This is a genomic window from Acidovorax sp. JHL-3 (assembly GCF_000526295.1).
In the GTDB taxonomy this organism is placed as follows: domain Bacteria; phylum Pseudomonadota; class Gammaproteobacteria; order Burkholderiales; family Burkholderiaceae_C; genus Acidovorax; species Acidovorax defluvii.
Map to the genome: position 1 here is coordinate 230,687 of NZ_JAFU01000004.1, position 460,570 is coordinate 691,256.

397 protein-coding genes, 2 tRNA genes and 8 pseudogenes (1 of these 407 only partly in view) are annotated in these 460,570 nt (G+C 64.8%); 198 read left to right on the forward strand and 209 right to left on the reverse strand.

What is annotated here, in order from left to right:
• The 3 genes in view from mltB to K226_RS0116480 are tightly spaced (at most 30 nt apart) and all read left to right on the forward strand, a layout consistent with a single transcriptional unit that may run on beyond the window.
• A protein-coding gene (mltB, locus tag K226_RS0116470) for a lytic murein transglycosylase B (protein ID WP_024815828.1) crosses the window boundary here: on the forward strand, nt 1-81 show its 3' portion. Its footprint begins 1,020 nt before the window's first position; the window shows 81 of its 1,101 coding nt (coding positions 1,021-1,101); the start codon falls outside the window, past its left edge; its stop codon occupies nt 79-81.
• 30 nt (nt 82-111) lie between these two features.
• Nucleotides 112-1,077 (forward strand): ABC transporter ATP-binding protein, encoded by a 966-nt coding sequence (locus tag K226_RS0116475; RefSeq protein ID WP_024815829.1) that lies wholly within the window; start codon nt 112-114, stop codon nt 1,075-1,077.
• Entirely contained in the window at nt 1,077-1,844 is a 768-nt protein-coding gene (locus K226_RS0116480; protein WP_369795515.1) for an ABC transporter permease, read from the forward strand. The genes K226_RS0116475 and K226_RS0116480 overlap by 1 nt, the downstream gene beginning before the upstream one ends.
• 76 nt (nt 1,845-1,920) lie before the next feature.
• Here K226_RS0116480 and K226_RS0116485 read toward each other — a convergent pair whose 3' ends face one another.
• A complete protein-coding gene (locus tag K226_RS0116485; protein WP_024815831.1) occupies nt 1,921-3,270 on the reverse strand; it encodes a branched-chain amino acid ABC transporter substrate-binding protein in 1,350 nt (449 codons plus the stop codon).
• A gap of 92 nt (nt 3,271-3,362) precedes the next feature.
• Between K226_RS0116485 and K226_RS0116490 the strand changes: the two genes are divergently transcribed.
• Nucleotides 3,363-3,758: an Hsp20/alpha crystallin family protein gene (locus K226_RS0116490; protein ID WP_024815832.1), complete on the forward strand. Its 396-nt coding sequence runs from the start codon at nt 3,363-3,365 to the stop codon at nt 3,756-3,758.
• A 420-nt stretch (nt 3,759-4,178) separates the two neighbouring features.
• Here the strand turns inward: K226_RS0116490 and K226_RS0116500 are convergent, their stop codons facing one another.
• The 5 genes from K226_RS0116500 to tsaD all read right to left on the reverse strand — a co-directional run bounded on the left by K226_RS0116500 (nt 4,179) and on the right by tsaD (nt 10,233).
• The gene (locus tag K226_RS0116500) at nt 4,179-5,384 is read right to left on the reverse strand and encodes an ABC transporter permease (protein ID WP_024815833.1); all 1,206 of its coding nucleotides are present in this window, start codon (nt 5,382-5,384) and stop codon (nt 4,179-4,181) included.
• Nucleotides 5,384-6,187: an ABC transporter ATP-binding protein gene (locus K226_RS0116505; RefSeq protein WP_051463556.1), complete on the reverse strand. Its 804-nt coding sequence runs from the start codon at nt 6,185-6,187 to the stop codon at nt 5,384-5,386. Before K226_RS0116505 ends, K226_RS0116500 begins: the two co-directional genes overlap by 1 nt.
• Nucleotides 6,184-7,536, reverse strand: coding sequence for an efflux RND transporter periplasmic adaptor subunit (locus tag K226_RS0116510; protein WP_024815835.1), 1,353 nt, complete (start codon nt 7,534-7,536; stop codon nt 6,184-6,186). The genes K226_RS0116505 and K226_RS0116510 overlap by 4 nt, the downstream gene beginning before the upstream one ends.
• Nucleotides 7,537-7,586: 50 nt before the next feature.
• Nucleotides 7,587-9,038 (reverse strand): efflux transporter outer membrane subunit, encoded by a 1,452-nt coding sequence (locus K226_RS0116515; RefSeq protein WP_024815836.1) that lies wholly within the window; start codon nt 9,036-9,038, stop codon nt 7,587-7,589.
• 148 nt (nt 9,039-9,186) lie between these two features.
• Nucleotides 9,187-10,233: a tRNA (adenosine(37)-N6)-threonylcarbamoyltransferase complex transferase subunit TsaD gene (gene tsaD / locus K226_RS0116520; RefSeq protein WP_024815837.1), complete on the reverse strand. Its 1,047-nt coding sequence runs from the start codon at nt 10,231-10,233 to the stop codon at nt 9,187-9,189.
• A gap of 156 nt (nt 10,234-10,389) precedes the next feature.
• On the opposite strand from tsaD, the gene K226_RS0116525 reads away from it, so the two are divergent.
• From K226_RS0116525 to K226_RS0116540, 4 genes are all read left to right on the forward strand, one after another.
• Nucleotides 10,390-11,016, forward strand: coding sequence for an ANTAR domain-containing response regulator (locus K226_RS0116525; protein WP_024815838.1), 627 nt, complete (start codon nt 10,390-10,392; stop codon nt 11,014-11,016).
• 318 nt (nt 11,017-11,334) lie between these two features.
• Nucleotides 11,335-12,816, forward strand: coding sequence for a SulP family inorganic anion transporter (locus K226_RS0116530; protein ID WP_024815839.1), 1,482 nt, complete (start codon nt 11,335-11,337; stop codon nt 12,814-12,816).
• A 48-nt stretch (nt 12,817-12,864) separates the two neighbouring features.
• A complete protein-coding gene (locus tag K226_RS0116535; RefSeq protein WP_024815840.1) occupies nt 12,865-14,310 on the forward strand; it encodes a permease in 1,446 nt (481 codons plus the stop codon).
• Between the two features lie 31 nt (nt 14,311-14,341).
• Nucleotides 14,342-14,581 (forward strand): thioredoxin family protein, encoded by a 240-nt coding sequence (locus K226_RS0116540; protein WP_024815841.1) that lies wholly within the window; start codon nt 14,342-14,344, stop codon nt 14,579-14,581.
• 36 nt (nt 14,582-14,617) lie between these two features.
• Here the strand turns inward: K226_RS0116540 and K226_RS0116545 are convergent, their stop codons facing one another.
• The 11 genes from K226_RS0116545 to K226_RS0116595 all read right to left on the reverse strand — a co-directional run bounded on the left by K226_RS0116545 (nt 14,618) and on the right by K226_RS0116595 (nt 23,539).
• On the reverse strand, nt 14,618-16,099 hold the full coding sequence (locus K226_RS0116545; protein WP_024815842.1) for an efflux transporter outer membrane subunit: 1,482 nt from the start codon (nt 16,097-16,099) through the stop codon (nt 14,618-14,620).
• A gap of 29 nt (nt 16,100-16,128) precedes the next feature.
• Nucleotides 16,129-16,839: an ABC transporter ATP-binding protein gene (locus K226_RS0116550; protein WP_024815843.1), complete on the reverse strand. Its 711-nt coding sequence runs from the start codon at nt 16,837-16,839 to the stop codon at nt 16,129-16,131.
• Nucleotide 16,840: 1 nt separating this feature from the next.
• Nucleotides 16,841-18,046, reverse strand: a complete 1,206-nt coding sequence (locus tag K226_RS0116555) for an ABC transporter permease (protein WP_024815844.1) — start codon at nt 18,044-18,046, stop codon at nt 16,841-16,843.
• A complete protein-coding gene (locus K226_RS0116560; protein ID WP_024815845.1) occupies nt 18,043-19,194 on the reverse strand; it encodes an efflux RND transporter periplasmic adaptor subunit in 1,152 nt (383 codons plus the stop codon). Before K226_RS0116560 ends, K226_RS0116555 begins: the two co-directional genes overlap by 4 nt.
• On the reverse strand, nt 19,191-19,799 hold the full coding sequence (locus K226_RS0116565) for a TetR/AcrR family transcriptional regulator (protein ID WP_024815846.1): 609 nt from the start codon (nt 19,797-19,799) through the stop codon (nt 19,191-19,193). The genes K226_RS0116560 and K226_RS0116565 overlap by 4 nt, the downstream gene beginning before the upstream one ends.
• A 258-nt stretch (nt 19,800-20,057) precedes the next feature.
• On the reverse strand, nt 20,058-20,948 hold the full coding sequence (locus tag K226_RS0116570; RefSeq protein ID WP_024815847.1) for a cation diffusion facilitator family transporter: 891 nt from the start codon (nt 20,946-20,948) through the stop codon (nt 20,058-20,060).
• Nucleotides 20,945-21,382, reverse strand: coding sequence for an OsmC family protein (locus K226_RS0116575; RefSeq protein ID WP_024815848.1), 438 nt, complete (start codon nt 21,380-21,382; stop codon nt 20,945-20,947). The genes K226_RS0116570 and K226_RS0116575 overlap by 4 nt, the downstream gene beginning before the upstream one ends.
• Nucleotides 21,379-21,612, reverse strand: a complete 234-nt coding sequence (locus K226_RS0116580) for a thioredoxin family protein (protein ID WP_024815849.1) — start codon at nt 21,610-21,612, stop codon at nt 21,379-21,381. The genes K226_RS0116575 and K226_RS0116580 overlap by 4 nt, the downstream gene beginning before the upstream one ends.
• 29 nt (nt 21,613-21,641) lie before the next feature.
• Nucleotides 21,642-22,697, reverse strand: coding sequence for a permease (locus K226_RS0116585; protein WP_024815850.1), 1,056 nt, complete (start codon nt 22,695-22,697; stop codon nt 21,642-21,644).
• Nucleotides 22,698-22,728: 31 nt separating this feature from the next.
• Entirely contained in the window at nt 22,729-22,929 is a 201-nt protein-coding gene (locus tag K226_RS0116590) for a hypothetical protein (protein WP_155886575.1), read from the reverse strand.
• Nucleotides 22,930-22,990: 61 nt separating this feature from the next.
• Nucleotides 22,991-23,539, reverse strand: a complete 549-nt coding sequence (locus K226_RS0116595) for a sigma-70 family RNA polymerase sigma factor (RefSeq protein WP_035242126.1) — start codon at nt 23,537-23,539, stop codon at nt 22,991-22,993.
• Nucleotides 23,540-23,891: 352 nt separating this feature from the next.
• On the opposite strand from K226_RS0116595, the gene K226_RS0116600 reads away from it, so the two are divergent.
• From K226_RS0116600 to K226_RS0116610, 3 genes are all read left to right on the forward strand, one after another.
• Complete coding sequence (locus tag K226_RS0116600; RefSeq protein ID WP_024815853.1) at nt 23,892-25,136, forward strand: CmpA/NrtA family ABC transporter substrate-binding protein; 1,245 nt, start codon at nt 23,892-23,894, stop codon at nt 25,134-25,136.
• Between the two features lie 47 nt (nt 25,137-25,183).
• Nucleotides 25,184-26,128: a nitrate ABC transporter permease gene (gene ntrB / locus K226_RS0116605; protein ID WP_024815854.1), complete on the forward strand. Its 945-nt coding sequence runs from the start codon at nt 25,184-25,186 to the stop codon at nt 26,126-26,128.
• A gap of 107 nt (nt 26,129-26,235) precedes the next feature.
• A complete protein-coding gene (locus tag K226_RS0116610; protein ID WP_024815855.1) occupies nt 26,236-27,048 on the forward strand; it encodes an ABC transporter ATP-binding protein in 813 nt (270 codons plus the stop codon).
• Between the two features lie 230 nt (nt 27,049-27,278).
• On the opposite strand, the gene K226_RS0116615 is transcribed toward K226_RS0116610, so the two are convergent.
• Together K226_RS0116615 and K226_RS0116620 are read right to left on the reverse strand one after the other, a co-directional pair.
• Nucleotides 27,279-27,719 (reverse strand): CBS domain-containing protein, encoded by a 441-nt coding sequence (locus tag K226_RS0116615; RefSeq protein WP_024815856.1) that lies wholly within the window; start codon nt 27,717-27,719, stop codon nt 27,279-27,281.
• A 217-nt stretch (nt 27,720-27,936) separates the two neighbouring features.
• A complete protein-coding gene (locus tag K226_RS0116620) occupies nt 27,937-28,557 on the reverse strand; it encodes a DUF937 domain-containing protein (protein ID WP_024815857.1) in 621 nt (206 codons plus the stop codon).
• A 382-nt stretch (nt 28,558-28,939) separates the two neighbouring features.
• On the opposite strand from K226_RS0116620, the gene K226_RS0116625 reads away from it, so the two are divergent.
• Genes K226_RS0116625 through K226_RS19160 form a run of 4 tightly spaced genes read left to right on the forward strand, consistent with a single transcriptional unit; the run spans nt 28,940 to nt 35,546 of the window.
• Entirely contained in the window at nt 28,940-30,217 is a 1,278-nt protein-coding gene (locus K226_RS0116625; RefSeq protein WP_024815858.1) for an efflux RND transporter periplasmic adaptor subunit, read from the forward strand.
• A 13-nt stretch (nt 30,218-30,230) separates the two neighbouring features.
• Entirely contained in the window at nt 30,231-33,389 is a 3,159-nt protein-coding gene (locus K226_RS0116630; protein WP_024815859.1) for an efflux RND transporter permease subunit, read from the forward strand.
• Nucleotides 33,386-34,948 carry an efflux transporter outer membrane subunit gene (locus K226_RS0116635; RefSeq protein ID WP_024815860.1) on the forward strand — a complete coding sequence of 521 codons (1,563 nt, stop codon included), beginning with the start codon at nt 33,386-33,388 and terminating at the stop codon, nt 34,946-34,948. Before K226_RS0116630 ends, K226_RS0116635 begins: the two co-directional genes overlap by 4 nt.
• A gap of 4 nt (nt 34,949-34,952) precedes the next feature.
• Nucleotides 34,953-35,546, forward strand: a complete 594-nt coding sequence (locus tag K226_RS19160) for an acyloxyacyl hydrolase (RefSeq protein ID WP_162150988.1) — start codon at nt 34,953-34,955, stop codon at nt 35,544-35,546.
• A gap of 278 nt (nt 35,547-35,824) precedes the next feature.
• Here the strand turns inward: K226_RS19160 and K226_RS20015 are convergent, their stop codons facing one another.
• Nucleotides 35,825-36,061, reverse strand: a complete 237-nt coding sequence (locus tag K226_RS20015) for a hypothetical protein (RefSeq protein WP_162150986.1) — start codon at nt 36,059-36,061, stop codon at nt 35,825-35,827.
• Here K226_RS20015 and nirB point away from each other — a divergent pair.
• From nirB to cobA, 7 genes are all read left to right on the forward strand, one after another.
• Nucleotides 36,024-38,471 (forward strand): nitrite reductase large subunit NirB, encoded by a 2,448-nt coding sequence (gene nirB, locus K226_RS0116645; protein ID WP_024815862.1) that lies wholly within the window; start codon nt 36,024-36,026, stop codon nt 38,469-38,471. The genes K226_RS20015 and nirB overlap by 38 nt on opposite strands.
• 70 nt (nt 38,472-38,541) lie before the next feature.
• Nucleotides 38,542-38,934 (forward strand): nitrite reductase small subunit NirD, encoded by a 393-nt coding sequence (nirD, locus tag K226_RS0116650; protein WP_024815863.1) that lies wholly within the window; start codon nt 38,542-38,544, stop codon nt 38,932-38,934.
• Between the two features lie 114 nt (nt 38,935-39,048).
• Nucleotides 39,049-39,861: a formate/nitrite transporter family protein gene (locus K226_RS0116655; protein WP_024815864.1), complete on the forward strand. Its 813-nt coding sequence runs from the start codon at nt 39,049-39,051 to the stop codon at nt 39,859-39,861.
• A 94-nt stretch (nt 39,862-39,955) separates the two neighbouring features.
• Complete coding sequence (locus tag K226_RS0116660) at nt 39,956-41,707, forward strand: bifunctional protein-serine/threonine kinase/phosphatase (protein WP_238324284.1); 1,752 nt, start codon at nt 39,956-39,958, stop codon at nt 41,705-41,707.
• A 540-nt stretch (nt 41,708-42,247) separates the two neighbouring features.
• On the forward strand, nt 42,248-45,196 hold the full coding sequence (locus K226_RS0116665) for a nitrate reductase (protein WP_024815866.1): 2,949 nt from the start codon (nt 42,248-42,250) through the stop codon (nt 45,194-45,196).
• 181 nt (nt 45,197-45,377) lie between these two features.
• Complete coding sequence (gene ybiB, locus K226_RS0116670; RefSeq protein WP_024815867.1) at nt 45,378-46,298, forward strand: DNA-binding protein YbiB; 921 nt, start codon at nt 45,378-45,380, stop codon at nt 46,296-46,298.
• A complete protein-coding gene (gene cobA, locus K226_RS0116675) occupies nt 46,295-47,119 on the forward strand; it encodes a uroporphyrinogen-III C-methyltransferase (protein WP_024815868.1) in 825 nt (274 codons plus the stop codon). The genes ybiB and cobA overlap by 4 nt, the downstream gene beginning before the upstream one ends.
• A gap of 60 nt (nt 47,120-47,179) precedes the next feature.
• On the opposite strand, the gene K226_RS0116680 is transcribed toward cobA, so the two are convergent.
• Complete coding sequence (locus tag K226_RS0116680; RefSeq protein WP_024815869.1) at nt 47,180-47,680, reverse strand: acyl-CoA thioesterase; 501 nt, start codon at nt 47,678-47,680, stop codon at nt 47,180-47,182.
• 352 nt (nt 47,681-48,032) lie between these two features.
• Between K226_RS0116680 and K226_RS0116685 the strand changes: the two genes are divergently transcribed.
• The 5 genes from K226_RS0116685 to K226_RS0116705 all read left to right on the forward strand — a co-directional run bounded on the left by K226_RS0116685 (nt 48,033) and on the right by K226_RS0116705 (nt 52,653).
• Nucleotides 48,033-49,208: an ABC transporter substrate-binding protein gene (locus K226_RS0116685; protein ID WP_024815870.1), complete on the forward strand. Its 1,176-nt coding sequence runs from the start codon at nt 48,033-48,035 to the stop codon at nt 49,206-49,208.
• A 53-nt stretch (nt 49,209-49,261) separates the two neighbouring features.
• Nucleotides 49,262-50,506: an aminoacetone oxidase family FAD-binding enzyme gene (locus tag K226_RS0116690; RefSeq protein WP_035242261.1), complete on the forward strand. Its 1,245-nt coding sequence runs from the start codon at nt 49,262-49,264 to the stop codon at nt 50,504-50,506.
• A gap of 151 nt (nt 50,507-50,657) precedes the next feature.
• Nucleotides 50,658-50,870 (forward strand): 30S ribosomal protein S21, encoded by a 213-nt coding sequence (gene rpsU, locus K226_RS0116695; protein ID WP_005799779.1) that lies wholly within the window; start codon nt 50,658-50,660, stop codon nt 50,868-50,870.
• 205 nt (nt 50,871-51,075) lie between these two features.
• Nucleotides 51,076-51,522: a GatB/YqeY domain-containing protein gene (locus K226_RS0116700; RefSeq protein WP_024815872.1), complete on the forward strand. Its 447-nt coding sequence runs from the start codon at nt 51,076-51,078 to the stop codon at nt 51,520-51,522.
• Between the two features lie 372 nt (nt 51,523-51,894).
• Nucleotides 51,895-52,653: a response regulator gene (locus K226_RS0116705; protein WP_051463557.1), complete on the forward strand. Its 759-nt coding sequence runs from the start codon at nt 51,895-51,897 to the stop codon at nt 52,651-52,653.
• On the opposite strand, the gene K226_RS0116710 is transcribed toward K226_RS0116705, so the two are convergent.
• Entirely contained in the window at nt 52,623-55,616 is a 2,994-nt protein-coding gene (locus K226_RS0116710; protein WP_024815874.1) for an ATP-binding protein, read from the reverse strand. The genes K226_RS0116705 and K226_RS0116710 overlap by 31 nt on opposite strands.
• A gap of 80 nt (nt 55,617-55,696) precedes the next feature.
• Between K226_RS0116710 and torT the strand changes: the two genes are divergently transcribed.
• From torT to K226_RS0116730, 4 genes are all read left to right on the forward strand, one after another.
• On the forward strand, nt 55,697-56,791 hold the full coding sequence (torT, locus tag K226_RS0116715; protein WP_035242131.1) for a TMAO reductase system periplasmic protein TorT: 1,095 nt from the start codon (nt 55,697-55,699) through the stop codon (nt 56,789-56,791).
• Between the two features lie 128 nt (nt 56,792-56,919).
• A complete protein-coding gene (locus tag K226_RS0116720) occupies nt 56,920-59,580 on the forward strand; it encodes a molybdopterin-dependent oxidoreductase (RefSeq protein ID WP_024815876.1) in 2,661 nt (886 codons plus the stop codon).
• A 74-nt stretch (nt 59,581-59,654) separates the two neighbouring features.
• Nucleotides 59,655-60,233: a molybdopterin-guanine dinucleotide biosynthesis protein B gene (gene mobB, locus K226_RS0116725; protein WP_024815877.1), complete on the forward strand. Its 579-nt coding sequence runs from the start codon at nt 59,655-59,657 to the stop codon at nt 60,231-60,233.
• 133 nt (nt 60,234-60,366) lie between these two features.
• Entirely contained in the window at nt 60,367-61,224 is an 858-nt protein-coding gene (locus K226_RS0116730; protein ID WP_051463558.1) for an oxygenase MpaB family protein, read from the forward strand.
• A gap of 133 nt (nt 61,225-61,357) precedes the next feature.
• Here the strand turns inward: K226_RS0116730 and pmbA are convergent, their stop codons facing one another.
• Entirely contained in the window at nt 61,358-62,800 is a 1,443-nt protein-coding gene (gene pmbA / locus K226_RS0116735) for a metalloprotease PmbA (protein WP_024815879.1), read from the reverse strand.
• A gap of 64 nt (nt 62,801-62,864) precedes the next feature.
• Here pmbA and yjgA point away from each other — a divergent pair, with 64 nt between their 5' ends.
• From yjgA to K226_RS0116750, 3 genes are all read left to right on the forward strand, one after another.
• Entirely contained in the window at nt 62,865-63,533 is a 669-nt protein-coding gene (yjgA, locus tag K226_RS0116740) for a ribosome biogenesis factor YjgA (RefSeq protein ID WP_024815880.1), read from the forward strand.
• Complete coding sequence (mog, locus tag K226_RS0116745) at nt 63,526-64,119, forward strand: molybdopterin adenylyltransferase (protein ID WP_024815881.1); 594 nt, start codon at nt 63,526-63,528, stop codon at nt 64,117-64,119. The genes yjgA and mog overlap by 8 nt, the downstream gene beginning before the upstream one ends.
• A 105-nt stretch (nt 64,120-64,224) precedes the next feature.
• On the forward strand, nt 64,225-65,325 hold the full coding sequence (locus K226_RS0116750; RefSeq protein WP_024815882.1) for an NAD(P)-dependent alcohol dehydrogenase: 1,101 nt from the start codon (nt 64,225-64,227) through the stop codon (nt 65,323-65,325).
• A 123-nt stretch (nt 65,326-65,448) separates the two neighbouring features.
• Here K226_RS0116750 and cysE read toward each other — a convergent pair whose 3' ends face one another.
• Together cysE and K226_RS0116760 are read right to left on the reverse strand one after the other, a co-directional pair.
• Nucleotides 65,449-66,228, reverse strand: a complete 780-nt coding sequence (cysE, locus tag K226_RS0116755) for a serine O-acetyltransferase (RefSeq protein WP_024815883.1) — start codon at nt 66,226-66,228, stop codon at nt 65,449-65,451.
• A gap of 33 nt (nt 66,229-66,261) precedes the next feature.
• Nucleotides 66,262-67,053 carry an RNA methyltransferase gene (locus K226_RS0116760; protein ID WP_024815884.1) on the reverse strand — a complete coding sequence of 264 codons (792 nt, stop codon included), beginning with the start codon at nt 67,051-67,053 and terminating at the stop codon, nt 66,262-66,264.
• A 269-nt stretch (nt 67,054-67,322) separates the two neighbouring features.
• Here K226_RS0116760 and K226_RS0116765 point away from each other — a divergent pair, with 269 nt between their 5' ends.
• Together K226_RS0116765 and K226_RS0116770 are read left to right on the forward strand one after the other, a co-directional pair.
• A complete protein-coding gene (locus K226_RS0116765; protein WP_024815885.1) occupies nt 67,323-68,291 on the forward strand; it encodes a hypothetical protein in 969 nt (322 codons plus the stop codon).
• Between the two features lie 256 nt (nt 68,292-68,547).
• Complete coding sequence (locus tag K226_RS0116770; RefSeq protein ID WP_024815886.1) at nt 68,548-69,477, forward strand: inositol monophosphatase family protein; 930 nt, start codon at nt 68,548-68,550, stop codon at nt 69,475-69,477.
• A gap of 201 nt (nt 69,478-69,678) precedes the next feature.
• Here the strand turns inward: K226_RS0116770 and K226_RS0116775 are convergent, their stop codons facing one another.
• Genes K226_RS0116775 through K226_RS0116785 form a run of 3 tightly spaced genes read right to left on the reverse strand, consistent with a single transcriptional unit; the run spans nt 69,679 to nt 78,285 of the window.
• Entirely contained in the window at nt 69,679-70,809 is a 1,131-nt protein-coding gene (locus K226_RS0116775) for a two-component system response regulator (RefSeq protein WP_024815887.1), read from the reverse strand.
• A 24-nt stretch (nt 70,810-70,833) separates the two neighbouring features.
• On the reverse strand, nt 70,834-75,690 hold the full coding sequence (locus K226_RS0116780; RefSeq protein ID WP_024815888.1) for a PAS domain S-box protein: 4,857 nt from the start codon (nt 75,688-75,690) through the stop codon (nt 70,834-70,836).
• A 39-nt stretch (nt 75,691-75,729) separates the two neighbouring features.
• Entirely contained in the window at nt 75,730-78,285 is a 2,556-nt protein-coding gene (locus tag K226_RS0116785) for a bifunctional diguanylate cyclase/phosphodiesterase (RefSeq protein WP_024815889.1), read from the reverse strand.
• Between the two features lie 183 nt (nt 78,286-78,468).
• On the opposite strand from K226_RS0116785, the gene mutS reads away from it, so the two are divergent.
• From mutS to K226_RS20340, 4 genes are read left to right on the forward strand one after another with little or no spacing between them, the layout of a single operon-like run.
• On the forward strand, nt 78,469-81,102 hold the full coding sequence (mutS, locus tag K226_RS0116790; protein ID WP_024815890.1) for a DNA mismatch repair protein MutS: 2,634 nt from the start codon (nt 78,469-78,471) through the stop codon (nt 81,100-81,102).
• Between the two features lie 54 nt (nt 81,103-81,156).
• On the forward strand, nt 81,157-81,615 hold the full coding sequence (locus K226_RS0116795; RefSeq protein ID WP_024815891.1) for a hypothetical protein: 459 nt from the start codon (nt 81,157-81,159) through the stop codon (nt 81,613-81,615).
• 3 nt (nt 81,616-81,618) lie between these two features.
• Nucleotides 81,619-81,933 carry a CcdB family protein gene (locus K226_RS0116800; protein ID WP_024815892.1) on the forward strand — a complete coding sequence of 105 codons (315 nt, stop codon included), beginning with the start codon at nt 81,619-81,621 and terminating at the stop codon, nt 81,931-81,933.
• Nucleotides 81,934-81,984: 51 nt separating this feature from the next.
• A complete protein-coding gene (locus K226_RS20340) occupies nt 81,985-82,509 on the forward strand; it encodes a hypothetical protein (RefSeq protein ID WP_024815893.1) in 525 nt (174 codons plus the stop codon).
• Between the two features lie 13 nt (nt 82,510-82,522).
• Here the strand turns inward: K226_RS20340 and K226_RS20345 are convergent.
• Nucleotides 82,523-82,705: pseudogene (locus K226_RS20345) on the reverse strand (helix-turn-helix domain-containing protein); the annotation flags it as partial.
• On the opposite strand from K226_RS20345, the gene K226_RS20080 reads away from it, so the two are divergent.
• The 6 genes from K226_RS20080 to K226_RS0116835 all read left to right on the forward strand — a co-directional run bounded on the left by K226_RS20080 (nt 82,689) and on the right by K226_RS0116835 (nt 88,620).
• On the forward strand, nt 82,689-83,159 hold the full coding sequence (locus K226_RS20080; protein WP_024815894.1) for a hypothetical protein: 471 nt from the start codon (nt 82,689-82,691) through the stop codon (nt 83,157-83,159). The pseudogene K226_RS20345 and the gene K226_RS20080 overlap by 17 nt on opposite strands.
• 25 nt (nt 83,160-83,184) lie before the next feature.
• A complete protein-coding gene (locus K226_RS0116815; RefSeq protein ID WP_024815895.1) occupies nt 83,185-83,448 on the forward strand; it encodes a hypothetical protein in 264 nt (87 codons plus the stop codon).
• Nucleotides 83,449-83,588: 140 nt separating this feature from the next.
• Complete coding sequence (locus K226_RS0116820) at nt 83,589-84,416, forward strand: proteasome-type protease (RefSeq protein ID WP_024815896.1); 828 nt, start codon at nt 83,589-83,591, stop codon at nt 84,414-84,416.
• 24 nt (nt 84,417-84,440) lie between these two features.
• A complete protein-coding gene (locus K226_RS0116825; protein ID WP_024815897.1) occupies nt 84,441-85,253 on the forward strand; it encodes an alpha/beta fold hydrolase in 813 nt (270 codons plus the stop codon).
• Nucleotides 85,254-85,354: 101 nt separating this feature from the next.
• A complete protein-coding gene (locus K226_RS0116830; protein WP_024815898.1) occupies nt 85,355-86,776 on the forward strand; it encodes an oxygenase MpaB family protein in 1,422 nt (473 codons plus the stop codon).
• Complete coding sequence (locus K226_RS0116835; RefSeq protein ID WP_238324285.1) at nt 86,773-88,620, forward strand: diguanylate cyclase; 1,848 nt, start codon at nt 86,773-86,775, stop codon at nt 88,618-88,620. The genes K226_RS0116830 and K226_RS0116835 overlap by 4 nt, the downstream gene beginning before the upstream one ends.
• 35 nt (nt 88,621-88,655) lie before the next feature.
• Here the strand turns inward: K226_RS0116835 and K226_RS0116840 are convergent, their stop codons facing one another.
• Both K226_RS0116840 and K226_RS0116845 read right to left on the reverse strand, forming a co-directional pair.
• Nucleotides 88,656-89,516 carry a MipA/OmpV family protein gene (locus K226_RS0116840; RefSeq protein ID WP_238324286.1) on the reverse strand — a complete coding sequence of 287 codons (861 nt, stop codon included), beginning with the start codon at nt 89,514-89,516 and terminating at the stop codon, nt 88,656-88,658.
• A 10-nt stretch (nt 89,517-89,526) separates the two neighbouring features.
• Nucleotides 89,527-90,351: an undecaprenyl-diphosphate phosphatase gene (locus K226_RS0116845; RefSeq protein ID WP_024815901.1), complete on the reverse strand. Its 825-nt coding sequence runs from the start codon at nt 90,349-90,351 to the stop codon at nt 89,527-89,529.
• 227 nt (nt 90,352-90,578) lie between these two features.
• Between K226_RS0116845 and K226_RS0116850 the strand changes: the two genes are divergently transcribed.
• The 4 genes and pseudogenes from K226_RS0116850 (at nt 90,579) to K226_RS19165 (ending at nt 93,631) form a co-directional block, all read left to right on the forward strand.
• Nucleotides 90,579-90,788 carry a DUF6622 family protein gene (locus tag K226_RS0116850; protein WP_024815902.1) on the forward strand — a complete coding sequence of 70 codons (210 nt, stop codon included), beginning with the start codon at nt 90,579-90,581 and terminating at the stop codon, nt 90,786-90,788.
• Nucleotides 90,789-90,805: 17 nt separating this feature from the next.
• Nucleotides 90,806-91,003 (forward strand): annotated as a pseudogene (locus K226_RS19930) (IS3 family transposase); the annotation flags it as partial.
• Between the two features lie 424 nt (nt 91,004-91,427).
• Nucleotides 91,428-92,957, forward strand: a complete 1,530-nt coding sequence (locus tag K226_RS0116860; RefSeq protein WP_024815903.1) for a BCCT family transporter — start codon at nt 91,428-91,430, stop codon at nt 92,955-92,957.
• On the forward strand, nt 92,954-93,631 hold the full coding sequence (locus K226_RS19165) for a MarC family protein (protein WP_035242134.1): 678 nt from the start codon (nt 92,954-92,956) through the stop codon (nt 93,629-93,631). The genes K226_RS0116860 and K226_RS19165 overlap by 4 nt, the downstream gene beginning before the upstream one ends.
• A gap of 43 nt (nt 93,632-93,674) precedes the next feature.
• On the opposite strand, the gene K226_RS0116870 is transcribed toward K226_RS19165, so the two are convergent.
• The 11 genes and pseudogenes from K226_RS0116870 to K226_RS0116925 all read right to left on the reverse strand — a co-directional run bounded on the left by K226_RS0116870 (nt 93,675) and on the right by K226_RS0116925 (nt 110,136).
• On the reverse strand, nt 93,675-95,132 hold the full coding sequence (locus K226_RS0116870) for an efflux transporter outer membrane subunit (RefSeq protein WP_081739447.1): 1,458 nt from the start codon (nt 95,130-95,132) through the stop codon (nt 93,675-93,677).
• A gap of 56 nt (nt 95,133-95,188) precedes the next feature.
• On the reverse strand, nt 95,189-98,323 hold the full coding sequence (locus tag K226_RS0116875; RefSeq protein WP_024815905.1) for an efflux RND transporter permease subunit: 3,135 nt from the start codon (nt 98,321-98,323) through the stop codon (nt 95,189-95,191).
• 877 nt (nt 98,324-99,200) lie between these two features.
• The gene (locus K226_RS19170) at nt 99,201-102,308 is read right to left on the reverse strand and encodes an MdtB/MuxB family multidrug efflux RND transporter permease subunit (protein WP_035242139.1); all 3,108 of its coding nucleotides are present in this window, start codon (nt 102,306-102,308) and stop codon (nt 99,201-99,203) included.
• A gap of 36 nt (nt 102,309-102,344) precedes the next feature.
• Nucleotides 102,345-103,568: pseudogene (locus tag K226_RS19175) on the reverse strand (efflux RND transporter periplasmic adaptor subunit); the annotation flags it as partial.
• Nucleotides 103,569-103,680: 112 nt separating this feature from the next.
• Complete coding sequence (locus tag K226_RS0116895) at nt 103,681-104,313, reverse strand: LysE family translocator (protein WP_024815907.1); 633 nt, start codon at nt 104,311-104,313, stop codon at nt 103,681-103,683.
• A 108-nt stretch (nt 104,314-104,421) separates the two neighbouring features.
• Entirely contained in the window at nt 104,422-105,054 is a 633-nt protein-coding gene (locus K226_RS0116900; RefSeq protein ID WP_035242288.1) for an ATP-binding cassette domain-containing protein, read from the reverse strand.
• 26 nt (nt 105,055-105,080) lie between these two features.
• The gene (locus tag K226_RS0116905; protein WP_024815909.1) at nt 105,081-105,989 is read right to left on the reverse strand and encodes an EamA family transporter; all 909 of its coding nucleotides are present in this window, start codon (nt 105,987-105,989) and stop codon (nt 105,081-105,083) included.
• Nucleotides 105,986-107,002 carry an NAD-dependent epimerase/dehydratase family protein gene (locus K226_RS0116910; RefSeq protein WP_024815910.1) on the reverse strand — a complete coding sequence of 339 codons (1,017 nt, stop codon included), beginning with the start codon at nt 107,000-107,002 and terminating at the stop codon, nt 105,986-105,988. Before K226_RS0116910 ends, K226_RS0116905 begins: the two co-directional genes overlap by 4 nt.
• Nucleotides 106,999-107,934, reverse strand: a complete 936-nt coding sequence (locus tag K226_RS0116915; RefSeq protein ID WP_024815911.1) for a bile acid:sodium symporter family protein — start codon at nt 107,932-107,934, stop codon at nt 106,999-107,001. Before K226_RS0116915 ends, K226_RS0116910 begins: the two co-directional genes overlap by 4 nt.
• Nucleotides 107,935-107,944: 10 nt before the next feature.
• Nucleotides 107,945-109,279 (reverse strand): NAD(P)/FAD-dependent oxidoreductase, encoded by a 1,335-nt coding sequence (locus K226_RS0116920; protein WP_081739448.1) that lies wholly within the window; start codon nt 109,277-109,279, stop codon nt 107,945-107,947.
• Between the two features lie 32 nt (nt 109,280-109,311).
• Entirely contained in the window at nt 109,312-110,136 is an 825-nt protein-coding gene (locus K226_RS0116925; protein WP_024815913.1) for an SDR family oxidoreductase, read from the reverse strand.
• 90 nt (nt 110,137-110,226) lie between these two features.
• Here K226_RS0116925 and K226_RS0116930 point away from each other — a divergent pair, with 90 nt between their 5' ends.
• From K226_RS0116930 to K226_RS19180, 7 genes are all read left to right on the forward strand, one after another.
• On the forward strand, nt 110,227-110,985 hold the full coding sequence (locus tag K226_RS0116930) for an IclR family transcriptional regulator (RefSeq protein ID WP_024815914.1): 759 nt from the start codon (nt 110,227-110,229) through the stop codon (nt 110,983-110,985).
• A gap of 20 nt (nt 110,986-111,005) precedes the next feature.
• Entirely contained in the window at nt 111,006-111,374 is a 369-nt protein-coding gene (locus K226_RS0116935) for a hypothetical protein (protein WP_024815915.1), read from the forward strand.
• A 136-nt stretch (nt 111,375-111,510) separates the two neighbouring features.
• Nucleotides 111,511-112,479: an MBL fold metallo-hydrolase gene (locus tag K226_RS0116940; protein ID WP_024815916.1), complete on the forward strand. Its 969-nt coding sequence runs from the start codon at nt 111,511-111,513 to the stop codon at nt 112,477-112,479.
• A 52-nt stretch (nt 112,480-112,531) separates the two neighbouring features.
• Entirely contained in the window at nt 112,532-113,059 is a 528-nt protein-coding gene (locus K226_RS0116945) for a histidine phosphatase family protein (protein ID WP_369795491.1), read from the forward strand.
• A gap of 208 nt (nt 113,060-113,267) precedes the next feature.
• The gene (locus K226_RS20085) at nt 113,268-113,438 is read left to right on the forward strand and encodes a hypothetical protein (protein WP_198314713.1); all 171 of its coding nucleotides are present in this window, start codon (nt 113,268-113,270) and stop codon (nt 113,436-113,438) included.
• A gap of 126 nt (nt 113,439-113,564) precedes the next feature.
• Nucleotides 113,565-114,254, forward strand: a complete 690-nt coding sequence (locus K226_RS0116955) for a glutathione S-transferase family protein (protein ID WP_024815918.1) — start codon at nt 113,565-113,567, stop codon at nt 114,252-114,254.
• A 60-nt stretch (nt 114,255-114,314) separates the two neighbouring features.
• Complete coding sequence (locus K226_RS19180) at nt 114,315-114,506, forward strand: hypothetical protein (protein ID WP_024815919.1); 192 nt, start codon at nt 114,315-114,317, stop codon at nt 114,504-114,506.
• Here K226_RS19180 and K226_RS0116965 read toward each other — a convergent pair.
• The 7 genes from K226_RS0116965 to K226_RS0116995 all read right to left on the reverse strand — a co-directional run bounded on the left by K226_RS0116965 (nt 114,503) and on the right by K226_RS0116995 (nt 122,847).
• Complete coding sequence (locus tag K226_RS0116965; protein ID WP_024815920.1) at nt 114,503-115,591, reverse strand: XdhC family protein; 1,089 nt, start codon at nt 115,589-115,591, stop codon at nt 114,503-114,505. The two genes, K226_RS19180 and K226_RS0116965, sit on opposite strands and share 4 nt — an antisense overlap.
• Before the next feature lie 237 nt (nt 115,592-115,828).
• Nucleotides 115,829-116,455 (reverse strand): CoxG family protein, encoded by a 627-nt coding sequence (locus K226_RS0116970; protein WP_024815921.1) that lies wholly within the window; start codon nt 116,453-116,455, stop codon nt 115,829-115,831.
• A 56-nt stretch (nt 116,456-116,511) separates the two neighbouring features.
• The gene (locus K226_RS0116975) at nt 116,512-117,714 is read right to left on the reverse strand and encodes a VWA domain-containing protein (RefSeq protein WP_024815922.1); all 1,203 of its coding nucleotides are present in this window, start codon (nt 117,712-117,714) and stop codon (nt 116,512-116,514) included.
• A 152-nt stretch (nt 117,715-117,866) separates the two neighbouring features.
• On the reverse strand, nt 117,867-118,871 hold the full coding sequence (locus K226_RS0116980) for a MoxR family ATPase (RefSeq protein ID WP_024815923.1): 1,005 nt from the start codon (nt 118,869-118,871) through the stop codon (nt 117,867-117,869).
• A gap of 135 nt (nt 118,872-119,006) precedes the next feature.
• Complete coding sequence (locus K226_RS0116985) at nt 119,007-119,798, reverse strand: xanthine dehydrogenase family protein subunit M (protein WP_024815924.1); 792 nt, start codon at nt 119,796-119,798, stop codon at nt 119,007-119,009.
• Between the two features lie 150 nt (nt 119,799-119,948).
• Nucleotides 119,949-122,336 (reverse strand): xanthine dehydrogenase family protein molybdopterin-binding subunit, encoded by a 2,388-nt coding sequence (locus K226_RS0116990; RefSeq protein ID WP_024815925.1) that lies wholly within the window; start codon nt 122,334-122,336, stop codon nt 119,949-119,951.
• 40 nt (nt 122,337-122,376) lie between these two features.
• Nucleotides 122,377-122,847: a (2Fe-2S)-binding protein gene (locus tag K226_RS0116995; protein WP_024815926.1), complete on the reverse strand. Its 471-nt coding sequence runs from the start codon at nt 122,845-122,847 to the stop codon at nt 122,377-122,379.
• A gap of 260 nt (nt 122,848-123,107) precedes the next feature.
• Between K226_RS0116995 and K226_RS0117000 the strand changes: the two genes are divergently transcribed.
• The 3 genes from K226_RS0117000 to K226_RS0117010 all read left to right on the forward strand — a co-directional run bounded on the left by K226_RS0117000 (nt 123,108) and on the right by K226_RS0117010 (nt 128,212).
• Complete coding sequence (locus K226_RS0117000; RefSeq protein ID WP_024815927.1) at nt 123,108-124,454, forward strand: helix-turn-helix domain-containing protein; 1,347 nt, start codon at nt 123,108-123,110, stop codon at nt 124,452-124,454.
• A 232-nt stretch (nt 124,455-124,686) separates the two neighbouring features.
• Nucleotides 124,687-126,438, forward strand: a complete 1,752-nt coding sequence (locus tag K226_RS0117005; protein WP_024815928.1) for an ABC transporter ATP-binding protein/permease — start codon at nt 124,687-124,689, stop codon at nt 126,436-126,438.
• An 85-nt stretch (nt 126,439-126,523) separates the two neighbouring features.
• Nucleotides 126,524-128,212, forward strand: a complete 1,689-nt coding sequence (locus tag K226_RS0117010) for an AarF/ABC1/UbiB kinase family protein (RefSeq protein WP_024815929.1) — start codon at nt 126,524-126,526, stop codon at nt 128,210-128,212.
• A gap of 161 nt (nt 128,213-128,373) precedes the next feature.
• Here the strand turns inward: K226_RS0117010 and K226_RS0117015 are convergent, their stop codons facing one another.
• From K226_RS0117015 to K226_RS0117025, 3 genes are read right to left on the reverse strand one after another with little or no spacing between them, the layout of a single operon-like run.
• A complete protein-coding gene (locus tag K226_RS0117015; RefSeq protein WP_024815930.1) occupies nt 128,374-129,201 on the reverse strand; it encodes a substrate-binding domain-containing protein in 828 nt (275 codons plus the stop codon).
• Nucleotides 129,198-129,944, reverse strand: coding sequence for a phosphate ABC transporter ATP-binding protein (locus tag K226_RS0117020; protein ID WP_051463577.1), 747 nt, complete (start codon nt 129,942-129,944; stop codon nt 129,198-129,200). Before K226_RS0117020 ends, K226_RS0117015 begins: the two co-directional genes overlap by 4 nt.
• Before the next feature lie 47 nt (nt 129,945-129,991).
• Nucleotides 129,992-130,729, reverse strand: a complete 738-nt coding sequence (locus tag K226_RS0117025) for an ABC transporter permease (protein WP_024815932.1) — start codon at nt 130,727-130,729, stop codon at nt 129,992-129,994.
• A gap of 50 nt (nt 130,730-130,779) precedes the next feature.
• On the opposite strand from K226_RS0117025, the gene K226_RS0117030 reads away from it, so the two are divergent.
• From K226_RS0117030 to K226_RS0117040, 3 genes are all read left to right on the forward strand, one after another.
• Nucleotides 130,780-131,907 (forward strand): substrate-binding domain-containing protein, encoded by a 1,128-nt coding sequence (locus K226_RS0117030; RefSeq protein ID WP_024815933.1) that lies wholly within the window; start codon nt 130,780-130,782, stop codon nt 131,905-131,907.
• Nucleotides 131,908-132,088: 181 nt separating this feature from the next.
• Nucleotides 132,089-132,709, forward strand: coding sequence for a TRAP transporter small permease subunit (locus K226_RS0117035; RefSeq protein ID WP_024815934.1), 621 nt, complete (start codon nt 132,089-132,091; stop codon nt 132,707-132,709).
• 14 nt (nt 132,710-132,723) lie between these two features.
• Complete coding sequence (locus K226_RS0117040) at nt 132,724-134,496, forward strand: TRAP transporter large permease subunit (RefSeq protein ID WP_024815935.1); 1,773 nt, start codon at nt 132,724-132,726, stop codon at nt 134,494-134,496.
• A gap of 673 nt (nt 134,497-135,169) precedes the next feature.
• Here K226_RS0117040 and K226_RS0117045 read toward each other — a convergent pair.
• The 5 genes from K226_RS0117045 to xseB all read right to left on the reverse strand — a co-directional run bounded on the left by K226_RS0117045 (nt 135,170) and on the right by xseB (nt 140,924).
• Nucleotides 135,170-136,249, reverse strand: a complete 1,080-nt coding sequence (locus K226_RS0117045; RefSeq protein ID WP_024815936.1) for a TRAP transporter substrate-binding protein — start codon at nt 136,247-136,249, stop codon at nt 135,170-135,172.
• Nucleotides 136,250-136,400: 151 nt separating this feature from the next.
• Nucleotides 136,401-137,483: a TRAP transporter substrate-binding protein gene (locus K226_RS0117055; protein WP_024815937.1), complete on the reverse strand. Its 1,083-nt coding sequence runs from the start codon at nt 137,481-137,483 to the stop codon at nt 136,401-136,403.
• A gap of 230 nt (nt 137,484-137,713) precedes the next feature.
• The gene (gene dxs, locus K226_RS0117060; RefSeq protein ID WP_024815938.1) at nt 137,714-139,612 is read right to left on the reverse strand and encodes a 1-deoxy-D-xylulose-5-phosphate synthase; all 1,899 of its coding nucleotides are present in this window, start codon (nt 139,610-139,612) and stop codon (nt 137,714-137,716) included.
• 92 nt (nt 139,613-139,704) lie between these two features.
• Complete coding sequence (locus tag K226_RS0117065) at nt 139,705-140,697, reverse strand: polyprenyl synthetase family protein (RefSeq protein ID WP_051463560.1); 993 nt, start codon at nt 140,695-140,697, stop codon at nt 139,705-139,707.
• On the reverse strand, nt 140,682-140,924 hold the full coding sequence (gene xseB, locus K226_RS0117070) for an exodeoxyribonuclease VII small subunit (protein ID WP_024815940.1): 243 nt from the start codon (nt 140,922-140,924) through the stop codon (nt 140,682-140,684). Before xseB ends, K226_RS0117065 begins: the two co-directional genes overlap by 16 nt.
• A 313-nt stretch (nt 140,925-141,237) precedes the next feature.
• Between xseB and K226_RS0117075 the strand changes: the two genes are divergently transcribed.
• The 5 genes from K226_RS0117075 (at nt 141,238) to flhC (ending at nt 145,541) form a co-directional block, all read left to right on the forward strand.
• Nucleotides 141,238-142,377, forward strand: coding sequence for an aromatic ring-hydroxylating dioxygenase subunit alpha (locus K226_RS0117075; protein ID WP_024815941.1), 1,140 nt, complete (start codon nt 141,238-141,240; stop codon nt 142,375-142,377).
• Nucleotides 142,378-142,506: 129 nt separating this feature from the next.
• Entirely contained in the window at nt 142,507-143,418 is a 912-nt protein-coding gene (locus K226_RS0117080) for a DMT family transporter (protein WP_024815942.1), read from the forward strand.
• Nucleotides 143,419-143,475: 57 nt separating this feature from the next.
• Entirely contained in the window at nt 143,476-144,366 is an 891-nt protein-coding gene (locus tag K226_RS0117085; RefSeq protein WP_024815943.1) for a sulfurtransferase, read from the forward strand.
• 232 nt (nt 144,367-144,598) lie between these two features.
• Nucleotides 144,599-144,925 carry a flagellar transcriptional regulator FlhD gene (flhD, locus tag K226_RS0117090; protein WP_005800286.1) on the forward strand — a complete coding sequence of 109 codons (327 nt, stop codon included), beginning with the start codon at nt 144,599-144,601 and terminating at the stop codon, nt 144,923-144,925.
• Between the two features lie 55 nt (nt 144,926-144,980).
• Nucleotides 144,981-145,541 carry a flagellar transcriptional regulator FlhC gene (flhC, locus tag K226_RS0117095; protein WP_024815944.1) on the forward strand — a complete coding sequence of 187 codons (561 nt, stop codon included), beginning with the start codon at nt 144,981-144,983 and terminating at the stop codon, nt 145,539-145,541.
• A gap of 117 nt (nt 145,542-145,658) precedes the next feature.
• Here flhC and K226_RS19185 read toward each other — a convergent pair whose 3' ends face one another.
• On the reverse strand, nt 145,659-146,390 hold the full coding sequence (locus K226_RS19185) for a FlgO family outer membrane protein (protein ID WP_238324287.1): 732 nt from the start codon (nt 146,388-146,390) through the stop codon (nt 145,659-145,661).
• Nucleotides 146,391-146,523: 133 nt separating this feature from the next.
• On the opposite strand from K226_RS19185, the gene K226_RS0117105 reads away from it, so the two are divergent.
• Nucleotides 146,524-147,786 (forward strand): AI-2E family transporter, encoded by a 1,263-nt coding sequence (locus K226_RS0117105; RefSeq protein ID WP_024815946.1) that lies wholly within the window; start codon nt 146,524-146,526, stop codon nt 147,784-147,786.
• A 49-nt stretch (nt 147,787-147,835) separates the two neighbouring features.
• On the opposite strand, the gene K226_RS0117110 is transcribed toward K226_RS0117105, so the two are convergent.
• The gene (locus tag K226_RS0117110; RefSeq protein ID WP_024815947.1) at nt 147,836-150,742 is read right to left on the reverse strand and encodes a phosphoenolpyruvate carboxylase; all 2,907 of its coding nucleotides are present in this window, start codon (nt 150,740-150,742) and stop codon (nt 147,836-147,838) included.
• A gap of 132 nt (nt 150,743-150,874) precedes the next feature.
• On the opposite strand from K226_RS0117110, the gene hemC reads away from it, so the two are divergent.
• The 10 genes from hemC (at nt 150,875) to galU (ending at nt 162,123) form a co-directional block, all read left to right on the forward strand.
• Nucleotides 150,875-151,813 carry a hydroxymethylbilane synthase gene (gene hemC, locus K226_RS0117115; protein WP_024815948.1) on the forward strand — a complete coding sequence of 313 codons (939 nt, stop codon included), beginning with the start codon at nt 150,875-150,877 and terminating at the stop codon, nt 151,811-151,813.
• A 28-nt stretch (nt 151,814-151,841) separates the two neighbouring features.
• Nucleotides 151,842-152,630 (forward strand): uroporphyrinogen-III synthase, encoded by a 789-nt coding sequence (locus tag K226_RS0117120; RefSeq protein ID WP_238324288.1) that lies wholly within the window; start codon nt 151,842-151,844, stop codon nt 152,628-152,630.
• A complete protein-coding gene (locus K226_RS0117125; RefSeq protein ID WP_024815950.1) occupies nt 152,627-153,748 on the forward strand; it encodes a uroporphyrinogen-III C-methyltransferase in 1,122 nt (373 codons plus the stop codon). Before K226_RS0117120 ends, K226_RS0117125 begins: the two co-directional genes overlap by 4 nt.
• Before the next feature lie 143 nt (nt 153,749-153,891).
• Nucleotides 153,892-155,169 (forward strand): heme biosynthesis HemY N-terminal domain-containing protein, encoded by a 1,278-nt coding sequence (locus K226_RS0117130; protein WP_024815951.1) that lies wholly within the window; start codon nt 153,892-153,894, stop codon nt 155,167-155,169.
• Nucleotides 155,170-155,432: 263 nt separating this feature from the next.
• Nucleotides 155,433-156,008 (forward strand): cytochrome b, encoded by a 576-nt coding sequence (locus tag K226_RS0117135; RefSeq protein WP_024815952.1) that lies wholly within the window; start codon nt 155,433-155,435, stop codon nt 156,006-156,008.
• A 31-nt stretch (nt 156,009-156,039) separates the two neighbouring features.
• Entirely contained in the window at nt 156,040-156,615 is a 576-nt protein-coding gene (locus K226_RS0117140) for a YceI family protein (RefSeq protein ID WP_024815953.1), read from the forward strand.
• Between the two features lie 53 nt (nt 156,616-156,668).
• On the forward strand, nt 156,669-157,244 hold the full coding sequence (locus K226_RS0117145) for a YceI family protein (RefSeq protein WP_024815954.1): 576 nt from the start codon (nt 156,669-156,671) through the stop codon (nt 157,242-157,244).
• 197 nt (nt 157,245-157,441) lie between these two features.
• Nucleotides 157,442-158,068, forward strand: coding sequence for a VOC family protein (locus K226_RS0117150; RefSeq protein WP_024815955.1), 627 nt, complete (start codon nt 157,442-157,444; stop codon nt 158,066-158,068).
• A 225-nt stretch (nt 158,069-158,293) separates the two neighbouring features.
• Nucleotides 158,294-161,191: a valine--tRNA ligase gene (locus K226_RS0117155; protein ID WP_024815956.1), complete on the forward strand. Its 2,898-nt coding sequence runs from the start codon at nt 158,294-158,296 to the stop codon at nt 161,189-161,191.
• Nucleotides 161,192-161,229: 38 nt separating this feature from the next.
• Nucleotides 161,230-162,123 carry a UTP--glucose-1-phosphate uridylyltransferase GalU gene (galU, locus tag K226_RS0117160; RefSeq protein ID WP_024815957.1) on the forward strand — a complete coding sequence of 298 codons (894 nt, stop codon included), beginning with the start codon at nt 161,230-161,232 and terminating at the stop codon, nt 162,121-162,123.
• Nucleotides 162,124-162,187: 64 nt separating this feature from the next.
• Here galU and K226_RS0117165 read toward each other — a convergent pair whose 3' ends face one another.
• The 3 genes from K226_RS0117165 to cysM all read right to left on the reverse strand — a co-directional run bounded on the left by K226_RS0117165 (nt 162,188) and on the right by cysM (nt 163,982).
• The gene (locus K226_RS0117165; protein ID WP_024815958.1) at nt 162,188-162,415 is read right to left on the reverse strand and encodes a sulfurtransferase TusA family protein; all 228 of its coding nucleotides are present in this window, start codon (nt 162,413-162,415) and stop codon (nt 162,188-162,190) included.
• A 5-nt stretch (nt 162,416-162,420) separates the two neighbouring features.
• Entirely contained in the window at nt 162,421-162,987 is a 567-nt protein-coding gene (locus K226_RS0117170; RefSeq protein ID WP_024815959.1) for an NUDIX domain-containing protein, read from the reverse strand.
• Nucleotides 162,988-163,079: 92 nt separating this feature from the next.
• Nucleotides 163,080-163,982, reverse strand: coding sequence for a cysteine synthase CysM (cysM, locus tag K226_RS0117175; protein ID WP_024815960.1), 903 nt, complete (start codon nt 163,980-163,982; stop codon nt 163,080-163,082).
• 41 nt (nt 163,983-164,023) lie between these two features.
• Here cysM and K226_RS0117180 point away from each other — a divergent pair.
• From K226_RS0117180 to K226_RS19940, 9 genes are all read left to right on the forward strand, one after another.
• A tRNA-Leu gene (locus K226_RS0117180) sits at nt 164,024-164,108 on the forward strand.
• Nucleotides 164,109-164,283: 175 nt separating this feature from the next.
• On the forward strand, nt 164,284-165,501 hold the full coding sequence (locus tag K226_RS0117185) for an integrase arm-type DNA-binding domain-containing protein (protein WP_024815961.1): 1,218 nt from the start codon (nt 164,284-164,286) through the stop codon (nt 165,499-165,501).
• 456 nt (nt 165,502-165,957) lie between these two features.
• Nucleotides 165,958-166,275 (forward strand): AlpA family transcriptional regulator, encoded by a 318-nt coding sequence (locus K226_RS20350; protein WP_238324289.1) that lies wholly within the window; start codon nt 165,958-165,960, stop codon nt 166,273-166,275.
• 9 nt (nt 166,276-166,284) lie between these two features.
• Nucleotides 166,285-166,581 carry an AlpA family transcriptional regulator gene (locus K226_RS0117195; RefSeq protein ID WP_024815963.1) on the forward strand — a complete coding sequence of 99 codons (297 nt, stop codon included), beginning with the start codon at nt 166,285-166,287 and terminating at the stop codon, nt 166,579-166,581.
• Nucleotides 166,582-166,585: 4 nt separating this feature from the next.
• The gene (locus K226_RS0117200; RefSeq protein WP_024815964.1) at nt 166,586-167,152 is read left to right on the forward strand and encodes a hypothetical protein; all 567 of its coding nucleotides are present in this window, start codon (nt 166,586-166,588) and stop codon (nt 167,150-167,152) included.
• A gap of 44 nt (nt 167,153-167,196) precedes the next feature.
• A complete protein-coding gene (locus tag K226_RS19355; protein WP_162150990.1) occupies nt 167,197-169,731 on the forward strand; it encodes a YfjI family protein in 2,535 nt (844 codons plus the stop codon).
• Nucleotides 169,728-170,201: a hypothetical protein gene (locus K226_RS19935; RefSeq protein WP_155886577.1), complete on the forward strand. Its 474-nt coding sequence runs from the start codon at nt 169,728-169,730 to the stop codon at nt 170,199-170,201. The genes K226_RS19355 and K226_RS19935 overlap by 4 nt, the downstream gene beginning before the upstream one ends.
• A gap of 23 nt (nt 170,202-170,224) precedes the next feature.
• Nucleotides 170,225-170,485, forward strand: a complete 261-nt coding sequence (locus tag K226_RS0117215; RefSeq protein WP_024815967.1) for a hypothetical protein — start codon at nt 170,225-170,227, stop codon at nt 170,483-170,485.
• A 41-nt stretch (nt 170,486-170,526) separates the two neighbouring features.
• Complete coding sequence (locus K226_RS19940; protein ID WP_155886578.1) at nt 170,527-171,138, forward strand: hypothetical protein; 612 nt, start codon at nt 170,527-170,529, stop codon at nt 171,136-171,138.
• 314 nt (nt 171,139-171,452) lie between these two features.
• Here K226_RS19940 and K226_RS0117225 read toward each other — a convergent pair whose 3' ends face one another.
• Nucleotides 171,453-172,013: a hypothetical protein gene (locus tag K226_RS0117225; protein ID WP_162150991.1), complete on the reverse strand. Its 561-nt coding sequence runs from the start codon at nt 172,011-172,013 to the stop codon at nt 171,453-171,455.
• A gap of 205 nt (nt 172,014-172,218) precedes the next feature.
• Between K226_RS0117225 and K226_RS20020 the strand changes: the two genes are divergently transcribed.
• On the forward strand, nt 172,219-172,386 hold the full coding sequence (locus K226_RS20020; protein ID WP_162150992.1) for a hypothetical protein: 168 nt from the start codon (nt 172,219-172,221) through the stop codon (nt 172,384-172,386).
• A gap of 79 nt (nt 172,387-172,465) precedes the next feature.
• On the opposite strand, the gene K226_RS19195 is transcribed toward K226_RS20020, so the two are convergent.
• The 4 genes from K226_RS19195 to K226_RS0117250 all read right to left on the reverse strand — a co-directional run bounded on the left by K226_RS19195 (nt 172,466) and on the right by K226_RS0117250 (nt 174,613).
• Nucleotides 172,466-172,675: a hypothetical protein gene (locus K226_RS19195; RefSeq protein ID WP_035242155.1), complete on the reverse strand. Its 210-nt coding sequence runs from the start codon at nt 172,673-172,675 to the stop codon at nt 172,466-172,468.
• 133 nt (nt 172,676-172,808) lie between these two features.
• Entirely contained in the window at nt 172,809-173,114 is a 306-nt protein-coding gene (locus tag K226_RS20025) for a DUF1090 family protein (protein ID WP_162150993.1), read from the reverse strand.
• A gap of 205 nt (nt 173,115-173,319) precedes the next feature.
• Complete coding sequence (locus tag K226_RS0117245) at nt 173,320-174,198, reverse strand: DUF6279 family lipoprotein (protein WP_024815972.1); 879 nt, start codon at nt 174,196-174,198, stop codon at nt 173,320-173,322.
• 196 nt (nt 174,199-174,394) lie between these two features.
• A complete protein-coding gene (locus tag K226_RS0117250; RefSeq protein WP_024815973.1) occupies nt 174,395-174,613 on the reverse strand; it encodes a hypothetical protein in 219 nt (72 codons plus the stop codon).
• A 166-nt stretch (nt 174,614-174,779) separates the two neighbouring features.
• On the opposite strand from K226_RS0117250, the gene K226_RS0117255 reads away from it, so the two are divergent.
• Nucleotides 174,780-175,142, forward strand: coding sequence for a CidA/LrgA family protein (locus tag K226_RS0117255; protein ID WP_024815974.1), 363 nt, complete (start codon nt 174,780-174,782; stop codon nt 175,140-175,142).
• Nucleotides 175,139-175,873 carry an LrgB family protein gene (locus K226_RS0117260; protein WP_024815975.1) on the forward strand — a complete coding sequence of 245 codons (735 nt, stop codon included), beginning with the start codon at nt 175,139-175,141 and terminating at the stop codon, nt 175,871-175,873. The genes K226_RS0117255 and K226_RS0117260 overlap by 4 nt, the downstream gene beginning before the upstream one ends.
• Here K226_RS0117260 and K226_RS0117265 read toward each other — a convergent pair.
• On the reverse strand, nt 175,868-176,818 hold the full coding sequence (locus tag K226_RS0117265) for a LysR family transcriptional regulator (RefSeq protein WP_024815976.1): 951 nt from the start codon (nt 176,816-176,818) through the stop codon (nt 175,868-175,870). The two genes, K226_RS0117260 and K226_RS0117265, sit on opposite strands and share 6 nt — an antisense overlap.
• A gap of 211 nt (nt 176,819-177,029) precedes the next feature.
• Between K226_RS0117265 and K226_RS0117270 the strand changes: the two genes are divergently transcribed.
• From K226_RS0117270 to K226_RS0117285, 4 genes are all read left to right on the forward strand, one after another.
• On the forward strand, nt 177,030-178,226 hold the full coding sequence (locus tag K226_RS0117270) for an acyl-CoA dehydrogenase (protein ID WP_024815977.1): 1,197 nt from the start codon (nt 177,030-177,032) through the stop codon (nt 178,224-178,226).
• Nucleotides 178,227-178,340: 114 nt separating this feature from the next.
• Entirely contained in the window at nt 178,341-179,600 is a 1,260-nt protein-coding gene (locus K226_RS0117275) for a CaiB/BaiF CoA-transferase family protein (RefSeq protein ID WP_024815978.1), read from the forward strand.
• Between the two features lie 66 nt (nt 179,601-179,666).
• A complete protein-coding gene (locus tag K226_RS0117280; RefSeq protein ID WP_024815979.1) occupies nt 179,667-180,632 on the forward strand; it encodes a tripartite tricarboxylate transporter substrate binding protein BugE in 966 nt (321 codons plus the stop codon).
• A 481-nt stretch (nt 180,633-181,113) separates the two neighbouring features.
• Nucleotides 181,114-182,706: a methyl-accepting chemotaxis protein gene (locus tag K226_RS0117285; RefSeq protein ID WP_024815980.1), complete on the forward strand. Its 1,593-nt coding sequence runs from the start codon at nt 181,114-181,116 to the stop codon at nt 182,704-182,706.
• Between the two features lie 410 nt (nt 182,707-183,116).
• Here K226_RS0117285 and K226_RS0117290 read toward each other — a convergent pair whose 3' ends face one another.
• The gene (locus tag K226_RS0117290; protein WP_024815981.1) at nt 183,117-183,611 is read right to left on the reverse strand and encodes a hypothetical protein; all 495 of its coding nucleotides are present in this window, start codon (nt 183,609-183,611) and stop codon (nt 183,117-183,119) included.
• A gap of 241 nt (nt 183,612-183,852) precedes the next feature.
• Here K226_RS0117290 and K226_RS0117295 point away from each other — a divergent pair, with 241 nt between their 5' ends.
• The 3 genes from K226_RS0117295 to K226_RS0117305 all read left to right on the forward strand — a co-directional run bounded on the left by K226_RS0117295 (nt 183,853) and on the right by K226_RS0117305 (nt 186,363).
• Nucleotides 183,853-184,812, forward strand: a complete 960-nt coding sequence (locus K226_RS0117295) for a chemotaxis protein (RefSeq protein WP_024815982.1) — start codon at nt 183,853-183,855, stop codon at nt 184,810-184,812.
• A 321-nt stretch (nt 184,813-185,133) separates the two neighbouring features.
• The gene (locus tag K226_RS19945) at nt 185,134-185,670 is read left to right on the forward strand and encodes a hypothetical protein (protein WP_024815983.1); all 537 of its coding nucleotides are present in this window, start codon (nt 185,134-185,136) and stop codon (nt 185,668-185,670) included.
• Nucleotides 185,671-185,712: 42 nt separating this feature from the next.
• Complete coding sequence (locus tag K226_RS0117305) at nt 185,713-186,363, forward strand: DUF4124 domain-containing protein (RefSeq protein ID WP_024815984.1); 651 nt, start codon at nt 185,713-185,715, stop codon at nt 186,361-186,363.
• Between the two features lie 41 nt (nt 186,364-186,404).
• Here the strand turns inward: K226_RS0117305 and K226_RS19200 are convergent.
• Nucleotides 186,405-187,354, reverse strand: a pseudogene (locus tag K226_RS19200) (NAD-dependent epimerase/dehydratase family protein).
• 247 nt (nt 187,355-187,601) lie between these two features.
• On the opposite strand from K226_RS19200, the gene K226_RS0117320 reads away from it, so the two are divergent.
• Nucleotides 187,602-188,660, forward strand: coding sequence for a CDP-6-deoxy-delta-3,4-glucoseen reductase (locus tag K226_RS0117320; protein WP_024815986.1), 1,059 nt, complete (start codon nt 187,602-187,604; stop codon nt 188,658-188,660).
• Nucleotides 188,661-188,763: 103 nt separating this feature from the next.
• The gene (locus K226_RS0117325) at nt 188,764-189,741 is read left to right on the forward strand and encodes a tripartite tricarboxylate transporter substrate binding protein (RefSeq protein ID WP_024815987.1); all 978 of its coding nucleotides are present in this window, start codon (nt 188,764-188,766) and stop codon (nt 189,739-189,741) included.
• A gap of 124 nt (nt 189,742-189,865) precedes the next feature.
• Here K226_RS0117325 and folK read toward each other — a convergent pair whose 3' ends face one another.
• The 4 genes from folK to hda form a co-directional block, all read right to left on the reverse strand.
• Nucleotides 189,866-190,360: a 2-amino-4-hydroxy-6-hydroxymethyldihydropteridine diphosphokinase gene (folK, locus tag K226_RS0117330; protein ID WP_238324290.1), complete on the reverse strand. Its 495-nt coding sequence runs from the start codon at nt 190,358-190,360 to the stop codon at nt 189,866-189,868.
• Nucleotides 190,361-190,452: 92 nt separating this feature from the next.
• Nucleotides 190,453-192,042, reverse strand: coding sequence for a polynucleotide adenylyltransferase PcnB (pcnB, locus tag K226_RS0117335; RefSeq protein WP_024815989.1), 1,590 nt, complete (start codon nt 192,040-192,042; stop codon nt 190,453-190,455).
• A gap of 52 nt (nt 192,043-192,094) precedes the next feature.
• Entirely contained in the window at nt 192,095-192,835 is a 741-nt protein-coding gene (locus tag K226_RS0117340) for an HAD family phosphatase (protein WP_024815990.1), read from the reverse strand.
• Between the two features lie 171 nt (nt 192,836-193,006).
• The gene (hda, locus tag K226_RS0117345) at nt 193,007-193,705 is read right to left on the reverse strand and encodes a DnaA regulatory inactivator Hda (protein WP_024815991.1); all 699 of its coding nucleotides are present in this window, start codon (nt 193,703-193,705) and stop codon (nt 193,007-193,009) included.
• Nucleotides 193,706-193,880: 175 nt separating this feature from the next.
• On the opposite strand from hda, the gene purM reads away from it, so the two are divergent.
• The 3 genes from purM (at nt 193,881) to K226_RS0117360 (ending at nt 197,881) form a co-directional block, all read left to right on the forward strand.
• A complete protein-coding gene (gene purM / locus K226_RS0117350) occupies nt 193,881-194,933 on the forward strand; it encodes a phosphoribosylformylglycinamidine cyclo-ligase (protein WP_024815992.1) in 1,053 nt (350 codons plus the stop codon).
• 34 nt (nt 194,934-194,967) lie between these two features.
• The gene (locus K226_RS0117355) at nt 194,968-196,074 is read left to right on the forward strand and encodes an AI-2E family transporter (protein ID WP_024815993.1); all 1,107 of its coding nucleotides are present in this window, start codon (nt 194,968-194,970) and stop codon (nt 196,072-196,074) included.
• 211 nt (nt 196,075-196,285) lie between these two features.
• The gene (locus K226_RS0117360; protein ID WP_024815994.1) at nt 196,286-197,881 is read left to right on the forward strand and encodes a methyl-accepting chemotaxis protein; all 1,596 of its coding nucleotides are present in this window, start codon (nt 196,286-196,288) and stop codon (nt 197,879-197,881) included.
• Between the two features lie 128 nt (nt 197,882-198,009).
• On the opposite strand, the gene K226_RS0117365 is transcribed toward K226_RS0117360, so the two are convergent.
• Complete coding sequence (locus K226_RS0117365) at nt 198,010-199,095, reverse strand: PHB depolymerase family esterase (protein ID WP_024815995.1); 1,086 nt, start codon at nt 199,093-199,095, stop codon at nt 198,010-198,012.
• Between the two features lie 99 nt (nt 199,096-199,194).
• Between K226_RS0117365 and K226_RS20355 the strand changes: the two are divergent.
• A pseudogene (locus K226_RS20355) lies at nt 199,195-199,445 on the forward strand (helix-turn-helix domain-containing protein); the annotation flags it as partial.
• Nucleotides 199,446-199,469: 24 nt separating this feature from the next.
• On the opposite strand, the gene K226_RS0117370 reads toward K226_RS20355, so the two are convergent.
• Both K226_RS0117370 and murJ read right to left on the reverse strand, forming a co-directional pair.
• The gene (locus K226_RS0117370) at nt 199,470-200,321 is read right to left on the reverse strand and encodes a SirB1 family protein (RefSeq protein WP_024815996.1); all 852 of its coding nucleotides are present in this window, start codon (nt 200,319-200,321) and stop codon (nt 199,470-199,472) included.
• Nucleotides 200,322-200,411: 90 nt separating this feature from the next.
• Entirely contained in the window at nt 200,412-201,977 is a 1,566-nt protein-coding gene (gene murJ / locus K226_RS0117375) for a murein biosynthesis integral membrane protein MurJ (RefSeq protein ID WP_024815997.1), read from the reverse strand.
• 199 nt (nt 201,978-202,176) lie between these two features.
• Here murJ and rpsT point away from each other — a divergent pair, with 199 nt between their 5' ends.
• Nucleotides 202,177-202,479, forward strand: coding sequence for a 30S ribosomal protein S20 (rpsT, locus tag K226_RS0117385; RefSeq protein ID WP_024815998.1), 303 nt, complete (start codon nt 202,177-202,179; stop codon nt 202,477-202,479).
• Between the two features lie 264 nt (nt 202,480-202,743).
• On the opposite strand, the gene K226_RS0117390 is transcribed toward rpsT, so the two are convergent.
• On the reverse strand, nt 202,744-203,073 hold the full coding sequence (locus K226_RS0117390) for a DUF3579 domain-containing protein (RefSeq protein WP_024815999.1): 330 nt from the start codon (nt 203,071-203,073) through the stop codon (nt 202,744-202,746).
• Nucleotides 203,074-203,303: 230 nt separating this feature from the next.
• On the opposite strand from K226_RS0117390, the gene K226_RS0117395 reads away from it, so the two are divergent.
• From K226_RS0117395 to K226_RS0117410, 3 genes are all read left to right on the forward strand, one after another.
• Nucleotides 203,304-204,500, forward strand: coding sequence for an aspartate aminotransferase family protein (locus tag K226_RS0117395; RefSeq protein WP_024816000.1), 1,197 nt, complete (start codon nt 203,304-203,306; stop codon nt 204,498-204,500).
• A gap of 22 nt (nt 204,501-204,522) precedes the next feature.
• Complete coding sequence (argF, locus tag K226_RS0117400) at nt 204,523-205,443, forward strand: ornithine carbamoyltransferase (RefSeq protein WP_024816001.1); 921 nt, start codon at nt 204,523-204,525, stop codon at nt 205,441-205,443.
• 160 nt (nt 205,444-205,603) lie between these two features.
• Nucleotides 205,604-205,930 (forward strand): YkgJ family cysteine cluster protein, encoded by a 327-nt coding sequence (locus K226_RS0117410; protein WP_024816002.1) that lies wholly within the window; start codon nt 205,604-205,606, stop codon nt 205,928-205,930.
• 34 nt (nt 205,931-205,964) lie between these two features.
• On the opposite strand, the gene K226_RS0117415 is transcribed toward K226_RS0117410, so the two are convergent.
• From K226_RS0117415 to K226_RS19950, 5 genes are all read right to left on the reverse strand, one after another.
• Nucleotides 205,965-207,131: a sensor domain-containing diguanylate cyclase gene (locus tag K226_RS0117415; protein WP_024816003.1), complete on the reverse strand. Its 1,167-nt coding sequence runs from the start codon at nt 207,129-207,131 to the stop codon at nt 205,965-205,967.
• 175 nt (nt 207,132-207,306) lie between these two features.
• Entirely contained in the window at nt 207,307-207,537 is a 231-nt protein-coding gene (locus K226_RS0117420; RefSeq protein WP_024816004.1) for a hypothetical protein, read from the reverse strand.
• 2 nt (nt 207,538-207,539) lie between these two features.
• Nucleotides 207,540-209,411, reverse strand: a complete 1,872-nt coding sequence (gene feoB / locus K226_RS0117425; protein WP_024816005.1) for a ferrous iron transport protein B — start codon at nt 209,409-209,411, stop codon at nt 207,540-207,542.
• Nucleotides 209,408-209,725, reverse strand: a complete 318-nt coding sequence (locus K226_RS0117430) for a FeoA family protein (RefSeq protein ID WP_035242161.1) — start codon at nt 209,723-209,725, stop codon at nt 209,408-209,410. The genes feoB and K226_RS0117430 overlap by 4 nt, the downstream gene beginning before the upstream one ends.
• A gap of 32 nt (nt 209,726-209,757) precedes the next feature.
• Nucleotides 209,758-209,922, reverse strand: a complete 165-nt coding sequence (locus tag K226_RS19950) for a hypothetical protein (protein ID WP_155886580.1) — start codon at nt 209,920-209,922, stop codon at nt 209,758-209,760.
• Here K226_RS19950 and kynB point away from each other — a divergent pair.
• The 4 genes from kynB (at nt 209,921) to K226_RS0117450 (ending at nt 214,352) form a co-directional block, all read left to right on the forward strand.
• Nucleotides 209,921-210,547, forward strand: coding sequence for an arylformamidase (kynB, locus tag K226_RS0117435; RefSeq protein ID WP_035242163.1), 627 nt, complete (start codon nt 209,921-209,923; stop codon nt 210,545-210,547). The two genes, K226_RS19950 and kynB, sit on opposite strands and share 2 nt — an antisense overlap.
• Nucleotides 210,548-210,635: 88 nt before the next feature.
• Nucleotides 210,636-211,991, forward strand: coding sequence for a kynureninase (kynU, locus tag K226_RS0117440; RefSeq protein WP_024816008.1), 1,356 nt, complete (start codon nt 210,636-210,638; stop codon nt 211,989-211,991).
• 18 nt (nt 211,992-212,009) lie between these two features.
• Nucleotides 212,010-212,897, forward strand: coding sequence for a tryptophan 2,3-dioxygenase (gene kynA / locus K226_RS0117445; RefSeq protein WP_024816009.1), 888 nt, complete (start codon nt 212,010-212,012; stop codon nt 212,895-212,897).
• A gap of 243 nt (nt 212,898-213,140) precedes the next feature.
• Nucleotides 213,141-214,352 (forward strand): MFS transporter, encoded by a 1,212-nt coding sequence (locus tag K226_RS0117450; protein WP_201740986.1) that lies wholly within the window; start codon nt 213,141-213,143, stop codon nt 214,350-214,352.
• Between the two features lie 68 nt (nt 214,353-214,420).
• Here K226_RS0117450 and K226_RS0117455 read toward each other — a convergent pair whose 3' ends face one another.
• The 4 genes from K226_RS0117455 to K226_RS0117475 form a co-directional block, all read right to left on the reverse strand.
• Nucleotides 214,421-215,629, reverse strand: a complete 1,209-nt coding sequence (locus K226_RS0117455) for an FAD-dependent monooxygenase (protein WP_024816011.1) — start codon at nt 215,627-215,629, stop codon at nt 214,421-214,423.
• Nucleotides 215,630-215,726: 97 nt separating this feature from the next.
• On the reverse strand, nt 215,727-218,684 hold the full coding sequence (locus tag K226_RS0117460) for an aconitate hydratase (protein WP_024816012.1): 2,958 nt from the start codon (nt 218,682-218,684) through the stop codon (nt 215,727-215,729).
• A 459-nt stretch (nt 218,685-219,143) separates the two neighbouring features.
• Nucleotides 219,144-219,431, reverse strand: a complete 288-nt coding sequence (locus K226_RS0117470) for an H-NS family nucleoid-associated regulatory protein (RefSeq protein WP_024816013.1) — start codon at nt 219,429-219,431, stop codon at nt 219,144-219,146.
• Nucleotides 219,432-219,559: 128 nt separating this feature from the next.
• Nucleotides 219,560-220,864 (reverse strand): hemolysin family protein, encoded by a 1,305-nt coding sequence (locus K226_RS0117475; RefSeq protein WP_024816014.1) that lies wholly within the window; start codon nt 220,862-220,864, stop codon nt 219,560-219,562.
• A gap of 24 nt (nt 220,865-220,888) precedes the next feature.
• Between K226_RS0117475 and K226_RS0117480 the strand changes: the two genes are divergently transcribed.
• Complete coding sequence (locus K226_RS0117480) at nt 220,889-221,734, forward strand: symmetrical bis(5'-nucleosyl)-tetraphosphatase (protein ID WP_024816015.1); 846 nt, start codon at nt 220,889-220,891, stop codon at nt 221,732-221,734.
• Nucleotides 221,735-221,753: 19 nt separating this feature from the next.
• Here K226_RS0117480 and K226_RS0117485 read toward each other — a convergent pair whose 3' ends face one another.
• Nucleotides 221,754-222,794: an FAD:protein FMN transferase gene (locus tag K226_RS0117485; RefSeq protein WP_024816016.1), complete on the reverse strand. Its 1,041-nt coding sequence runs from the start codon at nt 222,792-222,794 to the stop codon at nt 221,754-221,756.
• A gap of 12 nt (nt 222,795-222,806) precedes the next feature.
• On the reverse strand, nt 222,807-223,241 hold the full coding sequence (locus tag K226_RS0117490) for a cytochrome c5 family protein (protein WP_024816017.1): 435 nt from the start codon (nt 223,239-223,241) through the stop codon (nt 222,807-222,809).
• A gap of 688 nt (nt 223,242-223,929) precedes the next feature.
• On the opposite strand from K226_RS0117490, the gene nosZ reads away from it, so the two are divergent.
• The 7 genes from nosZ to K226_RS0117525 all read left to right on the forward strand — a co-directional run bounded on the left by nosZ (nt 223,930) and on the right by K226_RS0117525 (nt 232,769).
• On the forward strand, nt 223,930-225,861 hold the full coding sequence (gene nosZ, locus K226_RS0117495; RefSeq protein WP_024816018.1) for a TAT-dependent nitrous-oxide reductase: 1,932 nt from the start codon (nt 223,930-223,932) through the stop codon (nt 225,859-225,861).
• A gap of 61 nt (nt 225,862-225,922) precedes the next feature.
• On the forward strand, nt 225,923-228,547 hold the full coding sequence (locus K226_RS0117500) for a NosR/NirI family protein (protein WP_024816019.1): 2,625 nt from the start codon (nt 225,923-225,925) through the stop codon (nt 228,545-228,547).
• Nucleotides 228,544-229,821 (forward strand): nitrous oxide reductase family maturation protein NosD, encoded by a 1,278-nt coding sequence (locus K226_RS0117505; RefSeq protein ID WP_024816020.1) that lies wholly within the window; start codon nt 228,544-228,546, stop codon nt 229,819-229,821. The genes K226_RS0117500 and K226_RS0117505 overlap by 4 nt, the downstream gene beginning before the upstream one ends.
• Before the next feature lie 4 nt (nt 229,822-229,825).
• Nucleotides 229,826-230,728: an ABC transporter ATP-binding protein gene (locus K226_RS0117510; RefSeq protein ID WP_202899919.1), complete on the forward strand. Its 903-nt coding sequence runs from the start codon at nt 229,826-229,828 to the stop codon at nt 230,726-230,728.
• 11 nt (nt 230,729-230,739) lie between these two features.
• Nucleotides 230,740-231,552, forward strand: coding sequence for an ABC transporter permease (locus K226_RS0117515; protein ID WP_024816022.1), 813 nt, complete (start codon nt 230,740-230,742; stop codon nt 231,550-231,552).
• Nucleotides 231,553-231,557: 5 nt separating this feature from the next.
• Nucleotides 231,558-232,106 carry a nitrous oxide reductase accessory protein NosL gene (locus tag K226_RS0117520; protein ID WP_024816023.1) on the forward strand — a complete coding sequence of 183 codons (549 nt, stop codon included), beginning with the start codon at nt 231,558-231,560 and terminating at the stop codon, nt 232,104-232,106.
• Nucleotides 232,107-232,109: 3 nt separating this feature from the next.
• A complete protein-coding gene (locus K226_RS0117525) occupies nt 232,110-232,769 on the forward strand; it encodes a nitrous oxide reductase accessory protein NosL (RefSeq protein WP_024816024.1) in 660 nt (219 codons plus the stop codon).
• A 221-nt stretch (nt 232,770-232,990) separates the two neighbouring features.
• On the opposite strand, the gene K226_RS0117530 is transcribed toward K226_RS0117525, so the two are convergent.
• The 5 genes from K226_RS0117530 to K226_RS0117550 form a co-directional block, all read right to left on the reverse strand.
• Nucleotides 232,991-234,517 carry a DEAD/DEAH box helicase gene (locus tag K226_RS0117530; protein WP_024816025.1) on the reverse strand — a complete coding sequence of 509 codons (1,527 nt, stop codon included), beginning with the start codon at nt 234,515-234,517 and terminating at the stop codon, nt 232,991-232,993.
• Between the two features lie 221 nt (nt 234,518-234,738).
• Complete coding sequence (locus K226_RS0117535; RefSeq protein ID WP_024816026.1) at nt 234,739-235,611, reverse strand: neutral zinc metallopeptidase; 873 nt, start codon at nt 235,609-235,611, stop codon at nt 234,739-234,741.
• A gap of 147 nt (nt 235,612-235,758) precedes the next feature.
• Nucleotides 235,759-236,331, reverse strand: a complete 573-nt coding sequence (dcd, locus tag K226_RS0117540) for a dCTP deaminase (protein WP_024816027.1) — start codon at nt 236,329-236,331, stop codon at nt 235,759-235,761.
• Between the two features lie 54 nt (nt 236,332-236,385).
• Nucleotides 236,386-237,684 (reverse strand): guanine deaminase, encoded by a 1,299-nt coding sequence (gene guaD / locus K226_RS0117545; protein ID WP_024816028.1) that lies wholly within the window; start codon nt 237,682-237,684, stop codon nt 236,386-236,388.
• Between the two features lie 54 nt (nt 237,685-237,738).
• Entirely contained in the window at nt 237,739-238,839 is a 1,101-nt protein-coding gene (locus K226_RS0117550) for a BMP family ABC transporter substrate-binding protein (RefSeq protein WP_024816029.1), read from the reverse strand.
• Nucleotides 238,840-239,403: 564 nt separating this feature from the next.
• Between K226_RS0117550 and K226_RS0117560 the strand changes: the two genes are divergently transcribed.
• A complete protein-coding gene (locus tag K226_RS0117560) occupies nt 239,404-239,850 on the forward strand; it encodes an HIT family protein (RefSeq protein WP_024816031.1) in 447 nt (148 codons plus the stop codon).
• A 68-nt stretch (nt 239,851-239,918) separates the two neighbouring features.
• Here the strand turns inward: K226_RS0117560 and K226_RS0117565 are convergent, their stop codons facing one another.
• The 5 genes from K226_RS0117565 to K226_RS0117585 all read right to left on the reverse strand — a co-directional run bounded on the left by K226_RS0117565 (nt 239,919) and on the right by K226_RS0117585 (nt 245,914).
• The gene (locus K226_RS0117565) at nt 239,919-240,968 is read right to left on the reverse strand and encodes an adenosine deaminase (protein WP_024816032.1); all 1,050 of its coding nucleotides are present in this window, start codon (nt 240,966-240,968) and stop codon (nt 239,919-239,921) included.
• A gap of 166 nt (nt 240,969-241,134) precedes the next feature.
• Complete coding sequence (locus K226_RS0117570) at nt 241,135-242,301, reverse strand: BMP family ABC transporter substrate-binding protein (protein ID WP_024816033.1); 1,167 nt, start codon at nt 242,299-242,301, stop codon at nt 241,135-241,137.
• Between the two features lie 49 nt (nt 242,302-242,350).
• The gene (locus K226_RS0117575) at nt 242,351-243,271 is read right to left on the reverse strand and encodes an ABC transporter permease (RefSeq protein ID WP_024816034.1); all 921 of its coding nucleotides are present in this window, start codon (nt 243,269-243,271) and stop codon (nt 242,351-242,353) included.
• A complete protein-coding gene (locus tag K226_RS0117580) occupies nt 243,271-244,344 on the reverse strand; it encodes an ABC transporter permease (RefSeq protein WP_024816035.1) in 1,074 nt (357 codons plus the stop codon). Before K226_RS0117580 ends, K226_RS0117575 begins: the two co-directional genes overlap by 1 nt.
• Nucleotides 244,331-245,914, reverse strand: coding sequence for an ABC transporter ATP-binding protein (locus tag K226_RS0117585; RefSeq protein ID WP_051463565.1), 1,584 nt, complete (start codon nt 245,912-245,914; stop codon nt 244,331-244,333). Before K226_RS0117585 ends, K226_RS0117580 begins: the two co-directional genes overlap by 14 nt.
• Before the next feature lie 313 nt (nt 245,915-246,227).
• On the opposite strand from K226_RS0117585, the gene K226_RS0117590 reads away from it, so the two are divergent.
• The 3 genes and pseudogenes from K226_RS0117590 to K226_RS19205 all read left to right on the forward strand — a co-directional run bounded on the left by K226_RS0117590 (nt 246,228) and on the right by K226_RS19205 (nt 252,166).
• Nucleotides 246,228-247,859, forward strand: a complete 1,632-nt coding sequence (locus K226_RS0117590; RefSeq protein ID WP_024816037.1) for a xanthine dehydrogenase small subunit — start codon at nt 246,228-246,230, stop codon at nt 247,857-247,859.
• Entirely contained in the window at nt 247,856-250,204 is a 2,349-nt protein-coding gene (gene xdhB / locus K226_RS0117595; protein WP_024816038.1) for a xanthine dehydrogenase molybdopterin binding subunit, read from the forward strand. Before K226_RS0117590 ends, xdhB begins: the two co-directional genes overlap by 4 nt.
• A gap of 822 nt (nt 250,205-251,026) precedes the next feature.
• Nucleotides 251,027-252,166: pseudogene (locus tag K226_RS19205) on the forward strand (IS481 family transposase).
• Nucleotides 252,167-252,393: 227 nt separating this feature from the next.
• On the opposite strand, the gene K226_RS0117605 reads toward K226_RS19205, so the two are convergent.
• Both K226_RS0117605 and K226_RS0117610 read right to left on the reverse strand, forming a co-directional pair.
• Nucleotides 252,394-254,496 (reverse strand): diguanylate cyclase, encoded by a 2,103-nt coding sequence (locus K226_RS0117605; RefSeq protein ID WP_024816039.1) that lies wholly within the window; start codon nt 254,494-254,496, stop codon nt 252,394-252,396.
• Nucleotides 254,497-254,671: 175 nt separating this feature from the next.
• Entirely contained in the window at nt 254,672-255,295 is a 624-nt protein-coding gene (locus tag K226_RS0117610; protein ID WP_024816040.1) for a Crp/Fnr family transcriptional regulator, read from the reverse strand.
• A gap of 265 nt (nt 255,296-255,560) precedes the next feature.
• On the opposite strand from K226_RS0117610, the gene K226_RS0117615 reads away from it, so the two are divergent.
• Nucleotides 255,561-256,583 carry a porin gene (locus K226_RS0117615; RefSeq protein ID WP_024816041.1) on the forward strand — a complete coding sequence of 341 codons (1,023 nt, stop codon included), beginning with the start codon at nt 255,561-255,563 and terminating at the stop codon, nt 256,581-256,583.
• A 138-nt stretch (nt 256,584-256,721) separates the two neighbouring features.
• On the opposite strand, the gene K226_RS0117620 is transcribed toward K226_RS0117615, so the two are convergent.
• From K226_RS0117620 to K226_RS0117635, 4 genes are all read right to left on the reverse strand, one after another.
• A complete protein-coding gene (locus K226_RS0117620; protein ID WP_202899912.1) occupies nt 256,722-258,074 on the reverse strand; it encodes a glycerate kinase in 1,353 nt (450 codons plus the stop codon).
• A gap of 136 nt (nt 258,075-258,210) precedes the next feature.
• Entirely contained in the window at nt 258,211-259,686 is a 1,476-nt protein-coding gene (locus K226_RS0117625; RefSeq protein WP_024816043.1) for an efflux transporter outer membrane subunit, read from the reverse strand.
• Nucleotides 259,679-262,837: an efflux RND transporter permease subunit gene (locus K226_RS0117630; RefSeq protein WP_024816044.1), complete on the reverse strand. Its 3,159-nt coding sequence runs from the start codon at nt 262,835-262,837 to the stop codon at nt 259,679-259,681. The genes K226_RS0117625 and K226_RS0117630 overlap by 8 nt, the downstream gene beginning before the upstream one ends.
• 12 nt (nt 262,838-262,849) lie before the next feature.
• Entirely contained in the window at nt 262,850-264,154 is a 1,305-nt protein-coding gene (locus K226_RS0117635) for an efflux RND transporter periplasmic adaptor subunit (protein ID WP_024816045.1), read from the reverse strand.
• 183 nt (nt 264,155-264,337) lie between these two features.
• Here K226_RS0117635 and K226_RS0117640 point away from each other — a divergent pair, with 183 nt between their 5' ends.
• Nucleotides 264,338-264,970 (forward strand): TetR family transcriptional regulator, encoded by a 633-nt coding sequence (locus K226_RS0117640; protein WP_024816046.1) that lies wholly within the window; start codon nt 264,338-264,340, stop codon nt 264,968-264,970.
• 48 nt (nt 264,971-265,018) lie between these two features.
• On the opposite strand, the gene K226_RS0117645 is transcribed toward K226_RS0117640, so the two are convergent.
• Together K226_RS0117645 and xdhC are read right to left on the reverse strand one after the other, a co-directional pair.
• Nucleotides 265,019-266,257, reverse strand: a complete 1,239-nt coding sequence (locus K226_RS0117645) for a urate hydroxylase PuuD (protein WP_024816047.1) — start codon at nt 266,255-266,257, stop codon at nt 265,019-265,021.
• A 227-nt stretch (nt 266,258-266,484) separates the two neighbouring features.
• Entirely contained in the window at nt 266,485-267,345 is an 861-nt protein-coding gene (gene xdhC, locus K226_RS0117650) for a xanthine dehydrogenase accessory protein XdhC (RefSeq protein WP_081739465.1), read from the reverse strand.
• 139 nt (nt 267,346-267,484) lie between these two features.
• On the opposite strand from xdhC, the gene K226_RS0117655 reads away from it, so the two are divergent.
• Nucleotides 267,485-267,952, forward strand: a complete 468-nt coding sequence (locus K226_RS0117655; RefSeq protein ID WP_024816049.1) for a hypothetical protein — start codon at nt 267,485-267,487, stop codon at nt 267,950-267,952.
• A 136-nt stretch (nt 267,953-268,088) separates the two neighbouring features.
• On the opposite strand, the gene uraH is transcribed toward K226_RS0117655, so the two are convergent.
• Complete coding sequence (gene uraH / locus K226_RS0117660) at nt 268,089-268,439, reverse strand: hydroxyisourate hydrolase (RefSeq protein ID WP_024816050.1); 351 nt, start codon at nt 268,437-268,439, stop codon at nt 268,089-268,091.
• Nucleotides 268,440-268,530: 91 nt separating this feature from the next.
• Here uraH and K226_RS19955 point away from each other — a divergent pair, with 91 nt between their 5' ends.
• The 10 genes from K226_RS19955 to K226_RS0117715 all read left to right on the forward strand — a co-directional run bounded on the left by K226_RS19955 (nt 268,531) and on the right by K226_RS0117715 (nt 280,530).
• A complete protein-coding gene (locus K226_RS19955) occupies nt 268,531-268,686 on the forward strand; it encodes a hypothetical protein (protein ID WP_155886581.1) in 156 nt (51 codons plus the stop codon).
• 33 nt (nt 268,687-268,719) lie between these two features.
• Nucleotides 268,720-269,670, forward strand: a complete 951-nt coding sequence (gene puuE / locus K226_RS0117670) for an allantoinase PuuE (RefSeq protein ID WP_024816052.1) — start codon at nt 268,720-268,722, stop codon at nt 269,668-269,670.
• Nucleotides 269,671-269,734: 64 nt separating this feature from the next.
• The gene (uraD, locus tag K226_RS0117675; RefSeq protein WP_024816053.1) at nt 269,735-271,513 is read left to right on the forward strand and encodes a 2-oxo-4-hydroxy-4-carboxy-5-ureidoimidazoline decarboxylase; all 1,779 of its coding nucleotides are present in this window, start codon (nt 269,735-269,737) and stop codon (nt 271,511-271,513) included.
• Nucleotides 271,510-272,754 carry an ArgE/DapE family deacylase gene (locus K226_RS0117680; RefSeq protein WP_024816054.1) on the forward strand — a complete coding sequence of 415 codons (1,245 nt, stop codon included), beginning with the start codon at nt 271,510-271,512 and terminating at the stop codon, nt 272,752-272,754. Before uraD ends, K226_RS0117680 begins: the two co-directional genes overlap by 4 nt.
• Nucleotides 272,755-273,201: 447 nt before the next feature.
• Nucleotides 273,202-275,508 carry an NADP-dependent malic enzyme gene (locus K226_RS0117690; protein WP_024816056.1) on the forward strand — a complete coding sequence of 769 codons (2,307 nt, stop codon included), beginning with the start codon at nt 273,202-273,204 and terminating at the stop codon, nt 275,506-275,508.
• A 265-nt stretch (nt 275,509-275,773) separates the two neighbouring features.
• Nucleotides 275,774-276,805, forward strand: coding sequence for an ABC transporter substrate-binding protein (locus K226_RS0117695; protein WP_024816057.1), 1,032 nt, complete (start codon nt 275,774-275,776; stop codon nt 276,803-276,805).
• Nucleotides 276,806-277,048: 243 nt separating this feature from the next.
• Nucleotides 277,049-277,885, forward strand: a complete 837-nt coding sequence (locus tag K226_RS0117700; protein ID WP_024816058.1) for an ABC transporter ATP-binding protein — start codon at nt 277,049-277,051, stop codon at nt 277,883-277,885.
• Between the two features lie 23 nt (nt 277,886-277,908).
• The gene (locus tag K226_RS0117705) at nt 277,909-278,676 is read left to right on the forward strand and encodes an ABC transporter permease (RefSeq protein ID WP_024816059.1); all 768 of its coding nucleotides are present in this window, start codon (nt 277,909-277,911) and stop codon (nt 278,674-278,676) included.
• A gap of 103 nt (nt 278,677-278,779) precedes the next feature.
• Entirely contained in the window at nt 278,780-279,577 is a 798-nt protein-coding gene (gene otnI, locus K226_RS0117710) for a 2-oxo-tetronate isomerase (RefSeq protein ID WP_024816060.1), read from the forward strand.
• A 122-nt stretch (nt 279,578-279,699) separates the two neighbouring features.
• Nucleotides 279,700-280,530, forward strand: a complete 831-nt coding sequence (locus K226_RS0117715; protein WP_024816061.1) for an urease accessory protein UreD — start codon at nt 279,700-279,702, stop codon at nt 280,528-280,530.
• A 30-nt stretch (nt 280,531-280,560) separates the two neighbouring features.
• Here K226_RS0117715 and urtE read toward each other — a convergent pair whose 3' ends face one another.
• From urtE to K226_RS0117750, 7 genes are all read right to left on the reverse strand, one after another.
• Nucleotides 280,561-281,253 (reverse strand): urea ABC transporter ATP-binding subunit UrtE, encoded by a 693-nt coding sequence (gene urtE, locus K226_RS0117720; protein WP_024816062.1) that lies wholly within the window; start codon nt 281,251-281,253, stop codon nt 280,561-280,563.
• 864 nt (nt 281,254-282,117) lie between these two features.
• Entirely contained in the window at nt 282,118-282,993 is an 876-nt protein-coding gene (gene urtD / locus K226_RS0117725; RefSeq protein ID WP_024816063.1) for an urea ABC transporter ATP-binding protein UrtD, read from the reverse strand.
• Complete coding sequence (gene urtC / locus K226_RS0117730) at nt 282,990-284,123, reverse strand: urea ABC transporter permease subunit UrtC (protein WP_024816064.1); 1,134 nt, start codon at nt 284,121-284,123, stop codon at nt 282,990-282,992. The genes urtD and urtC overlap by 4 nt, the downstream gene beginning before the upstream one ends.
• A 168-nt stretch (nt 284,124-284,291) precedes the next feature.
• The gene (gene urtB / locus K226_RS0117735) at nt 284,292-285,872 is read right to left on the reverse strand and encodes an urea ABC transporter permease subunit UrtB (RefSeq protein ID WP_024816065.1); all 1,581 of its coding nucleotides are present in this window, start codon (nt 285,870-285,872) and stop codon (nt 284,292-284,294) included.
• 158 nt (nt 285,873-286,030) lie between these two features.
• Entirely contained in the window at nt 286,031-287,293 is a 1,263-nt protein-coding gene (gene urtA, locus K226_RS0117740) for an urea ABC transporter substrate-binding protein (protein ID WP_024816066.1), read from the reverse strand.
• A 146-nt stretch (nt 287,294-287,439) separates the two neighbouring features.
• A complete protein-coding gene (locus K226_RS0117745; protein ID WP_024816067.1) occupies nt 287,440-288,510 on the reverse strand; it encodes a response regulator in 1,071 nt (356 codons plus the stop codon).
• A complete protein-coding gene (locus K226_RS0117750; protein WP_024816068.1) occupies nt 288,510-292,295 on the reverse strand; it encodes an ATP-binding protein in 3,786 nt (1,261 codons plus the stop codon). Before K226_RS0117750 ends, K226_RS0117745 begins: the two co-directional genes overlap by 1 nt.
• Before the next feature lie 219 nt (nt 292,296-292,514).
• Between K226_RS0117750 and K226_RS0117755 the strand changes: the two genes are divergently transcribed.
• The 7 genes from K226_RS0117755 to ureG all read left to right on the forward strand — a co-directional run bounded on the left by K226_RS0117755 (nt 292,515) and on the right by ureG (nt 297,297).
• Nucleotides 292,515-292,817 carry an urease subunit gamma gene (locus K226_RS0117755; RefSeq protein WP_008905050.1) on the forward strand — a complete coding sequence of 101 codons (303 nt, stop codon included), beginning with the start codon at nt 292,515-292,517 and terminating at the stop codon, nt 292,815-292,817.
• Nucleotides 292,818-292,841: 24 nt separating this feature from the next.
• The gene (locus tag K226_RS0117760; RefSeq protein ID WP_024816069.1) at nt 292,842-293,027 is read left to right on the forward strand and encodes a hypothetical protein; all 186 of its coding nucleotides are present in this window, start codon (nt 292,842-292,844) and stop codon (nt 293,025-293,027) included.
• Between the two features lie 20 nt (nt 293,028-293,047).
• Nucleotides 293,048-293,353, forward strand: a complete 306-nt coding sequence (locus tag K226_RS0117765) for an urease subunit beta (protein WP_024816070.1) — start codon at nt 293,048-293,050, stop codon at nt 293,351-293,353.
• Between the two features lie 91 nt (nt 293,354-293,444).
• Nucleotides 293,445-295,187: an urease subunit alpha gene (gene ureC, locus K226_RS0117770; protein ID WP_024816071.1), complete on the forward strand. Its 1,743-nt coding sequence runs from the start codon at nt 293,445-293,447 to the stop codon at nt 295,185-295,187.
• A gap of 10 nt (nt 295,188-295,197) precedes the next feature.
• Nucleotides 295,198-295,836 (forward strand): urease accessory protein UreE, encoded by a 639-nt coding sequence (ureE, locus tag K226_RS0117775; RefSeq protein WP_024816072.1) that lies wholly within the window; start codon nt 295,198-295,200, stop codon nt 295,834-295,836.
• A gap of 17 nt (nt 295,837-295,853) precedes the next feature.
• On the forward strand, nt 295,854-296,564 hold the full coding sequence (locus tag K226_RS0117780; RefSeq protein ID WP_024816073.1) for an urease accessory protein UreF: 711 nt from the start codon (nt 295,854-295,856) through the stop codon (nt 296,562-296,564).
• A gap of 46 nt (nt 296,565-296,610) precedes the next feature.
• On the forward strand, nt 296,611-297,297 hold the full coding sequence (ureG, locus tag K226_RS0117785; protein WP_024816074.1) for an urease accessory protein UreG: 687 nt from the start codon (nt 296,611-296,613) through the stop codon (nt 297,295-297,297).
• A 46-nt stretch (nt 297,298-297,343) separates the two neighbouring features.
• Here the strand turns inward: ureG and K226_RS0117790 are convergent, their stop codons facing one another.
• From K226_RS0117790 to apbC, 18 genes are all read right to left on the reverse strand, one after another.
• Nucleotides 297,344-298,429: a M48 family metalloprotease gene (locus K226_RS0117790; RefSeq protein ID WP_024816075.1), complete on the reverse strand. Its 1,086-nt coding sequence runs from the start codon at nt 298,427-298,429 to the stop codon at nt 297,344-297,346.
• A 25-nt stretch (nt 298,430-298,454) separates the two neighbouring features.
• Nucleotides 298,455-299,048: a LemA family protein gene (locus K226_RS0117795; RefSeq protein ID WP_024816076.1), complete on the reverse strand. Its 594-nt coding sequence runs from the start codon at nt 299,046-299,048 to the stop codon at nt 298,455-298,457.
• Nucleotides 299,049-299,243: 195 nt separating this feature from the next.
• Nucleotides 299,244-299,675, reverse strand: coding sequence for a group II truncated hemoglobin (locus tag K226_RS0117800; RefSeq protein ID WP_024816077.1), 432 nt, complete (start codon nt 299,673-299,675; stop codon nt 299,244-299,246).
• Nucleotides 299,676-299,766: 91 nt separating this feature from the next.
• Nucleotides 299,767-302,286, reverse strand: coding sequence for an ABC transporter permease (locus K226_RS0117805; protein ID WP_024816078.1), 2,520 nt, complete (start codon nt 302,284-302,286; stop codon nt 299,767-299,769).
• 116 nt (nt 302,287-302,402) lie between these two features.
• Nucleotides 302,403-303,290, reverse strand: a complete 888-nt coding sequence (locus K226_RS0117810) for a formate dehydrogenase accessory sulfurtransferase FdhD (protein WP_024816079.1) — start codon at nt 303,288-303,290, stop codon at nt 302,403-302,405.
• A 174-nt stretch (nt 303,291-303,464) separates the two neighbouring features.
• Complete coding sequence (locus K226_RS0117815; RefSeq protein WP_024816080.1) at nt 303,465-303,854, reverse strand: hypothetical protein; 390 nt, start codon at nt 303,852-303,854, stop codon at nt 303,465-303,467.
• 11 nt (nt 303,855-303,865) lie between these two features.
• Nucleotides 303,866-305,068, reverse strand: coding sequence for a formate dehydrogenase subunit gamma (locus K226_RS0117820; protein ID WP_024816081.1), 1,203 nt, complete (start codon nt 305,066-305,068; stop codon nt 303,866-303,868).
• Between the two features lie 13 nt (nt 305,069-305,081).
• The gene (locus K226_RS0117825; RefSeq protein WP_024816082.1) at nt 305,082-305,312 is read right to left on the reverse strand and encodes a hypothetical protein; all 231 of its coding nucleotides are present in this window, start codon (nt 305,310-305,312) and stop codon (nt 305,082-305,084) included.
• A complete protein-coding gene (gene fdh3B / locus K226_RS0117830; protein WP_024816083.1) occupies nt 305,309-305,929 on the reverse strand; it encodes a formate dehydrogenase FDH3 subunit beta in 621 nt (206 codons plus the stop codon). Before fdh3B ends, K226_RS0117825 begins: the two co-directional genes overlap by 4 nt.
• 29 nt (nt 305,930-305,958) lie before the next feature.
• The gene (locus tag K226_RS0117835; RefSeq protein WP_024816084.1) at nt 305,959-308,931 is read right to left on the reverse strand and encodes a formate dehydrogenase subunit alpha; all 2,973 of its coding nucleotides are present in this window, start codon (nt 308,929-308,931) and stop codon (nt 305,959-305,961) included.
• A gap of 14 nt (nt 308,932-308,945) precedes the next feature.
• Nucleotides 308,946-309,155: a hypothetical protein gene (locus K226_RS0117840; protein ID WP_024816085.1), complete on the reverse strand. Its 210-nt coding sequence runs from the start codon at nt 309,153-309,155 to the stop codon at nt 308,946-308,948.
• A 135-nt stretch (nt 309,156-309,290) separates the two neighbouring features.
• Nucleotides 309,291-309,920 (reverse strand): molecular chaperone, encoded by a 630-nt coding sequence (locus K226_RS0117845; protein WP_024816086.1) that lies wholly within the window; start codon nt 309,918-309,920, stop codon nt 309,291-309,293.
• The gene (locus tag K226_RS0117850; RefSeq protein ID WP_035242338.1) at nt 309,917-311,986 is read right to left on the reverse strand and encodes a 4Fe-4S binding protein; all 2,070 of its coding nucleotides are present in this window, start codon (nt 311,984-311,986) and stop codon (nt 309,917-309,919) included. The genes K226_RS0117845 and K226_RS0117850 overlap by 4 nt, the downstream gene beginning before the upstream one ends.
• On the reverse strand, nt 311,946-312,653 hold the full coding sequence (locus K226_RS0117855; RefSeq protein WP_035242341.1) for a DUF3306 domain-containing protein: 708 nt from the start codon (nt 312,651-312,653) through the stop codon (nt 311,946-311,948). The genes K226_RS0117850 and K226_RS0117855 overlap by 41 nt, the downstream gene beginning before the upstream one ends.
• Complete coding sequence (locus K226_RS0117860) at nt 312,646-313,215, reverse strand: DUF3305 domain-containing protein (RefSeq protein WP_024816089.1); 570 nt, start codon at nt 313,213-313,215, stop codon at nt 312,646-312,648. The genes K226_RS0117855 and K226_RS0117860 overlap by 8 nt, the downstream gene beginning before the upstream one ends.
• A 62-nt stretch (nt 313,216-313,277) precedes the next feature.
• On the reverse strand, nt 313,278-316,181 hold the full coding sequence (fdhF, locus tag K226_RS0117865) for a formate dehydrogenase subunit alpha (RefSeq protein ID WP_024816090.1): 2,904 nt from the start codon (nt 316,179-316,181) through the stop codon (nt 313,278-313,280).
• Entirely contained in the window at nt 316,178-318,136 is a 1,959-nt protein-coding gene (locus K226_RS0117870; RefSeq protein ID WP_024816091.1) for an NADH-ubiquinone oxidoreductase-F iron-sulfur binding region domain-containing protein, read from the reverse strand. Before K226_RS0117870 ends, fdhF begins: the two co-directional genes overlap by 4 nt.
• 117 nt (nt 318,137-318,253) lie before the next feature.
• Nucleotides 318,254-319,345: an iron-sulfur cluster carrier protein ApbC gene (gene apbC / locus K226_RS0117875; RefSeq protein WP_024816092.1), complete on the reverse strand. Its 1,092-nt coding sequence runs from the start codon at nt 319,343-319,345 to the stop codon at nt 318,254-318,256.
• 124 nt (nt 319,346-319,469) lie between these two features.
• Here apbC and K226_RS0117880 point away from each other — a divergent pair, with 124 nt between their 5' ends.
• The 4 genes from K226_RS0117880 to K226_RS19210 all read left to right on the forward strand — a co-directional run bounded on the left by K226_RS0117880 (nt 319,470) and on the right by K226_RS19210 (nt 323,859).
• A complete protein-coding gene (locus K226_RS0117880) occupies nt 319,470-320,033 on the forward strand; it encodes a restriction endonuclease (protein WP_024816093.1) in 564 nt (187 codons plus the stop codon).
• A gap of 39 nt (nt 320,034-320,072) precedes the next feature.
• Nucleotides 320,073-321,344, forward strand: a complete 1,272-nt coding sequence (locus tag K226_RS0117885) for a patatin-like phospholipase family protein (RefSeq protein WP_024816094.1) — start codon at nt 320,073-320,075, stop codon at nt 321,342-321,344.
• An 80-nt stretch (nt 321,345-321,424) separates the two neighbouring features.
• Nucleotides 321,425-323,512: a methionine--tRNA ligase gene (metG, locus tag K226_RS0117890; protein WP_024816095.1), complete on the forward strand. Its 2,088-nt coding sequence runs from the start codon at nt 321,425-321,427 to the stop codon at nt 323,510-323,512.
• A gap of 14 nt (nt 323,513-323,526) precedes the next feature.
• Complete coding sequence (locus tag K226_RS19210; protein WP_024816096.1) at nt 323,527-323,859, forward strand: hypothetical protein; 333 nt, start codon at nt 323,527-323,529, stop codon at nt 323,857-323,859.
• On the opposite strand, the gene K226_RS0117900 is transcribed toward K226_RS19210, so the two are convergent.
• Nucleotides 323,844-324,476, reverse strand: a complete 633-nt coding sequence (locus tag K226_RS0117900) for a YitT family protein (RefSeq protein WP_035242170.1) — start codon at nt 324,474-324,476, stop codon at nt 323,844-323,846. The two genes, K226_RS19210 and K226_RS0117900, sit on opposite strands and share 16 nt — an antisense overlap.
• A 253-nt stretch (nt 324,477-324,729) precedes the next feature.
• Here K226_RS0117900 and K226_RS0117905 point away from each other — a divergent pair, with 253 nt between their 5' ends.
• Entirely contained in the window at nt 324,730-326,607 is a 1,878-nt protein-coding gene (locus tag K226_RS0117905) for a SulP family inorganic anion transporter (protein WP_024816098.1), read from the forward strand.
• A 51-nt stretch (nt 326,608-326,658) separates the two neighbouring features.
• On the opposite strand, the gene K226_RS0117910 is transcribed toward K226_RS0117905, so the two are convergent.
• On the reverse strand, nt 326,659-327,705 hold the full coding sequence (locus tag K226_RS0117910; RefSeq protein ID WP_238324291.1) for an AraC family transcriptional regulator: 1,047 nt from the start codon (nt 327,703-327,705) through the stop codon (nt 326,659-326,661).
• A 194-nt stretch (nt 327,706-327,899) separates the two neighbouring features.
• On the opposite strand from K226_RS0117910, the gene K226_RS0117915 reads away from it, so the two are divergent.
• The 3 genes from K226_RS0117915 to K226_RS0117925 all read left to right on the forward strand — a co-directional run bounded on the left by K226_RS0117915 (nt 327,900) and on the right by K226_RS0117925 (nt 332,169).
• On the forward strand, nt 327,900-329,510 hold the full coding sequence (locus tag K226_RS0117915; protein ID WP_024816100.1) for an FAD-binding protein: 1,611 nt from the start codon (nt 327,900-327,902) through the stop codon (nt 329,508-329,510).
• Between the two features lie 66 nt (nt 329,511-329,576).
• Entirely contained in the window at nt 329,577-330,476 is a 900-nt protein-coding gene (locus K226_RS0117920; protein WP_024816101.1) for a bile acid:sodium symporter family protein, read from the forward strand.
• Between the two features lie 37 nt (nt 330,477-330,513).
• Nucleotides 330,514-332,169, forward strand: a complete 1,656-nt coding sequence (locus K226_RS0117925) for an acetolactate synthase large subunit (protein ID WP_024816102.1) — start codon at nt 330,514-330,516, stop codon at nt 332,167-332,169.
• A 33-nt stretch (nt 332,170-332,202) separates the two neighbouring features.
• Here the strand turns inward: K226_RS0117925 and K226_RS0117930 are convergent, their stop codons facing one another.
• The gene (locus K226_RS0117930; RefSeq protein ID WP_024816103.1) at nt 332,203-332,715 is read right to left on the reverse strand and encodes a hypothetical protein; all 513 of its coding nucleotides are present in this window, start codon (nt 332,713-332,715) and stop codon (nt 332,203-332,205) included.
• Between the two features lie 42 nt (nt 332,716-332,757).
• On the opposite strand from K226_RS0117930, the gene K226_RS0117935 reads away from it, so the two are divergent.
• The 6 genes from K226_RS0117935 (at nt 332,758) to K226_RS0117960 (ending at nt 337,124) form a co-directional block, all read left to right on the forward strand.
• Nucleotides 332,758-332,964: a DUF3460 family protein gene (locus K226_RS0117935; protein WP_024816104.1), complete on the forward strand. Its 207-nt coding sequence runs from the start codon at nt 332,758-332,760 to the stop codon at nt 332,962-332,964.
• A gap of 63 nt (nt 332,965-333,027) precedes the next feature.
• A complete protein-coding gene (locus tag K226_RS0117940) occupies nt 333,028-333,873 on the forward strand; it encodes a ScpA family protein (protein WP_081739453.1) in 846 nt (281 codons plus the stop codon).
• Nucleotides 333,874-333,993: 120 nt separating this feature from the next.
• On the forward strand, nt 333,994-335,580 hold the full coding sequence (gene nadB / locus K226_RS0117945) for an L-aspartate oxidase (protein ID WP_024816106.1): 1,587 nt from the start codon (nt 333,994-333,996) through the stop codon (nt 335,578-335,580).
• A 40-nt stretch (nt 335,581-335,620) separates the two neighbouring features.
• On the forward strand, nt 335,621-336,001 hold the full coding sequence (gene panD / locus K226_RS0117950; protein WP_024816107.1) for an aspartate 1-decarboxylase: 381 nt from the start codon (nt 335,621-335,623) through the stop codon (nt 335,999-336,001).
• Between the two features lie 34 nt (nt 336,002-336,035).
• A complete protein-coding gene (locus tag K226_RS0117955; protein WP_024816108.1) occupies nt 336,036-336,395 on the forward strand; it encodes a 5-carboxymethyl-2-hydroxymuconate Delta-isomerase in 360 nt (119 codons plus the stop codon).
• Nucleotides 336,396-336,473: 78 nt separating this feature from the next.
• Complete coding sequence (locus K226_RS0117960) at nt 336,474-337,124, forward strand: tRNA-uridine aminocarboxypropyltransferase (RefSeq protein WP_035242174.1); 651 nt, start codon at nt 336,474-336,476, stop codon at nt 337,122-337,124.
• Between the two features lie 66 nt (nt 337,125-337,190).
• Here K226_RS0117960 and K226_RS0117965 read toward each other — a convergent pair whose 3' ends face one another.
• The 8 genes from K226_RS0117965 to K226_RS0118000 form a co-directional block, all read right to left on the reverse strand.
• Nucleotides 337,191-338,666, reverse strand: a complete 1,476-nt coding sequence (locus K226_RS0117965; protein WP_024816110.1) for a class I SAM-dependent DNA methyltransferase — start codon at nt 338,664-338,666, stop codon at nt 337,191-337,193.
• Nucleotides 338,663-340,609 carry an RNA-binding domain-containing protein gene (locus K226_RS0117970; protein WP_024816111.1) on the reverse strand — a complete coding sequence of 649 codons (1,947 nt, stop codon included), beginning with the start codon at nt 340,607-340,609 and terminating at the stop codon, nt 338,663-338,665. Before K226_RS0117970 ends, K226_RS0117965 begins: the two co-directional genes overlap by 4 nt.
• Complete coding sequence (locus K226_RS20090; RefSeq protein ID WP_035242177.1) at nt 340,606-342,048, reverse strand: restriction endonuclease subunit S; 1,443 nt, start codon at nt 342,046-342,048, stop codon at nt 340,606-340,608. Before K226_RS20090 ends, K226_RS0117970 begins: the two co-directional genes overlap by 4 nt.
• Nucleotides 342,045-344,834: a type I restriction-modification enzyme R subunit C-terminal domain-containing protein gene (locus tag K226_RS0117980; protein WP_024816113.1), complete on the reverse strand. Its 2,790-nt coding sequence runs from the start codon at nt 344,832-344,834 to the stop codon at nt 342,045-342,047. Before K226_RS0117980 ends, K226_RS20090 begins: the two co-directional genes overlap by 4 nt.
• A gap of 138 nt (nt 344,835-344,972) precedes the next feature.
• Complete coding sequence (locus K226_RS0117985; RefSeq protein ID WP_024816114.1) at nt 344,973-346,781, reverse strand: chorismate-binding protein; 1,809 nt, start codon at nt 346,779-346,781, stop codon at nt 344,973-344,975.
• 121 nt (nt 346,782-346,902) lie between these two features.
• Nucleotides 346,903-348,021: a quinolinate synthase NadA gene (nadA, locus tag K226_RS0117990; protein ID WP_024816115.1), complete on the reverse strand. Its 1,119-nt coding sequence runs from the start codon at nt 348,019-348,021 to the stop codon at nt 346,903-346,905.
• Nucleotides 348,022-348,183: 162 nt separating this feature from the next.
• Nucleotides 348,184-349,050 carry a carboxylating nicotinate-nucleotide diphosphorylase gene (gene nadC / locus K226_RS0117995; protein ID WP_024816116.1) on the reverse strand — a complete coding sequence of 289 codons (867 nt, stop codon included), beginning with the start codon at nt 349,048-349,050 and terminating at the stop codon, nt 348,184-348,186.
• A gap of 74 nt (nt 349,051-349,124) precedes the next feature.
• Complete coding sequence (locus K226_RS0118000) at nt 349,125-350,003, reverse strand: hypothetical protein (protein WP_024816117.1); 879 nt, start codon at nt 350,001-350,003, stop codon at nt 349,125-349,127.
• 163 nt (nt 350,004-350,166) lie between these two features.
• Between K226_RS0118000 and panB the strand changes: the two genes are divergently transcribed.
• The 3 genes from panB to lysA all read left to right on the forward strand — a co-directional run bounded on the left by panB (nt 350,167) and on the right by lysA (nt 353,522).
• Nucleotides 350,167-351,084 carry a 3-methyl-2-oxobutanoate hydroxymethyltransferase gene (gene panB, locus K226_RS0118005; RefSeq protein ID WP_024816118.1) on the forward strand — a complete coding sequence of 306 codons (918 nt, stop codon included), beginning with the start codon at nt 350,167-350,169 and terminating at the stop codon, nt 351,082-351,084.
• A gap of 27 nt (nt 351,085-351,111) precedes the next feature.
• On the forward strand, nt 351,112-351,966 hold the full coding sequence (panC, locus tag K226_RS0118010) for a pantoate--beta-alanine ligase (protein ID WP_024816119.1): 855 nt from the start codon (nt 351,112-351,114) through the stop codon (nt 351,964-351,966).
• A 302-nt stretch (nt 351,967-352,268) separates the two neighbouring features.
• Complete coding sequence (gene lysA / locus K226_RS0118020; RefSeq protein ID WP_024816121.1) at nt 352,269-353,522, forward strand: diaminopimelate decarboxylase; 1,254 nt, start codon at nt 352,269-352,271, stop codon at nt 353,520-353,522.
• Nucleotides 353,523-353,778: 256 nt separating this feature from the next.
• On the opposite strand, the gene K226_RS0118025 is transcribed toward lysA, so the two are convergent.
• From K226_RS0118025 to K226_RS0118040, 4 genes are all read right to left on the reverse strand, one after another.
• Entirely contained in the window at nt 353,779-354,792 is a 1,014-nt protein-coding gene (locus tag K226_RS0118025) for an NAD(P)H-dependent glycerol-3-phosphate dehydrogenase (RefSeq protein WP_024816122.1), read from the reverse strand.
• A 55-nt stretch (nt 354,793-354,847) separates the two neighbouring features.
• Nucleotides 354,848-355,306, reverse strand: a complete 459-nt coding sequence (secB, locus tag K226_RS0118030; protein WP_024816123.1) for a protein-export chaperone SecB — start codon at nt 355,304-355,306, stop codon at nt 354,848-354,850.
• A 109-nt stretch (nt 355,307-355,415) separates the two neighbouring features.
• Nucleotides 355,416-355,676 (reverse strand): glutaredoxin 3, encoded by a 261-nt coding sequence (gene grxC, locus K226_RS0118035; RefSeq protein WP_024816124.1) that lies wholly within the window; start codon nt 355,674-355,676, stop codon nt 355,416-355,418.
• Between the two features lie 68 nt (nt 355,677-355,744).
• On the reverse strand, nt 355,745-356,152 hold the full coding sequence (locus tag K226_RS0118040) for a rhodanese-like domain-containing protein (RefSeq protein WP_024816125.1): 408 nt from the start codon (nt 356,150-356,152) through the stop codon (nt 355,745-355,747).
• A gap of 72 nt (nt 356,153-356,224) precedes the next feature.
• Here K226_RS0118040 and gpmA point away from each other — a divergent pair, with 72 nt between their 5' ends.
• The 4 genes from gpmA (at nt 356,225) to K226_RS0118060 (ending at nt 359,883) form a co-directional block, all read left to right on the forward strand.
• Nucleotides 356,225-356,968, forward strand: a complete 744-nt coding sequence (gene gpmA, locus K226_RS0118045) for a 2,3-diphosphoglycerate-dependent phosphoglycerate mutase (RefSeq protein ID WP_024816126.1) — start codon at nt 356,225-356,227, stop codon at nt 356,966-356,968.
• A 119-nt stretch (nt 356,969-357,087) separates the two neighbouring features.
• The gene (locus K226_RS0118050; protein ID WP_024816127.1) at nt 357,088-358,524 is read left to right on the forward strand and encodes a S41 family peptidase; all 1,437 of its coding nucleotides are present in this window, start codon (nt 357,088-357,090) and stop codon (nt 358,522-358,524) included.
• A gap of 78 nt (nt 358,525-358,602) precedes the next feature.
• Entirely contained in the window at nt 358,603-359,355 is a 753-nt protein-coding gene (locus K226_RS0118055) for a molybdopterin-synthase adenylyltransferase MoeB (protein ID WP_024816128.1), read from the forward strand.
• A gap of 114 nt (nt 359,356-359,469) precedes the next feature.
• Nucleotides 359,470-359,883 (forward strand): response regulator, encoded by a 414-nt coding sequence (locus K226_RS0118060; RefSeq protein WP_024816129.1) that lies wholly within the window; start codon nt 359,470-359,472, stop codon nt 359,881-359,883.
• Between the two features lie 83 nt (nt 359,884-359,966).
• Here the strand turns inward: K226_RS0118060 and K226_RS0118065 are convergent, their stop codons facing one another.
• Nucleotides 359,967-360,599 (reverse strand): response regulator transcription factor, encoded by a 633-nt coding sequence (locus K226_RS0118065; RefSeq protein ID WP_024816130.1) that lies wholly within the window; start codon nt 360,597-360,599, stop codon nt 359,967-359,969.
• A gap of 141 nt (nt 360,600-360,740) precedes the next feature.
• Between K226_RS0118065 and K226_RS0118070 the strand changes: the two genes are divergently transcribed.
• From K226_RS0118070 to K226_RS0118095, 6 genes are all read left to right on the forward strand, one after another.
• Nucleotides 360,741-362,105: a CHASE3 domain-containing protein gene (locus K226_RS0118070; protein ID WP_024816131.1), complete on the forward strand. Its 1,365-nt coding sequence runs from the start codon at nt 360,741-360,743 to the stop codon at nt 362,103-362,105.
• A 232-nt stretch (nt 362,106-362,337) separates the two neighbouring features.
• Nucleotides 362,338-362,502, forward strand: coding sequence for a DUF1328 domain-containing protein (locus tag K226_RS19720; protein ID WP_024816132.1), 165 nt, complete (start codon nt 362,338-362,340; stop codon nt 362,500-362,502).
• 71 nt (nt 362,503-362,573) lie between these two features.
• Nucleotides 362,574-362,963 (forward strand): hypothetical protein, encoded by a 390-nt coding sequence (locus tag K226_RS0118080; RefSeq protein WP_024816133.1) that lies wholly within the window; start codon nt 362,574-362,576, stop codon nt 362,961-362,963.
• Nucleotides 362,964-363,001: 38 nt separating this feature from the next.
• A complete protein-coding gene (locus tag K226_RS0118085) occupies nt 363,002-363,556 on the forward strand; it encodes a bacterioferritin (RefSeq protein ID WP_024816134.1) in 555 nt (184 codons plus the stop codon).
• Nucleotides 363,557-363,664: 108 nt separating this feature from the next.
• Nucleotides 363,665-363,982 (forward strand): BON domain-containing protein, encoded by a 318-nt coding sequence (locus tag K226_RS0118090; RefSeq protein ID WP_024816135.1) that lies wholly within the window; start codon nt 363,665-363,667, stop codon nt 363,980-363,982.
• Nucleotides 363,983-364,179: 197 nt separating this feature from the next.
• Nucleotides 364,180-365,259, forward strand: a complete 1,080-nt coding sequence (locus K226_RS0118095) for a putative zinc-binding metallopeptidase (protein ID WP_024816136.1) — start codon at nt 364,180-364,182, stop codon at nt 365,257-365,259.
• Nucleotides 365,260-365,262: 3 nt separating this feature from the next.
• Here K226_RS0118095 and coaD read toward each other — a convergent pair whose 3' ends face one another.
• The 4 genes from coaD to K226_RS0118115 all read right to left on the reverse strand — a co-directional run bounded on the left by coaD (nt 365,263) and on the right by K226_RS0118115 (nt 369,562).
• On the reverse strand, nt 365,263-365,763 hold the full coding sequence (coaD, locus tag K226_RS0118100) for a pantetheine-phosphate adenylyltransferase (protein WP_024816137.1): 501 nt from the start codon (nt 365,761-365,763) through the stop codon (nt 365,263-365,265).
• A 220-nt stretch (nt 365,764-365,983) separates the two neighbouring features.
• On the reverse strand, nt 365,984-366,673 hold the full coding sequence (rsmD, locus tag K226_RS0118105; protein WP_024816138.1) for a 16S rRNA (guanine(966)-N(2))-methyltransferase RsmD: 690 nt from the start codon (nt 366,671-366,673) through the stop codon (nt 365,984-365,986).
• 61 nt (nt 366,674-366,734) lie between these two features.
• Entirely contained in the window at nt 366,735-368,096 is a 1,362-nt protein-coding gene (locus K226_RS0118110; protein WP_024816139.1) for a pitrilysin family protein, read from the reverse strand.
• A 20-nt stretch (nt 368,097-368,116) separates the two neighbouring features.
• A complete protein-coding gene (locus K226_RS0118115; protein ID WP_024816140.1) occupies nt 368,117-369,562 on the reverse strand; it encodes a pitrilysin family protein in 1,446 nt (481 codons plus the stop codon).
• Between the two features lie 28 nt (nt 369,563-369,590).
• Between K226_RS0118115 and ftsY the strand changes: the two genes are divergently transcribed.
• Nucleotides 369,591-371,057 carry a signal recognition particle-docking protein FtsY gene (gene ftsY / locus K226_RS0118120; protein WP_024816141.1) on the forward strand — a complete coding sequence of 489 codons (1,467 nt, stop codon included), beginning with the start codon at nt 369,591-369,593 and terminating at the stop codon, nt 371,055-371,057.
• A 3-nt stretch (nt 371,058-371,060) separates the two neighbouring features.
• On the opposite strand, the gene cutA is transcribed toward ftsY, so the two are convergent.
• On the reverse strand, nt 371,061-371,411 hold the full coding sequence (gene cutA / locus K226_RS0118125) for a divalent-cation tolerance protein CutA (RefSeq protein WP_024816142.1): 351 nt from the start codon (nt 371,409-371,411) through the stop codon (nt 371,061-371,063).
• A gap of 271 nt (nt 371,412-371,682) precedes the next feature.
• On the opposite strand from cutA, the gene K226_RS0118130 reads away from it, so the two are divergent.
• Entirely contained in the window at nt 371,683-372,573 is an 891-nt protein-coding gene (locus K226_RS0118130; protein WP_155886582.1) for an alpha/beta hydrolase, read from the forward strand.
• 150 nt (nt 372,574-372,723) lie between these two features.
• Here K226_RS0118130 and K226_RS0118135 read toward each other — a convergent pair whose 3' ends face one another.
• Entirely contained in the window at nt 372,724-374,070 is a 1,347-nt protein-coding gene (locus K226_RS0118135) for a sigma-54-dependent Fis family transcriptional regulator (protein WP_035242181.1), read from the reverse strand.
• A gap of 219 nt (nt 374,071-374,289) precedes the next feature.
• On the opposite strand from K226_RS0118135, the gene petA reads away from it, so the two are divergent.
• The 6 genes from petA to K226_RS0118170 all read left to right on the forward strand — a co-directional run bounded on the left by petA (nt 374,290) and on the right by K226_RS0118170 (nt 379,670).
• A complete protein-coding gene (gene petA / locus K226_RS0118140; RefSeq protein WP_024816145.1) occupies nt 374,290-374,925 on the forward strand; it encodes a ubiquinol-cytochrome c reductase iron-sulfur subunit in 636 nt (211 codons plus the stop codon).
• A gap of 154 nt (nt 374,926-375,079) precedes the next feature.
• Nucleotides 375,080-376,216 carry an NAD(P)/FAD-dependent oxidoreductase gene (locus K226_RS0118150; protein ID WP_024816146.1) on the forward strand — a complete coding sequence of 379 codons (1,137 nt, stop codon included), beginning with the start codon at nt 375,080-375,082 and terminating at the stop codon, nt 376,214-376,216.
• Nucleotides 376,217-376,304: 88 nt separating this feature from the next.
• Complete coding sequence (locus K226_RS0118155) at nt 376,305-376,811, forward strand: hypothetical protein (RefSeq protein WP_024816147.1); 507 nt, start codon at nt 376,305-376,307, stop codon at nt 376,809-376,811.
• 60 nt (nt 376,812-376,871) lie between these two features.
• Nucleotides 376,872-377,336: a PaaI family thioesterase gene (locus K226_RS0118160; RefSeq protein ID WP_024816148.1), complete on the forward strand. Its 465-nt coding sequence runs from the start codon at nt 376,872-376,874 to the stop codon at nt 377,334-377,336.
• 257 nt (nt 377,337-377,593) lie between these two features.
• Complete coding sequence (gene rpoH, locus K226_RS0118165; RefSeq protein WP_024816149.1) at nt 377,594-378,535, forward strand: RNA polymerase sigma factor RpoH; 942 nt, start codon at nt 377,594-377,596, stop codon at nt 378,533-378,535.
• 139 nt (nt 378,536-378,674) lie between these two features.
• Nucleotides 378,675-379,670: a tripartite tricarboxylate transporter substrate binding protein gene (locus K226_RS0118170; protein WP_024816150.1), complete on the forward strand. Its 996-nt coding sequence runs from the start codon at nt 378,675-378,677 to the stop codon at nt 379,668-379,670.
• A gap of 139 nt (nt 379,671-379,809) precedes the next feature.
• On the opposite strand, the gene K226_RS0118175 is transcribed toward K226_RS0118170, so the two are convergent.
• Genes K226_RS0118175 through K226_RS0118195 form a run of 5 tightly spaced genes read right to left on the reverse strand, consistent with a single transcriptional unit; the run spans nt 379,810 to nt 383,959 of the window.
• Nucleotides 379,810-380,421, reverse strand: coding sequence for an SCO family protein (locus tag K226_RS0118175; protein WP_202899913.1), 612 nt, complete (start codon nt 380,419-380,421; stop codon nt 379,810-379,812).
• A gap of 5 nt (nt 380,422-380,426) precedes the next feature.
• The gene (gene cyoE / locus K226_RS0118180; RefSeq protein WP_024816152.1) at nt 380,427-381,323 is read right to left on the reverse strand and encodes a heme o synthase; all 897 of its coding nucleotides are present in this window, start codon (nt 381,321-381,323) and stop codon (nt 380,427-380,429) included.
• Nucleotides 381,320-382,501: a COX15/CtaA family protein gene (locus tag K226_RS0118185; protein WP_035242185.1), complete on the reverse strand. Its 1,182-nt coding sequence runs from the start codon at nt 382,499-382,501 to the stop codon at nt 381,320-381,322. The genes cyoE and K226_RS0118185 overlap by 4 nt, the downstream gene beginning before the upstream one ends.
• The gene (locus K226_RS0118190) at nt 382,501-383,244 is read right to left on the reverse strand and encodes a hypothetical protein (RefSeq protein ID WP_024816154.1); all 744 of its coding nucleotides are present in this window, start codon (nt 383,242-383,244) and stop codon (nt 382,501-382,503) included. The genes K226_RS0118185 and K226_RS0118190 overlap by 1 nt, the downstream gene beginning before the upstream one ends.
• The gene (locus K226_RS0118195; RefSeq protein WP_024816155.1) at nt 383,186-383,959 is read right to left on the reverse strand and encodes an SURF1 family protein; all 774 of its coding nucleotides are present in this window, start codon (nt 383,957-383,959) and stop codon (nt 383,186-383,188) included. Before K226_RS0118195 ends, K226_RS0118190 begins: the two co-directional genes overlap by 59 nt.
• Before the next feature lie 15 nt (nt 383,960-383,974).
• Here K226_RS0118195 and K226_RS0118200 point away from each other — a divergent pair, with 15 nt between their 5' ends.
• On the forward strand, nt 383,975-384,196 hold the full coding sequence (locus K226_RS0118200; protein WP_024816156.1) for a twin transmembrane helix small protein: 222 nt from the start codon (nt 383,975-383,977) through the stop codon (nt 384,194-384,196).
• 61 nt (nt 384,197-384,257) lie between these two features.
• Here the strand turns inward: K226_RS0118200 and K226_RS0118205 are convergent, their stop codons facing one another.
• The 8 genes from K226_RS0118205 to K226_RS0118240 all read right to left on the reverse strand — a co-directional run bounded on the left by K226_RS0118205 (nt 384,258) and on the right by K226_RS0118240 (nt 390,513).
• Nucleotides 384,258-385,139, reverse strand: coding sequence for a cytochrome c oxidase subunit 3 (locus K226_RS0118205; RefSeq protein WP_024816157.1), 882 nt, complete (start codon nt 385,137-385,139; stop codon nt 384,258-384,260).
• 53 nt (nt 385,140-385,192) lie between these two features.
• Entirely contained in the window at nt 385,193-385,411 is a 219-nt protein-coding gene (locus tag K226_RS0118210) for a DUF2970 domain-containing protein (protein WP_024816158.1), read from the reverse strand.
• Entirely contained in the window at nt 385,408-386,025 is a 618-nt protein-coding gene (locus K226_RS0118215) for a cytochrome c oxidase assembly protein (protein ID WP_024816159.1), read from the reverse strand. The genes K226_RS0118210 and K226_RS0118215 overlap by 4 nt, the downstream gene beginning before the upstream one ends.
• 10 nt (nt 386,026-386,035) lie before the next feature.
• A complete protein-coding gene (locus K226_RS20365) occupies nt 386,036-386,146 on the reverse strand; it encodes a cytochrome oxidase small assembly protein (RefSeq protein ID WP_208859679.1) in 111 nt (36 codons plus the stop codon).
• 11 nt (nt 386,147-386,157) lie between these two features.
• A complete protein-coding gene (ctaD, locus tag K226_RS0118225) occupies nt 386,158-387,777 on the reverse strand; it encodes a cytochrome c oxidase subunit I (RefSeq protein ID WP_024816160.1) in 1,620 nt (539 codons plus the stop codon).
• A gap of 30 nt (nt 387,778-387,807) precedes the next feature.
• Nucleotides 387,808-388,977, reverse strand: a complete 1,170-nt coding sequence (gene coxB, locus K226_RS0118230) for a cytochrome c oxidase subunit II (RefSeq protein ID WP_024816161.1) — start codon at nt 388,975-388,977, stop codon at nt 387,808-387,810.
• Nucleotides 388,978-389,034: 57 nt separating this feature from the next.
• Nucleotides 389,035-389,496, reverse strand: coding sequence for a DUF2244 domain-containing protein (locus K226_RS0118235; RefSeq protein ID WP_024816162.1), 462 nt, complete (start codon nt 389,494-389,496; stop codon nt 389,035-389,037).
• Nucleotides 389,497-389,610: 114 nt separating this feature from the next.
• Nucleotides 389,611-390,513, reverse strand: coding sequence for a hypothetical protein (locus K226_RS0118240; RefSeq protein WP_024816163.1), 903 nt, complete (start codon nt 390,511-390,513; stop codon nt 389,611-389,613).
• Between the two features lie 35 nt (nt 390,514-390,548).
• On the opposite strand from K226_RS0118240, the gene K226_RS0118245 reads away from it, so the two are divergent.
• Entirely contained in the window at nt 390,549-391,271 is a 723-nt protein-coding gene (locus K226_RS0118245) for a ComF family protein (RefSeq protein WP_024816164.1), read from the forward strand.
• Nucleotides 391,272-391,329: 58 nt separating this feature from the next.
• Complete coding sequence (locus K226_RS0118250; protein WP_024816165.1) at nt 391,330-391,833, forward strand: tRNA (cytidine(34)-2'-O)-methyltransferase; 504 nt, start codon at nt 391,330-391,332, stop codon at nt 391,831-391,833.
• A 130-nt stretch (nt 391,834-391,963) separates the two neighbouring features.
• Here K226_RS0118250 and K226_RS0118255 read toward each other — a convergent pair whose 3' ends face one another.
• The 3 genes from K226_RS0118255 to K226_RS0118265 form a co-directional block, all read right to left on the reverse strand.
• Complete coding sequence (locus K226_RS0118255; protein ID WP_024816166.1) at nt 391,964-392,428, reverse strand: MaoC family dehydratase; 465 nt, start codon at nt 392,426-392,428, stop codon at nt 391,964-391,966.
• A 76-nt stretch (nt 392,429-392,504) separates the two neighbouring features.
• Nucleotides 392,505-393,122, reverse strand: coding sequence for a ParA family protein (locus K226_RS0118260; protein ID WP_024816167.1), 618 nt, complete (start codon nt 393,120-393,122; stop codon nt 392,505-392,507).
• Between the two features lie 105 nt (nt 393,123-393,227).
• Nucleotides 393,228-393,866: a LysE family transporter gene (locus K226_RS0118265; protein WP_024816168.1), complete on the reverse strand. Its 639-nt coding sequence runs from the start codon at nt 393,864-393,866 to the stop codon at nt 393,228-393,230.
• Nucleotides 393,867-394,226: 360 nt separating this feature from the next.
• Here K226_RS0118265 and K226_RS0118270 point away from each other — a divergent pair, with 360 nt between their 5' ends.
• Nucleotides 394,227-394,868 (forward strand): trimeric intracellular cation channel family protein, encoded by a 642-nt coding sequence (locus tag K226_RS0118270; RefSeq protein ID WP_024816169.1) that lies wholly within the window; start codon nt 394,227-394,229, stop codon nt 394,866-394,868.
• Between the two features lie 121 nt (nt 394,869-394,989).
• Here K226_RS0118270 and K226_RS0118275 read toward each other — a convergent pair whose 3' ends face one another.
• The 6 genes from K226_RS0118275 to K226_RS0118300 all read right to left on the reverse strand — a co-directional run bounded on the left by K226_RS0118275 (nt 394,990) and on the right by K226_RS0118300 (nt 400,342).
• Nucleotides 394,990-396,003, reverse strand: coding sequence for a tripartite tricarboxylate transporter substrate binding protein (locus K226_RS0118275; protein WP_024816170.1), 1,014 nt, complete (start codon nt 396,001-396,003; stop codon nt 394,990-394,992).
• Nucleotides 396,004-396,128: 125 nt separating this feature from the next.
• Complete coding sequence (locus K226_RS0118280; RefSeq protein ID WP_024816171.1) at nt 396,129-396,857, reverse strand: SDR family oxidoreductase; 729 nt, start codon at nt 396,855-396,857, stop codon at nt 396,129-396,131.
• A 36-nt stretch (nt 396,858-396,893) separates the two neighbouring features.
• Entirely contained in the window at nt 396,894-397,694 is an 801-nt protein-coding gene (gene pcaD, locus K226_RS0118285; RefSeq protein ID WP_024816172.1) for a 3-oxoadipate enol-lactonase, read from the reverse strand.
• Between the two features lie 32 nt (nt 397,695-397,726).
• Nucleotides 397,727-398,929 (reverse strand): 3-oxoadipyl-CoA thiolase, encoded by a 1,203-nt coding sequence (gene pcaF / locus K226_RS0118290; protein ID WP_024816173.1) that lies wholly within the window; start codon nt 398,927-398,929, stop codon nt 397,727-397,729.
• 37 nt (nt 398,930-398,966) lie between these two features.
• The gene (locus K226_RS0118295; RefSeq protein ID WP_024816174.1) at nt 398,967-399,611 is read right to left on the reverse strand and encodes a 3-oxoacid CoA-transferase subunit B; all 645 of its coding nucleotides are present in this window, start codon (nt 399,609-399,611) and stop codon (nt 398,967-398,969) included.
• Between the two features lie 29 nt (nt 399,612-399,640).
• On the reverse strand, nt 399,641-400,342 hold the full coding sequence (locus tag K226_RS0118300; protein ID WP_024816175.1) for a 3-oxoacid CoA-transferase subunit A: 702 nt from the start codon (nt 400,340-400,342) through the stop codon (nt 399,641-399,643).
• 92 nt (nt 400,343-400,434) lie between these two features.
• Between K226_RS0118300 and K226_RS0118305 the strand changes: the two genes are divergently transcribed.
• Nucleotides 400,435-401,232, forward strand: a complete 798-nt coding sequence (locus K226_RS0118305; protein ID WP_024816176.1) for an IclR family transcriptional regulator — start codon at nt 400,435-400,437, stop codon at nt 401,230-401,232.
• An 81-nt stretch (nt 401,233-401,313) separates the two neighbouring features.
• On the opposite strand, the gene K226_RS0118310 is transcribed toward K226_RS0118305, so the two are convergent.
• The gene (locus K226_RS0118310; protein ID WP_024816177.1) at nt 401,314-401,535 is read right to left on the reverse strand and encodes a hypothetical protein; all 222 of its coding nucleotides are present in this window, start codon (nt 401,533-401,535) and stop codon (nt 401,314-401,316) included.
• Nucleotides 401,536-401,711: 176 nt separating this feature from the next.
• Here K226_RS0118310 and K226_RS19220 point away from each other — a divergent pair.
• Nucleotides 401,712-402,147, forward strand: a pseudogene (locus tag K226_RS19220) (DUF1841 family protein).
• Nucleotides 402,148-402,240: 93 nt separating this feature from the next.
• On the opposite strand, the gene K226_RS0118320 reads toward K226_RS19220, so the two are convergent.
• Together K226_RS0118320 and K226_RS0118325 are read right to left on the reverse strand one after the other, a co-directional pair.
• A complete protein-coding gene (locus K226_RS0118320) occupies nt 402,241-403,134 on the reverse strand; it encodes a universal stress protein (protein WP_024816178.1) in 894 nt (297 codons plus the stop codon).
• Nucleotides 403,135-403,654: 520 nt separating this feature from the next.
• Nucleotides 403,655-404,317: a cytochrome c gene (locus tag K226_RS0118325; RefSeq protein WP_024816179.1), complete on the reverse strand. Its 663-nt coding sequence runs from the start codon at nt 404,315-404,317 to the stop codon at nt 403,655-403,657.
• Between the two features lie 104 nt (nt 404,318-404,421).
• Between K226_RS0118325 and K226_RS0118330 the strand changes: the two genes are divergently transcribed.
• The 6 genes from K226_RS0118330 (at nt 404,422) to K226_RS0118355 (ending at nt 413,370) form a co-directional block, all read left to right on the forward strand.
• Nucleotides 404,422-405,276 carry a MoxR family ATPase gene (locus tag K226_RS0118330; RefSeq protein ID WP_024816180.1) on the forward strand — a complete coding sequence of 285 codons (855 nt, stop codon included), beginning with the start codon at nt 404,422-404,424 and terminating at the stop codon, nt 405,274-405,276.
• Nucleotides 405,277-405,292: 16 nt separating this feature from the next.
• A complete protein-coding gene (locus K226_RS0118335) occupies nt 405,293-405,895 on the forward strand; it encodes a GNAT family N-acetyltransferase (protein WP_024816181.1) in 603 nt (200 codons plus the stop codon).
• 18 nt (nt 405,896-405,913) lie between these two features.
• Nucleotides 405,914-407,101, forward strand: a complete 1,188-nt coding sequence (locus K226_RS0118340) for a VWA domain-containing protein (protein WP_024816182.1) — start codon at nt 405,914-405,916, stop codon at nt 407,099-407,101.
• Nucleotides 407,102-407,105: 4 nt separating this feature from the next.
• A complete protein-coding gene (locus K226_RS0118345) occupies nt 407,106-408,986 on the forward strand; it encodes an autotransporter assembly complex family protein (protein ID WP_024816183.1) in 1,881 nt (626 codons plus the stop codon).
• Nucleotides 408,986-413,245 carry a translocation/assembly module TamB domain-containing protein gene (locus K226_RS0118350; protein ID WP_024816184.1) on the forward strand — a complete coding sequence of 1,420 codons (4,260 nt, stop codon included), beginning with the start codon at nt 408,986-408,988 and terminating at the stop codon, nt 413,243-413,245. The genes K226_RS0118345 and K226_RS0118350 overlap by 1 nt, the downstream gene beginning before the upstream one ends.
• Before the next feature lie 50 nt (nt 413,246-413,295).
• A tRNA-Arg gene (locus K226_RS0118355) sits at nt 413,296-413,370 on the forward strand.
• Between the two features lie 404 nt (nt 413,371-413,774).
• Here K226_RS0118355 and K226_RS0118360 read toward each other — a convergent pair.
• A complete protein-coding gene (locus K226_RS0118360) occupies nt 413,775-415,187 on the reverse strand; it encodes a phosphatidylserine/phosphatidylglycerophosphate/cardiolipin synthase family protein (RefSeq protein ID WP_024816185.1) in 1,413 nt (470 codons plus the stop codon).
• Between the two features lie 343 nt (nt 415,188-415,530).
• Entirely contained in the window at nt 415,531-417,159 is a 1,629-nt protein-coding gene (locus tag K226_RS0118365) for an iron ABC transporter permease (RefSeq protein ID WP_024816186.1), read from the reverse strand.
• A gap of 119 nt (nt 417,160-417,278) precedes the next feature.
• On the opposite strand from K226_RS0118365, the gene K226_RS0118370 reads away from it, so the two are divergent.
• The gene (locus K226_RS0118370; protein ID WP_024816187.1) at nt 417,279-418,343 is read left to right on the forward strand and encodes an ABC transporter ATP-binding protein; all 1,065 of its coding nucleotides are present in this window, start codon (nt 417,279-417,281) and stop codon (nt 418,341-418,343) included.
• A gap of 158 nt (nt 418,344-418,501) precedes the next feature.
• Here the strand turns inward: K226_RS0118370 and K226_RS0118375 are convergent, their stop codons facing one another.
• From K226_RS0118375 to K226_RS0118400, 6 genes are all read right to left on the reverse strand, one after another.
• The gene (locus K226_RS0118375) at nt 418,502-419,239 is read right to left on the reverse strand and encodes a 1-acyl-sn-glycerol-3-phosphate acyltransferase (RefSeq protein ID WP_024816188.1); all 738 of its coding nucleotides are present in this window, start codon (nt 419,237-419,239) and stop codon (nt 418,502-418,504) included.
• Between the two features lie 59 nt (nt 419,240-419,298).
• The gene (locus tag K226_RS0118380; RefSeq protein ID WP_024816189.1) at nt 419,299-420,594 is read right to left on the reverse strand and encodes a dihydroorotase; all 1,296 of its coding nucleotides are present in this window, start codon (nt 420,592-420,594) and stop codon (nt 419,299-419,301) included.
• A 202-nt stretch (nt 420,595-420,796) separates the two neighbouring features.
• The gene (locus K226_RS0118385) at nt 420,797-421,759 is read right to left on the reverse strand and encodes an aspartate carbamoyltransferase catalytic subunit (protein ID WP_024816190.1); all 963 of its coding nucleotides are present in this window, start codon (nt 421,757-421,759) and stop codon (nt 420,797-420,799) included.
• A 2-nt stretch (nt 421,760-421,761) separates the two neighbouring features.
• The gene (gene pyrR, locus K226_RS0118390) at nt 421,762-422,364 is read right to left on the reverse strand and encodes a bifunctional pyr operon transcriptional regulator/uracil phosphoribosyltransferase PyrR (RefSeq protein WP_024816191.1); all 603 of its coding nucleotides are present in this window, start codon (nt 422,362-422,364) and stop codon (nt 421,762-421,764) included.
• A complete protein-coding gene (gene ruvX, locus K226_RS0118395; RefSeq protein WP_024816192.1) occupies nt 422,361-422,780 on the reverse strand; it encodes a Holliday junction resolvase RuvX in 420 nt (139 codons plus the stop codon). Before ruvX ends, pyrR begins: the two co-directional genes overlap by 4 nt.
• The gene (locus K226_RS0118400) at nt 422,777-423,376 is read right to left on the reverse strand and encodes a YqgE/AlgH family protein (protein ID WP_024816193.1); all 600 of its coding nucleotides are present in this window, start codon (nt 423,374-423,376) and stop codon (nt 422,777-422,779) included. Before K226_RS0118400 ends, ruvX begins: the two co-directional genes overlap by 4 nt.
• Nucleotides 423,377-423,397: 21 nt before the next feature.
• Between K226_RS0118400 and K226_RS0118405 the strand changes: the two genes are divergently transcribed.
• On the forward strand, nt 423,398-424,876 hold the full coding sequence (locus tag K226_RS0118405) for a deoxyribodipyrimidine photo-lyase (protein ID WP_035242188.1): 1,479 nt from the start codon (nt 423,398-423,400) through the stop codon (nt 424,874-424,876).
• A gap of 38 nt (nt 424,877-424,914) precedes the next feature.
• On the opposite strand, the gene K226_RS0118410 is transcribed toward K226_RS0118405, so the two are convergent.
• The 7 genes from K226_RS0118410 to K226_RS19725 all read right to left on the reverse strand — a co-directional run bounded on the left by K226_RS0118410 (nt 424,915) and on the right by K226_RS19725 (nt 436,132).
• A complete protein-coding gene (locus K226_RS0118410) occupies nt 424,915-426,069 on the reverse strand; it encodes a PilT/PilU family type 4a pilus ATPase (protein ID WP_024816195.1) in 1,155 nt (384 codons plus the stop codon).
• Between the two features lie 87 nt (nt 426,070-426,156).
• Entirely contained in the window at nt 426,157-432,228 is a 6,072-nt protein-coding gene (locus K226_RS0118415; RefSeq protein WP_024816196.1) for an Hpt domain-containing protein, read from the reverse strand.
• Between the two features lie 54 nt (nt 432,229-432,282).
• Nucleotides 432,283-434,571 (reverse strand): methyl-accepting chemotaxis protein, encoded by a 2,289-nt coding sequence (locus K226_RS0118420; RefSeq protein ID WP_024816197.1) that lies wholly within the window; start codon nt 434,569-434,571, stop codon nt 432,283-432,285.
• 21 nt (nt 434,572-434,592) lie between these two features.
• The gene (locus K226_RS0118425) at nt 434,593-435,120 is read right to left on the reverse strand and encodes a chemotaxis protein CheW (protein ID WP_024816198.1); all 528 of its coding nucleotides are present in this window, start codon (nt 435,118-435,120) and stop codon (nt 434,593-434,595) included.
• A 15-nt stretch (nt 435,121-435,135) separates the two neighbouring features.
• A complete protein-coding gene (locus K226_RS0118430) occupies nt 435,136-435,501 on the reverse strand; it encodes a PleD family two-component system response regulator (protein WP_005796104.1) in 366 nt (121 codons plus the stop codon).
• Nucleotides 435,501-435,899: a PleD family two-component system response regulator gene (locus tag K226_RS0118435; RefSeq protein ID WP_005796099.1), complete on the reverse strand. Its 399-nt coding sequence runs from the start codon at nt 435,897-435,899 to the stop codon at nt 435,501-435,503. Before K226_RS0118435 ends, K226_RS0118430 begins: the two co-directional genes overlap by 1 nt.
• A 59-nt stretch (nt 435,900-435,958) precedes the next feature.
• Nucleotides 435,959-436,132 carry a rubredoxin gene (locus K226_RS19725; RefSeq protein WP_081739454.1) on the reverse strand — a complete coding sequence of 58 codons (174 nt, stop codon included), beginning with the start codon at nt 436,130-436,132 and terminating at the stop codon, nt 435,959-435,961.
• A gap of 94 nt (nt 436,133-436,226) precedes the next feature.
• Here K226_RS19725 and K226_RS0118440 point away from each other — a divergent pair, with 94 nt between their 5' ends.
• The 3 genes from K226_RS0118440 (at nt 436,227) to K226_RS0118450 (ending at nt 440,387) form a co-directional block, all read left to right on the forward strand.
• Complete coding sequence (locus tag K226_RS0118440) at nt 436,227-437,174, forward strand: bifunctional hydroxymethylpyrimidine kinase/phosphomethylpyrimidine kinase (RefSeq protein WP_024816199.1); 948 nt, start codon at nt 436,227-436,229, stop codon at nt 437,172-437,174.
• A complete protein-coding gene (hemL, locus tag K226_RS0118445) occupies nt 437,158-438,468 on the forward strand; it encodes a glutamate-1-semialdehyde 2,1-aminomutase (RefSeq protein ID WP_024816200.1) in 1,311 nt (436 codons plus the stop codon). Before K226_RS0118440 ends, hemL begins: the two co-directional genes overlap by 17 nt.
• A gap of 173 nt (nt 438,469-438,641) precedes the next feature.
• Entirely contained in the window at nt 438,642-440,387 is a 1,746-nt protein-coding gene (locus K226_RS0118450; protein ID WP_024816201.1) for an alkaline phosphatase, read from the forward strand.
• Nucleotides 440,388-440,566: 179 nt separating this feature from the next.
• Here the strand turns inward: K226_RS0118450 and purH are convergent, their stop codons facing one another.
• From purH to K226_RS19225, 4 genes are all read right to left on the reverse strand, one after another.
• Nucleotides 440,567-442,168, reverse strand: coding sequence for a bifunctional phosphoribosylaminoimidazolecarboxamide formyltransferase/IMP cyclohydrolase (gene purH / locus K226_RS0118455; protein ID WP_024816202.1), 1,602 nt, complete (start codon nt 442,166-442,168; stop codon nt 440,567-440,569).
• An 83-nt stretch (nt 442,169-442,251) separates the two neighbouring features.
• Complete coding sequence (locus K226_RS0118460) at nt 442,252-442,485, reverse strand: Fis family transcriptional regulator (protein WP_024816203.1); 234 nt, start codon at nt 442,483-442,485, stop codon at nt 442,252-442,254.
• Nucleotides 442,482-443,528, reverse strand: coding sequence for a tRNA dihydrouridine synthase DusB (gene dusB / locus K226_RS0118465; protein WP_024816204.1), 1,047 nt, complete (start codon nt 443,526-443,528; stop codon nt 442,482-442,484). Before dusB ends, K226_RS0118460 begins: the two co-directional genes overlap by 4 nt.
• Before the next feature lie 168 nt (nt 443,529-443,696).
• On the reverse strand, nt 443,697-444,116 hold the full coding sequence (locus tag K226_RS19225) for a M15 family metallopeptidase (protein ID WP_238324297.1): 420 nt from the start codon (nt 444,114-444,116) through the stop codon (nt 443,697-443,699).
• Between the two features lie 296 nt (nt 444,117-444,412).
• Here K226_RS19225 and K226_RS0118475 point away from each other — a divergent pair, with 296 nt between their 5' ends.
• A complete protein-coding gene (locus K226_RS0118475; RefSeq protein ID WP_024816206.1) occupies nt 444,413-444,937 on the forward strand; it encodes a YqaA family protein in 525 nt (174 codons plus the stop codon).
• Here the strand turns inward: K226_RS0118475 and K226_RS0118480 are convergent.
• From K226_RS0118480 to rarD, 5 genes are all read right to left on the reverse strand, one after another.
• Nucleotides 444,912-446,552: a bifunctional aminoglycoside phosphotransferase/ATP-binding protein gene (locus K226_RS0118480; RefSeq protein WP_024816207.1), complete on the reverse strand. Its 1,641-nt coding sequence runs from the start codon at nt 446,550-446,552 to the stop codon at nt 444,912-444,914. The genes K226_RS0118475 and K226_RS0118480 overlap by 26 nt on opposite strands.
• Before the next feature lie 14 nt (nt 446,553-446,566).
• Nucleotides 446,567-447,817 (reverse strand): efflux RND transporter periplasmic adaptor subunit, encoded by a 1,251-nt coding sequence (locus K226_RS0118485; RefSeq protein WP_081739455.1) that lies wholly within the window; start codon nt 447,815-447,817, stop codon nt 446,567-446,569.
• Nucleotides 447,818-447,856: 39 nt separating this feature from the next.
• A complete protein-coding gene (locus K226_RS0118490) occupies nt 447,857-450,235 on the reverse strand; it encodes an FtsX-like permease family protein (protein WP_024816209.1) in 2,379 nt (792 codons plus the stop codon).
• A gap of 94 nt (nt 450,236-450,329) precedes the next feature.
• The gene (locus tag K226_RS0118495; RefSeq protein ID WP_024816210.1) at nt 450,330-451,103 is read right to left on the reverse strand and encodes an ABC transporter ATP-binding protein; all 774 of its coding nucleotides are present in this window, start codon (nt 451,101-451,103) and stop codon (nt 450,330-450,332) included.
• A 291-nt stretch (nt 451,104-451,394) separates the two neighbouring features.
• The gene (rarD, locus tag K226_RS0118500; RefSeq protein ID WP_024816211.1) at nt 451,395-452,273 is read right to left on the reverse strand and encodes an EamA family transporter RarD; all 879 of its coding nucleotides are present in this window, start codon (nt 452,271-452,273) and stop codon (nt 451,395-451,397) included.
• A gap of 332 nt (nt 452,274-452,605) precedes the next feature.
• On the opposite strand from rarD, the pseudogene K226_RS0118505 reads away from it, so the two are divergent.
• A pseudogene (locus K226_RS0118505) lies at nt 452,606-453,283 on the forward strand (DUF3387 domain-containing protein); the annotation flags it as partial.
• A gap of 46 nt (nt 453,284-453,329) precedes the next feature.
• Here the strand turns inward: K226_RS0118505 and K226_RS19730 are convergent.
• From K226_RS19730 to K226_RS19985, 5 genes are all read right to left on the reverse strand, one after another.
• A complete protein-coding gene (locus K226_RS19730; protein ID WP_238324292.1) occupies nt 453,330-453,860 on the reverse strand; it encodes a hypothetical protein in 531 nt (176 codons plus the stop codon).
• A gap of 131 nt (nt 453,861-453,991) precedes the next feature.
• Entirely contained in the window at nt 453,992-454,369 is a 378-nt protein-coding gene (locus tag K226_RS0118510) for a hypothetical protein (RefSeq protein WP_024816213.1), read from the reverse strand.
• Entirely contained in the window at nt 454,366-456,138 is a 1,773-nt protein-coding gene (locus K226_RS0118515) for a hypothetical protein (RefSeq protein ID WP_238324293.1), read from the reverse strand. Before K226_RS0118515 ends, K226_RS0118510 begins: the two co-directional genes overlap by 4 nt.
• Before the next feature lie 323 nt (nt 456,139-456,461).
• Nucleotides 456,462-458,090 (reverse strand): hypothetical protein, encoded by a 1,629-nt coding sequence (locus K226_RS19230; RefSeq protein ID WP_238324264.1) that lies wholly within the window; start codon nt 458,088-458,090, stop codon nt 456,462-456,464.
• Between the two features lie 1,671 nt (nt 458,091-459,761).
• The gene (locus K226_RS19985; protein WP_155886584.1) at nt 459,762-460,157 is read right to left on the reverse strand and encodes a hypothetical protein; all 396 of its coding nucleotides are present in this window, start codon (nt 460,155-460,157) and stop codon (nt 459,762-459,764) included.
• Nucleotides 460,158-460,570: the final 413 nt, after the last annotated feature.

The window sequence follows — 460,570 nt, forward strand, 5'->3', positions numbered from 1 at the left end:
ACGCGCTACAACTGGTCCAGCTACTACGCCATGGCGGTGATCGAGCTGGGGCGCGAGGTGGCCGCAGCGCGTGCACGCTAACCTTCCCGACCTCATTCAACACAACCATCCATGCCTGCCACCCTCCTTTCAACGCCCGCAGCAGACGCCATCGTGCGCGTGCGCGGCCTCGGCAAAACCTACGCGGGCGGATTCCAGGCGCTGAAAAACGTCAACCTGGACATCCACCGCGGCGAGATTTTTGCCCTGCTCGGCCCCAATGGCGCTGGCAAAACCACGCTGATCAGCGTCATCTGCGGCATGACCAATGCCACCGAAGGCAGCGTGACGGCCGACGGCCATGACACCGTGCGCGATTACCGCGCAGCCCGCGCCGCCATCGGCCTGGTGCCGCAAGAGCTGCACACCGACTCGTTCGAAACCGTGTGGGCCACCGTGAGCTTCAGCCGCGGGCTGTTTGGCAAGGCCCCCAATCCGGCGCTGATCGAAAAGATCCTGAAAGACCTCTCGCTCTGGGACAAGCGGGACACCAAAATACTGGCGCTTTCGGGCGGCATGAAGCGCCGCGTGCTGATCGCCAAGGCGCTTTCGCATGAGCCGAAAATTTTGTTCCTCGACGAACCCAGCGCCGGGGTGGACGTGGAGCTGCGCCACGACATGTGGCGCCTGGTGCGCGCGCTGCGCGATGCAGGCACCACCATCATCCTGACCACGCACTACATCGAGGAAGCCGAGGACATGGCCGACCGCATCGGCGTGATCCGCCAGGGCGAACTGATCGTGGTGGAAGACAAAAACGTGCTGATGCGCAAGCTCGGCAAAAAACAGCTGACCCTCACGCTGCAGCACCCCATGGAGCGCGTGCCCGAATCGCTTGCGCGCTGGCCACTGGCCCTGTCTGCCGACGGCCATGCGCTGACCTACAGCTTTGACACCCAGCAGGAAGACACCGGCATCGCTGCGCTGCTGCGCGCACTGGGCGAGCACGGCATCGACTTCAAGGATCTGCATTCATCGGAGAGCTCGCTCGAAGACATCTTCGTCAGCCTCGTTCACGAACAGAAAGCCGGCCAATGATGGGACTGAACCTGCATGGCGTGCGCGCCATTTACCGCTTCGAGATGAACCGCGCCTTTCGCACCTGGGCGCAAAGCCTGATTGCGCCCGTGCTCTCGACCTCGCTGTATTTCATCGTCTTCGGCTCGGCCATTGGCTCGCGCATGGGCGACATTGGGGGCGTGGACTATGGCGCCTACATCATCCCGGGCCTGTTGATGCTGTCGCTGCTCTCCGAGAGCATTTCCAACGCGTCCTTTGGCATCTACATGCCCAAATGGTCAGGCACCATTTACGAGCTGCTGAGCGCGCCGGTCAACTGGGTCGAGGTGCTGCTGGGCTATGTGGGCGCGGCGGCCACCAAATCGCTGATGGTGGGCGCGCTGATCCTGGCAACGGCGCGGGTCTTTGTGCCCTACGAGATCGCGCACCCGGTGTGGATGCTCGGCTTTCTGGTGCTCACGGCCATCACTTTCTGCCTGTTCGGTTTTCTCATCGGCCTGTGGGCCGACAGCTTTCAGAAGCTGCAGATCATTCCGCTGCTGGTGGTCACGCCGCTGACGTTTCTGGGCGGGGCCTTCTACAGCATCAACATGCTGCCGCCCTTTTGGCAGACGGTGTCGCTGTTCAACCCGGTGGTTTACCTCATCAGCGGCCTGCGCTGGGCCTTTTATGGTTCGGCCGACGTGCACATTGGCGTGAGCGTGGGCATGACGCTGATGTTTATGGCGGCGTGTCTCGCCGCAGTGTGGTGGGTGTTCAAGACGGGCTACCGGATTCGGCGCTGAGCGCCAAGGTCGGTGCCGCGCCAAGCGCAGCGGGGCGGTGGCTGCAGCACGCCACCCACCCGCCGCGCAAGCACGCTCAAAACCGCTGCATGGTGCAGCTGTGCGGCTGCTGCGCCTTGGCGGCGGCGATCTGCCGCACCACGCGAAAGCCATAGCCCGAGCCTTCCACGTCAAACTTCACGCCGGGCGTGCCCTTTTTGTCCATCACCCCCACGGCCAGGGCCTGCTGAAACTGGTGGTCGGCCGCGCGCATGGTGCCGCCCTGTCCGGCCAGCTGCACGCTGGCTTTTTCCATCTGCCGTGCCACAGCCACCACGTCGGTGCTGCCCGCGCGCTCGATGGACTGGGCCAGCGCCTCCACCATGAGCTGCATGCGCATGTGCACATAGTCGTCTTGCGGCTGCGGAAAACGCGCCCTGAACGAACGGTAGAACGCCTCGCTTTGCGCGCCCGGCACATTGGGCAGCCAGTCGGCCACGGCCACCACCTTGCCCACACCGGCATCGCCTATAGCAGCGGGGGCGCCCAGTGCGTTGCCATAAAAGGTGAAAAAGCTGCCATCAAACCCCACTTCCCGCGCGGCCTTCACGAGCAGCGTCAGGTCATTGCCCCAGTTGCCTGTGACCACCGCCTGCGCGCCGCTGGACTTGATCTTGACGGCATAGGGCGCAAAGTCTTTCACGCGGCCCAGGGGGTGCAGCTCGTCGCCCACCACGGCCACATCGGGGCGCTGCGCGGCCAGCTGCTTTTTGGCCTCGCGCAGCACGGCCTGGCCAAAGCTGTAGTCCTGACCGATGAGGTACACGCTTTTGAGCGTTTTGTCCTCACGCACCACTTCCATGAGCGCGGCCATGCGCATGTCGGCGTGGGCATCAAAGCGAAAATGCCAGAAGCTGCATTTCTCGTTGGTGAGGATGGGATCTACCGCCGAGTAGTTGAGGAACAGCACGCGCTTGCCCGGCTCGCGCTCATTGTGTTTGTTGATGGCCTCGATCAGCACCGCTGCGGTGGACGATGAATTGCCCTGCAGGACGACCTGCGCGCCGTCATCGATGGCCGCGCGCAGCGCTGACAGGGCCTCTTCGTTCTGGCCCTTGCTGTCGTAGCGCTCCAGCGCCAGCGGCCGCGCGCCGCCAGCGGCTGCGGGCAGTTGCACGCCGCCGCGCGCATTCACGCGCTCGATGGCCCAGAAGATGTTGCGAAAAATCGCTTCGCCCGTGTTGGCGAAAGGACCAGAGAGGCTTTCGATGAGGGCCAGCTTCACGGGCCGCGCCTGGGTGGCCGCAGCGGTAGCGCTGGTGGGCTGCTGTGCATGGGCAGCCGTCAGCGGCAACAGGCCAACGGTGGCAGCGCCCGCCAGCGCGCAAAGGCCGCGCCGTAAGGCCACAACGCCCGATTTCAAGCCTGCTGGGTTCAATTTATTCATGTGATTTTTCCCTTGAAAGAGCCGGGGATGCACACACCTTTTGACCATGCGGCGACCACACCGAGAGCCGCGCAGTGTATAGGAGCTACCCCATGATTTTCGCCCCCGTGATCCGCCGCGCCGCCTACGCCAACGCCCCCCGCTCTGCCGACCTGGCGCTGCAACGCTTCCTGATGGGCGCCCTTGAAACACCTGCCCGCGCCAGCACCAGCACCGCCGGCTGCACCGTGACCCAGGACGACAAGGCCACCACACTGCAACTCGATGTGCCCGGCCTGGCACGCGAGCAGCTGCAAATCAGCATCGAAGGCAATGTGGTCAAGCTGCAAAGCGTGGCCGGCGCACCCCGCCAGGTGCAGCGCGCCTGGGAGTTGGCCGATGAAATTGATGCCACCGCCAGCACGGCCAAGCTGGAAAACGGCGTGCTCACACTTACCTTGGCCCGCATGGTGCCGACCGACAAATCGGTGCAACTGGTCGTGCACTGAGAAGGTGTGAACGACCCCACCATGGCCGCTTAGTCCGCTGTAAAAACCGCCTGAAACGCGCATGTTTCAGGCGGTTTTTCTTGCACAACCCTATGCAGGGGCCAGCGCCGATGTGGCCCTGTACCAAGCCAAGAACACTGGCCGCAACCGCGTGTGCGTGGCGGGCGAAACGCCTTCAATGGCGGCACCACACAGGCTGACAGCGCCAGCCATACAGATTTGATGCCAAATATGGCCTTAGCCCTTACATAGCAAGCGCTTACAGCTATTATTACAATAGCAAAACAATCTGTAACCGCGCAAACGACCCTGCTTCTCCCAAACTTGCAATGCACCGGGCATCCGTGAAGCCGCGCAGTCGGTGCCCGTGCACTGGCACTGGCGCAGCAACGCAGTGGGCGCTTTGGTCGCCCATCCGCATCACTCATGCCGCAGCGCGTCGATCGGGTCCATGCGCGCCGCGCGGCGGGCCGGAAAATAGCCAAACAACACGCCGATCCCGGCCGAGAAAAAGAACGACAGCAGGTTGACGCCAGGGTTGAAGATGTAAGGCACTTTCATCAGGGCCGACAGGCCTATCGATGCCCCCGTGGCCAGCACAATGCCGATCAGCCCACCCAGGGCAGCCAGCACTACGGCCTCGATCAGAAACTGCAGAAGTACCTCGCGCTCCAGCGCCCCAATGGCCAGGCGCAGGCCGATTTCGCGGGTGCGTTCGGTCACGCTGACCAGCATGATGTTCATGATGCCGATGCCACCCACCAGCAGGCTCACCGCGGCCACCGCGCCCAGCAGCATGGTCAGCACCTTGGTGGTGCCCGACAGTGTGTCGGCCAGCTGCTTGGTGTCAAGCACATTGAAGTTGTCTTCATCGGTGTCGGACAGCTTGCGCAGCTCGCGCAGCAGCTGCGTCAGGCTGGCCTTCACGCGCTCGGGGTCGCTGCCGTCCTGCATGGACACCAGCAGGGTGTTGACGCGGGTGTTGCCGGTCACGCGGCGCTGCAGCGTGCGCAGGGGCACCACCACGGTGTCGTCCTGGTCGTTGCCAAAGGCACCCTGCCCCTTGGAAGCCAGCACGCCCACCACCTCGCACGAAAACGCCTTCACCCGCAACTGCTCGCCTACGGCGTCGCGCGTGCCATAGAGCTCACGGCGCACGGTTTCACCAATCAGGCACACGGCGGCGCCCGCGCGCAGCTCGGCATCCGAAAAAACCCGCCCGGTGCGCACGGCCCAGTTGCCCGTCTGCAGCCAGGCATTGGTGCTGCCGATGATGCTGGTGGTCCAGTTGCGCCCGCCGGCCACCACGGTGGCGCCGGCCCGCGCCTCGGGTGCCACGGCCAGAATGCCGCCAATCTGCTGGGCGATGGCGTCGGCATCGGTGTCCTTGAATGCGGGGGCGCCCGACCCGCCGCCAGGGCCCATGCGCTGGCCGGGGCGCACCTGCAGCAGGTTGGTGCCCAGGCCGGAGATCTGGTTTTGCACCGCCATGGTGGCGCCATTGCCCAGCGTGACCATGGTGATGACGGCGCTGACACCGATCACGATGCCCAGGATGGTGAGAAACGAGCGCATCAGGTTGCGCCGGATGGAGCGCAATGCGAGCAAAAGGGTGTTGAGCAGCATCAGGAGACCTCAGGCACTGGCGTGGCAGGCACGGCAACCACCGGGGTGCGCAGGCCCACGGGGTGCGGGTTGGGTGCATCGCTGTCTACCTTGCCATCGACAAAGCGCACGATGCGCCGCGCATAGGCGGCCATGTCGGGCTCGTGCGTGACCATCAGCACGGTAATGCCCTGGTCGGCATTGAGCCGCCACAAAAGCTCCATGATTTCCTGGCCCCGCTGGGTGTCGAGGTTGCCGGTGGGTTCGTCGGCCAGCAGCACGGCTGGCTGGGTGACGATGGCGCGCGCAATGGCCACGCGCTGTTGCTGGCCGCCCGACAGCTCGGACGGGGTGTGGTGCTCCCAGCCCTTGAGGCCCACGGCGTCCAGCGCGCGGGCCGCTGCGGCGTGGCGCGCGTTGGTCGATTCGCCCCGGTACAGCAGGGGCAGTTCGACGTTTTCTTGCGCCGAGGTGCGCGCCAGCAGGTTGAAACCCTGGAACACAAAGCCAAAAAACTGCCGGCGCAGGCGCGCGCGCTCGTCGCGCGAGAGCGACTCGACATGCACGCCCTTGAACAGGTACTCGCCCGCCGTAGGCCGGTCGAGGCATCCCAGGGTGTTCATGGCGGTCGATTTGCCAGAACCGCTGGGGCCCATGATGGCCACAAAATCGCCCTGGGCGATGTCCAGGTCCACGCCCTTGAGCGCCTGAAAGGCCAGCGCGCCCTCGCCATACACCTTGGTCACACCGCGCAGGCGGATGAGGGGCGGCGCATCGGCCGGCACCCGCGCGCGCTGCCCGGTGGCTGCTGCGGCCTCGCTCATGGCGCGGCCCCGGCAGAGCGCTGGTCGGTGATCACGGCCATGCCCTCGGCCAGGCCTTCGCCGCTGACCTCGGTCTTGCGGCCGTCGCTGATACCCACTTGCACATTCACGGCTTGCGCCACGCCGTCCTTGAGCACCCACACCTGGCGCACACGGCCCGCGCCGTCTGCCGCATCGCCGGTACCGCCCGCCCGGCGCGTGCCCGAGCGTGGCATGCGCGGCATGAGCTGCGAGATGATGCCGCCGCCCGACGACGACGACGCCGGCTGCGCCGCCGCCCCTGCGGCAACCGCCGGGGTAAACCGCAGCGCCGTGTTGGGCACCAGCAGCACATCGTTGCGCTCGGTCGAGGTGATGGTGGCCGCCGCCGTCATGCCGGGGCGCAGGCTCAGATCGGAGTTGTCCACCTCCAGCCAGGTGATGTAGGTGACCACGTTGTCGGTTTTGGTGGAGCCAAACGACACCCGCGTCACCTTGGCCGGATAACGGCGCGAGGGATAGGCGCTGACGGTGAAGCTGGCTTTCTGGTCGAGTTTTACCGAGCCCACATCGGCCTCGTCCACGCTCACATCCAGCCGCAGTCGCGTCAGGTCTTCGGCCAGCGTGAACAGCGTCACGGCCTGCAGCGAGGCGGCCACGGCGTTGCCGGGCTCGACGGTGCGGGTCAGCACCACGCCGTTGATGGGCGAGCGGATCGAAGCCTTGGACAAATTGGTGACATCGGTGGAGAGCGCCGCCCGGGCGTCGTCCACCGATGCGCGCGCACTGGCCTCGTCGGCATGGGCACGGTCGAGCGTGGCACGGCCGCTGTCAAGCTCGGCGGCCGACGGCACCTTGCCGCCCGACAGGCGTGCCACCTCTTGCAGCCGGCCAAAGCCAGCCTGTGCCTCTTTGGTGGTGGCCGCCGCCTGCGCCAGGCGCGCCTGCGCAGCCGCCAGCGAGGCGCGCGAGCGCAGCACCTGCGCATCGAGCTTGGCGGTGTCGAGCTCGACCAGCACCTGCCCCTTTTTGACCTTGTCGTTGACGTCCACCAGCACGTTTCTGACCGTACCCGACAGCTCGCTGCCGATGGTCACCGCCCGCGTGGGCTGCAGGGTGCCGTTGGCCGACACGTTGAGCGTGAGGTTGCCGCGGCGCACCTCTTCGGTCACATACACCGGTGCGGCTTTGGCGCGCTGCTGGCTTTGCCAGTAGTAGAGGCCGCCGCCCGCCGCCAGCAGCACCGCCACGCCCAGCCACAGGGTGGAGCGCTGCCACCAGCGGCGCGTTGGGCCGCCACCGATCAGCGTCTGCAGGTCGGCGGGGGTGGATGGGCTGGCGGGAGGTGTGATTTTTTCTGAAGAAGTCATGGCCATGGCATTCGGTAGGGGTTGGGTGCGCGTTCGGGGGCTGGCGCGGGCTATTGCCAGCCGCCGCCCAGCGCCTTGTACAGCCGCACATGGTCGGCAGAAATGCTGGCCACCGTGGCGGCCAAGCTGTCCTGGGTGGACAGCAGCGTGCGCTGGGTTTCCAGCACCGACTGGAAGTCGATCAGGCCGCTGCTGTAGCGCTGCTGGGCCAGCAAGGCTGCATTGCCTGCGGCATCGGCAGCAGCCTGCAGCCGCACCAGGCGCTCACGATCGCCGCGCAGTGCCACCAGGGCATCTTCCACATCCTTCAGCGCCGTGAGCACCGAAGCCTCATAGCCCACACGGGCCTGCTCCAAAGCTGCCTCCTGCACACGCACCTGGGCACGCGCCGCGCCACCATCCATCAGCGGCATCGACACACTGGCCAGCAAGGCGCTGGCGATGGAGCTGCCGTTGGTAAGGGCTCCCACCGTGAGGGCGCGCAGGCCCAGATTGCCCGAGATACGGAAGTCCGGGTAGCGCGCGGCATCGGCCTGCGACACCCGCGCCAGCGCAGCGGCAATGCGCTGTTCGGCAGCACGCACATCGGGCCGCTGGCGCAGCGTTTCGGCAGGAATGGCCAGCGCAAGGTCTTGCGCGGGCTGCGGCACGGCGACCGAGTCGGCCAACAACCCATCCAGCGCCAGCGGGGCCTGCCCGGTGAGCACGGCCAGGCTGTGGCGCGACTGGGCCAGGCTGGACTCGAGCACCGGAATCTGCGCGGCCGTCTGCTCGGCCGCCGCGCGGGCCTGCTCGGACACCAGCGAGGTGGTGAGCCCGGCCTGCAGGCGCCACTGGGTGATCTGCAGGGTTTCCTGCTGGCTGGCCAGGTTGCTGCGCGCAATGGCCAGCCGCTGCTGCAGGCCCCGCAACTCGATGTAGTTGACGGCCGTTTCGGCGGCCAGAGACACCTGCACGTCGGCCAGGCTGGCCTCGGCGGCCTGGGCGTCGGCTGCGCTGGCGCTCACGCCGCTGCGCAGGCGGCCAAACACATCGGGCTCCCAGCTGGCATCAAAACCCGCCTGAAAACTGCTGCCCGTGTTGTTCGATGCCCGGCTGCGCTGCGCCGAGGCTGAAGTCCCCACACTGGGCAGCAGGCCTGCAGACTGCACATCCACCTGGGCACGCGCCTGCTGCAAGGAGGCTTGCGCGCTGCGCAGGCTGGTGTTGGACTGAAGGGTCTGCGTGACCAGCTGCGTGAGCTGTGGGTCGTTGAACCGCTGCCACCACTGCGCCAGCGGTGTGACCGGCTGCGCCAGCCCCACGCTGCCAGACGGTGGCTGCACCGACCACGCCGACGGAACCGGGGTCTGTGGCAAGCGGCTGTCGGGCGACACCAGGCTGGCACAGCCGGCCAGCAGGGCCACCGCCGAGGTCACCCCCAAAAACCCGAAAGCAGCCCGAAAACGAAAGGGGCCGCGCAAAGGCGTGCGCCCGGCAGCGGCAAAAGATGGTTCATTCATGGGAAAGAAGCGGCAAGCGTTGCATGCCCCATTGTGCGGTGCGGGCATGTATTGCCCGATGCAGAAGAGTGAAGCCCGGGTAAAGCTGCTGCACATCGCCAACGCAGGCCCCACGGCGGCATGCCCGGTCTCGTTGTTCAACGCAATGTCAGGACGCGGCCAGGGCGTGCAGGGGCCAGCGGGGTTTGACGTCAAACGCATAGTCGCGGTTGGCCGTCTGCTGGCCCGCCTGCAGCCGCAGGGCAGCGGCCATGGCAATCATGGCGCCGTTGTCGGTGCACAGGTGCAGTTCGGGGTAGTGCACGCGCACCTTTTGCTGCGTGCAGGCCGCATTGAGCTGGCTGCGCAGGTGCCGGTTAGCCCCCACGCCGCCGGCCACCACCACCCGCTGCAGACCCGTCTGGCGCAGGGCGGTCAGCGTTTTTCTGACCAGCACATCCACAATGGCCGCCTCGGTGCTGGCGGCCAGATCGGCCTTGCGCGCTTGCAGCTCATCCCCGAGTTTTTTGGCTTGCGTGAGCACCGCTGTCTTGAGGCCGGCAAAAGAAAAATCGAGGTTGCCACTGTGCAGCAAGGGGCGGGGCAGCTTGAACGCCGTGGCGCTGCCCTGCTCGGCCAGGCGCGACAAGGCCGGCCCTCCGGGGTAGCCCAGGCCCATCAGCTTGGCCGACTTGTCAAACGCCTCTCCCGCCGCATCGTCAATGGTCTCGCCCAGCAATTCATAGCGCCCCACGCCATCCACGCGCATGAGCTGGGTGTGGCCACCCGATACCAGTAGCGCCACGAAAGGAAATTCAGGGGGGTCGGCACTTAAAAAGGGCGACAGCAAATGCCCTTCGAGGTGGTGCACGCCCAGCACGGGCTTGTCGAGCGCCGCACCCAGCGCGCAGGCCACGCCAGCCCCCACCAGCAGCGCCCCTGCCAGGCCCGGCCCGCGGGTGTAAGCCACCACGTCCACATCTGCCAGGCGCTGGCCTGCTTCGGCCATCACGGCCTCGGTGAGAGGGAGCACCCGGCGGATATGGTCGCGGCTGGCCAGCTCGGGCACCACGCCGCCATACGCCTGGTGCATCTCGATCTGGCTGTGCAACGCATGCGCCAGCAAGGTGGGCACAGCCACCCCACCAGTAGAGCGGACCAGCGCCACGCCGGTTTCATCGCACGAAGATTCAATACCCAGGATCAGCAAGCTCATGCCCCAAGTGTAAAACCCGGGGCCCGCACTGCCACGCCTGCGGGTTGAACCCGGTGCAACGCACTGCTGGGCGCAGCGGCAGGTGCACCCTTGCACCAGGGCTGTGCACCAAACCGGCGCACCAATATGTGGCGTAAATCTTGCATGCTGCATGGCATGACCGACGCACTGCGCATTGTGGTGGTGGCCCCCGACCTGGCCATTGCCGACCCCGACGACGAACACGCCGCCACACAGGCCGAACGCTCGCGCGCGCTGCGCATTGGCCTGCTGGAAAACAACTTCAATCTCATTGCCACATTGCCCGCCGATGTGTTTCTGAGCGAGCGGCTGGCCCAGTTGCAGCCCGACATGATCATCGTGGACGCCGAGAGCGAGGCCCGCGATGCGCTGGAGCATGTGGTGATGGCCACGCGCGCCGCACGCCGCCCCATCGTCATGTTCACCAACGATGAAGACACCACACATGTGAAAGACGCCGTGGCCGCTGGCGTGTCTGCCTATATCGTCGCAGGCCTGGCGCCGCAGCGCATTCGACCCATCCTCGATGTCGCCATGGCGCGCTTTCAGCACGAGCAGGCCCTGCGTGCCGAGCTGGCCGACGCCAAAACCGAGCTGCAGGACCGCAAGACCATTGACCGCGCCAAGGGCGTGCTGATGCAGCGCCAGGGCCTGTCCGAACAAGCCGCGTATGAAAAACTGCGCAAGACCGCCATGGACAAGGGCCTGAAGTTGGGCGAGGTGGCCAGGCGGATGCTGGAGATGGTGGATTTGCTGGGGTGAGATGGCGGCCCACGGCGGTGGGCTGCGCGGGCCCCGTTGGCACAGCCCCATGCAACCGCATGTTTGCCGGGCGATAGAATTTCCCCCATGGCGCGGCTTTTCGACTCTGACCCACCGGCCCCGGTGCATTTTCGGGGTTCGGCATTGCCGCGCGGCTACTTCTTTTCCGTCACACCCCCTTAGAACGCGCTTACGTTCTGAATGCACAACGGGCAGTTTGCCCGGCATTGCTTTTCCCATTTTTGTCGCGGGGCACGGCCCCTGGCGCACCTCACACCCTGTATTTGGACCACCCTGTTCGGGTGATCCGCGATCCCTATGTCACTACAAACCCTGAAGCTGGACTGGTTTTCCAATGTCCGCAACGATGTGCTCGCCGGTCTGGTGGTTGCATTGGCCCTGATCCCTGAGGCCATCGCGTTCTCCATCATTGCGGGCGTTGACCCGAAGGTTGGCCTCTACGCCTCGTTCTCCATTGCCACCATCATTGCCTTCGCCGGCGGTCGCCCCGGCATGATTTCCGCCGCCACGGGGGCCATGGCGCTGGTGATTGCCTCCCTGGTCAAGGACCACGGGCTGCAGTATCTGCTAGCCGCCACAGTGTTGACCGGTGTGCTGCAAATCATTGCTGGCTGGATCAAGCTCGGGGTTCTGATGCGTTTTGTTTCCCGCTCGGTGGTTACCGGCTTCGTCAACGCGCTGGCCATCCTGATTTTCATGGCCCAGTTGCCCGAGCTGACCAATGTGGGCTGGCAGGTGTATGCCATGACGGCGGCGGGTCTGGGCATCATCTACGGGCTGCCTTACATCACCAAGGTGGTGCCGTCTCCGCTGGTGACCATTGTTTTCCTGACCGGCGTTTCCATTTACCTGGGGCTGGACATCCGCACGGTGGGCGACATGGGCGAGCTGCCCGACAGCCTGCCGGTGTTCCTGCTGCCTGATGTGCCCCTTGCCTGGGAAACGCTGGGCATCATCCTTCCGTATTCCGTCACGCTGATGGTGGTGGGTTTGCTGGAGTCGCTGATGACGGCCACCATCGTGGACGACATGACCGACACCAAAAGCAACAAGAACCGCGAATGCGTGGGCCAGGGTGTGGCCAACATCGCCACGGGCTTCATAGGCGGGATGGCGGGCTGCGCCATGATCGGTCAGTCGGTCATCAACGTGAAATCCGGTGGGCGCGGGCGCTTGTCCACGCTGGTGGCGGGGGTGGTGCTGCTGATTCTGGTGGTGTTCCTGGGGGACTGGGTCAAGCAGATCCCCATGGCCGCCCTGGTCGCGGTGATGATCATGGTGTCCATCGGCACGTTCAACTGGGGTTCGTTCAAAAACCTGCGCGAGCACCCCAAAAGCTCCAGCGTGGTGATGCTGGCCACCGTGGCGGTGACCGTCTACACCCACGACCTGGCGCGCGGTGTGCTCACGGGTGTGCTGCTGTCGGGCTTCTTCTTTGCCCACAAGATTGCCCAGATTCTGCTGATCGAGGCGCAGACCGAAGACGATGGTGAAACGCGCAGCTATGCGATCTATGGCCAGGTGTTCTTTGCCTCTGCCGACCGGTTTGTCGATGCGTTTGATTTCGACGCCTCACCACGCCGCGTTCGCATCGACCTCACGCACGCCCACTTCTGGGACATCACTGCGGTCAATGCGCTGGACAAGGTGGTGCTGAAGTTCCGCCGCAAAGGGGCTGAGGTGGAGGTGCTGGGGCTCAACGAAGCCAGCGCCACCCTGGTCGACAGGTTCGGCGTGCACGACAAAGACATCGCTGACGGCATATTAATGGGGCACTGAGCCTGCCGCCACTAAAATGAAACGCAGCAACTGCTGAAGGCGTGAACCATGGATCTGATGCTCAAGCTGCTCAACGGCGGTGCCGGAAGTCTGGCTTCTTACCTTGCGGCGCATGTGTTGCTGTGTTTGCTGCCCGCGTTTTTCATTGCGGGCGCCATGGCGGCACTCATCCCCAAGGCCAGCATCACCCGGTGGCTCGGTCGCAGCACGCCGGCCTATGTTTCTTACCCGGCGGCGGCCCTGGCCGGGTCGCTGATTGCGGTGTGCTCGTGCACCATCGTGCCCTTGTTTGCCGGCATTTACCGCAAGGGTGCAGGCATTGGGCCTGCCATCACTTTTCTCTTTTTTGCGCCTGCGGGCAACATCATGGCGCTGGCCTACACCGGCAGCATCCTGGGGCCTGAGTTTGCGGTGGCACGGGTGGTCTTGTGTTTGTTGTTTGGTATCGGCATCGGTCTGCTGATGTCGCGCATCTTCTGGCGCGATGACGCCACGCACGATGCTGAAACCGATGACGCCTTTGCCGACAAAGCGCAGATAGCCCCCGCTGCGCTGGGCGTGCTGCTGTCGCTGGTGGCGCTGCTGATCGCAGGCACATTGAAACTCTGGCCCCTCACGGCCACCGTGGGCTCCGCCACGCTGCCTTTGGGCTGGGCACAGGCGTGGCAAGACACACTTTTTGCGTGGGTACCGTTTGATGCGGCCAGAGGCGAAGAAGGCGTGAGCTTTCAGGGCTCGGTCCTGATAGCCCTGCTGTTCATGATTGCGGCCACGGCCTGGAAAGGCATGGAAAACATCATGGATGGCGCCAACCGCTGGACCTGGGTGGCGCTGGGCCTGGCTGCAACCACCTTGCTGGTGGCTGCCGCGCGCCTGACACCTGTCGCCGACGGCCTGGAACTCGCACTGACCGGCCGTGTGCTGGGTGTGGGCCTTGCGCTGGGGGCGGTGTGGCACTTCGCCCGCCAACTGCCCGCCGATGAATGGCAAGCCTGGTTGTGGGAAGCCTGGCGCTTCGTCAAGCAGATTTTCGTGCTGCTGATCGTGGGTGTGTTCATCGTGGGCATGGTGCGGCAGGTCATCCGCCCCGAATGGATTGAGGCAGTGGCTGGTAGCAACACGGTGCTGGCCAACGCGGTGGCGGTGGGGTTTGGCGTGTTCATGTACTTCCCCACCCTGGTCGAGGTGCCGGTGGCGCGCATGTTCCTGGACCTGGGCATGCACCCCGGCCCACTGCTGGCCTACCTGATGGCCGACCCCGAACTCAGCCTGCAAAGCATGTTGATGGTTGCCGCCGTGATTGGCCGCACCAAAACCGCCGCTTACGTGGGCCTGGTGGCCTTGTTCAGCATCTGTGCAGGGTTCATTTATGGCACCTGGATTGATGGTGCGGCACTTCTATCCACCGCAATGGCCCTGGGGCTTTTTTCGCTGGTTGTGGTGACCACTTTCTTCTGGTCGCGCGCACGAGGCGCGGGTCAGCCCCAGGCCTGATGTCTTTCCCTCATTTTTCAGGAGATTTCACATGTTGACCATCAAGATCCTCGGCTCTGGCTGCGCCAATTGCAAGAAGCTCGAAGCCGTCGCCCGTGAAGCCGCCACCCAGGCCAATGTTGCGGCCGAGTTTGTCAAGGTCAGCGACATGAAAGAGATCATGGCCTATGACGTGATGTCCACCCCGGCGCTGGTGATCAATGACAAGGTCATGAGCAGTGGCCGCATTCCGGCCACTGCGGATGTGGCCAAGTGGCTGGCCACCGCCTGATCCCGCGGGCACCCGAGAGGCTGGCCACCTGGGCGATTAATCGCCCAGGCTGACGCCACCACCCAGCGCCTGATACAACGCCACACTGTCGACCAGGCGCTGCGCCTGGGCTGCCACCAGGCTGGTCCGCATGCGCTGTGCCTGTTGCTGCGCCACCAGCAACTGCAAGTAGCTGGCAGCACCCAGCAGGTATTGCCGCTCCACCGACCGCAAGGAAGACTGTGCTGCCGAATCAGCGCCCGCCAGGGCCGCCAAGGACTGCGCATCGCCTTCCAGCGCGCGCAGGGTGTCGGCCACGTTACGCAAAGACTGCAACACCACGCTCTGGTAGTTGGCGGCAGCAGCATCCAGAGCGGCAAGCGCTGCCCGTTTCTCGGCAGGCAACCCGGGGTTGAACAGGGGCTGGGTGATTTGCCCCACCAGGGCCCACACTGCCGAACCACCACCAAACAGGGCGCCAGCGGTCAGCGCCTGGGAGCCCAGACTGGCGCTCAGGTTGAGCTGCGGGTAGAGCCTGGCGACCGCCACGCCATAGTCCGCATTGGCCGCATGCAGCAACGCTTCAGCCGCCTGGATATCCGGGCGGCGGCGCGCCAGCTCCGAAGGCACCATCAGTGGCAGATCGGCCGGCAGGGTGAAATCGCTCAGCGTGAAGGCAGGCACGCCACCGGCACCCGGCGCACGACCGGCCAACACGGCCAGCAGATGCTCGGTTTGTTGCAGTTGTTTGCGCAGCGCAGGCTGTTCAGCGCGCGTTTGCTCTGCCTGGGCCTGCAGGCCCAACACTTCATCGGGCGATGCCTGGCCAAACCGCACGCGCTCGTTGGTCAGGCGCAGCTGCTCGTCCTGCGCACGCACGATGTCTGTGGTTGCGTCCAGCTGCGCGGCAAGGCGCGCACGGGTGATGGCAGCGGCCGCGATGTTGCCAGCCAGCGCAAGGCGCGCAGCATCCCATTCGAAGCGGCGGTAGTCAGCGCGTGCAGCCAGGGCTTCAAGTGCGCGCTGATTGCCACCCGCCAGATCAAGGTTGTAATGCACACCCACGCTGGCGTTGTAAAGGCTGAACTGGCGCGCATCACCGCTCTGCCCCTGGCTGCTGGGGTTCGATTGCTGGCGCTGGGCACCCAGCCCGACATCCACCTGCGGAAATTGCGTTGAACCTGAACGTGCGGACACAAGCTCCTGTGCCTGCCGCAAATTGGCGCGGGCGCTCGCCAGGGGCGGACTCGCCTGAAGCGCCTCGTCGATCAGTCCGTCGAGTGCCGGAGAACCCAGCGCACGCCACCACTGCGCATCGATGGCAAGCCCTGGCACCAGGCGTTGTGCCTGGCCAAACGGCGCGGGGGCAGACGCAGTGTGGGCGGCCATCGCGGTGGCGGTGTAGCGCGTCGCATCGGGTGCCACGGGGCGCTGAAAATCAGGGCCAACGGCGCAGCCCGTCAGACCGGCTGCGGCAAAGCCGGCCACAAGGCAAATGGCTGCAAATCGGCGTGCGCGGCGGTGTTGACGGTTGGTCATAAAAACCTCTTTTTCATTCCATCGTTCTCTCATTCGAACCCCCGCCCTTCACCGGCTTCTTCATGGGTCACGCCGTCGCGGATGTGGTAGATGCGCTTGAAAGTCGGGATGATTTTTTCGTCGTGGGTCACGACGATGATGGCGGTTTCGAACCTGCGGGCCATGTCGTTGAGGATGCGGATCACCGCCATGGCACGCTCGCTGTCCAGCGGCGCGGTGGGTTCATCGGCCAGGATGACGGGCGGGCGGTTGACCAGGCCACGCGCAATGGCCACCCGCTGCTGCTCGCCACCCGAGAGCTGCGAGGGCATGGCACGCGCGCGGTGTTGCACGTCCAGCGCCGTGAGCAGTTCAAGGGCCCGGGCGCGCGCCTCGCCATTGGCAACGCCCGCGAGCATGGGCAGCAGCGCCACGTTATCGGTAACGTCAAGAAACGGAATCAGGTAGGGGGCCTGGAAGACGAACCCGATCTTGTCGCGCCGCAGGGCGCGCAGGTCGCGCACTTTCCAGCCCTCGTCGTAGATGACTTCGTCGCCCAGCGTCATGCGGCCGCCGCTCGGGTCAATTACCGCACCCAGGCATTTGAGCAGCGTGCTCTTGCCCGAACCCGAAGGGCCAATCAATCCCACCACCTCGCCCGGCTCGACGTGCATGTCCACGTTTTTCAAGGCATCGACAGCGGTGTCGCCTTCGCCATAACGTTTGCGCAAGCCTTCGATGCGTATGCCTTTGCCGACCATTTCAGCCTCCAATCGCTTCGGCCGGATCGACCTTGAGCGCCATGCGAATGGCAACAATGCTGGCCAGCACGCAGATGGCGAGCACGGCAAAAAAACCGACGATCGAGTCGGCTGGCATCAGCAGCACGTATTTGGGAAACAGCGGCGCCGCAAAGGTGGCCGTGATCTTGCCCACCACAAAGCCAATCACGCCCAGGGCAAGCGCCTGCTGCAAGATCATGGCAGCGATGGTGCGGTTGCGCGTGCCAATCAGCTTCAAGACGGCGATCTCGCGGATCTTGTCCATCGTGAGCGAATAGATGATGAAGGCCACGATGGCCGCACTCACCACAGCCAGAATCACCAGAAACATGCCGATCTGCTTGGCCGAGGTGGCGATCAGCTTGCCCACCAGAATGCCCTCCATCTGCGCCCGGGTGTAAACCGTCATGCGTTTCCAGCGGCGGATGGACTCGGCCACCTCTTCAGGCTCCTGCCCCGGCTTGAGCGTGACGAGCACGGCATTGACGAACGCGTTGGTGCTCTGCGAGGCCACCACGGCATCCAGCAAGCCCGGAACACCGGGTCGGTTGAAGACCGGGTTGGCCTCGGTGCGGCGCCGACTTTGCCAAATGGCGTCGTTGTCCTTGAGGAACTGGGCCTCCTGCGCGTCCTTGAGCGGAATGAACACCATCGGGTCGCCACTGGAGGACACCATGCGCCGGGTCAACCCCACAACGGTGTAGTGGTTGCGGCGGATTTTGACCGCGTCACCCAGCTGGAAGCCGGTGGCGATGTCGGCCACGGCCTCGTAATGGCCCCGGGTGATCTGGCGCCCCGCCACCAGATACGGCGGCCAGCCCGGCGTGGCCCCCATCGCGCCAGGGGCAATGCCCACCACCATGGTGCGCACATCGCTGTCGCCCTTGCGTGCCTGCATGGTCAGGTAAGTCACGTTGGCGGCCTGGGCCACCCCCGGCATGGCCAGCACGGTGCGGTACACGTCATCGTTGAGACTGGACGGCTCGGCATAGGGGCCCAGCGTGTCCTTTTGCACCACCCACAGGTCTGCGCCACTGTTGTCGAGCAGCGCCTTGCCATCGTCCACCATGCCCCGGTACACCCCGGCCATGACCAGAGTGACCCCAATCAGCAGGCCCAGGCCAATGCCGGTGAAAACGAATTTTCCCCAGGCGTGGAGAATGTCGCGGCCGGCCAGGCTGATCATCGCGAAACTCCGGGAATCTGCTCCACCACCTTGATGCGGCTGCGCGCCGTCAGTGCCTTTTCGCTGTAGGTCACGACCTGGTCACCGTTGCTGAGCCCTTCTTGCACCTGCACGTAGCCCTGCAGGTCGGTGGCACCCAGTTTGAGCGGAGAAAACTGCAGATCGCCTTGCACTATTTTCCAGACCCCCACCCTGTCACCATCACGACGAATGGCGGCGTTGGGAACCGATGGAGCAGCGGCAAGCGTGGGCAGGTCGGCCGTGACTTCGGCCAGCTCTCCCACCGGGGGCAGTGGTTGCGGGATGCTGCTGAAGGCCACTTTGGCAAGCGTTTCCTCGGTGACCGCGTCAGCCTTGGGCTCCACCCGGAGCACATGGCCTTCCAGCACTTGGCCGGTGCGCGAACGCAAGGCAATGCGGGCAGGCAGCCCTGCGGCCAGCCCCGATGCACTGATCTGGTCAAAACGCGCATGGATCCACAAACTCTTGGGGTCGATCACTTCCACCACGGCCTGGCCCGCAACAATGGTGGTGCCGGGGTCGGCATCGCGCACGGCGACCACGCCATCCACCGGCGCGATCAGGCGCAGATTGCTCCGCTGCGCCACCAGCGCTTCGCGGTCTGAGCGGGCCCGGGCGGTTTCTTCCCGCGCCGCAGACAGGGCGGCATCGGCGATCTGCAGCTCTTGCCGTTTGGTGGCAACGATTTCTTCGCTGGTCGAGCGCACCGCGAGCAATTGCTCATAACGGCGCGCCTGGGTTTGCGCGTGGGCTTGGCGGGCCTGTGCCTCAGTCAAGGCCGCCTGGGACCGCTTGTAGGCCGCGTCCTGTGAGCGCACGCGGTCATCCAGATCAACCGGCTCCATTTCGCCCAGCACCCGTCCGGCCTTGACCTGATCACCTACCTGCACCTCCAGGCGTTTGACGCGCCCGGCCACCGTCGGCCCGATCTTGTAGGTGTAGCGCGCCTGCACCGTGCCAATACCAAAAAGCGCGGGCGTGATGGCCCGTGATTGCACCTCGACCACCGTCACGGCTACCGGCGCCAGCGGCCCCGAGCGCAAACCCACGTAGATGAAAAGCAGCAACAACGGAACGACAACGGCCAGCAGCGCGAGGGTGCGGCCTTGCAAGGGCAATTTTTTCATTGGTGACTCCCGATTCCACGCCGATAAATGGCAAAAACCCTGGGCGCATCGCGGTGCATGCGCCCCACATCGCCCGCCAGCAACGACTGCATGACCAGGCCCTGAACCGTGCCAATGAACAGCGTGGCGGCCGCCTCGTTGTCCAGCGAGGCCGACAGCTCGCCGCTGGCCTTGCCTTTCTCGATGAGACGATGCAAGCGTTCGCCGTAGCGCTGGATCAGGGTCTGCACCATGCGCTTGGCCGGAGTCGACTCAGCGCGCTGCAGCTCGCCAAACATCATGCGGGGAACGCCTGGGTGCTCGGCCACGAACTCGATATGGCTCATGAACATCGCCTCCAGGGCCGCAAGGGGAGACTCGATGCCCTGTGCGGACCGGTCAATTCGGGCCAGCAGACGGTCTGCCACCCACTCCATGACGGCCTGCCAAATGGCCTCTTTGTTCGGAAAGTGCCGAAACAGCGCACCCTGGGTCAGGTTCATGTGCTTGGCGATGGCCGCCGTGGTGATCTCGCTGGGGTTTTGTGAACCCGCCAGCGCCACAACCGCCTCGACAGTCACTGCACGACGCTCATCGGCCGGCAGATGCTTGGGATGGATTTCCACGAAAACCCCGATCAATAGATAGTAATTGATTACTATCTTATGCGAAGAACGGCAGAAACGCAAAAAAGAATTCAGGGCAAAAAACCGTCAGCCTCGCCACGGTGTGGCGCATGCTGGCTTTGGCGTTTTTCAGCCCCCCCCCGAGGCAACCGGCTGCCTATGCGGCTGGGCAGATGAAAGCGCTACCGCAACGACCACTGCCACTGCCACTGCCACTGCCACTGCAGCTACAGTTGCGCCCTCGTGCCGCAGCCCTGTTCATGAACCCGCACACGACTGCGTAAAAGGCTCACGCACCACCTGCACCGTGACGTGCTCGATGTCAAACCGCTCGTGCAACTCGTGCGTGATGGTCTGAAAGAAGGCGTCTTGCGGGTGGCCATCGGGCATGACCAGATGCGCCGTCAGGGCCACCTCGGAGGTGCCCATCGCCCAGATGTGCAGATCGTGGACGCGGGTGACGCCCGGCAGGGACAGCAGCCAGGTGCGCACGGCGGGCAGGTCCACCGTGGATGGCACGCCATCAAACAGCAAGTGCACCGACTGCTTGAACAGGCCCCAGGTGCCCAGAACGATCACGGCAGCAATCACGAGGCTGACGACCGGGTCCAGCCAGTCCCAGCCCAGCCAGAGTGCAAGCCCACCCGCCACCACCACACCGGCCGAAACCAGCGCATCGGCGACCATGTGCAGAAAAGCGCCACGGATGTTCAGGTCATGGCTGCCCCGCATGAACAGCAGGGCCGTCAAGGTGTTGATGACAATGCCCAGGCCCGCCACCACCATGATCGTGACCCCTTCGATCGGCTGGGGGGAGTTCAACCGGTCGATGGCCTCCCAGGCCAGCGAGCCCATGGCCACCAGCAAGAGCATCGCGTTGATGAACGCCGCCAAAATGGTGGCCCGCTTCCAGCCATAGGTGTGCCGGTCATCTGGCCGAAGGCGCCCCGCCAGAGCGCCGCCCCACGCCAGAATCAGCCCGGCCACATCGCTCAGGTTGTGCCCCGCGTCTGCCAGCAGGGCCAGCGAGTTGATCTTCCAGCCGTAAAACGCCTCCACCGCCACGAAGAGCGTGTTGAGCGCGATGCCGATGGCAAAGGCTCGGCTGTAGCTGGCGGGTGCGTGGCTGTGCTCGTGTGCAGCGCTCATGGATTGCCTGTTTCCTTGCGGCGCAAAACACCCGAGAGTTCGGAGCCCGGCGACACGGTGTTGAACACCGTTCCGTATTTTTTGACGTTCTCGTGCAGCAGGGCAAGGCGGCGATCCGGCTCATCGGTGTCCACGGTGATCTCGTAGGAAATGGACTCCAGCCGAGGGGGCACGTCCTGGCGCACCCCATGCACATGAACCTCGACCCCGCGCAGCTCGAACTTGAGGATGGGAATGACCCGCTCGATCCCCTTGATCATGCACGCCGACAGGGCTGCCAGCAGCAATTCTGCGGGATTGAACGCCTGGGGATTGCCCGCCATGTCCGTGTCCAGCGCAATCGTGGCCTGCTTGCAGTGCGCCTGGCTGGCCTGCGCACTCAGGCGCACCGACACCACGTCAAACACCAATTTGGGTTTGGCGGCACCCGTCATGCCAGCCACGCCTCGATCTTGTCGCGCTGGGGCACCCCGCCGGCGTGAACGACCTTGCCATCCACCACCACCCCTGGCGTGGCCAGGACGCCGTAAGCAATGATGGCTTGCATGTCCTGAATCTTGTCAATATTCACGGCGACGCCCTTGTCACGGGCAACCTGCTCGATCAGGGCGGTGGTGGTCTTGCAGTTGGCACAGCCGGAGCCGAGTACCTTGATGTCTTTCATGGCGAATCCTGGTTGGTAGTGATGAATGTTCACAGCACAAGGTTGAAGATATAGCCCACCAGCAAAATGCCCAAGGCCACGACGCCGGCAAAGGTGGCTATCAGGCGCGGCTTGAGGGCCTTGCGCAAAATGATCATTTCGGGCGCGGACAAGGCAATGACGCTCATCATGAACGCCAGCACCGTGCCCAGCGCTGCACCTTTGCCCAGCAGGGCCTGCACGATCGGAATGACGCCCGCCGCATTGGTGTACATGGGCACACCCAGCAGCACGGCCACCGGCACCGACCACCAGGCATCCCGGCCCATGATGGCCGCCATGAAGTCTTGTGGAACATAGCCGTGGATGCCCGCGCCCAGCGCAATGCCCGCGACAACGTAGGGCCAGACCTTGCCCACAATCTCGCGCACATGGTGCCCACCGGCCTGCAAGCGCTGGGCCCAGCCCATGCCATCGCCGTCGTAAGTGGCCGCGCTCTGCCCGTTGGCAACGGCCAGCACCCAGTCTTCCAGATAGCGCTCCATGCGCAGGCGGCCGATCACGATGCCGGCCACGATGGCCACGGTCAGCCCCAGCACGAGGTAGAGGGCGGCCACTTTCCAGCCAAACAGGCCCAGCAGCATCACCAGTGCCACCTCGTTGACCATGGGAGCCGAGATCAGAAAAGAGAAGGTCACCCCCAGCGGCACACCCGCCGAGAGAATACCGATGAACAAGGGCACGGCCGAGCATGAGCAAAACGGGGTCACGATGCCCAGCAATGCGGCCAGCACGTTGCCCACCCCTGCACGCTTGCCCGCCAGCAGGGCGCGCGTGCGCTCGGGCGCAAAGAAGGTCTGCACCACGCCCATCACGAAAACCACCCCGGTCAGTAGCAGCAGCACCTTGGGCGTGTCAAAAAAGAAGAAGTGCACCGCCTCGCCCAGTGCGGTCTGGCGCGTCAGCCCCGCCTGCACCAACAGGGCATCCGCAAAATCGGTGAGGTGGGTGTAACTCCACCACCAGGCAGGCGCCAGCAGCGCCAGCGCGAGCACCCAGCGCGTCAAAGGTGGGATTTTTGGGGTTTTCAGTTCGGACGAAATCATTGGCAAAACCTCTGGAGGGATGCCATCGCCGTCAAGCCGCCGACGCACGTTCGGGCGCACGCTCGAGCGCGTTTATCTGCGTGTCGGCCACGGGCGGAGCCGAATCACTTGCCTGCGCCGCGTGGTCTTCCAAGTGCAGCAAGTCGCCCAATTGGTGCAATGCGGCCTCGCGGCGTTCCATTTCCTGGGGGCAAGCCCAGGCCTTGATGTCTTTGGCGTAACCCATGCACATGTGCATCTCCTGTGTCGTTGAGTCAGAAGACGCAGCAACTGCCCAAAAGATGCAGCTGCGCTTATTTCGGACGTGGGGTGAAGCAGCACACCGCGCCGCGCTCGTTCAGCACCACCTGGCACGAGGTCAGCAAACGTTCCCTGAGGCGCTTTCGGGCGCGCTGCACACGGGATTTGGCCCCCGGCACGGTGATGCCCAACATGCGGGCATAGTCCTCCTGCCCCATGCCGTTGAGATCGCACTGGACGATGGCATCCCGGTCCGACGCGCTCAACTCCGCAAGCACGCGCGGCAGGCAGGTGGCCAGGCTGTCCACCGCAGCCGGCGGGTCTGCCTCCATCGCTGGCAGGTCGTCAGGCAAGGCATCCAGAGGGTGGTGCCGGCGCAGGTGATCCGTCAGGGTGTTGCGGCTGACCTCAAACAGCCAGGCACGGGCGTTGGCCACGTCGCAGAACCGGCGGCCTTGGCGCAAGGCTTTGATGAAAACGTCTTGCAGCAGGTCCTGCGCTGCCACCGGGTCGTTCAGGTGCCGGGTCAGCCAGCGCTGCAACTCGGTTTCGTGCGCGTGCCACGCGGTCATCAGACAGGTCGGCGTCGAGGTATCACTCATGCATCGCATTGTTATCCACTGCAACAGCGCCGACCACAGCGCCACGATGGTGCAGCGCACAAGACCGGGGCACTGCGGGCTGTGGCGCCAGGTCGCTCAATCGCGCCAAAGCGCCCTGAATCATTGAGCTAGACGCTCTTGATTCAATAGCCAACACCACTTTTCCAAGCTGGCACAGGCCTTGCATTAGTAGGTTCAGACCCTCACAGGTCTGCATGGCTGCATCGCCCAACGGCGGGCGAATGCGGCCAGAACCCGGACAAAGGCGTCCCCACCCGCGCACTGCTGCTTCTTGCAGCCAGGCGCGGTGTGAGGACGCCTCTTTTTGTTTGTCACGCCCAAGGGAAGCCCCATGACCGATCTGCTCAAAACCAGCCTCAACCGCCGCACCGTGCTGCAAGCCGCCACCGTGGGCGCCACGGGCGTGAGCCCCGCGCTGCGCGCCCTCGTCCACGCCCAGGGCTCGGACGCCCCCGAGAAGAAGGAAGTGAAGATCGGCTTCATTCCGCTGACCGACTGCGCCAGCGTGGTGATGGCGTCGGTGATGGGCTTCGACAAGAAGCATGGCGTGACCATCATCCCCACCAAAGAGGCCAGCTGGGCCGGCGTGCGCGACAAGCTGGTGAACGGCGAGCTCGACTTTGCCCATGTGCTGTATGGCCTGGTCTATGGCGTGCACCTGGGCCTGGCCGGGCCCAAGAAAGACATGGCCGTGCTGATGACCCTCAACCACAACGGCCAGGCCATCACGCTGTCCAAAAAGCTGGCGGACAAGGGCGCCGTCAATGGCGCGGGCCTGGCCCGGCTGATGGCGGCCGAAAAGCGCGAATACACCTTCGCCCAGACCTTTCCCACGGGCACGCACGCCATGTGGCTCTATTACTGGCTGGCAGCCAACGGCATCGATCCGATGAAAGACGCCAAGGTCATCACCGTGCCGCCGCCGCAAATGGTGGCCAACATGCGCGTGGGCAACATGGATGGCTTTTGCGTAGGCGAGCCCTGGAACCACCGCGCCATCATGGACGGCATCGGTTTCACAGCCACCACCACCCAGGACATCTGGAAAGACCATCCCGAAAAGGTGCTGGGCACCACCTCGGAGTTTGTGCAGAAATACCCCAACACCGCGCGCGCCGTGACGGCGGCCATTCTGGAGGCAAGCCGCTGGATCGATGAAAGCCTGGCCAACAAGACCCGCATGGCCGAAACCATTGCCGGCAAGGCCTATGTGAACACCGGCGTGGATGCCATCAACCAGCGCATCCTGGGCCGCTACCAGGATGGCCTGGGCAAGACCTGGGACGACCCCAACCACATGAAGTTCTACAACGACGGCGCGGTGAACTTCCCCTACCTGTCTGACGGTATGTGGTTTCTTACGCAGCACAAGCGCTGGGGTTTGCTGAAGGCGCACCCCGATTACCTTGGCGTGGCCAAGTCGATCAATCGCATGGACGTGTACCGCCAGGCGGCCACCGCCACCAAAACACCGCTGCCCAAGAGCGACATGCGCAGCCACAAGCTGGTGGATGGCGTGGTGTGGGACGGCAAAGACCCCGCCAGATACGCCGACGGTTTCAAGCTCAAGGCCTGACAGCCCGCAGTCATCTGCCCCACTCGTCCTGCCTACCGGAGAACACCATGGTCAGAGCCGTATTTCATGCCCCGCTGGATACCGCCCCTGCAGCAACGCAAGACGCTATTGATAATATAGCTACTAGCGCTTTACCCACGGGCGCTACAAGCCAAAAACACTCAAAAACCACACCCACCAAGGCCCCGGCAGACCGGGACTGGGCTGCCAGCTCCCGCAGCTTCTGGCTGGCGGTGCTGCCGCCGCTGTGCGGCCTGGGCCTGCTGCTGGGGGTGTGGGCGCTGGTTTCTGCCGGCACCGGCAACAGCATTCCCGGCCCCCGCGAAACCTGGGCACAGGCGCTGGACGTGTTCAGTAACCCGTTTTATCGCAACGGCCCCAACGACCAGGGCGTGGGCTGGAACGTGCTGATGTCGCTCGAACGCGTCGCCGTGGGCTTTGGCCTGGCGGCGGCGGTGGGCATTCCGGCGGGCTTTGCGATTGGGCGCTTCGAGTTTTTGAGCCGCATGTTCAACCCGCTCATCAGCCTTCTGCGCCCGGTGTCGCCGCTGGCATGGCTGCCCATTGGCCTCTTGGTATTCAAGGGCGCCAACCCGGCGGCCATCTGGACCATCTTCATCTGCTCGATCTGGCCCATGATCATCAACACCGCGGTGGGCGTGCAACGGGTGCCGCAGGACTACATGAACGTGGCCCGCGTGCTCAACCTGTCGGAGTGGAAGATCTTCACCAAGATACTGTTCCCCGCCGTGCTGCCCTACCTGCTGACCGGCGTGCGCCTGGCGGTGGGCACGGCCTGGCTGGTGATCGTGGCAGCCGAGATGCTGACCGGCGGCGTGGGCATTGGTTTTTGGGTGTGGGACGAGTGGAACAGTCTCAACGTCAAGAACATCATCATCGCCATCTTCGTGATCGGCATCGTCGGGCTGGTGCTGGAATATGCCCTCATCAAGCTGGCCAGCGCCTTCACGTTCGAAGAAGTGAAGGCTTGACCCACCCCTGAGCCGCGCCTGCGGCGCGTCACCCCCTCAAGGGGGCACCACCAGTGGCCTGGCAAAGCCGGTTCCACGGTGGTCCACCGAAAAACCAGGAGTTCTTCATGCATACATCGCTCACCAGCAAGTTCATCGAGATACAGGGTGTCGAGCAGACCTTTCGCACCCGCAAGGGACTATTCCCCGCGCTGCAGGGCATTGACCTGACGATCGCCCAGGGCGAGTTTGTGGCGCTGATTGGCCACTCGGGCTGCGGCAAATCCACGCTGCTCAACCTGATTGCCGGCCTGAACACCCCCACTGCCGGTGCCCTGCTGTGCGCCAACAAGGAGATCAAGGGCCCCGGCCCCGAGCGCGCGGTGGTGTTTCAAAACCACTCGCTGCTGCCCTGGCTGACCTGCTTTGACAACGTGCACCTGGCAGTCGAGCGGGTGTTCGGCAAAACCGAAAACAAGGCACAGCTCATGGCCCGCACCGATGCGGCACTGGCGCTGGTGGGCCTTGCGCATGCTGCGCAAAAGCGCCCCGGCGAAATCTCGGGCGGCATGAAGCAGCGCGTGGGCATTGCCCGTGCGCTCAGCATGGAACCCCAGGTGCTGCTGATGGACGAGCCCTTCGGTGCGCTCGACGCACTCACCCGCGCCAAGCTGCAGGACGAGTTGCTGGAGATCGTGGCACGCACGCACAGCACAGTGGTGATGGTGACGCACGACGTGGACGAGGCCGTGCTGCTGTCCGACAAGATCGTGATGATGACCAACGGCCCCGCCGCCACCATTGGCGAGGCGCTGGCGGTTGACCTGCCGCGCCCGCGCAACCGCGTGGCACTGGCCGAAGACCCGCGCTATGTGCACTGCCGCAAGGCGGTGATCGACTTCTTGTACACGCGCCAGGCGCATGTGGAAAAGGCGGCCTGATCCGGCACCACCAAAGGGCCCTGGCCACACGCAGCCAGGGCTTTTTTTGACGTTGGCGTCATCCATTGCGCTTCACTCCAGCCACGCACCCATGTAACCGGCGCGGGCCAAACCAGGGCAGCCGTGCAAGGGCCGCCCCGCCGCACTGGCTGCGTCCCCCTTCCCGCATTGCGCAGCAACTCGAGAGAAGGGGGAAGGCGCGCAAGCGCCTCAGGGGGTTGTCACCCCATTCAGCGCACGCCGCCCGTGATGTAGTGCTCGAGCTGCTCGATGATGAACTGCTGCTCGGAAATGATGTCCTTGACCAGGTCACCGATGGAGATCAGCCCCACCAGCCTGGCGCCGTCGACCACCGGCAGGTGGCGCAGGCGGTTTTCGGTCATGAGCGCCATGCACTCCTGGCTGGTCTGGGTGGGGCGCACATACATCACGTCGGCGGTCATGACATCCCGCACCAGCGTGGCTGCGGACGTGCGCCCCAGCAGGGCGATCTTGCGGGCGTAGTCGCGCTCGGTGACGATGCCCACAATGGTTTCGCCCTCCATGACCAGCAGGGCCCCGATGCGTTTTTCGGCCATGCGCTGGAGCGCATCCAGCACTGAGTCTCCGGGTGCGATGGCATGGACGGTGTTGTCGCTCTTGGATTTGAGAATGTCAGCAACGGCAGTCATAAGGGACCTCGATAAAAAATGGTGGGCGAACGCCAAAGAGTTTCAACGCATCCTGCCTTGCGCGCAACACCGCCATGGCAAGGGGCCTGTTGTGCGGCAACTGGCACCACCGCAGTGCCCCATTGCGCCGCAAAACCTTTTTTTGGTCAAATAATGCTCTAGCGCTTATCCATAAAGCGCTGATAGCTATTAAAAATAGAGCAGATCACGAGCCACCTCAGCGCCGACCACCCAGCAGGCCGCCGCCGATCTTGAGCAGGTCGCCCAGCCCTACCTGGCCGTCGCCATCCTGATCGAGCAGGCTGCCCAGCAAACCACCACCCAGGCCCCCTTGCTGCTGCACCCGCGCCTGCTCCTGGCCCAGCACCTGGCCCAGGCCGCCGGCGTCCATGCCGCCCGAGCTCATGCGCTGCGCCAAAAACGACATCACGATGGGCGCCAGCATCTGCAGCAACTGCCCGGCATTGGAGCCCAGCCCCGTGACCTGGCCCAAGCCGGTCTCGGCACGTTGCTGGTTGCCCCCAAAAATGTGGCCCAGGATGGCCGCGCCATCGGGCTGGCCGCCCCCCGCGCTGCCGCCGCCGCCCAGCAGCGAACCGAGCAGACCGCCCAGATCAGGGCTGCCGCTGTGGTCGCGCTGCAATGCGCCAAAAAGGTCCATGGCGCCCTGGGGCTGGGCTGCATTGCGCCCCAGCGTGCCCAGCAGCAACGGCAGGGCCGCGCCCACGGCGTCCTGGGTCTGCGCGGGGCTGGTGCCCAGTTGCTGTGCCATTTGCTGCAGCGGGGCGCCCTGAAGCTGGGCCATCAGTTCATCAACAAGGGAGGCGGGGGAGTTCATGGCGTGCATCCTTTCAAATCAATGCGTGGGCCACCGGGCCCAGCTGACATGTTAGGCCCAACGGGTGACTTTGGAATGAACGGAGCCCTGGTAAGCCGGGCACCTTGGCCGGGTTTCAAGGCCCCGGACCAGCAGCTGCGGCAAGTTGTGCGACGGCGGGCGGTCGTTGCACACCCGTAACCCGCGCAACCCGCGCCGCCCGTACAACCGGGCGCCGCTGCGGCGGCCATCCGGGGCCACCGCCACGGCCCACATGGGGGCGACCGCACTGGCCGGCACATCCACCCCTGCCACATCGCGCGATACCCTGTGGCACCCGGGGCTTCCATGCCCCCTCGCCTTTTGCGTCAGAATGTTTCGCAACCCAAGACTGCGCGCGCCCATGACCCCTCTTTTTCCAGACCACCTGCCTGCCGCCACGCTGCTGCCCCGCTCTACTCCCCCAAAGCCCTGCCGTTCACCACGCAGGCTGGCCTTGGCCGCCATTGCCGGGCTGGCATTGCTGGTGGGCGCGTGCTCTGACAAGGCTGCGCCCGCAGCGCCCAGCGGCCCGGTGGAAGTGGGCGTGGTCACCCTGGAGTCCGAGCGCCAGACCGTGACCACCGAATTGCCCGGACGCACCAGCGCCTTCCTGAGCGCTGAGATCCGCCCCCAGGTGGGCGGCATCGTGCAGCAGCGGCTGTTCACCGAAGGTGCGCAGGTCAAGGCCGGCCAGGCGCTTTACCAGCTCGATGCCTCGGGCTTCCAGGTGGCGCTGGCCAGCGCCGAGGCCCTGGTGGCCAAGGCACAGGCCGGTGTGGGCACGGCCGAGGTCAACGCCCGGCGCAATGCCGAACTGGTGAAGATCGATGCGGTCAGCCGGCAGGTATACGACGACAGCCAGGCCGCCGTGGTGCAGGCCCGCTCCGACCTGGCCGTTGCCCGCGCCGCGCTGGACAACGCCCGCATCAACCTGGGCTACACGCGCATCAAGGCGCCGATTGCGGGCCGCACGACCACGTCCACCGTCACGCCCGGCGCACTGGTCACCGCCAACCAGACCGCCGCGCTCACCACCATTTCGCAGCTTGATCCGCTGTATGTGGATGTCACCCAGTCCAGCACCGAGGTGCTGCGCCTCAAAAGCGACCTCGCGCGCGGGCGCATCCAGAAAAACGGCCCGGCCGAGGCGCCCATCACCCTGCAGCTGGAAGACGGCAGCCGCTACCCCCACCCCGGCAAGCTGCAGTTTGCGGGCGTGAGCGTGAACCCCGGCACCGGCGCCGTGACGCTGCGCGCCGTGGTGCCCAACCCCGACGGCCTGCTCATGCCCGGCATGTATGTGCGCGCCATTCTGGAAACCGGCATCAACGCGCAGGCCCTGCTGGTGCCCCAGCAAGGCGTGAACCGCGACACTGCAGGCAACGCCAGCGTGCTGCTGGTGAACGCAGAGGGCAAGATCGAGCGGCGCAAGGTTGTGGTGGAAACGGCCGTAGGCAACCGCTGGTTGGTGGGCAGCGGGCTGGCGGTCGGCGACCGCGTGGTAGTGGAGGGCTTTCAGCGTATCAAGCCCGGCGACACGGTGAAGCCGACCGAGGTGGTGGCCAAGCCAATGGCTGTCGCGGGTGCCACAGCAGCGCCTGCAGCGCCGGCTGCATCCGCCGCATCGGCTGCGCGCTGAGGGCCGGCCCGCCATGGCACAGTTTTTCATCAACCGGCCCATCTTTGCGTGGGTCATCGCCATCATCATCATGCTGGCCGGCGCCATGTCCATCAAGACATTGCCGCTGGAGCAATACCCCAACATTGCACCGCCGCGCGTGTCGATCAGCGCCAACTACACCGGCGCATCGGCCAAAACCGTGGAAGACTCGGTCACGCAGGTGATCGAGCAGCAGCTCAAGGGGTTGGACAACCTGATCTACATGGGCTCGACCAGCGACGCCTCGGGCAGCTCGCGCACCACGCTCACCTTCAATGCCGGCACCAACATCGACGTAGCCCAGGTGCAGGTGCAAAACAAGCTACAGCAGGCCATGTCGCGCCTGCCGCCGGCCGTGCAGAGCCGTGGCGTCACCGTCACCAAGGGCGGCAACGACTACCTGATGATCATCACCTTCACCTCGCCCGACCCCAGCGTGTCGCAGGTGGACATTGGTGACTACATCTCCAGCAACCTCGTGGACGTGATCAGCCGCATTGACGGCGTGGGCGACGTGCTCACACTGGGCACCGGCTACGCCATGCGCGTGTGGCTCGATCCGGGCAAGCTCGAAAAATACGCGCTCATGCCGTCAGACATCGGCAGCGCCATCAATGCGCAGAACGCGCAGGTATCGGCAGGCCAACTGGGGGCCCTGCCCGCCGTGGGCGAGCAGCAGCTCAACGCCACCATCACCGCGCGCAGCAAGCTGCAAACCAAGGAAGAGTTCGAGCAGATCGTTCTCAAGTCCACCACCGACGGCGCCGCCGTGCGCCTGAAAGACGTGGCGCGCATCGAGCTGGGCGCAGAAAACCTCACCATCACTTCGCGCCTGAATGGCCAGCCCGGCGCCAGTATGGGCGTGGTGCTGTCCGACAGCGCCAACGCCATGGCCGTGGCCACTGCCGTCAACGCCAAGATCGCCGAGCTGCAGCCGTTCTTTCCCTACCAGCTCAAACCCTTTACCAGCTACGACACCACGCCGTTCGTCAGCGCCTCGATCGAAGAAGTGGTCAAGGCCCTGCTCGAAGCCATGGTGCTGGTGGTGCTGGTCATGTACATCTTTTTGCAGAACTTCCGCGCCACGCTGATTCCGGCCATTGCCGTGCCGGTCGTGCTGTTGGGCACCTTTGGTGTGCTGTCGGCAGCGGGTTATTCGATCAACACGCTGACCATGTTCGGCATGGTGCTGGCCATCGGCCTGCTGGTGGACGACGCCATCGTGGTGGTGGAAAACGTCGAGCGCGTGATGAGCGAAGAAGGCCTGTCCCCCAAAGAGGCCACGCGCAAGTCGATGGCCGAAATCACCCCGGCCCTGGTGGGCATTGCGCTCACGCTGTCGGCGGTGTTCATCCCCATGGCGTTTTTTGGCGGCTCCACCGGGGTGATCTACCGGCAGTTTTCCATCACCATCGTGTCGGCCATGGTGCTGTCGGTGCTGGTGGCCCTCACGCTCACGCCCGCGCTGTGCGCCACCTTGCTCAAGCCCATTGCCAAGGGCCAGCACAGTCCCCATGGCGCGCCCCGCAAGGGCATTGCGGGCTGGATTGACCGCTTTTTTGTGGGCTTCAACCGCCGCTTTGACCGTTCGGCTGACAGCTACCAGCGCGGCGTGGGCACCGTGGTGCGCCGGGGCAAACGCATGATGCTGGTGTATGTGCTGATCTGCGCCGGCATGGCGGTGCTGTTTTTGCGCCTGCCCACGTCGTTTTTGCCCAATGAAGATCAAGGCGCGATCTCGGTGCAGATCACGTTGCCGCCAGGCTCGTCCAACGCGCGGCTGCAGGCCGTGATGGCGCAGGTGCAAAAGTATTTTGCTGCCCAGCCCGATGTGGTCAGCTTCAACTCGATCACCGGTTCGGGTGGTGACCAGAGCTCGGCGCGCGGCTTTGTGCGGCTGACCAACTGGAGCCAGCGCACACGCCCCGACCAGAGCGCCGACGCCATTGCGCGCAAGGCCACCAAGGACCTGGCCGCCATCCGCGATGCGCGCATTTTCGTGCTGCTGCCGCCCGCCGTGCGCGGGCTGGGGGCCAATGCGGGCTTCAATTTTCAGCTCAAGGACCTGAACGGCCTGGGCCACGATGCGCTTGTGTCCGCGCGCGACAAGGTGCTCGAACTGGCCGCCAAGCGCCCCGAGCTGAGCAACACGCGCAGCACCAACCTCGACGACACCGCGCAGCTGGGCGTGGACATTGACGACAGCAAGGCCGGTGCCCTGGGCCTGGCCACGGTGGACGTGAACAACACCCTGTCGAGCGCGCTGGGCGGCACCTATGTGAATGACTTTCTCAACAAGGGGCGCGTGAAGCGGGTCTACATGCAGGGCGATGCGCCGTTTCGCATGCTGCCGCAAGACGTGGGCCCCTGGACGGTGCGCAACAACCAGGGGCAGATGGTGCCGTTCTCGGCGTTTTCGAGCACCCGCTGGACCTATGGCTCACCCCAGTTGCAGCGCTACAACGGCAGCCCGAGCTACGAGTTCGTGGGCAGTGCGGCGGCGGGCGTGAGCTCGGGCGTGGCCATGGCGGCGGTCGAAGACATCATGAAGGAAATGCCCGCGGGCATTGGCTACGAATGGACCGGCGCCTCGTTTCAAGAGCGGCTGTCGGGCTCGCAGGCGCCGCTGCTGTATGCGGTATCGATTCTGTTTGTGTTTCTGTGCCTGGCCGCACTCTACGAAAGCTGGTCGGTGCCGTTTTCGGTGATTCTGGTGGTGCCGCTGGGCATTGTCGGGGCGCTGCTGGGCATCGGGTTTCGCGGGCTGTCGAACGACGTGTACTTTCAGGTGGGCCTGCTCACCACAGTGGGGCTGTCGTCCAAAAATGCCATCCTGATCGTGGAATTTGCCACCCAGTTGCAAGAGCGCGGCCGCAGCGTGCTCGATGCCACGCTGGAGGCCGTGCGCCTGCGGCTGCGGCCCATTTTGATGACCTCGCTGGCGTTCGGGTTCGGTGTACTGCCCCTGGCGCTGGGCAGCGGCGCCGGGGCGGGTGGCCGCCAGGCCATTGGCACGGCGGTGCTGGGCGGCATGGTGTCGGCCACCGTACTGGGCATCTTTTTTGTGCCGGTGTTCTTTGTCCTGATTCGCGGTTACTTTGCTGAGCGCAAGGCAAAGCAGACTGCCAGCGAAACCGGAGCCGCCGCATGAGCCGCATCCCCCTGATCGCCCCCCGCCGCACCGTGGTGCGCGCCACCGCCGCCAGCGCACTGGCATTGCTGGCGCTGGCTGGCTGCACCAGCCTGGCGCCCGACTATGCGCGCCCCATGCTGCCCGTGCCCGCCACGCTGAACGGCACGAACGGCCCAGACGGGCCTGAGGGCACCGCGCTGACGCCCGAGACCGGCCCCATGGGCTGGCAGGAATTTTTGCAGGAGCCGCGCCTGCGCGAACTGGTGGCGCTGGCGCTGCAAAACAACCGCGACCTGCGCGTGGCAGTGCTGGCCATCGAGAAGGCCCGCGCGCAATACGGCGTGGAGCAGTCCAGCCGGTTTCCTGCCGTGGGCGCCACCGCCGCGGGCAACCGCACGCGCACGGCCGATGACCTGAACACCAGCGGCCGCTCGCCCACCAGCAGCCAGTACAGCGCGCAACTGGGCTTCAGCAGCTACGAGATCGATTTTTTTGGCCGCGTAAAGAACCTCAACGAGGCTGCGCTGCAAGAGTTTTTGCGCACCACCGAGAACCGCCGCAGCGTGCAGCTGAGCCTGGTGGCCGAAGTGGCCAACGCCTGGCTCACCCTCGACGCCGATGGCCGGCGCCTGCAACTGGCGCAAGACACCCTGCGCAGCCGCCAGAAGTCATACGAACTGACAGAACGCAGCCATGCCCTGGGCGCCGCCTCGGGCCTGACGCTGGCGCAAACCCAGACCACGGTGGACACCGCCCGCGCCGACGTGGCCGCCTTCACCAGCCAGGTGGCGCGCGACCGCAATGCGCTGGCCCTGCTGGCGGGCGCGCCGGTGCCTGAGGCCCTGCTGCCCGACGGGGCGAACCCCGGGGCCACGGCCTCCCCTGCCCAGGCTGCGTCGGCATCGGCATCGGTGGCACCCGCCCCCAGCCTTGCCACACCCGCCGCCACCTTGCTGGCGGTGCCGGGCGACCTGCCCTCGTCGGTGCTGCTCAACCGCCCCGATGTGCGCGCCGCCGAATACACGCTGCGCGGCGCTTACGCCAGCATTGGCGCGGCCCGTGCCGCGTTTTTCCCCAGCATCACGCTCACGGCGTCGGCGGGCACCGCCAGCAATGCGCTGTCGGGCCTGTTTGACGGCGGCAACGGCACCTGGAGCTTTGCGCCACAGATCCGCCTGCCCATCTTTGATGCGGGCCGCAACCGCGCCAACCTCCAGATCGCCGAAACCGCGCGCGACACGGCCCTGGCCCAGTACGACAAGGCCGTGCAAACCGCGTTCCGCGAGGTGGCCGATGCGCTGGCAGAGCGCGCCACGCTGGCCGAGCGCCTGCAGGCCCAGCAATCGCTGCAGGCGGCCACCCTGAAGGCGCTGCAGCTGTCCCAAGCGCGCTACCGGCTGGGCGCCGACAGTTACCTGCCCGTGCTGGACGCCCAGCGCGCGCTTTACAGCGCGCAGCAGACACTGATCGGGCTGGCACTGGCCGAGCAGGCCAACCGGATCACGCTGTACAAGGTGCTGGGTGGCCGCTGGATCGACACCACCCCGGGTGACAGCACCGCAACGCCCGGCCCCTGAAAGGGTGCGCAATGCAGCGCCCGCGCACCAAGCCGGCTTTGCCGCGCTGCTCTGCACCATCGCCTTCAGCGCCGCCAGCGGCGCCGCAACTGCCGCAGCCGACGAGCTGCAAGCGCTCCCGCAAACCTGGTCGATCTATGTAGAGGCCGGGTATACCGACCACGGCGGCCCGACCACGCGCACACGCACCGTGGGTTTGCGCGTGCCCCTGCAGTATTCGTGGTGGCAAGGGCGCATCCGCACGCACCTGGATGTGTATCTGAGCGACTGGGCCTCCACGGCCACACCGCCGGCGCGCCGCCACAACACCCAGCTGGGCGTGGTGCCCATGGCTCGCTACCGTTTTGCAGACGGGCAATCGCCCTGGTTTGTGGAGGGCGGCATTGGCCTGTCGTACCTGACGGCCACGCACCACACGCCCAACGGCCCCTTTGGCAGCCGCTGGAACTTCAGCGACCACCTTGGCGTGGGGCGCAACTTTGGTGCACAGCGGCAGCACGAGGTCAGCCTGCAGGCCAAGCATGTATCCAACGCCGGGCTGCGCAAGCCCAACCCGGGGGAAACGTTTGTGCAGATCCGCTACGCCCACCGGTTTTAAACGCACAGCCTACTGGTTTCCATCTGGCGGCTGCGAGCACTCGCTCGCTCCTGGTCGGCCACCCGTCCACCGAATGGTCCGAATGGACCGAATGGACCGACGAGCGTGTCATCAATCCTCCACAGGCCGCGAGCTTGCAAACACGCTGGAACGGCGCACGCACCAAGCTGGCCCATCCGCCTGTGTGGCTTGCACTGGCAAGGCCAACCGCTTCGTCGATTGCTATTTATTTGATAGCTAATAGCGCTTGATACATAAGCGCTAGAGCCATTTTTCACTTAAAACCACCATCTTTGCCATTTTTGGCACAGGTTTTGCATCACCCTGTGTGCGGCCACGATAGGCCGCATGTTCGGCCCGGTGCAATGGCGGATTGGGCTGACGAAGACGATGGCGTCCCTGCGAGTGTGTTGGCTACCCGGCCAGCCCACCGTGCGGACGCCTTTTTGTTTTTCCGAAACGCCTACGGGGGTCACGATGAAAAAATCCAGGCTGGTGATGGTGGGAAATGGCATGGCCGGCGTTCGCTCGCTCGAAGAGCTGCTGAAGATAGCGCCCGACCTTTACGACATCACGGTATTTGGTGCAGAGCCGCACCCCAACTACAACCGCATTTTGCTGTCGCCCGTGCTGGCCGGCGAGCAGACCATCGACGAGATCATCCTGAACGACTGGCAGTGGTATGCCGACAACCACATCACGCTGCACACGGGTTTCACCGTGACCGACGTGGACCGTGTGCGCCGCATCGTGCACGCCACCAGTGCAACGGGCGAGACCATCACCGCCGAATACGACCGCCTCATCATGGCCACGGGCTCCAACCCGTTCATCCTGCCCATCCCCGGCAAAGAGCTCCAAGGCGTGCTGGCCTACCGCGACATTGCCGACACGCAGGCCATGATCGACGCTGCCGCCACCTACAAACATGCGGTGGTCATCGGCGGCGGCCTGCTGGGCCTGGAGGCCGCCAACGGCCTCATGAAGCGCGGCATGCAGGTCACCGTGGTGCATGTGGGCGACTGGCTGATGGAGCGCCAGCTCGACGATGTGGCCGGCAAGATGCTGCAAAAGTCGCTGGCCGAGCGCGGCATGCAGTTTTTGATGGGCGCACAAACGCAGGAGCTGGTGGGCAACGCCGAAGGCCGGGTGGCCGCGGTCAAGTTCAAGGACGGCACCGAGGTGCCCGCCGACCTGGTGGTGATGGCCGTGGGCATACGCCCCAACACCGCACTGGCTGAAAAAATGCGCCTGCACGTCCACCGCGGCATCGTGGTGAGTGACACGCTGCAGACCACCACCGACGCGCGCATCTACGCCGTGGGCGAGTGCGCCGTGCACCGGGGCATTGCGTATGGACTGGTGGCACCGCTGTTCGAGCAGGGCAAGGTGCTGGCGAATCACCTGGCGGAGTTCGGCATTGGCCGCTACCAGGGCTCGCTGACATCGACCAAGCTCAAGGTCACGGGCATTGATCTGTTCAGCGCGGGCGACTTTCAGGGCGGCGAGGGCACCGAAGAGATTGTCATGAGCGACCCGAGTGGCGGTGTCTACAAAAAGCTCGTGCTCAAGGACGACAAGCTCGTGGGCGCCTGCCTGTATGGCGACACGGTAGACGGCAGCTGGTATTTCAAGCTGCTGCGCGACGGCCGCACGGTGAACGACATCCGCGACAAGCTGATGTTTGGTGAATCCAACATGGGTGACGCCGGTCACCAGGGCCAGAACAAGGCCGCCGCCATGGCTGATACCGACGAAGTGTGCGGCTGCAATGGCGTGACCAAAGGAGCCATCTGCAAGGCCATCAAGGAAAAAGGCCTGTTCACGCTGGACGAAGTGCGCAAGCACACCAAGGCCAGCGCCAGCTGCGGCTCGTGCACCGGGCTGGTCGAGCAGATCATCATGTTCACCGCCGGTGGCGACTATTCGGCCACGCCCAAGACCAAGGCCATGTGCGGCTGCACCGACCACGGCCACCAGGCGGTGCGCGATGCGATCCGCACCAACAAGCTGCTTTCCATCGCGGATGTGTTCTCGTTTCTCGAATGGAAAACGCCCAACGGCTGCGCCAGCTGCCGCCCGGCGGTCAACTATTACCTCATCAGCACCTGGCCCAAGGACGCCAAGGACGACCCGCAAAGCCGCGCCATCAACGAACGCAGCCACGCCAACATCCAAAAGGACGGCACCTACAGCGTGATCCCGCGCATGTGGGGCGGGGAAACCACGGCCGACGAACTGCGCCGCATTGCCGACGTGGTGGACAAGTACCACATCCCCACCGTCAAGGTCACCGGTGGCCAGCGCATTGACCTCTTGGGTGTGAAGAAGGAAGACTTGGTCAACGTGTGGAAGGACATAGGCATGCCCAGCGGCCACGCCTATGCCAAGGCCCTGCGCACCGTCAAGACCTGCGTGGGCAGCGAGTGGTGCCGCATGGGCACGCAGGACAGCACGCAAATGGGCAAGGACATGGAGCGCGCCATGTGGCGCATGAATGCACCGCACAAGGTGAAGTTTGCCGTGAGCGGTTGCCCGCGCAACTGTGCCGAGGCCGGCATCAAGGACGTCGGCATCATCGGCGTGGAAAGCGGCTGGGAGATGTATGTGGCCGGCAACGGCGGCATCAAGACCGAGGTGGCGCACTTTTTCACCAAGCTCAAGACCGCCGAGGAAGTGCTGGAGTACACCGGCGCGTTTTGCGAGCTGTACCGCCAGGAAGGCTGGTACCTGGAGCGCACCGTGCACTACGTGAACCGCGTGGGCCTGGACTATGTGAAAAAACGCATTCTGCAAGACCCCGAAGGCCGCAAGGCGCTGTGGGAGCAGCTGCAGTTTGCGCTGGATGGCGAGCCCGACCCGTGGTTCGACTTTGACAAGGCGGCAGTGGACCAGCGCCAGTTCATCCCGATCTCCGTGGCCTGACCAATTTTTTATATCAAAAGTGCCTGAAACGCTTTACCCAAAAGCGCAAGCAGCTACAAAAGGAATAGCAATGACCGAATGGACCTCCATCTGCCGCGTGGACGATATCCCCGTGCTGGGCTCGCGCCGCGTGGCACGCGCCCAGGGCCTGGACGTGGCCGTGTTTCGCAACACCTCGAACGAGGTGTTTGCCTTGCTCGACCGCTGCCCGCACAAGGGCGGCCCGCTGAGCCAGGGCATCGTTTTTGGCACCAGCGTGGCCTGCCCCATGCACAACTGGACCATTGGCCTGTGCGACGGCCAGGCCGCCGCCCCCGACGAGGGCTGCACGCCCAAGTTTCAGGTGCGGGTGGAAGACGGCACCGTGCTGCTCAACACCCACGAACTGGCCCACCACGCCCTGAGCGAAACGCGCCCCATCGCAGGGCCGCAGCGGCGCACGCCAGCCACCCCGGCGGCGTGATTTTGCGCACCCCGCGCCCACTTCACGCCCACCCAACGGCTTGCCACGCACCGCGTGCAAGCCGTATCCAAAGCACCTTGGCACCGCTGCCAGACAGACCACAGAAAGAAACCCATGGCCTATCTTGTCCCCTCCGAATTCGTCACCAAAATGGTGGACGCCGGCGAATCCAAAATCTACATGTCCACCCGGGACACCCTGATCCGCGCCTACATGGCGGGCGCCATCCTGGCGCTGGCGGCGGTGTTTGCCGTCACGGCCACCGTCATGTCGGGCTCTGCACTGGTGGGCGCCATCCTGTTCCCGGTGGGCTTTTGCATGCTCTACCTGCTGGGCTTTGACCTGTTGACCGGCGTGTTCGTGCTGACGCCGCTGGCCTGGCTGGACAAGCGCCCGGGCGTCACCATCAAGGGCATCCTGCGCAACTGGGGCCTGGTGTTTACCGGCAACTTCCTGGGCGCGCTGACCGTCGCCTTCATGATGTCGTTCATCTTCACCTATGGCTTTTCGGTGGCACCCAACGAAATCGGCACAAAAATCGGCCATATCGGCGAGGCGCGCACCCTGGGCTACGCCCAATACGGCCTGATGGGCTGGCTCACCATCTTCATTCGCGCCATGCTGTGCAACTGGATGGTGTCCACGGGCGTGGTGGGCGCCATGATCTCCACCACCGTCAGCGGCAAGGTCATTGCGATGTGGATGCCCATCATGCTGTTTTTTGCCATGACCTTCGAGCACTCGGTGGTGAACATGTTCCTGTTCCCCTCGGGCCTGATGATGGGCGGCAACTTCTCGATCGTTGACTACCTGATCTGGAACGAAATCCCCGTGGTGCTGGGCAATCTGGTGGGTGGTCTGGCCTTTACCGGCCTGACGCTGTACGCCACCCACATCAAGACCGGCCCAAAACGCAAGCTCGCCTGATCGCCCGCCGAAACCGCCAGGTGCCCACACGGCAATGCACCTGGCGTTTCGAGCACGGCACCTCCAATCTGCAACCCTGAATCCGACCCCCTGAATGAACGGCGCGCCAATGAGCGACACCCTGAAAGTAAGCATTGGCCAGCACTCTGACAAGGGCTGCAAGGAGGTCAACCAGGACTTTCATGGCGCCTGCGTGCCACAGGGGCTGACACTGGCCGCCAAGGGGGTGGTGGTGGCACTGGCCGATGGCATCAGCAGCAGCGATGTGAGCCATATCGCCAGTGCCGCCGCAGTGCACGGGTTGCTGCAGGACTACTACTGCACCTCCGACGCCTGGAGCGTCAAGCGCTCGGCACAGTGCGTGCTGGCGGCCACCAACTCGTGGCTGCACGCCCAAACCCAGCGCAGCCCCTACCGCTTTGACAAAGACCGGGGTTATGTCTGCACCCTCAGCGCGCTGATTGTCAAATCCGCCACCGCACACCTTTTTCATGTGGGTGACACCCGCATCTACCGGGTGCAGGGCAAGGCGCTGGAGCAGTTGACCGAAGACCACCGGGTGCGCCTGTCGGCCGAGCAAATCTACCTGGGCCGCGCGCTTGGCGTTCAGCCGCAGCTGGAGGTGGATTACCGGGCCCTGCCGGTAGAGCCCGCAGACACTTTTGTGCTGACCACCGATGGCGTGCATGAACATGTCAGCGCCAGCTTCATCACGCAGGCCATTGAAGCCCACGCCACCGATCTGGACCAGGCCGCCCGCGCCATCGTGGACGAAGCCCTGCGCTGCGGCAGCGACGACAACCTGACCATTCAGATCGTGCGCATTGATGCGCTGCCCCAACAGGACGCCAGCGAACTGCAACGCCAGCGGGCCACGCTGCAGTTGCCGCCCGTTCTGGAGCCCCGCGCCATGCTCGACGGCTACCAGATCGTGCGCGAGCTGCACGGCAGCCACCGCAGCCACGTCTACCTGGCCATCGACACCGACAGCGGGCAAAAAACGGTGCTCAAAACGCCCTCGATCGACCTGCAGGACAACGCCGCCGGCCTCGACCGTTTTCTGATGGAAGAATGGATTGCGCGGCGCATTCACAGCCCCCATGTGCTGCAGCCCGCCCCACCGGGGCGCAAGCGCGAGTACCTGTATGTGGCCATGGAATACGTGCAGGGCCAGACACTGGCCCAGTGGATGATTGACCACCCCAGGCCCGAACTGTCGGTGGTGCGCGACATCGTGGACCAGATCGCACGCGGCCTGCAGGCCTTTCACCGCATGGAGATGCTGCACCAGGACCTGCGGCCCGAAAACATCATGATCGACACCTCGGGCACCGTGAAGATCATTGACTTTGGCTCGGTTCACGTCGCCGGCCTGGCCGAAAACGCGGTGCCCGGTGCCGACGATGGCGTTCCGGGCACCTTGCAATACGCAGCCCCCGAATATTTTCTGGGCGAGCCGGGCACGCCGCAATCAGACCTGTTCTCGCTGGGCGTCATCACCTACCAGATGCTCACCGGGCGACAACCCTATGGCACGCAGGTGGCCGGGATTCGCACCCGTGCGGCCCTGATGAAGCTGCACTACGCCAGCGCGCTGGATGAACACCGCGCCATTCCGGCCTGGATGGATGCCGTGCTGCGGCGTGCGGTGCACCCCAACCCGCGCAAAAGGCAGGAAGCGTTGTCCGAGTTTGTGCACGACCTGCGGCAACCCAGCGCTGCCTACCTGACCCGCGCCCGCCCTGCGCTGTATGAGCGCAACCCGATGGTGTTCTGGCGCGCCATTGCGCTCGTTCTGGGGCCCACCGTGGTGGCGTTGCTGGCGGTGATTCAGCACCTGCGCTGACACCACCGCTCCCGGCACGGCCCAGCGCATGCCCGGCACATGCCCGGCACATGCCCATTGGCTGGCCCGCATCACTTTCACACGCCTGCTTCACCACGGCACGGCTTCGCGCCCGCCCACACGACCCTCCCGTTCTGGAGCGCCCCGTTGCACCAGGCTGGTGCCAGCCTTGCGTCCGTGCCCCATCCGGATCGTGTCAAGGCCGGTGTCAGGCGCCACGCGGGCTGGCACATGTATTGCGTTGCATGTGCGAGGGCCCGGCAGGGGCCCGTGAACCCGGGGTGCAATGGCGCAGTCTGGGGGCACACAGACGAAGGCGTCTGCACCTGCGGTTTCCAAACCTCGAAGCCGCAGTGTGTAGACGCCTGTTTTTTTGAGATTTGCCTTGGGAGCCGTGATGAGAAATTTCATGCAAGCGATGTGGGAAACCAGCGTACTGGCGTCTGCCCTCACCACCAGCACATCGTCACTATAAAAACAATAGCTACTAGCGCTTTATGCATAAGCGCCAGACCCCAAAAACGCACAAAACTCCACGCCATGCAAGAAACCAAATCCACCTGCCCCTACTGCGGCGTTGGCTGCGGCGTGATCATCGAAAGCCACGGCCCCCAGATCACCGGCGTGCGCGGCGATCCCACCCATCCTGCCAACTTCGGTCGCCTGTGCACCAAGGGCTCCACCCTGCACCTCACCGCCAGCAGCCCCATCACGTTGCAGACTCGTTTGCTGCAGCCCCTGCGCCGCGCGCAACGTGGCGACGCGCCCCAGCCACTGTTGTGGGACGCCGCCCTGGGCCTGGCCACCGAAAAATTTGCCGACATCATCCAGCGCCACGGCCCCAACGCCGTGGGCTTTTATGTCAGCGGCCAGTTGCTCACCGAGGACTACTACGTCTTCAACAAGCTCGCCAAGGGCCTGATCGGCACCAACAACATCGACTCCAACTCGCGCCTGTGCATGAGCAGCGCCGTGGCGGGCTACAAGGCCACGCTGGGCGCCGACGCGCCGCCCGCCTGCTACGACGACGTGAACCACGCACAGTGCCTCTTCATTGTGGGCAGCAACGCGGCCTGGGCGCACCCCATTTTGTTTCGCCGCATCGAAGACGCACGCGCCGCCAACCCGGGCATGAAGGTCATCGTGGCCGACCCGCGCCGCACCGACACCGCGGGCATGGCCGACCTGTTTTTGCCCATCCAGCCCGGCAGCGATGTGATGCTGTTCCACGGCATGCTGCACCTCATGCTGTGGGAGGGCTGGACGGACGCCGAGTACATCGCCGCGCACACCACGGGCTTCGATGAACTCAAGGCCCTGGTGCGTGAAGCCACGCCCGAGCGCGTGGCCCAGGTGTGCGGCATTTCGGTGGCCGACCTGACCACCGCCGCAAGATGGTTTGCGGGCCTGGACGGGCAGGAGGTCGCCACAGGAGCCAGCGGCGCCCCGCAGCGTCGCAAACCCACCCTGAGCCTGTACTGCCAGGGCCTCAACCAGAGCAGCAGCGGCACGGCCAAGAACGCGGCGCTCATCAATCTGCACCTGGCCACGGCGCAGATCGGCAAGCCCGGCGCGGGCCCCTTCAGCCTGACCGGCCAGCCCAACGCCATGGGCGGGCGCGAAGTGGGTGGCATGGCCAATCTGCTCAGCGCCCACCGCGATCTGGCCAACCCGCAGCACCGCGCCGAAGTGGCCGCGCTGTGGGGGGTGGCCGATGTGCCCAGCCAGCCCGGCAAGACGGCGGTCGAGATGTTCCAGGCCGCCGCCGACGGCGAAATCAAGGCCCTGTGGATTGCCTGCACCAACCCCGCGCAAAGCATGCCCGACCAGGCCACCGTGCGCCGCGCGCTGCAGCGGGCCGAGTTTGTGGTGGTGCAAGAGGCCTTTGCCACCGCCGAAACCTGCGCATATGCCGACCTGCTGCTGCCCGCCACGACCTGGGGCGAAAAAAACGGCACCGTGACCAACAGCGAGCGCCGCATCTCGCGCGTGCGCACTGCCGTTCCCGCCCCCGGAGAGGCGCGCCACGACTGGGCCATTGCAGTGCAGTTTGCGCACCAGCTGGAGGCGCGCCTGCGCCCCGGCCAGCCCACGCTGTTCCCCTACACCACCGACCACGCCGACCAGGGCGCACAGGCCGTGTGGAACGAACACCGCGAAAGCACACGCGGGCGCGATCTGGACATCACGGGGCTTTCGTGGACTCTGCTCGAATCTGCAGGCCCCCAGCAATGGCCGTGTCCTGCGGATGCTGCCGGCAGCGGCAATGACGAAAGCAGCGCGACCACGTTGCCGGCCCGAAGGCGCGACATCGGCAAGGCCCGCCTGTACGAAGACGGCATCTTCCCCACCGCCGACGGCCGCGCCCGCTTTGCCGCGCACGCCTGGCAGCCCACGGCCGAGCAGCGCGAGTCGCGCTACCCCTTCAGCCTGACCACGGGCCGCCTGCGTGACCAGTGGCACGGCATGACGCGCACCGGCACCCTGGGCCGCCTGTTCGGCCATGTGGCCGAGCCCTGCGTGCAACTGCACCCGCACGACATGGAGCGGCGCAAGCTCAAAAACGGCGACCTCGTGCATGTGACCAGCAAGCGCGGCTCCATCGTGGTGCCCGTGCAGGCCGATGCCACGGTGGGGCTGTCGCAGGCCTTCATGGCAATGCACTGGGGCAGCGAGTTTTTGAGCGGATGCTCGTCCACCGGCGAGCGGCTGGCGGGCGTGAATGCGCTCACCACTTCGGCGTTTTGCCCCACCTCCAAACAGCCCGAGCTCAAGCACGCCGCCGTGAAGGTGCTCAAGGCCGAGCTGCCCTGGACCCTGCTGGCCATGGCCTGGTTGCCGGCCGACAGCGCCCAGGACGTGCGCGAGGCGTTGGCCGCACTGATGGCGCAGTTTCCCCTGTTCCAGTTCACGAGCTGCGTGCCCTTTAGCAACAACACGCCCTTGAACGAACCCGGCCGCGAGCGCATGGGCGTGCTGCTGCGCGCCGCCGCCCACGAGCCGCCGCCCGACGCAGTCATTGAACGCATCGAGGCCCTGATAGGCCTGGCCACCGCCGACACCTTGCGCTACGCCGATCAAAAGCGAGGCCAGCGCCGCGCCGCCCGGCTGGTGCGCCACGGCAACGCCACCATGCTCGAAGCCATCGTGCTGGCAGGCGACACCAGCGCCGAAGGCTGGCTCAAGACCCTGCTGCAGGAAGAGCTGCCCGCCCAAAGCTACGGCCGCCTGCTGCTGGTGCCCGGCGCCAAGGCCCCGGTGGCCGTGCAGTCGCGCGGCAAGCCGGTGTGCACCTGCCTGAACGTGACCGACGCTGCCATCACCACCGAGCTGGCGCAGTGCCACGGTACCGACGCTGACCGCCTGGCACAACTGCAAGGCAAGCTGCGCTGCGGCACGAACTGCGGCTCGTGCCTGCCCGAGCTCAGGCGCATGGTGCGCAGCACCGGGCCACTGGCGTCCAAGCACATGGCGCAGGCTGCCACATAACCAAGAGTTGCCTGGATTGCGCCAGAATAGCGGCCCACCCTCCTACATCCCCACAACCACCGCACCAGGACTTGTGCAATAGGGCTCCGGCTAGGCATTTTCGGCGCAGACAGTACGCCTGTACGGCAAGCCGAAATAACGACGCTGGAGCCCTATTGCACAAGTCCCGCCACCAAAAAACATGGGCATTAGCCAGTACATCAAAGAAATCGGTCGCGGCCCCCGCGGCTCCAAGCCACTCACGCGCGAGCAGGCGGCAGACCTGTTTGGCCAGCTGCTCGACGGCAACGTGACCGATCTGGAAATCGGCGCCTTCTGCCTGGCCATGCGCATCAAGGGCGAAACGCCCGAGGAAATGTGCGGCTTTCTCGACGCCGCCCACAGCCGGATGGCGCTTTTCCCGGCCAGCGACCGCCCCGTGATCGTGCTGCCCAGCTACAACGGTGCGCGCAAGCTGCCCGTGCTCACGCCGCTGCTGGCGCTGCTGCTGGCGCGCGAGGGGCTGCCCGTGCTGCTGCACGGCATGCGCACCGAGGCGCGCCGCACCCTGGCATCGGATGTGCTGCTGGCGCTGGGCGTTCCCGCCCTCACAACGCCGGAAAAAATAGCAACCGGCAGCGTGGCCCATATCGAGACCGGGTATCTGCATGCCGCCCTGGCACGCCTGCTGAAGGTGCGCGAGGTGGTGGGGCTGCGCAATGCGGGGCACAGCATCGTGAAACTCATGAACCCCTGCGCGGGCCCCGCCGTGGTGGTGACCAGCTACACCCACCCCGAGTATTACGACATGCTGCAGGCCACCTTTGGCGCGCTGCACATGACCGCCCTGCTCTCGCGCGGCCTCGAAGGCGAAGTGGCGACCGACCCGCGCCGCACGCCCCGCTACGATGCCTTCGTGGCCGGCGTGCACCAGCTGCTGCAAGAGCAGCAACCCGGCACCGCAGCCGATGTGCCAGGCCTGCCCACCGAGATCGACATCGACACCACGGCGCGCTACACGAAAGACGTGCTGGACGGCCGCCTGCCCGTGCCGCCAGCGCTGGCGCAGCAGGTGGAACACATCTTGCATCTGGCTGCGCAAACACCACCGCACGCCCCATGAACCCCACCACGCCCCCCACCAGCGCACTGTCGCCCGCCACCCACCTGGGAACCTGCACGCTGGTAGGCGCGGGCCCGGGCGATCCCGAGCTGCTCACCATCAAGGCCCTCAAGGCCATCCAGGCCGCCACCGTGCTGCTGGTAGATGACCTGGTGAGCGACGCCATCGTGGCGCACGCATCGCCCACGGCGCGCATCGTTTACGTGGGCAAGCGCGGTGGCTGCACCAGCACGCCGCAGGCCTTCATCGAAAAGCTGATGCTCATGGCCGTGAGCGAGGGCGAGAACGTGGCGCGCCTCAAGGGCGGCGACCCGTTCATCTTTGGCCGTGGCGGCGAAGAAGTGGAGCACCTGCGTGCCGCCGGGGTGGCGGTCACGGTGATCAATGGCATCACGGCGGGGCTGGCGGGACTGACCTCGCTGGGCGCCCCGCTCACGCACCGCGAGCATGCGCATGGCGTGGTGTTTGTCACCGGCCACGCCAAACCCGGCGACGCGGGCACCAACTGGCGCCAGCTGGCCGCCACCGCGCGCGAGGCCCGGCTCACGCTGGTGATCTACATGGGCGTGAGCGGCGCGGCCCATATCGGGCAAGAGCTGCTCACCGGTCTGCCGGCCGATACACCCGTGGCCATCATCCAGCACGCCAGCCTGCCCCACCAGCGCCATGCCATCACCACGCTGGGCCAGCTGCACGCCACCATCGAACGCGAAGGGCTGGCCAGCCCCTCGGTGATTGTGGTGGGCGACGTGGTGCGCGGTGTGGCCAGCGTTTCCCAACCTGCCCCCGACCAGGCCAGCGCCACCCGCCGCACGGGCTGAAAGCCCGCTGCGCAAGGGGATCGGCGCGCCTGCCCGCCAGCGCACAGGGCGCAGGGCGCTTCAGCCCGCCGGTGCGGGGGTTGGCGCCAAGCGGGCCTGCTCGAAGCGCGCGGCCAGCTCCTTGCGCAGCGATTTGCGCAGCAGTGCGGCGTCCCAGCGGCGGCGTTCGTCGGGCGTAGAAGGCGACAGGGGCGGCACCTTCACCGGCTTGCGCGCCTCGTCCACCGCCACCATCGTGAAAAAGCAGCTGTTCACATGCCGCACCACCTGCGAGCGGATGTCTTCGGCCACCACCTTGATGCCCACCTCCATCGACGACGCGCCCGTGTAGTTGACGCTGGCCAGAAAAGTCACCAGCTCGCCCACATGAATGGGCTGCAAAAACATCACCTGATCCACGCTGAGGGTGACCACGTAACAGGCCGAATATCGGCTGGCGCAGGAATAGGCCACCTGGTCGAGCAGCTTGAGAATCGCCCCGCCATGCACATTGCCCGAGAAGTTGGCCATGTCAGGAGACATCAGCACGGTCATGCTGAGTTGGTGTGAGGGGATATTCATGCCAAGATTTTAGAGGGCGCCCTGCCCGTGCGGATGCGCACCCAGCGCCCGCTGCTTCCCCGAATATCTGAACACGCCACACCCGCGCAAAAGCTACGACGTGGCGGTGATACGCAACGCCATGCTGGTGGCCATTGCCATTACCGTTGCAAATGCCGTGAAGACGGCGTGCCCAAAGGATTCATCCAGCGGTTCAGGTTTTCGCTTGCCTGAAAGTGGATAGGCATTGGCGCAGGCGCCTGTCTCTCACTTGACGCCTGCCCGGTGTAAACCCTTGGGCGGCAAGCGCCGGGCGCTCCTACCATCGCCGCACGTTGCGGCCACGTTGGCCGACATCTGAAGGAGCTACTTGATGATGAACCACGATGCGACGCCCACTGGCCACGGCCTCCCACTGGCGCGCCGCCGCAGCCTGGTGCTGGCACTGGCGGGCAGCGCGGCCTTGGCGGCACTGCCCGCGGGCGCACAACCGGCTGCAGGAAAGGGCGACATCCTCATCGGCCGTTCGACCGCCCTGACGGGTGGGATGGCTCCGTTTCTTGCGCCCCTCCACGAGGGGCAGGAGGCCGCCATCGCAGACGCCAATGCCAAAGGGGGTGTCGGCGGCCGCAAGATCCGGTTGGTGTCGCTGGACGACGGGTTCGACCCGCGCCGTACGCTGGAAAACGCCAAACAGCTGAACGAAAAAGACGGCGTACTGGCCTTGTTGGGCGTGTCGGGCACTTCACAGGTGATGACGCTGCTGCCCTATCTGGCGCAAGCCAAATTGCCACTGATCGGCGTGTATACCGGCTCCCCCGCCATCCGCGCGCAGCAGCACCCCTACCTGTTCACCACCCGGGCCAGCTACGCTGATGAGCTGGTCAAGATCGTGCGCAACCTGGTGGCGGTGCAATCGTCACGCATCGGGGTGGCCTTCGAAAACAACGATTTTGGCAAGCTGCTGCTGCCGCTTGTCGAAAAAACCATTGCTGCCGAAGGCGCATCTTTGGCGGGCACACATGCGCTGGCCGCCGCCGGAGAAGATGCCAACGAAGCCGCCAAAGCCCTGGCCGCCCAGAGACCGCAGGCAGTGCTGCTGATAGCGGCAGGGCCGCCTGTTGTGGCCTACTTGCGGGCGCATCGGGCCCATCTGGGTGTGCCGGTGTACACCTTGTCACTGGGCGCGGGCACCGCCATGCTCAAGGCGCTGGGAGAGGACGCACGTGGCCTGGCCGTGGCGCGTACCGGCCCGTCCCCCAGCAAACCCACCATCCAGCTCACGCGCGACTTCCAGGCGTCCATGAAGCACCATGACAAGCCCGTGGATTACGACCGCTATACCGGCTACATGGACGCCCGCGTGCTGATCGAAGGCCTGCGCGCTGCGGGGCCGGGGGTTACGCGCGCCAGTCTGGTACAGGGCATGGAAAGCCTGGGCAACCTCGACCTGGGCGGTTATGCCTACCAGTTCAGCCCGCAGAACCACCATGGCTCCAACTATGTGGACATTGCCGTGGTGGGGTCGGGCGGGGTCTTCAGGCAATAGCACCCTGATCGCGGGCGACAATGGCGGCCCCGCTACCGCTGCCTAAAACCCCTGTGACCCTCGCTTCCCTTGTTTTTGATGTTGTCATCATCGGCGCCGGTGCCGCCGGCCTGTTCTGTGCAGGCCAGGCAGGCCAGCGCGGGTTGAAAGTCTTGCTCATCGACCACGCCGACAAGGTGGCCGAGAAGATCCGCATCTCGGGCGGTGGGCGCTGCAACTTCACCAACCGCGACCTGGACCCCGCCGCGCCGCACAAGCACTTCGTGGGGCAAAACCCGCAGTTTTGCCGCTCGGCGCTGTCGCGCTACACACCGGCCGATTTCATTGCGCTGGTGCAAAAGCACGGCATCGCCTTTCACGAAAAACACAAGGGCCAGCTGTTTGCCGACCGCTCGGCCGAGGACATCATCGCCATGCTGCTGGCCGAATGCGCGGCCGGTGGCGTCACGCACTGGCAGCCTTGCCGGGTCAAAAATATAGCCTTTTTGGCCTCTGGCGCTTATCCAGAAAGCGCCAGCAGCTATCAAATTGATACTGACCGCGGCACGGTGCAGGCCCGCTCGGTGGTCATTGCCACGGGTGGGCTGTCGATCCCCAAGATCGGCGCCACCGATTTTGGCTACCGGCTGGCGCAGCAGTTCAATATCCCGCTGGTCGAGCGCCGCCCCGGCCTCGTGCCCCTGACGTTTGACGGCGCGGGCTGGGCGCCGTATGCGCAGCTGGCCGGACTGGCGCTGCCGGTGCAGATCAGCACCGGCGCCAAGAAGTCCCGCATGGCGTTTGACGAAGACCTGCTGTTCACCCACCGCGGCCTGTCGGGCCCGGCGGTGCTGCAGATATCCAGCTACTGGCAAGAGGGCACGCCGCTGGCCATCAACCTGGCGCCCACGGTGGACCTGCCCGCCGCGCTGGCGCAGGCCAAGGCGCGATCGCGCAAACTCATCGCCAACGAGCTGGCCACGCTGGTGCCAAGCCGCCTGGCCGACACCTGGGCCCAGCGTGAGGCCGACTGGCAACGCCCCATCAACGAGGCCACTGACAAGGCCCTGGCCCGGCTGGCCGAGCAACTGGCACGCTGGGAGCTCACCCCCACCGGCACCGAGGGCTACAAGAAGGCCGAAGTCACGCTGGGCGGCATCGACACCCGCGCGCTCTCGCAGCAGACGATGGAGTGCAAAACCCAGCCCGGGCTGTACTTCATTGGTGAGGTGGTGGATGTGACGGGCTGGCTGGGCGGCTACAACTTTCAGTGGGCCTGGGCCAGCGCACATGCTTGCGCCCAAGCGCTGCCTGCTTGAAATTTGCCGCAGCCGGGCTATAATCTCCGGCTTTGCTGGCAATGCCCCGTCGGCCAAATACTAGTTACAGACGGGGAAACCGCTACGTATGGTCCTGAGGCCCGATCTCCCCAAGCCCCTCTGCGAGCAACATTTTGGAAAACATTAGCTAATGACTACGATCCGCGTAAAAGAAAACGAACCCTTTGACGTTGCACTGCGTCGCTTCAAGCGCACCATTGAAAAGCTCGGCCTGCTGACCGACCTGCGCGCCCGTGAGTTCTACGAAAAGCCCACCGCCGAGCGCAAGCGCAAGAAGGCAGCCGCCGTGAAGCGCCACTACAAGCGCGTTCGCAGCATGCAACTGCCCAAGAAGATGTACTGATCTTCCGGATCCCAAGCCTGCTTGGGTCCCAGAACCCGCGCTAGGGACGCCAAGCGCGGGTTTTTGTTTTTGCGGGTCTGCACAAAGCCCCTCTGGCGTCGTTGCAGCGCCTTGCCGTAGCAAAACTACTGTCTGCGGCGCTGCGCCTAGCCAGAGGGGCTTTGTGCAAACCCTCCGACTCTGTCTTACTAAAAAGGAAGCCGCCATGAGCCTCAAGGACCAGATCACCGAAGACATGAAAACCGCCATGCGCGCCAAGGACAGCGAGCGCCTGGGCACCATCCGCCTGCTGCAGGCCGCGATGAAGCAAAAGGAAGTGGACGAGCGCGTCGTGCTGGACGATGTGGCCGTGGTCGCCATCGTGGACAAGCTCATCAAGCAGCGCAAAGACAGCATCACCGCCTTTGAAGGCGCGGGCCGCCAGGACCTGGCTGACAAGGAAAAGTCCGAAATGGCCGTGCTGCAGGCCTACCTGCCCGAGCGGATGTCGGCCGAGGAAACCCTGGCCGCCGTGAAAGCCATCGTGGCCGAACTGGGCGCCGCCGGCCCCGGCGACATGGGCAAGGTTATGGGCGTGGTCAAGACCCGCCTGGCCGGCAAGGCCGACATGGGCCAGGTCTCGGCCGCTGTGAAGGCTGCGCTGGCGGGCTGAAAGATAGAGAGCGCCCCCAGCTGACCACGCAACGGTCAGTGTTATTTTGATAGCTGCCAGCGCTTGATAAACAAGCGCTGGCAGCTATTTTTGCTTTTATTTCGCGGGCCCTGCAGCGCCAGCGCTGCCGCAGTCTGCGGACGCCATCAAGACGGCGGCGCACGCCGGATCAGGTGCGCGGCCAATACCACGGAGGTTGGAGCGGCGATGACGGGGGCAGGCAACGTGGACGCGTTGGTTCGATACGCTGGTCCACGACCATGAGCGGGCGGTCACCCGTATGGCGGTAACAGCCGCTGCGGGAAGCACGGCGACCGTTTCGCCGTCATGCACGTCCGGCCAAACACCGGCTCCCTATAATTTTCAGAAACGATGACGACCTCCGATCCGATCCAAACACGGACAAATCCGAACATCTTGTCTGCCGCACACAGTCTCCTTGTCGTCGACGACGATCCATTGACCTGTACACGGGTCAAGGCCTACTTTGAGCGGGAGGGCTATTGCGTCCGAGTGGCTGCCAATGGCGATGAAATGTGGGACAGCCTTCGCCAGCACCCCACCGATGTGGTGCTGCTGGACATCGGCCTGCCCGGTCGTGACGGTCTCGAGCTGGCGCGGGAGCTGCGCGCCCACAACACCAGCATAGGCCTCATCCTAGTGACCGGCCGCAACGACGACATCGACAAGATCGTGGGCCTGGAGTCTGGGGCCGACGATTACGTTACCAAGCCCTTCAACGCGCGCGAACTGCTCGCGCGGGTCAAGATCGTTCTACGCCGCCTGCGCCCGGTGTCGGCGACCGGCGCATCCGGGCTGCACCGCAAACTGGGCGACTGGACGCTGGACCTAGCGCAGCGCAAGCTCACCTCGGCGGATGGGCACCAGGAAGTCCTGACCCGGGGCGAGTTCGACCTGCTGGCGGCCTTGGCCCGGCAACTCGGGACCGCGGTGGAGCGCGAGCGCCTGATGCAACAGGTGTTCCACCGCTCGTGGGACCCGAGCGACCGCACCGTCGATGTGCTGGTGGCCCGCCTGCGCGAGAAACTCGAAAAAGACCCCCGACACCCGGAGCTGATCGTCACCGTCCGGGGCGTCGGTTACCTGCTGGCCGACCACGGCGCAGCCTGAGGCCCTTCGCCTGGGGCGCCCAGCCAGCGCTCCAGCGCCTCGATCCCTTCAGGAATGGCGGCCAGCAACTGGCCGGCAAGCAGCTGGCGCTGCGCCTGCGTCAACACCCCTTCACGGGCCGCGTCTTCCAGGCGCCGGCAGGCCTGCATGACACGCACAAGCCCCAGGTTGCTGGCGGCGCTGCGCAGCTGGTGGGCGATTCGTTGCATCTGTTCGATGTCGGCGGCCTGTGCTGCACCTTGCAGTGCTGTTGCAGACGCTTCGGACGTTTGGCGAAAGAGGTTCAGCAACTGCCGCAACACATTGGGCCCGAGGTCTTCGCGCTCCTGTGCGAGATAGGCCTCGTCCAGCGCTGGCGCATCGCCAGCCGCTGTGCCGCCCTCCACCGGGGAGGCTGCTGCGGAGGCGCCCGTCGGGGGTGCGCAGGACCGAATAGCCCGCGCCAGCGCACGCGCCAGTTCTACGCGCTGGAAAGGTTTGCTGAGAAAACCCGCCATGTTGGCAGCGGCAGGGTGATCAAGGATGTCCGGCGTGACATGCGCGGACATGCCCACGATGGGCAGCGCCCGCCACCGGCTGCTGTCAAGGGTGCGCATCGTCTGGGCGACTTCCAGCCCCGACGCGCCGGGCAGGCTGATGTCCATCAGCACGCAGTCCGTGTGCCCGCCGCCGCGCAGCAGGTCGATGGCGCTGGGGCCGCTGTCCGCCACCCGCACCCGGTGGCCCAGCGCTTCCAGGTACCGCTGGCAGACGATGCGGTTGATATCGTCGTCTTCGACCACCAGCACATCCAGCGCTGGGAGCGGATCGGCGCTCTCGGGCAGCGGGGTCGGTGACGACGACAACGCCGCGGGCTCGAACGGCAGTTCAAAACCAACCTCCGTGCCTTCCCCCACCGTGCTCTTGAGCCACAGGCGCCCTCCCATCAGTTCCACCAGGCGCTGACAGATGGCCAGCCCCAGGCCGGTCCCGCCGTGCCGACGGTGCGCCGTGTCCTCCACCTGGACGAACGGCTTGAAAACAGCCTCCTGCTGATCCGTCGGAATGCCGATACCGGTGTCAAGCACTTGAAACCGCAGGCGCAACGCTCCTGGCGGGTCGTCCGCTGCCCGCCCCACCTTCACCGTAACGTCGCCTTCGTCGGTGAACTTGATGGCATTGCCGATGGTGTTGAGCAGGATCTGGTTGAGCTTGCGTCGGTCGCCCACGAGCCCCTCGGGCACGTCGTCGGCGATGTCGCGCACCAGTGCCAGGCCCTTGCTGCGCGCCGCGACGGACTGCAGTGCCAGCATGTCGTCGATGACATCCCGCAGCGCGAAGGACTCCCGCGTGACCTCCAGCTTGCCGGCCTCCAGGCGGGAGAAACCAAGCATGTCCTCCAGGGTTTCCAGCAGGGTGCCGTTGGCGTACTCGATCATCCGCAGGTACTCGCGTTGACGATCGTCCAGCGCGGTGTCGCGCAGCAGGTGCACGCTGCCGCTGACACCGCTGAGCGGCGTGCGCAGTTCGTGGCTGAGGCTGCCAAGAAATTCGTTCTTCGCGCGGTTGGCTTCCTCGGCCTCACGCCGTGCCTGCGCGTGCAGCGCGACTTCGCGCTCCAGCAGTTCATTGCTGCGGCTGAGCGCTGCGGTGCGGTCCTGCACCTGCTGCTCCAGTTGCTGCTGGTGCTGGCGCAGCGACTGTTCCAGGCGTTGCCGTTCGATTGCGTGCTCCCGGAACTGCTCGAGCGCCTGCACCAGCGGCAGCAGCGGATCGTGGCGGGCCACCGGATGGGTGATTGCCACGCTGTGATCGCCAGCCATGAGAGCCCGCATGGCGCTTTCCATGCCCTTGAGCCGACCCAGCAGCTCGTAACGAAGGATCAGCCAGAGCGTGGCCAGCAACGACAGCGTGAGGACACCGGCGACGGCCAGAAAGCCCACGGCTCCGCGGGCGATTGCGGTGCGCGAGCCGGTGCCCACCTGTGCCATGGCCTGCTGACTGGCCAGCAGCAGTGCGGCACCCTGTTCGTTCAGGCGCAGTGCCAGTGCGGCCCCTGCGTCCCGCTCAGCGGCCAACTGGCCGCCGAGCGCCTGGCGCTCGGCCTGCAAGGCAAACAGGCCCTGCGGCGCCAGCGCTGCCTTCAGCACACCGACATGCCGCTGCGCCGTGGATTTGCGGGTCGGGTCCCGGAAGTCCTGCAGCCGATGCGACAGGATGGCCAGGTCCGCGACGAACTCCCTGTTCAAGCCCGCCAGGGCTGGTGGAGCGAGGTCACCCTCCACGCGATCGAGCGTGGTCTTGAGCCGAAAGCACACGAGCTGCAATTCAGACATGCGCTCCATGCGGTCGATGTCCACCTCGATCAGACGGTCCAGCGACGCCAGGATCTCGTCCCGGCTGGCGCCGCGCTCCACCATGGGGTAGAGACTGGACACGGTGGCTGTGGAATAGGTCGATGCATTCGCCGCCAGCGCCTCCGCCAGCAGCATCAATTCGGCCACTGCACGGTGCAGCACTTCCTGGGCTTGTCGAATCTCGCCTTGCAACTGCTGTGACTGCCGCGTCTGGCTGGCCTGCAACCCGAGGTTGGTGTGCATCTCGTGCACCGTCACGGCCAGTGCCTGTTCCAGTTGGGGCTCGAAGGCCTGCTGCTCCAGACGCTCCAGCAGTTCGCGCACCTGGGCCAGTTGCGCGTCGCCCTGGCGTTCAAGCGCATCGACCTCGTCGACCGATTGCGCGCGCCGAAGCTGATCGACCAGCGCCAGGGTGCGGTTGTTGAGCTGGGTCACCGCACCGACCGCTTCCAGTGCCGGCACCGTGTTGTCGATGATGCGACGCTGCAGCCCGACCACCTGGTTGAAGCTGAGCCAGGCCGTGGCGGCCACCGCCGCTGTCAGCAACGCGCCCACGGCCAACACAAGCCCGATCTTGCCGATCAAGCCCAGTCGGCGGTCGAGCCGCTTGATCCAGGGGAGCATCATTTCCAGTCCAACGTTCGCGTGCCGACCAAAGTCATCTGTCTTGCTATTCTGACCGGGAAACCGGCTTACAGTCCGCGGGCATGACGTCCACCTTTCTCTCCCTTCACCCGTTGCGACGACCCGCCGCTGCCTTGTGGGGCCTGTGCATGGCCTGGTCCGTGGCGGTCGCACCCGCTGCAGCGCAACCCATCCTGAGCTGGGAACCGCCATTCAAGGCGGCCGCGCCCGTGCGGGCCGAATACACGCCAGCGGCGCCCGCCCGACAGCCGTGGGTGCTCTGCGTGGTGGTGCCGCACATCAAGGATGCGTATTGGCTGGGCGTCAACTACGGCATGGTGGAGGAAGCGCGCCGCCTGCGTGTGGAGGTGCAATTTGCCGAGGCCGGCGGCTATGCCCAGCTGGCGGTCCAGCGCGCCCAGATCCAGGCCTGTGCCTCGGACCGTCGCGTGCAGGCGCTGATCATCGGGGCGGTCTCCCGTGATGTCATGACCCCGCACCTGCGCCAGCTGACAACGCGCATGCTCGTCATCGGCACCGTCAATGCCATCGACGACGACGGCATTTCGGGCAAGGTGGGCGTGGACTGGGACGACATGGGCCGGGCGGCTGGCCGCTTTCTGGTCAGCCAGACGCGGGCCGACGGTCCTCCAATGCAAGTGGCCTGGTTTCCGGGGCCGCGCAGTGTCAGCGAGGGCGTGGACCGCGCCTTTCGCCAGGCCATCGCCGGTAGCCGCGTCGTTATCCGCACGACCGCGTGGGGCGACACCGGCAAGGCCGTGCAGCGCAATCTGCTGCAACAGGTGCTCGACGATCACAAGGACCTGGACTTTGTGGCCGGCAATGCCCTGATGGCGGAGGCCGCCATCAGCGTGCTGCGCGAACGCGGCCTGCAGGACCGCATCGGCATCGTCTCGACCTACTTCACGCCGGCGGTGCACCGGGGAATCCTGCGGGGCCGCATCCTCGCCGCCCCCACCGATGCCCCCGTGCTGCAGGGCCGGATGTCCATCGGCCTGGCGGTCGATCTGCTGGAGCGGCGGCCGACCCGCCGGCACTTCGGCCCGGTGGTTCGCACGGTTGAGGCGGGCAATCTGGGTGAGATCAACATCGACGAGTCGCTGCCTCCACCCCTGCTGATGCCCCAGTTCCAGCACCGGCCCGGCGCGGCGAACTGACGTCCCGACCGTTAACGCGGTTAACAAAGGCACGGCACAGCACAACAAATCCGAGCGCGCCATTGATCTGCGACTCCTAGCATCAGGACATACCCCATCGGTTTGTTTTATTTGCAAGGAGATTCATCATGACCATGACCCGACGCGGCCTTTTGAAGGCATCGGTGGCCTCGGCAGTAACTGCCAACGGCCTGACCTGGTTCGCAGCGGACGAAGTGTTTGCCGCCGACACCCAGGTGATTCCCAGTGCCAGCCACTGGGGCCCGTTCAAGGCAGTGGTGAAGAATGGCGTTCTGGTCGGCATCCAGCCGCTCAAGGACGTGGACGCCGCACCGACCACCATGCTCACGGAGGGCCTGATCGGCCGTGTCTATCACAAGACCCGCGTGAAATACCCGATGGTGCGTAAATCCTATCTGGCCAACCCCACGGGTGACACCAAACCTCACCTGCGCGGCAAGGAACCCTTTGTGCGCGTGAGCTGGGAACAGGCGCTGGCGCTCACGGCCGATGCCATCATGCGCACGGCGGAAAAGCATGGCAACGAGGCGCTGTTCAGCGCTTCCTACGGCGGCTGGTCGCACGCCGGTCTGCTGCGTCCGCAGGTGCTGCAGGGCCGCCTGTTCGGTCTGATCGGGGGTCATTCGGTCACCACCGGCGACTATTCGGGCGGCGCTTCGCAGGTCAGCCTGCCGCACATCATTGGCGACATGGAGGTGTACTCGCCCCAGACTTCATGGGAAGTGATGGCCGAGCACACCGAGGTCATGGTCTGGATCGGCTGCGACCCGTTCAAAAACAACCGGATCGAATTCACGGTCGCCGACCACCAGATGGCCCCGCGCTGGATGAAGATCAAGGAGCGCGGTGTCAAGTTCGTTTCGATCAACCCGCAGTACACGCCGACCGACGATGCCGTCGGTTCCGAGTGGGTCAAGATCATTCCGAACACGGACGTGGCGCTGTTCTCGGCCATGGCCTACCATGTTTACACCGCCGGCAAGCATGACAAGGCCTATCTGGCCAAGTACACCGTGGGCTTCGACAAGTACCTGGCTTACCTGCTGGGCAAGGATGGTGACGGCACACCGCCCAAGACCCCCGAGTGGGCCGCCAAGATCACCGGCATTCCAGCCGCCAAGATCGTCGAGCTGGCCGAGCTGTTTGCCTCCAAGCGCACCCAGTTTGCTGGCGCCTGGTCGCTGCAGCGCGCACACCACGGCGAGATGACACACTGGGCGATCATCAACTTTGCAGCCATGCTCGGCAAGATCGGCAAGCCGGGCGAAGGCGTGGGCTTCAGCTGGCATTACGGTGGTGGCGGCACGGTGCAGTCCAACGCCATCATGCCGGTTGGCTTGTCGCAGGGTCGCAACCCGATCAAGGCGCGCTGCCCGGCCTCGCGCATCAGCGAGATGCTGATGAACCCCGGCAAGGAATACACCCGCGACGGCTCTACGCACAAGTATCCGCTGGTCAAGCTGATCTACACCGCTGGCAACAACTTCATGTCGCACCAGCAGAACACCAACGAGTTGCTGCGTGCAATGAATCAGCAGGTCGACACGGTGATTTGCCAGGACCCCTGGTGGTGTGCCTCGTCGCGATTCGCCGACATCGTGCTACCGGCCACCTCGGCCCTTGAGCGGGACGACATGAGCACCGGCGGCACTTACAGCAACGACAAGATCTACGCGATGCGCCAGGTCATCAAGCCTTACGGCGAGAGCCTGGACGACTTCGAGATCTTCCGCCGCCTGGCTGCACTGATGGGTGTCGAATACGGCTTTACCGAAGGCAAGTCGGTCATGGACGTCCTCAGGGCCTCGTACGCAGCGACCGGCCAGAAGATGCCGTTCGATCAGTTCTGGAAAGATGGCATCGTGCGCATCGACGTGCCCGAGAAGATGCGCAAGTGGGTGCGCCACGGCGACTTCTATACCGACCCGGTAAAAAACCCGCTGCACACCAAGTCCGGCAAGATCGAACTGTTCTGCTCCGAGATTGCGCGTTTCAACGTACCCGACTGCCCGCCGGTTCCGAAGTATCTGGAGCCGTCCGAGTTCCTCGGCAACGCCAAGCCGGGTCAGGTGCATGTGGTCAGCCCGCACCCCTACAACCGGGTGCACTCGCAGATGGCCAACGCCGACGTGCGTCTGGAACAGAACGTGAAAGGGCGCCAGCATGTGCTCATCAGTGTCGAAGATGCCACCGCCAAGGGTATCAAGAGCGGTGACCTGGTCGAGTTGTACAACGATCGTGGCGCGCTGATTGCTGGCGCGGTGGTCACCAAGAAGATCATGAAGGGCGTGGTCAGCCTGGAAGAGGGCAACTGGATCCAGCTCGACTCCAAGGGCCGCTGCAACAGCGGTGCGATCAACATCATCACGACCAGCGTGGCGTCCAGCGGCCTGAGCCAGGCCACCAGCGCCAACACCTGCATTGCCAACCTCAAGCGTTGCGATGACGCCGAGTCGGTCAACCGCGCGTACGAGCCGCCAGTGATCGAACGGGTGGAGCAACGCAAGCTGGATGTCGATGCGCTCAAGCTAAGTGAGCGTGCCAACATCGTCAAGGGCGCGACCATGGGCGCTATGGTGCCGGGCGAGAAACTGTTCTACGAGCGCTGCACCGTGTGTCACGTGCCGCGCGAGCCGGGCGAGTTCACCAAGAGCCAGTGGCACGGCATCACGCAGAGCATGTTCCCGCGGGCAGGACTGGACGATCTCCAGCGGAAGGTGGTGCTGGACTTCCTGGAGAAGAACGCCAAGGACGCCATCATTCCCTGACGCACATCGGTGCGTTGCATCGGGAGTGCCGGCACTACGCCGGCACTCCCGTTTCACGAAGCAAGCACAAGACCATGAAAATCTTCGGCATCACAGGTCACTCGGGCATGGGCAAGACCACCCTGCTTGAAAAGCTGATTCCCGAGCTTCGCTCCCGCGGGCTCACGGTCTCCCTGATCAAACACAGCCACAAGGACATCGAGGTGGATCGTCCCGGCAAAGACTCCTACCGACTGCGGGAGTCAGGGTGTACAGAGGTCATGCTGCTGGGGCACAACCGCTGGGCACTGATGCACGAGTTGCGCGGCGCCGTTGAACCACCACTGGGCTACCTGCTGACACGTCTTCAAACGTGTGACGTGGTATTGCTCGAAGGCTTCAAGAGTGGCGATTTTCCGAAGCTGGAGGTCTGGCGAGCCGCGGTGAAAAAACCGCCGCTGGGCAAGAGCTGGCCGGGTATTGTGGCGATTGCCAGTGACGCATTGGATCTGCTGCCGTCCGATACATTCAAACTGGAGCTCTCCGATACCAAAGCGATTGCGGACCTGGTGTTGAGGAAAGGTCGGCCCGTGGCTGAATTCTTGGAGACAAACTTTGCAACCGCAATTTCCGAACCTGAAGCGCGTGTGATCTGCCAAACAGCAGACGTTTGAGCTGAAATGCTCCACTTCCGCAGAGGGTTGCATCCAGACGTCCGAGTCTTACAGGCTCTCCCTCCCCGCTCCGACATCACCGTCTGCTGCTGAAGCCTACAAAGTGGTTCCCCCCTGCCCCGGAACACCCGCTTTGCTTCACCATGCCCGCACCCTCCTCCAGCCCCCGCCCGGCATGGCCGTGGATTTTTCCAGCCCTCACGGCGCGCCCGCCCTCACGCCCGCGCACAGCATTTCCTGGGAAATCTTTGACAACCCGGTCAGCCTGTTCATCGGCGGCGTTGCGGCGGTGTTGCTGGAGCTTGCCGAGCCCTCTGTGCGCACCGGCGTGTGGGACCACAGCAGCTTCCAGCGCGATCCGCTGCTGCGGCTGCGGCGTACGGGCTTTGCGGCCATGGTGACGGTGTATGCGCCAGCGGACCAGGCCGAGCAGCTTATTGCCCGCGTGGTGCGCATGCATGACCGGGTACGTGGCACGACGCCAGACGGGCAGCCCTACCACGCCAACGACACGCGCCTGCTCGACTGGGTGCAGGCAACGGCCAGTTTTGGTTTTTGCGAGGCATACCACCGCTATGCGCGTCCGCTGTCGCCGGCGGAAAAATCGCAGGTGTTTGCAGAAGGGCAGCGGCCCGCCCGGCTGTATGGCGCAACCGGCGCGCCCAGCAATTGGGCGCGGTGGGAACAATTGCTGGCGCAGACCGCGCCCGGGCTGGAAGACAGCAGCATCCTGGGCGAATTTCTGCGGATCATGGAGAACGCGCCCATCGTGCCGCGCGCGCTGCGGCCGGTGCAGCGCATGCTGGTGCGCGCCGCGGTGGACATGACGCCGGAGCCGGTGCGCTCATTTGCATCACTGCGTGGGCACGGCCTGGGGCCGGGGCAGCGCGCACTGGTGGGTGGCTTGGGGCGCGCAGCGCGGTGGATGCCCTGGCCGGGGTTGCCGCCTGCCCAGGCGCGTGCACGCATGCGGCCCACACCGCCGGGGTAGCGCTGCAACCTCAAAGAGGGCAAATTTTTCAAGCCAAAAAGGCCTCTAGCGCTTATATAGCAAGCGCTGACAGCTATCAAAAAAAAGCAGCCCAAAGGCTGCTTTTGTTCTGGATGGCCTGTAGGGACAGGGCTCAGCTGCCGGCCACTTTCATGCGGTTCACCAGGATGGAACCCACCGTTTTGGCACCATAGCTGTAGGCGTCGGCACCCACCGCTTCAATGCCCTTGAGCATGTCTTTCAGGTTGCCGGCAATGGTGATCTCGTGCACGGGGAAGGCAATCTTGCCGTTTTCCACCCAAAAGCCGCTGGCGCCGCGCGAATAGTCGCCCGTGACGTAGTTCACGCCCTGGCCCATCAGCTCCACCACAAACAGGCCGGTGCCCAGCTTTTGCAGCATGGCATCGAGGTTGTCGCTGCTTTGGGTGAGGCGCGAGGTGAGTGTGAGGTTGTGCGAGCCGCCTGCATTGCCCGTGGTCTTCATGCCCAGCTTGCGTGCCGAGTAGCTGCTGAGGAAATAGCCCTGCACCCGCCCGCCCTGCACCACCTTGCGTGGCGCCACGCGCACGCCTTCTTCGTCAAAAGGCGAGCTGCCCTTGCCGCGCAGCACAAACGGGTCTTCCAGAATATCGATGTGCTTGGGAAACACCATCTTGCCCAGCGAATCGAGCAAAAAGCTGCTCTTGCGGTAAAGCGAGCCCCCACTGACGGCCTGCACAAAACCACCCAGCAGGCCTGCAGCCAGGGTGGATTCAAACAGCACCGGGCACTGGGTGGTGACAATCTTGCGGCTGCCCAGGCGGCTCAATGCGCGCTGGGCGGCATAGCGGCCCACGGCCTCGGGCGAGGCCAGTTCGGCCGCGTCGCGCTCGGAGCTGTACCACGCATCGCGCTGCATCTCGGCATTGCGGCCGGGCAACGAGGCAATGGGCGACACCGAAAAACTGTGGCGCGAGCTGGCATAGCCGCCGCGAAAGCCGCGCGTGTGGGCGCTGAAAAAATGGCTTTGCTGGGCCGACACGCCAGCGCCCTCGCTGTTGGTGATGCGGCGGCTGGTCTTGAGCGCGGCGGCCTCGCACTCCATGGCCAGGCGTGCTGCCTGCTCGCTGTCGATGGCCCAGGGGTGGAACAAATCGAGGTCGCGGTGGGTGTCGGGGGGCGCAATATCGTCTGCATCGGGCAGACCGGCCATGGGGTCTTCGGCGGTGAAACGGGCGATGTCGTAGGCGGCCTGCACGGTCTGCTCGATGGCCTTGTCCGAAAAGTCGGAGGTGCTGGCATTGCCGCGGCGATGACCGATATAAACCGTGACGCCCAGCGACTTGTCACGGTTGCGCTCCACGTTCTCCAGCTCGCCCTTGCGCACGCTGACCGACAGGCCGCAGCCCTCGGACGCCTCGGCGCCCGCGTCGGTGGCGCCCAGCTTTTTGGCGTGGGCCAGGGCACGGTCCACCAGGTCCTCAAAGAACGGTCGGCTGTAGCTGAAACCGCGTTCCGGGGCGGGGGAAGTGGCAGGGGCTTGCGCGGCGGCCGGGGCGCTGGGGGCGCGCGCGGCGCGTTTGGTGGGTTTATTCATAGCGGCGGCTATGATACTTGCCGCTGTGGTGCGCGCTGCGCCACCTCTCTCTTTGCCCCCACCCATGTCACGCAAACCCAAAAAAGGCTACTTTGTGCGAGGCCAGTTCGTTGCCGAAGGCAGCGAACTGGACATTCAGCTCAAGGCCGAACTCAAAGGCACGCCCGATGCCAGCCGTACCGATCTCAAACGCGAAAGCGATGAACTGCAAGACCTGGGCAAAGAGCTGCTAACGCTTCGCACCGACCTGTTCGAAGCCGTGGGCCTGCCCGAAAAGCTGGTGGACGCCCTGGCCGAAGCCAAGCGCATCACCAACTTTGAAGGCAAGCGCCGCCAGATGCAGTATGTGGGCAAGCTCATGCGCAAGCTTGAACCCGACCTGGTGCAGGCCGCACGGCAGGCACTGGAGGAGCAGCACAAGGGGTCGGCCAGCGAAAAACTCTCGCTGCACCTGGCCGAGCACTGGCGTGACCGGCTGATTGCCGACGACGCTGCCCTGGCCCCCTGGATGGCCGAGCACCCCGACACCGATACCCAGCAACTGCGCGCGCTGATCCGCCAGGCACGCAAGGATGCAACCCCGGCCGGCAAGACCGCCAACGTTCAGGTCTCCGAGGGCCTGGCACCGCGCAAGGGCCGCGCCTACCGCGAGCTGTTCCAGCTGGTGCGTGAGCATCTGGGCGGCGCGGCCGGTGAAGACAACACCCCCGAAGACGAGGACCACGATGAGTGAAGCGCTCCACGACCCGGTCAAGATCGGCATCGTCTCGATCAGCGACCGCGCCAGCACCGGTGTGTATGAAGACAAGGGCCTGCCCGCCCTGCAGGACTGGCTTACCCGCGCCCTGCTCAACCCCATTACCTTCGAGCCCCGCCTGATTCCCGACGAACAGGACCGCATCAGAGCCACGCTGATCGACCTGGTCAACGAGGGCTGCAGCCTGGTGCTGACCACCGGCGGCACCGGCCCGGCCCTGCGCGACGTGACGCCCGAGGCCACGCTGGCCGTGGCGCACAAGGAGATGCCGGGGTTTGGCGAGCAAATGCGCCAGATCAGCCTGCGCTTTGTGCCCACCGCCATCCTCTCGCGCCAGGTGGCCGTGGTGCGCGAGCAAAGCCTCATCATCAACCTGCCCGGCCAGCCCAAGGCGATTGCCGAAACGCTGGAAGGCCTCAAGGATGCGGCCGGCGCACAACTGGTGCCGGGCATCTTTGCTGCCGTGCCCTATTGCATTGACCTGATTGGCGGGCCTTACCTCGAAACACGCGACGAGGTGTGCAAGGCCTTCCGGCCCAAATCGGCAGTGCGCGCCCGATAAGACAGCCGGCGCTTTTTTCATACCCGAGCAGTCCACTCCAGCGTCGGCACGCTACGGACACGCATTCGGCGTAAGGTGGTGCTTTCACACCCAAGGAGCACCACCATGACCGCCATGATGAAAGCCGCCGTTTTTGTCGACAAAGGCCGCATCGAGCTGGCCGACAAGCCCATCCCCGATGTGGGCCCCAACGATGCGCTGGTGCGCATCACCACCACCACTATCTGCGGCACGGACGTGCACATTCTCAAGGGCGAATACCCCGTGGCCAAGGGCCTGACGGTGGGGCATGAGCCCGTGGGCGTGATCGAAAAACTGGGCAGTGCCGTGCAGGGCTACACCGAGGGCCAACGCGTGATTGCGGGAGCCATCTGCCCCAACTTCAACTCGTATGCCGCGCAAGATGGCGCACCTTCACAAGACGGCAGCTACCTGATTGCGCAAGGCCTGTGCGGCTGCCATGGCTACAAGGCCACCGCCGGCTGGCGCTTTGGCAACCTGATCGACGGCACCCAGGCCGAATATGTGCTGGTGCCCGATGCACAGGCGAATCTGGCCCCTATCCCCGATGGCCTGACCGACGAGCAGGTGCTGATGTGCCCCGACATCATGTCCACCGGCTTCAAGGGCGCAGAGAACGCCAACATCCGCATTGGCGACACCGTGGTGGTGTTTGCGCAGGGGCCGATTGGCCTGTGCGCCACCGCAGGTGCACGCCTGCTGGGCGCCACGACCATCATCGCCGTGGACGGCAACGACCACCGTTTGGGCATTGCCAAGAAGATGGGCGCCGACGTGACGCTGAACTTCCGCAACGTGGACGTGGTTGACGAGGTGATGAAGCTCACCGGTGGCAAGGGCGCGGACAGCTCCATCGAGGCGCTGGGCACGCAGGCCACGTTTGCGCAAGCCATGAAGGTGCTGCGGCCCGGGGGCACGCTGTCGAGCCTGGGCGTGTATTCCGAAGACCTCACCATCCCGCTGGCGCAGTTTGCGGCGGGCCTGGGCGACCACACCATCCGCACCGCGCTGTGCCCCGGCGGCAAGGAGCGCATGCGCCGCCTGATGAACGTGGTGGCATCGGGCCGCGTTGATCTGGGCGTGCTGGTGACCCACCACTACAAGCTCGATGACATCGTGGCGGCCTACGACCTGTTCGCCCACCAACGCGACGGTGTGCTGAAGGTGGCGATCAAGCCGTTCTGAACGGTCTGCGCCTTGAATTTTTAACCAAATTGGCCTCTAGCCCCTACGTATAAAGCGCAAGCAGCTATTAAAAAAGAAGCACACGTCCCGTGTGCTTTTTTTTGGACGACGGGCCGAGGCCGACTACTTGCCGACCAGATCGTTGAACTTGCCCGCCTCGAACTGCTCCTTGAGCGCCGCGTCGTCAGGCACACAGTCGCCCGTCTTGACGCATTCGGACAGCTTCTCGATGGCCTGCCACAGCAACGCGATCTGGTGCTCTTGCGAGGAGGCGTTGTCGATCAGGCCGCGCATGGCCTGCGAGAGCGGGTCGTCCTCTTGCGTGATGCCATAGGCCGTGAACTTGCGCGCCTGCTGCGGCTCGGTCACGTCGGCGCTCTGGCCCTCTTTGGAGGGGATGATGCGCGCCGGGATGCCCACGGCCGTGGCGCCCGCAGGCACGGGCTTGATGACCACGGCGTTGCTGCCGATTTTTGCGCCATCACCCACCGCGAAGCCGCCCAGCACCTTGGCGCCGGCGCTCACCACCACATCGCGGCCCAGCGTGGGGTGGCGTTTGGCGCCCTTGTAGAGCGAGGTGCCGCCCAGCGTGACGCCCTGGTAGATGGTGCAGCCGTCGCCAATTTCGGCCGTCTCGCCCACCACCACGCCCATGGCGTGGTCAAAGAACACGCGCTCGCCCACCTTGGCACCGGGGTGGATCTCGATGCCCGTGAACCAGCGCGCCAGGTGCGAGATAAAGCGACCCAGCCACTTGAAACCATGGCCCCAGCACCAGTGCGCAGGCCGGTGCAGCCACACCGCGTGCAAGCCGGGGTAGCAGGTGATCACCTCCCAGGTGCTGCGGGCAGCGGGGTCGCGATCAAGGATGCACTGGATGTCGGAACGCAGGCGGGCAAACATGGTTTCGTTGTTTTTGGAATATGGAAATGCAGTCTAGCGCTTTGCCTGTGCCGTCTCGAGCATGGCTTTGGCGACACCACGCAGGATGTGGATTTCCTCCGGGCTCAGTTGCGCGCGGTTGAAAAGCTGGTTCAGGCGCGGCATGAGCTTCTTGGGCGCTGCCGGGTCGAGAAAGCCAATGCCGGCAAGCGCCTGCTCCCAGTGGGCGAGCATGCCAGCCACCTGGGCGGCATCGGCCTGCGCACGGGTGGGGGTGGCATCCTGCACCGCAAACCCGCCCAGCGCCTGGCGCCATTCGTAGGCGATCACCTGGATGGCAGCGCCCAGGTTGAGCGACCCAAACCCCGGGTTGGTGGGAATGGAAAGCGCCACATGGCAACGGTACACATCCTCGTTGGCCATGCCAAAGCGCTCGGAACCAAAGAGAAAGGCCACACCGGTTTCGGCAGCCGGCGCCTCAAAATTTGAAGCGTTTTTGACCTCCAGCCCTTTACCATCAAGCGCTAGAAGCTCTTTTTTTAATAGCATCTCGAAATGCGCCCGGGGGCTGGCGGCGGGCGGGCCGAAGTCGCGCGGCGTCATCGCGGTGGCGCACAGGTGGCTCATGCCATCCAGGGCTTCGTCGAGGGTGGCGACGATGCGGGCGTTTTCCAGCACATCAAGGGCACCGCTGGCGCGCTGAATGGTTTCTTCGCGCCGCAACACGTTGGGCCAGCGCGGCGCCACCAGCACCAGGTCGTCAAAACCCATGGTTTTCATGGCACGTGCGGCTGCACCCACATTGCCGGCATGGCTGGTCTGGATCAGTATGAAACGGGTACGCATGGTGAAATCAAAGAGAAACGGCGGGCCACCGGGGCATGCGCCATTGTCGCCGCTGGCCATGCGTGTGTGCCCCGAACGGGCGAGCGTTTGTCCCGAACCGCAGGTCGCTCCCTGCGCTCCCGGTTCGGAGTGATCGCGTAAAGCGCTGTTACAACTGCTGGCAAGGTGTGCACTGACCGCCCTCTCCAGGCGTTAAGGTGGCAGTGGCGTCTTTTATTGGGTAAACCATGGCGTTCACTTTTTCTCCCCCAACCCACAACAAGGTCTGCATGCACGCTCCCAACCCTCTCGCAAAAACCCTGGGCAGTTGGCTGCTGCTCATGTTCGCGCTTGTCATGTCGTCCACCGCATGGGCCCAGCGCGACGACGGCCAATACCAGATCCTGCAGGCCGTCTATGGCACCGATCAGCGCAGCATTGATGTGACGGACCGGCTCAAGCAACTGGCCGCGCGCGACCAGCGCTTCAAGCTCACCAACGACCTGTTCAACAATGTCGACCCGGCCCCCGGCCAGCGCAAGATGCTGCGCATCCATGCCCGCGGACCTGACGGTCAGCCACGCACCTTCGATTACATCGAGTACAGCTGGGTAGATGGCGCCCAGTTCTTGGGCTGGAGCACTGGCCGCTGGGGTCAGCGTGGCGACAACATGGGCAGGCAGGCGGTCGAACCCGTCAACGCGAACCGTGGCAATCAAGAAATTCTGCAAGCCACCTATGGCGCCCACACATCGCGCGTGGATGTGACCCAAACGATCCGCCAGCTGGTGCGACGCAACAAGCGCTTCCAGCTGACCAATGAGCTTTTCAATACCGACCCGGCCCCCGGCCAAAGAAAAACCCTGCAAATCCAAACGCGTGGTTACGGCGATCAGCCCCACATCCTCGAGTTTGCTGAGGGCAGCTGGATCGACGCGGCACGCCTCACGGGCACCCGTGCTGGTCAGTGGAACCAGGGTGGCAGGCGCAACGATGCGGGCTATGGCAACGATGCAGGCAATGGGCGGGTTACGGTCCAGCGCGCGCTCTATGGTGACGGCTACCGCCAGGTGGACGTCACCGCACGCCTGCGCAGCCAGGTGCGCGACGGTCGGCTGCAAGTGTCGGTGGACAACAACCTCGCCGGCACCGACCCTGCCCCCGGCGCACGCAAGAGCCTGACGGTCGAATTCACCCTCGGCAACGGCCCGTTGCAGCAAACCACGGCACAAGAAGGCCAGTGGCTGCGGCTGCCCTGACTGCGGCATGAAAGCCGCGCGAGGTCGCCAACGGTCGCTGCTGCACGGTATCAAAGGCAACATGCGGCTGAAGGCGGCTGGGGACGGCTGACGACAGCTCAGGGCAAATGACGCTGCCGCACAAGGCATCTTGCCCACGGCTCCATCGAGCACCCGCCCAGGCCAGTCTTGGGCGCAGCGGGTAGAATCACCTCCCTTGTCGCCGCATCGTCGGTTCAGGCCTGGCGTTCAGGCCCCTGTCCTTCTCTCACAATTTATGTCGTCCAATCTGCACCCCATGCTCAACGTGGCCATCAAGGCCGCACGCGCCGCCGGCGCCATCATCAACCGCGCGGCCCTTGATGTGGAATCGGTGCGGATCTCGCAAAAGCAGATCAACGACTTCGTGACCGAAGTGGACCATGCGTCCGAAAAGATCATCATCGAGACGCTGCTCACGGCCTACCCCGGCCACGGCATCCTGGCCGAAGAATCGGGCACCGAATATGGCGCCAAGGATTCAGAATTCGTCTGGATCATCGACCCACTGGACGGCACCACCAACTTCATCCACGGCTTTCCTGTCTATTGCGTCAGCATTGCGCTGGCCGTCAAGGGCAAGGTCGAGCAGGCGGTCATCTACGACCCTTCGCGCAATGACCTGTTCACCGCCACCAAGGGCCGTGGCGCCTACCTGAACGAGCGCCGCATCCGCGTGAGCAAGCGCACCCAGCTCAAGGACTGCCTGATTTCCACCGGCTTCCCCTTCCGTCCGGGCGACAACTTCAAGAGCTATCTCAACATGATGAGCGACGTGATGCAGCGCACGGCCGGCCTGCGCCGCCCCGGCGCTGCCGCGCTCGACCTGGCCTACGTGGCCGCAGGTTTTACCGACGGTTTTTTTGAAACCGGCCTGTCGATCTGGGACGTGGCGGCGGGTTCGCTGCTGATCACCGAGGCCGGTGGCCTGGTGGGCAATTTCACGGGTGAGGCCGACTTTCTGGAGCAGCGCGAATGCATGGCGGGCAACCCGCGCATTTATGGTCAGCTGGTGCCTCTTCTGGGCAAGTACAGCAAGTTCGCGGGTGCGGGCGACAAGGCAGCTGTGCGCCAGGCTGCCGGTGAAGATGCCGCGGAACCAGCAGCCCCCGCAGCCAGCGAACACCCCGACAGCCCCGCCGCTGCCGGCGAAGACGCTCCTTTCTGAACCCATCCACTGCGCACAGCCGCTAAGCCAGCACACGATGACCACCGGTGAGGTCTTGTCGCTGGACTATGCAGCGGGCGGGACGTACACCAGGGCAGCCGTGCAAGGGCCGCCCCGCCACACTGGCTGCGTTCCCCTCCCCGCATGGCGCAGCAATTCGAGAGAAGGGGGAAGGCGCGAAGCGGCTAAGGGGGTTGTACCTTATGCAGGGTCCGGATACTTTTGCGCAATGCTGCGAAAGTCTTCGGCAATGTCCACAAAGGCGTCCACCATGTCGGGATCAAAGTGGTTGCCCTTGCCCCGGACGATGGTGCCGCAGGCCTGGTCGTGCGAGAAGGCGGGCTTGTAAACTCGCTTGCTGATCAGCGCGTCGTACACATCGGCCACGGCCATGAGGCGGGCAGAAACGGGAATGGCGTCCCCCGCCAATCCTTCGGGGTAGCCCGAGCCGTCCCATTTTTCCTGGTGGCTGTAGGCGATTTCCTTGGACACACTCAAAAACGCCACGCGCATGCCCAAGCGGCGCTCTGCATCCTCAATGGCATTGCGGCCCAGCGTGGTGTGCGTTTTCATGATTTCAAACTCTTCCACCGTGAGCTTGCCGGGTTTCAGCAGGATGCTGTCCGGAATGCCGATCTTGCCGATGTCGTGCAGCGGCGCCGACTTGTAAAGCAGCTCGATCATGCGGTCGTTCAGCAGGTGCTCGAAGCGCGGGTGGTGCCGCAGACGCTCGGCCAGGGTTTTGACATAAAGCTGCGTGCGCCGGATGTGGTTGCCGGTCTCGTTGTCGCGCGTTTCTGCCAGCGAGGTCATGGCCATGATGGTCACGTCCTGGATGGCCTGCACCTCCAGCGTGCGCATGGCCACCTCGCGCTCCAGGTAGACGCTCTTGTCGCGCAGAAAATCTGACGTGGCCTTGAGCGCCAGATGCGTGTTGACCCGCGCCAGCAAAATGGGCGGGCTGATGGGCTTGGTGATGTAGTCCACCGCCCCCAGCGCCAGGCCGGCCCGCTCGTCGTCGGGCTCGGAGCGCGCGGTCAGAAAGATCACCGGAATATCCCGGGTGGCAGGCTCTGCCTTCAGGCGCCGACACACTTCATAGCCGTCCATCTGCGGCATGGTGATGTCGAGCAGGATCAGATCTGGGGGGGTGTCGGAGAGTGCAATTTTGAGCGCCTTCTCCCCGTGGTTGGCCACCTTGACCTGAAAATGCTCGCGCAGCAAGCTGCCCATCAAGGTGAGGTTGTCGGGCGTGTCGTCCACCACCAGCACCGTGGCAATGGGCTTTTGCGCATGCTCTGGAGGGCTGGAAGAAAAAGGCGCGTTGTCCATGATTTTTCCTGCAGATAGGGCCGTTCAATGCGGGGGAACCGTGTGCGGCGCGGGTTGGGTGCTGGCGGCATCCAGCACTGCCAGCGCCTTCTCAAAATCGTAGTTGCTGGTGTGTTCTTCGATGGCCCGCAGAGCACTGCCAAGTACCGGCTCCAACACCCTCACATTGTGTTGCAAATACTCCACCGCTGCTGAATCGTCCTGCGCCAGCAGGCTGCGCAATTGCGCCAGCACTCCAGGTGCCTCGCTCGGCCCGCCCTGCGCGGCGTTCGGCAATGGCACGGGCGCGCTTTGCACCCACGCCTGCAGGCCTGCCAGCAAGGGCTGAAGATGCAGGGCCAGCGCGTCGACTCGCTCTTGCAGCGCAGGCACGGGATCAGACTGCCGCACCCCCAGTTCAAGCGCTTGCGCCGCATCGGAAACACCCATTGCGCCGATGTTGGCGGCGACCGATCGCAAGGTGTGGGCCACGCGCTCGGCCAGCGACATATCGCCCACAGCCAGCGCCTCCCGCACGGTATGCACCACCTGGCCCTGCCCATCGCAGAACCTGCGCAGAAGATCGGCATAGAGCGCCGGCTTGCCCAGCGCGCGCTGCAGGCCCAGCGCCGCATCAAGCCCCGGCACTGACAGTGACGCAATCGGCGCGGAACCAGAAGCGGACGCCGGCACCGGTGCCGGTGTACCGTTCACGTCCGGTTCGGTCCCGGGCGCCTGCCCCAGCCCTGGCCGCGGGCGAATCCATCGTGCCAGCGCCGCCCACAGCACGCCTGGTTCAATGGGCTTGGCCACATGGTCGTTCATTCCGGCGGCAAAACACCGCTGGCGGTCGGTCTCCAGGGCGTTGGCGGTCATGGCAACGACGGGCAGGTCGGCGTAGCGCGCATCGGCGCGCAGCCGCCGCGTGGCCGTCTCGCCGTCCATCACGGGCATTTGCATGTCCATCAGCACCACGTCGTAGCGCTTTGCCTCCAGCATCTCCAGTGCCATCTGCCCATTGCCGGCAACATCCACCACAAAACCGGCATCACGCAGCAACTCGGCCGCCACCAGCTGGTTGAGCTCGTTGTCTTCGACCAGCAACACCTGCGCGCCCCGGATGGCCTCGGGCAGCACATCGTTGCCGGGTGCTGGATGGGGCTCTGGGCGCTCACCCATTGCCGTGTTTTCCGCGGGCTGCATCAGGGTGTCAAAAAGAACCGATGCATTCACGGGCTTGATCAGCACCGACTCTATGCCCTGCGTGCGGGCAGCGCGCATCACCTCCTCACGCCCATAGGCCGTGACCATCAGCATCTGCGGGGTTTCGGTCAGCCCCATTTTGCGAATGCGCGCCGCCAGTTCAATGCCGTCCATGCCGGGCATGTGCCAGTCCAGCAGCAGTAGGCCAAAGGGTGTTTGCTGTTGCACGGCGGTGCGCAGAACATCCAGGGCCTCGGCTCCAGAATGCGCCTGTTGCACCACAAAGCCCATGGACAACAACATGTCCGACAGCACGGTGGCCGCCGTGTGGTTGTCGTCCACCACCAGCACGCGGCGCCCGCGCAGGCTGGGAGGCGGCTCAAACCGGCGTGCAGGCGCGCCACGCTCCAGCGGCAGCGTCACCCAGAAGGTGGAGCCTTTGCCAAACTCGCTGTGCACGCCCACCTCGCCGCCCATCAGCTCGGCCAGACTTTTGCATATCGCCAGGCCCAGCCCGGTGCCGCCGTAGCGGCGCGTGGTGGATGTATCGGCCTGCTGAAAACTCTGAAAGAGCCGGTCCATCTGCTCGGCCGTGAGGCCGATGCCCGTGTCCCGCACTTCAAAGCGCAGCAGTACGCGCCGGGCATCCTGCTCTTGCACCCGCACGGCGATGCTGATTTCGCCGTGCTCAGTGAATTTGATGGCGTTGTTGGAATAATTGATGAGAATCTGTCCCAGCCGCAAGGCGTCGCCCACCAGGTTGGGCGGCACATCGGCGGCCACGTCGCACACCAGCTCAAGGCCCTTGGCGCCTGCCTTGTACCCCACCACATCCACCACGCCTTCCAGCATGCGGTCGAGCACAAAGGGATGTTTTTCCACCTCCAGCCGGCCCGCCTCGATCTTGGAAAAATCGAGGATGTCGTTGATCACGCCCAGCAGATGCTGGCCCGCCTGCTGGATCTTGCTCACATAGTCGTGCTGCCGGGCGCTCAGCCCCGATTTGAGCGCCAGGTGCGACATGCCGATGATGGCATTCATGGGTGTGCGGATCTCATGGCTCATGTTCGCCAGAAAACTGGACTTGAGGGCGGTGGTCTCCTCTGCCAGTTCCTTGGCCAGGCGCAGGTCTTGCTCGGCCTTCTGGCGGTCGGTGATATCCACAAAGGTGCCAATGGCGCCGCCCGGCGAGCCGTCGGCCTGCGTAAAACCATGCAGCCAGAAAAGCGTGTGGTGCATTTCGCCATCGGCGTAGGGCAGGTCCACCTCCTTGTGTACCGCTTGCGCGCCCGACAGTGCCGCCCCCGCATCCCGATCGAACCGGGTCCGCTCTGCCTGCGGCAGAAACGGCAGGTCGAGCACGGTCTTGCCGATCAGGTCTTCGCGGCGCACGCCAAAGGCTTTTTCGTAGGCGGCATTGAACCCGATGTAGCGCCCCTGCGCATCCTTGTAGAACAGCGGCACGGGAATGGCGTCAATCAGGGCCTGCTGAAAACCCAGCTGCTGCGCCACCTGCGCTTCCAGCTGTTTCTGGTCGTGGATATCGACATTGACCCCAACCACACGCAAGGCTTTTCCTTGTGCGTTGCGGATGATGCGGGCGGCCTCCAGAAACCAGCGCACCTCGCCATCGGGTCGCACGATGCGCCAGGAATTTCGCAAGTAGGTTTCTGTGCCTGCAACGCACTGATCAAAGTACGCACTGGCGCGCTCACGGTCATCGGGATGCAGACAGGTCAGCCAGCCGGCCCGTCCGCTGGGCTGGGTGCCCGCAGGCAAGCCGATCATGGACACCAGCTTGTCCGACCAGACGATGGAGTCGCGCTCCAGATCGACGTCGTACACGCCCACCTTGCCAGCCTCCTGGGCCAGCTCCAGCCGCTCTGCGGCCTGCTGCATGGCCACTTCGGCCTGCCGGGCCTCGCTGATGTCCTCAATCACCCAGATCGAAGCCGACTGGCAGCCCTCCAGTTGCAACCCGCGCCCCGACAGTCGCGCAACATAGGTGCTGCCGTCGAGCCGGCACAGCGTTGCTTCTTCCCGCAGGGCCTGCCCCTGCGCCAGCCGGGGCACCACGCGTGCAATGAACTGCTCGGAACCGCCAGAGCCGCTGAACAATGTGGCCACGCTTTGCCCCAGCAAACCAGCCACCGTGCCGCGCATCAGCTCTACAAACGCCGGGTTGAACTGTTTGAACAGCCCATCGCAAACCAGCAGGATGGGTGGTGCATTGTCGAAAATGGCGGTTTGCTGTTCCAGCAACTCGTTGAGCAGACGCTCGCGGCGCTGCACCTCCTTTTGTGCCTGCATGCGCTCGGTGACATCCTCGTGCAGGCCCACCATGCCAATGCGCTTGCCAAGTTTGTCAAACACGGGGGACAGCGTGACCTCGTCGTGGTACAGGCTGCCGTCGCGCCGCCGATTGACAAACTGTCCCTGCCAGGACTGCCCCGACAGCAACGCAGACCACATCTGCTGGTAAGTGCCCGGCGACGTCTGGCCACTGGCAACGATGGACGGTTTTTTGCCGCGCACGTCCGTCAGGGCATAGCCCGTGTTGCGCTCATACTGCGGATTGACCCAGTCGATGAATCCGTCGCCATCGGTGATCACCACGGCCACGGGGCTGCTCTCCAGCGCGGCGCCCAGCACATGAAACCGCTCGCGTGCTGCAGCCACGCGCCTGCGGCTGACCAGCATGTCCCGCACCAACAAGCCCAGCAGGCTCAGCGCCAGCAAGGCCGCGCCTCCCACTTGCAGCCGCAGGGGCAGCGGCGTCAAGGCGCTGACGTCGTCCAGCGCCAGCAGTTGCCAGCTTCCGCCTGGATCTTTCCAGTCCAGGTCGCGCCGCCCTACCGCATGGGCCACGCCATTGATGTCCACCTGGGCCGCATCGGGAGAAAACGGCAGCGCCGAGGCCACGCCGTTGTCAAAATGGTGCCCCATCTGCCGTGAAGCGCGAACGGCATCAATGCGCGCCTGCGTCAATGGCGGCGCCATGGCAAACAGCCATTCGGGGCGGGCCGACGCGAAGGCCACGCCCTGGGGAGACAACAGCAGCATGGGCAGCCCGGCACTGGCCAGCTGCGCATCCACCGATGCAAACCCCACCTTGATCATCACCGCGCCAATGATGGCGCTGCTGGGGGTGTCGCTTTCATAGAGTGGCGCCGCGTAATACAGGCCGCGCTCCCTGGTATTGCTGCCAATGGCGGCATACACGCTGGTGGCACCGCGCAGGGCCTGCTGAAAATAGGGGCGAAAAGCCAGGTTGATTCCTGTGGACCTGGTGCCCTGGGTTTCATGGGCCACCACGGTGCCATCGCTGGACATCACATAGACGCCATTGATCAGGAACCTGGCGCGCGCCACCGCCAGCCGGTTCAGGGCCGCGCCGTCATCTGGTGCCAGCGTGCCACGGGCCATGTCCTTGAGCAGCGGTTCGCTCAGCCCCAGCAGGGACACCACCCCCAGCAACCCGCCGCCCTGCACCTGCGCCATCAGCGCCTGGGCGGTCTGGTCCAGCAGCCGCGCGCGCTCCACGCTGCGCTCAGACTCACGCCAGCGCACCACCGCCTCCACCGCGAGCCAGCTGCCCAGCAGCGCCACCACCATCACCAGCGCCAATCCACTGGCCCGGCGCGCATTGCGATCCAGCACCCAGTCGAAAACCTGCCGGCCATCGCCGCCCCTCACCATGCGGCGTCTCCCGTCGGCGCGCGGATGCGTGCCGGCCTGTCAGTGCCCAGGGTGCAAATATGCATCGATGTTCTCCACAGGGCCCGGACGCCCAAACAAGTACCCCTGGAACTGCTCGCATCCATGCAAGCGCAAGAATGCCAGTTGCCCCGTGGTCTCCACCCCTTCGGCCACCACCTGCAGGTCAAGGCTCTCGGCCAATGCCAGGATGGTGCGCACAATGGCCGCGTCGTTAGGGTCGGTGAGCACGTCGCGCACGAAGCTCTGGTCGATCTTGACCTGGTCGAGTGGCAGCCGCTTGAGATAGCTCAGGCTGGAGTAGCCGGTGCCAAAGTCGTCCAGCGCAAATCCGACGCCTTCGCGCTTGAGCTGCCCCATGCGTTCAATAGTGTCTTCGATGTCGCCCAGCAACAGGCTCTCGGTGAGTTCGAGCTTGAGTTTGGTGGGGTTGGCGCCGCAGTTCGCCAGCGTTTGCAGTACGCCGCCAACAAAGTCCGGCTGGCGAAACTGGCGTGCGCTGACATTCACGGCGATCGAAAGGTTGCGCGTGGCGTCGTTGCCGCTCCAGCGCTGCAGCTGTTCGCACGCGGTCTGCAGCACAAATTGGCCCAGCGGCAGAATCAGGCCGGTCTGCTCGGCCAGGGGAATGAAGTCACCGGGGCTGACCATGCCGCGCTCTGGGTGACGCCAGCGCACCAGCGCCTCCACACCGATCAGGCGGGCGTGGTGGTCCACCACGGGCTGGTAGTGCACGCACAGCGCGCCACGCACCAGCCCCTGGCGCAGGTCGGCCTCCAGGTTGGAGCGGGCGTTGACGGCGGCCTGCATGTCCGGGTCGAAGAAGCGCTGGGTGTTGCGGCCCGCCGCCTTGGCCTGGTACATGGCCAGGTCGGCCCGTTTGAGCAGCTCGTCCACCGACAGGCGCTGGTCGCCAAACAGGGTGATGCCGATGCTGGGGGTGCTGTAATGTTGCTGCCCCCCCAGGTCAAAGGGCAGATTCAGGCTGGCCAGGAGTTTTTCGGCAACGATTTCAGCCTGGCTGGCAGCGTCGGGCAAATCGGTGTGCAGGGTTTCGAGCATGACCACGAATTCGTCACCGCCAAAACGGGCCACGGTATCGACTTCACGCACGCAACTGAGCAGCCGGGCCGCCACCTGTGACAAAAGATGGTCGCCCATGTCGTGGCCCAGGGTGTCGTTCAGGTCCTTGAAGTTGTCCAGGTCGATGAACAGCAGGGCGCCGAGCTGCAGCGAGCGTGCGCTGGCGGCCACCGCGCGCTGCAGCCGGTCGAGCAGCATGCGCCGGTTGGGCAGGCCCGTGAGCGCGTCATAAAACGCCAGCCGCTCGATCTCTCGTTCGGCGCGTTTGCGGTCGGTGATGTCCATGGTGAAGCCGTGGCACACCACCGAGCCATCGTCCTCGCGGTGGGGCACCGCATTGGTGATATGCCAGCGCACGCTGCCGTCGGGCATGAAAACCCTGTACTCACATTGCCAGGGCACCTGGGTGCGCAGTGAGACCGCCGCGGAGTGCCGCACATGGGCCGCATCTTCGGGCACGATGCGCCGCATCAGCACCTGAAAGTCACGGGTCACATCCTCGGGGTGGACCCCCATGAACTCGCGTACGGCATCACTGATGTATTGCACGCTGCTGGCGCCATCGGGATGCAGCCGGTATTCGTAGATGAACCCCGGAATGCGGCTGGCGATGCGCCGGATAAACAGCAGCTGCTCGCGCAGCTGCTCGGCTGCGCGGCGCTCGTCTGTCACATCCTGCACCACGCCCATCTCCACCGGCATGCCGTCGCCAGCACGCCCGTGGCGCACGCGTGAGCGCATCCAGCGGATCTCGCCATCCGGGCGGCGCCAGCGGTATTCGATGTCGGCGCCCTCCCCCCTCTCGCGCGCCTCTTCAAACACATGCCGGTCTTCGGGCAGGATGCCGCTGACCGCGCGCTCGCGGCTCAACCACTCCTGCCGCTCAAACCCGGCGATATCGCACAGGCCGGGAGACCACAGCAACACGGTTTCACCCGGGTCTTCAATCTGCCGCCAATGGCCGGTGCGCGCCAGGCTCTCCATGGAGTTGAAGACATCGCTCTGCTCGTGCAATTCACGGCGTGCTTCTTCCAGCGCGCGCTCGGATGCGGCCAGTGCGGCCCGCAGGGTTTCTGCCTCGGAGACATCGCGCACCGTCACCATGATGCTGTTGCTGGCGACACTGGCCACACTGCGGGCCGACATCTCCCAGGCCAGCACCGGCCGCCCCGGCTCGCGAACCACAGGCCGGCACTCCAGCGGCACACCCGCCCGGGCCACCGCGCACAGCTGCCCGACGATGCCCACGCCCTGCATCAGGTCAAACACATCCAGTGCGTCGGTGCCGGGGCCACGCACCGCGCCCAGCCCGGGCATGCGCCGCGCCGCTGCATTGGCAGCGACCAGCACCAGGCGCACACCCTCCAGCCGAAACTCCATCAGCGCGAGGGGCAGCACCTCAAAAAAAGCCTGCAGACGCGCCTGCGCGGAGGGCGCTAGCGCGCCCTCGCCATCGGGGGTCAGAAGATCGGTCAGCAATTCGGATGAGATCACTTTTGAGCACAACCCACTCGTAAAAAGGATGTTTGCGTGGACGCGGCGACGCAGAGCCCGCCCCCATTCACCACACAGATTATGTCAAAAGGTAACGGCAACCTAGGCAATTACGCGCCGATTCGCTAGGGGAAACCCGCAAAACGAACTGCTACAGTGCACGCCTCATTCACACCGCACCGCATGTCTGACACGCTCTCGCACCACACGCCCATGATGCAGCAGTATCTGGCCCTCAAGGCCGGGTACCCCGACACGCTGCTGCTCTACCGCATGGGCGACTTCTACGAGGTGTTCTGGCAAGACGCCGAAAAAGCCGCGCGCCTGCTCGACATCACGCTCACGCAGCGCGGCCAGTCGGCCGGCCAGCCCGTGGTGATGGCGGGCGTGCCCTTCCATGCGCTGGAGAACTACCTCGCCCGGCTCATCAAGATGGGCGAGTCGGTGGCCATTGCCGAGCAAGTGGGCGATGTGGCCACGGCCAAGGGCCCGGTGGAGCGCAAGGTGGTGCGCGTGGTCACCCCCGGCACGCTGACCGACAGCGAACTGCTCTCCGACAAGGCCGAGGCGCTGCTGCTGGCCGTGCACCAGGGCCCGCGCGCGCGCTGTGGCCTGGCCTGGCTCAGCGTGACGCAGGGGCGCGTGTTCCTGGCCGAATGCGCACTCGATGCACTGGGCGGCTGGCTGGAGCGTGTGGCCCCGAGCGAGCTGATCTACAGCGCGGGCGTCACCGACCGCTTTGAGCAGCAATTGCAGGCACTGCGCCAAGGCGGCTCCTTCACCTGCCCCATGGCCCCGCGCCCCGACTGGCAGTTTGACAGCCAGCTCGGCGAGCGCAAGCTGCTCGAACAGCTCGGCGCAGCCAGCCTGCAGGCCTGGAGCGCGCAAGACCTGGCCCAGGCGCACGCCGCCGCCGCCGCGCTGCTGCAATACGCCGAGCACACCCAGGGCCGCCAGCTCACCCATGTGCACAGCGTGCAGGTGCAGCGCGGCGGCGACCTCATCGACCTGCCCGCCAGCACGCGCCGCAACCTCGAACTCATCAAAACCCTGCGCGGCGAAGACGCGCCCACGCTGCTCTCGCTGCTCGACACCTGCATGACCGGCATGGGCAGCCGCTTGCTGCGCACCTGGCTGCTGGAACCCCGGCGCGACCGCACCGAGGCCCGCCAGCGCCTGTCCGCCACCACCGCCCTGCGCGGTGCGGGTGGTGCCGGGGGTGGCACCGGCCCCTGGAGCGCGCTGCGCGAGCAGCTCAAGGGCGTGAGCGACGTGGAACGCATCACCGCGCGCACCGCACTGCGCCAGGTGCGCCCGCGTGAACTGGTGGCCCTGGGCAAAACGCTACAAAAAGCAGAGCTTCTCGCGCATATTGGACAAGCGCCGGAGCCCTATTTGGCTCAAATTTTCAGCCATTTGCAGCCGCCCCCGGGCTGCGCAGATCTGCTGCACCGTGCCATCGACGAAGAACCCGCCGCGCTGGTGCGCGACGGCGGCGTGATCGCCAGCGGCTTCGACGCCGAACTCGACGAGCTGCGCGGCATCCAGAGCAACTGTGACGCCTTCCTGCTCGACCTGGAAACGCGCGAGAAGGCGCGCACCGGCATCCCCAACCTGCGCGTGCAGTTCAACAAGGTGCACGGCTTCTATATTGAAGTGACCGGCAGCCACCTCGACAAGGTGCCCGACGACTACCGCCGCCGCCAGACGCTGAAAAACGCCGAGCGCTTCATCACGCCCGAGCTGAAAACCTTCGAGGACAAGGCCCTGTCGGCCAACGAGCGCGCGCTGGCGCGTGAAAAATGGCTGTACGAGCAGGTGCTCGACCAGCTCCAGCCGCACATCCCCCTGCTCACCCGCCTGGCCCACGCGCTGGCCACGCTCGACGTGCTGTGCACGCTGGCCGAACGCTCGCTCACGCTGGGCTGGTGTGCGCCGCAGTTCGTGAACGAGCCCTGCATCGAGATCGAGGCCGGCCGCCACCCCGTGGTGGAGGCGCGCCTGGCTGAAGTCTCGAGCGGCGCCTTCATCGCCAACCACACGCGCCTGAACGCCAACACGCGCATGCAGGTCATCACCGGCCCCAACATGGGCGGCAAATCGACCTACATGCGCCAGGTGGCGCTGATTGTGCTGCTCGCCAGCATGGGCAGCCATGTGCCGGCGGCCAGTTGCCGCCTGGGGCCGATTGACGCCATCCACACCCGCATCGGCGCGGCCGACGACCTGGCCAACGCACAGTCCACCTTCATGCTGGAGATGGTGGAAGCCGCGCAAATATTGCACGCCGCCACGCCGCACAGCCTGGTGCTGATGGACGAGATCGGCCGTGGCACCAGCACCTTCGACGGCCTGGCGCTGGCCAGCGGCATTGCCACGCACCTGCACGACAAGACCCGCGCCTTCACGCTGTTCGCCACGCACTACTTCGAGCTGACCGAACTGCCTGCCAAGGCGCGCCACGCCGTCAACATGCACGTGAGCGCGGCCGAGAGCGGTGCCGACATCGTGTTCCTGCACGAAATCCAGCCCGGCCCCGCCAGCCGCAGCTACGGCATCCAGGTGGCCAAACTGGCCGGCATGCCCGCGCCTGTGCTGAACCACGCCCGCCACGCACTGGCCGCACTGGAAGAGCGCGCGGGCGAAGGCGAACTGCAGGTGGACCTGTTCGCCCCCCCTGAAGTGCCCGAGAGCGCAGGCGCCAGCCCGGTGGAAGCCGCGCTGGCCGCCATCCACCCCGACCAGCTCAGCCCGCGCGAGGCGCTGGATGCGCTGTACCAGTTGAAGGCCGTCATGGGGAAGCCCACGCAAGCTTGACGCCCTCCCATTTCATGCCGCATGATGGCATGACGTTTTTTGAAGGAGCACGCCATGCTCAAGGAAGTGGGCGCCAGCGGCCAGATATCGCTGGGCAAGAAGTACGCAGGGCAATTGTTCGAGGTGCAAACGGCTCCTGACGGAACCATCACGCTAATGCCGGTGAAAGTGGTGCCCGCCCCCCTCACCGCACAGGAAGAGCCTGCCCGCTACGCCGCAGCGGCGGGCACCGCAGACGGCTGGCTCACCCCCGAGCGCCTGGCGCGCCGCGCTGCCGCCGCCGCACGCAGCCCGGCTGAAATGGAAGCCGCACGCACCCAGTGGGAAGAAGAAAACAAGGAAGCCATTGAGGCCATGAACCAGCGCATGGCCAACATTGGCTCCACGGGACGCCGCATCCACGAATGGTCCTCGCAACACGCCACCGAAATCGACCAATACAACGCCTGGGCCGAGCAGCGTGAACCCTACTCACAGCGCGTGCGTCGCTGGCGTGCAGAACAACAAAAATGAGCCATGGCACGCCTCGACATTTACGACAACCCCATTGAAGAAGACCGCCACGCGTTTCCCTATGTGATGGACATCCAGAGCGACCTGCTCTACCGCTTTGCCGAACGAGTTTGCGTTCCGCTGGCGGTGCCAGGTGCCTTTCCGGGCATGACTAAACGGTTCAACCCCGCCATTGCAGTGAACGATCAAATCGCCCATCTGCACCCCCTCGGCATCGCCGTTTTCCTGCGCAACGAGCTATCGCAACCCCGTGCCACCGGAAAGCCCCAAATGCTGGAAATTGAAACCGCACTCGACATGCTGCTGCGCGGCTACTGAGCACCCCATGACCCCCAAGACTTCATCGCCAAATGGGGCGCGCCCGCTGGCGTGCCCGGCCCGGCCTACGCACTCAACGAAGAACAAGGCGCGCAAAGCCACTTTCTGGACCTGTGCGAACTGCTCGGCGTACCCAAGCCCGGCAGTGCCGAGGGCTACGAGTTCAAGACCAACCCCGTGCTCGACACCCTGGAACACATCGAATGCCGCGATGCGCTGCTGGACTGGGGCACAGCGCAGACAGCGCAAAAACAAGGCGCAGTGCAGACACCAGCGCCCGCCCCAGGCGCAGCGCAGGTTTCGGGTTCGGATCACGATTTTGCGCAGCAAAACTCGTGCTCAGACCCCGAAACCGGAACCCCGCCCCATCCCGGACCACCGGGCGCAGCCGCCGCACCGCAAGAAGCCACTTGGCCCACCGCCAACGTGGTCATCGGCAACCCGCCCTTCCTGGGTGACAAAAAAATGCGCGCCGAACTGGGCGACGCCTACACCACCCTGCTGCGCAAAACCTACGAAGGCCGCGTGCCCGGCGGTGCGCATGGGCCTTTGACGGGTCATAGCCCGCTTCGCTGACATTTCGCGAGAGTTCCCGCCCGATGGTGCTGCGGTGGCGACCAAGGTGCCCAGCGATGGCTGCAATGCCTATCCCTAGGCTGCACAGTGCGTGGATTTGGTATCGTTCTTCTCGGGTCAAGTGTGTGTAGTTCAAAGTGCTTTCCTTTGCGACTGGCCGGTCAACAAGAGAGCATCCTATGCACTCTTGGCCCAACCTATTGCTTGGTGCACTTCGTTCTGGAATCCGCCAGCCAAAACAGGCTCTAGCGCCCGTTCATCAAGCGCAAGTAGCTATCAAAACAATACCAACCCGCCAGGCCGCCACAGCCATTGCACAGGCCGCCCAGCGCCTGAGCACCCTGCGCCAGGCCTGGCTGAACCCGTCCGAGTGGACGGACACCGTGCCCGAGGTGGTGCCGCTGGGGCTGAGTGCATCGCCCTACCCCGACCGCACGGTGGCCAAGCCCGGCTTTGAAAAAGACCTGGCCAAGCGCACGCTCACCAACCTCTACAACCTGCGCCCCGCCTGGCTGGCTGCGGCCCATGCGCAGCTGGATGCAGCGGTGGCGGCAGCCTATGGGTGGGCGAACTACACGGCCGACATGCCGGATGATGAACTTTTGCGCCGCCTGCTGGCGCTGACCCTGCAGCGCAGCAGCGGGGCGTAAAAAACGCCTTCACCCAGAAGCCCCCATGCGCCCCATCCCAGCCACCCCAAAAGACATCGGCGACGGCGAAGACCGCCCGGTGGACCTGCAATCGCCCGAGGTGCCGCCCGCCATTCGCGCCAAGGTGCTGGCCACGGCGCAGCCGGGTGACCAGTTGTGGCGCTGCCCGCGCCTGGCGGCGCCACGCGGGGCGCTGGGCCTGCTGGGGGTGGGCCAGCGCGATGCGGTGATCGAGTGGTGGCTGCTGGATGTCGGCGGCGAACCGATCGAGGCGTTCTGGGAGGTTTAAGCAAAATTGGCCGCGGGCGCTTATGGAATAAGCGCGAGCAGCTATTGTTTTGATACCGCTCTTGCACAACCCAAGCTGGGTGCGGGCGCTGCTGCGGCACCGCACTACACTCTGTGCCTTTCCTCTTTCTCGCATTCCCCATGACGTATTGCGTCGCCATCAAACTCAATGCCGGGCTGGTTTTCCTGTCCGATTCGCGCACCAATGCCGGACTCGACCAGATCAGTTCATTTCGCAAGATGATGGTCTACGAGAAAGCGGGCGAGCGCTTCATGGTGCTGCTGTCGGCGGGTAACCTGAGCATTTCGCAGTCGGTGCGCGAAATTTTGCAGACCACCCAGATCAAGGACGATGCCGACGGCGAGCCCATCACCATCTGGAACGCCAAAAGCATGTTTGACGCCGCCCGCGTGCTGGGCGCCGCCGTGCGCCATGTGCATGAGCGCGATGGCGCGGCACTCAAGCGCGCGGGGGTTGATTTCAATGTGTCGCTGGTGTTTGGCGGCCAGATCCAGGGCGAGGGCATGCGCCTGTTTCAGGTGTATTCGGCGGGCAATTTCATTGAATCGACGGCAGAAACGCCGTATTTTCAGGTGGGCGAGTCGAAATACGGCAAGCCCGTGCTCGACCGCGTGCTCACGCCCGAGACACCGCTCGACGAGGCCGCCAAGTGCGCGCTGGTGTCGATGGACAGCACGCTCAAGTCCAACCTTTCGGTGGGGCTGCCCATGGACCTGGTGGTGTATGAAGCCGACCGCTTCACCACCGAAAAGATCGTGTGCATTGACGAGCAGAACCCCTACTTTCGGATGCTGCATGACAGCTGGGGCCAAAAGCTGCGCGCGGTATTCGACAGCATCGAGGACCCGGCGTGGGACGGCGGCTCGACCGATGCGCCCATTTTGGTGAACCCGGCGCGCAGCAAGCCGCTCAAAAAGATCACCAATTTCCGTGACAAGCTGATCTGAGCTTGCACACACCCTGACTGATTGATGGCCAAGATCGTTTTTTCGCACGGCAACAGCTTTCCGGCTGGCACCTACAACGTCCTTTTCGCGCACCTGCGTCAACGCGGTTTCGAGGTGACCGCCGTCGACCGCTTTGGCCACGATGCGCAATACCCGGTCACCAGCAACTGGCCGCACCTGGTGCAGCAGCTGGCCGACTTTGCCGCGCAGCAGGTGCAGGCTTCGGGCGAGCGCGTTTTTCTGGTGGGGCATTCGCTGGGCGGCATTCTGAGCGTGATGGCGGCCGCGCAGCACCCCGATCTGGCGCGCGGCGTGTTGATGCTCGACTCGCCGCTGATCAGCGGCTGGCGCGCCACCACCGTGGGCGTGGCCAAGCGCACGCAGGTGGTAAGCGCCGTGTCACCCGGCCGCGTCAGCCGCCAGCGCCGCATGAGCTGGGCCAGCACCGACGAGGCGCTGGAGCACTTCCTCAAAAAGGAGGTGTTCACGCGCTGGGACCCGCAGGTGCTGCACGACTATGTCACCCACGGCCTGCACGACAAGGACGGGCGCCGGGTGCTGGGCTTTGACCGCACGGTGGAAACCGCCATTTACAACACACTGCCCCACAACCTGGACCGCCTGCTGCGCAGGCACCCACTGCGCTGCCCGACCGCATTCATCGGCGGGCTCGACTCGGTAGAGATGCGCCAGGTGGGCATGGCGCTGACGCGGCGTATCACCGGCGGGCGCATCATGATGCTCGACGGCAGCCACCTGTTCCCCATGGAGCAGCCGCTGGCCACCGCAGCAGCCATCGAAGCGGCCTTGCTGAACCTGGCTTCGATCGCGCCCTGATCCCGGGCCGCGCAGACGCGCAGGCCGGGGCCAAAAATATTGACATACCGATTTCGAACGAGTCCGCTACACTGACACGTTACAAAACGATACGCCCGTCCATGACGCCGCAGCCCTCCGCCCCGAACCTGTCTTTTCAGGACATGCGGCGGCACGCCGACCCCTTGGGTGACGGCACCATCGCGCGAATCCTGGGCGATTGGCCAACGCAGGGCTGGCCCGGCGACGATGCCCCTCAGTGGAAGCGCATCGCCGAGGTCAACCGGCTGTTTGGCGAGTGGGCGGACAACGCCAGTCTCTTGCACTGGCAGGCGCCCAGCATGGTGCTCGGCGAAGAGGCCGCCCAGGCACTGACGGACTATGTGCGGCAGGCCCAGGCGCTGCCTCCGTGGGCCGACCCGCAAAAAATCCAGCGCGCCGAGCGGCTGTTCATGGAGCATGGCGCGCTGTCGTGCATCCTGCTGTTTTGCTCCAGCCTGCCCGAGTGTTACGTGCGGCCCGACCTGGCCGACGTGCTGCATACGGCAGGCCAGCTGGAGCAACACACCGAGTACCGCATTCGCTCGACCGCGGCGATGATCTTCCCCGTGATGATGCGCGGCGGCCTGGATGCAATGGGCGGCGCGGGCATTGCGCAGACCCTCAAGGTGCGGCTCATCCATTCGACCATCCGCAACCTGATCTTGCGCGGTGCGCCCCCCGATGCCCTGCAGGCCTGCCTGAGTGCGCTGCCCCCGCTGGCCCAGCCCGCCGCAAAGCCCACGCTCTACCAAACGCTCTTTGCCCGGGGCTGGAACGTGGCCGACAGCGGCCTGCCCTGCAATCAGGAGGAGCTGGCCTACACGCTGCTCACGTTCAGCCATGTGTTTCTGCGCAGCCTGCGGCGCCTGGGCATCGGCCTGCCCCGTGCCGACGAAGAAGCCTATCTGCACGCCTGGAACGTGGTGGGCCATGTGCTTGGCATCGAGCGCGGCCTGATGGCCGACACGATGGAGCAGGCGGCCAGCCTGTTCGCGCGGATGCAGGCGCAGGGCCGCAGCCAGGCCCTGGTGCCCGACCCGCGCCCGGCGCTGGGGACCGCGCTCATGCAGACCATGGCCCAGTCGATCCCCTGGCCCGTGGTACAGCCGATTCCCGTGCTGCTCACGCGCTACTTGTGCGGCCGCGAAACGGCGCACGACCTGGGCCTTGATCGACGCGTGCCGCTGGCCTCATCCGCGTTGTTTTGGGCCATGCTGCTGCTGGCCCGTGGCATCGACACCCTGGTGCGCCGGTGGCGGCCCCGGTTTTCCATCTCGCGAACGTTGACGCGGGTGCTGGGCTACCACTTCATGAGCCGCGTGCTCATGAGCCAGACACGCCCGCTGCAATTGCCCGACGGCCTGCTCAACCAGCTCGATGCCGTCGTCAAGGGCTGGAGCGAAGACCCCCACGCCCCCGCATGGCTCAACCAGCTGGAGGACCGGCTGACCACGCATGGCAGCTGGAACCCGGGCGTGGCGCGCAGCCGCGCAGCGCCATGAAGTTACTCACCCCCTCGCCGATGTTTGCTCGCTACAGCCTTCTCATGACATGGATGCGGCATTGGCACGCTGGGCGCTGCGCTGGCACCAGGCTGTGGCTGCGGTCAGTGCTGTCGGTGCTTTCTGTGCTGGGTTGGCTGACATGGTCGGCGGCGGCCCATGCGGCAGCGCCCCTGCAACTCACGCCTGGCAGCCAGACGCTCGACGCCTGGCCCGCCATCACCCTCCAGGCCGATGACACCCTCGGACGCAGTGCGCAGGAGATGCTGGGACGACTGGAGGATTTCAAAGCACCCGCAAACCTGAACGGATCGCTGGGCGTACGCGACAAGCAAGCGATGTGGCTGCGCGTTCCCCTGGAGGCTTCCCGGACGCCCGGCAGCCCCTGGGCCATCTACGTCGGCTACAGCTCACTGCAGGAAGTGGATATTTACCTCACCAGCGAAGGCCAGGTGCTTCAGCAGGCTTTGCTGGGCTACATGCGCCCGCCCGACAAGACCACCTTGTCGAGCCGTGTCCCGGCCATGCTGCTGAACCTGCAGGCAGGCCAAAGCTATGACGTGTTGATCCGCATCCGCACGCTGGGGCCCATGATCTTGCCCATCAGTGTCAGCGAACTTCCCCACGGACTGTACCTGGCCCAGCGCGAGCAGATGCTGCAGGGGCTGCTGATCGGGCTGGCGTTTTGCCTGCTGGTGTACAGCTTGATCCAGTGGGCCAGCCAGCGCGAGCGGCTGTTTGCCTACTATGAACTGGTCGTGCTGGGTAGCACGGGCTTTTCCATCCAGTTTTTTGGTATTGGCGCGCAGTTTCTCTGGCCGGGCAATGTGTGGATGGGGAGCCATGCGGGCATCACGGCGGGGCTGATGGCTCTGGCGGGGTCTTTTCTTTTCCTGAACCACGTCCTGGTGGGGCCGACCACGCAGGGCCTCTACCCACGCGTGATGCACGCCGGTGCTGCGGTCACCACGCTAGTAGGCCTGGCTTTCGTTTTCGACCTTTTGACGCCCCGTGGCGCCACGATTTTCATGAGCCTGGTCGGCCCGCTGCCATCGCTGCTCAGCATTCCTGCAGCACTGCGGCGGGTGCGCGAGAAAGACCCGATCGGCACCACCCTGCTGGTCGCATGGCTTGCCTATGGCTTGGCAGCCGTCGTAATGGTGTGCCTGGTGCAGGGCTGGGTGCCCGCCAATTTCTGGATGATGCACTCGTTTCAGTTCGGCGCAACCATCGACATGCTGCTGTTCATGCGTGTGCTGGGCCTGCGCAGCAAGGCGCTGCACCTCGCGGCACTCGATGCGCACCGCGAGCGTGACGCCATGCACTCGCTCGCCCACACCGATCCGCTGACCGGCCTGCCCAACCGCCGCGGCCTGTATGCGGAGCTGGCCAACAGCCTGCAGCGTTGTGACCCCCACCACCTGGTGGCGGTGTACCTGCTCGACCTGGACGGCTTCAAGCCCGTCAACGACCAGTACGGCCACGATGTCGGCGACGAACTGCTGGTTGCCGTGGCGCAACGCCTGCGCGGCCATCTGCGCGAGTCGGACGTGGTGGCGCGCCTGGGCGGCGATGAGTTCGTGGTCATGACCCCGCTGCTCAAACAGCCCGAACAGGCGCACGATCTGGGAATGAAGCTGCTCGACGCTTTTCGCTCGCCCTTCGCGCTGGGCAATCGGCAGGTCTGGGTAGGCCTGACCATTGGCTATGCCCTTGCCCCCCACGACGGCAGTGACGCCATGGGCCTGCTTAGGCTCGCAGACGCCGCCATGTACAGCGGCAAGCAGGCCGGCAAGTTCTGCCTGCGCCGCAACACGGGCGACCTCGCACTGGCTTCCGCCTGAGGCGCGAACCAGCACACGCCCGCGCCGGGCTCAGCTCAACGGCAGCAGCGGTAGGCCAGCCCCAGTGAGGCGGAGAAGGAAGTGGGCCGCACCGTCAGCGGGCTGCGGCGCGCGTCACCCTGAACCTGCGAAGCGCCCACGCCGCCCCACACCACCCAGTGGCGGCTGAGCGCCGTCATGACATCCACGCCCAGGTCAACGCTGTAAAGACCGCCCCCAGGCTCGTAGGCGGGCAACCGGCTGGGCCCCGCACCGCCCGCCACGGCAGGCACACCAAACCTGGCGCGCAAGTAGGTGCGGTCGCCAAAACTGGCGCCTGCACCAAAAACCACGCGGGTCTGCTGGGTGACGGGCAGGGTGTAGGACACGCTGGTGTTCAGCTGCGCGCCCCCGTCTCGCCCCAGAATGTCTTGCGACAACCCTGCGCCCACCGACCACCGGGGAGTGATGGCATAACCCGCGCTGATTCGGGCGCGCAAGGTGGATTGCACCTCGGGCAGTCCGGACAGCAGCGGCGAATCGCCGCTCTTGCGGCCGTTGTCCAGGCGCAGCGATGCGCTCAGGTTGAACTGGTCGTTTTCAGCCAGGACAGCGGTGGCGCCCGATTCGCGCTGCTCCAGCCCGTGCCCCATGAGCGTGCTGCCGCGCGATGTGCTCAGGCGAAACCGCCCATATTCGAGCGCCCACGCCGGGCGCACGTGCACCGAACGGCCATCGCCACCCGCATAGTCCGGGCCGCTGCTGACAATGGCGCCCAGCACATAGTTGAGCTTGGTTGACTCGTTTGCCTTGGGGGCCGCTGGCGCTTCATCGGCCATGGCAGGCAAACCGAAGCCCAGGCCCCACAACACAGTGCAGCCCCAAAGGCCCCGGCAAATACGCAGCATGCAAGTCATGGCGCCATTATCAGCCCGCCCACTGCACCAGGCCAGACCATGCCGAAACCAGCACCACCACCCCAAACACGATGCGGTAGTAGGCAAATGGCACAAAACTGTGGGTGCTGATATAGCGCAGCAGCCAGCGCACGCACAACCAGGCGCTGATGAACGAGAACACCAGCCCCACGGAAAACATCGGAATGTCTGCCGCAGTCAGCAGCGCCCGCTCCTTGTACAGGCTGTAAGCCCCCGCGCCAATCAGCGTGGGAATGGCCAGAAAGAACGAAAAATCCGTGGCGGCCTTGCGCGACAGGCCCAGCAGCATGCCGCCGATGATGGTGGCGCCACTGCGGCTGGTGCCCGGCACCATGGCCAGGCACTGCACCAGGCCCACTTTCAGGGCATCCAGCGCGGTCATGTCCTCCACCTCATGGATACGGGTGGCCGTAGACGGGCGGCGTTCGGCCCACAAGATGATGAAGCCGCCAATGATGAAGGTGCTGGCCACCACCACGGGGGTGAACAGATGGGCCTTGATGGCCTTGCCAAACAACAGCCCCAGCAACACCGCCGGCACAAAGGCAATCAGCACATTCAGCGCAAACCGTTGCGCCTGCTGCTCCGTGGGCAGCGCCGCCAGCGTGGCACGGATCTTTTGCCAATACACCAGGATGACGGCAAAGATGGCGCCCGTCTGGATGGCAATGTCGAACACCTGGGCCTTGGCATCGTCAAAACCCAAGAGCGAGCCCGCAAGAATCAGGTGACCGGTGGAGGAGATGGGAAGAAACTCTGTCAGACCCTCCACCACGCCCATGATGGCGGCCTTGACCAGCAAAACAATGTCCACGCGATCGCCCCTTTTGACCAGATAAAGCGCGAATTATCCGTTGCATCGCCCCTGATGCGCCTTCCCGCGCGCGGACGCCGTCGCCTTTCACGCTGCGGCAAGCGCATTTCACCCCCCGGCCCTGCAGCCTGTCGCAGCGTGCTGGCCTGGCCAGACACCACCGTGCACAGTGTGCTTGAACCTCTGCAGGCCCTGCCTGCATCGGCCACCGCCAACAGGAGCACAACATGCGGATCCAGATCGCCACCCACCAACCTCGGAGGCTGCCTGCCATCGTCCAACACACGCCCGTCTGGGTGTGGGGTCTGCTGGCGGCCCTGCTGTGGCTGGGCATCTTGCTCGCCAAGTGCATCGTGGGCGCGGTACCGGCCTTACAACCCGCACTGGCACACGACACCGGCGTTGCGCTGCAGTGGCTGCGCGGCACCTTTTCTTGAAAGAAAAGGCAAGGATCATGGGATCAGGTACCAAGCGAACGCAAAGGGACTACACGCTGGCTTTTAAGCTGACAGTGGTCGAACAGGTAGAAAAAGGCGAGTTGACACACAAGCAGGCGCAGCCGCGCTACGGGATCCAAGGGAGATCGACGGTGTTGGTGTGGCTGCGCAAGCACGGCCGCCAGGGCTGGGGCGCTGGGGCATCATGTTCGGCCATTTCCCGCCGGATGGCCACTGACACGGACGTGCCACGCCTTGTGGCATCGTTGTCCATTGGAGGCGGGTTTCGGCCAGGATAAGGTTTATGAAGTGTTGGAACTGCAAAAAATCATCGGTGTACAGCACAAGGCGCGGGCCGCCGCGCCTACCGGGGCTATGGGCAAAGGCCACAACGCAGCGCTGCGCGCGCAGGACAACTGCAATCCGACATGGGGGTGTTGACATGGCGCCGGGATTTTTCCGCACAATAGGTACCGCACCCACAAGGTTGACCAGCGCGTCAACGGGTGACGAAACGAAGCTGCGGGTCAGACGCGGTGCGCAGCAGGTGTTTGCCTGCGCGGCCCACCGTTTGTTCTCGATGCCTGACGTCATTGGGTTGAATTTTTCACCCGTTTTTCCCTGAAGAGAAAGTCCCTCATGCAACTCTACTTTTCAGCCGGCCTGATATTCGCCATTGTCTTGTGGGGGGTCATCGCCCCCGCATCGCTGGGCGGGCTCTTCGACATGCTGCTGGCAGTCATCACACGCGACTTCGGCTGGCTCTACCTGTGGGTGGTGCTGGGCCTGGTGGTGCTGGCGATGGTGCTGGCTTTCAGCCGCTACGGCGACCTCAAGCTGGGCACTGAAGACGATGAGCCGGAGTTCTCCCTCACGTCCTGGTTTGCCATGCTGTTTGCCGCCGGCATGGGCATTGGCCTGGTTTTCTGGGGTGTGGCCGAGCCGATCTCCCATTACGGTGTGCCACCGCCCGGCATTGCGGCCAACACGCCCGAAGCGGCCAACGCCGCCATGCGCTACAGCTTCTTCCACTGGGGTCTTCACCCATGGGCGGTCTACAGCATCGTGGCGCTGGCAATTGCCTTCTTCCAGTTCCGCAAGGGCGGGTCCGCGCTGGTGAGCACGGCGGTTGAATCGTTGCCGTGGGCGCCACTCAAAAAGCTCGGACCGGTGGTCAACGTGCTGGCCGTGATCGCCACCGCGTTTGGCGTGGCGGCTTCGCTGGGCATGGGCGCGCTGCAGATCAACAGCGGCCTCAATTCGCTGCTGGGTCTGCCGGTTGGCGATGCATCTCAGGTCGGCATCATCGTGGTGACCACCGTGCTGTTTCTCGCATCGGCCGTCACCGGTGTGACCAAGGGCATCAAGTGGCTCTCCAACATCAACCTCACACTGGCTGCGCTGCTGACGCTGGCGGTCTTCGTGATGGGGCCGACCGTGGCCATCATCGACACCTTCACCAGCACGCTGGGCAGCTACGTGAGCGAATTCGTTCGCATGAGCCTGCGCATGACACCGTTTCGCGACAGCGGCTGGATCAGCGGCTGGACCGTTTTCTACTGGGCCTGGTGGGTCAGCTGGTCGCCGTTCGTAGGGCTGTTCATCGCGCGCGTTTCTCGGGGACGCACCATCCGTGAGTTCATCCTGGGCACGGTGCTGGCGCCCACGCTGGCCGCCTTTGTGTGGTTCTCGGTATTCGGCGGCACCGCACTCAACCAGGAAATCATGCAAGGCCTGCCAATGGCCGAAGCCGTGGGTGCCGACGTGTCCACCGCCATGTTCGTACTGTTCGATGCCCTGCCCATGGGTGGCCTGCTCAGTGGCGTGGCCACCGTGCTGGTGCTGGTGTTCTTCGTGACCTCGGGCGACTCTGCCACCCTGGTGCTGGGCATGATGAGCACTGGCGGCCAGGCCAACCCGAGCGCTCGTGTGAAGGTCATCTGGGGCCTGCTGGTCTCAGGCATTGCCATCAGCCTGTTGCTGGCTGGCGGAGTGAAGGCGGTGCAGACCGCCACCATCGTGTTTGCCTTGCCATTCACGCTGGTTATCGTGCTCATGGCCGTGGCCCTGTGGCGCGGCGTGCGCGAGGACTGGGACGACGAACAAAGGCGCGATAAGGCGCTGCGTCGGCGCATGAAGAACTTGCTCGACCAGCCTCCCGTGGCATGACATCCGAACTGTTGCTGGCGGCGGGCAAAAGCTACCTGTTCGTGTTCGCCGCCATCCTGCCCATCCTGAATCCGGCGGCCACAGCGCCAATTTTCCTGAGCCTGACCGAGGGCGCGTCGCCCAGCACGCGCGCGCTGCTGGCGCGGCGCATCGCGCGCAACATGTTTGCGCTCATGGTGGGCTCGATGCTGGTGGGCACCTACGTACTGGAGTTTTTCGGCATTTCGCTTCCCATCGTGCGCGTGGGCGGCGGGCTCATCGTAGCCGCGTCGGCATGGCGCCTGCTCAATGCCAGCCATGCCAGCGACGACCGCCGCACGACTCTCGCCGAGTCGTACACGCCCGAGCAAGCCCGGCGCCAGGCCTTCTACCCACTGACTTTCCCCATCAGCTGCGGGCCGGGCTCGATTGCTGCGGCCATCACGGTAGGCGTAGCGCTGAACGACACGCGCCTGTCGCTGTCCCTGGCCCGCATGGGCGGAGGGGTGCTGGCGCTGCTCACCATCGGTTTGCTGCTCTACCTGGCGTTCCGTTACGCCCAGCAGTTGCTCAAGCCGCTGGGCGAGGCCGGCAGCGTGATTTTTTTGCGTTTGTCGGCCTTCATCCTGTTGTGTCTGGGCGTGCAGATCGTTTGGGATGGGCTCAGCGAGTTGCTGCTCAGTCTGCTGCTGTAAGTAATTGCTTTCGCAAGCCGCGCCCGTTTGCGATGACCTTGCACTACTTCAGCGGCGCCCGCCGCTGCGTGGTGCTATCGCTGCCCGTCCCGGCCCCCTCCGGCTGCGCCCCGTCCCACGGCCCCGCCACATTCTTGAGCAGCGCATTCACCGCTGCCAGCCGCCGGTTGCGCACGTCGATCAGGCTGCGCCGGGCGGCGAGCACGGTGGTCTGGGCGCTCAGCACATTCAGATAGCCGACGGTGCCGGCACGGTACTGGTTGCTCACCACATCCAGCGCGCGCTGGGCGGCGGCCACCGCATCGGTTTGCAGTTGCTGTTCGCGTTCCAGCGCGGTGGCAGCGGCAAGGTTGTCCTCCACTTCCTGCAGCGCGGTCAGCACCGTCTGGCGGTAGATCGCCACGGTCTGGTCGTGCGCGGCGCGGGCCGATTCCAAGGCGGCGCTGCGGGCGCCGCCATCCAGAAGTGAGACGGCCAATGCAGGGCCCAGTGACCAGAACAGGTTGGGGGCGTTCAGCAAATTGGCCAGCTCGGTGCCCCGGTAACCCGCCGCGCCCGACAGCGTGACCGCCGGAAAGAACGCCGCCTGCGCCACGCCGATCTGCGCGTTGGCCGCTGCCACGCGGCGTTCGGCAGCTGCAATATCGGGGCGGCGCTCCAGCAGGCGCGAAGGAAGTTGCGCCGGCACGGCGGGCGGTGCGGGCAGCGTGGCCGTGGCGGGCAGATTGAGCGCGGCCGGCGCCTGCCCGGTGAGCGCGGCCAGCGCGTGCTCCAGCTGGGCGCGGCTGGTCTGCGCTTCGAGTCGTTGCACCTGGGTGGACTTGTACTGCGCCTCGGCCTGCGCCACGTCGGCCGCCGAGGCCACGCCCGCGCGCTGGCGGTTGCGCGTGAGTTGCCAGCTGCGCTCGTACGCGGCCAGGGTGTCGTCCAGCAGTAGCGTCTGCGCCTCGGCGGCGCGCAGCGCGAAATAGGTTTGCGCCACCGTGGCCTGCACCGACAGGCGCATGGCGGCCAGGTCGTCGGCGCTGGCCTCTACGCTGGCGCGCGCGGCATCCACCCCGCCCGAGAGGCGCCCCCACAGGTCCAGCTCCCAACTGGCGTTCAGGCCCAATGCCTGGCTGTTGCGGGTGCGCGCCTGGGCGCTGCTCTCGGCGTTGGTACCGCTGCGCGAGCGCGTGCTGCTGGCCGTGGCGCCCAGGCTGGGCAGGCCTGCGGCGCCAGCACTGTCGAGCGCGGCGCGCGCGGCGCGCAGCCGGGCCACGGCCAGGGCCACGTTCTGGTTGCCGCTGGCGGCGCGCTCTTGCAGCGCATTGAGCGCGGGGTCGGCAAAGAGCGTCCACCACGCGCTGGGCACGCTGTCCTGCGGCTGGGCGGTTTGCCACACGGCGCTGCCTTGCACGCCTTGCTTGTAGGCAGCGGGCACGTCGAGCGCGGGGCGTTCGTGGGGCAGCGGGGTGCCGCAGGCTGTGAGCAGCGCCAAATTTACAAGCGAAAATGGCATCCAGCGCTTACTGGATAAGCGCAAGCAGCTATCAAAATAATAGTTTTTAGTGGCCATCAGAAATCTCCTTGCAGCGCAGGCTTGGGGCCGCCAGACGGGTGGCGGCGCCAGGGCGCCCAGCGCTGCAGGCGCCCGCGCAGCCGGTCCAGCGCCACATACACCACGGGCGTGGTGTAGAGCGTGAGCAGCTGGCTCAGCACCAGCCCGCCCACCACGGCAATGCCCAGGGGTTGGCGCAGCTCGGCGCCATCGGCCCGGTTCAGCGCCAGCGGCAGCGCGCCAAAGATGGCAGCCAGCGTGGTCATGAGGATGGGGCGCAGGCGCAGGCTGCAGGCGCGGTAGATGGACTGCGCGGCCGTGATGTGGCCAGCGCGCTGCCGCACCAGGGCGAAGTCGATCATCATGATGGCGTTTTTCTTGACGATGCCGATCAGCAAAATAACGCCGATGAGCGCGATCAACGAGAACTCGGTCTTGAACAGCATCAGCGCCAGCAGCGCTCCCACCCCGGCAGATGGCAGGGTGGAGAGGATGGTGAGCGGGTGCAGCAGGTTTTCATACAGGATGCCCAGCAAGAGGTAGATGGTGATGATGGCGGCCAGGATCAGCAGCGGCTGGCCCGCCAGCGCGTCCTGAAACGCCCCCGCCGTGCCGCCAAACGTGCTGCGAATTCCCACGGGCACGCCCAGCTCGGCCACCGCGTTGTGCACGGCATCGGTGGCTTGCGACAGCGACACACCCGGCGCCAGGCTGAAGCTCACGGTGCTGGCCGGCGTGCCGCGCTCGTGGCTGACCGACAGCGGGGTGTTGGTGGTGGTGATGCGCGCAAACGCGGTCAGTGGCACCTGCTGGCCCGCGCTGTTGACAAAGAAGAAGCCGCGCAGCGTCTCGGGGCTTTGCAGGTAGCGCGGGGCGGCTTCCATCACCACACGGTATTGGTTGAGCGGGTTGTAGATCACGCCCACCTGGCGCTGGCCGAACGCGTCGTTCAGCGTGGCGTCGATGGTGGCCATGGTCAGGCCCGCGCGCATGGCGGCGTCGCGGTCGATCACCAAGGTGGTCTGCAGGCCATAGTCCGACACGTCGCTGTTCACGTCTTCGAGTTCGGGCAGTTGCGCCAGGGCCTGGCGGATGCGCGGCTCCCAGGTGCGCAGCTCGGCAATGTCGTCGGCCTGCAGGGTGTAGTCAAACGAGGCGCTGCTTTGCCGCCCGCCAATGCGGATGTCACGCTGGGGCGCCATGAACAGGCGCGCGCCGGGCTCGTCTTTCAGTTGCGCGCGCAGGCGGGTGATGACGGCCTCGGACGTCTCCTGCCCCGGCCCGCGCTGGAGCGTCATGAACATCTGCGCCGCGTTGCGCTGCCAGCCACCGGTGAAACCCGTGACATGCTCGACTGCGGGGTCGGCCTGCACGATGGCCAGAAAGCGTTGCAACCGCTGCTCCATGGCCTGGTACGAGGTGGCCTGGTCGGCGCGGATGAAGCCCGAAATGCGGCCCGTGTCCTGCTCGGGCATGAAGCCTTTTTCGATGGCGGTGTAGAGAGTCACATTCAGCCCCACCACCCCGCCCAGCACCAGCAGCACCAGCGGCTGGTGGCGCAGGCACCAGGCCAGGCTGCGCCGGTAGCCGCGCAGGCCCCGGGCCTGCAGGCCATCCACCCAGCGCGAGAAGCGCGCCCACCACGCGGCGCCGGGCGCCGTGGCACCACGGTGCGGCTGCTTGAGCAGCGCCGCGCACATCATGGGCGTGGTGGTGAGCGACACGAGCAGCGACACCAGAATGGCCGCCGACATGACGATGGCGAACTCGTGAAAGAACCGCCCCACGATGCCGCCCATGAACAAAATGGGCACGAACACGGCAATGAGCGACAGGCTCATCGACACCACGGTGAAACCGATCTCGCGCGCGCCGTCCAGCGATGCCTGCAGCGCCGTTTTGCCGCGCTCCATGTGGCGCATGATGTTCTCCAGCACCACGATGGCGTCGTCCACCACGAAGCCGGTGGCAATGGTCAGCGCCATGAGCGAAAGATTGTCGAGCGTGTAGCCCGCCAGGTACATCACGCCAAACGTGCCCGCCAACGACACCGGCACGGCCACTGCCGGGATGAGCGTGGCGCGCCCGTTGCGCAAGAACAGAAACACCACCAGGACCACCAGCGCCACCGCAATCAGCAGGGCATGCTCCACCTCCTTGACCGAGGCGCGCAGCGTGGGCGTGCGGTCAGAGACGATCTCCACGTCGATCGCCGCCGGAATGGAGGCCTTGAGCTGCGGCAGCAGCGCGCGCACGCGGTCCACCGCCTCCAGAATGTTGGCGCTGGGCTGCTTGTACACCTGCAGCAGCACAGCCGGCTTGCCGTTGGCCACACCGAAATTGCGCACGTCCTGCACCGAGTCGGTCACCTCGGCCACATCGGCCAGGCGAATCGCATTGCCGTTTTGCCAGCGCAGCACCAGCGGCGCATAGTCGGCCGCCACGCGGGCCTGGTCGTTGGCGGCAATCTGCCAATAATGGTCTTCGCGCTCCACCGCGCCCAGCGGGCGGTTGGCGTTGGTGCTGCTGATGGCGCCGCGCACCTGCTCCAGCGAGACCCCGTTGGCCGCCAGCCGCACCGGGTCGAGCGACACGCGCACGGCGGGCAGCGCGCCACCGCTCACCGTGGCCTGCCCCACCCCTTCGACCTGCGAGAGCTTTTGCGCCAGCACGGTGGAGGCCGCGTCGTACATCTGCCCGCGCGTGAGCGCGCTGGACGTGAGCGCCAAAATCATGATGGGCGAGTCGGCCGGGTTCACCTTGCGGTAGGTCGGGTTGCTGGGCATGCCCGTGGGCAGCAGCGTGCGCGCGGCGTTGATGGCGGCCTGCACGTCGCGCGCGGCGCTGTCCACGTTGCGGTTCAGGTCGAACTGCAGGGTGATGCTGGTGCTGCCCAGGATGGAACGCGAGGTGATCTCGTTGACCCCGGCAATGGCCCCGAGCGAGCGCTCGAGCGGCGTGGCCACGGTGGCGGCCATGGTGTCGGGGCTGGCGCCAGGCAGGCTGGCACTGACCGAGATGGTGGGGTAATCGACCTGTGGCAGCGGGGCGACGGGGAGCAAAAAGTACGACACGGCGCCCACCAGGGCCAGGCCCAGGGTGAGGAGCGTGGTGGCGATGGGGCGGTGGATGAAGGGGGTGGAGAGGCTCATGGGGTGGGCCTCTGGGGTTTGAGATGTTTTTGGGTTCTAGCGCTTATTGGATAAGCGCTAGCAGCTACTGAACTGATAGCATCCTGTCTCGCCGCGGTTCGCTCGGGTTGAGCTTGTCGAATCCGGGGCTTGTACGCTGGTTTGGACGCATGCCTGGTTTGAGGGCGGGTGCCGGGATATGCGCCCGGCGGCGCACCTTCTTTTCTTGCGTCGCCAAGAAAAGAAGGCAAAAGAAGGCGACCCCCAGTCTGCGACCCCTGCGCTTCGCTACGGGGCAAACCTGCGTCGGGGCGGTTGCGGGGTGCGCCGTGGAACTCGCTTTGCTGCTGCGCAGCGCCGCTCGGACAGCCACGGCGAGTCAGATCACGATGCACGCGCGCTCCGACGCGCGTGCCACCCCACAACCGCCCCGCCGCAGGCGCAGCCAGCAGGGGATGAACATCCAAACAACCATTCGGGTCGTCGCTGCGCTCGACCCGGCCAGAGCTGCGCCCAGCGCGTGGCACATGCGCTGATGAGTTGGGGCCGAGCGAAGCAATGGCCCGAGCGGCTGTTGGGCTCCCACACCCCTCTGTGTGCGCCGAGGAGCGCAGCGGCCAGCGGATCAGGGCTCGCGATAGTCTGAGCGAAGCGCAGCGCAGCGAGTTCGAGCGAGACCCCGCTGGACGCGAGCACCGCAGGTTGCCCGAAGCGAAGCGCAGGGACGCAGACAGTGGGGTCGCCTTTTCTTTGGTGACTTTCTTTTGGCGAAGCAAAAGAAAGTTACTGCGCCGCCGGGCGCACTCCCCGGCTCCCGCCCCATGCAAAGGCATGAAGCCAAAAGTGCCTCCAACGCTTATAGGAAAAGCGCCGCAAGCTACAAAAAAAGGAGCACCCATCACACCCCCCCCCTACGAGCCCGCCACCTCTCAGCCCACCCCTCAAACGTCAAATAAATCACCGGCGTAGTGAACAGCGTCAGCAACTGGCTCACGATCAGCCCCCCCACCATCGTCACCCCCAGCGGATGCCGCAACTCGCTACCCACCCCACCGCCCAGCATCAGCGGCAAGGCCCCCAGCAATGCCGCCAGCGTCGTCATCAAGATTGGGCGAAAACGCAGCAGACAAGCCTGGTATATCGCCTCCCGCGCGGGCAGCCCCTGGTCGCGCTGCGCCTCCAGCGCAAAGTCGATCATCATGATCGCGTTCTTCTTGACGATGCCAATCAAGAGCACGATGCCGATCACCGCCACGATGTCCACATCCAGCCCCGCCATCCACAACGCCAGCAACGCCCCCACACCCGCCGAGGGCAAGGTCGAGAGGATGGTGACCGGATGGATGGTGCTCTCATACAGCACCCCCAGCACGATGTACATGGTGACCACCGCCGCCAGGATGAGCAGCAGCGTGTTCGACAACGAAGCCTGAAACGCCAGCGCCGCGCCCTGGAAGCCGGTGTCCACCGACAGCGGCAGCAACCCGGCCTCACGCGCCGCCGCCTGCTCGGCCTGGATGGCCTTGACGGCATCGCCCAGCGCCACGCCCGGTGCGGTGTTGAACGAGATGGTCGCCGCAGGCAGCTGGCCCACGTGGTTCACGGCCAGGGGCATGCTGCGCTCTTCAATGCGGGCCACCGATGACAGCGCCACCGGTTTGCCGGCGCTGGACGCAACGTAGATGCTGTTCAGCGCCTCGGGGCCCAGCTTGAACTGGGGTGCCACTTCCAGTACCACGCGGTATTGATTGGACTGCGTGAAGATGGTGGAAATAAGCCGCTGGCCAAAGGCGTTGTACAGCGCCGTGTCGATGCCCGCCACCGTCACACCCAGGCGGCTGGCCTGGGCGCGGTCTATCTGAACAAAGGCCTGCAGGCCCTGGTTTTGCAGGTCGCTGGCCACATCGGCCAGTTGCGGCAAGGCGCGCATGCGCTGCACCAGGTCGGCAGTGCTGGTCTGCAGCTGGGCCATGTCGGGCGACGAGAGCAGCAGCTGGTATTGCGTGCGCGCCACGCGGTCTTCAATGGTGAGGTCTTGCACGGGCTGGGCATAGAGGCGAATCCCCACGATGTCCCGTGTCTCATCGGCCAGACGGCGCAGCACCACGGGGGCGCGGTCGCGCTCGGCATGGGGCTTCAGGTCAATGAGCAGGCGGCCGGTGTTGAGCGTGGTGTTGGCACCATCCACCCCGATGAAGGAAGACAGGCTTTTCACGGCCGGGTCTTGCAGGATGCGCTCGGCCAGGCGCTGCTGTCGCTCGGCCATCGCGGCAAACGAGATGGACTGGTCGGCCTCGGTGGTGGCCTGCAGCGTGCCGGTGTCCTGCACCGGGAAAAATCCCTTGGAAACCCACAAATACAGCACCACCGTCAGCACCAGCGTGGCGCCAAAGGCCAGCCAGGTCAGGCCCCGGCGGTTCAGCACCCACTGCAGCGCACGGCCATAGTGGGCGATGGTGCGGTCAAATAACCGGCCGGTGGCCTGGTACAGGCGGCCGTGGCTTTCTTCGGGCGTGTGGCGCAGCAGGCGCGCGCACAGCATGGGCGTGAGCGTGAGCGACACCACGGCCGACAGCAAGATGGCCACCGCCATGGTGATGGCAAATTCATGGAACAGGCGCCCCACCACGTCGCCCATGAACAAGAGCGGAATCAGCACCGCAATCAGCGAGATGGTGAGCGAAATGATGGTGAAGCCGATTTGCCTGGCGCCCTTGAGCGCGGCCTGCAGTGGTGGCTCGCCCTGCTCCACATAGCGGGCAATGTTCTCGATCATCACGATGGCATCGTCCACTACGAAGCCAGTGGAAATCGTCAGCGCCATCAGCGTGAGGTTGTTGATGGAAAAGCCCGCGAGATACATCACGCCCAAGGTGCCCACCAGCGACAACGGCACCGCAAAGCTGGGAATGAGCGTGGCCGAGGCGCTGCGCAAAAACACAAAGATCACCGCCACCACCAAGCCAATAGCAAGCGCCAACTCGACCTGCATGTCCCCGACCGACGCGCGGATGGTGGTGGTGCGGTCGGTCAGCACCTGCACGTCCATGGACGCGGGCAAAGTAGCCTGCAGCTGCGGCAGCAGGGCCTTGATGCGATCGACCGTGTCGATCACGTTGGCACCGGGCTGGCGGCGGATGTTGAGGATGACGCCAGCGCGCGATCCGGTTTCGGGCGTGCCCGCCCAGGCAGCCAGGCGGGTGTTCTCGGCATCGTCCACCGTTTGCGCCACATCGCGCAGGCGAATGGGATTGCCGCTCTTGAAGGCCAGGATGAGGTCGCGGTATTCCTGGGCGGACTGGAGCTGGTCGTTGGCGTCGATGGTCGAAGCGCGCGCCGGGCCATCAAAGCCGCCCTTGGCCTGCTTGACGTTGGCGGCCGCGATCACGGTGCGCACATCCTCCAGCGTCAGACCGAGGCTGGCCAGCGCAGCAGGGTTGGCCTGGATGCGCACCGCCGGGCGGCGCCCGCCTGCAATGGCCACCAGCCCCACGCCATTGACCTGCGAGAGCTTGGGTGCCAGGCGGTTTTCCACCAGGTCGTTGAGGCGGATGACGGGCAGCGAGGGCGAGGTGATGGCCAGCGTGAGGATGGGCGCGTCCGCAGGGTTGACCTTGCTGTAGATCGGCGGCATCGGCAGGTCATTGGGCAGAAGGTTGCTGCCCGCATTGATGGCCGCCTGCACCTGCTGCTCGGCCACGTCCAGTGCCATGTCGAGCGCAAAACGCAGCGTGATGACCGAGGCCCCGCCCGAGCTGGTGGATGACATTTGCGACAGGCCCGGCATCTGCCCAAACTGGCGCTCCAGCGGGGCGGTGACGTTGGACGTCATCACGTCAGGGCTGGCGCCGGGGTACAGCGTGGTGACCTGGATGGTGGGGTAGTCCACCTCGGGCAGGGCCGAGATGGGCAGTAGCCGGTAAGCCAGCAAGCCTGCGATGAGCAACGCCACCATCAACAGCGAGGTGGCGATGGGGCGCAGGATGAAGAGGCGCGAGAGGTTCATGGCAGCAGTGCCGGCACGGCGCGGTGCATGATTTCAGCGCGCAACGGCCGCTGCCTCGATCACGCCCACCTTGGTGCCTTCGCGCAGGCGGTCGATGCCGTCGGTCACGACCTGGTCGCCATCTTTCAGGTCGCCGTCCACGCTGACCCGGTCCCCATCGGTCACGCCGACGCGAACGCGCCGCTGGGTCACCGTGCCATCGGGCTGCACCAGGTAGACATGGTTGTTCTGCACCGCCGTGCCCGGCACGGTGAGCGCATTGGGTATCAGGTTGAGCTGCAGCCGCACATTGACAAACTGGTTGGGGAACAGCCCGCCGTCCTCATTGGCAAACGCGGCCTTCGCCTTGATGGTGCCGGTGCTGGGGTCGATGGCATTGTCGACCGCGCCCAGGCGCCCGCGTGCCAGGCGCTGCTTTTGCTCGCGGTCCCACAGCTCCACGGGCAGCTCTGCACCTTGGTGCAGGCGCTGGTTAATTTGCGCCAGATGCGCCTCGGGCACGGCAAAGGCCGCATCGATGGGCTGGACGAGGTTGATGGCGACGATGCCATTGGCGTCCGCAGGGCCGACCACATTGCCCCGGTCGGCCTGGCGCAGGCCCAGGCGCCCGGCAATGGGCGCCGTGATGCGCGTGTAGCCCAGTTGCAGGCGGGCCGCATCCACCTGCGCGCGTCCGGCAGCCACAGTGCCCTCAAGCTGGCGCACCAGGGCCGCCTGCGTGTCCACCTGCTGGGTGGCAATCGAATCCTGGGCCAGCAGGTCTTTGTAGCGCTGCAGATCGAGTTGCGCATTCGTCAGCAACGCCTGATCGCGCTGCAGGTTCCCCTGCACCTGGCTCAGCGCGGCCTGGTAGCTGCGCGCATCGATCTCGGCCAGCAACTGGCCCGCCTTGACCTGTTGGCCCTCTTTGAAATGCAGCGCCGTCAGCTCGCCGCTGACCTTGGCCCGCACCACCGCCGTGGCGCGTGCACTCATGGTGCCAATGGCCTGGACCATTACGCGCACATCCTGGCGCCGCACCACGCCCACCGACACCGGTTGCACCTGCCCGCCAGCACTGAAGCGCCCCGGCCCGCGCGCGCCCGCCGTTGAGGCTCCGGCCGTGGCACTGGACCCATCTGGGCCTGCCTGGCGCTGTTTCCACCACCAGCCCCCGCCCGCTGCGAGCGCCAGCACCACCAGCAACCACCACCAGAACACACGTCCTTTCTGGCGCAAAGCAGAACGCACCGGGGAGCGAAAAATACGTTGGGACAGCATGGGAGGCGCGGCAAAGTGAAGTCGGGCAATGGTAGCCACCCACCGCAACGCCCCTGATTGCATCCGGCAATGGTCGGCTGCTGTGCCCGGGTTTTACAACGTACTCACGTTGTCAGCGGTTGGTGGCCAGTAACAGGCCGCCTGCTCCCATGAAGAACCCGCCGGTGGCCTTGTTCAGCCGCACCACCCCGCGCGAGGTGCGGATGAACCGGCGAATCTGCCTGCCGCCCGTGGCATACGCCGCGGTGGATACAAACTCGCTGGCCAGATAGATGGACCCCAGCACCACAAATTGCCGTGCGGCGGGTTGCCCCGGATCGATGAACTGCGGAAAGATGGCAGCAAACAGGATGATGGCCTTGGGGTTGGTGATGCCCAGCAGAAACTCCTGCGCGATGAGGGCGCGCAGGCTGAAGGGGGCATCAACCGCCAAAGCACCCTCACCTTCCACCAGCGCCAGACCGCTGAACTCGCGGCTATGCCAGGCCCGCCATCCCAGCCAGAAAAGATAGCCAGCCCCCACCCATTTCACCGCTGTGAAAGCCGCTTCAGAGGCCAGCAGCATGGCGCCCAGGCCCACGGCCGAGATGCACAAAAAAATCGCAAACGCCGCCACACGCCCCACCGTGGCCACCAGGGCCGCACCTACGCCAGCGCGGATGCCGTTGTTGAGGCCACAAAAGTTATTGGGCCCCGGGGTCAGCGAGATGGCAATGGCCACGGGCACAAACAAAAGCGCATCCATGATGAAGCGGTCCTTGCAAGCCAAGCCGATCAGTATAAGAACGTGTTCACGTTCTCAGGCAGCCCCCCGGCGGGCCGTTGGCTTGGCGCCGACGCCCTCAGAGGGCGATCAGGTTCGCGCCAGATCGACCACAGTGCCCCAGGGCACACCGGCCAGTTTTTCATAGTGAGCGACCACCACCAGCCGGCCTGGCTGGGCAGCCACCGATGTCAAGGCCCGCGCTAGGTACTGGATGGACGGTTTGTCCAGCCCCGCCACGGGCTCGTCGATGAGCGTCAGTGGCGCGCCCGAGGCCAGTGCCCCTGCCATCAGCACCTTGCGCTTGCTGCCGGTGGACAACGCATAAAGCGGCTTGTCCAGATGCTCGCTCAGCGAGAACCCCTCGGTGTGCGCGGCCAGCGCAGCGGCATCCCACAGCGGATAGCGTGCGGGCAGGCCATCAAGCCAAGTGCGGGCAGTGAGCTTGTCCAGCCCATCAGAACGCGGATCGACCCAGAAGACCTTCTGCGCGCAGGCCGTGGGCGCGTCACTCAGGCGCACCCCCTGCAGCGTGATGCGACCAGCCTGTGCGGTCAGTTCCCCCGCCAGCAGGCGCAGCAGCGTGGTCTTGCCACTGCTCTCATCGCCGCGCACCAGCGCAAGACCTGCGGGCAGCGCCACCGACCACTGGTTGAGCACCCCACATTCGGGATAGGCAAAACACAGGCCCTCCACCTGCAAAACCACGTTGTCGGCCACCATGTTTCCTTTGCGGAAAAAAAGCAATTTTACGAAGCGCGCCGCGCCCACAGCCATCCCCCGGCCTGGTTGACCACCAGGCCACACAGCACGGCTGCGGCGCCCGCCCATTGCAGCGGCGCAGGTGTTTCACCCAAAAATGCATAAGCAGCCCAGAGCCCCACCACGGGCACCAGCAGCGAAAACGGTGTCACCCGCCCGGCGGCATGGCGCTGCAGCAATTGTGTCCACAGCGTGTAGGCCAGCAAAGTGGCCAGAATGGCCAGGTAGCCCACCGCGAGAAGCGCCGTGCCATCGATGGCCTGCAACTGCGCCACCACGCCGCTGGCACCTTCGGTCCACACGGCCAGCGCGAAGAACGGAACGATGGGCACCACGCTGCTCCACACGATGAACGAAAACGGCGCATAGGCTCCCACCTGCGCCGCGCGCCGCGCCACCAGGTTGGACACCGCCCACATGAAGGCCGCCCCGAGCGTGAGCACAAAACCGGCCAGCGTCATCTGCCCTGGCCCTTCGCCATGGGCCAGGCCTATCGTCATCAATCCCCCAAACGCCAGCAGCAGGCCCCACCACTGCCAGGGCTTGGCGCGCTCTCCCAGCAAAGGGGCGGCCAGCAGCAACGTAAAAAACGCTTGCGTCTGCATGACCACCGAGGCCATGCCCGCAGTCATGCCCAGCTGCAGTCCGAGGAACAGAAAACCAAACTGTCCCAGCCCCTGCGCCAACCCATAGCCCACCACAAACCGCCAGGGCAAGGCCGGGCGCGGCACGAACAGCAGAAAAGGCAGCGACGCCGCAGTGAACCGCAAGGCGCCCAGCAGCATGGGGCTCAGGCCCTGCAAGCCCAGCTTCATCACCACAAAATTCAGCCCCCAGATGACCACGACAGCCAGCGCGCGCAGCAGGTCGCCACGGCTCAATGCGAGCGCCGTCATGCGGACACCGCCGGCGCCCCGGCAGCAGCCACCGGCCGCCCTTGGTGTGCGCGGGCCGCCACGAAGGCATCGAACGCCTGGGCGCTGGTCTTGCCAGGCACATAGCCCAGCACCTCTTTGAGCGCGGTGTTGAGCAACACGGGGCGGTAGCGCAAAAAGTCCAGCTGCTCCGGCCCGTAGCGGCTCACGCCCAATGTGGAGCCCACCGCCAACGCGGTGCGCAGCAGGCCTGCCGGGAGCTCCAGCACCGGCTTGCCCAGGCGCCGGGCAATCTCGCGCAGGGGCAGCGCGCCATCGCCCGCCAGGTTGAAGCAGCCAGCACGCTGCGTGCGCAGTGCATGCAGGATGGCGCCGGTCACGTCCTCGTCCCAGATGAAGACAAATGGGCTCTCGCTGCCACGAATGGCCAGCAGACGCGGTTTGTCAAACAGGGCGGTGATCTGGTTGTCCACCCGCTCGCCCAGGATGGTGCCGATGCGCAGCACCGTCTGAGCCAACGCGGGATGGTCGGCACGGTACTGGGCCAGCATCTCTTCGACGAGCCGCTTGTGGTGGGCATACGCAAACACCTCGTTGCCGCGCAGTGCATCGGTCTCCCGCAGCCAGGCCGGGTGGTCAGCGTGGTAACCATAGGCAGCCCCGCTGGAGCTGACCACGATGTGCTTCACCCCCGTGGCCACACAGGCGGCCAGCACATTCTTGCTGCCCAGGACATCCACGGAATATTCAAATTCACGGCTGGATCCTTTGCCCGGCGTGACGATGGAGGCCAGATGCACCACGCTGTCGATGGCGTGTGCGGCCAGTGTCTGCGCCAGCGCGGGGTCACGCACGTCCTGCACCAGATAGATCACGCCAGGCAGGCGGCGCTCGGCAGGCACCTCGCGCACGTCGGCGGCGACCAGGGTGGATACGCCTTCGCGCGCCAGCGCCGCCACCACGCCCCGGCCCAGAAAGCCGTCGGCCCCGGTCACCAGGACGCGACGCGTTGTCAATGAAGGTGCAGCAGTCATGCGCCGTACTCCTTGGCAACAACGACCGGCGGCACCACGGCGGGCCTGCGGCCCCACCATCCTGCCAGCATCAGGCCCGCGACGATGTCCCAGAATCCCCAGACACCCGCCACCACGGCCATGCCGCCCAGGCCACCAAAGAAGCTAAAGATCAGCACCAGGCCCAGCCCGGCGTTGCGAATGCCCACTTCAATGGTCACGGCGCGCCGGTCGTAATCCGGCAGGCCACTGAGGCGCGCGCAGGCGTAGCCGGTGCCAAAAGCCAGCGCGTCGTGCAACACCACCGCCAGCAACACCAGCCCCACATAGTCGAGGAAGTAGCGCCAGTTGCCCGCCACGGCGCCGACGATGAAACCGATGAGGCAGACAAAACTCAGGATGCGCACGGGTTTGGTCACCCGCTGCGTGAAGCGCGGCAGCTTCTCTGCGCACAGAATGCCCAGCGCGAACGGTAGCCCGATGATGACCACGATGTGCCCTGCCATCTCCAGCGGATCGAGCGCAATGCTGCGCAGCAGCGGCGCCGCCGTGGGGTGCAAACCGCCCCAGAATGCAAAGTTGAGTGGCATGAGCACGATGGCCAGCGCGTTGGAGATCGCCGTCATCGATACCGACAGCGCCACATTGCCGCCCGCGCGGTGCGTGAGGATGTTGCTCACATTGCCCGGCGGGCAACAAGCCACCAGGATCATGCCCAGCGCAATGCTGGGGCCGGGTTTCAGCAGCAACGTGAGCACAAAGGTCACCGCAGGCAGCACGATGAACTGCGCTGCAACGCCCACTGCCATGGCTCCTGGCATGCGCAGCACGCGCCTGAAGTCGGCCACACGCGTATCGAGTGCAATGCCGAACATGAGAAAGCCCAGCACCACGTTGAGCGCCACGAGCGATGCGGGGTTGAAGTTGAGACGGATTTCGTCAACAGGCAGCATGGTGAGCCTTTCAGGCCAAAGCGGCGGAGGCTGCCCGCACGGCATTGCGGTAAGTGTCCTTGTGCACGTAGTACGCCATGCGTTCGAGCTTGAGGTACTTGAAGCCGCCCGACAGATCGGGCTGCGGGCCCGCCTTGGCCTGGCGCAGCGCGTCGGCGCGCGGCGATCCCTCTGCCTGCGCCTTGAAGAAACGCGCCATCAGCTCGGCCTGCTCGTAGCGGCCCTGCCAGCCGATGCCGCTGGCTTCGATCATGCCCATCACGGCCAGGTTGTCGAAACGCGGCGAGAGGATGTTGAGGTACAGGTGCGGCGCCATGCCCTGCCAGTTGAGCAGGCTGTGGTCAATAAACGGGTAGTGCAGCTTGTAGCCCGTGGCGCACAGCACCAGGTCATAGTCCTGTGCCCTGCCGTCCTTGAAGTGCACCGTGTGTCCTTCGAAGCGCGCGATGTCGGGTTTCACATGGATGTCACCATGGCCCAGGTGATGCAGCACCAGCGAGTTCACCACGGGGTGGGACTCGTACATCTTGTAATCGGGCTTGGGCAGGCCAAAGCGTGCGGGGTCGCCGGTGAACCACTGCAGCACCACGCTGTCGATCTTCTGCTTGAGCCAGGGTGGCAGCGGGCGCTTGCCACCCAGAGTATCGGCGGGCTTGCCAAACACGTACTTGGGCACGAAGTAGTAGCCCCGGCGCACCGACAGATCCACACTGCGCGCGTAATGCACCGCATCCACCGCGATGTCGCAGCCCGAGTTGCCCGCGCCCACCACCAGCACGCGTTTGCCCTTGAACAGCTCGGCACTCTTGTAGGCGCTGGTGTGCAGCAGTTCACCGTCAAACTGGCCTTCAAATTGCGGCATGTTCGGCTCGGCCAGTGTGCCGTTGGCAATGACCACGCCCTTGAACTCTGCGGTCTGTGCCGGGCCACCGTGCTGGCTCCAGGTGATGCGCCACAGCGGCGCGGCGCCCTCTCCTACGGGCTCGACTTTGAGCACCCGCGTGCCAAACCAGTAATGCGGGCGCAAGCCGAAGTGGTCCGCAAAGTCCATGAAGTATTGCCGCATCTCGCGGTGGCTGGGGTAGTCGGCCACATCCGCGCGCATGGGGAATTCGGTGAACTCCGTGGTGTGCTTGCTGGAGATGAGGTGCGCCGACTCATACACGGTGCTGCGCGGGTTCTCGATGTTCCACAGGCCGCCCACATCGGTGTGTGCTTCGAAGCCCTGGAAAGGCACGCCAACCTTTTGCAGGTTGCGCGCAGCGGCCAAGCCGCTGGGGCCCGCGCCGATCAGGGCGACTTGCGTTCGGGTGTCCACCACGGTGGGTGTTGTCTCGGGGTTCATGTGTGTTTTTCTTTCGGGTGCAGGGGACTTTTTTACTCACGCGGTTCGCCAGGCGGATACAGGCCGGGGATGGCCGTGGCCCCCGCCTCGCCCACCCGCGGCTTGCGGGGCTGGCCCAGCAGCAGGCGGTCATGCAGCGCGCCAGGCAAAAGGTTAAGCAGTCGGGCCAGCCAGCCGATGCGGGCCGGCAGAACAATGTGGGTGCGGCCCCGGGCAATGCCCGCCAGCATGGCTTTGGCCGCCGCCTCGGGCTCCATGAGGCCGGGCATGGCAAAGCGGTTGCCCGCCGTGAGTGCGGTGCGCAGATAACCCGGGCTGACCGTGCTGACCACGATGGACTCGCTGCGCAACTCGGCACGCAGGCTCTCCAGATAGCGGATCAACCCGCCCTTGCTTGCGCAATAGGCGCCGTTGCCGGGCATGCCGCGCCAGCCCGCAATGCTGGCCACCCCCACGAGCGCGCCACGTCGCTGCGCACGCATGGCTTTCACAAAAGGCTGAAAGGTGGTGGCCGCGCCCAGCAGATTGACTTCCAGCATGCGGCGCAACACCGCCAGGTCGTCGGCCTCGGCCGTATCGAAGCCACCCGCCACCCCGGCATTGGCAATGACCAGGTCGGGCGTGCCCCGGCGGGACATCCAGTCGGCTGCCATGGCCTGCATGGCGGTGCTGTCCGCCACGTCGGGCGTGTAGACGGCGCACCGCCCTGGTGCCAGCGCTGCCAAGGCCTGAAGGCTGGGCCGGTGCAACCCCACCAGCGCCACGACGGCGCCCTGGCTTAGCAGCTCGCGCGCCAGCGCCTGCCCAAGGCCGCCGCAGGCGCCGGTGAGTACCGCGTTCTGGAAAGTCTCTGCCATGGAGTCCCTGTGAGATATGGCTTTGCAGCTTAGCCACAATGCTCAATAATCCCGAAATGTTTTACGGATTCGTCTCGAATTTCGGGATTTATGACACGCCCTGACTCATCCCCCAGCCTGCGGCTGTTTGAACTGCTGGAAATCATGTGCGCCCGGGGCCGGCCTTTCACACTGGCAGATGCCATTGAGGCCAGCGGCTGGCCCAAGCCCAGCGTGCACCGCATGCTCGGTCAGCTCGAAACCGGCAGCTTGCTGGCCCGCGAGCCGGGTGGCCGCCGCTACACCCCGGCCCCGCGCCTGTTGCGCTTGGCCGAGAGCACGCTCAGTGCAGGCACCCAGCACGGTGTGCGCCACGCCGTGCTGCGCCAGTTGGTGGCCGACATTGGCGAGAGCTGCAACCTGACGGCACTGAGCGGCGCCGAGGTGATCTATCTGGACCGGGTGGAATCGGCCTTTCCGCTGCGCATGGAGCTGCGGCCGGGCACCCGCGTGCCCATTCACTGTTCGGCCAGTGGCAAGCTGTTTCTGGCGCACCTGTCGCCCGCGCGCCGGGCGGCCATCCTGGACGGCCTGCCCCTCTCCCGCCACACAGCCACCACGCTGACCGACCGTGCCGCCCTGGAGGCCGAACTGGAGCAGATCCTGCGGCAGGGCTACGCCACCGATGCTGAGGAGTTTGTGGATGGCCTGGTCTGCGTTGCCGTGCCGGTGCTGGGCACCGGGCGCCGCCAGGTACGCTGCGCAGTGGCACTGCAGGCACCAGCGGCACGCATGCCCCTGGCCCAGGCGCTGCAGCAGGTGCCCCGCCTGGGCGAGGCCGCCCAGGCACTGGGCCGCACCTGGGCGTGACACCCTCTTGAATGACGAACATGAACCTGAACTATCTGGATTTTGATTACAGCGAAGACGCCGACGGCGTGGGCACTTTTGATGCCATGGCCAGCGTTGCGCCGGCACAGATCGCTGCGTTGCACGCCGAAATCTGCGCCGTGCTGGCTTGGGCACAGCAGCATTGGCCCGATGCATGCGCCCCCATCGAAGAAGGTGGTGTGTGGCACTACGACCTGCACGGCGTGCAAGAGGTCAGCACACCGCTGTTGCTGGATTTTGATGAAACCTCCGGGCAGCTGTGCACGGCGACGGGCAACCCCGCAGCACCACGCACCACCATCACACTGACGATCAGCGGCAGCGCTGACTTTTGTGCAGCGCTGCGCGATGCTTTCGGACTGGAATAACCCGTGCCCGAGACTCCTCGCCACTTGCACCCTAAAAGCCCCACGTTGTAAACAGGTTAGGGGGCGCCGCCACTTCAGGCCTGCAGGGAGCGCTACAGTTGCGACTCATTAGTTCAACTCAATACTGGAGAGTTTCATGCTGTCACGACGTCACTTCCTGGGCGCAGGTCTGGCCACCACCGTTTACGCAGCGGGCTCTTTTGTCCCGGTGTGGGCGCAGAATGCGCCGAGCTTCGGCACGCCCACCCTGCCCCGCCCCGGCTTTCGCCGCATGAAGGTGGGCGATGTGGAGGTGATAGCCCTGAACGACGGCATCACACGCCGCCCACTGGGCGAAGAGTTTGTGAAAAATGCACCGCTGACCGAAGTGCGTGCGCTGCTGGCGTCCCAAGGTCTTCCCACCGACTACATCGATGTGCCTTACACCCCTTTTCTGGTGGTGGCAGGCGCGCGCAAAATCCTCATCGACACCGGCCTGGGCGAGTTTGGCGGCCCCACCACGGGCAAGCTGCTGGACAGTCTGCGCGCCGCTGGCATGCAGGCGGCCGACATCGACACGGTGCTCATCAGCCATTTTCATGGCGACCACATCAACGGGCTGCGCAACAAGGCCGGTGAATGGACCTTCCCAAATGCCAAGGTCATGGTGCCCGCCGCCGAGCACGCCTTCTGGATGGACGACGCCCGCATGGCCGCTGCGCCGGCTGGCATGAAAGGCGCCTTCGAGAACGTGCGGCGCACCTTTGCCAGCATGCCCGCAGACACGCTGGTGCAGTTTGCGGCGGGCGCCGAAGTCGCACCGGGTATCCAGTCGGTGGCGGCCTACGGCCACACGCCCGGGCACACGCTGTTTGAGCTGACCTCCTCGGGCCAGAAATTCTTTTATGTGGCCGACCTCACCAATGTGCCCGCGCTGTTTGCGCGCAACCCCGACTGGGCGGTGGCATTTGACATGGATGCCGAAGCCGCGCGCAAGGTGCGGCGCGAGGTGTTCCAACGCATCACTGCCAGCAACGCCATGCTGGGCGGTTTTCACTTCCCGTTCCCGGCGTTTGGGCGCATGGAAGCTTCCGGCAACGGCTATGCCTTCCTGCCGGCAGCCTGAACCAGCCCTGACCCGCCGCGCCCTGCTGGCGGCAGGGCTTGGCCTTGCCCCCTTGCAAGGTTGGGCCACACAAAACGCCGACGCAGAGGCCCTGCTGCGCAAAGGGGGCGTGGTGGTGGTGTTTCGCCACGCCCTTGCGCCCGGCACGTTCGATCCGCCCGGCATGCGCCTGGGCGACTGCAGTACGCAGCGCAATCTCAGCGACGCAGGCCGGGCACAGGCCCGGCGCATCGGCGAATGGTTCAAGGAGCGACAGTTGCAACCCGCCGCAGTGCGTTCCAGCCCCTGGTGCCGGTGCATGGACAGCGCCACGCTGGCCTTTGGCACCCCAGAGGTGTGGGCCGCGCTTGGCTCTCCCCACGGCGCCCCCGAGACCACGGGAGCCCGCCATCTGCATGAGTTGCGCAAAGCGCTCGTCACCGCGTCTGCGCGCAGCGGCCGGTTCGAGGCGTGGTTCACCCACATGTTCGTTCAGTCCGATCTGGCCAACGACAGCACCCGATCGGGTGACGCCCTTGTTTTGCAGGCCCACCAGCACGCCAACCCCCAGGTGCTGGCCAGACTCTCTGTGACGCCGTGAGCACGCGTGCTGCGGGCGCAGTCAATGCGGCATCCGGCTGACCGCAGGGTTCATCACGCAATGGAGGGCGCGATTCCCACAGGGCCCAGGCCCCCCTTTGCCCCATGCCCTTGCATCCGGCAGATCGAGGAGACAAGACCTCCTGAAAGGCCCTGATATCGGCTGTGGCCTAATATCACTCTTTTTTCCACTATCTCAGAGACCTACCATGGGCAACAAGATCGTTACCGAAGCAGACCGCAAGCGCACCCCCCAACCCAAGCCTCTGCCGGGCGTGAGCCTGCCAACGTCTGGCCGTGGTCAGCGCGTCAGCCTGGAGCGTGGCGTGGCTACGCGCAGCAAGAAGAACCCTGGCAAGCGCTCCAAAAAGGGCGGCTGATCGGCGTGGGGCCAAGCCCCCTCGCCAGCCAAAGATGCCCTCGCCTTGAGGGCATTCTTTTTTCTGCCCCGGTAAACCTGAAACCAGGGCGCACCTGCCCGACGCAGCGCCGCTAAGATGGCGCGCATGATCACTGTCCACCACCTTGAAACTTCGCGCTCGCAGCGCGTGCTCTGGTTGCTTGAAGAATTGGGTGTTCCCTACGAACTCAAGGTTTACCAGCGCGACAAGGCCACCAGGCTGGCGCCGCCCGAACTCAAGAAAATCCATCCCCTGGGCAAATCCCCCGTGATCACCGATGGCAATGAGGTGATCGCTGAATCCGGCGCCATCATCGAATACCTGGTGGAAACCTATGGCGCCCAGATCGGCGGTGACCTGGCACACCTGCAGCCGGCACCGCGCACCACCGAGCATCGCCAGTGCCGCTTTTGGATGCACTACGCCGAAGGCTCGCTGATGAACTGGCTGGTGATGAAACTGGTGTTCATGACCATTCCGACCCAGCCCATGCCATTCTTCGTGAAGCCCATCGCGAAGGCCCTGTGCGGCAAAGTACAAAAGAAGTTGATCGACCCCAACGTGGACACCGCGCTCGACTTCATGGAGAACCACTTGGCCACCCACCGCTGGTTTGCGGGCGAGCACCTGACCATGGCCGACTTCCAGATGAGTTTTGCCGTGGAGGCCGTCCTCTCGCGTGCCAGCCAGGCCCGCGCATTCCCCCACCTGCTGGCCTACAAAGAGCGCATGACGGCACGCCCGGCCTACCAGCGCGGCCTTGCCAAGGGCGGACCGGTGGTGATGGCGGCCTGATCGCCGGAGGTGTAGAGATGCACATTCCCACCGCCACCGCACGCCCGCAAGGTGCGGCGCATGACCGGGTTCTGCCAGCGGTTCAACAGCCCCGTGGCACCCGACCCTCACTACAGTGGCCCCGCCGGGTTTGAAGAAGTGCTTGGCCTGGCAGAAGACGCCTGCGAAGGCCTGCTGCTGTATGTGCGAAAGCAGCTGCCATGGCAGGCCCAGACAGGAGCCCCGGCCGCAGCACCCCGTTGGCCTGGCTAAGCTGCCCGCACCCCGCACACCAAACCATCTGTTTCGTCCTGAGGCCATTCGCGGACGTTTTTCGCCTGGGCAACCTCCATGTCGCGCGGCAGGGTGACGCCATTCTTCACGGCCAGGACTTCCGCCATCACGCTCACGGCGATCTCAGGGGGGGTTTTGCTGCCGATGTAGATACCGATCGGCCCGCGCAGGCGTAGAAGGTCTTCTTCGGTCTGATCGAAGTGCTCGATCATGCGGGCCCTGCGGGCTTGGTTGTTGCGGCGCGAACCAATGCCTCCCACATAAAATGCGTCGGTGCTCAGCGCCTCCAGCAGCGCCAGGTCATCGAGCTTGGGGTCGTGCGTGAGGGCCACCACACAGGTGCGGCGGTCGGGCTTGAAGGCCCGCACCGCATCGTCAGGCATGTCGTTGACCACGGTGACGCCCGGCACGCCCCAGGCGGCCCGGTATTCGTCGCGCGGATCGCACACCGTCACGGCAAAGCCGCTGAACTGCGCCATGGTGGCTAGGTACTCGGCCAGCTGGCCCGCCCCGATGAGCAGCATGCGGTATTCCGGCCCGAAGCAGTTGGTGATCTGCACAGAATCGGCCACCAGATCGCCGGGGGTGGTTGCCAGCGACAGGGTGACCACGCCGTCGGCCAGACGCACGCTGCGCTGCACCAGCCTGCCGGCTTCCAGCGCCGCGATCAACTCTGCCAGGCTGACAGGATCGGGGTCGTATTCCAGCAGCAATTCCAGCGTGCCACCGCAGGGCAGACCAAAGCGGTGTGCTTCGTCGGCAGACACGCCATATTTCACGAACGTTGGCGGGCCACTGGGAATGCGGTGGTCGGCATCGGTGCGTGCAACGTCTGGCGGCGCACTCTGCGCATAAGCCCGGGTGTGCCGGTCGATCAGGTCGTCTTCAATGCAGCCGCCCGACACCGAGCCCACCACGGCGCCGTCTTCGCACAAGGCCATGATGGAGCCCACCGGCCGGGGCGACGAGCCCCAGGTGCGCACCACCGTGGCCAGCAAAGCACGCCGACCGGCAGCACGCCAGCCGTGCAGGGTGCGCAACACCATCACATCCAGGTTTTCCATGGCACCTTCACCAGTTACAACCGCACCATTTCAGATTTGCATTGCGCTGCGCGCCTTCTGCCGCCCACGCTCATAGGAGCCTGTCGGACTTGGAAATCGTCGGCTGCAAATCGGCCGCAGCGGTCCATTTTTCACCATCTTTTTGCCCCATAGCCGGGCTATGGCGCTGCAAATCTGGCAAAAACTGTCCTCGCTGGGGCCGATTTTCGCTTTCGACGCTCCAAGTCCGACAGGCTCCTAGTTCACCCACAACGCTAGCACCACCAGCAGCGCTGCGCCAACCACCCACGCCCATACCGGGATGCCTCCAGGGGGATTGTCCTTACCGGCCGCGGCGCCCGATGCATCGTGCAATTGGTCGTATTCCGAGGGCACCGTGTCCGGCGCATCGTCATCGCGGGGGTAAAGGCGCTGCATCTCGTTGTCAAAACGCCTGAAGAAGTCTTCGGCCATGCTTTTGGCGGCGCCGTCGATCAGGCGCTGGCCCAGCTGGGCGATCTTGCCGCCCACGCTGGCATGCACCGTGTAGTTGAGCTCGCAACTGTCCTGCCCTGCCCCATCAACGAGCAGCGGCACCAGCAGAACCCGCGCCGTGCCCTTGCCAAAGCCGGCCACGCCGCCCGAACCGTCAAAGGCGATGGTGTAGCTCTCGGGCGGCACGATGTCGGCCAGCGTGATCTTGCCCGCAAACTTGGCAGACACCGGGCCGATCTTGACGGCCATGGCCACGGCGTACTGGTTGTTGCCCGCGGGCGCGAACTTGTCGCAACCGGGGATGCACAGCTTGAGCACCTCGGGATCGTTGAGCGCCTCCCAGGCCTGTTGCTGGCTGACGGCTAGGGTGCGGCTGGCTTGCATTTCCATGGGGAATTCCTCTCGCGTGGGTCTGAATCATCGTGGTGATCTGCTGTTTTGTGCAACTACTGGCGCAACACCGCGGCCATGCTGCCCGCCAGATCCTGCAGACGACCCAGGTTGTGCACCGCAACCATGCCGTGGACTTGCCGGAACAGCACCGACGCCCCACGCGCTGTGGGCGCATAGCCGTCAAAGCGCAGCAAGGGGTTGAGCCACAGCAGACGGCCGCAGTGGCGCCGCAACCAGCCCAGCTCTTGCTCCAGCACCTCGGGCGCGCCGGTGTCCAGGCCATCGCTGATCAGCAGCACCAGCGTGCGCCGCCCCACCAGCCGCCGGGCATGGTGCAGGCGCAGTTGCGCAAGGCTGTCACCCATGCGCGTGCCGCCGGCATAGTCGGTGATGGCATGGCTGGCCCACTGCAGCATGGCGTCGGTGTCGGCCAGCCGAAAGGCTGGCGTGAGGTCGGTCAGCCCTGTGCCAAACGCAAACACATCGCGACGCAAGGCGGCGCCGGTGTGGCGCGGCGCGGTGGCAGCGTGCAAAAACGCCAACAGCAGCCGCGCATACCGCTCCATCGAGCCCGACACATCCACCAGCACCAGCAGCGGCAACGGTTGCTGGCGGCGCTGCAGCAGTGGGATGCGCAGCACCTCGCCCCCATTGCGGGCCGCGTGGTGCATGGCACCGGGCCAGTGCGGGCGGCTGCCGCGCACGCCCGGCCGGGTGCGGCGGGCCGCATAGCGCGGCAGGGGCAAGGCAATGTCACGCGCCAGGCGCTCCACCAGCAGGTATTCGCTGGCCGAGAGCTGGTTGAAGTCGGCCTGGCGCAGGCGCTGCAGGTCGCTGGCCGTCATGGCGGCGTCGAAATCCACCTTGTCGTCCTCGCGGGGCGGCGCATTGCGCGCGGCCCGCACAGGGGCCAGCGCCTCGCTCACGCGCGGGCGGCGCCTGGCGGGCTCAGCCCTGGATTCGGCGCTTGGCAGCATCTGCGCCAGCAGTTTCTGGGCCACATCGGGGTTGCGAAAGTAGGCGTCGAACAGCTCACGGAACACCAGGCGGTCCTGCTCGCGGCTCACCAGCACTGCCTCCAGGGCGGCGCAAAAATCATCGCGCCGCAGGCCTACCAGCATCACCGCCTGCTGGGCCAGCGCCATGCGGGCCGCATCCACGCACACGCCTGCGCGGCGCAGGGTGCGGCCAAAGCCGCTCAGGTTGTCGGCCAGCTTGCCGGTGCGCGCATCGCCGAGTTGGGAAACCGTGGTCATGATGGCGCTTTACCAGGGTTCACGCGGTTCGATGCGCCGGGCTGGCTGCTGGCCTCAGCCAGCCCAGCCCGGACAGTGCTGGCGAAGGCTCCTGCGCACCGGGCCACGCAGTGCTGCGTGATCCCTCGTTGGCTGCTGAACCGCCGCACGCCTCAGCCCTCTGCCGCCAAGGGTTTGAGCAATTGCGTTGCCATGTCGGCGGTGAGCGCCGCCACATCCTCGCGCTGCTTGAACAAAATGCCCGCCGTATCCGTCACCACTTCAGGGTCTACCACGATGGTGTCGAGCGCCACTAGCGCCTTGGCCCACTCCACGCTTTCGGCAATGCCCGGCGCACGCTGAAAGGCGTTGGCAAACGGCTGGCTGCGCAGCCGGCCGACAAAATCCGCCACCTGTGTGGCCAGCGCTTCGCTGGCACCCGGAACCTGGGCGCGCACGATGGCCAGCTCGCGCTCGCGCTCGGGGTAATCGAGCCAGTGGTAGAGGCAGCGGCGCTTGACGGCGTCGTGCAGGTCGCGCGTGCGGTTGCTGGTGAGGATGGTGACCGGCGTGGCCGTGGCGCGTACGGTGCCAATTTCGGGAATGCTCACCTGGTACTCGCCCAGGTATTCGAGCAAAAAGGCCTCAAAGGGCTCATCGGCGCGGTCTACCTCGTCAATCAGCAGCACCGCGCCGGGCGCGGGCGCCTGCAGCGCTTGCAGCAGGGGGCGGCGGATGAGATAGCGGTCCTGGTAGACCTCTGCTTCGATATCGCGCGCGGCAGTGGCCGTGGGCGATACCGAGCCGCCGCCGGGCCGCCCCAAGGCGGCGAGCGCCCCCTCGGGGGGCAGCGACGACACGTCAGTGCGGAGCGTGGGGGTCAACATTTCAGCCGCACGCATGTGCAGCAGCTGGGCGGCGTAGTTCCACTCGTACAGCGCCTCGCGCTGCTCCAGCCCGTCGTAGCACTGCAGGCGGATCAGGCTGCGCTCCAGCACTTTGGAAAGCGCCTGGGCCAGCGCCGTTTTGCCCACCCCGGGCTCACCCTCCAGCAGCAGCGGGCGCTGCAGCTTGAGCGCCAGGAACACCGCCGTGGCCAGCCGCCGGTCGGCAAAGTAGCCCACACCCTGCAAGGCCAACACCAGGGCATCAATGGAGGACAGCGCGGGCGCGGTCATGGGCGCTGGAGGGGAAACAATCATTGCTATATTTTTTATAGCTACTAGCGCTTTAGGGATAAGCGCTAGAGGCCAATTTCATTCAAAGACCCGCCCAGGGATACTGTGCGGGTGCAGCGGATGCGCTCCTGCCCGTCAGCCCAACATCTGCGCTACCGCCCGCTGGGTTTGCACGCTGATGAGGTTGGCCCGGTAGGCGGCGCTGGCGTGGATGTCGGCATTCAGATCGCTCGCGTCCACCCTCACGGCGGCCGCCGATTGCGGCGTAAAGCTCTGGTTGAGCGCCGCCTCCAGCCCGGCATGGCGAAACACGCAGCTGGCCGCGCCGGTGACGGCCACGCGCACGCCGCCATCGGTTTGCGCCACAAACACGCCCACCAGCGAAAAGCGCGAGGCCGGCTGCCTGAACTTGAGGTAGGCCGCGCGCTGGGGGATGGGAAAGCGGATGGCAGTGATGATCTCGCCCTCTTCCAGCGCCGTGGTGTACATGCCCACAAAAAAGGCATCGGCCGCAATCTCGCGCTGGTTGGTGATGACCGTGGCGTTGAGGCCGAGCACGGCGCTGGGGTAGCAGGCGGCGGGGTCGTTGTTGGCCACCGAACCCCCCAGCGTGCCGCGTGCGCGCACCTGGCGGTCGCCGATGCGCGCGGCCAGGTCGGCCAGCGCGGGGATGGCAGCCTTGACCTCGGCACTTACAGCCACATCGGCGTGGCGCGTCATGGCGCCAATGACCAGCGCGTTGCCATCGCGGCAGATGCCCGCCAGCTCGGGAATGCTGTTCAGGTCAATGATCTTTTCGGGATTGGCCAGGCGCAGGCGCATCGACGGCAGCAGGCTTTGCCCACCGGCCAGCAGCTTGCCACCCTGGGCGATCAGGTCCGCGGCGGCGGCGGTGGAAGACGGGGCTTCGAAGGTGAATGCGTACATGTTCTGTCTCCTATGGTTTCCGATGCAGGTGCTTGGGTAGCAACCCGCGAACGGCGTGCGGCTCAGGCCAGCGGCCGCCGCGCAAGGGCCGCCCCACCGCGCTGGCGGCGTCCCCCTGGGGGGAAGGCGCGAAGCGACTAACGGGGGGCTTCATGCTTTTGCGTTTTGAATGGCTTCCCACACGCGGTGCGGCGACGCAGGCATGTCAAAGTCCTTCACCCCCAGCGGGCGCAGCGCATCCAGCAGGGCATTGATCACCGCCGGTGGCGAACCAATGGCGCCCGCCTCGCCACAGCCCTTGGTGCCCAGCGGGTTGTGGGTGCAAGGCGTGCAGACATGGCCCAGCTGGAACGTGGGGAAGTCATCTGCGCGTGGCATGGCGTAGTCCATGAGGCTGCCGGTGAGCAACTGGCCGGTTTCGCGGTCGTACACGCAGTTTTCCATCAGCGCCTGGCCAATGCCCTGCACCAGGCCGCCGTGCACTTGGCCCTCCACGATCATGGGGTTGATGATGGTGCCGAAGTCGTCCACCGCCGTGAACTTGTCCACGCGCGTGCTGCCGGTGGCCGGGTCAATTTCCACCTCGCAGATGTAGGTGCCTGCGGGAAAGGTGAAGTTGGTGGGGTCGTAAAACGCGGTTTCGTTGAGCCCGGGTTCGAGCTTGTCAAGCGGGTAGTTGTGCGGCACGTAAGCCGTAAGCGCCACCTGGCCGAAGGGGATCTTCTTGTCGGTGCCACGCACGGTGAATTCGCCGTTGGCAAAGTCGATGTCGGCGTCGCTCGCCTCCATCAGGTGCGCGGCAATCTTCTTGGCCTTGGCCTCGATCTTGTCCAGCGCCTTCATGATGGCCGCGCCGCCCACGCTGATGGATCGCGAGCCATAGGTGCCCATGCCAAACGGCACGCGGCCGGTATCGCCATGCACGATGTCCACGTTCTCCACCGCCAGCCCCAAGCGCGCCGCCACCACCTGAGCAAAGGTGGTTTCATGCCCCTGGCCATGGCTGTGTGAGCCGGTGAACACCGTCACGCTGCCCGTGGGGTGCACGCGCACCTCGCCGCATTCAAACAGGCCCGCGCGTGCGCCCAGGGCCCCGGCGATGTTCGATGGCGCAATGCCGCAGGCCTCGATGTAGCTGCTGTAGCCGATGCCGCGCTTCAGACCCTTGGCCTCGCTGGCGGCCTTGCGTGCGGCAAAGCCTGCCACGTCGGCCAGTTGCTCGGCCTGGGTCATGCAGGCGTGGTAGTCGCCGATGTCATATTGCAGCGCCACGGGCGTCTGGTAGGGGAAGGTGGTGATGAAGTTGCGCTTGCGGATCTCGTCTTGCGCAAGGCCCACGTCCCATGCGCAGCGCGAAACCAGGCGTTCGAGCAGGTAGGTGGCCTCGGGCCGGCCCGCGCCGCGGTAGGCATCCACCGGCGCGGTGTTGGTGAACCAGGCGTCCACCTCCACATAGACCTGCGGCGTGCTGTATTGCCCGGCCAGCAGCGTGGCATAAAGAATGGTGGGCACCGCGCTGGCAAAGGTGGAAAGGTAGGCGCCCACGTTGGCGTTGGTGTGCACGCGCAGGGCCAAAAATTTGCCGTTGGCATCCATGGCCATTTCGGCGTGGCTTGCATGGTCGCGGCCATGCGCATCCGACAAAAACGACTCGCTGCGGTCGGCCACCCACTTGATGTTGCGGTTGAGCTTTTTGGAGGCCCAGGTGAGGCAAACGTCTTCGGCATACAGAAAGATCTTGGAGCCAAAACCGCCGCCCACATCCGGCGCAATCACGCGCACCTTGTGCTCAGGCAGGCCCATCACAAAAGCGGTCATCAACAGGCGCTCGACGTGCGGGTTCTGGTTGCTGACGTAGAGCGTGTAGTCGTCGTTGGCGCGGCTGTAGCTGCCAATGGCGGCGCGCGGCTCCATCGCGTTGGGGATCAGGCGGTTGTTGATCAGATCCAGCTTCGTGACATGCGCGGCGTTGGCGAACACCGCATCGACCGCACCCTTGTCGCCAATCGCCCACTTGAAGCAATGGTTGTCGGGGGCGATGTCGTGCACCGACGCGCCGTCCACGGCACCGGCGGCCGCATCGGCCACGTTGACCACGGCAGGCAGCACGTCGTAGTCCACCTCCACCAGCTCGGCGGCATCGCGCGCCTGTTGCTGGGTTTGCGCCACCACCATGGCCACATGGTCGCCCACGTAGCGCACCTTGCCTTGCGCCAGGATGGGGTGCGGCGGCTCTTTCATGGGCTCGCCATTGGTGCTGGTGATGAGCCAGCCGCAGGGCAGGCCGTTGATGTTGTCGGCCGCCACATCGGCACCGGTGAACACACCCAGGACGCCGGGCGCAGCCTGGGCGGCATCGACGTTGATGCGGTTGATTTTTGCGTGCGCGTGCGGCGAGCGCACAAACACGGCGTGGCTTTGCGCGGCCAGCACCACGTCGTCGGTGTACTGGCCCGCACCGGTCAGGAAGCGGTAGTCCTCCTTGCGCCGGAGCGACTCACCGATGTGCGGCAGCTTGGAAAAGTCGGATGCACCCATGGTCTTGTCTCCTTGGATTCTTGTGTGAATGGGCTGGCGCTCAAGCCGACGCCATGGCCTTTTGGCCCACCTGCACCGCACGCACGATGTTCTGGTAGCCCGTGCAGCGGCAGATGTTGCCTTCGAGAAGCTCGCGGATCTCGCCCTCGGTGGCGCCCGGGTGGTTCTTGCACAGGTCCAGGGCGCTCATCACCATGCCGGGAGTGCAAAAGCCGCACTGCAGGCCGTGGCACTCTTTGAATGCGGCCTGCATGGGGTGCATCGTGCCGTCGGGGGCGGCCAGGCCTTCGATGGTCTGCACATCGGCGCCTTGCGCCTGCACGGCCAGCATCGAGCACGATTTGACCGCCCTGCCGTTGACATGCACGGTGCACGCGCCGCACTGGCTGGTGTCGCAGCCCACATGGGTGCCGGTGAGCAGCAAGTGCTCGCGCAGCGCATGGACAAGCAGGGTGTTGGGAGGAACATCAACGCTGGCGGCGCGCCCGTTGACGGTGAACTGGACTTGCATCTGGCTGTCTCCTGAAACGGCGTTGGCTGGAACTGCAAGCCGCATCTTGTGCCGCACACATTCACCCATTCCTAGGGACAACCCTCGTTTTTCCAGAGCCTGCAAGGGATATTCTCAAAATGAAACATGTTGCAGCGCACACCCGCAGCATCATGTGCACTGCCTGTTAAACCAGCACGCCCCACAGCACACCCCGCGCTGTGCCGTGCATGCCGGGTAGCTTGGGATGACCTGCGCAACCCACCTCTTCGGGAGTCCTCATGCTTGCCGTTGCCCCGCCACCGCCCACCGAGCGCCAGCACCTGATCGCCCAGGCGCGCAGCGCGCTGCTCTGCCGGGGGCCACAGCCCGCGCCGCCAGGAGGCGGCCAGACCTGGAGCATCGGTCGCGAAAGTGCGCCCCGGCGAGGACCGTTGTTGCCGGATCTACACCCCCGTAGCCCGGCCATGGGGCTAAAAGACGGCAATCAGTTGACCGCTGCGGCCCGCTTGCAGCCGACGGTGTCCAGGTCCGACAGCCTTCTGACCATCGAGCCCTGGATCGTGCGCTCGTGGCAGCGTTGCCTGGCCAACGGGCACCAGCCGGCGCAGCCACTGGCCTTCAATATGGTCAGCGCCCCCGCCGTGCAGCGCACGGCCGACCAGCACGCCGCGCTGCTGCAAGCCGCCCGGCCGGTGCTGGCGCAACTTACCCGCGCCATTGCGGGCATGCACTACTTCGCCTTGCTGACCGACGCACGCGGCGTGGTGATCGAGGTGCAGGGCGCGGTGGACCGCAACGACCCCCGCGCCCACGCCATCGGCCGCGTGGGCATCGACCTGTCCGAGGCCGCCGTGGGCACCACGGCCATCGGCGCTGCGCTGGCCGAGCTGCAGCCCGTGTGGCTGCACCGGGGCGAGCATTTCTTTGAGGTGAACAGCGGCTACAGCTGCGCTGGCGCGCCCTTGTTCGGCACCCACGGCCAGTGCGTTGGCATGCTCGACCTGACGGGCGTGGACGTGCCCGAGCGGCCCGAGTTGCGCCACTTGGTCGCCCGGTCGGCCCGAGCCATCGAAGACGCCTTGTTGCTGCAACTGCCGCACGCGCTGCTGCTGCGCATCAACTGGCCGGGCAGCACGCTGGGCGGTGAAGGCAACGGCCTGATGGCGCTGGACGCCGAAGGCACCGTGGTGGGCACCAACAGCATGGCGCGCCAGCTGGTGCCGCAGCCGCTGCGCGATCCCGGTGTGCCGGTGCATTGCAGCGATCTGCTGGCCCTGCCCTGGCCGCTGCTGTTTGATGCAGCGCAGCGCCAGCCTGCCGCGCCGATGGACCTGCCGCTATGGTCGGGCCTGCGCCTGCAGGGCCTGGCCCAGCGCAACACGGCAACCCGCCACGGCGTCGGCGTGCGCACGCCACTTCCACTGTCCCTGCCGCACGCCGCCCCTGCGGTGCCCGTCCCCAGCGGGCCGGCGCCGCTGCGCGCAGCCGAAGCCGCCCTCATTCGCCAGGCCGTACAGAACGCGCGCGGCAACGTTGCCGAAGCCGCCCGCGCACTGGGCATCAGCCGCGCCACGGTGTATCGAAAGCTCGGCGCCCCTAAAGGACATGGCACAGCAAAAATATGATTAAAAAGTGCCTCTAGCCCTTTATAGATAAGCGCAAGCAGCTATTATTTTGATACTTCTGGTGTGCCACCCGATACCCGCTGGCAGGGCGCTTTGATCCGGGTTTGACCTCGGCTTCGTCGCAGCACCCGGCACGGCCAGCGGCACATGGGTGTCTGCGCCCACCGGTGCGCACCCTCCCCGGCTTGCGGCGACAATGCGCCGGGCAAGCCGCGCACCACCCGAGTACCCCATGTCCAACGAAGAGCCGTCAGGCTTCAACACCCGCCTGTGGCGCCGTTTCGTGCAGATTGCACGACCCTACTGGCAATCCGAAGAGCGCTGGCGCTCGCGTGGGCTGCTGGCACTGCTGGTGCTGTTGCTGCTGGGGCAAACCGCCTTCAACGTGTGGTTCAACCACGAAACCGGCGAATTCACGTCCGCACTGGCCGCGGGCGACGCAGACCGCTTCTGGGCATCCATCCGGCGCTACACCCTCATCCTGGTGGCGGCCGTGCCCATTTATGCGCTGTATTACTACGTGCGGGACTCGCTGGGCCTGCGCTGGCGGCGCTGGCTCACGCAGCATTTTCTGGGGCGCTATTTCGACCAGCGCGCCTATTACCGGCTGAACGCCATCGTGGGCATCGACAACCCCGACCAGCGCATTGCCGAAGACATCAACGCGTTCACCCAGCAGTCGCTGTATTTTTCGATGATCGCGCTGGGCTCGGTCATTCAGTTGATCGCGTTTTCGAGCGTGCTGTGGACCATCTCGCAAGGGCTGGTCTATTTTCTGATCGGCTATGCCATCTTCAGCACCGTGTTCACTGCCAAGGTGTTTGGCAAGCGGCTGATCGGGCTGAACTACCGCCAGCTGCAGCGCGAGGCCGATTTCCGCTTCAGCCTGGTGCGGGTGCGCGAGCACGCCGAGCCCATCGCCTTTCACAACGGCGAGCAGCGCGAAATGTCGGCCCTGCGCCGCATTTTTGATGCGCTGTATGCCAACTACCAGCAGGTGCTGCGCTGGCAGTTCAAGCTCAACCTGTTCCAGTACACGCACAGCTTTCTGACCATCGTGCTGCCCAGCGTGATCATTGCCAACCAGGTGCTCTCGGGTGAGCTGGAGGTGGGCCGGGCCATCCAGGCCGCTGGCGCTTTTGCCGCCATCCTGAGTGCGCTGACGGTCATCGTCGAGCATTTCGAAAGCCTGAGCCGGTTCTCGGCGGGCGTAGACCGGCTGCACGCGTTTTCCACCACGCTGCACGACCAGGCCCACACTCCCGCGCGCCCCGCGCCGGACGGTGCCAGCGAGCCCAGCCTCGAACCCGCAGCGCAGATCCACACTGCGTCAGGCTTTGAGCTTGGCGTCACGCAGCTCACGGTGCTCACCCCCAACCGCGAGCACCTGCTGCTGCGCGACCTCACGCTCAGCGTGTCGCCGGGCAGGGGCCTGCTCATCGTGGGCCCCAGCGGCGCGGGCAAAAGCTCGCTGCTGCGCGTGGTGGCCGGCCTGTGGACCACGGGGTCCGGCGAGGTGAAGCGCCCCGCCGACCCCGACATGCTTTTTCTTCCCCAAAGCCCCTACCTGCCCCTGGGCGACCTGCGCTGCCAGCTGCTCTACCCCCAGACAGAGCGCGAAATCTCCGACGCAGAACTGCAGCAATGGCTGGAACGGGTGAACCTGCCCACACTGGCCGAGCGCTTTGGTGGGCTCAGCGCCCACCTGGACTGGGCCAAGGTGCTGTCGGTGGGCGAACAGCAGCGCCTGGCCTTTGCCCGCGCCCTGCTGGCCAAGCCGCGCTACCTGCTGCTGGACGAGGCCACCAGTGCGCTCGACACGGCCAACGAGGCCCTGCTGTATGGGCAGCTGGCGGGCCTGTCGATCACGCCGGTCAGCGTCAGCCACCACCAGAGCGTTTTGGGATACCACCACCAGGTGCTGGAGCTCACGGGCGATGGCTTGTGGGCCCTGCACGCGGCGGCCGACTACCGCTGGACATGAAGGCCGGGCCGCACACGCACTTGCCCCCAATGCAATGGCACTGCCCTGTGGCGCCCGCGTGCAGGCGCCGGACTATCATTGCTCCATGCTGATCGAGACCCTGGGAACCGCGCGCGATCTGGGCCGCCTGAAAGAAATTTTAGGCGTGATGGTGCGCCATGGGTTTGGCGACACCGTGCGCCGCCTGGGCCTGGCCGACAAGCTGGAGCGCGCAGGCCAGGCCCTGCACTGGGACCTGGCCGGTGACCTGACCCGCATCGAGCCGCCCGTGCAGGTGCGGCTGGCGCTGGAGGAGTTGGGGCCCGCATTCGTGAAGTTCGGGCAACTGCTGGCGGGCCGTGCCGACCTGTTCGGCCCCGACTGGATCGCCGAGTTTGAAAAGCTCCACAGCCAGGTGCCGGCCGTGCCCCTGGAGCTTCTGCGCCCCCAGCTGCGCGAAGATTTGGGCGGCGAGCCCGAAGAGGTGTTTGCACGCTTTGACACCGAGCCCCTGGCCGCGGCATCGATTGCGCAAGTGCACCGCGCTCAGCTGCACGATGGCAGCGAGGTGGTCGTCAAGATTCGCCGCCCCGGCATCAGCGAGGTGATCGAGGCCGACCTGCGCCTGCTGGAGCGGCTGGCAGCGCTGGCCGAAGCCGAACTGCCCGCGCTACAGCCCTACCGGCCACAGCAGCTGGTGCGCGAATTTGCCCGCTCGCTGCGGCGCGAGCTGAACCTGGCCGGCGAATGCCGCAGTGCCGAGCGCATTGCCGGCAATCTCACCAGCCTGCCTTTCATCGTGGTGCCGCGCGTGCACTGGCAGCACACCAGCGAACGCATCAACGTGCAGCAATTCATTCAGGGCGTGCCTGGCGGGCAGCTCGATGCGCTGACACCCGAAGCCGGTTTTGACCGCACCGTGCTGGCCCGGCGCGGCGCCCAGGCCGTGCTCCAGATGATTGTGCAAGATGGCATCTTCCATGCCGACCCGCATCCGGGCAACGTGTTTTACCTTGCAGGCAACCGCATCGCCTTCATCGACTTTGGCATGGTGGGCCGCCTGTCAGAGCGCAGGCGCATCGAGTTGCTGCAAATGCTGCTGGGCCTGGTAGAGCGCCAGCCGCAGGCGGTGGCCGATGTGCTGCTGGACTGGGCGGGCGACGCCCATGGCGTGGACCCAGGGCAACTGGAGATGGAGGTGGAAGCCTTTGTCGACCAATACCACGGCGTGCCCCTGGCGCAGCTGCAGCTGGGGCAAATGCTGGCCGATGTGACCAGCATCCTGCGCGAACACCACCTGGGCCTGCCGCCCGACCTGGCCCTGCTCATCAAGGCCTTTATTTCGCTGGAAGGCATGGGGCGCAATCTCGACCCGCAATTTCACATGACCACCGAAGCCCTGCCGCTGCTGCGCCAGGTGCTGCGCGCACGCTACCAGCCGCGCGCACTGGCCGGCCGCGCCTGGCAGACCTTGCGCCGGGCGCTCGACACCGCAGAGCAATTGCCCGACGACCTGGCACGCCTGCTGCGCAACGCACGCCGGGGCCGCCTGCAGGTGGGCATCGAGCTGGCCCACCTCAAGCGGGTGGGCGACCAGATCGACCGCTCTGCCAACCGGCTCGCAATGGCACTGATCATTGCCGCCCTCATCATTGGCTCTTCCATCGTGATGACCGTGCAGGGCGGGCCCACGCTGTTCGGGCTGCCGGCCTTTGGCTTTCTCGGCTTCTTTGGCGCCGTGGTCTGCGGGTTGTGGCTGGTGCGCGCCATCTGGCGCAGCAGCAGGGACCGGTAGCCCCCCTGATGCGCCCAGTGCCTTCCCCAGAGGAGTACGCCCCCGGCCCCGGTGGCCTGGCAAATCCAGTTCCACTGGTCGCACGGGTTGGGGCACGCCAGGGGCTGGACCGCTGGATCTTTTTGAATGGCCTTGTTTGACGCGCTTAGACGCGCGACTTGTTACTTCGCAGCGTTCGGGAAGAACAGCTGCTCGCCGCCAATCTTGTAGTTGGCAATCGCCGTCTGGCCTGCGGGCGAGACCACCCAGTCCACGAATTTCTGCGCGTCCTGCGCCTTCACATGCGGGTGCCGGGCGGGGTTCACCACCATCACGCCATACTGGTTGAACAGGCGCGTGTCGCCCTCCACCAGCACGGCCAGATCGGCGCGGTTCTTGAAGTTGAGCCAGGTGCCGCGGTCGGCCAGCGCATAGGCGCCGCTGGATGCCGCAATGTTGAGCGCCGGGCCCATGCCACAGCCGCATTCCTTGTAGCCGCTGCCCTTGGCGGCATCGGCGCCGGCCAGCTTCCAGTAGCGCAGCTCGGCGGCGTGCGTGCCGCTCTTGTCGCCGCGCGAGACAAAATCGCCATTGCCAGCGGCCAGCTTTTTCAGCGCCCCGACGATGTCCTTGCCCTTGACACCGGCGGCATCGTTCTGGGGGCCCACCAAGATGAAGTCGTTGTACATCACGGGGTAGCGCTTCACGCCCCAGCCGTCGGCGACAAACTTTTCTTCGGCCACCTGGTCATGTACGAACAGCACATCCGCGTCGCCGCGGCGCGCCGTGTCGAGCGCCTGCCCTGTACCCAAGGCCACCACCTTCACATCCAGGCCGCTGGTCTTCTTGAACTCGGGCAGCAGATATCCAAACAGCCCCGACTGCTCGGTGGACGTGGTGGACGCCATGGCGATGGACTGCGCAAACGCCGGTCCGCATACTGCAAAAACAATAGCAGGCAGCGCTTTACGCACAAGCGCCAGAGGCCAAAAAGACTTCAAATTCTTCATACCGTTTCTCCTTTGACAAACAATCGGGCGGCGTCGGGCAGGGGGCCGTTGAAAAAATCGTGCACCGGCAAATCGGCCAGCACAGCGCCGTGTTCCAGATAAATCACCCGGCTGGCCAGCCGCTTGACCTGGCCCAGGTTGTGGCTGCTGAAAACCATGGTCACCGGGTGGCCGGGGCCCGCCTGGCCATGGCTGGCGGCAAGGTCGGCCATCAGCAGCTCGACCTCGCGCTTGGCATGGGGGTCGAGGCTGGAGGTGGGCTCGTCAAGCAGCAGCACATCGGGCCGCAGCGCCCAGGCACGCGCCAGCGCCACCCGTTGCTGCTGCCCCCCCGACAGCGTGCGCGCGTTTTGTGCCGCAATGCCATCCAGCCCCACGCGCTGCAATGCCAGCAACGCCTGCGCGCGCGCCTCGCGCCAGCGCACGCCATGTAGCCACAGGCCCAGCGCCACGTTGTGCTGGGCACTCATGCGCAGCATGTGCGGGCGCTGGAACAGCATGGCCTGGCGGCTGCCATCGCCCCGCAACAACTGGCCGCTGCTGGGTTTTGCCAGACCATGCAGCACACGCAGCAGTGTGCTTTTGCCGCAGCCGTTGGCCCCGATCAGCGCCACGCGCTCGCCCGGTGCCACCGACAGATGCACACCCTGGAGCGCCTGCACCAAGCCATAGCGCACTCCCACGCCGTGCAGGGAGAAAACGGGGGGATGGTCGGGCGCAGCCACCGATGTCCGGGCCACCATCTCCACATGGGGCCAGGGCGCAGCGCCATTCACGGACGGAACAGCGCTCATGCCAGCACTCCGGGCAGCGCGCCTTGCGAGGTGCCATCCACGCCTTCACGCCAGCGCCGCAACGCAGCGATCAGCACATTGAGCGCCAGCACCACCGCCAGCAGCACCAGGCCCAGGGCCAAGGCCAGCGGCAGATCGCCCTTGCTGGTTTCGAGGGCGATGGCGGTGGTCATCACGCGCGTGAAACCGTCGATATTGCCGCCCACAATCATCACGGCGCCCACCTCGGAAATGGCGCGCCCGAACGACGCAATCAGCACCGTCAGCAGGGCATAGCGCTCATCCCAGGCCAGCAACAGGCTGCGCATCACGGGGCCGGCCCCGATCGACTGCAACTGTTCGCCATGGCCACGCTCGGCATCGGCCACCAGCTGGCAGGTCAGGGCCGTGACCACCGGCAGCACCAGAAGGGTCTGGGCAATCACCATCGCCTTGAACGTGAAAAGCCAGCCCAGGGCGCCCAAGGGGCCGCTGCGCGACAGCAGCAGATACACCACCAGCCCGACCACCACCGAAGGCACGGCCAGCATGGTGTTGAGCAACGCCAGCACGGCGCCCCGGCCCGCAAACCGCGCCACACCCAGCCACGCGCCCAGCACCACACCGGAACCACAGGCCAGCAGGCAAGCCGTGCCACTGACCGCAAGCGAGCGGCCCACAATGGTCCACAACATGGGATCGGCCGAAAACGTGAGTTGCAGCGCCGTGATGGCGCTTTCAGAGAGTGTGGACATGGATTCGACTATCGTATGCACCGAATCAATCTCCAGCGATATGAACACCTGTGCATAGGGTCCAACTTCACTACACGCTCAGCCGCGATGCCGGCGACGCCCTGATCCGCAACCCGCTGCCCGAAATGCTGGAGGCGGTGGCACAGCAGGGCTCCATTTCTGGCGCAGCGCGCGCGCTGGGGTTGTCCTATCGCCATGTGTGGGGCGCCCTGAAACGCTGGGAAGACCAGTTGGGTGGCGAGCTCGTTACCTGGGGCAAGGGCCAGTCGGCGCAGCTCAGCGAGTTCGGCACCAAACTGCTGTGGGCCGAACGCCAGGCCCAGGCCCGCCTGGCACCCCAGATTGCTGCCCTGCACGCGGATCTGGAACGCGCCTTTGCCGTGGCGTTTGACGACAGCACCCATGTGCTCACCATGTATGCCAGCCACGACGATGCCCTGGGCGCACTGCGCGCCCACGCCGCCACGCCCGACGACTGCGGCGCGCTACACCTGGATATCCGCTTCACCGGCAGCGTGGACGCCATCCGCGCGCTGAACGAGGGCCGGTGCACGCTGGCAGGGTTTCACACGCTCGAAGACCCCGCCGCCGATTCGCTGGCAGCGCGCACCTACCGCCCACTGCTGCAACCGGGGCGCCACAAGATCATTGGCTTTGCGCGGCGCACCCAGGGGCTGATCGTTGCGCGCGGCAATCCATTGGGGCTGCACACCCTGGCCGATGTGGCGCGCACCGGCGCACGGTTTGTGAACCGGCCGCTGGGCACCGGCACCCGCGTGCTGCTGGGTGACCTGCTGGCCATGGCCGGGCTCACCCCCGAAGACATCACCGGCTACGAGCTGAACGAGCCATCGCACGGCGCCGTGGCGCAGGCCGTGGCGGCCGGCGCTGCCGACGTGGGCATGGGCATTGCCCTGGCGGCCCACGCCCGGGGGCTGGATTTTGTGCCCCTGGTGCATGAGCGCTTCCACCTCGCCTGTCTCAAATCCACGCTCGACCAGCCCGCCACCAGCGCCTTGCGTGCAGTGCTGCAGACGCCAGCCTGGCAGGAACGCATGCATGCCATGCCAGGCTATGCCCCCATGCACTGCGGCGAAGTGCTGGCCATGAGCACGGTACTGCCGTGGTGGCGATTCAGTGGTCGCAAGCGTAGCGCAGGCACTAGGCAAAAACCCTAATTGCTATGCTTTTGGAAGCTACCTAACAAGCATCTGTCGAGGGATAACACCGTCACGCTGCCGTCAGCCTCGGAATACAGTGCTCCGTAGAATTGCGCCCTTGTAAAAGTTTGTCGCGCCTTTCCGCCCACCGGCGGCCTGGCAGCGACATCGTGCGCATAGCCTTTTTCTTGGAGACACCATGCAGGCTTTACTCAAACTGTCCCGAGGGGTCGACTGGCTTAACACCCAGGTCGGCAAATACGTTGTCTGGCTCATTCTGGCGTCTACCTTGGTCAGTGGCATCAACGCCATTGTTCGCAAGGTGTTCAACGTCAGCTCCAACGCCTATCTGGAAGTGCAGTGGTATCTGTTTGCCGCCTCGTTCCTGCTGGCGGCGGGCTACACGCTGCTGCAGGGCGAACACGTCAAGGTGGACGTGATTTCCAGCCGCCTGTCCAAGCGGGCGCAGATCTGGATCGACATTTTCGGTTTTCTTTTCTTTCTCACGCCGTTTTGCGCTGCCGTTCTGTGGTTCGGCATCCCGTTCTTCTGGAAAGGCTATGTCTCGGCAGAAATGTCGAGCAATGCCGGTGGCCTGCTGCGCTGGCCGGTGTACCTGATGATGCCGCTGGGTTTCGGGCTGCTCATGCTGCAAGGCTGGTCTGAACTCATCAAGCGCATCGCTTTCCTGAAGGGTCTGATCGAGGATCCCACCGCCAAAAAGGTGGAAAAGACGGCCGAGGAAGAACTCGCCGAATCCATCCGCCGCCTGCGCGAAGCTGCCGCAGGCAACGGCACTGGCGCCACCAAGGCCGACTGAACGGAGACACGATCATGGAATTTTTCGTTCAAAACCTCGCCCCCATCATGTTTGCGGGGCTCATCTTCTTCCTGCTGCTGGGTTTCCCCGTAGCGTTCAGCCTGGGCGCCTGCGGCCTGTTCTTCGCCTTCATCGGTGTGGAACTCAACGTATTGCCCGAAGCCCTGCTGCAGGCCCTGCCGCTGCGCATCTTCGGCATCATGCAAAACGATACGCTGCTGGCCATTCCGTTTTTCACGCTCATGGGGCTGATTCTTGAGCGCAGCGGCATGGCCGAAGACTTGCTCGAAACCATCGGCCAGCTGTTCGGCCCGGTGCGCGGCGGTCTGGCGTTTGCCGTGATCTTTGTGGGTGCGCTGCTGGCAGCCACCACCGGTGTCGTGGCGGCATCGGTCATCTCCATGGGCCTGATCTCGCTGCCCATCATGCTGCGCTACGGGTACGACCGTCGCATTGCAGCCGGGGTGATTGCGGCCTCGGGCACGCTGGCGCAGATCATTCCGCCTTCGCTGGTGCTGATCATTCTGGCCGACCAGCTGGGCCGCAGCGTGGGCGACATGTACAAGGGCGCTTTCCTGCCCGGCATGATGCTGACGGGTTTTTATGCCCTCTACGTGGTCATTCTGGCCGTCTTCAAGCCCCACTGGGTTCCCGCGATGCCGGTCGAGGCCCGCACCCTGCGAGAAGACAACGGCAACAGCGGCCTGCCATCGCTGGCCATACTGACGGCGCTGTGCACGGCCGCAGCGATCTATGTGGGCAAAAACATGCCTGCCGTTCACACCTGGTGGGAAGGCGAGCTGGTCGAGAAGGTTGCGCTGGACGAAACCATTGTGGTGGCCATGTGTTCTGGCGTGGCGCTGGCATTCCTTGCCGCCATGTTCAACAAGGTCACGCGCCTGGGCCTGCTGTCGCGCATGGCCGAACGGGTGACCTTCGTGCTCATTCCCCCGCTGCTGCTGATTTTCCTTGTGCTGGGCACCATTTTCCTGGGCGTCGCGACGCCCACCGAAGGCGGCGCGATGGGTGCACTGGGCGCTTTCGTGATGGCCATGGCGCGGGGTCGCCTGAGCTTTTCACTGCTCAAGCAGGCACTGCACACCACCACCAAGCTGTCGTGCTTTGTGGTGTTCATTCTGGTGGGCGCCACGGTGTTTGGCCTGACCTTCCAGGGCGTGGACGGGCCGCTGTGGGTGGAACACCTGCTGGCCGGCCTGCCAGGTGGTCAACTGGGCTTCCTGATCGTGGTAAACATCATGATCTTCTTCCTGGCCTTCTTCCTGGACTTCTTTGAACTGTCGTTCATCGTGGTGCCCCTGCTGGCGCCCGTCGCCGACAAGCTGGGCATTGACCTGGTGTGGTTTGGTGTGCTGCTGGGCATCAACATGCAGACCTCGTTCATGCACCCGCCGTTCGGCTTCGCGCTGTTCTACCTGCGCAGCGTGGCCCCGGACAAGGAATACGTGGACAAGCTCACCAAGAAACTGATCAAGCCCGTGACCACCATGCAGATCTACTGGGGTGCCGTGCCGTTTGTGGCCATCCAGCTGATCATGGTGTCCCTGGTGATCGCCTTCCCAGGCATCGTTTCGAGCGGCCTGGACAAGGCCGAGGTGTATGACCTGGACAAGGTGCGCCTGGAAATGGAAGCCAACATGCCCGCCCCCATGGACCAGGCCGATCCCACCGAAGGCATGACGGGGGGTGACAGCACCGCTCCGGCCACCGACGACCCCCTGAAGGCGATGCAAGATTCGCTGGCCACGGAGCCCGAAAAGAAAGACTGATCCACGCGGGGGCCTCGCAAGGCCCCGCACAGCCCGCGCATTCGAAAGCCAAGCCCCCGCCGGTGCACTACCGGCGGGGGCTTTTTTTCTGCGCCCTGGCTTGCGCGCCCACCCGTGCCAGCGGACATGGCGCGCGTCACCCGCGTTGCCTCAGTACCTGACGCACCGCACCAAACCGCGCTCCCCAAGGTGCGGGTATCCCCACCATGCGTTGCTGCCCACTGCACGCCACCACGCATTGCGCCTTACGCAATGACGCATCGCGCGTCTCTGGATCGACACAGTGGGCGGCCGCCATCTGCTGCGCCGCTGTGGCCGCACTGGTCTGTTTTGGCACTGCGGCCCCTGCGGACTTCTCACTGATGGATACGGCCCGACAAAGCCGAGCCGCTCGCACTGAAGCTCATCAAAGGGCATCGACGCGCTGGCGCGGCACTTGAGACATCAAAGAGCCCAAAGGGCCGGATCAATAGCCACCCTGCACGCTTCGTTTCCCCGCCCCAGGAGCGCCCCAGGAGCGGTTGACGCCACGCAGTTGCGCGCGCCCGTGTGTGTTGTGATCCACGCGTGGGCGGCTTGCCCGCGCAGCTGTGAGCCAGCGCGGGCCGCAAAAAAGCCCGCCAGGCGAACCGGGCGGGCTTCGGGGAAAACAGCGCAGGTGCGCTGCGGCTGATCAGAGCTTTTGCGACGACATGAAGCTGTCGAAACGCGACTCGGCAAAGCGGAACCAGAGAATCTGGTCGCGCTGGAAATTGCGATAGTCGGCGTAGATCTTCTTCCACTCTGGATTGCTCTTGTCCAGATCGGCATAGAGTTCCATGGTGGACTTGAACGATGCATCCAGCACGGTTTGCGGGAACGGCACCACCTTGGTCTTGGCAGCCACCAGTTGCTTGAGGGCACCCGGATTGCGCGCGTCGTAACGGGCCTGCGTGGTCACGTGGGCTTCGTGGGCAGCAGCGCGCACAATGGCCTTGTTCTCGGCAGACAGGCCGTCCAGCGCCTTCTGGTTGACATAGAACTCCAGGTTCAGACTGCCTTCCCACCAGCCGGGGTAGTAGTAGAACGGCGCCACCTTGTTGAAGCCCAGCTTCAGATCGTCGTATGGTCCGATCCACTCGGCCGCGTCAATCGTGCCTTTTTCAAGAGCCTGGTAGATTTCGCCGCCCGGAATATTCTGGGGCACACCACCCATGCGCTCAATCACCTTGCCGGCAAAGCCGCCCACGCGGAACTTCAACCCCTTGATGTCCGCAGGAGACTTCACTTCCTTGCGGAACCAGCCGCCCATCTGTGCGCCCGTGTTGCCGCCCAGGAAATTGACGATATTGTATTTGGCATAAAACTCGCGCATCAGCTTGGTGCCGTTGCCGTCCACCATCCACGCCGTGAGCTGGCGGGAGTTCATACCGAATGGAATGGCGCCACCAATGGCGAAGGCTTCGTTCTTGCCAAAGAAATAGTAAGGAGCGGTGTGGGCGATTTCCACCGTGCCGTTTTGCACGCCGTCCACCACGCCAAACGCAGGCATCAGCTCGCCGGCCGCGTGGACAGAAATTTCAAACTTGCCGCCAGACATTTCCTTGACGGCCTTGGAGAACACTTCGGCAGAGCCGAAGATGGTGTCCAGGGACTTGGGGAAACTTGACGCCAGACGCCAGCGCACAGCAGCCTGGGCGTGAACAGCCGGTGCAATGCCCGCTGCGAGCACGCCGGCAATACCGGTCTTCTTGATCAGGGAACGACGATCCATGGTGATTTCCTTCAATACACATGCGCTTTTGGCACACGATGGGCCCAAAAAAACCGGCGTCAGCGCTGCCAAGGGTGTGCAGCACCGGAACCGGATCGAGAAAGAATGGGGCGGGGGCCCACCAGAGGCCTGCCGCCCAAGCGTGGGCTGATTACAGCTTCACGCCCGTCATGTAGTTGTCAAAGCGCAATTCGGAATACCGCGCCCACAGCAACTGGTCGCGCTGGAATGCACGCATGTCCTGGTGAATGGTCTTGAACTCAGCCGACTTGGCTTCGTGCTCGGCAAAGACTTCCATGGAAGCCTTGTAGCCAGCGTCCATGATTTCCTTGGGGAAAGCCTTGAGCTGCGTCTTGGCGGCCACCAGGCGCTTGAGCGCGATGGGGTTGAAGGCGTCGTACTTGGCGGTCATGTCGCGTGCAGCCACGGTGGTGGCGGCATCCACAATGGCCTGGAATTCCGGGGTCAACGCCGCGTAGGCCTTGGTGTTGATGAAGAACTCCAGCTCGGCACCACCCTCCCACCAGCCGGGGTAGTAGTAGAACGGCGCAACCTTGTTGAAACCCAGCTTTTCATCGTCGTAAGGACCGACGAACTCTGTGGCATCGAGCGTGCCTTTTTCCAGCGCCTGGTACACATCACCCCCGGGCATGTTCTGCGGGACCACGCCCAGCTTCTGCATGGCTTCGCCGAACAGGCCGCCACCCATGCGCATCTTCAGGCCCTTCAGGTCGGCAACCGTCTTGATTTCCTTGCGATACCAGCCGCCCATCTGCGTGCCGGTGTTGCCTGCGCTGCGGCTCTTGATGTTGTAGTTGGCGTAGAACGCATCCATCAGCTTGCGGCCGTTGCCGTGCTCCATCCAGGCGTCCATCTGACGCGCCGTGAGGCCGAAAGGCACCGCGCAACCGAACGCGAAGGTGGAGCTTTTGCCCGTGAAATAGTAGGGCGCCGTCTGGGCCATTTCGATCGTGCCGTTCTGCAGGGCATCCACCACGCCGAAAGCGGGCATCAGCTCGCCGGCGGCATGCACGGACACCTCGAACTTGCCACCCGAGAGCGCACGCACCGTCTTGGCGAACATTTCAGCGCTACCGAAAATGGTGTCCAGAGATTTGGGGAAGCTGGAAGCAAGACGCCAGCGCACAGCGGCCTGGGCATGGGCGGCAGGGGCGATGCCCGCGGCGAGCACGCCTGCAATACCAGCGTGCTTGATGATGGAACGACGATCCATGAGATTCTTTCCAAAATGATGATCACAGCGCCTCTTGAGGGTGCCCGAAGGCACCGCCCCGATGGAGGCGTATCGAAAGGCAATTGTAGAAACATGGCGGGGGCGCCCGTTGCGGGTTATCCCGCGGAATCCCCCATGCGGCACCCTGTATTCAGGGTTTTGCAAGCTTGAGGCCCTGAAGCGTTGTCCCTCGAACGCCTCGTGGCGTTGAGGCCTGGTTCAGCGCGCAGTCAGAGGGCCGGGGCAGGACCGAATCGCGCCGCGATGGCCAGGCGGATGCCTTCGGCGTCCAGACCCTGCAGCGACAGCAGCTTGGCCGGATCGCCATGCTCGATGAACACGTCAGGCAACCCCAGCTGCAAGACAGGCACCACCACCTTGGCAGCGGCCAGCGCTTCTATCACGGCACTGCCAGCGCCGCCCATGATGGCGCCCTCTTCCAGCGTCACGAGGGCATCGTGGCGCGCTGCCACTTCGAGCAACAGTGCGGTGTCGAGCGGCTTGGCCCAGCGCATGTTGACCACGGTGGCATCCAGGGCCTCGGCCGCCTGCAGCGCGGGATACAACAAGGTGCCAAAGGCCAGAATGGCGATGCGCGGAGTCGCCGCATCGACCTGGCCGCCCTTGCGCTCGCGGCGGATTTCGCCTTTGCCGAACGGCAGGCCCTCCAGCCCGCGCAGGGGCGCCACGCCCGCGCCACTGCCGCGCGGGTAGCGTACGGCAACGGGATGGTCTTGCGCGAACGCGGTGCTCAGCAGCTGGCGGCATTCGCGCTCATCGGCCGGGCAGGCCATGCTCATGTTGGGAATGCAGCGCACAAAAGGGATGTCGTATGCACCCGCATGGGTGGCGCCGTCGGCCCCCACCAGGCCGGCCCGGTCCAGTGCAAATACCACGGGCAGGTTCTGCAGGGCCACGTCGTGGATCATCTGGTCGTAGCCGCGCTGCAAAAAGGTGGAATAGATCGCCACCACGGGCTTCACGCCCTCGCAGGCCATGCCAGCGGCAAAGGTGACGGCATGCTGCTCGGCGATGCCCACGTCGTAATAACGGTCGGGGAAACGCTTGTGGAACTCGACCATGCCTGAACCCTCGCGCATGGCCGGGGTGATGCCCACCAGCCGGTCATCCTGCGCCGCCATGTCGCACAGCCATTCGCCAAACACCTGCGTGAAGGTCTGTTTGGGCGCGGCCGTGCTTTTGACCAGCCCCACGGCCGGATCGAACTTGCCCGGACCGTGGTAGGCCACGGGATCGGCCTCGGCCAGCTTGTAGCCCTGGCCTTTTTTGGTGACCACATGCAGGAACTGCGGGCCTTTGAGCCCCTTGATGTTTTCCAGCGTGGGGATCAGGGAATCGAGGTCATGCCCGTCGATGGGCCCGATGTAGTTGAAGCCGAATTTCTCGAACAGCGTGGCCGGAACCACCATGCCCTTGGCCTGCTGCTCCAGCCGCTTGGCCAGCTCCAGCAGCGGGGGCACGGGGCGCAGCACGGTCTTGCCCACATTCTTGGCGGCAGCATAAAACTGCCCGCTCATGAGCTGGGCCAGATAACGGTTGAGCGCGCCCACGGGCGGGCTGATGCTCATGTCGTTATCGTTCAGGATGACGAGCAGGTTGGCGTCGGCCACACCGGCGTTGTTCAGGGCCTCGAAGGCCATGCCAGCGGTCATGGCACCGTCGCCGATGATGGCCACGGCATGCCGGTCTTCGCCCTTGCGCTGCGCGGCCAGCGCCATGCCCAGCGCGGCAGAGATACTGGTGCTCGAATGCGCCGTGCCAAAGGTGTCGTAGACGCTTTCAGCGCGCTGCGGAAAGCCCGAGATACCGCCCAACTGCCGCAGCGTGTGCATGCGGTCGCGTCGGCCGGTGAGGATCTTGTGCGGGTAGGTCTGGTGGCCCACATCCCACACCAGCCGATCCTCGGGCGTGTTGAACACATGGTGCAGCGCCACGGTGAGTTCGACCGTGCCCAGATTGGAGCTGAGGTGCCCGCCCGTCTGGGACACGCTTTCGATCACGAACGCACGCAGCTCGGTGGCCAGTTGCTTGAGATCGGCGCGCGCCAGGCGGCGCAGGTCAGCCGGGTCATTGATGGTCTGCAGCAGGGGGAAGGATGTCGTGGACATTTACTATTATTTTGATAGCTTATAGCGCTTGATACACAAGGGCTAGAGGCCAATTTGACATAAAATTCAACGGCATCGAACCCCACCCGGGCTCAATACGATCGGTTCACCACCATGTCGGCCAGCGCCGCCAGTGCGCGCGTGTCCGCCAGGCCCGAGGCCGCCAGCGCGTCATGCGCCTGCGCCAGCAACTCCTGCGCATGGGCCTGCGCGGGGGCCAGCCCGAGCAACGAGACATAGGTGGGCTTGTCGCTGGCAGCATCCTTGCCGGCGGTCTTTCCCAGCGTAGCCGAGTCGGCGACCACATCCAGGATATCGTCCACCACCTGAAACGCCAGACCCAGCGCCGCACCGTAGTCTGCCAGCGCCTTCTGCGCTGCTGCGGTGGACACCCCGCAGGCCACGCCCATCATCACGCTGGCTTGCAGCAATGCACCGGTTTTAAGGCGGTGCATGTTGCGCAACTGGTCCTGCGTCAGCGCCAGCCCCACGCTGGCCAGGTCAATCGCCTGTCCGCCCGCCATGCCTGCAGATCCGGCGGCGCGCGCCAGCTGGCGGCACAGCGTGGCCTGCACGGCCGGGAGAATGCGCTCATCCTCCGGTGTGAGCAGCTCGAACGCAAACGCCTGCAGACCGTCGCCTGCCAGCAAGGCCTGCGCCTCGCCAAACTGCACATGCACCGTGGGCTTGCCCCGGCGCAGCACGTCGTTGTCCATGCACGGCATGTCGTCGTGCACCAGCGAATAGGCATGGATCAGCTCGACGGCGCACGCGGCGCGCAGGGCCGCCTCGTCCATCCCGGCGCGCAGGGCCGCCTCGTCCATCCCGGCGCGCGACGCCACCTCGCGGTCCATATCGCCCGCCCCGTTCTGCACCGCCTCATAGGCCGCCAGCACCAGCAACGGTCGCAGGCGCTTGCCGCCATCGAGCACCGCGTAACGCATGGCCTCGCCCAAGCGGGCGGGTGCATCCTCGCCAACCCAATGGCCCAGGGCCTGCTCGACCCGATCAAGGTGGTGTTGGCTCCAGCCTGCCAGGTCAAAGGCCGGTTGGGCGGTCTTGGCGGACATCATTCCTGCGTCCATGGCTGCAGCGCGCCTTCATCCAGCACCTTGATCTGGTCCTGAACCGCATCCAGCCGGTGCCGACAAAAAGCCAGCAGGGTAGCCCCGCGCTGATAGCCGGCAAGCATCTCCTCCAGCGGCAACTGACCTGCCTCGATGCGGCCCACGAGCTGCTCCAGCTCTTCCAGCGCCGCTTCGTAGCTGGCAGGTTCGGCGGGCGGGGCTTTGGAGGCAGGGGCCTTGGGCATGGGCAGGACGGCAGAAATTGCGCAGGTTAAACGCGTGATTTTAGGCGCAGCGACTGGAACGCCGCCGCCGCCCGCCCGCAGGAGTCCCTTGCCCTCACATGGAGGGGGGGCATCAGTGCTCCCCGAACCGCCCGGAGGGATACAGAACCAGTCGCTTTAGCTGGTTTGGCAATACACGTAAGAGGGGTGCGGGAATAACCCCACCGCCTATAATCCCATTCCCGTCGAGCCGGCTAGTCACCTAGCCGGTTTCTTTTTTTCCAGATGCGCACAGGCGCACCTCCCTGTGGGGAGTCTTTAGGTCAGGTCACCCATGTCTGATTTAAGTCTTCGACTGCAGCAGGCCGCAAGCCAACTACCAGTTTCAAGCTACTTTGACGAAGCGCTGTTCCAGCGCGAATTGGAAACCATCTTCCAGCGCGGGCCCCGTTATGTGGGGCACCAGCTTTCCGTGCCCAACCCGGGCGACTACCACGCCTTGCCCCAGGAGGGCGAAGGGCGCGCGCTGGTGCGCAACGCCCAGGGCGGTGTAGAGCTGATCTCCAACGTCTGCCGCCACCGCCAGGCCATCATGCTCAAGGACCGCGGCTCGCTGAACACCCAGCAAAAAGGCAGCGCGGGCGGCAACATCGTGTGTCCCTTGCACCGCTGGACCTACAAGGACAACGGCGAGTTGCTGGGCGCCCCCCATTTCTCGCACGATCCCTGCCTGAACCTCAACAACTACAAGCTGCGTGAGTGGAACGGCTTGCTGTTTGAAGACAACGGCATCGACGTGGCGGCCGATCTGGCCGGCATCGGCCCGCGCGCCGACCTCGACTTCACCGGTTTTGTCCTCGATCGCATCGAACTGCACGAGTGCAACTACAACTGGAAGACCTTCATCGAGGTCTATCTGGAGGACTACCACGTCGGCCCGTTCCACCCAGGCCTGGGGCATTTCGTCACCTGTGACGACCTGCGCTGGGAATTTGGCAAAAACTACTCGGTGCAGACCGTGGGCGTGGCCAACCGCCTGGGCAAGGCGGGCAGTCCCGTGTACGAGCGCTGGCACGAGGCTTTGCTGGCCTACCGCAACGGCGAGCCGCCCACGCATGGCGCCATATGGCTCACGCTGTACCCGCACATCATGGTCGAGTGGTACCCGCACGTACTCACCGTGTCCACACTGCACCCCATCAGCCCCACCAAGACGATGAACATGGTGGAGTTCTACTACCCCGAGGAAATCGCGGCCTTCGAGCGCGAATTCGTCGAGGCACAGCAGGCGGCCTACATGGAGACCTGCATTGAGGACGACGAGATCGGAGAGCGCATGGATGCCGGCCGCAAGGCCTTGCTGGCGCGTGGCGACAACGAAGTGGGCCCCTACCAAAGCCCCATGGAAGACGGCATGCAGCACTTTCACGACTGGTACCGCGAAGCCATGGGTACGGTGACTCCAAAGGCCTGAATACAGCGCCCAAACGCACCCAATACGCCAGACAGCGCTCGTGCGCTCTTATTACAATAGCTGTCAACGCTTGCAAACAAAGCGCTGGCAGCTTTTTTACTTTCCGACCTAACTTATCCACCTGATCCCATGCAAGCCCTCTGGATGGTGCTGGCCGCGTTCCTGTTTGCAAGCATGGGCGTGTGCGTCAAAATCGCCTCGGCCCACTTCAACGCGGCCGAACTGGTTTGCTATCGCGGCCTTATCGGCATCGTGATCCTGTGGTTGCTGGCGCGCTCGCAGCGCGTGACGCTGGTCACGCGCTACCCCGGCATGCACGCCTGGCGCAGCCTGGTGGGCGTGGCATCGCTGGGAGCCTGGTTCTACGCCATTGCCCACCTGCCCCTGGCCACAGCCATGACGCTCAACTACATGAGCAGCGTCTGGATCGCGGCGTTTCTGGTCGGTGGCACGTTGCTGGCCTGGCGCCCTTCGGCTGCATCGCCGCGTCCGGCGTTTCAGGGCCCGCTGGTGCTGACGGTGCTCACCGGATTTTTCGGCGTGGTGATGATGCTGCGCCCCAGCCTCGACCAGAACCAGGCGTTTGCGGGCCTGATCGGGCTCATGTCGGGCATGACGGCGGCATTTGCCTACATGCAGGTGGTGGCCCTGTCGCGGCTGGGCGAGCCCGAGTCGCGCACGGTGTTCTATTTTGCGGTGGGCTCGGCCGTGGCCGGCGGTCTTGCCTTGTTGCTGACCGGCACCTCGGCCTGGCCGGGCTGGCCCGCGCTGTGGCTCCTTCCCATCGGGGTGCTGGCAGCGGGCGGGCAGCTGTGCATGACCCGCGCCTATGCCAGCGCCAAAACCCAGCGCGGCACGCTGGTGGTGGCCAATCTGCAGTATTCGGGGATTGTGTTTGCAGCCATTTACAGCGTGGCGCTGTTTGGCGACCAGATTCCGCCCTTGGGCTGGGTCGGCATGGCGCTGATCGTGGGCAGCGGCATCGTGGCCACCGTGCTGCGCGCCCGCGCTGCGCCGGGAACTCCGGCCGAAGAACATTGACACAATAAAGGCCATCCTTTTGACCTTGCCGGTGCGTCTGCGCGCACCCGACCGCCCATGACCTACACCACACTGGTATCCGCCACCGAACTGCAATCCCTGGTCGCCAGCGGCGCACCACTGATGGTGTTTGACTGCAGTTTCGATCTCACCCAGCCTTCTGCGGGTGCGCAGCAATATGCCGATGCCCACATTCCCGGCGCCATCTACGCCAACCTCGACACCGACCTGAGCGCGCTGCACGGCGCCACCGGCACCGTTACGGCACACGAGGCCGACGAACCCGCCTCGGGCGGGCGCCACCCGCTACCCAGCCGCGAGCGCTTTGCCATCTGGCTGTCGAGCGTGGGCTTTGCCAATGGCATGCAGGCCGTGGTGTACGACCGCAACGGCGCCAACTACTGCGGCCGCCTGTGGTGGATGCTCAAGTGGGCCGGTCACGATGCAGTGGCTGTGCTCGACGGCGGCTTGCAAGCCTGGCAAGCAGGCGGTGGTGCCGTTGCCAGCGGTGCCGAACCCGCCCGGTTCCAGTCCAACTTTGAGTTGCGTCCCCCTCTGCGCCAGCTGGCCAGCGCGGCCGATGTGTTGGCCGCACTGCAGCAACCGGGCCAGACCCTGATCGATGCGCGGGGCGCGCCCCGGTACCGCGGCGAGGTCGAGCCACTGGACCCCGTGGCCGGGCATATTCCGGGCGCCCTCAATCGCCCGTTTGGCGACAACATCGGTGCCGATGGCCGCTTCAAGCCTGCTGACGTGCTGCGCACCGAATTCGAAGCCCTGCTGGCGGGCCGCAACGCATCCACCGTGGTCCACCAGTGCGGCAGCGGCGTGAGCGCACTGCCCAACATGCTGGCCATGGAAGTGGCCGGACTCGGAAAAACCACGCTTTTTGCAGGCAGCTGGAGCGAATGGTGCAGCGACCCTTCGCGCCCGGTGGAGCGCGGCTAGCGCCTGCAAGCGGGTTGTCCACAGCAGGCCGCTGGCCTGCCAGGAGGGGTTGCGGGGCTGCGGCGCTTGTAAGGCAAATTCCTACAAGCCCCACCCCGAAACCAGACACGCGGCACATCCAAACCCCGACTTAATTTTTGATTGGGGCAGTTTCACAATCCATTTCACCGGATCACGCAAAACCTGCAGTCAGCAGGCAACGCCAGAACCGGCCAAGAAAAGGAAAGCTGCCATGACCAACGAACAACTGCTCGCCGAAATTCGCGAAGCCAATCTCACCTACCTGATGCTGGCGCAAAACCTGATTCGCCACGACAAGGCAGAAGCAGTGTTTCGTCTGGGCATGAACGAAGACGCTGCCGATATTCTGGCATCGCTGTCGGCAGCGCAAGTGCTCAAACTGGCCTCCCGCAACACCCTTCTTTGCAGCTTCCGGGTAGACGACAACCTGGTGTGGAGCTTGCTGACCAACCACTCGGCCAAAAAGGTGGGCAACGAAGCCACCAACACGCTGCACGCCAACATCCTGATGGCCAGCCGCGTGTCCGAAGTGCTCTGATCCTGCACTGCACTTCCCGCTTCCCGCACCCCGCCCTCTGCCACCGAAAGCCACCATGTCCGTCACGCCCGCCACCCCCAAAGCACCCGCCAAAAGCGTTCTGAACGAATCCAAGCAGATTGCACGCGCTGCGATGCTGATCGAGATGGGTGCCCGCATGCAGGTGCTGGAGTCGGAGACCACGCTGTCGTACGAACGCCTGATCCGGCTTTACAAGGAGATCGCTGGCAAGTCCCCATCCAAGGGCCAGCTGCCGTTCTCCACCGACTGGTTTCTGACCTGGCAAGAGAACATCCACAGCTCATTGTTTTTGAATATCTACGAATACCTGTCCAAGGGCGTGGACCTGGACTCGGTAGAGCTGCTGACCAAGGCCTACCGCCTCTACAACGAACAAGTGGCTACGGCCGAGATCGAGCCCCTGCTGTCGTTCACCCGCGCCTGGCGCCTGGTGAAGTTTGTGGATGCCGGCATGCTCACGCGCACCAAATGCGCCGAATGCAGCGGCCAGTTCGTGACCGAGCTGTATGAAAACCGCCACTTCACCTGTGGCCTGTGCAACCCACCCGCACGGGCCGGCAAGAGCAAGACCGCTGGCGCGCTGATGCTGCACTGAAATTTGAACCAAATTGGCCTCTAGCGCTTATGCAGAAAGCGCTAGCAGCTATCAATTGGTGAGCTAACTTTTACCTGTGCATGGCGCAGCACAGGTTATTTATGCTGCCCGGCCGATTCACCGCCCCCTCAGCAACGTGCGCACATCGTCGTCCACTGGCACCACATAGTCATGCGCAGCCACCACGGCGTTGCCCGCTGGGCTGACCAGCTTCAGGCTGATATACAGCTGGCGGGCTGACACGGCATAGGTTCCCACCACAACGGCCTGCGCGTCATGGGCCTGGCCCACTTCATGCCACTCGCGCGGCACCAGCAGTTCGCCGGGATGGCGCTGCTGCACGGCCAGCGGCTCTTGCCACTTCAGTGCGGTGACGCGCACCCCGCGCTGCACCAGGCGACCGGCAATCTGCTCGGCCACGATAAGCCCCAGCTGCGATGGCTCAGAACGCTGATCCACATTCACCAGCGTGGTGACCAGCACGGGCCGTTGCGGGTCCAGGGCCACGGTCTTCAACAAGTTGTCGGTTGCGCGATGGCTGGCCTCCAACAGGTTGTCGCGCAGCATGTTGTCCACCGTGGAGCCCAGCGTGGGGCCGTATTTTTCGCCGTAGTAGTAGCCCGCGCAGCCGGGCAAGGCGGCAGCGCCCAGCACGCAGGCGGCCACCAGCATCCAGCGCTTCGTGGTGTGCTCATGGTGGCCATGGGCTATGCCTGAAACTGCATGGGCTGCGGCGGTGGCCTCGGTCACTGGCGCAGCGCTGCGCCGCCGCCCCCAAGGGCGCCCCATGACCGTGCCATCCAGGAAGTTCACGCGGGTGCGCATGGGGCGTCTTGTGTCAGCTTGCATCGCGCAATGCTAGCGGCAAGGCCTCACGACAAACCGGCAAACAACACGGGTTTTGGAGTGCACTTTGACACCACCCGCCTACAGGCGATGGCCGCCTACATGACAGGGGTGGCAGCTGCCGCACAATCCGCGCATGACCGAGCCCACAGAGCCCATCCAGCCCCCATCTCCGACCTCCCCGGCCTCACCGGCCTCCTCGGCCCCCGCCGATGCGCCACCCGCCGCCGCCGATGGGCCCGCCGCCACCCCGACGGCTCCCGCACAGCCCGCCGCCCATGCACCACGCCAGCGGGCGCCGGTGATGCTGCACATGCCGGTGGATGTGCGCAATGTGTCGCTGGCGTTGCTGGCGCTGTTTGCCAGCGTGGCGCTGCTGCACTGGGCCAGCGCAGTGTTCATTCCCATCATGCTGAGCCTGCTGCTGACCACTGCGCTCAGGCCCACGGTGGAAGCCCTGTGGCGCTGGCATGTGCCGCGCTGGCTGGGGGCGGGTTTGCTGCTGGTGGCCATTGTCTCGGGCCTGGCAACCACCGCCTGGTCGCTCAGCGACGGCGCGGCACAGCTGGTGGACTCGCTCCCCGTTGCCGCCAAGAAAGTGCGTGACAACCTCAAGAACCGCACCGGTGCCAGCAGCCCGCTGGACAACATGCAAAAGGCAGCAACGCAGATCGAGCAGGCCGCCAACGACAATGGCGCCAGCACCCCGCCGCGCCGCGGCGTGCAACGGGTCATCATCGAACGCCCGCCGTTCAATATCCGCGACTACCTCTGGAGCGGAACCATGGGGCTCATGTCGGCGCTGGGTCAGCTCATGGTGGTGATTTTTCTCACCTACTTTGCGCTGGCCTCGGGCAACCTGTTTCGCGACAAGCTGGTGCGCATCGCCGGCACCACCCTGGAGCGGCGCAAGATCACCATCCATGTGCTCGGCGACATCACCGGCCAGATCCAGCGCTACCTGCTGGTCCAGGTCTTCACCAGTGTGCTGGTGGGGCTGGCGACCGGCACGGCCTACTGGGCGCTGGGCCTTGAAAACGCGGCGGTGTGGGGCGTGGTGGCTGCAGTGCTCAACCTGGCACCCTACATCGGCTCGGCGCTGGTGACGGGGGCCTCGGCGCTGGTGGCTTTTTTGCAGTTCGGCACGCTCGACATGGCCCTCGCCATTGGCGGCGCATCGCTGGTCATTCACACCATCATCGGCAACCTGCTCACCCCCTGGCTCACCAGCCGCGCCAGCAGCATGAGCCCCGTGGCGGTGTTCGTGAGCGTACTGGCCTGGGGCTGGCTGTGGGGCCTGTGGGGGCTGCTGCTGGGCATCCCGGTAATGATGGCCGTGAAGGCAGTGTGCGACCGGGTGGAAGACCTCAAGGCCATTGGAGAACTGCTGGGCGACTGACCGGCCCCATCCCGTCTGAATAGAACGGGCGGGGCGGGGCCAGCCCGGTTCAGCCGGTGTTGCGCAGGCCCGCCGCAATCCCGTTGATCGAGATGTGGATACCCGTCTGCACGCGCTCATCGCCCTGCCCCGCGCGCCAGCGGCGCACCAGCTCCACCTGCAGGTGGTGCAGGGGGTCGATGTAGGGAAAGCGATGGCGGATGGACCGGGCCAGCGCGGTGTTGTGCGTGAGGCGCTGCTTGTCGCCGGTGATGCGGGTCAGCGCGTCGGCCGTGCGGTGCCATTCGGCCTCGATGGTGCTGAACACCCTCTTGCGCAAGCGGGCATCGGTCACGAGTTCGCTGTAGCGCGAGGCCAGGGCCAGGTCGCTCTTGGCCAGCACCATGTCCATGTTGGAAAGCAGTGTGCGAAAGAACGGCCACTGGCGGTACATCTTTTGCAACAAGGCCATCTGGGTCTTGGGGTCCTTGCCTTCCAGGTTGACAAACGCCTCCACGGCAGCGCCAAAGCCATACCAGCCCGGCAGCGTGAGGCGGCACTGCCCCCAGCTGAAGCCCCAGGGAATGGCGCGCAAATCCTCGATCTTCTGGCTGGCCTTGCGCGATGCCGGGCGCGAGCCAATGTTGAGCTCGGCGATTTCGCGGATAGGGGTGGAGTTGAAGAAATAGTCGGTGAAGCCCGGTGTTTCGTACACCAGCGCGCGGTAGGCGCCCATGCTGGCCTGCGAAAGCTGAGCGGCAGCGTCCAGAAACGCCTTGGTGGCCGATTTGGTGGGCTGCAGCAGCGTTGCCTCCAGGGTGGCCGCGACCAGGGTTTCGAGATTGCGGCGCCCGATCTCGGGATTGGCGTATTTGGAGGCGATGACTTCGCCCTGCTCGGTCAGCCGGATCTGGCCGCGCACCGTGCCCGGCGGCTGCGCCAGGATGGCCTGGTAGCTGGGGCCGCCGCCCCGTCCCACAGTGCCGCCGCGGCCATGGAACATGCGCAGCTGGATGCCATGGCTGGTATCGAGTTCGTCAAACAGCTCCACCAGCGCAATCTCGGCGCGGTACAGCTCCCAGTTGCTGGTGAAGATGCCACCGTCCTTGTTGCTGTCGGAGTAGCCCAGCATGATGTCCTGCTCGCCGCCGCTGCGCTGCACCAGCGCCGCCACGCCCGGCAGGGCATAGAACTCGCGCATGATGGGCGCGGCATTGCGCAGGTCTTCGATGGTCTCGAACAGCGGCACCACGATGAGGTCGTTGCGGGCGCCGGGCCGAGCGCCGGGCCGCCCCAAGCCGGCCCGAGCCCCACGCACCGGCGAAGCCTGGGCCCCTTCCCCTGCTTGGGGCAGCGAGGACACGCCAGTGCCAAGCGTGGGGGTACCATCCTCATCCAGCGTGCCGCGCATCAGGCCCACTTCCTTTTGCAGCAGCAGCACTTCGAGCAGGTCGCTCACGGTTTCAGTGTGGCTGATGATGTAGTGGCGAATCGCCTCGTGGCCAAAGCGCTCGCGCAACACGCGGGCGGTTTCAAAAATGGCCAGCTCACCCAGGGTGTGGTCGCCGTAGGTGGCGCCCACTACGCGCAGCGGCCGGGCATCGTTCAACAGCTTGATGAGCAGAGCGCGCTTGGCGGCCTCTTGCAGGCTGCTGTAGTCGGGTTCGATGCGGGCGGTGGCCAGCAGTTCGGCCACCACTTCTTCATGCTTGTCAGAGCTTTGGCGCAGGTCCACGGTGGCCAGGTGAAAGCCAAACACCTGCACGGCGCGAATCAGCGGGTGCAGGCGTTCGGCCGCCAGCGCCTTGCCATGGTGCGATTGAAGCGATGCCTCGATCACGCGCAGGTCGGCCAAAAATTCTTCGGCACCGGCATAGGCGTTCTGGGGTGCCACCGCATGGCGGGCTGCGTCGCCCCCTGTCAGGTCCTTGAGCGTGGCCGCCAGGCGCGCGTAGATGCCGGTCAGGGCGCGGCGATAGGGCTCGTCCTGCCGGTGCTCGCTGGTGTCGGGCGATCGCTGGGCCAGCGCCTGCATCTCGGGCGACACCGTGACCAGGCGCGCCGACAGCGACAGCTCGCCGCCCAGAAAATGCACTTCAGTGAGGTAGTGCCGCAGCGCCATCTCGGCCTGGCTGCGCAAGGCGTATTGCAGGGTTTGCGCCGTCACGTTGGGGTTGCCGTCACGGTCGCCACCAATCCACTGGCCCATGCGCAAAAAGCTGTGCACGGGGTACTGGCCCAGCTCCCGCTCCAGATCGGCATAGATCTTGGGAATCTCGCGCAAAAAGGTGGATTCGTAATACGACAGCGCGTTTTCGATTTCATCGGCCACCGTGAGCTTGCTATAGCGCAGCAGGCGCGTTTGCCACAGCTGGGCCACGCGGGCGCGCAGCAGGGCTTCGTTGGCGGCCAGCTCGCGCGGGGTGAGCGCGTCCTTGGCGCTGTTGTAGAGCTGTGCGCGCACCTGGATGTCGTCGCGCACCGCCAGCAGCTGGGCGATATCGCGCTCGGCGTCCAGAATGCTCTTGCGCTGGACCTCGGTAGGGTGGGCAGTGAGCACCGGGGCCACATAGCTGCTGGCCAGGGTCTGGGCAATGGTCTTGGGCGCAATGCCGGCCCAGCGCAGGCGCGACAGGGCGACCTCGATGCTGCCCTCTTGCGTGTCGCCCGCGCGCTCGTGCACGGCGCGGCGGCGGATGTGGTGGCGGTCTTCGGCCAGGTTGGCCAGGTGGCTGAAATAGGTGAAGGCCCGGATCACGCTCACCGTCTGGTCGCCCGACAGCGACTTGAGCAGCTTCTTGAGGGCGCGGTCGGCCTCCTGGTCGGCATCGCGGCGAAAAGCCACTGAGAGCTTGCGCACCTGCTCGACCAGTTCGTAGGCCTCCACGCCCTCCTGTTCGCGGATCACGTCGCCCAGAATGCGCCCCAACAGGCGGATGTCGTCGATCAGGGGCTGGTCCTTGTCGGATCGTTTCATGCGGGTGTCTCCGGATTGAGGGGGCAGCCGGCCGCTGCCAGCCTGCTGTGCAAGCCTGTGCGGACACCAGCCACCGGTGCGGCGCGATGCTAGCATCGCAGCTTGCCCAATGATTACAAATAGGTTACGAACTTGAGCCCGACACAACCCCTTACCCTGGTGATCGCCACGCGCGAAAGCCGCCTGGCCCTGTGGCAAGCAGAACATGTGCAAGCCCTCTTGCGCGCACGCGGCCACACCGTTTCGCTGCTGGGCATGACCACCCAGGGCGACCAGATTCTTGACCGCAGCCTCTCCAAGGTGGGCGGCAAGGGCCTGTTCGTGAAAGAGCTGGAAGTAGCGCTCGAAGAAGGCCGCGCCCACATCGCCGTGCACTCGCTCAAAGACGTGCCCATGGAGCTGCCCGAAGGCTTTGCCCTGGCCTGCGTGATGGAGCGCGAAGACCCGCGCGATGCCTTTGTGTCGCCCCGTTATGCATCGCTCGACGCCCTGCCCCAGGGCGCGGTGGTCGGCACCTCCAGCCTGCGCCGCCAGGTGCTGCTGCAGGCGCTGCGGCCCGATCTGCGCATCGAGCCGCTGCGCGGCAATCTCGACACGCGCCTGCGCAAGCTCGACGAAGGCAACTACGACGCCATTGTGCTGGCGGCAGCGGGCCTCAAGCGCCTGGGCCTGCAAGAACGCATCCGCACCGAATTCGCCACCACCGACATGCTGCCGGCAGCAGGCCAGGGCGCCCTGGGCATCGAGATTCGCAGCGACCGGCAAGATTTGATGGATGCGCTGGCGCCGCTGGCCCACCAGGACACCTGGCTCACCGTGACCGCCGAGCGCGCCGTCAGCCGCGCCATGGGCGGCAGCTGCTCGATGCCGCTGGCCGCGCATGGCCGACTGGTGCAGGGCACCCTGCATCTGGATGCCGCCTGGGGCGACCCCGACGCTCGCGTGCCGCTGGTTCGCGCCAGCGCCAGCTCCCCTGTGGCCACGCTGGAAGCCGCCGATGCCCTGGGCATCGCCATTGCAGCACAACTGCGCGCCGGCGGTGCCCGGGGCGTTGACCCCGTTGTCGGCTGAACCTGCAGTGACCACCAACCGGGTGATCGTGACCAGACCCGCGCGCGAAGCGGCGCACTGGGTGGAGCAGCTGGCTGCGCGGGGCCATGCCGCCACGGCGCTGCCCCTGATTGCCATTGGCGCCTGCACCGACCCCGGTGCGCGCGCCGCCATCGCCCGGGCCCGAGCCCAGCTCGACAGCTACCGTGCCGCCATGTTTGTCAGCGGCAACGCAGTGGACTACTTTTTTGAACAAAAAGAGCCTCTAGCGCTTACGGAAACTGCGCCATCAGCTATTAAAACAAGAGCATGGGCACCTGGCCCCGGAACCCTGCGTGCACTGTTGCGCGCGGGGGTTCCGCTCGACTGCATCGACAGCCCGGCGCCCGATGCAACGCAGTTCGACTCGGAATCCCTGTGGCAGCAGGTGGCGACACAGGTGCGCGCAGGCGACCGCATTCTCATCGTGCGCGGCTGCTCCGAGGGGGCCGAGCCAGGCCCCGGCATCGGGCGCGACTGGCTGGCCCGCCAGATCGAGCAGGCGGGCGCCACGGTGGAGTTTGTGGTGGCCTACACACGGGGTGCGCCGCGCCTCACCGCCGAACAGACCACGCTGGCCCATGCAGCGGCAGGCGACGGCTCGTGGTGGCTGCTCAGCAGCTCGGAAGCGCTTGCGCACCTGGCCAGCGCCGCACCTGGCCTGGCACTGCACACAGCGCGCGCGCTGGCCACGCACCCACGCATTGCACAGGCAGCGCGTGCCGCCGGGTTTGGCAGCGTGCACGAATGCCGGCCCGCACTGGATGACGTGGTGGCCTCGATAGAATCGGCGGCATGAGCCTCGTGCCCCCCACCGATTCTTCAGCTCCAGCCGCTCCAGGCAACCCGGTGACCGCTGCTCCGCCCGGCACTGGCCCGGCGGTGGGCGTCGCACCCACGGCATCGCTGCGGCACACCGGCACCTATCTTCTGGGCGCGGTGGCCATTGCCGCCCTGGTCAGCAGCGGCCTGCTCTGGCAGAAGCTCAACACCATCCAGGAGCAACTTGCTCGCCAGTCGGCTGATGCGGGAGCCCAGGCCATCGAGGCCCGCGCCATGGCGCGCCAGGCCCAAGAACTGGTGCGCGACACAGCCGCCCGCCTCTCGGTCACGGAAGCCCGGGTGGGCGAGGTGGCGCTGCAACGCAGCCAGCTCGAAGAACTGATGCAAAGCCTGTCGCGTTCGCGCGACGAAAACCTGGTGGTGGACATCGAATCGGCCATCCGCATGGCACAGCAGCAGGCCCAGCTTACCGGCAGCCTTGAGCCCCTGGTCGCCGCCCTCAAAAGCGCGAACCAGCGCATTGAGCGCGCCGCCCAGCCCCGCCTGACCCCCGTGCAGCGCGCCATCGGCCGCGACCTGGATCGCATGACCCGCGCCACCGTCACCGACACCGCCGGCCTGCTGGCCCGCCTCGATGACCTGGTGCGCCAGGTGGACGACCTGCCCGTGCAAAACGCTGTGGCGCAGGCCGCCGCAACGCGCCGCCTGGCCGCCGCTCCCAGCAACAGTGCACCGGACGCAGCCGCGCAAAGCGAGCAGGCCTGGTGGCTGGCCACGCTGCAACGCAGCTGGGAAGTGGTGCGCGACGAGGCCCGCAACCTGGTGCGCGTGAGCCGCATCGACCAGCCCGAAGCCATTTTGCTGGCACCCGAGCAAACCTTCTTCCTGCGCGAAAACCTCAAGCTCAAGCTGCTCAATGCGCGCCTTGGCGTGCTGGCTCGCCAGTTTGATTCGGCCCGGGCCGACCTGGCGGCCGCCACGGCGGCACTGAACAAGTATTTCGACCCCGCATCGCGCCGCACGCAGGCGGCAGCTGCCGTGCTGCAGACCGCCCAGGCCAGCATGAAGGCTGCCGAACTGCCCCGCCTGGACGAAACCCTGTCCGCGCTGGCAACAGCCGCTGCGGGAAGATGACATGACCCCTCCTGAGTCGCTTCGCGCCTTCCCCCCAAGGGGGGCGACGCCCTCACTGCGGGGCGGCCCTTGCTCGGCGTCCCTGGCCTGTGGTGCGCCTGTTTCGAAGATCGCGAACGCGCGCGAAGCATTGGACTACTGATATGCGCGCTGCACTCTGGCTTCTGGCGTTGTTTGGCGTGGCCGTGGCTGCGGCCCTGTTTGCGGGCAACAACCAGGGCACCATCACGCTGTACTGGCCCCCCTACCGCATCGACTTTTCCCTGAACATGGTCGTGCTGCTGCTGGTGACCAGCTTTGTCACGGTGTATGCCGCGCTGCGTGCGCTGGCGGCCCTGCTGGAGTTGCCCCACCAGGCACGCCGGTGGCGCGTGCAGCAAAAAGAGCGCGCCATGCACAGTGCGATGCTGGACGCCCTCACCCACATGCTCGCCGGTCGCTTCATCCGCTCCCGCAAGGCGGCTCTGTCCGCCCTCGTCAAGGAAGAAACGCTGGCCGCAGCGGGCGAAAAAGTGCCCCACGGCCTGCACCTGAAGGCACTGGCGAACATGGTGGTGGCCGAGAGTTCCCATGCGCTGCAGGACCGCGCCACGCGCGAAAGCTATTTACAGCTCGCCCTGGGCCTGGCCCCGGCAGGTGGCTCCGCCCACGAGCAGGAACTGCGGGAAGGCGTGCAGATGCGTGGTGCACGCTGGGCGCTGGACGACCGCGACGCCGATCTGGCCCTCCAACGACTTGCCGCCCTGCCGCAGGGCGCCGCCCGGCGCACGCTGGCACTGCGCATCAAGCTCAAGGCCACCCGCCTGGCGCGCCAGACGCAGGAAGCCCTGGACACGGCACGCCTGCTGGGCAAGCACCGTGCTTTCTCGGCCGACGCAGCGCAAAGCATTGTGCGCGGCCTGGCCATCGAACTCATCAACAGCGCGCACGACCCGTCCCAGTTGCAGCAGACCTGGCTGCAACTGGAGCAGCTCGAGCGCAACATGCCAGAGCTTGCCATCCAGGCCGCCCAGCGCCTGGTGAACCTTGGGGGCGAGCCCGCACAGGCGAGGGCCTGGCTGGTTCCGGTGTGGGAACGCATGGTGCAGTTGCCCAATGCCCTGCCCGATCACCATGCACTCAAGCTGGTGCGAGCCCTCGAATCGGGTCTGGACACGCTGGATGCAGCCTGGCTTGCACGCATCGAATCCGCGCAACTGGCCAACCCCCGCGATGCCCGTTTGCAATATCTGGCCGGCGTGGCATGCCTCAAACGCCAGCTGTGGGGCAAAGCACAGCAACTGCTGACCCAGGCCATCCCCCATTTGACGGATGCGGGCTTGCGCGCCAGCGCTTGGCGCCATCTGGCCGCACTGGCAGAGCGGCGCAACGACGGCGAAGCCGCCGCCGAAGCCTGGAAAAAAGCCGCGCTCGCGCATTAAAGCGGTGCAGAGGGGCTCCACCGCGCTGGCGGTGTGCGCTTGCTGGCCTTTCTGTGGGGCGCCAGCCAATGCACAGCATTGGGGAACTTTGATCACAGACGGTCGATCAATTCAGTTTTTTTGAATCAAGCCGTCAATTCATCTGAAACCCACAAGACCTGTGGCTTCATAGACTTGGTTCTTTGATACACGGCGCCCCCGAACCAAGGTTGCGCAACCCCCGCAACTTAGCGCCACAGGCACCCATCACCGCCTTCGCACACATGCACACCACACATCAGAGTCAGGCCTTTGCCACCCCGCGCTATACCCACACCGCCATGATGCTGCACTGGCTGCTGGGCGTGGCGCTGGTCATCCTGTTTGGCGTGGGCCTGTACATGGCCGATCTGCCGTTTTCTCCCCAGCGTCTGAAGCTCTACAACTGGCACAAATGGGCAGGGGTCAGCATTCTGGCGCTGTCGGTGCTGCGCCTCTTGTGGCGCCTGACGCACCGCCCGCCACAACTGCCCGCCAGCGTGGAACAAGCCATGCCGCGATGGCAGCAACGGGCGCACCACGGCGCGCACCACCTGCTGTATCTGCTGTTTTTTGCCGTGCCTTTGCTGGGCTGGGCCTATAGCTCGGCGGCGGGCTTTCCCATTGTGTTTCTGGGGCTGTGGCAACTGCCCGACTTCGTCGCTGCCAGCCCTGATCTGGCCGACGCCCTCAAGCCGCTGCACAAGCTCAGTGCGTATGCCATGGCAGCCCTCGTGCTGGTGCATGTGGCCGCCGCACTGAAGCACCAGTTTTTTGACCGCGACGGGCTGATGCTGCGCATGCTGCCCGGTCGCCGCTGATCCTGTCACCCGATTCTTCAGGAGTTTCCCCATGCAGATGTCTTCGTTCTTTTCCGCACTGGCCCTGGGCAGCGCAGCCTTGCTGGCGGCCCACCCAGCGGTCGCTCAGCAAAAGCTGGTGCCCGCGCAAAGCGAGGTGCAATTCACCGCGCGCCAAATGGGTGTGCCGCTGGAAGGCCACTTCAAGAAGTTTGACGCACAGGTCAGCTTTGACCCTGCCAAGCTGGCCACGAGCAAGATCGTCTTCACAGTGGATACCGGCAGCGCTACCATGGGTTCGCGCGAGACCGATGCCGAACTGCCCAAGGCCACCTGGTTCAATGTGCCGCAGTTCCCGCAGGCCACGTTCCAGTCCAGCGCCATCAAGGCCCTGGGTGCAGGCAAGTTCGAGGTCACAGGCAAACTCAGCATCAAAGGCATGGCACGCGATGTAGTGGTGCCCGTCACACTGGTGCAAAACGGCGCTACCACCATGGCCACCGGCGCGCTGCCGCTCAAGCGTCTGGCGTTCAAGATCGGCGAGAACGAGTGGGCCGACACCTCGATGGTGGCAGACGATGTGCAGGTGAAATTCAAGCTCGCGCTGACCGGCGTGGGCAAGCTCTGACCGATTTTTCCCGTCCCCTTGGCTTTTTCTACGACTTTCAGGAGAACCTTTCCATGCGCAAATCCCTCTTCGCTCTGGCCGCAGCCGCAGCGCTGACCGCAGGTGTTGCCCACGCAGCCCCGGCCACCTACGCCATCGACCCCGCCCACACGTTCGTGACCTTTGAAATCAGCCACTTTGGCGCCTCCGTCAACCGCGGCCGCTTCGACAAGAAAGAGGGCAGCGTGCAATTCGACCGTGCCGGCAAAGCTGGCAAGGTGGAAATCAGCTTCGATGCCACCTCGGTGAACACCGGCACGGCAGCATTCGACAAGCACCTGCAGGGCCCGGACTTTTTTGACGCGGCCAAGCACCCCACCATCAAGTTCACGTCGGACAAGTTCAGCTTCAACGGCGACAACGTCAGCGAAGTCACCGGCCAGTTGACGCTGCTGGGCAAGACGGCGCCCGTGACGCTGAAGGCCAACCAGTTCACCTGCTACCAAAGCCCCATGCTCAAGCGCGAAGTTTGCGGTGGCGACTTTGAAACCATCATCGACCGCTCGGTATTTGGCATGAACTACGGCATCGAATGGGGCTTCCCCAAGAACGTGCGCCTGCTGGTGCAGGTCGAGGCCGTCAAGCAATAAACGGGTTTTCCCCCTGTAAAGCCGCCTGCCGGGTATTCGGCGGGCGGCTTTTTTTTCATGCAACGGCCCTGCGGCGGGCCTGCCCCCCGGCGCCTCACCTGCACGCATCGCGCCGGGTGCCGCACCGCCTACAATTATTTTTAAGTAAATCAATTACGAATAGTAGAATTTGCGGGATTGATTCGAGGAGCCTCTCCATGACCGCTGCCCCCCGGCCCGCCCCCGCCACCCTGCCCGCCCCGGCTGCCATTCAGCAGTTGCACCACTACGCCTACAAGGCGCGCGATGCCGAGGAGACGCGGCATTTCTACGAAGACATCCTGGGCCTGCCGCTCTACCACATCATCCAGAGCGACTATGTGCCCAGCACGGGCGAATATTGCCCTTACACGCATTTCTTCTTTCGGCTGCAAGATGGCTCGTTCATCGCGTTCTTTGACCTGGGCGACGACGTCAAGCCACTGCCTTCGCCCAACACGCCACTGTGGGTGAACCACATCTCGTTTCGCGTGAACACGGTGCAAGACCTCGAAAACACCAAAACCCGCCTGCAGGCCCACGGCATCGAGGTGCTGGGCGTAACCGATCACCACATCTTCAAAAGCATCTATTTCTTCGACCCCAACGGCATCCGGCTGGAGCTCACCGCCCAGCTGGCCGATGCGGCCCAGATGCACAAAGACAGCACCGTCGCCCACCAGCGGCTGAGCGACTGGACGGCCCGCAAGGAGCAGTGGCGCAAAGAGCGTGCGGCGGGCAACGCCGCCCATGCGCTCAAGCCGCCCACCAACGACCGGCCGGAGTTTGCGCCGGGCAAAGCATGAATGCTATATTTAGCATAGCTACCAGCGCTTTATGGACAAGCGCCAGAGGCCAAAAACACTCATAATTTCAGGGCGTGGGCGCGCCATCCGGGCGCGCCGGTAAAATCAGTACATCCCGCCCCCAGTCAACCTGACGGCATCCTCAGAACGTGTTTACGATTTAGCAGGCATCGCTAAATCGTAAACGCGCTCTTAGGGGATGCCGTTTTCAATTGCGATCCCGCCATGAGCGACACCACTGCACAACCCGGCCTCGACAGCCTCTCCAAGTCCTTCGAACCCGCCGCCCTGGAAGCCCACTGGGGCCCCGAGTGGGAGCGCCGTGGCTATGGCGCGGCGGGCTTTCGGGGCACCGGCGCGCCCCAGGCGGGCGAGCCCGCGTTTTCCATCCAGCTGCCGCCGCCCAACGTCACGGGCACGCTGCACATGGGCCATGCGTTCAACCAGACCATCATGGACAGCCTCACGCGCTACCACCGCATGCGGGGATTCAACACGGTGTGGGTGCCCGGCACCGACCACGCGGGCATTGCCACGCAGATCGTGGTGGAGCGCCAGCTGCAAGAACAAGGCATCAGCCGCCACGACATGGGCCCCACACCGCCCGAGGCGCGCAAGAACTTCGTCTCCAAGGTGTGGGAGTGGAAGGAAAAGTCGGGCAACACCATCACCACGCAGATGCGCCGCATGGGCGACAGTGTGGACTGGAGCCGCGAATACTTCACCATGGACGACAAGCTCTCCAAGGTGGTAACCGACACCTTCGTGAAGCTGTATGAGCAAGGCCTCATCTACCGCGGCAAGCGCCTGGTGAACTGGGACCCAAAACTCCAGTCCGCCGTGTCCGACCTGGAAGTGGAAAGCGAAGAAAAAGACGGCTCGCTGTGGCACATTGCCTACCCCTTGGCCGATGGTTCGGGCCAGCTGGTGGTGGCCACCACGCGCCCCGAGACCATGCTGGGCGACGTGGCCGTGATGGTGCACCCCGAGGATGAGCGCTACAAGCACCTCATCGGGCAGATGGTGAATTTGCCCCTGTGCGACCGGCAAATTCCGGTGATTGCCGACGACTACGTGGACAAGGAATTCGGCACCGGCGTGGTGAAGGTCACGCCCGCGCACGACCAGAACGACTATGCCGTGGGCCAGCGCCACAAGCTGCCGATGATTTGCGTGCTGACGCTGCAGGCCACCGTCAACGAGAACGCCCCCGCCAAATACCAGGGCCTGGACCGCTTTGTGGCGCGCAAGGCCGTGGTGGCAGACCTCGAAGCCATCGGCGCCTTGGTCGAAGTGAAAAAGCACAAACTCATGGTGCCAATCTGCACCCGCACCGGCCAGGTGGTCGAGCCCATGCTGACCGACCAGTGGTTTGTGGCCATGAGCAAGGTGAGCGACCAGGACCCCACGGGCAAAAGCATCGCGCAAAAAGCCATTGACGCCGTGGCCACCGGCCAGGTGAGTTTTGTGCCCGAGAACTGGGTCAACACCTACAACCAGTGGATGAACAACATCCAGGACTGGTGCATCAGCCGCCAGCTGTGGTGGGGCCACCAGATTCCGGCCTGGTACGACGAAGAAGGCAACGTGATCGTGGCGCGCAACGAGGCTGAAGCCCAGGCCAAAGCCCCAGGCAAGCAGCTGCGCCGCGATGACGACGTGCTCGACACCTGGTATTCGTCCGCCCTGGTGCCGTTTTCCACCATGGGCTGGCCCGAACAAGGCACGGCCGAGACGGACGACTACAACCTCTACCTGCCCAGCAGCGTGCTGGTCACCGGCTACGACATCATCTTCTTCTGGGTCGCCCGGATGATCATGATGACCACGCACTTCACGGGCCGCGTGCCGTTCAAGCACGTGTACATCCACGGCCTGGTGCGCGACGCGCAGGGCAAGAAGATGTCCAAGTCCGAGGGCAACGTGCTCGACCCGGTGGACCTGATCGACGGCATCGACCTCGACCCGCTGCTCGACAAACGCACCACCGGCCTGCGCAAGCCCGAAACTGCGCCCACCGTGCGCAAGAACACGCAAAAAGAATTCCCCGAGGGCATTCCGGCCTACGGTGCGGACGCGCTGCGTTTCACCTTTGCGGCCTTGGCCAGCCTGGGCCGCAGCATCAACTTTGACAGCAAGCGCTGCGAGGGCTACCGCAACTTCTGCAACAAGCTCTGGAACGCCAGCCGCTTTGTGCTGATGAACTGCGAAGGCCAGGACTGCGGCCTCAAAGAGCACACCAAGGCCGACTGCCAGCCCGGCGGCGCTTTCGAGGGCTACATGGAGTTCAGCCAGGCCGACCGCTGGATTGCATCCCTGCTGCAAAAAACCGAAGCCGAGGTGGAAAAAGGCTTTGCCGAATACCGCCTGGACAACGTGGCCAACACGATCTACGACTTTGTCTGGAACGAATACTGCGACTGGTACCTGGAAATCGCCAAGGTGCAGATTCAAAACGGCAACGCGGCCCAGCAACGCGCCACGCGCCGCACGCTGATCCGCACGCTCGAAGCCATCCTGCGCCTGGCGCACCCGATCATTCCGTTCATCACCGAAGCCCTGTGGCAAACCGTGGCGCCCGTGGCCGGCTTGAAGGGCGAATCCGTCAGCATTGCCCGCTACCCCCAGGCACAGCCTGAAAAAATCGACGAGGGCGCCATCGCCCACATGGGCCGCGTCAAGGCCCTAGTGGACGCCTGCCGTGCCCTGCGCGGCGAAATGAACGTGTCGCCCTCCACCCGCCTGCCCCTGTTCACCGTGGGCGACACCGAGTTCATGCGCGGCGTGGCGCCGGTGCTGCAGGCGCTGGCCAAGCTCAATGAAGTGAAGGTGTTTGACGACGAAGCCGCCTGGGCCGCCGCCGCCCAGGCCGCGCCCGTGGCGATGGTGGGCGACGCGCGCCTGTGCCTGCACATGGAAATTGACGTGGCCGCCGAAAAAGCCCGCCTGTCCAAGGAAATCGCCCGCATCGACGGTGAAATCACCAAGGCCAACGCCAAGCTCGGCAACGAAGCCTTTGTGGCCAAGGCCCCCGCCGCCGTGATCGACCAGGAGAAAAAGCGTGTGGCCGACTTTGGCACCACCCTCACCCGCCTCCGCGACCAGCTGGCCCGCCTGGGCTGAGCCGACGCCTCTGCCACCATCCACCCTGCCCACGCACCATGATCCAGCCTAACAACACCCCCGTTCGCAAAGCCGTGTTTCCTGTGGCGGGCCTCGGCACCCGGTTTTTGCCCGCCACCAAGGCATCGCCCAAAGAAATGCTGCCGGTGGTGGACAAGCCGCTGATCCAGTACGCGGTGGAAGAAGCCTACGCAGCGGGCATCCGCCACATGATCTTTGTGACCGGCCGCAGCAAGCGCGCCATCGAAGACCATTTCGACACCGCCTACGAGCTGGAGGCCGAACTGGAGGCCGCAGGCAAAAAAGAGCTGCTCGACCTGGTGCGCTCCATCCAGCCCGACGACATGGACTGCGCCTTCGTGCGCCAGCCCCGCTCGTTGGGCCTGGGCCATGCCGTGCTGTGCGCCGAGCCGCTGGTGGGCAACGAGCCCTTTGCCGTGCTGCTGGCCGACGACCTGATGGTGGGCCCGCCCGGCGGCGAACCCGTGCTGGCGCAAATGGCCACGGCGTTTCGCCAGCAGGGGCGGTCGGTGATTGCCGTGCAGGAGGTGCCGCTCGACCAGGTGCACCGCTACGGCATCGTGGCCGGCGAGCCCGCTGGCGGCCCGCTGATTCGCATCGAGCGCATCGTTGAAAAGCCCAAGGCCGACGTGGCGCCCTCGCGCATGGGCGTGGCCGGCCGCTACATTCTCACGCCCGGCATCTTCAACGAAATCCGCAACCAGCCGCGCGGCGTGGGCGGCGAAATCCAGCTGACCGATGGCATCGCCCGCCTCATGCAAAACGAGGCCGTGTACGCCTTCCAATACGAAGGCAAACGCTACGACTGCGGCAGCAAGGAAGGTTTTCTGGAGGCCACGGTAGAGCTGGCCCTGCAGCACCCGCAGGTGGGTGCTGCGTTTCGCGAATACCTCATGACACTGGCGCTGTAACTCTTACTGCTTCACTTTTAATAGCTTCCAGCGCTTACCAGATAAGCGCTGGAAGCTACTTTTATTACCGACGCCGCAAAACGTGGATGTATTCGGCCCCCACCGTCTGCTGCTCTACCAGCTCGTTGCCGGTTTGTTTGGCAAACGCCTGGAAGTCGCGCAGCGAGCCGCTGTCGGTGGCCAGCACCTTGAGCAACTGGCCACTGGCCATGTCAGCCAGTGCCTTCTTGGCCTTGAGGATGGGCAGCGGGCAATTCAGGCCGCGGGTGTCGATTTCTTTGTTGGTTTCCATGGTGTTCAATCCTTTGGCGGCAGGTCAAACCCGCGCCGCCGTTCCGCATTTTCTTCGTCCGTAAAAAACACCGGCTCGTGCCCCCGCGTGCGCAACCAGTCGGCCAGCGCATAACCTGTGCCAGCAGGCCAGCACTTGAGGTCTGGCAGATCGTACAGCCGGTAGTCCACCAGCTCGGGCGACAGGCGCACCTCGCCCTCGGCCACCACATGGTAGGCAATGATGACCTGGTTCATGCGCAGAAACTCGTAGGCCCCGACCAGCGTGGCAGAGCGCACATCCAGGTTGGTCTCTTCCTTCACCTCGCGCGCAATGCCCTCTTGCGGCGACTCGCCCGCCTCCATGAAGCCGGTAATCAGCGCAAACATCTTGCCCGGCCAGGCCGCATTGCGGGCCAGCAGCACCTTGCCGCCCACCTCCACAATCGCCGCCAGCACGGGCGTGGGGTTGTTCCAGTGCGTCCAGCCGCAGGCGGGGCAACGCAACCGCTCTTTGTCACCGCCGTCTTCGGCCAGGGTGATGGGTTGCAGGGCGGTGCCGCAGTGCGCGCAGTGGCGGGTTTCGTAGTTCATATACTATTATTATGATAGCTGCTAGCGCTTAATATATAAGGGCTAGAGGCCAATTTCATCAAAATATTGACGCCAACGATGGTTTGAGCGCCTCACGCAGGAAACACGCCGGTAGACAGATAGCGGTCTCCCCGGTCGCACACGATGAACGCAATGGTGGCATTGCTCTCGCGCTGCGCGATCTGCTGCGCCACCCAGCAGGCGCCCGCCGCCGAAATGCCCGCAAAAATGCCTTCTTCGCGCGCCAGGCGGCGGCACATTTCTTCGGCGTCGTCCTGGCTTACATAAACCAGCTCATCGACCGCCGAGGCGTCGTAAATTTTGGGCAGATATTCCTGCGGCCACTTGCGGATGCCCGGAATGCGCGAGCCCTCTTGCGGCTGCGCCCCAATGATCTGGATGGCGGGGTTTCTTTCTTTCAAAAAGCGCGACACCCCCGTGATGGTGCCCGTGGTGCCCATGGCGCTGACAAAGTGGGTGATGCGCCCACCCGTTTGCTCCCACAGCTCGGGGCCGGTGGTTTCATAGTGGATGCGGGGGTTGTCGGCATTGCCAAACTGGTCCAGCACCTTGCCCTCGCCGCGCTTTTGCATGGCCTCGGCCAGGTCGCGCGCGTGCTCCATGCCGCCGCTTTTGGGCGTCAGCACCAGCTCGGCGCCAAAGGCCTTCATGGTCTGGGCACGTTCAATCGACAAATCCTCGGGCATCACCAGCACCATGCGATAACCCTTGATGGCCGCCGCCATGGCCAGCGCAATGCCCGTGTTGCCCGACGTGGCCTCGATCAGCGTGTCGCCCGGGCGAATCTCGCCGCGCTCCTCGGCACGGCGAATCATCGACAGCGCGGGCCGGTCTTTCACCGAGCCCGCAGGGTTGTTGCCCTCCAGCTTGCCCAGCACCACGTTGCCACGCTCGGCATGGTCTTGCGCCCCAATGCGCTGCAGCGCCACCAGCGGCGTGTTGCCCACCGCGTCTTCAATCGTCGGATATTTCATGCGCCCTACTGTGCCATAATTTGCGTCTTCACAAATTACCCGCCCGGGTGGTGAAATTGGTAGACGCAGGGGACTCAAAATCCCCCGCCGCAAGGCGTGCCGGTTCGATTCCGGCCCCGGGCACCATTTGACGGTCTCACAAGGCCTCAAGACCCCTCAAAACCCGCATGCTCCAAAGGCATGCGGGTTTTTCTTTGCCTCATGCCACCTCACTGGCTAACATGACATACCAACAAAACGTTGGTATCTGTGTAGGTATCTGGAAATCCCAGCGCCAGAGATACCAACAAAAGGGGCGTCCATGGCACTAACAGATACCTTCGTGAAAAACGTCAAACCCACTGGGTCCAAAGCGGGCGAAAAACACGCTGATGGCCAGGGGCTGTATCTCCACGTCAAGGGCGTCGGCAAATACTGGCGTATGAGCTACCGCTTTGTAGCCAAGCAAAAAACGCTGGCACTCGGCGTGTACCCTGCGGTTTCTCTAGCCAAGGCACGGGCGCGACGCGACAAGGCCCGTGAACTTCTAGCGGATGGGGTAGACCCCAGCACCGCCAAGCGGGAAGAAAAGCGCGCCAAGGCAGACGCAGCCGCTCACACCTTTGAACTTGTGGCGCGCGACTGGTTGGCCAAGACTGCCGCAGAACGAGCAAGCACCACGCAAAACAAAATCACCTCCTGGCTTGAGAAAGACGTGATCCCCTTCATTGGCGCCATGCCCATGTCGACTATCGGCCCCCGGGACATACTGGTGGCCCTGCGCAAGATGGAGGCACGGGGCGCACTCGACAGCGTGCACCGCGTCAAGCAAGTGACCGGGCAGGTGTTCCGCTATGCAGTGGCTATCGGCGCTGCCGAGCGTGATGTCACCCAAGACCTCAAGGGTTCGCTGGCCAAAGCCGCCCCAAGCCACTTTGCGGCCATCACCGAACCCCAGCAGTTGGGCGAGCTGATGCGCTCCATATTCGCCTACAGCGGCCACCCCAACGTGGTGGTTGCCCTGCGATTGACCCCGCTAGTGTTCGTGCGCCCGGGCGAACTCCGGACGATGGAATGGTCAGAGGTGGATCTGGAGACTGCAGAGTGGCGCATCCCTGGCGCCAAAATGAAGATGAAGGCAGACCACATCGTTCCGTTGTCCACCCAAGCACTGGCGCTGCTGCGCGGCATGCACCCAGCCACGGGCCACGGGAAGTTTGTCTTCCCGAGCCTGCGCACTGGCGAACGGCCCATGAGCGAGAACACCATCAATGCCGCCCTGCGGGGCATGGGCTACGCCAAAGAGGTCCATAGCGCCCACGGGTTCCGGGCCACAGCACGCACCATCATGGATGAGGTGCTGGGGGAGCGAGTTGACCTGATCGAGCACCAGTTGGCACACGCAGTGAAAGACGTGAACGGCCGGGCCTACAACCGCACGGCACACCTACCAGCACGGCGGGCCATGATGCAGCGGTGGGCGGACTACCTGGACAAGCTGCGCATTGGTGCGGACGTGATCCAGTTCAAGGCGGCGTGACCACCGACATGCACAGCATGGCCCTTCGGGGCCTTTTTTCATGGCGGCGGCCACATCCAATGCAACCCGCCCATTAACTCGCACGACTTATTTAGAGGCGGCTACCAGAACCTGTACTACTTCGAAGACAAGGCGGACGGCTTAGCACCACGCCGCGCATGTGCAGAAACGACCGCAACATTTGCGTTCTTTTGCGACCTAAATGTAATAGTTTGAAACAAAATCGCCCCACTCTATAGGGAAACAAGGGGCGAAAGTACCCGACAGAGGGAAACGAATGGAAATAACGGGGCCAGAGAGCGCGAAGCCACTCAAGGGAGCGTGCTGTGGTTCGGGAGCAACGAAAAAATAGGAGATATCCTTGGATCAGTGGACGGCGAAGAGAGTCCACAAAAGGCGAAGGCCCTGAGTGCTACCAACACAGAGGGCCTTCTAGACCGCCAAAACTCGAAAGCCTTGGAAGTCTCCCAGCGACGGGACTTTGATGGTATCACCGACCTGTTTTACGGCACAGGTGGGTTGTTGATCGGGTTTTGGTTTTTGCACAGCAACAACTGCCAAAGAAAACCCATGCCAGCAAAACTTAATCAACCCCAGCAAGACAGCTTGCTCCGCGTAGTCCCCCACATCACCGCCCGCATGGGCATCAGCCGCAGCGGCTGGTGGAAGGGCGTGAAGGACGGCAAGTTCCCGCCAGGGATCAAGCTGTCCCCGCGTGTGACCGTCTGGAAATCCAGCGAAATCGACTCCCTCATTGCAAGCCTTGGCCGGTAAGGGGGATACATGCACAAGCAACAACATGCCGCAACGGCAGGACACCCCACGCCCCGCGTAATCGCTTCAAACTTTGATGCCCTGCCAGACAGCGCATTTATCCGCGAGTCGCAACTGGTGCAAAGCCCCAAAAGGCCAGACACCCCGGCCCCCCTGCCCTTCAGCGCGCCGACGCTGTGGCGCAAGGTGAAGGCGGGCACGTTCCCCAAGCCCGTCAAATTGTCTGAGCGCGTGACCGCCTGGAAGGTGGGCGACGTGCGCGCATGGATCGCTGGCCACTGCGCAACGCAACAGGCTGGAGGCTAAGACCATGCACGTCATCAACACCATCAAGGTGGGCGCAAGCGTGCCCAATGAAAAAGTCGCCGGGGGCTACCAGACCACCACGGCGACTTCGAAAGAATGCACTCCAATTTTCCCACGCAGTGAGGGCGAGGGCAACATCCAGCCTATGCACCTGCCCCAACAGGCCCGACAAGTAGGCGTACCTGTTGCAAAGCACGGACGTGCTCAAGAAAAAGGCTTTGCAGCGAGTACTGCAGCGCTTACTGGCGAGAGCGTGCGCAGCATTCAGCGCCGCATTCGCCAAACTGAAATCCTGGGTGATGACCTGGATCGGATTATCGGCACCAGTCTTGACAAAGGCGTGGAGCTTGATGCTTTGATAAAACTGTCAGAACCAGACCGTAAGGAACTTATCGGGCGGGCGCAATCGGGCGGAAAAGTCAGTGCAGTGAAGGCGCTGAAAGCAACGGCTGATGATGAGTTTTACGTGGCGAACGTGAGAGCCAGAACCCTGCACGAGTTTCACCAAAAGCTGCGCCGGGTGACCGCGATAGTCGAATGGCACTTGGCAAAGAAGGGCGGTGCAGCATGACCACACCGACCCCAGACGCTGCCGCAATTCTGGCGGCGCTGCCCGTGCTGTTCACGCAAGACGATGTGATCGAGCTACGGGCCTTCCCCAAGGGCCGCAAGCGCACCGACGCGGGCTATTTTGACGGGCAGCACTGGCCACAACTGGCGGAACACGCGGCACGCCTGAGCACCAGCGGCGCGGCGGTTTACGTCACGCTGAACCCTGTTGATCCGCAGCTATTGAGCCGGTACAGCAACCGGATCGAAGGCTACGCATCAACCACCACCACCGACAAGCAAGTGACCCGGCGGCGCTGGCTGTTGATTGATATTGACCCGGTTCGACCATCGGGCACCAGTGCGACGGATGCGCAGCTAGACGCGGCGAAGGTGAAGGCGCGGGCGGTGTACGGCTACCTGAACGGGATTGGCTGGCCTGCCCCGCTGGTGGCTGAATCGGGCAACGGTATGCACCTGCTGTATGCCCTTGATCTGCCGAACGACGACGACGCCACGGCGCTGGTGAAGGCGGTATTGATCGCGCTGGGTGAACGGTTCGACGACGCGCAGACCAAGGTAGATCGGGCTGTTTTCAACGCGGCGCGAATCTGCAAGCTGTACGGCACGCTGGCCAACAAGGGCGACCACACGGCGGCAGCACCGTGGCGGCTTTCCAAGCTGTTGCAGACCCCGGCGCGGGCCGTGGTGACGCCTGAGCAATTGCGCGGCCTGATCCCGGCGGCGACGCCCGGAACGACAGCAAAAGCGGCAGCATCCATGCTCCAGTCTGGCGGCTTCAACCTGGAGGATTTTCTATCCCGGCACGGGCTGGCCTACACCACCGACCGGCACGACGGCAGCGAACGTTTCAAGCTGGCAGCGTGCCCATTCAACCCTGAGCACGGCAATGGTGAGGCGGCGATTTTTCGCAAGGCATCGGGGGCGCTGGGGTTCAAGTGCCAACACGATTCATGCAGCCCGAAATCATGGACCGACGTGCGCGACCTGTTGGATGGGCCACGACCGGCCAGCGCAGCAAAACGCAGCAAAACGCAGCACGGCGCGGCCTTCCCGTCATTGGAGGATGACGAGGCAGACACATGGCCAGACCCCACGCCATTGCCGGACGCATTGCCGCCTGTGCAAGCCTTCGACCCCGACCTGTTACCCGTGGCGTTGCGCGGCTGGGTGACAGACATTGCACACCGGATGCAGTGCCCCCCGGACTTCCCGGCGGTGGGCGCTGTGGTGGCGCTATCGAGCCTGATCGGTGCGCGGGCTGTGGTGCAACCCAAGGCGCGGGACGACTGGCAGGTTGTGCCGAATCTGTGGGGCTTGATCGTGGGCCGCCCTGGTGTGATGAAGTCGCCTGCGCTGGGTGAATCCCTCAAGCCTTTGAACCGATTGCAGGCGACGGAGTTTGAGCAATGGCAGGCAGCGCACGACGCCTGGGAACTCGATTGCAAGGTGGCCGAATTGCAGGGGGCGGACCGGGAGAAAAAAGCCAAGGGGCTGGCCAGCAAAGACCCGGCAGCGGCGCGGGCGCTGTTGGAGCCTGGAGACACGCCAGCGGAACCCCTGGCGCGGCGCTACATCGTCAACGATGCCACCGTGGAAAAACTGGGCGAACTGCTGACGGCGAACCCGTGGGGAACCCTGAGCTATCGGGATGAACTCTACGGGCTGTTGACCGGCATGGATAAGCAAGGGCAAGAAGGTTCACGGGCCTTCTACCTGCAAAGCTATGACGGGAATCAGGGCTACACCTTCGACCGAATCATCCGGGGCACGGTGCATATCCCGCGTGTCTGTCTGGCCATGATCGGCGGCATTCAACCGGGCCGGGTTCAAGAATATGTGCGCGGCGCGGTATCGGGCGGCAGCGCAGACGATGGCCTGTTACAGCGCTTCGGGCTGGCTGTATGGCCAGACACCAATGGCGAATTTGTCCACGTTGACCAATGGCCAGACACGCCAGCCAAGGCGATGGCATGGGAGGTGTTCGAGCGGCTGGCACAGCTTCAACCGGCCAGCGACACCGACCCGGTGATCTGGCGCTTTGACGATGCGGCGCAAGCCTTGTTTGTTGAATGGCGGACACCGTTTGAGCAGGAATTGAAACGCGGTGAACTTCACCCAGCAATGGAAAGCCACCTTGCCAAATACCGCAAGCTGATCCCGGCGCTGGCGCTGGTGTTTGCTCTGGTGGACACACCAGACAGCGGCGGCGTGATCCATGAGCGCGAACTGATCCGGGCGCTTGCCTGGGGCGACTACCTGCGCACCCATGCCGAACGGCTGTATGCGGCGGCGGTGATCCCTGAAACCGCTGCGGCGCGGGCGCTGCTAACCAAGATCAAAGGCGGCAAGCTGACCGACCGGGACGGCGTGATCGCGGACAGTTTCACACCCCGTCAGGTTGCGGTGAAGGGCTGGGCCGGACTGACCACACCGGACGCGGTGCGCAAGGCGGCGGACGTGCTGGCCGATTACGACTGGCTGCGGCGGGCCGTGGTGCATTCTGGCGCGGCAGGCGGCAGACCCAGTGACCGGTACGCCATCCATCCGGCCATGCTGGGCAGCGGGGGCGCGGCATGAGCTGGCTTGCACGCCTGAAAAAAAATGAATGTGCGCCTGAAACGGACACTGCGAAACCTACAAAACCGGGTTTCGTAGGTTCTGTAGGGGCCATTCCTGAGCCTTTTCAAAAATCAGGAGGTGATCCGGGCGCTGCAAACGACCCGGCACCTGATCCCGACCGCTGGGCATGGCCGCAAAGCACGGCGATGAACACAGCCGAAATCGACACCTTCACGGCACGGCTGGCACGGTTCACCGACCGGGGGCTGATCCTGGCGGACGCTGAAGCCTTGGCGGACAAGCTGGTGATCCGGGATCGTGAAGGCGACGACCGGCGGCTGTGCCTGGAATGCGCCAGCCTTCACCGTGGCGGGCGCTGTAGCAACTGGCAGGCGGCTGGTGTTGCCATCCGTGCAAGGGATGCGCAGCTACCCGGCGACTTCACGACGATGCTGCAACGCTGCGGCGGGTTCGGGGGCGCAACTTGAATCAATCCAACGGACACACACCCATGACCATCATCAAACGCACCTGCGCAACCTGCGCGGCATTTAACCCCACGGCGAGCGGCGACGATCCGACCTGCGCCAATCTGGTGAGCATACGTATTCACCATGTTGACGCGCAAGACCTGCCCATCGTGATTCGACAGCAACCCAATGCCGCCTTCTGGTGCGACGACCACCAGACGCATGAAGAAGAAGCGGCAAAGGATGTTGCCATCGGCAGGTTCTGGCAGCGCCTGGGCAACGAACAGAAGGGGCAGCAATGACCAAGCCAAAGGCAACCACGCCCAACCCCAAGGCCCTGCCTGTGGCCAAAGACCCCAGCCAGACGACAGAGCAAGCGCTTGCCCGCGCTGCCGTGAATCCATCCATTAACAGCGCGGCAGTGATGGGGGCATATCAGGGCAACCTGATGGGCAACACCTTGGACATGGGCGAGCTGGTGAACTGCCTGCGCGAGTCCTGCGAGAGCGTCAAAAGTGGCGACCTGTCTGATCTGGAGGCCATGCTGGTGACGCAGGCGACGACGCTGCAAACCTTGTTTGCCTCACTGGCGCGGCGTGCTGCGAATCAGGAACACCTGCGCCAGTACGAAACATTCATGGGGCTGGCCTTGAAAGCTCAGGCACAGAGCCGGGCCACCATATCAGCGCTGGTGGACTTGAAATTCCCCCGGCAAGCCACGTTTGTGAAGCAAGCCAACATTGCCCACGGGCCGCAACAAGTGAACAACGGAACGACAACACCGAGCGCCACTGCGCACGCGGGAAAACCGCAGCGCCAACCAAACGAACTATTAGAGGATCAAAGCCATGGCAGCGCGTACTTGGACACCAGAGCAACGACAGCGCCAGCGGGAGGCAATCCAGCGGTGGAAACCTTGGAGCCAGTCCACCGGGCCAAGAAGTCCCGAAGGTAAGACCAAGGCATCGCGCAACGCGTTCACGGGCGGGCACACGCTGAGGATGCGCCAGCTCGTCAAGGATCTGAATCAGGCCATGCGAGAGCAGCGGGAAATAATCGGCCTGTCTGAGAACAGATGAAGAACAGGCATCCACCTTTGGGAGGTGGACGGCATGGGGCTGTAACCACTGCCGGAGAGGGCTGCAATTCAAAAGACAGAATTTAGAGAACAGTACGCGCGCGCGAGGGAGTGGCAATGCAAGGGGGAGTCAGCTCCCCTCTTCCGTTTGGGGGCGGCGACTTGCGACACTATTTAGACGGCGCTCCGGGCTACTTGGCTGACGACGAGAAGTCACGCCTGTCTGCCGACTCACCTAGCCCATACTTCGTGGTCATCCTGTTCACCCACTCGTTAATGCATTGGTCGAACTGTTGTGTCTGCGCTTCCGTCATCTGCACAGTTCCGAATAGAGCTTGATCAAAATCGCGACCTTTGATGCGCATGCCGATCTGGATCTGCTGGTTCGATCGCACAGCCTTGGTGAGTTCAATGACTGATGTCAGATCAGTGAGGTAGATCAAGTAGCCAGGATCGTCTGACTTTCGGATCGATTGCCCCTTGATAGGTGTCGTGGCAGGGGCGCCGGGTGCCTTCATCCAAACATTGGTGGTTTCTAACGGCTTAAGTGCCTCCAAGCTGGCACGACCGGACAAGAGGCTCTTTACGTCAATCTCCGACGCCCGTCCTTTCACAAGCCCGGCTCCTTCACCAAGACTAAAAGAACCGTTGAACATCAGGAGCTTGCCACTCGGCACGCCTTGAACGGACTCCGTCACGGCAAGGACAACTCCACAAGACGACACCTCGCCATTGCGGATGTCCTGCTGCACACGACCCACCATTTCGGCCTCCGCCAAAGTCCCGCATTGCGCGGCTGCAGCCGACAGCAGAAAAAAGACGAACGCTGAATGTCTAGGTATATGCCGCATCACTTCCCTTTAGATGAGGCTCTCAAGTATCCACGCCACCAGCTATTGGGTGGCTGCAACGCAACTGAGCGTATCAAATTGACCACAAGCCGGGACACTTTGAAAAATGACGGTACTTTTGACGGTACTTTTGAGATTCATTTTCACAGAACAAAGCATCCATGAGGCATACAGCCTGATTTGTGATTCCGGCCCCGGCACCACAGACAAGGCCGCATGGTTCCACAACCGTGCGGCCTTTTTCTTTTCCCCTATGGGAAGTGGCTTTGACTAGTGCGCGAACGTGCGCCGAAGTGTGCCGGAATCCGGTGGGGGGTGGTGGTGGTTGGGGCAGGTGTTACGCGGTGCCCCACTCAATCCGGGAGAGCCACCCCCAGCTCGGCGAGCTTTTGCGCATATCCATCCCTGCGCTTGGCTGCTTTGGCGGCCGTATCCACAGCCGCCTGGATGGCCTTGGGGCCCTTGGCTGCTACAGCCTTGATCAGCCCTTGCTTGTGGGCGGCGTCTGCCTGCGCCCTTTTGTAAGTGGCGATCAGCTGGGCATGGGCAACGTGTTGATTCACAGGGGCTTTCCATTGGCTAAAGTGCCATTTTCGGCGCATTTTCCAGGCCCGCCTCGCACCGGCAAAGCCACGCGGTGAGGCGAATGCGACGACACGGACCCCAAGGGGGCATGGACGACAGCCCAGGGGCCGTTCAGCGGCTGGCGTCACCTTTCAGCTTGCGCAGTTGTTCCTCGGCCGCGTCCAGCTCGGCCCTCTGTGCCCGTATTTCCCTCTCCAGCCTTTGAATGTTGGCGGCACTGCCCTGATCGGCAGAAAGCAGCTTGCAATCGTGTTGCAGCGTGGCGAGTTGGTCAGCGAGTTGCTGGCGAAGCAGCATTCGCCCCTTGGCACGGGCGAGGTCGATGCGCTTTTCGAGTTCGGTCTGCTCTGCAGCGCATGAGGTGCTGTCGTGCACCGCAACCGCGGGCTGCGCCATGGCGGAGCCTGCCAGGGCCATGGCGATGACCAAAGTGCAACAAGAGCGGACGTGCATACAAGTACCAGAGGGATAGAGGGTTGAGCATGACAGCATTTGCGCATGCGCTTGCGGCCGGAATTTGGAGCGCGCAACGGGCGCGCACCGCAGCTGGGGCCAGAACCGAGGCCACGCAGTTGCAGCAGCGTGCGGTCTTGTCATGGCTTGTTGTGCTTTGAACAGACTCTTACTGCGCCGCCAGCACCAGGAAGTCCTGTTCATACCCTTTCACCGACTGCACCGCCTTGAACCGCTGCGCCGCCGTCATGGCGTTGTGCACGCGCGAGAAGCCTTCGCAGCCTTCTTCCACCAGCGTCTGCGCATAGCGCTGATAGGCCGCGTCGGGCGAGGTGTTGAAGCGGGCGATGTAGCCGCGCAGCAGGGTGCGGGCCTGCTCGGTGTTGGCGCGGTCTTGGGCAATTTTTTGCAGCATTTGCACCAGGTCTTTCTGGCGGCGCAGGCGTTCGGCGTAGGTGCGCTGGGGGTCAAACGATGACTGGGCGATATACGCGCGCAGTGCGGCTTTTTGCGGTTCGTCCAGGGTTCCGTAAAAGGTTTCTGCGCGTGACGAGAGTTGTTTGAAACGCTGCTCGCGCAGTTCGTCGGGCGCGAGGTCGACCCATTCCTCTTTCCAGTCGGCGTTGCTGCTGGCCTGTTTCTTTTGCAGGTTGCGGATCTGGGCGTCGGTGAGCTGGGTTGCCAGCCACACCAGCTTGGGCTCGGCCTGGGTTACCACCTTGTCGAGCTGGGTGCGCACCGCGTCGTAGGTGCGGCAGGCCTGGTCGGGCGACATGGCCGACGGCAATTGCTGCTGCACCTTTTGCAGCAGCTCGGCATGCCGGGGCAGCATGATGCCGCGGTGCCATTGGTGCAGGTCACCCAGTTCGTCGCGCACGCGATCGGTTTGGGTTTCGGACAGGTCGAAGTAGCTGTTGAGCTGCCAGTAGGCCAGGTGTGGCACCTGGTTGTAGGCCAGTTTGATGGTGCTGCAGCCTTGCAACAGCAGACCGCAGGCTGCCAGGGTGGCAGCACACAATGCTGTGCGAACGGGTGACGATGCGCGCACGCAGGCTCCTGGTAAATGAAGAATGACCGAACACCCAGCATAGGGCGATCGCGGTGCGGGGAAATTTGCGGGGTGCAATACCCCGGTCAGTGTGCAAGGATTGACGGTGACAAGGCGCCGCGGGGCGTTGCCGCACCGGCATTGGCGCTGTGTGCCGGGGGCTGGTATCGAGTGGCGCTGGTGCGCCACAGGGAGCTCAGTTGTCCTGCCGGCGAATCAGTTGCCGCCCCTGGGGGGTGATGGCCATTTCGCCGTCCGCCTTTTTGCTGATGAGCCCCCACTCCAGCAGCCGCCCCGACAGGTGCTCTTTGAGTGCGCCGTCCTGGGTGATGAGCTCGCCCATCTCCAGCCGTTTGAGAACATCGATTTCGTCCACGGTGGGGTCGAAATGCGCTGCGTGGTAAGTGTTCGTCATGGTGGGTCTCCGGGTAGCTGTTGTGCATGCCACTGGCGGCATCAGGGTAGACCGATGGCCTGCGCAGCGCAAGCGCCGCCCCAAAGAACCCGCTGGCCGTGTCGGCGATGATGGGCAGGTGCGGGTGGCTGGCGCCGCCCTTTGAACAAGTTCATGCCCTATGCCCATGCTTTACGCCATTGCTGCGCTATTCACTTTTCAATTGCTGGGGGAAGCCCTGGTCCACCTCCTGGGCCTGCCCCTGCCCGGCGCCCTGATGGGCATGTTGCTGTTGCTGGGCGCCATTGCCGCGCTGGGGCGGGTGCCCGAGGCGCTGGAGCGCACGGCGGGTGGCCTGCTGCAGGCCATGATGCTGCTGTTCATTCCGGCCATCGTGGGCGTGATGCTGCACTTTGAGCGCATCGCACGCGAATGGCTGCCGTTTCTTGCCGCCTGCGTTGGCGGTGCCGTGGTCACGCTGGTGGTGACGGCCTGCACGCTGCGCTGGCTGCTACGCAGGCAAGCGCCCGCGGAAAAGTGCGCCCCATGAGCGCCGATCTGCCCGCCCTGGTGGCCACGCTGGCCGGCACACCGCTGCCCTGGCTGGTGTTGACGCTGCTTGCCTATCTGGGCGCGCTGGCGCTTTACCGGCGCAGCGGGGCACACCCGTTGCTGATTCCGGTGTTGACGGCCGTCGTTTTCATCGTGGTGGTGTTGATGGCCACGGGCACGCCCTATGCCACCTACCGCGATGGCGTCAGCCTGCTGAGCCTGCTGATCGGCCCGGCCACGGTGGCGCTGGCTGTGCCGCTGTATGGCCAGCGTGCACGCATCCGCCCCATGTGGCGGCCCCTGTGCATTGCGCTGCTGGTGGGCAGCGCGGCGGCCATTGCATCGGCGCTGCTGATTGCCTGGGCCCTGGGAGGAACACTGGAGACGCTGATGTCGCTCGCCCCCAAGTCCGCCACCATGCCCATTGCCTTGCCGGTGGCCGAGCGCATGGGCGGCCTGTCCTCGCTGGCGGCGGTGGCGGTGGCCATCACGGGCATTGCCGGAACCATTCTCGCGGGGCCGGTGCTTCGGCTGCTGCGCATCCACGATCCGGCGGTGCGCGGTTTTGCGGTGGGCCTTACCGCCCACGCCATTGGCACGGCGCGTGAACTGCAGGTGCACCCTACGGCCGGCGCCTTTGCCGCGCTGGCCATGGGGCTCAACGGCGTGGTCACCGCTGTGCTGGTGCCACTGCTGGTGTGGTGCATGCAGTGGCTGGGCGCTTCATGACGCGGGCGCGTCACCCTGCACCACGCCTTGTGCCGCGCCCTGCAGCCACCGCGCAAACGCGGCCAGCACCGGGGGCTGGGCCTGCGCGGGGCTGATGAGGTAGTAGGCACGTTCGCCGCGCAACGGCCGGGCGCAGGCCACCACCAGCTCGCCACTGGCCAGCTCGGCCTCGATGAGCAGCGGCGGAATCAGCGCCACCCCCATGCCATGCGTGGCCGCCACGGCCAGCATGGAGAACAGCTCGTAGCGCGGGCCGTCGAGCGCGTGCGGGGCGTCCACCCCCATCGCATCAAACCACTGGCGCCAGCCATAGGGGCGCGTGCTTTGCTGCAGCAGGGGCAAGTCGGCCAGCGCCTCGGCGGCGATAGGCTGGTGCGCGCGACCCCGGCCGCGCGGCGCGGCGTGTTCGAGCAGGCGCGGGCTGCACACGGGCAGCACGTCTTCGTGCATGAGCAGCAGCGCCTGCACGCCGGGCCAGTTGGCCACCTGCTCGGGCGTGCCGGCATACAGCGCGGCATCAAACGTGGTGTCGGCAAACAAAAAGGGGCGCGTCTGGGTTTCGATGTGCACCACGATGTCGGGGTGCTGCTGCGCCAGTTGGGGCAGGCGCGGAATAAGCCAGCGCGTGGCAAACGTGGGCACCGCCGCCAGCGTGAGCGTGCCGCCCTCGCCCTGGTGGGCCATCACGTCGAGGGTGTCGCGCTCCAGGCCCTGCAGCCAGCGCGCCACCTGGCGGCCATAGTGCGCACCGGCGGGCGTCAGCACCACGCCGTGGCGGGTGCGGCGAAACAGCTGCACGCCCAAAAACTCTTCCAGCGCCTGGATCTGGCGCGACACGGCGCTTTGCGTAAGCGAAAGCTCTTGCGCGGCGCGGGTGTAGCTCTCGTGGCGGGCGGCGACTTCAAAACAGGCCAGGGCCTGGGTCGATGGAATGTTGCGGCGCATGATGAACAGGAACTTGAAACTGGCCCAGCACCCTGCATGAGCCCCTTGCGCCAGTATTCCATAAATTCATAAAGCGCATATCTGGATGAAAAGAACTCGCTTGCAGAGGCTCCGGCATCGGCCTACGATCCCGTTCAAGTCATCGCCCAATGCGCATTCTGCAGGGCCTGGCCCCGCCCTTTTCTTGTTCTTGTTTGATCTGGAGACACGCATGGCCCACGCCGCATTTCAATGGGATGACCCCTTTCTTCTCGACCAGCAACTGACCGATGACGAGCGCGCCATCCGCGACGCCGCCAACGCCTATTGCCAGGACAAGCTGGCCCCCCGCGTGCTCGAAGCATTCCGCCACGAGAAGATGGACACCACCATCTTCCGCGAGATGGGCGAGTTGGGCCTGCTGGGCCCCACCATCCCCACGCAGTACGGCGGCGCCGGCCTGAACTACGTCAGCTACGGCCTGGTGGCGCGCGAGATCGAGCGCGTGGACTCGGGCTACCGCTCCATGGCCAGCGTGCAAAGCTCGCTGGTGATGGTGCCCATCAACGATTTCGGCACCGAGGCGCAAAAGCAGAAATACCTGCCCAAGCTGGCCAGTGGTGAATTCATCGGCTGCTTCGGCCTGACCGAGCCCGACCACGGCTCTGACCCCGGCAGCATGGCCACCCGTGCCCACAAGACCGCAGGCGGCTACAAGCTCAAGGGCAGCAAGATGTGGATCACCAACAGCCCGGTGGCCGACGTGTTCGTGGTCTGGGCCAAAGAGGTGAGCGAAGGCGGCACCGTCGGCCCCATCCGCGGCTTCATTCTGGACAAGGGCATGAAGGGCCTCACCGCCCCCGCCATCCACGGCAAGGTGGGTCTGCGCGCCTCGGTCACCGGTGAGATCGTCATGGACGATGTGTTCGTGCCCGAAGAAAACGCCTTCCCTGAAGTGCAGGGCCTGAAGGGCCCCTTCACCTGCCTGAACAGCGCGCGATTCGGCATCGCCTGGGGCGCGCTGGGCGCGGCCGAGTACTGCTGGCACACCGCGCGCCAGTACACGCTGGACCGCAAGCAGTTTGGCCGCCCCCTGGCGGCCAACCAGCTCATCCAGAAAAAGCTGGCCGACATGCAGACCGAAATCACGCTGGGCCTGCAAGCCTGCCTGCGCGTGGGCCGCATGAAGGACGAGCACCAGAACGTGGTGGAAATCACCTCGCTGATCAAGCGCAACAGCTGCGGCAAGGCACTCGACATCGCCCGCCTGGCCCGCGACATGATGGGCGGCAACGGCATCAGCGACGAGTTTGGCGTGGCACGCCACCTGGTGAACCTGGAAGTGGTGAACACCTACGAAGGCACGCACGATGTGCACGCGCTGATTCTGGGCCGTGCGCAGACGGGCATTGCAGCGTTTGCCAACTAAGGCACGCTGAAACGGCCCAAGCCGCTGCAAAAACACCGTACTTGCGGTGTTTTTGCCTTCTAGCGCTTATGCAGCAAGCGCTAATAGCTATAAATTAGATAGCGATTGACACCCATGACCACACTCCCCTCCTCCGCTGGCGCCCTGGCGGGCATCAAGGTGCTCGACCTCTCGCGCGTGCTCGCTGGCCCCTGGTGCACCCAGGTGCTGGCCGACCTGGGTGCGGACGTGGTGAAGGTGGAGCGCCCCGGCCTGGGTGACGACACGCGCCAGTGGGGCCCGCCGTTTTTGAAGGACGCCAAGGGCAACGACACCACGCAGGCCAGCTATTTCACGGCCTGCAACCGCAACAAGCGCTCGGTCACCATCGACATGGCCACGCCCGAGGGCCAGGCACTCATCAAACAAATGGCCCTGCAGGCCGACATCGTGGTGGAGAACTTCAAGGTCGGGGGCCTCAAGCAGTACGGGCTGGACCACGAAAGCCTGCGCGCCCTCAACCCGCGCCTCATTTACTGCTCGGTCACCGGCTTCGGGCAAGACGGCCCCTATGCCGAGCGCGCCGGCTACGACCTCATGGTGCAGGCCATGACCGGCATGATGAGCATCACCGGCCGCGCCGACACCGAGCCCGGCGGCGGCCCGCTGCGCGTGGGCGTGGCGGTGATCGACCTCTTTACCGGCATGTACGCCAGCAACGCCATCCTGGCGGCGCTGCATGTGCGCGACAACGCCGCCACCGGCACGGGCCAGGGCCAGCACATCGACATGGCCTTGCTCGACGTGGGCATGGCCGTGCTGGCCAACCAGGCCTCGGGCTTTCTGGCCACGGGCCAGGCACCTGGCCGCATGGGCAACAGCCACCCGAGCCTGGCGCCCTACCAGGACTTCCCCACGCAGGACGGCAACATGCTCCTGGCCATTGGCAACGACGGGCAATTCCAGCGCTTTTGCGCTGCCGCAGGCCAGCCAGACTGGGCCGTGGATGCCCGCTTCACCACCAACACGCTGCGCGTGCAGCACCGCAGCGAACTGATCCCGATGATGGAAGCCGTCACGCGCACGCGCAGCACGGCCGCATGGATTGCGCTGCTCGAAGACAAGGCCGTGCCCTGCGGCCCCATCAACACCATTGCCCAGGCGTTTGACGACGCCCAGGTCAAGGCGCGTGGCCTGCGCGTGGAGCTGCCCCGCTCGGCGGGCGACGGCATCCGCACGATCGCTGGCGTGGCCAGCCCGCTGCGCCTGTCGGCCAACCCGCCCGTGCTGCGCAACGCCCCCCCCGCGCTGGGCCAGCACACCGATGAAGTGCTGGCCGAGCTGGGCCTGAACACGCAAGCCATTGCTGCACTGCGCGACAAACAGGTTCTCTGAGGCAGGCGCGTGCGCGCGCCTCTTCGCCCCCCACGGATTCCCCATTTCAACAACAGGAGACAACACATGATCCGTCGCAACGCCCTGGCCCTGAGCCTGCTGGCCCTTTTTGGCACCGCCGCCCACGCACAGGGCTACCCGCAAAAGCCCATCCGCCTGCTCGTGCCCTTTGCCGCAGGCGGCACCACCGACCTGATTGCACGCATCATTTCCGAGCCGCTGGGCCGTGAGCTGGGCCAGCCGGTGGTGGTGGAGAACAAGGGCGGTGGCGGCGGCAGCATTGGTGCAGCCGAAACCGCGCGTGCCACCCCCGACGGTTACAACCTGGGCATGGCCACCGTGTCCACTACGGCCACCAACCCGGCCATCAACCCCAAGATTCCCTACAACGTCGCCACCGACTTCACGCCCATCATCAACATTGCCGCCACGCCCAATGTGATTGCGGCCCACCCCAAGCTGCCCTTCCAGGACTACAAGGGCATGTTGGCCGCCGTGAAGAAGGAACCGGGCAAATACGCCTACGCATCGCCGGGCAACGGCAGCATCACGCACCTGATGATGGAAATGTTCAAGCTGAGCACCCAGACCTTCATGGTGCATGTGCCCTACCGGGGCTCGGGCCCGGCCCTGAACGACGCCGTGGCGGGCCAGGTGCCGCTGATTTTTGACAACCTGCCCTCGGCCCTGCCCTTCATCAAGGAAAAGCGCCTCACGGCCCTGGTGGTGGCAGCGCCCCAGCGCGTGCCCGCCCTGCCCGATGTGCCCACCTTCAAGGAGCTGGGCCTGGAGTCGGTAAACCGCATGGCCTACTACGGCATCATCGGCCCCAAGGGCCTGCCCAAGGACGTCGTGGACAAGATCAATGCCGCTGTCCGCAAGGTGGTGCAAGACCCTGCCATCCGCAAGCGCATCGAGGAAACGGGCTCCATCATCATGGCCGACACCCCCGAGGCATTCGCCAAGCAGATGCGCGAAGAGCTGGCCGTGTACAAGGACGTCGTGGCCAAGCAAAAACTCACCCTGGATTGAATTCCAGTCAAAACAGGCTGTAGCCGTTTGTAAGCAAGCGCATATAGCTATTTATTTGATAGCTATTTGCGCGCTCAGGCATCCCCTCCGGCCACGCATCGGTTCGCGGGGGCTGCCTGCCTGCCGCGCGGGATGGCGCCTGCGGTGGAAATTCGCCAGCCGAGGGTTGCGGCTGGTGCACCGGTGGAGTTTGAAGGCGTAACGTTTCACCCGCCGCACTTCGGCCTTGTCTTCACCGGCAAGGCCGTTGTGTTGTGGCGGCTGGCTGCGTGCTGGCAAGCAACACCTGGGGTACGCGGGACGCCTCGGTCTGCAAAAAAACCGCCACAGGACATTTTTGCGCTGCAAAATCTTGGCATACAAATAAATACATTTATTCCCACTGCGCCCCCGATCGACACGCGCCTGCGCGCAGTGCGCATTTAGCCGGTTTCAGCCATCCCCTGTTGCCGCGTCGGCCGGTGGCACCAAAGGACTCCCCATGAAGCTCAGCCTCAAACTCCCTCTCGCCTTTACCGTGTCGCTGTTGCTGCTGTTGGCGGCGGCGCTGTTTGGCATCAGCCGCCTGAACCAGGCGCTCGACACCTACCAGATCACCGTGGCCCAGAGCTTCGAGCATGAGCGAATGGCATCCAGCATGCTCAATGACTTCAAGGTGCAGGTGCAAGAGTGGAAGAACGTGCTGCTGCGCGGCAAAGACCCGGCGCAGCTCACGCGCTACTGGGCAGCTTTTCAAAAGCAGGAAAAATCCATCAACGAACAGGCGCAAAAGCTGCTGGCCGCCCTGCCCGCTGGCGAGGGACGCGAGCGCGTGGCGCAGTTTGTGCAGGCCCACGAGCGCATGGGCGCCGCGTACCTCCAGGGTTTTGAAGCCTTCAAGGCGGCCGACCACGACCCCCAGGTGGGCGACAAGGCGGTGGCCGGCATGGACCGCGAACCCTCTGAACTGATCGACCAGGCGGGAGCGCTGATCGCCAAGGCCAGCGGCGACGTGGCGGCGCGTGCCGCTGCCACCGCACAAACCGCCACCACCATCAGCCTGGTGGTGATGCTGGTGGTGTGCGCCCTGGGCATTGGCGGTGCCGTCGCCTTTAGCCGCACCGTGGTGAAACCGCTGGACAACGCCGTGCGCGTGTCACAGGCGGTGGCCGGTGGCGACCTTACGGTGGCAACCGAAGTGCGCGGCAAGGACGAGATTGCACAGTTGCTCAACGCCCTGTATGGCATGCAGATGAGCCTGTCGCGCGTGGTGAGCAATGTGCGCAGCAACGCCAACAGCGTGGCGGCCGCCAGCAGCGAGATCGCCCATGGCAACAACGATCTCTCGGCGCGCACCGAGCAGCAGGCCAGCGCGCTGGAGGAAACCTCGGCGTCGATGGAAGAGCTCAACTCCACCGTGCAGGCCAACGCCGACAACGCCCGCCAGGCCAATCAGCTGGCCGTGAACGCCTCCACCGTGGCGGTGCAGGGGGGCGACGTGGTGGCCGAGGTGGTGGCCACCATGAAGGGCATCAACGACAGCAGCCGCAAGATCAGCGACATCATCGGCGTGATCGACGGCATCGCCTTTCAGACCAACATCCTGGCGCTGAACGCCGCGGTGGAAGCCGCCCGTGCGGGCGAGCAGGGCCGAGGGTTTGCCGTGGTGGCCAGCGAGGTGCGCAGCCTGGCCCAGCGCAGCGCCGAGGCCGCCAAAGAGATCAAGACCCTCATCCACGCCAGCGTGGAGCGCGTGGAACAAGGCACCACCCTGGTGGACAAGGCGGGCGCGACCATGACCGAAGTGGTCAGCGCCATCCGCCGCGTGACGGACATTGTGGGCGAGATCAGCGCCGCCAGCAGCGAGCAAAGCGCGGGCGTGGCCCAGGTGGGCGAAGCCGTGACGCAGATGGACCAGGCCACGCAACAGAACGCAGCGCTGGTCGAACAAAGCGCTGCCGCCGCCGACAGCCTGAAGGTGCAGGCGCAGCAGCTGGTGGACGCCGTGGCCGTGTTCCGGTTGTTGCCCGGCGAGGGGCACGATGCAATCGCCCCCGGGCCGGGTCGGCAAGCCCGCCGGCTGACGGCGGCCTGAATCAACGGCCGCCCCCCGGTAGCCCTGCCGTTGCCCGGCGGGCGGTGCCGAGGTTGTTTTTTTGCTAGGGCTGAAACTACAGACCAAAACGCGCGCTAGACCAATACCATCGAGCGCAAGAAGCTATTATTTATATAGCACCTTGGAGCCCGAGAGTCAGGCCCCTGGATATCTCAAGTGCCATTCAGGCGGATTGCACCGAAGCCCCTGGACGGCCCCCAGGGCGAGCGGTGCAAACCGCATCGGGCCAGGGCAACACAAGCCACCCGGAGCCAGCCCCAGCACGAGAGCCTCCAGTGACCAGGCGGCCAGGCGGCGCAACAAGGCGACGGCATTACCGCACAGCCCTGCGCGCCCCTGGCGGCATCTGGCGGCACTTGGCAGCACCCGTTGGCACCCGGCGGCACAGGTCAATGGCGCCGCTCAAACCCGCTTTCCACCCAGGCCAGGGCACTGGCGGTAGTCAGCTTGAAGCTGGGCGGCGCGGGCGCGCGCGCCAGTTCCTCGCCCAACTCGTCCTGCGCGCTGAGCGTGGCCGTGGCACCCTCTTCATCGGGCACGATGACCAGGGCCACGCGCAGCCGCTGGCCTTGGGCCGTGGTGATCGTCACGTTCTTGTTGAGCTGTGCGTGCAGCTGCTGCTCATGGCGGCGCAGCACCTCGCTGGCCGTCTTGACCAGGGTGTTGAAGGCTGACACATCGAGTGGCTTGGGGTTTTTCTTGTCACGCCCCATGGTCCACGGCCCCACCAGCGCGGGCTCGGCCTCGCCATGCAGCGTCATCGACACGGCCCAGCCATCGTCGTCCTCGTTCTTGATGACGCGTGCCGTCCAGCGCTCGTCGCTCCAAAGGCGGGGTTCGTGGATGGGGGTGGGGGTGTCGTCGTCGGTGTCGGTGTGGGTCATGGGTGCGGGGCAAAACGGGAAAAAGGCGCAGAGCATACGGCGGTTTGGCCCGGTCTGGCCCGGTGCGGCCCACCACCGCTTGTAACAGCCGCGCATGGTGCGGGGGCTTTCGGCCCTGCACGGTGGGCACCGCCGGCCAGGCTGCGGCCGGCTTTGTCGGCGCGGGCTGATATTTCCCACTGCCCGAGCGCTTCTGCTTCTAAAATTTGTAAAAACGCGTATCCACGCAAAGGACATTCCCATGAAAAACGTGCAGCGAGATATTGAAGAGCGCACCAACCTCACAGGCACCAACCAGTTCGAGCTGCTGCTTTTTCGCCTGGGCGCCGACAGCGCACTGGGCAAATCCGAGCTTTTTGGCATCAACGTTTTCAAGATCCGTGAGATCGTGGCCATGCCCAGTATCACGCCCATCGCGGGCGCAACGGCGTATTCGCTGGGGGTGGTCAACCTGCGCGGGCAGATCATCCCGGTGCTGGACCTGCCGGCCATTGTGGGCTGCAAGCCCAAGACCGGGCTGAACATCATGCTGGTGACCGAATATGCGCGCACCACGCAGGCGTTTGCCGTGGAGTCGGTGGAAGACATCGTGCGGCTCGACTGGAAACAGGTGCTGTCCGCCGAGGCCAGCGGCGCCGCCGGCAAGCTGGTGACCAGTATTGCGCGGCTGGATGGCAACACCGATGGCTCGCGGCTGGCGCAAGTGCTGGATGTCGAGGCCATCTTGCAGTTGGTGTCGCCGCCCGAGGGCAACCAGGTGGATGCCCAGAAAGTGGGGCCCCGCCTGGTGATGAAGCCCGGCACCATCATTCTTGCGGCCGACGACTCGTTTGTGGCCCGCTCGCTCATCGAACAAGAGTTGCAGTTGCTGCACGCACCCTTCGAAATGGTGAAGTCGGGCAAGGAGGCCTGGGACCGGCTCAATGCCCTGGCCATCCAGGCAGCGACCGAAGGCAAGACTGTGTGCGACAAGGTGGCGCTGGTGCTGACCGACCTGGAAATGCCCGAGATGGACGGCTTCACGCTGACGCGCCAGATCAAGCAGGATGCGCGCTTTCATGGGCTGCCGGTGATCATCCACTCGTCGCTCTCGGGCTCGGCCAACGAAGACCATGTGCGCAGCGTTGGCGCAGATGGCTATGTGGCCAAGTTTGTGGCCGAAGACCTGGCAGACGCCATGCGGCGGGTGCTGCCCTCCTGACAGGGTCGGCGAGGCGATTATTCAAGCAAAAAATGGCTCTAGCCATTACTGGTAAAGCGCTGACAGCTACATAAATAATAGCATTTGCAACCTCTTTGGCGAGTCGGCGGATCACCAGGGTTTTGCGCGGCACTGTGGCGCGGTGGCGCCAGTCGTCGCACCCACCACGGCGGCGCACCACGAGGCAGGTCAACCGGAATGGCCCGCCAGGCGTCTAATGGATGGCGCAGGACCGCGAAGTTGTAACACCCCGCCGGGGCGCTTTTCACGGGCTTTACGCAATGGGCGGAACGCCATGCGCAACGCCAGAATCTGACCACCATGACACATCACCCGCTTGCCCGCATTGTTTCTGCCGTTGCGCTTGCCGCACTGGCCACGGGCTGCGCCGTGGTTCCTGGCGACCCTTACTACACGCCACAGCCCACCGGCTACGGTGTGTATGAGCAGCCCGCCTATATCTACGGCAGCCCGCCTCCGGTGTATGGCTACCCGGTGGCCCCACCGCCCGGCTATTTTGGACGCCGGTACGACGATCGCAATGACTGGCGCGAACGCGAGCGTGCCCACCGTGAACGCGAAGCCCAACACCAGCGCGAAGCCCAGCGTGAGCGGGAAGCGCGGCGCGAGCGCGAGGCCCGTCAGGCCCGGGAGGCCCACCGCGAACAAGACGCGCGCCGGGACCGTGAGCGCGACCAGGCACGGGACCAGGCCCGCCGTGAACAGGCCCAGCGGGATCATGCCAACCGCCCCCAACGCGACGACGATCGCCGCCAGCGTGGCGACGGCACGCACCGACCCGATCGCCCGGACCAGCCCCGTTGGCGAACCGACGCCCCACGCGGCCAGGGCAGTTGAGAACGTACCCGCGTTCTGAGGACTTCTTTCAGGAAAACCACCATGCCCATCGTGCGCAACTCCCTGGCCGCCTGTGCGGTGCTTGTGTGTTTCACCGCGCAGGCCCAGGTGCTGCGCTGTACCGATGCGCGCACCGGCCAGGTCACCTACACCGATGGCACCTGCCCGGGTGCCGCATCGGTTCGTGAGGTCGAGCCCCGCAAGACGCCGCAAGAAATCCAGCTCGAGCGTGAGCAGGCCACCCAAGCGCTGGCGCGCAAGCAGCAGCAATTGCAGGCCGAAGCGGTCACCCGGCAAATCGACGCCGATCGCGACGCGCGGCGCGAGCGAGAACTGGCGGCAGGCGCCCCGCGCCCGGCTGCGCGCCCGCAGGACTATGCGCGGTCTGCAGAGTGCGCCCGGTCACGTCGCAACCTTGACGTGGTGCTCGGCAGCGCCGACGGCACCTACGAACAGAACCTGCGCGTCGAAGCCGCACAACGCCAGGTGGACCTGGACTGCCTGGGCCCCGAGGGCTATGCCGAGGTAGAAAAAGCCCGCGCAGGCAGGCAGATGCAGGCGCCTTCGGTCGTGGTGGTTCCGCCGCGCTATCCCGTTTACACCCGGCCGGCTCCGCCGCCGCCACCGCGCCGGATCACGCATTGCAACGTGTTTCGCTGCTACGACAGCCAGGGCAACAGCTACCCGCGCTGAACACCGGGCGGCGCCTTTCAGGGCGCCTTTGAGGGCAATCTTCAGGCGCGCAGGCCCGTGGCCACGGTGGGGTAGCGCAGCCGCAAGCCCAGCTCGTCCAGCAGGCGGTGGTTGTCAAGCCGGCGCGATTCGCTCATGAAACTCAACAGCATCACCGGCAGCGCATCCTGCGCGGTGCTGCGCGGCACCCTGGGCGGGCGCGGCAGCCGATACAGGTCGGCGGCCAGATCGAAATAGTCGCCCATCTTCATCGCGCTGGCATCGCTGACGTTGTAAACCCGCTGGGGCTTGCCACGCCACAGCGCTGCCAGGCAGGCGCGCGCCAGGTCATCGGCATGGATGTGGTTGGTGTACACGTCGTCTTGCGCCGTGAGCACGGGGGTGCCCCTGCGCAGACGGGCCTCGGGGGTTCCGCCCTCGCGGTCAGGGGCATAAATGCCCGGAATGCGCAGAATGCTGGTGCGCACGCCAGCGCGCCCCAGGTGGCGCACGGCGCGCTCGGCATTCACGCGGCGCTGGGCACGGGCGTGCCGGGTGCCACGGTGCGGGTTTCAGCCACCAGGGCGCCCGCGCAGTCGCCATACACCCCGCTGGTCGAGGCGTACACCAGCGACACCGGCAGGCTGCGCAGCCGCAAGGCCCGCGCCAAGGCCACGGTGCGCGGGTCGCGCCACCAGGCGGCACCGCCACCGCCTTCGCCCGGCGGTGGTGCCAGGTGCACCACGCGGGTGGCCAGGCCCGAAAGACGGCGCAGTGTGGCAGCGTGGTCCAGATTGCCCACCAGCGGCGTCACCCCCTGCGCGCGCAGGCTGCCCACGCGTTCGGCCTGGGATGTGAGCGCCAGCACACGCAGGCGCTGCGCCCCCGGGCCGGTCAGCAGGTTGCGCGCCATGCGCTGGCCCACATCGCCATAGCCCACGATCAGCAGGCGCTCGCGCCGAAACCGGGAGGGCAACGCGCCCAGCCCACTGGTGACCGCCACGGTGCTCATGGGGTCACCTCCGTGCTGCGCAATGCGGCGCGCACTGGCTGCAAGCGGCGCTGCACGGCGCCCATGCGGTGCCACTGCGCCACAATGGCACGGCGCTTGCCGTGGCTCTGGCGTGCTGCAGGCGCGCGCTGTGGCCATACGCGGTGGCAGGCCGTGGGGCTGTTAAGAGAGCGATCAGGTTCTAAGGGCAAAATCGGGGCCGTTCGCATGAAGACAACTTGAAGAATAGCCCAAGGATACCCACACCATGACCAGCACAGAGACGGCCAACGCAGCGTTCCAGATCACCGTGCAACCCAGCGGCCGCGCATTCAGTGCCAACGCAGACGAAGCCATCCTGGCGGCGGCCATCCGCAGCGGCGTGGGGCTGCCCTATGGCTGCAAGGACGGCGCCTGCGGTTCGTGCAAGTGCAAAAAAATCAGCGGCGCCGTGCACCATGGCGAACACCAGTCCAAAGCCCTGACGGCCGACGAAGAAGCCGCAGGTTTTGTGCTGACCTGCTGCGCCCACCCCCTGACCGACGTGGTGCTCGAATCGCGCCAGGTCACCGACGAAAGCGCCTTCCCCGTCAAGAAGATGCCCGTGCGCGTGGTTGCCTTCGAGAAAAAATCGCACGATGTCATGCAGTTGCGCCTGCAGTTGCCCGCGGCCGACACCTTCCGCTACCACGCGGGCCAGTACATCGAGTTCCTGCTGCAAGGTGGCGTGCGCCGCGCCTATTCCATGGCCAACGCCCCCCACACGCAGGCCGAGGCCCCGGGGCTGGAGCTGCACATTCGCCACATGCCGGGCGGCAAGTTCACCGACCATGTGTTCGGCGCCCTGAAGGAAAAGGAAATCCTGCGCATCGAGGGCCCGTTTGGCAGCTTTTTCCTGCGCGAGGATTCGGCCAAGCCCATCGTGCTGCTGGCATCGGGCACCGGGTTTGCACCCGTCAAGGCGCTGATCGAGCACATGCAGTTCAAGGGCATCACGCGCCCCACCACGCTCTACTGGGGCGGCCGTCGGCCGGGCGACCTGTATCTGCACGACTGGATGCTGGCGCGCGCCGCGCAAATGCCCAACCTCACCTATGTGCCCGTGGTGTCCGATGCCCTGCCCGAAGACGGCTGGACGGGCCGCACCGGCTTTGTGCACCAGGCCGTGCTGCAGGATTTTGCCGACCTGTCGGGCCACCAGGTGTATGCCTGTGGCGCCCCCATCGTGGTCGATTCGGCACGCGCCGCCTACAGCGCCGAGCGCGGCCTGCCGCCCGACGATTTTTTTGCCGACTCCTTCACCTCCGAGGCCGACAAGCACGGCTGAACATTGCCGGTTGGCCGGGATGCAGGCCGCCGGCACGGTGCCCATCGCACCCGCCAGCGGCCTTTTTTCAGGGGGCTCGCTCCGTTTTTTGCACAATGGCGCCATGAACCGCCGAAACATCCTCCTCGCATGTGCCGCTGCCGCAGCGGTTTTTTCCTCTTCCCTGGCCATGGCCCAGGACACGGGCGCACCCATTCGCCTGATCGTTCCCTACGCCCCCGGTGGCCCGCTGGACATCACGGCCCGCGCGCTGGCAGAGCGGGTGCGTGACTCGCTGGGCACGGTGATCGTCGACAACAAGGGCGGCGCGGGTGGCAACATTGGCGCCGACGCCATCGCCAAGGCCGCGCCCGACGGCCTGACCATCGGCATTGCCGCCACCGCCACGCATGCCGTGAACCCCTGGCTGTATGCCCGCATGCCTTACGACGCCGCCAAGGACTTTGCCGGCATCACCCAAATGGTGCGCGTGCCCAACGTGCTGGTCATGAACGCCGAAAAGGCGGCACAACTGAAGATCAACAGCGTGGCCGACCTCATCGCCTATGCCAAGGCCAACCCGGCCAAGCTCAACTATGGCAGCGGCGGCAACGGCAGCGCGGGCCACCTGGCGGGCGAAATGTTCAAGCAGCGCGCGGGCATCTTTGCCCTGCACATCCCCTATCGTGGCGGCAACCCGGCCCAGCTGGCTCTGCTGAGCGGCGAGGTCGATTTCAACATCGACAACCTGGCCACCGCCGCGCCCAACATCCGCTCAGGCAAGCTCAAGGCCTTGGCCGTGACCAGCCTGCAGGCCAGCCCGGCCCTGCCCGGCGTGCCACCGTTGTCCAGCACCTTCAAGGGCTTCTCGATCGACACCTGGTGGGGCCTGGTGGCGCCCGCCGGCACACCCAAGCCGGTGATCGCCAAGCTGAACAAGGCCTTCGTGGCCGCACTCAACGCCCCCGAAACCAGAACCCGCTTTGGCGCACTGCTCGCCGAGCCCGTGCCCACCACCCCCGAGCAATTCGACGCCTTCATGGCCAGCGAACGGGCCAAATACCAGTCACTGGTGAAAGCCTCGGGCGCCAAGGTGGATTGATGGATGGGGTGATCGCCTTCCGCCGCGACGGCAGGTAGCGCCCATTTATTTATATGAAATATGGCAGCAGCGCTTTATCCATAAGCGCAAGCAGCTATATATTCAGGAGCATTGCAACACCTGACTAACTGAGTTGACGTGTTGCCTGAATCGCCCAGTCAGCGCCCTGCACCCGGTCGATGCGCTGCGGGGCCACGGCCGCCAGCTGGTGCGCTGGCACCCGGTCAGGGGCCAGCTCGGCCAGGGGGCACAGCGCAAATGCGCGCTCGTGCAGGCGCGGGTGCGGCACCGTGAGCGTGGGGGTGTCGATCACCTCGTCGCCGTACAGCAGGATGTCCAGGTCCAGTGTGCGCGGGGCGTTGCGGTACGGCCGCTCGCGTCCGGCCGCCTGCTCGATCGCCTGCAGTTGCGCCAGCAAGGCATGGGGCGCCAGGGTGGTTTGCACCTGCGCCACAGCGTTCAGATAGTCGGGCCCGCCCGCATCCACCGGCGCACTGCCATACAGCGATGAAACGCCCTGCACGCGCGTGCCCGGCAGGGCCCCCATGGCCGACAGGGCGGTGCGCAGGGTGGCCAGCCGGTCACCCAGGTTGGCACCCAGGCCGATCCAGGCAGACACGGGCGCAGATGCTGCGGGGGCAGCGGAGGCCTCAGGCGCAAGTACAGGGTTGACCACCGGGGGTGCGGCACCCTGCATGAAGAAAACCCCGCTTATTCGCCAGCGGCGGCAGAGGCAGCGCCTTCGCCATTGCCAGCACCGGGCTTGCGACGGCGGCGGCGGCGCTTCTTGGGCGCATCGCCGTCAGCCAGCGGCGCGGCGGCGTCGGGCAAAGATGCCGTACCGGCGGCCGCCTCACGGGGCGCAGCCCCTGCGGCGGGTGCGCTGCGTGGCACGCGTTTGACTACAGGCTGGGTCTTTTGGCGGGCTTTCTGCTCTTCGCGGGCCTGGTCCATGAGGTCTTCGCGGCGTTCATCGCTGGCGCCCTGGAAGTCTTGCCACCATTCAGCCAGGGCCTCTTCCACCTCGCCCACGTCGGCACGCAGGCGCAAGAAGTCGAATCCTGCGCGAAAACGCAACTGATCGACCATGCCAAAGGGCCCGCTGCCTACCCGCTTTTCAAAGCGCGGCTGCATCACCCAGATCTCACGCATGTCGGCCGCCAGCTTGCCGCGACCCGACACGTCGCCAATGCGCTTGTCAAACACGTCGTCGATGGCCTCCTGCAGCGCCGGCAGAGGGTGCTGGCGCTGGTTCTGGCGCTCTGTCCAGCCATTGCGCACGTCCTCCCACAGCACGCAGGCCAGCAAAAAGCTGGGTGCCACGGGCTTGCCTTCGCCCACCCGGCGGTCGGTGTCGGTGAGGGCGGCGTTCACAAACGGTGTGGCGGCACGCTCCACCACCACGTCCAGCAACGGATAGATGCCCTTGGCCATCCCCAGCTTCTTCAGTTGCTCGATAGTGGCAATGGCATGCCCCGTTTGCAGCAGCTTGAGCATTTCGTCAAACATGCGGCTTTGCGGCACCTCGGCCAGCAACAGTTGCGACTGCACCAGGGGCGCGGCAGTGTTGGTCTCGATGGTGAAGCCCAGGGCGCTGAGCTTGGCCGCAAACCGCACGGCGCGAATAATGCGCACGGGGTCTTCGCGGTAGCGCGTGGCGGGGTCGCCAATCATGCGCAGTGTTTTCTTCTTGGCGTCCTGCAGGCCCTTGTGGTAGTCCACCACGATCTGGCTCACCGGGTCGTAGTACATGGCGTTGACGGTGAAGTCACGGCGCGTGGCGTCTTCGTCCTGCGGGCCCCACACGTTGTCGCGCAGCACGCGGCCGCTGGCATCCACGGCATGTTGCATGCCCGACAGCTGGGCCTTGCTGGTCTTTTCGTTGCCCGCCACCTGGCCTGCAGCGGCGTTGTCGAGGTAGGCGCGGAAGGTGGAGACCTCGATCACCTCGTGCTCACGGCCCCGGCCATGCACCACGTGCACGATGCGAAAGCGCTTGCCGATGATGAAGGCGCGGCGAAACAGCCCTTTGACCTGCTCGGGCGTGGCGTTGGTGGCCACGTCGAAGTCTTTGGGGCGCAGGCCCAGCAGCAGGTCGCGCACGGCGCCACCCACGATGTAGGCCTCAAAGCCCGCCTGCTTGAGGGTGGCCACCACGTCGGCGGCGCGGCGGTCCACCAGCTCGGGGTTGATGCCATGCACCGAGGCGGGCACCTCTTCACGCTTGCCGAAATGCGGCTTGCCGCCCGAGGTGCCGGGCGTGGATTTGCCGAGCAGTTTGTTGATGAACTTCTTGATCATGGGTATGCAGTAAACAGGTGGAGCGGCGCAAACATGCGGTCAAGGTGCAGTTTCAGGGTGCGGCATCCTGCGCGGTGGCGGGCTGTGCATTCTGGTTTGTGCCGTTCGAAAACAGGTCCAGTATGCGCCAGCCGCGCTCATGCGCCAGCGCTCTGAGCCGGGCGTCGGGGTTGGTGGCAACAGGGTGGTTGACTTTTTCCAGCAGCGGCACATCGTTCATGGAATCGCTGTAGAAGGTGCTCTCCACATCGCCCCACGAAAGCCGCCGCTCGGCCAGCCATTGTTCCATGCGCCGCACCTTGCCTTCGCGCATGGTGGGAATTCCGTCGATTTCGCCGGTGTACCAGCCCTGCGCATCGCGGGCCAGCTGCATGGCCAGCAACTGCTGCACCCCCAGCGCCTGGGCAATGGGCCGGGTCACGAATTCGTTGGTGGCGGTGATGATCAGCACCTCATCGCCGGCCGCCTGGTGCTGGCGCAGCAGATCGCACGCCTGCGGCTGTATGGCTGGCTCGATCACTTCGCGCATGAACTGGGCATGGGCGGCAGCGGCGGCCTCGGGCCCGCGCTGGCGCACGGCCTCGATGGCAAACCGCACATAGTCGTGCACATCGAGCGTTCCCGCCTGGTAGTGTGCATAGAACTCGTCGTTGCGGCGCGCAAACTCTACGGGGTCGTTCCAGCCAATGCGGATGGTGAACTCGCCCCACTCGTAGTCGGAGTCAATGGGCAAGAGCGTGTGGTCCAGGTCGAACAGCGTCAGCCGGGGGCGATTTGTCTGGGTATCAGTCATTGATTCTTTGGTATGCGATAGACCCTACCCGCAGCAGCAGCAACTGGCGCGGCCCGCGCCAGGGCTCCCGCGCAAGGGCCGCCCCGCCGCGCCGGGAGCGTCCCCCTTCCGAATCGCGCAGCGATTCAAGAGAGGGGGGCAGGCGCCGAAGGCGACACAGGGGGGTGTTCATCACTCCGACTCCAGCATGGCCTTGAGCAGCGGGATGGTGATGGCGCGCTGGGTGCGCAGTGCATAGGCATCGAGTTGATCGAGCAGTTGCATGAGGCTGCCCAGGTCACGCGAGAAGCGGTTGAGCATGAAGTCCATCACCTCATCGCCCAGAAAAACGCCCCGGGCATCGGCCTCCTGGCGCAGCACGGCGCGGCGGGCCGTTTCATCAAGCAGTTGCAGCTGGAACACATGGCCCCAGCCCAGGCGGCTGCGCAGGTCGTCGCGCAGCGGCAGGTCGGCCGGTGGCAGGTTGCCGGCCGCCAGCACCCAGCGCGGCGCACCATTGGCGGGGCTGATGGCATTCACAAACCAGTTGAAGGCCATGGCCTGCTGGGCCGTGCTGTAAAGGTGCACATCGTCCAGCACCACGGCAGCCCAGCGTTCGTCAAACTCGGCCGCGCTGGCCACCGAAGCATCGAGCCAGCCCACGCTGGCGCCCTGGTCGCTCAAGGCTTGGCGCACCGCCTTGAGGAGGTGGGTCTTGCCACTGCCCGCCTCGCCCCACAGGTAGGTGGGCACCGGTGAACGAGTGTCCGGCTGGCTGCCCTCCCCTGCCCACAGCCGCAGATGCTGCAGCGCGGCCTCGTTGGGGCCGGCGAAAAAACGCGCCAGAGTGGGCCCGGAGGCCAGGCCGATGTCCAGGGCCAGCTGTTTCATGGCTGCAGCCTGCTGACACAAGGGCAGGCGCAGGGATGGATCACAGGGGACAGCATGGGCGTGAAAGTCAAAACGAAGCAGGAAGTAAGGGTGAACGGACGGTGCGCGGTGCACAACCCGTAAAATCTGCGCAAATTTTAGTCTGCCGCGCACGCTGGTCCGTGCCATCCCTGCCATGAGCTCTTCCGCATCCACTCCTTCCCCCCTGTCTTACAAAGACGCTGGCGTTGACATCGACGCAGGCGACGCCCTGGTCGAGCGCATCAAACCGCTGGCCAAAAAGACCATGCGCGAGGGCGTTCTGGCCGGTATCGGCGGCTTCGGCGCGCTGTTCGAGGTGCCCAAGCGCTACAAGGAACCCGTGCTGGTCAGCGGCACCGACGGCGTGGGCACCAAGCTCAAGCTGGCTTTTGAATGGAACATGCACGACACCGTGGGCATCGACCTGGTGGCCATGAGCGTGAACGACGTGCTGGTGCAAGGTGCCGAGCCGCTGTTCTTTCTGGACTACTTCGCCTGCGGCAAGCTGGATGTGGATACGGCCGCTGCCGTGGTCGGCGGCATCGCCAGGGGCTGCGAGCTTTCGGGCTGCGCCCTGATTGGCGGCGAAACCGCAGAAATGCCCGGCATGTACCCTGCAGGCGAATACGACCTGGCAGGCTTTGCCGTGGGCGCGGTCGAAAAATCGAAAATCCTGACCGGCAAGGACGTGAAGCCCGGCGACGTGGTGCTGGGCCTGGCATCGAGCGGCGTGCACTCCAATGGCTTCTCGCTTGTGCGCAAGTGCATCGAGCGTGCCGAGGCAGCGGGCACCTTGCCCGCCACGCTAGACGGCAAACCCTTCAAGCAGGCCGTCATGGAGCCCACGCGCCTGTATGTGAAGAACGTGCTGACCGCGCTGGCGCAACATCCCATCAAGGCGCTGGCCCACATCACCGGCGGCGGCCTGCTGGAGAACATCCCGCGCGTGCTGCCCGAGGGCACCGCTGCCCACCTGCAAAAAGGCAGCTGGCCCCAGACCGAGCTGTTTGCCTGGCTGCAAAAGACCGCCGGCATTGACGACATCGAGATGAACCGCACCTTCAACAACGGCATTGGCATGGTGGTGGTGGTGGATGCGGCGAATGCCGAAGCCACGGCCGCCACGCTGCGGGCCACGGGCGAGCAGGTCTACACCATTGGCGCCATTGCGCCGCGCGGCGAAGGTGCCGCCGTAGTGGTGGCCTGATCGGCGCCGGGTTCGTTCCATCCCCTCGTCGCGCATGGCGCAACGCCCTTCCCCGGCCCCCAACGCCGCCACACAGCCTGAGCACGCCCCCGCCACGCCACCACCGCGCACACTGAGCCAGGGCATTGTGGTGGCCAGCTACCTGCTGATGGCGGCAGCGCTGCTGCTGGTGATGTGGCGCGGCCTGTTGCCCGGCCTGCTGTGCGTGTGCCTGGGCTTTCTGCTGACCCGCGCACTCACGGGCTGGTTTGCACAAGGGCTGAGGCGCCTGCAGCGCCACAACGCCCCAACAGCCCCCAGCCTGCGTGCGGCACAGATTGCCGCTGCGGCCCTGGTGATGCTGTTGCCGCTGGCACTGCTGGCGGCGGGCCTCACGCACTCGCGTGGCTACCTGGTCACTGCCCCGCAGCAATACCAGGAACTGCTGAACTACATGGCGCGCACCGTTCTGGAGCTGCGCCTGAAGCTGCCGGTGGATGTGGCCTCCCATCTCCCCGAGGGCGCTGCGGAAATCCAGCGCATCATCGCCAACTACCTGGGTGCCAAGGCGGGCTCGTTGGCCATGGCCGGTCGCGCCTGGCTGGCCGGGTTGTTGTTCGCCTATGTGGGCCTGCTGATCGGTGCGCTCGCCGCTGTGCGGCCACCGGTGCTGGCGCAGGCCCCGCTGGCCCAGCAGCTCAAAACGCGCATTACGCTGTTTGGCGAAGCGTTCCGGCAAATCGTGGCGGCGCAGTTCTGGATTGCCGCCTTCAACACCTTGCTCACGGCCCTGTTCCTGCTGTTCGTGCTGCCGCTGTGGGACCTGCGACTGCCCTACACGCCGATGCTGATCACGTTCACGTTTGTGGCCGGGCTGGTGCCCATTGTGGGCAACCTGGTGTGCAACGTGGTCATCACCATCGTGGGCTTGTCGGTGTCGCCACTGGCCGCCGCCGCCTGCCTGGGGTTCTTGATACTGATTCACAAGGCCGAATACGTCATCAACGCCAAGGTGGTGGGGCGCCGCACGCAGATGGGCGTGTGGGAACTGCTCTCGGTGATGTTTGTGGCCGAGGCCGTTTTCGGGCCTGCCGGGCTGGTGGCAGCGCCGCTGTTTTACGCCTATCTCAAAAAAGAACTGGTGGCGGCGAGGCTGGTGTAGCGGCTTTGGCTGCACGCAGGCGGCATTGGCGGCCTGGTTTCCTGCAGCCGCCGCGTTTGCGCAACACCGATGCGCAAACCCAGAACCCCCAGGCATGCCCGTTGAGTGTTTCAGGCATCAAAGAATAGAATCTGCATGTAACACGCGCCATCTCCCGCCTTGATCCACGGGTTTCTGGTCTTTCATCTCTCTTTTCCCTCTGAAACGCTCCATGACTATTGCAAGAAAACTGGCACTCCTGGTGCTGTGCGCCCTCCTGGGCATGGTGGTCATGACGGCCTGGTTCCTGGTGTCCGAACGCAAGCTGATCCTCGAAGAGCGTCAGACCGGCGTGCGCCAGGTGGTGGAGGTCGCCCACGGCATTGCGGTGCATTTTCAGGCGCTCAGCAGCAAGGGCACGATGCCCGACGAAGAGGCAAGGCAACGCGCAGCGGCGGCCATTCAGGCCCTGCGCTACAGCGGCAATGAATACATCTGGATCAACGACATGCATCCCCGCATGGTGATGCACCCCATCCGGCCCGAGCTGAACGGGCAAGACCTCAGCGGCAACAAGGACCCCAACGGTCTGGCACTGTTTGTGGAGTTTGTGCGCACCGTCAAGGCCCAGGGCGCTGGTTTTGTGCCCTACATGTGGCCCAAGGCTGGCAGCGACACCCCGGTGGAGAAAACTTCTTACGTCAAGGGCTTTGAGCCCTGGGGCTGGGTGATTGGCTCGGGCGTGTACATCGACACCGTCAACGCCGCCATCTGGCAGCGTGCCCTGGGCTTTGGCGTGGTGGCGCTGGTGCTGGGCGCAGCACTGCTGGTGCTGGGCACCCTGGTTTCGCGCAACCTGCTGCGGCAGCTGGGCGGTGAGCCCGACTATGCGCGCAGCATTGCGCGCAGCATCGCCCAAGGTGACCTGGCGGTGGCGGTGACCACCCGGCCCGGCGACCAATCGAGCCTGATGCTGGACATCCAGGCCATGCAGGGCAACCTGCACCGCATCGTGCAGCGGGTGCGCAGCGGCACCGAGCACATTGCCAGCGCGTCGCAACAGATCGCGGCCGGCAACCACGACCTGTCCAGCCGCACCGAATCGCAGGCCAGCGCCCTGGAGCAAACCGCCGCCTCGATGGAAGAAATGACCTCCAACGTCAAGCAGAACGCCGACAACGCGCACCAGGCTAGCGTGCTGGCGCAGTCGGCCTCCGACGTGGCACGCAAGGGTGGCGCGGTGGTCGAAAAAGTGGTGCAGACCATGGGCTCCATTGAGGCCTCATCGCGCAAGGTGGCCGACATCACGGGGGTGATCGAGGGCATTGCCTTTCAGACCAACATCCTGGCGCTCAATGCCGCCGTGGAAGCCGCCCGCGCGGGCGAGCAGGGCCGCGGCTTTGCCGTGGTGGCCACCGAGGTGCGCAGCCTTGCGCAGCGCTCTTCCGAGGCTGCCAAGGAAATCAAGGCCCTCATCGGCAATTCCGCCGAACAGGTCAAGGCCGGAACGCACCTGGCCCATGAGGCCGGCACCACCATGCAGGCGGTGGTGGACAGCGTGCTGCGGGTGTCGACCATGATCGAAGAAATCAGCCAGGCCAGCCGCGAGCAGACCGACGGCATCGAGCAAATCAACCAGGCGGTATCGCAGATGGACCAGGGCACACAGCAAAATGCCGCGCTTGTGGAGCAGGCCGCCGCAGCCGCTGCATCGCTGCAACAGCAGGCACAAGAGCTGACGCAGGTGGTGGCCACCTTCCAACTGGGCTCCTCACAGGGGGCGCACGCCGCACTTTCGGCGGGCACCGCCCCCCTGCGGCTGTCCTGAGCCATTGCACACCCCTCGCCCGCCCTGGCGGGGGAACGGCAATGCGCCAGATCACTGACAGGTTGCAAATGGCGTAGTGGCCATCAAAAATAATAGCGCTTAGCGCTTATCCAATAAGGCCTAGCGGCCTATTTTGTTAAACTTTTCTTGAACTGGCGCGCAACAAACGCCCACACCAGTGCCGAGGCGTCTGGCCCCGCCGGATCGCTGTAATTCAGGCCGGGCGCGCCGCCGCTCCAGGCGTGTCCCAGGCCCACAATTTCTCGCAGCGTGACCTGCGCTCGGCCGCGCGCCTTGTACTCGGTCACCCGCACCGCATGGCGCCGGCCGCGCTGCATGGTGCGCACCGGGCCTGCGCGCGCGCCCAAAGACTCGGCCCACAGCACGGCTGTGGCGGCTGCGTTGCGCACCGAGACCACGTTGTCCGCATCACCATGCAGAATCAGCAACGGCGGCAGCGGCGCCATGGCTGCCCCTACGGCAGCCAGCGCCTGTGGCGGGTCAGGCAGGTGCGCTTCCCGGCGCCCATGCATGGCCGCCATGGCGGTGGCGGCAGAGTCGGCCGTGCCGGGGGCCACCCCCGAATGCATGGCCACGGCGCAAAACCGGTCGGGGTAACGCGCCGCCAGCAGGGCAGCCATGCTGGCACCGGCCGACAGGCCCGCCACGGCCACGCGGGCCATGTCCACCGGGTGGCGCCGGGCCACCAGCTCGATGGCAGCCAGCAGCGTGGCCGCCTCGGCATCGGCCTTGCCGCTGCGGCGGTCAAACCAGTTCCAGCAACCATGGGCATTGGCCAGGCGCTCCTGCTCGGGGTAGAGCACCAGAAAGCGATGGCGCACCGCCAGGCGGTTCATGCGCGAACTGGCCGCCAGCTCGCGTCCGGTCTGGCCACAGCCGTGCAGCATCACCAAAAGTGGCAGTTTTTCGCCCGCACGCAAGGCAAGCCCCGGCGGCACATACAGGTGAAAGCGCCGCGCGCCTGCAGGGCCAGGGGCAATGCCGGCAAGCCACTCGCCGCTGGCGGGCAGCGGCTTGCGCGGCGTGCGGGCAACGGGCGCCGCCTTGGGCCGCGCACGCGACACGGCTACCGCCTTGGCACGCACGGGCTTTGCGGCACGCACCGGCTTGGTGACGCGCGCAAAGGCCTTGAGGTTGCGCTGATAGGCGCGCGTCAGAGCGGACAGGGAGAACAGGGGCGAGCGACGGGACATGGGTGCGGGGGGCCATTCATCAGGGAAAACCCTGTCCACAATAGCAGCTTACGGGCCAGCGCGTTTTTTGCCCTGGATCACGTAGCGGCCTGCGCGCTGGCCATGGCACAGGTGGCGCGCACCTCGCCCCGCCACCTTACCCGGCTGTTGCTGGAAACTGCGGGAATCGCGCCCCTGCAATACCTGCGCCGCATCCGCCTGCCGGCTGCCGGAGCAGCGCTGCGGACCGGGCGCCACGCCACCCGGACGCCAGCGCTGGCGGGTTCAGCTCAGATGCGCGGTTGCGCCGGGCATGGCACCAGTTCGGGCAGCCGGGAACGCGTTCTCAGGGTGGCGAGCATGATCGCTGAATGCGAGCATCGGCCCAAAAAAGGTCAGCCCCCCAGGCGACGCAACTCCACCAGCCGGTCGGCGATCGCAGCCACGTCAAGTCCGTCTTCCACATGCGCCAGGTAGGTCTGCAGATCGGACACCGCCTGCGCCACATTGCCGCGCTCGGCATGCGCCAGCCCGCGGTCGCGCCACTCGCCCCAGGCCTGGGGCAGCAGCACGATCAGGCGGTCCTGCACGGAGATCAGGCGCTGCCAGTCTTCTTGCGTGCGGTGCACCTCCTTGAGATTGCGCAGCATGCGGGCAATGATGTCGCGCGGCATGGCCGCCTGCAGGTAAAGGCCCAGCGGCACGTCGTAGTCGTCCACCAGGCCGCTCTGGCGCTTGAAAGGCTCCAGCCGCTCGGAAAGCTCTTCCCGGCTGAGCGACTGGCCAGACACGGGGTCCATCACCACCTGCCCCTTGGGCAGCATCACCTTGACCATGAAGTGCCCGGGAAACGCAATGCCGCGGGCCCGCAACCCCAGGCCCTGGGCCAGCTCCATCCACAGCACGGCGAGCGATATCGGAATGCCGCGGCGCGTGCGAAGCACGGCATTCAGATAGCTGTTTTCGGGGTCGTAGTAGTTGTTGATGTTGCCGGCAAAGCCAAGATCGGTAAAAAAGAACTGGTTGAGCATGCGCAGGCGCTGCAACGCGGGCGCATCGGCGGGCAAGCGGCGCTGCAGCCGGGCCAACAGCTGGTCCACATCACCCAGGAGCTGCTGCACATCCAGGTCGATGTATTCGTCTTGCGCCAGGCTGGCGGCGGCTTCGAGCAGGGGAAAGTGCTCGTCGCTTTGCACCAGCGCGGCAAAATATTCCAGTGCGGTCGGAACGGAATAGCTCAGAGACATGGCAGGGTTGTACGGTGGGCGCCGGGGCACGTCAAGCCACACCCAGCGCGGGTTTGAGGGTCATTGCTGTGCGCACGCGGCGCGGCGGCGTCAGCGCCGAAGCATCTGGCGCAGCTTCAATCCGGCGGCCCACAACGCCCCGAAATACAGCACCACCGAGGCGCACAGCACCAGGGCCAGCAGACCCGCACGCTGGCCACTTCGCGATCGCATCTCCAGCCACGGGAAATACTGCGCCGCCCACAGCAACAAAACCGCCAACAGGGTACTGGCGGCCACCACCTGCAAGGCAAAACGTGCCCAGCCGGGCTGGGGCCGGTAACTGCCGCGGCGCAGCAGCCCCACCAGCAACCACAGTGCATTGACCAGCGCACCGAGGCCAATCGACAGCGCCAGCCCCGCGTGGGCCATGAACGGCACCAGAGCCACATTGAGCAACTGCGTGATGACCAACACCACCATGGCAATTTTTACGGGCGTGCGGATGTCCTGGCTGGCGTAATAACCGGGCGCCAGCACCTTGATGGCCACCAGCCCCAGCAAACCGGCCCCATACCCAACCAGGGCGATGGCGATCTTGCTTACGTCGCTGTCGAGCAAGGCGCCGTGGTGGAACAGCGTGGCCACCAGGGGCGTGGCAAAGGTGAGCAGTGCCACCGCGCTGGGCACGGCCAGCAGCACCACGATGCGCAGACCCCAGTCGAGCATGGCCGAATAACGCTGCGAGTCACCCGCGGCCTTGGCGGCGGCAAGGTGGGGCGTCAGCACCACGCCCAGCGCTACGCCCAGCAACGCGGTGGGAAACTCCATCAGCCGGTCGGCATAAAACAGCCAGGTGACGCTGCCCGGCGTCAGGTACGAAGCGATCTGGGTATTGATCATGAGCGAAATCTGCGCCACACCCACGCCCAACAGTGCCGGAGCCATCAGCGTGAGAATGCGGCGCACGCCGGGCTCGGCCCAGGCGGCGCGCACGGCGCGCCAGCTCACGCCGATGCGCGGCAGCAGGCCCAGCCGGTACAGCACAGGCAACTGCACCGCCAGCTGCAGCACGCCACCCAGCATGACCCCCCCGGCCATCGCGTAAATGGGTTCGATGCCACGGGCGGCCAGTTGCGGGGCACCCAGCCAGGCCGCAGCGATCATGCACAGATTCAGCAGCACCGGCGTGGCGGCGGGCACGGCAAAACGCTTCCAGGTGTTGAGCACGCCCGCCGACAGCGCCACCATCGACATGAAACCGATGTAGGGGAACATCCAGCGCGTCATCAGCACGGCGGCATCAAAGCTGTCCGGGCTCTGGCGCAAGCCGCTGGCCAGCAGCCACACCAAAAGCGGCGCACCCACCACCCCCAGCACGCAAGTGAGCAGCAGCACCCACGCCAGCGCTGTGGCCACTGCGGCAATCAGCACGCGCGTGGCGGCATCACCATGCTGGGCCTTGGAAGCGGCCAGCACCGGCACGAACGCCTGGCTGAAAGCGCCCTCGGCAAACAGGCGCCGGAACAGGTTGGGAATGCGAAAGGCCACATTGAAGGCATCGGTCAGCGCGTTGGCACCAAACATCGAGGCCATCAGGAGGTCGCGCACCAGGCCCGTCACGCGGGAGGCCAGGGTCAGGAGGGAGACGGTGGAGGCGGCTTTGAACAGGGACACCGCGGGAAGTGTAGCCCCCCTGAGGCACTGCGCGCCTTCGCCCAAAGGGGGACACACCAGCCGTGGCCAGCTCAAGCCAGTTCCATAGCGGCGCTGGCGAACGCACGACTCCGGTTCAGCGCCGCAGCCACCGTGAGCCTGATTGGGCTATAATCGTCGGCTTTGCTGGCATCATCCTCAGACACAAGGAAACACATCAATGGCATCCGCTAAACCAAAAAAGAAGAACCCGCGCCTGGCGTCGGGCCGCAAGCGCGTCCGTCAGGACGTCAAGATCAACGCCGCAAACACCTCGCTGCGTTCCAAATACCGTACCGCTGTCAAGAACGTCGAAAAGGCTATTCTGGCTGGCGACAAGACCAAGGCGAGCGAACTGTTCGCCAAGATGCAAGCCGTGGTGGACACCGTGGCCGACAAGGGCATCTTCCACAAGAACAAGGCAGCTCGTGACAAGAGCCGCCTGTCTGCCAAGGTGAAAGCCCTGGCACTCGCAGCCGCTTAATTCACCGCCTGCCCCGGCAGGCAAACAGCCCGGACGGGTCACACCGTTCGCCGTTTGTAACGGGTGCGCTGCCAGCAAAGCAAAAAACCGCCTTCGGGCGGTTTTTTGTTGGGCAAAGCCCAAGCGCGCAAAGCGCGCCTTTGCTGGCACCCTGCTGAGTCGGGGACAGACCGGGATCGGCTCCAGCCGAGACCGCTCTGTCCTCGACACTTCAAAGGTTTGTGGGCGCAGCCCAAGCGCCCTGCCTGCAGCAGCGGACTGGAGTCAGCGTTGCAGAGGCTCCGCGGGCGGGTCGGGCAGCAGGCAGGCTTCTGCCACCTGCAGGTTGTTGTCGCGTGCGAAATTGATGACGAAATCCCAGGCCATGGGCTCGTGGTCGCGCAGGTCGCTGTTGACCACCACGCATTTCACGCCATTGAGCGTGGTGGGAATGCACCAGGGGGAATAGCTCAGATGGCTGCCAGGCTTGGCGCCGCCGGGCCGAAAGCTGCTCATCACCCCGGCCAGCCGCTCGGCCCAGTCGCTGGGTCGAAAGGTTTTCCCTTCGTGGGTGATGCCCTGAATAAAGACTTCTTTGGAGGAGGGAGAAACCATCGGGGGTCTGATTGGTAGAGGACGGATACCGCAGGATCGCTGCTTGCCACGCCACGTCTTGCATTCTAACTCTTATATAAGAGCTGACCCACCTCCTCCCCATCAGCGCATTGCAGTGATGCGCAATCGTCATCGTCTGGCACCTGCGCTCGCCCTAGAATCGTGCATCGCCTTTTCGGGTGGCGGCCAGCACGGGCCGGCCCTTTACCGCAACGTCTGGAGAACACTGCATGACCGCTTTCATTGAGGCCGCCTCGCCCCACGTGATGAACACCTATGGCCGCGTGCCGATTGCGCTGTCGCACGGGCAAGGCTGCCGCGTGTGGGACGTGAACGGCAAGCAGTACCTCGATGCGCTGGGCGGCATTGCCGTCAATACGCTGGGGCACAACCACGCCAAGCTGGTGCCCGCACTGCAGGACCAGATCGGCAAGATCATGCATTCGTCCAACTACTACCACGTGCCGGGACAAGAGCAGCTGGCCGCCAGGCTGGTAGAGCGCTCGGGCATGACCAACGTGTTCTTCTGCAACTCGGGGCTGGAAGCCAACGAGGCCGCCATCAAGATCGCGCGCAAGTACGGCGTGGACAAGGGCATCGCCAAGCCCGAGATCGTGGTGTATGAAAAGGCCTTTCATGGCCGCTCGATTGCCACCATGTCGGCCACGGGCAACCCCAAGATCTACAGTGGCTTCGGACCGCTGGTCGAGGGTTTTGTGCGCGTGCCGGTGAACGACATCGACGCCATCAAAAAAGCCACCGAGGGCAACCCCAACGTGGTGGCGGTGTTCTTCGAGACCATCCAGGGCGAAGGCGGCATCAACCCCATGCGCGTTGAATACCTGCAGCAGCTGCGCAAGCTGTGCGACGAGCGCGACTGGCTGATGATGATCGACGAAGTGCAGTGCGGCATGGGCCGCACCGGCAAATGGTTTGCCCACCAGTGGGCCGGCATCGTGCCGGATGTGATGCCCCTGGCCAAGGGCCTGGGCTCGGGCGTGCCGATTGGCGCCGTGGTAGCTGGCCCCAAGGCGGCCAACGTGCTGCAACCGGGCAACCACGGCACCACCTTTGGCGGCAACCCGCTGGCCATGCGTGCCGGCAATGAAACCATCCGCATCATGGAAGAAGACGGCCTGCTGCACAACGCCGCCGCCGTCGGCCTGCACCTCAAGACCGCACTGCAACATGCACTGGGCGGTCTGCCCGGTGTGAAAGAAGTGCGCGGCCAGGGCCTGATGCTGGGCGTGGAGCTGACCAAGCCCTGCGGCGTGCTGGTGGGCCGCGCGGCCGAAGCCGGCTTGCTGATCAGCGTGACGGCCGACAGCGTGATCCGCCTGGTGCCACCGCTCATTCTCACCATTGCCGAGGCCGACGAAATCGTCGCCACACTCACCCCTCTGGTCAAAGCCCTGCTGGCGGAATAAGCCAGCCCGCAACGAGAGCGCCATGAAACATTACCTGCAGTTCAACGACCTCACCGCCGACGAATACGCCTACTTGTTCGAGCGCGCCGCGCTCATCAAGAAAAAGTTCAAGGCCTACGAAAAGCACCACCCGCTGGTGGACCGCACGCTGGCCATGATTTTCGAGAAAGCCAGCACACGCACGCGCGTGAGCTTTGAGGCGGGCATGTACCAGCTGGGCGGCAGCGTGGTACACCTGACCACGGGCGACAGCCAGCTCGGTCGCGCCGAGCCGATTGATGACAGCGCCAAGGTCATCAGCCGCATGGTGGACCTGGTGATGATCCGCACCTACGAGCAGACCAAGATCGAGCGCTTCGCCGCGCACTCGCGCGTGCCGGTCATCAACGGCCTGACCAACGAATTCCACCCCTGCCAGATCCTGGCCGACATCTTCACCTTCATCGAGCACCGTGGCTCCATCCAGGGCAAGACCGTGGCCTGGGTGGGCGACGGCAACAACATGGCCAACACCTGGCTGCAGGCGGCTGCGCTGCTGGGCTTCAAGGTGCATGTGAGCACACCCCGCGGCTACGAAATTGATGAGAAATTGGCCGTTGGTGCAGGCGGGACAAGCGCTAGCAGCTATCAATTTTTTAGCAATCCGCTCGAAGCCTGCCAAGGTGCGGACCTGGTCACTACCGATGTGTGGACCAGCATGGGCTACGAGGCCGAGAACGAAGAACGCAAAAAGGCCTTCGCCGACTGGTGTGTAGACCAAGAGATGATGGCCGCCGCCAGGCCCGACGCCCTGTTCATGCACTGCCTGCCCGCCCACCGTGGCGAAGAAGTCGAGGCCGATGTGATCGACGGCCCGCAGTCAGTGGTGTGGGACGAAGCAGAAAACAGGATGCACGTGCAAAAGGCGCTCATGGAGTACCTTTTGCTCGGCCGCGTTGCATGACATGCGACACGGTGGCGCGCCAGCGCCAGCAGCCTGTTTCGGCGCAGGCTCATGTCCGCAACGCGGACGTGAAGCAGCCGCAGGCTGCGGGCCGACGCCAAAACCACATGCACGTGCAAAAGGCGCTCATGGCGACCCTTTTGCTCGGCCGCCAAGGCGCATGACCCACCCCTGCCTCACCTGCGGCGCCTGCTGCGCGAGTTTTCGCGTGGACTTCTCGGTGCACGAAACGCAGGAGATGGGCGGCGACGTGCCCGATGGTCTGGTGGTGGAGGTGACGGGCGCCACCAGCCGCATGCGCGGCACCGACCACAGCCCGCCGCGCTGCGCGGCACTCACGGGCAAGGTGGGCACACAGGCGGCCTGCGGCATCTACGAATGGCGCCCCTCGCCCTGTCGCGAGTTTGCGGCGGGCAGCCAGGCCTGCGACCGGGCGCGCATGCGCCAAGGGCTGTCGCCCTTCCCCGCCCAAGCGCATTGGGCCTGACGGCGCGGCAAGGCCCGCGCGTTAGGACTGTGCGTTACTGCACCGGAAGCGGCGGCATTGCCATGCCATCGGCCTGTGGCGCCTGTGTCGGTGCATCCCCCGCCACGCACACCCGGTTGCGCCCCTCGGCCTTGGCCTGGTAGAGCGCCCGGTCCGCCAGGTCGATCAGCGCGGCCGGTGCCACCCGGGCGTTGTGTGCACAAGCCACCCCCACCGACAGCGTGACGCCAATCGGTTGACCATCGGCCAGCCAGCGCCGCTCGGCCACCTGCTGGCGCAGGGCTTGCGCACGCTCCACGGCGGTTTGCAGCCCCATGCCAGGCAAAACCAGCAAAAACTCTTCCCCACCATAGCGGCAACAGATGTCGCTCGGTCGCATGGACTGCAGCAGCAGGGCCGAGATCTGGCACAGGACATCGTCCCCGGCCGCGTGACCATGGCGGTCGTTGATCTGTTTGAAAAGATCGAGATCGATCAGCAGCAGGGCCAGCGTGGCGCCCTCGCGAGCGCAAGCGTCGATTTCGCGTTGCAGCGCCGTGGTGAGGTAGCGGCGGTTGTAGAGGCCGGTCAACGGGTCGCGATTGGCCTGCTCGGTCAACTGGTCCTGCAAGGACTGAATGGCCTGCAGCTGGCTTTGCAGCGCCGCTTCGCTCTGGCGCAGCCGGGCCCGCGTGGCGCTGAGCGCGACGGTGCGGGTGTGGGCGTCGCGGGCAAACAAGACCAGGTATGCCGACAGGCACAGCATGCTCATGAGGCTGACGCGCAGCGAGGTCTCGGGGGTAAAACGCCACCCGTCCAGCGCCACCATCAACGTCGCCCCGGCGGCTGCGGCCGCCAATGCCTGCAGCACCCCCTTGAGCGCCCGGAACGCAGTCATGTTGATGCAGCCGCAAATGACCAGGGTGAAAACAATCCACAGCGGAAAACCGAGCGCTGCGGCCCACAGACCGAAACAGAAGTTGTCCAGCAGCAGATTGTGGATTTCCGCCGTCAGCGAATCCCTGGCACGGCGGGCCCGCAAATAAACCACATGCGGATAAACCAGAAACTGCAGCACCATGAGCCACCATGCCCAGGGGCCATGACCGTGCTCCAGAAAGTGAACCGAAAGAACCGCAACGAAGATCAGCCAGGACACGCTGCGATTGCGGTAGTTCATGCGAACGACCCAGTGGGCTGGCGCAGCAGGTTCGGCGGTCATGGAGCAGGTGCGGCGGTGGCGAAAAATGGTCGCCCACAAACGGGCGCAAAAAAACCGCCCCCTCCGCAAACGCATCACGCACAGGAGCAGCCGTTGTCCTGCAAATGTAACAACAATTTTTGGGGAAGATCCAGCGCTTTGGACCTGATAGGACGCGCTGCGCCCGTTCCACCCATCAGCGCTTCGGGGCTATCCACACCGCCTTGCGCTGCGGCGACTGCGCATCGGGTGCGTGCAAGGGCGTGGCGCAGCCCCCGCAATCGCTGCAAGCCCCGCAAGACGGTGCCTTGCCCAGCCCTGGCCGCAAAGCGCCCAGACGCCTGCGCAGGGCAGCGGGCAACCAGTACCACGCAGCATAGCCCGCTGCCAGGGCCACGATGGCTCCCACCGCAATGTCTTGCCACATGGTCAGGCGCCTCCCCACGCCAGCGCCAACCGGTAGGTCAGCCAGCTGGCGCCATACGCCAGCGCAAAAAGATACGCGGCCATCAGCAAGGCCAAGCGCCACGAGTTGGTCTCGCGCCGCACCGTGGCCAGCGTTGACAGGCACTGGGGAGCAAACACAAACCACACCAGCAGGGACAACGCCGTGGCCAGCGACCACTGCTGGGCGATCAGCGGCCCCAGCTGGGCCGCCACATCGTCACCCGAGGCCGACAGGGCATACACCGTGCCCAGCGCACTCACCACCACCTCGCGCGCCGCCATGCCGGGCACCAGCGCCACGGCAATCTGCCAGGTGAAACCCAGGGGCGCAAAGATGACCTCCAGCGCGCGGCCCAGTTGCCCGGCAAAGCTGTACTGGATGGCCGGGCCCACGGCCCCCTCGGGTGCGGCCGGATACGACGACAGAAACCACAGCAGCACCGTGAGCGCCAGGATGATGCCGCCCACGCGCTTCAAAAAAATCGTGGCCCGCTCGTACAGGCCCCGCGCCAGGCTGCGCAGGTTGGGCAACCGGTACGGCGGCAGCTCCATCAGCAGGGGCGTGGCCCGCATGGGGCCGCGCCAGATCTTCAGCACCGCCGCCACGGCCATGGCGCTCAGGATGCCGCCCATGTACAGCGCGAACATCACCAGGCCCTGCAGGCTGAAAACGCCCCACACGGTGCGCGCAGGAATGAAGGCGGCGATCAGCAGCGCATACACCGGCAGGCGCGCCGAGCAGGTCATGAGCGGCGCGATCATGATGGTGACCAGCCGCTCGCGCCAGTGGGTGATGGTGCGCGTGGCCATGATGCCCGGTATGGCGCAGGCAAAGCTGGACAGCAGCGGGATGAACGAGCGGCCCGACAGCCCCACCGTGCCCATGAGGCGGTCCAGCAGAAAGGCCGCCCGTGGCAGATAGCCCGAGTCTTCGAGCGCCAGGATAAACAGAAACAAGATCAGGATCTGCGGCAAAAACACCAGCACCCCGCCCACGCCGGCCAGGATGCCATCAACCAGCAGGCTGCGCAGCGCGCCATCGGGCAGCCTGGCATGCACCCACTGGCCCAGCGCCTCGGCGCCGTCCTTGATGGCCTCCATGGGCGGCGCGGCCCAGCTGAACACCGCCTGGAACATCAGGAACATGGTGGCCGCCAGCAGCAGCATGCCCCACAGCGGGTGCAGCACCACGCGATCAATGGCGTCGTCCAGGCGCATCGGTTCGGCTGGCTCGTGCACCGCAAGGCGCAGGATGCGGCGTGCCTCCTGCTGGGTTTTCAGCACCTGCTCCATGCCCTGGGGCTGCCAGGGCCGGGCCTGCACCGCGCCCTGGGCACGCCAGCCATCAAGAAACTGCAGCAGCTCATGCGCCCCGCCCTTGCGGATGCCCACGGTTTCCACCACGGGCATGCCCAGCTCGCGCTCGAGCACGGCGCGGTCGATGGTGATGCCCGCGCGGCGCGCGGCATCGCTCATGTTGAGCGCCAGCACCATGGCGATGCCCATGGCCTGCGTCTCCAGCACCATGCGCAGACCAAGCTGCAGGTTGGTCGCATCGACCACGCACACCAGCAGGTCGGGCGCCGCCTCGCCAGCACGCTGGCCGGTGATCACGTCCCGCGTGACGGCCTCGTCGGCGCTCAGGGCGTTGAGGCTGTAAGCGCCCGGCAGATCGAGCACGCGCACACGCTGGCCCGAGGGCGTGGTGAGCAGGCCCTCCTTGCGCTCCACGGTCACGCCGGCATAGTTGGCCACCTTCTGGCGGCTTCCGGTGAGCAGGTTGAACAGGGCGGTCTTGCCGCTGTTGGGGTGGCCCAACAGCGCCAGGCTCAGGGGGGCGGCCGGCACGTTCATGCCTGCACCTCACCCACCGGTGCCGTGGTGCTGACACCCACCAGCGCCGCCTCGCGCCGGCGCAGGGCAAAGGTGGTGCGCCCCACGCGCACGGCCAGCGGGTCGCCTGCCGGAAACGCCCGCGCCACCACACGCACGCGCTCACCCGGCAGAAAACCGATTTCCAGCAGCCGCAGCAGCACATCGCCATCCTGGGGCGCGGCATCCATGCGCAACGCGCTCACCCAGGCATCCACGCGCAGCGGCAGATCGGCCAGGCCAAGGGGCTGTTCACGGGCGGGGGCGGCGGCAGCGCTGCGGGGCAGATCGGTCAAGGGCTTCACCAGCTTCTAAATGAAAATAGTTCTCATTTTATAATCTCAACCAGATGAACGGAGGCGGCTTCGATGGCAGAAAAGCGCTTTCTTGATGCTGCGCAAATCCATTCACCGGCTTCACGGTGATCGGATTTCTGCCCGCGTTGCCATAAAGCGACACCACGAACGGGCCAGCGCGCTACCTTGTGGTCCATGCAAAAGCTCTGGGACATTTCCCCCACTGTCCACGCCGGCACACCGGTGTTTCCCGGCGACACGCCTTACCAGCAGCATTGGTGCGCCACCATGGCGCCAGATTGCCCCGTCAACGTCAGCGCCATCACGATGTCGCCCCATGTGGGCGCCCACGCCGATGCGCCGCTGCACTACGACGAGCGCGGCGCCGCCATTGGGGATGTGTCACTCGACGCGTTTCTGGGCCCCTGCCGCGTGGTGCACGCCATCGGCTGCGGCCCGCTGATTGAGTGGCGGCACATCGCCCACGCGGTGGACGCCACCTTGCCGCAGCGGGTGTTGGTGCGCACTTACGCCAAGGCCCCCGTGCATTGGGACGGCCAACTCACCGCCTATGCCCCCGACACCATTGAGCGCCTGGCCGACCGGGGCGTGCTGCTGGTGGGCATTGACACCGCCAGCATCGACCCGGCCGACAGCAAGCAGCTTCCCAGCCACCAGGTCATCCGCCGCCGCAACCTGCGCGTGCTGGAAAACCTGGTGCTCGACGCAGTGCCCGAGGGCGATTACGAACTGATTGCCTTGCCGCTCAAGCTGACCACCGCCGATGCCTCGCCGGTGCGCGCCGTGCTGCGCGCGCTGTGATGCACTGATTTCAAGACTTTTTGGCCTCTAGCGCTTATGCGATAAGCGCCAACAGCTATCACAATAGTAGCAACTAACCTTGGCTGCCATGACCACCACCCACCAAGACTGCCGCACCCTGGATGCACAAGACCCGCTGGCGCCGTTGCGCGATCACTTCAGCCTGCCCGCAGGCGTGATCTACCTCGATGGAAATTCGCTGGGCGTGCTTCCCAAGGCCACCGCCGCCCGCGTGGCCGACGTGGTCACGCGCGAATGGGGGGCCGACCTCATACAGTCCTGGAACACCGCCAGCTGGTTTGACCTGCCCCAACGCCTGGGCAACCAGTTGGCCCCTTTGATCGGCGCGGGCCCGAATGAGGTGGTGTGCACCGACAGCACCTCCATCAACCTCTACAAAGTGCTGAGCGCGGCGCTGAACATCGCCCGCGAGGACAGCCCTGGGCGCCGCCGCATCGTGAGCGAGCGCAGCAACTTTCCCACCGACCTCTACATTGCCGAAGGCCTGTGCAAGGAGCGCGGGCTGGAGCTGGTGCTGGTGGAGCCCCAGGACATTGCCACCGCCCTCACCAGCGATGTGGCCGTGCTCATGCTCACCCATGTGAACTACCGCACCGGCGCCATGCACGACATGGCCGCCACCACCGCCGCCGCCCATGCAGCCGGCATCCTGTGCGTGTGGGACCTGGCGCACAGCGCGGGTGCAGTGCCCGTCGATCTGCATGCTGCAGGAGCCGATTTCGAGGAATGGAGAGCGTCGAAATCTGCCGATTTCGCGGTGGGCTGCGGCTACAAGTATTTGAACGGCGGCCCTGGCGCCCCCGCCTTTGTGTGGGTGCACCCGCGCCACGCCAGTCGGCCGGATTTGAATTTCATGCAGCCACTGTCGGGCTGGTGGGGCCACGCCACGCCATTTGCATTCACACCCGACTACCAGCCCGCACCGGGCATCACGCGCTATCTGTGCGGCACGCAGCCCATCATCAGCCTGTCGGCCCTGCAATGCGGGCTGGATGTGTTCACTGCCGCCGAAGCCCTGGGCGGCATGGCGGCGCTGCGCACCAAGTCGCTGGCGCTGACCGACCTGTTCATCCAGCTGGTGGAAGAACGCTGCGCAGGCCACGGCCTGGGCCTGGCCACCCCGCGCGAGCATGCCCGGCGCGGCTCGCAGGTGTGCTGGACCCGTGACGAAGGCGCAGGCGTCCATGGCCAGGGCAGCGGCGCCTACGCCATCGTGCAGGCGCTGATCGCACGCGGTGTGATTGGCGACTTCCGTCGAGACGACGGCGGCAATGGCCCGCACAAGGACATCCTGCGCTTTGGCTTCACGCCGCTGTACATCGGCTTTGAAGACGTGTGGAATGCCGTGGAGCATCTGCGCCAGGTGCTGGACACCGCCGAATGGCAGCGCCCCGAATTCAACCAGCGCCACGCCGTGACCTGACCGAGAAGGAACCCCGCCATGTGCCCCTTTTCCCAAAACCCTGCCAGCGCAACGCCCGCGCCCGCATCCGCAACGCCCGAAGCCATCGTGCATGCCGAGCGCGCCCAGCTCGACTTCAGCCAGAGCATGAGCTACGGCGACTACCTGCAGCTGGACGCCATCCTCAGCGCGCAAAAGCCGCTGTCGCCCGCGCACGACGAGATGCTGTTCATCGTGCAGCACCAGACCAGCGAGCTGTGGATGAAGCTCATGCTGCACGAGCTGCGCGCCGCCATCGGCCACATCGCAGGCGATGCGTTGCAGCCCGCGTTCAAGATGCTGGCGCGCGTGTCAAAGATCATGGAGCAGCTGGTGCACGCCTGGGACGTGCTGGCCACCATGACGCCGCCCGAATACAGCGCCATGCGGCCCTATCTGGGCAGCTCCAGCGGGTTTCAGAGCTACCAGTACCGCAGCATCGAATTCGCCCTGGGCAACAAGAACCGCGCCATGCTGCAGCCCCACGCCCACCGGCCCGACCTGCTGGCCCAGGTGCAGGCCGCCTTCGAGGCCCCATCGTTGTACGACGAAGCCCTGCGCCTGCTGGCCCGGCGCGGCCTTCCCGTGCCCGCCAGCCACACCGACCGCGACTGGACGCTGCCCTACGCCGAAAGCGATGCGGTGGAGCGCGCCTGGCTCACCGTGTACCGCGACCCCGCGCAGCACTGGGACCTGTACCAGCTGGGCGAGGAGCTCACCGACCTCGAAGACGCCTTTCGCCTCTGGCGCTTTCGCCATGTGACCACGGTGGAACGCATCATCGGCTTCAAGCGCGGCACGGGCGGCACCGGCGGCGTGAGCTACCTGCGCAAGATGCTGGATGTGGTGCTGTTTCCCGAAATCTGGAAACTGCGCACCGATCTGTAAAATTTGAGCCAAATCGGCCTCTAGCGCTTGTGTATAAAGCGCGAGCAGCTATTAAAAGCAGAGTGCCACCACCGCGACAGCGCCTGCACGCGGCGGCTGGTAGTCTGCTTCCTGCGCACGACGCCCCGCCCCGCAACCATTTCCGCTTCACCGCCTGTGCCCCATCCCGACACCGCCCCCACACACCCGCCGCCTGCCACGCCAGTGGCACCCCTGCCACCATCGCAGGCCACGCTGTGGTTCATGCTGCTGGCGCTGCTCTCGGCCTTTGCGCTGAGCCAGGCCTACCGCACCGTCACCGCCATCATGGCTCCGGGCCTGCAGGGCGACTTTGGCCTTTCGCCGGCGTCGCTGGGGGCGTTTGCCGGGCTGTTTGGCCTGTCGTTTGGCGTGACGCAATTTTTCATGGGCATCGGCATGGACCTGTATGGCCTGCGCCGCACACTGCTCAGCGCCTTTCCGCTGGCCATTGCCGGCGCGGCCGTGTCGGCCTGGGCACCCAACTACGGCTGGCTGATGTTCGGCCAGCTGCTCATTGGCGTGGGCTGCGCGCCCGCCTTTCTGGCCTGCACGGTGTTCATTGCGCGGCATTTTCCGGCTTCGCGCTTTGCATTTCTGTCGGGCGTGGGCATGGGCGTGGGCGGGCTGGGCCTGCTGCTCACCGGCACGCCGCTGGCCTGGCTGGTGCAGCAGTGCGGTTGGCGCAGCGGTTTTGTGCTGCTGGCCGTGCTGTCGGCGCTGGCGTGGCTCTTGATCTGGCGCCGCGTGCACGAGCCCGCCCTGGCCGGCCCGGCACCCGCACGCGAGCGCTGGGGCACCGCCGTGCGCCGCTACGGCGCGCTGTTCATGCTGCCGCACACGCTGGGCATCTTGCTGCTGGGCATGGTGGGCTACGCCTCGTTTCTGGCGCTGCGCGGGCTGTGGATTGGCCCGATGCTGATCGACCGCTATGCGTTCACGCTGGTCGAGAGCGGCAACATGGCCCTGGGCATGTCGCTGATTTCACTGTTCAGCCCGGCCTTTTTTGGCCGCATCGACCCCGGCCCGGCACGCCGGCGCGCCTGGATGGCCAACTTTTCGCTGCTGGTGGCGGCCCTGTACCTGTGCGTGGGGCTGGTGCACCACGCCACGCTGAACCTGGCCCTGGTGGTGTGCATTGCGGTGCTGTCGGGCTATTCGGTGCTGCAGTATTCGGACGTGCGCTCGTCGTACCCGCCCGACCTGACCGGGCGCGCGCTGTCGGTGTTCACCATGGCCATGTTTCTGGGCGTGGGCCTGGTGCAGTCGCTCACCGGCTGGGTCGCCGACTGGGCGCAGGGCCTGGGGCTGGAGCCCTACCGCGCGGTGATGGCCACCATTGCCGCGCTGTTGGCACTCGGCTCCATCGCGTTCCGCTGGCTGCCGGCATCGCCGCTGCTGCAACACCCCGGCGTGCAGGGCAAAGATTTGGCATAAAACGCACGTCAGCGCTTATTAATAAAGCGTCAACAGCTATATTATTAATAGCAATCAATCACCCGCAACTAGAGAGAGCTGGCGCTGGAGCCATCGCCCCGGTACAGCCAGGGCACGTCCAGCAGCCGCTCGCCCAGCAGGCGCAGCGAAGCGTCGCGCGCCCAGCGCACGGGGCCCGTGGCGTGAAAGATGCGGCCATTGCGCGTGGAGCGGGCCTGCACGCGCGCGTTGCGCTGCCAGCGGTTGAGCGCGTAGCGGCGCAGGCGCAGCGGCACATCCAGGTCGTGCATGGCCAGCGCGCGTTGCAGCTCGGCGGCGTCTTCAATGGCCATGCCCGCGCCTTGGGCCAGATACGGGCGCATGGGGTGGGCGGCGTCACCCAGCAAGGCCACCACGCCCTGGGCCATCTCGTTCGGCCCGCGCACGGGCGGGCGGTCGCACAGCGGCCACAGGCGCCAGCCACCGCCTGCCTGGACAACACCGCGCACCACCTGCTGCAGCGCTGTGCAGGTGCCCTTTAGCGCCGTTTCCAGGTCGGCGCCGTTGGCCGCGTGGTCCCAGTTTTCCAGGTCGTTCGGCGCGGGGCCCTGCACGATGACCACCAGGTTCTGCAGCTCGCCCCGGCGCACGGGGTACTGCACCACATGCAGGCGCGGCCCCAGCCACGCAGTGACGTGGCGGGTGCGCAACGCCTTGGGCAGCGCGTGCTGCGGCACCAGGGCGCGGTAAGCCAGGTGGCCCGACACGCGGGGATGCTGCTCGCCCAGCAGCTGTGTACGGATGCGGCTCCACAGGCCATCAGCCCCCAACAGGGCATCGCCTTCCACGTCCTTGCCACGGCTGGTGCGCACCGTCACCACGCCCTCGGCGTCGGTGAAGCGGTCGATTGCGTGGTCCAGATGAAATTGCGTGTCGGTGTATTTGCCAACGGCGGCCAGCAGCAGGCCATGCAGGTCGGCACGGTGGATGGTGGCGTAGGCCGCGCCGTAGCGCTCTATCGCGGTGGCGCCCAGGGGCAGCGCAGCCAGCTCATGGCCCGTGAGTGCGCTGCGAACCTGCAGCCGTTCAGGAAATACTGCCACATCCTGCAGCGGCCGCTGCAAACCCCAAGCCTGCAGGCGGCGCACCACATTGGGCCCCAACTGCACGCCTGCACCCACCTCGGTGAATGCGGCGGCGCGTTCATACAGCCGCACCTCCCACCCCGCGCGCGATGCCCCCAGGGAGGCCGCCAAACCGCCAATGCCGCCCCCCGCGATCAACAACTGTTTTCTCATCCTCGCATTGTGCCGCGCGCCGCCAACCCCCGGCCGGGTCGCGCGCGTTTGGGCATCTCGGCGTTTTTACGCTTTGTCGTTTTGGCGTTTGGCCCTGTCAGGAGCCCGCCAGCAGCTGGCGCAGCACGAACGGCAAGATGCCACCCGCCCGGTAGTAGTCCACTTCGATCGGCGTGTCGATGCGCAGCGTGACCACCACTTGCTGGCGCGTGCCGTCTTCGCGGTGAATGACCAGCGTGGCATCGCTTTGCGGGGTGAGCGCGGCATCGGGCAGCACATCAATCACCTCGGCACCTGTCAGGCCCAGCGATTGCCACGAATCGCCGCCCTTGAACTGCAGCGGCAGCACGCCCATGCCCACCAGGTTGGAGCGGTGGATGCGCTCAAAGCTGCGCGCCACCACGGCCTTGATGCCCAGCAGCTGCGTGCCCTTGGCGGCCCAGTCACGGCTGGAGCCGGTGCCGTATTCCTCGCCGGCAAACACCACCGTGGGTGTCTCTTGTGCCATGTATTGCATGGCCGCGTCGAAGATGAACATCTTCTCGCCCCGCAGCGGCCCCTCGTTCTGGAACACCGTGACGCCGCCTTCCTCGCGAGAGCCATCGGCCGTGGGTGCAATCATGAGGTTCTTGATGCGCACGTTGGCGAAGGTGCCGCGCACCATCACATCGTGGTTGCCGCGGCGCGCGCCGTAGCTGTTGAAGTCGGCCTTTTGCACACCGTGCTGCACCAGCCACTGGCCGGCGGGCGAGCTGGCCTTGATGGAGCCAGCGGGCGAGATATGGTCGGTGGTGATGGAATCGCCAAACAGCGCCATGATGCGAGCACCCTGCACTGTTATTTGGCCGTTTTGGCCTGTAGCGCCCACCCCTTCTGCGCTAGCAGCTCCTTTTTCGAGAGCGAAATTGGCAAAAAATGGCGGCTCGGCAATGTAGGTGCTGGCAGGCCAGGTGTAGGTGGTGCCGGCCACCCCCTTGATTTTTTTCCACAGCTTGCCAGGGTCGGTGGCGACCTTGGCGTAGTTTTCGCGAAAGGCCTTGCCCTTCATGGCGAACTTCATGAGCCGGTGAATCTCGTCGCTGCTCGGCCAGATATCGCCCAGGTAAATGTCTTTGCCCCCCTTGCCCTGGCCCACGGGCTCGATCATCAGGTCCCTGAGCACCGTGCCGGCAATCGCATAAGCCACCACCAGCGGCGGACTGGCCAGAAAGTTGGCCTTGAGGTTGGGGTGGATGCGCGCCTCGAAGTTGCGGTTGCCGGACAGCACGGCCGCGCACACCAGGTCATTGCTGGTGATGACCTCATTGAGTTCAGGCGTGAGGTCGCCCGCATTGCCAATGCAGGTGGTGCAGCCGTAGCCCGCCAGTGCAAAGCCCAGCTTTTCCAGGTAAGGCAGCAAGCCGGTTTCTGTGAGGTATTCGGTCACGATGCGCGAGCCAGGGGCGAGCGATGTCTTGATGTGCGGCTGCACCTTGAGCCCCGCCTCCACGGCTTTCTTGGCCAGCAGGCCAGCCGCCAGCAGCACGCTGGGGTTGCTGGTGTTGGTGCAGCTGGTGATGGCAGCAATCAGCACGTCGCCATTGCCCACCGTGGGGTCGGTGCCTTTGGCAGGCAGCGTGGCCGCGCTGGCCTCTTCATGCGCAGTGGCCAGCGCCGGCTTGTTGGACTCCATCTCGGCCACAAAACGGGGCGCGCCCATGGGTGTGGGCTTGCCATCTGGCGTGGCGCCAACCACCACCTCATCGCGGCGGTGGATGTGAAAGCGCGTGTGCAGCAAATCGGCTGGGCGGTTGAAGCCGTTGTCGGCATTGGACTTGCTGAACAGGTCGGCAAACTGGCCCGCCACCTTGCCCAGCTCGATGCGGTCTTGCGGGCGCTTGGGGCCAGCCAGGCTGGGGGTGACTTGCCCCAGGTCGAGCTTCACGACCTGCGAGTAATCCACCTCGCCCGCCAGCGGCACGCCAAACAGCCCCTGAGCCCTGAAATAGGCCTCGAATGCTTCGATCTCACTCTTGGTGCGGCCCGTGCCCTTGAAGTACTCGATGGTTCGCTCGTCCACCGGGAAAAAGCCCATGGTGGCACCATATTCTGGCGCCATGTTGCCGATGGTGGCGCGATCGGGCAGCGCCAGGGTGCGCGTGCCCTCGCCAAAAAATTCGACAAACTTGCCCACCACCTTGTGCTGGCGCAGGATTTCGGTCACGGTGAGCACCAGGTCGGTGGCGGTGACGCCTTCGCGCAGCTGGCCGGTGAGTTCCATGCCCACCACATCGGGGGTCAAAAAATACACCGGCTGGCCCAGCATGGCGGCTTCGGCCTCGATGCCGCCCACGCCCCAGCCCACCACGCCAATGCCGTTGATCATGGTGGTGTGGCTGTCGGTGCCCACCAGGGTGTCGGGGTAGTACACAGGGAGTGCGCCGGCCTTCGCCGACGCGTAGCCCTCCTTGCGCTTGTGCACGCCGCGCGCCAGGTATTCGAGGTTGACCTGGTGCACGATGCCAAAGCCCGGCGGCACCACGCCAAAGGTGTCAAAGGCCTGCATGCCCCATTTCATGAACTCGTAGCGCTCGCGGTTGCGCTGAAATTCGAGCTTCATGTTCAGGTCGAGCGAATTCTTCTGGCCGTAGTGATCGACCATGATGGAGTGGTCCACCACCAAGTCCACGGGCACCAGAGGCTCGATCTTCTTGGGGTTCTTGCCCAGCTTGGCAGCCACGCTGCGCATGGCGGCCAGGTCGGCCAGCAGCGGCACACCGGTGAAGTCCTGCAACACCACGCGCGAAACGACAAACGGGATCTCATCCTTGCGCGCGGCCTGGGGCGCCCATTGGGCGAGTTGTTGCACATGCTCGGCAGTCACTTTGCGCCCATCGCAATTGCGCAGCACCGATTCGAGCACGATGCGAATCGACACGGGCAATCGGTTGACCTGTGGAAACTGCCTGGCCAGCGTGGGCAGAGAATAAAACTGGCCTGCTTTGCCGGACGCAGTCTTGAAACTCTTCAGCGTGGAGGCAAAAGCGTGGCGGGCGGGCTTGGACGACGAGGCCATGGTGAACTCCGGTAAGGAACAACAAGGCCTATTCTGGCAGTCTCACCGGGCGGTGCAATCGTGGGGCCATACAGAAACAGGCGCCATACTGTTTCACGTGCGAGATGGAAGTCGGCCCCGCACGGGCGTTGCACCCGCTATTGCCCATTGCTGCCACAGCGGGCCTGCCATGCAATACCGTGAGCTCTCAAGTGTGCAGCGTTACAAATAGAACGCTTGTGCTATTTCAATCAGGTCGCAGCAGATTCTGCCGTCTTCGTTCAGAACCAGGGAATGACAGGCCGGGTAATACGCGCATCCATTTATGCTTTATCGCACGTTATTGCGGCCGATCAAGACAAAGCGGGCGGGCGGGCAGCCATGCGCGCCACCGCGGCAATTGCCACCCCACCCTTGCGGAGTGAATGGCCATAAAAAAAGTCCGCCAAGGCGGACTTTTTGAACGAATGCAGAAATGGATTAAATGGCGAACTGCTCGCGGTTCTCATTTTGAATCCACTTGGGAGCCTTGCCACGGCCGGTCCAGGTCTGTCCGGTGGCAGGGTTGCGGTATTTGGGGGCTACCTTGGAACCAGCGCTGGCGCTGCGTGCCTTGCCTGCTGGAAAAACATCCTGCGCGGTGAGGCCAAACTCCGTCACCAAAGCACGAACTTGCGAGACCGCTTCCGACAGCTCATTGCGCCGGGCTTCGTTGATCTTCTGCTCAAGGGCTTCGCGCTGCTTCAGGAGTTCTTTGTAGCTGGACATGGTGTGTAGTTAAAGGTGGTTTTGAAGAAGTCTGCATTATAAGAATAATGTCATCTTTGTGCAGGCACTCTTCAAACTACCAGTCAATTTCAACAAAATTTTCCGATCCTGAGCGGCGCGCTGGATATTCAGCCTTCCTGCGCCAAGGAGTCGGGTTGCGCGAGCACCTTGTCAATTCGCTTTCCATCCAGATCCAGAATTTCAAATATCCACCCTGCACAGGCAATACGCTCGGCCACTGCAGGCAAATGGCCAGATTCGGCCATCAGAAGGCCCGCCAGCGTGTTATAGCGCCCACGGTCTTCTTCGGGCAAATCCCGAATATCGAGCCGTGCCTTGAGTTCGGTCACGGGCATCAAACCGTCCAATAACCAGGTTCCGTCGTCGCGCATCGTCGCCCAGGCATCGGCCGATGCGCCCGGCTGCAATTCCCCGGTAATGGCTTCCAGCAAATCGCGCGGCGTCATGATGCCTTGCACGACACCATATTCATCCACTACAAATATCATGCGGCCCGACCGTGCACGGAACTGCTCCAGCAATTCCATTCCACTCAGCGTTTCGGGCAGAAAAGCTGCAGGCTGCGCATAAGACTCCACAGTGCCGGGAGCCTCTGGGCCCAACTCCAGCATGCGCGCCACGCTGATTACACCCACCACCTCGTCAAGCGAACCGCGACACACCGGGTACCACGAATGGGCGCCCTGTTCGCCGCCAGTGCCCGCCATGCGCAAGCCTTCCAGCACGGTCAGGCTGGCATCGAGCCATTGAACATCGGTGCGCGGCACCATCAGCGACGTCAGGGGCCTGTCGTCCAGACGAAACACGTTTTGCACCATCTGGTGCTCGTGATGCTCAATAACGCCCGCATCACGCCCCTCATCAAGGCTTGCGGTGATTTCTTCTTCGGTCACCATTCGGCCCGCATCGTTGTCCACCCGCAGCAGTTTGAGCACGCCCTGCGTGGACAGCGACAGCAGGCGCACAAAGGGCTTGGCGCCTTGTGCCACCCATGTCATGGGGCGCGCCACAAACCGCGCAACGGTTTCGGGGTAAAGCTGGCCAATGCGCTTGGGCACCAATTCGCCAAACACAATGGTGATGAAGGTGATGACCGTGACCACGATGGCCGTGGCGCTCACGCTGGCCGCGCTTTCCGGCACCCCCATGGTCTGCAACCACACACCCAGGCGGCTGCTGAACGCGGCCTCGCCAATGATGCCGTTGATCATGCCAATGGATGTGATGCCTACCTGCACCGACGACAGGAACTGCGTGGGATTGTCGAGTAAGGTAAGGGCAGCCTGAGCCCCCTTGTCACCGCCCTCCGCCATGGCAGCGAGCCTGGATTTGCGGCTGGAAGCCAAAGCGAGTTCCGACATGGCAAACACGCCGTTGAGCAGTGTCAGCAGCGCGATCAGCAGAAAATCCATGAATCAAAAGGTAAAACGAACACCATGGCACTTTACTGTATTGGCGATATCCAGGGTTGCGACAGCGCATTGGGGCGTCTGCTCGACCTGATCGGTTTTTCTGCGAGCAGGGATACCGTCTACCTTTTGGGCGATCTCGTCAACCGGGGCCCCGACTCCGCCGCCGTGCTGCGCCGATGCATGGCGCACGGCGATGCCCTGCGCCCCCTGCTGGGCAACCACGACCTGCATCTGCTGGCGGCCGCACATGGCGCCCGCAAACCCTCGCGACGCGACACGCTGGCCAGCATTCTGGAGGCCCCGGACCGCGACGCGCTGCTGCAATGGCTGCGCCTGCAGCCGCTGGCCCGCCAGCATTTACACGGCGGAAAACCTTTGCTGATGGTGCACGCGGGCGTGCTGCCCGCCTGGACTGCGGCCGAAACCCTGGATCTGGCCGACGAAGTGCACCGTGTTTTGCAGAGCGCCGATCTGCCGGCATTTCTGCAGCAGATGTATGGCAACACCCCGGATCATTGGAACGCTTCCTTGACGGGCCCGGACCGCTTGCGCGTGATTGTGAATGCGCTCACGCGGTTGCGTTTTTGCTCAGCCCAGGGAGTTATGGATTTTGATAGCACCGAGAGCGCCAGTGCTGCACCACCCGGGTTGATGCCCTGGTTTGACGTGCCTGGCCGTTCCACGGCCGATACCTTGATCGCCTTCGGACACTGGTCCACGCTGGGCTGGCTGAACCGCCCGCATTGCCTGGGGCTGGACACGGGGTGTGTGTGGGGAGGCTGCCTGAGCGCGGTGCACTTTGGCAGCTCACTCGATGAACGCGAGCTTCTTCAGGTTCGGTGCGTGCAAGCACAAGCCCCTGGCACCTGAAGAAGTCGCCCGGTCGCTTTCAGGCAGTCCCGCGTGACAGTGCTGCGGCCATGCCCGGGGAATACCACGCGCCGCGGTCGCCAGAGACCACCAGCGCCTCGACCTCCGGCTGGCGTGCCACCAGCGCTTTGCCGCCCTGTGGGCCTTGCACCATCATGGCAGCACCCAGACCATTCACCTGCGCCACGTCACGGGCCAGCAAACTGACGCCATGCACACCGACGGTTGGGTATCCCGTGCGGGGATCCAGAATATGGTGCTCGCGCTTGCCACCCACGAAGAAATAGCGCTCGTAGTCACCCGACGATGCCACCACCGCCTGGCCCTCAACAGACAGCGCACCCAGCAGGCGCTCTGGCGCACGCGGATCACGCAGACCCACACGCCATGGACGCCCCTGCAGCTGCCCCATCACCAGCACGTCGCCGCCACCGTTGATGAGTGCGTTGCTTACGCCCTGCTGGCGCAACACCCGCATGCCGGCTTCCAGGATGGGCAGCTTGGCAATGCCCCCCAAATCCAGGGCCATGCCCTGCCGGGCGAGATAGGCAGTGCCCGCCTGCTCGTCCAGCACCAGGCGACGGGCATCGACCAGTTGCCGTTGTCGTGCCAACACGCCAGCGGGCGGAACCGTCTTTCGGCCGGCCTCGAAGCTCCACCCCTTGAGGGAACCCACGGTGACGTCGAAGGCACCACCACTGAGCCGGAACAACTGCTGCGACGTTTTGAGCACCGCCATCACTTCTGACGGAACGGCTACCGGCTGAACACCGGCTGCAGCGCTGATGCGGCTGACCACGCTGTCAGGCTGGTAGCGACTGAAAAGCGCTTCCAGCCGCGCCATTTCGGCATAGGCGTGGTCAACGGCATGGCGTAGCAAAGGCTCGTCACCACCATCCACCACGATATCGACCTGCGTGCCCATCAAGGCACGCGATTCACGTTGCGGCGCCCGGGAAACCGGGGCCGCCGAAGCCCACGACACGCACCCCAGCAAGGGGAGCGCCATGGCCACCCGGCGCCTGGTCGGGCTGAACATCGTCGATTCAGCGGATTTCATGGTGCGCCCGGATCAGATGGATTGATCAGCCATGAAGTCCACAGCGGCCTTCACCTCATCATCGGTCAAGGATGTACCACCGCCACGCGCCGGCATCATGCCCTTGGAACCCGTGTATCCCTCAATCGCGTGCTTGTACAGCGTTTCCTTGCCCTGGGCAATGCGCGGGCCCCAGTCGGCCTTGTCACCTGGCTTGGGAGCACCCGCCACGCCAGCGCCATGGCACAGGGCACAAGTTTTTCCGTACACACTCTTGCCGACCGAGTTTTCCGCTACAGGTGCTGCAGCAGGAGCGGCGGCCGGAGCTGGAGCGGCTGCAGGTGCAGGTGCGGGTGCTGCGGCCGGTGCTGCCGACGGCGCGGCCGCTTCAGTCGACTTCTTGTCGCCACAGGCACCGAGTGCCAAAGAGAGAGCCGCAAGTGCAACCAAACCAGATAGTTTTTTCATGGAGATATTCCTGTACTCAAGGTCAATAAAAAGAAGAACGGAAAAAGCTCCTGGCAAAGCCAGGAAGGCTCTGAGCGCACCAAGGCAATGCCAGGGCGCACCGTCCAGCCACTTTGCAAGGCATCCCATCCCAACTCAACCCTGCCGGAACGACACACCCGGTGAACATCATAAGAACAAGAAGGATGCAATGCATGGTGGACAACGCCCACACTATAGACCGACCGGCTTGACAAGCGCCCTCCTTTCGGCCGTCAATATGTGACTTAGATCAATTTGATTCACTTTGAATGAACCTATATTCGACCTCCATGAACACAACCAATCCCATGGCCCGATTCCGTTTGTGGGTGCTGGCGTGGTTTTTGATGTCGCTCGGCGCAGCCACTGCGACGCCAATATTCCAGCCCAAGATGCTGGATGTCGTCTGCACCACCTCTGGGACGCTGAAGTTCTTCGCCCTCAGCGATGACGGAGCGGCAGAGCTCAATACCGACGCGCTGAACTGCCCAATGTGCCTGGTGGGCGGTGCGCCCCCCACCGACGCCTTTTCGCTGCCGCCAGCAACTCCTGCCGCAGCGACCCCTCCGTGCCTGCGTTCTGTTTCCCGCACTGTTGCAACTACAGCCGCGCCTCCACCGGCGCGAGCCCCCCCGTTTTTTCTGAGCCAATCCTAAAGAGGTGAACCATGAGTAATAAGAGAGAAGTGACTACAGAAACCGTCGGCATCGGCCGTCGCCGTTTCATCAATACCGCAGCACTGGCTGGCCTGACCGCAGGCGTAGCAGCTTGTAACGACAAGCCCGCCAACGCCCCCGCCACCGCAGCCTCGGGTCCTGTATCTGCACCCACCGCCGCCCATTCGAGCGCGGCCAACAACACCCACCTCAAGCCCGGCGAACTTGACACCTATTACGGCATCTGGAGCGGCGGCCACACTGGCGACATGCGCATTCTGGGCCTGCCCTCGGGTCGTGAAATCCACCGTATTCCCTGCTTTGTGCCCGATGCGCTGGTGGGCTGGGGCATCACCAACGAATCCAAGGCCGTCATGGGCACGAAGGCCGATGGCAGCCTGCGCTACACGGTGGCCGACACCCACCACACGCACGCCTCCTACAAGGATGGCAACTACGACGGCCGTTACGCCTGGATCAACGACAAGATCAACAGCCGCATTGCGCGCGTTCGCCTGGACTACTTCGTCTGCGACAAGATCACCCAGCTGCCTAACGTGCAGGGCTTTCACGGCATCTTCCCGGACAAGCGCGACCCGGTCGATCCGGCCATCAACTACACCACGCGCGTGTTCTGCGGTGCCGAGTTCAGCATCCCGCTGCCCAATACCGGCTCGGAGGATCACACCAAGTACCGCTCGATGTTCACCTGCGTGGACGCCGAGACCATGGAAGTGCGCTGGCAAGTGCTGATCGACGGCAACTGCGATCTGACCGCCACCTCCTATGACGGCAAGCTCGCCGCGACGAACCAGTACAACGTCGAGATGGGCGCCAAGTACGAGGACATGATGTCCGCCGAGCGCGACGCCTGCCTGTTCTTCAACGTGGCCCGCATCGAAGAAGCTGTCAAGGCCGGCAAGTTCAAGACCGTCGGCTCCTCCAAGGTGCCCGTCGTCGATGGCACGCACGAAGCCAACAAGGACCCCAAGACCGCTCTGACCGCCTACGTCAGCGTGCCCAAGAACCCGCACGGCGTGAACGCCAGCCCCGACCAGAAGTATTTCATCTGCGCCGGCAAGCTCTCGCCCACCGCCACCGTGATCGAGCTGGCCAAGGTGCTCGACTGGTTTGACGGCAAGCTGGAAAAGCTCGACGACGCCATCGTCGCCGAGGTCGAAATCGGCCTGGGCCCGCTGCACACCGCCTTTGACGGCCGTGGCAACGCCTACACCACGCTGTTCCTGGACAGCCAGGTGGTCAAGTGGAACGTGGAAGCCGCCATCAAGTTCCACGCCGGTGACAAGAACGCCAAGTACGTGGTGGACCGCCTGGACGTGCACTACCAGCCAGGCCACATCAACGCCTCGCAGTCCGAAACCATCGCCGCCGACGGCAAGTACTTGGCCGTGGGTTGCAAGTTCTCCAAAGACCGCTTCCTGCCCGTGGGCCCGCTGCACCCCGAGAACGAACAGCTCATCGACATTTCGGGCGATAAGATGGTGCTGCTGGCCGACCACCCGGTGCGTGGCGAACCGCATGACTTCATCATCTTCAAGCGCGATCTGGTCAAGCCCAAGCAGGTCTACAGCCTGGACGAGTTCCCGCTGGCGGTGAAGGATGCCAAGGATTCGGGAGTGTTCCGCAATGGAAAGAAGGTCACCGTCAAGATCACCTCCCAGGCTCCTGCCTTCAGCCTGCGCGAGTTCAAGCTCAAGAAGGGTGATGAGGTCACGCTGATCCTGACCAACCTCGACAAGATCGAAGACTTGACGCACGGGTTCGCCATTCCGAACTACAACGTCAACTTCATCGTCAATCCGCTGGAGACCAAGTCGGTGACCTTCATCGCCGACCAGCCCGGCGTGTTCTGGTGCTATTGCACCCATTTCTGCCACGCGCTCCACCTTGAAATGCGCACGCGCATGATCGTGGAAGCCTGATAGGCGGTTTACCGGGAGGCTCGGCGCATGGGCGCCTTGCCTCCCTTGACAGGAAAGCGCGATGACATTGCTTGGCCAACGGTTTGCGATCCTTGGGGTCGTTTTTTTTCTGGTGCTGTCGCTGTTTGCACCGCGTGTTCAGGCGGGCGCCTACGAGGCGGAGTTGCCGGCGGAACTGGCCACGGCCAAAGACATGTGCGCGTTGCTGCCCTGCGCAGAGGTGTTCCCCGGGGCCAAACATTTCTCGGAACGCAAGGGCCAGCCACCATATGTGGAGGCCTATGACAACGACAGCGCCCAGAAGAAGCTGCTGGGTTATGTGATGCTCTCGACCGACATCACCGACACGCCTGCCTACTCGGGCAAGCCGGTGGTGACGCTGATCGGCATGGACCTGCAGGGGCGTTTTGTCGGGGTGCAGGTGCTCAAGCATTCCGAGCCCATCCTGCTGCTGGGCATTCCCGAATCGGCCCTGGTCAATTTCAACAACCAGTACCTGGGCAAGTCGGTCAAGGACACCATCGAGGTCGGCCCGTCCCGGCCCGAGGAAAACGTGATTGGTCTGGACGCCATTTCCGGCGCCACCGTCACCGTGATTGCGCAGAACCAGGTGATGATGATGTCGGGCGCCGCCGTGGCGCGGCAGACGGGCATCATTGAACCCACTGTGCGCGACCCCGCACGGTTTGTCGCCAATGGGCAGCGCTACGACTGGGCGCAACTGGTCCAGATGGGCCTGGTGCAGCGGCTGCTGGTCAAGCCCGAACAGGTGGGCCTGCCGCGTGGCCCCGAACCCTTCATTGAACTGTGGTTTGGCGACCTCAACCACCCGGACCTGGGGCGCAGCCTGCTGGGCGAGCGGGGCTATGACAATCTGCGCTCGCGCCTGCAGCCGCAGGAGAGCGCCTTTTTCATCATTCGCACGGCCGGCGTGGAGTCGTTCAAAGGCTCGGGCTTTGTGCGTGGCGGTATCTACGACCGCGTGCAGGTCAAGCAGGGCGCCGATTCGTTCACTTTCCGCGACCTCGATTCCTACAACCTATACGGCCTGGAGGCGGCAGGGGCCCCGCGCTACGGCGAATCGGCCATCTTCGTGATCCGCACGTCGGCTTTCTCGGCCGCATTCCCCTGGAAGCTGGCCTTTCTGGGCAACCGCGTCGATCGTGCGACCGGGCACCGCAGTTTTGCGGTGTTCGAGTCCAAATACTGGCTGCCCGCCAGCCTGCTCGAAGGCGGGCGCCCCAAGGTCGTCGAGCCCGATGCGCCCTGGGTGCGCGTCTGGAAGTCGCAAGCCTTGCCGATCACCCTGTTCGCCCTGTTGCTGGTGGCCGTGACCGTGGTCTATGCCTACCGCGAGACGCTCACGCGCCTGTCCACACACAAGAACAAGTGGCCCGTCAACGCCTTCAAGTACAGCTTCTGGGCCATCAGCATTTTCTGGATCGGCTTTGGCTACATGGCTCAGCCCTCCATCACGCAGGTGCTGACCTGGTTCCATGCACTGCTGTTCCAGTGGACCTGGTCGCTGTTCCTGTCCGATCCGTTCATTTTCCTGTTCTGGATCTTCATCATCGTCACGGTGTTCCTGTTCGGGCGCGGCCTGTTCTGCGGCTGGATGTGCCCGTTCGGCTCCCTGCAGGAAGCGATCTTCAAGATCGCCAAGGCCGTCGGTTTGAAGCGGTTCCAGACCCAGTTGCCGCAAAAATGGCATGACCGGCTCAAGTGGATCAAATACGCCGTGTTCTTCTTCCTGGTCGCGGTGTCCATGTTCTCCATGGGACTGGCCGAGAAGCTGTCCGAGGTCGAGCCCTTCAAGACCACTTTCCTGGTCGGTGTGCTGAACCGTTCCTGGCCCTACGGCTTGTTTGTGGCCGCCATCCTCGGTGTGTCGATTTTCATCGAGCGCCCCTACTGCAAATACATTTGCCCCCTGGGCGCCTCGCTGGCCATGCCCAGCACCTTCCGCTGGTTCGGCCTCAAGCGCAAGCACGACTGCAACAGCTGCAAGGCCTGCGCCGTGGGCTGTGGCGCCCAGGCCATCGATACCGATGGCCGCATCGACCACCGCGAGTGCCTGCACTGCCTCGATTGCATGATTCTGTACACAGACACCAAGGGCTGCCCGCCCCTGTCCAAGGAACGCAAGCGCCGCGAAAAGGACGGACTGGAGATCACGCCGATTGGTGCCAACGGCTACTTCATCCCGATCCACCCCGCGACAAGCTTCACCGAGCAGATCAGCGCCAAGGCCGCAAATGGCCCCGACCCACGCATGCCGACCGAGCCTGCGACCCCCTTCCACAAGGCAGCTGAATCCCGCCTGAAGTGGGTCATGCTGGAATTGCGTGACCACATCTGGCCCTGGAGCACCGAAGGGTGGCGTAGCCAGCGTGCGCTGCAGGTAGCGGGCTTTTCGCTGGCGGTAGCTGCCACCGTGGCCTGGGTCATGGCCGCGATGGGCAGTCTGTCCTCCGGCGCGATCATTGGTTGGTGGTTTGGCTGGAGTGTGTATGAGGTACTGATTCGCCTGTCGGGCCGCCGTTACGTGAAGGATGGCGTCTGGTGGCGCGGCAACTACCGCGTGGCCAGCGTAATGGACATGATGAGCTACGTTGGTTTCAAGAACCTGTTGATCGGCGCTGCCCTGTTCCTGGCGCTCAAGGCGCTGGGATTGCTCAACTTATGAGGATTGCACTGCTGCGCGCGGCGTTGTCCGCGCTACTGGGCCTGGGCACCGCATGCCTGTCCTGGGCCGCCACCGTGTCGGTGCAGCCAGGTCAGGACCTCGCGGCCGCCATCAAGGCGGCAGCGCCGGGCGACGTGATTGAGGTGGCTCGCGGCCTTTATCGCACCAACCTGCTGATCGACAAACCCCTGACGTTGCGCGGCATCGACCGGCCCACCCTCAGTGGCGGCAACCAGGGCGACACCATCCGAGTCACCGCACCCGACGTGGTGCTCGAAGGCCTGATCGTGCGCGACTCGGGCGACAGCCTGAAAAACCAGAACGCCGGCATCTACCTCTACCCGGGCGCCCACCGGGCCGTGGTGCGCAGTTGCGACCTGACCTACAACCTGTTCGGCCTGTGGATCGAGAAGGCCGATGACGTGCTCATCGAGCGCAACACTATCACCGGCAAGCGCGAATACGGCTCGTCGCAGCGCGGCAATGGCGTGCAGCTCTACAACACCCAGCGCGCGCGCATCCTGCACAACAACATCAGCTTCGTGCGCGATGCGCTGTATGTCGACGTGTCCCACCATGCCGTGTTCCGGGGCAACAAGCTGCACCACAGCCGCTACGGCACACACTACATGAACTCCTACTACAACCTGTGGGAAGACAACGACACCTACTACAACCGGGGGGGCCTGGCGCTGATGGAGGTGCGCGAGCAGGTGGTGCGCAACAACCGGGCCTGGGGCAACTCCGACCACGGCATCATGCTGCGCACCCTGCAGGATGCCGTGATCGAGAACAACATCGTGGCCGGCAACAACCGCGGTTTCTTCATCTACGACGTGGAATACATCAAGCTCAAAGGCAACCTCGTGGTGGACAACGTGGTCGGGGTGCACTTGTCCGCCGGCTCCACGCGCAACGTGGTCGAGGGCAACGACTTCATCGGCAACCGCGAGCAGGTGCGTTACGTCGGCGCGCGCGACGAACGCTGGGGCGTCGAGCGCGGCAACCACTGGGCCAATTATTTGGGGTGGGATCGCGACGGCAACGGCGTGGGCGACGTACCCTATGAAGCCAACGACATGGTGGACCGGCTCAGCTGGCGCTATCCGAGCATGAAATTGTTGCTGGCCAGCCCCGCAGTGCAGGCATTGCGCCTGGTGGGCCAGCAATTTCCGATCCTGCGCGTGCCCTCGGTCGTTGACCCCAAGCCGCGCATGGTTCCGACCCATCAAAATTGGAGTGAGTGGCGTGGCAAGCATTTCCCCGGTCAATAAGAGCATGGCGGTTTCGCTGCGCGGCGTGACCAAACATTTCGGCGCCTTGCATGCGGTGGACGGGGTAGACCTGGACATCGCGCGCGGCGAAATTTTTGGCCTCATCGGCCACAACGGCGCGGGCAAAAGCACGCTGTTCAAAATGATGCTTGGCCTGATCCCGGCCACCAGCGGCGAGATCCTGGTCGGCGGTGCTTCAGTTCGCGGACGCGGTTTTCGGGCTGCGCGCCGCCACCTGGGCTACCTGCCCGAGAACGTGGTGCTCTATGACAACCTGAGCGGCCTCGAAACCCTGCGTTTTTTTGCCAAGCTCAAGGGCGCCCCCCTGGCGCAGTGCCAGCCAGCACTTGATCGGGTGGGTTTGGCCCATGCGGGCAAGCGTCCGGTGCGCGAGTACTCCAAGGGCATGCGCCAGCGCCTGGGCTTTGCGCAGGCGCTGCTGGGCTCGCCCCAGGTGCTGTTTCTGGACGAGCCCACCAGTGGCCTCGACCCGCAAGCCATCCGCGACTTTTATGCCACGCTGCGCGGCCTGCAGGCCGAAGGCGTGACCATCATCATCACCTCCCACATCCTGGCCGAGCTGCAAGAGCGCGTCGGGCGCCTGGCGATTTTATCGGCCGGAAAAGTGCAGGCCGTGGGCAGCGTGCAGGCACTGCGCGAGCAAACCCACATGCCCCTGGTGTTTGAGCTGCAACTGCAAGCAGGAGACACGCCCGCCATCGCGCAGGCGCTAGAACACGCCACGGCAGCCACCCCCGAGCCAACCGCCCAGGGCTTGCGCCTGGCCTGCCCGCGTGAGCAAAAAATGGCCGTGCTGGCCGCGCTGGCTCCCTTTGGGGCGCGTGTGCTCGACATCAAAATGCACGAGCCCTCGCTGGAAGACGTGTTCTTCGGGTTTTCGGACTGAAAGGACTGTCCATGGAATTGACACAAATTTTCACCGTTGCCGGCAAGGAATTTCGCGACCGCATCCGCAACCGCTGGGTGCTGGCCGTGGCGCTGGTGTTTGCCGTGTTCTCGCTCGTCATTGCCTACTTTGGCGGTGCGCAGCAGGGCGCGGTGGGCTTTCGCTCCATCGAGTTCACCATTGCCAGCCTGGTCAGCCTGGTGATTTACCTGATCCCGCTGATTGCGCTGCTGCTCGGTTTTGACGCCATCGTGGGCGAACGCGAGCGCGGCTCGCTCGACCTGCTGCTGTCACTGCCCATCACCCGGCTGGAGCTGCTGCTGGGCAAATACCTGGGCCTGGCTGCGGCACTGACCTTGTCCACGCTGGTCGGTTTTGGCCTGGTCGCGGTGCTGCTGTATCAACACGTCAGTTGGTCCGGGCTGTACCACTACATTGGCTTCATGATCAGCTCAGTGCTGCTGGGCTTGGCATTTTTGAGCATGGCCGTGCTGATGTCCGTGATCGCCCGCGACCGCACCCGCGCCTCGGGCCTGGCCATTGCCATGTGGTTCTTCTTTGTGCTGGTGTTTGACCTGCTGCTGCTGGGCGTGCTGGTAGCCACCGGCGGCAGCTTTGGCGGCGATGCATTTGCCTGGCTGCTGCTGCTCAACCCGGCCGATGTGTTCCGTATCCTGAACGTTTTTTCGCTCGACGAAGTGCGCACGCTCTATGGCCTGGCCAGCATCGTTCCGTCTTCGCTGGGCAGTCCCGCCATCATGGGCGGCGTCATGGTGGCCTGGATTGTGCTGCCGCTCGCGCTGGCCCGCTGGAGATTCAAATGAAAAACATGACCTGTTCCTGCCGCCGTCGCCACATTCTGGGGGGGCTGGCAGCGGTGACTGCCCTGGGCGCCTTGGGCGGCCTGACCGGCTGCGGTGAGCAAGGCGGCAGCGCCCAGACACTCGCCCCGGTCGAGATCGACCGCTCCACCAGCTGCGAGCTCGACGGCATGTTGCTGTCCGACTACCCCGGCCCCAAGGCACAAGTGCATTACGCCGGGCAGGCGCAACCGAGCTTTTTCTGCGACACGGTCGAACTGTTCAACACGTTGCTGGCCGGCGAACAGGTGCGCGCGGCCAAGGCGGTGTTTGTGCAGGACATGGGCAAGGCCAAGTGGGAGCAGCCGGTGGGCCACTGGATCGACGCCAAGACCGCCATTTACGTGCTGGGCAGCAAGCGCCACGGCTCCATGGGGCCGACCATTGCCAGCTTTGCGCAAGAGGCCGACGCTGTGAAATTTGCCGCCGAATACGGTGGCAAAGTGCTGCGCTTTGGCGAGATCACGGCCGACATGGTCGACCTGTCGGGCGCGGCGCTGCACGACACGCGCATGTAAGCCATGCACGCACTGCGACAGCCACCCAACAGGCGCCGGGCCCTGTTCGCAGGCCTGGCGGGTGTGGGCGCGCTTGCGGCGTCCGCGGTTGCCTGGAAGTTCTATGCACCGGGGGCGGACCCTCGTGCAGCCGGGCAGGCGCTGCCCGATGATGTGTGTGTGGTGGCACCGCCCACGCCCTTCGATCCCGCTTCAGGCCAGCGCCTGGAAGCCCCCCGGGCCATCCCGACGGATGCACGCTGCCCGGTGTGCGGCATGTACCCTGCACGATCAGCCGAATGGGCAGCCCAGATCATTTTTGCCAACGGCGATGCACATTTCTTTGACTCCCCGCTGAGCCTGTTCCAGTACCTGGCCGACGTGGCGAAATACAGCCAGGGGCGCACGGCGCAAGAACTGGTGGCGCGCTATGTCACCGATGCCGAAACCAAGACCTGGATCGCCGCCGAGACCGCGATGTACGTGGATGGATCGTCCGCGCGGGGGCCCATGCGTGCGGGCAATCTGCCCGCCTTCGCCTCGACCGAGGCAGCACGCCGCTTCGCCGAGCGGCGGGGTGGAAAGGTGCTCGCTTTCGGCCAAGTGGACGCGGCCGTACTGGAGCGGCTTGCGCCCGGGCGCACCGAAGAACCCCACACACACGAAGCGCATTCAACCAATTAAAGTTGATAGCACCTAGCGCTTGCCACATAAGGGCTAGAGCCCTTTTTCGTCAGTAAAAAACCAAAACCGCCGCAGCGCCGACACCGTCGGTACACGCGCGTGGTGTTTTTATCATTCCAAAAAAACGCGCACCTCAAACGCATGAGTGCCACGCTTGAACCCGGGGGCGCTTTCAACAAGCGCGCAGACGCAAGGCGCCAGCGCGCGCCCTGGTGAGCGACTTACTGATCGGAAGTTTCTGGCTGTGGCTGTGCGGCCACCGCTGTCTCTGGCGGTACCGCCTTGAACAGGGCTGCCACCTTGCGCTTGGGCTTGATGTTGGCCGACACGCCACTGCGGGCAGGCGACTTGGCCGCCGCTTCCCAGGCGGGCGCTACATCAGCGGCGCTCGACTCGTAGGGTTTTTCGAAGAAGGGATCGCGCGAAGCCACGGCGGGACGGAAGCCCCGGTATTCACGTGGCTCGCGCGGTTCGCGGCGCTCGCGTTCGCGCGGAGCGGCGTCACGGCGCGCGGCATCATTGCGCGGCTCGGCCGATGCACCGCCCTCACGCCAGGCGCGGCGCCCGTCGTTGATGCGCCCCTGCTGCTGGATGTTCGGGCGGTCTTCGTCGTATTCAAGTGCTTCGATATCGAGCTTGGTCTTGAGCAGCTTCTCGATGTCGGCCACCAGGCGGGCGTCACTGCCCGACACCAGGGTGACGGCCAGGCCAGAAGCGCCGGCACGGCCGGTGCGGCCAATGCGGTGCACGTAATCTTCGGCGTTGAAGGGAACGTCGAAATTGAACACGGCCGGCACATCCTTGATGTCGAGGCCACGGGCGGCCACGTCGGTGCACACCAGCAAATCGACCTCACCCTGCTTGAAGGCATCCAGTGCCTTCAGCCGCTCGTCCTGGCTCTTGTCGCCATGCAACGCGGTGGTCTTGAGGCCTTCGCGCTCCAGGCTGCGGGCCAGGCGTGCACAACCGAGCTTGCTGTTCACAAAGATGAAGGCCTGCTTGATGCCGCGCGTACGCAGCACCTGGTGGATGGCACGGCGCTTGTCGTCGTCATTGGCGCTGTAAAAGCGCTGCTCCACCGTGGACGCCGTTTCGTTGGGACGGGCCACCTCGATGGTGATCGGGTTTTGCAGGTAGCTGCTGGCCAGGCGCTTGATTTCGGGCGAGAACGTGGCGCTGAATAAGAGCGTGGTGCGCTGCTTGGGCAGGTACGAAAGGATGCGCTGCAGATCGGGCAAGAAGCCGATGTCCAGCATGCGGTCGGCCTCGTCGAGCACCACATACTCGACCTGGTTGAGCACCGCGTTCTTGGCCTCGATGTGGTCCAGCAGACGGCCCGGCGTGGCCACCAGCACCTCGACGCCCTTTTTCAGCTCAATGGTCTGCGGCTTCATGTCCATGCCGCCAAAAACCACGGTGCTGCGCAGCTTGGTGTATTTGGCGTACAGCGCAATCTGCTGGGCCACCTGGTCGGCCAGCTCACGCGTGGGCAGCAGCACCAGGGCGCGCACGGGGTGACGGGCGGGAGATGTGGAACTGCTCTCGTGCTTGAGCAGGCGTTGCAGCAGGGGCAGCGAGAACGCCGCGGTCTTGCCGGTGCCGGTCTGGGCAGCGCCCATGACGTCTTGCCCTGTGAGGACCACGGGAATGGCCTGCTCCTGGATGGGCGTCATGGACTCGTAGCCCATTTCGGCCACGGCGCGTGCCAGCGGCTCGGCCAGCGATAAATTGGAAAAAGAACTTGTCATTTAGCCTGCTATTGTCGCACCGGTGGCAAAAGAGGCCTTATTTATGTGCGTTGCCCCTGCACAACGGGCGCGACACCAGAAACAGAGCGCCATCAATTGCTATGTTTTACATAGCAAATAGCGCTTTATCCATAAGGATTTGATACCAATTCAGGTCATTTTTTCTGCACAACCCAGATACCCCAGCCCCCCCCGTTGCCACCGTGCGATGCCCCCAAGAATCAGAGATTGCGGCTGGAAAACGTGTCGCAGGTCTTGATATTGCCGTTTTGCAAACCGTTGTTGAACCAGCGCTGGCGCTGGGCGCTGCTGCCGTGGGTAAAGCTTTCGGGCACCACGGCGCCTCCGCCCGCGCGCTGCAGGGCATCGTCGCCAATTTTGGCAGCGGCGTTCATGGCCTCTTCCACGTCGCCCTGCTCCAGAATCTGGCGGGCATTATGGGCATGGTGCGCCCACACGCCGGCAAAGCAGTCGGCCTGCAACTCCAGCCGCACCGACAGGGCGTTGTATTCGGCCTGACTCACGCGGCCACGCATCTGGTCCACCTTGCCACTGATGCCCAGCTGGTGTTGCACGTGGTGGCCCACCTCGTGGGCAATGACATAGGCCTGCGCAAAATCGCCAGGGGCCCCGAGGCGGCTTTTGAGCGTTTCGTAAAACCCGAGGTCAATGTAGACCTTCTGGTCGGCCGGGCAATAAAACGGCCCCATGGCAGCCTGGCCCGTGCCGCACGCCGTAGGCGTGGCACCCCGAAACAGCACCAGGCGCGGCTCCTGGTAGGTTGCGCCGCCTTCGCGAAAAACACCTTGCCATACGTCTTCGGTGTCGGCCAGCACAGTCGCTACAAAGCGCCCCATGGTGTCATCGGCAGGCGGTCGCTGGGCCGGGGCCTGCTGCACCTGCGCGGTGGGTGCACCACCGCCACTGAGCAGGCTCAAGATGGTCAGCGGATTGATGCCCAGTGCCCAGCCACCCAGCAGGGCAATCACGATGGTGCCAATGCCGATGCTGCGCCCCCCGAACACGGGCATTCCGCCGCCTGAGCTGCGGCGGTCTTCCACATTGTCCGATTCCCGATTGCCTTCCCACTTCATGACTGCCTCCTGTTCGCCTCGTTCGCAAGAGGCTTGTCACCACCATGGTACGCCCCGCGCCACCGTGTGGTCACAAAGAAGATACCCCCGCCTCATTGCCGCACCCGGCTGTACGCATTCGCTGCCCGGCCAGTTGTGACAGGGCGCTCAGGCCTTGGGCAACGTCACGCCCACCTGGCCCTGGTATTTGCCGCCACGGTCCTTGTAAGACACTTCGCAGACGTCGTCCTTGTCGCTCTCGAAGAACAGCACCTGCGCGCAGCCCTCGCCCGCATAGATGCGTGCGGGCAGCGGCGTCGTGTTGGAAAACTCGAGCGTCACATAGCCTTCCCACTCGGGTTCGAACGGGGTGACGTTGACGATGATGCCGCAGCGTGCGTAGGTGCTCTTGCCCAGGCAGATGGTGAGCACATTGCGGGGAATGCGAAAGTACTCCATGGTGCGCGCCAGCGCAAAGCTGTTGGGCGGGATGATGCAGCTGTCGCCGTGAAAATCGACAAAGCTTTTCTCGTCAAAATTTTTCGGGTCCACCACCGTGCTGTGGATGTTGGTGAACACCTTGAATTCGGGTGCGCAGCGGATGTCGTAGCCGTAGCTGCTGGTGCCGTAGCTGATGATTTTTCGTCCCTCCACCTCACGCACCTGGCCGGGCTCGAAGGGCTCGATCATGCCGTGCTCGGCCGCCATGCGGCGGATCCATTTGTCGCTTTTGATACTCATGCTGGAGTGCTCCTGGCCAATACTACGTTTTTGATAGCTATCAGCGCTTGACCATCAAGCGCAAGAGCCGTATTTTGCTTGAGAAATGACTGTTTTTTCTACCAGCCGGTCGTCGCCCAGCACGATCATGGCAAACAGCAGCTCATCGATGCTGCCCGCCTGGGCCGTGCGGCGCGCCAGCAGCGGCGTGGCCTGGGGGTTGAGGACGATGAAGTCGGCCTCGCACCCGGGCTGCAGATTGCCCACCACGCCCGCCAGCCCCAACGCCCTGGCCGCACCCGCGGTGTGTTGCCACCACAGGTGCTGGGGCGAAAGGCTCAGGCCGCGCTTTGCCTGCCCCTCCCTGCCCACGTAATACGCTGCCAGCATGGTGTGAAACGGGCTGAAGCTGGTGCCGCCGCCCACGTCGCTGGCCAGACCGTAGCCCATTCCCACGCGATCGGCCTCGGCATAGTCGAAAAAGCCGCTGCCCAGAAACAGGTTGCTGGTGGGGCTGACAGCCGCCACCGCCCCGGTGTCGCACATCAGAGCGCGGTCGTGTTCGTCCAGATGGATGCAATGGGCATACACGGCGCGCTCGCGCAGCAGGCCAAAGTCGTCGTACACCGACAGGTAGCTGCGCGATGCCGGAAACAGTTCGTGCGCCCACCGAATTTCATCGAGGTTTTCGGCCACATGCGACTGGATCCACACACCGGGGTAGCGCGCCGCCAGCTCCCCGGCGCCACGCAGCTGCTCTGGCGTGCTGGTGGGCGCAAAACGCGGTGTGATGGCATAGCCCAGGCGGTCCACGCCGTGCCAGCGCTGGATGAGGGCCTCGGTGTCGATCAGGCTTTGCTCGGTGTCGTCGCGCACGCCATCGGGCGAGTGGCGGTCTTGTAGCACCTTGCCGGTGATCAGGCGCATCTGGTGGTGCTGCGCCTCCGCGAACAGCGCCTCAGCCGACGCGGGGTGCGATGTGGCAAACGCCAGTGCCGTGGTCACGCCATTGCGCAGCAGCTCTGCTATGAAAAACTGAGCTACTTGCGCACTATAGTCGGGCGCTACAAAGCGTTTTTCATGGGGAAAGGTGTAGTTCTCCAGCCAGGGCAGCAGGCCATCGGCTGGCGAGCCGATCACATCGGTCTGCGGAAAGTGGATGTGCATGTCCACAAACCCGGGGGCAATGATGCGGCCCGGCAGGTGCTCGACAGGTCCGCTGCCAAAGCGGGGGGCCAGGTCAGACCAGGCCCCCGCTGCCAGCACCCGCTGGCGCCCTTGTGCATCGGGGCCCACGGCCAGCAGGCCATCGGGGTCGAACAGGGCCATGCCGTCGTCGGCAAAGCGCAAAAGGGCGGAGCGAAATACAGGCATGGCCGCTAGCTTAGCGGTAGCCAGCGCTGCCGCGCCCGGCCCCGCCAATGCGTATCAGCGGGGCAGCTTGCCCTGCACCCCTTCGGCGAGCCAGTTCATCTGCAAAATCTGCAGGTCCGAAAGGGTTTGCCCGGCTGGGATGACCTCCTGCCCTGCGTTGTCGCGCACAGCGGCCTTGCCCGCACGAAACGGGTGCAGCCTGCCGGCGCCCACCGCCTTTTGCGCGGCCAGCACCTCTTTTTGCACAGCGACGGGTACACGGCTGCCAAAGTCGCCCACGCGGATCATGCCCTCGCGCACGCCGCCCCACACACTGCCGCTTTTCCAGCGGCCGTTTTGCACGGCGCGCACGCGCTCGGTGTAGTAGCTGCCCCATTGGTGGGTCACGGCCACGATCTGCGCATCGGGCCCGGTACGGCGCATGTCCGAGTGGTAGGCCACGGCCAGCTTGCCACGCTCTTGCGCCGCCGCCATCACTGCGGTGGAGCCGGTATGGAACGCGATCACGTCCACGTCCTGGTTGAACAGCGCCATGGCGGCGTCGCGCTCTTTGGGCGGATCGAACCAGACGTTGAGCCACACCACCTTGACCGTGGCCTGCGGATTCACCGAGCGCATGCCCAGCGCGAAGGCGTTGATGCCCTGCAGCACCTCGGGGATGGGAAAGCCGGCCACATAGCCCGCCACGCCGGTCTGGCTCATGCGGCCCGCCGCGATGCCCGCGAGGTAACGGCCCTCGTAATAACGCGCATTGGCAGAGGCCACATTGGGGGCGGTCTTGTAACCCGTGATGGACTCAAACTTGACGTTCGGGTAGTCCTGCGCCACCTTGAGCGTGGGCTCCATGTAGCCAAAGCTGGGCGTAAAGATGATCTGGTGGCCCGTGGCAGCCAGGTCGCGAATCACGCGCTCGGCATCGGCCCCCTCGGGCACGTTCTCGACGAAGGTGGTCTGGACCTGGCTGCCCAGGGCTGCCTCGACGGCCTTGCGGCCCTCGTCGTGCTGGCGCGTCCAGCCCGCTTCGGTGATGGGCGAGACATAAACGAAGCCCGCCTTGACGGGCGCGGCATGCGCCTTGGTCGTGGCGGGGGTCTGGGCAAAAACGGGGGCGAAAAAACAGGCGGCCGCGAGCGCGGCAGCGAGGTTTTTGTACATGGTGTTCCTCTACATGGTCCCGGAGACTGAAAAAGCAAAAGACCGCCGGGACAGCGGTCTTTGCAAAGCATTTTATCAGGCGGGCCCCATCACCGCAGGCCAGCCCCAACGCCCTTACCGCGCCGGAACATTCACCGTGGTGCTGCCGTTTTTGTCCGTTGCGCCAGTGGCGCCGAAGGCACCCTGCGGGCCCGCCAAGCCGGGAGTCCGCGCACAGCCTGCGGTCAAGCCCAGCGACATGGCGGCGGCAGCGATCGGGCTGCGACTGCTCTGGTGCGTTGGCGCAACGCTGCACATCCTGCATCACCCCCCCTGCTCATCCATCCGTGAGCCCACGACAGCCCCCGTGACAGCGCTCTCGGCGGTGGCAATGTCACGCCCACGTCCGCCGCCCACCTGGTGCACCGGGATTCCGTCCACTGCGGCGGTGCTCCAGGCTGCGGCCCGGGGCGGCAAAATGCGGACTGGCCTGTGCGCGCCGGCTCCGTTTCAGCGAGGCCGCCTGCCGCACATGGCAATGACCACACAGCAACCCCTTGCACCATCACCTAGAGGAGCCCCGCGATGCCCATGTTTGTCGACACATCCCCTCCTGGCCAGTGCATCTTTTGCCGCCTGGTGGCGGGCGAAATTCCGTCCGCCCGGGTGTATGAGGATGCACTGACCATCGCCTTCATGGACCTGGGCCAGGTCAACCCAGGCCATGTGCTGGTGGCAACCAAACGCCATGCGGCCACTTTGCTGGACATCACCCCCGAAGAGGCAGCCGCCGTCATGCAGACGGCCCAGCATGTCGCCCGTGCGGTGATGGCGGTGTTCAACCCACCGGGGCTGACGCTGCTGCAGGCCAATGGCCGCGAGGGCGACCAGACCGTGTTTCACTTTCACATGCATGTGGTGCCGCGCCATGCGCAGGATGGCATTGCGCTGTCGTGGCCGCGCAAAGACCCATCGGCCGAGGTGCTGCACGACCATGCGGCCAGGCTGCGCGCGGCCCTTGCCGCTGGCTGAGGCCGCACCCGCACCGCACCCGCGCCGGGGATTCGCGGCGACGGCGGGGCGCCTGGTCCGTCGCGTGGTCAGTCGTGCTCGACGAAGCGCTCGAAGGTTTCCTTCAGGCGGTGCTCCCACACACGCTTGTCGGCATTGCTCGCAAAGCTGGCCTCGAAACTGTTGAACGCCAGCTGGTAGGCGTGCCGGGCCGTCATGGCTGTTGCGGCAAACACCTGGGTAAAGTTCTCGTTGATATAGCCGCCAAAGTAGGCCGGATCGTCGGAGTTGACGGTAGCGCACAGGCCGGCGTCGAGCAACTGGCGCAGGTTGTGGTTCTTCAGGTCGGGAAACACGCACAGCTTCTGGTTCGACAGCGGGCACACCGTGAGCGGGATGCGGTCTTGCGCCAGGCGCTGCATCAGGGCCGCATCGTGCACAGCCTGCACGCCGTGGTCGATGCGCTCGACCTTGAGCACATCGAGGGCGCTCCAGATATAGGCCGGCGGCCCCTCTTCGCCCGCATGGGCCACCAGGTGCAGGCCCAGCTCACGGCAGCGGGCAAAGACGCGTGAAAATTTCTCTGGCGGATGCCCCAGCTCACTGCTATCGAGGCCCACGCCCACGATCTTGTCCAAGAGGGGCTGCGCCTGCTCCAGCGTTTCAAAGGCCGAGGCCTCGCTGAGGTGGCGCAAGAAGCACAGGATCAGTGTGGAACTGATGCCCAGCTCGGAGCGCGCGTCCTCACAGGCGCGGTGCAGGCCGTTGATCACCGTCTCGATCGCCACGCCGCGTGCGGTGTGGGTCTGAGGGTCAAAGAAAATCTCTGCATGCGCTACGTTATCCATAGCAGCTCGCGCAAGGTAGGCGCGGGCCATATCGTAAAAATCCTGCTCATGCAGCAAAACGCTGGCCCCGGCGTAGTAGATGTCCAGAAAGCTCTGCAGGTTGGTAAAGGCATAGGCCTGCCGCAGGGCCTCTACGCTGGCATAGGGCAGCGGAACATCGTTGCGCTGCGCCAGGGCAAAGATCAGCTCGGGTTCGAGCGAGCCTTCAATGTGGATATGCAGTTCGGCCTTGGGCATGGCGCGCAGCAACTCTTGCAGTCGCCGTGCGGAAACAGGGGGCACTTTAAACATCAGCAGACTCCAAAAATGATGCCGCTTTGCTTGCAACAGCGGCGCATGGCACATGATGCCTTGTCGGCAGCGGTATGCAAACCGCACACCGCGCAGCGCAGCCACTGCCAGCCAAAAAAAGGCCGCCCGAAGGCGGCCAGGGTCAGACGGTCAGCCAGCGAAGCGCTTACTTTTTGTCGCCACCGGGGATCTTGCCTTCCACGCCCTTGACGTAGAAGTTGATGCCCCCCAGGAACTTGTCGTCGGCCACCACGTCTTTTTCCAGCACGGGCTTGCCGTCCTGGCCCACGATGGGGCCCTTCCAGATGGCGAAGCTGCCGTCTTTCAGGCCTGCCTTGATGGACTCGACCTTGGCCTTGGTTTCCGCTGGCACGTCGTCAGCCATGGAGACGATGTCGATGGCGCCTTCCTTCACGCCCCACCAGTTCTGGCCCGTGGCCCAGGTGCCTTCCAGTGCATCCTTGGTCGCCTTCACGTAGTAAGGGCCCCAGTTGATCACGGCCGATGCCAGGTGGGCCTTGGGGCCGTAGGCGGTCATGTCGCTGTCCCAGCCGAAGGCACGCTTGCCCTTCTCTTGAGCGGTCTTGAGCACGGCAGGCGAGTCGGTGTTCTGGAACAGCACGTCGGCGCCGCCATTGATCAGGCTGGTGGCCGCTTCGGTTTCCTTGGGTGGGCTGAACCACTCGTTCACCCAGACCACCTTGGTCTTGATCTTGGGGTTGACCGACTGCGCACCCAGCGTGAAGCTGTTGATGTTGCGGATCACTTCAGGAATAGGCACCGAGCCCACCACGCCCAGCGTGTTGGACTTGGTCATGGCCCCCGCGATCACGCCGGCCATGTAGGCGCCTTCGTAGGTGCGGCTGTCGTAGGTGCGCATGTTCTCGGCCGTCTTGTAGCCGGTGGCGTGCTCAAACTTGATGCCGGGGTTGTCGGCCGCCACCTTGAGCATGGATTCCATGTAGCCGAAGGTGGTGCCAAAAATCAGCTTGTTGCCCTGGCCCGCCATGTCGCGCAGCACGCGCTCGGCATCGGCCGATTCGGGCACGCTTTCGACAAAGCTCGTCTCGATCTTGTCGCCGAATTCCTTTTCGAGGGCCTTGCGACCGTTGTCGTGCGCATAAGACCAGCCACCGTCGCCCACGGGGCCCACGTAAGCAAATGCAATCTTCAGAGGCTCCGGCTTGGGTGCGGGTGCTTCGGTGACGGGGGCAGGCGCGGGCGCTGGGGCCGGTGCCGGCTCTTCCTTCTTGCCACAGCCCACGAGCGCGGCAGCAGCCACGGCAGACAGCGCGGCGACCTTGAGCAGGGAGCGTTTCTGGAGATCAGTCATGTAGGTTCCTTATGAATGAGAAAGGGGTTGCAACAATGTAAGCAAAATTTCAGGAGCCAGGATAGAACGGTTTACCCAGCGATGCCGGCATGTTCACCCGAATCCACGCCGGATTGCGTGAAATCAGCGCCAGCACCACGATGGTGGCCACGTAAGGCAGCATGCTCAGCAACTGGCTGGCCACCTGCACGCCGGTGGCCTGCAAATGGAACTGGAGCATGGTCACGCCACCAAACAGGTAAGCACCTAGCAATACGCGTGCCGGGCGCCAGGTGGCAAAGGTGGTCAGCGCCAGCGCGATCCAGCCGCGCCCGGCCACCATGCCCTCCACCCACAGCGGCGTATACACGGTGGAGATGTAGGCGCCCGCCAGGCCGCACAGGGCGCCACCCGCCATCACGGCCGCCAGCCGGATGCGGCGCACGGGGTAGCCCAGCGCATGGGCCGACTCGGGCGACTCACCCACCGAACGCAGCACCAGGCCCGCACGCGAACGGTACAGGAACCAGATCAGCCCCGCCACCAGCAGCATGGTGAGGTAGACCAAGGGGTGCTGCTGGAACAGCGCAGGCCCGAGCAGCGGCACATCGCCCAGCACAGGGATCGCGTATTTGGGCAGCTCGGGCAGCTTGGCCTGCACATAGCTGATGCCCGCAAACGCCGAAAAACCCACACCAAACAGGCTGAGCGCCAGCCCAGTGGCGTATTGGTTGGTGTTGAGCCAGATCACCAGCACGCCAAAGATGGCCGCCAGCAACGCCCCCGCTGCCATGCCCGCGGCAAAGCCCAGCCAGGTGTTGCCGGTGTGCACCACGGTGGCAAAGCCAGCGATGGCGGCGCACAGCATCATGCCCTCGGCCCCCAGGTTGACGATGCCGGCCTTCTCGTTGATGAGCAGTCCCAGCGCCGCCAGTGCCAGCACGGTGCCCGCGCTCAGCGTGGCGCCGATCAGCAATGCATACGATTCCATCAACGCACCTCCTTGCGGGCACCCACCCATCGCACGCGGTAGGCGATCAGCGTGTCGCAGGCCAGCAGCGTGAACAGCAGCAGGCCCTGGAACACGCCGGTCAGCGACTTGGGCAAGCCCATGCGCGACTGCGCCAGCTCTCCGCCGATATAGAACATGCTCATGAGAATGGCCGAAAACACCATGCCCACCGGGTGCAGGCGCCCCACAAAGGCCACGATGATGGCCGCGAAGCCGTAGCCCGCCGGCACATAGGGCGTGAGCTGGCCCAGGGGGCCAGCCACCTCCAGCGCGCCCGCCAGGCCTGCCGCACCGCCCGAGACCAGCAGCGCCGTCCACAGCGCCCGACGCGACGAAAAGCCTGCGTAACGCGCTGCTGCGGGCGCCAGCCCGCCCACCTGCTGGGCAAAGCCGGCACGCGTGCGAAACAAGAACACCCACAGCGCACCAGCGGCCGCCAGCGCCAGCAGCAGGCCAATGCTCACCCGCGAGCCCTGCATGAGGCGCGGAATCTGCGTGACCTTCTCAAAAGTCTTGGTTTGCGGAAAGTTGTAGCCCATGGGGTCTTTCCAGGGCCCATAGACCAGGTAACCCAGCACCAGCGTGGCCACATAAACCAGCATCAGGCTGACCAGGATTTCGTTGGCGTTGAACTTGTCGCGCAGCAGCGCCGTCAGCCCCGCCCAGGCCATGCCGCCCAGCACACCGGCCAGCAAGATGGCGGGCACGATCCAAGGGCCCGTGGTCTTGTCGGCCAGCAGCGCCACGCCACCGGCCACCACGGCACCAATGACAAACTGCCCCTCGGCGCCGATGTTCCAGACGTTGGAGCGAAAGCACACCGCCAGCCCCAGTGCAATCAGCAGCAGCGGCGTGGCCTTGACCATGAGCTCGCCCAGCGCGTAGGGCGTGCGCACCGGCTCCCAAAAGAACACCTGCAGCCCGCGTACCGGGTCTTTGCCCAGCGCGGCAAACAAGGCCACACCGATCAGCACCGTGACGGCCAGGGCCAGCAGCGGAGAGCCATAGCTCCACCAGCGCGAAGCCTGCGGTCGGGGTTCAAGCCGGAACATGCGGCACCCCCTGGGTCAGCGCGGCAAGCTGCTCGCGGTTGCGGGCCAGGTGCGCCTGCACGTCGGCATGCCACAGGCCGCTCATCCACTCGCCAATGCGCTCCACCGTGGCTTCGGCACGGGGCACCGAAGGCGACAGATGCCCCTTGGCCACCACATGCAGGCGGTCACAGATTTCAAACAATTCGTCCAGCTCCTCACTCACGACCAGCACGGCGCAGCCAGCGTCGCGCAAGGCCAATATCTCGCCGCGAATCTGCGCGGCCGCACCCACGTCCACGCCCCAGGTGGGCTGCGAGACGATGAGCAACGTGGGGTTGGCGTCGATCTCGCGCCCCACGATGAACTTTTGCAGGTTGCCACCCGACAGCGATTTGGCCGCCGAATTGGGGCCACCCGCCTTCACGTGAAAGCGCTCGATGATGGACTGGGCATGCTTTTGCAGTGCCCCCACCTGGATCCAGCCACTGCCACTGACGGCATTGGTGCGCGTGAGCAGCAGGTTGTGCGCCAGGCCCATGGTGGGCACGGCGCCGCGCCCCAGCCGCTCTTCCGGCACAAAGTGCAGGCCCAGCGCACGGCGCTGGCCCGGGCCCATGCGCCCCGCGTTCTGGCCCGCCACCTGGATGCTGGCCGGCCCGGCCCGCTGGTCTTCGCCCGACAGTGCGTAGAGCAGCTCCTTTTGCCCGTTGCCCGAGACCCCGGCAATGCCCACTACCTCACCCGCCTTCACCTCGAACTGAAGGTCGATCAAATCCACCCCGAACTGGTCGGCGCGCGGCAGCGACAGGCCCTGAACGCTCAGCACAGTGGCGCCGGTCTGCACCGCGCGGTGCTCCAGCGCGGGTGGCTCGGCGCCGATCATCAGGCGCGAGAGCGATGCGTTGGATTCTTCAGCCGGGTTGCACACGCCGGTGACCTTGCCACCACGCAACACCGTGCAGGCCGTGCACAGCGCACGGATCTCGTGCAGCTTGTGGCTGATATAGAGAATGCTGCAGCCTTCGGCCGCGAGCTTGCGCAGCACCACAAACAGTTTTTCGACCGCCTGGGGCGTGAGCACCGAAGTGGGTTCGTCCAGGATCAACAACTTGGGGCTGGTGAGCAGTGCGCGGATGATTTCGACGCGCTGCATCTCACCCACACTCAGTGTGTGCACCGGACGCAGGGGGTCGATGTCCAGCCCGTATTCAGACGCCTTGGCCGTAATGCGCTGCGTGACCTCGGGCAGTGTGATGCGCTTGTCCAGGCCCAGCCACACGTTTTCGGCCACCGTGAGGGTGTCGAACAGGCTGAAATGCTGGAACACCATGGCAATACCCAACGCGCGCGCCTCTTGCGGGTTGCGCACCTGCACCGCCTGGCCGTTGAAGTGCACGCCGCCTTCGTCGGGCTTGACCGAGCCGTAGATGATTTTCATCAGCGTGGATTTGCCCGCGCCGTTTTCGCCCAGCACGGCATGGATCTCGCCGGGCTGCACCGTCAGCGCCACATCGCTGTTGGCCACCACCGCCGGGTAGCGCTTGGTAATGCCCACCAGCTGCAGCCGGGGCGGCATGGCGCCGGACATGCCCGACGGGCCTGGCTGGCGGAAGTTAGGGGTGGAACTCATGCGGGCGATTGTCTCTCAGTTTTCACGAATGTCGATTGGATTCAAAAGGGGTTCCTGCGCTTGTTCCATAAGCGTAAGCAGCTATCCTTTTAGCAGCAAAGCTACCACGGCACAGGGCGTTTTTCCATGCCACGGTGCCCCCCGCATCTGGCGTGGAAATTGCGACACTGGCCGGGGCGGCATAAGCTTGCGCCATTGCCGGGTGCGCTCTGGTGTTCCGCTTTCCAACAACGTGTTTACGATCTCCACGCATCAAAGTGGCATTTTTCATATGACAACCAGACCCTTGCAATTTTTGCGCCGTGGCCAGCCGGTGGCGCTGGGCAATGTACCACCCGACCGCACGCTGTTGCAGGTGCTGCGCGAGGACCTGGGCTGCACCGGCACCAAGGAGGGCTGCGGCGAGGGCGACTGCGGCGCCTGCACCGTGGTGCTGGGCGAGGCGCGCGATGGCAAGGTGCACTACAGCGCGGTGAACAGCTGCATCCGGCTGGCGCATTCGATCGATGGCATGGCACTGTGGACGGTGGAGGACCTGACGGAAGACCCGCTGATCCAGCCGGTTGCCTTGCCCCACAAACCGACGCGAGCGGACGGCGGGCTAGGCGTACGGAGCACAGGAACCGGAATGGGCGTGCAGGTCCATGAGGATTACGACGAGCGGGAAGAAAAGGGGCCCGCTACCCTTTCCGGCGCAACGACGCCCCCCGTTCGCGCAGTAGGTTTGCATCCTGCCCAGGAGGCCATGGTGCAGTGCCACGGCTCCCAGTGCGGCTTTTGCACTCCCGGCTTTGTGATGAGTCTCTTTGGGATGTATCAAAACCACGTTTGCCACGGCCAGCCCGTCACCCGCGCACTGGCGCAGGAAGAACTCTCGGGCAACCTGTGCCGCTGCACTGGCTACCGCCCCATTCTGGACGCCGCGCAGCACATGGCCACGCTGCCCGCCGTAGCGGTCAACGAACCCCAGTTGCTACAAAAATTAGAGCTTCTTGCGCTTACCAGCAAAGGGCTAGAGGCCAATTTTTCACATATTTCACCGACCACACTGCCCGCCCTGCTGGCCGCCCGGGCCGCGCACCCGCACGCCCAGGTGGTGGCTGGCTGCACCGATGTGGGGCTGTGGATCACCAAGCTGCACAAGCAATATGCTCAGATTCTGGATGTGACGCGCGTGGCCGCGCTGCGCACGGTAGACACCACGCCGCAGCACATCCGCATCGGCGCGGCGGTCACGCTGACCGATGCCTTTGCCGCCCTCACCGCCCAGTGGCCGCAGCTGCACCGTTTTGCCACCCGCTTTGCCGGGCTGCCCGTGCGCAACGCGGGCACGCTGGGCGGCAACGTGGCCAACGGCTCGCCGATTGGCGACTCGATGCCGCTGCTGATCGCCCTGCGCGCCCAGGTAGTGCTGGCCAGCACGCGCGGTGAGCGCACACTCGCGCTGGAAGACCTCTACACCGGCTACCGCCAGAACGCGATGGCCCCCGACGAGCTGCTGGTGCACATCCTCGTGCCGCGCCCTGCGGACACCGAAAAGCTGGCCGTCTACAAGGTGTCCAAACGCTTTGACGACGACATCTCGGCCGTGTGCCTGGCGCTGAACCTGGACATCGCAGGCGGCGTGGTGCAGCGCGCCCGCATTGGCGCGGGCGGCGTGGCCGCCACCCCGGCGCGCGCGCGGCAGGCCGAGGCCGCCCTGCAGGGCCAGCCCTGGACCGAGGCCACCGTGCAGCGCGCCGCGCTGGCACTGCAGGCCGAGCTCAGCCCCATCTCGGACATGCGCGCCAGCGGCGCCTACCGCAGCGCGGTGCTGGGCAACCTGCTGCAGCGCTACTGGCTGGAGAGCCAGGGCCAGCAGGCCGCAAGCCTTGAAGATCTTGACCTGGAGTCCGTGGCATGAACGCCCCCCACACGCTGTTTCCCCAGGTGCCGCCATCCTCCACCGGCCCCGCCATGGGCCAGTCACACATCCACGAAAGCGCACGCGCCCAGGTGGCGGGCGCCGCCCATTACATCGACGACCTGCCCGAGGTGAAGGGCACGCTGTATGCAGCGCCCATCCTCTCGACGGTGGCCCATGGCCGCCTGAACGGCGTGGATGCGCGTGCCGCGCTGGCATTGAGCGGCGTGCGCGGCGTGGTGCTGGCGGCCGACGTGCCGGGCGACAAGCTGCTGGCCGCCTTTGCGCACGACGAACCAGTGTTCGCAGTGGACACCGTGCAGCACATGGGCCAGGTGGTGGGCCTCGTGGTGGCCGATTCGGTCATGCAGGCCCGCCGTGCGGCGCGCGCCGTGCAGCTCGACATCACGCCCCTGCCCGCCGTACTTTCGGTGCAAGCGGCGCTGAAGACCGAAAGCTATGTGCTGCCGCCGGTGTTCGTGCGCCGGGGCGACGCGGCCGCGGGCCTTACGCAAGCGCCGCACCGCCTTCAAGGCGCCTTCGAAGTGGGCGGGCAGGAGCATTTCTACCTTGAAGGTCAGATTGCCTATGCCGTCCCGCAGGAGCAAAACCAGTGGTCGATCCATTCGAGCACGCAGCACCCCGGCGAAGTGCAGCACTGGGTAGCGCACGCTCTGGGCATCAACAACCACGCCGTGCGCGTGGAGTGCCGTCGCATGGGTGGCGGCTTTGGCGGCAAAGAAACGCAAGCCGGGCACCTGGCCGTGTGGGCGGCCGTAGCGGCCCACAAATTCGGCCGCCCGGTCAAGCTGCGGCTGGACCGGGACGAAGACTTCATGGTCACCGGCAAGCGACACCCATTTGCCTACGAGTACGACGTGGGCTTTGACGAAACGGGCCGCATCACGGGCCTCAAACTGCAGATGGCCGCCAACTGCGGCTTCAGCGCCGACCTGTCAGGCCCCGTGGCCGACCGCGCCGTGTTCCACGCCGACAACGCCTATTACCTGAGTGACGTAGAAATCGCCTCGTACCGCTGCAAGACGAACACGCAAAGCCACACGGCGTTTCGCGGCTTTGGTGGCCCGCAGGGCGTGATCGTGATCGAGGCCATTTTGGGCGACATTGCCCGCACGCTGGGGCTGGATGCGCAGGACGTGCGCCTGGCCAACCTGTATGGCAAGGACGCCAGCGAGGGCCGCAACGTCACCCATTACCAGATGACGGTGGAGGACAACATCCTGCACGCGCTGCTGCCGCAACTGGAGCAAACATCGCGCTACCGCCAGCGGCAGGCCGACATCGCCGCCTGGAACGCGCAAAGCCCGGTGCTCAAGCGCGGCCTGGCCATCACACCGGTCAAGTTCGGCATCAGCTTCACGGCCACGCTGTTCAACCAGGCGGGTGCGCTGGTGCATGTTTACACCGATGGCAGCGTGCAGGTGAACCACGGCGGCACCGAAATGGGGCAAGGGCTGCACACCAAGGTGGCGCAGATCGTGGCCGACGAGCTGGGCGTGCCGCTCGCCCGCGTGCTGGTCACAGCCAGCGACACCAGCAAGGTGCCCAATGCCAGCGCCACGGCGGCCAGCAGCGGCACCGACCTCAACGGCCGCGCCGCCCAATACGCGGCACGCCATGTGCGCGACAATCTGGCCGCGTTTGTCTGCGGGCTCGATGGCTGCGGCGCAGGCGCCATCCGCTTTGCGGGCGGGCAGGTCATCTCGCCCAAGACGGTGCGCAACTTCGATGCCGTGGTGAAAGATGCCTATGCCAACCGCATCCAGCTGTGGAGCGACGGTTTTTATCGCACGCCCAAGATCCACTACGACAAGGCCACGCTTACCGGGCGGCCGTTCTACTACTTCAGCTACGGCGCAGCGTGCACCGAAGTGGTGATTGACACCTTCACGGGCGAGAACCGCGTGCTGGCCGTAGACATCCTGCACGACGTGGGCCACAGCATCAACCCCGCCATCGACATCGGCCAGATCGAAGGCGGCTTTGTGCAGGGCATGGGCTGGCTCACCACCGAGCAGCTGGTGTGGAACGACAAAGGCTACCTAGCCACCCACGCGCCCAGCACCTACAAGATTCCGGCCACGGGCGACATTCCGGCGCATTTCAAGGTGGACTTGTGGCCCGAGGCCAACCGCGAGGACAACGTGGGCGGCAGCAAGGCCGTGGGCGAGCCGCCGTTCATGCTGGCGATCAGTGTGTATGAGGCGTTGCGCAATGCGGTGGCGGCGGGGCGCGGGGGGGTGGATGCTGCGGCGCAGGTGGTGTTGACGGCGCCGGCGACGGCGGAGAATGTGTTGCGGGCACTTGGCCGACTAGTGGATTGATTGATTGATTGATTGATTTCCGGCTCTGGCGCTTTTGGATAAAGCGGTAGCAGCTATTTTTTGATAGCAAACAGTCTCGTCACCCGTTCGGGGAAGCCTGTCGAAGCCTGGGTGCTGATTGGGTTTCATGCCTGAGTGCATGCCTGAGTTCGGGGCGGAGGCCGGGATTTCGCCCCGGCGGGCGACTCACTTTTTTTTGCCTCGCCAAAAGAAAGTAAGCCAAGAAAAAGCGACCCTACAGGCTGCGTCCCTTCGCTTCGCTGCGGGCAACCTGCGGTGCTCAGTTTTGCCGGGGTCTCGCTAAACTCGCGCCGCTTCGCGTCACTCAAACAGACGCGAGCCCTGATCCGCCAAAACCTGCGCTCCTCGGCGCATCCTGAAGGGAACCCGAAACCGGACATCCACACGGGCCATTGCTGCGCTCGGCCCAAACCGCCCGGGCGCAAGCGCCACGCGCTGCGCAGACTGGGCCGAGCGCAGCAATGGCCCGTGTGGATGTTGGGATGTTCTTTCCCCACCCCCTTCTGGCTGCACCTGCGGCGGGGCGTTTGCGGGGTGGCATGGGCGCCTTCGCGCGCATGCTTCGTGATCTGACTCGCCGTGGTTGTCCGAGCGCAGCGCGCCAGCGCGTAGCGAGTTCCACGGCGCACCCCGCAACCGCCCCGACGCAGGTTTGCCCCGTAGCAACGCGAAGGGGTCGCAGACTGTGGGTCGCCTTTCTTTTGGGTACTTTTCTTTGGCGAAGTGTATGGACCGGGCACATTGTTAACAGGTGTGCGAGGACATGGTTAACACTTTCGGTGAACTTCGCCGGAGGTCTATATGCCATGGAAGGCTTGCAACACCATGAACCTGAGACAGGAATTCGTTGAGCTGGCAAGGCAAGAAGGGGCCAACGTGCGTGAGCTGTGCCGACGCTTTGGCATCAGTGCCCCAACCGCGTACAAGTGGCTCAATCGCTTTGAAGAGCAAGGCAGTGAGGGGCTGGTAGATCGATCGCGCAGGCCCCGCAACAGTCCAAGCAGCTCCTCACCGCAGGTAGAGGCGGCCGTCATCGCGGTACGCACCGAGCACCCCTCGTGGGGCGGGCGCAAGATCAGCTGGCGTTTGCAGCATCTGGGTGGGCCCTGTGTGGCTCCCAGCACCGCCACCTCCATCCTGCGCCGCCACGGCCTGATCACGTCCGAGGCCAGCGAAGCGGCCAAGCCCTGGCAGCGGTTCGAACGTGAAGAGCCCAACGCACTGTGACAAGCCGACTTCAAGGGTCACTTTCAGACTCTTCAGGGGCGCTGTTCGCCGCTGACCATGCTGGATGATCACTCGCGCTTTAACCTGGCTTTGCAGGCCTGCGGCAAGACTGCCACCGAGGTCGTTCAAGCGCACATGACAGAAGTATTCAGGCGCTATGGCCTGCCCGCGCAGATCAACTTCGACAACGGCGCTCCCTGGGGCTCACCAAGTGCGCCGGGCCAGCTCACAGTACTGGGCGTGTGGCTGGTACAACTGGGCATTCACGTCAGTCACAGCCGACCCTACCACCCGCAAACCAATGGCAAGGACGAGCGCTTCCATCGAACACTGGAGATCGAGGTGCTCAAGGGACGGTGCTTTGAGAGCTTGGAGAGGGTACAGGCGGCGCTGGATCGCTGGCGTGCGGTCTACAACCATCAGCGCCCGCACCAAGCACTGCATGGAGCTACACCGGTCACGTGCTATCGGCCCAGCAAGATAGCGTTCCCGGAGCAATTGAGCCTGCCCGAGTACAGCAGTGAAGACGAAGTGAGCACGGTCGACTGGAACGGGATCCTGAAGTTCAGGGGCAAGCGATACAAGCTGAGCAATGCCCTGCATCGCCACAAGGTGGGTATCCGGCCCAAGCAGGACAAGGACGGCTGCTTTGAGGTGTTCTTCGCACACCATCGCTGCTTGGTAATTGACCTGGCTGACACCGAGGCCGTTTAATCAGATCTGTAAACCATGTGTCCGCACATCTGTTAACAATGTCCCCGGTCCATACAGGCGAAGCAAAGAACAAGTACCTCGCCCGCCGGGGCGAGACCCGGCCTCCGGCCTCAAAAAAAGTACACCATAAAATACAAAAACCATAGCTACCAGCGCTTACCCCACAAGCGCCAGAGCCCAAAAACACCAAAAAAACACACCCCAGCAAGAAGGCTGAAAAACCACCCCTACACCGGCCCCAACGCCATACGCCCCGAGGCCGCAGCCTGGTCGGCATGGCGCGTTTCCACCCGGTTGCGCCCCGCCCGCTTGGCGTCGTAGCACGCCATATCGGCCGCATACAGCACCGAAGGCACATCCTGCAAGCTGGCATCCAGCACGACCAAGCCAATACTCACCCCCAGCGTGAAGCTGCGCCCCTGGTACGAAGGCTCCCACGCTTGCACTGCGGCGCGCAGTTGCTCGGCCAGCGCCTGCCCGCGTGCCAGCGAGCAGCCGGGCAGCACCACGGCAAACTCGTCGCCGCCCAGGCGCGCTGCCCAGCCGATCTGGCGCACCTGCGACTCCAGCAGTCGCGCCACATGGCGCAGCACGTCGTCCCCCGCATCGTGGCCGGCCACATCGTTGACCACGGTGAAATAGTCCAGGTCAAGAAACAGCATCACACCATCGCCCTCGCCCTCGGCGGCATCCGCGGCCGCAATGCCCGGTATGCGGGCCCGTGCTGACCGCTCGGCCAGCAGCACGCCCATGCGCTGGACAAAGGCTTCCCGGTTGCACAGCTGGGTCAAGGGGTCATGAATGGCGGCCCAGTCCTGCTGCTGCTGCGCCTCGCGCGCGGCCGTCAGGTCTTCCAGAATCCAGACGGTGCCGCCCGCCATGTCGTGCACCCGCACGCCCCGGCCCTGCACCCGCGCCCAGACGGGGCTGCCGTCCTTGCGCATGAAACACACGTCCCCGTCAAACGCCGCGTGGGCCGCAAAATCGGCCTGCACCCGCTCGCCCAACCGCGCGTAGTCTTCATCCGACGCATAGAGGGTGCGCGCCGCGCGGCCCTGCAACTCTTCGGTGGTGTAGCCGAGCATCTGGCAGGCCTGCCGCCCCACCACTTCCAGAATGCCCTGCCGGGTGATCACGATACCCACCGAGGCGTTGTCCAGGATGGCCTGAAACTGCCCTTCCAGCTGGTCCCGCTGCTGACGCTGCTGCGCGCTGTGCTGCACCTGGCCTTCAAACACCTGCACCAGGGCTCCCACCTCACCCGAGGCGCGGGGCCACACGATGCCATCGCCGCGCTGCCCGCGCGCCAGCTGCAACGCGCTGTGGCACAGCTGGGCCAGTGGCTGCGCCATCCACACCATGAGCCCCGCCAGCAGGGCCATGCTGGCACCGATCAGCGCGGCAGCAAGCCACCACGCCTTGCGCTGCGCACCTTCCAGGGGGGCCAGCATGGCGCGGGCATCGCTCACACGGGCCACGAACCACTGCGGCAGCGGCATTCCGGCCATGCTCACGATGTGCGCCGGCAGCACCTCGGTGGTGCCGCGCCCGGCCACCGGCTGCGCCTGCTGCAGCCACCCGGTGTACACCGGGCCCAGCCCCGTTTCATCGCGCACGTTTCCCAGAATGCGCAAAGGATCGGGGTGCGAGAGGATGGTGCCGTCGCGGGTAAAAACAATCAGCCGGGAGTCGTCGCGCGCCGGCAGCGTCATGGACGGCGGCAGCAGCCCTTGCGACTGCAGCTTGAGCGCCCCGGCCACCACCCCCATGACCGAGCCATCCTCGCGGCGCAGCGGCATGGTGAACATGACCCGCGCCTCGGCGGTACGGCCCGCCACCAGCTCGGACACCAGGGGTTTGCCCCCCGTCAGCGTGCGCCGCAGGGCATCGCGCTCTGAAGGGTCGAGGTTGGCTGCGTCTTCCAGGCGGCCAGAGTGCAGATTGACACGCAACGCCCCGTCGTGGCGGGCCACCTGCATGGAATCGAAAAACTGCACAGCCGGCAGACCCTGCTGCAACAGCCACTCCAGGGACGACGGCGAGTTGAGCATGTCCGGTGTGATGCCCTCGGCCACGGTGCGCAGCACTTTCTGGCTTTGCTCGATCTTGCTGGCCAGCAGCCGCGCCATCACCTCGACCTCTTCGGTCTGCTGGCCCACCAGGCGGCGGATGGACTCGCGCCCCGAGGCGAGCGAAGCCAGCCACGCCGACAGCGCCCCCGACACGGCCACAGCCAACAGGGCCACCAGCATGAGGCGCAACACCAGCGACCCGGGCCACCGCCAGCCTGGCGAATCGGTGGGAGCCGGCGTGCGCGCCCAAGGCGTCATGCGCATCCCGCGCGCGGCAGGCCCAGGGCAAAAGGAGGGAGAAGGTGCGACATGGGTACAGGCTTTGCCAGAGAAGTCTCCGGCAAATATACGCAGCGCCCCGCCCTGGGCGCATGGGTGGAACCCTCGTTTCAGCCCAAGGAAAAACCCTGAGCCAACAGACTGGGCAATGGGGTCAGCAACCCGCCACCGACTGCAGCGCGTGCGGCTGCGGAAGATTGAGCACGTTGCCGGTGCCGGCGATCAGCCCGTGCTCGCGCAGGTGGCGCAAAACACGCGAAAAGGTCTCGGGGGCGATACCCAGCTGCGCGGCAATGAGGCGCTTGCGCTGGTGCAGCGTCACGCTCATGGCGCCGCTGTGATCAGGAAGTGCATGGTTGAGCAGCCACTGGGCGCAGCGCGCCTCTGCATCCTGCGCCAGCCGGCTCACGGCCAGCTCGGACTGCTGGCGGTACCCGGTGGCCATGTCCCGCAGCAGCCCCTGTGCCACGGGCGGCAGCGACGCACACCCGCGCCGGAACTCTTCGATCGGAAGGCGGCGCACCTGAATGCGCGTCTCTGCCACCATGTCCACGGGAAAAGGCTTCTCCAGCATCGCGGAAGCCGCATCCAGCCAGAAAGGCCCTTCCACCACGCCCAGCTGGTGGCGCATGCGCCCGTCCTCATACACGCCGCGCAGTACCCGCCCGCTTTCAAGGTGCAGCACCGAAGTCAGCGTCTGGTTGCGCCTGCGAAGCACTTCGCCGGCGGCGAGCACTTCGATCTGGGCAGGAAGGGAGAAGAATGTGGATGGCAACATGTAGCCCACTTTGCCGCGCGATAGTGCTGCGCGTTTTGAGGAAGATCAAATGTGAGTTTGACCCTGCCAGGGCGCACACCTGCCGTATGCGCCGGATCAAAAACACGGAGAACACGAAAAACAACAGTTGAAGCACTCATGCGGCATAGAACTTGCAACAGATTGTTGGTGACACGATCATGCAGGGCGCAACGCACTGTCATGACGGTGTCATGCCCTTTCTGGCCGGGATAACCGGCACTTACAACCCCCTGCAGGAGTTTCTATGAAAAAAAACCTGATTGCCTTGGGCGCCGCACTGCTGTGTGCCGCCGGGGCCCACGCCCAAAGCTCCGTCCAGCTCACCGGTCTGGTGGACGTGTTTGCCGGCTCCATGAAGATGGCTGGCGACGCCTCCAGCAAGTCGGTGGTCGATAGCGGTGGCCTGACCACCTCGTGGTTTGGCATGAAGGGCACCGAAGACCTGGGCGGCGGCCTGAAGGCCCACTTCAACCTGACCTCGTTCATCAAGGTGGACACCGGCACGCAAGGGCGCTTTACCGGCGACACGTTCTTCTCGCGCGATGCCAACGTCAGCCTGTCGGGCGGTTTTGGTTCGGTGCTGCTGGGCCGCTGGATGGCGCCCAACTTCCTGCCTTCGGTGGTGGGCAACCCGCTGGGTGACTCGTTCACGTTCTCCCCGCTGATCCTGCACAAGGATGTGCCGCTGTTCAACGGCACCGGCTGGCGCTCCATGACCCCCGCCGACACGGGCTGGAGCAACCAGATCGTGTACTCCACGCCAGACATCGGCGGCTTCAAGGCCAACCTGCAATACCAGTTTGGCGAACAGGCGGGCAAGAGCGGCAAGAACAACGTGGGCGTCAACTTCTTCTATTTTGGTGGCCCGCTAACCCTGACCGGCTTCTATGAAAACGCCGACATCAACAACCCGGTGAACACGCTGCTGGCCAACAACCAGAAGTACTGGATGCTGCTGGGCGCCTACGACTTCGGCATGGTCAAGCCCTACCTGAGCTATGGCGAAAAGAAGATCGACGACACCGCCTCCACCAAGGGCAAGACCTACCAGGTGGGCGCCTCTGCCCCCTTGGGCAATGGCAAGCTGCTCGCCGAGTGGGTGAAAACCGAGTGGTCCACCCCCGACGTGAGCCGCAAGACATTCACGCTGGGCTACGACTACAACCTGTCCAAGCGCACCGACGTGTACGCCATGTACATGAACGACAAGATCACCAGCCAGACCAACGGCAACAGCTTCGGCGTGGGCATCCGCCACCGCTTCTGATCGCCGCGCCCTAGGGCGCTTGCAAGGCACGGCAGAGCGATCTGCCGTGCCTTTTTTCATGCCACGGCGCTGGCGGCCACCACCCCATCAAATTTGAGTCAAAAGTGCCTCAAGCGCTTATTCAGAAAGCGCTAGCAGCTATAAAACAAGGAGCACCCTGAAGTCATTCACGTTGGTATGCGTGGGCCCGGTGATGACCAGATCACCCAGCGCCTCGAAGTAGCCATAGGCGTCGTGGCGGTCCAGGTGATCGGCCAAGCGCAATTGCGCCGCTGCGGCGCGCGCCAGGGTGTCGGGCGTGACCAGCGCGCCCGCGTTGTCTTCGATGCCATCAATGCCATCGGTGTCGGCCGCCAGCGCCCACACGCCATCCATGCCCTGCAGCGCCTGCGCCAGCCCCAGGCAGAACTCGCCAGCGCGCCCGCCGCGGCCAGGGGCCGCGCCCTCACGGCGCGGGCGCACCGTCACGGTGGTTTCGCCGCCGCTCAAAATCACGCAGGGTCGCTCAAACGGCTGGCCGCGCAACGCCACGCCGCGCGCCAGTGCCGCGTGCACACGCCCCACCTCGCGGGATTCGCCTTCCATCTCGTCGGACAGGATGTAGGCCGCCAGCCCCGCCCCGCGCGCCATGGCCGCTGCCGCCTCCAGTGCCTGCCAGGGTGTGGCCACCAGGTGCACTGAATGCCCGGCAAAGGCGCCATCTGCCCGCTTGGGCGTCTCCAGCGCACCGCTTCGCAGGGCCTGGCGCACGGGCGGCGGCACGTCGATGCGGTAGCGCGCCAGAATTTCCAGCGCATCGGCGCAGGTGGTGGCATCGGGCACCGTGGGGCCGCTGGCGATGACCGACGGGTCATCGCCCGGCACATCACTGATGGCAAGCGTGACCACACGCGCAGGCGCGCAGGCCGCGGCCAGGCGCCCGCCCTTGATGCGCGAGAGGTGCTTGCGCACGCAATTCATCTCGCCAATGCTGGCCCCGCTTTCGAGCAGGGCACGGTTGATGCGCTGCTTGTCTGCCAGCGCCAGGCCGTCTGCGGGCAAGGTGAGCAACGACGAGCCGCCGCCCGACACCAGGCACAGCACCAGGTCGTCGGCCGTCAGCCCCGCCGTGAGTGCCAGCATGCGCTCAGCCGCCGCCATGCCCGCCGCGTCGGGCACGGGGTGCGCGGCCTCGACCACTTCAATGCGCTGCACCAGTCCGTCTGGCCGGGGCGGCACATGGCCATAGCGCGTGACCACCAGGCCCGACAGCGGCGCTTCGGGAGGCCACAGGGCCTCCAGCGCCTGCGCCATGGAGCCGCCCGCCTTGCCGGCGCCCAGCACCAGCGTGCGCCCACGCGGCGGCTCGGGCAGCCAGGCCCGCATGCCTTGCAGCGGCTGGGCGCTGCGCACGGCGGTATGGAAAAGCGCTTGCAAAAATGCGCGCGGCTGGGTGCGGTAATCCGGCAGGGCCTCGCCCGAAACGTCAGAAGGTGCTTGCATGGCAACCATTGTCGCCGCGGCCCCGCGCTTTAAAAAGCGGGCGCTGCCGGCACGGCGCAGGCCCCTCTTTAACCCAACCGGGGCAAAAACGCCGCTGGCTAACGGTCAGCAGCCGGGGCCACGCCTCCCCCCCGGCAAGCCGCTGTCAGTTTTGCGGGGCAGCGGGTGCGGCGCTGGCCGCGGCATCGCGCCAGCCGCCGCCCAGCGCCTTGTACAGCGCCACCTGGTTTTGCCGCTGCGCCAGCTGCGACTGGGCCAACGCCTGCTGTGTGGCAAAAAGGGCGCGCTGGGCATCGAGCACATCAAGGTAACTGGCCACGCCATTGCGGTAGCGCAGGTCGGCCAGGCGGAAGCGGTCGGCCTCGGCGGTGGCTTGTGCCTGCTGGGCCAGCACCTGCTCGCCCAGCGTGGCGCGGCCGGCCAGGGCATCGGCCACTTCGCGGAACGCGCTTTGAATGGCCTTGTCGTACTGGGCCACCGCAATCTCGCGCCCGGCACGGGCCGAGTCGAGTCCGGCCTGGTTGCGCCCGGCATCAAAAATGGGCAGCACGGCCTGGGGCGCCAGCGTCCAACCCCACGAACCGCTCTTGAACAGGCCCGACAACGCATTGCTGGCGGTGCCAGCGCTGGCCGTCAGGGCAATGCGCGGAAAAAACGCCGCCCGCGCCGCACCGATGTTGGCGTTGGCCGCAATCAGCTGCTGCTCGGCCTGGCGGATGTCCGGGCGGCGCTCCAGCAGGTCGGATGGCATGCCTTCGGGCACATCACGCAGCGCCACTGCGCCGCCATCGGCCTGCACATTGGGCAGCAACCGCTCGGGCACGGGTTGCCCCACCAGCAGCGTGAGCGCGTTCACATCGAGCGCGCGCAGGCGTTGCTGCTGGGCCAGGGTGGACCGCGCAGCAGCCGTCAGGGATTCGGCCTGGCGCAGGTCCAGGGCAGAGGTCACGCCCTGGTCAAAGCGCAGACGATTGAGCCGCAGCGAGTCGTCCCGGGTGACCATGGTGCGCTGCGTCAGGCTCAGCAGTTCTTCGTTAGTCTGCAGGCTCAGCCAGGTGCTGACCACCGATGCAATCAGACTGGTCTGCACCGCGCTGCGCGCCTCCTGCGTGGCCAGAAATTGCGCCAGGGCCGCTTCCTTCAGGCTGGCCACACGGCCAAAAAAGTCGATCTCCCAGGATGCCATGGCCAGACCAGCGGTGTAGGCGCTGCTGATCCCGCCACTGCCGTCAGCCGCCGGCTGGCGGTTGCCCGTGGCGGCGGCGTTGATGGTGGGCACCTGGTCGGCACGGCGAATCTGGTACTGCGCCCGGGACTGCTCGATGGAGAGCACCGCCACGCGCAGGTCGCGGTTGTTTTGCAGCGCCAGCTCCACCAGCTCGCGCAGGCGCGGATCGCCCACAAAGTCCTGCCAGGGCAGATCGGCCGCTGCCGTGGTGGCGGTGGTGCCTGGGGCAGCGCCCACAGCGGGCCATTGCGCCGCCACAGGGGCCGGCGGACGCTCATAGGTGGGGATCATGGAGCAACCGGCCAGCAGCGCCACAGCGGCAAGTGCCGTGGCAGCGGGCAGGCGGGCCGCGCTAGAGCCGGCAGCCCGGCGGGGCGTAAAAATATCAAGCATGGGTGTTTCCTGTGTCCGCCTGGTGCGAGTGCTGGGCATCAAATTGCCGCTGGCGCGCGCTGCCCTTGAACAGGCTGCGCACCACCACGAAGAAGATCGGCACGAAAAACACGGCCAGGAAGGTGCCCACCACCATGCCCGAGATCACGCCGGTGCCAATGGCACGCTGGCTGGCCGAACTGGCGCCCGAGGCAATGGCCAGTGGCACCACCCCCAAAATGAAGGCCAGCGAGGTCATGACGATCGGACGGAAGCGCAGGTGGGCCGCAGCCAGTGCCGACTCAATAACGCCCTTGCCCTGCGCCTGCAGGTCTTTGGCGAACTCGATGATCAGAATGGCGTTTTTGGCCGACAAGCCGATGATGGTGATCAGCCCCACCTGAAAGTACACGTCATTCGTCATGCCGCGCAGGGTGATACCCAGCAGCACGCCCAGCACCCCCAGAGGCACCACCAGAATGACCGACAGCGGAATCGACCAGCTTTCATACAGCGCTGCCAAACACAAAAACACTGCCAAGATGGCAAAACCATACAGCACCATGGCCTGCGAGCCGGCCAGCTTTTCTTCGCGCGACTGACCCGTCCATTCAAAGCCAAAGCCCGCGGGCAGCTGCGAGGCCATGCGCTCCATCTCGGCCATAGCGTCGCCCGTGCTGAAGCCGGGCGCCGCGCCACCGGCAATGCGCATGGCGGGGTATCCGTTGTAGCGCACGGTTTGCATGGCACCGCTGATCCAGCGCGTGGTGGCAAACGACGACAGCGGCACGGCCTTGCCCTGGCTGTTCAGCGCCGTGAGCTTGAGGATGTCCTCGGGCTGCATGCGGGCCTGGGCCTCGGCCTGCACCACCACGCGCTGCAGACGCCCGGCGTTCGGGAAGTCGTTGATATAGGCCGAGCCCAGCGCCGTGGAGATGGCGTTGTTGATGGCGGAAAAACTCACGCCTTGCGCGCTGGCCTTGTCGCGGTCGATGTCGACCTGCAGTTGCGGGGCGTCTTCCAGACCGTCTGGGCGCACGCCCGCGAGCACCTTGCTCTTGGAGGCCATGCCCAGCATCTGGTTGCGTGCCGCCACCAGAGCATCGTGGCCGTTGCCACCACGGTCTTGCAGGCGGAAGGTGAAGCCCGAGCTGACCCCCAGCTCAGGAATGGCGGGCGGGCTCAGCGCAAAGATGAAGGCGTCACGCACACCCGACAGCGCGCCCATGGCACGGCCGGCAATGGCCTCTGCCGTGTGCTCGGCGCCCGCGCGCTCGGACCAGTCCTTCAGGGTCACAAAAGACAGGCCGGCGTTTTGCCCCTGGCCCGAGAAGCTGAAGCCCAACACGGCAACCATGTTCTTGACTTCGGGCTGCTTGAGCATGAAGTCCTCGACCTTCTCGACCACGGCCTGCGTGCGCTCCAGCGTGGCGCCCGGCGGCAACTGGATGTTGACGAGCAAATTGCCCTGGTCTTCGTTGGGCAAGAACGAGGTGGGCAGGCGCGTGTAGAGCACCCCCACGGCAGCGATCAGCGCCACATAGACGACCATCATGCGGCCGCCCCGGCGCAGCAGTTTGGCCACCCAGCCTTCATAGCCCTTGGCGGTGCGGGCAAAGCCGCGGTTGAAGCCGCCAAAAAAGCCCTTCTTGGAATGGCCATGCCCGGCCTCGACCGGCTTGAGCAAGGTCGCGCACAGCGCGGGCGTGAGCGACAGCGCCATGAAGGCCGAAAAAGCAATCGACACACCCATCACCGCCGAGAACTGGCGGTAGATGTTGCCCACCGAGCCGGCAAAGAACGCCAGCGGCAAGAACACCGAGATCAGCACCACGGTGATACCGATGATGGCGCCCGAGATCTGGCCCATGGCCTTGCGCGTGGCCTCCAGCGGGGGCAGGCCTTCCTCGTTCATGATGCGCTCGACGTTTTCCACCACCACGATGGCGTCGTCCACCACGATACCGATCACCAGCACCATGCCGAACATGGTCAGCACGTTGATCGAAAAGCCCATGGCCAGCAGCGCACCAAAGGTGCCCAGCAGCGCCACCGGCACCACGATGGTCGGGATGATGGTGTAGCGGAAGTTCTGCAAGAACAGATACATCACCAGAAACACCAGCACGATGGCTTCGAGCAGGGTCACGGCCACCTGCTTGATGGAAATCTTGACGAAGTTGGAGCTGTCGTAGGGAATGGTCCAGCTCACGCCAGGCGGAAAGTATTTTTCCAGCTCGGCCATGCGGGTCTTGACGGCTGTGGCAGCGGCCAGCGCATTGCCCGAGGGCGACAACTGCACCCCCATGCCGGTGGCGGGCTTGCCGTTCAGGCGGGCGGTGGTGGCATACGACTGGGCGCCCAGCTCGATGCGCGCCACATCCTTGAGGCGCACCGTGGAGCCGTCGGCATTGGCGCGCAGCACGATCTCACCAAACTCCTTGGTCGAGCTGATCTGCCCGGGCACCACCACGGTGGCCGAGATGCTCTGGCCGCTCATGTTGGGCAACTCGCCCAGGCTACCCGCAGACACCTGCGCGTTCTGCGCCTGGATGGCGCTGGCGACGTCGGCCGCCGACAGGTTGAAGCCCTGCAGCTTGGCCGGGTCCACCCACACGCGCATGGCACGCTCGGCGCCAAACAACTGCACCTGGCCGATGCCGGGCAGGCGCTGCAGCTCGGGCACCACGTTGCGCGCGGCGTAGTCGCTCAGCGAGTTCACGTCGAACTTGGGGTCGGACGACGACAGCATGGTGAACAGCAAGAAGTTGCTGCGCGACTTGTCCACGCGCACGCCCTGCTGGTTCACCACCGCTGGCAGCCGCGGCGAAGCGCGCGAGAGTCGGTTTTGCACCTCGACCTGCGCCAGGTCGGGATTCGTGCCCGGCTCGAAGCTGAGTGTGAGGGTGCCGGTGCCGTTGGCCTGGCTCACGGCCTCCATGTAGGCAAGGCCGGGCGCGCCGTTCATCTCACGCTCGATCACGGCCAGCACGCTGTCTTCGAGGGTTTGTGCCGAAGCACCTGGATAGGCGGCACTCACCACGATGCTCGGCGGTGCCACCGAGGGGTATTGCGACACGGGCAGCTTGGTGATCGACACGGCGCCCAGCACCATGACGAACAAGGCAATCACCCACGCAAAGATGGGGCGGTCAATAAAGAACTTGGCCATGGGGCTGGCTCCTTATTTCTGCTCGGCACTGGCGGGAGCAGCGGGGGCGCTGGCCGCAGGTGCAGCGGCCGGTGTAGCGGCAACGGGTGCAGCAGCGGCGCTGCCGGGGGCTTGCCAGGGCACCGCCTTCACGGGCGTGCCGGGCGGCATCATCTGGAGCTTCTGAAAGCCATCGACCATGACCTGCTCACCGGCCTTGAGGCCTTCCAGCACGATCCACTGGTTGTTGCGCGCGGCACCCACCTTCACCATGCGCGGGCTGAGCTTGCCATCGGCGCCTACCACCGTGATCTTGTCGCCTTGCTGGGTGCGCGTCACTGCCTGCTGGGGCAGCGTGATGGCATTGGCCACCTGGGCCTGCTCCAGACGCACGCGCACATACAGGCCGGGCAGCAAGTCACCCTTGGGGTTGGGCACCTCGGCGCGCAGCGTGATCTGGCCGGTGCTCGGGTCCACTGTCAGGTCGGAAAACAGCAGTTTGCCGGGGAGCGCATATTCGCTGCCGTCCTCCAGCACCACGCGCACGATGGCGGCTTCGCTGCCCCCGGCGCGCTGGAGCTGGCCATCGGCCAGGGCACGGCGCAGTTTCATTACCTCGCCAGCCGACTGGGTGAAGTTGACATACACCGGATCAACCTGCTGGATCACGGCCAGTTGCGTGGCTTCGCCCTGCCCCACCAGAGCGCCTTCGGTGACCAGGGCGCGGCCGATGCGGCCCGAAATGGGCGCCGTGACGCTGGCGTAATTCAGATTGATGCGGCCGGTCTGCACGGCGGCACGGCCTGCGGCCACGTCGGCCTCGGCCTGCTTTTGCGCCGCCACGGCGTTGGCGTATTCCTGCTGGCTGACCGCGTTGGCGGCCAGCAGTGGCTTGTAGCGCTCGGCCAGCGCGGCCGCCTGCGTCAGGTTGGCCTGGGCGCGGGCCAGCGTGGCCTGGGCACTTTGCAGCGCCGCCGCATAGGGAGCGGCGTCAATCGTAAACAGGGCCTGCCCTGCCTTGACGTCGCTGCCTTCGCGAAACAGCCGCTTTTGCAAGATACCGGCAGCACGGGCCCGCACCTGCGCCACGCGCGAGGCTTCCAGGCGCCCGGGCAGCTCGGTCACCAAACCCACATCACCCGGTGTGGCCACCACCACGCCCACTTCGGGTGGCGGCATGCCGCCACCGGCCGCCGCCGGTGGCGCCTCGGACTTGCCACAGGCCGCCAACAGCAATACAACGGACAGGCCACCCGCCGCAACGCCCAGGCGCACACGCGCAGGGGACAAGGCAGAGGCAACAACGGGGGCAGTCTTGACATTGGGCAAGGCAGACATGGTGTTCCTTGGAGAAAAAGGTGCGGCAAATCCGCAGAGTGAACCAGTTTAGTGTGGCGCGCCGATCTGCGCACAGGCCTGCAACATGGCCCACGGCACGGCAACGAAGGCTTGCATTAAAGCATACATACATTCAAGAATGTATGTATAGTGACGAATACACCCCATCAAGTGAGGTATTTCATGGCCCGACGCACCAAGGCGGACGCACAGACCACGCGCAACAACCTTCTGGATGCTGCGGAACAATTGTTTCAATCGCGTGGCGTTTCACACACTTCCCTGAATGACATTGCCACGGCCGCAGGCACCACGCGGGGGGCGATTTATTGGCATTTCAAGGACAAGGCCGATCTGTTCAACGCCATGATGGAGCGCGTGACCCTGCCGCTGGAGCAAACCCTGGTGGTGGCGTATGTGGAGCAGTCAGCCCACCCCGTGGCCGAGATCCGCAGTGCCATGCTGGAGGCGCTGCGCCTGATTGCCACCGACGAGCAAACCTGCCGCGTCCTCAAGATCGCCACCCACCAGGTCGAATACACCACCGACATGGGCGCCGTGCTGGAGCGCCACCTGAGCGTGCACGGCGGCTGCGTGGCGCGCAACCATGCTGCGCTGCAACGCGCCTTTGCCGCCCGCGGCCAGTCCCCACCCATGGCGCTGGACTTTGCCGCCCGGGGCTTGCAGGTGCTGGTGGAAGGGCTGGTGCACCAATGGCTGCTCAATACCGAAGCATTTGACCTGCAGGCCAACGGCCGTGCGGCGCTGGATGTGTACCTGAGGGGCCTTGGCCTGCACGACACGGCACCCGGCTGATCTGCGCGCCGGATCGTTGCATCCGGCCCATCCAACCCCTCCAACCGGTCACTGGGTGGCGGCACCCGCCTGGTACCAGCGCCCGATCAGTGCACGTTCTTCGTCGGTCATCTGTGTGGCGTTGTTCATGGGCATGAGCTTTTGCACCACGGCCTGCTGGTAAATGGCCTGGGCGTGCTGCTTGACCAGGGCGGTCGAATCCAGCCGCAGGTTCTTCATCTGTACCTGCTCGCCATGGCACATGTAGCAACGCTGCTCCAGCACTGTTTGCACTGATTTATAGTCATTTTGATCTGTAGCGTTTATGGGATAAGCACCACTAGCTACTAAATCAGTAGCGCCCATCTGCACCGTCGGCGGCGCAGGCCGCAGCCAGGCCACCATGGCGACCATCACGGCCACCCCCACCAGCGCATACGGCAGCGGATTGCCGCTCTTGCCCAGCTTGTAGCCATGGCGCATCACAAAGAACTGCCGAATGGCCGCTCCCGCGAACATCATCATGATCAGCACCAGCCAGTTCTGCGGGTGGCTCCAGGTAAAGCTGTAGTGGCCGCTGAGCATGGCAAACAGCACCGGCAGCGTGAAATAGGTGTTGTGCACGCTGCGTTGCTTGCCACGTTTGCCGTGAATCGGGTCCACCGGCAGGCCTGCCTTGATCTGCGCCACCACCGTGCGCTGGCCGGGGATGATCCAGAAGAACACGTTGGCACTCATGGCCGTGGCCATCATGGCGCCCACCAGCAAAAACGCCGCGCGGCCCGCAAACCAGTGGCAGGCCAGCCACGAGGCCACGCACACCAGCGTGAACACGAGCGCGCCCACAATGGCATCACCGTGCTTTCGCTGCCCGAAAATGCGACAAACCGCGTCGTACAGCAGCCAGAACACCACAAAAAACGCCAACGCCACCACAATGGCCGTGGCGGGCACCCAGTCCATGCGCGACTTGTCGATGAGGTAAGTGCTGGCGCTGTACAGGTACGACACCGTGAACAGCGCAAACCCGCTGATCCAGGTGCTGTAGCTCTCCCAGAAGAACCAATGCAGGTGTTTGGGCAGCCGGGGCGGCGACACCGCAAACTTGACCGGGTGATAGAACCCGCCGCCGTGCACGGCCCAGAGCTCGCCGCTCACGCCCTGTTGCTTCAGGTCTTCATCCTCGGGCGGCGTGAGGCTGCTGTCCAAAAAGACGAAGTAGAACGACGAGCCAATCCAGGCAATCGCTGTGATGACGTGGACCCAGCGCAGCAGCAGGTTGGCCCAGTCGAGAAGATAGCTTTCCATGTTTACGGTTCTCAACCTTCGCGGCACGCCATAGCGCGCGCCACATATGCAACCTGCTCACCACTGCGGGCGCTCTGAGCAGACAAAAGGGCCGCGCACCATGGCAACACACTGCCGGGGCACCGCTGCGACCCACCATTCTCACGTTTCGGCACAAAGTGTATGCAGGAACTGTTCCTGGTCAGCGCACACACCACCGAAGCCCGGTGGCCCAGCTGCGGCAGGCATTACCCAGGATGCGGGTGCATGGCTGTTACCGACGCTTGCAATTTTTCCAGGGCTGGCGCCGCGTACAGGGTTTGCAGCAGCTGTGCGGCCACTGCCACCGCAATCACCTCGGGCGCTTTGCCGTGTATGCCCGGCACACCGATCGGGCAGGTCACCTGCGCCAGATCGTGCGGCATGAAACCCCGCCCCTGCAGCCGGTTCGCAAACGTGGCCCACTTGGTCTTGCTGCCGATAAGACCGATAAACGGCAGATCGCCCTGCTCGCGCTGGCGGCGCAGGCAGGCAGCCACCACGTCCAGGTCTTCGGCGTGGCTGAAGCTCATGATGAGCACGCGGCTGCCAGGGGCCAGCCGGGGCACGGCCAGCTGCACTGGTTCAGAGTGTTCACACCGCACGCCCTCGGGTGCAGGATCTGGAAAAACCCCGTCGCGGCTGTCGATCCAGGTCAGGGCAAACGGCAGCGGCGCCAGCACGCGCGCCAATGCATGGCCTACATGCCCACCACCAAACAAGGCCACAGGGTAGAGCGCTGGCGCCAGGCGCTGCTGAAGGCTTTGCGCATGCTGCGCCCCGACCAACTCAAACCCCAGGTGCATCACGCCCCCGCAGCACTGCCCCAGGGCCGGGCCGAGTGCGTAGCGCTGCCGCGGCGCACCGGCAAGCCCGCTCAGCCGAAGCCGCGCCTGGGCAATGGCCTGGTGTTCGATATGCCCCCCGCCGATAGTGCCCACCAGACTGTTGGCAAAAACAGCCATCCAGGCCCCCACTTCCCGCGGAGCAGAGCCTTGTGTAGACTCGACGGTCACCAGACAGGCCGGGGCGGCCTTCAGGCTCTCCAGCAATAACAGCAGATCAGTCACAACCAACTTTCAGTATGTTCACGGCACACCATGCACTGCTCGCATGGACCGTGCCCACCAGCATAGCGACCGCACCATGCCACCCACTTCGCACCAACGTTCTTCCCGAACCGGCCGCCACTGGTTGCTGGCTGGACTTATGGCGGCCGTGGGTGCCATCGTTGCGGCCTGCAAATCTGCCCCGGAAGCCCCGCCGCCACCTCCCGACAGCCGCATGCCCAGCACCAACGCAGGGCAGGCACCGGGCAGATCGGCGTTGCCCAGCCCCTCGGCGGCCATCAGCGCGCGCGCCTATCGCCGCGACGCGGCAACCCACGTGTACAACCTGAACCCCCAGCGGGTTTTCAAGGGCAAGCTGCCGCCCATGCTGTACGCCATTGGCGTGCTGGAAGTAGCCATTGACCGCAGTGGCCACGTCACCAAGCTGCACTGGATGCGCGCACCGCGCCATGCGCCGGAAGTGGTTGCCGAGATCGAGCGCACCGTGCGCGCCGCGGCCCCGTTTCCGGTGCCTGCACGCATGGGCCGGGTCGTCTACACCGATACCTGGCTGTGGGACAAAAGTGGGCATTTTCAGCTGGACACCCTGACCGAAGGACAGCTCTGAGAACGTCTTGGCGCCCTGGCACGCCGCGCTCACAAAAACAGAGCTGCTGACGCCTGCGTTTTATAGGTTTCAAGCACTTTCTTGGCACAAATCACCGCCGATAAAGCGCGATAAGCTCCTTTTTCAGGAGCACTCCTCACGATCCTCTGTACGTGGAATAGCTCCACGGGCTCACCAGCAACGGCACGTGGTAGTGCTGGTCGGCATTCGCGATACCAAAATCCAGGCTCACACGGTCGAGAAAGTTGGGTTCTGGCAACACCACGCCCCGGGCCTTGAAATAAGCCGCCACATCGAACGTGAGGCGGTAGGTGCCCTTGCGCAGGCTGGCGTTGTCAAACAGCGGCGCATCGGTGCGGCCATCGTGGTTGAGCACCAGGCGCTGGAGCAGCGTGGCCTCGTCACCCTGGGTGGAAAACAGCGACACCGCCATGCCGGCCGCAGGGCAGCCGTGCATGGTGTCCAGAACGTGGGTGCTCAAGCCCATGGTGAAATCTCCTGAAGGTGGATGGCCGCAAACGGGCCGTGTGGTGCCCAAAGTGTATGCACTGTGCACCGTTCAACCTATCATCCGGTCCATGTTTTCGTCGCCTGCCAGCGCCCTCGCCGAGGCCTTGGCGCGTGCCGGCGCCCTCCAGCGCCGACGCCCCAATGCCGGGCTGGCCTGTCATTTGCTTGCCAAGGCTGTGCCCACCGACGCCCCGCTGCCATCTGGCGGCTGCGCTGTCCGCTGACAGACCCTGCACCCGTGACTCTTGCTGCACTCCATGATCTACGACACCACCCTGCCCTACCCGCGTGACCTGATTGGCTATGGTCAGAACCCGCCCCACGCGCAATGGCCGGGCGGCGCCCGCATTGCCGTGCAATTTGTGCTGAACTACGAAGAAGGCGGCGAAAACGCCGTGCTGCATGGCGATGCCGGTAGCGAGCAGTTTTTGTCGGAAATGTTCAACCCCGCCAGCTACCCCGAGCGGCACATGAGCATGGAGGGCATCTACGAATACGGCGCGCGTGCGGGCGTGTGGCGCATCCTGCGCGAGTTTGAAAAGCGCAAATTGCCGCTGACGGTGTTTGGTGTGTCGAATGCCCTGCAGCGCCACCCCGACCTGACGCGGGCGTTTGTGGAGCTGGGGCACGAGATCGCCTGCCACGGCCTCAAATGGATTCACTACCAGCACATCCCCGAAGCGGTGGAGCGCGCGCACATGCAGGAGGCGATGGACATCCTCCAGCGCATGACCGGCCAAAGGGCTCTGGGCTGGTACACCGGCCGCGACAGCCCCAACACCCGCCGCCTGGTGGCCGACTTTGGCGGCTTTGAATACGACAGCGATTACTACGGCGACGACCTGCCCTTCTGGATGAAGGTGCGCAAAACCGATGGCAGCGAGGTGCCCCAGCTCATCGTGCCCTACACACTCGACTGCAACGACATGCGCTTTGCGCTGCCCCAGGGCTACTCGCACGCCGACCCGTTTTATCAGTACCTGAAAGACACCTTCGACGCGCTGTACGCCGAGGGCGACCCCGCCGGCGACAACGCCCCCAAGATGATGAGCATTGGCATGCACTGCCGCCTGCTGGGCCGCCCGGGGCGCATCACGGCGCTGCAGCGTTTTCTGGACCACATCGCACAGCGCGACAAGGTGTGGGTGGCCCGCCGCATCGACATCGCGCGCCACTGGGCGCAGCGGTTTCCCGCACCAAAATTTTGAGTCAAATCAGCCTCTGGCGCTTATCCCATAAGCGCAAGCAGCTCACTTTATTGAAGCACGCACCATGCCCCTGACCCTGGAACAACTGAACACCGCCAGCGCCGCCGAGGCGTTGCAACTGCTGGACGGTGTGTATGAACATTCGCCCTGGATTGCCGAGCAAGCCCTCGCGCAGCGGCCGTTTCGCTCGCTGGCGCACCTCAAGCACGCCATGGCCCATGCCGTGCGCACGGCCAGCACCGACGCGCAACTCGGCCTGATCCGTGCCCACCCCGAGCTGGCAGGCAAGGCCATGGTGGCGCAAAGCCTGACGGCCGAATCGACGCACGAGCAATCGAAGGCGGGCCTCACGCAGTGCACGCCCGACGAGTTTGCGCGCATTCAGCAGCTCAACGCCGACTACAACGCGCGCTTCGGCTTCCCGTTCATCCTGGCGGTGCGCGGGCCACGCGGCACGGGGCTGAGCAAACAGCAGATCATCGACACCTTTGCGCGGCGGCTGGACAACCACGCGGACTTCGAGCGCGCCGAGGCCCTGCGCAACATCCACCGCATTGCCGAGATCCGCCTGAACGACAAGTTGGGTGCCGAGCCCTTGCTGGGCAACGACGTGTGGGACTGGCACGAACAACTCGCCGAGCACTCCGACCCCGGCTTTGCCGAAAAGGGCCAGCTCACCGTGACCTACCTCACCGACGCGCACCGTGCCTGTGCACAGCGCATCAGCCACTGGATGCGCGAATGCGGCTTTGACGCGGTGGAGATGGACGCCGTGGGCAACGTGGTGGGCCGCTACCACCCGGCGGCCCCCGGCGCACGCTACCTCATGACGGGCAGCCATTACGACACCGTGCGCAACGGCGGCAAATACGACGGGCGCCTGGGTATCTTCGTGCCCATGGCCTGTGTGCGCGAGCTGCACCGCGCGGGCCGCCGCCTGCCGTTTGGCATCGAGGTGGTGGCGTTTGCCGAAGAGGAAGGCCAGCGCTACAAAGCCACCTTTCTGGGCTCGGGCGCGCTCATCGGGCACTTCAACCCGGCCTGGCTGGACCAGAAGGACGCCGACGGCATCACCATGCGCGCGGCCATGCACAACGCAGGCCTGTGCATTGACGACATTGCCACGCTGCAGCGCGACCCGGCACAGTACCTGGGCTTCATTGAAGTCCATATCGAGCAAGGCCCGGTGCTCAACGAGCTGGACCTGCCCCTGGGCGTAGTCACCTCCATCAACGGCGGCGTGCGTTTTGTCGGCGAGATGATCGGTACCGCCAGCCACGCCGGCACCACGCCCATGGACCGCCGCCGCGATGCCGCCGTTGCCGTGGCAGAGCTGGCGCTGTACATCGAGCAGCGCGCCGCACAGGACGGCGATTCAGTGGGCACCATCGGGCAGCTGAACGTGCCGTGCGGCTCCATCAACGTGGTGCCGGGGCGCTGCCTTTTTTCATTGGACCTGCGCGCCCCCACCGACTCGCAGCGCGATGCGCTGGTGCGCGATGTGCTCGAACAGCTCGCCCAGATTGCCGCGCGGCGGGGCCTGCGCTACACACTGGAAGAGTCCATGCGCGCAGCGGCCGCCCCCAGCGCACCCGCCTGGCAACACCATTGGGAGCGCGCGGTGGACCACCTGGGCCTGCCTGTGTTCCGCATGCCCAGCGGGGCCGGGCACGACGCCATGAAGCTCCATGAAATCCTGCCGCAGGCCATGCTGTTTGTGCGCGGAGAAAACTCAGGCATCAGCCACAACCCGCTCGAATCCACCACCAACAACGACATGCAACTGGCCGTGGACGCCTTCTCCCAGGTGCTGCACCAGCTTGCCGAGGAGCCCCGCCCATGACCACCCCCACGCAGGCCTCTTACACCGCCCTGGACGCCTGGATCGACCAGCACTTTGACGAGGAAGTGCGCTTTTTGCAGGCCCTGGTGCGCGTGCCCACCGACACGCCCCCCGGCAACAACGCGCCGCATGCAGAGCGCACTGCCGAGCTGCTGAAAGACTTTGGCTTTGACGCCGAAAAACACGCCGTTCCCGCCGCCGATGTGCAGGCCTATGGCATGGAATCCATCACCAACCTGATCGTGCGCCGCCCCTACGGCCAGGGCGGCAAAACCATCGCCCTGAACGCGCACGGCGACGTGGTGCCGCCCGGCGAAGGCTGGACGCACGACCCCTATGGCGCCGAAATTGTGGACGGCAAGATGTACGGCCGCGCCACCGCCGTGAGCAAGAGCGACTTTGCCAGCTTCACCTTTGCCGTGCGCGCGCTCGAAGCCGTGGCCCAGCCCACACGCGGTGCGGTGGAGTTGCACTTCACCTACGACGAAGAGTTTGGCGGCGAACTGGGCCCCGGCTGGCTGCTGCAAAAGGGGCTTACCAAGCCCGACCTGATGATCGCGGCGGGCTTCTCGTACGAAGTGGTCACCGCCCACAACGGCTGCCTGCAGATGGAAGTGACCGTACACGGCAAGATGGCCCATGCTGCCGTGCCGCACACGGGGGTGGATGCGCTGCAGGGCGCCGTGCACATCCTCAATGCACTGTATGCGCAGAACGATGGGTACAAGAAAGTCACGTCCAAGGTCGAAGGCATTCAGCACCCCTACCTCAACGTGGGCCGCATCGAGGGCGGCACCAACACCAACGTGGTGCCCGGCAAGGTGATGTTCAAGCTCGACCGCCGCATGATCCCCGAGGAGAACCCGGTGGAGGTGGAAGCCACCATCCGCCGCGTGATCGAGCAGGCAGCGGCCGAGCGTGCGGGCATCAGCGTCAACATCAAGCGCCTGCTGCTGGCCAATGCCATGACACCGCTGGCCGGCAACCAGCCGCTGGTCGATGCCATCCAGAAGCACGCGCTGGCGGTGACGGGCGAACCCGTGCCCGCCGTGGGCACGCCGCTGTACACCGATGTGCGGCTGTATGTGGAGCGCGGCATTCCCGGCGTGATTTATGGCGCCGGCCCACGCACGGTGCTCGAATCACACGCCAAGCGGGCCGATGAGCGGCTGGACCTGGAAGACCTGCGCCGCGCCACCAAGGTCATCGCGCGGGCGCTGAGTGATTTGCTTGCGGGCTGATTGGGGGTCTTTTATCGCTCTGGCGCTTTGGTAACAAGCGCGGGCAGCTATTACTTTTATAGCTATCGCTGTACCTGGCTTGTCAGCGGGGGCCGGGAGCCTGCGCCCAAACCAGGCGCACCGCCCGCTCACTCCTCAAATCCAGTATCCTCCTGCCCTCGATCTCGGCTGTGGCCCTGAACGTTTTCTTCCATGGCGCCAGCCGCGACACCTCCGCCGCTGTCCCCGCCGCACGCCAGGCCGACGCCCACTCGCGTCCCCCTGCCCGCTGCCGGAGAAACTGCCACAGCCTGCGTGGCATCGCCACCCTGACCGCCCGGGGTACCGGGCTACCGGGGAACCTGGGGGTCTGGCTTTGTGCCGCACGCGCACCAACCGACCTGCCAGCCACCCACGCCATCGGGTACCGTTGTTTTGCATTCCGCCGAGGACTTCCAGGATTTCCGTATGACCCAGAACATTTCCGCCGCCGAGCAGGCCCTGCGCGATGCTGCGCGCGAATACCACCGCAACCCCAGCCGGGGCAAGATTTCGGTGAACCCCACCAAGCCTCTGTCCAACCAGCGCGACCTGTCGCTGGCGTATTCGCCCGGCGTGGCCTACCCGTGCCTGGACATCCAGGCCGACCCGACCAAGGCGTTCGACTTCACCTCACGCGGCAACCTGGTGGCCGTGATCACCAACGGCACTGCCGTGCTGGGCCTGGGCGACATCGGCCCGCTGGCGGCCAAGCCGGTGATGGAGGGCAAGGGCTGCCTGTTCAAGAAATTTGCCGGCGTCGATGTGTTCGACATCGAACTGGCCGAGCGTGACCCCGACAAGCTCATCGACATCATCGCGGCGCTGGAGCCCACGCTGGGCGGCATCAACCTTGAAGACATCAAGGCGCCCGAGTGCTTCTACATCGAGCGCGAGCTGAGTAAGCGCATGAACATTCCGGTGTTCCATGACGACCAGCATGGCACGGCCATCATCTCCAGCGCCGCGCTGCTCAACGGCCTGGAGCTGGTGGGCAAGGACATCGGCGCCGTCAAGATCGCGGTGTCGGGCGCCGGTGCCGCCGCCATTGCCTGTGTGGGCGTGATGGTGGGACTGGGCGTGAAGGTGGAGAACATCTTCATGTGCGACTCCAAGGGCGTGATCTACGAAGGCCGCCCCGGCGGCTATGACGAGTCCAAGGCCCGCTACGCCCGGCAGACCGATGCGCGCACGCTGGCCGATGCCGTCAATGGCGCCGACGTGTTCCTGGGCTGCTCGGCCCCTGGCGTGCTCACGGCCGAGATGGTCAAGACGATGGCCGCCAAGCCCATCATCCTGGCGCTGGCCAACCCCGAGCCCGAAATCCGCCCCGAGCTGGCCAAGGCCGTGCGGCCGGACTGCATCATCGCCACGGGCCGCTCGGACTACCCGAACCAGGTCAACAACGTGCTGTGCTTCCCCTACATCTTCCGGGGCGCACTCGACTGCGGCGCCACCAAGATCACCGAAGCCATGAAGCTGGCCTGCGTGCGCCAGATTGCCGACCTGGCCAAGGCCGACATCAGCGAAGAAGTGGCCAGCGCCTACGCGGGCAAAGAGCTGACCTTTGGCCCCGACTACCTCATCCCCACGCCTTTTGACTCGCGCCTGATCCTCAAGATCGCGCCCGCCGTGGCTCAGGCTGCGGCAGATTCCGGCGTGGCCACGCGCCCCATCACCGACATGGAGGCCTACAAGGAGACCCTGTCGCGCTTCGTGTACCAGACCGGCATGCTGATGCGCCCCGTGATCATGGCGGCCAAGGCCCTGCCCGACGCGCAAAAGCGCGTGGCGTATGCCGATGGCGAAGACGAGCGCGCGCTGCGCGCTGCGCAGATGGCCATTGACGACAAGATCGCCGTGCCCATCCTCATCGGCCGCCCCGCCGTGATTGCGGCCCGCATCGCCAAGGCCGGCCTGCGCATGCAGCTGGGCAAGGATGTGGAGGTGTGCAACCCCGAGGACGACCCGCGTTTTCGCCAGTATTGGGAGCACTACCACCAGCTCATGAAGCGCAATGGCGCGTCCATCGAAGTGGCCAAGGCCGCCGTGCGCCGGTCCAACACCATCATCGCCTCGCTGATGGTGACGCTGGGCGACGCCGACGCCATGATCTGCGGCCTGGTGGGCACCTACGAGACGCACCTGGAGCGCATCCACAGCATCATTGGCCGCCAGGCGGACGCGCGCGACTACGCCACGCTCAATGCGCTGATGACCAACCGGGGCACGCTCTTCATTGCCGACACCTATGTGAATGAAGACCCCACGGCCCAGCAGCTGGCCGACATCGCCTGGATGTCGGTGCAAGAGGTGCAACGCTTTGGCATTCCACCCAAGGTGGCGTTCCTGTCGCATTCGAGCTACGGCTCGTCCAAGCGCGCATCGGCCAAGAAGATGCGCCTGGCACGCGACCTGTTTGTGGCCGCCCACCCGGAGATCGAATGCGACGGCGAGCTGCATGGTGACGCGGCGCTGGAGCCCAACATCCGCAACGCCTACATGGCGGACTCCACCCTGACGGACTCGGCCAACCTGCTGATCTGCCCCAACCTGGATGCGGCCAACATCCTCTACAACGTGCTCAAAACCACCACCAGTGGCGGCGTCACGGTGGGCCCCATCCTCATGGGCGCAGCCGCCACGGCCTACATCCTGACCCCGGCCGCCACGGTGCGCCGGGTGCTCAACATGACGGCACTGGCCGTGGCCAGCGCGGCAGCGCGCCCCAAGTAAGGGCAAGCGCCAAGGGCGTCGGTAAGGGCGCCGACAAGGGCGTCGGCAAGCGCCAAGGGCGCCCTGCAGTCCAGGGCGGTGCAGGCACGCAGGGTTTCGCCCCCAGTCGGGAAACCCTGCATGCCCCCATGCACCACTTCGGGGAACAATGGCTTCGTGCCTGGCTCTGCTGCGGCGAAAGCGGGCATTGATTTTGCTGAGTACATGGCCACACGGCCGTGAAGACGGCACCTTTCAACGCCTTTCCCCGACAGGAGCCCTCCCCATGAAGAAGCGATCTTTCCTGCAGTCCGCCGCACTGCTGGCCGCTGTCAGCACGTTCTCGCTGGCACAAGCGCAAACGCTTACCCCCATCAAGTTCCAGCTCGACTGGCGTTTTGAAGGCCCCGCCGCCCTGTTCCTGCAGCCCGTGGCCAAGGGCCACTTCAAGGCCGCCGGCCTGGACGTGACGGTGGACGCCGGCAACGGCTCGGGCGGCGCCGTGCAGCGCGTGGCCTCGGGCAGCTACGACATGGGGTTTGCCGACCTGGCCGCCGTGATGGAGTTCCACGCCAACAACCCCGACGCACAAAACAAGCCCGTGGCGGTGATGATGGTCTACAACAACACGCCCGCATCGGTGATGGCGCTCAAGAAGAGCGGCATCACCAAGCCCGCCGACCTTGCCGGTAAAAAGCTGGGCGCACCCGTGTTCGACGCCGGCCGCCGCGCGTTCCCGATCTTCCAAAAGGCCAACGGTATCGGCCCCGTGCAGTGGACCGCCATGGACCCGCCGCTGCGCGAAACCATGCTGGTGCGCGGCGACGTGGACGCCATCACCGGCTTCACCTTCACCTCGCTGCTCAACCTGGAAGCCCGTGGAGCCAAGGCCTCCGATGTGTTGGTGCTGCCCTATGCCGACTTCGGCGTGAAGCTGTATGGCAACGTGGTCATCGCGTCGCCGAAGCTGATCAAGGAGAACCCGGCTGCCATCAAGGCCTTCCTCTCGGCCTTCACCAAGGGCGCGAAGGAGGTGATTGCCAACCCGGCTGCCGCCATCGAACACGTCAAGGCGCGCGATGGCATCGTGAACGTGCCACTCGAAACCCGCCGCCTGCAACTGGCCATCGACACCGTCATCAACAGCCCCGATGCACGCGCCGAAGGCTTTGGCCAGGCCCAACCCGGCCGCCTGGCGCTAATGGCGTCCCAGGTGTCGGATGCGTTCAACACCAAGACGCGCGTCAATGCCGACCATGTGTGGAACGCCAGTTTTCTGCCAAGCGCGGCCGAGCTGAACATCCTGCCGAAGAAATGAAACACCCCCTGAGTCGCTTTGCGCCTTCCCCCTCTCTCAACTCGCTACGCGAGTCGGGAGGGGGACGCCCCCAGTGCACGCAAGCGAAGCGCCGCCTACGCGGCATGGCGGCCCTTGCACGGGGGCGCTGGCTTGGGCCGCGCCAGTTTCGTGCGGTGTTGGGTGGCGCGCAGCGCTGTGGATAACTGAAATGCACGGGCCGCACACGCGGTCCTGTGCGCAACCTCTTTTTACGGACCCCTGATGCAGGCTGCCGATTCCTATTTTGTGGACTTCCGCGATGTCTGGCTCGCCTACAACGACGAGCTGCGCGCGCAAAACCAGTTTGCCGTCGAGGCCATCCACCTGCAGGTCCGGCAAGGCGAATTCATCGCCATCGTCGGTCCCTCGGGCTGTGGCAAATCCACCTTCATGAAGCTGGCCACCGGCCTGAAGATGCCGTCGATGGGCAAGATCCTCATCGACGGCCAGCCCGTGACGGGGCCGCTCAAGGTCTCGGGCATGGCGTTTCAGGCACCTTCGCTGCTGCCCTGGCGCACCACGGTAGACAACGTACTGCTGCCCCTCGAAATCGTCGAGCCCTACCGCAGCAATTTCAAGCAAAAGCGCAAGGAATACGAAGAGCGCGCCCGCAAGCTGCTGCAAAAAGTAGGGCTGGCGGGCTATGAAGACAAGTTTCCGTGGCAGCTGTCGGGCGGCATGCAGCAGCGCGCCAGCATCTGCCGCGCGCTCATCCACGAGCCCAAGATGCTGCTGCTCGACGAGCCCTTTGGCGCGCTGGATGCCTTCACGCGCGAGGAGCTGTGGTGCATCCTGCGCGACCTCTGGACCGAGCAGAAATTCAACGTGATTCTGGTCACGCACGACCTGCGCGAGTCGGTCTTTCTGGCCGACACCGTGTATGTGATGAGCAAGAGCCCCGGCCGCTTTGTGGTGAAGAAAGAGATCGAGCTGCCGCGCCCGCGCGAGCTGGAGATCACCTACACCAAAGAGTTCACCGACATCGTGCATGAGCTGCGCGGCCACATCGGCGCCCTGCGCCAGGGTGCAGGCAAAGCTGGCGCCCCCATCCCGCAGTAACCACCCATCGACACACAAGCACCATGCACAAAAAAACCGCAGAACGCTGGTCCCCCTGGATCCTGCTGGGCGCCATCGTCGTGCTGTGGCAGATCATCTGCTCGGCCTTCAATGTCTCGGAGTTCATCTTCCCCAGCCCCTGGGCCATCGGCACGCAGCTGGTCGAGTTTGGCGGTGTGATTGCCGCCCACGCCTGGCGCACCTATTGGGTCACGATGGCGGGCTTTGGCATTGCCATCGTCGTGGGCGTGTTGCTGGGTTTTGTGATTGGCAGCTCGCGCCTGGCCTATGCGGCCGTGTACCCGCTGATGACGGCCTTCAACGCATTGCCCAAGGCCGCCTTCGTGCCCATCCTCGTGGTGTGGTTCGGCATTGGCGTGGGGCCAGCCATCCTTACCGCCTTCCTCATCAGCTTCTTTCCGATCATGGTGAACATCGCCACCGGCCTTGCCACACTGGAGCCCGAGCTCGAAGACGTGCTGCGCGTGCTGGGCGCCAAGCGCTGGGATGTGCTGACCAAGGTGGGGTTGCCGCGCTCCATGCCCTACTTTTTTGGCTCGCTCAAGGTGGCGATCACGCTGGCGTTTGTGGGCACCACGGTGTCCGAGATGACAGCGGCCAACGAAGGCATTGGCTACCTGCTCATCAGCGCGGGCTCGTCCATGCAGATGGGCCTGGCGTTTGCGGGCCTGATGGTGGTGGGCGCCATGGCCATGGCCATGTACGAACTGTTCAGCGTGATTGAAAAGCACACCACCGGCTGGGCACACCGGGGCTCGCAGGGCGAGTGACACAGGCGGTGACAATGCACCCGGGGCGCCACTGGCGCCTTTTGTCATCCACCCGACGCCCTCCAGGCCGGCCCTGCACCACCGCAGCCTGAAAGACATTTGCATGCCCCGTTTTGCCGCCAACCTGTCCATGCTCTACAACGATGTGGACTTTATCAACCGCTTTGCCGCTGCCGCCCGTGATGGCTTCAAGGGCGTGGAGTTTCTCTTTCCCTACGCCTACCCGGCGCACGACCTGGCCACGCGTCTGCAGGCCAATGGCTTGCAACAGGTGCTGTTCAACGCCCCGCCGGGCAACTGGGATGCGGGCGAGCGCGGCCTGGCCTGCCTGCCCGGGCGCGAGGCGGAGTTTCGCGACAGCATTGCCCAGGCCCTTGCATACGCTTGCGCGCTGCAATGCCCCCGCATCCACGTCATGGCTGGCGTGGTGCCGCAGGGCGCTGACACATCCACCGTGCGCGCCAGCTACATCGCCAACGTGCGCCACGCGGCAGAGCAGGCTGCCCCGCACGGCATCCACATCCTGCTCGAACCCATCAACCACCGCGACATGCCCGGCTACTTCCTGAACCGCCAGGACCAGGCCCATGCGCTGATCGCCGAGATCGGCGCGGCCAACGTCAAGGTGCAGATGGACCTGTACCACGCGCAAATCACCGAGGGCGACCTGGCCATGAAAATCCGCCAGTACATCCCCACGGGCCAGGTGGGCCACTTTCAGATTGCGGGCGTGCCCGAGCGCCACGAGCCCGATGTGGGCGAGGTGCACTACCCCTATCTGTTCACACTGCTGGACAGCCTGGGCTATGGTGGCTGGATTGGCTGCGAATACCGCCCGGCACGCGGCGCTGCGCCCCACGCCACATCGGACGGGCTGGGCTGGCTCCAACCCTGGCTGTAGGCATTGCCGTCGCCAGATGGTTTGGGCACGCCGCTTTGGGTGCATGCACTGTGATCAAAACGAGCCCCTGCAGCCTGTCTGCCAACCCTGATCAGCTATTTTTTCAATAGCAAACAACTCTTATGCCCTGGCACGCAAGCTTGCAACTGGACTACACCCTGGAAGGCCCCCGCACGGTCGCCCGCCATGCGCACAACGGCCCGCTGCGCATTCTGCAAAGCCTGTACCCCGAGGGCGATGCGGTGTGCCACAACGTGCTGGTGCACCCACCCGGCGGCCTGGTGGGCGGCGACACGCTGGACATCTCAGCCACGGTGGGCCCTGGTGCGCATGGCCTCGTCACCACACCGGGGGCCACCCGCTTTTACCGGTCTACCGGCGAACGGGCCCTGCAACGCACGCACCTCACCCTGGCCGAGGGTGCGCGGCTGGAGTGGTTGCCACTGGAGGCGCTTTGCTACAACGCCTGCAATGCCGAGAACCACCTCACGCTGAACCTCGCCCCTGGCGCCGAGTGCATGGGCTGGGATGTGACCGCACTGGGCCTGCCGCATGCCGGGCAGCCCTTTGATACCGGGCGCTTTGTGCAGCACATCGAAGCGCCCGGCCGGTGGCTGGAGCGCGGCGTGATCGACGCGGCCGATCACCGCCTGCTGGAGAGCCCGCTGGGTCTGGCCGGACAGCGCTGCATGGCCAGCCTGTTCTTTGTGGTGGGCACCCCGCTGGAACGCGCCCGGCGCGACACCGCCCTGGACGCCGCCCGCGCCGTCATGGATGCCCACGCGCTCAAGGCCACCGCAGGCGCCACCAGCCCCAACGGCCAGGTGCTGGTGGTGCGTGCGCTGGCCCCGCAGGTGGAGCCCGCCATGCAACTGCTCCAGCAGGTTCGGGCCGCATGGCGCGCAGCGCTGTGGCAGCTGGATGCCGAGCCACCACGCATCTGGGCCATGTAGGCTGGAGCAGGCCTGGAATGGGGCCCATCTTCAGATCGCCACCAGGTTGCGGATGCCCTTGGTTTGCATCTCACTACCCGCGCCGCGTGCGATGACCTCGCCACGCTCCATCACCAGGTAGTCGTCGGCCAGCTCCTGCGCAAAGTCGTAGTACTGCTCGCACAACAGGATGGCCATTTCTCCCCTGTCGGCCAACATGCGGATCACACGGCCGATGTCTTTGATGATGCTGGGCTGGATGCCCTCGGTGGGCTCGTCCAGGATGAGCAGGCGCGGGCCGGGGGCCAAGGCGCGCGCGATGGCCAACTGCTGCTGTTGCCCACCCGAGAGGTCGCCGCCGCGGCGCTTGAGCATTTGTTTGAGCACGGGGAACAGCTCGTACAGGTGTGGCGGCACGGGCGTGGAGCCGCTTTTGTAGGCCAGGCCCATGCGCAGGTTTTCTTCCACCGTGAGGCGGCCGAAGATTTCGCGGCCCTGGGGGACGAAGCCGATGCCTGCGCGGGCGCGGTCGTAAGGCTTGGCCTGATCGATGGGTTTGCCGTCGAACGTGATGGCGCCACTTTTGATGGGGACGAGGCCCATGAGGCTTTTGAGCAGCGTGGTCTTGCCCACGCCGTTGCGACCGAGCAGGACGGTGACTTTGCCGGGGGCAGCGGTGAGGCTCACGTCGCGCAGGATGTGGGAGCCGCCATAGTACTGGTTGATGTTTTGGACGGTGAGCATGGTGGTTTTTTGAGTATTTTTGGCCTCTAGCGCTTATTCAGAAAGCGCTGGCAGCTATAAATTTGGAAGCATTCGGCATGCTTGTGCTGAGTGGCGGGAGCTGGGACGCTGAGCGTGCGACGTGCTTCAGCGCAGGGCGGAGGCCGGGAGTCGCCCGGCGTGCGAGTAACTTTCTTTCGCTTCGCCGAAAGAAAGTCACCAAAGAAAGGGCGACCCTACTGTGCGTGTCCCTTCGCTGCGCTACGGGCAACCTGCGATGCTCGGTCAGGGGGTGCGCCGCAGAACTCACTGCGCGCTGCGCGCTCCATTCAAACAACTGCGGCGAGTCAGTGCACGAAGTGCGTGTGTCCTGCGGCACACGCACGCACCCCCTGCCCTGCGCTTCTCGGCACGCACAGAAGGGAACCCGCAACCGGACATCCCCACAGGCCACCGCTGCGCTCGGCCTGGATTGCACAGCGCAAGGCGCTTGCGCCCGCGAAGTCAGGGCCGAGCGCAGCGATGGCCCGTATGGCTGTTGGGTGGTTGGGCTCCCCACCCCTTCTGTATGCGCCTGGGGCGCGCAGGAGGCGGGGTGGCGTGGGTGTGCCGCAGGACACACCCGCGCTTCGTCAACTGACTCGCCGCGTCTGTCTGAACGGAGCGCCACAGGCGCGCAGTGAGTTACGCGGCGCACCCCGCATCCGAGCACCTCAGGTTGCCCCGTAGCGCAGCGAAGGGGTCGCAGACAGTAGGGTCGCCTTTCTTTTGGGTACTTTTCTTTGGCGAAGCAAAGAAAAGTACCTCGCCCGCCGGGGCGAGACCCGGCCTCCGCACTCAAAAAAAGCACACCGCCAGCCAAGAAAAGAGAGCGGGCAAACACCATCACCGCCCCAAGTAAACCTCAATCACCCGCTCATCCGCCTGCACCTGGTCCAGCGTCCCCTGCGCGAGCACCGCCCCATCGCACAACACCGTCACGATCTCCGAAATCGTCCGGATGAAAGACATGTCGTGCTCCACCACCATCAGAGAATGCTTGCCCTTGAGCGTCAGAAACAGCTCCGCTGTGCGCGCCGTCTCCTCGTCCGTCATTCCCGCCACCGGCTCGTCCAGCAACAACAACTTCGGGTCCTGCATCAGCAGCATGCCAATCTCCAGCCACTGCTTTTGCCCATGGCTCAGATTCCCCGCCATGCGCGCCACGCTGTCCGCCAGATGAATCGTGTGCAGGATCTCGGCCAGCCGGTCCGATTGCGCTGAATCGAGACGGAAAAACATGCTCGACGTCACACCCTTGTGCGTCTTCAAAGCAAGCTCCAGGTTCTCGAACACCGTGAGCTGCTCGAACACCGTAGGCTTTTGGAACTTGCGACCGATCCCCAAGCTGGCGATTTCGGGCTCGTTGTGGCGCAGCAGGTCGATGGTGGAGCCAAAGTACACCGTGCCGCTGTCCGGCCGCGTCTTGCCGGTGATGATGTCCATCATCGTGGTCTTGCCCGCACCATTGGGGCCGATGATGCAGCGCAGCTCGCCAGGCGCAATGTCCAGGCTCAGGTGGTTGATGGCCTTGAAGCCGTCAAAGCTCACGTTCACATCTTCCAGGTACAGGATGCGGCCGTGGGTGACATCCACCTCGCCAGGAACTGCTACCCGCGAGAAACCTGCGGCACGGCCACCCGATTCCGTCTGGCCCAGGGCCGTGGGGGCCAGCTTGGCCTGAATGCGCCGTGCGCCCTCCTCCATCAGATCGGGGGTCATTGCACAGCTCCCTTCTTGCTTTTCTTGCCCTTGATTTTCTTGAGCAGGCCCACCACGCCATCGGGCAAAAACAGCGTGACGGCGATGAACAGCGCGCCCAGAAAGTACAGCCAGAATTCCGGCGCCGTTACCGTGAGCCAGCTCTTGGCACCGTTGACGATGAACGCCCCGACGATGGGCCCGATCAGCGTGGCACGGCCACCCACTGCGGCCCACACCGCGATCTCGATGGAATTGGCAGCGCTCATCTCGCCGGGGTTGATGATGCCGACCTGGGGCACATACAGAGCACCCGCCACGCCGCACATCATGGCGCTGATGGTCCAGATGGTGAGCTTGTAGGGCAGCGGCGAGTAGCCCGAAAACATGACCCGCGTTTCGGCATCGCGCACGGCCTGCAGCACGCGGCCAAACTTGCTGCGCACCAGCCAGCGCGCCAGCAGGAAGAACCCCAGCAGCGCCAGCCCGGTCAGCACAAACAGCGTCATGCGCATGGTCGGAGTGGCAATCGGTGTGCCCAAGATGCGCTTGAAATCGGTGAAGCCGTTGTTGCCGCCAAAGCCCGTCTCGTTGCGGAAGAACAGCAGCATGGCGGCATACGTCATGGCCTGGGTAATGATGGAGAAATACACACCCTTGATGCGCGAGCGGAAGGCGAAGTAGCCGAACACGAACGCAATGACGCCCGGCACGGCCACGATGAGGAACAGCGTGGCGATGAAGCTGTCGGACAGCGCCCAGTGCCAGGGCAGCTCCTTCCAGTCGAGAAACACCATGAAGTCGGGCAGATCGCTCTTGTAGTTGCCGTCGCGGCCGATCTGGCGCATGAGGTACATGCCCATCACGTAGCCGCCCAGCGCAAAGAACAGCCCGTGGCCCAGGCTGAGGATGCCGGTGTAGCCCCAGATGAGGTCCATGGCCAGCGCGCAGATGGCGTAGCACATGATCTTGCCGAGCAGCGCCACGGCGTAGTCGCTGAGGTGCAATGCGCTGCCTGCGGGCACCCACAGGTTGAGCACGGGGGCCACGGCGCACACCACGATGAGTGCCACGATGAAGGCCGACCATCCGCTGCGTGTGAGCAGCGGTGCTGGTGCGGGCAGTTGAACGGCAGGTGAACTAGTAGTCATTTCGTATATTCATTGAGCTTTGCGCCATTCACAACGCATGAAACCGGCACGACCGAGGCCAGCGCCCCCGCGCAAGGGCCGCCCCGCCGCGCTGGGGGCGTCCCCCTCCCGCATTGCGTAGCAATGCGAGAGAGGGGGAAGGCGCGAAGCGACTCAGGGGGTGCTTCATTAATCTGCCGTGCGCCCTTTGACCGCAAAGATGCCCTGGGGCCGCTTCTGGATGAAGATGATGATGAACACCAGCACCGCGATCTTGGCCAGCACGGCACCCGCCCAGCCTTCCAAAAACTTGTTGAGAACGCCCAGGCCCAGCGCGGCATACACGGTGCCCGCCAGCTGGCCCACGCCGCCCAGCACCACCACCAAGAAGGCATCGACGATGTAGCTCTGGCCCAGGTCGGGGCCGACGTTGCCCACCTGGCTTAAAGCGCAGCCCGCCAGGCCGGCGATGCCCGAGCCCAGCGCAAAGGCATAGGTATCGACCCGCGCCGTGTTCACGCCCATGCACGAGGCAATGGGGCGGTTCTGCGTGACGCCGCGCACGAACAGGCCCAGACGCGTCTTGCTGATGAGAAAGGCCACACCGGCCAGCACCGCCAGCGCGAAGGCGACGATGATCACGCGGTTCCAGGGCAGCTGCAGGTTGTCCATGAGCTGCACGCCGCCGCTCATCCATGCGGGGTTTTCCACGCCCACGTTCTGCGCGCCGAACACGCTGCGCACCAGTTGCTGCAGCATCAGGCTGATGCCCCAGGTGGCCAGCAGGGTCTCCAGCGGGCGGCCGTACAGAAAGCGGATCACGCCACGCTCCAGCACCGCGCCCATGAGGGCCGATGCCATGAAGGCGGCAGGCACGGCCGCGACCAGGTACCAGTCGAACGCACCCGGAAAGTAGCGTTGGAAAACGCCCTGCATCACATAGGTGGCGTAGGCGCCGATCATCATCAGCTCGCCATGGGCCATGTTGATCACGCCCATCAGGCCGTAGGTGATGGCCAGGCCCAGCGCCACCAGCAGCAGGATGGAGCCCAGGCTGATGCCTGAGAACGCAGCGCCCAGGCGCTCGCCCCAGGCCAATTGGCCATCAATGGCACGCAGGGCAGCCTGCAGCGCGGCCTTGACCTTGGCGTCTTCTTCGACGGTGACGCGCTCGTTGAGCAGCAGGCGCGTGTCGGGCGTAGCGCTGAGCGACAGCGCCTGGGCCGCCGCAATGCGCTGCGCGGCATCGTCGCTGTCCAGCAAGGTAGCGGCGCGGGCCAATTCCAGCTGGGTCTTGATTTTGTCGTTGGTTTCCTGCGCCAGCGCCTTGTCAAGCAGGGGCAGGCGGCCTGCGTCGGGCTCTTTGGTCAGTGCCTTGGCGGCGGCCATGCGCTTGGTTTCATCTTTGCCAAAAAGCGCCAGGCCCGCCAGGGCCGTGTCGATCTCGCCGCGCATGCGGTTGTTGTTGATGATGTCTTCAGCATCTGGGGGCACGGGCACCTCGGCGCCGGTCACGGGGTCGATGCCCTTGTCGTCACGCACGATCAACGCCTTGCCGTCTGCAACCTTCACCGCGTCATCGGCCAGTGCCTGCAGGAAAGCGGCAGTGCGCTCGCTGGGCTCCACCACGGCCTGCTGCACGGCGGCCACGCGGTCATCGGTCTCGCCTGCGGCCATGGCCAAGGCCTGTTCGGCGGTCAGTGCGTGCGCCTGCACCGCTGCACACAGCAAGAGACAGGCGATCAGGCGTGAAAAAAAGGAGGAATGCATGACGGAGGATCTATGAAGGCGCAGTGGGCCACAGCGCAAGCGCGATGCGAAGGCGAGAGCCGCCGCGCAAGGGCCGCCCCGCCGCGCTGGCGGCGTCCCCCCTCCCACGCGCCAGCGTGAGAGAGGGGGTGAAGGCGCGCTAGCGCCTCAGGGGGGTGTCACTTCTTTTCAGGCTCGTCCTTCTTCTTGTCGTTGCCTTCGATGTAAGGCGACCAAGGCTTGGCCTTCACCGGGCCGGGCGTCTTCCACACCACGTTGAACTGACCATCGGCCTTGATCTCGCCGATGAAAACGCTCTTGTGCAGGTGGTGGTTCTTCTCGTCCATCTTGCTGACGATGCCGCTCGGTGCCTTGAAGGTCTGACCAGCCATGGCGGCGATCACCTTGTCCACGTCCGTGCTCTTGGCCTTTTCGACCGCTTGCTTCCACATATTGATGCCGATGTAGGTGGCCTCCATCGGGTCGTTGGTCAGCGGCTTGTCCTTGTGGCCAGCGATGTTCTTTGCCTTGGCGTAGTCCGCCCACTTCTTCATGAAGGCGGTGTTCTCGGGGCTCTTGATGGACTGGAAGTAGTTCCAGGCGGCCAGGTGGCCCACCAGCGGCTTGGTGTCCACGCCGCGCAGTTCTTCTTCACCCACGCTGAACGCGACCACCGGCACATCCTTGGCCTTCAGGCCCGCGTTGCCCAGCTCCTTGTAGAACGGCACGTTGGAGTCGCCGTTGATGGTGGAGACCACCGCCGTCTTGCCGCCCTGGCTGAACTTCTTGATGTCAGCCACGATGGTCTGATAGTCCGAGTGACCAAACGGCGTGTACTTCTCGTCGATGTCGGAGTCCTTCACGCCCTTGGACTTGAGGTAGGCGCGCAGGATCTTGTTGGTGGTGCGGGGGTACACGTAGTCGGTGCCCAGCAGCACCCAGCGCTTGGCACCGCCGCCGTCCTTGCTCATCAGGTAGTCCACCGCAGGGATGGCCTGCTGGTTGGGTGCGGCGCCGGTGTAGAACACGTTCTTGGACAGTTCTTCACCCTCGTACTGCACGGGGTAGAACAGCAGGCCGTTCATTTCTTCCACCACCGGCAGCACCGACTTGCGGCTCACGCTGGTCCAGCAGCCGAAGATGACCGAGACCTTGTCCTGGCCCAAGAGCTGCTTGGTCTTTTCAGCAAACAGGGGCCAGTTGGAGGCCGGGTCCACCACCACGGGTTCGAGCTTCTTGCCGAGTACGCCGCCCTTGGCGTTGATCTCGTCAATCGCCATCAGCACGGTGTCTTTCAACACGGTTTCGGAAATGGCCATGGTGCCCGACAGGCTGTGCAGGATGCCGACCTTGATGGTTTCTTGTGCATGGACTGGCAGTGCGGACAGGCCAGCGAGCGCAGCGACGGCCGCAAGGGCCTTGAGGGAATAACGACGTTGCATGTGTGCTTCTCCGGTGGGTGGTTTCAAACCGTTTCGCCCGATGGCCCCGAAGGGCGCTTTTCTCGGTCGATGGAATGGATTCTGGAGACAGCACCCCCGATCGGAAATACGCCGGGTGGCGTATGCCACGCAGGCTCGGTGCGCGCTCAGCCTTCGAACTGCGGGTGGAACTGGCGGATGCGGTTCATCGCCATGGCGGCGGCGGCGGTGCGCGTCTCCACGCCCAGCTTGGCAAACACGCGCTCCAGGTGCTTCTTCACCGTGGCGGGGCTGGCGCCCAGGATGTCGCCGATGTCGCGGTTGATCTTGCCCTTGACCACCCAGTACAGCACTTCGGCCTCGCGTGCGGTGAGCTTGAAGGACAGGCGCATGGATTCGATGATCGTGGCATCGGACACCTCGCGCATCACGATGAGCCAGTCGCCGCCGCCCGCGCTGTCGCCGGCCTGCTGGTGCAGGCGGAAGGTGAGCCGCCGCGCGCCTTGCTCAATGGCCAGGCGCGGTGGCTCGGCCAGCGAAGCGGCCAGCAGCTCGGCCGCGTTGTCGGCCAGCACATGGCGGCGCAGCCAGGCCTGCACCGGCTCGGGCGCCCATTGACCGAATGCGGTGGGTGTGCCGTCAGGCCCCACCTCGCCAAAGTAGCTTTGCAGCAGTTCGCGCGCCAGCGGCGTCTGCCAGACGATGCGGCCATCGGACGCGCGCACCGTGATGCTGGCGTAACCAAAGGCATCGAGGGCGTTGCGCGCCTCGCGGGCCTGGCGGGCATCCTGCCGGGCCTTGCGCGCCGCGCCCAAGTGCACGCCCATGCGGGCCATCACCTCGCGCGGCTTGATGGGCTTGGTGACGTAATCCACGCCGCCCGCCTCCAGCGCGGCCACCAGGTGTTCGGTTTCGGTGAGGCCGGTCATGAAGATGATGGGAATGTGTGCCGTGGCGGGCGATGCCTTCAAGCGCCGCGCCACTTCAAAGCCGTCCATGCCGGGCATCATGGCGTCGAGCAGCACGATGTCTGGCAGGGCCTGTGCCGCGCGCTGCAGCGCGGCTTCACCATGCGTGGCAACGAGCACGGTGTAGCCCGATTCATCGAGCGCGTCGTGCAGCACGGCCAGGTTGTCGGGCACGTCGTCCACGATCAGCACCACGTCGCTGTCTGCGCGGTCCAGCGCTGCACCGGGCGCTGCAGGCGCCTGGAAGGAAGGTGGGTTTGCGGTGGTCATCACGGTGGCGCCTGCTCCAGGATCTCGCCCATGGCATCGAACTGGAACTGTTTGGCCAGTTGACGCATGGTGTCGACAAAAACGCTGTGCGCGGGCTGGCTGCGTTCGATGTCGTCCAGGGTGTTGAGGATGCCCCTGTAGTAGCCCAGCGCCACCACCTGCGCCAGGGCCGCCAGCGCGGTGGCGTCGGGGTATGTGAGGGGATCGGGCGCAGCGGATGCCGCGGTGGACGCTGGCCCGGCGGGTGTCTCCGTGGCATCGTCGTGTTGCCACTGCAGACTCAGGCGGCGCTCCAGCCAGTCCAGCAGCTCGCTGTGGCGCACGGGCTTGACAATGAAGTCCTCGGGGCGGATATCCACGTCGTTGTCCAGCGCCTTATCGAAAGCATTGGCGGACACGATCGCGCAGTGGATGGCCCCCCACGCTCCGCACTGCGTGTCGTCGCTGCCCCCCGAGGGGGCCCCGTCCGGCTTGGGGCGGCCCGGCGCCGAACGGAATTGCCCCCACGCTCCGCACTGCGTGTCGTCGCTGCCCCCCGAGGGGGCCCCGTCCGGCTTGGGGCGGCCCGGCGCCGAACGGACTTCCTCAAGGTGCATCTGGCGCACGCGCCGCAGCGTCTCCCAGCCGTCAATGCCGGGCATGGCCAGGTCCATGAAGATGGCGTGCGGCCGGTAGCCCGTGGCCAGCAGGTCCAGCGCGTCGTGGCCGCTGGCGGCTTGGCGCAGCTCAAACCCCAGGGGTTCGAGCAGTTGCACCAGCAGTTCACGGTCGGGCTCTTCGTTGTCCACGACCAGGATGCGGCGGCGGTCGCCTGCGTAGCCTTTGCGGGCGCGCTGCGCGAGAGCGATCAACGCAGCGGGCGGCGGGGCGGCTTTGCCCTGCGCGTCGGCATGCACCTCGGGCAAGAAGAGCTTGACGTGGAACACGGAGCCTACGCCGGGTGTGCTGGTCACCGTCAGCTCGCCGCCCATCAGCGCGGTGAGCATCTTGGCAATGGTCAGCCCCAGCCCCGCACCGGGCGCTGTCATGGACCCGCTGCCGCCCGAGCCACCGCGCGCAAAGGGCTCGAAGATGCGCTCGATCTCATCGGCGCTGAGGCCCGGCCCCGTGTCCTGCACCTCAATGCGTGCCATCTCGCGCGCATAGCGCACGCGCAACGTGACGGTGCCATGCGCCGTGAACTTGACGGCGTTGCCCAGCAGGTTGATGAGGATCTGGCGCAGCCGCTTTTCGTCGGCACGCACCACCTCGGGAATCACCCCCAGCACATCGAACTGGAAGGCCAGGCCCTTGGCGGCAGCCTGTAGCTCGAACAGGCTGGCCATCTCGTGCAGGCCGTCGGCAAAACGCATGGGCGTGACATCGAGCGTGAGCTTGCCGGACTCGATGCGCGCGATGTCCAGCGTGCCTTCGATGAGCGACAGCAGGTGCTCGCCGCCCCGGCGGATGACGTGCACCGCCTGCTTGCGGTGCGGCGGCACGCCCGCATCCTCGCCCATCAGCTGCGCGTAGCCCAGGATGGAGTTGAGCGGTGTGCGGATCTCGTGGCTGATGGCGCTGATGTAGCGGCTCTTGGCCTGGTTGGCCTGGTCTGCCGCCCGCTTGGCTTCTTCGGCCACCTGGCGCGCCTGCTCGGCCACGCTGCGTGCCGTCTGCAGTGCGTCGTCGGTCTGGCGGTGCAGTTCGATCTCACGCACCAACAGGCCCGTCTGGCGGTTGGATTCCTCCTGCGCCACCTGGCGGCTCTTGTGCGCCAGCACCAGCCACCAGGCCACGATGCCTGAGATGACCAGCAGCGCCAAGTAAGCCTTGAGCAGGCCCGAGCGCAGTGCCGCCTCGGGTGCAGCCAGCACCTCGGTGTTCGTGGCCGCCTGCGCAATGGTGTTGAGTTCCTGGTGGTACAGCAGGCCCATGACGGACGCCAGCAGCGGCGCAATCACCAGCATCAGCAGCAGAAAATGCCCCAGCCCGGTGTCCAGGTAGCGCCACATGGCGCGCGGCAGCACCCAGCGCAGCGCGGCCGACCACTGCACCGCCATGCTGGCCTGGGGTTTGCACAGGTCGCCGCAGCGCGCATCAAGCGTGCAGCACAGCGAGCAGATGGCGCCCCGGTAAGCGGGACATTGGGCCATGTCGGGGGCTTCGTATTCGCGCTCGCAGATCACGCAGCGCTGCACCGTGTAGCGCATGTAGATGCCCAGGTCTTCGCCCCTCCTGCCCGGGCCATGCATGGGAACCGCCTGAACATCGGCCAGCGCAGCGGGTTCCGATTGGCGCGCAATGTAGTAGCGCCCTCCGGTGGCCCAGGCAATGAGCGGCGCGGTGACAAACGCCACAGCCATCGCAATCACGGCCGAGAACGCCTGCGGCAGCGGGCCGAACAGCCCCAGGTGCGCGCTGATGGACAGGATGGACGCGAGCGCCATCGCCCCCACGCCCACCGGGTTGATGTCGTACAGATGCGCGCGCTTGAACTCGATGCCCTTGGGCGACAGACCCAGCGGCTTGTTGATGACGAGGTCGGCCACCACGGCCATGATCCAGGCGATGGCGATGTTGGAGTACAGCCCCAGCACCTCGCCCATGGCGCGGAACACGTTCATTTCCATCAGCATGAAGGCGATGAGCGTGTTGAACACCACCCACACCACGCGCCCCGGGTGGCTGTGCGTGAGGCGCGAGAAGAAGTTGGACCACGCCAGCGAGCCCGCGTAGGCATTGGTCACGTTGATCTTGAGCTGCGAGATCACCACAAACAGCGCCGTGGCCGCCACCGCCCAGCCGTAGTGGGGGAACACGTATTCATACGCGGCCAGGTACATCTGGTTCGGGTCTACCGCCCGGTCGGCCGGCACCATGTGGGTGAGCGCCAAATAGGCCAGCAGCGCGCCGCCCAGCATCTTGAACACGCCCAGTACCACCCAGCCTGGCCCGCCCACCAGCACCCCCAGCCACCAGCGCCCGCGCGTGGCAGGCGTGCTGGCCGGCATGAAACGCAGGTAGTCGGCCTGCTCCCCCATCTGGGTGATCAGCGCAATGCCCACGGTGAGCGCCGCACCAAACAAGGGCAACTGAAAGGTGGCGCCGCCCCCCAATTCACCACCGTAGTGCACCACGCCAGAGAACGCACCAGGATCGCGCAGCAGCACATACGCAAACGGCACCACCAGCATCACCAGCCACAGCGGTTGCGTCCACACCTGCAGGCGGCTGATGGCCGACACGCCATGCGTGACCAGCGGAATCACCACGACGGCACAGATCAGGTAGCCCCAGGTGGGCGGAATGTCGAGCGCCAGCTCCAGCGCATAGGCCATCACGGCGGCCTCCAGCGCAAAGAAGATGAACGTAAAGCTGGCGTAGATCAGCGAGGTGAGCGTGGAGCCGATGTAGCCAAAACCCGCGCCGCGCGTGAGCAGGTCCATGTCCACACCATAGCGCGCCGCATACACGCTGATGGGCAACCCGGCAAGAAAGATGATGAGCCCCGTGGCCACGATGGCCCAGAAGGCATTGATGAAACCGTACTGCACCAGCAGCGTGGCGCCCACGGCCTCCAGGATCAAAAACGACGCCGCGCCAAACGCCGTGTTGGCCACCCGCCATTCCGACCATTTGCGAAAGCGCTGCGGCGTGTAGCGCAGCGCGTAGTCCTCCATGGTCTCGGTGGCCACCCAGCTGTTGTAGTCGCGGCGGACCTTCACCACCTGTTGGGGCGCGTCCACGGCCACCGGTGCGACAGGCTCGACGGCGGAGGTTTCGATGGGCGCGGTGTGTGCGGGCATGGGGAAATGGCGGCTGCAACCCATTCGGTGCAGTTTCCATGCCACGGCCTGCGCCCTACGGCGTATGGACGGGCATGGGGCTTGCTCAGTACGATCCGACCACGTCAGCGCGAACACAACAAAAGCACCATCACACCGGCACGCTTTGGAACTGACTCCTCGCGTTCGGCCGCCCTTGCGGCCGCGCGAGCCAATGACACCAGCATTGAGTGAAACGATATGGAACTGACTCCCCGCGAAAAAGACAAGCTGTTGATCTTCACCGCCGCCCTACTGGCCGAGCGCCGCAAGGCACGGGGCCTCAAGCTCAACTACCCCGAGGCCGTGGCCCTGATCAGCGCCGCCGTGATGGAAGGCGCGCGCGATGGCAAGACCGTGGCCCAGCTCATGAGCGAAGGCCGCAGCGTGCTGACCCGCGCAGATGTGATGGACGGCATCGCCGAGATGATTCCGGACATCCAGGTGGAGGCCACCTTTCCGGATGGCACCAAGCTCGTCACCGTCCATCAGCCCATTCTTTGACCCAACCCCACAGGACTCGCCTTCATGCTGCGCATTACCCGAAAACCGATCCGATTCATCACGGCCTGTGCCCTTTGGCTGTGCGCCGCCACCACGTTTGCCCATGACGGCCACAGCCAGCAGGACAGCCACTGGCACGCCACCGATCTGTGGGGCTTTGTCGCCATGGGTCTGGTGCTGGCCCTGGCTATCTGGCAAGGCCGCAAGTAACGTCACCCAGGAGCCCCGCAATGATCCCCGGCGAACTCTTTACCGACGCGGACGAACACCTGCTCAACACCGGCCGCCGCACGCTCACGGTGGTCGTGCGCAACACTGGTGATCGCCCCATCCAGGTGGGCTCGCACTACCACTTTGCCGAGACCAACAACGCCCTGGGCTTTGACCGCGCCGCCGCACGCGGCATGCGGCTCAACATCGCATCGGGCACCGCCGTGCGCTTTGAGCCGGGCCAGGAGCGCACCGTGGAGTTGGTGGACTACGCGGGCGAGCGCCGCGTGTTCGGCTTTCAGGGTCTGACGCACGGTGCGCTGTAGAAATTTCAAGCCAAAACAGCCTCTGGCGCTTTATGAATAAGCGCCAGCAGCTATCAAAAACATAGTCATCAGTTCTCGCGGAGCACACCCCATGGCAACCATTGGACGACGCGCCTACGCCGAAATGTTCGGCCCCACCGTGGGCGACCGCGTGCGCCTGGCCGACACCGAACTCATCCTTGAAGTGGAAGCCGACCACACACTGCGCGCGGGCAGCTATGGCGAAGAGGTGAAGTTTGGCGGCGGCAAGACCATCCGCGACGGCATGGCGCAAAGCCAGCGCACCAATGCCGGGACTGGAACAGGCCCTTCCGGTGGCGGCGCGGTGGACACCGTGCTGACCAATGCCCTGGTCATCGACCACACCGGCATCTTCAAGGCCGACATTGGCCTGCGGGCCGGGCGCATCGCGTCCATCGGCAAAGCGGGCAACCCCGACGTGCAGCCCGGCGTGGACATCATCATCGGCCCCGGCACCGAAGTCATCAGCTGCGAGGGCAACATCGTCACCGCAGGCGGCATCGACAGCCACATCCACTTCATCTGCCCACAGCAGATCGAGGAAGCCCTGGCCAGCGGCGTGACCACCATGCTGGGCGGCGGCACCGGCCCCGCCACGGGCACGCTGGCCACCACCTGCACGTCGGGCCCCTTCAACCTGGAGCGCATGCTGCAGGCGGCCGATGCCTTCCCGATGAACCTGGGCTTTCTGGGCAAGGGCAACGCCAGTCTGCCCGATGCGCTGCACGAGCAGATCAACGCAGGCGCCATTGGCCTCAAGCTCCACGAAGACTGGGGCACCACACCGTCGGCCATCAGCAACTGCCTGGATGTGGCCGAAGCCACCGATACCCAAGTGGCCATCCACAGCGACACGCTCAATGAATCGGGTTTTGTGGAGAACACCATTGCCGCCGTGGGCGGGCGCGGCATCTGCGCCTTCCACACCGAAGGCGCGGGCGGCGGCCACGCGCCCGACATCCTGCGCGTGGTGGGTGAAGACAACTTCTTGCCCAGCTCCACCAACCCCACCATGCCGTACACGCACAACACGCTGGATGAGCATGTGGACATGCTCATGGTGTGCCACCACCTCGATGCCAGCATTGCAGAAGACCTGGCCTTTGCCGAAAGCCGCATCCGCAAGGAAACCATCGCGGCTGAAGACATCCTGCACGACCTGGGCGCCATCAGCATGATGAGCAGCGACAGCCAGGCCATGGGCCGCGTGGGCGAGGTCATCCTGCGCACCTGGCAGACCGCGCACAAGATGAAGCTGCAGCGCGGCAGCCTGCAGGGTGACACCGCCCGCAATGACAACCAGCGCATCAAGCGCTACGTGGCCAAGTACACGATCAACCCCGCCATTGCACACGGCATCAGCCATGAAGTGGGGTCGCTTGAAGTGGGCAAGTGGGCCGACATCGTGATCTGGAAGCCCGCATTCTTCGGCGTGAAGCCCGCGCTCATCCTGAAGGGCGGGCTGATCGCCATGGCTGCGATGGGCGACCCGAATGCCTCCATCCCCACGCCACAGCCCGTGCACTACCGGCCGATGTTTGGCGCCTTTGGCGGCGCCATTGCCAAGACCTCGCTCACCTTCGTCTCGCAAGCTGGCCTGAACGCTGGCATTGGCGAGCGCTTTGATTTGCGCAAAACCTTGAGCGCCGTGCACAACATCCGTGGCATCCGCAAACGCGACATGGTGCACAACAGCTACACGCCCAAAATGGAAGTGGACGCGCAGACCTACACCGTGCGCGCCGATGGACAATTGCTCACCTGCGAGCCCGCCACGGTGTTGCCGATGGCGCAGCGCTACTTCCTTTTCTGACGCTCCATCAATGATCCAGGTCTCCAAACTCATCCCCCATGGCCAAGGCCTTGCACCCGTTTTGCTCAAGCGCGCCACCACGGTCGCACTCGACTGGGACGTTCGCCAGAAAAGCCGCTTTGCCGCCACCGACTCGGCAGGGCGCGAGTTGGGCATCTTTCTGCCGCGCGGCACCCTGGTGCGCGGCGGCGATGTGCTGGTGGCCGAAGACGGCTCGCTGGTCCGCGTGATTGCGGCGCCGCAGCCCGTGCTGGTCATCACCCACTGCGCCAACCATGGCACCGCATTCGACCTGACCCGCGCCGCCTACCACCTGGGCAACCGCCATGTGCCCATCGAACTGCAGTCCGACCACCTCAAGATCGAGCCCGACCATGTGCTGGCCGACATGCTGCGCGCCATGCACCTCATCGTGAAAGCGCAGGACCTTCCCTTTGAACCCGAAGGAGGCGCCTATGCGGCAGGGCATGGCGGTGGGCATGACCATGGGCACAGCCACGACCACGGGCATTCAAACGATGCCGGTCACGACCATGCGCATGAGCACGCGCATGACCACACCCACGCTCCGGCACCTGCCCGCCCCGTGTCTATCCCGGTTGTGGCCCAGGGCCATGTGCATGGCCCCCACTGCAACCACGACCACTGAGCCGTCGCAGCGATTTCATGCGCCTGGACCGCACCGCCTCCCTGCCCGCCGCCAGCTTTTTGCAGCTGATGTGGCTGGCCTCCCCGGCTTTGCCTGTGGGCGGTTTTTCGTATTCCGAGGGGCTGGAGAGCGCCATTGAAAACGCGGGCATCTCCAGTGAATCCGCCGTGGGCGACTGGCTGCTGGACCAGCTCCACATCACCCAGGCACGCGGCGACATGGCCCTGATCGCCAAGGCCACAGGCGCCTGGCGCCGTGCCGACTGGGTGCATGTGCGCGAACTCAACGACTGGGTGCTGCACACCCGCGAAACCAGCGAGCTGCGGCTGCAGGCCGAACAGATGGGGCGGTCGATGGCCGACTGGCTGCGCAACCAGCACCAGGGCAATGAAGAGGTGATGCCCGCCGTGCGCCACCTGGCCGCACTGCCCCCCACCTACCCCGTCGCCTTTGCGCTGGCCGCATCCGCCACGCAGGCCAGCGTGCGCGAGGTGCTGCTGGCCTACGCCTTCGGCTGGGCCGAGAACATGGTGCAGGCCGCCCTCAAATCCATGCAGCTGGGCCAAAGCGCAGGCCAGCGCATCCTGGCGCGCCTGGCCGATGCCATCCCCGCCGCTGCAGACCACGCCATCGGTCTGATGGACAGTGAGCGCCAGGCTTTCTCGCCCATGCTGGCCATCCTTTCGGCCCAGCACGAAGTCCAATATTCAAGGCTTTTTCGGTCGTAGCCCTTATAGATAATGCGCAAGCAGCTATATTTTTAATAGTAGAACCATGTCCACACTGCACCACATCCCCAACCGCACCAAAAACCTGCCACCGCTGCGCGTTGGCATTGGCGGCCCCGTGGGCTCGGGCAAGACCACGCTGCTGGAGATGCTGTGCAAGACCATGCGCGATGACTACGACCTCATCGCCATCACCAACGACATCTACACCAAAGAAGACCAGCGCCTGCTCACGGTGAGCGGCGCCCTGCCCGCCGAGCGCATCCTGGGCGTGGAAACCGGCGGCTGCCCCCACACCGCCATCCGCGAAGACTGCTCCATCAATCTGGAGGCCATCGACCGCATGCTCGGCGAGTTTCCCAACGCCGACATCGTGTTTGTGGAAAGCGGCGGCGACAACCTGGCCGCCACCTTCAGCCCCGAGCTCTCGGACCTCACCATTTACGTCATCGACGTGGCCGCGGGCGAAAAAATCCCCCGCAAGGGCGGCCCCGGCATCACCAAGAGCGACCTGTTCATCATCAACAAGACCGACCTGGCCCCGCACGTAGGCGCAAACTTGGAGGTGATGCGCGCCGACACTGTGCGCATGCGCACCAACGCACAGGGCCTCAAGCCCTTTGTGATGACCAACCTCAAAACGCAGGCGGGCGTGGCCGAAGTGGTGAAGTTCATCGAGACCCGGGGCATGCTGCAAAAACCTGCGCCCGCTGCGGGCCCGGCGCCGCGATAGTCATCCTGCGCAAGGTGCTCTGGTGGGGCGCCCTGGCAAGCGAGATTTACAGACGGGCGAACGGATCGACCAGTGACGCCAGCGTCACGGCGCCCGGCGCCACGGTGCCCGCGCGTCGGGCGGCCTCGGGCGGCTCGTCAACGGGGGTGAGCGCAAGCGGCTGCATGCTGCGGCCATAGATGCGCTGCACACGCTCTGCCAGCGTGGGGTGCGAGTCGAGCCAGCGCTCCATGGCGCCAGCGCCCGGCAGGTCCACCAGCAGCATGTGCTGCACGGCAGGGTGTGCCAGGCCCTGGTGGGTGGCGCGTTCGTAGCCTGCGGGGGTGTCGCGGCGCTGCGCCATCACCTTGCGCAGTACTCCGCCCAGGCCGTCGCGGCTGCGCGTCCATTGCACGGCGCGGGCATCGGCCAGGTATTCGCGCTGCCGCGACACAGCGGCCTTGAGCATGCGGCCCGCCAGCCAGCCGGCAAAACCCGCCAACATGATGGCCGAGCCAAACAGCCATGCCAGACCACGGCGTTCGCGCACTTCGTCGCCAAAGTTGTAGACCAGCTCCAGCCCAAACACCATGCCCGCCAGCCGCATCTTCAGGCGCGTGTCGCCCTCGTGCAGATGGCTCAGTTCGTGGGCCACCATGCCCTGTAACTCTTCGCGCTTGAGGTGATCCAGCGCGCCCTGGGTGACCGCCACCACGGCATCGCTCGCGTCCCACCCGGCGGCGAAGGCGTTGATGGCATCGGTGCGCGGCACCACCATGACCTGCGGCTGCGGCATGTGGGCGGCGATGCTCAGCTCTTGAACGATGTTGCACAGGCGTTGCTCGGCATGCGACACGGACGGCCGGGCCTCGCGCGCGCCAATGCGCTGGGCCAGCTTGACGCCACCCGCACGCAGGTTGGAGGTTTCGACCCACCAACCGCCCAGCACCAGCATCAGCGACACCCCCACGTTCACGGCCAGAAAACCGGCCGGAAACGGCAAATGCACCGGCAGCACCGCCACCATCAGCAGCCAGGCCACCACCAGCGCCCCATGCACGGCCGCCACCAGCACGGCCACGGCCAGTGCAAAGGCGAGCAGCAGCCGCCGCGTTTCGCTGCGGGCGCTGTGCTGGTGGTCCCAAAATTTCATGGGGATGACTTATGCGGGAAGCTGGTCAGAACTGCACCTTGGGCGCGGCCCGCTCTTCGTCGCTGCGCGTGGATTCGAGCATGGGGGCCGTGGGAAACCCCAGCAATCGGGCCACCACGATGGCCGGAAACTGCGCGGCCTGGTCGTTGAAGTCGAGCACCTGATCGTTGTAGGCCTGGCGGGCAAAACCCAGGCGGTTTTCGGTGCTGGTGAGCTCCTCGCTGAGCGACTGCATGGTCGCGTCTGCCTTGAGCTCGGGGTAGCTTTCGGCCACCATCATCAGGCGCCCCAGGCTGCCACCCAGGGCCTGCTCGGCCACCGCCAGCGCACCGATGGCGCTGGCACTGGTGGGCGCCGCCCGCGCTGCGGCCGCCGCACCTTGCGCCTGGCCGCGCGCCTTGATCACCGCCTCCAGCGTGGCCGCTTCGTGGGCCAGGTAGCCGCGCGCCACTTCCACCAGGTTGGGCACCAGGTCGTAGCGGCGCTTGAGCTGCACATCAATCTGGCCAAAGGCGTTGGCAATGCGGTTGCGCAGTTGCACCAAACGGTTGTAAACGGCGATGGCCCAAATCACCACCACGGCGACCAACGCCAGAAAAATCCATGCAGTTGCCGACATATCCCACCTCCCATTTGATTGAATGGGAACATCTTAACGGCCGAAGATGGCTTGTCCGACCGGGATCTGAGCGCCGACGTTCACTGTGCGCAAGCGCCACAGCACCATATTCGCAAAATATGCATGAGATACGGCTAAAACCTTTTGTAGGAAAGCGCTAACAGCTATTAATTTAATAGCGTTTGTTCAACGACCTCAAACGCCCTTGTTGCGCATCCAGTCGGCGGTGCCCATGAAGCTTTCGCGCAGGCGCGCGCGCAGCGCGTCGGGAACGCCCGTCTCTCCCATGGCCTGGTCCATGCAGGCGACCCACTGGTCGCGCTCTTTGATGCCGATAGCAAAAGGCATGTGGCGCGCGCGCAGGCGAGGGTGACCAAACTGGTCGGTGTAGTACGACGGCCCGCCCAGCCAGCCGCACAGAAACATGAAGAGCTTTTGCCGGGCATCGGCCAGCTCATTGCCGTGGGCGGCACGCAGCTCGGCGTAGCCGGGCTCCAGGTCCATCAGGTCGTAAAAGCGCTCGGTGAGCGCATGCACCCGGCTTTCACCGCCGATCCACGCAAAGGGCGTCTCGGCGGCTGCGGGGTCGGAGCGGTCTGCGTGCGCATCAGGGACGGAAGAATTCATATAAAAACAGGCTCTAGCCCAATGGTATCAAGCGCTAGCAGCTATCAAATCAATATCAAAAATTGTCGAGGCAACGGTCGCACGCCATCACCTACTCTGCGGCACGGCGCAGCGTTTCCACCACGGGGCGGTTCAGCACATCGCGCAGCCCCCACCAGCCCGCCGCCAGCGCCAGCACCGCGCCCGCCAGGGCCCCCGCCAGCGGCACCCAGAGTGCGGCGGTCCAGGCGAAATCGAACACATACCGCGCCAAGGCCCAGCCCACGCCCACGGCCACGCAGCTGGCCAGAAAGCCCGCGAGCAACCCCACGCCCACCAGTTCGGCGCGCTGCACTTGGCGCAACAGGCTGGCACGGGCCCCCATGGCACGCATGATGGCGAACTCGCGCGCGCGCTCTTCGCGCGTGGCGGTGACGGCCGCGAACAACACCACGAGCCCGGCGGCCAGCGTGAAGGCAAACAAAAATTCGACCGCCTGGATCACCTGCTCCAGCACGCGCTGCACCTGGGCAATGGTGGCGCCCATGTCCACGTTGGTGATGTTGGGAAACTGGCGCACCAGCGCGTTGTCAAAACCCGCCTTGTCGGGCGCCCGATAAGCGGCCAGGTAGGTCACGGGCACATCCTTGAGGCTGGCCACGGGATACATCACGAAGAAATTGGCGCGCATGGAACCCCAGTCCACCTTGCGCAGGCTGGTGATGCGGGCCTCGTTCTGCACACCGCCCATGTCGAACTGCAGGCGGTCGCCCAGCTGCAGGCCCAGGGTTTGCGCAATGCCTTCTTCCACGCTGATGGCCCCTTCTTCGCCCGGCGTCCATTGGCCGGCAACCACCTGGTTGTGGCCGGGCGCTTCGACCGCGTTGGAGAGATTGAACTCGCGATCCACCAGGCGCTTGGCGCGGTCTTCGGCATAGCTGTCCGGCCCCACGGGTTGGCCGTTCACGGCTAGCAGGCGGCCGCGAATCATCGGGTACCAGTCGTAGCGGGCCACGCCAGCGTCTTGAAGCACCTGCTGAAAGGCCTCGGCCTGGTCGGGCATGACGTTGATGACAAAGCGGTTGGGCGCATCCGGCGGGGTGGCCTGGCGCCAGCTGGAAATCAGGTCGGTGCGCAGCAGCACCAGCAGCACCAGCGCCAGCAGCCCCACGGCCAGGCTGCTGACCTGCACCACGGCATAGGCCGGGCGGGCCGATATCTGCCGCGTGGCCAGCACCAGCCAGCGCGGTGCGGTGGACTCGTTGACGCTCTTGCGCAGCAGTTTCACCGCGCCCCAGCTCAGCAGCGCAAACAGCGCCACGGCTGCAGCAAAGCCACCCACGGCAATCAGCCCCAGCGCCAGGTCGCTGCTCACGGCCAGCAGCAGTGCTGCAAAACCGGCCACGCCCACCGCTAGCACCACCAGCGACACGGGTTTGAGCCCACCCATGTCGCGACGGATCACGCGCAGCGGCGGCACCTGGGCCAGTTGCAGCACCGGCGGCAGCCCAAAGGCCAGCAGCAGCGTAAGGCCCATGCCCAGGCCAAATGCCACGGGCCACAGGCTAGGCGCGGGCAGTGCCGACTCCACCAGCCCCGCCAGCAGCAGCACAAACACGTTGTGCACCAGGTAGCCAAGCGCCACACCCATCGCACTAGCAAACAAACCGATCAGCGCGAACTCGGTGGTGTAGGCGCCCGCGATGGCGCGCTGGCTCTGGCCCAGCACACGCAGCATGGCCGAGGCATCCAGGTGGTCGGCCGCAAAGCCGCGCGCTGCCAGCGCCACGGCCACGGCCGACAGCAATGCCGCCAGCAGGGCCACCAGATTGAGGAATTTCTGGGCGCGGTCCAGCGTCTGGCGCATCTCGGGGCGGCCGCTTTCAAGCGACTCGACCCGCACGCCGTGCACTTCGGGCTTTGTCGCCTCGATGGCAGCCCATTCGCTGAAAGCCTTGACGGCTGCAGGCGAACCGGCCACGGCAAAGCGGTAGGTCAGGCGGCTGGCGGGTTGCACCAGGCCGGTGGCGGGCACATCGGCCTGGTTGAGCATGGCGCGCGGCGCAAAGCTCATGAAACCGGCGCCCCGGTCGGGCTCCACCACGATGATGCGTGCAATGCGCAACTGGGCATCGCCCAGCAGCAACATGTCGCCCATCGACAGCCCCAGCGCTTCCAGCAAGGGGGCGTCCACCCATACCTCGCCCGGCGCAGGAATATCCCGCGTGGGCTGCGGCATGGCATCGGGCGAATCGGCCACCTGCAGGCTGCCGCGCAAGGGATAGCCCGGCTCCACGCTCTTGAGGGCCACGAGCTTGGTGGCACCGCCTTGCACATCGCTGGCCCGGCCCATGGTGGGAAAGCCCATGGTCGTCACGGTCTGCAGGCCGAGCGCCCGCGCACGCTCGGCAAAGGCGGGGGGCGTGGGGTTGTCACTGGCCACCACGGCATCACCGCCCAGCAATTGCAGGGCGTCACGCTGAAGCCCTCCCTGCAACCGGTCTGCAAAAAAACCCACCGACGTCAGCGCCGCTACCGCCAGGGTGACAGCCACCATGAGCAGGCGCAACTCACCCGCACGCAGGTCACGGGCCAGGGTGCGCAACCCCAGGCGAAAAAAGGACAGATTCATGGAAGCGAACCTTAGCGCAATTGCGCCCCCGAAGCGGGTTTAGGGGCTTGCCCAAGCCATCGTAGGTGGGCCGCGCCGCCAGGTCCATGCAGCATGGTTGTTATGCGAGACGCCCGTTAGCCTACAGCGACAGGTGCGACAGGCGGAACCACCGCCAGTTCGGGCTGCAGCAGCAAGCGGTCGGCGCCGCTGTAACAAACGAAGCGACGGTTGGTTGCACGGCCAATGGCGCACAGGCCAAGTTGCTGCGCCACGGCGTGGCCCATCTGCGTCATGCCGCTGCGCGACACCACGATGGGAACGCCCATCTGGGCCGATTTGATGACCATCTCGCTGGTCAACCGCCCCGTGGTGTAGAAGACTTTGTCGCTTCCGGCCATTTCACCGGCCTGCATCCACATCCAGCCGGCAATGGTGTCGATGGCGTTGTGTCGGCCCACGTCTTCTACAAAGATGAGCAACTCTTCACCGCAAAACAGCGCACAGCCATGCACTGAGCCGGCAGACTTGTAAGTGCTTTCCTTGATGCGGATGGCATTGACGATGCCATAAAGCTGCGCCTGGGTGAGCTGTGCCGCGGGCAGATCGATGCGATCCACCTCGTCCATCAGTCCGCCAAAAACGCTGCCCTGGCCGCAGCCCGTGGTCACCACCTTGCTGGCAGTGCGTTCTTCGATGCGCGCAATGCCGTGGCGCGTCTTGACCGCTGCCGCATGGACTTCCCAATCGACGGTGATGGATTCGATGTCCTGCACCGATTGCACCAGCCGCTGGTTGCGCAGATAGCCCAGCACCAGCAATTCGGGCTGCGCACCCAGGGTCATCAGGGTGACAAGCTCGCGTTTGTCCACGTAGATGGTGAGCGGCCGCTCTGCGGGAATCTGCACCTGCTCCCGCTCGCCCCATTCATTGACAACCTCCACACTGTGGGTGAGAGGCGCCTGGGCTTGCGTAAGACGCGGCAGCGTTGGCACAACAGAAGCAGAGTGCGAGGAACGTTTCATGGTGCCAATATACGCGGCAGCCGCTCATGCGGCATGGCGCGGGGACTGTCGATGACGGGCTGCACTGGTGCTGCGACGATCTGCGCACTGTCCGCAGGGCGTCGGTCCGGTCCTGCTACAAAAAAAGCCACGCCCACAAAGTGGACACGGCTTTCATCCAGGCAATGGCTGCCTTCAGGACTTGGGTGCAGACGCGGCTGCCGCAGCGGGCACCAGGGTGCTGGGTGGACTGCTGGCCGTGCCTGGTGGCGAATGCGCGCCCGCTGCCTCAGCGGGCTTGGCCGCTGGGGGCGTGTAGGCAAAGGGGCCGGGATCGGTGCAACCCGAACCCACCGCAGCGGCTGGCTTGGCCGATGGTGCCGTGTTGCGGTAGTGGGCGGCCACGCGATCTTGCGACAGACACAGCTTGTAGTTGCCCACCTTGCCAGCCCAGGCGGCCTTGGCAGCTGCTTCGGCAGCCTTGGCAGCTGCCTCTGGCGAAGGTGCAGGCAGCTTGGCAGATGCCAACGTGCAAACACTGGCTGCGCACAGCGCCAGCAACGAGGAACGGGAAAAATGCGTCATGGTGCGAAACCTCATACCTGCGCGGGACGACCCGCAGATGGTGTTGCGGCAGCATCGGCCGCCGGGTGGCTGGCGCTGCGTTGCCGTGGAATCTTGCCCGCCTGGACATCGTCATACCAAAGTTCATGGTGCTCACGGGCCCAGCCTTCGCTGACGTAGCCGGTTTTCATGGCCTTGTAGGCACCACGCATGCCGACGGTTCCCATGTAGATGTGACCGCAGATCAAGGCCATCATCCAGATCGCCAGCACAGCATGGATCATGTGGGCGACCTGCATGTCGCCACGCACATCGCCAAAGCCGGGAATCAGCTTGTCCAGCACCAGGCCCGTGGCCACCACGACGATGCCGGGAATGGTGATGCCCCACCAGAACAATCCCTTTTCGCCCGCGTTGAAGCGGTGCGACGGCACCTGATGATCGCCACTGCCGAGCAGGCCGCCGCCTTTGCTCAGCCAGACAAAATCGGCGCGGTTGGCAATGTTGTCCTTCACAAAAGTGACAATGATGACCAGCAGCGAGACGGCAAACAAGGGGCCCATGAAGTTGTGCACGTTCTTGAGCGCGTAGGCCAGCCAGCCAAACAGCGTGCTGCCCATGACAGGCAGCAAAAAGAACTTGCCAAACGCCATCACGATGCCCGAAATAGCCAGGGCAATGAATGCACCGGCGTTCGCCCAGTGCGCGGCGCGCTCAAACGGTGTGAAACGCTCGATCTTGCGGCCCGATTCAGGGTGCTCATGCCCCAGAGAACCCTTGGTGAAATAGAAAATCGCCAAGGCAAGCAGCACAATGCCCAGCAAGGCCGCGCCATAAGGAATGATCCACTGGTTGCGCACCTGGCGCCAACCCTCGCCAGCGTTGGTGAAACGCGCGCCTGGGTACTGCACCATCGGCTGAATCAGGTTGCCAGCCTCGGGCGCCTGGCTCAAGGGCAGGCTGCTGTAGCCGGTAACGCCCTGCCCCACCTGGCGCCACATCGGCGCGTTGTTGCCCGGCTGCACCTTACCGCGCTCGCCGTTGGTCTGCTCAGCGTATTGGGGGTCGGCGCTGGCGTCGGGCTTCACCTGAAAGATGTTCTGGCTCTGAATCCCTGCCACTGCAGGCGCAGCGGAAGGTGCGGGAGCCACGTCAGGGGCCGCAGGCGTCTGAGCGTTCACGGTGCCCAACGCCGATGCCATTCCCAACAACAAGGCACACACGATGTGTTTCATAACGGGCCTCGCTTTATTGGGTGCGGGTGTATTCGTTCTGGCCGTATTGCTGGCGCGCCTTCAGATGCTGCTCCCAGCCCGCCTTGTCGCCTGCTTTCCAGCCCGGCTGGGTGAAATTGCTACCCGTGCCCGCGAAGGGTGCAGCGTCTTGCTTGACGCCACCACCGGTCTGCGGTTTTTCGGTGCAGGCGCTCAGGCCGGCAAGGGCCAATACCGCCGTCAGGGTGATGGAAATACGTTTCATGGCTTGGCTCCTGCAGGTGGCTGGGCACCCTGTTGTGTGCCATAGGCGGTGCCCCAGCCCCACACTTCGGCCCCTTTGCCGCGCTGAACGACACGGTTGCGGAAAATGTCGGCAACCACATCACCATCACCCGCCAGCAGGGCCTTGGTCGAGCACATCTCGGCGCAGGCTGGCAACTTGCCTTCAGCCAACCGGTTGCGCCCGTACTTTTCAAACTCTGCCTGGCTGCCATTGGCCTCGGGGCCACCGGCGCAGAAGGTGCACTTGTCCATCTTGCCGCGCACGCCGAACGTGCCTTGCGACGGAAACTGGGGTGCGCCAAACGGGCAAGCGTAGCTGCAATAGCCGCAGCCGATGCAGACATCCTTGTCATGCAGCACCACGCCTTCGTCCGTGCGGTAAAAGCAGTTCACGGGGCAGACTGCCATGCAGGGCGCGTCGCTGCAGTGCATGCAGGCCACCGAGATCGATTTTTCGCCGGGAACACCGTCGTTGAGGGTGACCACGCGGCGGCGGTTCACGCCCCACGGCACCTCGTGCTCGTTCTTGCAGGCGGTAACGCAGCCGTTGCATTCGATGCAGCGCTCTGCATCGCAGATGAATTTCATTCGTGCCATTGTTCTGTCTCCTGGTCAGCGCGGTGCGCTCAAGCCCGTTCCACGTTGCAGATCGTGGTCTTGGTTTCCTGCATCATGGTCACGCTGTCGTATCCATAGGTAGTGGCGGTGTTCACAGCCTCGCCCCGCACGATGGGGGCGGCCCCCTTCGGGTAGTGCGCCAGCATGTCGGCACCCTGCCAGCGGCCAGAGAAGTGGAAAGGCATCCAGACCGTGTCCGGTGCGACCCGTTCGGTGACCAGCGCCTGCACATTCAGGCGGGCGCCCGTGGGAGAGCTCAGCCACACGCGCTCGCCGTTGCGAATGCCCCGGTCGGCAGCCGTCTTGGGGTTGATTTCCACAAACGCCTCTTGCTGCAACTCGGCCAGCCAGGGGTTGGAGCGGGTTTCTTCGCCGCCACCTTCGTATTCGACCAGACGGCCGGAACTCATGATGAGCGGGAATTTTTCGTAGACCTTGTCGGCCACATTCTTGTCCTGCAGGCTCTTGTAGAGCGTGGGCAGGCGCCAGAAAGCCTTCTTGTCGTCGTGCGTGGGGTACTTGGCCACCAGATCGGGACGCGTGCCATAGATGGGCTCGCGGTGCTGGGGAATCGCATCGGGGAAGTTCCACACCACGGCCCGCGCCTTGGCGTTGCCAAAGGGATGGCAACCATGGTTCTTCATGACCACGCGGATGATGCCGCCCGAGGAATCGGTCTTCCAGTTCTTGCCTTCGGCCGCCGTCTTCTCGGCGTCGGTCAGCTCGTCCCACCAACCCAGCTTCTTGACCAGCACATGGTCAAACTCGGGGTAGCCGGTGGTGATGTCTGCGCCCAGTGAGTGCGATCCATCTTCGGCCAGCAGATTCATGCCATCCTTTTCCACGCCAAAGTTGGCGCGGAAATTACCACCACCGTCCATGACGTGGCGCGAGGTATCGTACAGATTGGCAGAGCCCGGGTGCTTGAGGTCGGGCGTGCCATAGCAAGGCCAGGGCAGTCCGAAATAATCTCCGGTGAAGTCGTACCCGGTTTCCTTGTCCTTGCCGCCCTTGGCCTTGAGGGTTTTCACGTCGAACAAGTGCATGTTCTTCATGTGGGCCTTCAGGCGCTCGGGGCTCTGGCCGGTGTAACCGATGGTCCAGACACTGCGGTTGATTTCACGCAGGATGTCCTCTGGCACAGGCTCGTCCATGCCCTTGACCTTCTGCATCTTGTAGTTCTTGGACAACTCGTTGGCAAAGCCGAGTTTCTCTGCGAACTGGTGCATGATCATGTGATCGCTGCGGCTCTCCCACAACGGCTCGATCACCTTTTCGCGCCACTGCAGCGAGCGGTTGGATGCCGTGCACGAACCGCTGGTTTCAAACTGCGTGGCAGCTGGCAGCAGGTACACCGCGCGGTCCGGGTTCAGATCTTCGGGGTTGCCGGGCATGGCCGCCATGGCTGCGGTAGCCGACGGATAGGGGTCGACCACCACCAGCAGATCGAGCTTGTCCATGGCCCGCTTCATTTCGAGGCCACGCGTCTGTGAGTTGGGAGCATGTCCCCAGTAGAAGACGCCGCGCAGGTTGGAGTCCTGGTCGATCAGCTCATTCTTCTCCAGCACGCCATCGATCCAGCGCGACACGGTGATGCCGTTCTTGCTCATCATCGCGGGCGAAGCGTAGCGGCCCTTGATCCACTCGAAATCCACGCCCCAGGCTTTGGCAAAGTGCTTCCAGGAGCCCTCGGCCAAGCCGTAGTAGCCGGGCAGCGAATCGGGATTGGGACCCACGTCGGTGGCACCCTGCACGTTGTCGTGGCCACGGAAAATATTGGTACCGCCGCCGGTCTTGCCCACATTACCCAAAGCCAGCTGCAGGATGCACGAGGCGCGCACCATCGCATTGCCGATGGAATGCTGCGTCTGGCCCATGCACCAGACAATGGTGCCGGGGCTGTTGTCGTGCAGCATCTTGGCGACCTTGAACATCTGGTCTTCCTTGACGCCGCAAGCCTCTTCGACCTTGTCGGGGGTCCACTTGGCCAGCACTTCCTCACGCACCTTGTCCATGCCATAGACACGATTGTTGATGTATTTTTTGTCTTCCCAGCCGTTTTTGAAGATGTGGTGCAGCAGACCAAACAGGAAAGGAATGTCGGTGCCGGAACGAATGCGCACGTATTCGTCCGCCTTGGCGGCGGTGCGGGTGAAGCGCGGGTCCACCACGATCATCTTGCAGCCGGTTTCCTTGGCATGCAGCATGTGCAACATGCTCACCGGGTGGGCCTCGGCCGCGTTGGAGCCAATGTACAGGGCGACCTTGCTGTTTTGCATGTCGTTGTACGAGTTGGTCATGGCGCCGTAGCCCCAGGTGTTGGCAACGCCGGCCACCGTGGTGGAGTGACAGATGCGGGCCTGGTGGTCGCAGTTGTTGGTGCCCCAGAAGCTCACAAACTTGCGCAGCAGGTAAGCCTGCTCGTTGTTGTGCTTGGAAGACCCGATGAAGTAGACGCTGTCGGGACCGCTGGCCTTGCGCAACTCCTGCATCTTGTTGGTGATTTCTGTCAGGGCCGTATCCCAGCTGATGCGCTCGTATTTGCCATTCACCAGCTTCATCGGGTACCGCAGACGGTATTCGCCGTGGCCGTGCTCACGCAGGGCCGCACCCTTGGCGCAGTGAGCACCCAGGTTGATGGGGGAATCGAACACGGGCTCCTGGCGTACCCACACGCCGTTTTCCACCACGGCATCCACCGCGCAGCCCACCGAACAGTGGGTGCAAATGGTGCGACGCACTTCCAGCTTGCTGTCGCCGATGGCGACCTTGGCGCCTTCGGCAGCGTTGGACTTTTTGACCAGAGTGAGCTGCGTTGCAGCAATACCCACCCCCACGCCCAGACCAGAACGGCGCAGGAAAGAACGGCGGTCCATGGTGGGCAGCGCCTGCGACAAGCCCCGGCGCAGGCTGTGCACAAACGGCGAAACGGGTGCGGAGGTGCCCTGGTGGGCGTGCGAAGACTTCTTGGTTAGCAACATGGCGTGCCCCGCTGTCAGAGTTGGGTGGTTTTGTAGTACTGCTTGACGTGGTCCGACACGTAGTAGCCACCGCCTTTTTCAGGGGCCACACGAGCGACCTCGGCCACTACGGCATCGGCCGGGGCCATGCGGGGCAACGTGGCCACAGCTGCTGCAGCGGCGCCCACCGTGGCGGCGCCTGCAAAGAACTTACGACGGGAAGAAGAAGGCTGGCGATCCGGCATGCATGTCTCCAGTGGCTGGCAGTTATGAACGTATTTGCATACAGTCTATGTCAGTGTGTAAATCCCTGCAATTGGTTGAAACGCCTGCGACCGATGGAGCCGCGAGGCAAACAACACCTGGAGGGATACCCACCATCAGTCGAGCATATCGAAGCCCTGCGCTTCCACCGCCACAAAAGCCCGCGTGAATTGGGCCAGCGCGGCATAAAAGTGGGCTGCGGGCTGCCCCTGCAGGGCATCGCACAACTGCAAAATCCAAGGCTGCAGATGTGTCGCAAAAAAGTTGCGTTGCGCCGTCAGGTTGCAGACAGCCACGTCGTCACCCGCAATAAGGTAACGCATCACTTCGCACAGATAGGCCACATGGTCTTCGGTTTCCGGCATCGCTTCGCCACGCGCCAGGCCCAGCGCCGCAAGGTCGCTGCGCAATCGCACCAGCGGCTTTTCGTTCAAAAATCCGCTCAGGTAATGCGAGCCATACAGAAACACTTCTGGCTTGCCCACGCCACCGAACAGGCGGTCAAATTCTGCGGCAATGGCCTCGTCGTCCTGGGCCCGCGCAGCCCCCACCAGTTGCTGCCAGGGTTCCTGCAAAAAACCGCCTGCCGCGGGGGCTTCGGTGACCGCCACGCGCAGTGCCGCCAGGGTGTCAGGGGTAGGCTTGGCGTAGTACAGCTGCGCCAGCAGCCCATACAGCTCGGCGCGCGCGGTTTCTTCGTCCAGCGCCGAACTGCCGGCCAGATTCAGGGAGAGGGAATCGCTCACAGGTCGGTCACTTTCGTTTCGCTTTGGGAGGAATACAGGTCGATGACGCGGCAATCGCTGCACATCTTGAGCCGTTCCAGTGCCTCGCCCTGGAACATGGCGTGGCCCGACAACTTGCCCAGCATGGCCTCAATGGCCTTCACGGTGCCGAAGGGTTTGCTGCAACGCACACAGGCCCAGGGCTTGGCTTCGTTGAGCACGCGCAACTGGCTGCGCTCGGGCGTGAGCAGCAGCCGCGGCTGCAGCGCAATGGCGTCTTCGGGACAGGTGGTGGCGCACAGGCCGCACTGCACGCAGTTTTGCTCGATAAAACGCAACTGTGGCAGCTGCGGGTTATCTTGCAGTGCACTGGCCGGGCAAGCGCTCACGCAGCTCAGGCACAGCGTGCAGCGGTCTTTGTTGACCGTGATGGTGCCCAGCGGTGCGCCCGCCGCAGGCAGCGCAATGGCTTCGGGCCGCTGGGCCGCGGGCATTGGGGCTTGGGCAATCAGGTGGTCGAGTGCCAGCTCCAGCGTGCTGCGCTTTTCTTGCGCCACGGCAAAACGCGCAGCCGCCGCCGGCACCGTCTGGCGGGTGTGCGACAGGGCCTGCAGACCCGCATCCAGATCGGTGGGATTGCGCGCGCGCAACAGTTTCAGGTGCGTGCCTGCATAGCCCAGACCATTGAGGATGGCCTGGGCCACCGCCATCTGCGCCTCCAGGCCGTCCAGGTATTGGGGTGCCTCCTCGCTGGTGACCAGCACCACGATCTGCGAGGCGCCAAAGGCCACGGCACTGAGCCACAGGTCGACCCCCGTGCTGGCCGTGTGCCACAACGCCACCGGCAGCACATGCGCCGGAACCCCGTGGGCAATCTTGAGCTGCGCCGCCCGGCCCAGCTCTTCCACCAAAGCCTGGCCACACTCCTGGCTGTGCAGCAGCAACACGGCATCCTTGCCACCGGCCGCCGTGTAAGTGGACAACAGGGTCTTGAGCTTCAGGCCCTGATCGGTGGCACCGGGGTAGGCATAGGTCAGCGCGCCCGTGGGGCACACGGTGGTGCAGGCGCCGCAACCCACGCACAGGTTGGGGTTCACCTTGATCTGTTGACGGCTCTTGTCGCTGGTGATGGCTTCGGCCGAGCAGATGTCCACGCAGGCATTGCAACCCACGGTTTCGTTGCGGCTGTGCGCACAGAGCTTTTGCTTGTAGGCAAAGAACTTGGGCTTTTCGAACTCGCCCACCAGCTCGCGCAGGCGCAGCAGCGTGCCCATTTCACGCCCGTCCCAGCGGAAATAGCCTTGGGGCAGCGCGTGCTGCAAAAAGGTGGGGGTGGCGTCTGCCGGGCGCAGATCGAGCACCAGATCGAAGCGCTCCTGGTGCGCCGCGGCCTCGCGGGTGAAATCGATGGCTCCCGCCACCTGGCACACCTTGACGCAGGCGCGGTGCGACTGGCAGGCGGACAGGTCGATCTGGTAGTCGAGCCCGATGGCGTTTTCGGGGCAGGCGGCCACGCAAGCGTTGCAGCGTGTGCACAGATCCAGGTCAATCGGGTTGTCGGCCGCCCACTGCAGCTCAAAGGCTCCCAGCCAGCCCGCGAGGCCCGTGATGCGCCCGCCCAGCACCGGAAAACGCCGTGCCTGCGCCCCGCCCGCGTTGCCGGGGCCCTGGGTGAACAGCGTGACATCCAGCACATCGGCCACCAGAGCGGCCGCCTGCTCTGCTGCATCCAGCGCGCCGATGATGAGCAGCCGCCCAGCGCTCTTGAACGTGACGGTAGGCACCGGGGCGGGTTCAGGCAGATGGGCGGCGGCCAGCAACGCCGCTATCTTGGGGCTGGCCTTGCCGGCGTCGCGGCTCCAGCCACCCGTTTCGCGGATGTTCACGAAACGGATAGGAGAAAGCGCGCCTTCGGTCTGCTGCCCCAGGTCGGCAAACAGCCGCTGTTCCTGCGTGCAGGCCACCACAACGGTTTCACCGCTCTGGATCGCACGCTGGAATGCGCCGGCATCACGCCGGCACAGGGTGGAATGAAGGGTCAGGTTTTCATGCAGTGCCTCGCCCAGCGCTTTCGCGTTGAGGGGCATCGTCTGGTTGCAGTCGCAGATCAGCGTGGTCATGTGGGTTGTGGCTGGCAGGCAGGGCCGGTTCGCCGGGGTGCGAACGCATGGCCGTCACCGGCGTGCTGGGTAATTCAGTGCAGTCCCCCGACTGTGCCACGCCTTCGCTGACACTTGCGTCAGCATCATCCCCAGTCTGACCGTCTCCAGGGGCCATTACCGGCCCCTGGGCCACAGGTGCGGACTCTTGCGTTTTTTTCTCGTCGTCAAAAAAGCCCAGAAACTGGGCGCTGGCCATCTGGCGCAGCATGGATGCGGGCAAGGGGTCGGGAATGGAATAGTCCCCGATATAGATGTCGAGCCCATCCATCACGTTGTAATGCGGGTCGGCAAACAACTTCTTCATGGCCGCGTTGCGCACTTCGGGTGCCACACCACGGGCCACGAAGGGCTTGAAATCGGAATCAGAGGTGAGCGCCTGGGCGTCGGCCAGCGTGGGGGGCGGCGGCTCGGCCGCTGCCGGTGCAGAGGTTGCGGGCACCGGAGCGGCCTGCGCGTTCACTGCCTGCGGGCCGCTGCCCGGTGCCGCAGCCGGTTCCAGCAGCACAGGGGCGGGCGCGGGTTCCTGCAGCGGTTTGCCCTCGCGCACGTCCCGCTTGCGCTGCGACCAGCGGCCCAGGAAGCCGTCAGCCATGGTTTCCTCCTGCACCACCGCCACCGCCACCACCCCGCATTTTTTCGGTAGACACCGACGCGGGGTTGCCAAAACGGTCCTGCAGCGACCTAAAACTGTCGGGCCGCTTGCGGCGCTTGGGCTCGGGCTGGTAATGGGCGTCTACAAAGGCGCGCAGGCCTTCCAGCACTTCGGGGGCGGCTGGCACCTGTTCCACGGACTCCTGCGCATCGAGCCAGCGGCCGGCGTCGTGGTAGCTCAGGCTCACCGCCACGGGGCGCGCCAGCGGTGTGTTGGTGCCGGTGTCCTCATCCATGCGCCACATCACAAACCAGCAGGGCGCGGGCGACGCCAGGTTCAGGTGATAGCCCTCGGCATCGTCGCGAAACAACTCTACGGCAAAACCGGGGAACAGCCACAGCTCTTCACGCTCATCCTGCCGCAGCCGCCGGGGCTCGGTGCCAAATGCAGGCTCATGGGGCACCACATCGGCCAGTGACCAGCGCCAGGGCTGCCAGCGGTTGTCAATGCGTTCGCGGCGCATCAGAACGGCGACTTCAGAAGTAGGACGGGGGGTGGACATGGCCTGACTTTACCCCGGCGCAATGCCCCATGGGCCACCCGCGGGCAAAGCCCTCGTCTGCGTCATTGCGCTGATGGTGGCAGCACGGTGATGGCCACGGCGCAATATTTGAACTCGGGGATCTTGCCAAACGGATCGAGCGCCGCGTTGGTCAGCAGATTGGCCGCAGCCTCCACATACGCGAAGGGCATGAAGACCGTGCCGCGCGGCGTGCCGTCGTCGCGCCGCAGCCGCACCTTCACCATGCCGCGCCGGGAGCGGATGCCCACCAACGCGCCCGGCGCCACGCCCAGCCGTGCCAGTTCGTCGCCGTGCACGGAGGCCGTGGCCATGGGCTCGATCGCGTCCAGCACCGTGCTGCGCCGCGTCATGCTGCCGGTGTGCCAGTGCTCCAGCTGGCGGCCGGTGATGAGCACCAGCGGAAACTCGGCATCGGGCTTCTCTGCCGCCGGCGTCCCACTGGCAGGCACCAGCGTGAGGCGGCCCGTGGGCGTAGGAAATTTCTCGGTAAAGACGATGGGCTGGCCCGGGTCGTCTTCGGTGAGGCAGGGGTAAGTCACGCTCGAATCGCGCTCCAGCCGGTTCCAGGTGATGCCCTCGATGCTCGCGTGCATGGCCTGGCGCATTTCGTCGTACACGGCGGCTACGCCAGATTCCTCGCCTTCGTAGTTCCAGTCCAGGCCCATCCGTCGAGCAAGTTGCTGGATGATCCACAGATCAGGCTGAGCATCACCGGGCGGGTTCAACGCGCGGCGGCCCATCTGCACCATGCGGTCGGTGTTGCTGGCCGTGCCGGTCTTCTCGGGCCAGGCACTGGCGGGCAGCACCACGTCGGCCAACCAGGCGGTCTCGGTCAAAAAAATGTCCTGCACCACCAGATGCGACAGGCTGGCCAGCGCGTGGCGCGCGTGGTTCAGGTCGGGGTCGCTCATGGCGGGGTTCTCGCCCATGATGTACATGCCGCGCACCTTGTGCGGGTCGCTGTCAGGCGCCAAGGCCTTGTGCATGATCTCGACCACGGTGTAGCCCGGCGCTTCATCGAGCTTGGTGCCCCAGAAGTCCTCGAACCAGGCGTGCGCCCCGGCGTTGTCCACGCGCTGGTAGTTGGGGAACATCATGGGGATCAGGCCCGCGTCGCTCGCGCCCTGCACGTTGTTCTGGCCGCGCAGCGGGTGCAGGCCCGAGCCGGGCTTGCCGATCTGGCCGGTGACGGCGCACAGCGCAATCAGGCAGCGCGCGTTGTCGGTGCCGTGGATGTGCTGGCTCACGCCCATGCCCCAGAGGATCATTGAGGCCTTGGCCTGCGCAAACGCACGCGCCACCTCGCGCAGTGTCTCGGCCGGGATGCCGCACACCGGCGCCATGGCCTCGGGGCTGCAGCCCATCACGTTGGCCTTGAGCGCCTCGAAATTGTTGGTGCGATCGCGGATAAATGCCTCATCCACCAGGCCTTCGTCGATCACCGCGTGGATCAGCGCGTTGAGCAGGGCCACGTCGGTGTCGGCCTTGAACGGCAGCGTGCGCCAAGCATGGCGGCCTATGTCCGTGATGCGCGGGTCGGCCAGCACAATTTTGGCTCCGCGCTTCGCAGCGTTCTTCATCCAGGTCGCAGCCACCGGGTGGTTGGCCGTGGGGTTGGAGCCGATAACGAAGATCAGCCCCGCATGCTCCACGTCGTTGACCGGGTTGCTCACTGCGCCCGAGCCCACACCTTCGAGCAGCGCGGCCACGCTGGAGGCGTGGCACAGCCGCGTGCAGTGGTCCACGTTGTTGTTGCCAAAGCCGGTGCGCACGAGTTTCTGGAACAAGTAGGCCTCTTCGTTGCTGCCCTTGGCCGAGCCAAAGCCCGCCAGCGCCTTGGGGCCGCGCGTGTCGCGCAGTGACTTCAGCGTGCCGGCGGCCAGATCGAGCGCCTCGTCCCAGCTGGCCTCGCGGAACACCGCCCGCCAGTCGGCACCGTAGGGCTGCACCTCTTTCGGCACGCCGGGCTTGCGGATCAGCGGCACCGTGAGGCGGTCGGGGTGGTGGGCGTAGTCGAAACCGAAGCGCCCTTTCACACACAGGCGGCCATGGTTGGCGGGGCCGTCGCGGCCTTCGACGCTGATGATCTTTTCATCGCGCACGTTGTAGGTGATGAGGCAGCCCACGCCGCAGAACGGGCAGACCGAATCGACCTTGCGGTCCACCTTTTGGGAGCCAATGTGCGTCTTGGGGCTGAGCGCGCCCGTGGGGCAGGCCTGCACGCATTCGCCGCAGGCCACGCAGATGCTCTCTGCCATGGGGTCGTCGAGGTCGAAGACGATCTTGCTGTCGGCACCACGCAGCGCGTAGCCGATCACGTCGTTGACCTGCTCTTCACGGCAGGCGCGCACGCAGCGGTTGCACTGGATGCAGGCGTCCAGGTTCACCGCCATGGCGGGGTGGCTCAGATCGGGCGCGGGCTGCTGGCGGCGCAGGGCTTTCAGCGCGGGCCGCACTGCCACGCCCAGGCGGGTGGCCCATTCGCTCAGCTCACCGTGTTGACCTGTCGATTCTGGAGTTTTAGAGTCAAATTGGCCTCTAGCGCCTTCTGGATAAGCGCTACCAGCTATTAATTCAGGAGTATTTTTCTGTTCGTCGTTCCACCGGTAACCCATATCGGGCATGTCCGACAGCAGCATCTCCACCACCATTTGCTGGCTCTTGCGGGCGCGCGGGCTGGCCGCCTGCACCTTCATGCCCGGCGTCGGGGCACGGCAGCAGCTGGGTGCCAGCGTGCGCTCGCCCGCGATCTCGACCACGCAGGCGCGGCAGTTGCCATCGGGGCGCAGGCCGTCGCTGTAGCAAAGGTGGGGAATTTCCACACCGTGGCGCTGCGCGGCTTTCAGGATGGTTTCGCCGGGGCGGGCGGTGACGGGCTGGCCATCCAGCTCAAAAGCCACGCCGGGCTCGACGGGTGTGGCGCAAGAGGTCAACACGGCGCTCATGGCTTCGCCCCTCCAGGCAGTTGCTCGGCCAGCGGGCTGTTGCGCGGCTTGGGCAGGTCGCCCGGCCAGGGCCCGGCACCCACTTCGTGCGCAAAGTATTTGTGGATGCAGCGGATGGGGTTGGGCGCGGCCTGCCCCAACCCGCAAATGGATGCATCGGCCATCACCTGCGCCAGGTCGTCCAGCAGTTCTTCGTCCCACTGCGGCACCTGCATCAGTTGCGCCGCCTTGGCCGTGCCCGCACGGCAGGGCGTGCATTGGCCGCAGCTTTCGTGTTCAAAAAACCGCATCACGTTCAGCGCCGCATCGCGCGCCCGATCGTGCTGGCTGAGCACGATGACGGCGGCCGAGCCGATGAAGCAACCATAGGGCTGCAGGGTGTCAAAGTCGAGCGGGATGTTGGCCAGGCTGGCAGGCAGGATGCCGCCCGAGGCACCGCCCGGCAGGTAGGCGTAGAGCTGGTGGCCGTCCGCCATGCCGCCGCAGAATTCGTCGATGAGTTCCTGCACGGTGATGCCCGCAGGCGCCAGCTTGACGCCAGGGTGCTTCACGCGCCCGCTCACGCTGAAACTGCGCAGCCCTTTGCGGCCGTGGCGGCCAAAGCTGGCAAACCAATCCGGGCCGCGCTCGACGATGTCGCGCACCCAGTACAAGGTCTCGAAGTTGTGCTCCAGCGTGGGGCGGCCAAACAGGCCTACCTGTGCAATGTAGGGCGGGCGCATGCGGGGCTCACCACGTTTGCCTTCGATGCTTTCGATCATGGCCGACTCCTCGCCGCAGATGTAGGCGCCCGCGCCCCGGCGCAGCTCGATGTGCGGCAGGGGGCATGGTGGCTCGGCGCGCAGGTGATCCAGCGCCGTCTGCAGCAGTGCGCGGCAGCCGTGGTATTCGTCGCGCAGGTAGATGTAGACGGACTCGGTGCCCACCACCTGGGCCGCGATGAGCACGCCTTCCAGAAAACGGTGTGGGTCGCGCTCCAGATAGGTGCGGTCCTTGAAGGTTCCAGGCTCGCCTTCGTCAATGTTCACGGCCATCACGGCCGTGCCGCCAAACGCCCCCGTGTCGCTTGGGGCGGCCTGGGGCTCGGCAAGAGCGGCTTGCTCCCGAACAATGCGCCACTTGCGCCCTGCCGGAAACCCCGCACCGCCCAGGCCGCGCAGGCCCGAGTTCTCCATGGCGGTCAGCACGGCCTCAGCATCCATCTCGCCATTGACCAACGCTGCGGCCGTCTGATAACCGCCGTGGGCGCGGTAGGTGGCGAGGTCGGTGTGGGCGGGGCTGACCCCGTCCGGCTGCACCGGCACACTTTGCCCGGCCAGCGTCGCAACATCAAAATTGATAGCTACTAGCGCTTTTGGATGAAGCGCCAGAGCCCGATTTGGCTTTAAATTGACGGCGTCCAGCACGGCATCGACCGTGGCGTGCGGCACCGGGCACTGGTGCACCACAGCCACCGGCGCCTGCTCGCAGCGGCCCACGCAGGGCACAGCCTGTACCTGCACATCGCCCAGCCCTCCACCCAGGTTCATCGCACGCAGGCGCTCGGGCAACGCAGCCAACAGTTCGCGTGCACCGGCCAGGCTGCAGCTGAGGCTGTCGCACACGCGCAGCACCAGGCGCGGGGCCACAGCGTCGTCGCCACGCACGATGTCGAAGTGGTGATAGAAGCTGGCCACCTCGTATACCTCGGCCATGGGCAGATTCATCTGCCGGGCCAGCGCCACCAGGCGCCGGTCGTGCAGCACGCCAAAGTGGTCATTCAGGCGGTGCAAATACTCAATGAGCAGGTCGCGCCGCAAGCCTGTGGCCGGGCGCGGGCCCAGCAACTGCGCCACCTCGGCCATGGCGGCGTCTTCGGGCTGGCGGCCCTTGAGGTGGCTTTTGCGGCGGATGCGCTCGCGCATGTCATCAACGGACACGGCGGCCACGGTGGGGGCTTCGGGGGTGGATTTCATGGGGCCATCAAGCGAAAAGCGTCAACCGCAGGCAGTGTGGCGGCCGCTTGCAGCCGCGTCAATGCCGCGCCCCCACCGCACGGAGCCGCCACGGCCACCGCCCGATCCGCCCGGCGCTCAGGTGTTCTTGCTGATCGAGATGGTGGGGAACTTGCTCGAAAAGTCTTTCGCCTGCCGGGCGATCTTCACCGCCACCTCGCGCGCCACCTTCTTGTAGATCTGCGCCACCTCGCCATCCGGGTCGGCCACCACGGTGGGTTTGCCGCTGTCGGCCTGCAGGCGGATGCTCATGTCCAGCGGCAGCGCGCCCAGGTAGTCCATGCCGTAGTCGGCCGCCATTTTTTTGCCGCCATCGGCGCCAAAGATGTGCTCCACCTGTCCGCAGTTGCTGCACACATGCACCGCCATGTTTTCGACAATGCCCAGGATGGGCACGCCCACCTTTTCAAACATCTTGATGCCTTTTTTGGCGTCGAGCAGCGCGATGTCCTGGGGCGTGGTCACGATCACGGCGCCGGTCATGGGCACACGCTGGCTCAGCGTGAGCTGGATATCGCCCGTGCCGGGCGGCATGTCGATGATGAGGTAATCGAGGTCTTTCCAGTTGGTCTGGCGCAGCAGTTGCTCCAGCGCCTGCGTGGCCATGGGGCCGCGCCAGATCATCGCTTCGTCCTGGTCCACCAGGAAACCGATGGACATGACCTGCACGCCGTAGTTCTCGAGCGGCTCCATGGTCTTGCCGTCATCGCTTTCGGGGCGGCGGTTGATGCCCATCATCATGGGCTGGCTGGGGCCATAGATGTCGGCGTCCAGCACACCCACGCTGGCGCCTTCGGCCGCCAGGGCCAGCGCCAGGTTGGCTGCGGTGGTGCTTTTGCCAACACCGCCCTTGCCCGATGCCACGGCAATGATGTTCTTGACCTGCGGAAGCAGTTGCACGCCGCGCTGCACGGCGTGGGCCACTACCTTGGTGCTGATGTTGACCGAGACGTTCTCCACGCCCGCCACTCCCTTGGCGGCGGCCACCAGGCTGCGGCGCAGCTCGGGCAGCAGGCTCTTGGCCGGGTAACCCAGCTCGACATCAAAGGCTACATCGCCGCCATGAATCTGCACATTGCGCAAGGCGCGGGTGCTGACGAAATCCTGGCCCGTGTGGGGGTCCTGCACGCTGGTGAGCGCGGCCAAAAGGCCTTGTTCGGTGACTGCCATTCAAATAACTCCTGTGGGGCGGGTAGTCTATCCAAGCGACTCAACCCCATGCGTTGCAGGACAATGCCTGCGCCCGCCAGCCGCCCACCACCCCGACAACAAAAGGACTTCCGTGAAATTCAAGATGCCGCCCAACTCCCTGTTTGCCGTGCTGCTGCGCTCGCCCTGGTGGATCAGCTTTGCGCTGGTGGGCCTGATCGCGCTGGTGGCCTTTGCCCTGCTGCCCGCGCAATATGCGGTGGTGGGGGCGCTGGGCGGCCTGCCGATCTTTGTGGTGGGCTGCATGGCGGCGTGGCGGCAGCTGCACGCGCCCAGCCCGGCGCGTGTGGCGCAAGCCCTGCAGGCGGCGCAGACCATGCCCTGGCGCGGCTTTGCCGACACCCTGGACGCCGCGTGGCGCCAGGGCGGTTTTGAGGTGCAGCAACTCGACGGCGGTGCCGCCGATTTCTGCCTGACCAAGAGCGGCAGCACCACGCTGGCCAGCGCGCGCCGCTGGAAAGCCGCCACCCATGGCGTGGAGCCGCTGCGCGAGCTGCGCGCCGCCATGGAGCAACGCGGCGCCACTGCGGGGCTGTATGTGCTGGCCCAGGGCAGCCTCAGTGACAACGCCCGGCTGTATGCGCGCGACAACAGCATCACCATCGTGCAGGACAACGCACTGGCCGCCCTGCTGCTGGCCAAGTCCTGACGCGGCGACAGCACCCACCCAAAAAAGCTGCACCGCGCCATGCCATCGCCCACCCCAGCACGCACGCCAGCGCCCAAGGCTCCCAAACCCCCATCACCCCGCACGGGCCTGCTGCTTACCGGAGGCGGGGCGCGGGCCGCCTACCAGATGGGCGTGCTGGAGGCCATTGCCGACCTGCGCCAGGCGTGCGGCGCGGGTCGCGAGCCCAACCCGTTTCCCATCATCACGGGCACGTCGGCGGGGGCCATCAACGCCGCCGCGCTGGCCTGCGGCGCTGATGATTTCGACCGCACCGTGCGCCGCATCGCCCGCGTATGGCGCCAGTTCCATGCGCACCAGGTGTATGGCGCCGACTCGCTCTCGGTGATGCGCAGCGGTGCGCGCTGGCTCACGCTGGTGTCGCTGGGCTGGGCCCTGGCGCGCTGGCGCCGCCTGCGCCCGCGCTCGCTGCTGGACAACGCGCCGCTCGAAAAACTGCTGGCCAAGATGGTGCCGCTCATGCGCCTGCCCCGGCTGATACAAAAGGGCCATCTCACGGCCCTGGCGGTGACGGCATCGAGCTACAGCTCGGGCGAGCATGTCACCTTTTATGAATCGGCCCAGGCTGTGCAGCCCTGGGTGCGCTCGCAGCGCAAGGCGGCGCGCGACCGCATCACGCACGAGCACCTGCTGGCCTCTTCGGCCATTCCCTTTATGTTTCCGGCCAAGGGCATCACCATCGACGGCCACACCGAATACTTTGGCGACGGCTCCATGCGCCAGTCGGCACCCATCGCTGCGGCCATTCACCTGGGGGCCGAACGCGTGCTGGTGATCGGCGCGGGCCGCATGCACGAGCCCCGCGGCGACAGCGCCGCCCCGCCCTCCCCCAGTTACCCCTCGCTGGCGCAGATTGCCGGGCACGCGCTGTCCAACATCTTTCTGGATGCGCTGTCGGTCGATGTGGAGCGCGTGCAGCGCATCAACCAGACCCTGTCGCTCATTCCTGAAGAAAAGCGCACCCACAGCGCGCTGCGGCCTGTCGAGCTGCTCGTCATCGCCCCCTCGCAGCGGCTCGATGCCATCGCCGCCCGCCATGTGGGCGACCTGCCCGGCCCCGTGCGCACCATGCTGGGCGCCCTGGGCGTCACCTCGAACATGGCCGACGTGCGCGGCGCGGCACTGGCCAGTTACCTGCTGTTCGAACAGGGCTACACCCAGGAGCTGATGGCCCTGGGCCGGGCCGACACCCTGGCCCGGCGCGCCGACGTGTGCCGCTTCTTTGGCTGGAAAGACACCGGCGCCGCGCTGCGCACCCGCCTTCCCACCTGACACGGCGTGAAAGAACCCGCCAGCACCACGGGACTTGAAACGCCTAAAATCGCGGGTTCCGCCTGAGAAAGCCGCTTTTCATGACGTCATCCGCACGCAAACTCTTCGTCACCACCGCCCTGCCCTACGCCAACGGCAACTTCCACATCGGCCACATCATGGAATACATCCAGGCCGATATCTGGGTGCGCACGCAGCGGCTGCTGGGCAACGCGGTGAACTTCGTCGGCGCCGACGACACCCACGGCGCGCCCATCATGATCGCGGCCGAGAAGGCCGGCAAGACGCCGCAGCAGTTCGTGGCCGACATCGCCGCCGGGCGCAAGCAGTACCTCGATGGCTTTCACATCGATTTCGACAACTGGCACAGCACCGACGCGCCCGAGAACCACGAGCTGGCCCAGGACATCTACCGCGGCCTCAAGGCCAACGGCCTGATCGAAACCCGCACCATCGAGCAGTTCTTCGACCCCGAGAAGAACATGTTCCTGCCCGACCGCTTCATCAAGGGCGAGTGCCCCAAGTGCCACGCCAAGGACCAGTACGGCGACAACTGCGAGGTCTGCGGCGCCGTGTACGCGCCTACCGACCTCATCAACCCCTACTCCGCACTCTCGGGCGCCAAGCCGCTGCTCAAAAGCTCGGAGCATTTCTTCTTCAAGCTGTCGGACCCGCGTTGCGTGGCCTTTTTGGAAGACTGGACGCAAAACGGCCGCCTGCAGCCCGAGGTGGCCAACAAGGTGCGCGAATGGTTCACCGTGCGCACCAACCCCGACGGCACGAAGAGTGAGGGCCTGGGCGACTGGGACATCTCGCGCGATGCGCCTTACTTCGGTATCGAAATCCCCGACGCGCCGGGCAAATACTTTTATGTGTGGCTCGACGCCCCCATTGGCTACCTGGCCTCGTTGAAAAACCTGCTGACCAAGCGCGGCGAGGACTACGACGCCTACATGGCCGACCCGGCGCTGGAGCAGTACCACTTCATCGGCAAGGACATCGTCACCTTCCACACTCTGTTCTGGCCCGCCACGCTGAAGTTCAGTGGCCGCAAGGTGCCCGATTCGGTGTTCGTGCACGGCTTCCTCACGGTGAACAACGGCGAGAAGATGAGCAAGAGCCGGGGCACCGGCCTCGATCCGCTCAAGTACCTGGGCCTCTCGATGAACGCCGAGTGGCTGCGCTACTACCTGGCCACCAAGCTCAGCAGCCGCAACGAAGACATCGACTTCAACGCCGATGACTTCATGGCCCGCGTCAACAGCGATTTGATTGGCAAATACATCAACATCGCCAGCCGCGCGGCCGGGTTCATCAGCAAGCGCTTTGGCGGCGCGCTCGGCGAAGTCTCGGCCGACGGCGACGCGCTGCTGGACCACCTGCGCACCGTGGCGCCGTCGGTCATCGAGCTGCTGGCCGAGCGCGAATATGGCAAAGCCCTGCGCGAGACCATGCTGCTGGCCGACCGCGTGAACGCCTATGTAGACCAGAACAAGCCCTGGGAGCTGGCCAAGCAAGACGGCATGGAAGCCCGCCTGCACGACGTGTGCACCACCTGCATCGAAGCCTTCCGCGTGCTCACCATCCTGCTCAAGCCCGTGCTGCCAGCGCTGGCCGCGCAGGTCGAGGCCTTTTTGAAGGTCGAGCCCTTCACCTTCGCCAGCGCGCAGGTGATGCTGGGCCAGGGCCATGTGATCGGCGAATACAAGCACCTGATGCAGCGCGTGGACATCAAGCAGCTTGAAGCATTGTTTGAGCCTCCAGCCCAGTCAGATCAAGCGCAGGCAGCTACTGAAACAGTAGCACCCGGCGGCGAAGAACTGGCCCCCGCCATCACCATCGACGACTTCACCAAGATCGACCTGCGCATCGCGCTGATCGTGAACTGCGAGGCCGTGGAAGGCTCGACCAAGCTGCTGCGCCTGACGCTGGATGTGGGCGAGGGCAAAACCCGCAACGTGTTCAGCGGCATCGCCAGCGCCTACCAACCCGCCGACCTGATTGGCAAGCACACCGTGATGGTGGCCAACCTCGCGCCGCGCAAGATGAAGTTTGGCGTGAGCGAGGGCATGGTACTGGCGGCGAGCCATGGTGACGAGAAGGCGAACCCAGGGATTTTTGTGCTGAACCCCTGGCCCGGTGCAACGCCAGGCATGCGGGTGCGCTGAAAGCGACCCGGCCCATGCGCTGTCTGGCCTGTGCTCTGGCGGGCGCCTTGCTGCTGCCGCAGTTGCTGGCCGGCTGCACGGTGGTGGCGGTGACCGCCACGGCCGTTAGCGTCACGGCCACCGCCGTGGGCTTGGCGGCGGATGCTGCCGTGGGCACTGCCAAGGTGGTGGGCAAGGGCGTGGGAATGGCCGTCGATGCCCTGTCCAGTGACGGGACAGCGGCGGACAGCAGTGGCATCCAGATCAGGGAGTCCATCCGCCCGGCGCCCGCAGAGCAATCCGCACCGCCCGCTCTGCCGGGCACACTGCCCCAGTCCAACCCGCCCACCGCTCACTCTCCGGTATAGCGCCCCGGCCGGTGGCTGATCCACAAAAAGCCGCTCATCACCAGCACCGCCAGCACCGAATACGCCACGCGCTCCACCGGCACGATGAAAAGTGCCAACAACACCACAGTGCCGTCGATCATCATCTGCACCTTGCCTGCACGCATGCCGTAACGGGCTTGCAGGTACAGCGATATCACCGTGGCACCCCCCAGGCTGGAGCGGTGGCGCGCCAAAAACAGGCAGCCCGTGCCCAGCAGCAACCCGCCCAGCAGCGAGGCGAACAGCGGGTTCAGGTAGTCCACATGCATGACGTGCGGGAAGAGCTCCGTCAGCAGTGACAGCAGGGCCACGCAGACAAAAGTCTTGATGGTGAACTCGCGGCCCATGCGCGTCCATGCAAACCAGTAGAACGGCAGGTTGACAACAAAGAAGAGTTTGCCAAACGAGATGCCCGTGACGTAGTGCAGCAAAAACGCCACACCCGCCGTGCCCCCCACCAGCAACCCCGCCTGGTTGAACAGCATGAGTGCCATGGCCACAAACAGGGTGCCGGCAAACAGTGCCTGCGCATCTTCAAACGTGCCGTGGCGCAGGGAGGATGGCGGGGCGGAGGCGTCAGACATGGGTGGATTCATGGGATGGAGGCAAGCAAGCAACGCGCCAGACGGCGGGGCGGCTGACCGCTGCGCCAACCGATCCCGCCGCACGATTTTCGATCATATCGGCCTGCAGCGCTTACCAATCAAGCGCTATAAGCTATTAAAAAAATAGCGACAGGATCGACGGCAGGCGATCGGGGTGCGGCCGCAACGGTTGCACTTTGTCACCGGCTCACTACACTGGCGCACCGGCTTGGGCCTTCGTTCTTTACCCACTCCCTCTCCATCCATGCGTTTCTCGTTTGCCTTCCGCCCCCGTCTGCTGGATGCCCTGCGCGGCTACAGCCGCAACCGCTGGCTCGCCGATGTGGGCGCAGGTGTCACGGTGGGCATCGTCGCGCTGCCGCTGGCCATGGCGTTTGCCATCGCCAGCGGCCTCAAGCCCGAGGCGGGGTTGTGGACGGCCATCATCGGCGGCTTCCTCATTGCGCTGCTGGGCGGCACCAATGTGCAGATTGGCGGGCCGGCCGGGGCGTTCATCGTCATCGTCTACGGCATCGTCGAGCGTTATGGCGTGGCCAACCTGCTGATTTCTACGGCCTGTGCGGGGGTGCTGCTGTTCCTGCTCGGGATGTTCAAGCTGGGCAGCCTGGTGCGCTTCGTGCCGGTGAGCATCGTCATCGGCTTCACCAACGGCATTGCGGTGCTGATCGCGCTGTCGCAGGTGAAGGACTGGCTGGGGCTGTCCATCGACAAGATGCCGGGCAACTTTTTCTCGCAGGTTCATGTGCTGGGCCAGCACATCGGCACGCTGAACCCCTATGCGCTGGGGCTGGGCGGGCTGTGCCTGGGCGGCCTGTTCCTGTGGCCGCGCCTGTTCATGCACGGCTCGCCGGTGCTGCGCATTGCCGAGGGCCACACCGTGCGCTCTTTTGCACGCGTGCCTGCGCCCGTGGTGGCCCTGATCACCCTGACCGCGCTGGCCTATGTGATGGACTACCCAGTGGAGACGATTGGCTCGCGCTTTGGCGGCATTCCGCAGCAGGCGCCAGCGTTTGCGTTGCCCGATTTTTCGTGGGACACCGTGCGCCTGCTGGTCACGCCCACCGTCACCATTGCGCTACTGGGCGCCATCGAGTCGCTGCTGTGTGCGCGCGTAGCCGACCAGCTGGCCACCAACCCGCACCACAAGAAGCACGACCCCAACCAGGAGCTCATGGCCCAGGGCGTTGCCAATTTCATTGTGCCGTTCTTTGGGGGCATGCCCGCTACCGGCACCATTGCGCGCACCGTGACCAACCTGCGCGCGGGCGCCACCAGCCCCATCGCCGGCATCGTGCACGCTGCCACGCTGGCGCTCATCGTGCTGCTGGCCGCGCCGCTGGCCCTGCACATCCCGCTGGCGGTGCTGGCGGGCATCCTGCTTTATGTGGCCTGGAACATGGGCGAGTGGCACGAGTTTGTGCGCCTCAAGCATTTCAGCAACCACTACCGGCTGCTCATGCTGGGCACGTTCTTCCTGACCGTGGTGTTTGACCTCACGGTGGCGGTGGAGGTGGGGCTGGGGCTGGCCTGCGTGCTGTTTGTGCGGCGCATGAGCGCACTGTTCCGCGCCGAGCCCGAGTTGCCCCGCGCCACCACGGCCACGGCCCCGGCCGCTGACCAGGGGGAATTGGCACCAGGAGCCTGTCGGACTTGGAGCGTCGAAAGCGAAAATCGGACCCAGCGAGGACAGTTTTCGCCGGATTTGCAGCCCCATAGCGGGGCTATGGGGCAAAAAGACGGTGAAAAATGGACCGCTGCGGCCGATTTGCAGCCGACGATTTCCACGTCCGACAGGCTCCTAGCGGCAGGCCCCCGCCCCCGCTTGGCCTGGCGCCTGCACGGTGCGCTGTTTTTTGGGGCTGCCGCCAAGATCGACCCCATCGTGCAGGCCGTGGAGGCTGGCCCCGAAGGCCCCGAAGTGGTACTGAACGCGCGCGACCTGTTTGCCCTGGACACGACGGGCCTGGAAGGCCTGGAGCAGATTCTGAAAGCCGTGGGCCAACGCGGCGGCGTGCTGTGCGTGCAGGATGCCCAAGAGCAGCCGCGCTCGCTGATGGAGCGTTCCGGCTTCAACGCCCGGCTGGCAGCGCAGAACGCAGCCCAGCACCGCAAAAGCTCCTAAAAAGAGAGCTGCTTACGCTTATGCAGCAAGCGTTTCAGCCTTTTTTTACTATCAATCGTTGGCACAGGGCGCAGCGTCCCCACTGCCTTGCATGGCACGCGCCTGCCAGTCCCCGGGCGCACACCCTGTCCAGCGCCGAAACGCCCGGTTGAACGCGCTGGCCTCCGAAAACCCCAGCCTGCGCGCGATGACGACGAACGGTTGCGCACCGTCTGCCACGGCCCGGCACGCCAGCGCCCGGCGCGCACTGTCCAGCAAATCCGAATAGTGCACGCCCTCGGCCGTGAGCCGCCGGGCAAACGCCCGCTCGGTCAGGCCGAACTGGCGCGCAGCCTGCGCCCGCTCGGTCACGCCCCTGTCGATGGCACCCGCCAGCCATTGCTCCACGCGCGAGCTCAGGCCCTGGGGCACCGACAACGCCGCCAGCTGGGCCGAGGCGTGGGCGCGGTGCAGGCCGGAGAGCGCCGCATCGGCCTGCGGCAAGGGCGCATCCAGCACGGCATTGGCCAGCAGCAGGCCGTTGAAAGCCTGCTCGAACTCCACCTCGGTCTCGAACACCGCGGCGTAGCCGGGCAGCGGCCCCAGTTGCCGGTGGGTGAACTGCACTCGCAGCGGCTGCACGGCGTGGCCCGAAACCCAGTGGCTGAAGCTCACCGTGGCCGCCAGCACGGCCTCGACCTGGTGCGCACTGAAAGCCAGCTCGCCCTGCTGCGGGTGGTACACCACCCAGCTCTGGTGCTCGCCGGCCAGGATCTGGAAGCGCCCGCCATCGCTGATGAGCCGCTGGTATTGCTGCAACAGGCCGATGGCATTGCGCAGCGTGGACGACGACAGCAAGATGAAACCGACCACATTGAAGCTGCCTGGCCCCACCGTGCGCCCGGCGTTCAGGCCGAAAGCCGGGTCGCCCGTCAGCTCGGCGGCCGCACGCCACAGGCGTGTGATGTCGTCGATGGGCCAGCGCGGCGCGTCCAGGCAACCGCTTGCCAGGCCCGCGCGTGCCAGCAGCCGCCCGCGCGCCAAGCCCTGGCGCTCGGCAGCCGCCACGACGGTATTGACCCAGCTCATCGCAACGCTGGGCGCCAGTAAATGGCTCACGCCCTGTTCATGGGGAACACATGGCTTCAACACCGTCATGCCCGTCGTCGCCCTGAGGAAAGGTCACGATCGGGCTCCAAAGTCAACATGCATGGTCTCCAAGGTCAAGGCTGGAGCGATCATAAAACGCTATCGTCTGGCGCACAAAGAACCTTACAGAGAACCGCACAGGTTCCACAAACAGGAGACAAACCATGGCAGCACAGCACCATGATGTGGTGATCGTTGGCGGCGGGCTGGCCGGCATCGTCACCGCGCTCGAAGCCCTGCGCGCGGGCCAGTCCGTGGCGCTGGTGGACCGCGATGCCCCCGAGCGCCTGGGAGGCCTCGCCCTGTGGGCGTTTGGCGGCATGGCGCTGGTGGGCACGGCGCTGCAGGCACGCATGAAGATCCCCGACTCGCCCGAGGCCGCGCTGCGCGACTGGGTGCGATTTGGCGAGATGGACCCGGCCGACACCTATCCGCAGCAGTGGGCGCGCTACTACGTCGAGCATTCACGCGCCGAGGTGTACGACTGGCTTCTGGGCGAGGGCGTCAAATTCATGCCTGCGGTCAACTGGATCGAGCGCGGGCGGCATGGCGAGGGCAACAGCGTGCCGCGCTACCACATCATCTGGGGCACGGCACGCGAGCTCACGCGCCGCATGATCGCCGCGATGCGCCAGGCCGACACGGGCGGGCGGCTCACCGTGCTGCACCGCCACCGCGCCAGTGCGCTGGATTTGCAGCAAGGCCGCACGTCCGGCGTGCTGGCGGTGAACGAGGACACCGGTGCCGAGGTGCGGCTGACGGCTGCTGTGGTGGTGCTGGCCATGGGCGGCATCAACGGCGGCCACGCGCAGACCCGCGCCAACTGGCCCACCAACCGCCCCCTGCCCGCCACCCTGCTCAATGGCGCACACCCCTTTGCCGACGGAGCGATGCACCACCACGCCGCCGATCGCTGGGGCGCGCAGATAACCCACGCAGGCGAGATGTGGAACTACGCAGCCGGTTTTCCGCACCCTTTTCCGCATTTCGAGGGGCATGGCCTGTCCACCATTCCGTGCAAATCGGCGCTGTGGCTCAACCACCGGGGCGAACGCATCGGACCGGAACCGCTGGTCACCGGTTTCGACACCCACTGGCTGTGCCAGCAAGTGGCCGCGCAAGAGAAGCCCTGGACCTGGCACCTGCTGAACTGGCGCATCGCGGCCAAGGAGTTCGCCATTTCCGGCGCCGAGCACAACCAGCGCATCCGCGACATGCAGTTCCCCGCTTTCCTCAAAGAGACGTTGCTGGGCAACCACCGGCTGGTGAAGCAGATGGCCGCCGAGAGCAAACACTTTTTGGTGGACGACACGCTGGCGGGGCTGGCCGCGAAGATGAACGCGCTGGCTGGCACCAACGACGTGCAGCCCGCCGTGCTGCAGGCCACGGCCGACACCTTTGACGCCAATTTTGCGAACGGCGCCAAGCTGCACAACGACGACCAGATCCGCCGCATCCTGCACGCGCGCCAGTGGGGGCCCGACAAGCTGCGCACCTGCGCGCCCGCGCCGCTGCAAAAGGCAGGCAGCGGGCCGTACATCGCCATCCAGATGCAGCTCATCACGCGCAAGAGCTTGGGCGGCCTGCGCACCGACCTGGCAAGCCGCGTGCTCGACGGCGCCGACCAGCCCATCCCCGGCCTGTACTGCGTGGGCGAGGCGGCGGGCTTTGGCGGCGGCGGCGCAAACGGCAAGCGCTCGCTGGAGGGCACCTTTTTGCCCGGCTGCATTCTCACGGCGCGTGCTGCGGCGCGGCACATCACCACCGGACGCTGAGAAGGTATGAACAAACCCACCATGCCCGCCCATTCCGGATTCATTCACATCTTCTGAGGAGCCATCATGCAAGGCGACATTGTTTCGGGCGTGCTGCTGCCGCTCATCCTGGCCTTCATCATGTTTTCGCTCGGCCTGGGGCTGACGGTGGGCGACTTCCGGCGCATCTTTGCCCAGCCGCGCGCGCTGCTGGTGGGGGTGGTGTGCCACTTCGTGCTGCTGCCGCTGGCGTGCTTTCTGCTCCTCAGTGCCTGGGGCATGACCGGCGTGTTTGCCGTGGGCTTCATGATTTTGGCGGCCTGCCCCACGGGCAGCACCTCCAACCTGCTCACCTACCTGGCGCGCGGCGACGTGGCGCTGGCGCTGAGCTTCACCGCCGTGGCCAGTGTGGCCACCATCTTCACCCTGCCCCTGGTCGTGACTTGGGCGCTGGGCCACTACCTGGGCGCGGCCCGGGCGGTTGACGTGCCCGTGGGGCTAATGATGGGCCAGGTGGCGCTGGTGCTGGGCGTGCCGGTGAGCCTGGGCATGTTCGCGCGCCAGCGCTGGAGTGCCTGGGCACAGCGCTTCGAACCGCGCGCCACGCGCGTGGCCACGGTGCTGTTCGTGCTCATCGTGGTGCTGGCCGTGGCCAAGAACTGGGCGCTGCTGCGCGACAACTTCACCACGCTGGCGCCCTTTGCGCTGATCCTCAACCTCAGCATGCTGTGCGTGGGCTTTGGCGTGGCGTGGGCCGCGCGCCTGTCGCGCAGCCAGTCGGTCACCCTCGGCATTGAAACCGCCGTGCAGAACGCCGCCTTGGCGCTGGTGATTGCCAGCACCGTGCTCCAAGACGACGCCATGGCCATTCCCGGCGCGCTTTATGGCGTGCTCATGTACGCCGGGGGCCTGCTGTTTGCCCTGGCCATGCGCCGCCTGCTGCCCGCCGCCCCAACCACCGCCACGGTTGCCACAACCGCCGTTTGACCCTTTCAAAGAGGAACACCCCATGCCCACCGCCCCCCTGAACGGCGCCCAGGCGCTGATGAAAACACTGGTCGATGCCGGTATTGAAGTCTGCTTCACCAACCCCGGCACCAGCGAGATGCACTTTGTGGCCGCGCTCGACAGCGAACCGAAGATGCGCGCAGTGCTGGCCCTTTTTGAAGGCGTGGCCACGGGTGCCGCCGACGGCTACGCGCGCATGGCCGGCAAACCCGCCGCCACGCTCTTGCACCTGGGCTGCGGCCTGGGCAACGGCCTGGCCAACCTGCACAACGCGCGCAAGGGCAAAGTGCCCGTGGTCAACATCGTGGGCGACCATGCCACCCACCACACGCAGTACGACGCGCAACTGCAGTCCGACATCGAAACCGTGGCACGCAATGTGTCGCCCGGTTTTGTACGCACGTCGCAAAGCACGGCGGCACTCTGCCAGGACGCGGCAGACGCCGTTGCCGCCGCGCGCGGCCTGCCCGGCCAGGTGGCCACACTGATATTGCCCGCCGATGTGTCCTGGGGCGAGGGCGGCGTGCCTTGCCCACCGCCACCGCCGCCGCGCCCCGGGGCGGCCGACGACGCCACCGTCCAGGTCATCGCCCAAGCGCTGCGGGCGGGCGGCAAGGCCGCGCTGCTGCTGGGCGGACAGGCGCTGCGCGAGCCCGGCCTGCGGGCCGCCGCGCGCATCGCCGCGCACAGCGGCGTGAAGGTGTTCGCCGAAGTCTTCCCCACCCGGCTGGAGCGCGGCGCAGGCCTGCCCACCGTGGAGCGCATCGCCTACCTGGCCGAGCTGGCCGGGGTACAGCTTGCCGGCATCGAACACCTGATTCTCGTGGACGCCAAGGCGCCCGTGTCGTTCTTCGCCTACCCGGGCAAGAAGAGCGACCTGGTGCCCGACGGCTGCACCGTGCACCAGCTCTCCACGCCCGCACAAAACGCCGCCGCCAGCCTCGAAAAACTCGCCCAGGCGCTGGGCGCCGCGCAGGCCCAGCCCGCGCTACAGGCCCCCGCACGCCCCGGGCGCCCGCGCGGCAAGCTCACCGCCGAGAAGGTGTGCAAGGCCGTGGGCCACTTGCTGCCCGAGAACGCCATCCTCATCGACGAGGCCATCACCTCGGGGCTGATGCTCGCGCCCTTCACCGCCGGGGCGCCACGCCACGACCTCATCACGCTGACGGGTGGCGCCATCGGCCAGGGCCTGCCCAACGCCGTGGGCGCGTCCATTGCCTGCCCGACACGCCCGGTGCTGGCGCTCATTGGCGACGGCACGGCGATGTACACCATCCAGGCGCTGTGGACCATGGCGCGCGAGAAGCTCAACGTCGTTTCCATCATCTTCAACAACGCCTCGTACTCGGTGCTCAACGTGGAGCTGGAACGCGTGGGCGCCGAAAAAGTGGGCGCCAAGGCCCGGTCGCAGCTGGACCTGAACGGCCCGGTGCTGAACTTCGCCCAGCTCGCCGAGGGCATGGGCGTGCACGGCGTGCGCACCACTACGGCGGAGGAGTTTGTGCGGGCACTGGAGTACGCCCTGGCCACGCCCGGGCCACACCTGATCGAGGCCATGGTGCCGCAGTCGCTCAGCGGCCTCAAGCGCAAGCTGCTGCCCTGGCTGCTGCGCTCGCTGCCCAGCTTGCCTCCGGGGGTGGCGCGGGCACTCAAGCGCAAGATTGCGCCGTGAATGCCCACAAGGCAGCGCACCGGATTTCTGAAATCAGCGCCCGCCCTTGTTCTCTGGCGCGTCCATGTCGGGGCCGATCTGCGTACGCAGCACCGTGGCGCCGTCTTTGGTCACCACGGTAAACACCTTGGGGATGTTGGGCGCCTCGGCAAAGCGCCAGTCGTGGTGCGTTTCGCCGCTGAGGCGGTAGGGCGTGACCTTGGCAGGCTTGCCCAGATTGCGGCGCACCTGCGCCATGTCGGTGCCGGGTGTGATGCGGGCAAAGTTCTCGGGCGTGAGCACCTGGCGCACGGCCACCAGCCGGCCATCGGCACCCACGGTGATCATGTAATTGATCTGCCCGGCGGGCTGGCGGTTGTATTCCAGGGTGCGCGCGCCATCGGCCTCGTCCCAGATGGTTTCGGGGACGCCAAAGCGGTCACGCACGTCGGCCTCGGTGGAAATGCCAGGCTGCAGTTCGCTGATGCGCTGCGCGTCGCATCCGGCCAGGGCGACCAGGCTGAAAGCCGCCGCGGCAAGCGCCAGGGCACGAAAAAGAAAGGGCATGGAAGGCTCCCGGTAAAATCAAGCCAGAGAGGTTATCAGTCCATGTCCATTTTTCGCCGCCCCGACTACAAATCCGATGCCACCCAGTTCATCGACCAGCTCAAGGCGCAAAGGCCCGAGCTGGATGAACAGCAGCGCGCAGGCCGCGCCCTGCTGTGGGACAAGCAGGTAGACCGCAAGATCTGGGGCGACTACCGCGATGCCCAGGTCGCGCAAAAGCCCTACCCCTATCAGACCAACGCTGATTGAACATAAAAATGGCCTCTAGCGCTTTACCATAAAGCGCTAGCAGCTATTTATTCAATAGCACAAATGCGCAGCGCAAGCCCTGCCGAGGCCACTGCGGCTACCCCGGGCACCATGCCCGACGTGGTGGACCAGGTGGCGCTGGCCCGCCTGTATGGCGAGCCGCTGTTTGCGCTGCCGCAAGACCTTTACATCCCGCCCGACGCGCTCGAAGTCTTCCTTGAGGCCTTTGAAGGCCCGCTCGATCTGCTGCTGTACCTGATCCGCAAGCAGAACTTCAACATCCTCGACATCCCCATGGCCGGCCTCACGCGCCAGTATCTGGTGTACGTGGAAGAGATCCGCAGCCGCAACCTGGAGCTGGCCGCCGAATACCTGCTGATGGCGGCGATGCTCATCGAGATCAAGTCGCGCATGTTGCTGCCCCCCAAAAAGCAGGAGGGAGCCGACGAGGCCGAAGACCCGCGCGCCGAGCTGGTGCGCCGCCTGCTCGAATACGAGCAGATGAAGATGGCCGCCATGCGCCTCGGGCAACTGCCGCAATATGGGCGCGACTTTGTGAAGGCGCAGGTGTACATCGAGCAAAGCCTGCAGCCGCGGTTTCCGGATGTGCATGTGGTCGATCTGCAAGACGCCTGGCGCGACATCCTGAAGCGCGCCCGGCTGGTGCAGCACCACAAGATCACCCGCGAGGAACTGAGCGTGCGCGAATACATGAGCATGGTGCTCAAAACGCTGCAGGGGCGCCGCTTTGTCGAGTTTGAAGAACTGTTCGATCCCGCCAACGGCAGCACCGTGCTGGTGGTGACCTTCATCGCGCTGCTCGAGCTGGCCAAGGAAACGCTGATCGAGATCACCCAGGCCGAGGCCTTCGCCCCCATTTACGTCCGGCTGGCCTATACACCTGCATGACCCCCCTGAGCCGCTTCGCGTCTTCCCCCAAGGGGGACGTCACCCGTGGCCTGGCAAAGCCCGTTCCACGGTGGCACTGGCGTAGTGCAGCGCCCGTTTCGCACGCCACGAGAAACCACCATGCAATCCCACGACTTTGACGTACTCATCGTAGGCAGCGGCCTCGCCGGTCTCTCGGCCGCCCTGCACCTGGCGCCCACGCACCGCGTGGCTGTCATCACCAAACGCCAGCTGCAGGACGGTGCAAGCGCCTGGGCGCAGGGTGGCATTGCCGCCGTGCTGGCCGACGATGACAGCTTTGCCGCGCACATCGAAGACACCCTGGTGGCCGGTGCCGGCCTGTGCGACCTGGCCGCCACGCGCTTCGTGGTGGAAAACGCGCCTGAGGCCATCGCGTGGCTGCGCCAGCTGGGTGTGCCTTTTTCGATGGAGGGCGACCAGCTGCACCTCACGCGCGAAGGCGGCCACAGCGCACGCCGCATCGCCCATGTGACCGACGCCACCGGTGCCGCCGTGCAGCGCACGCTGATCGACGTGGTGCGCGCCACGCCAGGCATCACGGTGTTCGAGCAACACACGCTGGTGGACGTGATCACCAGCCACAAGCTGGGCCTGGCGGGCCCGCAGCAGTGCCTGGGCCTGTATGCGCTGGATGGCGCCACCGATGAGGTGGTGACCTTCCGCGCGCCGCAAACCATTCTGGCCACGGGCGGCGCGGGCAAGGTCTACCTCTACACCACCAACCCCGACACCGCCACCGGCGACGGCATTGCCGCCGCCTGGCGCGCCGGTTGCCGCGTGGGCAACATGGAGTTCATCCAGTTTCACCCCACGGGGCTGTACCACCCGCACGCCAAGTCGTTCCTCATCAGCGAGGCGGTGCGCGGCGAGGGTGGCAAGCTGCTGCTGCCCGACGGCACGCGCTTCATGCCGCAGCACGACGAGCGCGCCGAACTGGCACCGCGCGACGTGGTGGCCCGCGCCATCGACTACGAAATGAAGCGCCACGGCCTCGACTGCGTGCATCTGGACATCTCGCACCAGAGCCCCGAATTTCTGCACGAGCACTTTCCCAACATCCTGGCGCACTGCGCGTCGCTGGGCATCGACATCACCAAAGAGCCCATCCCCGTGGTGCCCACGGCGCACTTCACCTGCGGCGGCGTGCTGACCGACCTGGCCGGCCGCACCGACCTGCCCGGCCTGTTTGCCGTGGGCGAGGTGGCCTGCACCGGCCTGCACGGCGCCAACCGCCTGGCCAGCAACTCGCTGCTTGAATGCATGGTGTTTGCCCGCGCCGCCGCGCACGCCATTGCGGCCACGCCGTGCACGCCCGTGCCCGAGCTGCCGGGCTGGGACGACAGCCGCGTGCAGGACGCCGACGAGTCGGTGGTCATCTCGCACAACTGGGACGAGCTGCGCCGCTTCATGTGGGATTACGTGGGCATCGTGCGCACCAACAAGCGCCTGGAGCGCGCGGCCCACCGCATCGCCCTGCTGCAAGCCGAGATCCAGGAGTTCTACGCCCACTTTCACATCACGCGCGACCTGCTGGAGCTGCGCAACCTGGTGCAGGTGGCCGACCTCATCATCAAGAGCGCGCAAATGCGCCGCGAAAGCCGCGGCCTGCACTACAGCCGCGACTACCCTGCGCTTGCGGCGCCCGCCGCGCCCACCATCCTGGTTCCGCCCATTGCGCGCCACTGAGCGCGGCATGGAACACCACCGTCAACAAACCTGCACCGCCATGTACCGCACCCTGCTCAAATCCAAGATCCACCGCGCCACCACCACGCACTGCGAGCTGCACTACGAAGGCTCGTGCGCCATCGACGAAGACCTGCTCGACGCCGCCAACCTGTGCGAGAACGAACAGGTCCACATCTGGAACATCAACAACGGCGAGCGCTTCATCACCTACGCCATCAAGGGCCAGCGCGGCAGCGGCATGATCTCGGTCAACGGCTCGGCCGCGCGCCGCGCTACCGTGGGCGACCTGCTCATCATTGCGGCGTTTGCCCAGGTGCCCGAAGACAAGGTGGCCACGCACGAACCCCAACTGGTGTTTGTCGACGGCCACAACCGCCAGACCGAACTGCGCCACCACGTGCCTACCCAGGCGCTGTAACGCCCGCTTTTTCCACCCCCGCCGAAAGCAGACCATGCCCCACCTGATCGTCGAATACTCGCAAAACCTTGCCGGTTTTCCCGAGGCGCAAGCCCTCACCGAGCTGAACCAGGCCGTCACCAGCAGCCCCGAAGTGCTGGACGAGGCCGACCTCAAAAGCCGCTTCGTGCTGGTGGACAGCTTTGAAATTGGCACCGCCCCCGCCAACCGCGCGTTTGTGCACGCCCAGCTGCGCCTGCTGTCGGGCCGCACGCCCGAGGCCAAAAAAGACCTGTCCGAACGCGTGGCCGAGGTGCTGCGCCGCCTATCGCCCAAGCCAGCGGGCGTGATGGTGCAGCTCAGCGTGGAAATCGTCGATATGGACCGGGGCTCTTACGTCAAAGAGCGGCTGTAAGCCACCGGCCTCGCCGCCATTTTTTAGCCAAACAGGGCTGTAGCGCTTATCCATCAAGCGCTAGCAGCTCTTTTTTTTATAGTGACTCCACTCAGCACCAGCCGCCCGCGCTGCCCCGCCTGCCTGCGCCCGCACAGCGCCTGCATCTGCCGCTGGGCCACCCCGGTGGCGCACCGCACCGAGGTACTGATCCTGCAGCACCCGCTGGAAGTGCACGAGGCCAAAGGCACGGCGCGGCTGCTGCACCTGAGCCTGCCGCACAGCCGCATGGTGACGGGCGAGCGGTTTGACGACAGCGCGCTGCAGCCCCTGCTGACCGCGCCATTTGGCGCAACAGATGCAGCCACCGCCCCGCGCCACGCCCTGCTGCTCTACCCCGAAGCCCCGCAAGACGCCACCCTGGGCATTGCCACCCCGCCGCCACTCAACCCCGCCTGGCTGCAATCACCCGAGCGCCTGCGCCTGGTGGTGCTGGACGGCACCTGGCGCAAAAGCCGCAAGATGCTGCACCAGAACCCGTTGCTGCAACAACTGCCGCGCCTGCCGCTGCGCGAGCTACCGGCATCGCGCTACCGCATCCGCACGGCGCACCAGCCGCACCAGCTCTCTACCCTGGAGGCCACCTGCGCGGCACTGGCGCAGCTGGAAGGCGCCGAAAGCCTGGCACCCCTGCTGGCGGCGTTTGACGGGTTTGTGGCGCAGCAAGCGGCCTGGCAGGTGCGGCGATAGGTGCGGCGGTAGGTGCGGCGGTAGGTGCGGTAGAGGCCGCACCGCATTACGGCGGGTGGTGCATTGCTACGGCGTTGCAGCGCCCCGCCCCGGCAGCCCTGCCGCCACGTCCCTGAAGGCCGCCAACGCAGCCTCCAGGTGCTCGATGATTTCTTGCTGCAACACCTCGGGCGGCGGCAAATCATCCAGGTTGTCCAGGCTGTCGTCTTTCAGCCAGAAGATGTCCAGGCTGGCCTTGTCGCGGGCCATCAGCTCGTCGTAGCTGAAGAACTTGAAGCGATCTGTGGCGATGCGCTCGTGGCGGTTTTCCGGGTGATAGCAGGTGATGAAATCCTGCAAGTCATCGAGCTTCAAGGTGCGCGTCTTCAGCGTGAAATGCTTGTTGGTGCGCAGGTCGTAAAACCACACGCCCTTGGTATGCACGCGCCCATCTTTTGGGGCGTTGTCAAAGAACACCACATTCGCCTTCACGCCCTGCGCATAGAAAATGCCCGTGGGCAGGCGCAGCACGGTGTGCACATCGCAGTTTTCCAGCAGTTTCTTGCGAATCTTCTCGCCCGCCCCGCCTTCAAACAGCACGTTATCTGGCAGCACCACCGCCGCTTTGCCGTCCACCTTCAGCATGCTGACGATATGCTGCAAAAAGTTAAGCTGCTTGTTCGACGTGGTTTCCCAAAAGTCTTGCCGCTCGTAGGTCAGCGCCTCGCGGTCTTCCTCGCCCTCTTCGTTGGTGATGGTCATGCTGCTCTTCTTGCCAAAGGGCGGGTTGGCCAGCACGTAATCCACCTTGCGCCGGGGCTCGGTAATCAGGGCATCCGAGCGCTCCACCGACGGCTCGCCATCGAGCTCACCGATGTTGTGCAAAAACAGGTTCATCAGGCACATGCGGCGCGTGCCCGGCACGATTTCGTTGCCGTGAAAGGTCTGGTCGCGCAAAAACGCTTTCTGGCGCTTGTCCAGCGTGGTGCCGGGGCGCGTCAGCCAACTGTAGGCACCCAAAAAGAAACCGCCCGTCCCGCATGCCGGATCGGCAATCGCCTTCATCGGTTCGGGGCGCACACAGGCCACCATGGCTTCGATCAGCGCGCGCGGCGTGAAATACTGGCCTGCGCCGCTCTTGGTGTCTTCGGCGTTCTTTTGCAGCAGGCCTTCATACAAGTCGCCCTTGGTGTCGGCATCCAGGCTGATCCAGCTTTCGGCATCAATCAACTGCACCAGGCGCGAGAGCTTGGCCGGGTCTTGAATTTTGTTCTGTGCCTTGAAAAAAATGGCGCCCAGCATGCCCGGCTCCTGCCCCAGCCGGTGCAGCGTGGCCAGGTAATGCGCCTCCAGCGGCTCGCCTACTTTGCTGGTCAGGCTGGCCCAGCCATAGCCGTTGGGGATGTGCGTGTCGCGGTTGTAGGGCTCTTGCGCGTATTCGTGCGCCAGCTTCAAAAACAGCAGGTAAGTGAGCTGCTCCAGGTAGTCGCCATAGCCCACACCGTCGTCGCGCAGGGTGTGGCAAAAGTTCCAGACTTTCTGGACGAGGGAGGAGGTGTTCATGCGTCAGATTTCGTCGTGCTGGCCGAGTAAGCCTGGCGTGGATCGTTCGGGTTGGGGTATGCGCGCTGCAACTGTTTGCGGGCGACCAGGGGATTCAGAATGCGTTTGCGCAAATCAACCCCGTCGGGGTTGCGACCCAACAGCTGTGCCAGTGCACGCAAGCCCAAGTACCGATCGGCGCACAGTGCCAACACGGTTTGCTGCACTAGCTCCGGGCTTGCGCGGCCACGCTCGGCCACCGGCGCGGCCAATGCTCGCAGTCTTGCGAGTTCGGCGGAGTCCATCTGGGTAAGGTCAGAAATCACCGTTGGCCCAGGCGCAGCCACCGGAGCGCTGTCCGGCTGCTCCGGTGTTATGGGGTTTAGCTCCGGTGTTAAGGGGTTTAGCTCCGGTGTTAATGGGGTTTCCCCTGCAGCAAAACCCATGGACGCCGCCTGCGGCTCCCACGGCAGGTAATACACCATGCCCCGGCCTGTGCCTTGGGGCGTTAACAAACCATCGCGTACCAGACTGGCCAGCATCTTGGTAATGTCTGCCGGATGATCGGTGGCAATCTGGCGCAAGCGCGCATGGTTCAGCACCCCTTCCGTGCTGGCTGTAATCAGTGCCAGCCGCGCCAACTCTGGCAGGGCCGTGAAGCTTTCACCCAGGCGATTTTGCAACTCCACCAGCACGTCTTGTGGCACCAGGCTGCTCATGCGCAGCTCCATCAGCGTTTGCTCAGGTTCACGCAATTCGTGCAACACCGGTCTGCGCCAATGCTCCCCAGCCCAGTTCCGATAAATCTTCGGCAACCCAGACCCCGCATGGTCACCATAGCCCACCAGCTGAAACATCTTTTGTAAGCGCCGGTTGCGGCAATCGCTATTGCCGCCAATCACCGCCTGCTCCAGCGGTACGCGCATCAGGCCGGGGTTGCGAAAGCCAAACATGTCCGGCCGCTTCACGACCAGCACGGATACCCGGCCCGAGAAATCGGCATGGATCAAGGTGTTGACCAGAGCCTCGCGCAGCGCCTCATGCACCGGCGTGTCGTCAATCCGCTGGCCCGCCTGCAACTGAAAAGGCACCTTCAGATCTACCGTCAGCTTCAGGTACACCTTGCGGAAAAAGTCATACACATTGCCCGACCAACTGCCATCGGGTACTAAGCGGTCAATCCAGCGCTTATCGGCTTTGGGTTCTGGCCTTTCCTGGTAATCCACCATGTAGTGCGGCAGCGCATCGCAGATCACCTCGGCCCGGCCAAACATCAACAAACCCGCCAGCCGCAAACCGCTGAGGCCTGCCTCGCGGTCTTTGCCAAACGCCCCAATGCGCTCCAGAAACTCGGGCAGGGGCAGGTCGCTCCACACATGGCCCGGCTTCACCGCCGCAAACCGGTTGCGGTATGCCGCGACCGTATCCATGTCTAGGTCGCCAAAGTCATACCCCTTGAGCACCCGCTCATCACGCGAGTCCTCCACGCGCTCGGCCACCATGCGGCGCACCGCCTCGTCATCCGCCTGATAGTCCCCCTCGTAGCGGCGCAAATAGGTGCCCCCAAACGGGTTGCTCCCCACATGCACGGGCCGCTGTTGGCGCGATGCCCGTGGCACGCGGACGCGCAGCACCATGTGGTCGTCGATCTGCACCACATCCACATCCTGCTCGGTCAGCAGGTTGACGCTGACCTGCTTGCGGTTATGCAAGTTGTCCCACAACGCCTTGCGCACCCGTTCAACATCCGCCAAACCCAGGGCACGGAAGCTGCCCCGTGGCTTTTCCTGCACGCCCAGCAGAATCACCCCACCATCGGCATTGGCCATGGCGCTGTAGCTTTTCCACACATCGTCTGGCAGCTCGCCACGGCCATCGCGCCCCTGCGCTGCCTTGCATTCCAGGTCGTAGGCTTCTGCCAGGCTGGCCACATCCATTTCGTCCACTCCGTCGCTCGAATTCATGCGGCCTCCTTGGCTTTGCGGCCACGCGGTTTTTTTACTGCGCCCTGCGCGGCCCGCTCGGCGCGGATGCGCTCTAGCAGTGCGCTGGCCGGTTCGTCGTGGGGGTCTTGCGGCACCAGTTGGCCGGAGAAGGCGGCGCGCAGGATGTTTTGGCGTTGGGCGGTGGATTGTTGGAGGGAGATTGCAATGCTCGCAGCCATTTCCTCATTTGAATTTAAGGCGACGACATACTCTTCAAGGATTCGTTCTTGCTCTCGAATCGGAGGCAAGGCAATAAACGTGTCGTTGAGTATCTTTTGACTTATGAATGGCTGGGCACCACCCTTGGAGCCAGACCCCAAGTTTGCGGCCTGCATCGTTAACTCAGAATGCGCCCACGTTATGAACTCGTTTTTAGCTGTTGCGTAAATGGCGTTATCCGTGACCCAAGCCGCTGACTCTGTGCGGAACACGTTCCCGCAGTGGGCTCCGACTCGACCTATAACAATAGTGGCGTGACCTACATTGGCTGCATTGTGTCTGCCGTTTATCCCATTTCCACCATAGACAGGGTAATCGCCATCGATCTGTGCGGAAGCAGGTAGAAAGTCCCCGCTGCCCCATGAGAAAAGCATTTCCGCAGTCGCCCACACCCACCCCTGCGGCAATTCCGGCAAACCGCTGGTATCGGGCTGCACCGGCTCGGGGTATTTCTTCTGCCAGTCCTTGGGCGGGGTTTTGCCTTGCTCCGCAAACTTGGCGAGCTGCCTGGCCTCCCAGCGGGCGCGGCGCTCTTGCAGGATGCGTTGCAGCAGTTGCGCGCCGGTCTCGGTGGGCTGGTGCTGCGTGCGCCACGCGGCGGTGAGCGCGCCTTCCACGGCGGCTTTCAGCAGCGACTGGCGGTATTGCGCCAGCTTCTTCTGCGCGGCCTTGAGTTCGGCCACCCCGGCATCGAGGTCGGAGAGCAGTTCTTCGAGTTTGGCGACGATGCGGGTTTGTTCGTGCCGTGGGGCAAGAGGAAATCTGTAAGCCTTCAAATCGCCGAGATAGATGTTCTTTTGGGTAACGCCCGAACCTAGTGCAAGCAAATTACGGCGCTCAGCGCGCAAATAGTGGTAGAGATACTTGCTGTCAAACGCCCATTTGTTCGGCAGTGAATATGCAATAGCTTGATTTGTTGTGACCGGGATGCCGGCAATACCTAGCTTCCCGATAGACCCGTAAAGAGCCACCAGTATTGAACCGACAGGAGCAAGCTTTGCTGCACTGTTTTCTAGTGCGGCCTCCGTGATTGATGCGAATGTGCTGAGTACAACCCCATCTTTAAGATCAGAGATCGTCACCCACGGTATTGCACCGCCGAAATATGCCGGATTGGATCGACTCGGCGTACCTCCGCTTCCCCAATCGGAAAGTTCGCCGAGGCTTGTTTCTACCCATCCTTTTGGCAACTCACTCACGCGACCAACTCCCAATTCATTTCATCCATCAGCGTATCCAGCTCCTTGCCAAACAGCCCCCACGCTTTCTGCAGCCCACCCTTGTCCGCCAGCTCGGCGTAATCAAAATCGTCGCGGTGGATGGCGCAGCTGCTGGCAATGTGCTCTTTCATCAGCCGCAGCCACTCGGTTTGCTCGGGCGTAAAGGCGGTGCCGCGCTGGGCGTTGTGCCGAAAAATCCAGGCCTGAAAGCGCTTGTCCACTTCGTCGGCAAAGGGCTTGAGTTCAGCGCCTTCGCCGTCCAGCCCCAGCGCAAAGCGCACCAGGCTCACCAGGTCGGTCAACTGGCGTTTTTTGTCCGCGCCTTTCACCTGCGCTGCCTGCACGCGGGCATAGGCGCTCCACAGGCGTTCGGTGGTGAGCATCAGCGGTGGTTTGGCCAACTGTTCGTGCAGCTCTTCGATGAGGTCGAAGGTGAGCGCGCGGCGCTGGTAGGGCTGCTGGTAGAAAAAACCGAGCGCCGCGATTTCGTCTTTGTGCTGTTGCAGGTAGTCGGCAAAGGTCTGTACCACCGCCTGGGCCTGCGCCTCGGCCTGCTCGGAAAAGCCCGCGAAGGTGACGGTATCGAGGTTGATGTGGTCGATGAGCTGCTCGCGCTCGCGGCGGGCGTTTTCGATTTCGTCGCGCAGCGCGGGTTGGTCAAACGGGGCGCAGGCGGCGGCCACGCGGGTGGCACGGGCGGCTTCGAGTTCCTGCGGCAGCAGGGTGTCTTCGCTGCGGGTGATGCCCTGGGCCTGCGCGCTGGCCAGCGCGGTTTGCACGATGGCGTCGGGGTTGAGCGCGGTAATCAGGCCCTTGCCCAACTCGGCCACGGGGATGCCGCCGCTGGCTTTTTCAATGCGCGCCTGCGCTTTGTCGCCCAGTTGCTTGGCCAGGCGCACCAGGCGGTTGGCCAGGCTGAGAACGGTGTCGTCGTCGCGGCTGCCCATGGCCACGCCTTGCAGCAGGTCTTTGAGCGGCACGCCGGGCTTTTTCTCCAGCGGGCGGCTTTCGGTTTTGAGCGACTTTTCCACGCCCACGGCGTCGATCAGCACAAAGCGGGTTTTGGCGCCATCGGCACTGTTGCTGACGCGCTTCAAGCTGTCGCCATCGAGGCTGCGCACGCCCCGGCCTTTCATTTGCTCGTAATAGCCCTTGCTGCGCACGTCGCGCATGAAGAGCAGCACTTCCAGGGGTTTCACGTCGGTGCCGGTGGCGATCATGTCCACGGTGACGGCGATGCGCGGGTGGTAGTCGTTGCGAAAGCTGCTGAGGATGCTGTCGGCGTCTTCTTCGGCGCGGTAGGTGACCTTTTTGCAGAACGCGTTGCCCTGGCCATACACCTCGCGCAGGATGCGGATGATGTCGTCGGCGTGGCTGTCGGTCTTGGCAAAGATGAGGGTTTTGGGCGTTTCTTTGCGCGCGGGGAAGATCTGCGTTTCCACGGCGGTTTTCATAGCCTGGATCACTTTGCGAATCTGGCTCACGTTGACCACGGAGCGGTCCAGCTCTTTGCCGGTGTAGGCGGTGTCTTCTTCGGTTTCGCTCCAGCGCTTTTTGCGGGTTTGCCGGTCGCGGTGGTCCACCCATTCTTTGGCCTTGAGCTCGGCGCCTTTTTGCGTGACCTCGGTTTCGATGGTGTACACGTCGTAGCCCACGTTGACGCCATCGGCCACGGATTGCTCGTAGGTGTATTCGGCCACGATGTTTTCGTTGAAGAAGCCAAAAGTGCGCTTGTCGGGCGTGGCGGTCAGGCCGATCAGGCTGGCGTCAAAGTAGTCGAGCACCTGCTTCCACAGGTTGTAGATGCTGCGGTGGCATTCGTCGATGACGATGAAGTCAAACGTTTCCACCGGCACGGCCGGGTTGTAGCGCACCAGCTTTGCCTGGCTGGCGGTTTGCTGCACTTCATTGAGCGACAGGTCTTCGGCCGATTCGTCGATGGGCTCGCCACTCAAAATGGAATACATGCGCTGGATGGTGCTGATGCACACCTGCGCGTGCGGGTCGATGCTGGGCGAGGCCAGGCGCTGCACGTTGTAGAGCTCGGTGAACTTGCGGCCATCGTCGGGTGGCGTGTAGGCCATGAACTCCTGGTGCGCCTGTTTGCCGAGGTTGCGGGTATCGACCAGAAACAGGATGCGCTTGGCACCGCCAAACTTGAGCAGGCGGTACACCGACGTGATGGCGGTAAACGTTTTGCCCGCGCCGGTGGCCATGTGCACCAGGGCGCGGGGTTTGTTGAGCGCCAGCGACTTTTCCAGCCCGGTGACGGCGCTGATTTGGCAGTGGCGCAGGTTTTGCTCGGGCAGCGCGGGCATTTGCTCGGCCAGGCGGCGGCGCAGGGTGTCTGGTTGTGCCAGCCACGCTGCCAGCGTTTCGGGCTTGAAGAAATGAAAGATTTCGCGCGAGCGCGGCGCGGGGTCGGCGCCGTCGGTAAAGCGGATGATCTGGCCGGTGGCCTCGAACAAAAAGCGCAGCGGCGTGCTGTCTTTGCGCCATTTGAGGTTGGCGCTGGCGTAGCGCTCGGTCTGGGCCTCCGTCGCGGTGAGGTTTTCGCCAGCGCTGTCTTTTTTGGCTTCGATCACGCCCACGGGCTGCCGGTGGACAAACAGCACATAGTCGGCGGGACCGGTGTCGGTGGGGTGTTCGCGCACGGCCACTCCGGTGGCTGCGCCCAGGTTGAGCGCCTTCATGTCTTGCACCACCCAGCCGGCCTGGGCGAGCTTGCGGTCGATGGATTCGCGGGCCAGTGCCTCGGGCGTCATGGGCGTCCTTCAGGGGGAGTGGGTGGGGCGGGGAACTCGCCCATTATCAGGACAAGGTTTTGGGCGGTTTACACACTATAACAATGATAGCTACTAGCGCTTACCAGATAAGCGCTAGAGACCAAAAACACCCAAACATCATGACACCAGTTCGGCGGCCAGCCAGCCGCGCAGGCTGTTGACGAATGCCCAGGCCTGCACGCGCGGCAGGTCTTGCAGGCGCACCACGGCCTCGGTCAGGCGCCCTTCGCGCAGGGCCACGGCGCGGCCCACGCCGGGCAGCAGGCCGCAGGCCAGCGGGGGGGTAACCCAGCGGCCGTCCAGCAGCATGGCGATGTTGCCGAACGTGGTTTCGGTGATCTCGCCCGCTTCGTTCCACAGCACGGTGTCGAACACACCGGGCGTGGTGGGCGCCAACGCGGCGTAGTGCGCGCGGCGCGTGGTCTTGTAGCGCACGAATTCGCCATGGGCCTCTGGCAGCGGGCGGCCCGCCAATTGCAGGCGCACGGGCACGGGCGTGGGGTGCAGGGCAAAGGCCTCGGCGTGGGGCTGGCCGCTGGCGCGCAGCAGCAGGCGCACGCGCCAGGCACCGGCGGGGTGGTTGCCTGCCAGCGCCTGCAGGCAAGCCTGCACGGCAGCGGCGTCGAACGGCACATTGAAATGCGCCGCCGCGCCCTGCAGGCGCGCCAGGTGCTCGGCCCGGTGGCGGAACTGGCCATCCACCAGCGCCAGGGTTTCGAGCAGGTCAAACGGGGCGCTGGCGCGCTCCACAAAGGCGCGCTTGTGGCGCCACTCGTTCCATTCGGCATCGGCCGTGGCACCCGAGGTGATGCCGCTGCCAATGCCGCAGGTGGCGGTGGTGGTGCCATCGGCCCCGGCCCGCAACACCACGGTGCGGATGGGCACGTTGAAAGTGGCGGCCACGCTGTGCAGGCCATCCGCCCCGGCCACGCCGGCCGGCCGCACCACGCCGATGGCGCCGCAGTACACACCGCGCGGCGCGGATTCGAGCGCCCGGATCATCTGCATGGCGCGCACCTTGGGCGCGCCGGTGACCGAGCCGCAGGGGAACAGCGCAGCAAACACGTCGCTCAAGGTGGTGCCGGGCCGCGTGCGGGCCTGCACGTCCGACGTCATCTGCCACACGGTGGGCAGGCCCTCGGTGTGGAACAGCGCGGGCACGCGCACGCTGTGCGGCTGGGCAATGCGCGAGAGGTCGTTGCGCAGCAGGTCCACGATCATGACGTTTTCGGCGCGCTCTTTGGGCGATGCGCGCAGGTGGGCGGCCTGGGCGGCGTCGTCTGCGGGGGTGGCGCCGCGCGCGGCGGTGCCTTTCATGGGACGGGCCAGGATGCGGCCGCCGCCGGGCGCATCGTGCCAGTCAAAAAACAGCTCGGGCGAGACCGACAGCACCTGCTCGGGGCCCGCTGCCATGTGCGCGGCATAACCGCCGGGCTGGGCGCGCTGCAGCGCGGCAAACAGCGCGGCGGCGCTGCCCTGGCGCAAGCTGCCGGTGAGTGGGGCGGTGTAGTTGACCTGGTAAAGCTCGCCCGCACTGATGGCCTGCTGGATGTAGGCAATGGCTGCGTCAAAACCAGCGCGGTCGGGGCCGCCGGTCCACTCGACCTGCGCGGCGGGATCGGCTGCATCCGCAGACCCATCGGCAGGCCAGGGCAGCGGTGCGTCGTACACGGCAAACCACGCCAGCGGGCCGTCGGCGGCATGGGTTTGCAGGGCGGCGTCAAAGGCCGCTGCGGCTTCGTAGCGCACATGGCCGACGCACCAGTGGCCGCGCTGTGCGGCGGCATGCACGGCGTCGAGCACGGCGCGCACGTCCTGCAGCTGGTGGGCTTGCAGCACCTCGCGCGGGGCGCCAAAGGCATGGCGCAGGCGCGGCGCGCTGCGGTCGTGCGGGTCGGCAAAGTCAATGTGCGCAGTAAGGGTCAAATTGGCCTCCAGCGCTTATGGGAAATGCGCTAACAGCTATTAAAAACAAAGCAAAAGCCGCCGTGTACAGCGTGCCCCTACCGATGCACGCCCCGGCCGTGGCGCTGGGGCGCGGGGTAACTCAGGCGGCGCCGATGTTCGGCACGAGGCCGCTGGTGGGCAGGCCGTTTTTGAGCGCGGCGGTGAAGGCCAGCATGCGGTCAATCGGCAGGCGCGCGCGCGGGATGATCTGCGCGTTCACGTCGATGGCGTTGGCGCCGGTTTCCAGCACCTGCGCCACACCGGCCAGGCCGTTCATGGCCATCCAGGGGCAGTGGGCGCAGCTTTTGCAGGTGGCGCTGTTGCCGGCGGTGGGGGCTTCGATGAACAGCTTGCCGGGGTTGAGCGTGCGCAGCTTGTGCATCATGCCGTTGTCGGTGGCAACGATGAATTCTTGGGCGTCCATCGTCTGCGCGGCCTTGAGGATGGCCGAGGTGGAGCCCACGGCGTCGGCCAGGGCAATCACGTCGGCCGGGCTTTCGGGGTGCACCAGCACCTTGGCGTTCGGGTGCTCTTTTTTCAGCGATTCCAGCTCAAAGGCCTTGAACTCGTCGTGCACGATGCAGGCGCCGTTCCACATCAGCATGTCGGCACCGGTCTCGCGGCGGATGTAGTCGCCCAGGTGGCGGTCGGGCGCCCACAGGATTTTGTGGCCCTGGTCCTTGAGTGCACGCACGATGTCGAGCGCGCAGCTCGACGTGACCAGCCAGTCGGCCCGCGCCTTCACGGCCGCGCTGGTGTTGGCGTAGACCACCACGGTGCGGTCGGGGTGCGCATCGCAGAACGCGCTGAATTCGTCGATGGGGCAGCCGAGGTCGAGCGAGCAGGTGGCGTCCAAGTCGGGCATGAGGATGGTTTTTTCCGGCGAGAGGATCTTCGCCGTCTCACCCATGAAGCGCACTCCGCTCACCACCAGCGTCTGCGCGGCATGGTCGCGGCCAAAGCGCGCCATCTCCAGCGAGTCGCTGACGATGCCGCCGGTTTCTTCGGCCAGGTCCTGCAGGTCGGGGTGCACGTAGTAGTGCGACACCATGACCGCGTTCTTTTCCTTCAGCAAACGGCGGATTTTGTCCTTGAGCGCGGCGCGCTCGTCCTGCGACGGCTCGGGAGGCACACGCGCCCAGGCGTGCTTGGTCGCGCACACGCCGCCGCCTTCGGGCTGCTCGTAATCGACTTCCTTGAGGGTAATCACAGTGTTCATATCAGTCATTCAGTGTGCGTTGCGCCAGTCTCGGCACGTACAACAGGCACGGCCCAGGCCAGCGGCCACCGCGCAAGGGCCGCCCCGCCGCGCGGGTGGCGTCCCCCTTCCCGCGCTCCGCGCGAGAGAAGGGGGAAGGCGCGCAGCGCCACAGGGGGTTGGTCACTCTAACTCCTGCAGGCGCATCGAGAAGTCGGTGGCCTTGACGTCTTTGGTGAGGGTGCCAATCGAGATGCGGTCCACACCGGTTTCTGCAAGGGCGCGCAGGCCATCGAGCGTCACGCCGCCCGAGATTTCGAGGATGGCGCGACCAGCATTGATGCGCACGGCCTCGCGCAGCGTAGGCAGCGGCATGTTGTCGAGCAGCACCATCTTGGCGCCAGCGTCCAGAGCCTCCTGCAACTGCTCAAGCGTCTCGACTTCGATCTCGATGAACTTGGCTTGCGCCGCCACCTGCTGGGCAGCGCGCAGCACGGCCGTGACGCCACCGGCAGCGGCGATGTGGTTTTCTTTGATGAGCACGGCGTCGTGCAGGCCGATGCGGTGGTTGGTGCCGCCACCCACGCGCACGGCGTATTTTTGCGCCAGGCGCAGGCCGGGCAGAGTCTTGCGGGTGTCCACGATGTGCGCGCGGGTGCCAGCCACCACGTCCACGTAGGTGCGGGTTTTGGTGGCCACGGCACTGAGCAGTTGCAGAAAGTTGAGCGCCGTGCGCTCGGCGCTGAGCAGCGCGCGGGCATTGCCCTCGATCTCCAGCACCACCTGGTCGGCAGCGCAGCGGGCGCCTTCGGCCACATGCCAGGTCAGTTGCACGGAAGGGTCGAGCGCACGCAAGGCGGCCTCGGCCCAGGGGGCGCCACAGATCACGGCGGCCTCGCGCGCCAGGATGCGCGCGCGGGTGCGGCGCTGGGGGTCGATCAGGCCAGCGGTGAGGTCGCCGCTGCCCACGTCTTCTTCAAGGGCACGGGCCACGTCCAGCAGCACCTGGGTGTGCAGGGCCTGGCGGGTTTCGTCTTCTGGATAGGTCATGGCCGTGAAGCATAGCGGCTTCGCCTTGCCCATCAACCCCCGGTGGTGAGGGCCTGCGCTGGTGGAGCGCGTGGTCAGTGACCGGGCGCGCCGGGTGCCACCAGCTTGCTGAGCAGCTTGACGGCGGCACCGCCACCGGGCACCAGGGTGCCCGCCATCTCGGCGCCAATATCGACCAGCATGTCGCGGGTGAGCACCTGGCTGACCTTGTCCTTGAACCAGCGCCCGTTCTCCACCACCTCGCCCGTCAGCCCATCGACCTCGATCACCCCGATCTTGTCCGCGCTGCTCCAGCGGAATTCGAAAGCAAACACGGGCCGCAGATACAGGTGGGTGCGCTCGAAGTGCGTGAGGTCGGCCTGGATTTCGTAGGCATTCACGGCCTCCGAGGTCAGGCTGGCGGTGGCCAACTGCTTGGCGGCGGCCATGGAGATCAAGGGTTTGAGCAGCTCGTCAGGCCGCTCCACACGCTCGGTCTCGGTGAATTTGTATTTCTCGATGTAGGCCTTGAGCACCGCGGGCTTGATGTCACGCTGCATGCCATCGATCATCTGGTCGAAATGGATCTTGCGATGGCAGTGCTCGATGGCGACGAACTCGATGCGCGCCTTGTCTTTTTGCCGCGTCACCTCAAACACTTTGTCGTCGAGTTGCAGGGTCTGGGCATAGAGGTTGTGCACCGGCACCTGGTAGGTGATCTGGCAGGTGTAGTCCACCGAGCGCTGCGCCACAACGTGCCAGAACGGCTCCAGGCGCATTTCCTGGCGCGACAGTTGCACCGTGTCCTCGCGCGGACGGTTCAGGGGGTTGAACTTGGCCATCATGCCGAAGGCGCTGAGTTTTTTCTTTTCGGCCTGCTCCTGCGCCGCGCGGAACGGATACACCTCTTCGAAGACAAAAATCTTGCTGGCATCAGGCGCTTGGGCTTGCACTTGCACGGGCTGTGGTTCCACGGGAGTCCTTGTGTTGCATTGGCGGCCCCCTTCCCCTTGTGAGGCCCGCTGAACAAAGAATGTAGCGCAAGGCCACATGTTGTTACAGACCTGCAGTGCGCCACCCACGGCCCCGCTGTGACTTAGACTGCGCGCTTTTGTCGACTTTGCAAGGAGTGACGCCATGACCGAGCCGACCCAGACATCGCCCCAAACACCTACGCAGGCCACTCCCGCCACGCCCACCACTCCCTATGGCACGCTGCCGCCTGCGTCACCCCTGCCCCAGCGCCGGCCCGTCAGCCTGCCGCGCCTGGCGCAGATGCGCGAGGCCGGTGAAAAAATCACCATGCTGACCGCCTACGACGCCACTTTTGCCGCCGTGGCCGATGCAGCGGGCGTCGAGTGCATTTTGGTGGGCGACTCGCTGGGCATGGTGTGCCAGGGCCTGCCCAGCACCGTGGGGGTATCGCTGGACACCATGGCCTACCACACGGCCAGCGTGGCGCGCGGCCTGCACCGCGTGCAGGGCACGGCCTGGCTGGTGGCCGACCTGCCCTATGGCACCTATGCCGAAAGCCGCGAACAGGCCCTGCGCAGCGCCTGCACGCTGATGCAGGCGGGCGCGCACATGGTCAAGCTGGAGGGCGGCGGCTGGACGGCGCCCACGGTGGAGTTTTTGGTGCAGCGCGGCGTGCCCGTGTGCGCGCACCTGGGCCTGACGCCGCAAACCGTGCATGCCCTGGGCGGCTACCGCGTGCAGGGCAAAACAGAAGACGCTGCCCGCACGCTGCGCAAAGAGGCACTGGAGCTGCAAAACGCTGGCGCCGCCATGCTGGTGCTGGAGATGGTGCCGGCCGCGCTGGCCGCCGAAATCACCGCCGAGCTGCCGCACTGCCACACCATAGGCATTGGCGCGGGCAACGGCACGGCCGGCCAGGTGCTGGTGTTGCACGACATGCTGGGCGTGAACCTGGGCAAGATGGCCAGGTTTGTGCACAACTTCATGCAGGACGCTGGCAGCGTGCGCGGCGCCATGGAGGCCTATGTGCAGGCCGTCAAGCAGGGCCGCTTCCCCGACAACACATTGCACGCCTGGTAAGGGCCTCTTTCACCCCGACATCCCAAAATGCTCATCGCCCACTCCATTCCCGAACTGCGCGCCGCCCTGGTCGGCCGCCGCCCCGCCTTTGTGCCCACCATGGGCAACCTGCACGAGGGGCACCTGTCGCTGGTGCACCAGGCCCGGCCGCTGGGCGACACCACCGTGGTCAGCATCTTTGTGAACCGCCTGCAGTTTCTGCCCCACGAAGACTTTGACAGCTACCCCCGCACCTGGGATGCCGACTGCGCCAAGCTGCAGGCAGCCGGGTGCGACGTGCTGTTTGCCCCGCGCGAGACCGACCTCTACCCCGAGCCACAGACCTTCAAGGTGCACCCCGACCCGCAATTGGCCGATCTGCTCGAAGGCCAGTTCCGCCCCGGCTTCTTCATCGGGGTGGCCACGGTGGTGATGAAGCTGTTCAGCTGCGTGTTTGGCGCCAACGGCGGCGGCACGGCGGTGTTTGGCCGCAAGGACTACCAGCAGCTCATGGTGATCCGCCAGATGGTGCGGCAGTTTGCGCTGCCCATCGACGTGATGGCGGGCGACACCAGCCGCGCCCCCGACGGTCTGGCCCTGAGCTCGCGCAACGGCTACCTGAGCGCGCCAGAGCGCAAGGAAGCCGTGGCGCTGTCGCAGGCGCTGCAGCAACTGTCCGACCGCTGGGCCGCAGCGCAGGCCGCTGGAACGCTGCAGGCTACCGGCCTGGAGCAGCAAGCGCTGGACCAACTGCGCGCACGCGGCTGGCTGCCCGACTACCTGACGGTGCGCCGGCGCGCCGACCTGCAGCCCGCCGCCGCGCAGGATGCGCCCGGAACCCTGGTGGCCCTGGGCGCCGCCCGGCTGGGGGCCACACGGCTGATTGACAACCGGGAGTTCTGAGTGCCGCCACTCCGGCTTTGTCGTGGAACCCAGTCGAATCGGGCGCTGGCGCCTGCGCATCAGGCATCGAATGCCATTAATTTAATAGCATTTAGCGCTTATCACATAAGGGCTGGAACCCCATTTCATTCAAAACCATCAACCCAAAGCCTGCGAGTGTCATCAGCATGCTGCGCCGGCGCCATGGGCACGCGGGGGCACGGAGCGCTGTCCAGAATAAATGCCCGGTAAACTTCAGCGCCCCGGATCCAATGATTGATCCACCGCACCCTTGCGCTTTTTCCTGCACCCGGATCGCCTCCATGTCCAACCCTTTCTCGCCCGCGCAACTGTGGTCCCTGGCCGACCAGTTCGGCACCCCGCTGTGGGTGTATGACGCCGCCACCATCCGCCAGCGCATTGCGCAGCTGTCCAACTTTGAAACCATCCGTTTTGCGCAGAAGGCCTGCTCCAACATCCACATCCTTGCGCTGATGCGCGCGCAGGGCGTGAAGGTGGATGCGGTCTCGCGCGGCGAAATCCTGCGCGCGCTGGCCGCCGGTTACCAGCCGGGCCAGCAAGGCGACGGGCGCTCCGAGATCGTGTTCACGGCCGATCTGTTCGATGCCGCCACGCTGGCCTGTGTGGTCGAGCACGGCGTGCCGGTGAACGCCGGCTCCATCGACATGCTGCACCAGCTGGGCGCGGCATCTCCAGGGCATGCGGTGTGGCTGCGCATCAACCCCGGCTTTGGCCATGGCCACAGCAACAAGACCAACACCGGTGGCGAGCACAGCAAGCACGGCATCTGGCACACCGACCTGCCTGCCGCACTGGCCGCCATCCGCCAGCGCGGGCTGAAGCTGGTGGGGCTGCACATGCACATTGGCTCGGGCGTGGACTACCGCCACCTGGAGCAGGTGTGTGGTGCCATGGTGGAGCTGGTGCGCACCACGCATGCGGCAGGGCATGACCTGCACGCCATCTCGGCCGGCGGCGGCCTGTCCATTCCCTACCGCGATGGCGAGCCGGTCATCGACACGCAGCACTACCACGGCCTGTGGGATGCCGCGCGCCAGCAGGCCGAAGCCATCGTGCAGCACCCGCTGGGCCTGGAGATCGAGCCCGGCCGCTATCTGGTGGCCGAATCGGGCGTGCTGCTGGGCGAGGTGCGCGCCACCAAGGATGCGGGCAACAACCATTTCATGCTGCTCGACACCGGTTTCAACGAGCTGATGCGCCCCTCCATGTACGGCAGTTACCACACCATGAGCGTGCTGCGCCGCGACGGCAGCACCACGGCCGACCGGCCCAGCGTGGTGGCGGGGCCGCTGTGCGAATCGGGCGACGTGTTCACGCAGGGCGACGGCGGTGTGGTGCTGCCGCGCAACCTGCCGGATGCGCAGGTGGGCGACCTGCTGGTCATCCACGACGCGGGCGCTTATGGCGCTTCGATGTCCTCCAACTACAACACGCGGCCCCTGATTGCCGAGGTGCTGGTCGATGGCGGCCAGGCGCGCCTGATCCGCCGCCGCCAGACGGTGGAAGAACTGCTGGCGCTGGAACTGGGTCTGTAAATCAATCCGCGCGGGCATCGCTGGGCGCTCCGCGGGTAGGCACAGGCCTACGCCACCGCGCAGCACATGCGCACACGCGCCGCGGGCACGCGGCGATAAGGTCAAGGCATCACTTTTTCAAGGAGATTGCCATGCCCGTTATCTTGTGGTTGCTCGGAGTTCCGTTGTCGGTGGTGCTGTTGCTGATGCTGTTTGGCGTGTTCTGACCACACGCCGACGCACCAGTGCGCGGCACTGCAGCGCCCTGCCCGCCGGGCTAACGCAGTTCGGAGCCCGGATCGCGCCCCATCAACCGCCCCACGGCATCGGCCGGGGCCAGACGGCCATCTAGCAGTGCCACCACCGCCTCGGTGATGGGCATGTCCACACCGAGCCCCGCCGCACGCTGGGCCACGGTGCGGGCGCAGTACACACCTTCGGCCACATGGCCCAAAGAATCCACCGCCTGTTGCAGGCTCTGGCCTTGCGCCAGCAGCAAGCCGACGCGGCGGTTGCGCGACAAGTCGCCGGTGGCCGTCAGCACCAGATCGCCCATGCCCGACAGCCCCATGAAGGTGTCCGGCCGCGCGCCCAGCGCGACCCCCAGGCGTGTCATCTCGGCCAGGCCGCGCGTGATGAGGGCCGCCCGGGCGTTCAACCCCAGGTTCAGCCCATCGCACAGGCCAGTGGCAATGGCCAGCACGTTTTTTACCGCGCCGCCCACTTCCACGCCCACGATGTCGTCGTTGGCATACACCCGCAAGCTAGGGCTGTGGAAGGCGGCCACCAGCGCATGGCGCACCAGGGCGTGCCGACTGGCCGCCACCAGTGCCGTAGGCTGCCCGCGCGCCACTTCTTGCGCAAAGCTGGGGCCGCTGAGCACGCCGGCTATCAAATCAGGAGCTACCTGCGCACACACCTCGTGCGCCAGCAGGCCAAAAGAGCCGGAATCCGCCGGTGCCACCGCCTCGAAGCCCTTGCACAGCCAGGCCACAGGTGCCGCACAGCCGCGCAGGGCCAGCAGCATGCTGCGCAGCGCCGCCATGGGCGTAGCCACGATGACCAGATCGGCAGCGCGCGCCAGTACCAAAGGGTCTGCGCCCGACACCGCAAGCGCTGCCGGGAAATCAATGCCAGGCAGGTAGCGCGCGTTCTGCCGCCGCGCCAGCATGTCAGCCACCTGCTGGCCATCACGCGCCCACAACGTGACAGCGTGACCGCCCGGTTGCCGGGCGGCCCCCATGGCCAGCGCCGTACCCCAGGCACCGGCACCAAGTACTACTATTTTCATAGCTGCTTGCGCTTATGGATAAAGCGCCAGAGGTCTAAAAGACCTCCGAACTGCATCACTGCGTGATGATGGGCGAGGGTTCGCCAGCGGCCTGGGCCTGCTGCTGCTCGTACATGGCCTGGAAATTGATTTCGGCCAGGTGCACCGGCGGGAAGCCAGCGCGGTTCACGATGTCGGCCACATTGCCGCGCAGGTAGGGATACACGATCTGGGGGCAGGCAATGCCCATGATGGCGCCCATCTGGTCTTCAGGGATGTTGCGGATTTCGAAAATGCCGGCTTGCTTGGCTTCGACCAGGAACACGGTCTTGTCCTTGATCTTGGTCTGCACCGTGGCGGTCACGGCCACTTCAAAAATGCCTTCGGCCACGGGCGTGGCTTCCACGCCGAGCTGGATGTCCACGCTGGGCTGCTCTTGTTCGAGCAGGATGCCGGGCGAATTGGGCTGCTCCAGCGACATGTCCTTGAGGTAGACGCGCTGAATCTGGAACACGGGGTTTTCTTGGTCGGCCATGGTTGAAAAGTCTCTTTTGCAAACGGGGTTTCAGCAAAACAAAACCCGCCGGGGAGCAGCTCCCACAGCGGGCACATGGGGCTGCATTATGCAGCGCCCGGGTGACGCATCAGGCTGCGCCGAGCAGGGGCATGAGCCCGCCGCGGCCGTCCAGCGCCACCAGGTCATCGTGGCCACCCACATGGGTTTCACCGATGAAGATCTGTGGCACCGTGCGGCGCCCGGTGATCTCCATCATGTGACTGCGAGCGGCGGGGTCGTTGTCGATGCGGATCTCTTCGATCTGCTCCACACCCTTGGATTTGAGGATCTGCTTGGCCCGGGTGCAATAAGGGCAGACAGCGGTGGTGTACATCTTCACGGGTTGCATGGCGATCTTTCCTGTTGGGCAACAAAACCAGTCATAAGCCTGTCGGCTATGAAACAGTTGGGGACAGTTCAGGCTTTTTCCACCGGCAGGCTGGCTTCGCGCCAGGCCTTGAGGCCGCCGGCCATGGACTGGGCGTTGTCGTAACCGAGCTTTTTGGCAATGGCCACGGCGCGGTTGGCGCGGGCGCCACTGACACAGACCATCACCAGCGGCAGGGCCTTGTTCTTCACCAGCGTGGGCAGGCGCTCTTCGAGCTGGCCCAGCGGCACATTCTTGGCGCCGCCCACATGGCCAGCGGCAAACTCCTCGGTCTCGCACACGTCGATGACCACGGCTTTCTCCCGGTTGATCAGCTGCACGGCACGCACAGGCGTGAGCGAACCACCACTGGCACTTTTGAGCAGCGGCCACAGCAACATGGCGCCCGATGCAAGTGCCACGAGGATCAAATACCAGTTGTCGATAACGAATTTCACGAAGATTCCTTGGGTTGGCAAACCGCACGATTCTAAAATGTATGGTTTTGACCCGCTTTCCCTAGGGACACCATGCACAAACTCGTTCTGATCCGACACGGCGAATCCACCTGGAACCTTGAAAACCGCTTCACCGGCTGGACAGACGTTGACCTCACGCCCACCGGGGTGTCGCAGGCCATGTCCGCAGGCAAACTGCTCAAGGCCGAGGGCTACGAATTCGACGTCGCCTTCACCAGCGTGCTCAAGCGCGCCATTCACACGCTGTGGTATTGCCTCGACGAAATGGACCGCACCTGGCTGCCCGTGCAAAAAAGCTGGCGCCTGAATGAGCGCCACTATGGCGCCCTGCAGGGCCTGAACAAGGGCGAAACGGCCAAGCAATATGGCGACGCACAGGTGCTGGTGTGGCGCCGCAGCTATGACACGCCGCCACCAGCCCTGGAAGCCACCGACCCACGCTGCGAACGCGGCGACCCGCGTTATGCCGGCATGAACCCGCAGGACGTTCCCCTGACCGAGTGCCTCAAGGACACCGTGGCGCGCGTGCTGCCCTACTGGAATGACACCCTTGCACCCGCCATTCGCTCGGGCCAGCGGGTGGTGGTTGCCGCCCACGGCAATTCCATCCGGGCGCTGGTCAAGTACCTGGACAACATTTCCGACCACGACATCGTGGAACTGAATATTCCCAACGGTATTCCACTGGTATACGAGCTCGACGACGACCTCAAGCCCATCCGCCACTACTATCTGGGCGATGCCGAGGCTGCTGCCCGTGCCGCCGCCGCCGTGGCGTCGCAGGGTAAAGCGTAAAGTCGGCGTAAAGCCGGGCCAAAACCCGAAAAATCCTGCGAAAGTGAGCACCCGCGCGGAACCGCAGCGGGCGCGGCCCTTCCAAGTTGTATATTGAAATGAAGCGGTAAAGGTGTTCTATGGGCCACAAACTCAAAATTGCAGGGTGGGTATCGATTGGCGTGGTGGCCGGAGCGCTGACCACGGTGTCCCTGCAGACGGTGGCGCGCGGCGCCATGACGCCTCTTCCGCTCGAAGAGATCCAGCAGCTTTCCGCCGTGTTTGGCCTGGTCAAGACCGACTATGTCGAACCCGTGGATGACAAAAAGCTGATCACCGACGCCATTTCCGGCATGGTGGCCAGCCTGGACCCCCACTCCCAGTATTTCGACAAGAAATCCTTCAAGGAATTTCGTGAAGGCACCTCGGGCCGGTTTGTCGGCGTGGGCATCGAGATCACGCAGGAAGACGGGCTGATCAAGATCGTCTCGCCCATCGAGGGCTCTCCCGCCTTCCGCGCCGGGCTCAAGACCAACGACCTGATCACCAAGATCGACGAAACCGCCGTCAAGGGCCTGTCGCTCAACGACGCCGTCAAGAAAATGCGTGGCGAGCCCAACACCAAGGTCACGCTGACCATCCTGCGCAAGGAAGAAAGCCGGACCTTCCCGGTCACCATCACGCGCGAAGAAATCAAGACCCAGTCGGTCAAGGGCAAGCTCATCGAGCCGGGCTATGGCTGGGTGCGGCTGTCGCAGTTCCAGGAACGCACGGTGGATGACTTTGTGCGCAAGGTCGAAGAAATCTACAAACAGGACCCACAGCTCAAGGGCTTGGTGCTGGACCTGCGCAACGATCCCGGTGGCCTGCTCGATGCGGCCGTCGCCATCTCGGCGGCCTTCCTGCCAGAAAACGTCACCGTGGTCAGCACCGACGGCCAGCTGGCCGAAAGCAAGGCCACCTACAAGGCCGCGCCCGAGTTCTACCAGCGCCGCGGCAGTGGCGACCCGCTCAAGCGGCTGCCTGCAGCGCTCAAGACTGTGCCACTGATCGTGCTGGTCAATGAGGGCTCGGCATCGGCCAGCGAAATCGTGGCCGGCGCATTGCAGGACCACAAGCGTGCCACCATCATGGGCAGCCAGACGTTTGGCAAGGGTTCGGTGCAGACCGTGCGCCCCCTGGGCCCGGACACCGGCCTCAAGCTCACCACGGCCCGCTACTACACGCCCAGCGGCAAGTCGATCCAGGCCAAGGGCATCGTGCCCGACGTGATGATCGACGAGTCGGAAGAAGGCAATGTGTTTGCCGCCCTGCGCATGCGCGAGGCCGACCTGGACAAGCACCTGGGCAGCGGCCAGGGCGAGGAGAAAAAGGACGAGGCCCGCGAAAAGGCCCGCGAAGAAGCCCGCAAGCGCCTGGAAGAAGAAGCCAAGAAGCCCATGGCTGAGCGCAAGATCCCCGAGTTCGGCACCGACAAGGACTTCCAGCTGACGCAGGCCCTGAACCAGTTCAAGGGCCGTCCCGTGCTGGTCAGCAAGACGCTGACCGAACGCAAGGAAGAAAAGAAAGAAAACTGAGACAGTGATCGTCCCACCGAGGCCGGGCTTCCCAGGAAGCCCGGCCTTTTTCACGCGCCACTCCCCAACATACCTGCCATGACCGACGACCAGCTCCTGCGCTACTCCCGCCACATCCTGCTCGACGAAGTGGGCATCGAGGGGCAAGAGCGCATTCTGGCCAGCCATGCGCTGATCATCGGGGCGGGCGGGCTGGGCTCGCCGGCAGCACTGTTTCTGGGATCTGCGGGCGTCGGGCACATCACACTGGTCGATAACGATGTGGTCGATCTCACCAATCTGCAGCGCCAGATCGCCCACACCACCGCCCGCGTGGGGCAGCCCAAGGTGGTGTCGGCCGCGCAGGCCATCACGGCGATCAATCCCGAGGTTCAGGTCACGGCCCTGCAGGCACGCGCCGATGCCGCACTGCTCGACACCCTGGTGCCCCAGGCCACCGTGGTGCTCGACTGCAGCGACAACTACGCCACGCGCCACGCGGTCAACGCTGCCTGTGTGCGGCATGGCAAGCCCCTGGTGGCCGGGGCGGTGATCCGCTTTGACGGCCAGATCACCGTGGTAGACCCCCGCGATGCGGCGTCGCCCTGCTATGCCTGCGTGTTCCCACCCGACGCCGTATTCGAAGAGGTGCAGTGCTCAACCATGGGGGTGTTTGCACCGCTGGTGGGCGTGGTGGGCGCCATGCAGGCAGCCGAAGCGCTGAAGTGGATGTCTGGCGCAGGCCCGTCGCTGGCGGGCCGCCTGCTCATGCTGGATGGCCGCGCCATGGAATGGAACACCATGCACCTGAAGCGGCACCCGGATTGCCCGGTGTGCTCGGCCGTGAAGTAAGAAACGTCCTACGGCTACAACGTGTAACGGCTGGCAGAATCCACCCATCGACCCCGTTAAATTCAAGGCTCGGCCTTCGCACCTTTGCACCGGTCGCACCCCATGGATCAGGCTGTGAAACTCCGTACCTATATTGTTGAAGACAACGCCACGATCCGGGCGAATCTGATTGACGCACTGGAAGAACTGGCGTGTGTAGAAGCCGTAGGTGTCGCCGCCACCGAAGATGAAGGCAAGGAATGGCTGATGGCCCACAGCGGACAGTGGGACTTGGCGATCGTGGATCTTTTTCTTCGCCAGGGCAGCGGCCTTGGCGTGCTGGCAGCCTGCCGCGCACGCGAACCTGGCCAGAAAATGGTGGTGCTGAGCAACTACGCCACTCCCGATGTGCGTATGCGTTGCGCGCAACTGGGTGTCGATGCGGTCTTTGACAAATCCAATGAAATCGATGCACTGGTGGACTATTGCATCGAGCACAGCAGCAAGGCGTCAGATTGTGCTCCAACACCTGGACCGGACGCACCGTGACACCCCTTGCCCTGCACAGACTGTGCCGGGGCACCCCTGACAAGGCGCCGCCAAAGCGCTGCCGGGGGCACAGGCCCCGCCTGTCAGTCGATCAGCCGGTTTTTCAGCGCGTAATAGGTCAGATCGCTGTTGGACGAAAGGGCCATTTTTTCCATGAGCCGCGTGCGGTAGGTGCTGACGGTCTTCACACTCAGCGACAAGGCCTTGGCGATATCACCAGCCGTTTCGCCCTTGGCCAGCTTCAAAAACACCTGGAATTCCCGCTCAGACAACTGCTCGTGTGGTGGCGCATCGTCCTTGCGATTGAGTTGCTGCGCCAGCAGCTCGGCCACGGCAGGCGTGAGATAACGCCGCCCCAGCGCGATGGTGCGAATGGCCTCGACGATCTCGGAGGGCTCGCACTCCTTGTTGAGGTAGCCACTGGCGCCCTGGCGGATCAGGTTGATGGCGTAATGCTCTTCGGGATAGCCGCTCAGTATCAGAATGCCCATGTCAGGCGCCTTGGCCCGCAGCATGGCCAGCGCATCCAGCCCGCTCTGGCCGGGCATGGACAGATCCATCAGCAACACGTCAATTTCATGGTTGCGCACGAGATCGATGGCTTCGCGGCCATTGCCTGCCTCGCCCTCCACGCGCAAGTCCACATGTTCCGACAGAAACTGCCGCAGCCCGGTACGGACAATGGCATGGTCATCCACAATGCCTATCTTGATCATTTAGCCTCTTTCAGGAGATGGACAAACCACTCCGGGGTCGTTGTTGTTGCACACGCGTGCGCTGCCCTGTGCTGCACCGCCCGACCTTGCACACCACAGGCGACAGCGTAGCAGTTCACCGCCATTATCCGAATATCCCGCATGACCCTCAAAGATCACTCTTGGCACTGGCTCCGCAAAAGCCGTTCGATGGCCATCAGCCTTCCATTCGCCCTGCTGGCCGCACTGCTGCTCATTGGCATCAACGAAGTGGGGCACAAACGCTCCCAGGATGCTGTTCAGGCCATGAGCCACGGGCAGCAAACCCGCAATGCAGCCAACCGCCTGCTGCAAAGCATGCTGGACGCAGAAACGGGCCAGCGCGGTTATCTTCTGACTGGCAATGAAGGATATCTGGAGCCCTACGACAAGGCCGTCATCACGGTGCAAACCAACCTGCAAGAGTTGCACACGCAGTATCTGCATTCAACAGAAGACCTGCAGCAGTTTGCCCTTTTGGCACGGGCGGTATCGCGCAAGCTGGCCGAAATGGAACTGAGCCTGCGCCTGCGCCGACAGGGCAACGAAGATGCATGGAAGTTCATTCTCTTCACCGACGTGGGCCGGGAACACATGGACTCCATCCGCCAGCTGGCCCACACGCTGATTGAACGCAGCAGCCGCAAGATCCAGGAACACCAAAGCCAGATTGTGCAGTCGCTCATGCTGTCGCGCATCGGCATTGCCACCGTGACGGCCATCGGACTGCTGGCGTTTTACATGTACCTGCGCCAGGCACGCACCCTGCAACAGATCAGCCAGCGCGAACAGGATGTGCTGGAGCATGAGCGTGAGCGGCTGGAAGGCCTGGTGCGCGAGCGCACCGCGTCGCTGTCCGAGCTGGCCAGCCATCTGCAGCAGGTGCGCGAAGACGAGCGCGGCTTCCTTGCGCGTGAGCTGCACGACGAACTGGGTGCCTTGCTGACCTCTGCCAAGCTCGACGTGGCCCGGCTCAAGTCCAAGATCGATCACCAGGCGCCCGACATTGCCGAACGCCTCAAGCACCTGAACGAAACGCTGAACAGTGGCATTGCCCTCAAGCGCCGCATCATCGAAGACCTGCGCCCCTCCTCGCTGTCCAACCTGGGGCTGACGGCAGCCCTTGAGATACTGACCCGCGAACATGCCGAGGGTGCCGGTATCGAGGTCGAGACCAATCTGGAGGCTGTAGAACTGACAGAGGCCACCCAGCTCACGGTCTACCGGCTGGTGCAAGAGGCCCTCACCAACATCAGCAAATACGCCAAGGCAAAAAAGGTGCTGGTGACCGTGCACGGCTACCCCACCCATGCGGCGGTGCAGGTGCGCGACGATGGCGCGGGCTTCGACCCGGCGGGCGTAGGCCCCACGTCACACGGGCTGGCCGGCATGCGCCACCGGGTAGAAGCCGCAGGCGGACGTCTGACCATCACTTCGAGCCCCGACAGTGGCACGCTGATATCGGCAGTTCTGCCCAAGCCGCGCTGAGCCAACCGCGCACAACGAACTGCTGACTCCCCGCCCTGCACATGCGTGCGGGGGCTCCAACCGTGGCCGGACCATCGGTGACGTCCTACAAGCCGGCCATCCATGCGCTGACACGGGGCCGCGCCAGCCACCGGCATTCAGCGCGGGCGGTGTTGCCTACAGTACATCTCAGGCGCTGAATTTTCTGGCGCCAACCAACTGCCGGTACCACCGGCCCCATAAGGAGATGGAAATGCTGCATTACGCCGTTGTCTTTCTGGTCATCGCACTCATCGCCGCCGTGTTCGGCTTTGGTGGCATTGCGGCAGGCGCCGTTGGCATTGCCAAGATCCTGTTCTTTGTGTTCGTGATCATGGCCATCGTGACCTTTGTGCTGGGCCTGATGAAAAAGGGTTGACCCCTTCCATCCTGCCTGCCACTTCCTTTGACGCCACGCGCTAAACACCCCATTTTTTCCGGAGAATTTCCATGAGTATCCAGTCCACCACCGACAAAGTAGCAGACAACGCCCGCAATCTGGCAAACAACGTGCTGCAAAGCGCCCAGGACGCCGTGCAGAGCACGCGGGACGTTGCCAATGAATCCCTGGACAAGGCCGAGACCGGCGTGCGCCACCTGCGCCGCGAAGCCAGCCCGGTGATCGACGACCTGGCCACCCGCGCCCAGGACCTGGCTGCGCGCAGCATCGATTTTTGCGCCGACACCGGCGCCCGCGCACGTCGCCAGGTGCAACATGCCGCCGACGCCACCACGCGTTACGTGGTGCAGCAGCCGGGCAAGTCGGTGGCCATTGCCGCCGCTGCAGGTGCCGTTGTGGCAGCTGCGTTGCTGGCGTTGTCCCGTCGCCGCAACTCCTGATCCATCACAGCGCTGTTGCCCACGTTGAAGGTGCCACCATGAATACGATCAGCCAGCTAGCCCCCCATGCCTTGGGCATGACGCTCGACGAGAAGGCCCTCAAGGCCGCGGGCTCGAGCCACCTCGACGAGGGGGCTGTCACGCCAGCTTTCCGCCAGCATCGCGATGACATCGTGCGCCTGCTCAACGATGCCCTGGCAACCGAGCTGGTGTGCGTGCTGCGCTACAAGCGCCACCACTTTACCGCTCATGGAATGTCGTCGCCCGCCATTGCAGCGGAGTTCATGGTGCATGCCAATGAGGAAACGGCCCACGCCGACCTGATTGCCCGGCGCATTGTGCAACTGGGCGGTGAGCCGGACTTTTCGCCCGACACGTTGCTGGCCCGTAGCCATGCCGCTTACGACACCTCGTCAGACCTCAAGGCCATGGTGAAAGCCAACCTGGTGGCCGAGCGGATCGCCGTGGAGGCCTACCGCCAGATGATTGCAATGATTGGTGACAAAGACCCGACCACCAAACGCATGCTCGAAGCCATACTGGCCGACGAAGAAGAGCATGCCGACGAACTCAAGGATTTGCTGGAAGCCTAGCCCCCGCTTTCAGCACCACAACAGGCCGCCGGTTACGGAGGGTGCAATAAACCGGCAGACTGTGATTTTCCCTAGCACCCGCGTCCCAACTCTATGAAGGAATACACCATGAAATACGCACGTGCCCTTGCCTTTGCCGCAGCTGCCGCCATCACCGTTGTCACCGCCACCGGCTGCGCCGTTGCGCGCAACCAGCAAACTGCTGGCTCTTATATCGACGACGCAGGCATCACCACCGCCGTCAAGGCCAAGATGGCTGAAGACAAGACGGTGTCGGCCACTTCCATCAGCGTTGAAACGCTGAATGGCACGGTCCAGCTGTCGGGTTTTGCAAAATCGCAAGCCGAGAAGAACCAGGCTGAAGCCATTGCGCGCAACACCAAGAACGTCCGCGAAGTGCGCAACAGCATCGTTGTGCGCCCCTGAGCGTTGACGCCCGTCGCTCTCGGCAACGGCGCAAGCCCTGCCGCAGCGGTGAGGTTGATAAAGGGCACAAGCGCCGGACACACATCCGGCGCTTGTGCCCTTTTTCTTTGTGTCCCGCTGCCTCGCGCCTCCCTCTTTGCGATCTTTGCCTGTTTGGCCCGCCCCGCGCTTGTTCGCAGGGGTTAAGCTGCACCACCATGCGGGTATTCAATTGCGACCATTGCGGTCATCTGGTTTTTTTTGACAGTGTGCAGTGCCTGCACTGCGGCAGCACGCTCGCCTTTGTGCCCGACCTGTTCACCATGGCGGCGCTGGCCCCCGCTTCGCAAGACGGGCCGGACCTGTGGCGCAGGATGGGACACCGCGGCAGTGCCGACTACAGCGGCAGGCTCTATCGCATGTGCGGCAACCGCACCGCTTACGACGCCTGCAACTTTGCCGTACAAGCCAACGATTTTTCGCCGCTGTGCGCATCGTGCCGCCAGACACGGGTGCTGCCCGACCTCTCAGAGCCCGCCAACCTGGGCCGCTGGAAGCAGATTGAATCGGCCAAGCGCCAGCTTTTCTACACCCTCGCACGCCTGGGACTGGAGCCCGCGCCGGGCCGGGCCGGGCCGGTGTTCGAGTTTCTGGCCGACTGGCCTGGTGGGCCGCCCATCCTCACGGGCCACCACGGCGGCACCATCACCCTCAATGTGGCAGAAGCCGACGACGGCGAGCGCGCACAGCGGCGTGTGGCGCTGGGCGAGCCCTACCGCACCCTCATCGGCCACCTGCGCCACGAATCGGGCCACTTCTACTGGGACCAGCTGGTGCGCGACGGCCACCGCCTGGAGGCCTTTCGCAGCGTGTTTGGCGACGAGCGCCTTGATTACGCCGCCGCCTTGAGCGCCCACTACGCCAGAGGCAACGACCTGGGCGACTGGCGCCAGCACCATGTGAGCAGCTACGCCGCGTCGCACCCCTGGGAAGACTGGGCCGAAACCTGGGCGCATTACCTGCACATGGTGGACCTGCTCGAAACCGCGGCCAGCTACCAGACCAGCGTGACCGTGCCCGACCCGAACGCTGCCCAGCGCCACCAGGTGACCGACCCCTTCGCCAACCCGCGCCCGTCGTTTGACGACATGGTGCGCCAGTGGGTGCCCCTGACCCTGATGCTCAACAGCCTGAACCGCAGCCTGGGGCAGAACGACGCCTACCCTTTTGCGTTGTCATCTGGCGCCATGGGCAAGCTGCGGTTTGTGCATGACCTGGTGCAGGCCCCCGCAGGCTGAGACTCAGGCCGATGCTGCGCGTTGGAGCTTGTGCATCAGGCGCTCGTGCACCACAGGCGAGACAAACTGCGCCACGTCGCCGCCCAGCGTGGCAATTTCGCGCACCAGCGTGCTGCTGATGAACTGGTGCTGGCTGCTGGGTGTGAGGAACACCGTCTCGATGTGCGGCACCAGCGCCCGGTTCATGCCCGCCAGCTGGAATTCGTAGTCGAAATCGGTGCCCGATCGCAGGCCGCGCAGCATGGCGGTGCCGCCGCGCGCCGCGGTGAACTCGGTCACCAGGCCCTCGAAGGGTTCGACGCTCACCTGTGGGCAGTCGCGCAGGGCCGCGCGCGCCATGTCCATGCGCTCGTCCAGGTTGAAAAGGGTCTTTTTGTGGTGGGCCATGGCCACGGCCACTATCACCCGGTCAAACAGTTGCGCCGCACGGCGCACCAGGTCTTCATGCCCCAGGGTGATGGGGTCGAAAGTTCCGGGGTAAACGGCGAGCACGTTGTGGGCCATGGGCTGGGGTCTCCTGGTGGGTAGATGGGTTGGCCTCGGCTTGCGGACCTGATGGCCGCCACGGCAAGCCTGCCGGGCCGTGTGGGCGCATTATGCGGCGCGCTGCGCGCACGCAAGGGCCGCAATGCCCGCCCGCTGACTTTTATGCCAAATAGGGCTCTAGCGCTTGTCCAATAAGCGCAATTAGCTATATTTATTATAGCAATTCAGCACAAATATATCAGTCTTTCGGTCGCCGTTGAAGCAGGTGTGCATGCACCGCACCGGCCTTCAGGTGGCGGTGCACGGTCAGCCCAAACGGGGCCAGCGCCTCATCGGTCCATGCCGTTGGCGCCTCCAGGTACACATAGCCATCTGCCGCCACAGCCTGGGCGGCGGCCTGCAGTGCGGGCTCGAACAAGGCGCTGTCAAACGGGGGGTCCACCAGCACCAGATGCAGGCTGGCTGGCGCTGCGTGCTTGATCGCAGCAACACCGTCGCCACGCTGCACACGCACCACGGTGGCCGCCAGGCGCTGCTGCAGCTTGTGCAGCTGGGCCACCAGGGCGGGGTCGTTTTCCACCAGCTGCACGGCGGCGGCGCCGCGCGAAGCCGCCTCCAGCCCCAGCGCGCCAGTGCCAGCAAACGCGTCCAGGCAGTGCCAGCCGGTGAGGTCCTGGCCCAGCCAGTTGAACAGGGTTTCGCGCACGCGATCGGGCGTGGGGCGCAGGCCGGGGCGCTGGGCCACGGCCAGGCGGGTGCGCTTCCATTGGCCGCCGATGATGCGGATTTCGCCCGATCCCTTGGAGGCTGCGGGGGCAGCCGTTTTTTTGCCCGGCTTGGTATCGGGCGCTGCTGCGGCAGCCGCCTGGGCTGCACGGGCCAGGCGGCCGCCGGGCAGGGATTCGGGGCGCAGGGTGGATCGGCTCATGGAGAAACTTTCAGGCAATGGGTGGGGGTGCAGACGGGCCGGGGGCGTCCGGGCACGGCCCTCATGGCTGGCCCCCCACCACCACGGTCACCATGCGTTCAGGTTGCAGTTTGCGCGCCATGGCGGTGCGGATGTCGGCCACGGTGAGCGCCTCGACCCGCTTCGTCCAGTGGTCAAGGTAGTCAAGCGGCAGGTCGTTCCAGGCGATGTTGGCCACGTTGCCCAGCAATTTGCGGTTGCTGTCGATGCGCAGCGCAAAGCCGCCAATCAGGTTGTCCTTGGCGGCACGCAGCTCGGCCGCGGTGGGGCCTTCGCGCACAAAGCGGGCGAGCACGTCGCGCGAGACCTGCACCGCCTGCGCGGCCTGGTCGGGACGGGTCTGCAGGCCGATGGTGAAGGCGCCCGCATGCAGGCCGGGCGCAAAACCGCTGTACACGCTGTAGCTCAGGCCGCGTTTTTCACGCACCTCGTTGGTCAGCCGCGCGGTGAAACCACCGCCGCCCAGGATGTGGTTGCCCACCAGCAGCGCCAGAAAATCCGGGTCGCGGCGCGCAAAGCCGGGCTGGCCGATCAGCACATGGGCCTGGGCCGATGCAAAGGGGATGCGCTGCTCGGCCGGTGCGGTGAGGACCTGCACTTCGGGCACCGCCGGCAGCGGGGCGCATTCTGCCCCTGAGCGCTGCGGCAGGCGTGACAGCAGCGTGGCCACCAGCGTCTGCGCCTGGGCGCGGTTGACGGCGCCCACGATGCTGACGCGCGCGCGGCAAGCGGCAATGGTGCGGGCATGAAACGCCTGCATGTCGGCCACTTCGATGCGCGCCAGCGTGTCTTCGGTGGCCCGGTAGCCATAAGGGTGGCTGCCATACACCGCAGTGGCAAAGGCTTCGCCTGCCACGGTGGCAGGGCGCGTGCGGGACTCCTTGATGCTGGCGCTCCAGCGGGCGCGCTCGCGCTGCCAGATATCGGCTGGCCAGCTGGGCTCGCCCATCTGGCGCGCGGCCAGCAGCGCAGCGCGTTGCAGCAGCGCGGGTTCGGTCAGGGAGCGCAGCGAAAAGTGCAGCCCATCGCTGCCGGCGCTGGCGTCGAAGCTGGCACCCAGGTCGGCCCAGGCCTCGCCCAGCGCGTTTTCGTCGAGCGGCGGGGCAGCGCCCTCGCCCGCCATGGCCAGAACGCCCTTGGACGCCATCGATGCCACGGCACCTGCCAGGCCGGCCTGCCCGGCCGGGTCGCGGCGGCTGCCAGCGTCAAAGTCAAGCTGCACATCCACCATCGGGATCACGGGGCTTTCCACCAGCCAGACCTGGGCGCCGTTGGGTTCGGTCCAGTGCTGGATGGGCAGCAGCGCCCAGGCTGAATTGACACCAAACAGGGCTCCAGCGCTTATCAGTAAAGCGTTAACAGCTATTTTTTTAATAGTAAACATGCTATGCCTCGGGTGCGGGGTCAGTGGCGCGTGGCGCCGGCGGCCGGTGCGGTGCGCTTGGCCTTGGCATCCAGCGGCTGCGGCAGCAGCGTGGCCACGGTGAGCTGGTCGTCGCCAAAATAACGGGCGGCCACCTGCTGCACCTGCTCGGGTGTCACGGTGCGCAGCAGCGCCAGCAGGCGCTCTTCGGCATCCAGGGGCAGGCCCTGCACCCAGTTGCTGCCCAGGTCCTGGGCCTGCCCGTGCACAGAGTCGCGCTGGTACACGGTCGAAGCAATCCACTGGGTTTTGACGCGCGACAGCTCGGCCTCGCTCACGCCCTCACGGGCCACGCGGGCCACTTCGGCACGCAGGGCGTCCTCGACCTGCTGCGCCGTCTTGCCCTGGGCGGGCACGCCGCTGAGCAAAAACAGGCTGGGGCCGCGTCCCGTCACCATGGCCGAACTGCCCGCGCTGTCGGCCACGCGCTCGGGGCCCTGGCTCAGCGCGCGCTCCAGGCGTGCACCGTCGTAGCCGCTGAGCACGGCCGACAACACCATCAGCGCCAAGGCATCGCGGTCGGCATCGGTGAGCACCTCGACCCGATTCATGCCGGGCACGCGAAACGCCAGGGCCACATAGGCCTGCTCGGCCGGGGCCTTGACGGCAATGCGGCGCAGGCCCTGCTGTGCGGGCTCGGTGCGCGGCTTGCGCGCCGGCAGGGCACGGGCGGGCAGGCGGCCATAGTATTTTTCGGCCAGCGCGCGCACCTTGGCCACATCCACATCACCGGCCACCACCACCGCCGCGTTGCCGGGCACATACCACTGGCGGTGGAAAGCGCGCACGTCCTCGGGCGTCAGGGCGTCCAAATCGCTCATCCAGCCCACCACCGGGCGGCGGTAGGGCGAGGCCATGAAGGTGGTCGCAAAAAGCTGTTCGGCCAGAAGGGCACGGGGCTGGTCTTCGGTGCGCAGACGGCGCTCTTCCTTGACCACCTCGATTTCACGCTTGAACTCGTCATCGGGCCACTGATTGTGCGCAAAGCGGTCGGACTCCAGGCGCATCACGTCTTCCAGACGGTGCGCGGGAATCTGCTGGTAATAGCCTGTGTAGTCGCGGCTGGTGAAGGCGTTTTCCTGACCACCCAGCGCTGCCACCCGGCGCGAAAACTCGCCCGGCGGCACGGTCTTGGTGCCCTTGAACATCATGTGCTCCAGCACATGGGCCACGCCCGAGGTGCCATCGACCTCGTCCATGGAGCCCACGCGCAGCCACACCATGTGCATGGCCGTGGGCGCACGGCGGTCGGGCTGCACGATGAGCTGCATGCCATTGGCCAGCGTGAACTGTTGCGCGCCCGAAGCCGTGGCAGCCTGCGCGGACAGGGCCGATGGTGGTGTCGCAAAGGGGGTTGGGGACACCGGGGATTGCGCCCCGGCACTCAGGCAGGCCAGCAGGCCCAGAAGGGGGAAAGCACGTTTCATAGAATGGAGTGATTCTAAGTACCTGCCAATGTTCAGTTTTTTCAAGAAAAAACCCACTCCCACGCCCGCACAGCCCGCTGTGGCGGCCCCTGCGACACCCGCCGTGCCGGATGCACTGCCCGCGCCAGCGCCAATAGCGCCGCCCGCGCAGCAGGCACCCGCCAGCCAGCCCACGCAGGCGGCGCCGTTGCCAGCGCCCTCTTCTGCCGCCGCCCTGCCCCCGGTGGCCGACGCGGCGCCGGCGGCGGGCGCTGCAGCTTCCAGCCCGCAAGCGCCGGCCGCCCAGCCGGCAGCCAGCGGTGGCTTTGGCTGGCTGCGCAACCCCTTCGCGGCCAAGCCGCCCATGCCCGCGCCTGCAGCAGCACCAGCGGTTGAACCACCGCCTGTCCAGGTGCATGTGCCGGTGCCTGCACCGATACCTGTGCCGACCTCTGCGCCGGTATCCCGGCCCATGCCCGCCGTGGCGGTGGCGGCCGAGCCCGTTGCCGTGGCAGCACCGCCGGTGCCTGCGGTATCCCCGGTGCCAATAGCGCCAGTGGCGCCAGTGGCACCAGTGGCACCTAACGTGCCGACCGGGCAAGCGCCCACGCCCGCTGAACGCAAGGGCTGGCTCGATCGCCTCAAAACCGGTCTGCGCAAGACGGGCTCCAGCATCGCCACCGTGTTCACTGGCACCCAGATCGACGATGCGCTCTACGAAGAGCTCGAAGAAGCCCTGCTGCTTGCCGACACCGGCGTCAAGGCCACGCAGTGGCTGCTGACCGATCTCAAGCGCCGCGTCAAGGACACCAAAACCACCGACCCCGCCGCCGTCAAGGGCCTGCTGGCCGACGCCCTGACCGACCTGTTGCGCCCGCTCGAAAAAGCCCTGGTGATTGGTGAGCACACCCCCACCGTCATCATGGTGGCGGGCGTGAACGGCGCGGGCAAGACCACGTCGATTGGCAAACTCACCAAGCACCTCGCCAACGAAGGCGCCAGCGTGCTGCTGGCGGCGGCCGACACCTTCCGCGCCGCAGCGCGCGAGCAGCTGGGCGTATGGGCCGACCGCAACACGGTGGAAATCGTCAGCCAGGAGGGCGGCGACCCCGCCGCCGTGAGCTTTGACGCCGTGACCGCCGGCAAGGCACGCGGCAAGGACGTGGTGCTGGTGGACACGGCAGGCCGCCTGCCTACGCAGCTGCACCTGATGCAAGAGCTGCAAAAGATCAAGCGCGTGGTGACCAAGGCCGACGCCACGGCTCCGCACGAAGTGCTGCTGGTGATTGATGGCAACACCGGCCAGAACGCGCTGGCCCAGGTGCGCTCGTTTGACGACGCGCTGCAGCTCACCGGCCTGGTGGTCACCAAACTGGACGGCACGGCCAAGGGCGGCGTGCTGGCCGCCATCGCGCAGGAGCGGCCGATTCCGGTGTATTTCATCGGCGTGGGCGAAAAGCTGGAAGACCTGGAAACCTTCAACGCACGCGAGTTCGCCCAGGCGCTGCTGGGCTGAAAGCTACCCCGGCAGCGTCTCCTGCCGCACCCAGTCGGCATAGGCGGCGCTTGCCTGCAGCGGCTGCACCAGCAGCTGCGGTAGCTCGTAGGGGTGCTGCGCCTGCAACAGCTGCAGCAGGCCCGCAACGCTCCGGGCCACTGTCTTGCACACCAGTCGCCACTCAGCCTCCTCGTGCAGCGCCCCCTGCCAGCGGTAATGCGAGGTGATGGGCTCGACCTGCACGCACGCCGCCAGGCGCTGCTGCAACACGGCCTGCGCCAGCCGCCGGGCGTCCTCAGGGGTGGCCACGGTGGTGGTGACGGCGCACACGCCATCGGCCGCAAGAACATCAGAAGGGGAGTTGCCGGGCATGGACTTTGGCTCCGCAGCGGGGTTAGCGCTGGTTGTGGGGTCTGATGAAGCATGCATATAAGCTATTATTTTTATAGCTTATAGCGCTTATGGGTATTGCGCTAGAGCCACTTTTTATCATAATTCTTGCTACCCCGGAACCGCAGGGCGCAAGGTCCATTTCGGCAGACCGCCAGGGGCCTGGGTGGTCGGCCACAATGGTGCCCATGACCATGGACCCACACCGCCCCGCAGCGCACGCACACAGCCCTCGCAGCGAGCCACAAACCGCATGAACGCCTGGGCCGCGCTTTTGGTGCCCCCCGCCGCTTGGGGGCTGGGCTGGCTGGGCCTGCGCTGGTTGCGGCGCGAACTGGCACCGCCCCGGCTTGAACACCCCGGCGCGGTCGCTCCGCTGACCGGCCTGCAATGGGTTTCGGTGCCCACCGCCAACGGCAAACACCTGGCCGCGCAGTGGTTGCCCGGCCCCGCCGGGCGCGGCGTGGTGATCTTGCAGCACGGCTGGGGCGGCAACGGCAGCCAGTTGCGCCCTGCGGCGCTGGCCTTGCACCGCCGGGGCTGGTCGGTGCTGCTGCCCGATGCACGCAACCACGGCCGCAGCGACCCCGACGGGCACAGCTCGCTGCCCCGGTTTGCCGAAGACCTGCACGCCTGCCTGGACTGGCTGCCAGGCCAGCTCGGCGAACCCGCGCAACCGGTGGTCCTGATGGGGCATTCGCTGGGCGCTGCCGCCGCGTTGCTGGCCGGCTCGCAGCGCAGCGACGTGGCGGCCATCGTCAGCGTCTCAGCCTTTGCGCACCCCGAGCAGGTGATGCGCCGCTGGCTGGCCGAATACCGCATTCCGTTCTGGCCGCTGGGCTGGCTGGTCAACCGCTATATCGAACGGGTGATTGGCCAGCGGTTTGACGACATCGCCCCCGTGTCGCGCATCGCGCACATCCAGGCCCCGGTGCTGCTGGTTCACGGCCAGGACGACACGGTGGTTCCGCTGGAATGCGCCCAGCGCCTGCAAGCCAGCGCCCCGCACGCCAGCCTGCTGGTGCGGGCGGGGCGGCACGATGGTTTCGATGAGGAAGATGCGCTGTACGCCCAGGTGAGCGACTGGCTGGACCGGAATGTTCCAGCCGCCCCGCCAGCGTGCGCACCAAGGCCGCAGCCATAGGCATGAGCGCCTTCGCGAAGCAGCCCACGCGCGGCAAGATCAGCGCCCTGGCCACCAACTGCGCAGACCTGGCTGACAGCAAAGCCATCCCCCGGGCAATGCCCCAGACACCGGCCCAGAGGCCACAGGCTACAGGCCCCGTTTGCAGGTTTACACGCCGAGCGTTTTGAGCTTGCGGTAAAGCGAGCGCTCGCTGATGCCCAGCGCCGCCGCCAGCTCGGCGCGGCTGCCGGTGTGCATGGCCACCCGCTCGCGCAGCGCCGACAACTCCAGTTCACGCAACGATGCCGCCGACACCACCGGTGCGCCGCGACCGACCTGCGTGGTGGTGGCCGGCGCGTATGGGGTGGGCACCTGCCAGGTGCTGCGCCGCCCGGAATTCAGCGCCTGGGCCACGTGTTCGACCTCGATGCGGTCGCCGTCGCACATCAGCGTGGTGCGCTCCAGCAGGTTGCGCAGCTCGCGCACATTGCCCGGGAAAGGCTGCTCGGCCAGCAAGGCCAAGGCTTTTGGCGCAACGCTCAACGAGCGTTGCGGGGCCACACGGGCCAGCAACGCTTGGGTGAGCAGCGCGATGTCCTCGCGCCGTTCGCGCAGCGGCGGCAGCGCGATGGGAAACGTGCTCAGCCGGTGGTAGAGGTCTTCACGGAAACGCCCCTCGGCCACCATGCGGTCCAGATCGCGGTGTGTGGCCGACACCACGCGAATGTCGGCATGGCGCAGCTCGGTGCTGCCCACGCGGCGGTAGGTGCCCGACTCCAGCAAGCGCAGCAGCTTCACCTGCATGGGCAAGGGAATGTCGCCCACCTCGTCCAGAAACAAGGTTCCGCCGCTGGCGGCCTCCACCAGCCCCGCCTTGCAGGTGTTGGCGCCCGTGAAGGCACCGCGCTCGTGGCCAAAAAGCTCCGACTCAAACAGCGTCTCTGGCAAGCTGGAGCAGTCCACCACCACCAGGGGTTTGGTGGCGCGGGGACTGGCATCGTGCACTGCCTGCGCCACCAGTTCCTTGCCCGTGCCAGACTCGCCCAACAACAGCACCGTGGCCAAGGACGGCGCCACGCGGGCTACGAGCGCCAGCATGTGCTGGAACACCGCGCTGCGCCCGATCAGGCCCTGCGCCACAGAAAGGCCATGGGCCACTTTCAGGGACGCCATTTTTTCCACAAAAAAGGCGTGCTCCCCCGATGCATCACGCAGCGGGGTGAGCTCGATGTTGACGTATTCCTCACCCTTGGGCGTGTGATGCAGATGCAGCACGCGCTCGCGCTGGCCTGAAGCACGGGCCTGGGCCAGCGGGCACGACTCACCCGCCTGGTCGCAAGGCACCTGGAAATGGTGCGACACCTCGTAGCAGGTACGGCCGATCACACTGCGCTGGGGGCTGAAAGCGCGGCGGTAGGCGGCGTTGGCCATCACGATGCGGTATTGCGCATCAAACAGGATGTGCGGCTCACTGAGGCCTTCAAGAAAGTCGGTCAGCTCGGGCAATGGCTTCATGGAAACTCGGATGGACGTGGTCCGTCAGTGTAGGCCCTGGCTGCCACAGTCTGCCACTTTTGACATAGAGCGCCCCATTTGGCAGTCGTCTGGTGCGGCGGCTCCATCGTTCATCGTTGATTTCAAAGCGTTTTTTCTGCGCAGAGGGGTGGCATGTTTCTTGGATGGTGAAGGGCAGTGGGTACTTTGCGACCTGCCTCGCTTCAACTGGAGGATTCCATGACACACCCGTTCACCGCACCCGCTTTCCCCGCATCGAACCCCGACACGGGGCGCCATGACGCCGAGCGCCGCCAGTGGCTGTTGGCCACCACGGCCATGGGCTGCGCGGCAACTGCAGCAGTGACAGTGCCGTTGGTGGCCAGCTTTGCCCCCAGCGAGCGGGCCAAGGCACAGGGCGCCAGCGTGCAGGTGGAAATTGGCGACATCCAGCCCGGTGAGGTCAAGGTCGTCGAATGGCGTGGCCAGCCGATCTGGGTCATGCGCCGCACGCCCGAGATGCTGGCCCAGCTCGACGGCATGACCGACCTGGCAGACCCCGATTCACAAAAAAAACAGCAACCCTCTTACGCCACCAACACCCATCGCTCCATCAAGCCCGAGGTGCTGGTGACCGTGGGCATTTGCACCCACCTGGGCTGCTCCCCCGTCACCCTGAACGAAGGCACCGCCAATCCCAGCGTGCCCGCCGACTGGAAGGGCGGCTTTTTTTGCCCCTGCCACGGCTCCACCTTCGACTTCGCGGGGCGCGTGTTCAACAACAAGCCTGCCCCCATCAACCTACTGGTGCCTCCCCACAAATACCTGGCCGACAACACCTTGCTGATTGGCGAGGACGACGATGCAGCTGGCTAGGAGCGCGGCCAGTCCGTGCGGCAGGCTATGCTGAGCAAACACGGACTGCCGCTGCGCACCCACCACGACAGCAAGGGCGACAAGCAGACGTTGCGCGCTGGCGCAGCGGACTTGCGCCCCACCACTCCCTTCGCCGCGTGAGGAACCTGACTCCATGCAACCTGCCGCTCACATCACCGTCATTGGCGCCGGCTTTGGCGCCCTGTCCACCGTGCGGGAAATTCGCCAACGCGACCCCGATACGCACATCACCCTGGTGGCACCACGCGCCGAACTGCACTACCTGCCGGGCATCATCTGGATTCCGTCGGGGCTGCGCACCCGCAAGCAGCTGGTGGTTCCGCTGTCCAACTTTTTTTCGCGCATGAAGGTGAACCACATCGCTGCCGAGGTCACCGGTCTTCGAGACGGTGGCCGGGTGGTGCTCACCACGGCTGGCGAGCTGCGCAACGACGCACTGGTGATTGCCAGCGGTGGGCGCTTCATCAAAAAATTGCCGGGCATTGAACACGCCATCACGCCTTGCGAAGGCATTGCGGCGGCCGAGCGTATCCGTGACCGCCTGCGTACCATGACCGGCGGCACCATTGCCGTGGGCTTTGCCGGCAACCCCAACGAGCCCAGTGCCGTGCGCGGGGGACCGATGTTCGAGTTTCTGTTCGGCATTGATGAGCAGCTCAGGCGCGAGGGCCGACGCAACAAGTTCAACATCGTGTTCTTCAACCCCTCCACCGAGCCGGGCAGCCGCCTCGGACCGAAGGCGGTTCAGCACCTGCTGGCCGAGATGACACGCCGCGGCATCAGCACCCGCCTTGGCCACAAGCTGGTGCGCTTTGAGCCCGACCGCGTGGTCACCGAGGGCGGCTCGTTTCCGGCCGATCTGATCCTGTTCATGCCCGGAATGACCGGCAACGCCTGGTTTGACCAGACGCCGCTGGCCCGCTCCGCCGGTGGTCTGCTCCAAGCCGACGCGCAATGCCGCGTGCAAGGCACGCAACATGTGTATGTGGTGGGAGATTCGGGCAGCTTTCCCGGCCCCGACTGGATGCCCAAGCAAGCCCACATGGCCGACCTGCAGGCGGCCGCAGCGGCCGACAACCTGCTCAAAGGCCTGCGCGGCGAAACGCCCACAGCCACCTTCAAGGTGGAGCTCATTTGCATCGTCGATGCCATCGATCACGGCACCCTGGTGTTTCGCAACACCCGACGCCAGATCATCCTGCCCTCATCCCGCCTGTTTCACTGGGCCAAGCGCTTCTTTGAGGGCGTCTACCTGAGGAAATACCGATGAACACCCGCCGTCACAGCAACACCGGCGCCGGTGGCAGTGCACGCAGCCACCACCGCCGCGCCACCTGAACCCCGACCAGGACACCCCCATGCCCGTCACAAAGATCCGGCTCTGCCCGAACCACACCGCACTGCTGCTGGCCGCGCTGCTGAGCTGGCCCGCACTGGCACTGGCCAGCCCACCACTGCAACCAGGCCAAGCACTGCCCGAGCTGACACTGAAAGACCAGCACGACCAGGCGTGGAAAGTGAGCGCCGACACGAAGCTGGTGCTGTTTGCCGCAGGCCGCAAGGCCTCCAACCTGGTGCAGACCGTGCTGGCGGACCAGCCGGCAGGGTTTTTGGCCACGCGCCAGGCCGTCTACCTGGCAGACATGAGCCGCATGCCCGGCTTTGTGACCCGCACCTTTGCCTTGCCCGCGCTGCGTGAAATGCCGTTTGTGTTGGGCGTGGTACTGGACGAGGCGCTGCTAAAAAACTGGCCCCGCCAAGACGGCGCGGTGACGCTGATCGCGCTGCAAGACGGCCGCGTGAGCACGGTGAGCCACGCCAGCACCGAAGCCCAACTGCGCACAGCCCTGGGCCTGGCGCCGTGACGGCCTGAAGGCTTGAGTTTCCCCCCGTTCTGCCTGCTGACCCAACCCCGGAACCCACCCATGAAAGCGTTTCAAGACTACTACCCCGAAAACGTGTCGCATTGCTACGGCTGTGGCAGCAACAACCACCACGGCCACCAGATAAAGACTTTCTGGGAGGGCGAAGAAACCGTGACCCGTTTCAAGCCCGAGCCGTTTCACACCTCGATACCTGGCTACGCCTATGGCGGGTTGATTGCTTCGCTGATCGACTGCCACAGCACCGGCACGGCTGCCGCCGCCATGTACCGCAGCGAAGGCCGTGAAATGGGCACGCTGCCACCGTTTCGCTTCGTCACCGGCTCCCTGCATGTGGACTTTCTCAAACCCACGCCGCTGGACGCAACGCTGGAGATTCGCGGCCGCGTGAAGGAAATCAAAGGCCGCAAGGTCGTGGTGGAAACCACGGTCATGGTGGCGGGCGTGATCACCGCACGCGGCAGCGTGGTGGCGGTGCAAATGCCCGACAGTTTCGGGCAGGCCTGAAAACACCAGCGCCGCCCTGCCGGGCGGCGCTGGACGGACTCCACCCGATTGGAATAACTTCATTACAAATCAATGGGTTAAGCCCATGTTGGGGTGTACCGAAAGCCCGACTCCGGTGAGAAAATACCAAAGCCTGCAACGAGAAAAAGCAAATGTTGTGCCAGGATGACCTCTTTCCCAACCACACGGGAACTCCGGCCTTAGCACTCCGTCAAAGAGAGTGCTAACATAAAAGCTTAGAGGAAAGGACTCCCGGAATGAAACTTCAATCTGGAACCGCAGCGACGACTTTGGCGCCCGCCAACCCATGGGCGCTGGTGCCGCCTTTGGGCAATCTGGACGCCTACATTTCGGCTGTCAACCGCCTGCCCCTGCTCACCCACGAGGAAGAGCAAACCTATGCCCGCCAGCTGCGGGACCACAACGATGTGGACGCCGCAGGCCGTCTGGTGATGTCGCACCTGCGCCTTGTGGTGTCGATTGCGCGCCAGTACCTTGGCTACGGCCTGCCGCACGGCGACCTGATCCAGGAAGGCAACGTGGGCCTGATGAAGGCCGTCAAGCGCTTTGACCCCGAGCAGGGCGTGCGCCTGGTGAGCTACGCCATGCACTGGATCAAGGCCGAGATCCACGAATACATCCTGAAGAACTGGCGCATGGTGAAGGTGGCTACCACCAAGGCGCAGCGCAAGCTGTTCTTCAATCTGCGGTCCATGAAGCAGGGTTTCAAGGCCGATGCGGCAGCAGCCGATGCCGCCACGCACCGCGACACCCTGTCCGACCACGAAATCGACTCCGTGGCAGCACAGCTCAATGTGAAGCGCGAAGAAGTCATCGAGATGGAAACCCGCATGTCGGGCGGCGATGTGCTGCTCGACCCGGCTCCGTCCGATGACGGCGAGCAGGCTTTTGGCCCCATTGCCTATCTGGCCGACGCTTCGCACGAGCCCACCGCGATGATCGAGTCGCGCCAGCGCGATGAACTCGCCACCGATGGCATTGCCACCGCACTGGCCAGCCTGGACGACCGCAGCCGCCGCATCGTGGAAGAGCGCTGGCTCAAGGTCAACGACGATGGCTCTGGCGGCATGACGCTGCACGACCTGGCTGCCGTCTATGGCGTAAGCGCCGAGCGCATTCGCCAGATCGAGGTAGCCGCCATGAAGAAGATGAAAACCGCGCTGGCGGCATACGCCTGAGCAGTGCCGGTCTGCTGACGCACCCGCAAGCACGGGTGTGGGCAGCAGGGATAATTCAACGCGCAACCCTGGTTGCGCGTTTTTTTTGGGTGCCGGCAAAAACCGCCCTCGCACCCGTCCATGACCGGAGGATTTACTGATGACCCCATCCCCCCTGCGTCGCGCTGCGCTGGCTCTGGCCCTTGCCGCCACTTTCAGCCCCGCACTTGCACAATCCACCACGGCCGCGGCCACACCCGGCTGGCCCAGCAAGCCCGTGAAGCTGGTGGTGGGCTTTCCGGGCGGGTCGTCGCCCGATCTGGTGGCGCGCACGCTGGCCGAACCGCTGGCCAAAGCCCTGGGGCAGCCGGTGATTGTGGAAAACAAGGTGGGCGCAGGCGGCAACATCGCAGCGGACGCCGTGGCCAAAGCCACAGACGATCACACCCTGGGCATCATGATCAATGGCAACCTGACGATTGCCAGGCTCATCAACCCCAGAATCAACTACGACCCGCTCAAGGACCTGACTCCCATCAGCCTGATCGCCACGGCCCCGCTGGCCCTGGCCGCACCGGCCAACGCGCCGGGGGCAACCGCGCAAGAGTTTTTTGCGGCGGCACGCGCCAGCGGCGACCGCTGGAACTACGGCACGCCGGGCGTGGGCACGGTGGCACATATCGGCATGGAGCTGCTCAAAAACAAGGCAGGCATCAACCCGGTGCATGTGCCTTATCCGGGCAATCCGCAGGTCATCAACGCCATCATTGGCGGCCAGATCCAGCTCTCGCTGCTTCCTCCGGCCATGGCCGCCGCGCAGGCGCGCGCGGGCAAGCTGCGCGTGATCGGCGTCACATCCAGTGGACGCAGCACCCTGGTGCCCGAATACCCCAGCCTGGCCGAAGCGGGCGTGAAAGACTTCAACCTCGAAATCTGGAATGCGGTGGCGGCCCCCCGGTCTCTGCCCCAACCAGTGGCGGCGCGCCTGTCGGCGCTGTTCAGCGAAATCGCCCGCAGCCCGGAAGTGCGCGCCAAGCTGTTTCAGCAGGGTTGGCAGGTCAAGGGCACCACCGCCGAAGGTCTGGCCAACCGCATCCAGACGGATACGCGCGCACTCGGCGCGGTGATCACCTCGCAAGGGATCAAGGCCGAATGACCCGGCTGCCCCATCCAGCGTGCGCGATGGCGGCTTCGCTGGTCGTACAGGGGTAGCGCCAGCGCTTGGCCTTCACCGTCGCGCTGGACAGCCCAATGCGATGCGCGACCGGGGCTAACGCCGGCGCGCGCTGCGCGCGTCAGCCTGCCTCTTGCAGCAGCGCCCGCACATCGGCCCCCAGGGCTCGCGCGCCGCTGCCGTAACGGTTGTAAACACGCAGGCGGCCTGCCGTGTCATACACGTAACTGCCCGCAGAGTGGTCCATGGTGTAGCTGGTGGGGGTTTTGCCATCGACCTTCTTGTAGTAGATCTTGAAGTCCTTGGCCACAGCGGCGGTCTGCTCGGGGGTGCCTGACAGCGCCAAAAAGCTGGGGTCGAAATTGGCCATGTAGGCCTTGAGCATCTCGGGCTTGTCGCGCTCGGGGTCGACGGTGACGAAAATGCCCTGCAGGCGGTCGCCGTCCTTGCCCAGCATCTGTTTGACCTCGACCAGCTCCTGCATGGAGGTGGGGCAGACATCGGGGCATTGGGTATAACCAAAAAACACCACCACCACTTTGCCGCGGAAGTCCTGCAGGCTGCGCTTTTGGCCGTTGTGGTCGGTCAGTGGAATATCGCGGGCGTAGTCGGCCCCCGTGATGTCCACACCGCGAAATTCGGTCTTTTTGTCAGAACAAGCGCCTAATATGCCTGCAGCGCTGATGGATAAAGCGCCAACAGCTATTAATTTAAGAGCGTTTCTTTTGTGCATCGTGTTCACATCGCATAGTGGTCCACCAGCAGTGCGGCAAACAGCACGCTCAGGTGGATGAGAGAAAAACGAAAGGTCTTGCGCGCCAGGGCGTCGGAGTAATTACGCCACAACGCAAAGCCGTAGCCGCAGAACCCGGCGCTCAGCAGCACGGCCGCCACAAGGTAGATCCACGAACTCATGCCAAAAATGAACGGCATCAGGCATCCCGCAAAGAGGATCAGCGTGTACAAAAACACCTGCAGGCGCGTGAACTCGTTGCCGTGCGTGACCGGCAGCATGGGCAGGCCCGACTTGCGATAGTCCTCCACCCGGTACAGCGCCAGCGCCCAGAAATGCGGCGGCGTCCACAGGAAGATGATGAGGAACAAAATCAGCGCCTCGGGGCCCACGTCGCCTGTCATGGCGGCCCAGCCCAGCACGGGGGGCATGGCGCCCGAGGCACCGCCAATCACGATGTTTTGCGGCGTCAGCGGCTTGAGGATGACGGTGTACACGACGGCGTAGCCCACAAAAGTGGCGAACGTGAGCCACATCGTCAGCGGGTTGACCCAGACATACAGCAGGGCCGAGCCGGCCGCACACAACAGGGCCGAGAACAGCAGCGTTTGCGTGTTGGACAGCTCGCCCTTGGCAGTGGGCCGCCAGGACGTGCGCTTCATCTTGGCATCAATGCCCTGCTCGACGATGCAGTTGAACGCCGCGGCAGCGCCCGCCACCAGCCACACGCCAGCGCTGGCCAGCGCCATCTGCCCCAGCTGCGCCAGCGTGGGCAGGCCTGGCACGGCCAGCACCATGCCAATCAGCGCGCAAAACACGATGAGCTGCACCACGCGGGGCTTGGTCAGCGCGTAAAACTGAGAAAAGCGCGACGGCGCTGGGAAAGTGGAAGCAACACTCATGCGGAAACCCTCGGTGCGCTGGATGGTGCAAAAGACCCCTGGGGCGCCAGGGCAGCGCGGCTGGAAGATAGCGCCCAGGTCAGCACCACCACCAGGGCGGCAGCGCCCCCCGTGTGCAAAACCGCAGCGAGCAGGGGCCAACCCAGCACCACGTTGCTCAGGCCCGTGGCCAGCTGCAGCAGCGCCAGGCCCGCAAGCCACCGCGCCTGCAAGCGCAGCGCCGTGGCGCGGTGCAGGCGCCATGCCAGCCATGCCAGCGCCAGCAACACCCCATAGGCCACCAGGCGGTGCGCATAGTGGATGGCGGTCAGGCCGGCAAAGCTGATGTGGCTGCCGTCCTGCAGCAGCCCAAGCGGCCGCCAGAGTTGAAACCCCTGGGCAAAGTCCATCACGGGCCACCAGCTGCCCTGACAGGTGGGAAAGGTGGTGCAGGCCAGCACCGCGTAATTGGTGCTGACCCAGCCTCCCAGCACAACCTGCAGCGCCACCAGCGCGCCCGTCACGAGCACCCTCAGCCGCAGCGGCGCCGCCAGCACGGCAGGCTGCACGCCCCGCACTGCCTGGGTATGGCGCACGGCCTGCACGCACAGCAGTGCCAGCAGCACGACGCCACCCATCAAATGCAGCGTGACGATGGCGGGAAACAGCTTCATGGTGACCGTGAGTGCGCCAAACGCGCCCTGCAGGCAGACCCAGACCAGGGTGAAAGTGGGCCACCACGGGCTCATCACGGGCGGCGACACCGTGCTGTCGGCCCGGGCACGCCGCCATTGCAGCCAGGTGGCCACGGTCAGCACAATGATCAGCACGCCAACGCCCGTGGCGAGGTAACGGTGGATCATCTCCACCCAGGCCTTGCCGTGCGTCACCGGCCCGGTGGGCATGGCTTCTTGCGCCGCCGCAATGTCTGCGCGCGCGCCCACCGGGCTGGCGCTGCCGTAGCAGCCCGGCCAGTCGGGGCAGCCCAGGCCGGAATCCGTCAACCGGGTGAAAGCGCCGAACAGCACCAGATCAAAAGTCAGGAACAGGGTCAGCACCGTCAGCGCCTGCAAACGGTGCCCCCGGGCGCTGCCGCGATGGCGCCAGCCCACCCAGGCCACAGGCCCGAGCGCGATCACGATGCCCAGCAACATCATTTGCGCCAGCGGTGCAAGGTCGTAAAGCGGTTGGGAGTCCATCAGGGTTGCCCTGGCCGTCCGGCGTCGTCCCATGAAGACGAGGCGCGCAGCAGGCGTTCCAGATCCCGCTTGGCCTTGCCGGCGCCTGATGCATCCATCAGGGCAGGAAATCGCATCATCCAGTTGCCCATCGGGTCCACAACGTAAAGGTGCTCGGACAGCGCGTGGCCCGGGGCGGGCTCCAGCCACTGGGCAAGCGCAGGGCCATTGACCCGCAGTACTGTGGCCTGCTGCAGCGCGGGGGAGATATCCGCCGGCAAAGGGGCGGCATCGGTCACCAGCCAGATCCAGTCCACCCGGTCTTTCTCTTTGCCCACGCTTTCCCGCAGTTGCCTCTGCAGATACAGGTGCTGCTGGCACGTGGCATCACACGCGCCGCCCCCCACACTCACCAGCAACCACTGGCCCTTGAGCGCGGGCAGCTTGCCGGGCGCACCATCGAGCGCGGTCGTGGCCAGATCGGGCAAAGTGCGTTGCGGCTGTATCAACTCACCGTAGTTGCGACGGCCGTCGGGGCGCACCACGTAGTACGTGAAATACGAGGCAATGACCGGGGCTGCGCAGACCAGCAGCACCGCAAGCATCTTCCAGCGTCCGTGGCGGGCGTTCTGTGCATGGGCCACGGCGTTGCCGGCCTCGGGCAGGTTATGCACCGTAAGCCCCAGAGGATGGTCAGCGCGCGCCTCAGGCAAGGGACTTTGGGCGCGGGCGGAGTAAGCGTCGGACGAGTTGGAACCAGACATAGAGAAGTGCAATCAGGCTGCTGAGCCCGAACCATTGAAATGCATAACCGTAGTGTTTGTCGACGCCGGCGCCGATGACGGGCCACTCCCGTTGCATGCCCTCGCTGGCGGGCCCGGTCTGCAGCACCGACAGATCCATCAGTGCAAGCCCCGTTTCGGTGCGAAACGCGGCAAGATCCAGATTTTGCCGGATGCGGGAAGACCCCTGCGAACTATCGGCACTCTGGAACTCATACAGGCGCGACGGCGGCGGCGCGATGCGCCCGGCAAGCTGCACCACGCCCGGCGCCGTCTGCACCGGGGGCAGCGACTCGCGATCCTGAAAATTGCGGGGCACCCAGCCGCGCTGAACCAGCACCACCCCGTCGCCGCCCTCCAGCTGCAGTGGCGTGGCCACAAAAAATCCGGGCCGGCCCTGCATTTGCCGGTTGTCCAGATAAACCGTGTGCTCTGGCACCCAGCGCCCTTGCAGCACCACTGCGCGATGCGTCAGGTCTTGGGCAGTGCCTTCACCGGCAAGTGCCCGTCCGCGCAGCGCACGGTTGTCGAGCGGCGGCAAGGCGGCGCGCTGGTCCAGCAGCGATTGCAGGGTTTGCTTTTGCGCGGCACGCGACAGCTGCCATCGCCCCAGTGAAGCGGTAACGAGGATGCTGGCCACTGCCGCCACGGTGATCAACCAGAACCGCAGGCCCCAGGCACTTTGAGCAGGTGTCACAGGATAATGTGCTCCATGAAATATCTTGTCGCTGTGGCGTTTCTCGCCATTCTCGCCAGCCTGGCCTCTGCACTCTTTTTCATGATGCGTAACGGACGCGATGACAAGGCCAAAGGGAACCACATGGCCAAGGCGCTGGCACTGCGGGTGGGGCTCTCGATTGTCCTGTTCATTTGCGTTCTGATTGCATGGCAACTGGGTTATATCCAGCCCACCGGCCTGCCTGCCACGCGGTAAGACGCCAGGCCCTCTCAACAAAAAAGCGCCTTGCGGCGCTTTTTTTGCTTTGCGGGCCGGCTTACATCCAGTACACAAGAATGTAAAGACCCAGCCAGACCACGTCCACAAAGTGCCAGTACCAGGCGGCCCCCTCAAAGCCAAAATGCTTGTCGGCAGTGAAGTGGCCCTTTTGCAGGCGCAAGGTGATGACCAACAGCATCAACATGCCCAAAAACACGTGGAAGCCATGAAACCCCGTGAGCATGAAAAACGTGGAACCGAACACGCCCGAGCTGAGCTTGAGGTTCAGATCGGTGTACAGGTGGTAATACTCATACCCCTGCACACACAGGAACACAAAGCCCAGCAGAACGGTGGCCCACATGAAGCCAATGGTCTTGCCGCGGTGGTTTTCACGCAGCGCATGGTGGGCAATGGTCAGCGTCACACCAGAAGTCAGCAGCAGGGCCGTGTTGATGGTAGGCAGCCAGAAGGGACCAACGGTCTGGAAGGGCTCCACGATACCGGCAGGGGAACCCGTTGCACCTGCCGCGAGGCTGGGCCACACGGCCTTGAAGTCGGGCCAGAGCATGGCGTTTTCGAGGCTGCCCAATGCGGGCACCGAGTGCGCACGCGCCCACCACAGGGCAGTGAAAAAAGCGCCGAAGAACATCACCTCCGAAAAGATGAACCAGCTCATGCTCCAGCGGTAGGACAGGTCGATCTTGTGACCGTAGAGACCCCCTTCGCTTTCGCGCGCGGCATCACGGAACCACTGGTACAGCACAAAAAGCCACCACACCAGCCCCAAGGCCAGGGAATACTTGCCCCAGTCATGGCCGTTGATCCACTGGGCCGCGCCCAGAATCACAAAGAACAGGCCTGCGGCTGCCAACACAGGATGGCGCGACTCGGCGGGCACATAGTAGTACGGGGTTCCACCGTGGGTTGATGCACTCATTTCAGCTCCTGAATCTCAAAATCTTTGTTGTTGGATGGGAATGTCGGCGACGGTCAGACCACCCAGTTCACTACCGCAATCAGCGACAACACCAGCAAAAAGATGGCCACCAACCCCACCACAATGATGTGCAGCGGATTGATCTTTTCCAGGTCCTGCTGGTATTCGCTGCCTTTGCGCAGGCCGATCAACGACCACGCAACCGCACGAACCGTGCGCAACAGGGACCCCTTGCGCCGCACCACGGGTTCGGATGGATTGACGGGGCTCACGACCCCTCCTTCACGGGGTGCAGGGAAGCTGCCGCCGTGGACTCGGGTGCGGGCGGTGTCTTTCCGCCCACCTCGAAGAATGTATAGGACAGCGTGATGGTCGTGACATCCTTGGACAACCGCGGATCAATCACGAATGCCACCGGCCATTGTTTCTTCTCGCCCGGCTCCAGGATGTACTGGTTAAAGCAAAAGCACTCGAGCTTGTTGAAATGCGCAGCCGCCTGCCGCGGCGCGTAGCTGGGAATCGCCTGCGCGGCCATGCGGCGGTTTTGCACGTTCTGGAATTCGTACATCACCGTCGTCAGCTCACCGGGATGCACTTTCACCGAGCGCTGTGCAGGCTTGAAATCCCAGGGCCCCCGCGCATTGGCGTCAAACTCCACGGTGATGGTGCGGCTCGTGTCCACCTGCGTGTTCGCGGGCACCTTCACATCCTTGCCGGCAACGCCGTTGCCAGGCACCTGTCGCTCCGAGAGCGACAGGATGTTGATACCAGTCAGCTCGCAGATGTGCTTGTAGATCGGGATCAGCGCGTAGCCAAATGCAAACATGCCCACCGTAATCACGGCCAGCTTGCCCACCATCTTGGCGTTTTCGCGGCGAATGTTCATGGCGCGGTGCTCAGCGGGAGAGCAGAACGACTTTGACCATGAACCCGACGAAGAAGACGGCAACCACGGACGCCAGGATCAGCGCCATCCGCAGATTGCTCTTTTTTTGCTCAGGAGTCATGGACATATTCTTCAACCGATCACGCGGGTAGCCGTTGCGTCCAGCTTGGGTGGGTTCTCAAAGGTGTGGAATGGGGCGGGCGAAGGCACCTCCCACTCCAGACCTTCCGCACCGTCCCAAGGCTTCTGCGGTGCCTTGGCACCACGGCCACGCATCGCAGGAACAATCACTGCCAGGAAGAAATACACCTGTGCCAAACCAAAACCCAGGCCGCCCACCGATGCGATCGCGTTGAAATCGGCGAATTGCATGGGGTAGTCGGCGTAGCGGCGCGGCATGCCGGCCAGACCCAGGAAGTGCATGGGGAAGAAGGTGATGTTGAAGAAGATCAACGACGTCCAGAAATGGATCTGGCCGCGGGTTTCCGAATACATCACGCCAGTCCACTTGGGGAGCCAGTAGTACACGCCGGCAAACATGGAGAACAGCGAACCCGCCACCAGCACGTAGTGGAAGTGCGCCACCACGTAATAGGTGTCCTGCAACTGGATATCGATCGGGGCCATGGCCAGGATCAGGCCGGTGAAACCACCCATCGTGAACACGAAAATGAAGCCCACAGCAAACAGCATGGGGGTTTCAAAAGTCATGGAGCCACGCCACATGGTGGCCACCCAGTTGAAGATCTTCACGGCCGTGGGCACCGAGATCAGCATGGTGGCGTACATGAAGAACAGCTGGCCGGTGACCGGCATGCCGGTGGTAAACATGTGGTGGGCCCACACGATGAACGACAGGATGGCAATCGACGAGGTGGCATAGACCATGGAGGCATAGCCAAACAGCTTCTTGCGCGAGAAAGCGGGCACGATCTGGCTGATGATGCCGAAGGCCGGCAAGATCATGATGTACACCTCGGGGTGGCCGAAGAACCAGAAAATGTGCTGGTACATCACCGGGTCACCGCCACCGGCGGGGTTGAAGAAGCTGGTGCCAAAGTGGCGGTCCGTCAGCGTCATGGTGATGGCGCCAGCCAGCACGGGCATCACGGCGATCAGCAGGTAGGCGGTGATGAGCCAGGTCCAGGCAAACATGGGCATCTTCATCAGCGTCATGCCGGGGGCGCGCATGTTGAGGATGGTCACGATGATGTTGATCGAACCCATGATGGAGCTGGCACCCAGGATGTGCATGGCAAAGATGCCGGCATCCATCGAGGGGCCCATCTGCAGCGTGAGCGGCGCATACAGCGTCCAGCCGGCAGCCGGGGCGCCGCCAGGCATGAAAAACGAGGACACCAGGGTCAGTGCCGCAGGAATCATCAGCCAGAAGCTGAAATTGTTCATGCGCGCAAAAGCCATGTCGGATGCGCCGATCTGCAGCGGAATCATCCAGTTCGCAAAACCCACGAAGGCCGGCATGATGGCCCCGAACACCATGATCAGGCCGTGCATGGTGGTGAGCTGGTTGAACAACTCAGGGTTCACCAGTTGCAGGCCGGGCTGAAACAGCTCGGCGCGAATCAGCAGCGCCAGCACGCCACCGATCATCAGCATGGTGAACGAGAACAGCAGATACAGCGTGCCAATGTCCTTGTGGTTGGTGGCGTACACCCAGCGGCGCCAGCCGGTGGGAGCATGGTGGTCGTGGCTGTCGTGTGCGTGCCCGTGATGGTCGAGAACTGCGCTCATTTTGAATTCCTCAATGCGGTGGGGCGGTGATTACTTGCCACGCTGGGCCACAATTTCTGCTGGCTGGACCAGCTGCCCGGTCTTGTTCGACCAGTTGTTCTTGGTATACGTGACCACTGCAGCGATGTCGGTATCGCTCAGTTGCGCCCACGCGGGCATGGAACCGTTGTTCACGCCCTTGAGCAATACCTGGATCTGCTTGGCGTGATCGGCATCCAGCACGATGGCAGAGCCATCGAGGGCCTTGATGGCCCCGGCGCCCTTGCCGCTGGCCTGGTGGCACGCTGCGCAGTTGGCGGCATACACCTTCTCGCCACGCTTGAGCATGTCGTCCAGCGCCCACACCTTGGCGGGATCGTCCAGCTTGGCTGCGGCCTTCTTTTGCTGGTCGGCTACCCACTGACTGTAATCCTCGGCCGACAGCACCTTCACATGAATCGGCATGTAAGCGTGTTCCTTGCCGCACAGTTCAGCGCACTGACCGTAGTAGTCGCCAATTTTTTCGGCGCGGAACCAGGTGTCGCGCACGAAACCGGGGATGGCATCCTGCTTGATACCGAACGCGGGCACCATGAACGCATGGATCACGTCATTGGCGGTGGTGATGATGCGGACCTTCTTGTTGACGGGAACCACCATCGGGTTGTCCACTTTGAGCAGGTAGTTGGCCGGCGCCTCACTCACATTGCCGCTGTCGGACATGGCACGGTGGCTGCTGTCGAGTGTGGAGATGAAGGCCAGACCCTCGCCTTCGCCCGTGATGTAGTCGTAGCCCCACTTCCACTGGTAACCGGTGGCCTTGATAGTCAGGTCAGCATTGGTGGTGTCTTTCTGGGCCACCAGCACCTTCGTGGCTGGCAGGGCCATGAGGATCACGATGATGAACGGCACAACGGTCCAGACCACCTCCACCGTCACCGACTCGTGGAAATTGGCCGATTTGGCGCCTTTGGATTTGCGGTGCTTCCAGATCGAATAGAACATCACGGCAAACACCGCGATGAAGATCACCGTGCAGATGATCAGCATCATCCAGTGCAGGAAATGCTGCTCTTCGGCAATTTTTGTCACCGGGGGATGGAGATTGAGCTGATTGACCGCAGGGCCGCCGGGAAGGTCTTGAACGGCATGGACCGCGGTGCCCACCCATGCACCAGCAGTCAGCAGCAGAGACGCCAGCTTGTTGGAAATGCTCTTCATAGTTCTCACTTACTTCTAAGCCTTAATTAACCAATCACCTGGCGCGCCCACTGGGGTTCAGGCAGCGCGCAGGGCCCTGCGTATCTCGGATGCCAGGGCCGGGCGAAGATCGGGGCGCACAAAGCGCCCCACTTCAATCGAACGGCCCTGTGCCGACAGCGTGATCAGCGAACGGTCTGCGGTTTTGGGCTCCACCCGAACCCGGCTCCGGTCAAACTCCGCGCGCTCCAGCCGGCCCGCAGTCTCCCTCTCGACCACAAGGCGAGCGCCTTGCAGAGAAATCCTCTCGCCGTCCGCCGCATGGCGGCCGAACCTGGCCAAGCCAACGGCCAAAACCATGATGGCCAATGCAGCAAAGGCGATGGCCCATGGGGCCCCCGCCAGCCAAAAAATCAAGGCGGTTGCCAAAGGCACGGCACACAACCACAACCGGGGGCGCGCCACTGGGCCATTGCGATACAACTGCCAGTCAATGCGCTGGCCGGACACCGTGGCAAAACGAAAAATCAGACTCGTCAATGCAAACGCCTTGAAAACCGCTACGACACCTGTGCAGTGCGCAAAGGCACCCCACTCTCATCTGGCGAGAATTGTAGCGCGCCTTGTTCTAGATCATTGACAAGTGACTACGGTTTAACCCTTAGATGAACCCTCACGCAGCATGGCGCGCATGTCCTCCAGGGAAACCGCACTGCTGGCGCTTACCCGCACCCTTGGCTTGGGTTTGTAGGCATGTCCGTAGATGATTTCAAAGGTCAGGGCCAGCTGTCCACCCTCGTCCGGCTCCCCGAGCTTGTCCTGCAGCACTTCGTGGAGGCGGCGGCGCCAGTGGCGTCCACGCAACGCAGGGAACCGCTGAGGGTGCAGATTGCACCCCAGCTCTGCCAGCTCCTGCAGCAGCCGCTGTGGCGTGGCAAAGGTCAGCCGGATGCGCTCCATGTCCATCACCGGCTCGGCAAAGCCGGCCTGCACCAGCATATCGCCCCAGTCGTGCATGTCGGTGAACGCATGCCCGGCCGGCGGCCAGCCGAGTGCTGCATACACCGCGTGCAGCTCCTTGGCGGTGTCGGGCCCAAGGCACGAGAACATCAGGTAGCCATCCACAGACAGCGCCCGGTGCCATTGGGCGATGAGGGCTTGCGGGTCGCTTGCCATGTGCAGGGCCATGTTGGCCCAGAGCATCTGCACCCCCCCCTCTTGCGGCAAACCAAACCGGGGGCGCCCCGCACTCCATCGCGCGGGGCTCCACCATGGCCGGGTCAGCGCCTGCATCGCCACCGGAACGCAGTGGGGCGACGTTTCCGTTACCAGGCAAAGCGCTTGCGGATAGCGGGCACTGACAAGGGCGTGGCCTTGCAGCCCCCCGCGCACCGCGTCCCAGTGGCACCAGGCTGCGGGGGCCTGGCGAATCCATTGCAGGCGGTCGTCCATGCGCCGGGCCACCTCTTCGTGCAACCAGGGAGATTGGGCAGGGGCTGCGGCGTGCCAGCGGGCGGCTGCAACGGGATCAATGGTGGGAGGGTGCTCGGTGGACATGGCGAAAGAAAAGGGCAGACGAGTATATTGACTGGATGTTCTACAAGATGCTGACAGGGGCATCCGGACGCATCGGAGCACTCATCGACCAGCTGCCGAGCCAGTGTGCCGTGTGCCACGCCTGGCCCGCCCGGCGCGTCTGCGATGGCTGTGCCGCCCGGTTTGCACAGCCCCGCACACGCTGCGCGCGCTGCGCCCTGCCAGTGCCCGAAGGTGTTTCGCAATGCGGCGCCTGCCTGCGCGAGCCCCCGCGGGTGGACGCTTGCCTGGCCGCGGTGGACTATGGCTACCCATGGGCTGGCGCCATGGCCGATTTCAAGTTTCGCGGAGACCCGGGCTGGGCCTCGGCGCTGGCCACGCTGCTGCGCAGCGCGCCCTGGGTAGAGCCGGCACTGGAGTCTGCCGACCTGGTGCTGCCGGTGCCCCTGTCACGCGAGCGCCTGCAAGAGCGCGGCTTCAACCAGGCCGCCCTGCTGGCCCGCCACATTGCCGGCCCCAGGGTGGACACCGCCCTGCTGCTGCGGCTGCGCGCCACCGAAGCGCAAAGCGGCCTGCCGCGCAGCCAGCGCCTGCGCAACCTGCTGGGTGCGTTTGCCGTCGAGCCCACCCGCGCGGCCGCCGTGCAAGGGCGGCGCATTGTGCTGGTGGACGATGTGATGACCACCGGTGCCACCCTGAATGCGGCGGCCCACGCGCTGCGCGAGGCCGGTGCTGCGCACATCACGGCCATGGTGGTGGCGCGCACAGAACCGGACTGAAACTTTTGTTTACGACGGCGCTGCGCCACGCCCGAATGTCCGAACGACAATACGGAGCATGTTTCATATCGTTCTGGTCGAACCCGAAATCCCGCCCAACACCGGCAACGTGATTCGCCTGTCAGCCAACGCGGGCTGCACGCTGCACCTGATCGAGCCCTTGGGATTCTCGATGGAAGACCGGCTGATGCGCCGCGCCGGGCTCGACTACCACGAGTACACACAGGTGCAGCGGCATCCGGGGTGGACCGCCTTTTTGCGTAACGCCCAGCCCGACCCCACGCGCATGTTTGCCATGACGACACATGGCACCCAGACCGCCTTTGACACCTGCTTTTTCCCCGGCGACTGGCTGGTTTTCGGGGCCGAGACGCGCGGATTGCCCCCCGAGTTGCGCGAGACCTTCCCGCCCGCACAGCGGTTGCGGCTGCCCATGGTGGCCGGTCAACGCAGCCTGAACCTGTCCAACGCCGTGGCAGTGACGGTGTTCGAGGCCTGGCGCCAGAACAGCTTTGGCGTACCGGGCGTGGCAGTCGCTTCGCCGGTAGAGCAATTGCTCTGAGGCGCTGCCGCCTTCAGGCGCTCTGGCACACAGAGGCCAGGCGCTGCGAGTGCTCGCTCTCAAAATCAAGAAACACCCGGATCTGCGGCGACCCGTGAGACGCTGAAAACCGCAGCGGGCTGAACGCGCTTTATGGCGCAGCGCCGTAGCTGCGTGCCACGGATTCAGCCACGCAGGCTGGCTTGTCGCTGCCCTCGCGCTCCACCGTCACCAGCCAGGTCATCTGCAACCCGTCGGGCGCCAGGGGCTCAGTGGCCTGCAGCACCAGCCGCGCGCGCAGGCGGCTGCCCACTGGCACGGGTGCCGTAAAGCGCACCCGGTTCAGGCCGTAGTTCACGCCCATGCGGGCGCCTTCGATGCGCATGCCGCCCTCAAAAAATCGCGGAATCAGCGACAGCGTGAGAAAGCCATGGGCAATGGGCGCACCAAACGGCCCGGCCTTGGCCCGCTCGGGGTCCACATGGATCCACTGGTGGTCGCCCGTGGCCTGGGCAAACAGGTTGACCTGTTCCTGCGTGATGGTGATCCAGTCGGTCACGGCGACTTCCTGGCCCACGCAGGCGCTGACTTCAGAATAAGAGCGGAAGGTTTTCATGAGGGCAATGGTGCGCCGCTACCCGCCCGGCGCCTGTCAGGCGCGTGACAGCGACACCCCGTGCTGCCTGCGGTTTTCAGGCGTCCAGCCAGGTGCAGATGCCCTGCCACTGCTCCAGGTCACGCGCCACGCGTGCGGGCGCCACATCGAAAAGCGTGAGCCCGTGCGCTGCCAGGTGCACATAGTTTTGCGTGTCGCGCAGATAGCCCAGCACCGGGAAACCCAGGCTGTCGACAAAGTGGTGCAACTGCTCGGCGGCCTTGGTGCGCGCATCCACCCGCATGCCCACAATGCCCACCTGCACGCCCGCGGCGTGGCGGTGCTCGGCCAGCTGGTCCAGAAAAGCGCGCGTGGCAAAAATATCAAACACGCTGGGCTGCAGCGGCACGATGATGCGGTCGGCCAGCTTGAGCACATCGCCCAGACGCCGGCCATGCAGGCCCGCCGGGGTGTCGAGCACCGCGTGCGAACTGCCCTTGGGCGGCTTGGTGATCTCGTCGGCACTGACATCCCATGCGCCAATCGGGCGGGCGGCGGGCGGGCGCAGGCCCAGCCACAGACGGGCAGACTGCTGGCGATCGGTGTCCCCCAGGATCACCAGATGCCCCTGGCGGGCGTAATACCCGGCCACGTTGGTGGACAGCGTGGACTTGCCCACGCCGCCCTTGGGATTGGCAACAACGACCACTGGCATGACACAACCTCCCGGAATCACCCGTTGGATAGAATTTGAATGGAATCGGCCTCTAGCGCTTATAAATCAAGCGCTAGTAGCTATTATTTAAATAGCATTTTTAACTCACGCGTGCTGCCCGCCACGCTTGACAAAAAACAGCCCCGCACCCACCGCCATCAGCAGCCCGCCAAACACCCGGTTTTGCGTGCGCACCGCACGGGCACTGCGCATCAGGCGGCGCAGGGCGCTGGCACCCGCTGCGTAGCCATGCATCACCGTCACGTCCACGGCCACCGTGGTGGCGGCCATCACCAATAGCTGCAACCACAGCGGGCGGCCTTCGGTCATGAACTGGGGCAGCACGGCCACCATGAAGATGATGCCCTTGGGGTTGGTGGCGTTGGTCAGAAAACCCGTCAGAAAACGCTTTTTCCAGGGGCCGGCCGGAGCCGCGTCGTTTCCTTGAATGGGCGAAGTGGCACCCGCGCGCCACTGGCTCCAGCCCACATAGATGAGATAGCAGGCGCCCAGCACCTTGACCACGCTGAAAGCCACCTCGGAAGCCAGCAGCAGCGAGCCCACGCCCGCACCGGCAATCAGCAAGATCAGCAGCAGCCCGGCCTGCAGCCCGGCAATGGTGGCCCCGGTCTTGCGCACGCCATACGACAGGCCGTGGCTCATCGACAGCACGGCCCCCGAGCCCGGCGACACCGCAATCAGGCAAGACGCCGCAAAAAAAGCCAGCCAAGTCTGCAAGTCCATAAAAAAGCCCCAAGCGAGAAGGGCTGGCATCTTAGCAACGGAACTTCCGATGCACGCAACAGCGGCAAAAACCGGCTCCACTGAAGCGATGCGCCAGCAGCCCCAGCCTTGCATCCGTTCAGGCCGGGCCTGCCAAAGTCCGTGCTCTCCCTGCCCACGGACCTTCATCCGGCCCATGGCAAGCGGGTTGGCCTGCGGCGGGCATAAAAGTCAAGCAAAATATGACTCTAGCCCTTTCGAAGAAAGCGCTAGCAGCTATATATTCAATAGCACTTTACACCTTCTGCGATCCACCCGCCTGCACCAGCACGCGCGCCACTGTTGGCTGCTGTCACCGCCGCGCCTGCACAATCCATCCCCATGGACCTCGCTGAAACCCCGTGGATACCCACCCTGCGCTTTGTGCTCGAAATAGCCGCCACCGCCGCCTTTGCCTTGTCGGGAATGATCGCCGCCGCACGCCAGCGCATGGACGCGGTGGGCGTGTGCGTGGTGGCCTGCGTCGCCGCCTTTGGCGGCGGCACCTTGCGCGACCTGCTGCTGGACCAGCGGCCCTTTTTCTGGGTGCGCCACACTGGCTATGTGTGGGGCATTCTGGCGCTGTGCGTGGGCGCCATGCTGTTCATGCGCCAGCGCCACTTCAAACCCACCGAGCGTGCCATGCTGCTGCCCGACACGATTGGTCTGGGCCTGTTTGCAGCCATCGGCGTGGACGTGGCCATGGCCGTGGGCATGCCGGCGCTCATAGCCGTGATGATGGGCGTGATCACCGGGGTGTTTGGCGGTGTGCTGCGCGACGTGCTGTGCAACGAGGTGCCCCAGGCCTTCAGCGACCACCGCCCCTATGCCCTGTGCGCCTTTGCCGGCGGCTGGGTGGATGTGGCGCTGCGCCAGGTGCAGGCTCCCGACTGGGCCCCGCTGCTGGCCTGCGTGCTGGTGACCGCCGGACTGCGCGTGCTGGCGCTGTGGCGCAACTGGCAGCTGCCTGCGTGGCGGGTGTAAGAGCCTGGACCAGGCTCTAAAGGCCCACTGCCGGTGCCGCGTACCTTGAAACAAAAATAGCTGCTGGCGCACTATCCATGTGCGCCAGCAGCTATTAATTTATAAGCAACCCGGCTACAGATCAGTCCAGGCTTGCGCCCGACGACTTGACCACCTTGCCCCACTTCACCGATTCAGACTGGATGAAGGCGGCAAACTGGGCAGGGGTTTCATTGACGGGCTCGCCGCCCTGGTCAACGATCTTCTTCTTCACCTCGGGGTTCGCCAGCACCTTGGCCAAAGCACCGCTGAGCTTGGCCAGCACGGGCGCGGGCGTGGCCGCAGGCGCGAGCAGGCCGAACCACGACATGGCCTCATAACCGGGCACACCGGCTTCGGCGATGGTCGGCACATCGGGCAGCTCGGGCGAGCGCTTGGCGGTGGTGATGGCAATGGCGCGCAACTTGCCCGAACGCACATGCGGAATCACCGAAGGCAGGTTGTCGAACATGATGGCGATCTGGTTGCCCAGCAGGTCGGTCACGGCCGGTGCGCTGCCCTTGTAGGGAATGTGCGTGAGTTCGACCTTGGCCATCGCATTGAACAGTTCACCCGACAGGTGCGGAGAAGCGCCGTTGCCGGGCGAGCCAAAGTTGATCTTGCCGGGATTGGCCTTGGCATAGGCAATCATTTCGGGCACCGTTTTGAACGGCTGCTGGGGGTTGGCCACCAGCAGGTTGGGCACATTGGCCACGCGCGTCAGCGGTGCGAAGTCCTTGATGGGATCAAAGGGCATCTTCTTGTACAGGCTGGCGTTGATGGACTGCGTGCCCACGGTGCCCATGAACAGGGTGTAGCCGTCGGCCGCGGCCTTGGCGGCATATTGCCCGCCGATGTTGCCGCCCGCACCGGCCTTGTTTTCAATCACCACCGGCTGGCCCAGCTCGGCCGAGAGGTATTGGCCCACCAGGCGCGCCAGGATGTCGGTGGTGCCGCCCGCCGAGAAGGGCACGACGATGGAAATAGGCTTGGCGGGATAAGCGGCCTGCGCAAAAGCGGCGCCCGGCAGGGCAGCCGTGCCCGCAGCCAGGCTGGCCAAAACAGCCAGGGCCTTGCGGCGGCCGGTCAGGAAGGTGCGGTGTGTGGAAGTGGTCATGGTTGTTTCCTCTGTCTTTCTCGGTTCAATGGAATCCGCCGTGCCGGGCAAACATGCGCCCAGACGCAGCAGACGGGTGAAAGGGCCGGTTCGGGCGGCGCGGTGAAGGGTTGTGAACAAGGCGCTCACACGCCCGCCACGCCCACGGTCATGCCGCCGCAGACATACAGAACCTGCCCCGTGACGAAACCACTGCGCGCATCCAGCAGGTAGCTGGCGGCGTGGGCCACGTCGTCGGGCGTGCCAATGCGCCTGACGGGCACGGCCTCGATGATGGCGCGGGTGCGCGGGGCGTCGGGCGGGTTGGCACGGTCGAACAGCGCAGTGCGGATGGGGCCGGGCCCGATGGCGTTGGCTGTGATGCCGTGCGGCCCCAGCTCCAGCGCCCACACCCGTGTCATGCCGATCAGGCCGGCCTTGGTGGCGGCGTAGGCGGTGCGCAACTCTTTGCCCAGCGCCGCGCGCGAGGACATGTTGACAATGCGCCCGAAGCCCGCAGCCTTCATGCCCGGCAGCAGTGCCTGCATGCACTGAAACGCGCAGCGCAGGTTCAGCGAAACGGCCAGGTCGAACTCGGCCAGCGTCTGGTGCTCGGCATCGGCCGGCACCACCACGCCCACGTTGTTCACCAGCCGCGTGATGGGACCGCTGGCCAGCGCCTCTTGCAGTGCGCGCGCGGTGTCTGCCGCATCCGACAGGTCGGCACGGATGGCGCCGGGCACGGAGTCCACCACGCGGTCGATGACGATCGGCAGGTAGCCCTCGGCACGGCAGCGCTCGGCAATGGCAGCACCGATGCCGGCGCCGCCGCCGGTGATCAGCACGCGCTCGGGGGTGGTATTGGGCTGGGTCATGGTTTTTGCGGGTGAATGGCGTGGGGCGCCAACGGTTCAGGCACCCATGGCCAAAAAGGCGGCCAGCGCGTCGTCAAACGCAGCCGGTGCTTCTAGGTTGGACAGGTGCGAAGCCGGTACTTCGGCCAGGCGCGCACCGGCAATGGCCCGCTGCATGGCCTTCGCATCGGCCACGGTGGTCACCGGGTCACTGGCACCGGCAATCAGCAACGTGGGCACGCGAATGGCGGCAATGGCATTTCGCAGGTCGGCCTGGGCCAGTGCCTCGCAGCAGGCGGCATAGCCCTCGGGCGCGATGCCGGCAATCCAGCCTTGCGCCAGGGCCACCCGCGCGGGCTGGGCCGCGATGAAGGGTTCGGTGAACCAGCGGCCGGGCGCCGAAGCGGCCAGCTCGGCCATGGCCGCGGTGCCTTGGTTGCGCACCAGCGCAGCACGGGTTTGCCAGCCTTCGGCCGTGCCAATTTTGGCGGCACTGTTGCAGACCACCAGGTGGTTCAGGCGCCCGCCCGCGTGCACGCCCAGCCACAGCCCGGTGAGGCCGCCCATGGAGATGCCGCAAAAGCTGGCCTTGGCAATGCCCAGCGCGTCCAGCAGCGCCAGAACATCACCGCCGAGTTGCTCCAGGCTGTAGGGGCCTTGCGACACCACGCTGCCGCCATGGCCGCGCGTGTCGTAGCGCAGCACGCGGTGGGTCTGGGCGAAGTGCTGCGCCTGCGCGTCCCACATCTCCAGCGGCGTGCCCAGCGAGTTGGAAAACACCAGCACCGGCGCATCAGCGGGCCCATCCAGGCGCACGCGAAAGCGCCCGCCGGGGGTGTCGATGGTTGGTGTCTGCACGGCTTGTGTTGGCGCGGTGAGTTTTGGCACGGTCAGACGCGTTCGAGGATCACGGCAATGCCCTGCCCCACGCCAATGCACATGGTGCACAGCGCGTATTTGCCGCCGGTGGCGTGCAGGCGGTTCACGGCCGTGGTGGCCAGGCGGGCACCGCTGGCGCCCAGCGGGTGGCCCAGCGCAATGGCGCCGCCCCAGGCGTTCACACGGGCGTCGTCATCTTTCAGGCCCAGGGCGCGCAGCACGGCCAGGCCCTGCGCGGCAAAGGCTTCGTTGAGCTCGATCACGTCCATGTGGTCAATGGTGAGGCCGGTTTGCGCCAGCACCTTCAGGGTGGCGGGCGTGGGGCCAAAGCCCATGATGCGCGGCGCCACGCCGGCGGTGGCCATGCCGACCACGCGGGCGCGCGGCGTCAGGCCATACTTGGCGGCGTTGGCTTCGTCGGCCAGCAGCAGCGCGCAGGCGCCGTCGTTCACACCGCTGGCGTTGCCGGCCGTGACGGTGCCGTCAGGCCGCACCACGCCCTTGAGCTTGGCCAGCGCTTCCAGGCTGGTCTTGCGGGGGTGTTCGTCGGTGTCCACGACGATGGCATCGCCCTTTTTCTGCGGGATGGTGACCGGGCAGATCTCGCGCGCCAGGTGGCCAGCTTCGATGGCGGCCACGGCACGCAGCTGGCTGTTCAGGGCCATCAGGTCCTGCGCCTCGCGCTCGATGCCAAAGTCGGTGGCCACGTTTTCGGCCGTTTCGGGCATCGAATCCACGCCGTACTGCGCCTTCATCAGCTTGTTGACGAAGCGCCAGCCAATCGTGGTGTCATACACGGCGTTGTTGCGGCTGAAGGCGCTTTCTGCCTTGGGCATGACAAACGGGGCGCGGCTCATGCTTTCCACGCCACCGGCAATCATCAGACCGGCCTCGCCGGCCTTGATGGCGCGCGCGGCCGTGCCCACGGCATCCAGGCCCGAGCCGCACAGGCGGTTGATGGTGCCGCCGGGCACTTCCAGTGGCAGGCCCGCCAGCAGGGCCGACATGCGCGCCACGTTGCGGTTGTCTTCACCGGCCTGGTTGGCGCAGCCATAAAGCACGTCGGTCACGGCGGCCCAGTCCACGCCCGGATTGCGCTCCATCAGCGCCTTGAGCGGGATGGCGCCGAGGTCGTCGGTGCGCACGCTGGACAAGGCACCGCCGTAGCGGCCGAAAGGGGTGCGGATGGCGTCACAGATGAAAGCTTGGGTCATGGGTGTCTCCTGGGGGTTTGTCGGGATTGAGGTGAATTCAGGCCTGGATGGGCAGGCCGACAAGGCGTTCGAGCTCAGCGTGCTCCAGCCCTTCGACCTTGTCGATGAGCTGCAGGCCCTGCGGCGTGCAGGCCAGCGTGGCAAGGTCGGAGTAAATGCGCTTGACGCAGCCGATGCCGGTGAGCGGATAGGTGCACTGCGCCACGACCTTGCTGGCGCCCTGCTTGGTGAGCAAGTCCATCATCACCCAGGTCTGCTTGGCACCGATGGCCAGGTCCATGGCACCGCCCACGGCAGGAATGGCGCCGGGCTCGCCCGTGCTCCAGTTGGCCAGGTCGCCCGTGGCCGACACCTGAAAGGCGCCCAGCACGCAGATGTCGAGGTGACCGCCGCGCATCATGGCAAAGCTGTCAGCGTGGTGAAAATACGCGCCGCCGGGCAGCAGGGTCACGGGCTGCTTGCCTGCGTTGATGAGGTCATAGTCTTCGCTGCCCGCAGCGGGCGCCGGGCCCATACCCAGGATGCCGTTCTCGCTTTGCAGGACGACTTCGCGGCCTGCGGGAATGTGGTTGGCCACCAGGGTCGGCTGGCCGATGCCCAGGTTGACATAGGCGCCGTCGTGGATGTCTTGCGCCACCCGTTTGGCCAACTCTTCTTTACTACGTTTTTGATAGCTACTCACGCTTGCTCCTTTTGCGCCAGAGGCCAATTTCATGCAGATTTCTTCATGCCACCCGCCTGGGTGGCCACGCGGGCGATCTTCACCACGTGGCTCACATAGACGCCCGGCGTGACGATGGCTTCGGGGTCGAGCGCGCCCAGCTCCACCAATTCGTGCACCGTGGCAACCGTGGTCTTGGCGGCGGTGGCCATCACGGGGCCAAAGTTGCGCGCCGACATGCGATAGGTCAGGTTGCCCCAGCGGTCGCCCTTTTCGGCCTTGATCAGGGCCACGTCGCCGTAGATGGGGTACTCCAGCACGTAGTGCTTGCCATTGATTTCGCGCGTCTCTTTGCCCGCGGCCAGCTCGGTGCCATAGGCCGTGGGGCAGAAAAAGGCGCCAATGCCAGCACCTGCGGCGCGGATGCGCTCGGCCAGGTTGCCCTGCGGCACCAGCTCCAGTTCCAGCTTGCCGCTGCGGTAAAGCTCGTCAAACACATAGCTGTCGGCCTGGCGCGGAAAGCTGCAAATGATCTTGCGCACCTGTCCGGCCTTGAGCAGCGCCGCCACGCCCTGCTCGGCGTTGCCGGCGTTGTTGTTCACGATGGTGAGGTCGCGCGCACCATGGGCGATCAGGCCGTCGATCAGCTCGTCAGGAATGCCCGCCGTGCCAAAGCCGCCAATCAGCACCGTGGCGCCATCCTTCACACCCGCAAGTGCCTGCGCCACCGAGTCCGCTATCTTGTTGATCATGGAAAGTCTTCCGGGAAGTGTCAAAAAATTGCCACCAATTTGTTCGTATAATGAACAAATGTTCGCATAGAGAATTATAAACCGGGCATTTCATGAACACCAATACCCCTCCCGCCAGCCCGAAACCGGGCGACAGCTACGTGCAGTCGTTTGCGCGCGGCCTGGAAGTGATCCGCTCGTTCAGTGCCACCGCGCCGCAGCAGACGCTGAGCGAGGTTGCCGCGCAGACCGGCCTGACGCGCGCGGGCGCGCGGCGCATTCTGCTCACGCTGCAGACGCTGGGCTATGTGGAAAGTGATGGTCGGCTGTTTCGCCTGACCCCGCGCATCCTTGATCTCGGCTTTGCCTACCTGTCTTCCATGCCCATCTGGGATCTGGCCGAGCCGGTGATGGAGGAGCTGGTGGAGCAGGTGCGCGAGTCGTGCTCGGCGGCCGTGCTGGACGGCCTCGATATCGTCTATGTGCTGCGGCTGCCCACGCACAAGATCATGCGCACCAACCTGGGCGTGGGTTCGCGCCTGCCCGCGCCGTGGACATCGATGGGGCGGGTGCTGCTGGCGGGCCTGCCCGACGAAGAACTGGTGGCACGGCTGCAGGGCCTGAACCCCCAGCGCTTTACCCAGCACACCACCGTGGACGTGGCCACGCTGCTCGAACGCATACGCCAGGCACGCACACAGGGCTGGTGCCTGATCAATCAGGAACTGGAGGAAGGGCTGATTTCGATTGCCGCGCCGCTGACCAACCGCGCGGGCCAGACCGTGGCCGCCCTCAATATCAGCGGCCAGGCCAACCGCACCAGCGCCGAGGTGATGCAGGCCACCATGCTGCCCGCCCTGCTGAAGGCAGCGCGCACCATTTCACGGCTGCTGAGCCTTCAGCGCAACTGACGTGCGGGCCTTGGGGCCGAACAGCCGCCGGCAAACGGCTAACAGCGCGCACCGCGTATTCGCGCTGCCTGCCCAAGCAGTTCAATTCTTGCGAAAACCCAGCACCAGCACCACGGCCCCCAGCGCAATGGCGCCCAGGCTCAGCCACTGGGGCACATTCACCGATTCCTTGTCTTTCACGGTGAGCTCCAGCGGACCCAGCTTGGCCTGCGTGGTTTCTTTGGTGAAGCTGAAACCGCCGGTAAAAAACCCGGCCAGCCCCAATACGATCAGGATCGCTCCGGTCAGACGCAGTGCATTCATGGCATATCTCCCAAATCCGGGGCTGTTGGACAAAGGCGCAGCAGCGACCCCGGTTTCCCCGCCTGTGCCCGGCCACTGTAGACGCGCCCGGCGCCTGCGCATGTAGGACGCCACCGCAACGGCGCACCACCCGTTGTGCGCCGGCATCGCTGCCACTGCGTGCTACGCTCAGGGCCATGTTCAACCCGTCCCAAGCCGATGTGCGCCGCTTTCTCTGCGCAGTGCACGCCAAGACCCTGAGCGGCGCCCCCATGGAGGCCATCGAAACGCTGGCCAGCCTGTGGATTGCAGAGCACCCCGAGTACCACGCCGAGCTGGCCGACGCCGACGCCGCCGTGGCGCGCAACTACGACGAAACGCCAGAGCAGACCAACCCGTTTCTGCACCTGTCGATGCACCTGTCGATCAGCGAACAGTGCAGCATCGACCAGCCGCGCGGCATCCGCCAGGCGGTAGAGCTGCTCACCGCGCGCCTTGATTCCCTGCACGACGCCCACCACGCCACCATGGACTGCCTGGGCCAGATGCTGTGGGAAAGCCAGCGCGCCGGCCGCCCCCCCCGATGGAGACGCCTACATCGCCTGCGTGCAGCGCCGCGCCACCCGGGACTGAAGCGGTCGCCAACGCTGCGTTGATCGCGGCGCAAGCTCCACCACAGGTTTTGGGCGCCTGGGCGCTCAAACGCTGAACGGGACGGCGCAAGCGTCAGGCCGACAAGCCAGAAACAGCACAGTTTCGCGCCGTTGTGCGGCCTTCGCGCAACGCATAGTCGCGCGGAAACACCAACACATCACATTGCACGTGGCCCACCAGCCGGACCGCGACACTGCCCATCAACCAATCAACGGGTGCCGGGCGGCGCTGGTACCCGACTGCAATGAGATCGGCTCCTGAGGCTTCGTGTTGCACGGCAAGCTGCCGGGCCGGGTCTCCGGCTCCCAGCACCGAGGCCACACGGTTGCGCCGCGTGTCCAAAGCGGTGGCAAGCGGCAGCATCTTTTGGCGTGCCTGCTCGCGCACTTCGGCGCGATAGGCCTGAATGGCCTGCATCGACGCTTCGGCGCTGCGCAGTTTGGCTTCGTTGCGCCGGTCAATCGCGTGATAAAGCTCCAGTCGCGCCTCCCCTTGCAGCCCCCCGGCATACCGCACCAACGCCCCTGCGGTCTCGGAAAAATCCACCGCAACCAGTACATGACGATAGGCACTTTTGGGTGCGTTCTGCACGATCAGCACCGGACAGCGACTGCCACGCAAGACTCGCGCCCATGGCGAACCCCGCAGCAGGCGCCCCCAGTTGAAATGCGCCCGCCGGTCCATCACCAGCAAATCTGCTCCCGCCGTTGCGGCCAGCGCATCGGCCACCACGTCGCCGGTGCCCTGCCTTGCGGCAACGACGGCAACATCATGGCGCCGGGCCAGCTGGCGCGCCCGCTGTTCCAGCCGCGCGTGCGGATCGGCGAACTTGGGATCGGGCGTGTCGGTGCCGTAGTGGATGCGCAAGCGCGCATGGTGATCGGCTGCAACCATGGCAGCGCGGTCCAGCGCCTGCTCGGCGGCGGCAGAAAAATCGGTGATGGCAACAATGGTCTGAAGGTGCATGGAACTTCCCGGTAAGCGTACAAACGGCCGGCGCAAAGCGCCGCGCTGGATGGCGCCATCAGTGCGCCCACGCAACGGAAAACCACGAAACGTGAGCGGTGAAAACCGGAATCTCAATGGCCGCAGCACGACATGCTGTCGCGCGCACTGGTCCGGCATGACTGCCCGGCGGTGGGTCGATGACGCTCTTGGGGAAAGAAGAAACCGCCGGGCCTAGGAATCTGCGGCCGTGGAAGCTGGTTTCAGAACACCCGTCCTTTGCACGATGTGTGCGGGCAACGCAGCAGTCGTGGACGACTCGGCGGCACGGACACAGGAGGGAGAAACCAGAAAACGCATAGGGGTATTTTACGAACGACTCCCCCAAAGGACAACCAAGCCCCTGCGCGGTGTGCCAGATAGGCAGGCGCCTGCGACACCAAGCGCCATGTGTGCATGGCCAGAAACAAAAGAGCCCGCTGGCTGCGGGCTCTGTGCGAATGGCCTGGTTTGCGGGACGAGGCCCCAACCGGCGGTCAGCTCAACGAAAACGCGATTGCGGCACCGTGTGCAGGTCGCTTTCGAGCGAGCCCACATAGCTTGCAATTGCCTTCAGCTCCGCGTTGGTGAACTGCTTGGCGATGCCGCCCATGATGGCGTTGCCGCGGCCGACATGGGTGTTCTTTTCCACCTTGTAGGCCTTGAGCGCCACGAACAGGTAATCAGCGTGCTGGCCCGCTATCTTGGGATAGGACGGATCGATGGGCTTGGCAAAGTTGTCGCCGTGGCAGGAAACGCAGGCACCCTTTTTCAGCAACTCGGCCACTTGCACGCTGGGTTCGCGACCCGACTTGGCGGGCAGCTCGGCGCTGGTCTTGCCGTGTTGTTCGTAATAGGCCGATACGTCGGCAATGTCCTGCTCGGTCAAGGAGTCGGAGACGCCGCGCATCGTGGGGTGCTTGCGCTCGCCCTTTTTGTAGGCCGTGAGGGCGGCAGCAATGTACTTGCCGCTTTGGCCCGAGATCATGGGTACCTTATGCACTTCGGGAAAGCTCGACTGGTAACCCGGAATGCCGTGGCAGCCGATGCACATCGCAATTTTCTGCTTGCCGGCTTCGACATCTCCCTTGGCTTCCTGGGCGTGGGACACCGCCGTCACGCAAGCGACAGCCAGGGCGAATATCGTGGTCAACGTCTTGTTCATTTTGCGCGCACAATCGTATGAAGGTTCAACTCGTGGCTCTGATCCGATGGCGATTATAGCCACCGCTTGTCAAGCCCATCCATCAACGATTCGGTGTTTTGTTCATGAAATTTCAAGGTTCCCAGACTTACGTCGCCACCCAAGACCTGATGCTTGCCGTGAACGCGGCCATCACGCTGCAACGCCCGCTGCTCGTCAAGGGCGAGCCCGGCACCGGCAAGACCATGCTGGCCGAAGAAGTGGCACAGGCGCTGGACATGCCCTTGCTGCAGTGGCACATCAAGTCCACCACCAAGGCGCAGCAGGGCCTGTATGAATACGACGCCGTGAGCCGCCTGCGCGACAGCCAGCTCAACGATGGCGACAGCGCCGAGCGCGTCAAGGACATCCGCAACTACATCGTCCAGGGCGTGTTGTGGCAAGCCTTCACGGCCGACCGCCCCGTGGCACTGCTGATCGACGAAATCGACAAGGCCGACATCGAGTTCCCGAACGACCTCCTGCGCGAGATCGACCGCATGGAGTTCTACTGCTACGAAACGCGCGAACTCATCAAGGCCAAGCACCGGCCGCTGGTGTTCATCACCTCGAACAACGAAAAGGAACTGCCCGACGCCTTTTTGCGCCGCTGCTTCTTTCACTTCATCAAGTTCCCCGAAGCCGACACCATGCGCCAGATCGTGAACGTGCACTTCCCCACGCTCAAGAGCGAGCTGCTGGGCGTGGCGATGAAGACGTTTTACGACGTGCGCAACCTGCCTGGCCTGAAAAAGAAGCCCTCCACCAGCGAGCTGATCGACTGGCTCAAGTTGCTGGTGGCTGAAGACATTCCGCTGTCGGCCCTGCAAAGCGCCGACAACAAAGTGGCCGTGCCACCGCTGGTGGGTGCACTACTGAAGAACGAACAGGATGTCAGCCTGTTTGAAAAACTCGTCTTCATGAATCAACGCAACCGTTGATTGCCGGAGCCCGGCCATGAGTTTTGTTCAACCACTGGTCATGCGCCACAACGGCGTGCGCCTGGAACCCCTGGCGCTGTCGCACGAGGACGGGCTGCGCGCGGCGGCTGCCGATGGCGAGCTTTGGAAGCTGCGCATCACATCGGTACCCGAACCGCATGAGACACGGGCCTACATCGAAACAGCGCTCAAGATGCGCGAAGACGGCCACCGCTTTGCTTTTGCGGTGGTCGACGATGCCACCGGCACAGTGCTGGGCACCACCAGCTACCACGACATCCTGCCCGCCGTGAAGCGTGTGGAGATTGGCTGGACCTGGTACCGCAAAAGCGTGCAGCGCAGCCACGTCAACACCATCGCCAAGCTTTTGATGATGGGCCACGCCTTTGACCAGCTCGGCTGCAACGTCGTGGGCTGGCGCACCGACAACTACAACTTTGCCTCGCAACGCGCCATCGAACGGCTGGGTGCCAAAAAAGACGGCGTGATCCGCGGCCACGCGCTGCGCCGCGACGGCACCATTCGCGACACGGTGATGTACAGCATGCGCTTGGGCGAATGGCCAGAGGCCCGGGCACAGTTGCTATACCTTTTAGAGCATCATACGCTTGTCACATAAGCGCTTGAGGCCAATATCATGTTAATTGACTTTTTCTACACCCTGCGCGCGGCCAAGCTACCGGTTTCGGTCAAGGAATACCTCACGTTGCTTGAAGCCCTGCAGGCCGGCGTGGTGGGCCCCAAGTCGGCGGACGGCTGGAGCCTGGACGATTTCTACCACCTGGGCCGCACCGTGCTGGTCAAGGACGAGAAGCACTACGACAAGTTCGACCGCGCTTTCGCCGCCTACTTCAAGGGCGTGGAAATGGTGGCCGACTTCACCAAGGAGATCCCGGCCGACTGGCTGCGCAAGATCCTGGAAAACGAGCTCACGCCCGAGCAGAAAGCCGCCATCGAGAAGATGGGCTGGGACGAGCTCATGGAGACGCTGAAAAAGCGCCTGGAAGAGCAGAAAGAACGCCACGAGGGCGGCAGCAAATGGATTGGCACCGGCGGCACCAGCCCGTTTGGCCACGGCGGCTACAACCCGCAGGGCGTGCGCATTGGCGGTGCCAGCAAGAACAAGAGCGCCGTGAAGGTGTGGGAGCAGCGTGCCTACCGCGACTACGACGACCAGCAGGAGCTGGGCACGCGCAACATCAAGGTAGCCCTGCGCCGCCTGCGCAAGTTTGCGCGCGAGGGGCACGAGCTGGAGCTGGACCTGCCCGACACCATTCGCAGCACGGCGGCCAACGCGGGGTATCTGGACATCAAGATGGTGCCCGAGCGCCACAACAACGTGAAGGTGTTGCTGCTGATGGACGTGGGCGGCACCATGGACGAACACATCCAGCGGATCGAAGAACTCTTCAGTGCTGTCAAGACCGAGTTCAAGCATCTGGAGTTCTACTACTTCCACAACTGCGTGTACGACTTCATGTGGAAAAACAACCGGCGCCGCTTCGCCGAGAAATTCCCCACCTGGGACATCATCCGCAAGTACAACAAGGACTACAAACTGATCTTTGTGGGCGACGCCACCATGAGCCCGTATGAAATTTTGCAGCCAGGCGGCAGCGTGGAATACAACAACGAAGAGCCGGGCGCCGAGTGGATTCAACGGCTCACGCACGCCTTCCCCAAGCACGCGTGGATCAACCCCGAGCCACAAGGCGTGTGGCAATACCGCCAGAGCATCAGCATCATCCAGCAGCTCATCGGCAACCGCATGTACCCTTTGTCACTCAAGGGGCTCGAAGAAACAATGCGGCTGCTGTCAAAATAGGCACATGCCCATCGCTCTTTCAACGCCGGCCCGATGGCCGGCGTTGCTGTTTTTCTGCGTGGTGTGCCTGCAAGGCTGCAGCCTGTTGCCCCGAGGCGAACGCAACGCCACCGCAGACACAGCCTCCACCCCGGTCAACGACAGTTCCTCCTTGCCCGCGTTCACCCTTGAAGTGAACGCGCCCGACGGCGTGCGCGAGACCCTGGAGCGCCATCTGGAACTACAACGTTTCCGTGCACTGCCCGATCTGCAAGACGGCGAGTTGCAGCGCCTGCTGGCCGCCGCCGACGCTAACGCGCGCGAACTGCTGGGCACCATGGGCTACTTTGCCCCCACCATCACGGTGCTGATGACCGACACCCCCGAAAGCAAAGCCGCCTTGCGTGCCGTGGTCGTAGTGGTAGAGCCCGGCCCGCAAACCCGCATTGCCAGCACCCAGATCACCGTGGCCGACAGCACCGACAAAGACACCGAAAGCCACGCTCGCCGCGAGCAACGGGTGCAACGCAACTGGTCGCTGTTGCCAGGACAGCCCTTCACCCAGTCGGCCTGGGACAGTGCCAAGGCCGACGGCCTGCGCCAGCTTCAGGTGCGCCGCTACCCCACCGCCCGCATTGCGCAAAGCCGCGCCGAGGTGGATGCCGACACCCACCAGGCGGCACTGAGCGTGAACTACGACACGGGCCCCTCTTACCGCTTTGGTCCCCTGAAGGTGCAAGGCAGCGAGCGCTATGACCCCGATGGCGCGCGGCGCCTGGCCCGCTTGCCCACCGGCGCTTTTTATGACGAGGCGCAACTGCTGGATGCGCAGTTGCGCCTGGCCAGCAGCGGTTACTACGACGCGGTGTTTCTCACCCTCGACACCGAAGGCACCGACCCGCAGGCCGCCCCCGTGGTGGCGCAGTTGCGCGAGGCCAAGCTGCAAAAGCTGGTGTTTGGCGCTGGCATCTCCACCGACAGCGGCCCCCGGCTTTCCATGGACCACATCCACAACCAGTTGCCCGTCATCGGCTGGCGTGCGGTAAGCAAGCTGCTGCTGGACCGCGAGACCAAGCTGGCGAGCACCGAGTGGACCGATCTGCCCGACGAAAACGGATGGCGCTGGTTTGCCTCGGCCCAGGCGCAGCGCGAAACCACGGGCGACTACCAGGTCAACAGCGCACGCCTGCGCTCGGGCCGCAGCAAAAGCGGTGCACGCATTGATCGCAACTATTTTCTGCAATACGACTACGCCAACAGCCAGGGCCTGAATGCCCCGCCTTCGGGCACGGCGATCAGCGTGAACTATGGCTGGACGGGCCGCTATTTCAATAGCACCGTGGCGCCCACGCGTGGGCACGGGCTGGCGGTGGAACTGGGGGCAGGCACCACGCTGCACCCCGACCGTGCGGCTTTTGTGCGCACGCTGGTGCGCTGGCAATCGTTCATCGCGGCGGGCCGCGTGCAGGCCGAAACCGGTGGCGCGCGCAATGCCCGCATCGCCCTGCGGGCCGAAGCTGGCGCCGTGATGGCGCGGCAGACGGCGCAGATCCCGGTAACGCAGCTCTTTCTGACCGGCGGCGACACCACCGTGCGCGGCTATGGCTACCGGGCAATCGGCGCCCGCACCGAAAACAACCTGCTTTATGGCGGCCGCTATCTGGGCCTGGCCAGCGTCGAATGGCAGCGCCCCATCGTTTACAACGGCGCCATGACCGACTGGGAGAGCGCCGTTTTTGTGGATGCCGGCGCCGTGGCCGACCGTGTGGGCGACCTGGACCCCCGCGTTGGCGTGGGTGCCGGCGTGCGCTGGCGCAGCCCGGTGGGCCCGCTGCAGGCCGACCTGGCCTATGGCGTGCAGTCCCGGCAACTGCGGCTGCATTTGCGCCTGGGGTTCAGCTTCTGATGCGCCGCCAGACGCCCGCCCAGCGCACGCCCCCGGCCGATTTCTCTGCGGGCGGCGCCACCCCGCCCGCCGCACCCGTTCGCGGCAAACACGTACGCCGGGTCCTGCGGTTCTCGGGCTGGTTGCTGGTGGGCCTGTGCGCCCTGGTGCTGGCAGTCGGCACGCTGGCCTGGTGGTGGTCGGGCCGCGACAGCTCTTTGGCAGCCCTGCTGGCGCGCGCCGCCCTGCATCTGCCGGCCGGGCAAACACTGGACAGCCGCGAGGTGAGCGGATCGCTACGCAGCGGCGGCCGCATTGGCTGGCTGCGCTGGAGCAGCCCGACCCTGCGCGTGGAAGTCAACGATGCCATCGTGGGCTGGCAACTGGCACCCTTGCTGCAGCGCCGCCTGGAGCTGGGCGAGGTGCATGCCGCCACCGTGACGATCACCCCGCTGGGCCCGCCCAGCCCCGAGCCCCTGACGCCACTGGACACGCTGGTGCTGCCGCTGCAGATTGGCCTGCCCTTTCGCATTGACCGCCTGCAATGGGCAGGCACACCGGCCGTGGAAGCCCTGGGGCTGGCGGGTGACTACCGCTTTGATGGGCGCCAGCACCATCTGGCCATTGGCAATGTGGCACTGGCCCAGGGCCAATACACCGCCCGCGCCACCTTGGACGCCCAGGCTCCCATGGCGCTCGATGCCACGGTGGATGGCAGCGTGCACCAGGCCGTACCCGGCAGCAGCGCCAGCGTGCAGGTGCAGGCCCACGCCACACTCAAAGGCACCTTGTCCACCGCTGCCGCGCAATTGCAGCTGGATGCCCAGTTGCGCCCGCTTGCCCAGGCTGCGCAGCCCGCCACCGCCACGCCCCAAGCCCCCGGCATGGCTGCGCCTACCCGGCAGCGCACCCCATCCACCCCCGCCGCCGCCGCCGTACCCGAAGCCATGCAGGCCGCTCTGCAGGCCACGCTGGCCCCGTGGGCGCCTCAGCCGGTGCAGCAGGCCCGCGCCACGCTGCGCGCCGTCAACCTGGCCACGCTGTGGCCCCAGGCGCCCGCCACTCGGCTGAACGGCGCGCTGCAGGCCGGCCCCACCGCGGACCAAGGCACTCCTGGCTGGGCCGTGCAGGCACAAATCAACAACGAGCTGGCAGGCCCATGGGACCAATCGCGCCTGCCGCTCACCGCCCTTGCCACCAGCGCCAACTGGGATGGCACGCGCTGGAGCATTCCCGACGCTACGGCCAGCGTGGGCAAAGGCACGGCCACGCTGCAAGGCCACTACACGCCCGCCACGGGCGCCATCGACGGACAGGCCCAGCTGCGCAACCTGCCCCCCGAGGCGCTGCACACGGCGCTGGCGGCAGCGCCGCTCTCGGGTAGCGTGGTAGCGCAAACCCAGGGCAACGGCAGCATGGCTTTCACGGCCGACATCCAGGCCAGCAAAGCCACAGCGCCGCAAGCGCCACGCGCCCCTGCGCTGCGCATCAATGCCTTGCAAGCCAAGGGGCAGTGGCAGGCGCAAGAAAATGGCGGCACGGTACGACTGGAACGCCTGCTGGTCGATGCCATGCAGGCCCGGCTGGAGGCCACCGACCTGCGGGTGGCGCTGGGCACCTCATCCGCACAAGGGAAGTTGCAACTCACAGTGCCCGGCGCCAGCGCCCAGGCCACGGGTGCAATGGCCCCCCGCACCGGTGCCGGATCGCTGCAGGTGCAGTGGACCGACGCCGACCGCACCCAGCGCTGGCTGACCAGCCTGCCGGGCCTGGCCACGGCCCTGCAAGGAGCCACGATCAAGGGCCAGGCGCAACTGACCAGCCGCTGGACCGGCGGCTGGCAAAGCCTGGCAGAGCAGTTGCAGGCTGCCCGGGCAGGCACGGCGCCGCCCGCAGACAAAACCCCGTTCACCCTGCAGGCCACGCTGACCGCACCGCAACTCGACCTGACCCTGCCGCCGGGCAACGCATCTACGGCGACCGCTGTGCAGTTGCAATCGCTGCGGGCAGAACTGGCGGGTTCGCTGCGGCAGACCACGCTGGCACTGGACGGCACGCTGCGCACGGGCACGCTGCAGACCACGCTGCGCACGCGCGTCGCGGGCGGGCTGGCATCCGCCGCGCTGTGGAAAGCGCAGGTGAACGAGCTGCGAATGCAGGCGCAAGACACCCAACGCCCCGGCCCCTGGACACTGGAGCTGTTGCAGCCCCTGGCCTTGACGGCGCAGCTGGGCCAGCCACCCGCCACGCCCGCCACACCTGGCACGGTGGCGCTGCAGGCTGCGGCGGGCCAGGCCCGCCTTACCGGCCCGCTGCCCGGCAGCGTGGCGCTGCAATGGCAACCCACGCGCTATCAGGCCGGGCCCGGCACGGCAATGCGCCTGCAAAGCCAGGGCCGCTTGCAAGGCCTGCCCTTTGCATGGCTGGATGCGCTGGGGCTGGAAGGCACGCCCGCGGTGGCTGGCAAACCGGCCCAGCCGCTGCTGGCCCGCCTGGGCCTGGGGGGCAACATGGTGCTGGAGGGCCAATGGAACGTGGATGCCGGTGCCACGCTGCGCGCCCAGGCCAGCCTGCGGCGCACCAGCGGCGACCTGCGCATCCTCACCGGCGAAGCCGCCCCGGTCACGGTGCTGCAAAGCTCTGGCCAGGGCACCGGCGCGGGCAGCCCCACCTCCATCACCACCCCGCAGCCCGGCAGCCCTGCCGGCGTGCGCCAGGCCGAACTGACGCTGGAGGCCGAAGGCGACGCCCTGCGCGCGCGCCTGCTCTGGGCCAGCGACCGCGCCGGTGATATGGATGCCACCGCCAGCACCCGCCTCACCCTGGGCGACTCGCCGGCGGGGGGCAACGCACTGGCGGGTGTCACCTGGGCGCCCGATGCTCCGTTGGCCGCCACCGTGCGCGCCCGCCTTCCCGATGTGGGCGTGTGGTCGGCCCTGGCTCCACCGGGCTGGCGCGTGCGCGGCACCCTCGACGCCAACGCCACCCTTTCGGGCACCCGCAACGCCCCCCGCTGGGCCGGCACGCTGGGCGCCGACGGCCTGGCCGTGCGTTCCATCGTCGATGGGGTCGACCTGCAAGGCGGCCAGCTGCGCGCCACACTGCGCGGCAATCAGCTCGACATCACCGAATTCCGCTTGCAAGGCGGGCGCGGCAGCAACGCGCGCATTGCCGGCTTCAGCGGCAACCGCACGCCCGCGCCGCAAGACGGCGGCACGCTCACGGGCTCGGGCCGGCTGAGCTGGGGCGAGCCCAATGCGGGCATGTCGGGCATTGCCATGGACATCACGGCCGAGGCCCGCGCGCTGCAGGTGCTGGTGCGCGCCGACCGGCAGGTCAGCGTATCAGGCCAGGTGCAGGCGCAGCTGCAACAGGGCCAGTTCAGCGTGCGCGGCAAGCTCACCACCGACCGGGCCACCATCATCCTGCCCGACGAATCAGCGCCCAGCCTGGGCTCGGACGTGGTGGTGCGCTCGGCCGCCAAAGACCGCGCAGACCAGGCCAAGGCCCAGGTGGCCGCCCGCGCCAACCAGAAAGCAGCGCAAGCCGAAACCCCTCGGCCACCTGCCATTGCCATCACCCTCAACCTGGGCCGCGACTTTGCGCTGCAGGGCCAGGGCATCACCACGCGCCTCACCGGCGAGCTGGACATCCGCAGCAGCACCGTGCCCGGCGCCCCGCCCCGCGTAACAGGCGAAGTGCGCACCGAAGAAGGCCGTTACCGCGCCTGGGGCCAGATGCTGGACGTGGAGACAGGCCTGATCCGCTTCAACGGCCCCTACAACAACCCCGCGCTCGACATACTGGCGCTGCGCCCCAACATCAGCGTGCGCGCAGGGGTGCAGGTCACCGGCTCGGCCCTGTCGCCCCGCGTGCGGCTGTATTCCGACCCCGAACTGCCCGACGCCGAAAAACTGTCGTGGGTGGTGCTGGGCCGCGATGCGGCCAACGGCGGCGCCGAAGCCGCTGTGCTGCAACAAGCCGCCCTGACCCTGCTGGGGCGCGGCGGCGGCAGCAACCCCACCGCCCAGGTGGCCAGCCGCCTGGGCCTGGACGAAATCGGCTTCAAGGGCCCCGGCACCGGCGAAGACGCCACCAGCGCCGCGCTCACCTTCGGCAAGCGCCTTTCCAAAGACATGTATGTGACCTACGAGCGCAGCCTGTCGGGCACGCTGGGCACGCTCTACATCTTCTACGACCTCTCGCGCCGCCTCACACTGCGCGGCCAGACAGGCGAAAAAAGCGCCGTGGACATCATCTACACCGTGCGCTACGACTGATTTCACCGCGAAAACCGGCGCCCCGCCCAGCCTCTACAATCGTCGGCTGCCTCCTCGTAGTTCAATGGATAGAACGAGTGCCTCCTAAGCGCTAGATACAGGTTCGATTCCTGTCGAGGGGACCACATGCAAGGCCGGAAGCTTCCGCAAGCTTCCGGCCTTTTTCTTTTTCCCCTGTGAGAAGTGGCCTGGATCCATGCAACAACATGCTGCGAGGCGTTGAAGCCAGTTGCAATGGGCCCATCACGCCTCGGACAAATGCCTGCATTGCCGTATAGCGCGCATGCCGCGCCTCCAAGGCGTGGTGAATGCTCCGCCGCAACCGACATGAAGACAGGCGCATGACTGATCGGGAAGAGACGCCGAAGGCAGGGAAAAACACTCCGTTGACAGATATTGAGTCAAATCGGCCTCTAGCCCTTTATTCATAAGCGCAAGCAGCTATCAAATCAGGAGTTAACTTAACCATGCGCGGGCCGCGTTCGCCGCGCTTGCCTTGCTGCGCACCCTCGCCTGCAGCGGGCACGCCCTACAGCTGAAACCCCACCGCCCGCACCACGCCCTCGGCGATGTCGCGCAGCCACGACGGCTGGCGTGCGTGGTGGGGCTCGGCGGTGGCGATGTGGCGGGCGCACCAGTGGGCCAGCCATTGCACTTGCTCGCGGTCGTAAAAGGCCGTCATGTGTTCGTAGTTAAGGAACAGGCTGCGCGCATCGAGGTTGACCGAACCGGTCAGCGCCATGCTGTCGTCGATAACCACCGCCTTGGCGTGCACCATGCCGGGGGCCAGCCACACCCGTGCGCCCGCGGTGGACAGCTGGCGCAGGGCGCGTTCGCGGGCCAGGTCGGCCAGGCGGTGGTTGGAGCGGGCGGGCACGATGAGGTGCACCTGCACCCCGCGCCGGCAGGCAATGCACCAGGCATCGAGCAGGGCCTCGTCGGGCACGAAATACGGCGTGATGGCCACAATGCGGCGCTGCGCGTGATAAGCCGCCGTGAGCAGCAGCGCATAGACGGTGTCGTCGGGCTGATCGGGCCCGCTGGGCACCCACTGGGCCAGCGCGCCGCCGGGCGGGCCGACCAGCGCATGGCGCGGTGGCGGCAGGTGGCGGGTGAAGCGCACACGGCCGGTGGCGGCGCGCCAGTCGGCCCGAAACTGCGCCTGGGCCAGCGCAGCCAGTGGGCCTTCGACATCAAAGCTCAGGTCCAGCCAGGCGGGCTTGCCGGGGCGGTCCAGAAAGTACTCGCTGGCCAGGTTGCGCCCGCCGCTCCAAAGGCGTGCCCCGTCGGCCACGGCGACCTTGCGGTGGTTGCGCAGGTTGGTGCGCCCGCGCATGGGGTTGTGCAGCAGGGGCATGAAGCGCCGCACTGTCACGCCCTGGCGGGCAAGCTGGCTCAGCACGGCAGCCGGCGTGTGCAGGCTGCCTACGGCATCCACCAGTAGCCGCGTGGCCACGCCGCGCTGGGCGCATTGCACCAGGGCCTGGGCCACACGGTCGCCCACCTCGTCGTGGTGGAACACAAAGGTGCACACGTCCAGGCTATGCCGGGCAGAGTCGATGAGGGCCAGCAAGGCCTGAAGGGCCTCAGGGCCGTCTTCGTGGAAGTGGACATGGGCGTTGCGCACGGCGGGCGCCAGGTCCATGCCCGCCAGCAGGTGCGTGGCCCAGGCGGGGCCCTCGCCCGTCGCCGCGTGGCTGAGCGTCGTCGCAGTGCCGGGCCGGTGCAGCGTGCGCAGCGGCCGCGCAAACTTGCGCGAGCCCACCAGCAAAAACAATGGCAGCGCCACATAGGGAAACGCCACGATGCCCAGCACCCACGCCAGCGCCGCAGAGGGATGGCGGCGCTGGTGGTCGATGCGGGTGAACATCACATACACCAGCAAGCCAGCAACCACCAGCATGGCGTGGCCCAGGCCGGACAGCAGCACGAAGTCGGTCATGCGGCACCTTGTGGTGTGGCCATGCGCCGACAAGGCGGTGCCAGGCGGGCCGAGCCGCCCGGGGTGGCACAGCCGGTGGTGGACATCCAGTGGCCTGCTCCTGCGGCGCAAGCCCTTGGCATGGCACGGTGGATTGCAACGACAGAACCCCGTTCGCCCCGGACTTGCGAAAGGGCTTCGACAAGCCCAGCCCGAACGGGGTGGCACGCTTCAAAAGGCCGGATGAACCGGGCGTTGCCAGGCGGGGGGTGAGTTGGTGCAAACAGCCGCATGGTGCCCAAGCATAGCGACGGCGCATGGCGGCCGCTGGGCAACAGCGCCGGGCCGCAGAGCCCGGCGGGTTTCAGGCGCGGCCGCGCAGCGTGCGGCTGAGCAGGATCACCGGCACCAGCCCCACCGCCACCAGCGCCAGCGAAGGCAAAGCAGCCTCGCCCAGTCGCTCATCGCGCGCCAGCTGGTAGGCCACCACGGCCAGGGTGTCGCTGTTGAAGGGGCGCAGCACCATGGTGGCGGGCAGCTCTTTCATCACGTCCACAAACACCAGCAGCGCGGCGGCGGCGGTAGAGCGGCGCAGCAGCGGCCAGTGCACATTGGCCATCAGGCGCGCGCTGCCCGCGCCCAGCATGCGGGCCGAGTCGTCCAGGCTGGCCGGAATGCGCGCATAGCCGCTTTGCACCGATTGCAGCGCCACTGCGCAAAAACGCACCAGATACGCCCACACAATGCCCACCGCCGTGGTGGTGACCAGCGCGCCCACGCCCCAATGCGGAAAGTGCGCCTGCACCCAGCCCACCGGCAGCAGCAAGCCCACCACGATCACGGCGCCTGGTACGGCATAGCCCACACTGGCCAGCCGCACCACGCCGCGCGTGAGTAGGTCGGGCCTCCGGCGCACGGCAAAGGCCAGCGCCAGCGCCACGGCCACTGCCAGGCCGGCGGTGATGCCACCGAGCCGCACGCTGTTCCAGGCCCATTCGAGAAAACGGCTCCAGGGCAGCACCGACCAGTCCGACGCCAGCGGGCGCAGCATGAAGGCCACCGGCGCCACAAACCCCATGAACACGGGCAGCGTACACACGCCCCAGGCCAGGCCACGCGCCAGACCACGCAGTGGCACGGGCTGGGCCTCGGTGGCACCCGCGTGGCCGGTGCCCTTGGCAGTGAAGCGCATGCGCCGCTCGGCACGGTGCTCCAGCCACAGCAGCACCAGCACCAGGGCCAGCAGCATGGTGGACAACTGCGCGGCGGCAATGCGGTTGTCCATGGACAACCAGGCCTTGATGATGCCGGTGGTGAAGGTCTGGATGCCGAAGTAGCTGGTCACGCCGAAGTCGGCCAGGGTTTCCATCAGCGCCAGCGCCACGCCCGCGGCCACGGCCGGGCGCGCCAGCGGCAGCGCGATGGAGGTGATGCGCCGAGAGAGCGGCGCGCCCAGCAGGCGTGCGGCCTCCATCAGGTGCGCCGCGCGCTCGCCCAGCGCCGTGCGCGCCAGCAGGTAAACATAGGGATACAGCGAAAAAGTAAACACCCAGATGGCGCCCCACAGGCTGCGCACCTCGGGCAGCAGGCGCCCCTCCAGCCCGAAGGTCTCGCGCAGCCCTACCTGCAGCGGCCCGCTGAACTGCAGAAAGTCGGTGTAGGCATAGGCCGTGACATACGCCGGCATGGCCAGCGGCAACAGCAGCAGCCACTCAAAGACGCGCCGGCCCGGGAACTCGAACAACGTGACCGCCGCTGCCGTGGCCGTGCCCACCACGGCCGCGCCCACCGCCACCCATAGGCCCAGCCACAGCGTGGTCCAGACGTAGCCAGGCAGCACAGTGCTGGCCATCTCGCGCAGGATGGCGCCGGTGTCGGCCTGCACCACGCCCCAGGGCAGCCACGATGCCAGCAGCGCCAGCACGGGCAAGGCCAGCAGGCCCACCAGCAGGATCAGGGGCAAGGTGGATAAGGAAAAGCGGGTGCGGTGCAAGACAGGGTGCTCGGCAAATAGGGAAAGGGCACTACCGACCCACAGGGCGACCAGGAATGCAAATGCGAATTTTAAGCATTCGACCCGCCCTGCCAGACCCGCCCCACTAGAATCAGGCCATGTTTCTTGAGGTTTCCCAACTCGAAGTGCGTTACGCGGGCCGTTCCCAGGCAGCGGTGCAGGGCGTCACGCTGGGGCTGCGTGCGGGCGATATCGGCGTGCTGATCGGCCCCTCGGGCTGCGGCAAAACCACGCTGCTGCGCGCCGTGGCGGGGCTCGAGCCCGTGTCGGCCGGCGAGATCCGCCTCAAGCGCGAGCTGGTGGGCAGTGCGCAGCTGAATGTGCCGCCCGAATCGCGGCGCATTGGCATGGTGTTCCAGGACTACGCCCTGTTTCCGCACCTGAGCGTGGAGCGCAACGTGGCTTTCGGCATCCACCAGCTGCCCCGGGCCGAGCAGGCTGCGCGCGTGGCCGAGGCCCTGCAACTGGTGGGGCTGGAAGGCAGCGGCGCGCGCTTTCCGCACGAGCTCTCGGGCGGGCAGCAGCAGCGCGTGGCGCTGGCACGGGCGCTGGCCCCGCGCCCGCAGCTCATGCTGCTGGACGAGCCGTTTTCCAACCTCGATGTCGATCTGCGCGAGCGCCTGGCGCACGAGGTGCGCGACATCCTGAAGGCCGCCGGAGCGACGGCGCTGTTTGTCACGCACGACCAGCTGGAGGCCTTTGCGATCGGTGACGTGATTGGCGTGATGCACGAAGGCCATCTGCACCAGTGGGACGACGCCTACACCCTCTACCACCGCCCGGCCACCCGCTTTGTTGCCGACTTCATCGGCCACGGCGTTTTTGCCCCCGCCACGCTGGTGCAGCGCGGCAACAACGTGGTGGCGCAAACCCCGCTGGGCGACCTGACCGATCTGGCCGAATGCCCCCTACCCGCCAGCTTTCCGGGTGGCGAATGCGATGTGCTGCTGCGCGCCGATGACGTGGTGCACGACGACCACGCCCCCGTGCAGGCGCAAATTTTGCGCAAGTCGTTTCGCGGCTCGGAGTTTCTGTACACGCTGCGCCTGGCCAGCGGCCACACGCTGATGGCCCATGTGCCCAGCCACCACAACCATGCGGTGGGCGAATGGATTGGCATTCGTGCGCAGGTGGATCATGTCGTCACGTTTGCGCGCGTCTGACTGGATTTTTACAAGCAAAATCGGCCGCTAATGCTTTACTGCAAAGCGCCAATAGCTATTGAAATAGTAGCAAATCAACAGACCGCGAAGGCGCTGCCAATACATGGCCACGGGTGCGGTCGAAGCAACGCAGTGATCGCGTGGAGGGCGAATCCGGTTTACGTCTGGCGCAGGCGGTCCACCGTGTCGTGCAGATGCTGCGTCCAGGCGCGGCGGTCCCGGCCCTGCGCCTGCTCGGGCACGCCGTAGTGCACCACGGCCTCGATCGCGGGCGCGCGCAGGGTGCGCCAGATGGAGCCCACCAGGGTTTCGTCGCCGATGTAGCTGGGCGCAAAACTGGTCATGCCCGTGGCCCTGTCGGCAAAGTGCAGGCCCACCGGCTGCACAAAAGCGTCTGCCGTCACCGCCGCCTGCAGCAGGTTGGCGTGAAACGGCAGCATGGCCCGCCCGTCGCCCGTGGTGCCTTCAGGAAACACCGCCAGCACCTCGCCGCGCTCCAGTGCCTCGTGCATCGATCGCACCATGCGCAGCGCATCGCGGCGCGAGTTGCGTTCGATGTAAAGCGTGCCGGCGGCCGTAGCCAGCGTGCCAACAAGGGGCCACGCCTGCACGTCCGATTTGGAGACAAAACGGCAATGCCGCGCCGCGTGCATGACCGGAATATCGAGCCACGAAATGTGGTTGGCGACCAGCATCACCGGCCCATTCACGGGCGGCGTGCCCAGGATGCGCAACGACACGCCCGCACGGGCCAGCAGCTGCATCGACCAGGCCTGCACGCGCGCATGTTGCTGGTCGGGCGACAGCGCCGGAAACCGCACCGCCACAATGGCGAGGCCCTTGAGAATGTGGCCCAGCACGCGCAGCAGGCGCCAGCAGGCGCGCAGATTGTTCATGCTGCACCGCCTCCCGCACAACGCCAGCGGGCGTGCCGCACACAACAGCGGTGCACGGGTCAGTCGCGCTCGAACGCCACTTGCCCGCCGACCAGCGTGGCACGCACCTGGCCCGGCAGCTCGTAGCCCGAAAACGGCGTGTGCTTGCCCTGGCTGCGCAGCGCATCGTCCTGCACCGTCCAGGCGGCCTGCGGGTCGAGGATGCACAGGTCGCCCACGCCGCCTTCCACCAGCTGGCCCACGCTGGCCTGCAGCGTGCCCAGGGCGTTGCCCAGCACGCGCGCGGGCTCAGACGTGACGGTGGCCAGAGCGCGCTGCAGTGGGACGCCGCTGTCCTGCGACCACTTGAGCGCGAGTGACAGCAGCAGCTCCAGCCCGGTGGCGCCGGGTTCGGCTTCGGCAAACGGCAGGGTCTTGGCGTCTTCGTCGACCGGGTTGTGGTCGGACACCAGCGCGTCGATGGTGCCGTCGGCCAGCGCGGCGTTGAGCGCATCGCGGTCGCGCTGCTGGCGCAGCGGGGGCGACAGGCGGGCGCGGCTGTCAAAAAAGCCGATGTCCACGTCGGTGAGGTGCAGCGAGTTGATGCTTACATCGGCCGTCACCTTGAGGCCTTCGGCCTTGGCGCGGCGCAGCAGCTCGACCCCGGCAGCGCTGCTCAGGCGGCACAGGTGCACGCGGGCGCCGGTGGTCTTGAGCAGCTCGAAAATGGTGTGCAGCGCAATGGTTTCGGCGGCCACGGGCACGCCCGAAAGACCCAGGCGCGTGGCCAGCGGGCCGCTGGCCGCCACGCCACGCCCCAAGTGCATCTCTTGCGGGCGCAGCCACACGGTGTAGCCAAAAGTGGCGGCATATTGCAGCGCGCGTTGCAGCACCTGCGTGCTGGCCAGCGGCACCTCGGCCTGGCCAAAACCCACGCAACCCGATTCGGTGAGCTCGGCCATCTCGGTGAGCACCTCGCCCGCAAGGCCGCGCGTGAGCGCGCCCAGCGGAAACAGGCGTGACTGGTGCAGCTTTTCGGCGCGAAACTTGAGCATCTCCACCAGGCCGGGCTCGTCGAGCACGGGGTCGGTATCGGGCGGGCACACAAGGCTGGTCACGCCACCGGCCACGGCGGCGGCCATTTCGGATTCGAGCATGCCTTCGTGCTCGTGGCCCGGCTCGCGCAGGCGCGCCGCCAGGTCCACCAGGCCGGGCAGCACGATGCAGCCTGCCGCGTCGATCACGCGGTTGGGCGCAAAGTCGGGCGGCACCCGGTTGATACCCACGATGCGGCCCGCAGCCAGGGCGATGTCGCAGGTTTGATCGAACCCGCTGGCGGGGTTGATCACACGGCCGTTCTGAATCAGTATCTTCATGATTTCAAGCCAAATTGGCCGCCAGCGCTTACTGGATAAGCGCAAGCAGCTATGAAATATGGAGCAAACACATCCTTCGCATCTATGCACAACGGCATTTGCGCCACAACAGATGCCATGCGAGTGCCACCGTGGAACCGGCTTTGCCGGGCCAGAGGTGGCGTCCCCCCTTGGGGGGAAGACGCGAAGCGGCTCAGGGGGGTCATGCCTCATTCCCTGCGACGATGGACATGACGGCCATGCGCACCGCGATGCCAAACGTCACCTGCGGAAGGATCACGCTTTGTTTTCCGTCCACCACGGCTGAGTCGATCTCGACCCCACGGTTGATGGGGCCAGGGTGCATCACGATGGCGTCGGGCTTGGCCAGACGCAGTTTTTCGGGGGTGAGGCCGAAACTCTTGAAATACTCCTGGCTCGACGGCAGCAGCGCTCCGCTCATGCGCTCGTTCTGCAGGCGCAGGGTGATGATCACATCGGCGTCCTTGATGCCCTCTTCGAGGGTGTGGCACACACGCACGCCCATCTGCGCCATGTCGGACGGCACCAGCGTGCGCGGGCCCACCACGCGCACCTCAGGGCAGCCCAGCGTGGTCAGGCCATGGATGTCGGAGCGCGCCACGCGCGAATGCAGCACGTCGCCCACGATGGCCACGGTGAGGTTGCTGAAGTCTTTTTTGTAGTGCCGGATGGTGTAGAGGTCCAGCAGCCCCTGCGTGGGGTGGGCATGGCGCCCGTCGCCCGCGTTGATGACGTGGACGTGCGGCGCCACATGCTGGGCGATCAGATAGGGAGCACCCGACTCGCTGTGCCGCACCACAAACAGGTCGGCCGCCATGGCCGAGAGGTTGGCGATGGTGTCGAGCAGCGATTCGCCTTTGCTGGCCGAGCTGCGCGCAATGTCGAGGTTGAGCACGTCGGCCGACAGGCGCTTGGCCGCGATCTCGAACGTGGTGCGCGTGCGCGTGCTGTTCTCGAAGAACAGGTTGAAAACGCTCTTGCCACGCAGCAGGGGCACCTTCTTGACCTCGCGGTCGTTCACGCTGACGAAGTTGGCGGCGGTGTCGAGGATGTGCGTGACGATGTCGCGCGGCAGGCCCTCGATGGAAAGCAGGTGGATCAGCTCGCCGTGGTGGTTGAGTTGGGGGTTGCGCTTGTGCAGCACGGTCACACCTCTTTGACTTGGAATTGGAAGCGGCCCTGCTCGTCGCGCGCCAGCGCAAGCGACTGCGAGGGCGGCAGCGCCACGCGGGCAGCCGCAAAGTCGGCCTGCACGGGCAACTCGCGCCCGCCGCGGTCCACCAGGACGGCCAGGCGCACGCTGGCTGGGCGGCCATAGTCGAACAGCTCGTTGAGCACGGCGCGGATGGTGCGGCCGGTGTAGAGCACGTCGTCGAGCACCAGCACATCGGCGCCGTTCACATCAAACGGCAGCGAGGTCTGCGCCCCGGCCGACAGGCCACGCTGGGCAAAGTCATCGCGGTGCATCACTGACGAGAGCACGCCGGCAGGCCCTTCGAGGCCCAGGTCCTTTTGCAGGCGCTCGGCCAACCAGGCGCCACCCGAGGCAATGCCCGCCAGATGTGTGGTGGGGGTAAGCATGCTGCGCACGCCGCGCAGCAGTTCACGGTACAGCGCCTCGGCATCGAGGGCTAGAGCCCCCACGCTTGCCACTGCGTGTGCTGCGCTGCCCCCCGAGGGCGCTGATTTTCCTTGGGGCGGCCCGGCGGAAAATCCTTCGACTGCCGCTGGATGGGAGGGGTTGCTCATGGAAGATTCCTCAAAAACTGTTCCAGGATGATGCAGGCCGACGCAGCGTCGGCATCCTTGGCACCGCCCGCGATGGCTTCAGTGGTGCTGTAGCGCTCATCCACCTCGAACACTTGCAGGCCGAAGCGCCCGCGCAGCTGGCGGCCGAATTTGAGCGCTTTCTCGGTGTTCTCGTGGCTCGCGCCGTCGGGGTGGTAGGGCACGCCGATCACCAGGGCGTCGGGTTGCCATTCCTTGATGCGCTGCGCTACCTGCACAAAGCGTGCGTCGCCCTCGGCCTTGATGGTGGCTTGCGGCGTGGCGCTGCGCAGCATGCGGTTGCCCGTGGCCACACCCGTGCGCTTGAGGCCAAAATCGAAAGCAAGAAAGGTCTGAAAATGCGCAGGAACGGCGGGCTGAACGGGCAAGCCGGTCATGCGTGCCCCGCTTCCGGCGAGATCATCCAGGCCTGCAGCCCCAAGAGGGCCAGCGCCTTGTCGTAGCGCTGGGGCACGGGAGTGTCAAAGATCACCGACAGGTCGGCACCCACGGTAAGCCAGGCGTTTTCGGCCAGCTCGGACTCCAGCTGACCCTCACCCCAGGACGAATACCCCAGCGTGATCAGCACCCTGCGCGGGCCCGCGCCGGTGGACAGGGCCTCCAGAACATCCTTGGAGGTGGTCATCTCCAAGCCGCCCGGAATCGTCATGGTGGAAGCATAGGCAGACTCGTCGGTCTCTGCGCGGTTCATCAACATGGGCTCGTGCAGCACAAAACCGCGCTCGGTCTGCACCGGGCCGCCCTGAAAGACGGGCTCAGAGCGGAGGTCTTCACGGCGCAAAGACAAATCCACCTTGTCGAAAAGCCCCTTGAGCGTGATGTCGGAGGGCTTGTTGATGATGAGGCCCAAGGCGCCACGCTCACTGTGCTCGCACAGGTAAACCACAGTGCGCGCAAAAGACTCATCTTCCAGACCGGGCATCGCGATCAGGAAATGATGCGTCAGGTTGATGGGCGCAGAATCGGATGTCATTGGCTAATTTTAACGGTGAACATGGCGCCCTCCTCCGAGCCTTCCTACCCCACCGGACTCGTCTGGTTCCGCCGCGATCTGCGCACCACCGATCATGCAGCCCTGTACCGGGCGCTCACCCAATGCCAGCAGGTACATTGCGTCTTTGTTTTTGACCACGAAATTTTGAACCCGCTGGCGCGGACCGATCGGCGCGTGGAGTTCATCCGGGAGTCGCTGCAAGAGCTTGATGGGGTGCTGCGAACGCTGTCTGCCCACCCACGCGGCGGACTGATCGTGCTGCACGCGGTGGCCACCGAGGCGGTGCCCGCACTGGCACACAGCCTGGGTGCCCAGGCTGTTTTTGCCAACCACGACGACGAGCCCCAGGCCCTGGCGCGCGATAGCCTGGTGCGCACCCGGCTGGCCATTGCCGGAAGGGCATTTCACACCTTCAAGGACCACACCATTCTGGAGCGCAGCGAGGTGCTGACGCAGACCGGCAATCCCTACAGCGTGTTCACGCCCTACAAGAACGCCTGGCTCAAGAAGGTGGATGCCTTTCAGCTCAAAGGCTATACGGTGGAGCGCCACGCGCACCGCCTGGCGCCCCGCCCGCTGGATCACTGCCACCCCGTCCCCACGCTGGCGTCGCTGGGGTTCGAGGCCACCACCCTGTCACAGCCCAGGCTGCCCACTGGCGCCAGTGGTGCACAGCAGTTGTTCGACGACTTTCTGGGCCGCATCGAACGGTACGACGACACGCGCAACTTTCCGGCGGTCAAGGGCCCCAGCTATCTGAGCGTGCACCTGCGTTTTGGCACCATCTCGCCACGCCTGCTGGCGCGCACAGCGCACCGGCTGATGCTGGACGGCAACCCGGGTGCCACCACCTGGCTCAGCGAACTGATCTGGCGGGATTTTTACTTTCAGATCCTGCACCACCATCCCCATGTGGTGGACCGCAGCTTCAAGCCGGCGTATGACGCCATTCAGTGGGAATCAGGCCCCGAGGCCGACGCCTTGTTTGCCGCCTGGTGCGAGGGCCGTACGGGCTACCCGCTGGTGGATGCCGCCATGGCGCAGATCAACCAGACGGGCTACATGCACAACCGGCTGCGCATGGTGGTGGCCAGCTTTCTTGTGAAGGATCTGGGCATCGACTGGCGCCGGGGCGAGGCCTACTTTGCCACACACCTCAATGATTTTGATCTGGCCGCCAACAACGGCGGCTGGCAGTGGGCCAGCTCCAGCGGGTGCGACGCCCAGCCCTACTTTCGCATCTTCAACCCGGTCAGCCAGAGCGAAAAGTTTGACCCGGAGGGCAAATTCATCCGTCGTTACCTGCCACAGCTGGCAAAGCTGCCCACTGCAGCCCTGCATGCCCCCTGGCGTGCCCGCCCCCTGGAGCTGCAAGAGGCCGGGGTGGTGCTGGGCGACACCTACCCGCATCCCGTGGTGGACCACGACAGTGCCAGGTTGCGCACGCTGCAGCGCTATGCCGTGGTCAAGGCCGGGTGACCGTGGATCGTGCCTGGGCCGTTGAGACGGCGGGACGTTCACGCTGCGGGTGGTGCGTCCTCGGCAGTCTGGTCGCTCATGCGCATTCCATCCACCCCCAGGGGCGCACCCGAGGCCAGGCGCAGGCGCAACGATACATCGGTGCGGTTGTCGGCATTGGCCACAGCTTCGGCTGACGAGATGACACCGCGCTCATACAGCTCAAACAGCGATTGATCGAAGGTGCACATGCCCTGCTCACCACTGCGCGCAATGGCCGTCTTGATCTCGTCGATTTGGCCTTTCTGAATCAGCTCCGACACGTAGGGGGTGAGCAGCATCACTTCCATCGCTGGCACCACCGATCCGTGCATGTTTTTGACCAGCCGCTGGGCCACCACGGCCTGCAGATTCAGTGACAGATCCATCAACAGCTGGCGATGGGCCTGCTCGGGGAAAAAATTCACAATCCGCTGCACCGCCTGGTTGGCATTGTTGGCGTGCAAAGTGGACACGCACAGATGCCCGGATTCGGCGTAATGCAGCGCATGCTGCATGGAGGCCCGGTCGCGTATCTCGCCAATCATGATCACGTTCGGCGCCTCCCGCATCGCACGCCGCAAGGCCTCGTCATACGACGCGGTATCGAGCCCCACCTCGCGCTGTGTCACCAACGATTTCTTGTGGGTGTGCAGGTACTCGATGGGGTCTTCCACGGTGAGAATATGCCCCGCCGTGTTCTCGTTGCGATAGTCCAGCATCGCGGCCAGTGTGGTGGTCTTGCCCGACCCGGCAGAACCGACGGTAAGCACCAGCCCACCTTTCAGGAAGGCGAGCTGTTTGAGCACCGGCGGCAAGCCCAGTTCGTCAAGGCTAGGAATCTTGGCCGTGACATGGCGGACGACCACCCCCACATTGCCGCGCTGCAGGTGCACATTGACACGGTAGCGCGACAGATCCTGCGACTGGAACGAAAAATCGCATTCCTTCGAGGCTTCAAACTCATCGATCTGCGTCTTGCGCATGATCGAATACACCATCGTCCGGACGTCCTCGGCAGTCACCGACCCCTTGGTGATTGGCAGGAAGGCCCCCTGGCGCTTGAGCGTGGGCGGTGCACCCGCCAGAAGAAAAAGGTCCGAAGCGCCTTCGCGCACCATCAGCGCAAGGCAAGACAGCAGGCGGCCATCTGCCGCAGGTGTTTGCGAATCCATGAGGCCTCCTGATCATGCAGGCATCTTACCGGCAGTGCCGGCAAGAATGCCCGGGCTGACCGGCCCTTGCGGGCCAGCCCACCGGAATCATGCCTCTGCGGTTGCCTCCAGCCGGGCGTAATGCTGGATGAGACTGAGCAACTCTTCATCCGAGTAAGGTTTGCCCAGGTAATGGTTCACACCGAGCTCCATCGCATGCTCGCGGTGCTTTTCTGCAATGCGAGAGGTAATCATGATGATGGGCAGGCCCCGCAGCGCACCGTCTGCGCGAATGTTGCGCGCCAAGTCAAAGCCGTCCATGCGCGGCATTTCAATATCGGACAGCACGACCGTTGGGCGCTCTTCCTGCAAGCGCTCGAGTGCCTGCAGCCCATCGGCAGCGAGGGCCACCCGGTAACCCTCACGCTGCAGCAACCGCTGCGTGACACGGCGTACCGTAATCGAATCATCCACCACCAGAACCAAAGGCACCTGCGTGGGCCCTGCAAGCATCGACGTCGCAGGCTTGCCGGTGCCAGCACCTTCGGTTTCCAGCGTGACAGGCAAGCCGGCGCTGGCCGCACGTACCTGATCGCCATACACCGTGGACAAGGCCACCGGGTTGTAAATCAACACCACGGCCCCAGAGGCAAGCACCGACATCCCGGCCAAGCCCGGCAGGCGTGACAGCTGAGGCCCCAGGTTCTTCACCACGACTTCTTGATTGCCCAGCACTTCATCCACGTGCATGGCGATGCGTTGCGACGCACTGCGGAAAATCACCACGGGCCGGGTCTTGCCTGCGGCTTCATTGCTGCGCGTCGAAGCTTGCAGCAAAGCGCCCACCCAGAAAAAAGGCAATTGCTCGAAGCCGTCATCAAAGAAGCCCGTGCGATACGCTTCTTCGAGATCGGCTGCCGAGGTGCGACGCACAATTTCGACCACGTTGGCAGGCACGCCAATCGACATGTCTCCAGCGCGCAGCATCACCACCTGCGTCACGGCAGTGGTCAACGGCAGCACCATGCGGAAGGCGGCACCCTTGCCCGATTCGGTGGAGGTTTCAATTCGACCGCCCAATGCATTGACCTCGGAACGCACCACGTCCATGCCAATGCCGCGACCGGCAAGCCCCGTCAGCTCGGAGGCTGTGGAAAAGCCCGGCGTGAAGATCAGGTTGGCGGCATCGGCATCGCTGATTTCTTCGCCCGCCTGCACAATGCCCTGCGCCAGAGCCTTTTCCCGGATACGCTGAAGGTCCAGACCGGCACCGTCATCCCGGAATTCCACCGACACGTCGTTGCCTTCATGGCGCAGATCCACGGTGATGGTGCCAGACGCTGGCTTTCCTGCGGCGACCCGTGCGTCGGGCGCCTCGATGCCGTGCGCCACGCAGTTGCGCAGCAAATGCTCGAAAGCGGGCGTCATGCGATCGAGCACGCCACGGTCCATTTCAATGGAGCCGCCGGTAATGTCCAGCTTGATCTGCTTGCCGGTTTCCTTGGAAGCCTGGCGCACCACCGCATACAAACGCTCGGAAATGCCTTCAAATTCCACCATGCGGGTGCGCAGCAGATCACGCTGCAGCTCACGCGCCTGGCGGCCCTGCGCAATCAGATCGTCTTCGGCCCCTTCCATGGCGCGCTGCAGGTTGCGCTGCACGGTAGCCACGTCGTTGACAGACTCGGCCATCATGCGCGTCAGCTCCTGCACCCGCGTGAAACGGTCAAACTCAAGCGGATCGAACCCGGCAGCAGAGTCTTTGGAAAGCGCCAAACGTGACTGCATCTGCGACTCGGACTGCATTTCGATGTCGCGCAGCTGCTGGCGCAACCGATCCAGGTTGCCGGACAGGTCGGACAGAGAATTGCGGAACTGCCCCAGACGAACGTCGAGGCGCGAACGGCTGATCATGACCTCGCCCGCCTGGTTCACCAGACGGTCCAGCAACTGCGCACGCACGCGCACCGACTGGTTCGCGGCCACACGCACAGGCGCCAGCTGCGAAGCCCCGGGAAGCCGAACCGTTGGTGCGGATGCAGGCACCGCCGGCGCAGTTGCTGCGCCCGACACTTTGGTAGTGTCGGCCAGATCGCCTGGTGCCGCAGGGACTGCAGCCACGGCATCGGCAGGTTCTTGCCCGCCAACAACGCGGAGGAACTCAAGATTCGCCTGCAGACCATCGAAACTCGCAAGCAACGGCTCGATCTGGTCCGCGGTGACGGTTTCCATGTCGAGCTGCTCGATGGCAGACTCCAGCCGGTGGGACATTTCCCCGAGGCGCATGGCGCCTGCAAGGCGCGAACTGCCCTTGAGTGTGTGGAGGGCACGCAGCACTTCGTTGCGTGCACCGAGGTTGTCCGGGCGGGATGCCCATTGCCGCAACGCACCGCCCAGCTGGGGCAGCAACTCAGCGGCTTCTTCTTCAAAGATGGGGAACAGATCAGGGTCGATGACATCGATGGCGTCAATGTCATCATCGACATCTGAACCTGCGGATACTGCGTGTGCTATCGCATCGTCGATGTTCTGGTCACGGTCACTCCCAACAATCGACAGGGCCGGCGCGACATAGCCTGCAGCCACCACTTCGGCCGCTTGCACTGTGGGTGCCTCGGCTGGTACGGGCTCAGGCTCAATTTCAGCGGTCTGATCAGCTTCAGGGGTCCCGGCGAAATCGCCGAACTCATCGAAGTCGTCCTCAGGAGGCGACAGGGTGTTGACCACCTCGGTCTCCAGGATTTCACGCAGTTGCTGCAGCACTTCCGCGCTCGGCTCCTTCAGGAACCCGGCAGCAAACTGGTGCAAGAGACGACGAATGTCATCTGCCGACGCCATGAATACTTCGGCCTGCTCTGCCGTGCCGCCCGACTGCAGTTGAACATGCTGCAGAGCATGCTCAAGCACCCGCGCCAGCTCTGACAGTGCGGTGAATCCCACGGTGGCCGAACTGCCTGCCAGCGAATGCGCCAGGGCAACAGCGATGTCCGGCAAAGGCTCGTGCAATTCCAGCGCCCACTCCTGCAAACACGTCACCAAGCGCCGCGACCATTCGTCGGCCTCGTTGAGGTACACGTTGTAGAGTGGAATACCGATCCGCAAGCTTTCAATGACCTTGACCGCTTCATCAGACGGAGCTTCTTCTTCGGGCACAAAAGCTTCAGCCGCGACCGGTTCCAGGATCTCTGGCGAATTTGCCGCCGCCACATCGGAGAAGTCTGGTGCCTGGGCAATCTCAGGCAAAAATTCAGGCTCACCAGCCGCCATCAATGGAAGATCATCCGGTTGATCCTGCATTGCACCAATCGCCGCTGCTTCGGTGCGGTCGACATCCATGGCAACGGAAGACGCAGGCTCCAGATCTGGCAACTCCAGGTCCAGAGGCAACAACTGGCTTACCGTTGCCGGTGTTGCTTGCGCCTCGTTCAGAGCCTCGGAGAACACGGAGAAATCGATATCCTCGGTCACCGTCGCTGCCGACGCGACCGCGTCTGGCGCTACCGCGGCGAATTCCGGCGTCATCTCGGTTTCAGCAAAATCCGCCATCAATGCCGCAAACTCATCGACTGCGCCCGCATCCCCGGCTTTTTCAGAAGACAACGCATCCAGCGATGGCTCGACGGCCTGCAAGCCAGTGTCGGGCGCATCTGCTGCGCGTGGCGCGGCCTCCAGCGGCATCTCCGGCTCCACCACATCGGGTGCAACGGATGCCACTGCAGCCCCAGGCACCACGAGCGGCAGCAAGCTGCCGTCAAGGCGCATAGCATCAGCAGATTTGCAGAATGCCTCCGGCGACCAGGCCGATGCAGCCCCTGCAGCAATGTCATCAGCCCAACGGTCAAATGCCTGCAAACAATCGGAAGACAACTGCAGCAAAGTGGGCTGCATGGGTTTTTGCTCAGCCAGCCAAGCGTTCAGCACCTGCTCCATCGACCAGGCTGCCTCACCAAAATCATTGAGCCCCACCATGCGTGAGCTGCCCTTGAGCGTATGGAACGCACGACGCAAAGTGGTTTGCTCGCTCAGATTGGCGGGCTCTTCAACCAGCACGTTGATGGCAGCCAGACCAGTGGCCACGACTTCGCGGGCTTCTTCCAGAAACACATCCAGCAACTCATCGTCCACCTCCGGCTGCGAAGCGGGAACGGCAGAGGGCACCACGACAGGTGGCAGGTCAGACGCTACCGGCAACGGCTCCTGCGGTGTTTGCAGGTCAAAGAAAATATCGGATGCCAACTCGTCCGATGCAGCAGCAGGGCTGGCGTCCGCCGGCGTTGCCGTAACGGCCGGTGCCGACGCGGGCACCTCCTGCGCAGGGAAGCGCGGCACAACACCGGGCAGCGGCGGAGCGACGCGCTCCTCCAATTTCTCCGGTGCTTCTGCCACATCATCTGTGGCACGCGCGCGGGCTTTGCCCACCAGAATGCGCAGCTCACCCAGTTCTTCATCGTAGACAAAGAGCTTGCGCGCCATCGTGCGCTGGTAGCTCAACATGTCGATCAGGAACCCGAGCGCACCCAGACTGTTACCCAGTTTCTCGAATGAGGGCTGGCGCTCTTCTTCTGGAATTTCATTGATGAGCAGCCGCTCGACGGTGTCGCGCATGCGCACCACCGCCAGCGACGCCTGATCCAGGCCCAGTACGGACAGCACGCCACGCATCTGTGCCAAGTGGCCCGGCACTGCCGCGAGCACCGCCGTGTCTTGCGGATTGCGGAAAAACTGGTCTAGTGATTTCTCTGCCTCGCCCAGGGTGGAGCGCAACTCGTCCACCACACTGCCTATGGTCTGGTTGTCGCTGACACGCCGGTACAGCTCTTCCATCCACAGCTCAAGGGGTTCTGGCTCTGCGCCTGCCCCCACGGCATCCAGTCGCTCCGCGAGACGTTCTGCACGCACCTCCATCTGGTCGTCGGCAGCATCCAGTTCCTCAAAAGCCGCCTGAAGGTAAAGCACCGAGGTCGCCACCTCCATCGCCAGCGCTGCGGACGGAGGCTCTCCTGATCGCGTCGTTGCCTCAACAGCACGGGTCAGGCCCGCAGCGAGACTCTCGCTTCCCGGATGCAGTTTGCGCAATGAGTCGCAAACCAGGCTGAACTGATCAGCCGCAGGCTTAAGCTTGTTGCGATCACCACCGGCGAGCGCCGACCAGGTTTCCGTGGCGGACGCAATGCGCTTGCGGGCCTGCGCCAGCAAGGCAGGATCAAACCGTCCGAAACGCGCGGTTTCATAGTCGACCGGTTTGAACCGCTCCAGGCCAAACGACTTTCGCACTGCTTGCAGCGCCGGAGCCTTGTCCTCTTCACCGTCCGCTGGCCTAGCCTGTGAACAGAAGAAAAGCAGATCCTGAACCAGGCGATCCGCAATCGCGGTGTCGCCTTTGGCCAGCGTGGCGTATTGCATCAGCACGCGGGACGCTACCCGCTTCACATAGACATCAGGGGCCAGCATGCCCTTGCCAAGGGCTTCGAAAAAGCCGGCACAAATCTTCCAGAAGGCACGCGCATGTCGGTCTGACTGGGCCGCAACAAAGCCCAGACAGGTTTCACGCATGCTGGTCGCAGCGCTCAGATCGCCCGATTTGACGATTTTTAGAACAGCGGAATCAAGGCGCGCCCGGGCTTCGGGGCCATAGGGCAGCGGAGCAACGGCTACAGAGTCTTCCGGCTCACGAAAGCGACGCTCAGCAGGCCACAGGTCTGCGGGGTGAGCACGCTCGCCACCCGCCAGTGCCTGGGCATCCCGGTACTGAGGGAACAGGGCTACTGCAGACGCGGATTTGCCACCCAGTACGTTTTCAAGGTATTCAATGAGCGCGAAACTGGCACGCTCGATGACTGCCGCCGCATCATCCGTGCATTGCTCAGGACGTTGCACAAATTTTTGAACAGCCGATTCCATGGCACGCAGGACCAGCGCTGGCGAACCCATGCCCACCATTTCAAGCGCCCCGCTCGCCTGGTGCAGCTGCTGCCGCGCAATGCGCAAAGCACCCGCATCCAGGGACGCTAAATCCGACTCACGCGCCAGTTCGGCGTCGCGCACAAAGCGGCGCATCGCCTTGACTGCGCCATCGAGAGATTTGCGCAGCTCGTCAAGCACCCACGCCAAAGGACCCAGGTCTTGATCGCCCGGGATTCCATCTGTGGCCGGTGCATTGTTGACATCAATAGATGACATGAATTCGTCCCAGGCTGAAATGAGCCGCTGGTTGATGACTGCTTGATGGCGGCGTTAGGCGATCTTGAAACGTGCCACCGATTGGCGCAGTTCTTCAGCCATGTGCGAAAGCTCACGCACCTGCTGTGCTGTCGTGCGTGTACCTTCACCCGTCTGCTCGGTCACCGCAAAAATGTGCTGGATGTTGTCGGCCACCTCGTTGGCCAGAACGGCTTCACGGGACGTCGAAGACGAAATCTGCTCAATCAGCTCGGCCAGGCGGCGCGACACGCGGTCGATCTCGGTCAGCGCAGTACCTGCACTGTCAGACAGTCGGGCTCCTTCAACCACACCCTGCGTGGAACGCTCCATAGCGGCCACAGCATCCTGGGTGTCAGTCTGAATGGCTTTCACCAGGGCCGAAATCTGCCGTGTGGCATCGGCAGATCGCTCAGCCAGCCGCTGCACTTCTTCCGCCACCACCGAGAAACCTCGACCTGCATCGCCCGCAGAAGCGGCCTGAATGGCTGCATTCAGGGCCAGCACGTTCGTCTGTTCGGTAATGTCGGAAATCAGCTCGGTGATTTCACCGATCTCCTGCGACGATTCACCGAGGCGCTTGATCCGCTTGGATGTGTCCTGAATCTGGTCGCGAATCGAATTCATACCACCGATGGCGTTCTGCACGGCCTGCAGGCCCGAGTCAGCAGCCTGCAGCGATTGGCGAGCCACCGTGGCAGACTCTTGCGCCTGTGTGGACACTTCATTGATTCGGGTCGCCATGTCCAGAACGGACCGGCCGGTTTCACGAATTTCACGCAACTGTTCAGTGGAAGCGGCAAGGAGTTCCGTCGACGTGCTGTCCACCTGGGCGGTCGTCTGCGCCACGCGGGTCGCCGTGTTCTGAACGCTTCCCACCAGCTGGCGCAATTCTTCCACCGTGTAGTTCACCGAGTCGGCAATGGCGCCGGTGATGTCTTCCGTCACAGTGGCTTCCTGTGTCAGATCCCCTTCAGCCACCGATTGCAATTCGTTCATCAGACGCAAAATGGCTGCCTGATTGGCGTCATTGACGCGCTTGGCTTCCTGCTCCTGGCGCTTTGCATCCTTTTGCTGCCCTTCAGCCGCTGCCTGACGACCCCGGCTGTCCAGCAGTTGCACGCGGGAAATTCCGATACCGCAAAGCAGAACGAACAGGCCAGCCAGTGCCAAGGCAGCAAATTGGCCTGCGCCCAGACCCGTTTGCGAAGAAAGCTTGTCCTGCAGGCCTTCCAGCTGGCGACGCAGTGGCTCGCTGTCGCTAATGATCGAGGACTGGGCTTCACGGGCAGAAACCAGCCCCTGCAAGTTGCCCAGAATGGCGCTGGCTTGCGTGCGGGTCTCTTCGTAGAGCTTGATCAGCGCTTCGAGCTGTTCGCGTGTCTGCGCATCCTTGGTGGCCGTCAGGCGCAGCTCAGGGCTGCCATCAAGCAGGCCCTGGGCAATTTCCTTGAACGAGTTCAAGTCCTTACCCAGCAAAAACACGGCCTCGGGGCTCACGCCTTCCATGGTCTGGAATTCGTTGGCCGACTTACCGATACGTTGGGTCAACATCACCAGCTGACCGGCAGCCGAAATTTCGGCGGCTGGCGCGTTCTGCTGCAGCTTGAGCGAAGACACGGTTTCAGCGATCTCCAGCAGATCAGACGACTGGCGGTTGATGGTGCGCAGCGCGTCACCTACCTGCATCAGGATTTTCTGCTGGCCCATGACCACGCCGGCGTTGCGTTCCGCGCTCTCCATGAGCGGGGTCGTACCCTCCAGGTCGGACTTGAACTGCTCACCGAGGGACTCGACGCCCAGTTCGCTGTCGCCGCTGTTGAGCGCACGCACATTGCGGGCCAGCACCCCTGAGCTCTCCACCACATCGGGAAAGGCCTGCGGGCTACCCACCAGCGCCTGTGAGACAGACTTGGCAAGCCGCTGCGACTGCATCAGCGACTGACCGGTAGCAGCCAGCTGCTGGGCGGAACGATCCGCCTGCCGAAGCACCCAGCCAGCAATCAGCGCCAGCAGCACCACGCCAATGGCCAGCAATGCGAGCAAATTCCGCTGGTGGCCAGCCGCCGTGTTGCTGCCCAGCAATGGCAAAGAAATAAGATCTTCGTCCGCGTCCGTGGTGGACAACTCGGACGACACGCCATCGGGATCACCCTGAACACTGTTCATGGCGTCTGTCTGATACGACTCACGCATTGTATTTCCCTCGATGGATCCCGTTGTCAGGACATTCTGACCACCGCCGATCACGTCGGCACCCAGCCCCGTGTCTGATTCCTCGGGCTTGCGATTGAACAGTTTTCCAAATTGATTCACAACGGACATGGTGCAGCCTTACAGAAAAACTCAAACACTGATACTCAGAAAAGCAGGGGTTTGGGACAGGATCTGGAGATTGATCTCTTGCCAGCGGGCCCCGCTCGAATCCACATAGGTGGTGCCAAAAAAGGCGGGGGCATCATCGGCGGGAGGCTCCGAGGAGACAAAGGCATCAGTGCCTCGCAGACCCGCCAGCCGGTCAACCAGAAGCGCGGCATTGACCTCCAGCGCTGCATTGAAAGCAAGCAGGCTGGCGTCAGACAGGGTTTGCTCGGTGCGTGGAACCGTCGATCCCAGCAATCCAGCCAAGTCAACCACACCGACAAGACCACCGCGCAGATTGGCTACACCCAGAAACCATTTTTGGGTGTAGGGAACCCGCTGCACCGTGACCCAGGGGAAAATTTCACCCGACTGACCCAGCGGCAATAAATAGGACTGCCCGGCAGCTTCGACCGCCAGCCAGGAAGAAACAGACACACCTTCACCCCTTGCTGCCTGAAGACGGCTGGCAAGACGGGTCTGGAGTTCTCGCAGTGCTTCGCGATTAGCCATGAACGCGCAACCGCCTTAGTTCAGCGCGTCTATCTTGGCCTGCAACTCGGCCGGATCCACCGGTTTGGTAATGTAGCCGCGTGCGCCTTGCCGCATTCCCCAGACACGATCTGTCTCTTGATTCTTGCTGGTGCACATGATGATGGGAACGTCGGCATAGAGGGGATCACGCGTGATCGCACGGGTCAACTGGAATCCGTTTTGCCCCGGCATCACCACATCCATCAATATCAAATCAGGCTTTTCTTCGGCCAGCCGACGAAAAGCCTCTTCGGCATTTTCAGCGGTACGCACTTGCATGCCTTTTTTCTGCAGCAAGTCGGTCAGAAACATCAACTCGGTCTTCGAGTCGTCAACGACCAGCACTTTCTGGATAGGCATTACATGGCTCCTTGTTGGGAATTGCCAAATTGCTGCACTGCCTGCAACAACTGGTCTTTGGTGAAAGGTTTGGTGAGATATTCCTGGCAGCCGACCATGCGACCGCGCGCCTTGTCAAACACGCCATCCTTGGACGACAGCATGACAACCGGAGTATCCGCAAAACGGGCGTTGCGCTTGATGATGGCGCAGGTTTGATACCCATCAAGCTTGGGCATCAGAATGTCGCAGAAAATAAGCTGTGGCTGGTAATCGTTTACCTTAGCCAATGCATCAAAACCGTCATCTGCCAGCAGGACTTCGTGCCCTCCCTGCTTGAGAAAAATCTCGGCGCTTCGGCGAATGGTATTGCTGTCATCCACCACGAGCACTTTGAAAGATGCGCCTGTTGTAGTCAATTGTCACTGCTCCCAATGGAGAAAACAAACGACGCATCAGCACAGGGTGCTAAAGCGCCTCAAATCTGAACCAGCTCAAAATCTTCTTTGCGCGCGCCGCATTCTGGGCAAGTCCAATTCATGGGAACCTGGTCCCATGGGGTGTTGGGTGCAATGCCGTGCTCAGGCGAACCTTTTGCTTCGTCATATATCCAACCGCATATCAGACACATCCAAGTTTTCGAGTCGGTCACAGCTTAATGGGCCTTCACATAGAATGCAACGATTGTATCTAGTCATCTCACGGGGCTGCAGCTTCTGTGCCACCCTTATCGCCGAATCCGGCCCATGACAACAAACACCCCCCTTTCTTCTGATATAGCGGACATTGCCGATGAGGCCATGGACGAAGCCAGCCCCGCCTGCGTGCTGGTTTTCAACGCCAGCGACCCCAGCGGTGCCGGCGGACTTACCGCCGATATCAGCACCATCGCGTCGGTTGGCGGGCACCCCATTGCCGTCGTTACAGGCGCCTACGCACGGGACACAGCCGAGATATTCGCCCACTTTGGCTTTGACGACGAGGCCGTTACCGAGCAGGCGCGGGCGGTACTGGAAGACCTGCCCGTGCAGGCCATCAAGGTCGGATTTGTGGGCAGCCCCGAGAACATCAGCGCCATTGCAGAGATCACTACCGATTACGACGAGGTGCCGGTCATCGCCTACATGCCCAATCTTTCGTGGTGGCAGGATGACCTGATTGACCAGTACCTGGACGCTTTTCGCGAGCTGCTGTTGCCGCAAACCTCGGTGTTGGTTGGAAACCACAGTACGTTGTGGCGCTGGCTGCTTCCCGACTGGAAAAGCGACCGCAGCCCTACGGCCCGCGACATCGCCCGCGCCGCCGCAGAGATGGGTGTGCCATACACCCTGGTCACGGGCATCCCCCTGCCCGAGCAGTTTGTAGAAAACGTGCTGGCGTCGCCCCAGACCGTGCTGGGCAGTGTCAAGTTCGAGCTGTTTGACGCCACCTTTTCGGGCGCGGGCGACACGCTCTCGGCGGCCCTCACGGCCCTGGTGGCCAGCGGCAATGATCTCGGCGAAGCCACGAGCGAGGCGCTCAGTTACCTGGACCGCTGCCTGGATGCCGGATTCCGCCCAGGAATGGGCCACATCATTCCCGATCGCATGTTCTGGGCCCAGCCCGATGATGAAGATGACGATGAAGACGAACCCCTTGACGAAACACTGGCCATCGAAGGCTTTGTGATGCCCCCTCATGACACCAAACACTGACCTCAACATCCCTCTGTTCGAACGCGCCAAGGCGCTCATCCCCGGTGGCGTGAACTCGCCTGTGCGGGCCTTCAAGGCCGTGGGCGGCACGCCGCGCTTTGTGAAGCGTGCGCAAGGAGCTTACTTCTGGGACGCCAACGACCAGCGCTTCATTGACTATATCGGCTCCTGGGGCCCGATGATCCTGGGCCACGGTCACCCGGCCGTGCTCGAAGCCGTGCAAAAGGCTGCACTGGAAGGCTTCAGCTTTGGCGCCCCCACCGAGCGCGAGATCGAGCTGGCCGAAGAAATCCTGGGCCTGGTGCCGTCCATGGAGATGATCCGGCTGGTCAGCTCGGGCACCGAAGCGGGCATGAGCGCCATCCGCCTGGCGCGCGGTGCCACGGGACGCAGCAAGCTCATCAAGTTCGAGGGCTGCTACCACGGCCACGCCGATGCGCTGCTGGTCAAGGCCGGCTCGGGCCTGGCCACCTTTGGCAACGCCACGAGTGCGGGCGTGCCGCCCGAGGTGGTGCAACACACCATTGTTCTTGAATACAACAACATCCCCCAACTCGAAGAAGCCTTCGTGCTGCATGGCAAGGAACTCGCCTGCCTGATGATCGAGCCCATCGCCGGCAACATGAACCTGGTGCGCGCCAGCGTGCCGTTCATGCGCCGCTGCCGCGAGCTGTGCACCGAATATGGTGCGCTGCTCGTTCTGGACGAAGTGATGACCGGTTTTCGCGTGGCCCTGGGCAGCGCACAAAGCGTCTATGCAAAAAGCATCCCGGGCTTCAAGCCCGACATCACCGTGCTGGGCAAGGTGATTGGCGGCGGCATGCCGCTGGCGGCTTTTGGCGCTTCGCGCGCGATCATGGAAAACCTCGCTCCGCTGGGCGCGGTGTACCAGGCTGGCACGCTGTCGGGCAACCCTGTGGCCACAGCCTGCGGCCTGGCCACGCTGCGCGAAATCAAGAAGCCCGGCTTCTTTGACGCGCTCTCCGCCCGCACCCGCTCGCTGGTGGATGGCTTGGCAGCTGCCGCAGCCGCCGAGGGCGTGCCTTTCAGCGCCGACTGCGAAGGCGGCATGTTCGGCTTTTTCCTGCTGCCCGAGCTGCCACAAAATTACGCACAGGTTCTGAAGACGGATGGCGTGCGCTTCAACCAACTCTTTCATGGGCTGCTGGACCGGGGCGTGTACATCGCGCCCGCACTCTACGAAGCAGGGTTTGTGAGCGCCGCACACACAGAGCAGGACATTGCCGACACCGTCGCCATTGCACGCGACGTGTTCAAGTCGCTCACAAAATAATAGCTACTAGCGCTTGTTGGATAAGCGCTACAGGCTAAAAACAATCAGATTTCATTTCTTTAGAACCCGTGGCAACGCACAACGTTGCCACGGGTTTTTTGCATGGGGCTGCGTTCATGAGGCCGTCACATCCGCCTGTCAGCCTTGGCGGTTTTGTACGGAACGCCACAACCATGAAAACTCCCGTTCGTCCCACGCCCCACCCCATCCGCGACGCCGCTCCCGCCGATGAAAGCCGCCGCGTCTTCGTGCGCCAGCTGGCCCTGGGCGCCACTGCGCTCGGCACCTTGCCGCTGGCCGCCTGCGGTGGCAGCGACAACGACCCGGAGGTGCGGTTTGCCCACGGCGTGGCCAGTGGCGACCCGCTCGCCGACCGCGTCATGCTGTGGACCCGCGTCACGCCGCCTGCAGGCCACACCGCCGACATTCCTGTGCAGTGGGAGCTGGCCAGCGACGCGGCATTCACCACCGTGGTGGCCAAAGGCCAGGCCACCGCCACGGCCGCCAAGGACTTCACCGTCAAGGTCGATGCCACTGGCCTCAAGCCCGCCACGGCCTACCACTACCGCTTCAAGGCCTACGCAGCGCAGTCGGCCGCAGCACGCACCCGCACGCTGCCCACGGGCAGCGTGGCACAGGTCAAGCTGGCCGTGTTCTCGTGCGCCAATTACCCTGCGGGTTACTTCAACGTGTATGCCGAAGCCGCGCGCCGCAATGATCTCGATGCCACCGTGCACTTGGGCGACTACTTGTATGAGTACCCGCGCGGTGGTTATGCCTCGGCCAACGCCGAGCAACTGGGCCGCCTGTCGCTGCCCGCCACCGAGATCCTCACACTGGCCGACTACCGCATGCGCCACGCGCAGTACAAGACCGATCCCGATCTGCAGGCGCTGCATGCCGCCGCACCCATGATTGCCGTGTGGGACGACCATGAAATCGCCAACGACACCTGGGCCACCGGTGCCGAAAACCACCAAAGCGCCACTGAAGGCAGCTTTGCGGCGCGCAAGGCGGCAGCCCTTCAGGCCTACCACGAGTGGATGCCCACACGCAACGCCCAGCCCGACCTGATCTACCGCAGCTTCAACTTTGGCAACCTGCTGGCGCTGCACATGCTCGACACCCGCGTCGTCGGGCGCGACGAGCCTGCCGACTACACCCGCTTCTTTACCGACAGCGGTTTTGACGCTGCCGGTTTCACCGCCGCCGTGGGCGCCCCCACCCGCCAGCTCATGGGCAGCACACAGACCCAGTGGCTGCAGCAGCAGATGGCCGCATCCACCGCCACCTGGCAGGTGCTGGGCCAGCAGGTGCTGATGGGGCGCATGAACATTCCAGCCCCCATCCTGGTCGAGACCATCCAGCCGGGCGCTGGCGTCACGGTATCGCAATACGCCGCCATCGTGGCCAAGGCACAGACGGCCCCAGCCACACTGACCGCTGCCGAAAAAGCCATCCTCGCCCAGCCCTCCATTCCCTACAACCTCGACGCCTGGGACGGCTACCAGGCCGCGCGCGAAACCGTGCTGGGCACGGCCCGCAGCCTGGGCAAGAACCTGGTGGTGCTGTCGGGCGACACCCACAACGCCTGGGCCAACGAGCTGGCAGACATGGGCGGCAATGCGGTGGGCGTGGAGTTCGCCACCTCGTCGGTGTCGTCGCCCGGTTTTGAGGAATACCTGCCCAAAGAGAACCCGGCCATGCTGGCGGGCGCGCTCCAGCAACTCATTGCCCCGCTCAAATACTGCGACACCTCGCGCCGGGGTTACATGCTGGTGACCGCCACGGCCACCGAATGCCGCGCCGACTGGGTGTATGTCAGCACCATCACCAGCCGCACCTACACGGCCAGCACCGACAAATCGCTTAAGGTGCTGGCAGGTGTCAGCGGGCGCGGGCGCATTGTGGCGGCCTGATCGGCAGCACGCAAAGAAAAAGGCGGCCCGAGCCGCCTTTTTCTTATCAATGACTGGTAGAACCGCCCAAGCCGTTGGCACAGGCGAGGCTCATGCCAGCGCACCCGCGCAAGGGCCGCCCCGCCGCGCTGGGTGCGTCCCCCTCAGGGGGAAGGCGCGAAGCGCCTAAGGGGGGCTACTTAGTGCCTGAAGTGGCGCACGCCGCTGAACACCATGGCCACGCCGCGCTCGTCGGCTGCGTCGATCACTTCCTGGTCGCGCATAGAGCCGCCGGGTTGGATCACGCAGGTCGCGCCCGCGTCCACCACCACGTCGAGGCCGTCGCGGAAGGGGAAAAAGGCGTCGCTCGCCACCGCCGTGCCGTGGAGGGTCAGGCCCGCGTGCTGCGCCTTGATGCTGGCGATGCGGGCCGAATCGAGGCGGCTCATCTGGCCTGCACCCACGCCCATGGTCATGCCGCCCTTGCAGAACACGATGGCGTTGCTCTTGACGTACTTGGCCACCTTCCAGGCAAACAGCAGGTCTTCCATTTCTTCCAGAGTGGGCTGCTTCTTGGTCACCACCTTCAGCTCGGTGAGCGCCAGCTCATGGTTGTCGGCCGTCTGCAGCAGCAGGCCCGAGCCGATGCGCTTGGCGTCCATCGCATTGCGGCCGCGCTCCCAGTCGGTCTGGCCGCCGCGTGTGGGCAGCGCGATCTTGAGCAGGCGCACATTGGCCTTCGCCTTGAACACTTCCAGCGCTTCGGGCGTGAAGTCGGGCGCCATCAGCACCTCGACGAACTGCTTGCTGATCTGCGCAGCGGCCGCGCCGTCGACCACGCGGTTGAACGCGATGATGCCGCCAAAGGCGCTGGTCGGGTCGGTCTGGAAAGCCTTGCTGTAGGAGCTGAGTGCATCCAGGCCCACGGCGACGCCGCAGGGATTGGCGTGCTTGACGATCACACAGGCAGCGGCCTCGAAGCTCTTGACGCACTCCCAGGCAGCGTCGGCGTCGGCAATGTTGTTGTACGAGAGCTCCTTGCCCTGCAGCTGTACGCCGGTGACCAGCGAGCCGGGCGCGGGATGCAGGTCGCGGTACAGCGCGGCCTGCTGGTGGCTGTTTTCGCCGTAACGCAGGTCCTGCACCTTGGTAAAGATGCCGTTGCTCTGGCCGGGGAACAGCGCGCGCTGGGGCACGTAGGCCTCGGAGAGCTTCTCGGCGTCGAAGGTGACGGACGAGAGGTAGTCGCTGATCGCACCGTCGTACTGCGCGATGCGGTTGAACGCGGCCACCGACAGCGCGAAGCGCAGCTTGTCGGACAGCTTGCCGCCCGCCTTCAGCTCGGCCAGCACAGCCTCGTACTGGTCGGCCGAGGTGATCACGCCCACGTCCTTCCAGTTCTTGGCGGCGCTGCGCACCATGGCGGGGCCGCCGATGTCGATGTTCTCGATGGCATCGGCCAGCGTGCAACCGGCCTTGGCCACGGTGGCTTCAAACGGATAGAGGTTGACCACCAGCAGGTCGATGGTGTCGATGCCGTGTTCCTTCAAAGCCGCCATGTGCTCAGGCAGCTCGCGGCGCGCCAGCAGGCCGCCGTGCACCTTGGGGTGCAGCGTCTTGACGCGGCCGTCCAGCATCTCGGGGAACTGCGTGACCTCGGCCACCTCGGTGACGGGCAGGCCCTTGTCGGCGAGCAGCTTGGCGGTGCCGCCGGTGGACAAGAGCTTGATGCCCAGCGCGTGCAGGGCTTGCGCAAATTCGACGATGCCGGTCTTGTCGGAGACGGAGAGGAGTGCGTTCATGGTGGTGGTCGTAGTTTGAATGAAATCGTGCTATAGCGCCCGTCCATCAAGCGCTAATAGCTATTATTTATATAGCAAAAAGCTCACAGCAGCTTGTGCTCGACCAGCTTTTTGCGCAGCGTGTTGCGGTTCAGGCCCAGCCATTCGGCGGCACGTGACTGGTTGTTTTCGGCCTGCTGCATCACCACTTCCAGCAGTGGCCTTTCAACCAGGCGCACCACCATGTCATACATGCCATCGGGCGTTTCGCCGCCCAGGTCGCGAAAGTAGCTGTGCAGGCTCTCGCGCACGGATTCTTCGATGCTCTTCTTGCTCATGCTGCCATTCCCTCTTGTTCTTCTGGTTCCGCATCCGCGTCGGCGGTGGCGGGCAGCCGGTCCATCTGTTGCCCGAGGGCATCCAGATAGTCGGCCACGGCCTGCCACTGCGTGGTGCAGTCTTCTATCGTATTGATGTGTTGCCGCAAGGCCTCGCCCCCCGGCAAGGCCCGCAGGTACCAGGCAATGTGCTTGCGCGCGCTGCGCACACCGGTGCCTTCGCCGTACAGGCTGTAGTGGTCGTGCAGGTGATCGAGCAGCAGGCGCCGCAGCTCGGCCACCAACGGCGGCGCCAGGTGCTCGCCCGTGGTCAGAAAATGGCCGATCTCGCGAAAGATCCAGGGCCGGCCCTGGGCGGCACGGCCGACCATGATGGCATCGGCCCCGGTGGCGGCCAGCACCTGGCGCGCCTTCTCGGGCGATGTGATGTCGCCATTGGCCACCACAGGCACGCGCACTGCGGCTTTGACGGCGGCAATGGTGTCGTATTCGGCCTGGCCCTTGTACCCCTGCTCACGCGTGCGGCCGTGCACCGTGAGCATCTGGATGCCCACGGCCTCGAACTGGCGCGCCAGCGAAACGGCGTTCTTGTGCTGCTGGCACCAGCCAGTGCGCATCTTCAGCGTGACGGGCACGTTGCGCGGTGCGCAGGCCTCGACCACGGCAGCGGCTATTTCCACGGCCAGCGCCTCGTCCTGCATCAGCGCCGAGCCCGCCCACTTGTTGCACACCTTCTTGGCCGGGCAGCCCATGTTGATGTCGATGATCTGCGCGCCACGGTCGATGTTGAAGACAGCGGCCTCGGCCATCATTTGCGCTTCGGTGCCGGCAATCTGCACGGCGATGGGCCCCGGCTCCCCCTCGTGGTTGGCCCGGCGCGAGGTCTTGAGGCTGTTCCACAGGTCCTTGCGCGAGGTGACCATCTCGCTCACCGCATAGCCTGCGCCCAGCGCCTTGCACAGCTGACGAAACGGCCGGTCCGTGACGCCCGCCATGGGGGCGACGAACAAGCGATTCGCCAAAGGGATGTGGCCGATCTGCATGGGAGGGGGCGTGATGGAGGGCAGCAGCGATTGCTGAAAAAGGAGGCAGGATTGTACCTGCTCAAAATTTCAGCAACCGAAATGCGCCGCCGCGTCAAAACTCTGCAAAAAATGCGACGACCGGCCCCTTGGTCGCCGTCCCCATTGCGCCGCTTCAGGGCAACGGGCTCAACGCTCCGCCAGCTCCACTTCGGCCACAGCCGGTTGCGTCGCAGCCTGGTGCGCAAAATGCCACCAGGCGTTCGGCAGGTTGTCGAACTGGTGGCGCGCCATCAGCGCTCGCAACCACTGGCGGTTGTGCTGCACATCGGGCGAAACATCCTCGCTGTCGTTTCCGGCCTTCGCGCCGATCACCCCCGCAGGGGTGCCCATGTCCACGGGCTCGCCCTCCGCAAGCGGGCCACGCACCACGGCGCTGGCGAGCAGGCCATCCACCACATCCACCCGGACCCCCAGTGCACCCTGGCCGGCCTGGCAAGATGTCTTCAACGCCAGCCCTTGCGCCCGCAGCACGGTGCGCACGCTGGCCACCGCGGTGCGAAGCCGCTCGCCAACCACGCAGCTACCTGTTCCTGTGTCCCAAACCATCGCCACGGGGGGCATCGCGTTGGCGGACACAGCAGCCTGGGGGCTTTGCACACATGCCGCCAGGCAGATGCCGGAGACCACCGAGAGCCAATGCGCAAGGTAAGGAAAAGACGGGGACCGTGAAGAGTTGTGCATTGCAGCCTTCCGATATCTGCCAAGGGTTGGACTGACCTGAAGATACAAACCCTGGCGCATCGGTGCCGTGGCCAAACGGCGCAGTGCCTTGTAGGACTGGTTCCTCAGGGCCCGCCGCCCGCGCGGCTGCCACCCTACACTTGATGCCTATGGAAATCTGGATGCACCAGCTGCTGGAATGGCTCGCCTTGCCGCAATTCGGCCTGGGCACGGTCTTCATCGTGTCGTTTGTCTCGGCAACGCTGTTGCCTGTGGGCTCCGAGGCTGCGGTGTTTGGCCTGATCAAGCTCAACCCCGACCTGTTCTGGCCCGCCATTGGCGTTGCCACGCTGGGCAACACCCTGGGCGGCGGGGTGAGCTGGTGGATGGGCCTTGGGGCGCACCGCGCCTGGGATGCGGCACAGCGCCACCGCCGTTTGAACCACCCCACCAGCGCCAATGCCAAACCGGCGCGCGAGCTCAGCCGCACCGAGCGCCGCGCGCGCGTCTGGCTGCGCAAATGGGGGGCCAAGACCTGTTTGCTGAGCTGGCTGCCCGTGGTGGGCGACCCGCTGTGCGCCGTGGCGGGCTGGCTCAAGCTGCCGTTCTGGCCTTGCCTGGCCTACATGGCGGTGGGCAAGTTCTTTCGCTATCTGGTCATGACCAGCGTGCTGCTGTATTTCATGCCGGGGCAACTGGCGATGTAGCCGGTGCCCCGCCATCGCCTGGCGGCAAAAGCGCACTCCAGTCCACCGGCCGGGTGGTGTCCACATGCACCGTCAGCGCCTCTTCGGCGGGCGAGAGCGGCTGGGCCGCCGCCCATTGCGATTCCAGCACCTGCACCGAGGCCTCTGACGCATCGCCCCCCGCCAGCTGGCGGCTGCGCACCCGCTCGCGCAGCACCGCCAAAGGCGCCTCGAACGACAAAATGCGGCACGGCACCTGCGCTTGCGTCGCCAGTGCCATGAAGCGCTGGCGCATGGCGGGGTTCAGGAACGTGGCATCCACCAGCACAGTGTGGCCCGCACCCAGCGCCCAGCGGGCCGCCTGCGCCAGGGCTTCGTGGGTGCGCTCTGAGGCCTCGGCCGTGTAGATGCCACCCGGCACGGCCGCGCTGGACGCCTGCGGCGCCAGGCCGAACAGCCGCTTGCGCTCCACATCGGCGCGCACGCGCACCACGCCGCGCTCGGCAATCAGCGCCTGCGACTGCGTGCTCTTGCCCGCACCGGAGAATCCGTGCGCCAGCCACAGTTCGACCGTGCGGGGCTCTGTGAAGCGCAGCGCCAGCGCCAGATAGCGCAGCACTTCCCGCAGGCTGGCCGCGCGCTTGTTGCCCCCAACCTCACCCTCCACCTGCGCCAGCCGCAGGCCCGCCACACGGGCGCGCACCAGGGCCCGGTACACGCGGTAGTACTGCAGCACCTGCAGACCGGCGTAGTCGCCCGTGTGCTCCAGCCAGGCGTTCAGAAAACGCCAGGCCAGGTCGGTGCGGCCGCGCGCTTCCAGGTCCATGGCCAAAAAGGCAATGTCGGCCACGCAGTCGATCCAGCGCAGTGCGGGGTTGAACTCGATCGCATCGAACAGCTGCGGCTGCCCGTCGATCAGCACCAGGTTGGCCAGGTGCAAGTCGCCGTGGCATTCGCGCACCCGCCCGGACTGCAGGCGCTGCAGGAACACCGGCGCCAGCGCGGTGCCTTGGCTGGCACACCACTGCGCCAGCTGCCGCAGCGCGGGGCCCATGTCTGGCACGGCCTGCGCCACCAGCGGCTGCAGCGCCGCCAGGCAATCCTGCACCGGCGCCACGGCCGCCTGGGCCGTGCCCCAGCCCTGTTGCGGCGTGGCCACCGCCGCACTGGCATGAAACTGCGCGACCTGCTGCGCCAGGGCGTCGATGTGGCTGGGCAACAGGCGCTGCTGCTCCAGCAGGTGGCTCAGCAGCGCCTCCTGCGCAAAGCGGCGCATGCGCACGGCCGGTTCCGCGTCGGCCGGGGCCGCTTCGGCAGGCTGCAGCTGCAGGCTGTGTGCCGTACCGGTCAACGCCACCAGCCCCAGATACAGGGCCGGTGCGGTGCGGCGGTTGATGCGCAGCTCTTCCTCGCAGGCGCCGCGCCGCAGCGCGGGGGTGCTGAAGTCCAGAAAATCCAGCTTCAGCGGCTTCTTGAACTTGTAGACAAAGTCACCCGCCAGCACCAGCCAGGAGATATGGGTTTCGATCCACTCGACAGCGCCAGCAGGATGGTCAAAGGCTGCGGGACTGCACTGCAATTGGCGCAGACGCTGCTCGGCGGCGGCATAGGCTTCAACCAAAGATTCAGAGACCATGGGCCAACACTCCGTCAGGGGGTGCGCAACTGGACACGCGCACCATCATTCAGCGCGGGCGGCGGGTACACAACGACTTGCGCGCCCGCTTGCAGCCCCTCTTTCACCCAGGCGTGGGTGCTGCCGCGCGCCTCCAGCACCACGGGCGTGCGCCGCGCCCGGCCGCCATCGACCACAAACACCGCCATGCGCGGCGTGGCGGCATCCCCCATCGGGGCCGATGCGGCGGTATCGCTGGCGGGCAGCGGAAACAGCGCGCTCACGGGCACCAGGGTGACGTCCGGCGCCTCGCGGGTGAGCACGCGCGCCACCACGCGGTAGCCGTCGCCCAGCGCGGCCCATTGCGCTGGCGGGCTGGTCAGGTCAATCAGCACGTTGACCCGCTGCTCTTCCACGCCCAGCGCCGACACCTTGGTGAACGCCGCCGGCTCCACGCTGCGCACGCGCCCCTGCAACACGCCCGGGCCACCCCAGCGCTCGATGCGCACGGGGCTGCCGGGGCGCACCTGCAGCGCATCGGTGGACAGCAGCGGCGCCACCACTTCGAGCTGGGCGGTGTCGCCCACCTCGACCAGCACGGTGCCCAGCGCCACCACGCCCTCGCTGGCCTGGGCCACCCGCAGCACGCGGCCGGCCACGGGGGCCAGCACCTCAAAGGCCTTGCCCGACGGCGCGCTGCCAGGGCGCTGCACCACATCCAGCGCCGCGCGGGCCTGGGCCAAATCGGCGCGGGCCACCTGCTGGTCCTGCACTGCGGCGTCGGTGTCTTTTTCGGCTGCCTGCAGCGCCAGGCGATCGGTGTCGAGCCGCGTGGGGGCCACAAAGCCCTGCTGCGCCAGCTGTTCGCTGCGCCGCAGGTCGTTGCGGGCCTGCGCCTGCGCCACCCGGCTGCGTTCGATGCGCACGGCAGCGCGCTGCACATTGGCCTGGGCGGCGGTGACGCGTGCCTGCTGTTCGCGCAGGCTGCGCTCGTCCAGCAATGCTGGCATGGCGGGGGTGATGCGCGCCACCACGTCGCCCGCCTGCACCGCATCGCCCTCACGCAGCGCAATGCGCGCCAACCGCCCGGCCAAAGGGGCCGAGATGCTGAAGCGGTCACGCAGGCGGGTTTTTGCATCTTCGTCGATGCCGGCCTCAAAGCGGCCCTGCACCACGGCGGTGGCCTCCACCTGCAGCGGACGGGGTGCAAATGCCCACGCCAGCAGTGCGCCCAGCACCACCAGCGCACCCACACCCAGCATCAACGTTTTTTTTTGCATTGCCATGTCCCTGTTGCTTGCATTGTTTGCCTTGTTGGCCGCAGCCTATTCGCGCGTCTTGAGCGCACCCACCATGTCCAGCCGGTCGATTTGCCGGCGCACCACCAGCGCGCTGGCCAGGCCGGCTGCCACCACGCACAGGCCCGCCCAGGCATAGGTGCGCGCACTGATGACCACCGGAAACAGAAACTGGTCGTTCTTGAGCAGTTCCACCAGCAGGTGCACCAGCCCCAGGCCCATGGCCATACCGAGCGGCAGCGCCAGCGCGATGCCAATCGCCAGTTCGCCCAGCAGCAGCGCCGACACTTCGCCCCGCGTAAATCCCAGCACGCGCAGGCTGGCCAGCTCCCAGGTGCGCTCGGCCAGCGCAATGCGGGCGTTGTTGTAAACCACTCCCACCGCAATCACGGCCGCAAACAGCGTGAGGATGGTGCTCATGATGCGCACATTGCGCGCGCTCACATCCTGCATGTTGCGCAGCAGCGTGGCCTTGCTGAAGGTGCCCGCCACCACCGGCAGCGCCTTGGTGGCCTCCAGAAAGCGCGCCTCCGAGCCCGGCTCCAGCGCCACGTCAAACTGCGAGGCCACATCGCCCTCTTGCAGCCAGCGGTTGAGCACATCGCGCTGCACATAGGCGTTCAGGCCCATCATCTCGCGCACGGTGGCCTGCACCGGCACCTGCAGCGTGCGCTGGCGGCCCTCCAGCACCTCCACGCGCACCATGTCGCCCACGCGCACCCCGAGCTTGTCAGCCAGGCGGTCGGTGAGCAGCAGGCCGGCATCGGGCACGGGGCTTTGCCGCCCATCCACGTCGATCACGCGCAAGAGCTGCGCACCCGGTGCCACGCCTTGCAGCCCCACCCGCTCGCTGCGGTGGCCATAGCCCATGCGCACCGCCACGCTGCGCGTGGGCTCCACGCTTGTCACTCCGGGCAAGCGCGCCAGCTGCAGGCGGGCCAGGGCATCCACCGGTTCGGTCATCCACACGTTCACATCACTGCGCATCGCCAGGTGAAAAGTGGTGTCCACGATATGGTCGATGGCATCGCGAAAGAAGTTGCCCATGACCACGATGGCCACCGCCGCCGCCGTGCCGCCGATGGTGAGCGTGGTGCGCAGGGGCTTGCGTTCCATGTTGCGCAGGATCATGCGCAGCCCGGCCGGTATGCGGCGCACGCCCAGGCGCTCCAGCACGGTGCGCCGATACTGGCCCGGGGCAGGCGGGCGCATGGCCTCGGCCGGGGCCAGGCGCACGGTGGCTCCGATGGCGCTGAGCGTGCCCAGCAGGGCTGTGGTGCCGGTGACCCCCGCGCCCACCAGAATCAGCCAGGGCGCGATGCGGTGCTCGAACACCGGAAAAAAGAAGAACTCGGCGTACAACCCGGTCAGCATGGTGCCCAGCCAGTTGCCCAGCGCCACGCCCAGTGCCAGCCCCACCACCACGATCACGGCCACCAGCTTGAGGTAATGCCCGGCAATGGCCGCATTGGCATAGCCCAGCGCCTTGAGTGCGGCAATTTGCTCGCGCTGCGTGGCCACCAGGCGCGAGAGCACCACATGCAGCAAAAAGGCCGCCACGGCCAGAAAGATGGCGGGCAGCAAGGTGCCCATCACGCGCTGCTCCTTGATCTCGTTGTCGAGCATGGCGTGCGAAGACTGGTCCTCGCGGCCGCGGGCGTCGCGCCCGCCGTAGGGCGCCAGCAGGCGCGACAGGCCATCAAGCACGGCGGGCTCTGACGCCTGCGGCGCCAGCTTGACGGCCACGCGGTTGAATGCGCCCTGCATGTCGTAGGCCGCGGCCAGTGCCTCGCGGTCCACCCAGAACACGCCAAAGCCGCGCAGGTCGGGCATGCCCGCCAGGCCCGCAAAGATGTATTCGGGCGACAGCGCCGTGCCCACGATGCGCAGGGTGCGGCGCTTGCCGTTGACCAGCGCAATCAGCTCGTCGCCCGGGTGCAGCCCGCGCACGCGGGCAAAGCCTTCGGACACCAGCGCATCGATGGCGCTGTCGCTGCGGCCCTGCCCCGCGCCGGGCGGGGCCAGCGCCCGGCCGCTGCGCACCGTGACCTGGTTCATGCGCGGCAGCTGGCGCAGGTCCACGCCAATGAGCTGGCCAATGATGGGATCGACCAGGCCGGGGATCTCCACGCGCACCACCTGCTCCACCGTCACCTGCACATCGGCCACGCCGGGCACGCCGCGCAACACCTCGGCCAGTGCCAGCGGCGCACGCTTGACAGCGGCAAACGCATCGGCAAAGTGCCCCTGGGCATAAAACTGGTCGCGCGCCAGCGCCAGCGATTCCACCGCCGACAAGGTGGTGATGAACCCGCCCAGGCCGCTGGCCACCACCAGCGCGATGGTGAGCGCCTGGCTCCACATGCGGCGCAGGTCGCGCAGCAGTTTGCGGTCGAGGGCTTTCATATTTATTGCCGCCGGGCCGCCCCAAGGCAAAAAGCGGCGCCCTTGGGGGGCAGCGGACCCCGCGCAGCGGGCGAGCGTGGGTGTGTTTTCTCACTCACCATGACAGCTCCGAAGGCGAGAGCCGGTGCGCATTGCGCTCGATGCGCTGGATGGTGCCGTCCACCAGGTACACCACACGGTCGGCCATGGCAGCGATGGCCGCGTTGTGCGTGATGACCACGGCCGTGGTGCCCAGCTCGGCATTGATGCGGGCGATCACCTCCAGCACCATCTTGCCGGTCTGGTAGTCGAGTGCGCCGGTGGGCTCGTCGCACAGCAGCACATCGGGGCGCTTGACGATGGCGCGGGCAATCGCCACGCGCTGCTGCTCGCCGCCCGACAGTTGCGCCGGAAAGTGGTGCTGGCGCGGCGTCAGCCCCACCAGGCCAATCGCCTCGTCGATGGACATCGGGTGCGGCGCGATGTCGGTGACCAAGGCCACGTTTTCGCGCACCGTCAGGCTGGGGATCAGGTTGTAGAACTGAAACACAAACCCCACATGCTCGCGCCGGTAGGTGGTGAGCTCGCTCTCGCTGGCGCCGCTCAGGGCGTGGTCAGAAAAACGCACCTCGCCGCTGGTCGGCACATCCAGCCCACCCAGGATGTTGAGCAGCGTGGATTTGCCGCTGCCCGAGGCGCCCAGCAGCACCACGAACTCGCCGCGCACGATATCCAGGTTGACATCGTGCAGCGCACGCACTTGCACCTCGCCCGTCTGGTAGGTCTTGCACAAATTGCGCGCATGGAACACCACGGTGGCACCAGACGGTGCAGGCGGTACTGACGGTGCAGGCGGCGCCGGAAACGTGTCAACAGGTGCATCGGGCATGGAGGGCAGCGCTGCGCGCCGGACATAAAGACATTGCCGCACAGTGTGGGCGCGGATTGATCGGTGTCAACCACCCGTGGGCAAGCAAAGTGCACAAACCGGCGGCCACCGCACGATCCCGCCTTGCACTCCCGCCTTGTGGGCAGGGCCCGACTCACCCGGCCCACCACCCGCAGTGCCAACAGCACACCAAAAAATGCTACTAAAAATATAGCTGCTTGCGCTTATCCCATAAGCGCTAGAGCCGAATTTTACTTAAAATCTGATTCAAACGGATATTCCGACCCACGCTCACGCTGCGGCACTGCTCCGGCGGGTCCACCAACCCTCCAGGCTGTACACCAGCAGCGCCGCCCAGATCAGCACAAAACCCACCAGGCGCGCAGGCTCGAACGGCTCGTGAAACAGCCAGATCCCCAGCGCGAACTGCAGGCTGGGCGAGATGTACTGCAGGATGCCCAGCGTGGCCATGGGAATCAGGCGCGCACCCGCCGCAAACAGCAACAAGGGCACCGCAGTCATGGGGCCGGCTACCAGCAGCCACGCCACGGTGGCCGTATCCCCCTGCACCAGCGCGCCCTGCCCCTGCGACGACCACATGGCGAGTGCGGCCACCGCCACCGGCGCCAGCATCATGGTTTCCAGCGCCAGCCCCTCCAGTGCACCCAGCGTGGCCACCTTGCGCAACAGGCCATAGAAACCAAAGCTCAAGGCCAGCACCAGCGCAATCCAGGGCACGCGTCCGGCCTGCACCGCCAGCCACAGCACACCGGCCGCGGCCACCGCCACGGCCAGCCATTGCCCGGGGCGGGGCCGTTCGTGCAGAAAAACAAAACCCAGCGCCACATTCACCAGCGGAAGGATGAAGTAGCCGAGGCTGGCATCCACCACATGGTTGTTTTGCACCGCCCACACATAAGTGAGCCAGTTGACCGACAGCAGCAGCGCCGACACCGCAAACGCCCCCAGCACCCTGGGCTGGCCCCGCAGGGCGCGCATCCAGCCCCAGTGCCTGCGCACCGCCAGCACTGCCAACACAAACACCAGCGACCACACGGTGCGGTGCACCACCACCTCCAGTGCGGGCACATGGGCGACCTGCCGGAAATACAGCGGAAACAAGCCCCAGGCCATGTAGGCGAGGGTGGCATAGACGATTCCAGGAGTCATGGCGTGAAAAAGTGATGGGAAGCGGTCATGCAGGCAGCATGGGCCCGTTCCATAAAGCCATAAAAAATCCCTGCAACGCCAGGCGGTGCAGGGAAGTGGGCAGAGACACGGGCCAAAAGGCCGCACGCTCTCTGGTTAGACGTTGCAGGACATTAGCACATTAAGGCCATATGAACACATCAAATAATAAGCAGGACAACAACTTAGCCGAAACGTTGTGTCTATGTTTGCAGCGCTCAATGTAGACACATGGAGGCGTGAAGTGTTCATTGAGTAAGTTACCCGTAGAACCGCCGATTCATGTGCCTTCTGTTGATTTCCACCCGGAAGTGACCGCCAAAAAGCGTACTGATGAACAGCGCGACGAAGCCCTCCGCCAGATCATCAGCAACGCCGTGGTGTCAGATCAGGTGGTGGACATCTTTGATGCCGTGGGCCTGGACAAACCCAACATCGGCCTGCTGGACGACGAATTCCTAGCCCAGGTGAAGAACCTGCCCGAGAAGAACCTGGCAGTGGAGCTGCTCGAACGTCTGCTCGAAGGCGAGATCAAGAGCCGCTTTGGCAGCAACGTTGTGCAGGAAAAGAAGTTCTCCGACCTGCTGGGCAACGTGATTAAGCGCTACCAGAACCGCTCGATTGAAACCGCCCAGGTGATGGAAGAACTGGTCGAGATGGCCAAGAAGTTCCGGGAGGCGGCCAGCCGAGGTGAACTGCTGGGTTTGACCGAAGACGAGGTTCGCTTTTACGACGCGCTGGCGACCAACGAATCAGCCGTGCGGGAACTCACCGACGAAACCCTCAAGAAGATCGCCCATGAGCTGACCGAGAACCTGCGCCAGAACCTGTCCGTGGACTGGTCCGAGCGTGAGAGCGTGCGGGCGAAACTCCGGTTGATGGTCAAGCGCGTCTTGCGCAAGTACAAGTACCCGCCGGACTTGCAGGAAGAAGCGGTTGATTTGGTGCTGCGGCAGGCGCAGGTGTTTGGGGACAACTGGGGCAGCGCCTAGTCTGACACTGGGCAAACAGACGCCCCAATATTGGTAAGCGCTTCGCTTAGGGATTCTTGGTGCCGAAGGCCATGACGGCATCGAGCAAGCCTTTTGCTAGCGTGCGTATGCCACTCAGGTCATAGCTACCACCTATTTTTTCGTGGGCATAGCGAGCATCTTCAAAGTAGTCAGCGCACCTTGCAAGCAGCGGCGCCAAGACTTCTCCGGTTGCGGCTAGGAACTCGGATTCAATCGCACCCTGAGTGGGCGGCTGAAGAGATGCAAACACTTCTGGCAAGTTATGACCATGTGCCGTTGACATTGTTTTAGCTGCATTTACAAGACCATCCGATGTCAAGCCACCCCCTACCGAGCCTCCCTCAGCGGCTTTTAAGCAGAGTTCAGCGCAAAGCGCATAGTTGACGATCAGCGGGAACACGAACGCATTCAGATCTACGCCGTCACTCGTCCAAATCTGCTCTGCTGCTTTGTAGAACTGCTCTGCCGATGACCAGATCCGGCCATTTGGCCTAATGGATCCCGAAAACTGTGGCGTTGGCCTCACGCGACGTTTTTTCTTTTGTATGTTTGACATGCGTTGCGACGTTAACTCAAAGGTCCAATTTTGAGACCTACGGCGTGACGCTTGCATCCAACTCAAAAAAGGAATGAAGCGTCTCTGGTTTCGTGGAGACCAGTTGTGTGAAAAGGCTCATATTTTGGGATTTATCGCACTTGAGCCAACCTACCTAGTTTCAAAAGTCGGTTTTCCTCCTCTATCTGTTTGACTTGTGCGCGCAGGTCGTAGAGCTCTTCCAGCAATGACAGCTCCCGGTCGAGAGCCTGGTCCAGTCTCCTCGTAATTTCGCCTATGGCTTGGCGAAGGGCTGGCACGGGATCTGAGGTGACTTCCCTCTCTGCTTGCTCCTTGGCAGCGGCCTCAATAGCCGTGATTAGTCCAGCGTAGGCTGGCCTAGACTTTTTGATGCTACCCCTTCCGCTCCCAGCCTCTAAAGCAACGGTGTCATTGTTGATCGGCTCTCTACGGGCTTTCAAGCGCTCAAGGGCGGCTAAATACTTATCGACTTGAAGTTTGGCGCTCATTCGGCCCTTACGAATCTTTGGCGCGCGGTGAGAAGCATCCGGAGATGGTCGGCCTCGAGTCGGTGCTCAACGCTGCCTTGATCTTCCTTCGCCAGTGTGACGACCAATGCCTCTTGTGTCTTGATCAGCATGCCAAGACGGTTACCAAACACGACCGCGTTGGAACAGTCTTTTTCCACGCAATCCCAGGGGATGGGCTCCAATGGCGTGTGATCGCAGGCTCCCAAGGCGGTACACCCTCCTAAAACAGTCTCTTTGTAAGCCAGTTTTCCGTCACGAAAGAGTTTCAGCGTATCTCGCCGAGAACGGCTGCATACCACTTTCTCCATCCTCTCTGCCCCGCGGCCGCTAACAGGCCCAACAAGGTCGTCGTCCGAGAACAGCACGACCATGCTGTAAGCCAGAAAGCTCGACTCTGCCTTGGCGGCACCCCACTCGTGGCTGAAGTGGTTCTTATCGAAAACCAAGTTGACGGCGCGGCAGAACCCGTCACTATAATACGCTCGCATTTCATCGGTGATGTGCTGCAACTGCCCTTTAAGGGCCGGCAGACTCACCATCCCGGAGCGATGTGCATATACCGACAGGCTACGGCGGTATTGATGGAAGGTGAGGGGCCAGGGACTCCCCACCTTAATCCCGTCGGACAGCCAACTTCGCTCCAACTCCATAGCATTTAGTTCATCAATGTCGGGCTGCGTGACGATGGGACATATTGAAGGTATCAGTTTTGCGCTCAGTCTATTGTAGAGCGTCGGGGCTTCTGCCTTTTTATATGGGTTATCTAGTGTGCAGAACAATAATGCGTCATCTTCGGTTCCGGGGATGTAATCCTTGAACACGTCTAGTACAGCCGACGATATTCGTTCAGCTAGCAGTATTGCCCGATACCCCTCGCGACTTGTAACCCAATTGGCAGGCTTCTTGCGGCCTCCATTTAGCTTGTGAGTATAGCCATTGATCACATAATGCACTGTCCCTCCGTGGTCCACCTCTTCAAGCACTCCCTTCAAAGGCAGAATCCGCGCCTCTCCGATTCGCATACCGCTGAAGGCAATTACAAGGTTCATCAACTTGAACTGAATGAGGGAGAGGTCACCAGCGATAAAGGCGCGGAGGCTCGCATGTTCCCATCCTCTTTTCCTCATAACCTTGCGGACTTTTTCGAGCTGGATGTCGCGATGCAAGCACAGCTTTTTTGGGCTCAAATTATCCGGCGCATGCAGAGTAGCAACGCGCTCCTGTCGGTAAGCGTCCAACACCGTGTCTAGATCACGCTCGATCTCATCCAAACTGCCCAATAATCTGCTCAATATTGTGCAATAGATTCGGGAAGGAATAATGGGTGTTTGGTTCTTAGTCTTCTTTGAGGGGGCTGATAGTCGAATCACCTCGCTTAGTTTTTTTTGACGGACCTCAACCAAAATTTTGAGAAAGTCGCGATTGCGCCAGAGCGTCTTGAGCAGCGCTCTGGCGCACTGGGCATAGTTGGAATTAAGCTCCGCCGACTCCTCGCAAAGTATCTCCGGGTCACAAAACAACTCGAATAATGTGACACCGCGTTGGTAGGCACCTTGAGCGAGCTTGGTCAGCGTGCTATTGGACGCCACTGTCGTCTTCGAAGCCTTTTGGGGTCCAGTATCAATATGTAGCCATAACAATGCTTTCTGTTGTTCGCGAATTATTGCAACCAATTCAGGTCTGCTGAATTCAGGTGAAACTGAAAAGGGCTGCGCATCAAAAAAGTAGAGTTTGCACGATGAGTGCATACCATCCATATTCATCGAACTCGCGTCCCACACTCGGTCCCGGTAACGGCTCAAAGGCTGGTGCTGACTGTCCCGGGTGACGACAGTTTGAGGATCGAAATATGGCTCCGCCCCCGAAACAATCGATAGTCTTGGATTGTCATCATGTAAAACCTTCGTGGGCGATGTGTCCAGAAAGGCGAGCTCCTCAGGAAGCAGCCTCGCAACAGTGCTGCACCGAGTCTGAAGATATTTTCTTCTCATGGTCGATCGTGAATAAGCGGCGCTAAAAGCACAAATGCAGTAGAGATGAGACCCACCTAGCCAACATTGTGGGATCGGGATTAAGGCCGCGACAGCAGCCCTAGCAAGTGCAACTGTTGGAGCTTGCTAGACCAATAACGGCTGAGCTTGCCTTCATGCTCAACTGCTACCCGAGCCCGCTCACTCGCTTCAGGATTGAGTCGTTTCATCTCATTGAGCAGGGCATCAATGCGACTGATTACAACCGCATAGACACGTTCGGCCGCACCGGCTCTACTGGGTCCAGGGTTTAAGCGCTTTAGCACCGACCGACACGACATCAACTTAATGCTGTCCGGTTCGTCGGCATGGACGTGGTACTTGTCGCAAAAGAAGCAACCCTCGGTTTTCTTGCAATCGGGGCGTACCGGCGGCTCTTCCGTCAGAGCTTTGGGATGACCATAGTTTGCGCAACTACCGGTAGCGATGGGGATGAGCGGAGCACCACTCATCGGCTTTTCGGCTTCAAACCGGCTCCGAACTACGGACGTCAATGAGGCGAGAAACGGGGCCATTTCTGACTGCGACTCTGCCTCAGAGATCTTGCTGTATTTGCGGATCGCCGTGCAGACAGAATGCCCCATCATTTCGGCCGCCACCTTTGCACTGTGCTCCCTGATAGCTATGCCAGATTTGTAAAGACGCAACTGCTGCATCGTGACTGCAGGCAAATTGATACCTACGAAGCGGAGCTTGCTGCGTAATGAAAAAGTGAAATTGGAGCCTAGTGGAGTAATACGTAGCGGCATTTTCGTTCGCGCACGCGATCCATAAGCTGTTTGAATGAACATCGGACTGATGTCCTCACAGTCAAGCCGCACACGAAGCGCTTCCCGGAGGCGCAAGTAGGAGCGTAACCGTGAGAAGGTGGTAATAGTCAGGTGGACCGGTATCTCCTTTCCTCCTGCTCGGAACTTTATGACCTTGTGGCGCAAGTTAATTTTTTCTGGGTTATCTAATTGCCTTTGCATATCCTCCGGCTCTTCATAGGACTGTATTGAAGCAAGGTTGGCCCCCGAATCACCCAAGCACAATCCTGCGTAAGCGACACATCCAAGCTCAAGCAGTCGCTCAATACTAGTCTGGGGCGGGATATTTACCGAGTGTGCAATCTCACCTGTATCCCAGCGCAGGGCACCGAGCGGTGCAACTTTTCTGTCACCCAACTGAGCATCCAACGCGATCTCCGCAACCGAGTCGAAGACTCCTTGCAAGCACGCCATGAAGCTGGCCACACTTTCAGACTTAGGATGCTTTACACCTTCGCTATGGAAAAATGGAACAGGTTCAATCGCGTCTCCGTATTCCCGCTCGTGAATTACGGACATCATTTTCATGGCACCAGTGTCGAGGTTCGATGCTGCGCCTTGACTGAAATGCTTCACAGTGCGATTGGCCTGCATACGTTGCCGGACATAGCTGTGGTGCTGTTTGAGTGCCTCTAGAGCCAGGTCGGGGTCGCTCAGGACTGCTTCGTATCGCCTTTGGTGGTTCGGCGCGTCGACCCAGTTAAGAATGCTGGCCAAGAAGTGCAGTGCCTGGGTTACCGTTCGTGGACGGGCGTTGTTAAATCGGAATCGCTTGGACAAACGCTCAATGGCCCTAGGCATATCGTTAACGCGCTGGGGAGATAGACTGGAAGGATTGAACTCATAAACCTTGCCGGGCATCAACTTTCGTTCTAGGTAACACCATAAGTAGACGTGCATCTGCGCACCGTCCGACATGCGCAGAATGGTCCGCTCAGGGACGTAAATCTCAGGAGCCTCTCCCATCAAGGGAAATGCAAGCTTGTGTAGCTCAGCGCAATAGGCCCTTTTTGCTCGGGTCCAGTCTGTCAACCGCATAGGTTTCGCCTGCTTTCTCTTTCTTGCTGCGTATGGCCGCTCTCATCTGGTCACCTGCGTCAGCCCACTCGATATGGTCATCAGTCCTCCTTCTGCGCGCCCTCGCCAACAGCTTGCGCATCGACTGTCCTGCTAATCCGGGCGGTTCGATCAAGGAATGCGTGTGGCGCCCAACGATCAGTTAGACCTGCGTGCGCCTCTGCGTGAAAGCGTCTGGGCGTTTTCTCAACGGTCCGAAGTCTGCCCATAAGCGGTCCGTGGCTCGGTCGCTCCGAAATGCTCTCCATTGGGGTGCTCAAAAAACAGATCGATCGTCAAAGTTAGCTAGTCGGCTAAAGGTCATCTTCGTTGTGGAAGCTGTTGATTCATGGATTTTCAATGACTTGCCAGTCAGTGACTGGCACTTAATTCGAAATGTACAGATATTCAAGCACATTGGTCAACGACTGGGTCGATTGGTAAGAAATCTAGAGCATTTCAATTCCTGGCAAACGATGATTTTTTGACATTTAAATTAAACCAGGCGTTAGTCACGCACTCAAAACTCAAAAAAGCAGGTCAAGCATTCGGTGCATTGAGACGAATGGATCTTCTATATTAAATAAATATGAGAAGCAAGGGCGTATTAATCTTGCATTTGGGATGTTGATAGGGCTCGAATGACGGCTTCAAGTGTGAAGCGCAATACCTGCCAACCTGCAAGATGCCGCAGATGCCAACCGCCTCCTCGCCCCATAACCCACTGCCAGCCTGCAGATCACCTCACCATTGCCAGCTTGAGGCAGCGGACCACAACGTGCGAGCGATTGCCCGGCAGCAGCATCGCTCCGTGGAAAGTGAACAGCGACAGGGTGTTCATGATCAGAGTCGGTGCTCTGGTACGAGCGGACTGGATGTTCAGGTGCACCCCGTTTACCGGTGCCGCAAATGCTGTTCTTGCGCCCTGAACACCGTCCGTCAACGTATCAACTGGTGATCAGCTTTTCGATCTCAACTACGCATCGGCTACCCTTCTAGGCACTCGTTAGACTTGGTGCACCATGAGATCAAGAACCGCATAAGCTAGGCATAGGTAAAAAGGCTAATTTCAACCAAAATTGGGACTAGTTGGTCGTGGTCTTTTTAGTCTCATTGAGCGGAAATCGAGTCAATGCCGACTCGACACACCGCGCCAATCCAAGCCAATTTGGTCGCGCTTTGAAGCGCCTGAGGTCGGCCACGTGGCGCGACCCAGGAGGACTTGCTCAACTCCACCAGCAGGCGGCACGTGGGCCGTATTGAGCAGGGTCATCAGGTGCCAAGCATCCGGGCGATGAGAGTCTTGCTGCAAGCCTGCAAATTCATCCTCTGACCCTTGTTGCCGCAGCCTATTGCTCGAGCTGGATGGCAGTCGATCAACGAAATTTTGAAGACCATCCATAAGGATTTCGCCGTGCTAGTTCCGATAGCCACCCTCTTAGTGGCGTTCCAGGCGCTGTTGGCTTTCCTACCGAGTCAGTTTCTCTGATCGCCTGAATCAGCGTTTACGTCTGACCGTTCGTTTCGGCGCTGTAGCACTCTGTCCACGATTTCCTGGTCGATGCGGGCGCTGAGTAGTTCCAGTACATCGTGGCAGGGTTTCCATTTCGATGTTGAGATGGTCGCCGGGGCCCATCGCTTGGGCTCGGTCACCCGATGAGCAGCAGTGTCATCGCGAGCGCGGCGCTCCAGTGCCACCTGAAGCTCAGCGTGCTGGTCGAGGACGAGGTCTCGCATCTGATTTGCGACTGCAAGGAGCTGACGATCCTTCAGAGCACTCGGCAGAATCGCTTCCCACCCTCCGACTTCCAGCAGTGCGGTCAGCTCGGTCTCGCCGAAGCAGCCATGATCCAAATTCTGCTCGCGCAACATAGTTTGTTTCAAAAGTTTATGGGGACTAAATAGTCCCATAAGGGACCTTGCGTGCGAAGATAGCTGAACTTTCCGTGTGGCAATGCGCAAGCTGCTTGCGACCGAGCCGAAGGAAAGCTGTGGGGTTGCGCTCGTACTGATCGCGCGCCAACTTAAGTGTTGGCCTCATCTCGCATTCACCGTTTGTCCCTTGAAAAGTCGCTTGAACGTCACCCGCTTGGCAGAGTTGGATGCGCAGCTCCGCGAATACGCGAGGGCTCCACCGTGATGGCGGCACCCCGGTGTGGTTGGGTCAGAACGATCAGGCTCGCTTTCGGAATGAGTTCCAACGCGCTGGGGTGCCGCATTGGAATCAGCGCCCAGGGCGTGAGAAAACTCGAAATAGCCGAAGCTGAAGGCAGCATTACGCTACG

Excerpts from the sequence above, each read along its gene's own strand:
- K226_RS0116475 (WP_024815829.1), top strand. The coding sequence starts at position 112 with ATGCCTGCCACCCTCCTTTCAACGCCCGCAGCAGACGCCATCGTGCGC.
- K226_RS0116480 (WP_369795515.1), top strand. The coding sequence starts at position 1,077 with ATGGGACTGAACCTGCATGGCGTGCGCGCCATTTACCGCTTCGAGATG.
- K226_RS0116485 (WP_024815831.1), bottom strand. The coding sequence starts at position 3,270 with ATGAATAAATTGAACCCAGCAGGCTTGAAATCGGGCGTTGTGGCCTTA.
- K226_RS0116490 (WP_024815832.1), top strand. The coding sequence starts at position 3,363 with ATGATTTTCGCCCCCGTGATCCGCCGCGCCGCCTACGCCAACGCCCCC.
- K226_RS0116500 (WP_024815833.1), bottom strand. The coding sequence starts at position 5,384 with ATGCTGCTCAACACCCTTTTGCTCGCATTGCGCTCCATCCGGCGCAAC.
- K226_RS0116505 (WP_051463556.1), bottom strand. The coding sequence starts at position 6,187 with ATGAGCGAGGCCGCAGCAGCCACCGGGCAGCGCGCGCGGGTGCCGGCC.
- K226_RS0116510 (WP_024815835.1), bottom strand. The coding sequence starts at position 7,536 with ATGACTTCTTCAGAAAAAATCACACCTCCCGCCAGCCCATCCACCCCC.
- K226_RS0116515 (WP_024815836.1), bottom strand. The coding sequence starts at position 9,038 with ATGAATGAACCATCTTTTGCCGCTGCCGGGCGCACGCCTTTGCGCGGC.
- tsaD (WP_024815837.1), bottom strand. The coding sequence starts at position 10,233 with ATGAGCTTGCTGATCCTGGGTATTGAATCTTCGTGCGATGAAACCGGC.
- K226_RS0116525 (WP_024815838.1), top strand. The coding sequence starts at position 10,390 with ATGACCGACGCACTGCGCATTGTGGTGGTGGCCCCCGACCTGGCCATT.
- K226_RS0116530 (WP_024815839.1), top strand. The coding sequence starts at position 11,335 with ATGTCACTACAAACCCTGAAGCTGGACTGGTTTTCCAATGTCCGCAAC.
- K226_RS0116535 (WP_024815840.1), top strand. The coding sequence starts at position 12,865 with ATGGATCTGATGCTCAAGCTGCTCAACGGCGGTGCCGGAAGTCTGGCT.
- K226_RS0116540 (WP_024815841.1), top strand. The coding sequence starts at position 14,342 with ATGTTGACCATCAAGATCCTCGGCTCTGGCTGCGCCAATTGCAAGAAG.
- K226_RS0116545 (WP_024815842.1), bottom strand. The coding sequence starts at position 16,099 with ATGACCAACCGTCAACACCGCCGCGCACGCCGATTTGCAGCCATTTGC.
- K226_RS0116550 (WP_024815843.1), bottom strand. The coding sequence starts at position 16,839 with ATGGTCGGCAAAGGCATACGCATCGAAGGCTTGCGCAAACGTTATGGC.
- K226_RS0116555 (WP_024815844.1), bottom strand. The coding sequence starts at position 18,046 with ATGATCAGCCTGGCCGGCCGCGACATTCTCCACGCCTGGGGAAAATTC.
- K226_RS0116560 (WP_024815845.1), bottom strand. The coding sequence starts at position 19,194 with ATGAAAAAATTGCCCTTGCAAGGCCGCACCCTCGCGCTGCTGGCCGTT.
- K226_RS0116570 (WP_024815847.1), bottom strand. The coding sequence starts at position 20,948 with ATGAGCGCTGCACACGAGCACAGCCACGCACCCGCCAGCTACAGCCGA.
- K226_RS0116575 (WP_024815848.1), bottom strand. The coding sequence starts at position 21,382 with ATGACGGGTGCCGCCAAACCCAAATTGGTGTTTGACGTGGTGTCGGTG.
- K226_RS0116580 (WP_024815849.1), bottom strand. The coding sequence starts at position 21,612 with ATGAAAGACATCAAGGTACTCGGCTCCGGCTGTGCCAACTGCAAGACC.
- K226_RS0116585 (WP_024815850.1), bottom strand. The coding sequence starts at position 22,697 with ATGATTTCGTCCGAACTGAAAACCCCAAAAATCCCACCTTTGACGCGC.
- K226_RS0116590 (WP_155886575.1), bottom strand. The coding sequence starts at position 22,929 with ATGTGCATGGGTTACGCCAAAGACATCAAGGCCTGGGCTTGCCCCCAG.
- K226_RS0116595 (WP_035242126.1), bottom strand. The coding sequence starts at position 23,539 with ATGAGTGATACCTCGACGCCGACCTGTCTGATGACCGCGTGGCACGCG.
- K226_RS0116600 (WP_024815853.1), top strand. The coding sequence starts at position 23,892 with ATGACCGATCTGCTCAAAACCAGCCTCAACCGCCGCACCGTGCTGCAA.
- ntrB (WP_024815854.1), top strand. The coding sequence starts at position 25,184 with ATGGTCAGAGCCGTATTTCATGCCCCGCTGGATACCGCCCCTGCAGCA.
- K226_RS0116610 (WP_024815855.1), top strand. The coding sequence starts at position 26,236 with ATGCATACATCGCTCACCAGCAAGTTCATCGAGATACAGGGTGTCGAG.
- K226_RS0116615 (WP_024815856.1), bottom strand. The coding sequence starts at position 27,719 with ATGACTGCCGTTGCTGACATTCTCAAATCCAAGAGCGACAACACCGTC.
- K226_RS0116620 (WP_024815857.1), bottom strand. The coding sequence starts at position 28,557 with ATGAACTCCCCCGCCTCCCTTGTTGATGAACTGATGGCCCAGCTTCAG.
- K226_RS0116625 (WP_024815858.1), top strand. The coding sequence starts at position 28,940 with ATGACCCCTCTTTTTCCAGACCACCTGCCTGCCGCCACGCTGCTGCCC.
- K226_RS0116630 (WP_024815859.1), top strand. The coding sequence starts at position 30,231 with ATGGCACAGTTTTTCATCAACCGGCCCATCTTTGCGTGGGTCATCGCC.
- K226_RS0116635 (WP_024815860.1), top strand. The coding sequence starts at position 33,386 with ATGAGCCGCATCCCCCTGATCGCCCCCCGCCGCACCGTGGTGCGCGCC.
- nirB (WP_024815862.1), top strand. The coding sequence starts at position 36,024 with ATGAAAAAATCCAGGCTGGTGATGGTGGGAAATGGCATGGCCGGCGTT.
- K226_RS20015 (WP_162150986.1), bottom strand. The coding sequence starts at position 36,061 with ATGCCATTTCCCACCATCACCAGCCTGGATTTTTTCATCGTGACCCCC.
- nirD (WP_024815863.1), top strand. The coding sequence starts at position 38,542 with ATGACCGAATGGACCTCCATCTGCCGCGTGGACGATATCCCCGTGCTG.
- K226_RS0116655 (WP_024815864.1), top strand. The coding sequence starts at position 39,049 with ATGGCCTATCTTGTCCCCTCCGAATTCGTCACCAAAATGGTGGACGCC.
- K226_RS0116660 (WP_238324284.1), top strand. The coding sequence starts at position 39,956 with ATGAACGGCGCGCCAATGAGCGACACCCTGAAAGTAAGCATTGGCCAG.
- K226_RS0116665 (WP_024815866.1), top strand. The coding sequence starts at position 42,248 with ATGCAAGAAACCAAATCCACCTGCCCCTACTGCGGCGTTGGCTGCGGC.
- ybiB (WP_024815867.1), top strand. The coding sequence starts at position 45,378 with ATGGGCATTAGCCAGTACATCAAAGAAATCGGTCGCGGCCCCCGCGGC.
- cobA (WP_024815868.1), top strand. The coding sequence starts at position 46,295 with ATGAACCCCACCACGCCCCCCACCAGCGCACTGTCGCCCGCCACCCAC.
- K226_RS0116680 (WP_024815869.1), bottom strand. The coding sequence starts at position 47,680 with ATGAATATCCCCTCACACCAACTCAGCATGACCGTGCTGATGTCTCCT.
- K226_RS0116685 (WP_024815870.1), top strand. The coding sequence starts at position 48,033 with ATGATGAACCACGATGCGACGCCCACTGGCCACGGCCTCCCACTGGCG.
- rpsU (WP_005799779.1), top strand. The coding sequence starts at position 50,658 with ATGACTACGATCCGCGTAAAAGAAAACGAACCCTTTGACGTTGCACTG.
- K226_RS0116700 (WP_024815872.1), top strand. The coding sequence starts at position 51,076 with ATGAGCCTCAAGGACCAGATCACCGAAGACATGAAAACCGCCATGCGC.
- K226_RS0116705 (WP_051463557.1), top strand. The coding sequence starts at position 51,895 with ATGACGACCTCCGATCCGATCCAAACACGGACAAATCCGAACATCTTG.
- K226_RS0116710 (WP_024815874.1), bottom strand. The coding sequence starts at position 55,616 with ATGATGCTCCCCTGGATCAAGCGGCTCGACCGCCGACTGGGCTTGATC.
- torT (WP_035242131.1), top strand. The coding sequence starts at position 55,697 with ATGACGTCCACCTTTCTCTCCCTTCACCCGTTGCGACGACCCGCCGCT.
- K226_RS0116720 (WP_024815876.1), top strand. The coding sequence starts at position 56,920 with ATGACCATGACCCGACGCGGCCTTTTGAAGGCATCGGTGGCCTCGGCA.
- mobB (WP_024815877.1), top strand. The coding sequence starts at position 59,655 with ATGAAAATCTTCGGCATCACAGGTCACTCGGGCATGGGCAAGACCACC.
- pmbA (WP_024815879.1), bottom strand. The coding sequence starts at position 62,800 with ATGAATAAACCCACCAAACGCGCCGCGCGCGCCCCCAGCGCCCCGGCC.
- yjgA (WP_024815880.1), top strand. The coding sequence starts at position 62,865 with ATGTCACGCAAACCCAAAAAAGGCTACTTTGTGCGAGGCCAGTTCGTT.
- mog (WP_024815881.1), top strand. The coding sequence starts at position 63,526 with ATGAGTGAAGCGCTCCACGACCCGGTCAAGATCGGCATCGTCTCGATC.
- K226_RS0116750 (WP_024815882.1), top strand. The coding sequence starts at position 64,225 with ATGACCGCCATGATGAAAGCCGCCGTTTTTGTCGACAAAGGCCGCATC.
- cysE (WP_024815883.1), bottom strand. The coding sequence starts at position 66,228 with ATGTTTGCCCGCCTGCGTTCCGACATCCAGTGCATCCTTGATCGCGAC.
- K226_RS0116760 (WP_024815884.1), bottom strand. The coding sequence starts at position 67,053 with ATGCGTACCCGTTTCATACTGATCCAGACCAGCCATGCCGGCAATGTG.
- K226_RS0116765 (WP_024815885.1), top strand. The coding sequence starts at position 67,323 with ATGCACGCTCCCAACCCTCTCGCAAAAACCCTGGGCAGTTGGCTGCTG.
- K226_RS0116770 (WP_024815886.1), top strand. The coding sequence starts at position 68,548 with ATGTCGTCCAATCTGCACCCCATGCTCAACGTGGCCATCAAGGCCGCA.
- K226_RS0116775 (WP_024815887.1), bottom strand. The coding sequence starts at position 70,809 with ATGGACAACGCGCCTTTTTCTTCCAGCCCTCCAGAGCATGCGCAAAAG.
- K226_RS0116780 (WP_024815888.1), bottom strand. The coding sequence starts at position 75,690 with ATGGTGAGGGGCGGCGATGGCCGGCAGGTTTTCGACTGGGTGCTGGAT.
- mutS (WP_024815890.1), top strand. The coding sequence starts at position 78,469 with ATGTCTGACACGCTCTCGCACCACACGCCCATGATGCAGCAGTATCTG.
- K226_RS0116795 (WP_024815891.1), top strand. The coding sequence starts at position 81,157 with ATGCTCAAGGAAGTGGGCGCCAGCGGCCAGATATCGCTGGGCAAGAAG.
- K226_RS0116800 (WP_024815892.1), top strand. The coding sequence starts at position 81,619 with ATGGCACGCCTCGACATTTACGACAACCCCATTGAAGAAGACCGCCAC.
- K226_RS20080 (WP_024815894.1), top strand. The coding sequence starts at position 82,689 with ATGCACTCTTGGCCCAACCTATTGCTTGGTGCACTTCGTTCTGGAATC.
- K226_RS0116815 (WP_024815895.1), top strand. The coding sequence starts at position 83,185 with ATGCGCCCCATCCCAGCCACCCCAAAAGACATCGGCGACGGCGAAGAC.
- K226_RS0116820 (WP_024815896.1), top strand. The coding sequence starts at position 83,589 with ATGACGTATTGCGTCGCCATCAAACTCAATGCCGGGCTGGTTTTCCTG.
- K226_RS0116825 (WP_024815897.1), top strand. The coding sequence starts at position 84,441 with ATGGCCAAGATCGTTTTTTCGCACGGCAACAGCTTTCCGGCTGGCACC.
- K226_RS0116830 (WP_024815898.1), top strand. The coding sequence starts at position 85,355 with ATGACGCCGCAGCCCTCCGCCCCGAACCTGTCTTTTCAGGACATGCGG.
- K226_RS0116835 (WP_238324285.1), top strand. The coding sequence starts at position 86,773 with ATGAAGTTACTCACCCCCTCGCCGATGTTTGCTCGCTACAGCCTTCTC.
- K226_RS0116840 (WP_238324286.1), bottom strand. The coding sequence starts at position 89,516 with ATGACTTGCATGCTGCGTATTTGCCGGGGCCTTTGGGGCTGCACTGTG.
- K226_RS0116850 (WP_024815902.1), top strand. The coding sequence starts at position 90,579 with ATGCGGATCCAGATCGCCACCCACCAACCTCGGAGGCTGCCTGCCATC.
- K226_RS0116860 (WP_024815903.1), top strand. The coding sequence starts at position 91,428 with ATGCAACTCTACTTTTCAGCCGGCCTGATATTCGCCATTGTCTTGTGG.
- K226_RS19165 (WP_035242134.1), top strand. The coding sequence starts at position 92,954 with ATGACATCCGAACTGTTGCTGGCGGCGGGCAAAAGCTACCTGTTCGTG.
- K226_RS0116870 (WP_081739447.1), bottom strand. The coding sequence starts at position 95,132 with ATGCCATTTTCGCTTGTAAATTTGGCGCTGCTCACAGCCTGCGGCACC.
- K226_RS0116875 (WP_024815905.1), bottom strand. The coding sequence starts at position 98,323 with ATGAGCCTCTCCACCCCCTTCATCCACCGCCCCATCGCCACCACGCTC.
- K226_RS19170 (WP_035242139.1), bottom strand. The coding sequence starts at position 102,308 with ATGAACCTCTCGCGCCTCTTCATCCTGCGCCCCATCGCCACCTCGCTG.
- K226_RS0116895 (WP_024815907.1), bottom strand. The coding sequence starts at position 104,313 with ATGGATGCGCTTTTGTTTGTGCCCGTGGCCATTGCCATCTCGCTGACC.
- K226_RS0116900 (WP_035242288.1), bottom strand. The coding sequence starts at position 105,054 with ATGGTGGCCGACAACGTGGTTTTGCAGGTGGAGGGCCTGTGTTTTGCC.
- K226_RS0116905 (WP_024815909.1), bottom strand. The coding sequence starts at position 105,989 with ATGACGGCGCTCGCATTGAGCCGTGGCGACCTGCTGCGCGCGCTGGCT.
- K226_RS0116910 (WP_024815910.1), bottom strand. The coding sequence starts at position 107,002 with ATGACTGCTGCACCTTCATTGACAACGCGTCGCGTCCTGGTGACCGGG.
- K226_RS0116915 (WP_024815911.1), bottom strand. The coding sequence starts at position 107,934 with ATGCTGCCTGTTGACGAAATCCGTCTCAACTTCAACCCCGCATCGCTC.
- K226_RS0116920 (WP_081739448.1), bottom strand. The coding sequence starts at position 109,279 with ATGAACCCCGAGACAACACCCACCGTGGTGGACACCCGAACGCAAGTC.
- K226_RS0116925 (WP_024815913.1), bottom strand. The coding sequence starts at position 110,136 with ATGGCAGAGACTTTCCAGAACGCGGTACTCACCGGCGCCTGCGGCGGC.
- K226_RS0116930 (WP_024815914.1), top strand. The coding sequence starts at position 110,227 with ATGACACGCCCTGACTCATCCCCCAGCCTGCGGCTGTTTGAACTGCTG.
- K226_RS0116935 (WP_024815915.1), top strand. The coding sequence starts at position 111,006 with ATGAACCTGAACTATCTGGATTTTGATTACAGCGAAGACGCCGACGGC.
- K226_RS0116940 (WP_024815916.1), top strand. The coding sequence starts at position 111,511 with ATGCTGTCACGACGTCACTTCCTGGGCGCAGGTCTGGCCACCACCGTT.
- K226_RS20085 (WP_198314713.1), top strand. The coding sequence starts at position 113,268 with ATGGGCAACAAGATCGTTACCGAAGCAGACCGCAAGCGCACCCCCCAA.
- K226_RS0116955 (WP_024815918.1), top strand. The coding sequence starts at position 113,565 with ATGATCACTGTCCACCACCTTGAAACTTCGCGCTCGCAGCGCGTGCTC.
- K226_RS19180 (WP_024815919.1), top strand. The coding sequence starts at position 114,315 with ATGACCGGGTTCTGCCAGCGGTTCAACAGCCCCGTGGCACCCGACCCT.
- K226_RS0116965 (WP_024815920.1), bottom strand. The coding sequence starts at position 115,591 with ATGGAAAACCTGGATGTGATGGTGTTGCGCACCCTGCACGGCTGGCGT.
- K226_RS0116970 (WP_024815921.1), bottom strand. The coding sequence starts at position 116,455 with ATGGAAATGCAAGCCAGCCGCACCCTAGCCGTCAGCCAGCAACAGGCC.
- K226_RS0116975 (WP_024815922.1), bottom strand. The coding sequence starts at position 117,714 with ATGACCACGGTTTCCCAACTCGGCGATGCGCGCACCGGCAAGCTGGCC.
- K226_RS0116980 (WP_024815923.1), bottom strand. The coding sequence starts at position 118,871 with ATGACCGCGCCCGCGCTGTCCTCCATTGATGCCCTGGTGTTGGCCTTG.
- K226_RS0116985 (WP_024815924.1), bottom strand. The coding sequence starts at position 119,798 with ATGTACGCATTCACCTTCGAAGCCCCGTCTTCCACCGCCGCCGCCGCG.
- K226_RS0116990 (WP_024815925.1), bottom strand. The coding sequence starts at position 122,336 with ATGGGTGCATCCGACTTTTCCAAGCTGCCGCACATCGGTGAGTCGCTC.
- K226_RS0116995 (WP_024815926.1), bottom strand. The coding sequence starts at position 122,847 with ATGCAAGTCCAGTTCACCGTCAACGGGCGCGCCGCCAGCGTTGATGTT.
- K226_RS0117000 (WP_024815927.1), top strand. The coding sequence starts at position 123,108 with ATGCTTGCCGTTGCCCCGCCACCGCCCACCGAGCGCCAGCACCTGATC.
- K226_RS0117005 (WP_024815928.1), top strand. The coding sequence starts at position 124,687 with ATGTCCAACGAAGAGCCGTCAGGCTTCAACACCCGCCTGTGGCGCCGT.
- K226_RS0117010 (WP_024815929.1), top strand. The coding sequence starts at position 126,524 with ATGCTGATCGAGACCCTGGGAACCGCGCGCGATCTGGGCCGCCTGAAA.
- K226_RS0117015 (WP_024815930.1), bottom strand. The coding sequence starts at position 129,201 with ATGAAGAATTTGAAGTCTTTTTGGCCTCTGGCGCTTGTGCGTAAAGCG.
- K226_RS0117020 (WP_051463577.1), bottom strand. The coding sequence starts at position 129,944 with ATGGTGGCCCGGACATCGGTGGCTGCGCCCGACCATCCCCCCGTTTTC.
- K226_RS0117025 (WP_024815932.1), bottom strand. The coding sequence starts at position 130,729 with ATGTCCACACTCTCTGAAAGCGCCATCACGGCGCTGCAACTCACGTTT.
- K226_RS0117035 (WP_024815934.1), top strand. The coding sequence starts at position 132,089 with ATGCAGGCTTTACTCAAACTGTCCCGAGGGGTCGACTGGCTTAACACC.
- K226_RS0117040 (WP_024815935.1), top strand. The coding sequence starts at position 132,724 with ATGGAATTTTTCGTTCAAAACCTCGCCCCCATCATGTTTGCGGGGCTC.
- K226_RS0117045 (WP_024815936.1), bottom strand. The coding sequence starts at position 136,249 with ATGGATCGTCGTTCCCTGATCAAGAAGACCGGTATTGCCGGCGTGCTC.
- K226_RS0117055 (WP_024815937.1), bottom strand. The coding sequence starts at position 137,483 with ATGGATCGTCGTTCCATCATCAAGCACGCTGGTATTGCAGGCGTGCTC.
- dxs (WP_024815938.1), bottom strand. The coding sequence starts at position 139,612 with ATGTCCACGACATCCTTCCCCCTGCTGCAGACCATCAATGACCCGGCT.
- K226_RS0117065 (WP_051463560.1), bottom strand. The coding sequence starts at position 140,697 with ATGGACGCAGGAATGATGTCCGCCAAGACCGCCCAACCGGCCTTTGAC.
- xseB (WP_024815940.1), bottom strand. The coding sequence starts at position 140,924 with ATGCCCAAGGCCCCTGCCTCCAAAGCCCCGCCCGCCGAACCTGCCAGC.
- K226_RS0117075 (WP_024815941.1), top strand. The coding sequence starts at position 141,238 with ATGTCTGATTTAAGTCTTCGACTGCAGCAGGCCGCAAGCCAACTACCA.
- K226_RS0117080 (WP_024815942.1), top strand. The coding sequence starts at position 142,507 with ATGCAAGCCCTCTGGATGGTGCTGGCCGCGTTCCTGTTTGCAAGCATG.
- K226_RS0117085 (WP_024815943.1), top strand. The coding sequence starts at position 143,476 with ATGACCTACACCACACTGGTATCCGCCACCGAACTGCAATCCCTGGTC.
- flhD (WP_005800286.1), top strand. The coding sequence starts at position 144,599 with ATGACCAACGAACAACTGCTCGCCGAAATTCGCGAAGCCAATCTCACC.
- flhC (WP_024815944.1), top strand. The coding sequence starts at position 144,981 with ATGTCCGTCACGCCCGCCACCCCCAAAGCACCCGCCAAAAGCGTTCTG.
- K226_RS19185 (WP_238324287.1), bottom strand. The coding sequence starts at position 146,390 with ATGCAAGCTGACACAAGACGCCCCATGCGCACCCGCGTGAACTTCCTG.
- K226_RS0117105 (WP_024815946.1), top strand. The coding sequence starts at position 146,524 with ATGACCGAGCCCACAGAGCCCATCCAGCCCCCATCTCCGACCTCCCCG.
- K226_RS0117110 (WP_024815947.1), bottom strand. The coding sequence starts at position 150,742 with ATGAAACGATCCGACAAGGACCAGCCCCTGATCGACGACATCCGCCTG.
- K226_RS0117125 (WP_024815950.1), top strand. The coding sequence starts at position 152,627 with ATGAGCCTCGTGCCCCCCACCGATTCTTCAGCTCCAGCCGCTCCAGGC.
- K226_RS0117130 (WP_024815951.1), top strand. The coding sequence starts at position 153,892 with ATGCGCGCTGCACTCTGGCTTCTGGCGTTGTTTGGCGTGGCCGTGGCT.
- K226_RS0117135 (WP_024815952.1), top strand. The coding sequence starts at position 155,433 with ATGCACACCACACATCAGAGTCAGGCCTTTGCCACCCCGCGCTATACC.
- K226_RS0117140 (WP_024815953.1), top strand. The coding sequence starts at position 156,040 with ATGCAGATGTCTTCGTTCTTTTCCGCACTGGCCCTGGGCAGCGCAGCC.
- K226_RS0117145 (WP_024815954.1), top strand. The coding sequence starts at position 156,669 with ATGCGCAAATCCCTCTTCGCTCTGGCCGCAGCCGCAGCGCTGACCGCA.
- K226_RS0117150 (WP_024815955.1), top strand. The coding sequence starts at position 157,442 with ATGACCGCTGCCCCCCGGCCCGCCCCCGCCACCCTGCCCGCCCCGGCT.
- K226_RS0117155 (WP_024815956.1), top strand. The coding sequence starts at position 158,294 with ATGAGCGACACCACTGCACAACCCGGCCTCGACAGCCTCTCCAAGTCC.
- galU (WP_024815957.1), top strand. The coding sequence starts at position 161,230 with ATGATCCAGCCTAACAACACCCCCGTTCGCAAAGCCGTGTTTCCTGTG.
- K226_RS0117165 (WP_024815958.1), bottom strand. The coding sequence starts at position 162,415 with ATGGAAACCAACAAAGAAATCGACACCCGCGGCCTGAATTGCCCGCTG.
- K226_RS0117170 (WP_024815959.1), bottom strand. The coding sequence starts at position 162,987 with ATGAACTACGAAACCCGCCACTGCGCGCACTGCGGCACCGCCCTGCAA.
- cysM (WP_024815960.1), bottom strand. The coding sequence starts at position 163,982 with ATGAAATATCCGACGATTGAAGACGCGGTGGGCAACACGCCGCTGGTG.
- K226_RS0117185 (WP_024815961.1), top strand. The coding sequence starts at position 164,284 with ATGGCACTAACAGATACCTTCGTGAAAAACGTCAAACCCACTGGGTCC.
- K226_RS0117195 (WP_024815963.1), top strand. The coding sequence starts at position 166,285 with ATGCACAAGCAACAACATGCCGCAACGGCAGGACACCCCACGCCCCGC.
- K226_RS0117200 (WP_024815964.1), top strand. The coding sequence starts at position 166,586 with ATGCACGTCATCAACACCATCAAGGTGGGCGCAAGCGTGCCCAATGAA.
- K226_RS19935 (WP_155886577.1), top strand. The coding sequence starts at position 169,728 with ATGAGCTGGCTTGCACGCCTGAAAAAAAATGAATGTGCGCCTGAAACG.
- K226_RS0117215 (WP_024815967.1), top strand. The coding sequence starts at position 170,225 with ATGACCATCATCAAACGCACCTGCGCAACCTGCGCGGCATTTAACCCC.
- K226_RS20020 (WP_162150992.1), top strand. The coding sequence starts at position 172,219 with ATGACGGTACTTTTGACGGTACTTTTGAGATTCATTTTCACAGAACAA.
- K226_RS20025 (WP_162150993.1), bottom strand. The coding sequence starts at position 173,114 with ATGGCCCTGGCAGGCTCCGCCATGGCGCAGCCCGCGGTTGCGGTGCAC.
- K226_RS0117250 (WP_024815973.1), bottom strand. The coding sequence starts at position 174,613 with ATGACGAACACTTACCACGCAGCGCATTTCGACCCCACCGTGGACGAA.
- K226_RS0117255 (WP_024815974.1), top strand. The coding sequence starts at position 174,780 with ATGCTTTACGCCATTGCTGCGCTATTCACTTTTCAATTGCTGGGGGAA.
- K226_RS0117260 (WP_024815975.1), top strand. The coding sequence starts at position 175,139 with ATGAGCGCCGATCTGCCCGCCCTGGTGGCCACGCTGGCCGGCACACCG.
- K226_RS0117265 (WP_024815976.1), bottom strand. The coding sequence starts at position 176,818 with ATGCGCCGCAACATTCCATCGACCCAGGCCCTGGCCTGTTTTGAAGTC.
- K226_RS0117270 (WP_024815977.1), top strand. The coding sequence starts at position 177,030 with ATGGCCCACGCCGCATTTCAATGGGATGACCCCTTTCTTCTCGACCAG.
- K226_RS0117275 (WP_024815978.1), top strand. The coding sequence starts at position 178,341 with ATGACCACACTCCCCTCCTCCGCTGGCGCCCTGGCGGGCATCAAGGTG.
- K226_RS0117280 (WP_024815979.1), top strand. The coding sequence starts at position 179,667 with ATGATCCGTCGCAACGCCCTGGCCCTGAGCCTGCTGGCCCTTTTTGGC.
- K226_RS0117285 (WP_024815980.1), top strand. The coding sequence starts at position 181,114 with ATGAAGCTCAGCCTCAAACTCCCTCTCGCCTTTACCGTGTCGCTGTTG.
- K226_RS0117290 (WP_024815981.1), bottom strand. The coding sequence starts at position 183,611 with ATGACCCACACCGACACCGACGACGACACCCCCACCCCCATCCACGAA.
- K226_RS0117295 (WP_024815982.1), top strand. The coding sequence starts at position 183,853 with ATGAAAAACGTGCAGCGAGATATTGAAGAGCGCACCAACCTCACAGGC.
- K226_RS19945 (WP_024815983.1), top strand. The coding sequence starts at position 185,134 with ATGACACATCACCCGCTTGCCCGCATTGTTTCTGCCGTTGCGCTTGCC.
- K226_RS0117305 (WP_024815984.1), top strand. The coding sequence starts at position 185,713 with ATGCCCATCGTGCGCAACTCCCTGGCCGCCTGTGCGGTGCTTGTGTGT.
- K226_RS0117320 (WP_024815986.1), top strand. The coding sequence starts at position 187,602 with ATGACCAGCACAGAGACGGCCAACGCAGCGTTCCAGATCACCGTGCAA.
- K226_RS0117325 (WP_024815987.1), top strand. The coding sequence starts at position 188,764 with ATGAACCGCCGAAACATCCTCCTCGCATGTGCCGCTGCCGCAGCGGTT.
- pcnB (WP_024815989.1), bottom strand. The coding sequence starts at position 192,042 with ATGATCAAGAAGTTCATCAACAAACTGCTCGGCAAATCCACGCCCGGC.
- K226_RS0117340 (WP_024815990.1), bottom strand. The coding sequence starts at position 192,835 with ATGACTGATACCCAGACAAATCGCCCCCGGCTGACGCTGTTCGACCTG.
- hda (WP_024815991.1), bottom strand. The coding sequence starts at position 193,705 with ATGAAACAGCTGGCCCTGGACATCGGCCTGGCCTCCGGGCCCACTCTG.
- purM (WP_024815992.1), top strand. The coding sequence starts at position 193,881 with ATGAGCTCTTCCGCATCCACTCCTTCCCCCCTGTCTTACAAAGACGCT.
- K226_RS0117355 (WP_024815993.1), top strand. The coding sequence starts at position 194,968 with ATGGCGCAACGCCCTTCCCCGGCCCCCAACGCCGCCACACAGCCTGAG.
- K226_RS0117360 (WP_024815994.1), top strand. The coding sequence starts at position 196,286 with ATGACTATTGCAAGAAAACTGGCACTCCTGGTGCTGTGCGCCCTCCTG.
- K226_RS0117365 (WP_024815995.1), bottom strand. The coding sequence starts at position 199,095 with ATGTCCCGTCGCTCGCCCCTGTTCTCCCTGTCCGCTCTGACGCGCGCC.
- K226_RS0117370 (WP_024815996.1), bottom strand. The coding sequence starts at position 200,321 with ATGTCTCTGAGCTATTCCGTTCCGACCGCACTGGAATATTTTGCCGCG.
- rpsT (WP_024815998.1), top strand. The coding sequence starts at position 202,177 with ATGGCATCCGCTAAACCAAAAAAGAAGAACCCGCGCCTGGCGTCGGGC.
- K226_RS0117390 (WP_024815999.1), bottom strand. The coding sequence starts at position 203,073 with ATGGTTTCTCCCTCCTCCAAAGAAGTCTTTATTCAGGGCATCACCCAC.
- K226_RS0117395 (WP_024816000.1), top strand. The coding sequence starts at position 203,304 with ATGACCGCTTTCATTGAGGCCGCCTCGCCCCACGTGATGAACACCTAT.
- argF (WP_024816001.1), top strand. The coding sequence starts at position 204,523 with ATGAAACATTACCTGCAGTTCAACGACCTCACCGCCGACGAATACGCC.
- K226_RS0117410 (WP_024816002.1), top strand. The coding sequence starts at position 205,604 with ATGACCCACCCCTGCCTCACCTGCGGCGCCTGCTGCGCGAGTTTTCGC.
- K226_RS0117415 (WP_024816003.1), bottom strand. The coding sequence starts at position 207,131 with ATGACCGCCGAACCTGCTGCGCCAGCCCACTGGGTCGTTCGCATGAAC.
- K226_RS0117420 (WP_024816004.1), bottom strand. The coding sequence starts at position 207,537 with ATGTGGCAAGACATTGCGGTGGGAGCCATCGTGGCCCTGGCAGCGGGC.
- feoB (WP_024816005.1), bottom strand. The coding sequence starts at position 209,411 with ATGAACGTGCCGGCCGCCCCCCTGAGCCTGGCGCTGTTGGGCCACCCC.
- kynB (WP_035242163.1), top strand. The coding sequence starts at position 209,921 with ATGCAAAAGCTCTGGGACATTTCCCCCACTGTCCACGCCGGCACACCG.
- K226_RS19950 (WP_155886580.1), bottom strand. The coding sequence starts at position 209,922 with ATGGACCACAAGGTAGCGCGCTGGCCCGTTCGTGGTGTCGCTTTATGG.
- kynU (WP_024816008.1), top strand. The coding sequence starts at position 210,636 with ATGACCACCACCCACCAAGACTGCCGCACCCTGGATGCACAAGACCCG.
- kynA (WP_024816009.1), top strand. The coding sequence starts at position 212,010 with ATGTGCCCCTTTTCCCAAAACCCTGCCAGCGCAACGCCCGCGCCCGCA.
- K226_RS0117450 (WP_201740986.1), top strand. The coding sequence starts at position 213,141 with ATGCTGCTGGCGCTGCTCTCGGCCTTTGCGCTGAGCCAGGCCTACCGC.
- K226_RS0117455 (WP_024816011.1), bottom strand. The coding sequence starts at position 215,629 with ATGAGAAAACAGTTGTTGATCGCGGGGGGCGGCATTGGCGGTTTGGCG.
- K226_RS0117460 (WP_024816012.1), bottom strand. The coding sequence starts at position 218,684 with ATGGCCTCGTCGTCCAAGCCCGCCCGCCACGCTTTTGCCTCCACGCTG.
- K226_RS0117470 (WP_024816013.1), bottom strand. The coding sequence starts at position 219,431 with ATGTCCAGCTACAAAGAACTCCTGAAGCAGCGCGAAGCCCTTGAGCAG.
- K226_RS0117475 (WP_024816014.1), bottom strand. The coding sequence starts at position 220,864 with ATGGATTTTCTGCTGATCGCGCTGCTGACACTGCTCAACGGCGTGTTT.
- K226_RS0117480 (WP_024816015.1), top strand. The coding sequence starts at position 220,889 with ATGGCACTTTACTGTATTGGCGATATCCAGGGTTGCGACAGCGCATTG.
- K226_RS0117485 (WP_024816016.1), bottom strand. The coding sequence starts at position 222,794 with ATGAAATCCGCTGAATCGACGATGTTCAGCCCGACCAGGCGCCGGGTG.
- K226_RS0117490 (WP_024816017.1), bottom strand. The coding sequence starts at position 223,241 with ATGAAAAAACTATCTGGTTTGGTTGCACTTGCGGCTCTCTCTTTGGCA.
- nosZ (WP_024816018.1), top strand. The coding sequence starts at position 223,930 with ATGAGTAATAAGAGAGAAGTGACTACAGAAACCGTCGGCATCGGCCGT.
- K226_RS0117500 (WP_024816019.1), top strand. The coding sequence starts at position 225,923 with ATGACATTGCTTGGCCAACGGTTTGCGATCCTTGGGGTCGTTTTTTTT.
- K226_RS0117505 (WP_024816020.1), top strand. The coding sequence starts at position 228,544 with ATGAGGATTGCACTGCTGCGCGCGGCGTTGTCCGCGCTACTGGGCCTG.
- K226_RS0117510 (WP_202899919.1), top strand. The coding sequence starts at position 229,826 with ATGGCGGTTTCGCTGCGCGGCGTGACCAAACATTTCGGCGCCTTGCAT.
- K226_RS0117515 (WP_024816022.1), top strand. The coding sequence starts at position 230,740 with ATGGAATTGACACAAATTTTCACCGTTGCCGGCAAGGAATTTCGCGAC.
- K226_RS0117520 (WP_024816023.1), top strand. The coding sequence starts at position 231,558 with ATGACCTGTTCCTGCCGCCGTCGCCACATTCTGGGGGGGCTGGCAGCG.
- K226_RS0117525 (WP_024816024.1), top strand. The coding sequence starts at position 232,110 with ATGCACGCACTGCGACAGCCACCCAACAGGCGCCGGGCCCTGTTCGCA.
- K226_RS0117530 (WP_024816025.1), bottom strand. The coding sequence starts at position 234,517 with ATGACAAGTTCTTTTTCCAATTTATCGCTGGCCGAGCCGCTGGCACGC.
- K226_RS0117535 (WP_024816026.1), bottom strand. The coding sequence starts at position 235,611 with ATGAAGTGGGAAGGCAATCGGGAATCGGACAATGTGGAAGACCGCCGC.
- dcd (WP_024816027.1), bottom strand. The coding sequence starts at position 236,331 with ATGAGTATCAAAAGCGACAAATGGATCCGCCGCATGGCGGCCGAGCAC.
- guaD (WP_024816028.1), bottom strand. The coding sequence starts at position 237,684 with ATGCCTGTATTTCGCTCCGCCCTTTTGCGCTTTGCCGACGACGGCATG.
- K226_RS0117550 (WP_024816029.1), bottom strand. The coding sequence starts at position 238,839 with ATGTACAAAAACCTCGCTGCCGCGCTCGCGGCCGCCTGTTTTTTCGCC.
- K226_RS0117560 (WP_024816031.1), top strand. The coding sequence starts at position 239,404 with ATGCCCATGTTTGTCGACACATCCCCTCCTGGCCAGTGCATCTTTTGC.
- K226_RS0117565 (WP_024816032.1), bottom strand. The coding sequence starts at position 240,968 with ATGTTTAAAGTGCCCCCTGTTTCCGCACGGCGACTGCAAGAGTTGCTG.
- K226_RS0117570 (WP_024816033.1), bottom strand. The coding sequence starts at position 242,301 with ATGACTGATCTCCAGAAACGCTCCCTGCTCAAGGTCGCCGCGCTGTCT.
- K226_RS0117575 (WP_024816034.1), bottom strand. The coding sequence starts at position 243,271 with ATGGAATCGTATGCATTGCTGATCGGCGCCACGCTGAGCGCGGGCACC.
- K226_RS0117580 (WP_024816035.1), bottom strand. The coding sequence starts at position 244,344 with ATGTTCCGGCTTGAACCCCGACCGCAGGCTTCGCGCTGGTGGAGCTAT.
- K226_RS0117585 (WP_051463565.1), bottom strand. The coding sequence starts at position 245,914 with ATGTCCGGCGCCATGCCGCCCCGGCTGCAGCTGGTGGGCATTACCAAG.
- K226_RS0117590 (WP_024816037.1), top strand. The coding sequence starts at position 246,228 with ATGACAACCAGACCCTTGCAATTTTTGCGCCGTGGCCAGCCGGTGGCG.
- xdhB (WP_024816038.1), top strand. The coding sequence starts at position 247,856 with ATGAACGCCCCCCACACGCTGTTTCCCCAGGTGCCGCCATCCTCCACC.
- K226_RS0117605 (WP_024816039.1), bottom strand. The coding sequence starts at position 254,496 with ATGACGCCTTGGGCGCGCACGCCGGCTCCCACCGATTCGCCAGGCTGG.
- K226_RS0117610 (WP_024816040.1), bottom strand. The coding sequence starts at position 255,295 with ATGTTGCCATCCACATTCTTCTCCCTTCCTGCCCAGATCGAAGTGCTC.
- K226_RS0117615 (WP_024816041.1), top strand. The coding sequence starts at position 255,561 with ATGAAAAAAAACCTGATTGCCTTGGGCGCCGCACTGCTGTGTGCCGCC.
- K226_RS0117620 (WP_202899912.1), bottom strand. The coding sequence starts at position 258,074 with ATGGTTGCCATGCAAGCACCTTCTGACGTTTCGGGCGAGGCCCTGCCG.
- K226_RS0117625 (WP_024816043.1), bottom strand. The coding sequence starts at position 259,686 with ATGCTTGATATTTTTACGCCCCGCCGGGCTGCCGGCTCTAGCGCGGCC.
- K226_RS0117630 (WP_024816044.1), bottom strand. The coding sequence starts at position 262,837 with ATGGCCAAGTTCTTTATTGACCGCCCCATCTTTGCGTGGGTGATTGCC.
- K226_RS0117635 (WP_024816045.1), bottom strand. The coding sequence starts at position 264,154 with ATGTCTGCCTTGCCCAATGTCAAGACTGCCCCCGTTGTTGCCTCTGCC.
- K226_RS0117640 (WP_024816046.1), top strand. The coding sequence starts at position 264,338 with ATGGCCCGACGCACCAAGGCGGACGCACAGACCACGCGCAACAACCTT.
- K226_RS0117645 (WP_024816047.1), bottom strand. The coding sequence starts at position 266,257 with ATGGAAAGCTATCTTCTCGACTGGGCCAACCTGCTGCTGCGCTGGGTC.
- K226_RS0117655 (WP_024816049.1), top strand. The coding sequence starts at position 267,485 with ATGGCGGCCGTGGGTGCCATCGTTGCGGCCTGCAAATCTGCCCCGGAA.
- uraH (WP_024816050.1), bottom strand. The coding sequence starts at position 268,439 with ATGGGCTTGAGCACCCACGTTCTGGACACCATGCACGGCTGCCCTGCG.
- K226_RS19955 (WP_155886581.1), top strand. The coding sequence starts at position 268,531 with ATGTTTTCGTCGCCTGCCAGCGCCCTCGCCGAGGCCTTGGCGCGTGCC.
- puuE (WP_024816052.1), top strand. The coding sequence starts at position 268,720 with ATGATCTACGACACCACCCTGCCCTACCCGCGTGACCTGATTGGCTAT.
- uraD (WP_024816053.1), top strand. The coding sequence starts at position 269,735 with ATGCCCCTGACCCTGGAACAACTGAACACCGCCAGCGCCGCCGAGGCG.
- K226_RS0117680 (WP_024816054.1), top strand. The coding sequence starts at position 271,510 with ATGACCACCCCCACGCAGGCCTCTTACACCGCCCTGGACGCCTGGATC.
- K226_RS0117690 (WP_024816056.1), top strand. The coding sequence starts at position 273,202 with ATGACCCAGAACATTTCCGCCGCCGAGCAGGCCCTGCGCGATGCTGCG.
- K226_RS0117695 (WP_024816057.1), top strand. The coding sequence starts at position 275,774 with ATGAAGAAGCGATCTTTCCTGCAGTCCGCCGCACTGCTGGCCGCTGTC.
- K226_RS0117700 (WP_024816058.1), top strand. The coding sequence starts at position 277,049 with ATGCAGGCTGCCGATTCCTATTTTGTGGACTTCCGCGATGTCTGGCTC.
- K226_RS0117705 (WP_024816059.1), top strand. The coding sequence starts at position 277,909 with ATGCACAAAAAAACCGCAGAACGCTGGTCCCCCTGGATCCTGCTGGGC.
- otnI (WP_024816060.1), top strand. The coding sequence starts at position 278,780 with ATGCCCCGTTTTGCCGCCAACCTGTCCATGCTCTACAACGATGTGGAC.
- K226_RS0117715 (WP_024816061.1), top strand. The coding sequence starts at position 279,700 with ATGCCCTGGCACGCAAGCTTGCAACTGGACTACACCCTGGAAGGCCCC.
- urtE (WP_024816062.1), bottom strand. The coding sequence starts at position 281,253 with ATGCTCACCGTCCAAAACATCAACCAGTACTATGGCGGCTCCCACATC.
- urtD (WP_024816063.1), bottom strand. The coding sequence starts at position 282,993 with ATGACCCCCGATCTGATGGAGGAGGGCGCACGGCGCATTCAGGCCAAG.
- urtC (WP_024816064.1), bottom strand. The coding sequence starts at position 284,123 with ATGACTACTAGTTCACCTGCCGTTCAACTGCCCGCACCAGCACCGCTG.
- urtB (WP_024816065.1), bottom strand. The coding sequence starts at position 285,872 with ATGCATTCCTCCTTTTTTTCACGCCTGATCGCCTGTCTCTTGCTGTGT.
- urtA (WP_024816066.1), bottom strand. The coding sequence starts at position 287,293 with ATGCAACGTCGTTATTCCCTCAAGGCCCTTGCGGCCGTCGCTGCGCTC.
- K226_RS0117745 (WP_024816067.1), bottom strand. The coding sequence starts at position 288,510 with ATGACCACCGCAAACCCACCTTCCTTCCAGGCGCCTGCAGCGCCCGGT.
- K226_RS0117750 (WP_024816068.1), bottom strand. The coding sequence starts at position 292,295 with ATGCCCGCACACACCGCGCCCATCGAAACCTCCGCCGTCGAGCCTGTC.
- K226_RS0117755 (WP_008905050.1), top strand. The coding sequence starts at position 292,515 with ATGGAACTGACTCCCCGCGAAAAAGACAAGCTGTTGATCTTCACCGCC.
- K226_RS0117760 (WP_024816069.1), top strand. The coding sequence starts at position 292,842 with ATGCTGCGCATTACCCGAAAACCGATCCGATTCATCACGGCCTGTGCC.
- K226_RS0117765 (WP_024816070.1), top strand. The coding sequence starts at position 293,048 with ATGATCCCCGGCGAACTCTTTACCGACGCGGACGAACACCTGCTCAAC.
- ureC (WP_024816071.1), top strand. The coding sequence starts at position 293,445 with ATGGCAACCATTGGACGACGCGCCTACGCCGAAATGTTCGGCCCCACC.
- ureE (WP_024816072.1), top strand. The coding sequence starts at position 295,198 with ATGATCCAGGTCTCCAAACTCATCCCCCATGGCCAAGGCCTTGCACCC.
- K226_RS0117780 (WP_024816073.1), top strand. The coding sequence starts at position 295,854 with ATGCGCCTGGACCGCACCGCCTCCCTGCCCGCCGCCAGCTTTTTGCAG.
- ureG (WP_024816074.1), top strand. The coding sequence starts at position 296,611 with ATGTCCACACTGCACCACATCCCCAACCGCACCAAAAACCTGCCACCG.
- K226_RS0117790 (WP_024816075.1), bottom strand. The coding sequence starts at position 298,429 with ATGAAATTTTGGGACCACCAGCACAGCGCCCGCAGCGAAACGCGGCGG.
- K226_RS0117795 (WP_024816076.1), bottom strand. The coding sequence starts at position 299,048 with ATGTCGGCAACTGCATGGATTTTTCTGGCGTTGGTCGCCGTGGTGGTG.
- K226_RS0117800 (WP_024816077.1), bottom strand. The coding sequence starts at position 299,675 with ATGAATTCTTCCGTCCCTGATGCGCACGCAGACCGCTCCGACCCCGCA.
- K226_RS0117805 (WP_024816078.1), bottom strand. The coding sequence starts at position 302,286 with ATGAATCTGTCCTTTTTTCGCCTGGGGTTGCGCACCCTGGCCCGTGAC.
- K226_RS0117810 (WP_024816079.1), bottom strand. The coding sequence starts at position 303,290 with ATGAAACGTTCCTCGCACTCTGCTTCTGTTGTGCCAACGCTGCCGCGT.
- K226_RS0117815 (WP_024816080.1), bottom strand. The coding sequence starts at position 303,854 with ATGACGCATTTTTCCCGTTCCTCGTTGCTGGCGCTGTGCGCAGCCAGT.
- K226_RS0117820 (WP_024816081.1), bottom strand. The coding sequence starts at position 305,068 with ATGAAACACATCGTGTGTGCCTTGTTGTTGGGAATGGCATCGGCGTTG.
- K226_RS0117825 (WP_024816082.1), bottom strand. The coding sequence starts at position 305,312 with ATGAAACGTATTTCCATCACCCTGACGGCGGTATTGGCCCTTGCCGGC.
- fdh3B (WP_024816083.1), bottom strand. The coding sequence starts at position 305,929 with ATGGCACGAATGAAATTCATCTGCGATGCAGAGCGCTGCATCGAATGC.
- K226_RS0117835 (WP_024816084.1), bottom strand. The coding sequence starts at position 308,931 with ATGTTGCTAACCAAGAAGTCTTCGCACGCCCACCAGGGCACCTCCGCA.
- K226_RS0117840 (WP_024816085.1), bottom strand. The coding sequence starts at position 309,155 with ATGCCGGATCGCCAGCCTTCTTCTTCCCGTCGTAAGTTCTTTGCAGGC.
- K226_RS0117850 (WP_035242338.1), bottom strand. The coding sequence starts at position 311,986 with ATGCCCCTCAACGCGAAAGCGCTGGGCGAGGCACTGCATGAAAACCTG.
- K226_RS0117855 (WP_035242341.1), bottom strand. The coding sequence starts at position 312,653 with ATGGCTGACGGCTTCCTGGGCCGCTGGTCGCAGCGCAAGCGGGACGTG.
- K226_RS0117860 (WP_024816089.1), bottom strand. The coding sequence starts at position 313,215 with ATGTCCACCCCCCGTCCTACTTCTGAAGTCGCCGTTCTGATGCGCCGC.
- fdhF (WP_024816090.1), bottom strand. The coding sequence starts at position 316,181 with ATGAGCGCCGTGTTGACCTCTTGCGCCACACCCGTCGAGCCCGGCGTG.
- K226_RS0117870 (WP_024816091.1), bottom strand. The coding sequence starts at position 318,136 with ATGAAATCCACCCCCGAAGCCCCCACCGTGGCCGCCGTGTCCGTTGAT.
- apbC (WP_024816092.1), bottom strand. The coding sequence starts at position 319,345 with ATGGCAGTCACCGAACAAGGCCTTTTGGCCGCGCTCACCAGCGTGCAG.
- K226_RS0117880 (WP_024816093.1), top strand. The coding sequence starts at position 319,470 with ATGCCGCCCAACTCCCTGTTTGCCGTGCTGCTGCGCTCGCCCTGGTGG.
- K226_RS0117885 (WP_024816094.1), top strand. The coding sequence starts at position 320,073 with ATGCCATCGCCCACCCCAGCACGCACGCCAGCGCCCAAGGCTCCCAAA.
- metG (WP_024816095.1), top strand. The coding sequence starts at position 321,425 with ATGACGTCATCCGCACGCAAACTCTTCGTCACCACCGCCCTGCCCTAC.
- K226_RS19210 (WP_024816096.1), top strand. The coding sequence starts at position 323,527 with ATGCGCTGTCTGGCCTGTGCTCTGGCGGGCGCCTTGCTGCTGCCGCAG.
- K226_RS0117900 (WP_035242170.1), bottom strand. The coding sequence starts at position 324,476 with ATGAATCCACCCATGTCTGACGCCTCCGCCCCGCCATCCTCCCTGCGC.
- K226_RS0117905 (WP_024816098.1), top strand. The coding sequence starts at position 324,730 with ATGCGTTTCTCGTTTGCCTTCCGCCCCCGTCTGCTGGATGCCCTGCGC.
- K226_RS0117915 (WP_024816100.1), top strand. The coding sequence starts at position 327,900 with ATGGCAGCACAGCACCATGATGTGGTGATCGTTGGCGGCGGGCTGGCC.
- K226_RS0117920 (WP_024816101.1), top strand. The coding sequence starts at position 329,577 with ATGCAAGGCGACATTGTTTCGGGCGTGCTGCTGCCGCTCATCCTGGCC.
- K226_RS0117930 (WP_024816103.1), bottom strand. The coding sequence starts at position 332,715 with ATGCCCTTTCTTTTTCGTGCCCTGGCGCTTGCCGCGGCGGCTTTCAGC.
- K226_RS0117935 (WP_024816104.1), top strand. The coding sequence starts at position 332,758 with ATGTCCATTTTTCGCCGCCCCGACTACAAATCCGATGCCACCCAGTTC.
- K226_RS0117940 (WP_081739453.1), top strand. The coding sequence starts at position 333,028 with ATGCGCAGCGCAAGCCCTGCCGAGGCCACTGCGGCTACCCCGGGCACC.
- nadB (WP_024816106.1), top strand. The coding sequence starts at position 333,994 with ATGCAATCCCACGACTTTGACGTACTCATCGTAGGCAGCGGCCTCGCC.
- panD (WP_024816107.1), top strand. The coding sequence starts at position 335,621 with ATGTACCGCACCCTGCTCAAATCCAAGATCCACCGCGCCACCACCACG.
- K226_RS0117955 (WP_024816108.1), top strand. The coding sequence starts at position 336,036 with ATGCCCCACCTGATCGTCGAATACTCGCAAAACCTTGCCGGTTTTCCC.
- K226_RS0117965 (WP_024816110.1), bottom strand. The coding sequence starts at position 338,666 with ATGAACACCTCCTCCCTCGTCCAGAAAGTCTGGAACTTTTGCCACACC.
- K226_RS0117970 (WP_024816111.1), bottom strand. The coding sequence starts at position 340,609 with ATGAATTCGAGCGACGGAGTGGACGAAATGGATGTGGCCAGCCTGGCA.
- K226_RS0117980 (WP_024816113.1), bottom strand. The coding sequence starts at position 344,834 with ATGACGCCCGAGGCACTGGCCCGCGAATCCATCGACCGCAAGCTCGCC.
- nadA (WP_024816115.1), bottom strand. The coding sequence starts at position 348,021 with ATGAACACTGTGATTACCCTCAAGGAAGTCGATTACGAGCAGCCCGAA.
- nadC (WP_024816116.1), bottom strand. The coding sequence starts at position 349,050 with ATGACCTATCCAGAAGACGAAACCCGCCAGGCCCTGCACACCCAGGTG.
- panB (WP_024816118.1), top strand. The coding sequence starts at position 350,167 with ATGACCGAGCCGACCCAGACATCGCCCCAAACACCTACGCAGGCCACT.
- panC (WP_024816119.1), top strand. The coding sequence starts at position 351,112 with ATGCTCATCGCCCACTCCATTCCCGAACTGCGCGCCGCCCTGGTCGGC.
- lysA (WP_024816121.1), top strand. The coding sequence starts at position 352,269 with ATGTCCAACCCTTTCTCGCCCGCGCAACTGTGGTCCCTGGCCGACCAG.
- K226_RS0118025 (WP_024816122.1), bottom strand. The coding sequence starts at position 354,792 with ATGAAAATAGTAGTACTTGGTGCCGGTGCCTGGGGTACGGCGCTGGCC.
- secB (WP_024816123.1), bottom strand. The coding sequence starts at position 355,306 with ATGGCCGACCAAGAAAACCCCGTGTTCCAGATTCAGCGCGTCTACCTC.
- grxC (WP_024816124.1), bottom strand. The coding sequence starts at position 355,676 with ATGCAACCCGTGAAGATGTACACCACCGCTGTCTGCCCTTATTGCACC.
- gpmA (WP_024816126.1), top strand. The coding sequence starts at position 356,225 with ATGCACAAACTCGTTCTGATCCGACACGGCGAATCCACCTGGAACCTT.
- K226_RS0118050 (WP_024816127.1), top strand. The coding sequence starts at position 357,088 with ATGGGCCACAAACTCAAAATTGCAGGGTGGGTATCGATTGGCGTGGTG.
- K226_RS0118055 (WP_024816128.1), top strand. The coding sequence starts at position 358,603 with ATGACCGACGACCAGCTCCTGCGCTACTCCCGCCACATCCTGCTCGAC.
- K226_RS0118065 (WP_024816130.1), bottom strand. The coding sequence starts at position 360,599 with ATGATCAAGATAGGCATTGTGGATGACCATGCCATTGTCCGTACCGGG.
- K226_RS0118070 (WP_024816131.1), top strand. The coding sequence starts at position 360,741 with ATGACCCTCAAAGATCACTCTTGGCACTGGCTCCGCAAAAGCCGTTCG.
- K226_RS19720 (WP_024816132.1), top strand. The coding sequence starts at position 362,338 with ATGCTGCATTACGCCGTTGTCTTTCTGGTCATCGCACTCATCGCCGCC.
- K226_RS0118080 (WP_024816133.1), top strand. The coding sequence starts at position 362,574 with ATGAGTATCCAGTCCACCACCGACAAAGTAGCAGACAACGCCCGCAAT.
- K226_RS0118085 (WP_024816134.1), top strand. The coding sequence starts at position 363,002 with ATGAATACGATCAGCCAGCTAGCCCCCCATGCCTTGGGCATGACGCTC.
- K226_RS0118090 (WP_024816135.1), top strand. The coding sequence starts at position 363,665 with ATGAAATACGCACGTGCCCTTGCCTTTGCCGCAGCTGCCGCCATCACC.
- K226_RS0118095 (WP_024816136.1), top strand. The coding sequence starts at position 364,180 with ATGCGGGTATTCAATTGCGACCATTGCGGTCATCTGGTTTTTTTTGAC.
- coaD (WP_024816137.1), bottom strand. The coding sequence starts at position 365,763 with ATGGCCCACAACGTGCTCGCCGTTTACCCCGGAACTTTCGACCCCATC.
- rsmD (WP_024816138.1), bottom strand. The coding sequence starts at position 366,673 with ATGAGCCGATCCACCCTGCGCCCCGAATCCCTGCCCGGCGGCCGCCTG.
- K226_RS0118110 (WP_024816139.1), bottom strand. The coding sequence starts at position 368,096 with ATGTTTACTATTAAAAAAATAGCTGTTAACGCTTTACTGATAAGCGCT.
- K226_RS0118115 (WP_024816140.1), bottom strand. The coding sequence starts at position 369,562 with ATGAAACGTGCTTTCCCCCTTCTGGGCCTGCTGGCCTGCCTGAGTGCC.
- ftsY (WP_024816141.1), top strand. The coding sequence starts at position 369,591 with ATGTTCAGTTTTTTCAAGAAAAAACCCACTCCCACGCCCGCACAGCCC.
- cutA (WP_024816142.1), bottom strand. The coding sequence starts at position 371,411 with ATGCCCGGCAACTCCCCTTCTGATGTTCTTGCGGCCGATGGCGTGTGC.
- K226_RS0118130 (WP_155886582.1), top strand. The coding sequence starts at position 371,683 with ATGAACGCCTGGGCCGCGCTTTTGGTGCCCCCCGCCGCTTGGGGGCTG.
- K226_RS0118135 (WP_035242181.1), bottom strand. The coding sequence starts at position 374,070 with ATGAAGCCATTGCCCGAGCTGACCGACTTTCTTGAAGGCCTCAGTGAG.
- petA (WP_024816145.1), top strand. The coding sequence starts at position 374,290 with ATGACACACCCGTTCACCGCACCCGCTTTCCCCGCATCGAACCCCGAC.
- K226_RS0118150 (WP_024816146.1), top strand. The coding sequence starts at position 375,080 with ATGCAACCTGCCGCTCACATCACCGTCATTGGCGCCGGCTTTGGCGCC.
- K226_RS0118155 (WP_024816147.1), top strand. The coding sequence starts at position 376,305 with ATGCCCGTCACAAAGATCCGGCTCTGCCCGAACCACACCGCACTGCTG.
- K226_RS0118160 (WP_024816148.1), top strand. The coding sequence starts at position 376,872 with ATGAAAGCGTTTCAAGACTACTACCCCGAAAACGTGTCGCATTGCTAC.
- rpoH (WP_024816149.1), top strand. The coding sequence starts at position 377,594 with ATGAAACTTCAATCTGGAACCGCAGCGACGACTTTGGCGCCCGCCAAC.
- K226_RS0118170 (WP_024816150.1), top strand. The coding sequence starts at position 378,675 with ATGACCCCATCCCCCCTGCGTCGCGCTGCGCTGGCTCTGGCCCTTGCC.
- K226_RS0118175 (WP_202899913.1), bottom strand. The coding sequence starts at position 380,421 with ATGCACAAAAGAAACGCTCTTAAATTAATAGCTGTTGGCGCTTTATCC.
- cyoE (WP_024816152.1), bottom strand. The coding sequence starts at position 381,323 with ATGAGTGTTGCTTCCACTTTCCCAGCGCCGTCGCGCTTTTCTCAGTTT.
- K226_RS0118185 (WP_035242185.1), bottom strand. The coding sequence starts at position 382,501 with ATGGACTCCCAACCGCTTTACGACCTTGCACCGCTGGCGCAAATGATG.
- K226_RS0118190 (WP_024816154.1), bottom strand. The coding sequence starts at position 383,244 with ATGTCTGGTTCCAACTCGTCCGACGCTTACTCCGCCCGCGCCCAAAGT.
- K226_RS0118200 (WP_024816156.1), top strand. The coding sequence starts at position 383,975 with ATGAAATATCTTGTCGCTGTGGCGTTTCTCGCCATTCTCGCCAGCCTG.
- K226_RS0118205 (WP_024816157.1), bottom strand. The coding sequence starts at position 385,139 with ATGAGTGCATCAACCCACGGTGGAACCCCGTACTACTATGTGCCCGCC.
- K226_RS0118215 (WP_024816159.1), bottom strand. The coding sequence starts at position 386,025 with ATGAACATTCGCCGCGAAAACGCCAAGATGGTGGGCAAGCTGGCCGTG.
- K226_RS20365 (WP_208859679.1), bottom strand. The coding sequence starts at position 386,146 with ATGACTCCTGAGCAAAAAAAGAGCAATCTGCGGATGGCGCTGATCCTG.
- ctaD (WP_024816160.1), bottom strand. The coding sequence starts at position 387,777 with ATGAGCGCAGTTCTCGACCATCACGGGCACGCACACGACAGCCACGAC.
- coxB (WP_024816161.1), bottom strand. The coding sequence starts at position 388,977 with ATGAAGAGCATTTCCAACAAGCTGGCGTCTCTGCTGCTGACTGCTGGT.
- K226_RS0118240 (WP_024816163.1), bottom strand. The coding sequence starts at position 390,513 with ATGTCCACCGAGCACCCTCCCACCATTGATCCCGTTGCAGCCGCCCGC.
- K226_RS0118245 (WP_024816164.1), top strand. The coding sequence starts at position 390,549 with ATGTTCTACAAGATGCTGACAGGGGCATCCGGACGCATCGGAGCACTC.
- K226_RS0118250 (WP_024816165.1), top strand. The coding sequence starts at position 391,330 with ATGTTTCATATCGTTCTGGTCGAACCCGAAATCCCGCCCAACACCGGC.
- K226_RS0118255 (WP_024816166.1), bottom strand. The coding sequence starts at position 392,428 with ATGAAAACCTTCCGCTCTTATTCTGAAGTCAGCGCCTGCGTGGGCCAG.
- K226_RS0118260 (WP_024816167.1), bottom strand. The coding sequence starts at position 393,122 with ATGCCAGTGGTCGTTGTTGCCAATCCCAAGGGCGGCGTGGGCAAGTCC.
- K226_RS0118265 (WP_024816168.1), bottom strand. The coding sequence starts at position 393,866 with ATGGACTTGCAGACTTGGCTGGCTTTTTTTGCGGCGTCTTGCCTGATT.
- K226_RS0118270 (WP_024816169.1), top strand. The coding sequence starts at position 394,227 with ATGGACCTCGCTGAAACCCCGTGGATACCCACCCTGCGCTTTGTGCTC.
- K226_RS0118275 (WP_024816170.1), bottom strand. The coding sequence starts at position 396,003 with ATGACCACTTCCACACACCGCACCTTCCTGACCGGCCGCCGCAAGGCC.
- K226_RS0118280 (WP_024816171.1), bottom strand. The coding sequence starts at position 396,857 with ATGACCCAGCCCAATACCACCCCCGAGCGCGTGCTGATCACCGGCGGC.
- pcaF (WP_024816173.1), bottom strand. The coding sequence starts at position 398,929 with ATGACCCAAGCTTTCATCTGTGACGCCATCCGCACCCCTTTCGGCCGC.
- K226_RS0118300 (WP_024816175.1), bottom strand. The coding sequence starts at position 400,342 with ATGATCAACAAGATAGCGGACTCGGTGGCGCAGGCACTTGCGGGTGTG.
- K226_RS0118305 (WP_024816176.1), top strand. The coding sequence starts at position 400,435 with ATGAACACCAATACCCCTCCCGCCAGCCCGAAACCGGGCGACAGCTAC.
- K226_RS0118310 (WP_024816177.1), bottom strand. The coding sequence starts at position 401,535 with ATGAATGCACTGCGTCTGACCGGAGCGATCCTGATCGTATTGGGGCTG.
- K226_RS0118320 (WP_024816178.1), bottom strand. The coding sequence starts at position 403,134 with ATGCACCTTCAGACCATTGTTGCCATCACCGATTTTTCTGCCGCCGCC.
- K226_RS0118325 (WP_024816179.1), bottom strand. The coding sequence starts at position 404,317 with ATGAACAAGACGTTGACCACGATATTCGCCCTGGCTGTCGCTTGCGTG.
- K226_RS0118330 (WP_024816180.1), top strand. The coding sequence starts at position 404,422 with ATGAAATTTCAAGGTTCCCAGACTTACGTCGCCACCCAAGACCTGATG.
- K226_RS0118335 (WP_024816181.1), top strand. The coding sequence starts at position 405,293 with ATGAGTTTTGTTCAACCACTGGTCATGCGCCACAACGGCGTGCGCCTG.
- K226_RS0118340 (WP_024816182.1), top strand. The coding sequence starts at position 405,914 with ATGTTAATTGACTTTTTCTACACCCTGCGCGCGGCCAAGCTACCGGTT.
- K226_RS0118345 (WP_024816183.1), top strand. The coding sequence starts at position 407,106 with ATGCCCATCGCTCTTTCAACGCCGGCCCGATGGCCGGCGTTGCTGTTT.
- K226_RS0118350 (WP_024816184.1), top strand. The coding sequence starts at position 408,986 with ATGCGCCGCCAGACGCCCGCCCAGCGCACGCCCCCGGCCGATTTCTCT.
- K226_RS0118360 (WP_024816185.1), bottom strand. The coding sequence starts at position 415,187 with ATGACCGACTTCGTGCTGCTGTCCGGCCTGGGCCACGCCATGCTGGTG.
- K226_RS0118370 (WP_024816187.1), top strand. The coding sequence starts at position 417,279 with ATGTTTCTTGAGGTTTCCCAACTCGAAGTGCGTTACGCGGGCCGTTCC.
- K226_RS0118375 (WP_024816188.1), bottom strand. The coding sequence starts at position 419,239 with ATGAACAATCTGCGCGCCTGCTGGCGCCTGCTGCGCGTGCTGGGCCAC.
- K226_RS0118380 (WP_024816189.1), bottom strand. The coding sequence starts at position 420,594 with ATGAAGATACTGATTCAGAACGGCCGTGTGATCAACCCCGCCAGCGGG.
- pyrR (WP_024816191.1), bottom strand. The coding sequence starts at position 422,364 with ATGAGCAACCCCTCCCATCCAGCGGCAGTCGAAGGATTTTCCGCCGGG.
- ruvX (WP_024816192.1), bottom strand. The coding sequence starts at position 422,780 with ATGACCGGCTTGCCCGTTCAGCCCGCCGTTCCTGCGCATTTTCAGACC.
- K226_RS0118400 (WP_024816193.1), bottom strand. The coding sequence starts at position 423,376 with ATGACATCCGATTCTGCGCCCATCAACCTGACGCATCATTTCCTGATC.
- K226_RS0118405 (WP_035242188.1), top strand. The coding sequence starts at position 423,398 with ATGGCGCCCTCCTCCGAGCCTTCCTACCCCACCGGACTCGTCTGGTTC.
- K226_RS0118410 (WP_024816195.1), bottom strand. The coding sequence starts at position 426,069 with ATGGATTCGCAAACACCTGCGGCAGATGGCCGCCTGCTGTCTTGCCTT.
- K226_RS0118415 (WP_024816196.1), bottom strand. The coding sequence starts at position 432,228 with ATGTCATCTATTGATGTCAACAATGCACCGGCCACAGATGGAATCCCG.
- K226_RS0118420 (WP_024816197.1), bottom strand. The coding sequence starts at position 434,571 with ATGTCCGTTGTGAATCAATTTGGAAAACTGTTCAATCGCAAGCCCGAG.
- K226_RS0118425 (WP_024816198.1), bottom strand. The coding sequence starts at position 435,120 with ATGGCTAATCGCGAAGCACTGCGAGAACTCCAGACCCGTCTTGCCAGC.
- K226_RS0118430 (WP_005796104.1), bottom strand. The coding sequence starts at position 435,501 with ATGCCTATCCAGAAAGTGCTGGTCGTTGACGACTCGAAGACCGAGTTG.
- K226_RS0118440 (WP_024816199.1), top strand. The coding sequence starts at position 436,227 with ATGACAACAAACACCCCCCTTTCTTCTGATATAGCGGACATTGCCGAT.
- hemL (WP_024816200.1), top strand. The coding sequence starts at position 437,158 with ATGACACCAAACACTGACCTCAACATCCCTCTGTTCGAACGCGCCAAG.
- K226_RS0118450 (WP_024816201.1), top strand. The coding sequence starts at position 438,642 with ATGAAAACTCCCGTTCGTCCCACGCCCCACCCCATCCGCGACGCCGCT.
- purH (WP_024816202.1), bottom strand. The coding sequence starts at position 442,168 with ATGAACGCACTCCTCTCCGTCTCCGACAAGACCGGCATCGTCGAATTT.
- K226_RS0118460 (WP_024816203.1), bottom strand. The coding sequence starts at position 442,485 with ATGAGCAAGAAGAGCATCGAAGAATCCGTGCGCGAGAGCCTGCACAGC.
- dusB (WP_024816204.1), bottom strand. The coding sequence starts at position 443,528 with ATGCAGATCGGCCACATCCCTTTGGCGAATCGCTTGTTCGTCGCCCCC.
- K226_RS19225 (WP_238324297.1), bottom strand. The coding sequence starts at position 444,116 with ATGGTTTGGGACACAGGAACAGGTAGCTGCGTGGTTGGCGAGCGGCTT.
- K226_RS0118475 (WP_024816206.1), top strand. The coding sequence starts at position 444,413 with ATGCACCAGCTGCTGGAATGGCTCGCCTTGCCGCAATTCGGCCTGGGC.
- K226_RS0118480 (WP_024816207.1), bottom strand. The coding sequence starts at position 446,552 with ATGGTCTCTGAATCTTTGGTTGAAGCCTATGCCGCCGCCGAGCAGCGT.
- K226_RS0118485 (WP_081739455.1), bottom strand. The coding sequence starts at position 447,817 with ATGGCAATGCAAAAAAAAACGTTGATGCTGGGTGTGGGTGCGCTGGTG.
- K226_RS0118490 (WP_024816209.1), bottom strand. The coding sequence starts at position 450,235 with ATGAAAGCCCTCGACCGCAAACTGCTGCGCGACCTGCGCCGCATGTGG.
- K226_RS0118495 (WP_024816210.1), bottom strand. The coding sequence starts at position 451,103 with ATGCCCGATGCACCTGTTGACACGTTTCCGGCGCCGCCTGCACCGTCA.
- rarD (WP_024816211.1), bottom strand. The coding sequence starts at position 452,273 with ATGACTCCTGGAATCGTCTATGCCACCCTCGCCTACATGGCCTGGGGC.
- K226_RS19730 (WP_238324292.1), bottom strand. The coding sequence starts at position 453,860 with ATGTCAAACATACAAAAGAAAAAACGTCGCGTGAGGCCAACGCCACAG.
- K226_RS0118510 (WP_024816213.1), bottom strand. The coding sequence starts at position 454,369 with ATGAGCGCCAAACTTCAAGTCGATAAGTATTTAGCCGCCCTTGAGCGC.
- K226_RS0118515 (WP_238324293.1), bottom strand. The coding sequence starts at position 456,138 with ATGCACTCATCGTGCAAACTCTACTTTTTTGATGCGCAGCCCTTTTCA.
- K226_RS19230 (WP_238324264.1), bottom strand. The coding sequence starts at position 458,090 with ATGCCCGGCAAGGTTTATGAGTTCAATCCTTCCAGTCTATCTCCCCAG.
- K226_RS19985 (WP_155886584.1), bottom strand. The coding sequence starts at position 460,157 with ATGTTGCGCGAGCAGAATTTGGATCATGGCTGCTTCGGCGAGACCGAG.